This is a genomic window from Streptomyces sp. NPDC090083 (assembly GCF_044747445.1).
Taxonomy (GTDB): domain Bacteria; phylum Actinomycetota; class Actinomycetes; order Streptomycetales; family Streptomycetaceae; genus Streptomyces.
In genome coordinates, this window is record NZ_JBIVED010000002.1 from 675786 (window position 1) to 1134274 (window position 458489).

Genomic DNA, 458489 nt, shown 5'->3' on the forward strand with positions numbered 1-458489 from the left:
GGATGGTGGGACTGTGAGCGGGGTGGGGAGAGGGATGCGATGAGCGGGGGAGCGGGATGGGGCTCGGGGTCCGGGGCAGGGTCGGAGTGGTGGTCGGGCTCGGGGCCGCGGTACTGGAACGAGGAGACCCAGCGCTGGGAGGACGGTGACGGGGCGCGGCCGGGGGCGGAGCCGGGGGAGCGGGAGGGGTCGGTCCCCGAGTCCGGGCACCTGGCGGGCACCGAGGAGGTGAACCCCGAGGCGCCGACGGCTTCGGTCACTCCGCCTCCGGACTGGCACTCGGTTCTGCCCCCGGTTCCTCCGTCGAACCCGCCGCCGTCGCCTCTGCCGCCGTCCCACCTGCCCCCGCCGACCCTTTCCTCCGGGCTGCCGCCGACCACCTTTTCCACCGGGCTGCCGCCGGACCCGTCGCCGTCGGCCCGTCCCGCGTACAGCCGTCGGCTCGTGTGGTCCGTGGTCGTGGGGGCCGCGGTGGTCGGGGTCGCCGTGAGCCTGGTGCTCACCTTCGTGGTCGACCGGGGTGGTGACGACGGGAAGGGCGGGGGCGGTCGTACGGTCGCCTCCTCGTCGGGGCCGGGCGCCTCGCAGTCCACGGACGGGTCCCCGGCGCCGTCCCCGTCGCCGTCCGCCTCCACCCCCGAACTCCCCGCCGGCTACACCTCGTTCGACGACCCCGAGGGCTTCCGGATCGCCCACCCGGACGGCTGGACCCGCTCCACCGTGGCGTCGACGTACGGCATCGACGTGGTCAACTACCGCAGCGGGGACGGCGAACACCGGCTGCAGGTGTACCAGGTGGCCGAGCCCACCCCGGCCGCCTCGTTCGAGCTGTACCTCTCCGACCAGACGCCCAAGCCGGACGGGTTCCGCAAGCTCGCTCTCCAGACCCTCGACGACGGCAGCTTCACGGGGACCCGGCTGGAGTACACGGCCGACTCCCTCAAGGGCGAGCCCGACATCGGCACCTGGCACGTCTACGACGAGCGGTTCGTGGCGTCCGACGGCGCGATCTACGCCATCGCCGCCTACGGCCCCGACGCGGACGGCCGCTCCGACGAGCTGGAGCTGCTCGCCACCGCCGTGACCTGGTTCTGCCCGCAGGCCGGGACCTGCGACGACGCCTCCGTCAACTGATTCGGCCCGCTTTTCGCCCCCTATGTCCGCATGTTCAGTGACGCGGCCCACTTCCGGCCATGGATTGCGCATGCGTACGGACGTCCCGGGCAGGCGCTCACCGTCCCCGAGAGTGACAGTTAGGTGACGCTGGGGCGCTGAACAGGAACGGAAGGCAATACCGATCATGGCCGACACCACGGAACAGCGGGCGGGGAAGACCATTCACGCGGGCGGAGAGTGGCTCGAAGCCGTCTCCGGCGCCACGCGCGAGATCGTCGACCCCGCGGACGCGCAGCCGTTCGCCGTGGTCGCGGAGGGCGACGAGAAGGACACGGACGCGGCCGTCGCCGCCGCCCGTGCCGCCTTCGACGGCGGCCAGGGCGCCTGGCCGCGCACCCCCGTCGCCGAGCGCGCCGCCCTGCTGCGCCGCGTCGCCGACCTGCTCGTGCGCGACCGCGAACAGCTCGGCCTGCTGGAGAGCCGGGACGCGGGCAAGACCGTGGAGGAGGGCCGGGTCGACATCGACTGCGTCGCCGACGCCTTCCGCTACTTCGCCGACCTCGTCGCGGGCGAGGCCCCGGGCCGGGTCGTCGACGCGGGCACGCCCGAGGTGCACAGCGTCGTCGTGCACGAGCCCGTCGGTGTCTGCGCGCTGATCACCCCCTGGAACTACCCGCTGCTCCAGGCGAGTTGGAAGATCGCGCCCGCCCTCGCGGCCGGCAACACCTTCGTCGTCAAGCCCAGCGAAATCACCCCGCTGACGACGATCGCCCTCATCGACCTCCTCGTCGAGGCCGGTCTGCCCGCCGGTGTCGCCAACATCGTCACCGGCCCCGGCCACTCGGTCGGCGCCCGCCTCGCCGAGCACCCCGACGTCGACCTCGTCTCCTTCACCGGCGGCCTCGTCAGCGGCACGAAGGTCGCCCAGGCCGCCGCCGTGACCGTGAAGAAGGTCGCCCTCGAACTCGGCGGCAAGAACCCCAACGTCGTCTTCGCCGACGCCTGCGCCACCGAGGAGGGCTTCGACACCGCCGTCGACCAGGCCCTCAACGCGGCCTTCATCCACAGCGGCCAGGTCTGCTCCGCGGGCGCCCGCCTCATCGTCGAGGAGTCGATCCGCGAGCGCTTCGTCGCCGAACTCGCCCGCCGCGCCGAGCGGATCAGGCTCGGCCGCGGCACCGAGGACGGCGTCGAGTGCGGCCCCCTCGTCTCCGAACAGCAGCGCGCCAAGACCGAGTCGTACGTCGCCGCCGCCCTCGCCGAGGGCGCGGTGCTGCGCTCCGGCGGCAAGCGCCCCGAGCCGGCCGCGACCCGGCCCGCCACCGGCTACTTCTACGAGCCGACCGTCCTCGACCAGTGCCACCGCGAGATGACCGTCGTACGCGAGGAGGTCTTCGGACCGGTCCTCACCGTCGAGACCTTCCGCACCGAGGACGAGGCCGTCGCACTCGCCAACGACACCGAGTACGGTCTCGCGGGCGCCGTCTGGACCGCCGACGCGGGCCGCGCGCGCCGCGTCGCCGGACGGCTGCGGCACGGCACCGTCTGGATCAACGACTTCCACCCCTACCTCCCGCAGGCGGAGTGGGGCGGCTTCGGAAAGAGCGGTGTGGGCCGGGAGCTGGGCCCCGCCGGACTCGCCGAGTACCGCGAGGCCAAGCACGTCTACCAGAACCTGGCGCCGAAGCCGGTGCGCTGGTTCGCGGGCTGATCCCGCCGACCGGCCGACCCCGCCACCCCGGCCCGCCCACGGGCGCGGGGCTCGGTCGACCCGCGGCTCCGCCGCGTGGACGCGACCGGCCACGACCCGCCCGCACCCGAAGAGACCACCTCTACCCGGAGTTGCTCCATGCCTGAGAACCCTCACCTGTACGACTACGTCGTCATCGGCGGCGGAACGGCCGGCTCCGTCATCGCCTCCCGCCTCACCGAGAACCCCGACGTCACCGTCGCCGTCATCGAGGGCGGCCCGAGCGACGTCGGCCGCGAGGACGTCCTGACCCTGCGCCGCTGGATGGGCCTCCTCGGCGGTGAGCTGGACTACGACTACCCGACCACCGAACAGCCGCGCGGCAACTCGCACATCCGGCACAGCCGCGCCCGCGTCCTCGGCGGCTGCTCCTCGCACAACACCCTCATCGCCTTCAAGCCGCTGCCGTCCGACTGGGACGAGTGGGAGGCGGCCGGGGCGAAGGGCTGGGGCGCGATATCGATGGAGGCGTACTACGCGCGCCTCCTCAACAACATCGTCCCGGTCGACGAGAAGGACCGGAACGCCATCGCCCGCGACTTCGTCGACGCGGCCCAGGAGGCACTCGACGTCCCGCGCGTCGAGGGCTTCAACAAGGCCCCGTTCACGGAGGGCGTCGGCTTCTTCGACCTCGCCTACCACCCGGAGAACAACAAGCGGTCGTCGGCGTCGGTCGCCTATCTGCACCCGGTGATGGACGAGCGCCCCAACCTGACCCTCTTCCTGGAGACATGGGCGCACAAGCTGGAGCTGGACGGCACCCGCGCGGAAGGCGTCCACGTCCGCACCGAGGACGGCGAGGAACTCCTCGTCCGCGCCCGCCGCGAGGTGATCCTGTGCGCCGGTGCCGTCGACTCCCCGCGCCTGCTCCTGCACTCGGGCATCGGCCCCCGCAAGGACCTCGAAGCGCTCGGCATCCCCGTCGCCGTGGACCTCCCGGGCGTCGGCGAGAACCTGCTCGACCACCCCGAGTCGGTGATCGTCTGGGAGACCGACGGGCCGATCCCGGAGAACTCCGCGATGGACTCCGACGCGGGCCTTTTCGTCCGCCGGGACCCCGAACACCAGGGCCCGGACCTGATGTTCCACTTCTACCAGGTTCCGTTCACCGACAACCCCGAGCGGCTCGGCTACGAACGCCCCGAGTTCGGCGTCTCCATGACCCCGAACATCCCCAAGCCCAGGAGCCGCGGCCGTCTGTACCTGGAGAGCGCCGACCCGGCCGTCAAACCCGCCCTGGACTTCCGGTACTTCACCGACGAGGACGACTACGACGGCCGCACCCTCGTCGACGGCATCCGCATCGCCCGCGAGATCGCGAGGACCCAGCCCCTCGCCGGCTGGCTCAAGCGCGAGGTCTGCCCGGGCCCGGAGATCCTCGGTGACGCCGAGCTGAGCGAGTACGCCCGCAAGGTCGCCCACACCGTCTACCACCCGGCCGGCACCTGCCGCATGGGCGCCGAAGCCGACGAACTCGCCGTCGTCGACCCCGAGTTGCGCGTCCGCGGCCTGGACGGCCTCCGGATCGCCGACGCCTCCGTCTTCCCGACCATGCCCGCCGTGAACCCGATGATCGGAGTGCTCATGGTCGGCGAGAGGGCCGTCGACCTGATCGGAGGCGGTGCGCGATGAGTACCCTCAGCACACCCAACGGCCTTGACACGTCCGACAGTTCGGCGCACGACAGTGCCTCCCGCGGTCCGGCGGACCCGAGTGGGGCCGGTGACCCCGTGTTCTCGGTGGACGGCCTCTGGAAGGTCTTCGGCCCCAAGGCCGACGAGATCCCCGGCGACCCCGGACTCACCTCCCTCGACGCCGCCGCCCTGCGCGCCCGCACCGGCTGCACCGCCGCCGTCCGCGACGTCTCCTTCGACGTCCGCAAGGGCGAGGTCTTCGTGGTGATGGGCCTCTCCGGCTCCGGCAAGTCCACCCTGGTGCGCTGCCTCACCCGTCTCATCGAACCCACCGCCGGCACCATCGCCATCGACGGCGAGGACGTCCGCGCCATGGACAGGTCCCGGCTGCGCGAACTCCGCCGTCACCGTGCCGCGATGGTCTTCCAGCACTTCGGCCTCCTCCCGCACCGCACGGTCCTCGACAACGTCGCCTACGGCCTGGAGATCCAGGGCGTCTCCAAGGCCGAGCGCCGCCGCCGCGCCGCCGAAGTCGTCACCAAGGTCGGCCTGGAAGGCATGGAGCAGCGCCGCCCCGGCCAGCTCTCCGGCGGCCAGCGCCAACGCGTCGGCCTCGCCCGCGCGTTGGCGGTCGACCCCCAGGTCCTGCTGTTCGACGAGCCGTTCAGCGCGCTCGACCCGCTGATCCGGCGCGACATGCAGGAGGAGGTCGTCCGGCTGCACCAGGAAGAGGGCCGCACGATGGTCTTCATCACCCACGACCTCAACGAGGCACTGACCCTCGGCGACCGCATCGCCCTGATGCGCGACGGCCGCATCGTCCAGCTCGGCACCCCCGAGGAGATCGTCGGCTCACCCGCCGACGACTACGTCCGCGAGTTCGTCCGCGACGTCCCCCGTGCGGACGTCATGACCGTCCGCACGGCCATGCGCCCAGGAGACTGCGGAGGCGCGGAGCACCCCGACGCGCTCGCGGCCGACGCGGTCGTCGCCGAGGCGATCAAGGTCGTGTCCCGCACCGGCAGGCCCGCCTGCGTCGTCGAGAACGGCCGCTGCCTCGGCGTGGTCGACCAGGCACGGCTGCTGGACGTCGTCGCGGGAGCGGAGCTCCACCAGGAGGCGGTCTGATGGCAACGGTCACCGCACCCGCCGCGCGTCCCGCCCTCCCCGGCATCCTCCGGCACCGGGCCGCGCACAAACTCCTGCTGCTGGCGCTCGCCGCCGCGGTGCTCATACCGCTCGCCGACGCGCACTGGTCCAGCGGCAGTTGGCCGCACGCCCTCACCGTCGACCTGTCCGGCCCGCTGGGCCGGGCCAACGACTGGATCATCGACAACCGGGACAGCTCCCCGCTGTTCCTCTACTTCTTCGGCTACATCAGCAACGCCGTCGTCCTCTCCGTACGCGCCGTCTACCTGGTCCTGCTCGCCGCGGGCTGGGCCGGCGTCGCCGCGTTCGGCGCGCTCGTCGCCTGGCGGGTCGCGGGCGTACGGCTCGCGATCGGGACCGGCGTCGCCTTCCTCGCCTGCGGACTGCTCGGCATGTGGGTGCCGACCATGCAGACCCTCGCGCTGATGGTGGTCGCGGTGCTCACCTCGGTTGTCGTGGGCGCCCTGCTCGGCCTGGCCGGCGGCCTCTCCGCACGCACGGACCGCGCACTGCGCCCGGTCCTGGACACCATGCAGGTGCTCCCCGCCTTCGCCTACCTCCTCCCCGTCGTCCTGGTCTTCGGCATCGGCGTCCCCGCCGCTGTCCTCGCCACGGTCGTCTATGCCGCCCCGCCCATGGCCCGCCTCACCGCGCTCGGCCTGCGCAACGCCGACCCCGAGGTCCTGGAAGCCGTCGAGTCCCTCGGCGCCACCGGACGCCAGCGCCTGCTGACGGCACGCCTCCCGCTGGCCCGCAAACAACTCCTTCTCGGCCTCAACCAGACGATCATGATGGCCCTCTCCATGGCCGTCATCGCCTCCGTCATCGGCGCCGGAGGCCTCGGTGACCGCGTCTACCAGGCCCTCGCCTCCGTCGACGTGGGCGCCGCCCTGGCCGCCGGCATCCCGATCGTGCTCCTCGCCGTCGTCCTCGACCGCGTCACCGCGGCGGCCGGTGAACAGACCGACGCGTCCGCGGCCGAACCGGGCTCGGGCCTCCGCCCCTGGCTGTACGCCCTCGGCGCCACCGTGGCCGTCGCCGTGGTCGCCCGGCTCGCCGGCGCCCTGGACTGGCCCTCCGGCTGGACCCTGGGCATCGCCGAACCGGTGAACCGCGTCGTGGACTGGATGACCGCCCACCTCTACTCCGGCGTCCCCTACCTCGGCGGCACCGCCGACTGGGCCGGCCACTTCACCACCTGGGTCCTTGACCCCGTACGCGACGGACTGCAGTGGCTGCCCTGGTGGTCGGTGCTGCTGATCGTCGCCGCCCTCGCCTGGGTGATCGGCACCTGGCGCACCGCGCTCACCGCCGTCCTCGCCATGGCCGCGATCGGTGTGCTCGGCGTGTGGAAGCCGTCGCTGGACACGCTCTCGCAGGTGCTGGCCGCCGTGGCCGTCACTCTCGTCCTCGGCTTCGCCACCGGCATCGCCGCCGCCCGCAGCGACCGCTTCGAACGCGCCCTCCGGCCCGTCCTCGACGTCTGCCAGACCATGCCGCAGTTCGTCTACCTGATCCCGGTCGTCGCCCTCTTCGGCGTCGGCCGCGCCCCCGCCGTCGCGGCGGCCGTCGTCTACGCGCTGCCCGCCGTCGTCCGCATCACCGCGCAGGGCCTGCGCCAGGTCGACCCGGCCGCGCTGGAGTCGGCCCGCTCGCTCGGCGCGACCAGCGCCCAGCAGCTGCGGCAGATCCAACTCCCGCTCGCCCGCCCGGCGTTGCTCCTCGCCGTCAACCAGGGCGTGGTCCTGGTCCTCGCCGTCGTCATCATCGGCGGCCTGGTCGGCGGCGGCGCCCTCGGCTACGACGCCGTGTTCGGCCTGGCCCAGGGCGACCTGGCCACCGGACTCGTCGCCGGCGCCGCGATCGTCTGCCTCGGCCTGATGCTCGACCGGGTGACCCAGCCCACGGAACGCCGCACCAAGAAGGGAGCGTGACATGCGAACCCGTACGGCTTACTCGGTGGCCGCGGTGACATCCCTCGCCCTGCTCTCGGGCTGCGGCGCCGCCGACATGACCAAGCAGGCCTCACCCTTCGCCAACGCGCAGGGCGCCAGGACCGTGACCCTCTCCGTCCAGTCCTGGGTGGGCGCACAGGCCAACGTGGCCGTCGCGCAGTACCTGTTGGAGCACAAGCTCGGCTACCGCGTCGACACCGTCCAGGTCGACGAGGTCCCCGCCTGGGACGCGCTCAGCCAGGGCCGGGTCGACGCGATCCTGGAGGACTGGGGCCACCCCGACCAGGAGAAGCGCTACGTCGACGACAAGAAGACGATCACGCGCGCGGGCGGCCTCGGGGTGACCGGGCACATCGGCTGGTACGTCCCGACCTACCTGGCCAAGCAGCACCCCGACATCACCGACTGGAAGAACCTCGACAAGTACTCCTCGCTGTTCCGCACCGCCGAGAGCGGCAGCAAGGGCCAGTTGATGGACGGCTCGCCCTCCTACGTCACCAACGACAAGGCCCTGGTGACGAACCTGAAGCTGAACTACCAGGTGGTCTTCGCCGGTTCGGAGGCCGCGCAGATCACCCAGATGAAACAGTTCGCCAAGGAGAAGAAGCCCTTCCTCACCTACTGGTACGCCCCCCAGTGGCTGTTCAAGAAGGTCCCCATGACGGAGGTCAAGCTCCCCGCCTACAAGGAGGGCTGCGACGCCGACGCCGCCAAGGTCGCCTGCGCCTACCCCCACACCCCGCTGCAGAAGTACCTCAACACGGACTTCGCGCAGAAGGGCGGCAAGGCGGCGGCCTTCCTGAAGAAGTTCACGTGGACGACCGACGACCAGAACGAGGTCTCCCTGATGATCGCCGACCAGAAACTCTCCCCGGCCGACGCCGCGAAGAAGTGGGTGGACAGCCACCCCGCCACCTGGAAGGCATGGCTGTCCTGACCCCGCTCAAGGCTTCAGCGTCACGGCCCGCTCCGCGAGCGCGCGTGCCGTCCAGCGCTGGAGCCCCGGCCCGAACGTGACGCGCGTGGCCCCGAGTTCACCGAGTGCGGTGGGCGAGGGGCCTTCGCCGTCCAGCCGGGCCAGCACGTTGACCGGCCCCTGGATGCCGGACCGCAGCAACGGCAGCACCGCCGCCGGAGCCATGATCGGATAGACGCAGTCGGCACCCGCCGCGACATACAACGCGGCCCGCTCGATGGCCCGTTCGGGATCACCGTCACCGTGCGCGAAGACGTCGACCCGCGCGTTGACGAACAGCCGGTCCGCCGCCGCCGCCCGCACCTCCGCCAGCCACTCCGCGTGCCGCCGCGGGTCCTTGAGCACCCCGTCCTCGGAGTCCTCCAGGTTGCAGCCCACCGCGCCCGCCTCCAGGAGCCGCTCCACCAACTCCTTCGGCGTGAGCCCGTATCCGCCCTCGACGTCGGCCGACACCGGCACGTCCACGGCCCGCACGATCCGCGCGACCGCCGCGAACATCTCGTCCGCCGGAGTCGCCCCGTCCTCGTACCCCAGCGAGGCCGCGACCCCGGCACTGGGCGTCGCCAGCGCCGGGAACCCGGCCGCCGCCAGCGCCCGCGCGCTCGCCGCGTCCCACGGCCCGGGCAGCACCAGCGGATCACCCGGCACCCGCCCCCGATGCAGACTCCGGAACAGCTCGACGCCGCCCCTCACGGCCGGTACCCCCCGGGCTCGACACGGCGGCTGACCATCACCCGGTTCCAGCTGTTGATGGCGGTGACCAGCCCGATGAGATGCGCGAGCCGGCGGTCGTCGAAGTGCGCGGCGGCTCGCGCGTACACCGAGTCCGGCACGAACCCGTCCGCCAGGACCGTGACCGCCTCGGCCAGCGCGAGCGCGGCCCGCTCCCGCTCGTCGAAGACGTCCTCGGCCTCCTCCCAGGCGGCCAGCAGATCCAACTTCAGCTCGCTCACGCCGAGTTCACGCGCCACCCCGAGATGCATGTCCAGGCAGAACGCGCAGTGGTTGAGCTGCGAGGCACGGATCACGACGAGTTCGGCGAGCGCGGGATCGCCGAGACCCCGCTTCGCGGCGGCGCTGACCGAGGCCAGCGCCCGCCCGACCTCAGGGTCCAACAGGCCTGTCCGCACGGTCACTTGTACTGTCCCGCCGTGTAGTGCCCCGGCACCATCCGCGTGCTCACCCCGAACCGGTTCCACGCGTTGATCACCGTGATCGCGGCGATCAGCTGCGCCAGCTCGGCCTCCTCGAACCGCGCCGCCGCCCGCTCGTACACCTCGTCCGGCACGAAGCCCTCGGTGAGCACGGTGACCGCCTCGGTCAGCTCGATCGCCGCCAGCTCCTTCTCGGTGTAGAAGTGCCGCGACTCCTCCCACGCGCCGAGCTGGATGAGCCGCTCCACACTCTCGCCCGCCGCGAGCGCGTCCTTGGTGTGCATGTCGAGGCAGAACGCGCAGTGGTTGAGCTGCGAGGCGCGGATCTTCACCAGCTCCAGCAGCGTCGGGTCGAGGCCCTTCTGGGCGGCGGCGTCGAGCCGGACCATCGCCTTGTAGACCTCGGGGGCGAGCTGGGCCAAGTCCAGACGGGGAGTGTGCTCGGGGGCGTAGGAAGCTTTGTGTGCTGTGGTCATGTCTACGACCCTAGAAGCGAGGCAGCCCAGGAGTATGGTCCATTTCCATGGTGAAATCTTGGGCCACTTTGGGCGTCGACCTGCATGTCGAACCGACCGGCACCGGGGTCCGCCGCGGCCTCACCGACGCGCTGCGCGACGCCGTCCGCACCGGCCGCCTCGCGCCCGGCACCCGGCTGCCCTCCTCCCGCGCCCTCGCCACCGACCTGGGCATCGCCCGCAACACCGTCGCCGACGCCTACGCCGACCTCGTCGCCGAGGGCTGGCTCACCGCCCGCCAGGGCTCCGGCACCCGCGTCGCCGAACGCGCCGTCGTCCCGCCCGCCGACACCACCCCGCCCCGCCGCCTCCACACCCGCCCCGCCTACGACCTGATCCCCGGCACCCCCGACCTCGCCTCCTTCCCCCGCACCGAGTGGCTCAAGGCCGCCCGCCGCGCCTTCACCGCCGCCCCCTACCAGGCCCTCGGCTACGGCGACCCCCGTGGCCGCGTCGAACTGCGCACCGCCCTCGCCGCCTACCTCTCCCGCGTCCGCGGCGTCCGCGCCGACCCCGAGCACATCCTGATCAGCGCGGGCATCTCCAGCGGCCTGAGACTGATCGGCGCGGTGCTGCGCGCCCGCGGCGCCCAGGACATCGCGGTCGAGTCCTACGGCCTGCCCGCCCACTGGCAGATCCTGGACGAGACGGGCCTGCGCACCCGCCCGCTCCCCTTCGACGAACTGGGCACCGCCCCGGGCCGGTTGACGGACGAGCCGGCCGTCCTGCTCACCCCCGCCCACCAGTTCCCCATGGGCCTCCCCCTCCGCCACGACCGCCGCTCCGCCGCCGTCGACTGGGCCCGCCGCACCGGCGGCCTGGTCCTGGAGGACGACTACGACGGCGAGTTCCGCTACGACCGCCAGCCGATCGGCGCCCTCCAGGGCCTCGACCCGGACCACGTCGTCTACCTCGGCACCGCCAGCAAGTCCCTCGCCCCCGGCCTCCGACTGGCCTGGATGGTGCTGCCCCCGTCCCTCGCGGAGGAGGTCGTGAAGGCCAAGGGGGGCATCGACACCTGCGGCGTCCTGGACCAGCTCACCCTCGCCGAGTTCCTCACCTCCGGCGCCTACGACCGGCACGTCCGCTCCGCCCGCCTGCGCTACCGCCGCCGCCGCGACACCCTCGTCGACGCCCTCGCCCAGCACGCCCCCGACGTCCACGTCACCGGCATCGCCGCCGGCTTCCACGCCGTCCTCAGCCTCCCGCCCGGCACCGAACAGTCCGTGATCCAAGCCGCCGCCTGGCAGGGCCTGGCCGTCCACGCCCTGTCCTTCTACCGCCACGAACACGCCCTCGCCGACCCCCTGGACGCCCTGGTGGTGGGCTACGGCACCCCACCGGACCACGCGTGGGCGGGTGCGCTGGAGGCACTGTGCCGGGTACTGCCGTGAGGAGGGCGCCTTCGGTGGAGGTACTGGTGCCTCTCCAGCACAGGCCTGCTAGCTGCCAGCCCGTCCGGCGTTTGAGGACGAGGCCCTTTCAGGGCCGAAGCGGGGGTCCGGGGGCGCAGCCCCCGGGGACGGTCACCCCAACTCACCCGCACCCTCACCCGCCGAACCGCCACCCGCACCGTCACCCGCCGAACCGCCGGAGGCAGGCGCCTCGCCGAACCGCGCCAGCGCCAACGCCCCCGCCACCGCGACCAGGAACCCCAGCACCGCCAGCCACGCCAGCCCGTCCCGCGTCCGGTCTCCGAGCCACACCACCCCCACCGCGGCCGGGCCCAGCGTCTCCCCGATCACCAGCCCCGCCGTAGCGGTCGTGACGGACCCCCGCTGCAGAGCCGTCGTCAGCAGCAGAAACGCGGCACCCCCACCGACGAGCAGCGCGTACGTCGCCGGATTGGTCAGCAACGTCGCCGGCTCGAGCGAGTCGATCAACCGGACCGCCACCTCGACCACGCCGAACCCGAACCCGGCCCCCAGCCCGAGCGTCAACGGCCGCCCCCGCTCCGGCAGTCGCCCACCGATCAGCCCGAGCAGCAGCACGGCCACCGCCGTCGCCAGCATCGCCCACTTCAGCGCCATGGACCCGTCCCGGTGCCCTTCCGCCCCGGACGCCAGCCCCAGCATCGCCAGCCCCGCGCACACCACACCCACGGCCGCCCACTCGACCCCGCTGAGCCGCACTCCCAGCAGCCGGGCGGCCACCACCGCCGTCACCGCGAGGCTCGACGCCAGCGCCGCCCCGACCGCGTAGATGGGAAGCGACCGCAGCGCCGCGATCTGGAACACGAACCCGAGCCCGTCCAGCCCCAGCCCCGCCAGATACCGCCACTGCCGCAACGCCCGCAGCAGCAGCGCCGCGTCCCCGCCGCCACCCGCCGTGGCCGCCCGCGCGGCGACCGCCTGCAGCACCGTCGCCGTACCGAAGCAGACCGCCGCGCCGAGCGCGCACACCATTCCAAAGAGCACAAAGTGACTCTAGGGGAGCGGAGATCGCAGCGGCCCCTCAGGTGAGCCCTCTCACCGAACTCCCGGAACGTCCGGAACGGGCGCGGCGATCAGACACCCGACACCGCGCGCAACCGGGCCAGTCCCCCGTCCGGATCCTCGTGCGCCTCGGCGGCGATGAGTGCTTCCGTACTGGTCACGGCGTCTCCCGGGGGCGAGGGTGCCCCTTTCCCGTCCCCGCCCGCATGGTGGACGCGGGAGCCGCACCGGCGGGCCCGCCCGGTAGGCTGACCGGCGGGCCGTGACTGGCGCGCTGGGATGGGACCGACCATCGGGGAGCGGCCCGAGCTGCAATGTGTGCCGTGCGCCTGGGCCGTACCGTGAACGCCGAACGCCACGTCCGGAGGTCCCCATGCCCGACAACGCCGCGCCCCTCTCCAACGAGTCCACCGCCTTCCGCGCCGCCCTCGACGTGATCCGCGCCGTCGAGCCCCGCGTCGCCGACGCCATCGGTCAGGAAGTCGCCGACCAGCGCGAGATGCTCAAGCTGATCGCCTCCGAGAACTACGCCTCCCCGGCCACCCTCCTGGCCATGGGCAACTGGTTCAGCGACAAGTACGCCGAGGGCACCATCGGCCGCCGCTTCTACGCCGGCTGTCGCAACGTCGACACCGTCGAGGCCCTCGCCGCCGAGCACGCGCGCGAACTCTTCGGCGCCCGCCACGCCTACGTCCAGCCGCACTCCGGCATCGACGCCAACCTCGTCGCCTTCTGGTCGGTCCTCGCCGACCGGGTCGAGGCCCCCGCCCTCGCGAAGGCCGGGGTCCGCCAGGTCAACGACCTCTCCGACGCCGACTGGGCCGAACTCCGCCAGGCCTTCGGCAACCAGCGCATGCTCGGTATGTCCCTGGACGCCGGCGGTCACCTCACCCACGGCTTCCGCCCGAACATCTCCGGCAAGATGTTCGACCAGCGCTCCTACGGCACCGACCCGGTCACCGGCCTCATCGACTACGACGCCCTGCGCGCCTCCGCCCGTGAGTTCAAGCCGCTGATCATCGTCGGCGGCTACTCCGCCTACCCGCGTCTCGTGAACTTCCGCGTCATGCGCGAGATCGCCGACGAGGTCGGGGCGACCCTGATGGTGGACATGGCGCACTTCGCCGGCCTGGTCGCGGGCAAGGTGCTGACCGGTGACTTCGACCCGGTCCCGCACGCCCAGATCGTCACCACCACCACCCACAAGTCGCTGCGCGGCCCGCGCGGCGGCATGGTCCTGTGCGACGACTCCCTCAAGGACCAGGTCGACCGCGGCTGCCCGATGGTCCTCGGCGGCCCGCTCGCGCACGTGATGGGCGCGAAGGCCGTCGCCCTCGCCGAGGCCAGGCAGCCCTCCTTCCAGGACTACGCCCAGCGCATCGTCGACAACTCCCGCGCGCTGGCCGACGGCCTGATGCGCCGCGGCGCCACCCTCGTCACCGGCGGCACCGACAACCACCTCAACCTGATCGACGTCGCCTCCTCCTACGGCCTCACCGGCCGCCAGGCCGAGGCCGCCCTGCTCGACTCGGGCATCGTCACCAACCGCAACGCCATCCCGGCCGACCCCAACGGCGCCTGGTACACCTCGGGCATCCGGATCGGCACGCCCGCGCTGACCACCCGCGGTCTGGGCACCGCCGAGATGGACGAGGTCGCGGGTCTCATCGACCGCGTCCTCACCACCACGGAGCCCGGCACCACCAGCAAGGGCGCACCCTCCAAGGCGCAGCACGTCCTCGACCCGAAGATCGCGGACGAGATCTCCCACCGCGCCACCGACCTCGTCGCCGGCTTCCCGCTCTACCCGGAGATCGACCTCGGCTGACGGCCGCCACCCGCCCTGACAGCCGCCACACGCCCGCTGTCGCGTTGTCAGAGACCGGCGACTCTCACAGATCGATGAGCTCCTGTCGTGGTTCCCCGCGCGGCGGTCCGGCCTCACGCCGGGCCGCCGCGCGGCGTGTCAGCAGCGTGCCGCCCACCCCGAAGGCCACGCCCGCCGCCGCCCACCACACGGGTCCGGCGGGTCCCGTCCATCCGGCGCCGGCCCCGTTCGCCGGGCCCGAGCCGCCGGCTTCGCCGAGCGACCCCGCTCGCTCCCACTGGGCGAAGACCGTGCGCGGCGCCCGATGCCAGCGGATGTCGTCGTCCGCCACCTCCGGCGCCGGATCCGTCCGCACCCACGGTGTGCCGTCCGAGGCCACGAACAACTGGTCCTCCCGCTCCACCGCCACGTCACCGCCCGGCGCACGATGGGTCAGGGGCCAGCCCCCGACGCCGGTCAGCCCCCACACCACGGTGATCCGCACCGCCGGATACCGGCCCGCCTCCCACGCGTCCGACACCTGCTCCGTCCCCGTGTACGTCGGCTGCAGCAACGCCCACAGGCGCGCGAACGACGACTGCCCGGACCGCCAGGTCTCCGTCCGGCCGGTGCCGCCCGACACGACCAACGCCAGATCCGGGATGTCCCGTGTCGGGTCCTGCGCCTGAACGATCCCGGTGGCCGGGGTCCGAGCCGTGACCTTCGCCCGGCCCGCCTCCACGGCCTGGACCGGGGCCGGCCCGGCCAGGGTCATCACCACAGGCCCCGCCACAAGACCAAGACACAGGCCCCGTAACCTCGTTCGTCCCCACCCGCGTGCCATCCGTCCCCCTCCGTCCGCCCGGCGCGCATGGACGATGCGGCCCGCCTCCCGCGTTCTCCCCCTCTTGTTACACCGCCGGAGCCCCATCGGGTCCCACCTGTTTCCGACCAGTTCCGGACCGGGCCCCAACACCTGAGAGAATGGTGAGCATGGCTTCTGACCGCCCACCCGTCGCCGACGACCGCCCTCAAACGGGGCGCTCCGCGCCGCTGCCCCCCTTCCGAGTGCTCTCCGGGATCCAGCCCACCGCAGGCTCGTTCCATCTCGGCAACTACCTCGGCGCCGTCCGCCAGTGGGTGGCTCTGCAGGAGTCGCACGACGCGTTCTACATGGTCGTCGACCTGCACGCGATCACGGTCCCGCAGGACCCGGCGGACCTCCGCGCCAACACCCGGCTCGCCGTCGCGCAGCTGCTGGCCGCCGGACTCGACCCGGAGCGCTGCACGCTCTTCGTGCAGAGCCATGTCCCCGAGCACGCCCAGCTCGCCTGGGTCATGAACTGCCTGACCGGCTTCGGTGAGGCGTCCCGGATGACCCAGTTCAAGGACAAGTCGGCCAAGCAGGGCGCCGACCGTGCCAGCGTCGGCCTGTTCACGTACCCGATCCTCCAGGTCGCCGACATCCTGCTGTACCAGGCGCACGAGGTCCCGGTCGGCGAGGACCAGCGCCAGCACATCGAGCTGACCCGCGACCTCGCCGAGCGCTTCAACGGCCGCTACGGCGAGACCTTCACGATCCCGAAGCCGTACATCCTGAAGGAGACGGCGAAGATCTACGACCTTCAGGACCCGTCGATCAAGATGAGCAAGTCGGCGTCCACCCCGAAGGGCCTCATCAACCTCCTCGACGACCCGAAGGCGACCGCCAAGAAGGTCAAGAGCGCGGTGACGGACACGGACACCGTGATCCGCTACGACGTGGTCGAGAAGCCGGGCGTCAGCAACCTGCTCACCATCCAGTCCACCCTCACCGGCACGTCGGTCGCCGAGCTGGAGCGGGAGTACGAGGGCAAGATGTACGGCGCGCTCAAGACGGACCTCGCCGAGATCATGGTCGAGTTCGTGACGCCCTTCAGGGAGCGCACCCAGCAGTATCTGGACGACCCGGAGACGCTCGACGCGATCCTCGCCAAGGGCGCGGAGAAGGCGCGCGCCGTCGCGGCCGAGACCCTCGCCCAGGCGTACGAACGGGTCGGCTTCCTGCCCGCCAAGCACTGAGGCGTACGACCGCACCGAAGTACCACTGGACAGAGCGCTGCACATCACTACGGTTGCGCCTGCCCACAACCCGGTCGTGGCCGTACAGTCGATAGCCGGGTGGCCGCGCGCGCGGCCACCGCAGCTCACCGTCAGCACCACCTACAGGACGACAGGAGACGACGTGGGGACCGTAACGATCGGTGTGTCGATCGCGGTCCCGGAGCCTCACGGCAGCCTGCTCCAGGAGCGGCGCGCGGGCTTCGGCGACGCCGCTGCGCACGGCATCCCCACGCACGTCACGCTGTTGCCGCCGACCGAGGTGGACGCCTCGCAGCTGCCCGCGGTCGAGGCCCATCTCGTCGAGGTGGCCGCCGCCGGGCGCCCCTTCCCGATGCGGCTGTCCGGCACCGGCACCTTCCGGCCGCTGTCGCCGGTCGTCTACGTCCAGGTCGTCGAAGGCGCCGCGGCCTGCGGCTGGCTGCAGAAGCAGATCCGCGACGCCTCCGGGCCGATGGCGCGCGAGCTGCACTTCCCGTACCACCCGCACGTCACCGTGGCGCACGGCATCGACGAGGCGCTGATGGACCGCGCCTTCGAGGCTCTCGCCGACTACCGCGCGGAGTGGCCGTGCACCGGCTTCGCGCTCTACGAGCAGGGCGCCGACGGCGTCTGGCGCAAGCTCCGTGAGTTCGTCTTCGGGGGAGCCGTCGTGCCGCCCCAGGCGGCCCGCACCGAGCGCGGCACGATCCCCAGTCACCCGTAGCGCGGTCCCCGGCCGCCGCTCTCACACCGGGAGGCGTCGGAACAGCGCCCGCGGCAGGTGGCGCAGCGCCGCCATCACCACGCGCAGCACGCCGGGCACCCAGACCGTCTCCGAGCGTCGGCGCAGGCCCAGTTCGATGGCCGTGGCGACGGCTCCGGGGGTCGTCGCGAGCAGTGTCTCCTCCCGGCCGGCCGTCATCCTCGACCGCACGAACCCCGGTCGTACGACCATGACGTGCACGCCCGTGCCGTGCAGCGCGTCGCCGAGCCCCTGGGTGAAGGTGTCCAGGCCGGCCTTGCTGGAGCCGTAGATGAAGTCCGCGCGGCGGGCCCTTTCGCCCGCGACGGAGGAGAGCACCACCAGCGAGCCGTGTCCCTGGGTCTGCAGGGCCCGCGCGCTGACCAGACCGGCCGACACGGCACCGAGGTAGTTGGTCCGCGCCACGTGCACGGCGGCGGCCGGTTCGCGCTCGTCCCGCGCCTGGTCGCCGAGGATCCCGAAGGCGAGCAGCACCATGTCGACGTCGCCCTCCGCGAAGACCTTGCCGAGCACCACCTCGTGGGAGTCGGGGTCGAGCGCGTCGAAGGCGACGGTGTGGACGGCGGCCCCCAGGGCACGCAGTTCCGAGGCGGCCGTCTCCAGGGCGGGCGACGGACGGCCCGCCAGCCACACCGTGCGGGTGCTGCGGGCGATCATCCGGCGGGCGGTGGCCAACGCGATCTCGGACGTACCACCGAGGACGAGCAGGGACTGGGGGAGACCGAAAGCGTCCTTCACGACAGCTCCTAGGGGTTTGGTTCGACGAGGGGTCCGGGCCGGTAGGGGACGGGAGCGGCGTCGATATGGTGTCGGCAGCCCTACCTGTGACCGTATCGTCCTCTTATGGGCGATACGCCGTGCGCCGTCGACGCCCTCCCCGAGATGGGTGATTAGTCGGATGTCGCTCACTATTTGCGGAGTTCGGGCAAGTCGTGCGGTCCTTGCGCGTTCTTGGGGTACTCGCACACTGGTCCTCCGCGAGGGAGGTCGTATTCAGGTCATGGACTGAGGGCAGAATCGGATCATGGACTGGCTGAAGAAGCTCCCCGTCATCGGGCCGCTGGTGGCGCGCCTGATGCTCACGCACGCGTGGCGGTCGTACGAGCGGCTGGACCGGGTGAAGTGGGCGCAACTGGCCGCCGCCATGACGTTCATCAGCTTCATCGCGCTGTTCCCGCTGCTGACCGTGGCCGCCGCGATCGCCGCCGCGACCCTCAGCACCGACCAGCAGCACGACCTGCAGAACAAGATCGCCGAACAGGTCCCCGGCATCTCCGACCAGCTCGACATCGGTGCCCTGGTCGACAACGCGGGCACCATCGGCCTCATCGCCGGTGCCGTCCTGCTGTTCACCGGCATCGGCTGGGTCGGCTCGATGCGGGAGTGCCTGCGCGCGGTGTGGGAGCTGCCCGACCGCGACGAGAACCCCCTCCTGCGCAAGCTCATCGACACCGGAGTGCTGCTCGGGCTCGGCGGCGCCGTCCTCGCGACGATCGCCATCTCGACCGTCGCCTCCGCCCTGGTCGACTGGATCAGCCGCGAAATGGGCCTGGTGGAGGGCGGCTGGGGCGGGATCCTGCTGCGCATCGCCGCGTTCGCCGTAGCCGTGTTCGTCGACTTCCTGCTGCTGCTGTACGTCCTGACCCTGCTGCCCGGCGTCGAACCGCCGCGCCGCCGGCTCTCCGTGGCCGCGCTGATCGGCGCGGTCGGCTTCGAACTGCTCAAGCTGCTGCTGAGCGGCTACATCCAGGGCGTCGCCGCGAAGAGCATGTACGGCGCGTTCGGCGTCCCCGTGGCGCTGCTGCTGTGGATCAACTTCACCTCGAAGCTGGTCCTGTTCTGCGCCGCCTGGACGGCGACGCCGAGCAAGGACGACCCCGAGGACGACGCCTACGACCCCGCCGACGAGACCGAGAACCCCAAGGTCAGGGACGACGGCGCCGCACCAGGTCCGGCAGCGGCCAGCGCCGGTTGACCAAGAAGACACCGGCCGCGAGCAGCACCAGCAGCCCGCCGGTGACGGCCAGCGCGATCCCGATGCCGCTCGACCCCCCGTCCTCCGAGGCCGCCGCCGAGACCGGCCCGCTCGCGGCCGGCTTCGCCGACGTGTCCCCGCCCGCCTCCCCGGAGGCCGTCGCGCCCGGCTGCGCGCTCGCCTGCGGGACGTTCTTCGGCGGGACCAGCTCACCCACCGGCTCGACCTTCCCGTCCGCCTGGAAGCCCCAGTCGAGGATCTTCGCGGCCTCCTTGTAGACCTCGTTGTGCTCGTTCTTCTCCGGGTTCATGACGGTCACCAGGAGCACCTTGCCGCCGCGTTCGGCGACGCCGGTGAAGGTCGCGCCCGCGTTGGTGGTGTTGCCGTTCTTGACGCCCGCGATGCCCGGGTATACGGAGACGTCCGAGTCGCCGCTCAGCAGCCGGTTGGTGTTGCGGATGTCGAAGGTCCCGCGGACCGACTTGCCCTTCTTCTTCGTCGTCTCGCCCGGGAACTTCGCGCTCACCGTGGAGCAGTACTCCCGGAAGTCCTTCTTCTGCAGCCCGGAGCGGGCGAAGAGCGTCAGGTCGTACGCCGACGACACCTGCCCCGGCTCGTCGTAGCCGTCCGGTGTCACCACGTGCGTGTCCAGCGCCTGGAGGTCCTGGGCGTGCGTGTTCATGTCGGCGACGGTCTTGTCGACGCCCCCGTACATGTGCGACAGGACGTGCACCGCGTCGTTCCCGGAGCGCAGGAAGACGCCGAGCCACAGGTCGTGGACCGTGTAGCTCTCGCCCTCCTTTATCGGCACCACGCTGGAACCGGCGCCCATGCCGGCCAGGTCGGACGGGACCACCTTGTGCTCGGTCGCCTTCGGGAACTTCGGCAGCACGGTGTCCGCGAACAGCATCTTCAGGGTGCTCGCCGGAGGCAGCCGCCAATGGGCGTTGTGCGCGGCGAGCACCGCGCCGGACTCGGCGTCGCTCACGATCCACGACCGCGCGGTCACGTCCTTCGGCAGCACCGGGACCCCGGACGTCAGATTGACCTGCGTCCCCGCCAGGCCGAGGCGGGCGCCGCCCACCGACGACATGTTCGCCGGGGGAGTGGCTGTCGGGGTCGGGGTCGGACTCGGGGCCGCCAGGGCGACGGGCGCGGTCAGCGCGAGGGACGACAGGGCGGCGGAGAGCACCAGCAGGGGTCGCCTGATGGTCTGCAGCGGAGCGGGCACGGACGAGAACGTACATGCCGGGGGACCCGAAGTCCCGTCACCCGCCCCACCCCGGACACGGGCCCCCGGGGACGACGGCGATACTGGACGCATGAAGCTCAGCCGCCCCGTCTCCTGGTTCCTGCTCGCCTTCGGGGTGTGGAGTTGGGTCATCTGGGTCACTTTCATCAAAAACCTGGTCAAAGACAGCAGTGGACTGGCCTTCGACGACGGCCGCCCGACGGCGTACTTCTGGGTGCACCTGACGCTGGCCATCGTGTCCTTCGTATGGGGGACGGTCATCGGGGGCCTCGGGTTGCGTGGACTGCGCGCACTGCGCCGCACCTCATAAAGAAGTGGCCGTTCTCGTGATCGTGCTCGTGGCGCTGGTCGCCGTCGCCGTCCTCGGCGGACTCCACTGGTACGTCTGGCGCCGCCTCGTCCGCGACACCACGCGCGCGTGGGGCCCGGCCCGCGTCACCGGCACCGCGGTGCTCGTCGCCGGCCCGGTGCTGATGATCGCCGCCCTGGCCGCCGAGCGCGGCGGCGCGCCCTTCTGGCTCCAGCAGACCCTGGGCTGGCCCGGTTTCCTGTGGATGGCCCTGGCGATCTACCTGCTGCTGGCCGTCCTCGCGGGAGAGGTCCTGCGGCCGCTGCTGCGCCGGTTCCTCGAACGGCGCGGCGGGCAGTCCGGAACGACCGTGACGGCTGCGGAACCGCAGGCCCCCTCCGAAGCGGCCCCGGAAACGCCGCGGAACGCCCCCTCCCGCCGCCTCTTCGTCTCCCGTGTCGTCGGAGGCGCTGCCGCCGCCGCGGCCGTCGGGACGGTCGGATACGGCACGTACGGCGTGCTGCGCGGGCCGAGCGTCAAGCGGGTCACCGTGCCCCTGGCCAAACTGCCGCGGTCCGCGCACGGGTTCAGGATCGCCGTCGTCAGCGACATCCACCTGGGGCCGCTCCTGGGGAGGGGTTTCGCGCAGAAGGTCGTCGACACGATCAACGCGACCCAGCCCGACCTGATCGCCGTGGTCGGTGACCTGGTCGACGGCAGCGTCAAGAACCTGGGGCCCGCGGCGGCACCCCTGGCCGGGCTGAAGGCCCGTCACGGGAGCTACTTCGTCACGGGCAACCACGAGTACTTCTCCGGCGCCGAACAATGGCTGGAAGAAGTCCGCACGCTCGGGATCCACCCCCTGGAGAACGCCCGCACCGAACTGGCCGGATTCGACCTCGCCGGGGTCAACGACCTCCAGGGCGAGAGCGAGGGCCAGGGCCCCGACTTCGGGAAGGCGCTCGGCGATCGGGACACCACGCGCGCGTGCGTGCTGCTCGCGCATCAGCCGGTGCAGATCCACGAGGCCGTCAGGCACGGCGTCGACCTCCAGCTCTCCGGGCACACCCACGGCGGCCAGCTGTGGCCCGGCAACTTCATCGCGGCGGCGGCCAATCCGACCGTCGCGGGCCTGGAGCGTTACGGCGACACCGAGTTGTACGTCAGCCGGGGCGCGGGTGCCTGGGGACCGCCCACGCGCGTGGGGGCGCCTTCGGACATCACCGTCGTCCAACTGGCCTCGAAACAGGCTTAGTTGACGCTGCCGGAGGATGCCGGCTCACGGCCGGCGCGCCGGCTGGGGGCCGGCTGGGAACCGGCTGTGAAACGGGCATTTAACACCCCTCGGTAAGTTCTTTCTCATCTCGCCAGAACCCTCTTCCCCCGGATGAAACTCCTGTGGTTAGGTGATCCGCGCCACTAGGGGAGTGGCGTATGTGAGGGGCCCGGGAGGGCCCTTGGGAGGGCACACCGATGCGGTCGGTTCGCATGCGGATTCTCGCGATGCTGCTGGTTCTCGCGGCCGTGGGAGTCGGGGGCTGGCAGTTGCTGCCGTCGGACGGGAGCAAGGACAGGACGATCACGGTCGGCACGACGGACGCGGTCACGTCCCTCGACCCGGCCGCCGCCTACGACGCCGGTTCCTGGGCGTTGTACAGCAACGTCTTCCAGTCGCTGATGACGTTCGACTCCGGGGGCACGACCCCCGTCCCGGACGCGGCCAGGAGCTGCGGCTTCGTGGGCGGCGGGCTGAGGACGTACCGCTGCGAGGTGCGTTCGGGGCTCACCTTCCCGAGCGGGCGCGCGATGACCGCCGAGGACGTGAAGTTCTCCTTCGACCGGGTCAAGAAGATCAACGCGGACGTGGGTCCGGCGTCGCTGCTCTCCACGCTCGGCTCGGTCGACGCCTCCGGGATGACGGTCACCTTCCATCTGTCGTCCCCGGACGCCACCTTCCCGTTCAAGGTGGCCACCGGCGCGGGCGCGATCGTCGACAGCACCAAGTACCCGAAGGACGCCCCGCGCAACGGCTACCAGGTCGACGGCACCGGGCCGTACACCCTGTCCGCGTACACGAAGGACAAGAAGGCGGTCCTCGCGCCGAACAGCCACTACAAGGGGGCCGTCAGCACCACCGGGAGCCCGATCGAGCTGCGCTACTACGCCGACTCGGACGCGCTGCAGAAGGCGTACCAGGAGAAGCAGGTCCAGGTCGCCACCCGGCAGCTGCCCCCGAAGATGCTCTCCGGGCTCTCGGCGAGCGATCCCGACCAGCGCGTGTCGGAGGCGGACAGCTCCGAGACCCGCAACCTGTACCTCAACACCCGTCAGGGCACGCCCCTGCACAACGTCCTCGTGCGGCGGGCCATGGCCTGGCTCGTCGACCGCGAACAGCTGGCCGCCACGGTGTACGACGGCACGGTCGACCCGCTGTACTCGCTGATCCCCACCGGGATCGTCGGCCACACGACGTCGTTCTTCGACGACTACCCCTCGCAGAACGCCGAGAAGGCGAAGGCACTCCTCGAAGAGGCCGGCGTCTCCGTCCCGGTCCACTTCACCTACGGCTACGGCATCGGGCACGGCGCGGGCAAGGAGGAGGCCGCCGAGCTGAAGAAGCAGCTGGAGGCGAGCGGGCTCTTCAAGGTGGACGTCAAGGGCTACGAGTGGACCGACTTCCAGAAGCGCTGGGCGACCGGCAAGCTGGACGCGTACGCCGTCGGCTGGGTCGCCGACTACCCCGACCCGGACACCTTCGGCTCCCCGCTCGTCGGCACCGGGTCGACCATGAACACCGGCTACAGCAACAAGATCGTCGACCAGCTCATCCTCAGCAGCCAGAAGTTCGCCGACCGCAGCCGCGTCGACGACGACTTCCGCGACCTGCAGTCGGACGTGGCCGCCGACGTGCCGCTGATCCCGCTGTGGCAGCGCAAGGAGTACGTCGTGAGCAGTGAGGACGTCGGCGGCATCTCCTACCTCACGGACGGCACCGGCGTGTTCCGGCTGTGGGCGCTGGACTGGATCTGAGGCCGTCGCCCGCCCTCGCGCGTGCTCCCGCTCCGTTGACCTTCGTTCGATCTTTCGTCCGAGTGACGCCGGACGGCCGACGCACGCAGCACCATGTGACGGAGGCGTGCGCGGGGTGAGGAGCCGACGTGGTCAGACGCAACTCCTTCCGGCTGCCCCGGCACCCGGCTTCCGTGGGTCTGGCCCGGCGCCGGGTCCGGGACCATCTGGCCGACTGGGGGCACCGGAGCGATGATCCGGCGCTCCTGGACGCGGTGCTGCTCGTGTCGGAGCTGGCGACCAACGTCGTACGCCACGGGCCGCTCCTGGAGCGGGAGTTCGAGGTGGCGGTGACGGCCCTGGCGGACGGCTCCTGCCTCATAGAGGTGTCGGACGCGGGCCGGGCCGAGCCCCGCCTGCGGGACGTGACGGCCCTGGAGGAGGCCGGCCGCGGCCTCCACCTCGTGGAGGGCATAGCGGCAGCCTGGGGCGTCTGGAGCCGCGGCGCCCACGGCAAGACCGTCTGGGCCCTGGTCCAGCCCGGCACCACCTGACGACCGCGCCCTCCTACGACGGCACGGGCGTCCGCGTCGGCAGGGTCACCGTCACCGCGAGCCCCTCGCCCGGCGCCGTCCGCACCGCCACGTCGCCGCCGTGCGCCTGGACGACACCCTGCACGATCGCGAGCCCCAGACCGCTGCCCGCGCCGCCGCCCGCCCGGAAGAAGCGGTCGAAGATGCGGGCCGCGTCGTCCTCGCACAGCCCCGGTCCCTGGTCCGCGACACACAAGCGCACGACGCCGTCCTCGCGTTCGAGACCGAGCCGCACGGGCACGTCGGCGGGGGTGTGGGTGCGGACGTTGGTCACCAGGTTGCCCAGGATCTGGCGCAGCCCCGACTCGTCGGCGCGGACCAGGAGGGAGCCGTCGGCGCCGACCGTGACGGGGCGCTCCGGCTGCTGCACGCGCAGGTCCTCGGCGGCGTCGCGCACCAGGCGGCTCAGATCGACGCTGCGGAAGCGCAGTTCGGGCCGCTGGTCCAGGCGGGCCAGCATGAGGAGTTCGTCGACGAGACGGCCCATGCGGTCCGCCTCCGCGTTCATCCGGTCCCAGGCGCGCTTGCGCTCGTCGGGCTCGGTCAGCATGCCCTTGTCGTACAGCTGGAGGTAGCCGCGGATCGCCGACAGCGGGGTCCGCAGCTCGTGCGAGGCGTCCGCCACGAAGCGGCGCAGCTGGGCCGCCGTACGCTCGCGCGTGCGGTACGCCGACTCCACCTGGTGGAGCATGGAGTTGAGGGCGACCCGCAGCTGCTCGACCTCCTGCGTCGGATGGTGGCTGGAGGGCACGCGGCGGGTCAGATCGCCCTCTGCTATCGCCGTCGAGGTCTCGACCATGTCCTCCAGGGGCCGCATCCGGCGGCGCACGTTCATCATGGTCAGCGCGGCGAGCAGCACGAGCAGGAGGCTGCCGAAGGCGAGGTCCAGCTTGAGGGCCTTGGCCATCGCGTGGTGGAGGCCTCCGGTGGAGGCGGCGATCAGGATGTACGTGCCGTCGGCGAGCCGGGTCCCGACCGCGCGGTACGGGGCGTCGCCCAGGGAGATGTCCCGCGGTGTGCCGTCGGCGGCCAGCGCGGCCGGGTCGCTGAAGAGGGCGGCGAGCGCCCGCTGGTCGGCGGTCGGGGCGAAGCCCGCGATGGTGAGCACCGTGCCGTGGGCGTCGACCGCCGCGAACACCTTGTCCGGGTTCGCCGAGGCGGCGTTCCGCTGGGGCATCAGCTGGTCGCCGAGGCCGGACAGGGTGCTCAGCATGTTGAGCTGGTCCATGGTGAGCTGCGAACCGCCCAGCGAGTCACGGGACTTGGTCAGCTCGGTGTCGACCTGGGCGAGCAGGTAGTGCCGCATGCCCATGAGGCTGACGGCGGTGGCCATGACGATGCCGAGGGCCAGCAGCACGAGGTTCGCCAGCGTCAGCTTGGCGCGCAGGGAGTGCGCGCCGCGCTCGCAGTTCGGCAGGCGGATGTTCATGCCAGGCCGTATCCGACGCCCCGCCGTGTGGTGATCACGGGCGGTCCCAGCGTCTCCAGCTTGCGCCGCAGATAGCTGATGTAGGTCTCCACGACGGTCGACTCCGGCGGGGTGTGCTCGTACTGCCAGACGTGGCGCAGGAGCTGCTCCTTGGGCACGACCCGGCCGCCGTTGCGCACCAGGAAGCGCAGCAGGGCGTACTCGGTGGGGGTCAGCTCGACCGAGTTGCCCGCGCGGTGGACCGAGTACGTCGTCTCGTCCAGCTCCAGGTCGCCGTAGCGCAGGGGCGGGCGCTGGGGGAGGACGTCGGCGGGGCGGGTGCGGCGCAGGACGGCGGTGATGCGGGCGACGACCACGTCGATGTCGAAGGGCTTGGTGATGTAGTCGTCGCCGAAGCCGAGGGCGCCGACTATCTCGGCCGGCGCGTCCCGCGCGGTGAGGAAGACCAGCGCCAGGTCGGGCCTGCGGGCGCGCAGTTCGTGTCCCAGGGCGCGGCCGTCGCCGTCCGGGAGCATCACGTCGAGCAGGGCGCAGTCGGGGCGGGTGCGCTCGGCGAGGGCGAGCGCCTCGCGCACGGTGCCCGCGACCATCACCTCGAAGCGGTGGTAGCGCAGCGCGATGGCCAGGACGTCCGCGATGCTCGGTTCGTCCTCCACCACCAGCACGGTTCCTGGAGCCGTCATGCCCCCAGTATCGGCCGCGGCACCGACAGCCGGGCCGGTTCGGTCTTTGGAGTTCCTTGAGAGTCATGGCCGATACGTGTCCACGCGTGCGTGCCGCCGCCAATTCTGTAGCCCAGGACCTGGGGGACCATCCGACCGATCGACCGAGTCAACTCGGTTACGAATAAGGAGCGTTGAGCGTGGCGGCATTGGCACGGTGGTGCTATCGGCACCGGCTGGTGGTCCTGTTGCTGTGGGTGGGGGCGTTGTTCGGCCTGGGCCTGTCGGCCTCGACGGCGGGGACGGACTACGCGAACGTCTTCTCCCTTCCGGACACGGACTCCAAGAGCGCGTACGACCAGATGGCGAAGGCCTTCCCGAACACCTCGGGCGACACCGACACGGTCGTCTGGAAGGTCGACTCGGGTTCGGTGAAGGACCCGTCCGTACGGTCCCGGATCCAGCCCGCGCTCGACAGGATCGCCGGCATGAAGGGCGTCGGTGGAGTCACCGGCCCCTACACCGGCGCCCGGGGCGCGGGTCAGATCAGTGCCGACGGGACGATCGCGTACGCGCAGATCACCTTCGCCGACCAGGCGAACGCCGTCCCCAAGGACCTCGTCCAGAAGGTCGTGGACACCGCCCAGGACGCCGGACGCAAGGGCCTCCAGGTCGAACTGGGCGGCCAGGCCGTCCAGCGCGTGGAGGAGCCGCCCGGCGGCATCGCCGAGGGTGTCGGCATCCTCGCGGCGGCCATCGTCCTGTTCCTGGCCTTCGGCTCGTTCTACGCGGCCCTGCTCCCGATCGGCGTCGCGGTCTTCGGCGTCGGCACGGGCCTGTTCTCCACCCAGCTCCTCAGCCACACCACCGACATCCCCGACCTGGCCCCGCTGCTGGCCACGCTGATCGGCCTGGGCGTCGGCATCGACTACGCCCTGTTCATCGTCACCCGGCACCGACGCGGCCTCCAGCGCGGCCTCGATCCGGAGGAGTCGGCGGTCATCGCCCTCAACACCTCGGGACGCGCGGTGCTGTTCGCGGGCGGCACGGTGTGCATCGCGCTCGCCGGGATGCTGGTGACGAACCTGCGCTTCCTGGACGGCGTGGTCATCGGCACCTCGCTCACGGTGGTCCTGAGCGTGCTCGCGGCCACGACGCTGCTGCCCGCCCTGCTCGGCTTCCTGGGCGTCCGCGTGCTCAGCCGCAAGCAGCGCCGCAGGCTGGCCGTGAACGGGACCGAGCCGGAGCGCACCGACAACCTCGCGGTCCGCTGGTCGGCCGCCGTGCAGAAGCGCCCGCGCCGGATCGCCGTGCTGGCGCTCGTCGTCATGGCCGCCCTCGCCTTCCCCGTCCTGTCGCTGCGCCTCGGCGCCACCGACCAGGGCAACGACGACTCCTCGACGACCACCCGGCAGGCGTACGACCTCCTTGCCGACGGTTTCGGCCCCGGCTTCAACGGCCCTCTCCAGGTGGTCACGTCGAGCGGTGACACGACCACCCTGGTCAAGGACATCCAGGCGACCGAGGACGTGGCCCAGGTCGCCGCGCTGCCGCCCGCGCACGGTGTGACGGTGATCCAGGTCGTCCCGAAGACCTCACCGCAGTCGCAGCAGACGGACGACCTGATCGACACCCTGCGCGACAAGGTCATACCCGGGGCCGGTGCGACCGGTCACGTGGGCGGTGTGACAGCGATCTCCAAGGACTTCGCGACCGTCACGGGAGACCGCCTCCCGCTCTTCGTCGCGACGATCATCGGCCTGAGTTTCCTGCTCCTCCTGCTGGCCTTCCGCTCGCTGGTGGTCCCGCTGACGGCCGCCCTGATGAACCTCGTCGCGGCGGCGGCCTCCTTCGGTGTGCTGGTGGCGATCTTCCAGTGGGGCTGGGGCCTGGACATGCTGGGCCTCGGCAAGGAGGGCCCGATCAACGCCTTCCTGCCGGTCATCATGCTGTCCCTGCTGTTCGGCCTCTCCATGGACTACCAGGTGTTCCTGGTGAGCCGGATGCACGAGGAGTGGGTCCACACCAAGGACAACGCCCGCGCGGTCCGCGTCGGCCTCGCGGAGACCAGCCGGGTCATCAACAGCGCGGCCCTGATCATGGTCTGCGTCTTCCTGGCCTTCGTCCTGAGCGGCAACTCCGGTGCCGCGACGGCGGGCGTCGGCCTGGCCGCCGCGGTCGCCCTCGACGCCTTCATCCTGCGTACGGCCCTGGTGCCGGCCGCGATGCACCTCCTGGGCGCGTCCAACTGGTGGCTGCCCGGCTGGCTGGACAAGGCGCTGCCGCACCTCGCCGTGGAACCCGCAGAGGAGCCCGTACAGGCCGCTCCCGAGGGCCCGGCGTCGGCCGTCCACGGTTTCGTCCGGACGGCCGAGGGCGAGCCCCTGGAGGGCGCGGCGGTGACCCTGCTGTCGGCGGGCGGACGTCAGCTGGACCGCGTCGAATCCCTGGCGGACGGCTCGTACATCGTGTCGGTGCCGGCCCCGGGGGCCTATCTCCTGGCGACGACGGCCGCCTCGTACGGCTCGATCGTCCGCCATGTGACGGTGACGGACGGTCCGCTGATCCACGACGTGGAGCTCGCGGAGGGCGAGGTGGACGCCGTCAACTGAGCGCCGGAGGGAGCCTGTCGGAGGTGCGGGCAGGCTCCCCGGGAGGGCGGCCGAGGAACGGCGGCTCAGGGGCGTCCGTCGTCGGCGGGTCCGGCGGCGGGCGCCCCGCGCTTCTCCTTCTTCGCCTTCGCCGGGTCGGGCAGCGCGCCGGTCATGCCCGGCAGGAAGTCCGTGAACAGGTCGTGCACCTCCAGGACGAGCGGCCGCAGCACCCGGAAGCGCGCGAGGGACACCCCGCGCGCGGTGAGCCGGGCCCCGCGCGCGGCCAGCCGGTAGCTGCGCTCGCGGCCCTCGGTGCGGTCGAACACCCAATACAGCACGAGCCCCATCTGGGAGAGCCACATCAGCTCCGGGAGCACGTCCCGCAGTTCCGGCGCCACCTTGGTCTTCGCCCCGGACAGCACCTCCCGGTGGACGTCGATGGCCTGCACGCGCGCGTGCTCGCTCTCCGCGGAGAACGGGCTGAGCGGGCTGTCCGGGTCGGCGGCGTTCTTGAAGAACTGCACCGCGAACTCGTGGTAGGGCGTCGCGATGTCCAGCCACACCCGGAGCACGCCCGAGAGCCGCGCCTCCAGGTCGGTCTCCCGGTCCAGCACCTCGCGGACCGCGATCCGGTGCTCCTCGGCGATCCGGTCGTAGAAGCCCTGGATCAGGTGCTCCTTGCCGGCGTAGTAGTAGTACGCGTTGCCGACCGAGACGCCCGCCTCCTTGGCGATCGCCCGCATCGTCGTCTTGTCGTAGCCGTGCTCCTGGAACAGCCGCATGGCCGTCTCCAGGATGAGGGCACGGGTCTGCTCGGACTTCGCGGACCTGGCGGGAGTACCGCCGTCCGCCTGGGGGCTGTCGTTCTTCGCGGGCACGGAAGGAGAGCCTATCCAGTGGGACAGGAACCGTCCGCGCAGCCCGGCGCGGTGTAGCTCCACCCCTGGCGCGGGTCGTACGACCAGCCCTCACCCTTCCGGTACACCCCGCCGCCCCACCGGCCGGTGCCCCACTGCGCCCCGCGCCACTTGGCGGCGGCGAGGACGGCGCCCCGGGCGAGCCGGGCCCCGGCCGGGGTGTTCAGCCGGTGTGCCAGGGGCCGGTGTTCGCGCAGCGCCCACAGGGTGACGATCCAGGCGGCGGCGCCCCGGTAGACCTGCCCGGAGTCGCCGACGACGGTGACCTCGTCGAGGGTGGCGCGGTGATCGAGTCCGGGGAAGCGCCGCCGGGCCTCGTCGGAGGACGCCGGTACGAGGTCCAGGGGCACCAGCTGCGGCTGCCGTGCGAGCCAGTCGCGGACGAAGACGCACAGGGAGCAGTCGGCGTCGTAGAGGACGGTGAGCCCGTGGACCGGGACGCGCGAGGCGTCCCGGTCCGGGGTCCCGCCGGCGGCCGGGGCCACCCCCGTCACGCCCCGGCCGTCGGCGGGACCCAGCCCTGCGGCGCGACGGGCGGTATCTGCTCCCGCTCCATGACCCCGCGCCGCCGGATCTTGTTCAGCACGAACACGTTCCCGAGGTGCATCACGCCGAGCACCAGCAGCACCACGCCCACCTTCGTCGACAGGGCCTCGAAGATGCCCCGGGTGTCGTCGATGGTGCCGTCGCCGCTCAGGTAGAGGGCGACGAACCCGAGGTTGACGAGGTAGAAGCCGACCACCAGGAGGTGGTTCACGGCCTCCGCGAGCTTCTCGTTCCCCCGGAGGACGTCGGACAGGAAGATCCGTCCGTTGCGGCTGAGGGTGCGGGCCACCCAGACGGTGAGTCCGATGCTGACGATCAGATAGATGACGTAGGCGACGACCGTGCGGTCCATGCGCCTCCCCCTTCTTGAACACGTTCAAAAATGCTGACAGGAAGAACTGTAGGAGCATTTCTGAACGCGTTCAACTTTCTTGCGCTGGGAGCTGCGTCACACCCGCCGCGCCAGCTCCGGGCGCTTCGAATAGTCCGTGAGACCAAGGACGTTGCCCCACGGGTCGGCGATCTCGACGGTCCACCCGGTGGCCACGGAGAACGGCGGATCGAGCAGCGCGACACCGGCCGCGGTGAGATGCGCCGCGGCCCGCCGGGCGTCCGGCACCTCCAGCCACACGCGCGGCGAGGGCCACGGCGGCGGCCGGTGCCCGAGCCCCTCCTCGTGGCGCAGCAGCACCCCGGGCGTCTCGCCGCCGACCTTCAGCAGTGCGATGCCGGCCTCATCGAGCCGGAACCCGACGGTGAACCCCGCACGCTCGTAGAAGCCGACGGCCTCGGCGAGATCCCCGACCGGCAGGAGGACGTTGTCGAAGCCGAGCAGTTCGTACGACTCTTCGTCTGACATGCCATCAGATTAGGGCGATGATCGGCGCGGGCCCGGCATTGCCGACGGGACGGGACGGTCGGTGCCGCCTCGTCCTGCCGGAGGCACGGGAATCGTGACGACCGCGTTCGCCCCCGCGGGTGTCACGCACGCGCGAGGGCCCCGTTCCCCACCCGGGAACGGGGCCCTCGCGACCGTACGGAAGAACGACCTCAGAAGCGGCGCGTGATCAGTGCCCGCTTCACTTCCTGGATCGCCTTCGTGACCTCGATACCGCGCGGGCAGGCGTCCGTGCAGTTGAAGGTCGTGCGGCAACGCCACACGCCGTCACGGTCGTTGAGGATCTCCAGGCGCTGCTCGCCCGCGTCGTCACGGCTGTCGAAGATGAAGCGGTGCGCGTTGACGATGGCGGCCGGGCCGAAGTACTGGCCGTCGTTCCAGAACACCGGGCACGAGGACGTGCACGCGGCGCAGAGGATGCACTTCGTGGTGTCGTCGAAGCGCTCGCGGTCCTCCGCCGACTGGAGGCGTTCCCGCGTCGGCTCGTTCGTGTCGTGCGTGATCAGGAACGGCATGACGTCGCGGTACGCCTGGAAGAACGGGTCCATGTCGACGACCAGGTCCTTCAGGACCGTCAGACCCTTGATCGGCTCGACCGTGATCGGCTTCTCGGGGTTGAGGTCCTTGATCAGGGTCTTGCAGGCGAGACGGTTCTTGCCGTTGATCCGCATCGCGTCCGAACCGCAGATGCCGTGCGCGCACGAGCGGCGGAACGTCAGCGAGCCGTCGAGGTCCCACTTGATCTTGTGGAGACCGTCGAGCACGCGCTCCTTGGGGTCGATCTCCAGCTGGAAGTCCTCCCAGACCGCTTCCGCCGAGACCTCGGAGTTGAAGCGGCGGATCCGGAAGGTGACCGTGATGTAGGGGGAGTCGGCGAAGCCGGGCTCGGGCTGGCCGGCCGCTTCTTCCTTGTCCAGAACAGGGGTTGCCATCAGTACTTACGCTCCATCGGCTGGTAGCGGGTCTGGACGACCGGCTTGTAGTCGAGACGGATGGACTCGGTGCCGTCGTCGCCGACCTCGCGGTACGCCATGGTGTGGCGCATGAAGTTGACGTCGTCGCGGTTCGGGTAGTCCTCGCGGTAGTGACCGCCGCGGGACTCCTTGCGGGCGAGCGCCGAGACCGCCATGACCTCGGCGAGGTCGAGCAGGTTGCCCAGCTCGATGGCCTCCAGGAGGTCCGTGTTGAACCGGCGGCCCTTGTCCTGGATCGAGACGTTGCGGTAGCGCTCGCGCAGCTCCGCGATCTTCTCCACGGCCGTCTTGATGGTCTGCTCGGTGCGGAACACCATGACGTTGGCGTCCATGGTCTCCTGCAGCTCGCGGCGCAGGACCGCCACGCGCTCGGTGCCCGTGGAGTTGCGCAGGTGCTCGACCTGGTCGACGACCTGCTGCGCGGGGTTCTCGGGCAGCTCGACGTAGGACGCCTTCTGCGAGTACTCCGCCGCGGCGATGCCCGCCCGGCGCCCGAACACGTTGATGTCCAGGAGCGAGTTGGTGCCGAGGCGGTTGGCGCCGTGCACCGACACGCAGGCGACCTCGCCGGCCGCGTACAGGCCCGGGACGACGGTGGTGTTGTCGGTGAGGACCTCACCCTCGACGTTCGTCGGGATGCCGCCCATCGCGTAGTGCGCGGTGGGCTGGATCGGGATCGGGTCCGTGTACGGCTCGATACCGAGGTAGGTGCGCGCGAACTCCGTGATGTCGGGCAGCTTGGCGTCGAGCTGCTCCGGCGGGAGGTGCGTGAGGTCGAGGTAGACGTGGTCGCCCTCGGGACCGCAGCCGCGGCCCTCGCGGATCTCCGTGTAGATGGAGCGGGACACGACGTCACGGGACGCGAGGTCCTTCATGACCGGCGCGTACTTCTCCATGAAGCGCTCGCCGTCCTTGTTGCGGAGGATGCCGCCCTCACCGCGGGCGCCCTCCGTCAGCAGGATGCCCATGCGCCAGATGCCGGTCGGGTGGAACTGGAAGAACTCCATGTCCTCCAGCGGCAGCCCGCGCCGGTACACCGCGGCCTGGCCGTCACCGGTCAGGGTGTGCGCGTTCGACGTCACCTTGAAGAACTTGCCGCAGCCGCCGGACGCGTAGATCACGGCCTTCGCCTGGAAGACGTGGATCTCGCCGGTCGCCAGCTCGTACGCGACCACGCCGACCGAGGTCTTGACGCCGTCGACGTCGGCGATCAGCTGGTCGAGGACGTAGAACTCGTTGAAGAACTCCACGCCCTCCTTGACGCAGTTCTGGTACAGCGTCTGGAGGATCATGTGGCCGGTGCGGTCGGCCGCGTAGCAGGACCGGCGGACCGGGGCCTCGCCGTGGTTGCGGCTGTGACCGCCGAAGCGGCGCTGGTCGATCGTGCCGTCGGGCGTGCGGTTGAACGGCAGGCCCATCTTCTCCAGGTCGAGGACCGAGTCGATGGCCTCCTTCGCCAGGATCTCGGCGGCGTCCTGGTCGACCAGGTAGTCACCGCCCTTGATCGTGTCGAAGGTGTGCCACTCCCAGTTGTCCTCCTCCACGTTGGCGAGCGCGGCGGCCATACCGCCCTGCGCGGCGCCCGTGTGGGAGCGGGTGGGGTAGAGCTTCGTCAGGACCGCGGTGCGGCTGCGCTTCGTCGACTCGATCGCGGCGCGCATACCGGCGCCGCCGGCGCCGACGATGACGGTGTCGTACTTGTGGATCTTCATCAGGAAATTCCTCAGCCCCGTTGCCTAACGGATGTTCGGGTCGAAGGTGAAGATCACCAGCGTGCCCAGCAGGATGGTGAACACCGTGGCGGTGTAGAGCAGGCCCTTGAGCCACAGCCGGGTGTTCGCGCGCTCCGCGTAGTCGTTGATGACCGTGCGCAGGCCGTTCGCGCCGTGCAGCATCGCGAGCCAGAGCATCAGCAGGTCCCAGACCTGCCAGAACGGCGAGGCCCAGCGGCCGGCCACGAAGGCGAAGCCGATCTTGGAGACGCCGCCGTCCAGGACGAGCTGGATCAGCAGGTGGCCGAGGACCAGGACGACCAGCACGACGCCGGACAGGCGCATGAAGAGCCAGCCGTACATCTCGAAGTTGCCCCGGGTGGACTTCGGGGTCTTCTGGGTGCGCTTGCGGGGGGCCTCGATGAGCGGCGCGGGGTTGTCCACGGTGTAGACGGACGCGCTCTCGACCGGCCCGATGCCCGACGCGGTCTCAGTCGTGACGGTGTTGTTTGACATGCGTCTGCCTCAGCTCCCGAACAGAACACGAGCGGCGTGGCCGAGCACGGGGTAGATCGCCCCGAGCATGAGCACGAGCCACAGGCCCACGACGGACCAGAGCATCTGCTTCTGGTAGCGCGGGCCCTTCGACCAGAAGTCGACGGCGATGACGCGCAGGCCGTTGAGTGCGTGGAAGAGGATCGCGGCGACGAGGCCGTACTCCAGCAGTGCCACGATCGGCGTCTTGTAGGTGGCTACGACCTTGTCGTAGTCCTCGGGGGAGACACGCACAAGAGCGGTGTCCAGCACGTGTACGAACAGGAAGAAGAAGATGAGGACGCCGGTGACTCGATGAGCCACCCAGGACCACATTCCTTCCCGGCCGCGGTACAGCGTTCCAGCCGGCACGGAAGAACCCTCCGGGAGCGGGGATTTAGGGCCGCGCCGGCTTCTCTGTCGGTCGGGCCCGGCCGGGTACGGTCCTCCGGCCCTCAGCATCGTATCCAGCCCTTGACGCCGGTCTTACAGCGGGCCTGCCCGTGTGATCAAACTGGCACCCAAAGGTGCACGTACGGGCTAGTTCCGGGCGGCCGGCGGGGTGGGGAATTGTGCTGAATGCCGGGTGCGGCGCGGTGGTGGCCGGTCGCGCCCCGCGGCGGAGCCGCACATGTCACAGCCCCGCGCCCCCTGGAGGCCGGACGCCCTCACAAGCCGAAGGAACGCAGCAGCCGCCCTCTCGCCAGGCGCCGCAGTTCCTCCGCCACCACCACCCGTTCCTCCTCCGGATCGTTGGCCAGACGTGACCGGATGCCTGCCAGGACGTGGTCGAGGACCTCGTCCGGGGCCACGCCGTCCCCGCAGATGACGAACACGTGGCCGAATCTCGCCTCGTACGCCGCGTGGGCCGCGTCCAGCGCCATATGGGCCGCCTCGTAGGAGTCGGCGGGCAGCGCGGGCAGCGACTCGCCGGCCAGCGCCTCCGTCAGATCGCCCGGGGTCAGGTCGTACGACGCCTCGTCGGACGCGGCGAGCAGGGCGTCGAGGTCGGGGTAGGGGCGGTGGTCGGTGAGACGGTGGGACCAGCGGTGGCTGCGGAGGCAGGCGAGCAGGGTGTGCCGTACGTCGTCGGCCGGCGCGGTGTTGAAGGCGTCCAGGGAGTACGGGGAGTGCGAGGTGCGGGACTGTTCGGGCAGCGCCGGGACGGCCACTCGGCCGGGAAGGTCGGGGAGCTGGGGAAGGCGGTGCGCAGGCAGTGTGGATCCTCGCGTCGCGGATGGTGCGGCAGGGGAGGTGGTGAAAAGGTGCGACGGCAGATTATCGGGAGTGGTCATGAGGTGTCCGACGGATGCCCGAATTTCACCCGGACGGGAGAGTTTCGGAACGTGTGGTGGACACCCGCGGTCCCCCCGGGGCCGTAGGTTGGCGCCGTGAGCCAGCACAGGCGCCGCTCGTCGGCGAAGCAGGGGAAGCAGCGGCGGGGGCTGATCGCGGTCGCCGCCGCCACCGCGGTGGTCGCGGGCGGGGTGGGCCTCGGGCTGTGGGCGGCCTCCGGTGACGAGGGAGGCGGGTCGGTCGGGTCCGGCGACGAGACCTCCGCCGCCTCACGGGGCGCGGCCTCCGGTTCCGCCTCGCCGACGCCGAGTCCGACCCGGTCGTATCCGCTGTCGCAGGCGCCCCGCACCATCCCGGCCGTGCGCTCGCACACCCCCGCGCGCGGCCCCGGCTGGCGGCCCGCGAAGGGGGACCGGGTCGTGGTCGACGACGCCGATCTCGCCGACGAGGGGCGGCTGATCGCCGGTGAGCTGGGGCTGACCTACGGCGGCGAGTCGAGCGACGTGCGCTCCGGGGACGTACGACTGGCGCTGAACGACGACGAGGGCGCGAACCCGGAGTCGTACGCGATGACCGTGCGCGGTGGACGGGTCACCATCAGCGGGCCCTCGGACGCGGGCGTGTTCTACGGGACGCGCACGCTCAAGCAGGAGGTGCACGGCGGCGGTACGGCGCCGGAGGGCGTCGTGCACGACCAGCCCGCCAAGCCGCGGCGGGGGTTCATGCTGGACATCGCGCGCAAGCCGTTCACCGCGGCCTGGATCGAGGACCGGGTGCGGGAGCTGGGCGACCTCAAGTTCAACGAACTGGGGCTGCACTTCTCCGACGACCAGGGCTTCCGGATCCAGTCCACGACCCACCCCGAGATCGTCTCCAAGGACCATCTGACCAAGGCCCAGGTGAAGTCGATCGTCGCGCTCGCGGCGTCCCGGCACATCACCGTCGTCCCCGAGATCGACTCCCCGGGACACCTCGGCGCGGTGATCGCCGCCCATCCGGAGCTCCAGCTGCGGAACGTGTCGGGGGTCGCCACGCGCGGGGCGATCGACATCTCCAAGGACGCGTCCGCCGCGATCGTCGACGAACTCCTCGACGAGTACGCCGGGTTGTTCACCGGCGACCAGTGGCACCTCGGCGGCGACGAGTACCAGGCACTCACCGTCGCCAACCCCCAGGCGTCCTTCCCGCAGCTGGCGTCCGAGGCGGTGAAGGCCTACGGCTCCGGCGGCACCGTCGCCGACCTCACCACCGGCTGGCTCAACGACCGCGCCGACACGGTCCGCAACCACGACCGCACGATGCGGGTGTGGAACGACGGCTTCTTCGCCGGCACGTCCGTGCAGGCGGCCAAGGACCTCCAGGTCGCCTACTGGACGGGCAAGGAGATCGGCGCCCGGCAGCCCGTCGCCTATCTGAGCGCGGGACGCAAGGTCCTCAACTACAACGACGAGTACATGTACTACGTCCTCGGCGAGCCGCAGACCTTCGTCTACCCGACGGGGCAGCGGATCTACGAGCAGTGGACCCCGCGCGTGCTGCGCGGCACGACGGCGGTCCCCGCGAAGTACGACGCCCAGATCCTCGGCGGCTCCTTCGCGGTCTGGTGCGACCTCGCGGGCTCCCAGACCCAGAACCAGGTCGCGGCAGGCATCCGGATGCCGCTGCGCGCCACGATCCAGAAACTCTGGGACCCGGGGACACCGTCGCTGACCTGGACCCAGTTCAAGTCCCTTGCGGACAAGGTGGGTTGACGGGCGCGCGGGAAGGCGGGCCGACGGGGGCGGCCGTCCCGCGGAGATCCCGGCCCGTTGGCCGAAAACCTCTTCTTCCGTTTTCTCTGTCTGCGCGGGGGCGTCCCGTGTGACACTCCCGGGGTGGGGCGCGCTGTCAGGGGAGAAGCGGGTTCCGTAGGGGAGGGGCCCCGCCGAGGGAGGTCTGGATGAGTCTGGTGGAACTGATCGCGCAGGCCGACGATCGTGCGCTGGCCGCAGGCGGACTGGCTTGTTTGGATCGGTGCGTGCCGCTGCTGGGCGGGGACGACGAGGTGCTGCGCCCGGTGTGGACGAGCCTCGCGGACGGCGCCGCGGGGGAGACGTGGGGCGAGTCCCTGGAGCAGGCCCGTGCCAAGCTCCCCGCCCTCTTCGAGGAGCCCGGCGAGGATCAGGCCGTCCGGCTCGCCCGCACGATGCTCGCGAGCGCGCCGCCGGTCCCGGCCGGCACCGGGGTGCGGGCGTGGGCCGACGCCTGCTCGCTCGACTCGCTGCGGATCCACCGGCTGCTGGAGGTCATGGTCCCGGCCGGCGGCGCCGATGACGTCGAGGGCCGCCGTGAAGGCCGTACCGACGGCATGTCCCCGCTCGTCGCCGCCGAACTGCGCCGGCAGATCGCCGTGCTCGAACTCCTCGACGGGACCGGTTCGGGCGGCCTGCGGCAGGTGCTCGCGGTGTCGACCGAGGGGCGGCGGGTGCTGCGCGCGGTGGTCTCGCGGCGGGCGCGCGGGCGGAGTTGAGCGGCGGTCTGTGACCGTCGTGCGGTGGGGGTGGGGCGGTCCTGCGCGGGTCCGGCGAAATGTCCGGATCGGGGTGCCGGAACACCGCCCCGCCATGCTTCTCCTGGTGTGATGACACAGCAGCTGACAGAGCAGACGACGCGCCGGCCCTCCGCCGCCGCCCAGCCCGTGCGGTGGGCCGCGGACACCGTGGCGACCATGCGCGAAGGAGCCCGGGTACGGCTCGACTACTCGGCGCGGAGCCTGTGGCGGGTCGACCGGTTGATCGAGGAGATACGGCGGGAGGGCGCGCCGTACGCCGCCATGGAGCGCGAGCTGCGCGGGTTCGGGGCCTACGCCGGTGAGGTGATCGCGCGGCAGACCGGCGGCGAGTGGTGGGCGACCGGGGGCGAGCACTGGCTGCGGACGCCGGAGGGGCGGCTGTGGGATCCCATCGACGAGGCGCGGCGGTGTTTCGGCGGCGACGGGTCGCTGCGGCTGCTGTGCCGGGACGCGGTGAACGGCGCACGGCGGTAGGGGAGTTGCGAGGAACGGGAGTTCGGCAAAATCGGCGTAATAAGAAACGCCCGCGTTCCCCGTGGGCCGGGTCCGGGAGGACGATGAGGGCGGCCGCCGGACCGGGGAGGGCATATGGCCGAGAACCGTCGTTGGTGGGCGCTGGTCGTCATCGCGCTCGCGCAGTTGATGGTCGTCCTCGACATGACCATCGTCAACATCGCGCTGCCGTCCGCGCAGGTCGACCTCCACATGTCGGACGGCAACCGGCAGTGGGTCATCACCGCCTACACGCTCGCGTTCGGCGGGCTGTTGCTGCTCGGTGGCCGGATCGCGGACCTCGCGGGACGCAAGAACACCTTCATGATCGGGCTGATCGGCTTCGCCGCCGCGTCCGCGCTCGGCGGCGCCGCCGCCGACCAGGGCATGCTGTTCGGCGCCCGGGCGCTGCAGGGGGTCTTCGCCGCCCTGCTCGCCCCCTCCGCGCTGTCGCTGCTCACGACGACGTTCACCGACCCGAAGGACCGGGGCAAGGCCTTCGGCGTGTTCGGCGCGATCGTCGGCGCGGGAGCGGCGGTCGGGCTCCTCGCCGGCGGTTTCCTCACCCAGTACCTGGACTGGCGCTGGTGCCTCTACGTCAACGTCCCCATCGCGCTGGTCGCGTTCGCCGGCGCCTGGTTCCTGCTCAGCGACAGCGCCCGGCACCCGGACGCGCACCTCGACATACCGGGCGCGCTCCTCGGTTCCCTCGGCATGCTGACCCTGGTCTACGGCTTCTCCGAGGCGGAGTCGCGGAGTTGGGGCGACGGACTGGTCCTGACACTGCTCGGCTCCGGGGTCGTGCTGCTCGGCGCGTTCGGGTTCTGGCAGACGCGGGCGCGGGTGCCGCTGCTGCCGATGGCGGTGGTGAAGGACCGTCAGCGGGTCGGGGCGTTCCTGACCATCCTGTTCGTCACCGTCGGCATGTTCGGTGTGTTCCTCTTCCTCACCTACTACATGCAGCGCGTCCTCGGCTATTCGCCGGTCAGGACGGGCGTCGCCTATCTCCCCATCACCGTCGGCATGATCACCGGCTCGACCCAGATCGCGGCCCGGCTGCTCAACAGGGTGCCGCCGCGCACCCTGATGGTCCCGGGCCTGCTGCTCGCGGCGGGCGCGCTCGCGCTGATCGCCCAGGTCGGGGTGGAGCCCGCGTACGCCACGTACATCCTGCCCGGCATGCTGATGCTCGGCCTCGGCATGGGCACGGCGATGATGACCTCGGTGTCCCTGGCCACCGGCGGTGTCGCGCCCCGCGACTCCGGCGCCGCGTCCGCGACCTTCAACACGGCCCAGCAGGTGGGCGGTTCGATCGGCACGGCCCTCCTCAACACGATCGCCGCCTCCGTCACCACCCGCTACGCAACTGCCCACGCGGCCTCCGGCGCCGACCGGCGGCTCCTGGAGGCGAAGGCCGCGGTGCACGGCTTCAACGTCGCCACCTGGTGGGCGATGGCCTCGATCCTCCTGGCCGCGCTCATCGCGGGCGTCCTGGTGAACGCCGACCGGGTGCCGACACCGGGCACGGTCGCGGAGGAACTCCCCCAACAGCCGGTGGACACCACCCTCTAGGGCCCCTGTCCCCGTTCGCGACGGACGACGAGGTCCGGATCGGGCGGGCCGCGGGCTGTGACGTTTCGGTGCGGGGCGGCGCTGAGGGCGATGAGGGGTGCGGGGGGAGCGTCGCGCCCGGCACGGGTCCCGCCGTTCTCGGTGCGGGCCCTTCGCGCACCGGTACCGACGAGGACAGTCCTTGGGCCAGACAGGCGAGCCCCGGCGCGGGCACGCGTACGACGGGGAACTGGGCGCGGCCGTCGCGCGGGCCCAGGAGGGCGACGAGCGGGCGTTCGCCGTCGCGTACCGGCTCGTGCAGCCCGGGCTGCTCGGGTATCTGCGCGGGCTGGTCGGCGCCGAGGCCGAGGACGTGGCGTCCGACGCGTGGCTGGAGATCGCCCGCGACCTGGGCCGGTTCCGGGGCGACGGGGCGGGGTTCCGGGGCTGGACGGCGACCATCGCCCGGCACCGGGCGCTCGACCATCTGCGGCGGCAGCGGGTGCGGCCCCGGCCGGCGGCGCTCGAACCGGACGTACTCGACCTGCCCGGCCCGCACAGCACCCACGACCAGGCGCTGGAGTCCCTCTCCACCGCGTACGCCCTCGGGCTGGTCCGCGGGCTGCCGCGGGATCAGGCCGAGGCCGTGCTGCTGCGGGTGGTCGTGGGGCTCGACGGGCCCGCCGCCGCGCGGGTGCTGGGGAAGCGGCCGGGGGCGGTGCGGACGGCCGCCTACCGTGGGCTGAGACGGCTGGCACGCGAACTGGGCGTCCTGGAGCGGGAGACGGACCCGGCGAAGGGCTCGGCGCGGGATCCGGAGAGGGACTCGGAGAAGGACACGGAGAAGGACGGGGACGGGCATGGCTGATCACGACGCGGGATGCGCGGGTCCTCCGGGGCTCCCGGCGCTGCTGGGCGCGGCGCTGCGCGAGGGGGACGTGGACCGTGAGGCGGAGCGTCGGGCGGTGGCCGCCTTCCGGGCCGTACGGGACGCGGGGTGTCCGTCGGCGCCGACGCGCAGGGAGGACGACTGGCGGCCGGGCGGGGCCGGGTGAGGGGATCACCGGGGCCGGACCTGGTGTGCGCGGGGGACATCGCGGAGACGGCCGGAGCCGCCACCCCCCACAGGAGAGGCCCCGGCCGTCGCGCGGTACGGGCCGCGCGGCGGCCCGTACTCCCTACAGCGCCACGAGTGCGTTTTCTGTCACACCATGGCGGCGAACCAGGTAGTTGCATCTTGTACGGACATGGACGAGGAACAGTTTCAGGTCGTAACGTGCCTTTCGCGCCGGAGTGCGGACGCGACCGACACCATTCGAGGGACCACGTGCTGGGGGACGACGCGGAGCTGACCGCCGCGGTGCTTGCGGCACAGGACGGGGACGAGACCGCGTTCCGGACTGTGTACCGCACGGTGCATCCACGGTTGCTCGGATACGTACGGACGCTGGTCGGCGATCCGGACGCCGAGGACGTCGCGTCCGAGGCCTGGCTGCAGATCGCCCGGGACCTCGACCGGTTCAGCGGGGACGCGGACCGGTTCCGCGGGTGGGCGGCACGGATCGCCCGCAACCGCGCCCTGGACCACATACGGATGCGCGGCCGGCGCCCCGCGATAGGCGGCGACGAGACCGAACTCACCGGCCGCGCCGCCGAGTCCGACACCGCGGGCGAGGCCATCGAGGCGCTGGCCACCGACCTCACCCTCTCCCTCATCGCCCAGCTGCCGCAGGACCAGGCCGAGGCCGTCGTCCTGCGGGTGGTGATGGGCCTCGACGCCAAGACCGCCGCGGAGACCCTCGGCAAGCGGCCCGGCGCCGTCCGCACGGCCGCGCACCGAGGTCTGAAACGGCTCGCGGAACTGCTCGGCGGAGACCCGGAATCGGCCGAGGCACTCGACGCCCTGCCGCCCCAGCGAGACCCGCGCGACCGCGCGGTGACGTCCGCCACTGTGACGCATACGCGTGCGCGGACGCAGAAGGACATGTGATGGCCGACGAGCGCTCTGCTTTTCCGGGGGACACCGAATCCGCCGGCGGCTCCGCCGCGGGCCGGACCCCCGGCCGATGGCTGGACCGCGAGACCGCCGAACTGCTGCTGCGCGGCGAGTCCCTCGACGCCGTCGATCCGGCCGCCCGCGACCAGGCCGAACGGCTCGCCAGAACCCTCGGCGCGCTGGCCGTGGAACCCCCGCAGACCAAGGTCGAACTCCCTGGTGAGGACGCCGCGTTGACGGCGTTCCGGGCCGCGCGCAGCGGTCACGACGTGGCGCGGGCCGGCTTCGGCGGACGTGGCTCCGCGCACGCCGCGCAGTCATCGGACGCCGGACTCGTCCGGCTCGGGCGGCCCGCCTCGGCCGTGCCGGGTTCCCGCTGGGGAAGACCCGTGCGGTTCGGGCTGACCGCCGTGCTCGCCGCCGGGATGCTCGGCGGGGTCGCGGTCGCGGCCGGCACCGGGGCCCTGCGGTCGCCCTTCAGCGACGAACCGACGCCCGGCGCCTCGATCTCCGCCGCCGTGCCGCCCGACCGGACCCCGGTCTCGCCCTCGCCGACGGACACGCACGGCTCGGGCACGCCCACGGCGGGTGCCGGTTCGGACGACTCCTCCGGCGAGGCCGCCGGGAGCGGCGCGCAGCCGACGCCGTCGGCCGAGGCCGGCGACGGCACGCCCGGCGGTTCCGGCACCTGGTGGCGCGGGGTCGCCTCGTCCTGCCGCGCGGTGCGCGACGGCACACCCCTGGCCTCCGGCCGCAAGCGTGCGCTGGAGGGTGCCGCGGGCGGCACGACCCATGTGTGGACGTACTGCAAGGGCGTCCTCAAGCACACCGGCGCCGGTTCGGACGGCAAGGGCACCGGAAAGGGCACCGGCACCGGCAGGAACGGCGGTGCTCAGGGCAACGACCAGAACGGTCCCGGCGGCCAGGGCGGTGACGACGACGGGCACATATCCCCGATCGCACCGGGTGGTGGCGGCAACGGCATCAGTGGTGGTGGCAGCGCCGGCGGTGGGGGCGGCGGGCACCTGGACAACGGCGCCGCCGCTCCGGGCCCGGCGGGGTCCTCGGGCTCCTCGGGGTTCGCCCCGATCACCCGGCACCCGTCGGCGCACACCACCGCCAGTGGCCGGGCTGTCTCGCCGAGCCCGTCGTACAGCGCGCTCTGACCCGTGCTCTGACCTGCGCTTCTGTGAGGCGTGGAACTTTTTTCGCGCGGGGTGTGACGTTTTCGGCCCGGGCGGCGCAGTACTGAATAAGCCGACTGGTCATCGGCCAACGCACTGAGCCGGGGTTCCCCCCGTACCTACGGCTCGTGCACCTGGCGCGGGCGGGACACGTTCCCCCGGTCCCGCTCGCGCCTCATTCACCCTCACTTGTGGACGACGACCTTGTCGCCCGTCCGCACCTGGGCGAAGAGGCTCGCGATCGCCGCCTCGTCGCGCACGTTGACACAGCCGTGCGAGCCGCCCGCGTAACCCCGCATCGAGAAGTCGTACGAGAAGTGCACCGCCTGGCCGCCGCTGAAGAACATCGCGTACGGCATGGGGGAGTGGTAGAGCGTGGACACCCAGGTGCGGGCCTTCCAGTAGACCTGGAACACACCGTCGCGGGTCGGGGTGTACTGCGCGCCGAACCGGACGGCCATCGTCGACACCGTGCGGCCGTCGATCATCCAGCGCAGGGTGCGGCTCGTCTTGTCGATGCAGAGCACCCGGCCGGTCAGGCAGCGCGGGTCGGGGGCGCCGGCGGGCTGGCCGCCCATCAGGTACAGGTCCCACTTGCCCGGCTCGTGCGTCATCCTCACCAGCCGCTGCCAGGTGACCCGGTCGGTCCGGCCCGTCCTCGGCAGCCCGCGCTTGCCCTGGAAACCGGCGACGGCCTGCTCGGTGAGGTCGTCGTAGGAGCCGGTCGGGCCGTCGAAGAGCCAGTCGACCTGCCGGAGCCGCGCCTGGAGTTCGCGCACGTCCGTGCCGCTGTCGCCGCGCTCCCACAGGACGTCCGCGGGGCGGGCGGGGGCCGGGACGGCGGAGGACTTGCCGTCACCGGCGGTCGTACGGCCGCCGCTGCCGCCGGGGAGTTCGATGCGTACGGGCAGACGGTGTCCGCCGTCCGCGCCCTGCGCCGTACAGCCGCACACCGTCACCAGGGCCGACAGGGCCGCGGCGGCGGCGAGCGCTCTTCCCATGCCCGTAGTACGCATCGCGCACCCCCGTCGTCTCACCGGCGTCGTACCCCCGGACGGCGGGTCGCGAACGGGGGCCGGGGCGGGGCGCGCGAAGGGCTGTGGGGCCACGCGTCCGCGTGCGACACTCGTGCTCATGTTCGGTGTCATCGATCTCCCCACCTACCTCGCGGGCCTGGTCCTGATCGTCCTGCTGCCCGGTCCCAACTCGCTGTACGTCCTCTCGGTCGCCGCGCGGCGCGGGACCCGTGCCGGGTACACGGCCGCCGCCGGTGTCTGGTGCGGCGACACCGTGCTGATGACGCTCTCCGCGGCCGGGGTCGCCTCGCTGCTGCAGGCCAACGCCGTGCTGTTCGGGATCGTGAAGTACGCGGGGGCCGGGTATCTGACCTGGCTCGCGATCGGGATGATGCGGGCCGCGTGGTCGATGTGGCGCAGCCGCAAGGAGCGGGCGGCGGCGGAGCCGGCTCCCGTCGCCGAGGCGGCCGAGGAACGGCCCTACCGCCGCGCCTTCGTGGTGAGCCTCTTCAACCCGAAGGCGATCCTGTTCTTCGTCGCCTTCTTCGTTCAGTTCGTCGACCCCGGGTACGCCTATCCCGCGCTGTCGTTCGTCGTGCTCGGCGCCTTCGCGCAGCTGGCGAGCTTCCTGTACCTCAGCGCCCTGATCTTCAGCGGCACCCGGCTCGCGACCGCCTTCCGCCGCCGCAGGCGTCTCGCGGCCGGCGCGACCTCGGCGGCCGGGGCGCTCTTCCTGGGCTTCGCGGTGAAGCTGTCCCTGGCCAGTTCCGTGTGACTAGCCGTTCAGGCCGAAGCGTTCGGCGTACTCCGTCAGACCGCCGTCCGTGTCGCCCGCCCAGCCGACGTAGCCGTCGGGCCTGACCAGGAAGAGAACGGTGCCGTACGTCTCGGCCGCCGGGCCCTCCACGACCCGCACGGTGTCGCCGGTGCCGATCGCCGGTGCCTTCGTGCCCAGCGCGAGCAGGGTCCAGTGCGGGCCGCGGAAGGCGTCGAGGAGGCGTACGCCCGCGACGGTCCGGTGGGGTGCGCGGTCACCGGCGCGCAGGCCCCCGCCCGCTGCCCGGGTCTCCGTCGTGAGCGTCGACTCCCGGTAGCCGATGCCCAGTTGACGGGTCGCCTCGCCGCGGCGGGCCTCGCCCCGGTGGACCTTGGTGGACAGGCCGAGCATCTCGGCGGCGTTCGGGCGCCGCTCCTCCTCGTAGGTGTCGAGCAGGCTCGCGGGAGCCTCGCCGCGCAGGACCGCGCCCAGCTTCCAGCCCAGGTTGTAGGCGTCCTGGACGCTGGTGTTGAGGCCCTGTCCGCCGGCCGGCGAGTGGACGTGGGCCGCGTCCCCGGCGAGGAAGACCCGGCCTTGCCGGAAGCGGTCGGCGAGGGCGGCGCGGGGGCGGAAGTCGGAGCTCCAGCGGATCTCGGTGAGGGACTCGGGCGCGAGGTGCGAGCGGGCGGCGACGATTTTCCGTACGCCGTCGAGGGACAGGTCGGGCGTGCTGTCGTCCAGGATCTGGGCGATCACCTGGAAGTCCTCCGTGCCGGCCAGCGGGCAGATCGCGAGGAAGCCGTCGTCGCCGCGCGGCGGGAAGATGTGCCAGTTGTCGCGGTCCAGGCCGGTGATACGGACGTCGGCCACCAGGATCGGGTTCGGGTCGACGGTCTCGCCGGTCATGCCGATGCCGAGCCCGCGCCGGATCACCGAACGGCCGCCGTCGGCGGCCACGACGTACCGGGCGCGGACGGGGGCGCCGGACGCGAAGGCGACCGTCACGCCGTCCTCGTCCTGGCTGAGGCCGGTGACCTCGCGGCCGAAGGACACCCGGCCGCCCAGTTCGTCGAGCCGGGCCCGCAGGATCTCCTGGGTGCGCCACTGGGGCACCATCCACGGGGCGCCGTACGGCGAGTCCTCGGTGGTCTCGGCCGGGTCGAACATGCTCTGCTCGGCGACCCGCTCGCCGTCCTGCCAGACCATTCCGACCGGGTACTCGCCGCCCGCCGCGAGGATCGCGTCCAGTACGCCGAGGTCGTCGAAGACCTCCATCGTGCGCGGCTGGATGCCCTTGCCGCGTGAGCCGGGGGACAGCTCCGGGCCGCGCTCCACGACCAGCGCGTCCACCCCGCGCCGGGCGAGGTCCACGCCGAGGGCGAGTCCGGTGGGGCCCGCGCCCACGATCAGTACGTCCAGGTGCTCGGTCACGATCCTTCTCCTTAACGCTGTTAAGTGCCGGTGGTCCCGAGCATGGCCTTAACGGTGTTAAGTTGTCAACCGTGAGCACGGAACGACGCACCCCCCTCGACCGCAAGCGCGTCGCGGACACCGCCCTGAAGCTGCTGAACGAGGTCGGCCTCGACGGGCTGACCCTGCGCGCCATCGCCCGCGAACTCGACGTCAAGGCGCCCGCGCTGTACTGGCACTTCAAGGACAAACAGGCGCTGCTCGACGAGATGGCCACGGAGATGTACCGGCGGATGGTCGCCGACGCCCCGCTCGCCTCGGAGGACACCTGGCAGGAACGGCTGCTGAAGTCCAACCGCGCCCTGCGCGACGCGCTGCTCGGCTACCGCGACGGCGCCAAGGTCTTCAGCGGCTCCCGCTTCACCGGCACCCTGCACGCGGTGGAGATGGAACGCACCCTGCGCCTGTTCACCGAGGCGGGCTTCACCCTCGCCCAGGCGGTCCGCGCGACCTCCACCTCGTACCTCTTCACGATCGGTTTCGTCAGCGAGGAGCAGGGCGTCACGCCCCTGCCCGACGAGCGGCGCGAGGGCTACGACATACACGAACGCGCCCGCCTGATGGCCGACTTCCCCCTGTCGGCCGCGGCGGGCGCGGAGATCTTCGAGAACTACGGCCGGCACTTCGAGGAAGGGCTCGACCTGATCGTCGCCGGTATCGAGGCGCGGTTCAGGACCTGCTGAGGCCGTTGCGGATCGCGCGCGTCAGGATCGGCGGCAGCACGTCGGCCGCGAGACGGCGGGTGCGGCTGCGGGCCTTGCGGCGGGGCGGCGCGGTGACCGCCGCGGGCCGCTCCACGGGCTCCTCCGGGACCGGCTCGTCCGCGAACCGGGACGGCGGGAACGGCGGGGCCTGCATGCCCTTCTTGGACTTGAAGCGGACCAGCCGGTGTCCGGCGGCCTGCTGGATGCTCAGGTGACAGTCCTCGCGGCCCCGCACCATCTCCAGCAGCTCGTCCTGGAGCGGCTCGGGGTCGCCCCACATGCCGTAGAGCTTCTGGGTGCTCAGGCAGATCGGGCGCAGGCCCCTGGTGAGCACGGCTTCCCAGACGGCGACGGAGACACCGGGCGTGTGCTCCGAGCGGAAGTCGTCCAGGACCACGATCCCGCCGGGCAGCAGGGCGTCCTGGGCGGCGCCGATGTCGTCGCGGACGTGCTCGTAGAGGTGCGAGGCGTCTATGTGGACGAACCGGCAGCTCGCGGGGGCGACCTCCGCCGGGACGACGCTGCTCGGGCCTTTCAGGACCCGGGGCAGCTCCTCGTGGAAGGCGAGGTAGTTCTCCTCGAACGTGCGCTGGGTCAGGGAGGCGTACGACTTCGTCGCCTCCGCCTGGTTGGCCTCGTCGAGCGCGTCGCCCTCGAAGAGGTCGCACACGGTGAACCGCTCGCCGTCCTGGCGGTGCCGGCCGACACAGATCGCGCTCTTGCCCATGTACACCCCGACTTCCAGCAGATCGCCCCGCGTTCCCGTCGACTCCTGCCGGTCCAGGAACCACTCGAACAGCACCTGGTCGAGAACGGGGAACCACCCGGGAACGTCCTCGAATCGACGGGGCGGTCGTATCGTGCGGGGTACGAGGGTCATTGTCGAGAACACTCCCTGGTACGGACGGGCCGGCCGGATTGAGCCAGTGCGGGACTCCCCAGCATCTGCCCAACGGCGCCCGGTGAAACGGACGGAGAAGTGAACGGCAGACCAATTCCTGTACGTGTGGTGTACGAGCGCCATGAAAAAGGGAGGGTGTCCGGGAAATTCTCGGATGCCCCCCTTTCACATGCGGAATCGCCGACGCTGAAATCCTCAGCGGCGCGCACCCGGGGGATTCGACAGGGCCGAGCGCAGTACGGGTGTCAGCCGGTTCTCGACGAAGCGGTTCAGCAGCCAGGCCAGGACGAGCATCGTGACCACCGTCAGGAGGAACGTCGCGTACGACGGAATGCCCAGGGACTGGTGATAGGCCTTGATGACGACCCAGCCCAGATGCTCATGGACGAGATAGAAGGGATACGTCAGCGCCCCCGCGACCGTCAGCCAGCGCCAGTTCGCCCAGTGCAGCCAGCCCAGGGCGATCGCCGCGACGGCGACGTAGCCGAAGGTGACGACCAGGATGATGCCCCAGGCGGAGCGGTTGGAGAAGGCCGTCGTGTTGGGCGAGTGCCACAGGCTCGCCACCGCGTAGTGCTGGCCGATCAGCCAGCTGACGGCGACGATGCCCCACGCGTAGACGTCCTTGCGGTCGCGGTGCACGAGGTAGAGGCCGACACCGCCGATGAAGTACGGCGCGTACTCGGGCATCACGATGATGTCGAGCAGCGGTGACTTCGCGCCCTGCGTGATCACCGCAGCCAGCGTCCAGCAGGCGCAGAACATGATCACCCGGCGTCGGTTCGCGCCGGGCAGCACGATGCACAGGGCGAACAGCGCGTAGAAGCGGATCTCCGCCCACAGGGTCCAGCAGACGCCGAGCACCCGGTCGACGCCCAGCGGCATCTGCATCATCGTCAGGTTGACCAGCAGGTCGCTCGGCGCGGCGGCCTTGTACGCCACCATCGGCAGCGCGAAGACCGCCGTCACCAGAAGCAGCGCCGCCCAGTACGCGGGCAGCAGCCGGGAGGCGCGGGAGGCGAAGAAGGAGCGCAGCGGGCGGCCCCAGCCGCTCATGCAGATGACGAAGCCGCTGATCACGAAGAACACCTGCACGCCGAGGCAGCCGTAGGAGAACAGCAGGTGCAGGGTGGGGAACTGGTGCTTCGGCGAGGAGCCCCACGCCTTGGTGACGTCACCGTCACGGCCGCCGTAGTGGTAGGCGGCCACCATCAGCGCGGCGACCAGACGCAGGCCGTCCAGGGCCCGGAGGCGGCTCTCCCGGCGCCGGGGAGGCTTCGGCGGGTCGGACGGTGGAAGCGTGTCGGCGGTCGGCGGCAGGACGGCGCGGATCACGTTGCCCGTCGGGTTTTCCCGAGTGTCCGCGGGCGTGTCGATCACAGGTTTCCCCTCGGTGGGACGTTGCTGGGTCACAGCACACTAGTCCGACATCCGGGCGGGTTTGCGCTCCGGACGCGACCCTTCGTCACCCCGTCCGCGGGAGTTCACCCAGGTTTCGTTTTCGCGTACCCAACCTCGTGGAGCCACCGCAACGGACCCCGTGTACCGCGGGCACGCACAGGGCGGGACGGCTCCCGAGGAGCCGTCCCGCCCTGTGCCGTGCCGGGTGTCAGCGGCTGACGGTCCGCTTCAGCAGCCGCGCGCGCCGTGCGACCCGGCGCACCGTCGCGTTGCGCGGGATGAACGCGAGCTGGGCCGGAACCGCGCCGGGCAGCGCCAGCGAGGTGAGCCGCTTGCGCTTGAAGTAGCGCCAGCTGTGCGCGTTCAGCCGCCGGGACAGATAGGCCTCGGCGGCCGGCCGCAGATTCGGGTAGATCTTCGGCTGCATCGCGTAACCGACCGCCTGGACCAGCTCGTTCAGCGCGCCGATGTCCATGCCCCGGCGCTGCTCGGCGACCGCCGGACGGTCCGTCAGCTCGGGCAGGAGCGCGTCGACCACCGTCACCGGCACCCGGTTGCTGTTCTCGTACGGCGTCAGCCGGTCCAGCAGGGTGGCCGTGCCGACCCGGGCCACCGGCAGCTCGTACAGCGCGCCCGCGGTGAGCAGGGCGGTGGAGAAGCAGCCGACGACCAGGACGGGCCGCAGCCGCTGGTAGAGGACCTCGGCCAGGACCGGGGTGTCGAGCACCGTCAGGTCGGCGCCGAGCCGCTCGGCCTCCTGCTCCAGCGCACGCGACCAGCGGGCCGGCGCGGAGGGGTGCGGCTTGAACACCACGCGGGTGTGGCCGAGTTCGACCACGCCCCGGAGCATCCGGACGTGCAGGTCCTCTTCCTCCTCGGCGGTGAGGATGTCGAGCGCGGAGAGGTACTGGCCGAGCAGCAGGGCGGGCTGGTCCGGCAGTGCGGGCAACTCCTCGGCGGTGTCCACGAGTTCGGACAGCACCTTCACGAAGGCGTCGGTCGGCACGATCTCCGGCTCGACCCCGAACTCGGTGAGGAGCAGCGGCACCAGGCCCGGCACCAGGTCCAGGTGGAGCAGACGGTCGACGCGGGTGCCGACCAGCGGGTCGATCTTGTTGCGGGTCGGGCCGTAGCTCATCAGGCCGTCGGCGTAGACGGTGACGGGTGCGCCGGTGAAGATCTGGGCCACGCCGAGCGCCGGGTTGACCTGGATCGACTCGACGGCCAGTTCCACAGGGTCGTCACCGAGGTCCCACAGGAGGCGCAGATGCCGCTCCCACATCGGGACGTCGTCCAGGCGCGGGGCCCAGCCGCCCGGATGGAAGGGGGAGATGGTCTCGTTCCACGACTTCACGTCGTCGAAGCGCTCCCGCAGCCGCTCGAAGCCGGGCGCCTCGTCGAGACCGGGTGTGGTCTCGGGGGTCGCCGCGTTGTTGCAGACGAGCAGGATGCGCCGGTCGGCGGGGCGGAAGCAGTCGGAGTCGAGGGCCGCGGCGAGTGTGGCGGTGCCGTACAGCGTCGACGCCAGGAAGATCTGGGTGGTCACGCGGCGGCCCCCGCGGCGGCGGGACGGCGGCGCAGCCGGCGCAGCCTCGTCGCACGCTGTATGTCCATGGAGTCGAGTGCCTCGTCCACCACGTCCTGCGGCATGCGCCGCAGGGCGACGGCGCTCATCGACTTCAGTTTTCTCGCCACCGCGGGCTCGAACCTTTCGATGGATCCCAGATGATGGGAGATGATCGCGCAATAGGTGCGGACGGCCTTGGGGAGCAGCGACGCCGCGTCCCTGTCCTGTGCCGTCTCCTCGATGACCTGGTCGAACGCGCGGATGAAGTCGAGCTGGCGGACATCGCCGATCTGGGTGAGCGAGGAGGCGACCCCGCGGCGGTAGAAGACGCCGAGCAGGCTCACCGCGGCGAACGACTCCGCCTCCCGGTGCAGCTTCCAGATCCACGGCCGGTCCTCGGCCGTGCGCAGCCCGTCGGTGAAGTGGAGCAGGCCGCGGTCGACCAGCCGGCGGTGGTAGATCCCCGCCCAGGCGAACGCGTAGTCGACGGAGGTGGACCGGTCGGCGGGCAGGATCGCCTCGCGCGGACTCATCACGACTCCGCGCCTGCCGTGCGGCACGCGGTTGACGGTGCGGGCCCGCGCGGTGCACTGGACATGGTCCGTGCGCACGAAGTCGCAGCCCAACTCCTCGATGGAGTTGACCAGTTGGGGGAAGTAGCCGGGAGCGAGCCAGTCGTCCCCGTCGAGGAACGTCAGGTACTCCCCCCGGGCCTTGTCGATGCCGGTGTTGCGCGCGGTCGCCAGTCCTCCGTTCTTCTCGTGTCTGACATACACCGCGCCTGGCAACTCGCGCTCCGCGCGCGCGAGAATGTCGGGTGTCCCGTCGCGCGAGCAGTCGTCGACGAGGATGAATTCGTAGTCCGCACGCGCGTTCGCCCGCAGGCTCTTGAGCGTGTCGGGCGCGTATTGCTGCACGTTGTAGAACGGCACGATGACGGAGAGCTTGACCACGCAGTCGACGTTAGGGGGCGGCCCGTCATCCGTCTTTACCTTCACCTTGATATTGGATGAACGCCGCGTGGCGAAGCAGTGAAGCGGGTTGTTTTTCGCGCCGCCCGCGCCCTGATTCGCCATTCGGCGGCGCGCTGTTAACCGTTTGTTGCCCTCGGGTTGGGCCGATCAACGGAATCGCTTCCTAGCGTCTTCGGTGTGCCAGCAAGTGCAACGCAGACCCTGCGAGTCGCCGTCCTCGCGGATTCCGACACCCGGTGGAAATGGGGTTCGCTCACCGCGAACCGCATCGCTCCGGCGAATTCGGACATCTCTTTGGACGGGTACCTCCTGCGGGGTCGTGCCACCCCAACAGCCCGCCAGCTGAAGGAAGTAGGCGTCACCGCCGACTCCCTCCGCGAGGTGACCGCCGTCGAGTTCCTGCGCGCCATGGAGAACGAGTCGGAGCCGTACGACATCCTCGTGCTCTCCCTCGTCGGCGGCGGGGTCCAGGCGATGCTGCACGGTCTGGCCCGCGTCTGGGCCGGGCGCGCCCAGCGGCCCGTGGTCGTCACCGGCTACGTCGGCGTCGTCTACGAGAAGCTCACCGACGGCCTGCTGCTGCGGCACGGCGCGGACCTCGTGCTCGCCAACTCCCGCCAGGACGCGGACCGTTTCACGGCGGTCTACGACGGTGTCGGCGCCGACTCCTCGGCGGTGACCGAGGTCGCCCTGCCGTTTCTCGGCGGGGACATGTACACCGGCGAGCACGACCCCTACACGGTCGTCTTCGCCGTGCAGCCCTCGGTGCCCGACAACCGTAGGGACCGCGACTACCTGCTCAACCGGGCGATCCAGCACGCCCGTTTCCACCCGGGCCGCGAGGTGCTGCTCAAGCTGCGCTCCAAGCCCGGCGAACACACCACGCACATCGAGGAGTTGCCCTACCAGAAGCTGGTCCAGGGCAAGGACCTCCCCGCCAACTTCAGCCTGGTGTACGGGCACATGGGCGAGGTGCTCGACCGCACCGACCTCCTGGTGACCATCAGCTCCACGGCCGCCCTGGAGTCCCTGCACCGCCGTATCCCCACCGTCGTGCTGACCGACCTCGGCATCCGCGAGGGGCTCGGCAACCACCACTTCGTGGGCTCCGGCTGCCTGGCCTCCTGGGAACAGCTCGACGCCGGGTTCAAGCCGGTGCCGGACCCGGAGTGGGTGGCCCGGCAGGGAGTCATGGCCGGGGGCTCCGCCTCCGGGGGAGGGTCGTACGAGACGGCCTTCGACGCGGCCAGGGAGCGGATCGCCGAGCTGCTGGCCGGCGACGGGATGGCGCCGCTGACCCCCTACTACACGCCCGAGACCGCCCCCGGCTATCTGCCCGGCATCCTCGCCCGCCACCACCTCGGCCCGGACGGCACCCCGCTGCCCGGCGCCCCGGCCGCGGACAAGGCGCCCGGTCCCGTCCGGCAGATCGTCCGCCGGGCCGCGCGGGGCGCCTACCGCCACGGAGTGCAGCGCGTGGCGCCCGTCATCCGCCGGATGGGGGAGCTGTGAACGCCCCGTCTTCCGCTCAAGGAGTAGAGCCCATGTCCAACCCGCAAGCGGGCCAAGGCGCTTCCGTGCGCCGGGTGCTCGCGGTGATCCCCGCGCGCGGCGGCTCCAAGGGCGTCCCCGCCAAGAACCTCGCCCCCGTCGGCGGCGTCCCGCTGGTGGCCCGCGCGGTGCGCGAGTGCCGTGCCAGCCGCCTGGTGACGGACGTGGTCGTCTCCACCGACGACCAGGCCATCGCCGCCGCCGCCCGCCAGGCCGGTGCCGAGGTCGTGCTGCGGCCCGCCGCCATCGCCGGCGACACCGCGACCTCCGAGGCCGCCGTCCTGCACGCCATGGACGCCCACGAGGCCCTGCACGGCGCGTCCGTCGACGTGGTCCTGCTCGTCCAGTGCACCAGCCCCTTCATCGTCCGCGAGGACGTCGACGGCATCGTGAACGCGATCGTCGCGAACGGCGCCGACACCGCCCACACCGTCGCCCCCTTCCACGGCTTCGTGTGGCGCGACGCCGACGACGAGGCCACGGCGGTCGTCGAACCCGCCCGCAGCGAAGAGGTCGCGGGCGCCACCAAGGTCGCCAACTCGACGGTGGCCAGCGGCGGTTACGGCGTCAACCACGACAAGTCGTTCCGCCCGCGCCGCCAGGACCGCCCCCAGGACTTCCTGGAGACCGGCGCCGTCTACGGCATGGACGCGGCCGGCTTCCGCACGGTCGGCCACCGCTTCTTCGGCCGCACCGAACTCGTCCGGACCGACCCCGCACGGGTGTTGGAGATCGACGACCCCCACGAGCTGGCCAGGGCACGGGCGTTGGCCCCGCTGTTCGACGCGGACCGCCCCGGCTCGCTCCCGACCGCCGACGACATCGACGCGGTTGTACTCGACTTCGACGGCACCCAGACCGACGACAGGGTGCTGATCGATTCCGACGGACGGGAGTTCGTCTCCGTGCACCGCGGAGACGGACTCGGCATCGCGGCGCTGCGCAAGAGCGGCCTGAAGATGCTCATCCTGTCCTCGGAGCAGAACCCGGTCGTCGCCGCCCGGGCCCGGAAGCTCCAGCTCCCGGTCCTGCACGGCATCGACCGGAAGGACCTCGCACTCAAGCAGTGGTGCGAGGAGCAGGGCATCGCGCCGGAGCGCGTGCTCTACGTCGGCAACGACGTCAACGACCTCCCGTGCTTCGCCCTCGTGGGCTGGCCCGTGGCGGTCGCGAGCGCCCACGACGTCGTACGCGGCGCCGCACGAGCGGTCACCACCGTGGCCGGTGGCGACGGCGCTGTCCGAGAGATCGCCAGCTGGATCCTCGGCCCCTCTCTCGATTCCCTCACCAAGTAAGGAAACCCGCTGTCATGAGCATCAACTCCCGTCTGCGCCAGTTCGGTTCGAAGACCGCAGGCCCCGGCCAGCCCGTCTACGTCGTGGGCGAGATCGGCATCAACCACAACGGTGAGCTGGAGAACGCCTTCAAGCTGATCGACGCCGCCGCCGAGGCCGGCTGCGACGCCGTCAAGTTCCAGAAGCGCACCCCGGAGATCTGCACCCCGCGCGACCAGTGGGACATCGAGCGCGACACCCCCTGGGGCCGCATGACCTACATCGACTACCGCCACCGCGTGGAGTTCGGCGAGGACGAGTACCGCCAGATCGACGAGTACGCCAAGTCGAAGAACATCGACTGGTTCGCCTCCCCGTGGGACACCGAGGCCGTCGCCTTCCTGGAGAAGTTCGACGTCCCCGCCCACAAGGTCGCCTCCGCGTCCCTCACCGACGACGAGCTGCTCCGCTCGCTGCGCGCCACCGGCCGCACGGTCATCCTCTCCACCGGCATGTCGACCCCGAAGCAGATCCGCCACGCGGTCGAGGTCCTCGGCTCGGACAACATCCTGATGTGCCACGCCACGTCGACCTACCCCGCGCAGGCCGAGGAGCTCAACCTCCGCGTCATCAACACCCTCCAGGCCGAGTACCCGAACGTCCCGATCGGCTACTCCGGTCACGAGACGGGCCTGCAGACCACCCTCGCCGCGGTCGCGCTCGGCGCCACCTTCGTCGAGCGCCACATCACCCTCGACCGCGCCATGTGGGGCTCGGACCAGGCCGCCTCCGTCGAGCCGCAGGGCCTGACCCGCCTCGTCCGCGACATCCGCACCATCGAGGCCTCCCTCGGCGACGGCGTCAAGAAGGTCTACGAGTCGGAGCTCGGCCCGATGAAGAAGCTGCGCCGCGTCACCGGCGTGGTGGCCGAGGCGGAGATCGCCGCGGCCGCCGGCGAGCCGGTCTCGGTCTGAGTTTGAGCCATTAAGCGCCACTTACGGTCACGGGACGGTCGTACGACGATGAGCCCTCGCGCCGGCACCGCCGGCCTCACCCCCCACACTCTCGCGTTCGTGGAGAGTCCGGTACAGCTGCTGAACGTGCTGGAGTGGGCGCACCTGCGTGCGCCCAGGGCCGAGGAGGCACCCGGCGGGGGGCTCACCCTCGTGGTCCTGTCACCGACCGACCCGATGACCCGCGGCCAGCTGCGCCGCATGGCCGACCTCGCCCGCGACGAGGGCCACACCGTGCGCTGGGAGGAGGCGCGGGGCGGACCCGCCGCCCCCTTCCAGACCATCGGCGGCCTGACCCGGCTCCTCCGCAGGGCGGACCGGATCGTCATGGGGGACCCGTTCTCCCGCTACGTACAACTCCTCCTGACCATCACCAGGGCACGCGAGCTGGTGGTGGTCGACGACGGCACCGCGACGATGGAGTTCGTCGCCCAACTGGCCAGCGGCGAACGCCTCGTGCGCTGGCACCGCAAGGGCGGCCGGCCCGGTCCCCGCGACCTGGTCTTCGCCCCGGTCTCCTCGGCGGCCCGCCGCCGCCTCACCCCGAGCGCCCGGCGCACGGTCGAGGTCTTCTCCTCGATGCCGATCGAGACGACCCCCGAGGGCGTCACGATCACCGCGAACGCATTCGCCTGGACCCGCGCCACCTTCGGCCCGCCCCGCATCACCAAGGGCGCCGACATGGTCGGAACGTCCCTGGTGGAGACGGGAGTCGTCGACAACGACCGCTACCTGGAGGCGGTCTCCGCGCTCGCCAAGACCCACGGCGCGACCCGCTACTTCGCCCACCGCCGCGAAAGCACCGAGAAGCTCCACCGGCTGGCGGTCGAGACGGGCCTGGAGATCGTCCGCCCCGACCTGCCCCTGGAACTGATCGCCCGGCGCGGTCCGATCGGCCGGACGATCCTCAGCTTCCCGTCGACCGTCGTCCACACCCTGCCCCTCGCCCTGGTCGGCACGGAGGTACGGGTCGCGGTCTGCGACATCGACCCCGCCTGGCTGACCGAGAACGCCTCACCCCGTGCACAGGGCTTCCTGTCGGGGGTCACGGGCACGGCGCGGGACGTGCACCGGTTGTCGGCGGTGACGGCGGCCTAGGACCTGTCCGGCGGTTCAGCCGGTGGCCGGGGGTTTGTGGGCCAGGGTGAAGGCCCGGCCCCACTTCTGCTGGCCCTGCCGTTCGATCCGGGCCTGGGCGTACACGCTCAGGCCCGCTTCCGTGAGGTGGGCCGCCACCTGGGCGGGGGTGCGGAAGTAGTAGTCCAGCGAGATGTCCTGGCCGTAGCGCTCCGCCAGGTGGATGTGTTCGCCCTCCGAGGCCTGGAACGCCAGCAGGACATAGCCGCCCGGCAGCAGCACCCGGTGGAACTCCGCGAGGACACCGGGCAGTTCGGCGTCCGGGACGTGGATCGTGGAGTAGAGCGCGAGCACGCCGGCCAGGGTCGCGTCCGGGACGTCCAGGGCGGTCATCGAGCCGACCCGGAACGAGAGCCGGGGATGCGCCTCGCGGGCCAGCGCCACCATGTGCGGGGAGATGTCGATGCCGAAGGCCTGGAGGCCGAGGTCGTTCAGGCGGGCGGTCACATAGCCGGGGCCGCTGCCGACGTCGGCCACCCGGGGCTCGTCTGCCGCCGTACGGACCAGCGCGGCGAAGGCGGTCAGCAGACCGGCCTCGACGGGGCCGTCGCCCAGGCCGTCCGGATGCTCGGCGCTGTACGCGGGCGCGATGGCGTCGTAGGAGGAGCGGGTGGCCTCTATGAAGTCCGCGGTCAGGTCCGCGTTCGGGTCGGTCACGTCGGCGGACCCTACCAAGGGACCGCAACGGACACGCCGGTTCGGGAATCTCACGCTGCGTAGCGGTGTTCGCACTGTTGTGGGGCCGTGCGGATTCCGGGATGCGGACGGGTCGAGCCGGGCTGTGGTGAGCCGTGGTATCCCAGGAGGAGCGGAGAGTGTACCCATCTCCACAGGCGGCTATGCGGCCGGCGGTCAGATTTTCTTCGACTAACGGGTTGAAGTTTTGTTGATCGAGGGTCAGTTGACCATCCGGGCGCCCTACCCTTCAGAGGGTGAAGCAATTGATGTCAGCAGAGTCCGAGGCAGAGCCCGAGGTCGAACCCGTCGGGAACGTGCTCCCGGGCACCCTTCCGGACCTCCTGCGTGCCGAGCTCGTCGCGTTCCGCCGAGACCTGCACATGCACCCAGAACTGGGCAACCAGGAGTTCCGGACCACCGCCGCGATCAAGGCCCGGCTGGAGGCCGCCGGTCTCGAACCGCGCGTCCTCGCCATCGGCACCGGCCTCATCTGTGACATCGGCCCCCGTGACCCCGCCGTACCCATGCTCGCGCTGCGCGCCGACATCGACGCCCTGCCCATCCCGGACACGAAGAGTGACTGCGCGTACCGCTCCACCGTGCCCGACCGCGCCCACGCCTGCGGCCACGACGTGCACACCACCGTCGTCCTCGGCGCCGGCCTCGTGCTCGCCCGGCTGCACGAGCAGGGCCTGCTCCCACGGGCCGTACGACTCCTCTTCCAGCCCGCCGAGGAAGTCCTGCCCGGCGGCGCCGCCGACGCCATCGCGTGCGGGGTGCTCGACGGGGTGGGGCGGATCATCGCCGTGCACTGCGATCCCAAGGTGGACAGCGGGCGGATCGGGCTGCGCATCGGCCCCATCACCTCCGCCTGCGACCGGCTGGAGGTCTCCCTCGACGGCCCCGGCGGCCACACCGCCCGGCCGCACCTGACCACCGACCTCGTCACCGCCGCCGCCCGCGTCGCCACCGACGTGCCCGCGGTCGTCGCCCGCCGCATGGACGCGCGCAGCGGCGTCTCGGTGACCTGGGGCCGTATCGAGTCCGGGCACGCGCCCAACGTCATCCCGCAGCACGCCGAACTGTCGGGCACCGTGCGGTGCCTCGACCTCGACGCCTGGCGGCAGGCGCCCGACGTCGTGCACGCGGCGATCGACGAGATCGCCGGACTGCACCGGGCCAAGTCCGTGATCGAGTACGTCCGCGGAGTGCCGCCCGTCGTCAACGACGCGCTCGTCACCGAACTGCTCCGGGACGCCATGACCGCCCGCCGCGGACCCCTCTCCGTCGAGGACACCGAGCAGAGCCTCGGCGGCGAGGACTTCTCCTGGTACCTGGAGCAGGTGCCCGGCGCCATGGCCCGGCTCGGTGTCCGCACCCCGGGCGAGCGCACCGTACGGGACCTCCACCAGGGCGACTTCGACGCTGACGAGTCCGCGATCACGGTCGGCGTGGAACTGTTCACCGCCGCCGCCCTGATCGACGGCGCGATCTGACCGGCACGCCGTGACCCGGGGGACGCAGGGGTGCCCGTTCGGTACCCCTACGTCCCCTTGTGTCACCCGGGTGTAACCACCCGCGCGGGAACGTAACGCGGCGGCGGCACGATCCGGTAACGGCAAGGAGAAACACCGTTCCCCTCCTCTTCTACGCGCGTTACTGTGCGCGGAAATCGCCACAGAGGCGGCGGCTTGGGGAAGCGGTCCGGTGACGGTGCCGTGGGGACGAAGGAGTGCTTGCTGTGCGTCAGACATCTCGGAGGACGAAGTTCTCCCAAGCTGCGGTGGCCGTCACGGTCATCGCCCTCGCGGCCACCGCCTGCGGTAGCTCCAGCAAGGACGCCGACAAGACGAGCGACAGCGCGTCGTCCTCGTCCGGCAAGTACACCGGCAAGGGCATCGGCCTCGCCTACGACGTCGGCGGCAAGGGCGACCAGTCCTTCAACGACGCGGCCTACGCCGGTTTCCAGAAGGCCGAGAAGGAGTTCAACCTCACCGGCCGCGACATCGAGCCGCAGGACAACGAGTCCGACGCGGACAAGGTGCAGCGCCTGGAGAGCCTCGCCACGGCCGGCTACAACCCGGTGATCGGTGTCGGCTTCGCCTACGCGCCGGCCGTCAAGGAGGCCGCGGCGAAGTTCCCGAACATCACCTTCGGCATCATCGACGACGAGACCATCACCGCCCCGAACGTGGCCGACCTGGTCTTCCACGAGGAGCAGTCCTCGTACCTCGCGGGCGTCGCCGCGGCCAAGGCGACCAAGAAGAACCACATCGGGTTCATCGGCGGCGTGGACGTCCCCCTCATCCACAAGTTCGAAGCCGGCTTCGACCAGGGCGCCAAGTCCGTCAACCCGAGCATCAAGATCGAGTCGCAGTACCTCACGCAGACCGCGGCCCAGGGCGGCTTCTCCAGCCCCGACAAGGGCAAGGACGCGGCGAGCGGCCAGATCGACGCGGGCGCGGACGTCCTGTACGCCGCCGCCGGTCTCTCCGGCCAGGGCGTCATCTCCGAGGCCTCCGCCAAGAAGGTGTGGGCCATCGGCGTCGACTCCGACCAGTACGAGCAGAAGGCGCTCGCCAAGTACAAGGACGCGATCCTCGGCTCGGCCCTGAAGAACGTCGGCGGCGCGGTCTACGACCTGGTCAAGTCCGTCTACGAGGGCAAGCCCAAGACCGGCGTGGTCCGCTACGGCCTCGACAACGACGGCGTCGGCTTCTCCGACACCAACCCGAAGTACAAGGCGATGACGGCCGCGGTGGCCGCGGTGGACAAGGCGAAGGCGGACATCGTCTCCGGCAAGATCACCGTCAACACCAAGTAGCACTAGCCCCTTAGTGCATCGTTCCAGCCTGCACGCCCCTAGGCCCGGGGCACCGATCTCCCGTCTGCCGCGCGACGCCTGGCACGCACGCTCGCCGCGTTGCCGGACCGCCCACGTGGCTCCGCCACGCGAACGCTCCGGCGCCTTGCGATCGCACGCACCAGACGCCGCGCGGCCCGCCCTGCGGGCGGACGACGGGAGATCGGCGCCCCGGGCCTTGCCTCCCGCAAGGGGCGTCCGGCTGTCCGTACGCTTGTCACCATCTGTGGCCACAGCTCTATAACGGACCGGACAGATGGGGTTTTCCGTCTGGTCTACGCGCGTTACGCTGCGGCGGAACCAGCGCCTGGTTTGGGCGCTTGCACGAAGGAGTCTCGTTCCATGCGCCGGGTGTCCCGAATCGCGGTTGCAGGCGTTGCAACCGCAGCTCTTGCAGTAACCGTCTCCGCCTGCGGCAGCTCGTCCAGCGAGTCCAGCTCCAGCGGCAACAGCAGCGGCGGCACGTCCAAGGGTATTGGCCTTGCCTACGACGTCGGCGGCAAGGGCGACCAGTCCTTCAACGACGCGGCCTTCGCCGGTCTGCAGAAGGCCGAGAAGGACCTCGGCGTCGGCGGCCGTGACGTCGAGCCGCAGGACAACGAGTCCGACGCCGACAAGACGCAGCGCCTGGAGACCCTGGCCAAGGCCGGCTACAACCCGGTGATCGGTGTCGGCTTCGCCTACGCCCCCGCCGTCAAGGAAGCCGCCGCGAAGTTCCCGAAGACCACCTTCGGCATCATCGACGACAACACCATCCAGGCCGACAACGTCGCCGACATGGTCTTCCACGAGGAGCAGTCCTCCTACCTGGCCGGCGTCACCGCCGCGCTGACCACGAAGTCGAACACCGTCGGCTTCATCGGCGGCGTGGACGTCCCGCTGATCCACAAGTTCGAGGCCGGCTTCGAGCAGGGCGTCAAGGACACCAAGAAGGGCGTCACGGTCAAGGCGCAGTACCTGACCCAGACCGCCGCGCAGGGCGGCTTCTCCAGCCCCGACAAGGGCGAGGCCGCGGCCGACGGCCAGATCGAGGCCGGCGCGGACGTCGTCTACGCCGCCGCGGGTCTCTCCGGCCAGGGCGTCATCAAGTCGGCCGCCGCGCACAAGGTGTGGGCGATCGGCGTCGACTCCGACCAGTACAAGCAGGCCGCGCTGGCCAAGTACAAGAACTACATCCTGACCTCGGCGCTGAAGAACGTCTCGGGCGCGGTGTACGACCTGTCCAAGTCCGTCATCAAGGACAAGAAGCCGCTGAGCGGCGAGATCCGCGGCTCGCTGAGCAACGGCGCGGTCGGCCTGGCCGACTCGAACCCGACCTTCAAGGACAACGCCGCCCTCCAGGCCGCCCTCGCGAAGGCCGAGGCGGGCATCAAGGACGGCTCGATCAAGGTCAAGACCTCCTGAACCGTTGGTTCTAGGCCAGTCACGACCATGGCCAAAAGAGCGCTGTAATGACAGCGTTACGGCCACGGAACGGGGTGCGGGGAGGATGTCTCCCCGCGCCCCTGCCGTCGATCTCCCGTCTGCCACGCGGCGATCGACGCCAGGGACGCACACCCCGTTCGCGCGGCAGAATGCTCGGAACGGATCGAATGCCAGTCAGAGAACGATCAGGTCCGGGCACTATTTAAAGCAGGGGCGCTACGCGCGTAGAGAGGCCCCTTTCCACGAGGAGAGTTCGCCATCGACGCGTCCAGCAACCCTCCACTCGGCGATCGGTCGACGATCGCGGTCGAGCTGGTGGGGATCACCAAGCGCTTCCCGGGTGTCGTCGCCAACAGCGACATCCACCTGAGTGTCCGCAAAGGCACCGTGCACGCCCTCGTCGGCGAGAACGGCGCCGGCAAGTCGACCCTGATGAAGATCCTCTACGGCATGCAGAAGCCGGACGAGGGCACCATCGCCGTCGACGGCGAGCACGTCACCTTCTCGTCGCCCGCCGACGCCATCGCCCGCGGCATCGGCATGGTCCACCAGCACTTCATGCTCGCCGACAACCTCACCGTCCTGGAGAACGTGGTCCTGGGCAGCGAGAAGCTGCACGGCATCGGCGGCGGCGCCCGCAAGAAGATCAAGGAGATCTCCGACCGCTACGGCCTGAACGTCCGCCCGGACGTCCTCGTCGAGAACCTCGGCGTCGCCGAGCGCCAGCGCGTCGAGATCCTCAAGGTCCTCTACCGCGGCGCCCGCACCCTGATCCTGGACGAGCCCACCGCCGTCCTGGTGCCGCAGGAGGTCGACGCCCTCTTCAGCAACCTGCGCGAGCTGAAGTCCGAGGGCCTCGCGGTCATCTTCATCTCCCACAAGCTCGGCGAGGTCCTCTCCGTCGCCGACGAGATCACCGTCATCCGGCGCGGCACCACCGTCGGCACGGCCGTCCCCTCCTCGACGACCCCCCGCCAGCTCGCCGAGATGATGGTCGGCAGCGAACTCCCCACCCCCGAGACGGCGGAGTCCACGGTCACCGACCGGCCCGTCATCGAGGTCCGGGGCCTCACCGTCTACGCGGCGGGCGGCGCCTCCCTCGGCGCCGAGTCCGAGCCGGCGGCCGGCGGACTGCTGGGCGACGCGGCCGTCGGCGGCACCGCCAAGCGCGTCCTGGACGACGTCACCTTCACCATCCACGCCGGTGAGGTCATGGGCATCGCCGGCGTCGAGGGCAACGGCCAGACCGAACTGATCGACGCGCTGATCGGCCTGAAGAACGCCGACTCCGGCACCATCGGCTTCCTCGGCGACGACATCACGCCGTGGGCCACCCGCAAGCGCCGCGAGAAGGGCATCGGCTACATCCCCGAGGACCGCCATCGCCACGGCCTCCTCCTGGAAGCCCCGCTCTGGGAGAACCGCATCCTCGGCCACGTCACCGAGAAGCCCAACTCCAAGGGCGTGTGGCTGGACATCAAGGGCGCGCAGGCCGACACCCGCCGGATCGTCGAGGAGTACGACGTCCGCACCCCCGGCATCGACGTCACCGCCGCCTCCCTCTCCGGCGGCAACCAGCAGAAGCTGATCGTCGGCCGCGAGATGAGCCACAAGCCGAAGTTCCTGATCGCCGCCCACCCCACCCGCGGTGTGGACGTCGGCGCCCAGGCCGCGATCTGGGACCAGATCCGCGAGGCCCGCCGCGACGGCCTGGCCGTCCTGCTCATCTCCGCCGACCTGGACGAGCTGATCGGCCTGTCGGACACCCTGCGCGTGATCTACGACGGCAGGCTGGTCGCCGACGCCGACCCGGCCACCGTCACCCCCGAGGAACTCGGCTCGGCCATGACCGGCGCCGCCTCCGGTCACCTCGAACACGTCGAGGAAGCAGCGGACGGCGCGGACAGCACCGTAGACAACGGCGCCGACAGCACCGTAGAGAACGCGGACGACACCGCCGCCCCGGAGGACGAGGCCCGATGAAGAAGTTCGACAAGGAGCGCGTGCTCCTCGCCGTGGCCGGACCGGTCATGGCGCTTGTCGCGGCGATCCTGCTGACCTCGGTCGTGCTGCTCGCCTCGGGCAAGAACCCGATCGAGCCGTACAACCTGATGCTCCAGCAGATCGGGTACTCGGACGTCCAGGTCCTGATCGTCAACCAGGCGTCGATGTACTACATCGCCGCCCTGGCGGTCGCCCTCGGCTTCCGGATGAACCTGTTCAACATCGGCGTCGACGGCCAGTACCGCCTCGGCGCCGTGATGACCGCGGTCGTCGGCGCGCACGTGGGCCTGCCGGCCGTGCTCCAGGTGCCGCTGCTGCTCCTGGTCGCCGTCCTCACCGGCGCGTTCTGGGCCGGCATCGCGGGCGTCCTCAAGGTCACCCGCGGGGTCAGCGAGGTCGTTGCGACGATCATGCTCAACGCGATCGCCACCAGCCTCATCCTCTACCTCACGCAGACCAACACCTGGGGCGTGCAGGTCGGCAACAACATGACGACCGGCATCATGAAGAAGTCCGGCTGGATCCCGGGCATCGACCTGGGCTCGGACGTCGGCGAGATCTACGGCCTGGTCTTCCTCGCCGTGATCATGGGCGTCCTGTACTGGCTCGTCCTCAACCGCACCCGCTTCGGCTTCGACCTGCGCGCCACCGGCGAGTCCGAGTCGGCCGCCGCGGCCTCCGGCGTCGACGCCAAGCGCATGACGCTCACCGCGATGCTGATCTCCGGCGCGGTCGCGGGCCTCGCCGGCCTGCCGCTGCTGCTCGGCGACAGCCACACCTACAGCCTCACCTTCCCCGAGGGCCTCGGCTTCACCGCGATCGGCATCGCCCTGCTCGGCCGCAACAACCCGGGCGGCATCGCACTCGCCGCCCTCCTGTGGGCCTTCCTCGACAAGGCGTCTCCCGCCCTGGACTACGCGACCCCGGTCGCGTACCAGAAGGAGATCGCCACGATCATGCAGGGCCTGATCGTCTTCGCGGTCGTCATCTCGTACGAGGTCGTCCGCACCTGGGGCCTGCGCCGCCAGCAGAAGCGCGTCGGTGAGGAACTCGCCGCTGCCGCCCGGAACAACTCCGAGAAGAAGGAGGTGGCGGCCCGATGAGTACCGCGACCATCGCCAAGCCGCAGGCGCAGCAGCCCGGCAAGGGCGGCCGCCGTTTCTCGCTCCCCGTGCTCCTGCTGATCGTCGCGGGCGCCCTGATCCTCACCTCGCTGGTCCGCGTCATCACCGGCGCCGACGGCATCACCTCCACCGGCCAGATGTCCACCGCCCTGCGGGCCGCGGTGCCGATCGGCCTCGCCGGTCTCGGCGGTCTGTGGGCCGAGCGCGCGGGCGTCGTCAACATCGGCCTCGAAGGCATGATGATCCTCGGCACCTGGTTCGGCGCCTGGGCCGGCTACCAGTGGGGCCCGTGGACCGGCGTCGTCTTCGGCGTCATCGGCGGCTGCCTCGGCGCGCTGCTGCACGCCATCGCCACGGTGACGTTCAACGTCAACCACATCGTCTCCGGTGTCGCCATCAACATCCTGGCGCTCGGCACCACCCGCTATCTGTCGAAGTTCACCTTCGCCAACACCGAGCAGGGCTCCGCCAAGCAGTCCCCGCCGATCGACTCGCTGGGCACCTTCGACATCCCCGGCCTCTCCACCTGGCTGGACAAGCTCAACGAGAAGCACTGGTTCCTGATCTCGGACCTCGGGGGCCTGATCGGCGGCCTGTTCACCGACCTCTCCCCGCTCACCGTCATCGCGGTGGCCCTCGTCCCGGCCACCTGGTGGATCCTCTGGCGCACGGCCTTCGGCCTGCGGCTGCGCTCCTGCGGCGAGAACCCGGTGGCCGCCGAGTCCCTCGGCGTCAACGTCTACAAGTACAAGTACATCGCCGTGATCATCTCCGGCGGCTTCGCCGGCCTCGGCGGCGCCTTCCTGTCGATCGTCGCGTCCAACGTCTACCTCGACGGCCAGACCGGCGGACGCGGCTACATCGGCCTCGCCTCGATGATCTTCGGCAACTGGATGCCGGGCGGACTCGCCCTCGGCGCGGGCCTGTTCGGCTACACCGACAGCCTCAACCTGCGCGGCGGCTCCACCAACGTGCACGCCCTGATCCTGCTCATCGGCTTCCTGCTGGTCGCCGGCTGCGCGTACATGATCTGGAAGAAGCGGTACGTCCCGGCCGTCGCCACCGCCGTCGTCGCCGCCCTGATGTTCGTCTGGTACGCCACCACGGACGACGTCCCGACCCAACTGGTCGGCGCCAGCCCCTACATCGTCACCCTGCTGGTGCTCTCGCTCTCCGCGCAGCACCTGCGGATGCCGAAGGCGGACGGCCTGCCGTACCGGAAGGGACAGGGCAAGTGACCTCGCCCGCCGCCGAGTTGGCCGTGGACTGGGACGAACTGCGCGCCGAGGCGCGGGAGGCGATGTCCCACGCGTACGCGCCGTACTCGGGCTACCCCGTCGGGGTCGCCGCCCGGGTCGACGACGGACGCACGGTCTCCGGCTGCAACGTGGAGAACGCGTCCTACGGCCTCGGCCTGTGCGCCGAGTGCGGGCTGGTCTCCCACCTCCAGCGCACCGGCGGCGGCCGGCTGACGCACTTCACCTGCGTCGACGGCAAGGGCGACATCCTCGTCCCGTGCGGCCGCTGCCGCCAGCTGCTCTACGAGTTCGGCGGCCCGGATCTGCTGGTGGAGACACCGAAGGGCATCCTGCCGCTCTCGGAGATGCTCCCGCAGGCCTTCGGGCCGGACCATCTCACCAGGTAACTCCCGTGCGGCCCTTCCGAGTCGGCGACCACGACACGGAAGGGCCGCGCATTTTCTGAACGTTCGGAAGGAAAGCCAAGCCATGGCGCAAGTGTCGATGGATGCCATCTCCGTCATCCGTACCAAGCGGGACCGCGGTGAACTGAGCGACGAGCAGATCGACTGGGTCATCGACGCGTACACCCGCGGGGACGTGGCCGACTACCAGATGGCCGCCCTCAACATGGCGATCCTCCTCAACGGCATGAACCGCCGCGAGATCGCCACCTGGACCGCCGCGATGATCGCCTCCGGCGAGCGCATGGACTTCTCGTCCCTGTCCCGCCCGACGGCCGACAAGCACTCCACGGGCGGCGTCGGCGACAAGATCACGCTCCCGCTGGCCCCGCTGGTCGCGGCCTGCGGCGCGGCCGTCCCGCAGCTCTCCGGCCGGGGCCTCGGCCACACCGGCGGCACCCTCGACAAGCTGGAGGCGATCCCCGGCTGGCGCGCGCTGCTCTCCAACGAGGAGATGCTGCACGTGCTGGACACGACCGGCGCGGTGATCTGCGCGGCGGGCGACGGCCTGGCCCCGGCGGACAAGAAGCTGTATGCCCTGCGGGACGTGACGGGAACGGTGGAGGCCATCCCCCTGATCGCCTCGTCCATCATGTCGAAGAAGATCGCGGAGGGCACCGGTTCCCTGGTCCTGGACGTGAAGGTCGGCACGGGCGCGTTCATGAAGACGATCGAGGACGCGCGTGAACTGGCTTCCACGATGGTCGGGTTGGGCACGGACCACGGCGTGCGGACGGTGGCCCTGCTGACGGACATGTCGACCCCCCTGGGCCTGACGGCGGGCAACGCGCTGGAGGTCCGCGAGTCGGTCGAGGTCCTGGCCGGCGGCGGCCCCTCGGACGTCGTCGAGCTGACGATCGCCCTGGCCCGGGAGATGCTCGACGCGGCCGGAGTGAAGGACGCCGACCCGGCGAAGGCCCTCGCCGACGGGTCCGCGATGGACGTCTGGCGCCGGATGATCGCCGCGCAGGGCGGCGACCCGGACGCGGAACTGCCGGTGGCCCGCGAGCAGCACGTGGTGACGGCGTCGGCGTCCGGCGTCCTCACCCGCCTCGACGCCTACGACATCGGCATCGCCGCCTGGCGCCTCGGCGCGGGCCGCGCCCGCAAGGAGGACCCGGTCCAGGCGGGCGCGGGCGTGGAGATGCACGCCAAGCCGGGCGACACCGTGACCGCGGGCCAGCCCCTCCTGACCCTCCACACGGACACCCCGGACCGCTTCGCGTACGCCCTGGAGGCCGTCAAGGGTTCCTACGACATCGCCGCCGAGGGAACGGACTTCAAGGCGACGCCGGTGGTCCTGGAGCGCATCGCCTAGCCGAGAGCCGACAGCGGGGGAGGGCCGGGACGTCCAGAGTCCCGGCCCTTCGAACGCACAACCCCCGGATCACTGCCTCTCCCGGGGACGCGGGGGAGGACCTGGACGCACAAACCCCGGATCACTGCCACTCCCAGGGGCGCGGGGAACTGCGCGACCAGCCACAACGCACCCGCACACAGCACACGACCCCACCACCCACCTCACCTCACCTCACCCCAGCACCGCCGCGACCACCACCAACACCGGCACCGACAACACCGTGGACAGCAGGATCGAGTCCCGGGCCAACCCCTCACCCACCCGGTACCGGCTCGCGTACGTGTACAGGTTCTGCGCGGCGGGCAGCGCCGACGTCACCACCACGTCCAGCAACCCGGCCCCGCGCATACCGAACACCATCGCGGCCAGCACCCACGCGATCACCGGCTGCCCCACCGCCTTCAGCGCGACGGACAACAGCACCGGCCACCGGTCGACCCCCCGCCCCGGCAACGAACTCCCCCGCAGCGAGATCCCGAACCCGATCAGCACCGCCGGCACCGCCATGTTCCCGATCAGCGTGAGCGGATCCAGCACCGGATCCGGAACATGCACCCCGGCCCCCGCCACCGCGACCCCCGCGAGCGACCCGAGCGCGATCGGATTGCGCAGCGGAGTCAGCAGCCGTAGCCACAAGGGCCCCTTCTCGCCCGCCCCCGACAGATCGAGGACCGTCAGCGCGAGCGGGCTCACCACCACGAGCTGGAACAGCATCACCGGCGCCACCAGCGAGGCATTGCCCAGGACGTACACCGAGATCGGGATCCCGAGGTTGCCGGAGTTGACGTAGCTCGAACAGAGCGCGCCGATCGTCGTACGGCCGACGCCCCACCCCCGTACGGCCCCCACCGCGACGAACAGCCCCGCCACCGCCGCCGTGCTCAGCATCGTCACGAGCAGACCGCCGGAGAAGATCACCGAGAGGTCGGCCCGCGCCAGGGTGGTGAACAGCAGCGCCGGGGACGCGACGTTGAACGCCAGCTTGGTCAGGACGTCCCGCCCGTGTGCGCCGAGGGACCCGCGCACCCCGAGCAGATAGCCGACCGCGATGACCACTCCGATGACCGCGAACCCGGTCAGCACCCCCTGCACGGCACCCCCTCGGCGGAGCCGTCCGCACGCGAGAGGCCGTCGGGTATCCAGGGCGGGGCTGATCCGTGGGGCATACACCAAACCTAGGCGGTCGCCCCCGATGAGTTACGCCCGCCCACCCGGTCTACCGATCGTGGACGCCAAGACACCCGCTGTACTCGTGCCGGCCCGCCCCGTCACCCCCGACGAGGTGGCGGAGCTGTGCGCCGAGGTACGGGCGCTGCTGAAGACGACGACCGGTGCCGGAGTGGTCCTCGTCGAAGTCGTCGGCCCCGGACCACCGGGGCTCGGCGCCGTCGACCTCTTGGCCCGCCTCCATCTGACCGCCCGCCGGTCCGGAGGCCGGATACGGCTGCGCTCACCCGCCCCTGCGCTACGCGCCCTCCTCGATCTCGTCGGACTCCGCTTCGAGATGGAGGGGCAGGTCGAACAGCGGGAACCAGCGCTTGGTGTCCAGGAAGAAGTGGAACCCGGTGAGCCCGCCGTCTGAGATCTCCAGGACCTGGACCGCCCAGGGGGAGAAGCCGCCGGTGTCCGGGTCCGGCTTGTACTGGGCGAAGCCGGGCAGGCCGTTCACCTCGACGGGGATCAGGCGGGAGCCCTCGCAGGCGGCACCGATCGTCGTCATGAAGCCCGTGATGTCGTCGTGGCCGGTCAGCCACAGGTCGAACGGCGGCATCGTCATGATGGCGTCCTCGTGCAGCAGCGCGGTGAGCGCGGCCATGTCGTAGCCCTCGAAGGCCGCGACGTAGCGCTCCAGGAGCTTGCGCTGCTCCTCGTCGAGCGGGTCGGAGACGGCGGCGTCGGCCGCCTTCTCGTCCCGCTCGGCGAGGGTCGCGCGGGCCCGCTGCAACGCGCTGTTGACCGACGCGACGGAGGTGTCGAGCAGCTCGGCGACCTCGTTGGCCCGCCAGGCGAGGACCTCGCGGAGGATCAGCACCGCCCTTTGTTTCGGCGGGAGTTGCTGCAGGGCCGCCATGAACGCGAGCCGCACCGACTCCTTGGCCACGGCCGCCTCCGCGGGGTCTGCGACGGTCGGCAGGACGCGCGCGTCCGGCATCGGTTCCAGCCAGGTGTTGTCGGGGCGGGGGGACAGCGCGGCCTGCGCGAGGGGAGTGGAGTCGCTGAGGTCGACGGGGCGGGCCCGCTTGTTGCCCGCGGACAGCATGTCCAGGCAGACGTTCGTCGCGATCCGGTACAGCCAGGAGCGCAGGCTGGACCTGCCCTCGAACTTCTCGTAGTTCCGCCAGGCGCGGACCATGGTGTCCTGCACCGCGTCCTCGGCCTCGAAGGAGGAGCCGAGCATGCGGTAGCAGTACCCGGTCAGCTCGACGCGGTGTTTCTCCAGCCTGACGTCGAGGTCGTCCGTCGCCGTCACGGTGCTGTCGCTCATGGTCTCGCCCACCCACCCCTGTGGCCGTTCTTCCCTTACCCCGAAACGTAGCGCAGCCCACTGACAATGGCGCGAGGAGTGAATGAACGTGCAGCTCGGAGGGGGTACGGGCCTCAGGCCGCCACCACACCCCGCCGCTCCACCCGGGCCGCGCGTGATCCGAGCACGGTGATCGTGACCACGCCGACGACCGCCAGCAGGCCGACCCCGACCGTCCCGGCCCAGCCTCCCGCGTGGAACGCCGTCGCGCCGATCGTGCTGCCGGTGCTGGAGCCGATGTAGTACGCGGACTGGTAGAGCGCGGAGGCCTGCGCGCGTCCTGTGGTCGCCGTCTTGCTGACCGCCGAGGAGGCGACCGCGTGCCCCGCGAAGAAGCCGGCCGTGATGAGGACCAGGCCCAGCAGCACCAGCGGGAGCGAGTCGGCGAGGGAGACGAGCAGGCCCGCCGCCGTCGTGCCGCCTGCCAGGTACAGCGCGCCCCGGCGGCCGAGCCGGCCCACCAGCCGGCCCGCCGTGGACGCGGACACGGTTCCCACCAGGTAGACCAGGAAGATCGAGCCGATGATGCCCTGGGGGAGGGAGAAGGGGGCTTCGGTGAGGCGGTAGCCGATGACCGTGTAGACGCCGCCGAAGACCGTCATGAAGAGCGCGCCGATCGCGTACAGGCGGCACAGCAGCGGGTTCGCGAGGTGGTCGCGGACCGCGCGGGCCAGGACGCGGGGGCGCAGCGAACCCGGTGTGAAGTGCCGGGGGGCGGGGAGGAGCAGCCGGAAGGCGACCGCGCAGCCGACCGCGATGACGCCGATCACCCCGACCGCGACCCGCCAGCCCCACTCCTGTGCGACCCAGCCGGTGATGATCCGGCCGCTCATCCCGCCGACGCTGTTGCCGGCCACGAACAGTCCGATCGCGGTCACCAGCGCCTTCGGCCGGACCTCCTCCGCCAGGTAGGCCGTCGCCGAGGCGGGCAGCCCGGCCAGCGCGGCACCCTGGAGGAACCGCAGCACCACCAGCGCGCCGAGCGACGGCGCGAACGGCACCAGCACCCCGATGCCCACGGCGACGGCCAGCGACGCCGTCATGACCGTACGGCGTCCGCACCGCTCGGACAGCGCGCTCATCGGCAGGACGAACAGCGCGAGCCCACCCGTGGCCGCCGCCACGGTCCAGCTCGCCGCGCTCGCCGAGACCGCGAAACCGGAGGAGATCAACGGCAGCAGGGCCTGGGTGGAGTAGAGGAGCGCGAAGGTCGCCACGCCCGCGAGGAACAGGGCGAAGCTCATTCGGCGATAGCCGGGACCACCCGGCGTCAGCCGTGAGTCGGAGTCGGGGGCGGGGAGGGTGGCGGCCACGGTCGTGGACGCCCCGGTATCGGCGGAAGGCATGCTGCGACGCTACGTACGCGCCCGCTCATCCGTCCAATGCACGGAAACGTCATAATCGTTCCCATGGTGCATCAGCAGAGGTCACAGACTCACCTGTCACCGTCCGGTGACACAGAAGACATCGTCGCGCTGCTCGCGCCCCGCCTCGCGTACTTCGCCGGAGTCGCCCGCACCGAACACGTCACCCGGGCCGCGCAGGAGATGCAGGTCCCGCAGTCCACCCTGTCGCGGGCGATGGTCCGCCTCGAACAGGACCTGGGCGTGGACCTGTTCGCCCGCAGGGGCCGCACGGTGTCGCTGACCCCGGCGGGCCGTACCTTCCTCGCCTCCGTCGACCGCGCCCTCGCCGAGATCGAACGCGCCGCCGACGAGGTCCGCGCCGACGCCGACCCCACCACCGGCAAGGTCGCGTTCGGCTTCCTCCACACCCTCGGCTCGGAGACCGTCCCCGGTCTCATCCGGGCCTTCCGGGCCGACCACCCCCGCGTCCGCTTCAGCCTCGTCCAGAACTACGGCGAGGCCATGCTGGAGCGGCTGCGGGCGGGGGAGCTGGACCTGTGCCTGACCTCCCCGGTCCCGGACGCCCCCGGCCTGGTGGCCCGCCGCCTCGACGAGCAGAAGCTCCGCCTGGTCGTCCCCGCCGACCACCGCCTGGCGGCCCGCAAGCGCATCCGCCTGGCCGAGGCGGCCGACGAGACCTTCGTGACCCTGGAACCGGGCTACGGCCTCCGCCGCATCACCGACGACGTCTGCAAGGAGGCCGGCTTCAGGCCCCGGGTGGCCTTCGAGGGCGAGGAGGCCGAGACCCTGAGGGGTCTGGTGGCGGCGGGCCTGGGGGTGGCCCTCCTCCCGCCGCCGGCCGTACCCCGCCCGGGAGTCGCGGAACTGACGGTCACCGCGCCGAGGGCGGTGCGGGAGATCGGCGTCGCCTGGCTGGACGGCCGTCCGGACACTCCGCCGGTGGCCGCTTTCAAGCAGTTCCTGCTCGCACGGAGGGGCAACCTGCTGCCGACGTGAGGACCGCCCGCCCAGGGGCGCGGGGAACCTCAGGGCCTGCGGAGCGACCGCCCGAACCCCGCGGCCAACGGCATCCGCAGCCCCAGCGGCGGCGGAGCCATCAACGCGTCCTGGACCGGCCGGGAGAACGCCCGCCCGAACAGCGCCCCCATCACGAAGTCCTCGGTCAGCGCGTGCACTTCCTGCCGGTGCTGGTGCAACGCGTGTCCGTCGGAGTGCACTTCGAACCGGCAGATGTCCCGGTTCGCCTTCTTCGCCCGGGCCGCCAGCCGGAACGACAACTCGGGGTCGGTCCGCTCGTCGTTGGTGCCGTGCACGATCAACACCCGCCGCCCGGCGAGTTGTTTCACCGGTTCGGGTGGCGCCGCGACGTCCTGCTCGGGCAGCCAAGGCGCCAGCGCCACCACGGAGTTCACCGCCTCGTGCCCCGCGGAGCGCAACGCGGCGCGGGCGCCCATGTCGATACCGGTGAGACACACGGGCACATCCCCGTACCGCCGTACGACCTCCTCGACCGCCCAGGTCGCGTCGTGCGCGAGCTGCGCCTCGCTGCCGTTCCAGCCGCGGCAGCGGTAGTGGACGACATGGGTGGCGAGCCCGTCGGCCTGGCCCGCGCGGGCCAGCCTGCGGCCCAACGTCCGTACGGAGGCTGTCGCCATCATGGGGGAGGGCCTGCGGCTGGAGACCTCCTCGCCGCCGGGGAGCAGCAGCACCACGCCGCTCACCGAGGTCGGTTCGGAGCCGAGCGCTCTCCCCAGCCGGGCCGTCCTGACCGGCGTCGCTTGCTGTGCCATGACAGAACAGTGTCAGAAGCGAGCGTGTACGCCACCCTTCCGCGCGGTCACCGTTACGTATCGACGGATTCGTACAGCGGGTGATCTACGCGCGTAGGAGTTAGAGTGCCGAAATGACGAGCCAGACCACGAACATCCCGAGCTCGGACCAGATCCGCCGGGCGCCGAAGGTTCTGCTGCACGACCACCTCGACGGCGGTCTCCGCCCGGGGACGATCGTCGAACTCGCCCGGGACGCCGGGTACACCGGACTCCCCGAGACCGACCCGGACAAGCTCGGCGTGTGGTTCGCCGAGGCCGCCGACTCCGGTTCGCTGGAGCGGTACCTGGAGACGTTCTCGCACACCGTCGCCGTGATGCAGACCCGGGACGCGCTGATCCGGGTCGCCCGCGAGTGCGCCGAGGACCTCGCCGAGGACGGTGTCGTCTACGCGGAGGTGCGGTACGCGCCCGAGCAGCACCTCGACGGCGGGCTCAGCCTCGAAGAGGTCGTCGAGGCCGTCAACGAGGGCTTCCGGCAAGGGGAGTCCGCGGCCCGGGAGGGTGGGCGGCGGATCCGGGTGGGGGCTCTGCTGACCGCCATGCGGCATGCCGCCCGCGCCCTGGAGATCGCCGAACTCGCCAACCGCCACCGCGACTCGGGTGTCGTCGGCTTCGACATCGCGGGCGCGGAGGCCGGGTTCCCGCCCACCCGGCACCTGGACGCCTTCGAGTACCTGAAGCGCGAGAACAACCACTTCACGATCCACGCCGGCGAGGCCTTCGGGCTGCCGTCGATCTGGCAGGCGTTGCAGTGGTGCGGCGCCGACCGGCTCGGGCACGGGGTGCGCATCATCGACGACATCCAGGTGAAGGAGGACGGTTCCGTCGAGCTGGGGCGGCTCGCGTCGTACGTGCGGGACAAGCGCATCCCGCTGGAGCTGTGTCCCAGCTCCAACCTCCAGACCGGGGCCGCCGACTCCTACGCCGAGCATCCGATCGGGCTGCTGCGCCGGCTGCACTTCAGGGCGACGGTCAACACCGACAACCGTCTCATGTCGCACACCAGCATGAGCCAGGAATTCGAGCACCTTGTCGACGCGTTCGGTTATTCGCTCGACGACATGCAGTGGTTCTCCGTCAATGCTATGAAGTCAGCATTCATTCCTTTCGATGAACGACTCGCGATGATCAATGACGTGATCAAGCCCGGATATGCCGAGCTGAAATCCGAATGGCTGTTCCGGCAGACCGCTTCCACCAGCGGTTCTGCGGCGGAAGAGGGCTGAACGGGGGAGCGGGACGGTATCGGAATGCGGACGGGCTTTCACAATCCGTCCGCATTTCGATGTTTGCGGCGGGCGCCTTCGCATGTTTACGGTCTTGGACCGCTCACATCCCCGTCATCCCATTCAAGGACGCATTCACCATGAAGCAGTCTGCTGCCAAGACCCTCGGTGTCGCCGCCCTCGGTGCCGCTTTCGCCGCCGCGGGCGCGGGTGCCGCGAGCGCCGCCCCGGCCCTGCCGGACGCCACCCAGACGCTGGGTGCCGTGACCCACACGCTGCCCGCGGAGAACGTCGCCAAGGCGCTGCCGGGTGCCGGTCAGGCGCTGAGCCAGGCGCAGCCCGCGCTCGCCGGTGGCCTCTCCGCCGTGCAGCCGGCCGCCGAGAAGGTCCTGGCCGACGGTCCGACCGCGCCCGTCGCCGGGCTGCTGGGCGGACTGCCGCTGTCGCAGACGGGCCTCCCCACGCACGGCGTGCCGCTGAACGGCATCCCGCTGGGCTGACCCCACCCCCGCACGCGCCGATGGGGCGCACCCCTGGAGAGGGGTGCGCCCCATCGGCTTGCGCGGACGCGGGCGATGTCCGGGACCGGCGCGTCACCAGGCCTCGGTGCGCACCTTGTCCTCGGCCGGGAACAGGATCCACAGCGCGATGTAGAGCAGGAACTGCGGGCCGGGCAGCAGGCAGGAGACCAGGAAGATCACCCGCATCGTGGTGGCGGAGGTCCCGAAGCGCCGCGCCAGCGCAGCGCACACTCCGCCGATCATGCGGCCTTGGGTGGGGCGGGCAATGGCGGTCATGAGGGGCTCCTTCGCGAGCGGCTGTCGGAGGCCCCCGTCCGGGCGCCTCATCTGTCCTCAACGGTACGGAGCCGCCGTCCGCCCCGCGTCGCTCTACGGAGCGATGCCGACCCTGGGAATCGTCGGGGTCCGGCCCTGAGCCGGTTCCTCCTGGAGGAGGGCCAGAGGAGGGCCCGTCTCGCCCCTGCGGCGGAGCCGGGCGCGGGCCGCGGGGACGATCGCGGCATGGGCCATGGCGACGCCCACCGTGTTCATGAGCAGGGAGTCGATGTCCACGACCTGGCCGGGGACCCCGGTCTGGAGCAGTTCGATGCCCAGGGAGATCAGGGCGCCCGCGGCGACGGTACGGATGAGGGACGCGAGCGGGGAGACATGCAGCCGCCCGCTGACCATCGGGAGGAGGACGCCCAGGGGCGCCAGTAGGGCGAGGCCCTCACCGATCCGCTTCGACGCCTCGGGCCAGCCCATCGCGAGGTCGGCTCTGATGCTGGCCAGCGGGTGCAGGTTCGGGGGCATCACCCAGGGGACGTCCCGGGGGCGCAGCGTGACCCAGGCGACGAGCACGAGATGTGCGACGAGGAGGACACCTCCTGCCACACGGATGCGAATCGCGGCGCTGCCGCCGATGGAGCCTTGACGCTGCACGCCCCACAAGACGCCCTGTCCGGCACGATCGGTTCCGGGTAGGTGCCACGCACCAGGGTGAGGCCTGCGCCACACGCCCCTTTTCGCGCCCCGTTCACCGTCGGGGCGCCCGCGGCGTCAGCCGTCCGTCACCTCGCTGGACGGTGGCGCCTTGGTGCCGGGGTCGGTACGGACGTCGTCCGTGCACTCGTAGCGGCGCAGCGGTGTGCCGTCCGGGCCGCCGAGGATCACCGAGCCGTCGCCCTCGGCCGCGGCCGAGTCGGAGAACGTACAGACGATCTGGGCGAGCGCGTACGACGTGAGGTCGGCCGGTGAGTTGCTCAGCCGCAGCGCGTCCTTGGGGTCCCTCACCCGGGGCCCGCTCACCGTCATGCCGCCGCGCACGTCGGTCGTGTACCCGGCGTCCCGCTCGCCCGCGGACGGCGACTCGGCGAGCTGGTCGAGGAGACCCTGGGCGACGATGACCCGGCGCTGCACGTCGGCCGTGCCGTCCGGCACCTGTACCGCCCGGTCGACGGTCACCAGCGACGACCCGCACAGCAGGAACACCTGCACGGGCACCCCGCGCGCGGCCTGCGGCGACACGTCCGGCTCGGTGAGCGTGCACGGCACCCGGGAGGGCGCCGCCCCGAAGTCGGTCGGCACCTCGGTGGCCCGGATCCCGCACCCGGCGAGCAGCAGTCCGAGCAGGGGAAGGGCGACTGCGATGCCGTAGCGGCGTCGTACGGTCATGACGCGTTCTCCTCGGGGCCGGAGCCCTCGCCCTTCTCGCCGTTCTCGGTGCCGGGTTCCTCCGTGAGCGCGGAGGCGTCCCTGGGCAGGCGGAGGGTGAACACCGCGCCGCCGTCGGGGGAGTTGGCGGCGGTGATCTCGCCGCCGTGGATGTGGGCGTTCTCCAGGGCGATGGAGAGGCCGAGGCCGCTGCCGTCGGAGCGGGGCCGGGAGGCGCTCGCCTTGTAGAAGCGGTCGAAGACGTGCGGCAGGACGTCCTCGGGGATGCCGGGACCGTGGTCGCGGACGGCGATGACGAGGTCGTCGTCCTCCAGCCGGACCGAGACCCGGACCGGGGAGCCGCCGTGCTTGAGGGCGTTGCCGATGAGGTTGGCGAGGATGACGTCGAGGCGGCGCGGGTCGAGCCGGGAGTGGATGCCGCGCTCGGCGTCCAGGTCGACGGCGTCCAGCCAGGCGCGGGCGTCGATGCACGCGGTGATCTGGTCGGCGATGTCGACGTCGTCCAGGACCAGCCGGGCGGTGCCCGCGTCGAAGCGGGTGACCTCCATCAGGTTCTCGACGAGGTCGCCGAGCCGCTTGGTCTCGCTGACGACGAGGCGTACGGCGGGCTCGATCATCGGGTCCACGCTGCCGGTCTCGGCGTCGAGTTCCTCCTCCAGCACCTCCACCACGGCCGTGATCGCGGTCAGCGGGGTGCGCAGCTCGTGCGACATGTCGGCGACGAACCGGCGCGAGGCGTCGTCGCGGGCGGCCATGTCGGCGACCCGCTTCTCCAGCGCTTCGGCGGTCTGGTTGAACGTCCGTGACAGCTCGGCGAGTTCATCGGTGCCGGAGACCCGCAGCCGGGTGTCGAGCTTGCCCTCGCCGAGCCGGCGCGCGGCGATGCCGAGCCGGTGCACGGGCTTGAGGACGGTCGTCGCGGCGGCCTGCGCGAGCAGCGCGGAACCGATCAGCGCGAGCCCGGTGGCGATCCCCAGCGACCAGGCGAGGGAGTTGAGGTCCTTGGCCTCCGGCTCAAGGGACTTGAGCATGTAGCCGGTCGGCCCGCCGCCGATCATCCGGGACCCGGCCACCAGATAGGGCGTGCCGTGCTCGGTGACCCGCTGCCAGTACAGGTGGTACGGCTCCTTGTTGCCGTCGGACACCGACTGCTGCTTGTTCACCGCCGTCCGCAGCGACGTGGGCACGTCCTCCAGCGAGAAGCCGTTCAGGCCACCGGAGTTGCCGTAGACCGTCTTGTCGTTGGTGTCCTCGGCGACGAGCAGGACGCTGAAGCGCTGGCTGCTGTTGGCCATCTGGCCCGCCGTGCGCATCAGTTCGTCCTGGGTGGGGTGGACGGGCAGGGCGCCGGCGCGGTTCTGCATCTCCTGGCGGAAGTCGCGCAGCACCGCGTCCTGGGCGCGGGTGAGGACCGCCTCGCGGTTGAGCCAGTACGCGATGCCGGACGCGGACACGGCGGCCGTCAGCGCGACCAGGCCGAAGACCACGACCAGCCGCAGCCGCAGGCTGGTGAACCGCAGCCGGGACAGGACTCCCTTACGACCCGGGCGCCAGCCCCGGATCCCCCCTGGCGCGTCGGTCACTGAGGCGAGTCCAGGCGGTAGCCGACGCCGCGCACGGTACGGATGAGCGTCGGGGACGACGGGATGTCCTCGACCTTGGCGCGCAGCCGCTGGACACACGCGTCCACCAGCCGTGAGTCACCGAGGTAGTCGTGTTCCCACACCAGCCGCAGCAACTGCTGCCGGGACAGGGCCTGTCCGGGCCGCCGGCTCAGCTCCAGGAGCAACCGCAGCTCGGTGGGCGTGAGTTGGAGGTCCTCGCCGTTCTTCGTGACGGTCATCGCGGCGCGGTCGATCACCAGCGAACCGAACGTGGCCGCGTCGTTGGCCTCGCGCTCCCCGCGCCGCAGCACGGCCCGGATCCGGGCGTCGAGAACACGCCCCTGCACGGGTTTGACCACGTAGTCGTCGGCGCCGGACTCCAGCCCGACGACGATGTCGATGTCGTCGCTGCGCGCGGTGAGCAGAATGATCGGCAGCTGGTCCGTGCGCCGGATACGACGGCACACCTCGAAACCGTCGATGCCGGGCAGCATCACATCCAGCACGATCAGGTCCGGCCGCTGCTCACGCAGCAGCTTCAGACCGTCCTCGCCGCTGGCAGCGGTGGCCACCCGGTGTCCCTGGCGCGTCAGAGAGAGCTCCAGGGCCGTCCGGATGGCGTCGTCGTCCTCGATCAGCAACAGGGAAGGCACGGGGCTCATTCTGGCCCATGGCGGCCCGGGGTTTCGACACCTGTACGGCTACACAGCCCTCGCGGCCCGGTGTGCGCACCCCTAGCGCCCTTCCCTGTGACCGGACTGTCCGTTTTCTGAGGTCGGCCGCGGAGACCGGCCCCTGTGACAGGTCTGTGACAGTCGGGGGACACGTCCATGAAGTGACCCCGGCAGGATTTTCGGCACAGGCAAGGAACCACGCCGGAACTTCCGAACACCGGGCAAGTCCACTACGGGGGGCGCGAGATGAACACGCTGCACAGCACCAGCAACAACGCAGTCATCACGCGTCTGCACGACGTCACCCGGGGCTCGGAGAAGTCCGGCGCTGTGAGCGGGCGGGGGTGCGCTCGCAGCGCCGGGCGTCAGCACACCGGTTACATGACGGTGGTTGACGCGCACACGGGGGAGGCGCACGGGGGAAGCGGGTACAGGGAGGACACGGGGGAGCGTCGTTCGCTGTCGGAGGCGGAGTTCACCGCCTACGTCCAGGAGCGCCGCGCCTCCCTGTACGCGACCGCCTACCACCTGACCGGCGACCGCTTCGAGGCCGAGGACCTGCTGCAGAGCGCGCTGTTCTCGACGTACAAGGCGTGGGACCGGATCAGTGACAAGGCCGCGGTCGGGGGCTATCTCCGCCGCACCATGACGAACCTGCACATCAGCGCGTGGCGCCGCCGCAAGCTGAACGAGTACCCGACCGAGGAGCTGCCGGAGACGCCCGGCGACACGGACGCGATGCGCGGCACGGAGCTGCGCGCGGTCCTGTGGCAGGCGCTGTCCCGGCTGCCGGAACTCCAGCGCACCATGCTGGTCCTCCGCTACTACGAGGGCCGCACGGACCCGGAGATCGCGGAGATCCTCGACATCAGTGTCGGCACGGTGAAGTCCAGCATCTGGCGGTCGCTCCGCCGCATGCGCGAGGACGAGGTCCTCAGCTTCGGCCGTGACGAGGAGGACGCCTTCGGGGAGCTCGTCGCCTGAGGGTTCGGGGGGGGAAGGTAAACGGGGGAGGTCCTGGGGACCGCGGGGGATCGGTACCGGGGGGTGCCGACGGGGTCACCGGGACCAGGGGGAACACGGGGGACACGGGGGAAAAACCAGGGGGATCACGGGGGAAGTACCACGGGGGAACGGAGGAGCGGGACTGGAGGGCCGGGGGGTCCGTCCAGTCCCGCTCTTCTCGTACGTCGTCAGGTGCCCGTCGCCGGACTGCCGTCGTCAGCTGGTGGGGGTCGGGGCGGGGGCCGCCGCCGGGCGTCGCCCCACCGCCGCCGCGGCCAGCCGGCCCAGCGCCTCGTCCTTGCCGCAGGCGTACGCGCCGAGCCCGGTCTGCCGGGCCACGATCGACCGCTCCAGCCGCATCAGCCGCCAGCCCCGCCGCACCAGGAACGCCACGGACTTACGGCCCTCCCTGAGATCCCGCAGGAAACGCCGGCGGAACGTGCGCACCGGCCCCCGGCTCAGGCACAGCGCGTCCGCGAGCACGCCCAGCTCCCGGCAGCGGGTGATGACCTCGGCGGCGAAGATGCCCTCCGCTATGAACAGCGGGGTGCGGCCCACGTCGACCGCCTCCGTGCCCGTCCGCGCGCTGAGCGAGAGGTCGTAGACCGGCACGTCTGTACGGCCCGTGCGGCACAGTTCGACGATCGCGGTGACCGCGACGTCCGCGTCCCAGGAGTCGGGGTGGTCCCAGTCGATGTCCGAACTCCCGGCCACCAGCGGCAGAGTGGGGTCGTCGCCCTCTTTGTAGAAGTCGTCGAGCCGCAGCACGGGCAGGCCGGACCGGGCGGAGACGAGGGACTTGCCGGAACCCGAGGGGCCGCACAGCAGCACGACACGGGCCGGTGACGGGGAAATGATGCTCACGGGACACCAGTTTGACGCATTCCGTACGTCCTGCCGACCCCGCGGGTCGCCAGTGGAACGCGCATCACACGTCAACTACCCTTCGTGCTGACCTGATTACCCTGCGCACCAGAAGGTGGCACCAGCAATGGCACGACACACGTCCTCCCAGCACCCGACCGCCCAGCGGGCCCTGGTCGCCCTCGCGACCGCCGGAGTCGCGCTGGGCGCGGGGGCGGCGACGGCCGCGGCGGACACCTCGCCGGTGGCGACCCGGCCCACCTCGCTGGGCAAGATCGACCCGGCGGCGGGGCTCGGCGCCCTCACCGGCACGGTCGGTTATGTCACCGGGCCTGTCGCCGGGCTCAAGCCGAACCCCCTCGCGGGCACGGGAGTCGACCCGCTGGACAACGGGGTGGCGACCCAGCTCGCGGACTTCCAGCCGCTGGCCTCGCAGGCGTTGACCGGACCGGTCGCCGAGGCGCAGTCGATCGGGAGCATGCCGGTGGTGGGGCAGGTCACGGGGTTGCTGGGGGGCTGAGCGATTGCGGGGCAGGGGCGGGGAGCTGCGGATCCGGTGCCGAGTGCGAGTCCGCAGTGGCTGGTCGCGCAGTTCCCCGCGCCCCTGAGGCACGGCCTTCGGCCCGCCTAGTACGAGGAGCCGCTCGCCCCCAGCGAACCCGTCGGATGCCAGACCGTCTTCGTCTCCAGGAAGGCCGTCAGGCGGTCGGTGCCGGGAGTCCGCGTGTAGTCCACAGGCTGTGGACGCAGGACCCGCTTGAGGTTGTCCGCCGCCGCGATCTCCAGCTCCTTCGCCAGCACGTCGTCCGCGCCCGCCAGGTCGATGGCGTTGACGTCCTGGTGGGCGGCCAAGGGGGCCGCGATCTCCGCCGTCCTGCCGGAGAGGACGTTGACGACACCGCCGGGCAGGTCGGAGGTGGCCAGGACCTCGCCCAACGACAGCGCCGGGAGCGGGGACGTCTCGCTCGCGATCACGATCGCCGTGTTGCCGGTCGCGATCACCGGGGCCACGACCGAGACCAGGCCCAGGAAAGACGACTCCTGGGGGGCGAGGACGGTGACGACACCCGTCGGCTCGGGGGAGGAGAGGTTGAAGTACGGGCCCGCCACCGGGTTCGCGCCGCCGACCACCTGGGCGATCTTGTCGGTCCAGCCCGCGTACCAGACCCAGCGGTCGATCGCCGCGTCCACGACGGCGGCGGACTTCGCCTTCGACAGGCCCTCCGCGTCCGCCACTTCACGCACGAACTGCTCCTTGCGGCCCTCCAGCATCTCGGCGACGCGGTAGAGGACCTGGCCCCGGTTGTAGGCCGTCGCGCCGGACCAGCCGCCGAACGCCTTGCGGGCCGCGACGACCGCGTCCCGGGCGTCCTTGCGGGAGGACTGCGGCGCGTTCGCCAGCCACTTGCCCTTGGAGTCCGTCACCTCGTACACCCGGCCGCTCTCGGAACGCGGGAACTTGCCCCCGACGTACAGCTTGTAGGTCTTGAAGACGGACAGTCGCTGCTGCTCTGACTTCTCAGACATCGAGGTACGCCTCCAGGCCGTGGCGACCGCCCTCGCGGCCGTAGCCCGACTCCTTGTAACCGCCGAACGGCGAGGTCGGGTCGAACTTGTTGAACGTGTTGGACCACACCACGCCCGCGCGCAGCTTGCTCGCGACGGCCAGGATGCGGGAGCCCTTCTCGGTCCAGATGCCCGCCGAGAGGCCGTACTGCGTGTTGTTGGCCTTCGCGACCGCCTCCTCGGGCGTGCGGAAGGTCAGCACCGACAGCACCGGGCCGAAGATCTCGTCGCGGGCGACGGTGTGCGCCTGGGTGACGTTCGTGAAGAGCGTCGGGGCGAACCAGTAGCCGGAGGACGGGAGTTCGCAGGACGGGGACCAGCGCTCGGCGCCCTCGGCCTCGCCCTGCTCGACGAGCGAGGTGATCCGCGCGAGCTGCTCGGCGGAGTTGATCGCGCCGATGTCCGTGTTCTTGTCGAGCGGGTCGCCGAGGCGGAGCGTGGAGAGCCTGCGCTTGAGGGAGTCCAGCAGCTCGTCCTGGACGGACTCCTGGACGAGCAGGCGGCTGCCCGCGCAGCAGACCTGGCCCTGGTTGAAGAAGATGCCGGTGACGATCCCCTCGACGGCCTGGTCGACGGGCGCGTCGTCGAAGACGATGTTCGCGCCCTTGCCGCCGAGTTCGAGGGTGACCTTCTTGCCGGTGCCCGCGACCGTCCGCGCGATCTCCTTGCCGACGGCGGTGGAGCCGGTGAAGGCGACCTTGTTCACGTCCGGGTGCGCGACCAGCGCGGCGCCCGCATCGCCGTATCCCGGAAGGATGTTGACGACACCCTTGGGCAGGCCCGCCTGGCGGCAGATGTCCGCGAAGAAGAGAGCGGACAGGGGGGTCGTCTCGGCGGGCTTCAGCACCACCGTGTTGCCGGTCGCGAGCGCCGGAGCGATCTTCCACGCCAGCATCAGCAGCGGGAAGTTCCAGGGGATGACCTGGCCGGCGACGCCCAACGGCCTTGGCGCGGAGCCGAATCCGGCGTGCTCCAGCTTGTCGGCCCAGCCCGCGTAGTAGAAGAAGTGCGCGGCGACCAGGGGGAGGTCGGCGTCGCGGGTCTCCTTGATGGGCTTGCCGTTGTCCAGGGTTTCCAGGACGGCCAGTTCGCGGCTGCGCTCCTGGATGATCCGGGCGATGCGGAACAGGTACTTCGCCCGCTCGGAGCCCGGCAGCGCCGACCACTTCTCGAAGGCCTTGCGGGCGGCCCGCACCGCGCGGTCCACGTCCGCCTCGCCCGCCTGGGCGATCTCGGACAGGACCTCCTCGGTGGACGGGGACACGGTCTTGAAGACCTTGCCGTCCGCGGCCTCGGTGAACTCACCGTCGATGAACAGGCCGTAGGACGGCGCGATGTCGACGACCGAGCGGGACTCGGGCGCCGGGGCGTACTCGAAAGCGGAAACAGATGCGGATGCCATGGGGGATCAGTCCACCGTCACGTAGTCGGGGCCGGAGTAGCGGCCGGTGGCCAGCTTCTGACGCTGCATCAGCAGGTCGTTCAGGAGCGAGGACGCGCCGAAGCGGAACCAGTGGTTGTCCAGCCAGTCCGCGCCAGCCGTCTCGTTGACGATGACCAGGAACTTGACGGCGTCCTTGGAGGTGCGGATACCGCCCGCGGGCTTCACGCCGACCTGGATGCCGGTCTGGGCGCGGAAGTCGCGGACCGCCTCCAGCATCAGCAGGGTGTTCGCGGGGGTCGCGTTGACGGCGACCTTGCCGGTGGACGTCTTGATGAAGTCCGCGCCGGCCAGCATGCCGAGCCAGGAGGCGCGGCGGATGTTGTCGTACGTCGACAGCTCGCCGGTCTCGAAGATGACCTTCAGGCGGGCGGCGCCCGAGGCCTCCTTCACGGCGACGATCTCGTCGTACACCTTCATGTAGTGGCCCGCGAGGAACGCCCCGCGGTCGATGACCATGTCGATCTCGTCGGCGCCCGCGGCGACCGCGTCGCGCACGTCGGCCAGCTTCACGTCGAGCGCGGCCCGGCCGGCCGGGAAGGCGGTGGCGACGGAGGCGACCTTCACGGCGGAACCGGCGACGGCCTCCTTGGCGGTGGCCACCATGTCGGGATAGACGCACACGGCCGCGGTCGACGGGCTGGTGCGGTCGGTCGGGTCGGGGCGGACCGCCTTGGCGCCGAGCGCCCGGACCTTGCCCGGGGTGTCCGCGCCTTCCAGCGTCGTCAGGTCGACCATCGAGATGGCGAGGTCGATGGCGTACGCCTTCGCGGTGGTCTTGATGGAACGGGTCCCGAGCGAGGCGGCACGCGCCTCGAGGCCGACCGCGTCGACGCCGGGCAGCCCGTGGAGGAAGCGGCGCAGCGTGCTGTCGGAGGCCGTTACCTCGCCGAGTGCGTGTGCAGCAGCAGGTGCAGTGGTGGGCATGGTCACCACCCGAGCATATCTACGCGCGTAGCGGCTGTACACCCCGAGCACGTGATCCTGGCTGGGGGCGCGGGGCCGTGTCCGGATGCGGCTCCGCCGCGCGGGCGCGACCGGCCGCGGAGCACCCGAGGTCGCAGACGCACACAACCCCGACGGCGACCGGGCGCACCCCTGAGGCACAATCGGCACCATGACGACCCCGCTCCCCGTTCACAAAGACCGGATCTACCGCTCCCCCGCGGGCCTCGTCGCCGGTGTCCTCCTGCTGGTCATCGTCGGCTGGCTGGGCATCGACGCCCTCGTGAGCGGCCATGGCCGCACCCCGTGGCTGGCGCTGGCCGGGATGATCCTCGTGGTGCCGGTCCTCGTGGCCTTCACCCTCCGCCCGGCCGTGTACGCCAACGAGAACCGCCTCCGCGTCCGCAACCCCTTCCGGGTCGTCGTGCTGCCGTGGGGCGAGATCGCCAGCCTGCGCTCCGGGTTCTCGAACGAGGTCGTCACGAAGGCGGGCGCCAAGTTCCAGCTGTGGTCGGTGCCCGTCTCGCTGCGGGCCCGCAAGAAGGCGGCCCGGCGCGAAGCGAAGGCCGCGGCGGAGGCGGCGGGCGAGCGGCGCGGCGGCCGGGCCGGGGGCCTCGGCCTCGGCGGCGGACTGAGCGGGCTCGGCGGCTTCGGCGGTGGCATGGGCGCGGGCAGCGCCCTGCGGGGCGGTGCCGCGCAGGCCGGGCCCACGCGCCCGGAGTCCGACCAGATCATGGCCGACCTGCGCGAGCTGCTGGAGGGCCGGGAGGAGGCCGAGCCGGCACAGGGCGAGGTCACCGTGCGCTGGGCGTACGAGGTGATCGGACCGGCGGTCGCGGGCGCGGTGGTCCTGGCGATCCTGCTGGCGACGGGCTGACCCCCCCCGCTCCCCGCGCTCACCCCTTCTCACCCTGGGATGACATGACCACGAACGTCCGGGAGCCGTCGCTGCTGGCCGCCTCCGCGATACCCGGCGGATGCGTGGCCTGGAACGGCGGGCACGCGCGCGCGTGGGCCGATGCGGCGCTGCCGTCGTGGGTGCCGGTCAGACCGCGCCGCTGGTCCGTCGAACTGGTCCTCTGGTGCGCGGTGCTGGCCGCCTTCGGACTGCTGGCGACCACGGATCTGCCCCCTGACCTGGTCGCGCTCCTGCCGCTCCAGGTCGTCTGGTGGCTGTGGCGCCCCGAGGTCGTACGGTTCTCCGCGCCCGTCCTGGTCGTGCTGGTCGCGGTACGGGCCACCGGGCTGCCGTGGCCGGTCCTGGTCTGCGCCGCCCTGCTGGTGCTGACGTCCGTGACGGCCACCGGACTGCGGGCACGCGCGCGTGCCCGCCAGCGGGAGGGCGCCCTCGCCGCGGCCGGCGGGGTCGTGGCCGTGCCGCCCGGCGCGGACGGGCCGGTGCGGCGGGGCGGGCTGTTCCTCAGGTTCGGGGCCGGTCTGGCCGTACCCGGTGTCGCGCTGCTCGCCACCTCCGGCCTGTGGCACGGGTCCGGTGGCCGTCGGCTGGCGCTCGCGGAGGGCCTGTTCGCGGTCGGCCTGGCCCTCACCCTGCTGTTCTCCGGCACCCTCGGCCGTCGCCGGGCGACCGCACTGCGCACGACCCCCGCACCCGTCCTGCGCGTCCTCGTCGGCAAGGACGAGCACGAGGACGCGGTGGTCTACGCGGCGGACGACACCCGGGCGCTACGGCCGCTGTTCACCGTCGCGACACGGGCGGCACGCTACGGGGACGCGGACGGCAAGGGCGACGGAAGCGACCCGGACGACCGGGGCGACCGCGGCGATCGGGACGACGTGGCGGCCCGGGAGGAGCTGGAGGAACTTCTCGACAAGGCCGCCGCTCCCGTCCCCGGCCCGCTGCGCGAGGCCGTCCTCTACGGCGCGCCCTGCGACGGCGCCGAGATCCTGCTGGTCGGCGCGGCGGAGGAGCCCGGTGAGCCGCCGGTGGCGGAGTGTTCGACCGGGCCCGTGCGGCCGTTGCCGGAGCGTGCGGCGGGGCGCAGGCTCGCCCGGGAGGAGCGGGCGGCGGTCCGCGCGGCGCGGGACGCGGAACTGGCCGAGACCGTGCGGGCGGGGATCACCGTGGTGCCGGTGCGGCACTGGCGGGCGGGGGCGGTGGACCTGCTGGCGGGCTTCCTGACGGCGCTGTGGTGCACCGGGTACTTCCTGCTGGTGATCGACGACAGCCTCTGGTTCCAGGCGCTGCTGCTCGTCACCGGGCTGATGTGCGCTGTCCGCGTCCCCGTGAAAATCCGCTGGCGCGTCACCGCCGACCGCACCGGCGTCTGGCTGAACCGGCTGCGTGCCCCGCGGCACATCCCGTGGGACGACCTGCGCGCGGCCCGGCGTGAGTCGTTCGAGCTCCAGCTCCGGGTGCGCGACGGCGACAACTGGGCGGTGGCCGCGCCCCGTTGGCCCTGGCTCCAGCGCAGGCGCCGGCTCGTCCACCCGTACGACGCGCTGGCCGCCGAGCTCACCGCGATGATCGCCGACCCCGCCCTCCGCCCCACCGGCGAGAGCGGTGCGAAGGAACGCGGGCGCCCGCTGTGGCCGTTCGCCGCGGTCCTCGGTTTCGCCTGGATCGCGGTGCTCGTCACCCGCTGGCTGTCCTGACCGTGGTTGCGGGGCGGTGCCCCCATGCAGCCCCTTCCGTCCATCTATTGGCAACGTTGTCCCGAGTGCGGAGTGAGCGCTTTCCCTGTGTCTGTCCTAGGGGTTTCCTAGGGGATACTTCGACATGAAGCGTGGGCCCGGGCGTCTCGTTTGTCTCGTCCCGTTCATCTCCGCCTCAGTAGATTGCTGATGCCGTCCATAGCGCCGTACCTGCGGGTTTTACTCATCGATGGGCGGCAGGGGTGGGGACATGGAGCGGTCCGGCGAGGCGGCAAGACCTGCCGTCGCGGTGATGGGCATGAGATGTCTGATCGACATCGACGGCCGGGGCGGGTTCGGGTGGCGGCTGGTCGCCCCCAACGGGCGGTCGGTGGCGGTGTCGTTGACCTCGCACGACAGCCACGACCGATGTCGCAAGGCGTTCGTCCGGCTGTGCGCGCGCCATGCCGAGATGGGCGGCGGCATCCAGCACGGTGCCGAGGGCGGCGGCTGGGTGTGGGTCGTGTGGGAGACGTCGGGACGGCATCTCGCCGGGGCGGCGCGGACGTACGAGCGGCACGCGACCTGTCGTGCCGCCTATGACCGGTTCCGCGCGATGCTGCCCGAACTGATGCACGCGGGACCGGAGTTATTCGGCGACAGCGGCTGACGGACGGTCAACTCACCCGTCCTGTGGACGTGATCGTCAACTGAGGCCGCTGTCGGTCGAGTTGTGCATGGTGTGTGCGGGATCCGCGCAACGGTTGTTGCCCCCAGGGAACCTCTTGTTCACACCTCGGGGCGAGCGTGTCCACCACGGGCCCGGAGCGTCGGGGCCGTGCCTGTGCCGAGACGAACCAGACCGCCGCAGCCCGTGACCGCTCTCGCGGCCGGGCCCGCCGCCGACGACGTGCCGAGACGCCTGTACGCCGACCCGGGGCTGCCCGACCGGGTCTTCCGGGTGGTGCTGCGCTCCGGCGGCACCTTCGTGCTGGGCGTCATGCTGCTGGTGGGCGGCTTCCTCCTCTACCGGGCGTGGCTGGCGCTGGACAAGGCCGGCTGGTCCTTCCTCACCACCGCCCAATGGGCCCCGGACCAGGGGAACTTCGGGATCGCGGCGGTGCTCGTCGGCACTGTGCTGATCGCCGTGGTCGCCGTGCTGGTCGCCGTACCGCTGGCCACCGGCGCCGCGCTGTACATCTCGGAGTACGCGCCGGCCGGGCTGCGCAGAACGCTGATCAGCACCGTCGACCTGATGGCCGCCGTGCCCTCGGTGGTCTACGGCCTGTGGGGCGTGTTCTTCCTCCAGGACAAGGTGCTGCCGGTCGCCCGCTGGATCTCCACCTACCTCGGCTGGATCCCCGTCTTCGACGTGCGAGGAGCCGACCCCGCCGACCCGTTGGCGCCCGAGAGCCTCTACACGTCCTCGACGTTCATCGCGGGTCTCGTCGTCGGCATGATGATCGCGCCGATCGTCTGCTCGATCATGCGCGAGGTCTTCTCCCAGGCCCCGGCCGGTGAACGCGAGGGCGCCTACGCGCTCGGCGCGACCCGCTGGGGCATGATCCGCAGCGTCGTCCTGCCCTTCGGGCGCGGCGGGATGATCGGCGGCACCATGCTCGGGCTCGGCCGGGCCCTCGGCGAGACCATCGCCATCTTCATGATCATCTCGGTGACCTTCGACATCCAGTGGCACGTCCTGCAGTCCGGCACCAGCTCGATCGCCGCACTGATCGCGCTGCACTACGGCGAGGCCAGCGAGTTCGGCATGTCCGCCCTGATGGCGGCCGGCTTCGCGCTGTTCCTCATGACGCTGATCGTCAACTTCGCGGCCTCGTCCATCGTCGCCCGGTCCCGCTCGGGCGCGACCGGCGACGCCTGACGACCCCGCCGCTCCACCGCCGACTCCCCGGCGCCCGCAGCCCGTTACGCCACAGCCAGACAGGAATGAGCGACCATGACCGCTGCCCCTGAAGCGCCCGGCGCGCGTCAGGCGACCGGCCGCCCGCGCACCACGCTGCCGGGCCTCGCGCGCACCGCCGGGCCGGGCGGCGAGCGCCGCCGCGCCCTGACCCGGCTGCGCGCCACCGACCTGTACGCCGTCGCGGGCGCCGCCGCGTCCGCGCTGTCGCTGACCTGGCTGCTGTTCGCCTGGCTGCTGCCCTTCAACGGCGCGGTCGGCTTCGTCGTCCTGGCCTACGGCCTGTTCCTGCTGATCTACGCCCTGCTGGTCTCCTTCGACGAGGACGGCCCGGCCGTCGTCGACCGGATCGCGGCGGCCGTGGTCCGCTCGATGGGTGTCCTGCTGGTCGTGATCCTCGCGTTCGTCGTCGTGTACGCGCTGGCCGAGGGCCGCAAGGCGCTGGTGCACCTGAACTTCTTCACCCAGGACATGCACCTGGCCGGCCCGCTGGAGCCGCTCAGCGTCGGCGGGGCGCTGCACGCGGCGGCCGGCACCCTCATCATGATCACCATCGCGCTGCTGATCACCGTCCCGGCCGGGCTGGTCTGCGCGGTGTTCCTCACCGAAGTGCCCGGCGGCTACGCCCGGTTCGTGCGCACGATCGTCGAGGCGATGACCGCGCTGCCGTCGATCGTCGCCGGCCTGTTCATCTACGCCACCGTGATCCTGGGCCTGGGGCTGGGCCAGTCCGGGCTCGCCGCCGGGCTCGCGCTCTCGGTGATGATGCTGCCGATCATCATCCGGGCCGCCGACGTCGTCATCCGGCTGGTCCCCGGCACCCTGCGCGAGGCCGCCTACGCGATGGGCACCAGCCGTTGGCGCACGGTGTGGCACGTCGTCCTGCCGACCTGCCGCTCGGGTCTGACCACCGCCGTGATCCTCGGCACCGCGCGCGGCATCGGCGAGACCTCCCCGGTGCTGCTGACCGCCGGCTACACCAACGACCTCAACCTCAACCCGCTGCACGATCCGATGGTCTCGCTGCCGCTGGTCACCTTCGAGTTCGTCAAGTCGCCCGAGCCGAACATGATCTCGCGCGGCTTCGGCACGGCGGCCCTGCTGATGACGCTGGTGCTGCTGCTGTTCGTGGCCGCCCGTGTCGTCGGCGGGCGCGGGCCAGGCCAGTTGAGCCGCCGCCAGGAACACCGGCGCGTCCTCGCGTCCCGGCGTGACGCGCGTCGCTTCGCCGAACGTCCGGTGCCCTCCGCCGCCACTCCGAGCCCCAACGCCCTCACCGAAAACGGGAGTTCGTCGTGAAACCCGCCACTCGTCTCCGTCTGGCGGCCACCGTGCTGTCACTGCTGTGCGCCGTGCTCGCCGTTCGGCCACCGTCCGCCGCGGCGGCCTCCTACGCGAAGATCACCGGCTCCGGTTCGACCTGGAGTTCCAACGCGGTCCAGCAGTGGGTCCGCAACGTCAAGGCCAACTACGGCATGACGGTGAACTTCTCGGCCAACGGCTCCTCGCAGGGCCGCCAGCAGTTCAAGAACAACACCGTCGACTTCGCGGTCTCCGAGATCCCCTACGGCCTCAAGGAACAGGGCGTCACCGAGGTGCCGCCGAGCCGGGGCTACGCCTACATGCCGATCGTGGCCGGCGGTACGGCGTTCATGTACAACCTCAGGATCAACGGCAGGATGGTCACCAACCTCCGGCTCTCCGGTGACGTACTCACCAGGATCTTCACCGGGAGGATCACCCGCTGGAACGACCCGGCGATCGCCGCCGACAACCCGGGGCTGACCATGCCGGCCCGCGCGATCGTCCCGGTGGTCCGCTCGGACGGCTCGGGCACCAGCGCGCAGTTCACCACCTGGATGTCCAAGGAGTACCCGGCGCTGTGGAGCGACTACTGCTCCCGCACCGGACGCGGCAGCGGCAACTGCGGCATGACCTCGTTCTACCCGCTGCTCAGCGGCTCCACGATGGTCTCCAAGTCCGGCTCGCTCGGCGTCTCCGGCCATGTCCGCCAGCCCTCCGGCGAGGGCGCGATCACCTACGTCGAGTACTCCTACGCCAAGAACACCGGCTTCCCGGTGGCCAAGGTGCTCAACAAGGACAACTTCTACGTCGAGCCGACCGCGGCGAGCGTCGCGGTCGCGCTGACCAAGGCCGAGATCAACGAGAACAAGCAGTCCTCGAACTACCTCACCCAGATCCTCGACAACGTCTACACCAACGCGGACGCCCGCACCTACCCGCTGTCCAGCTACAGCTACATGATCCTGCCGACGAAGGTGGAGGCGGGCTTCACCGAGGCCAAGGGCAACTCCCTCGGCACGTTCGCCCGTTACTTCCTGTGCGACGGACAGCAGCAGGCGGACGACCTCGGCTACTCGCCGCTGCCGAAGAACCTCGTCGAGGCGGGCTTCGCGCAGATCCGCCGGGTGCCGGGCGCGCCGACGAGCACGATCGACATCAACGACTGCCGCAACCCCACCTTCTCCGGCGGGGTCAACACCCTGATCCAGAACGCCCCTTACCCCAAGTCCTGCGACAAGAAGGGGTCCACGCAGTGCACCACCGGCACGGCGGGCGCGGCGGGCACCAGCACACCGGTGAAGCCCTCCGCCAACGGCGGTAGCACCTCGGGCGGCACCAACTCCGCGACCGGCGGCTCCACTTCCGCCGGTTCCACCGCCTCGGGCGGCACCGGCGGCACGGACACCAACGGTGACGGCAAGCCCGACAGCACCGCGAGCGCCACGGCCGGCGGTACGTCCGCGGGCGCCGTCGACCCCGACACCGGCGAGGTGGTCAGCGGCGACGGGACCGGCACCGGCGGCACCGGCGACACGTCCGTCGCCGCCAACCCGGTGGCCCTCGCCTCCGACAACGGCCTCGGGATGCGCGGCGCCCTGATGGCCCTGTCGGCCGTACTGCTCGTCGCGGTGGTCGTCGGACCGCCGCTCACCGCACGGATGCTGGCGGCCCGCTCGCGCCGCAGGAGGGAGTTCTGATGGGACGGCCCACGACACGGATGTCCCCGGTCCCGCGGCGGGTGGCCGCGGGGGTGGGCTGCCTGATGTCCGCGCTGGTGCTCGCGGTGCTGCCGCTGCCCCCGGGCGCGGAGCGGGCGCAGGCGGCCACGGCGGAGAGCTCCGCGGTGACCGAGAGCGGTGCCGAGGGGGCGTACGGCGACGACTTCTCGAAGCTGAAGGTCACCGTGCACCAGACGAAGGAGCTGACCGGGCAGGGCGTGCGGGTGACCTGGACCGGCGGTGAGCCGTCCGCCAACGACCAGACCGACTTCCTCTCGGTCATGCAGTGCTGGGGTGACGCGGCGACCGGACCCGACCGTACGCAGTGCGAGTTCGGGCTGGCGGCGGGCGGGCAGAAGGGGGACGGGCGGTACGTGTACCGGGGCGACACCTCCGGCCACGACCCGCTGGAGACCGACTCCTCGACCCCGGTCGACCGCAACGGCACCCACTACGTGCCGTTCGCTCCGGTCACGGGACAGGGCGACCCCACCACGTCCGCCACCGACACCACGTACTTCACCGACGGGGACACCAACGCCGTCCCGTTCATGCCGAACGACGGGGACGGCGGCGGCGACATGTCGTTCGAGCTGAAGTCGGCCGTGGAACAGCCCGCCCTGGGCTGCGGGGCCCGCACCACCGCCGCCGGGAAGATCCAGCCGTGCTGGCTGGTGGTGGTGCCGCGCGGCACCCACGACCCCAACGGGCAGCAGCACAGCCCCGGCAGCGCGGTCACCTCCTCGCTCAGCCGGTCGAACTGGGACCAGCGCATCGTGTTCCGGCTCGACTTCGCGCCGGTCACCGACAGCTGCGACCCGAGCAAGCCCGAGCGCGGAATCATGGGTTCCGAACTGGCCACCGACGTCATCACGTCCTGGCAGAGTGCCCTGTGCGCGTCCGGGACCTACCGGTTCAACTACACGCAGTCCGGCGAGGAGCAGGCGCGCGAGGCCGTGACCTCCGGCGACTCGGTGGCCGGGCTCGCCATGACGGTGTACCCCGTCGAACCGGCCGACGGCGTGGCCGAGGTGGTGCACGCGCCGGTCGCGGTCACCGGACTGACCATCGGCTACGTCTGGATGTACGACGCCCAGGCCGGCAGCCGTCCGCTCACCCAACTCAAGCTCAACCAGCGGCTGCTGGCCAAGGTGCTCACCCAGTCCTACCCCCTCAGCCTGGTCAAGCCGGGCGACAGGATGCCCGCCTACCTCTCCGGCAACCCCGAGAGCATCGTCAAGGACCCGGAATTCCTCCAGCTCAATCCCGGGCTCGCGGGCCAGGCGGCCGGAAACGCACCCCTCGGACTGGCCCTCACCCTCGCCAACACCGACTCGGCCCGCCTGGTGTGGAAATACATTCTGGCCGACACCGACGCGAAGGAATTCATCGCCGGGAAATCCGACCCCTGGGGAATGAAGGTCAACCCCGCATACGAGGACGGGGTCGTCTCGGATTCCCTGGATTTCTTCCCCAAGACGGACACCGCGCCCACGACGACCGACTGCGGAGGCGGCAACACCGACACCATCACCTACACCGGCCTCGACGTGGTGCCCTACGTCAACGACATGCACGACGCGGCACTGCGGGTCCGCCGCGGTGACATCGGCACGGCCTACCAGTGCACCGTGACCGACGGCGTGCCGAAACTCGTGGCGCTGGGCCGGCCGATCCCGACCAACCAGCGCCAGTTCGGCCTGGTCGACAACGCGTCCGCCGTGCGCTACCTGCTGGGCGCCGCCGCCCTCCCGAACGCCGACGGGCAGTACGTCCAGCCGACCGGCGACTCCCTCCTCAAGGCCGTCGCCCAGATGCCCGACTCGGACGTCACCGGCGTCAAGGCGCCCGCACCCGGCAGCATGAAGGACGGCGCCTACCCGCTCACCGCTGTCGTCTACGCGGCCGCCTCCCTCGACCAGGCCAAGGACGCCCGCCTCGACTACGCCAAGGTGATGCGCTACGCGGCGGGCGCCGGCCAGACCCAGGGCACCGCGAAGGGCCAACTGCCCTACGGATACGCCCCGTTGCCCACCGCCCTGCGCACCCTGGCGCAGCAGGCGGCGGACCGGCTGGAGAAGGGCGTGCCCGCCGCGGGCGAGTCCACCGGCAGTACCTCGGGAGGCGGCGGCGACGACGTGAGCGGCACCGGCAGCGGCGGTTCGGTGTCCGGCGGCGCGGCCGGCGGCACCGGTGGAGGCACCGGCACGTCGGGCGCCACCGGCACCTCGGGCGCCGCCGCCGCGCCGGACACCGCGCGGCCCTCCACCGCGCCCACGGAGACCGACCCGGCCAAGCAGAACGTGGCGAAGTCCGGCGGCTACACCCCCTCCGAGGTGCTCGGCATCGTCCGCTGGGTGCTGCTCGGCGTCCTCGTCGCGGGCGGGGCCGCCGCCCTCGCGGGCCCGGTCGCGCTCCGCCTCTCGCTGCGCCGGGGAGCGGCCGGCGGCTGAGGATTCCCGGACGTCCGGATTCCCGGGGCGTATTCACGCCCCGGGAATTCGCACACCGCCGAGTGAATTCCCTTGGAGTCACTTAGGAAAGGGAGTCGTAACCTGATGACCGGCTGGAATTAGTGGTCGCGGGACGCGGTTCTACGGAATTGTTCTCGCTGCCGGCCGACGGGTCGGCGGTGAATGGAGATCCGGATTTTTCTTGTACGTCCTCTGCTCGATCCGTTTCCACGGAGGAGAACCCAAGTGAACGTCAAGACCCGCCTGCGTGTCGGTGCCGGTATCGGAGCGGTCGCCCTGGGCCTCGGTGCCCTGGCCGCCCCCGCCTACGCGGACCCCGGCTCGGCCACCGACTACCGTCAGCTCGCCGGAGTCGGCTCCGACACCACCCAGGACGTCATGAACGCCCTCGGCGACACGATCACGAACGGCAGCGGCAAGGTCGTCGCCTCCTGGAACGCCACCGGCTCCAGCACGATCACGACCAAGGCGACCGGCAACTGCACCATCCCGCGTCCCGACGGGTCCGGCGCCGGCATCACGGCCCTCAACACCGCCGTCGACGGCTCCACCGGCTGTGTCGACTTCGCCCGCTCCTCGCGCGGCCCGAACAACACCACCACCTCGGACCTGACCTTCATCCCGTACGCCAAGGACGCCGTGTCCTGGGTCAAGCTGGACGGCAGCGCGCTGCCCGACAACCTGACGACCGCCCAGCTCAAGGCGATCTACGAGTGCACCCTGACCACCCTCAACGGTGTCACCCTCACCCCGATCCTGCCGCAGTCGGCCTCGGGCACCCGCGCCTTCTTCCTCAGCTCCATCGGCGTGACGACCCCCGGCTCCTGTGTCACGTCCAACTCCACGATCCAGGAGAACGACGGCTCGGCGGTCGACAGCGCGGGCGACATCTTCCCGTACTCGGTGGCCCAGTACACCGCGCAGGAGACCCTCGTCGTGGACGACCGCCGCGGCTCCGCCGTGCTCGGCTCCGTCAACGGCGTGGGCTCGCGCAACGACGACCTGACGCTGAACCTGGGCTTCCCCTACCTCCGGAACGTCTACAACGTCGTCCCGACCGCCAAGCTGTCGGACTCCCTGATCGCGGCCACCTTCGTGGGCACCGGCTCGGCGGTGTGCCAGAACACGGCCACCATCACCGGCTACGGCTTCGGTGCCCTCGGCAGCGACTGCGGCAGCACGGACGTCAAGGGCGAGAGCTGAGCACCGTCCAGTAACCGCGCGCAGGCCGGGCACCCCTGGGGTGCCCGGCCCTGTCGGCGTATTCATCCACGACCCAGACCCCGCGGGGGACCACCACATGAACCGACGTCTCGCCCAACTCAGATCCCCAGTGGCCCTGTTGAGCTGCTGCGCCCTGCTGCTCGCCGCCCTGGCCGGAGTCCTCGCCCTCTCGGGCCGGGCCCAGGCCGCCACCACCCTGGGCAAGTTCACGCTCGCCCCGGCCACCGGCAGCATCGCGGACAACCCCATGACCACCTCGGTCACCTCCAGCGCGGGCTGCCCGAACACCACCCAGGTCACGGCCGTCCTCAAGGTGTACAAGCCGACCGACTCCGCCGTGCAGACCAACCTCGCCCAGAGCGTCACCAAGCCCCCGCTCGGCACCGACCCCTTCACCGTGGACATGAAGGCACTGGCCGGGACCACCGCGAAGAGCCTGGAGCAGGCGCTGCGCCAGTGGATCCCCGACGGGTCCCTCGACGGCACCTACACCCTGGGCCTCGGCTGCGGCGGCGGCACCACCGCCGACGGCTTCCTCGCCAAGGTCCGTGTCACGGGCACCAGTTGGGCCCTGCTCGAACAGCAGCCCACGTCCCTCGCCGTGACCGCCGCCTCCGGTGTCTCCGTCGGCGGCGACCTCAAGCTCACCGCCGCGGTGACCCCGGCCGCGGCCGGCTCCGTCGAGTTCAGGAACGGCGACACCTCGCTGGGCACGGCGACGGTCGCGGACGGCACCGCCTCCCTCACCGTAACGGCACCCGCGATCGGCGGCCTCACGACGTACAGCGCCGTGTTCACCCCCGCCGACCCCGACGCCTACGCCACCTCCGAGGCCACCGTCACCCCGACCATCGGCTACGCCATCTCCGCCAAGGACGCCGACGGCAAGGCCCTCGCCGCCGATCCCACGCTGGCCATCGGCCAGAAGGTGAAGGTCACCGTCCGGGGCTTCACCCCGGCGTCCACCGTGAGCGTCAGCCTCACCGGCGCCAACACGACCTACCCCGACGTGACCGCGAGCGCCGACGGAGCCGTCACGGACTACGCGTTCACCGTGCCCGACGCACTGCCCAACGGCGACCACGGCCTCCACTTCACCGAGAAGTCGGGCGTGTTCGGGTCCTTCGACTTCGTCAGCACCGACGCGGCCGCGAGCCCCGACCCCACCGGCGACCCCGACCTCACGGTGACCGACGAGGACGGCAAGACCCTCGACACGAACCCCGCCCTCCAACCCGGCCAGAAGCTGAGGATCACCGCCCGGGGCTACACCGCGAGCGCCGCCGTCAAGGTCACCCTCGCCGACAGCGAGGCGACCTTCGCGGACGCCAAGGCCGACTCGGCCGGAACCGTGGACGGTTACGCCTTCACCGTGCCGGGCGACATCGCCGACGGCGACCACACGCTGACCCTCGCCGAGGACACGACCGACGGCCACAGCGTCGCCTTCGCCTTCACGACCGGCACCGACGGCCCAGGCGACTCCCCCTCGCCCTCCCCGTCCGACTCGGCCTCCGGCGGCACGGACACCGGCGGCTCGACGAGCGGCGGCACGGACACGGGCGGAACGACGGGCGGCGACGGCGGCACCGGCACGACCACCGGCGGCGGCACTGGCTCGATGGCCGCCACCGGCACCGAGGCCGGCGCGATCGGCCTGGCCTCCCTCGCCTTCCTCGCCGCCGGCGCGGCCCTCGTCCTCCACATGCGGCGCAAGGGCCTCCTGGCCTTCGGCACGGACGACACCCCGCAGCACCGCTGACCGCCGGGCCGGACCGGGGGCACCGCCACGTGCCCCCGGCCCGCCCACCGCCGCTACGAAGGACCCCGTCCCGCTTCGAGGAGCGCACCCCGTGACCACGCTCGCCCCGCCCCCGGCCGACGCGCCGGCGCCGCCCGACGGACCGCCCGGCCCGCCACCCCCGACCGACCCGCCGCGCCAGGAGACCCCGCGGCCCCCCGCCCGCCCCGGGCTCGCACTCGCCGGGGCGGCCCTGTGCGTCCTGGCCGCCGTACTCCTCGGGTTCGCCGCGAACCTCACCGTCGTCGGCCACCTCCAGCACGCCCGCGACCAGCGCACCGCCTACGACGAACTCCGCAAGGAACTCGCCCTGGGCACCGCCCCCGTGGGCCAACGCGACTACGAGGGAAAGATGCTGGAGCCGGGCGCGCCCGTCGCCCTGCTGCGCGTCCCCGCCCTCGGCATCAAGGAGGTCGTCGCCGAGGGCACCACCTCCGAGGTCCTGATGTCGGGCCCCGGCCACCGCCGCGACACCCCGCTCCCGGGCCAGGCCGGCACCTCGGTGATCATGGGCCGCCAATGGGGCTACGGCAGCCCCTTCCTCGAACTCCACAACCTGCCCACCGGCGCCCGCCTCGAACTGACCACCGGCCAGGCGAAGTCCGTCTACGAGGTCACCGGCATCCGCCGCGCGGGCGACCCGCTGCCCGCTCCCATCGGCCAGGGCCGGGGCCGCCTCACCCTGATCACCGCCACCGGAGGCCCGTACACCCCGAGCGGGGTCCTGCGCATCGACGCCGAGCTGATCACCCCCGTGCAGGCCGGCCCGCCGCGCGATCTGCGCCCCGGCTGGATCGCCGCCTCCGAAGAGGCGCTCGGGGGCGACGGCGGCGCCTGGCTCCGCGTCTTCCTGTGGTCCCAGGGCCTGTTGCTCGCCTCGCTCCTCGCGGTCGTCGCCCACCGGGTCTGGGGCCGCTGGCAGACCTGGATCTGCGCGGGACCACTGCTGCTCGCCCTGGGCCTCGCCGACTCCGGCGCCATCGTCTCCCTGCTGCCGAACCTCCTCTGAACCATCCCACCTCGTACGGGAGTTGACCCCACCACCATGTCCACCGACCTCACCGGCTACGCCCCCTCGGACACCCTCCTCCAGCCGCCGGCGACCGGCACCGAACAGGGCCCGGCGAGCCTGCGCGCCGACTCCGTCTCCGCCTGGTTCTCCGACCACAAGGTCCTCGACCGGGTCTCGCTCACGATGCCCGCCCGCGAGGTGACCGCCCTCATCGGTCCCTCCGGCTGCGGCAAGTCGACCTTCCTGCGCATCCTCAACCGCATGCACGAACTGATCGGCTCCGCCTCCCTGGCCGGCCGCGTCCTCCTCGACGACCAGGACATCTACGACCGCGGCCGCCGCATCACCCACGCCCGCCGCCAGATCGGCATGGTCTTCCAGAAGCCGAACCCCTTCCCCGCCATGTCGATCCACGACAACGTCCTCGCCGGCCTCAAGCTCAACGCCATCAAGGCCACCCGCGACGGCAAGGACGACCTGGTCGAGGAGTGCCTGATCAAGGCGGGCCTGTGGAAAGAGGTCAAGGACCGGCTCCGCCAGCCGGGCGGCGCCCTCTCCGGCGGCCAGCAGCAACGCCTGTGCATCGCACGGTCGTTGGCGGTACGCCCCCGGGTCCTCCTCATGGACGAACCCTGCTCGGCTCTCGACCCGACCTCCACCCGCCGCATCGAGGAGACCATCGCCGAGCTGAAGTCCGAGGTCACGATCGTCATCGTCACCCACAACATGCAGCAGGCCGCCCGCGTCTCCGACACCTGCGCCTTCTTCCTCGCCTCGCAGAACACCCCCGGCGTGATCGTCGAACACGGCGACACCCAGGCGATGTTCAGCTCCCCGCAGGACGAGCGGACCTCGGACTACGTGAACGGACGCTTCGGATGACGCCGGGGCCGGTCGCGGGCCGGCTCCTGGGCACGGCCGCGGCCCTGCTGCTGGTCACCGGCTGCGCGGCCGGGGCACGGGACACGGCGGCCGGCCCGACGGACAGGACGGTCCCGGCCGCCGCCCCGCCCGCCCCCGCACCACCGGCGCCGTCCGCGCCCGCGCCGCCGAGGCCCGCCCCGGCCACGACCGCCTCCCCGGCCGCTCCACCCGCCCGCACACCGGCATCGGCCCGGACCGCCGCCTCCCCGTCCCCCGCCGACGCCCGCGTCCCCGGCCCGGACCTCTCCCGGAAGCTCCCGCCCGTCACACCCCGCCGCACGCCCACGAGATCCGCCGCGCCCCGCACCGACACGGCGACGACCGGCCGGCCCACCTCCACCACGATCCGGATCGGCACCTGGTCCTCGACCGTCGTCCGGGGCGACCAGGCGGAGGTCGACGCCTGCCGGAACGCCGTGCAGTGGACGGGACCAGCGATCGGCACCGAGGACGGCTACGCGCTGCGGACCGCGGTGATCGTCGGCCACGACTACTGCGGCTTCGACCGCTTCGCCACGCTGCCGCTCGGCACGAAGGTCACCCTCGCCACCCCGCGCGGCACATGGACGTACCGGGTCTACGCGCACTACGTCACCCCGGGCCGGGGCGTCCCGGCGGCAGGCCTCTACTGGGGCGACCTCACCCTGCAGTCCTGCGTGGGACCGGACACGGGGTTCAGCTACCTGGTGCGTGACTGAACCCCGTGCGCGGCTCGTGCACGGACGCGGCCCGCCCAGTAAGGGGGCTTGGCGGGCGCGGACCGGCGGATGTCTCCAAGGGGGGTGAGGAGGACATCCGTATAACTGTTCCAGTATGGAACACATGCGGCGGAAGAGCGCTGCCGCGGAGCATGCGGCAGCCCAACTCCCGGTGAACCGGGCCGAGCTGAGGTCGGCTCAGATGCCGGCCGCCGCCGACAGGTCCCGCTTGACGGCCGCGAGCGTCTCCGTCGCCCGCGCCCGCGCGGCCGGGAGGTCGGCGTGCGTGGCGACCGGCACCACGACCTCCAGGTAGCACTTCAGCTTGGGCTCGGTGCCGCTGGGCCGGACGATGACCCTGGCGCCGTCCAGCGTGTACCGCAGCCCGTCCGTGGGCGGCAGCTTCTCGGTCCCCTCGGTCAGGTCCTCGGCCCTGGTGACGGCCAGCCCGGCGAGCGCGGTCGGCGGCTGCTCGCGCAACCGTCGCATGGCGTCCGCGATGACCGACAAGTCCTCGACACGCACCGAGAGTTGATCGGTGGCGTGCAGACCGTGCTGCACGGCGAGATCGTCCAGGAGGTCGAGCAGGTCACGCCCCTCGGCCTTCAGCTCCGAAGCCAGCTCGGTGATGAGGAGGGCGGCGGTGATGCCGTCCTTGTCCCGCACACCGTCCGGGTCCACGCAGTAGCCGAGGGCCTCCTCGTAGCCGTAGCGCAGACCGTCCACGCGGGCGATCCACTTGAAGCCGGTGAGGGTCTCCTCGCAGGGCAGGCCCGCCTGCTCGGCGATGCGGCCGAGGAGGGAGGAGGAGACGATCGACTCGGCGAAGGTGCCCCGGGCGCCGCGCCGCACGAGGTGCGCGGCCAGCAGGGAGCCGACCTCGTCGCCGCGCAGCATGCGCCAACCGCCCTCCTGGGCAGGGTCCTTGACGGCGGCGGCGCAGCGGTCGGCGTCGGGGTCGTTGGCGATGATCAGGTCCGGGTCGCTCTCGCGGGCCCGCGCGAAGGCGAGGTCCATCGCGCCGGGTTCCTCCGGGTTGGGGAACGCGACGGTCGGGAAGTCCGGGTCGGGCTCGGCCTGTTCGGCGACGAGCACGGGTTCGGGGAACCCGGCCCGCGCGAACGCGGCCAGCAGTACGTCCTTGCCGACGCCGTGCATCGCCGTGTAGACGGTGCGGGCGGTGCGCGGGGAGCCCGCGGCGAGGACGGCGTCCGTGCGGGCGAGGTAGGCGTCCAGGACGCCGTCGTCGAGGACCTGCCACCCTTCCGCCGGGCGGGGCACGTCGTGCAGCGAGCCGATCGCGTCGATCTCGGCGGCGATCTCCGCGTCGGCCGGGGGCACGATCTGGGAGCCGTCGCCGAGGTAGACCTTGTAGCCGTTGTCCCGGGGCGGGTTGTGGCTGGCGGTGACCTCCACGCCCGCGACCGCGCCCAAGTGCCGTATGGCGAAGGCGAGTACGGGGGTGGGGAGGGGCCGGGGCAGCACGGCGGCCCGCAGCCCGGCGCCGACCATCACGGCGGCGGTGTCGCGGGCGAAGTCGGCGGACTTGTGCCGGGCGTCGTAGCCGATGACGACCGTGCCGTCGGCCCCGCCGTTCTTCTTCAGGTACGCGGCGAGTCCGGCGGCGGCGCGGATGACCACCGCACGGTTCATCCGCATGGGCCCGGCGCCCAGTTCGCCCCGCAGGCCCGCGGTGCCGAACTGGAGAGTGCCGCCGAAACGCCCGGCCAGCTCGGCGACATCCCCGGCTTCGATGAGCTTGCCCAGTTCCTCACGGGTGTCCGCGTCGGGATCCTCGGCGAGCCAGGTCCTGGCCCGCGCGATGAGTTCGTCGTCGTGCACGGCGGGTGAGCCTTTCGTGGGGTGTGTCGGTTTGTGCGTCAGCGGCTTGGCCGACGATGAACGGGTGTGGGGGACATCCCTGGGGACGGTGGCTACAGCCGCCCGAGGACCTGCCCCAACAGTGCCCCCATCTGCGTGGCGGAATCCCGCCCGGCCTGGAGGACTTCCTCGTGGTTCAGCGGCTCACCCGTCATCCCGGCGGCGAGGTTCGTCACCAGGGAGATCCCCAGCACCTCCGCACCGGCCTCGCGCGCGGCGATGGCCTCCAGCACCGTCGACATGCCCACCAGGTCCGCCCCGATCACCCGGGCCATGCGGATCTCGGCCGGGGTCTCGTAGTGCGGCCCGGGGAACTGGGCGTAGACACCCTCCTCCAGCGCCGGGTCGATCTCCTTGCACAGGGCGCGCAGCCGGGGCGAGTACAGATCCGTGAGGTCGACGAAGTTGGCTCCGACGATGGGCGAGGTGGCGGTGAGGTTGATGTGGTCGCTGATCAGCACCGGCTGCCCCGGCCGCATCCCCTCGCGGAGCCCGCCGCAGCCGTTGGTCAGCACGATGGTCTTGCAGCCGGCGGCGACGGCCGTACGGACGCCGTGCGCGACGGCGGCGACACCGCGGCCCTCGTAGTAGTGGGTGCGCCCGAGGAAGACCAGCGCCCGCTTGTCGCCGGTCCTGTACGAGCGGATCCGCCCGCCGTGGCCCTCGACGGCCGGCGGCGGGAAACCGGGCAGCTCGGTGACGGGGAAGTCGGCCTCGGGTACGCCGAGGGCGTCCACGGCCGGCCCCCAGCCGGAGCCCATCACAAGGGCGACGTCGTGGGTGTCGGCGCCGGTCAGTTCGCGCAGGCGCGTGGCGGCGGCGTCAGCGGCGGCATGAGGGTCGCCCTGGATGTCGTCCGGAAGAAGAGATGCGTTCACGCGGATGAGCGTAGCCGCTCCGGGCCTACGCGCGTAGATGACAGAGCGCACGGGATGGCGATCGTTGTCTTGTCGTTTCCAACGAGAGCTGTGACGCGGTTGTGTGTGGGAAACCCTCAGCAGGGGCGCTTCCGCAGCTCCATCACATAGTCGTGCGGGGCGCCGGCCGACTCGGCGGCGTCCGCGAGCTCCCCGAGGTACCGGGCCGACGGGAGTCCGCCCTCGTAGCCGTTGAGGACGTACAGCCAGGCGGGCTCCTCGCCCTCCAGCGTGTGCACGCGGACCCGCATCCGGCGGTAGACGTCCAGGCCGACGCCCTCCCACCGGTCCATGGACTCCTCGTCGGGCGGCGCGATCTCGTACAGCGCGACGAAGACCTGGGAGCGCGGGGCCTCCACGATCGTGGCGAGCGCGCCCTCCCAGCCCATGTGCTCACCGCCGAAGGTCAGCCGCCATCCGTTCAGCCAGCCCGTGGCGCGCAGCGGCGAGTGCGGGGCGCGGCGGGTCATCAGCCGCGCGTCGAGATTGCCGGCGTACGCGGCGTAGAGCGACATGCTTCGAGAGTACGGCAGCGAAACCACCCGCCACTCCCGCAACCGAGGGCACCTCCCGCAACCGAGGGCACCTCCCGACACCGGGGGCTCCTCGTGACACCGGGGAGTGCCTGGCGACACCGGGGAGCGGGGAGCCGGGGGCGCGCGGCGGCATCCGCGGGCTTCCGCACGCCCACCGCCATCCCTGTCCGCCCCGCCCCGCCCCGCCCCCGCGCTCGGGTTCTTGACTTCGCTCACATCCCGTCGTCCCTTCCGCGCCCTCCTCACCTGTACCGACGGCTCGGGGCCGCCTCCCGCCGGCCTCCCGCGCCCGGCAGGGGCCTCGCCCCCGGGCGGAAGCATCTTGAAGCGTGCGGGACAATGGGGTACGTGACTCGGATCGTGATCATCGGTGGCGGACCCGGCGGCTATGAAGCGGCGCTGGTGGCAGCGCAGCTCGGCGCGGAGGTGACCGTCGTCGACTGCGACGGTCTGGGCGGGGCGTCGGTGCTGACCGACTGCGTCCCGTCGAAGACCCTTATCGCGACGGCCGAGGTGATGACCACCTTCGACTCGTCGTACGAGGAACTCGGCATCATCGTCGCCGACGACACCCCGCCCCTGGAGCAGGCGGCGCGGGTCGTCGGCGTGGACCTCGGCAAGGTCAACCGCCGTGTGAAGCGCCTCGCGCTGGCCCAGTCGCACGACATCACCGCGTCCGTGACCCGGGCCGGCGCCCGGGTGATGCGCGGCCGGGGCCGGCTCGACGGCATGCAGGCGATCGACGGTTCCCGCAAGGTGATCGTGAAGGCGGCCGACGGCACCGAGGAGACCCTCGTCGCCGACGCCGTCCTCATCGCGACCGGCGGCCACCCCCGCGAGCTGGACGACGCCCGCCCCGACGGCGAGCGCATCCTGAACTGGACCCAGGTCTACGACCTCACCGAACTCCCCGAAGAGCTGATCGTGGTCGGCTCCGGTGTCACCGGCGCCGAGTTCGCCGGCGCCTACCAGGCCCTCGGCTCCAAGGTCACCCTCGTCTCCTCCCGCGACCGCGTCCTGCCCGGCGAGGACCCGGACGCCGCCGCCGTCCTGGAGGACGTCTTCCGGCGCCGCGGCATGAACGTCATGGCCCGCTCCCGCGCCCAGTCCGCCAAGCGCGTCGGCGACAAGGTCGAGGTCACCCTCGCCGACGGCCGTGTCATCACCGGCTCGCACTGCCTGATGGCGGTCGGCGCCATCCCGAACTCCGAGGGCATGGGCCTGGAGGAGGCGGGCGTGAAGCTGCGCGAGTCGGGCCACATCTGGACCGACAAGGTCTCCCGTACGACCGCTCCCGGCGTCTACGCGGCCGGTGACGTGACCGGGATCTTCGCCCTGGCCTCGGTGGCCGCGATGCAGGGCCGTATCGCGATGTACCACTTCCTGGGCGACGCGGTGGCGCCCCTGAACCTGAAGACGGTCTCGTCGAACGTCTTCACCGACCCCGAGATCGCGACCGTCGGCTACAGCCAGGCCGACGTGGACGGCGGCAAGATCGACGCCCGTGTCGTCAAGCTCCCGCTCCTGCGCAACCCGCGCGCGAAGATGCAGGGCATCCGGGACGGCTTCGTCAAGATCTTCTGCCGCCCGGGCACCGGCATCATCGTCGGCGGTGTGGTCGTGGCGCCCCGCGCCTCGGAACTGATCCACCCCATCTCGATCGCCGTGGACAACAATCTGACGGTCGAACAGATCGCGAACGCCTTCACCGTCTACCCGTCCCTTTCGGGCTCGATCGCCGAGGTGGCCCGGCAGCTGCACACCCGCAAGGCGACCGGCGAAGTCTGAGGCGGCGCGGACTCCCCGCTGGTCACGGGGAGTTGCCGCTCATTCGCACGGCATAGGCGCGGCGACTAAGCCCTATACCACTTCTCGCCTCCCTGTGCGAACAACTTCTGCTATTCACCGCAAACAGCTGAAAGCAGACGGTCGTTGGGGTTACTGTCAGTTTCGTGTTCGCTGCAGAACGTCGCCAATTGATCCTCGAAATGGTGCGAGCGAATGGGGCCGTATCGCTCCGTGAGCTCGCCCGCGTCGTCCAGACCTCCGAAGTGACCGTACGGCGGGACGTGCGCGCACTGGAGGCAGAAGGACTCCTCGACCGCCGGCACGGCGGTGCGGTATTGCCGGGCGGGTTCACGCGGGAGTCCGGCTTTCCGCAGAAATCGCATCTCGCGACCGCCGAGAAGACGGCCATCGCCGATCTCGCCGCCAGCTTCGTCGAAGAGGGCGAAGCGATCGTGGTGGGGGCGGGTACCACCACCCAGGAGCTGGCCCGCCGGCTCGCCCGGGTGCCCGGACTGACCGTCGTCACCAACTCCCTGCTGGTGGCCCAGGCGTTGGCCCATGCCAACCGCGTGGAGGTCGTCATGACCGGGGGCACCCTGCGCGGTTCCAACTACGCGCTGGTGGGCAGCGGGGCCGAGCAGTCCCTCCAGGGGCTGCGCGTGTCCCGGGCCTTCCTCTCCGGGAGCGGGCTGACCGCCGAGCGCGGCCTGTCCACGTCCAACATGCTCTCGGCGTCCGTCGACCGCGCGCTCGTCCAGGCGGCGGCCGAGGTCGTCGTCCTCGCCGACCACACCAAGCTCGGCACGGACACCATGTTCCAGACCGTGCCCACGGACGTCATCACCCGCCTCGTCACCGACGAGCCCCCGGGCCATGACGACCGCGCCGGGACGGAGTTGCAGGCGCTGGCCGACCAGGGGGTGCAGATCGCCGTCGCGGGCGGTTCGGGAGCCCAGGGGGGTGATCAGACCCCGACGCGCGACCAACGCCGCCGGGATGTCCCCCTCCCGGCACCGCGACGGGGTCAAGTACCGGGCGGAGCACCGGGGTTGAGGTCGGCGGGTGTCCTGGCCGGGGAGTCGCCCGAACGGGAGCGGGCGGCCAGGGTGGCGGACCTGCGGAGGCGTTGAGCGCATCGGGGGCGGGGGCGGTTTTCGGCTGCGACCAGCCACGACGGACCCGCGCCCGAAGTACTACGGCTTCAACCCGCGCAACGTCAACGTCAGCAACCGGTCCGCCAGTTCGGGGTCCCCGGGGTTGCCCTCGGCCGCGAGGGCGATCGCGTGGGTCAGCTGGAGCAGGTCGCCGATCTCGACGTCACCGCGCACGTCACCGGCCTCCTGCGCCCGGACCAGCAGCGCGCCCCCAGCCTCCCGGATGGGATGACTGCACCGGGCCAGCGCGGAGGAGCCGTCGAGGTCGACCGCCATCAGCGCCCGGGACAGCCCCCGGTACTCACTGGCGTGCGTCACCATCTCCCGCAACCAGGTCACGAGCGCCCCGCACGGCTGCGGAGCGGACAGCAACTCCCGTGACCGTACGAGCAGTTCGCGGGCCGCGTCCTCGAAGACCGCGCTCATCAGGGCCTGCCGGTTGGGGAAGTGCCGGTACAGGGTGCCGATACCGACCCCGGCCCGCTTCGCCACGTCCTCCAGGGACGCGTCCGTGCCGTGCGCCGCGAAGCACACCCGGGCCTCGGTGAGCAGCCGTTCGTAGTTGCGGCGGGCGTCGGCGCGCAGCCCAGCCGGCGGTCTGACTGTGTCGGCCATGACTCCCACCTGCCCTCCTCGGCGCTGTCCCGTCACAGTACAGAGATGCCCGGCGAGGACAGGCTGTTCCTGTCCGCCGGGCACCTCTGGGCGTGCGGTGGGGTCAGTCCTTGATCTCGCAGATCGCCGCGCCGGAGGTGACCGACGCGCCGACCTCCGCGCCGAGTCCCTTGATCGTGCCGGACTTGTGCGCGTTCAGGGGCTGTTCCATCTTCATGGCCTCCAGGACGACGATGAGGTCGCCCTCCTTGACCTCCTGCCCCTCCTCGACCGCGACCTTGACGATCGTGCCCTGCATCGGGGAGGCGAGGGTGTCACCGGAGGCGACGGGACCGGACTTCTTGGCCGCGCGGCGCTTCGGCTTGGCGCCCGCCGCGAGCCCGGTGCGGGCCAGCGACATGCCGAGCGAGACCGGGAGGGAGACCTCCAGGCGCTTGCCGCCGACCTCGACGACGATCGTCTCGCGGTCCGCGTCCTCGTCCGCCTCGGCGTCCGCCGGGGCCGCGAAGGGCTTGACCTCGTTGACGAACTCGGTCTCGATCCACCGGGTGTGGACCGTGAACGGGTCCGCGGAACCGGTGAGTTCGGGGGCGAACGCCGGGTCCTTGACGACCGCGCGGTGGAACGGGATGGCCGTGGCCATGCCCTCGACCTGGAACTCCTCCAGCGCCCGCGCCGCCCGCTGGAGCGCCTGCTCACGGGTCGCGCCGGAGACGATCAGCTTGGCCAGCAGCGAGTCCCACGCCGGGCCGATGACCGAGCCGGACTCGACACCGGCGTCCAGCCGGACACCCGGGCCTGACGGCGGCGCGAACAGCGTCACCGTGCCGGGCGCGGGCAGGAAGCCGCGGCCCGGGTCCTCGCCGTTGATGCGGAACTCGAAGGAGTGGCCGCGCAGTTCGGGATCGCCGTAGCCGAGCTCCTCGCCGTCGGCGATGCGGAACATCTCGCGGACGAGGTCGATGCCGGCGACCTCCTCGGTGACCGGGTGCTCCACCTGGAGGCGGGTGTTGACCTCCAGGAAGGAGATCGTGCCGTCCTGGCCGACGAGGAACTCGACGGTCCCGGCGCCGACGTAGCCGGCCTCCTTGAGGATCGCCTTGGACGACGCGTACAGCTCGGCGACCTGGGCCTCGGAGAGGAACGGCGCGGGCGCCTCCTCGACCAGCTTCTGGTGCCTGCGCTGCAGCGAGCAGTCACGCGTGGAGACGACGACCACGTTGCCGTGGGTGTCGGCCAGGCACTGGGTCTCCACGTGCCGCGGCTTGTCGAGGTAGCGCTCGACGAAGCACTCGCCGCGACCGAAGGCGGCGACCGCCTCGCGCACCGCGGAGTCGTACAGCTCGGGGACCTCTTCGAGCGTCCGGGCCACCTTCAGCCCGCGACCGCCGCCACCGAAGGCGGCCTTGATCGCGATGGGCAGCCCGTGCTGCTCGGCGAACGCGACGACCTCGTCCGACCCGGACACCGGGTCCGGCGTGCCGGCCACCAGCGGGGCACCGGCGCGCTGGGCGATGTGCCGGGCGGCGACCTTGTCACCGAGGTCACGGATCGCCTGCGGCGGCGGTCCGATCCAGATCAGGTCCGCGTCGAGCACGGCCTGAGCGAACTCGGCGTTCTCCGACAGGAATCCGTAGCCGGGGTGGATGGCGTCGGCACCGGACTCGCGGGCCGCGGCCAGGACCTTGCCGATGTCCAGGTAGCTGCTCGCCGGTGTGTCACCGCCCAGGGCGAACGCCTCATCCGCGGCGCGGACATGCAGAGCGTCCCGGTCCGGGTCGGCGTATACGGCCACGCTCGCGATCCCGGCGTCCCGGCAGGCCCGGGCTACGCGGACAGCGATTTCGCCACGATTGGCGATGAGCACCTTGCGCACGATTGAGGCTCCCTCCTTGAAACAAGCCGAGTTTAGGGACAGCCGACACGGCGCATCGACCCGTCCCCAATGGTGAGCTTGCCCACACGGAGCGTGATTCGAGGCTCGCTCGACCCGCGAAATCCCTTGTCGCACCTAGGTACCCGGGACTCCTCCGGGAAACCCTAGTCCTCCGGTGTGGTCAAGGTCTCTGTGAGAGCGTGCCGCGCCCCACTCCGTTTCTTTGTGGAGTCCCTACGAATGGCCCAATGATTCTTTGCCTCCATCGCAACCCTTGTCCCGCGGTTTACCCGTTAGTAGCGTTCAGGTTGTCCGGAACGTACTTGGGGTAACGGCGGAAGTGGGTGGGCCCGGTGGTGCGCAGGCCGGTGGCATGGATCTTGGCGCTCGTCCTCTTCGTGGAGGCGCTCGGAGTGGCCGCGCTGAACTGGTTCCTCGGCATCGTCGTCGACCGCCAGGACATGTCCCTGGCCGGTCTCGACCCGGACGCGATGTCCGTGTCCTCCAAGGTCGGCGGGATCGTCTTCGGGCTCTACTTCGTGCTGTGCGGCGTGGTCGCCCTGCTCGTCGCCCTGCGCGACCGGGCGCCGGCCGGCTTCGGCCGCGTCCTGCTGATCAGCGTGGCCGTCGTGCACGGCCTGCTGGCCGCCTTCGCGTGGGGCCTGGTGGGCCCCGGAGCGTTCGCCGCCATGGTGGTGGTGCTCGGCCTCGTCGTCCTGCTCCTGATGACGTACGACCGCCTTGAGACCCCGCCCGAGGGGACCCCCGGGCCGGGCGCCGACACGGCCGACAGGAACGAGGGCCCGGGACCGATCGCCCCGGCCGCCCCCAACCCCTCCTGACCGGCCGCTACTTCTCCCGCGGGGTCCACAACTCCGTGATGCCGACGCCCAGTTCGCCCAGCAGCCGGCGGACGAGCGGCAGGCTGATGCCGATCACGTTGCCGTGGTCGCCGTCGATGCCCTCGATGAACGGCGCCGAGAGACCGTCCAGGGTGAACGCCCCCGCGACGTACAGGGGTTCGCCCGAGGCGACGTACGCGGCGACCTCGGCGTCGGTCGGCTCGCCGAAGCGGACGACGGTGGACGCGGTCGCCGAGACGTACCGGCCGCTCGTCGTGTCGTAGACGCAGTGCCCGGTCTGGAGCGTCCCGGCCCGGCCGCGCATCGCCTTCCAGCGGGCGGTGGCCTCCTCGGCGTCGGCGGGCTTGCCGAGGGCCTCGCCGTCGAGGTCGAGCACGGAGTCGCAGCCGATGACGAGCGCGCCCCTGACCTCGGGCTTCGCTGCCACGACGGAGGCCTTGGCCTCGGCGAGCGCGAGGGCCAGCTCGGCCGGGGTGGGGGCGCTGACGGCATCCTCGTCGACCCCGCTGACGATCACCTCGGGGTCGAGTCCGGCCTGCCGCAGCAGGCCCAGCCGGGCGGGGGACTGGGAGGCGAGCACGAGTCGGCGGCGCGGCTGATCTGTCATGCGCTCAGGGTATCGGCGCGCTCTCGGGCGCTCACGCCAGACCGATCACGATCATCGCCAGCACCATCGCGAGCGCCATGAGAATGCCGAGCCGCCGCAGCATGACCTCCGTCTCCCGGAGTTCCTCGGGAGGTTCGTTGTCGGGGTCGGACCACAGCATGTCACCAGCGTGCGCCCTGGCGGGGGCGGGCGCCTGAGTACGGGTACTCAACTTCCCCGTCCCGCCGGACGGCAGGCGGGGCCGCGCACCGACGCGGCCCCGCGCCCCTGGGACGGTTCCCTAGGCGGGCCAGTACGTGCGGGTCCACGCGCTGGGCCCGGGCTGCGGGAGCCTCGCGGAGGCGATCCTCGCCGGGTCCGACCAGGCGTCCCGCCGCCTCGGGGCGTCCGGCGGTGCGGTGGCCGCCGCCGCGCGGGCCCTCACCACCGCCAGCGCGGCGGCCAGTTCCTCCGGGGTCGGGTTGCCCCGTACGACTCTGATGTTCATGCGGCGCTCCTCTACAGCGGGATGTTGCCGTGCTTCTTCGGCGGGAGGGACTCGCGCTTGGTACGGAGCTGGCGCAGGCCCCGGACGACGTGGCGGCGGGTGTCCGAGGGGAGGACGACCGCGTCGATGTAGCCGCGCTCGGCCGCGATGTAGGGGTTGAGGAGGGCGTCCTCGTACTCCTGGATCAGACGGGCCCGCGTCGCCTCCACGTCGCCTGCCGCCTCCGCCTCCGCGATCGTGCGGCGGTGCAGGATGTTGACCGCGCCCTGGGCGCCCATGACGGCGATCTGGGCGGTCGGCCAGGCCAGGTTGAGGTCGGCGCCGAGGTGCTTGGAGCCCATGACGTCGTAGGCGCCGCCGAAGGCCTTGCGGGTGATCACCGTGATCAGCGGGACCGTGGCCTCCGCGTACGCGTAGATCAGCTTCGCGCCCCTGCGGATGATGCCGTAGTGCTCCTGGTCGACGCCCGGGAGGAAGCCGGGGACGTCCACGAAGGTGATGACCGGGACGTTGAACGCGTCGCAGGTGCGGACGAACCGGGCCGCCTTCTCGGAGGCGTCGATGTCCAGACAGCCCGCGAACTGCATCGGCTGGTTCGCCACGATGCCCACCGGGCGGCCCTCGACCCGGCCGAAACCGGTGAGGATGTTCGGGGCGAACAGCGGCTGCGTCTCGAAGAACTCGGCGTCGTCCAGGACGTGTTCGATCACCGTGTGCATGTCGTACGGCTGGTTCGCGCTGTCCGGGACCAGGGTGTCCAGCTCGCGGTCCTCGTCCGTGACGGCGAGGTCCGCCTCCTCCGGGAACGCCGGCGGTTCGCTGAGGTTGTTGGACGGGAGGTACGACAGCAGCTGCTTGACGTACTCGATCGCGTCCTTCTCGTCGCCCGCCATGTGGTGGGCCACACCCGACACCGCGTTGTGGGTGCGCGCGCCGCCCAGTTCCTCGAAGCCGACGTCCTCGCCGGTGACCGTCTTGATGACGTCCGGGCCCGTGATGAACATGTGCGAGGTCTGGTCGACCATCACCGTGAAGTCGGTGATCGCGGGGGAGTAGACGGCACCGCCCGCGCACGGGCCCACGACCAGGCTGATCTGCGGGATCACCCCGCTCGCGTGCGTGTTGCGGCGGAAGATCTCGCCGTACGCGCCCAGCGAGGCCACGCCTTCCTGGATGCGGGCGCCGCCGGAGTCGTTGATGCCGATGACCGGGCAGCCCGTCTTCAGCGCGAAGTCCATCACCTTGACGATCTTCTGGCCGTAGACCTCGCCCAGGGCGCCGCCGAAGACCGTGAAGTCCTGGGAGAACACGGCGATCGGGCGGCCGTCGACCGTGCCGTAGCCGGAGACGACCCCGTCGCCGTAGGGGCGGTTCCGCTCCAGGCCGAAGTCCGTGGAGCGGTGCCGGGTGAACTCGTCGAACTCGACGAAGGAGCCCTCGTCCAGGAGCAGCTCGATCCGCTCCCGGGCCGTCAACTTGCCCTTGGCGTGCTGTTTTTCGACAGCACGTGCCGAGCCGGCGTGCGTCGCCTCCTGGGTGCGGCGGTGAAGATCCGCGATCTTCCCGGCGGTCGTGTGAATGTCGATCTCTTGAGGCGCTTCCGGCTCGGACATCGGGATTGCGGCTCCCTGCCTGCTCAAAAGGGGGGACGGTTACTCATCCGTAGAGTAGTGGCGGGCCTACCGATCGGCAGTGCGGCGTACAACACACCTAGGGTGGCTTGCATGACGCCGCGAGATGCCTCAGACGACAGCAGCCGTTGGTCCGATCTGGAACGGCCGCCCCTCAACGCCGGCGCGCTGCGCCGCGGCCTGGTCCGCGCGGGCGGGCTGTGGACCGGCGTGGAGGTCGTGCAGCGCACCGGTTCCACCAACTCCGACCTGGTCGCCCTGGCCGCCGCGGGCAAGGCCGCCGAGGGCACCGTCCTGGTCGCCGAGGAGCAGACCTCCGGGCGCGGCCGGCTCGACCGGCAGTGGTCGGCGCCGGCCCGCTCGGGGCTCTTCTTCTCCGTGCTGCTGGAGCCGGGTGACGTGCCCGTTTCCCGCTGGGGCTGGCTCCCGCTGCTGACCGGGGTCGCCGTCGCGACCGGGCTCTCGCGGTCCGCCGGGGTGGACACGGCACTCAAGTGGCCCAACGACCTCCTGGTGACGGTCGGCGGCGAGGAACGCAAGGCCGGCGGCATCCTCGCCGAGCGCGCGGGGGACTCCGCCGTGATCGTCGGCGTCGGCATCAACGTCACCCTCCGCGAGGAGGAGCTGCCCGTGCCGCAGGCCGCCTCCCTCGCCCTCGCCGGTGCCGTCACCACCGACCGCGATCCCCTCCTGAGGGCCGTCCTGCGGTCCCTGGAGCACTGGTACGACAAGTGGCGCACGGCGGGCGGCGACCCGGTGGACAGCGGCCTCCAGGAGACCTACGCGGCCGGCTGCGCCACGCTCGGCCGGACCGTGCGGGCCGAACTCCCCGGGGACCGGTCGATCACCGGCGAGGCCGTCGCGATCGACGGCGACGGGCGGCTCGTCCTCGCCACCGAGGACGGCGTGCAGGAGCCCGTGGGGGCGGGCGACATCGTCCACCTGCGCCCCGCGTGACACCGACCGCTCTTGCGGCCACCATCTCCGTGTGACTCACGGAGTGAGCTGGCCCACACCTGCCGTAGCATTGGGCCCGGTCGATACCTGACCGTGGCAGATCGGAAGGGCAGCAGGCGTGACCGTCGACGACACGGGCTCCGGCGCGGACGAGGACGGCCGGGTGGCCCCCGATGCCGCCGATCCCGGCGAGAACCCGCTCGCGCTGCGTCTCGAAGGACTCATCCTCGGCGCGGAGCGCCGCTACACCCCCTTCCAGGCGGCCCGCACCGCCGGCGTCTCCATGGAGCTGGCCACGCGCTTCTGGCGGGCGATGGGCTTCGCCGACGTCGGCCAGGCCAAGGCCTTCACCGAGGCGGACGTCCTCGCGCTGCGGCGCCTGGCCGGTCTCGTCGAGGCGGGGCTGCTCAGCGAGGCGATGGCCGTGCAGGTGGCCCGCTCCACCGGGCAGACCACCGCGCGGCTGGCCGGCTGGCAGATGGACTCGTTCCTGGAGGGCCTGACCGAACCGCCGGAGCCGGGCATGTCCCGCACCGAGGTGACGTACCCGATCATCGAGCTGCTCCTGCCCGAGCTGGAGGAGTTCCTCGTCTACGTCTGGCGGCGCCAGCTCGCCGCCTCGGCCGGCCGGGTCGTCCAGGCGGGCGACGACGAGGAGATGGTCGACCGGCGCCTGGCCGTCGGCTTCGCGGACCTCGTCGGCTTCACACGGCTGACCCGGCGCATGGAGGAGGAGGAACTCGGCGAACTCGTCGAGGCCTTCGAGACCACGGCCGCCGACCTCGTGGCGGCGCGCGGCGGACGCCTCATCAAGACCCTCGGCGACGAGGTCCTCTTCTCGGCCGACGACGCCGGGGTCGCCGCCGAGATCGCGCTGCGCCTGATCGAGACCATGGCGGGCGACGAGACGATGCCCGAACTCCGCGTCGGCATCGCCTTCGGCACGGTCACCACCCGTATGGGCGACGTCTTCGGCACGACGGTCAACCTCGCCTCCCGGCTCACGTCGATAGCTCCCCGCGACGCCGTCCTCGTGGACAGCGCCTTCGCGGAGGAGCTCATCCGCAGCGGTGAGGCCCCTGCCTCCGAGGCGGAGGCGGCGGAGGCCGCGGCCACCGCGGAGAAGGAGGGCGAGGAGCCCCCGACCTACCGCTTCGCCCTCCAGCCGATGTGGCAACGCCCCGTGCGCGGCCTGGGAGTTGTCGAACCCTGGCTCCTCACCCGCCGGGACTCGACACCGGCGTAGGCCCGACTCGCCCGCCCGGCTCAGTGGCCGGCGAGCCCGTCGACACAGAGCCCGATGACCGGCACGCACAGCCGCGGCCGACTCGGCGCGGGGGAGGGCGGGTCGGCGCTCCGGCTCGGGGTGGGCGCGGGTTCCGCCGCGGCGCTGGTGGTGGGAAGCGGAGCCGGTGCCTCAGCCGTCGGCGTGACGGCCGCGGGGGCCTCCGGGACGGTCGTCGGCCGCGTCTGCGCAGGCGGGCGCCGCACCGTCGCGTACGGAGTCGGTACGACCCCGGAAGCCGTCGGGGGAGCCGCGCTCGCGCCGCCCGTCACCGAGGTCGCGGAGGGGATCGTCCAGGGGGCCGCGGAGGGGATCGAGGCCGGGATCCGGCTCGGGTCGGCGCGGATCGTGGCGGCGGCGTCGGCCGGCCGGTCGGTGCTCGCGCTCACTTCCGCGCTGGGCTCGGCCTCGGCGGTCCCCAGGCCGCCGACTCCGGACTCCGGCGCCAGTCGTACGAGGCCCAGCACCCCGGCGGCCACGGCGAGCGCTCCGACGGCCAGCAGGATCTTCCGGGGCCGGCGACGGCGGTGCCGGCCCTTCGGGAGCGGCGGCGCTATCTCCTCGGTGTCCTCGGCCCGCTCCGCCTTCGTGGTCGTCGTCACGATCCCTCCCCTGTGGTGTGGCGGACGCACGTTATGCGCTTCTCCGGGCGGTGCGGCGGGAGTTGGGTGTGATGTCACCCGAACGGGGAGGCCGCGTGCGATGATCGGGACCAGATTAGTTAACCCACGTTAACCAGGAGGCTGTCATGGGCGCGGAGCGGTCCGAGTCACGGTTCGGGGAGTTCGTACTGGTGCGGCGGCACGGACACGTCGCGGAACTGGTCCTGGACCGGCCCAAGGCCATGAACGCCGTGTCGACGGCGATGGCGGGCTCCATCGCCGAGGCCTGCGCGGCACTGGCGGCGGACCGGGAGGTCCGGGTGACCGTGGTGACCTCGTCCCACGAGCGGGCGTTCTGCGTCGGCGCGGACCTGAAGGAGCGCAACTCCCTCACGGACGCGGAACTCGTACGGCAGCGCCCGCTCGCACGCGCCGCGTACACGGGCGTCCTGGACCTCCCGATGCCCACGATCGCCGCCGTGCACGGCTTCGCCCTCGGCGGCGGCTTCGAACTCGCCCTGTCCTGCGACCTGATCGTGGCGGACGGCACGGCCGTGGTGGGCCTGCCGGAGGTGTCGGTGGGCGTGATCCCGGGCGGCGGCGGTACGCAGCTGCTGCCCCGCCGGGTGGGCGCGGCCCGCGCGGCCGAACTGATCTTCACCGCCCGCCGGTTGCCGGCCCCCGAGGCGGCGGACCTGGGCCTGGTGGACGCCCTGGTGGATCCGGGCCGGGACCGCGAGGAGGCCCTCGCCCTGGCGGCCCGCATCGCCGCGAACTCGCCCGTCGGGCTGCGCGCGGCCAAGCGGGCGTTGCGGCTGGGGCACGGGCTGGATCTGCGGGCGGGTCTTGAGGTGGAGGACGCGGCGTGGCGGTCGGTGGCGTTCTCGGGGGACCGGGCGGAGGGGGTCGCGGCGTTCAACGAGAAGCGGACGCCGGAGTGGCCGGGGGAGTAGCGGGCTTGTGCGCGTCGTCGGGTGCGGGTCCGTTGTGGCCGGTCGCGCAGTTCCCCGCGCCCCTAGGGGGTTGGGGCTGGTCTGCGCTGTCGTGCATTCGCTCATGACACCGACCGCCACCCGCCAGCACCCCCACCCCGGCAGGCGCCACCCCCCAGGGGCGCGGGGAACTGCGCGACTGGCCCCCACCGGCCCGCACCCGAAGAACAACCCGAGCCCGCCCCCCACGACACCTGTTCGCCGCATCAATGTCCCGCTATGCCCCAAACCTCCCTAGCCTGGAGTGATGGGTGAGGACAGGCGGCTCACGGCAGTGGTGGAGCTCGCGCAGGGGATGGCGGCGGCCCACACCCCGCGAGAGTCCTGGCACGCCGCGGCGACCGGCGCACGCCGGGCACTGAACGGCAGTTTCGCCGCGCTCTCGGTCTGGGAGCGCGAGCTCGGCCGCCTCAGGGTCCTGGTGAACGTGGGGGACCGCGCCACGGGCGAGGAGGAGTTCCCGGACGCCGAGACCTACCCGGTGCACCAGTTCCCCGAGATCACCGAGTTCCTGCACGAACGCTGGGCCGGCGGCGGCGAGCCCAACGCCTGGGTCGAGACCGCCGAGGGCCCGGCCGCGGGCAGCCCTGGCTACTGCCACCAACGCGTGGCCGCCCTACGGCGCCGCAGACGCGGATGCTGTGTGATCGCGCCGATCGTGCTGCACGGACGGGCCTGGGGCGAGCTGTACGTGGCCCGGCCGGTCGGCGCGCCTCTCTTCGGCCGGGGCGACGCCGACTTCGCGACCGTGCTGGCGTCCGTCGTCGCCGCCGGGATCGCGCAGACCGAGCGGCTGGAGGAGGCCCGGCGGCTCGCGTTCACGGACGCGCTCACCGGGCTCGCCAACCGCCGTGCCGTGGACGTGCGGCTCGACGAGGCGATCGAGCGGCACCGGAGGGACGGGGTCGTGGTCAGCCTCGTCGTGTGCGACCTGAACGGGCTCAAGCGTGTGAACGACACCCGGGGTCACGCGGTCGGCGACCGGCTCCTGGAGCGTTTCGGCTCGGTGCTGTCGCTGTGCGGCGCGATGCTGCCGGGCGCGCTGGCCGCGCGGCTCGGCGGGGACGAGTTCTGTCTGCTCGCGGTGGGGCCGCCCGCCGACGAGGTGGTCGACGCGGCGGTCGAACTCTGCCGCCGCGCGGCCGAGTTGGAGCTGGGCGAGGGCGTCGCGTGCGGGGTCGCGTCGACGGAGGACCCCATCGGGGCGGTACGGTCCGGGCGCCGGCTGTTCCGGCTGGCGGACGCCGCCCAGTACCGTGCGAAGGCGCTCCGCGGGGACAAGCCGGTGGTCGCCGGGCGCGAGGGGCCGGACGATCCGGTCGTACGGCTCGCGGACTCCCCGACGCCGGAGGCGCCGGCGGAGCGGCGGCGGTTCCGGGGCCGCAGACCGTGAGCCGCGCGGGGTCCGGGTGTGTGACCTACCTGTAAGGGTCTCGGCGCGCACCCGGTAGTGACACCACCACATTCAATGCGTACGCTCCTGAATATGGATATGCACACTGTGGTGGTGGGGACGTCCGGGGTCACCGCGTCCGACGTCCTCGCCGTGGCGCGTGGGGGCGCCCGGATCGAGCTTTCGGCCGAGGCCGTCGCGGCGCTCGCCGCGGCGCGCGAGATCGTGGACGCGCTCGCGGCCAAGCCGGAGCCCGTGTACGGCGTGAGCACCGGCTTCGGGGCGCTCGCGTCCCGGCACATCAGCCCGGAACTCCGCGCCCAGCTGCAGCGCAACATCGTCCGCTCGCACGCCGCCGGCATGGGCCCGCGCGTGGAGCGCGAGGTCGTCCGCGCGCTGATGTTCCTGCGGCTCAAGACCGTCTGCTCGGGCCACACCGGCGTCCGCCCGGAGGTCGCCCGGACCATGGCCGACGTCCTCAACGCCGGGATCACCCCCGTCGTCCACGAGTACGGCTCCCTCGGCTGCTCCGGCGACCTCGCCCCGCTCTCGCACTGCGCGCTGACGCTCATGGGCGAGGGCGACGCGGAGGGCCCGGACGGGGTCGTCCGTCCCGCGGGCGAGCTGCTCGCCGAACACGGCATCGCGCCGGTCGAGTTGCGGGAGAAGGAGGGCCTCGCCCTGCTCAACGGCACCGACGGCATGCTCGGCATGCTGGTCATGGCGCTCGCCGACCTCGACATGCTCTACAAGTCCGCCGACGTCACGGCGGCCCTCTCCCTGGAGGCGCTGCTCGGCACCGACAAGGTGCTCGCGCCCGAGCTGCACGCCATCCGCCCGCACCCCGGGCAGGGCGCCAGCGCCGCCAACATGCTTGCCGTGCTTGCCGGTTCGGAGCTGACCGGGCACCACCAGGACGACGCGCCGCGTGTGCAGGACGCGTACTCGGTGCGGTGCGCCCCGCAGGTCGCCGGTGCCGGACGCGACACCATCGCGCACGCCCGCCTCGTGGCGGAGCGGGAGTTGGCGTCCGCCGTCGACAACCCCGTGGTGCTGCCCGATGGGCGGGTCGAGTCCAACGGCAACTTCCATGGTGCGCCGGTGGCCTACGTCCTCGACTTCCTCGCCATCGCCGTCGCCGACCTCGGCTCGATCGCCGAGCGCCGTACCGACCGTCTCCTCGACAAGAACCGCTCGCACGGCCTGCCGCCGTTCCTCGCGGACGACGCCGGTGTCGACTCCGGGCTGATGATCGCCCAGTACACGCAGGCCGCGCTGGTCAGCGAGATGAAGCGGCTCGCGGTGCCCGCCTCCGCCGACTCGATCCCCTCCTCCGCGATGCAGGAGGACCACGTCTCCATGGGCTGGTCGGCCGCCCGCAAGCTGCGCACCGCCGTCGACAACCTCACCCGGATCATCGCCGTCGAGCTGTACGCCGCGACGCGCGCCGTGGAGCTGCGCGAGGGTCTTGCGCCCGCGCCGGCGTCCCGGGCGGTCATCGACGCCGTACGGGCGGCGGGAGTCGAGGGTCCGGGTCCCGACCGGTTCCTGTCCCCCGACCTCGCCGCGGCCGACGCGTTCGTCCGCGGCGGGCACGTGGTCGAGGCCGTGGAGAAGGTCACCGGGCCGCTGCGGTAGGGCGGTCGGGGCCCCGTCCCGCCAACGGCGGGGCCCCGACGGTCACTTGAGCTTGGCCGCCTGCGCGTCGATCACGGCGGGCGGCACGGCGTAGGCCTTGCCCGACATCAGGGCGCCGAGGTTCACCGTGTAGTAGGTGACGAGGGTGTTGCCGTGACGCACCACCTCGGTGTGCGCGGTGCCGGTCCTGCCGCCGGAGTCCTCCATCACGGCGCTCGCGCCGAACGCCACCGATTCGTCCCCGGTGCCGGACGCCTTCTCGGCCGTGACCCCGGTGTACTTCTGGCTGTCGCCGCCCGCGGTGACGGTGAAGCCGCCGGAGCAGCTCCTGACCCCGTCGGACACGGACTTGAACGCCCGCTCCGCTCCGTCGCCGTCGTACGAGGACAGTCCGACGACGGTGCTCGTACGGTCCAGGGCGGCGCCGAACGCGTCGTCGAACTCCTTCTCCGTCATGTCCTCGATGGACCGGGACGCGGCGGAGGAGGGCTTCTTCGCCTCGGTGACCATCCTGTTGGTGGACGTGCCCGCGTCGCCCGGTGCCTGTCCCGACATGGCCCAGGCGAGCGGCCAGCACTGCGCCTTGTCGGCGGTGACGGCGCTCTTGGCCGCGGGGAACGTCTTGCCGACCGGCCCCACCTCGTAGCCGGCGGCGTCGCCCTGCGCGAGGGCCAGCTTCTTCAACTCGGCGGCGGAGAGCGCCTTGACGGTGGTCTTCGAGGCGCCCTGGGCGGAACTCCCGGTATCGCGCTCGGTGGTGCTCTCGGCCTTGTCCGAACCGCCGTCGGAGCAACCGGTGACGAGGGCCAGCGACAGCGCGCCCACCGCGACGGTGACGCACAGCCGTATGCCCGATGATCTCTTCATGAGCGGACTGTGAAGCTTGGGTCAAAGGAGTGTCAAGCGAGTTAAAAGCCCAGTCGTTCCCGACGCACCGAATACGCCACGAATCCGGCGCCGAGGCCGAGGAACACGGTGCCGCCGACGATGTACGGCGTGGTGTTCGGACTGCCCGTGTCGGCGAGCTGGGTGTGGTCCGAGGTGGCGGTGACGTCCGTCGAGGTGACCCGGGCCTGCTGGGTGACCTGCGAGGTAGGCGTCGCCGAAGTCTCCACTCTGGCCTGGTCGGTCACCGTCGCGTTGGCGGAGGGGACGAACCACAGGGCGCCCAGCAGGGTGCCCGCGGCGGTGGCGGTCAGCATCGTTCGGCGAGCGGTTGACACGGAATATCGATCCCCTTGTGGCGCTGGCGAATTGGCCGTGTGGAGCGATGCTAATGAACTCTGCGGGGTGCGGGAAAGTCACGGGAGCCGTGGGCCGTACGCTCCCGGCATGAGCACCCCAGAGACATCACGTTTTGTACGCCTTCGTGTCGAGCTCGTTCTCGAAGTCGAGAACGAGGACGCCGTGACCCGGGCCGCGCTGGCCAAGATCGCCGACGATCCCGAGCTGCCCGGCGACGAGCGCGGCCACGCCGAGACCGCTGTGACCGAAGACACCGCCGAGGCCCTCGCCTATCTCGTCGACCCGTTCGACCTGGTCAGCGAGATGCCCGGGGTCGACCTCGCCCAGGCCTCGTGGAGCAGTGAGGAGATCGACTACGACCCGGATTCGCCGGATTGGGACATCGACGAGGATGATGTCGAGGACGACGAGGAATCAGACGGGACGGCAGTGGCCGGCTGAGCCGCGCGCGGGCGATCGAGGCCCCGGGCGGCGATCGCTGTCCGGGGCCTCGTCGTGGACGTGGTGTGCCCCACATCCGGGCGACAGGCGGAACGGTACGCACCGGTCGTAGCGTTGGTTTCTTAAGGATTTGTTCAACGGGAACGACGCGGGAACTACGTACGAGGCCGCCGGGGCCACCCGGGGTCAACGGGGCCACTCGGGTTTTCAGGTTTTTCGGCAACGATGGAGAAGCGTGTGATGACGGACGGTAAGCGGCGCAAGGGTCTGGTGGCCGCGTCCGCACTGCTCGGCGGTGTGCTCGTGCTCACGGCGTGTTCCGGCAGCGACGACAAGTCCTCCGGAAGCGATTCGAGCCAGAGCTCGCAGTCGAAGGTCGACGAGGCGGCGGCGAAGAAGTCGTCCGAGGCGCAGATCAAGATCACGCCGGCGGACGGCTCGGACAACGCCTCCATCAACAACTCGGCCGCGGTCACCGTCAGCAAGGGCACGCTCACGGGCGTGACGATGACGACGGCGGACGGCAAGGCCGTCGCGGGCGCCATCTCGGCGGACAAGCTGAGCTGGAAGCCGAGCGCGCAGCTGGACCGCTCGACCACGTACAAGCTCGCGGCCACCGCCAAGGACTCCGCGGGCCTCGTCGCCCACGAGAACGCCTCCTTCACCACGGTCTCCCCGGCCAACAGCTTCATAGGGAACTTCACCCCCGAGGACGGCTCCACGGTCGGCGTCGGCATGCCGGTCTCGATCAACTTCAACAAGGCGATCACCAACAAGGCCGCCGTCCAGAAGGGCATCACCGTCACCTCCACCAGCGGCCAGGAAGTCGTCTGCCACTGGTTCAACACCCAGCGCATGGACTGCCGCCCCGAGGACTACTGGAAGGAGAACTCCACCGTCACGCTGAAGCTCGCGCTCGACGGCGTCGAGGGCGCCTCCGGGGTCTACGGCGTGCAGCAGAAGACGGTCACCTTCCACATCGGCCGCAACCAGGTCTCGTACGTCGACGCCAAGTCGAAGCAGATGAAGGTGGAGCAGGACGGCAAGGTGATCAAGACGATCCCGATCTCCGCCGGTTCCCCCGAACACACCACGTACAACGGCCAGATGGTGATGTCGGAGAAGTTCACGCAGACCCGGATGAACGGTGCGACGGTCGGCTTCACCGATGACGACGGCAAGGGCGAGTACGACATCAAGGACGTCCCCCACGCCATCCGCCTCACCAGCTCCGGCACGTTCATCCACGGCAACTACTGGGGCTCGCCCTCGGTGTTCGGCTCGGTCAACACCAGCCACGGCTGCGTCGGCCTCCAGGACGTGAAGGGCGCGGGCGACAAGAACATGCCGGCGGCGTGGTTCTACAACAACTCGATGGTGGGCGACGTCGTCGTCATCTCCAACACCGGCGACAAGACGGTGTCCCCGGACAACGGCCTCAACGGCTGGAACATGGACTGGGCCCAGTGGAAGGCGGGTTCGGCGGTCTGACCCGACCCCGACCTGCCGACTCCGTCACGCGTGAGGGCGGTCGCCCCCGGCTCCGGCTGGTGGCGACCGCCTTTTCGCTGTCGCGGACTAGCGGATGCCGTCGGCCTTGAGGGCACGGATGAAGGGCGCCCAGGCGGAGGCGCCGAGAAGGAGCGCGGGACCGCCGGGCACGGCCTTGGAGTCACGGACGGGCACGAGGCCGGGGAGGTTGTGGGCGACCTCTACGCAGTTGCCGCCGCTCTCGTTGCTATAGCTGCTTCTGAGCCAGAGTGCTTCACTCAAGTCGGTCCGGTTGCTTGCCATTTCGATAATCCTCTGCCGCTGACTTGATCATGGCGAGGGACGTGTCTGGTGACAGCGCGACGGCCCTGAGCTGATCGTATGCCTTGCGGTACTGCTCCACGAGGGCCGGATCGTCGATGGTGTCACCTGTGTAGGACGCTTCGGTGTAAACCAGTGGTGGGGCGTCCGGGAACTTCATCGTCAGAATGGAGGCTGCCATCAGAGGGTGCGCCCTCTGTTTCCGCGGAACGATCTGCGGAATGATCCGGCGCCGGTCAGCCAGTTCCGCGATGCGGTCGAGCTGAGCCGTCATGTCAGCCTCCGGCAGGAGCGGTTCGACGATCAGGCGCTCGTGCAGGATCACCCAGTACTCCGGGATGTGGTGGTCGTCCTCGAAGAGCCTCGCGCGCGCCATTCGGGCTGTGACCTTCTCCTCCACTTCCTCGTCGAGGGACAGCGGGAGTCCCGCCAGGACAACTGCCCGCGCGTAGGCCGGAGTTTGCAGCAGTCCCGGCAGGAGCATGGGACACCACTCCTCGATGGTGGTGGCGTGCTTCTCCGCGTCCAGGACCTTCTCGAAGTACTCGGCGTGCCCCGCTCTCCGCGCCTTCCGAACGTCCTCGCAATGCCGCTCGAAGAACCCGTCCGTCCCCAGTACCCGATCCGCGTGCCGTGCCAGATCCAGCGGCATCCGCCGCTCGCCGCGTTCGATGTCGCTGAGGAAGGTCTTGCCGTAGAAGATCCCCTCAAGGAACGCCTCAAGCGACAGCCCCGCCTCCTCCCGTTTCCACCGCAACTCCTTGCCGTAGAAGGTCGGAACGCTCATCGACCCGTCGATGTCCTTGCCCCGTGCCACCACGTGCCCTCCTCCGCAGCCCCGGTCGCGAACGCGAAACCTCTTTTACGGTAGCCAGCGCAACGTCACTCTGTGAGGGATTCGTCACAGAGCGCACAGGAGGCTCCGGTCCATGTCCACCCCCACCCCCTACGACACGACCCTCTGCGTGGAGGAACTCCGCGAGGCTCTCGCTCTGCATGGCATCACACTCCCCTCTCTCGGCGTGGACATCCTCGCCGCCGGCCTCGTCGCGCTCGGGAACTGCAACACCGCCACGGCCCGCGAACTCGCCGCCGCTCTCCGTGAGGCGGCGAAGCGATGACCGTCGAACTCCACCTGCTGGCCACCCCGAAGGCCGTACCGGAACTCCGTCACCGTCTCCGCCACCACGCCTACGACGTCCGCCTCTGCGCGACGGAGTTGGTGACCAACGTGATCGACCACGTCGGGGAGGGAACCCCGGTGACCGTCAGAGTCCTCGGCACGGCCGACGGGCACACGCGTATCGAGGTCACCGACCCGGACCCACGCGCACTGCCACTGCTCCTCCGGGCGACCGCGACGGACGAACACGGCCGGGGAATGGCGCTCCTGGACGCGCTGGCGAGGCGCTGGGGCGTGGAGCAGGGGGCTGATCGGAAGACGGTGTGGTGCGAGGTGGAGGGTGATCTCGACAGCCGCACGGTAACGGGGCGTTGAGGTCAGCCCAGTTGCCGGGTGACGGCCGCGCGGGCGGCGGGGGAGAGGAGGGTGCCCGCGCGGGTGAGGAGGGCGCGGAGGCCCGGGCCGTAACGCTCGGCCAGTTCCGCGTTGTGGGCCAGGACGTCCAGTTCGTTGGCGGCGGTGATATCGAAGAACGCGCGCAACTGGTCGACGGGTGGGCTGAGTTCGCGGCCGGTGAAGCGGTCCCGGAAGGCGAACTCCGTTGTCCCGTCGATGCGGGGGTACACGGCACCGCGGTCGCAACTGGCGTACAGATAGACCAGCGCCTCGGCCCGTTCACCGATCAGCGCGACGAGCGTGGCCCGGTCGGCGAGGGGTAGCAGGCCGGCTGCGAAGCCGTCGGTCCCGTACGCCGCGTGACACAGCCCCGCCGCCCGAACGTCGGCATCGGCCCCCCACTCCGCCAACATCCCCTGAACACGCCCCAGATGACCCAGCAACGTCCCACCGGGATGAGGCATGTCATCGGCCCCCCGATCACGCAGAAAATCTTCGATCACCACGCGTCCCTTACCTGTCAGCCGCTGCTCGACTGATGCCATCGCAGGGGTCCTCTCGCAGGCTTGTTCGGACGGCTCAGACGGAATACGGGTAGACGTCGATGTGAGGGACCGAGAGTTCGATGCGGTCGTCGTTCGAAGGCCTGTCAGGCCTGCCCTGTTCTTCTGGATGTCCGGCAGCGAACTCCGCGAGAATGATGTAGATGCCCAGTCGGATCGACACCACCGCGTCCTCGTCGGCATTGACGACAGTCCCCCGGATTCGAACCGGTGCTCCCGCAGCTTCCGCCTGCAGTGCGTCCGGCCCCTCTGCATGGACCCAGTGCACGACATCGTCCGGGATGTCGATCTCGACGTCTGCGGCGTCGCCCGCCTGTGGTGCTGCTGCCCCGCGCCAGCGGGCCCAGACTTGTCCGAGCGCGCTGCGAAAGACGATGCGAGGTCCTTCGGACTCTTCCACGTTGTCGAGGACGTCCAGAATCTCAATGCGCATTACTTCAGTCCTAGCGGTACTCGAACCATGGTGTTGTCCACGATCCACTCATTTGCGGGGGAGATGAACGTCCAGGTTTCCATGTGGAAGTGGAATTTGGTTGGTTTGCTGTTCATCTCGTGCGGCCCGAGGCGGATACTCCGTTGGCCGTCTGCGGAGACGAGACGATCTGGATCCGGCAGACCGGTGCGAGGGTGGATGTTCGTGTAAGGACCCTCGCCCAGGAACTTTTCCCACTCGCCCATGACCTGGTGAGGCTTCAGTGGCTTGGGTGCGACCACTTCTGGGGTCTGGGTGACCTTCTGCTCAGGCGGGCACGGGGTCAGACCGAGGGGATCACTCCAGGTCAGGGGGTTGTCGACATACGCTTCCGCGTTGGGAGCGGCGGTGAGTCCCAATGGGTCCGAGGTGAGGTACCGCCCCGTCTCCGGGTCGTAGTGCCGGAAGTAGTTGTAGTGCAGGCCCGTTTCGGGGTCGAAGTACTGGCCCGGGAAGCGGAGTGGTGTGTATGTCGTGCTGGTCGATGACCAGGCTGTCGTGCCCCAGAGGGTGCTGCGGGTGTGCCAGGCGATGTCGCCCTGTTCGTCGATCAGTTCGGTCGGGGTGCCCACCAGGTCGGTGACGATCGCGAAGAAGCGGGAGTCGATCTCGTCCTGGGGCGTTTCCGCCGCGGTGATGCGTTCTGTCTGGGCGATGGGGGCCAGGCCTTGGTGGTCCCAGGTGAGGGTCACCGGGTGGGGGAGGTCCGGGGACGTGGTGGTCTGTTCGCAGAGGGTGGTGCCGTCCCAGGTGAACGTCACCTTTTCCGCGACCGTCTCGGCATCCGCGGCCATGCGGAGTTTCGCCGTGCGGCGGCCGAGGGGGTCGTAGGTGTAGCGCCACCGTGTGCCGTCGGGAGTCGTCGCCGACGTCAGCCGGTCCTCGGCGTCCCACTCGTAGCGCCAGGTGTCGGGCTTGCGGGACAGGCGGGTCTTCTGGCGGAGCGTGGTGCGGCCCAGCGCGTCGTGTTCGTAGCGGACGGTGCCCGCCCGGGTGATACGGGTGCCCGTGTAGGCACGGGCGCCGGTCGCCTCCTGGCCGGGGTGCCCCGCCGGCCACTGCGCCTGGGTCTGGTTGCCCGCCTCGTCGTACGCGTACGTCTCGGTCCAGTTCGCCGCGTGGACCGCCGTCACCCGGCCCGCCGCGTCGAGGTCGAAGCGGCGGCTGCCGGAGAGCTGGTCGTCGATCGCTGTGAGGTTGCCGTCGGCCCGGTAGGTGTAGGCGCGGTGTTGGAGGGAGTCGCCTCTTGCTCCGACGGCCGACTGAGTCTTCAGGCGGCCGGCCGTGTCGAAGGTGTGGTTGAGGGTCAGTGTCTCGCCCACCTGGCGGGCCAGTTCGCGGCCGACCCCGTCGTACGTGAAGTCGATGGCGCGGCCCGATGCCGTCATGCCGGTGCGGCGGCCGTTGGCGTCGTACGACCAGGTCGTGGTCGCGCCGGTCGGGGTGGTACGGCCGGTGCGGCGGCCGAACTCGTCGTAGGTGTAAGTCAGTTCACGGCCGTCGACCGTCTCCGAGCGGACCCGTCCGTGGCGGTCGCGGAGGATCGTCAGCGTGGTGTCGGGGCCGGTCGCCTGCGCGAGGGCGTCCGTCATGTCGTAGGCGTACGTGGTGACTTGGCCGGCCGCGTTCTTGCGGGTCACCTGGCCCAGCGCGTTGCGTTCGAACTCGACGACCTGGCCGAGGGTGTTCGTGCGGGTGGTCAGGCGGCCGTTCGCATCGTGGGTGTAGGTGCGGACGCGGCCGTCGAAGTCCGTCTCCGCGGTCAGGCGGCCCGCCGCGTCGTAGGCGTAACTCCACGTCAGGCCTTGTGGATTGGTGACCCGGGTGAGGTTGAGTTCGGTGTCGTGGGCGAAGTCGTGGCGGACTCCGTCCGGGCCGGTGCGGGACGTGAGCAGGTCGAAGTGGGTGTACTCGAAGCGGGAGACGCCGCCCAACGGGTCCGTGTGCGTGGTGCAGTTGCCCTCGCCGTCGTACGTCCAGGACTCGGTCGTGCCGTCCGGTGCCGTGCGGTGGGACAGGTGGCCCTCGGGCGTCCACTCCAGGCGGGTCGTCGCGCCCAGCGCGTCGGTGACGGTGACGGGTCGGCCGAAGCCGTCCCGTTCGTAGCGGGTGCTTCCGCCGAGCGGGTCGGTGATCTCCACCAGGAGGCCGGTGCGGTCGCAGCGGACGGTCGTGGCCCGGCCCAGCGCGTCGGTCACCTTCGTGAGGTGGCCGGAGTCGTCGTAGGCGAAGTGGGTGGTGTGGCCTGCCGGGTCGGTCACCGATGTGCGGTTGCCGCGGGCGTCGTACGTCTGGTGGAGGACCGTGCCGTCCGGGTTCACCAGCCGTACCGGCAGGCCGAGTTCGTTGTAGTCGGCCCAAGCCTCGCGGCCGTCGGGGCGGGTGACCGTGAGCAGGTTGCCGGTCTCGTCGTAGCGGAAGGCGGTGGTGTGGCCGAGCGGGTCGGTGCGGGACAGAAGGCGGTTGCGGCGGTCGCGCCGGTAGCGCGTGACCGAGCCCGTCCCGTCGATCTCGGCGGTCACCTGTGCGCGGTCGTTGACCAGGTAGCGGGCCGTGTGGCCCAGCGAGTCGGTGATCGCCGTGACGCGGTCGCCCGTCTCCGGGTCGGTCTCGTCGTAGGTGAAGACGGAGTCGAGGTGGCCTGCCACGCCCGACTGGTGGGTGCAGCGGTCCCGGTCGTCGTAGACGTAGTCGAAGCGGCTGCCGTTGGTGTCCGTCCAGGACGTGATGCGGCCGTGTTCGTCGCAGCCGAACTGGAGCGGGATTCCTGACGAGTTGGTCACCTCGGTGAGGTGCCCGTCGGTGTAGCCGTAGCGGAGGAGCTCCGGTCCGGGGTCGTCGTGCGTCGCGCCTGCCCTGCGCAGAGCGGTGACGCGCCCGTCCGCCGTGCTGAACCTCAGCTCGTAGCCGCCGCTGTGGGTGATGCCGAGCGGGGCGCCGTCCCTGTCGTACTCGAAGGTGATCCAGTTGCCGTTGCGGTCGTCGAGCTGTTCCAGGACCGCCAAGCCCGGCCCGCTGTCGGCGAAGTGCCACGTCCGGCCGGAGTCCGGGTCCGTGACCGTGTAGCCGCCGTCCTCGCGGCTCAGGGGCCACCGCGGGCCGTGGGCGGGGAGGGTCGGCAGGCCCGGTGCGGGGTGCGGGTAGGCCAGCAGCAGGCCGTCCTCGGCGACGAGGACGACTCCCTCGGCGTCGATCTCCAGCCGCTGGTCCACCGTCGACGACCAGGTGGGACCGAACCAACGACCGGCCCGGTAGGCCGAGTTGAACGAACGCTTCACGACCAGCGGCAGTGCGCCCGGCAGGGACAGGTCGGTCTGCGGCAGGACCATGTGACCCGTGGCGACGTCGATCGGGTCCCGCTCGCAGACCGTCTCCTCCGGGCGGCGACTGGTGCCCTCGGGATGTTCCGTGGCCCCCTTCCGCCCCGCGCCCGCCGCGTCCTCGGCCGCGTCGGCCGCCGACCGCCGCACCCCCGACTCGACCGCGCTCTCCACCCCGTCCTTGAGCGCCGCCCGCCCGAACGCGGCCTCCAGTCCCGCGCCGTCCCCCACAAGATTCGGCAGCAACCGCCCCGTCCCCTCCGACGGGTCCTTCATGAAGTCGTCGAGCATCGTCTCCGCGGCCCGCTCAGGATGCGCGCTCGTCGAGATCAGGCCCGCCAGGGTCATGTTGACGTTCTGGACGTAGGCGGCGGGGTGGGTGAGGTTGTACGGGTCCGTCGGGTTGAGGCCGCGGGCGAAGGTGAGGATGCCCGCGGTGCCCTTCGCGATGCCGGCGTCGAAGTGCAGGATCTCCGTGTTGACGGCCTGGTAGCCGTCGACCGCGTCGGCCTTGAGGCGGGTCAGCGGGGGTGGTTCGGCGGGGGCGTGGGCGAGGGCCTCGCGGACCGCGCCCGCGGCGGTGCGGGCGGCCTCGTCGCGCTGGCGGCGGGCCTCGTCCAGGATCTCGTGGGCCTGCCGTACGGCGGCGGCGCCTGGGTCCGTCGTCGGTGCCGGCTTCTTGTCGTCGTCCTTGTGCCTGGCCACCTCCGCCTTGTACGCGTCCGACGCCTTCTTCCCCGGGCCGTACAGACGGATCGCGTCCCGCGCCTGGCCCTGCGCCCACTCCACCGTGTCCGCGTACGAGGACAGCGCCCTGCCCGCCGCGTCGCAGGCGTCCGCCGCCTGGAGCCACTTCGTGGGGTGCATCGCGAACTTCTCGCGGAAGGTGTCGGCCGCCTCGCCCCGCCAGGACGACGAGTCGAGCTTGCGCATGCCGTCGCCGACCTTGTCGAAGGCGGTGAAGAAGTCGGCCAGGTGCTTGGCCGTCGCCCGGATCGCCTTCGGGTCGCCGTGGACCAGGTCGGACGGCAGGTCGGTGTCGCCGAGCTGCTTCTCGCCCGGTGTGGCGCCGAGCTTCGAGGCGATCCGGTCGCCCGCGTTCTCCACCGCGACGGCGTAGCGGTGGGCGCCGACATGGTCCAGGCCCTCCCCGATCAGATCGGTGCCCTTGTCGACCCCTTCGCCGACCAGCTTCTTGCCCGAGTCGACGACATCGCCGACCTTGTTCAGGCCGGAGTTGACCAGATCGCCGATCCCCATCAGCCCGCGTCCCCGTCCCGCGCCTCGGCCGCCCTCGCCCGTTCCTCCGGCGACGGGCCCAACTCGCTGTCCAGGAAGGCGTTGTAGTCGTCTCCGCTCACGCCCGCCGCGCTCGCCAGGTTCGCCGGGTTGAGGCCCGGGCCCAGCGGGCTGAACGTGTGCGAGGTCAGCACGTCCCGCGCCGCGTCCTTGTACGCCTGCTTGCTGTTGTCCATCGCCTTGTCCATCGACTCGGCGCTGTAGTCGACGCCGCCGGTGTACTCGTTGTGGCGCACCAGGTCGCCCCAGCTCTCCTGGGTGACCTCGTCCTCCGTGGCGTACGGGTTGCCGATGCCCGCGTTGACCACGATCTTCATCGTGCCCTGGACGTACTGGTCCGTCTCGTACAGCGTGCCCGCCGAAAGGCCCACGCCCGCCGCGAAGTTGTTGCCCTCGGCCACGAGCGCGCGCACGCCCCACTCCCAGCGTTCGCAGAACGACGTGAAGCCCGACAGCAGTTCCTCGTTGCCCAACTCCAGCCCGGAGAGGCCCAGTTCGGAGAAGCCGCGGCCCGCTCCGGCCAGGCTGTCGATGCCCAGTTCCTTCAACTCGCCCAGCACCAGGGTGATCCCTTGCGCTATCTCGTCGAGCCCGGCCGCCTCGATGTCCTGACCACCGTCGCCGCTCATCCCCGTACCCCCACAGCCGTGTCCACGGTCGCGTCGGCGTCCGCGGTCCTCCCCGCGTCCACCGCCGCCTCCTCCGGCACGATCCCCGTCACCGGCGGGAACAGCACGCCCTCGCCCTCGGTCCCCACATCCAGCGCGACTCCGCACGGCACACCCGCGGCCGGCACCGCCGCGTCCAGCAGGCGTGCTCCCAGCAGCCGTTGATAGGGCCACTCCCGCCCGCCTTCACCCCTCGCCATAGCGAACCGGGCCAACGCCGACTCGTGGGAGAACGCGTAGATCCACCGGATGCCGCCGAGATCGCCGACCAGGGGCGCGCCGTCCTCGTCCGTCGGCACCAGCACCGCCGTACGACGGAACTCGCCCAGCAGTACGGCCCCTTCGTGGCGCGCGCGTACCACGGCGTCGTCGCTGATCAGGGGCTCGGAGGTGGCGGCGGGTGCGGCGGCCGGCCCCGCCCGGCCCGGCTCCGCGTAGTCCAGCAGCCTGGACCGGCGTACGCCTCCGGTCTCCCCGGCGGCCCCGGTCTCCCCGGCGTTCTCACCGCCGTGCGCCATGTCGTCGTTTCCCCCGCGATCGGACATGGGGGAAATCATCACATCAGCACATCGCGTACGGCAACGCGGATAGCGGCGACAGGCGCAGCGCGTGCCGAAAGTCTCGTAGAAGGTGCGGAGCGCCTTGCCGCTGACAGCTCCGCGCGGGCTCTCTCCTTGGCCATGGACAGCCTTCTCATCGTTCTCTTATGTCGGCCTTATGGCATCATCACGCGCTGTACCTAGCTTGCGGGCCATGTTCTTCACCTACCTGAGGCGCGAGTTGCGCCGCCGCAGAAAAGCGGCCCTCGTCGTCGCCTCCGGCCTCGCACTGGGCATTGCGCTGGTCATCGTGGTCAACTCCGTGTCCTCCGGCATGGGTAAGGCCCAGGACAAGGTCCTCCAGTCGCTGTACGGACTCGGTACGGACATGACCGTCACCAAGGCGGCCACGCCCGCGGCCAGCGGCTCGCAGCAGCCGCGCTTCCAGTTCGACGCCAACAACAACGACGACAGCAAGACGCAGAGCAGCGACCGCGTCATGGTCCAGGGCTTCACCACGCTGGCCTCCACCACCGTCACCAAGGTGGCCGGGCAGAAGGGCGTCTCCGACGCCGTCGGCGGGCTGAGCCTCAACGTCGTCAAGGTCGACGGACAGTTCACCCGCGGCCAGTTCCGGCAGAACCAGGGCAGCGGCACCGGAGGCGGCGGCAACCGCGGTGGCGGCGGCGGTGGCGGCGCGCCGCAGGGCGAAGTCACCGGCGGCGGCGCCAACTTCAACATCAACGCGTACACGGTCTACGGCACCGACGTCACCAAGCCCGCGCTCGGCCCGCTGACCTCCTCGAAGATCACCAGCGGCCGTACCTTCACCACCGCGGAGACCGACGCGAAGGTCGTCGTCGCCGACTCGGCGTACGCCAAGGAGAAGAAGCTCAAGGTCGGTTCGACCGTCACGATCAAGAGCGTCAAGTACAAGGTCATCGGCATCGCCACCGCGACCAGCGGCGACGCGGCGGCCAACCTGTACATCCCGCTGACGCAGGCGCAGACCCTGAGCGGTGACAAGAACAAGGTCACCACGATCTACGTCAAGGCGACCGACTCCCAGCAGATCTCGGCCGTCAAGAAGACCATCACGAGCAATGTCTCGGGCACGACGGTCACCACCTCCGCCGATCTCGCCGACACGGTCTCCGGTTCGCTGTCCACCGCCTCCTCCCTCGCCACCAGCGTCGGCAAGTGGCTGTCGATCGCGGTCCTCGTCGCCGCGTTCCTGGTCGCCGGGCTGCTCACCTCCTCGGCGGTCTCCCGCCGCGTGCGGGAGTTCGGCACGCTGAAGGCGCTCGGCTGGAAGTCCGGCCGGGTGACCCGGCAGGTGGTCGGCGAGGCCATCGTCAACGGCCTGGTCGGCGGCGTCCTCGGCATCGCGCTCGGCCTGGCGGGCGCGTACGTCGTCACCGCGATCAGCCCGACCCTCTCGGCCTCCCTCGGCAGCACGGGCGGCGGTGGCCGCGCGGGCGGGCCCGGCGGCGGTGGCGGCGGCTTCGGCGGCCCCGGCCGGCAGGCCGCGGCCAAGACGCTCGACGTCGCGCTCACCGCGCCCGTCAACGCCACCACCATCGCCCTCGCTGTGGGCCTCGCGGTGGCGGGCGGTCTGATCGCAGGCGCCTTCGGCGGCTGGCGCGCGTCGCGGCTCCGCCCGGCGGACGCCCTGCGCAGGGTCGAGTAGCGAGCACCTGGTCAACACCGTTCACCGCGGCGCCCCTTCGGGGTGCGGGGCCGCGTCGATGTGCGGCTCCGCCGCGCGGGCGCGACCAGCCACGACGGTACCGCGGACGACGGACGGCGAAACGGGGTCCGTCCCACGGCGGGCCCCAACCCCCTTTACTTCTCCAGGAGTTGCACCATGTACGAACTAAGAGGCGTCACCAAGCTCTACTCACGAGGCAAGGAAACCGTCCACGCCCTCGACGGCATCGACCTCACCATCGGAGACGGCGACCGCCTGGTCATCCAGGGCCCGACCGGTGGCGGCAAGTCCACCCTGCTCCAGATGATCGGCGCCCTCGACCGCCCCACCGCCGGCGAGATCGTCCTGGACGGCACGGACTTGGCGAAACTCTCCGAGGCCAGGCTCACCAAGGTCCGCAGCGAGAACATCGGCTTCGTGTTCCAGTCCTTCAACCTGATCCCGACTCTCACCGCCCAGGAGAACGTCGAGACGGCCCTCGTACCGCTCGGCACCAAGGCGAAGGAACGCCGCGAACGGGCCGCCGAGGCACTGACGTCGGTCGGTCTCGGCGAGCGTCTCGGACACCTCCCCGGCGAGATGTCCGGCGGGCAGCAGCAGCGCGTCGCCATCGCCCGCGCGCTCGTCAAGCAGCCCAAGGTGCTCCTCGCGGACGAACCGACCGGCAACCTCGACGAGTCGATGCGCGACGAGATCATGGACGTGCTGGAGCGCATGTGGAAGGAGCACGGGCTGACCTTCATCATGGTCACCCACGACTCCGCCATTGCGAAGAAGGCCCCGCGCCTCGCGACCATCCGCAAGGGCAAGATCACGGTGAAGGAGAACGCCGCCTCCAAGTGACCCCGGCATCAGATGCGAGCAACTTGGCTTCCAGGAAAGGAAGTTCGGTGCTCGGACGGGTGACTCGGCGGCCCCCTAGCCGAGTTCTCGCCGCCTTCACCCGTCGACTGCGTAACGGAGTCCGGGCGACGGCGTAACAGTTCGCGGACGCGCTTTCTCATCCTCCTCTCATCTCTTGAGCGGGTGATCACCCCTCGGCATACTGCGTGTTCCGGGGGGTGTCACGCACAGGTGTACGGGCTTTCCCCTGGCCGGGTGAACGGGGAATTCGCCCGGTACCTCAGCTCCAGGGGGAGCCTTGCGCAGACACGTGAAGAGAGCGTGCGCGGCCACCGTCGCCGCGTCCGCCGCCGTAGCCCTCGCCGCCGGAACGACCAGCCCGGCGTCGGCGAAGCCCGTATCGGGCGCGGCCGGTGCCGGCCACCTCGCAGCCGCGCAGGCGCGGCTCAAGGGCAGCCATCACATCACCCTGATCACCGGCGACCGCGTCACCGTCGACGCGAAGGGCCGGGTCACCGGTCTGGAACCCGCGAAGGGCCGTGAACACATACCGGTTCAGGTCCGCAGGCTCGACGGGCACACGCTCGTCCTGCCCGTGGACGCGGCCCGGCTGATCGTGTCCGGCAAGCTCGACCAGCGGCTCTTCGACATCACCGAACTGAACAAGTCGGCGGAGCGCGCCTCCCAGAAGTCCGGTCTGAAGGTCATCGTCGGCTACCGGGGAGCGGCCACCGCGACCAAGGCCGACGTCCGGGACGCGGGCAGGCTGCGCCACTCCCTGAAGACGCTGAACGCCGACGCCGTCCAGACCCCGCGGCAGGACGCGCCCGAGCTGTGGAAGGCCGTCACCGACGGCGACACGTCGGCGTCCGGCATCGCGCACGTCTGGCTCGACGGGGTCCGCAAGGCCGGCCTCGACAAGTCCGTCCCGCAGATCGGCGCCCCGAAGGCATGGGCGGCCGGCTACACGGGCAAGGGCGTGAAGATCGCCGTACTGGACACGGGAGTCGACGCCGACCACCCGGACCTGAGGACCCAGGTCATCGCGTCCAGGAACTTCTCCACGGCCGCCGACGCGAACGACCACTTCGGGCACGGCACGCACGTCGCCTCGATCGCGGCGGGCACCGGCGCCAAGTCGCACGGCACGTACAAGGGGGTCGCGCCCGACGCGAAGATCCTCAACGGCAAGGTCCTCGACGACAGCGGCTCCGGTGACGACTCCGGCATCCTCGCCGGCATGGAGTGGGCGGCCCAACAGGGCGCCGACATCGTCAACCTGAGCCTCGGCGGCCAGGACACCCCGGGAATCGACCCGTTGGAGGCGGAGGTCAACAGACTCTCCGCCGAGAAGGGCATCCTGTTCGCGATCGCCGCGGGCAACGAGGGCCCGGAGTCGATCGGTTCGCCCGGCAGCGCGGACGCGGCCCTCACGGTCGGCGCGGTCGACGGCAACGACAAGCTCGCCGACTTCTCCTCCACCGGCCCGCGCGTCGGCGACGGCGCCATCAAGCCCGACGTCACCGCGCCGGGCGTCGACATCACCGCCGCCGCGGCCCCGGGCAGCGTCATCGACAAGGAGGTCGGCGAGAACCCGCCCGGCTACCTGACCCTCTCGGGTACGTCGATGGCGACCCCGCATGTCGCCGGTGCCGCCGCCATCCTCAAGCAGGAACACCCGAGTTGGGGCTACGCCGAGCTGAAGGGCGCGCTCACCGGATCCGCGAAGGGCGGCAACTACACGCCGTTCCAGCAGGGTTCGGGCCGGATCGCCGTCGACAAGGCCGTCAAGCAGAGCGTCATCGCCGACCCGGTGTCGGAGAGCTTCGGCGTCCAGCAGTGGCCGCACACCGACGACACCCCGGTCACCAGGAAGGTCACCTACCGCAACCTCGGCACCGCGCCCGTCACCCTCAAGCTCACGGTCGCCGCCACCAACCCCAAGGGCCAGGCGGCCCCTTCGGGCTTCTTCAAGCTCGCCAAGACCTCGGTGACCGTACCGGCGGGCGGCACGGCCCCGGTCGGCCTCACCGTCGACACCAGGCTGGGCGGCACCCTCGACGGCGCCTACTCCGCGTACGTGACGGCGACCGGCGGCGGACAGACCGTCCGCACGGCCGCGGCCGTGGTGCGCGAAGTCCAGTCGTACGACCTCACGTTGAAGTTCATCAACCGTGACGGCACCCCCGCCAAGTACTACACCGCCACGGTCGCCGGCCTGTCCGGCCTCGGCGCGGGCAGCTCCGCCACTCCCTACGACGCCTCGGGCACCGTCAAGGTCCGTGTCCCCAAGGGCGGTTACGTCCTCGACACCGGGATCTTCGTGGACCCGGACGACTTCACCAAGGGCGCCGACTGGATCGCCCGGCCCAAGCTGACCGTCGACCGGAACACCACGGTCACGCTCGACGCCCGCACCACCCGGCCCGTCGACATCACCGTCCCGGACACCGGCGCCAAGGCGGCCTTCGCGGCGCCGAGTTACTCGCTCGCGACGGCGGACAGCGGCGCCTCCTTCGGCTGGCTCCTGGACTCGTACACCAACTTCCGCTCCGCGCACCTCGGTCCGCGGATCACCGACGGCTCGCTCACCGAGCAGTGGGACGCGCACTTCCTCAAGGGCGCCGACGAGCAGTACGACACCACCACCGGCGGCCAGGTCAAGCAGCTCGCCACCGGCTTCACCAAGCACTACAAGGCGAGTGAACTCGCCACCGTGAAGGCCCGCATGGGCGCCGCCGCCCGCGGCAAGACCGGGGTGCTCAACGCCTTCGGCTATCTGCCCGACTCCTTCGGCTCCTCCGGCATCGGCAGCCCGCAGCCGCTTCCCGGCACCCGCGTCCTGCACGTCTCCACCATCGACGGCGCCCAGTGGGAACTGGACTTCGAGCAGGACGCCGGGCTCGACCCGGACGGCTTCCCGATCACCGAGTCCTCCTACGTCACGGACAGCCCGGAGACCTTCACGTCCGGCCGGACGTACACCCGGACCTTCAACACGGCGGTCTTCGGCCCGCACCTCGACGACGTCTACGGCGTCTACCGCGACGGCAACGAGATCTCCGGCATCGTGCCGCTGTTCGCCGACTCCGCGCGGCACGCGGGCTCGTCGCTGTTCACCTCGGTCGACACGACCCTGTACCGCAACGGCACCAAGGTCGGCTCCAACCAGGACCCGCTGTTCGGCGACGGTGTCTTCAAGGTCCCGGCCGCCAACGCCTCGTACAAGCTGACCACTTCGGTCATCCGGAGCGTCAAGGTCGCCGCCGCCTCCACCCGGATCGACGCGAGCTGGACCTTCTCCTCGAAGAAGCCGTCCGGCGGCTACGCGGTCCAACTCCCCGTCTCCACCGCCCGGTTCAACGCGACCACCGGCCTGGACAGCCGGGTCGCGGCGGGCAGGAAGGCGACCTTCCCGGTCACCGTCGAGGGCGCGGCGGCCGGCCGCAACCTCAAGTCCCTGGGCGTGTGGGTGTCCTACGACTACGGCCAGACCTGGAAGAAGATCCCCGTCGTCAACGGCCGGATCACCGTGACCAACCCGGCCAAGGGCAAGGCCATTTCGTTCCACGCGAAGATCGCCGACAAGAAGGGCAACAAGTCGACGATCTCGATCTACAACGCGTACTACGGCACGTGAGCCCCGCGGCTCGATGACGCGACGGCCCGCCGGAAGTCGCCTTCCGGCGGGCCGTTCACGTCCGGGGACGGCTCCGTGCGGGCACGGTCCCATAGGGTCGCCCCATGACCGCCGCCGTCACCGCCATGATCACCGCCGTCGTCGGCGTGCTCGGCACCCTCTTCGCCCCCGTCCTCAGCCAGCGCCTCACCGCCCGGCAGCGCTCCGACGAGGCCCGAGTCGCCGAGCGGAGACGGCGGTTCGAGGAGCGGCGGGACGCCTACACGGCCATGAACAGGGCCTCACGGCAGTTCCACACACTCCTCAAGGACGCCCTGCACCGGCTCCGCGACGGCGTCTACACCCAGGTGGAGCGCGACCAGCTGGAGGAGGCCCGCCGCGACTACCGGGACCGCTACGCCGAGGCGCAGATGGTCGTGCCCGAGCGGATCCTCGACGCGTCCCGCTCGGTGAACCAGGTCCTCGCCGGTGCCGACGCCACCGTGAAGCGGCTCGACCGGGGCCTCGCCCGCGACGGCGAGAGCGCCGAGGACGCGCTGCTCCGGCTGAAGGACGCCGAACCGCGGCTGGTCGCGATGCGGCAGCTGATGCGGGCGGACCTCGGCGTCACGGAGTGAGGTCGGGGCGCTGGGCCGACGCGCCCGCCCGGGTCGCGTCCGTGCCCCAACTGGCCAGCAGACGCAGGGCGTCGGCCGACGGCGAGTCCGGCTCCGCGTGATAGGTGATCAGGCTCGTCTCACAGCCGTCGTCCAGCCGGAAACCGTGGAAGTGCAGCGTGAGATCGCCGACCAGCGGGTGCTGCAGACGCTTGACGCCGTACGTCTTCTCCTTGACGTCGTGGGTCGCCCACAGCCGCCTGAACTCCTCGCTCTTCACGGAGAGTTCGCCCACCAGCCCGGACAGCCGCGGATCGTCCGGGTGGCAGCCCGCGTCCATGCGGAGCATGCTCACGATGTCCGAGGCCTTCTGGTCCCACTCCACGAACAGCTCCCGGTACTCGGGCCGCAGGAACACCAGCCGCGCCCAGTTCCGGTCCTGCGGCGCCAGCTCCGACCAGTCGCCGAAGACGGCCGCCGCCATCCGGTTCCACGCCAGGATGTCCGAGCGGCGGCCCGTGACGTACGCCGGGACCGACTCGAACGCGTCGAGCAGCTGCCGTAGCGGAGCGCGGACGTGCTGGGTGGGGGCCGACGGCTTCTTCTTGAGCTGCTTCGGCTTCGCGAGGTGCGTGAGGTGCGAGGACTCGGCGTCGGACAGGCGCAGCGCGCGGGCGATGGCCTCCAGGACCTCCGCCGACACGTTCCGCCCGTTGCCCTGCTCCAGGCGGGTGTAGTACGCCACCGACACCCCGGCCAGCTGCGCCAGCTCCTCGCGGCGCAGCCCCGGCACCCTGCGGTGCCGCCCGAAGTCCGGCAGGCCCACGTCCTCGGGCTTCAGCCGGGCCCGCCGGGTGCGCAGGAACTCGCTCAGCTCGGCCCGCCGGTCCAGCGGCGGACCGGCGTCGGCGGGCCCGGAGGCGGATTCGGGGTGTTCGTCCATACGGTCCAGTATTCCCGGTCGTACGACCAAGAGCCTGACCTCGCTGGTGGTAGGCACAGCGGACGTACGCAGAAGCGTGGCCTGGGTAGCCCCGGGACTTTCGGGCAGGCTTGCCGTCGTGCCCGGTCAGAAGGCAGCCGGGCGCACAAACCCCCCGCAAGGAGAGTGTTCCGGCATGACCACAGTCGCCGCATACGCAGCCCCCGCCGCCAAGGCTCCCCTGGAGCGCACCACCATCGAGCGCCGGGCCGTACGTGAGTTCGACGTCCTGATCGACATCAAGTTCGCCGGTATCTGCCACTCGGACATCCACCAGGCCCGCGAGGGCTGGGGCGAGGCCATCTTCCCGATGGTCCCGGGCCACGAGATCGCCGGCATCGTCTCCGAGGTGGGCCCCGGGGTCACGAAATACCAGGTCGGCGACCGGGTGGGCGTCGGCTGCATGGTCGACTCCTGCCGGGAGTGCGACAACTGCAAGGCCGGCCTGGAGCAGTACTGCACCAACGGCAACGTCGGCACGTACAACGCCGTCGGCAAGGACGGCGAGCCCACCTACGGCGGCTACTCCGAGAAGGTCGTCGTCGACGAGAACTTCGTCGTCGGCATCCCCGAGGGCATCTCCCTCGACGTGGCGGCACCGCTGCTCTGCGCCGGCATCACCACGTACTCGCCGCTGAAGCACTGGAACGCCGGCCCCGGCAAGAAGGTCGCGATCATCGGCATGGGCGGCCTCGGCCACATGGGCGTCAAGATCGCGCACGCCCTCGGCGCGGAGGTCACCGTCCTCTCGCAGTCCCTGCGCAAGCAGGAGGACGGCCTGAAGCTGGGCGCCGACCACTACTACGCGACCAGCGACCCGAAGACCTTCGAGGAACTGCGCGGCACGCTCGACCTGATCATCTCCACGGTGTCCGCTCCGCTCGACCTCGGTGCGTACCTCTCGCTGCTGAAGACGGACGGCGCGCTGGTCAACGTGGGCGCGCCCGAGGAGCCCGTCTCCCTGAACCTGTTCTCCGTGATCGGCGGCCGCAAGACCCTGGCCGGTTCCGGTATCGGCGGCATCCGGGAGACCCAGGAGATGCTGGACTTCTGCGCGGAGCACGGGTTCGGTGCGGAGATCGAGGTCATCTCGGCGGACCAGATCAACGAGGCGTACGAGCGGGTGCTGTCGAGTGACGTCCGCTACCGCTTCGTGATCGACACGGCGACCATCTGACGCCGTCCCCTCACCCCGGACCCCGGAGCCGCACTGCTCCGGGGTCCGGTGCGGTCGCGAGTACGGGGGTGGGGTCGGGGTGGGTGCGGGTGCGTCGTGGCTGGTCGCGCAGTTCCCCGCGCCCCTGGGTGGGGGCACGCCAGGCGTCTCGGGCCGCGGGCGACGATGGACCTCAGGTGCCCTGTCTGGTCCGGCCCAGTAGCCACAGGAGGTACGGGCCCCCGACCAGCGAGGTGAGCGCCCCCACCGGAACCTCCAGCGGAGGCAGCACCGTCCGGGCAGCGAGGTCCGCGGCGACCAGAATCACCGCACCGGTCAACGCCGAGCACACCAACGGCAGTTGAGGCGTACGGGTGAGCCGCCTGGCCAACTGCGGCGCGGTCAGCGCCACGAACCCGATCGGCCCCGCCGCCCCGGTCGCCGTGGCCGCCAGCACCACCCCGAGCACGGTCACCGCGAGCCGCGTCCGGTCCACCCGCACCCCCAGCGACGCGGCGGTGTCGGCATCCAGCCCGAGCGGCCGCACGGCCCGGCTCGCCCACACCAGCGCGGGCAGACACAGCAGCAGTACGACGGCCAGGGGCGCCGCCTGTGCCCAGCCCCGCCCGTTGAGGGAACCGGTCAGCCACAGCTTGACCGTCTCGGCCGCCGCCAGCTCGCTGTCCGAGAGATACAGCTGTACGACGGCCGACAGCGCGACCCCGATCCCGACTCCCGTCAGCACGAACCGGCTCGGCTGCATCCCGTGCCGCCACGCCAGCACGTACACCAGGGCGGCGGCCGCGAGCCCGCCCGCCACGGAGACGGCGGGCATCGCGCCGGGCGAGTTCACCACCCCGGCGGACAGCGCGAGCACGGTCGCGGCAGCCGCACCGTGCCCGACCCCGATCACGTCCGGACTGGCGAGCGGGTTCCGCGTGACGGTCTGCACGAGCGCACCGGAGAGGCCCAGCGCGACACCGACCAGCGCGCCGAGCACGATCCGGGGGACCCGCAACTCGTTGACGACCAGGTCGTACTGACCCGAACCGGTGCGGAGCGTGTGCCAGACCGTGCCGGGCGGGATGTAGGTCTGGCCGAGGCAGGCGGCGGCGAGCATCGCAACGGCCAGCAGAAGCACGAGAGTTGCGGCTACGGCGGCCGAACGCCGGTGCAGGAGAAGGGAGACGGAGGGGCGAGGACGCAGGACGGTGACACCGGTGAGGCTCATACGGCCGTCGCCCTCCGCCGTACCAGGACCACCAGCACCGGCACCCCCACCAGCGCCGTCATCACCCCGGCCGGCACCTCGGCGGGCGAGCGCACGACCCGCCCCGCCACGTCCGCGCCGACCAGCAGCGCGGCACCGAGCAGGGCGGACAGCGGGAGCAGGCTGCGATGGCCGCCGGAGGTGAGGCGGCGGGCCAGGTGCGGAACGGCGAGGCCGACGAACGCGATCGGACCGGCGGCGGCCACCGCGGACGCCACCAGCAGGGTCGCGCCGAGCGCCGCGCCCACCCGTACGACCCCCACCCGGTGCCCCAGCGCCCGCGCCGTCTCGTCCCCGAGGGCCAGCGCGTCAAGGCCGCGTGCGCAGACGAGCACCAGCAGTGCCCCGGCCAGCAGGAACGGCAGCATCTTCACGACCGTGCCGGCGTCCCGGCCGCTCAGCGAGCCGACCTGCCAGAACCGGAACTGGTCGAGCGTCGCCGAGCTCGACGTCAGGACGACGGTCGTACCACCGGCGGTCATCGCCGACAACGCCGTACCGGCGAGGGCGAGTTTGACGGGTGAGGCGCCGCCCCGGCCGCGCGCGGAGATGCCGTAGACGAGACAGGCGGCGAGGACCGCGCCGGCGAAGGCGTACCAGACGTAGCCGTTGAAACCGCTCGCGAGGCCGGTCGCGATGGCGAGGACGACGCCGGCCGCCGCGCCCTGGCTGAGGCCGAGGATGCCGGGGTCGGCGAGCGGGTTGCGGGTGACGGCCTGGAGCGCGGCGCCCGCCACGCCGAGCGCCGCGCCCGCCGTCAGTCCGATCTCGGTGCGGGGCAGCCGCAGCGACCGTACGACCAGCGCGTCCGGTGAACTGCCGCCGTGCAGAAGCGCGTCGAGGACGGCGGACGGAGGGACCGGGCGGGTGCCGACGGCGAGGCTGAGCAGCACGGCGGCGGCCACCGCGAGGGCGGCCGCCGGCCAGGCGAGGCGTCTGACGCTCACTGTGTACTCACTGCGTACTCTGTGCTGTCCTTCGGGGCGCTCTACTTGCTGATGTCCTCGGCGAGTTGGAGCACGACGAGGCGGGCGGCGGTCGGGCCCGCGTTGAGGTACCAGGGGTCGTCGTCGACCTTCACGGCGTGTCCGGCCCCGACCGCGCTCATCGACTTCCAGAGGGGGCCGGCGAGCACGCTCCCGGCATCGGTCTTCGAAGCATCGCCCTGCACCGAGTAGAAGATCCAGTCGCCGTCGGCCTTGTCGATGCTCTCGGCGCCGATGTCCTCCGAAATCGCCTTGAACTGCTGGGACTTGGGCCGGTCGAGGCCCATGTCGACGGCGATGGAACCGGTGAAGGAGGAGACACCGAACATCCGGGTCCTGCCGGGCGTGAAGCGCAGCATCGACACGGACGTCCTCGACAGGCTCTCGCCCTTCGCCCCCGCGTCCTCGACGATCCCGTCGAGCAGCTTCTGCGCCTGCTGCCCCTTGCCGATCGCGTCGCCGACGAGGAGGAGGTCGCGCTTCCAGTTGATGCCGTTGCCCGCCGTGATGACGGTCGGCGCGATCTTCGACAGCTTCGGGTAGAGGTCGCCGAGCGAGTCGTTGGCGAGGATCAGGTCGGGCTTCGCGGCGGCCAGGGTCTCCAGGTTGGGGGCCTGGCGCGTGCCCGCGTCCGTCATCGCGGCGAGCTTCGATTTGTCGGCCGGGAAGGCGTTCGCGAGGTAGTCCGGGACGAGTCCGGCGTTGTCGGCGCGGGTGGTGGCCGTCGGGACCGTGCCGAGGGAGAGCAGGTCGTCGAGCTGTCCGGTGCTGAGCACGGCGATCTTCGTGGGCTTCGCCTTGATCGTCGTGCTGCCCTCGAAGTGCGTGACGGTGCGCGGGAAGGTGCCGTCGGTGTCGGTGTCCGAGCCCATGCCGGTCTCCAGCGTGCTCGGCGCGGCGGCGGGCCCTTCCGAGGCGCCGATCACCTTGTTCTGGCGGCCGTCGCCCGACTTCTCGGCATCGTTGTCGGCGGACGACGACGAGCAGCCGGCCAGCAGCCCCCCGACGGCGGACACGGCGACCAGCGCCGTGACAGCCTTCCTCTGGAACGCACGCACTGTCACTGTCTCTCCGATCAGAACTGGCCAGGTAAGGCTTACCTTATCTTGCCGTCGGAGTAGCGTGGGCACGAGGAGGCCCACACGATGACAGTGCAGCTGAACCACACCATCGTCACCGCGCACGACAAACACGCCTCGGCCCGGTTCCTCGCCGACCTGCTGGGGCTCCAAGTGAGCCCGCAGTACGGCCCGTTCATCCCGGTCGCGATCCCGAACGGGGTGACCCTCGACTACATGGACCAGCCCGGCTCGGGCTTCGCCGAGATCACCCCGCAGCACTACGCGTTCCTCGTCTCGGAGGACGACTTCGACGCGATTTTCGGCCGCGTCCAGGCGGCGGGACTCACGTACTGGGCGGACCCGGCCCATCGCCGCGAGGGCGAGATCAACACGAACGACGGTGGCCGCGGCGTCTACTTCGACGACCCGAACGGACACGCCCTGGAGATCCTGACCCGCCCGTACGGCAGCGGGATCACTCGGTGAGGAACGACTCGCCGGCCCCGTAGGACCGCACGACCACCCCGCCGTCCCCGCCGCCCGCCGGCCGTACGGAGTGCGCCCGCCCCGCCCCCGACACACGGGCGCGACCGTCCGCCGCCACCTCGACCAGCGTGTCCTCGTCGACGGCGACCCCGTGCGGGAGCCGGTACCGGGTGACGGCGGCGATCAGCCGGGGCAGCGTCCCCCACTGCGCCGCGTGCACGTCCACGGCGAACGGCACGAGCCCCAGCCCGTCCCGTACGGCGATCTCGTCCAGGTCCTCACCCGTGTCCTCCGGGCACACCGCGACCCCGTCGAGCCGCCACCCCCCGACGACGGCCGACCGCGCGGCGAGCGCGGCACCGGCGGAGAACCCGGCGTAGGGGACGCCCCGTGCGGCGAGCAGCCCCGGCAGCCGGTCGAGACAGTCCGCGAAGGCGTCCTGGTAGGCGGGCGTCAGCCCACCGCAGACGAGCAGCCCGTCCACGCCCGCGCCCGCCGCCGCCTCGACGTCGACCCGCCCACCGGCCGGCACCAGCACCGGTACGGGCGCGCAGTCGCCGGCACTCCTCAACACCTCGTCGTAGCGGGCGAATTGACGCTCCCCGTCGCCTTCGCCCTCATCGACGACCACGCAGGCGATGCGGGGCACGGACCCGGGGGCGCGGGTCGCCGCGCGCAGGAAGGGTTCGTGGACGGCGGGGTCGGACCATCCGCCGCCGACGAGGAAGGTGCTGGGGCCGCTCGGCTCGTTCACAGAGGTATCCCACCGCGTCCCCTCGGCCTCTGTCACCCGCTTTTGCGGCAGGATCGTGCAAGAGGTCGGTGGGATTGCCCTAACGACTTCGCAGGTCACGGTGGTGTCCTTGAGGAGTCGGTTTCCCAGCGACTCCCCAGAGGAGCACTTCATGGCACTCGACTCGTACGTCGGACTCGGCCGCTCCGGCCTCAAGGTGAGCCCCTTCTGCCTGGGCGCGATGAACTTCGGCGAGGACGGCGGCTTCGGCAGCGGCGTCGAGGAGTCGGAGAGAATCCTCCGGACCTACCTCGACCGCGGCGGCAACTTCCTCGACACCGCGAACTTCTACACGAACGGCCACTCCGAGGCGATCCTCGGCGACTTCCTCGCCGCCCGCCCCGCCCTGCGCGACCGCCTCGTCCTCGCCACCAAGTTCTACGGCAACCTCCACCTCGGCGACCCGAACGGCGGCGGCGCGAGCCGCAAGGCGGTCATCGGCCAGCTGGAGGACTCGCTGCGCCGCCTCCGCACCGACTACATCGACCTGTACTGGCTGCACAACCACGACCGTTCGACCCCGGTCGAGGAGACCCTGCGGACACTGGACGACCTGGTGACGGCGGGCAAGATCCGCTACGTCGGCTTCTCGGACACCCCCGCCTGGTTCACGGCCAAGGCGCACACCACCGCGCTGCTGCGGGACTGGACCCCGGTCACCGCGCTCCAGCTGGAGTACTCCCTCCTGGAACGCACCATCGAGGGCGAGTTGATCCCGCTGGCCCAGGACGCGGGGATGGGCGTACTGCCGTGGAGCCCCCTCAAGAGCGGCTATCTGTCCGGGGCGTACACGCGCGAGCGGCCGGCTCCCGCCGGCACCAGGCGTTCCGCGGTCCTCGGTGCCCCGACTCCCGCCCAGTTCACGGTGATCGACGCGGTCGCCGAGGCGGCACGCGAGACGGGCGCGACCTCCGCCGCCGTAGCGCTGTCCTGGGTCCGCAACCGCCCCGGCGTCACGTCCACCCTCATCGGCCCCCGCACCCTCGCCCACCTGGAGGCCAACCTCGCGGCCCTGGACCTCCACCTCCCCTCGGCCCTGACCGCCCGGCTCGACGAGGTGTCCGCCCCGGCCCTCAACTTCCCCTACGACCTCAACCGCCAGGTCGGCGACATGCTCAAGTACGCGGGGGCGACGGTGGACGGCGTGGAGAGCGCGGTGTATCCGCCGCTGGCGGCGAGCGGCGTCCGGTACTGAGCGGCGAGCGGGGAGCGGGCGCCGGTGGGGCCTCAAATCCCTTGCGCGGAACGGTGTTTCGTGGCTCCTCCGAGGGGTCGTTACGGTCGGATCCATGGATGATCAGAACTTCCCGACGGCCGAGGAACTCATGTCCGCGCTGCGCGCCGGTGACATGTCCTCGGTGGAGCTGACCGACCAGACGATCACCCGTATCGAGCGGGACGACAAGAGCATCAACGCGATCTGCGTACCGGACTTCGACCGGGCGCGGACCGCCGCACGCGCCGCCGACGAAGCACGCGCCCGAGGCGAGGACCGGCCGCTGCTCGGCCTGCCGGTGACGGTCAAGGAGTCGTACGACATCGCCGGGCTGCCCACGACCTGGGGCATCCCGGCCCACCGCGACCACATCCCCACCGAGGACGCGGTACAGGTGTCGCGGCTCAGGGCGGCCGGCGCGGTGATCCTCGGCAAGACCAACGTGCCGCTCGCCCTTCAGGACGTGCAGAGCTTCAACGACATCTACGGCACCACCAACAACCCCTGGGACCCCACCCGCACGTCGGGCGGCTCCTCCGGCGGATCGGCGGCGGCCCTGGCGGCCGGGTTCGGCACGCTGTCCATCGGGTCGGACATCGCCGGTTCGCTGCGCACCCCCGCGCACTTCTGCGGCGTGTACGCCCACAAGCCGACCCTCGGCCTGGCGCCGAGCCGGGGCATGGTCCCGCCAACCGCACCGCCGTACCCGGCCGAGCCCGACCTCGCCGTCGTCGGCCCGATGGCACGCACCGCCCGCGACCTCACCCTCCTGCTCGACGTCATGGCCGGCCCGGACCCGCTGACGCTCGGCCTGGCCTACGGCCTTGACCTGCCGCCCGCCCGCCACGAGCGGCTCGGCGACTTCCGCGTCCTCGTCCTCGACGACCACCCGCTCATCCCGACCGGTGCCGCGGTCCGGGCGGGCGTGCACCGGGTCGCCGCCGCGCTGGCCGACGCCGGCGCCCGCGTCGAACGGCACAGCCCACTGCTGCCCGACCCGACCGAGGCGGCACTGCTCTACACCCAGCTGCTGTTCGCGGGCTTCTCCGCGGGCTTCCCCGTCGAGTTCTACGAGGAGTGGCGGACCCGGGCCGCCGGGATGGGGGCGGACGAGCAGGGGCTCGACGCGGCGCGGGTGCGCGGCCTGGTGTTCACCCACCGCGACTGGATCGAGGCGAACGGTCGTCGCGAGCGGCACCGGCAGGGCTGGCGGCGGCTCTTCGCGGAGTTCGACGCGGTGGTGTGTCCCGTCACGCCCACCCCCGCGTTCCCGCACGACCACCACCCCGACGGGGAGCAGCGCCGGCTCGACATCGACGGCGTAGGCCACCCGTACTACGACCAGCTCGTCTGGGCGGGCGTCGCGACCATGCCGGGACTGCCCGCCACGGCGGTACCGGCCGGCCGCTCGCCCGAGGGACTGCCGGTGGGCGTGCAGATCATCGGCCCGATGTACGAGGACCGGACGCCGCTGCGGCTGGCGGAACTGCTGGAGGAGCGGATCGGGGGCTTCGGGGGCTTCGGGGGCTTCGGGGTCGCGGGGCAGCAGGCCGGGTGAGACAGGCCGGGTGGGAGAGGAGAGCAGGGGGGCGGGTCGGGTGGCGGCCGTAGGGGCTGCTGCTCGATCGCGGAATCGTCAGGGGCCCTCGCGCGTTGAGCACACTGGGTAAAGGGCTCCGGTGAGATGTGTGCCGGGCAGCCCCCGTGACCGAGTGACGGAAATTGGAGGGTCGCAATGGCTGCGCAGACGCAGAGGGCCGTGCTGGCGGGCGGATGCTTCTGGGGGATGGAGGAGCTGGTCCGCCGGCTCCCGGGCGTGACGGCGACCCGGGTCGGTTACACCGGCGGGGACGTGCCGAACGCCACGTACCGTAACCACGGGACGCACGCGGAGGCCATCGAGATCCTCTTCGACCCGGAGCAGACCGACTACCGCGCGTTGCTGGAGTTCTTCTTCCAGATCCACGACCCGAGCACCAAGAACCGCCAGGGCAACGACATCGGCCTCAGCTACCGCTCGGCGATCTACTACGTCGACGACGAGCAGAAGCGCATCGCCGAGGACACGATCGCGGACGTCGACGCGTCGGGCCTCTGGCCGGGCAAGGTCGTCACCGAGGTGGAGCCGGTCGGTCCGTTCTGGGAGGCGGAGCCCGAGCACCAGGACTACCTCCAGAAGTACCCGGACGGCTACACCTGCCACTTCCCCCGACCGGGCTGGCGCCTGCCGGCGCGCTCGGAGGGCTGACGGAGGGCTGAGCGGGAGGAAGGGCCGGGGGAGGGCCCGTCCGGCTCGGTGGGGTTGAGCACTGGTGGGGGGAGGAGGCGGCTCGGCTTTCACGGGCTGGGCCGCCGACTACCGACGCGCGCGGGGAAGAACGGCCGTCCCCGCCCGCCGATCGACTGTCCGCTCCGGTCAACCCCGCAGGTGGGCAAGGAGGTCGTCGCCCGCGGGACAGGGCCGCTCCTGGGGCAGCGACCTGGCCGCCGAGTCGAGATCCCCGTCGCTCACGAGCGCGTGGATCTCGCGGGCGAGCGGAGTGACATCGCGGATGCCGACCGTCCACTCGTCCGCGTAACGCCGTACCGCCTCACCGGAGAGACCGAGCTGCAACGAGCGGTACGACAGCGGTCGCAGGCGCAGATCCCGCTCCGGGTCCCACTGCACCCGGGCGGGCGCACGCCTCAACTCCCGCCGCCAGCCCGCGAGATCGGCGTGCACCCCGCGGACGTGGCTCGACAGACACGCGTTCCGCAGCGCCCACTCGAAACCGCCGCGGGTGATGTCGACGGCGAGAACCGTCTCCTGCCCGCCCTTCGTGGCCCAGCCGCAGCGGTGCCTGGCGCGTCCTCGGCCACCCTCCAGTTCGGTTGACCTGGGGAGATGCGGAGGGGAGGTTGCCGTTGGCGCGTGGATATGCGAGACGGCAATTGCTGAGTACAGTCGTGTGGTTACACCTGGTTGTGGGGACAACCAGAGTGCCTCGGGGAGGGCCAGCACTTCATGAGTCGTCGTTCTACCGGCGTTGTCGGCGTCTGGGCTGAAATGCAGCGGCAGCAGCAACGTCAGATACAGGCGGAAGCCAGACGACAGCGACAGGAAGCGCAGCAAGCGCGCGCCTATCAGCGGCGGGCCGCGCAGAGCCATCGTGAGTACAGGCAGGCTGAGGCGCTGCGCCGCACGGAGGAACTGGACGCGCAGGTCGCGTCGCTGCAAGGTCTTCTCGCCTCGGGTTGTCAGGATCCGGCTTTCCAGGCTTCCGCCCTTCTCCGCCCCGAGGACGTACAGCCTTTCGCCCCGGGCCCCTTGGCCCATCCCGTGCCCATGCCGGACTTCAACCAGTACCAAACACAGAGCGGGTGGACCGCCAGTCGTCGGGCTCAGGCGCAGGCCGAGGCACGGGCGCGCTTCGAGCGGGACTGGCAGGCCGCCCAGACGGCGGAGGCTCAGCGGCAGCAGCAACTGGCGTCCTACCAGCGGGAGTACCAGCAGTGGGCCGATGCCCAGCTGACCGAAGTGCGTCAGTACAACGCCGGCATCATCGAGATGACCGACGGGGTGAGGCGCCGCGATCCTGAATCCGTGGTCGAGTACTTCTCGGGTGCTCTCTACACCTCCGCATCATGGCCGGAGGACTTCCCGCGTCAGGTGGTGGCCGCCTACGATCCGGCAGCTCGACAACTGGTGCTGGACTGGGAGTTGCCTGCCTACGACGTCATTCCCGAGGTCAAGTCCGTTCGGTACGTGGCCGGGACGGACCAGGACAAGGAGACCCTCCGCCCGGTGGGTCAGCGCCGGTCTCTGTACCGGGACGTTCTCGCACAGTGCGCACTGCTCGTCCTGCACCAGCTCTTCGCCGCGGATGAGCCGGGCGCGCTCGAGTCGGTGACGTTGAACGGGTTCGTCGACGGGCACGACCCGACGACGGGCCGACCAGGACGCATTTACCTGGCTACCGTCATGGCGTCGCGTTCGACTTTCCGCGACCTGCACTTGGCGCAGGTGGATGCAGGCAGCTGTCTGGCCGACGCGCTGCGCGGCCAACTCTCGCCCCGCCCGGACCAGTTGGCGCCAGTACGCCCGAGTCGCCTGCCGCTGGATGTCGGGAGCCGCGTTGTCGCGCAGGGCGGTGATGAGGAACCGGACCTGTACAGCATGGATCCGATCGTGTTCGAGGACCTCGTCGCCGATCTCTTCCGGGCCATGGGGATGCAGGCGGTCACCACCCAGCGCTCCAACGACGGCGGCGTGGACGTCGACGCACTGGATCCGACACCGATCCGCGGCGGAAAGATCGTCGTGCAGGTGAAGCGCTACCGCAACACGGTGCCGCCCACCGCCGTGCGCGACCTGTACGGGACCGTCCAGGATGCCGGCGCCAACAAGGGCGTCCTCGTGACGACGTCAGGATTCGGCCCCGGCTCGCACACCTTCGCCAACGGAAAGCCGCTCGAACTGATCTCAGGTACTCAACTCGTCGACCTGTTGCACCGCCATGGCCTGCGGGGGCGCCTGGGCGAAACCGCCCGTCAGGCTCCGGCTCAACCAGCGCCGTCCGGTTCGGGCACTCCGCTGCCCGGCGACCACAACGTCCTGGGCATGTCGTGGACCGGAAGTGTGGCCCTGGACGTGTGCGCTCTCGTGTGCCATGGCAACCGTGTCCTCAGCGATGACCATTTCGTCTTCTTCAACAACCCTCGGACAGCGGATGGCTCGGTCCGCGCCCTTCCTCCCACGGCACCTGACAAGGCCGCGATCCGTGTCTCCTTCGACGGCCTGCCGGACAGCGCGGACCGGTTCGTTCTCGTCGCCGCCATCGACCCGGAGGCAAACCCTGAGGCAGACCTCTCCGGCTTCACGAACGCCTGCATCTGCCTGCGGGACCCGGGCTTGAACGAGCTGGGACGACTCGAAGTCTCCGACGGCCGGCCACACGAAACCGCCCTGGTACTCGGCTCGTTCCGCCGAAGGCCGAACGGGGACTGGGACTTCGTGCTCGGCGGCAAGGGCTACACGGGCGGCCTGGAGGAACTCGTCCAGGACTTCGGCATCGAAGTGGACTAGCACCGGCGCGGCGCGCCGTCCTCGCCGGACCGGGGCTGCCCGTCCCTGACCCGGATGCCGACATACTCCTCGTGCCGGACCACCCGCAGACGGGGGAGCCCTGGACCCACGCTGGCCCAGCCCACGCGGTACCGCTGCCGTACGGGGTCTGGCGGTGGCTGGTCTCTCCCGAGCCGAACCTGCCCAACCCCGCGTCCGGCGGCATGCCCCGCGGTGTCCTTCGCGACGATCCGCCCGCGCAGCGCCCTGATTCCCTGTTCCGAGCGGATTCGAGGGTCTTCCAGCACACGCTGGTCCGGCTGCCGGCCAGCGCCAGCCCGTGGCTGCGCGAGATCCTCGAGAACCGCACGCAGCTCATGCGCGCTCGCGTCTTCTAGCGGCTCAGCGCAGGACGGGAGTCATTTCGCGGGGCTGTCCCTACCTTGGCGACATGGACATGGAGAGCGCTGATGTGTGGCTGCGATACCCGATCGACTTGCGGCCGGACAGTGTGTCCCGGCGGGAAGGACGTTGTACCTGGCACGGCGATCGTGAGAACCCTTGCGGAGAGGAGCCTGTAGTGGTCGTCCAGGATCGGGCAGGACGTCGATGGGCGACATGTCTTCGAGGCGCGCATGCCGTCGCCGCAGACCGAGGCGTTCCCCTTCCCGCCTACTTGGTCGAGTAGTACCGGCGGGGCTGGCCAAGGGAGTTGTCCGGCGGCACGAGATGGTGTCAGCTCTCGATCGGGGAGAGGCCGGTCGCTCCCCGATCGCCGTTTCAAAGCCCGGCGGGGTTTCGAGGAAGCCAGTCCGGGTGGCTGTCACGCATTCGGTCGCGTTCCGCGGTGCTCGTTGCGATGACGTCTGCGCCACCGTCGTACGGATGGTGGATGCGGCTGAGTTCGCTGTCGGTGATGATCACGCCGCTGAGTACGTCGTCTGCCACGGCGCGGAGGATGCCGTCGACCGTGCCCCGTCGCCAGGGGCGGCGGTCGGCGTAGAGGTGGGTGTAGCTGTGGAGTTCGGGGTCGGGGTCGTCGTCGTATGCGAGCGTCGTCCATCGGATGCCTTGGGGGTGCACCTTGTTCCGCTCTGGCGGGAGTTCCGGTCCGCGCGGTTCCCAGGACCAGCCCATGGTGATGACGTAGACCTCGGTGCCCTCGAAGAGTTCGTCCAGGACCGTGTTGTACCGGTGGAGGGCGATGGCGTACTCGGCCTCGGTCTCCGGGTAGCGCTTCGAGCCGGGGAGGCTGTGGAAGCGCACCCAGCGGTCGCTGTAGGCGGTGCGCAGTTCATGGGCGACGGGTGGCCCCTTCGGGTACTGGCGCTCCCACAGCGCGGACAGTCGATCTCCGTCGAGGCCGCCGCTCATCCCGCTGCCGGCGCCACACCGATCGGGCAGGACACCCCCGTCCCGCCGATCCCGCAGTACCCCGCCGGATTCTTGTCGAGGTACTGCTGGTGATATCCCTCGGCCGGATAGAACTCCCGCCCCTCGGCCGGGAGTATCTCCGTGCTGATCGTGCCGTAGCGCGAGCGGGTGAGGACCTGCTGGTACGCCGTGCGCGAGGCTTCCGCCGCGGCTGCCTGGGCGGGGGTGTGGGTGTAGATCGCCGAACGGTACTGCGTGCCCACGTCGTTGCCCTGGCGGAAGCCCTGGGTCGGGTTGTGCGATTCCCAGAACGTCTTCAACAGCCTCTCGTACGAGATCAGTTGCGGGTCGTGGACCACACGGACCACCTCCGTATGACCGGTCAGGCCCGAACAGACCTCCTCGTACGTGGGGTTCTCGGTGTAACCGCCCTGGTAGCCGACCAGCGTCGTCCAGACGCCCACCGGAAGCCGCCAGAACGTCCGCTCCGCGCCCCAGAAGCAGCCCATGGCGAAATCGGCGACTTCCAGATGTCCGGGGTAGGGGCCCAGCAGCGGCGCCCCGAGGACGGTGTGCCGATCGGGGACCGCGAAGATCCGCTCCGGACGCCCCTGCAAGGCCTGCTCACGGGACGGCAGTTGAGGGGTACGGCTGTGCAGGAACATACGGTCTCCAATCGGGCCTCACCACGGGTCCGTACGTCCTGAACGGGCGGGAGCCGCCGAGAATTCCGCCACGTTTGCGAAGGTACGACCGCCTCATCCCACGACCGCCTTACCCCAGGCCTCCGCGCAGTGCCCCTGGCCCTCTCGCAGTGCCCCTGACCCCACCGCTCCCTCCGGAAACGTCAGTGCGGCAGGCTCGCCGGGCTCCCTCCGTTCGCCTCGTACCCCGCCACCGCCAGTGCCCGGTACACCGCGAACTCCGCCGCCGGGTCCGGTGACAGCGTCCAGGGCAGGGCCCCGACGTGGCCGTCGATGTGTATGAGCTGGTTCATCGCCTCGGACCAGCGCTCGGCCCGGACCAGGAAGAAGACCAGGAGATGGCGGACGTGCGCCAGCATCGGGTCGTCGGGGCGGGCCGCGTGGACGGCGAAGAGGGCGCCGTGGATCGCCTTCTCGACGACCTCGCTCTGGTAGAAGCTGCTGACCAGGTTGACCTCGGGCAGGTGCTCGAAGACCGCGAACAGCGGCATCGCGGCGAGGAGGGAACCCTGCGGGGCCCGTGCGGCGGCCGCCTCCGCGAACGAGTTCGCCAGCTCGCGCGAGCCGTGCCACTTCTCGCACCAGTAGTGCAGGGCCGCCAGATGCGCCCCCATGTGCGCCGGCGAGCGGTCCAGGATCTTCAGCCACACCTGCTCGAACTCCGGCTGCGGATACGTCAGTCCACGTGCCACCGACAGCTCGACGATGTACGGCACCGGGTCACCGGGGGAGAGCAGCGCCGCCTGCCCGCAGGCGTCCCGCGCCTCCTCCATGATGATCCGGAACTCGTCCGTCCCTCGCGTCGACGTACGCCACGCCTGCTGCACCAGGAACTCCGCGTGCACGGCCGCGCCGCCCGCGTCCTTCGGGTGCTCCAGCCGCCACACCCGCAGCCACTGGCCGCCCGGCGTCTCGCTGACCCCGCCGGGCCGCTGCTGCAGCTCCAGCGAGGCGGCCCCCGCGAAGGCCTGCACGCGCTGCCAGCGGAGCTCACCGGTGATCTCGGTGCCGGCCAGCAGCTGCATCGCCGCGCGGTAGTCCTGGGTGCGCTGCACCAGGTCGAGGACGTCCAGCAGGTCCTGGTCGGGCCCGGGCATGCGGATGTCCAGCTCCTCCTCGCGCACGAAGCCGTACGTCGCCGGGTCCGCGGCGTCCGGGTGGCCCGGCGCCACCTGCTCGATCATGCCGCGCCTGCGCCGCATGAACGGGACCAGCACGAAGCCCAGCAAGACCAGCGCCATCAGGACCCAGAGAATCTCCATGCCTCAAGCGAACCAGACGCGTCCGACAATTGGCCAACCGGTGCGCCACCCTGTGGAAAACTCGCGCCGGCCGCCGGCCCGCCCTCCGTCCCGTCCCTGTGGAAAACAGCCGCGGCCCTGCCGGCTCGCCCCAGCGGACCGTTGCCCCGTCCCGCGGCTCCTGCCCTGCCGCCCCGTACTCCCCCCGCTGTCCTCCCCTCGCTGTCCTCTCTTCGCCGCCCTCCTCGGCTGCCCCCGGCCGCCCCTGGAAACTCCGGATCGTCGCGCACCCCGCGAGCGCACTACGCTCGGGCCTCATGAGCGACAGGCACATCAGTCAGCACTTCGAGACCCTCGCGATCCACGCGGGCAACACCGCCGATCCCCTGACCGGCGCGGTGGTCCCGCCGATCTACCAGGTCTCGACCTACAAGCAGGACGGCGTCGGCGGTCTGCGCGGCGGCTACGAGTACAGCCGCAGCGCCAACCCCACCAGGACCGCCCTCGAAGAGAACCTCGCCGCCCTCGAGGGCGGCCGCCGCGGCCTCGCGTTCGCGTCCGGACTGGCGGCCGAGGACTGCCTGTTGCGTACGCTGCTCAGCCCCGGCGACCACGTCGTCATCCCGAACGACGCGTACGGCGGCACCTTCCGTCTCTTCGCGAAGGTCGTCTCCCGGTGGGGCGTCGAGTGGTCGGTCGCCGACACCAGCGACCCGGCGTCGGTCCGGGCCGCCCTCACCCCGAAGACGAAGGTCGTCTGGGTCGAGACCCCCTCGAATCCGCTGCTCGGCATCACCGACATCGCGGTCGTCGCGCAGATCGCCCGGGAGGCGGGCGCGAAGCTCGTCGTCGACAACACCTTCGCGACGCCGTACCTCCAGCAGCCGCTGGCCCTGGGCGCGGACGTCGTCGTGCACTCCCTGACCAAGTACATGGGCGGCCACTCGGACGTGGTCGGCGGCGCGCTGATCGCGGCCGACGAGGCGCTCGGCGACGAACTGGCCTACCACCAGAACGCGATGGGCGCGGTCGCCGGCCCCTTCGACTCCTGGCTGGTGCTGCGCGGCGCCAAGACGCTGTCGGTGCGCATGGACCGGCACAGCGAGAACGCCACGAAGATCGCCGACATGCTCACCCGGCACGCACGCGTGACGCGCGTTCTCTACCCGGGCCTCCCGGACCACCCCGGCCACGAGGTCGCCGCCAAGCAGATGCGGGCCTTCGGCGGCATGGTGTCCTTCCAGGTCGAGGGCGGTGAGGAGGCGGCCGTCGAGGTCTGCAACCGCGCCAAGGTCTTCACGCTCGGCGAGTCCCTGGGCGGCGTCGAGTCGCTGATCGAGCACCCGGGGCGCATGACGCACGCGTCCGTGGTCGGCTCGGCCCTGGAGGTCCCCGGCGACCTCGTGCGCCTCTCCGTGGGCATCGAGAACGTGCAGGACCTCCTGGAGGACCTGCAGCAGGCCCTGGGCTAGTCCGCGGCCGGTCTCACCAGCCCGTCAGTCTCACCAACCCGTCAGGGGTGGGGTCGTCTCCGACGGCGGCTCCACCCAGGGATGGACCATCACGGCCCATACGGTGAACGCCACGACGGCTGTCCACAGCAGCAGCCACAACAGTCGCCGCGCGGCCCTTCTGCGCCGCAGCATCCGGCCGCCGCGCCGCACGACCTCCGCGTACAGCTCCGGCGGCACCTGCGGCGGAGTCCGGTCCATGATCCGCCGTACGGCGGCCTCCCGCTCGGGCCTGTTCACGCGCGCGTACCCCCGTCCCACGGCTTCCCGGGCCTCATGACGGCACCACCTCGGCCCCGCCCACCTTCGGCGCGGGACCGCGCGGCGGGTGCAGCAGCCGCGCCGTCGCCCGCTCACAGATCGTCCGGACCCGCTCCGCGGGCAGCCCGAGCAGCGCCGCGGCCTGCTCCTCGGCGACCCCCTCGTACAGCCTGAGGACGATGATCAGGCGCTCCTGGGGCGCGAGGGCACCCAGCGCGCTGCCGGGGTGCGGGCGGCCCCTGCCGAGGCCGCCGTACTGGTGCCAGGCGGCGCGGGAGAACCGGGTCGCCAGATACTGCCGGGCACGGTCGTACGGGTCCTCCCCGCGCAGCCGGTCCCAGCTTGCGTACGTGTGTGCCAGGGACAGCGTCAACAGGCGCCGCGCGCGCGGGTTGTCGTCCGGTGCCTCGGCGGTCAGCAGCGTGGCGGCATGCAGCAGCCGCCCTGCCGCGCCCGCGACGAACGCCTCGAACTCCCGGGCCCGGCGGGCGCCCTGGAACGCCTGCCGTTCTCGCACCGTGCACCCTCCCCCCTGAAGGACCCGGTTTCATATGAGGCCAGGGGCGTCGCGAGGTCAAGAGTTCGGTACGAAAGGCGGGAGCCGGGCACCACGCGCGGGTGCCCGCCCGTCAGGAAGCGGACGGCGTGTCGGTGCCCGGGACGGCCATCCGCGCGGAGAGAGCGCTGTTGAAGCGTGTGAGGAGCGCGCAGAACGTCTCGCGCTCCTCCGGTGCCCAGTCGTGTGTCAGCTCTTCCATCAACTGACGCCGGGAGGAGCGCACTTCCTCCAGCCGTGACTGCCCGCGCGGGGACAGCTGCAGCACCACCGCGCGGCCGTCCTCGGGGTGCGAGGTGCGCTTGACGAGCCCGGTGTCGACCAGCGGCGCCACCTGCCGGGTGACCGTGGAGGAGTCGATCCCCATGCTCGCGGCGAGCGCCTTGACGCCCATCGGACCTTCCTTGTCCAGGCGGTTGAGCAGCAGGTACGCGGCGCGGTCCATGGAGTTGCGCACCTGTCCGACGCCGCCGAGCCGGGTCTGTTCGGCACGGCGGGCGAACACCGCCACCTCGTGCTGCAGCGTGTCGAGGAGACCGGGTTCACCGACGGTCGTCATGTCCATCGACATTTCAGGTGTTGTGGGCATGGCCGGAGGCTCGCTTCATGAAGGGGGTGCTGGGTTGGGGGACAGGGTACGCGGCCGGAAGGCAGGCCGTACCGGCGCTGCGCAAACCAGTCTCGGAGGTTGGTCACAGCCGTGGCGCGCGTCTGTGAACTGCGATGCTTGAGTCATGAGCTACAGCACGGCTGACTCCTTGCGACCCGTCACCCTCGACGATGTGCGCGGCGCCCAGAAGATGCTCACGGGCGTGGCGCGGGTGACCGCGATGGAGGGCAGCAGGCACCTCAGCCAGCTCGTCGGCTCGCCGGTGCACTTCAAGTGCGAGAACCTCCAGCGCACCGGCTCCTTCAAACTCCGCGGCGCCTACGTCCGTATCGCCGGACTGCTCCCCGAGGAGCGCGCCGCCGGTGTCGTCGCCGCGAGCGCGGGGAACCACGCCCAGGGCGTCGCCCTCGCCTCCGCACTCCTGGGCGTGCGTTCCACGGTGTTCATGCCCAAGGGTGCGCCCCTCCCGAAGATCAGCGCGACCATGGAGTACGGCGCCGAGGTGCGGCTGCACGGCCATGTCGTCGACGAGACGCTGCACGCCGCGCAGGAGTACGCCCAGGAGACGGGCGCGGTGTTCATCCACCCCTTCGACCACCCCGACATCATCGCGGGCCAGGGGACGGTCGGCCTGGAGATCCTCGACCAGTGCCCGGAGGTGCGCACGATCGTCGTCGGCATCGGCGGCGGCGGGCTCGCGGCCGGGGTCGCGGTCGCCGTGAAGGCGCTGCGCCCCGACGTACGGATCGTGGGCGTCCAGGCGGCGGGCGCCGCCGCGTTCCCGCCCTCACTGGCCGCCGGGCGCCCGCTGTCCGTCCGCAACCCGGCGACGATGGCCGACGGCATCAAGGTCGGGCGCCCCGGAGACGTGCCGTTCGGGATCGTCGCCGAACTGGTCGACGAGGTCCGCACGGTCACCGAGGACGAGCTGTCCGCCGCGCTGCTGCTCTGCCTGGAGCGGGCCAAGCTGGTCGTCGAACCGGCCGGCGCCAGCCCCGTCGCGGCGCTGCTGAGCGACCCGCGGGGCTTCGAGGGCCCGGTCGTCGCGCTGCTGTCCGGCGGCAACGTCGACCCGCTGCTGCTCAACCGCATCCTGCGCCACGGCATGTCCGCGCAGGGCCGCTACCTGGCCGTGACGCTGCGGCTGACGGACCGGCCCGGTGCTCTCGCGACGCTTCTCGGGGTGTTGTCAGTGGTCGACGCTAACGTCCTCGATGTGAGCCACGTCCGGACCGACCCACGGCTCGGGCTCACGGAGGCGGAGGTCGAGCTGCATCTGGAGACGAAGGGTCCGGTGCACTGCGCCGAGGTCGGTCACGCCCTGCGCGAAGCGGGCTACACCGTCATCGACTGAGGTCGGAGCCCCTTCGCCACCGTCCCGTCACTCGTTCGAGAAAATCTGTCGAGAGACGCGATACATCGCGTTATGGTGTGTCTTGTGCCACCCGCAGGCAGCAGCATGCCGCTTCCCTGGGCAGAATAAAAGACACAAACCTAGGCTTTTCAAAGAATCCCCGACGACGTGGAGACAGATATGCCAGGCGCCATCTATGCCGAAGGCCTGGTGAAGACCTTCGGCGATGTGAAAGCTCTGGACGGCGTCGACCTCGATGTCCCCGAGGGCACCGTGCTGGGCCTTCTCGGGCCCAACGGCGCGGGCAAGACGACCGCCGTCCGCTGTCTGACCACCTTGCTGCGCCCCGACAGCGGCAGACTGGTCGTGGCCGGCCTCGACGTGCTGAAGCAGCCCAACGAAGTGCGGCGCTCCATCGGCCTCTCCGGCCAGTTCGCCGCGGTGGACGAATACCTGACCGGCAGGGAGAACCTGCAGATGGTCGGCCAGCTCTACCAGATGAAGGCCAAGGCCGCGAAGGCCCGCGCCGACCAGCTCCTCGAACAGTTCAACCTCGCGGAGGCCGCCGACCGCACCGCCAAAACCTACTCCGGAGGCATGCGCCGTCGGCTCGACCTGGCCGCGGCGCTCGTCGTCTCCCCGCCCGTGATGTTCATGGACGAGCCGACGACCGGCCTCGACCCGCGCAACCGCCAGATGCTGTGGGAGGTCATCAAACAGCTCGTCTCCGGCGGTACGACCCTCCTGCTGACCACCCAGTACCTGGAGGAGGCCGACCACCTCGCGCACGACATCGCGGTGGTCGACCACGGCCGGGTCATCGCCCGCGGCACCTCCGACCAGCTCAAGGCCCGCACCGGCGGCGAGCGTGTCGAGGTCGTCGTGCACGAGCGCGACCACATCCGGATCGCCTCCGACGTCCTGCTCGGCTTCGGCAAGGGCGACACCACCGTCGAGGAGCACACCCGCAAGCTCACCGTCCCCGTCACCGGCGGCGCGAAGCTCCTCGCCGAGGTGATCCGCGAGCTCGACTCCCGAGGCATCGAGATCGACGACATCGGCCTCCGCCGCCCCACCCTCGACGACGTCTTCCTCTCCCTGACGGGCCACCTGGCCGAGGAGAAGGACGAGGACAACGGCACGGACGCCACCCAGGACCCCAAGGACCGCAAGCACAAGAAGGAGGCCGCGAAGTGAGCGCCGTCACCGATGCCACCCCGATCGCGGCGCCGAGCAGCGCGCTGGGCCAGTCCGTGCACGACTCGCTGGTTGTCGCCAAACGCAACCTCATCCGGATGTCCCGCATCCCGGAGATGGTCATCTTCGGACTGATCCAGCCGATCATGTTCGTGGTGCTGTTCACCTACGTCTTCGGCGGTTCCATGCAGATCGGCGGCAGCACCAGCGCCACCGACTACAAGAACTTCCTGATGGCCGGCATCTTCGCGCAGACCGTCACGTTCGCCACCGCCAGCTCCGGCGCGGGCATCGCGGACGACATGCACAAGGGCCTGATCGACCGGTTCCGCTCGCTGCCCATGGCGCGCGGTGCCGTGCTGACCGGGCGGACGCTCGCGGACCTCGTGCAGACCGCGCTGACCCTGCTGGTCCTCGCGATAGTCGCCCTGCTCGTCGGCTGGCGGGTCGGATCGGACGGCGGCACGAACGCGGGAAAGGTGCTCGGCGCCTTCGGGCTGCTGCTCCTGCTCGGGTACGCGTTCACCTGGATCGGCGCCCTGATCGGCCTCAGTGTCCGCACGCCCGAGGCGGCCACCTCCGGCGGACTGATCTGGCTCTTCCCGGTGACGTTCATCTCGAACGCGTTCGTGGACACCAGCAACATGACCCCCTGGCTGCGCCACATCGCCGAGTGGAACCCCTTCAGCGCCACCGTGCAGGCCTGCCGGGTGCTCTTCGCCAACCCGGGACAGTCGCCCTCGGACGCCTGGCCCATGGTGCACCCCGTGTGGGCCTCGCTGATCTACTCGCTGCTGATCATCCTCATATTCCGGACCCTGGCGGTACGGAAGTACCGCTCGGCGACGGCCTGAGGACGGCACGGCGAAGCCCCCGGCGCCGCAAGGCCGCCGGGGGCTTCGCCGAAGGGCGGTTCCCGAGGGTCAGCCGTTGTACGGCTCGGCCTTGAGGATCGTCACCGAGGCCTTCTTGCCGTTGGGCAGTTCATACTGCGCGACCTCGCCCACCTTGTGGCCCAGCACGCCGGAGCCCAGCGGGGACTGCGGCGAGTAGGTCTCGATGTCGGCGCTCGCGTACTCGCGCGAGGCGAGCAGGAAGGTCGTCGTGTCGTCCTCGTCACCGTCGAAGGCGATCGTCACGACCATGCCGGGCGCGACCGCGCCGTCCGCGGACGCCGGGGCCTCGCCGACCTTGGCCTTCTCCAGGAGCTGGGTCAGCTGGCGGATGCGGAGCTCCTGCTTGCCCTGCTCCTCCTTGGCCGCGTGGTACCCGCCGTTCTCGCGCAGGTCGCCCTCCTCGCGAGCGGCCGCGATCTTCACGGTGATCTCGGCGCGCGCGGGACCAGACAGGTACTCCAGCTCGTCCTTGAGCTTGGTGTACGCCTCCTGCGTGAGCCAGGTGACGTCTTCGCTGGTCTGGGTCACAGGTGCTCCTCGTAGGTACTGGGAATACAAAGCATCGCCCTACCCAGAAGAATGTTCCTTCATGGAAGGGCGAAACCACGAGCCTAACAATTCAATGGCGTCAGGGGGAGGACATAAGCCGTCAGAAATACGTCAACCCAGGTCAACACCTACGTAACGAGGGTGACGTCAGTCGGAGTGGCACCCGAGCAGCTCGGCGGTGGTGCCCCTGGCCGTGGTGCGCAGGGTGACGACCCGGTCGATGCGGGTCGCGGAGCCGTCGAAGTGGAAGTCAGCGCGGCCCACCTCGGACTGGTCGGCGGCCTGGGAGCGCAGGGTGCAGTAGCCGGTGGTCCCGGAGTCCTTGTGGACCTCCAGGTGCACCTTGACCTCGTTGTCCGAGGCCTGGAAGGTGATCACCTCGGCGCTGATCCTGGCCTCGACGACGTAGTGGTAGGCGAAGTACCCGACGAGCGCGACCAGCAGCGCGGCGAGGACGGCGCCGGCGATCCTGAGCTTGTGGTCGGCACGCTCGTCCGACGAGCGGCCGTAGCGGCCCTCGGGCAGTCGCGCACTCGCCGTGCTCATGATCGTCCTTTCGGCAGGGGGCCGTGGATGCGGGCCCCCGGAATTATTCGCCCCCGGATTCGGTCACTATAGGAGGCCCCGCCCGCCGCCCGACCACCGCCCCTCATCGACGTCCCCGCGGGACGGTACCTTCTGAATTGCACCCCAGGACACCGGGGCGCCGACTTACTGAGGATTGAGTCTTGACTGACCAGCTGCGACTGATGGCCGTCCACGCGCACCCCGACGACGAGTCGAGCAAGGGCGCGGCCACCATGGCGAAGTACGTGTCCGAGGGGGTGGACGTGCTGGTCGTGACCTGCACGGGTGGGGAGCGCGGCTCCATCCTCAACCCCAAGCTCCAGGGCGACACGTACATCGAGGAGCACATCCACGAGGTGCGCAAGAAGGAGATGGACGAGGCCCGCGAGATCCTCGGCATCAAGCAGAAGTGGCTCGGCTTCGTCGACTCGGGACTGCCCGAGGGCGACCCGCTGCCGCCGCTGCCCGAGGGCTGCTTCGCGCTGGAGGACGTCGACAAGGCGGCCGGCGAGCTGGTGAAGCAGATCCGTTCGTTCCGCCCGCAGGTGATCACCACCTACGACGAGAACGGCGGATACCCGCACCCCGACCACATCATGACCCACAAGATCTCGATGGTGGCCTTCGAGGGCGCGGCGGACACCGAGAAGTACCCGGAGCCTGAGTTCGGCCCGGCGTACCAGCCGCAGAAGCTGTACTACAACCAGGGCTTCAACCGGCAGCGCACCGAGGCCCTGCACAACGCGCTGCTGGCGCGCGGCCTGGAGTCGCCGTACGAGGAGTGGCTGAAGCGGTGGAGCGAGGCCGAGCGGACGGAGCGGGTGCTGACCACGCACATCCCGTGCGCCGAGTTCTTCGAGATCCGCGACAAGGCGCTGCTCGCGCACGCCACGCAGATCGACCCCGACGGCGGCTGGTTCCGGGTGCCGATGGAGATCCAGAAGGAGGTCTGGCCGACCGAGGAGTACGAGCTGGCGAAGACCCTCGTCGCTACGTCCCTCCCCGAGGACGACCTCTTTGCGGGCATCCGCGACAATGCCTGACATGAGCTCAAGCGCAGCCCTGGCAATCACGCACCTGGTCCCCCTCGCCGAGGTCGACGAGAACAAGGTCACCCCCGGCGTCCTCGGCTTCATCGTGTTCGCGGTGATGGCCCTGGCCGTCTGGGGCCTGATGAAGTCCATGAGCAAGCAGATGAACAAGGTCGACTTCAAGGAGGCCTCGGACCCGAGGGCCGAGTCCGTGGACACGGCCGAGGGCAAGGCCGACCCGCAGGCCGCCACTCCGGCGGAGCGCCAGGCCAAGCAGGGCTGACCCGGCCGTTCCGACGGCCCGCGCGAGCGGTGCTCGGGGGGTGCAGGACACCGTCGCCCCCCGTTCTCAGGGGGTGTCGGCCACCGTCACCCCCATCACCTCCCGCGCATGCCGGCTCGGCACCATGCCGAGCCGCCACGCCTGCCAGCCCGCCTCCAGGTTCACGCCCCGCTCCAGCAGCAGCTGGTACGCCTCCACGTAGTCGTCGAGTTTCGTGTCGCGGTGGGGATGCCGGGTGCGGGACAGCTGGGCCAGTTCCTCCTGGGCGACCGCCGTGCCGACCTCGACCCCGCCGGGGGCCGCGTACGGCAGCAGCGTGGAGCGCAGGAAGTGCGCCCAGTCCTCGCCGCGGTGGTCGCCGTACGAGGTGAACAGGCCCACGGCCTCGTCGCACAGCGCCAGTGCCTGCGAGGTACGGGCGTTGCCCGCGTCGACGACCGCGAGCTCCAGGCAGGTCCAGGCCTCGCCGTGGGCGACGCCGATGCGCTGGAAGTCGGCGCGGGCGTCGACGAGGAGCTGGCGGGCGAACCCGGAGTTGCGCAGCGAACCCGTCTGGGCGGCGCGCTGGTCGCGGGTCACGCGTGCCGAGTGGTGCCGGGCGCAGGCCAGGCCGTAGACGTCGCGCATGCGGGAGAACATCGTGCGGGAGCGTTCCAGCTCGCGGACCGCGAGGTCGAGGTTGCCGGTCTCCTCCAGGGCCTGGCCCAGGTAGTAGACGGTCCAGGCCTCGCCGCGCGCGTCCTCGTTGTCGCGGTGCCGGGCGGCGGCCTGGCGCAGGCCGTCGACCGCGGGGGACGGGTCGCCGGCGACGAGCCGGGCGCGGGCCAGCTGGGTCAGCGCCCAGGCCTCGCCGCGGGCGTCGCGGGTACGGCCGTAGAGGCCGAGGGCAGTGGTGAGTTCGGACTCGGCGCGTGGGATGTCGCCCATGCGCAGGCCGAGTTGGCCGAGCTGGAAGTGGGCCCAGGCCTCGCCGTGCACGGATTCCCCGGCACGGTGCAGGACCAGGGACTCGGTCAACAGCCGCATGGCTTCGGGGAGTCGGGCCCGGTCGCGTTCGACGGCGGCCAGGGCGTGCATGGTCCAGGCGCGGTCGGTGGCGAGTTCGGGCGGGGCCTGGAGGTCGAGGGCCTCGCGCAGTCGTGTCGCCGCCTCGGTGAGGTTGCCCTGGTGGTGGAGGGTGATGCCGAGCGAGCAGAGGGCGCTGGCGGCGCCCGCGTCGTGGTGGGCCTCCCTGTAGAGGTCGACGACGGAGGCCAGGGTGGTGCGTGCCTTGTCGAGTTCGCCGAGCTGCCGGGCCGCGATGCCGGTGCGCCACTGCACCGAGCGGACCAGCAGCCCCTGGTCGACGGCCTGCGCCAACTCGCTGATCTCACCGAGTCGGTAGAGGTCGCCGCGGAGCAGGCAGTAGTCGCAGAGCGCGCCCAGCAGGTTCAGTACGGCGCCCTGGTCGACGCCCTCCGCGTGCCGTAGCGTCGAGGTGATGAAGCTCGACTCGTCGTCCAGCCAGCGCAGCGCCTCGTCGAGCGAGGTGAAGCCGTGCGGGCCGAAGCGGTCCGAGCGCGTCGACATGTTGCCGTCCACCAACCGCAGGACGGAGTCGGCGAGTTCGCCGTAGTTCACGATGAGCCGCTCCTGCGCGGCCGTGCGCTCCGAGGCCTCCTCCTCGTCGAGGAGACGGGCCAGGGCGAAGGCGCGGACCAGGTCGTGCAGGCGGTAGCGGGTGCCGCGGACGTGGTCGATGAGGCCGGCCCGGGACAGGGCCGTCAGATGGCGGGTGGCCTCGGTCTCGTCGGCGCCCAGTAGGGCCGCCGCCGCTGCCGCGCCCAGCGAGGCCCGGCCGGCCAGCGCCAGCCGGCGCAGCAGGGTGCGGGCCGGGTCGGACTGGTCGGTGTAGCGCAGCCACAGCGCCCGCTCGACCGGTTCCACCGGGCCGTACGCGCCGAGGTCGGTGGCGAGCAGGCCCGGTGAGCGCGGGCCGAGGGACGAGCCCGCGATCCGCAGCGCCAGCGGCAGTCCGCCGCACAAGTCCCTGATCCGGTCGGCGGATTCGGCGTCGTAGGGTTCCGAGCCGTCCTGTGCCGCCGCGCCGAGCAGTTCCTCCGAGCCCGCCGCGTCCAGCGGCTCCACCGGCAACTGGTGGACCCAGGCGGCGAGTTCGGCGGGCAGGTCGAGGGGCTTGCGGGCGGTGACCACGACCAGGCTGTCCGAGCGTTCGGGCACCAGTGTGGCCACCTGCGCGATGTCGGAGGCGTCGTCCAGGACGATGGTCACGGGCAGGCCGGTCAGGTGCTGGTGGTACAACTCGCTGAGCCGCTTGACCTGTTGGTCGGGTGAGGACCGCTCCCGGAAGAGCAGCTGCTCGCGGGGTGCGCCGAGCCGGTTCAGCAGGTGCAGCAGGGCGTCACGGGTGGGCAGCGGCGGCTCGCCCGCGCTGTCGCCGCGCAGGTCCACCACGCAGGCGCCGCGGAACTGGTCCCGCAGATCGTGCGCGGCCCGCACCGCGAGGGTGGTGCGCCCCGAACCGGGCGCGCCGTGCAGCACGACCACGGTCGGCCGGGTCTCCGTACTCGCCCGGCCCGCCTGCACCCACTGCCGGATGCGGGCCAACTCGGCCCGCCGCCCGGCGAACACGTCCTCGGCGTCGGGGAGTTGACCGAAGGACTGCTCCAGCACACTCCGCCGCCGCGCCGCCGCGCTCTTGTCCGCGCCGCGCAGCCGCGGCCCCGGCTTCCGGGTCGGCCCGGTCGAGGCGGCGAGCACCCGCTGCTGGTCGAGGAACGGCCGGATGCCCCGCACCTCCAGCGCCGTCAGCCACTGCAGCCGCAACTGCTCGGGCCCGCCCGGCTGGCTGACGGCACCGGCGCGGTGGTGTGCGGCGGGCAGGTGCGAGGCGGTCACCTTCACGACGGTCGCCGCCGCGCCCACCACACCGACGGTCACCCCGGCACCGAACGCGGTACCGCTCCCGGTGCCGAGGGCGAGGTCGGCGACCACCGCGGCGACGGCAGCAACGGCCGCCACCAGCAGGGGAGTTCCGCCGCCGTCGCGCGCGTAGCGCTGCCCGAAGGTGAGCGCTCCCGCCGACGCCTCGTCCAGCGCGCCCGTGTAGGCCGCGTACTCCTCGGCCGCCGTCTCCGCCATGGAGTCCAGAGCGGCCCGGGACCGCGCCAGCAGCACCTGCCCGTCCGTGCGCCCGCCGGAGCGCCGCACCTCCTCCTCCACGGCCCGAGCCAACAGCCGCTCGGCATCGGTCCGATGCCCGTCCCGCATGTCACGTCCCCCTCCGGCGTCAACTCCCTGGCCTACGAGTGTCCTTCGGTGAGCGCGCGAGCGCGAGAGGGCGACGATCATCCGTCGGCCGCGCGGCGCCCGAACCGGAACCGGAACCGGGTCCGGAAACGCAACCGGCGGCCGGTCCCACGGCCCCCGGCTCCGGTCAGGCACGATGGGGGCATGCCGAACCGACTGGCCCACGAGACGTCCCCCTACCTCCTCCAGCACGCCGACAACCCCGTCGCCTGGTGGCCCTGGTCGGCCGAGGCCTTCGAGGAGGCGCGGAAGACGAACAGACCGGTACTGCTGAGCGTCGGATACAGCAGCTGCCACTGGTGTCACGTCATGGCCCACGAGTCCTTCGAGGACCAGCCCACCGCCGACTACCTCAACGAGCACTTCGTCAGCGTCAAGGTCGACCGCGAGGAGCGCCCGGACGTCGACGCCGTCTACATGGAGGCCGTGCAGGCGGCCACCGGCCAGGGCGGCTGGCCCATGACGGTGTTCCTGACCCCCGACGCCGAACCCTTCTACTTCGGCACGTACTTCCCGCCCGCGCCGCGCCACGGCATGCCCTCCTTCCGGCAGGTCCTCGAAGGCGTGCGCGGCGCCTGGACCGACCGGCGGGACGAGGTCGCCGAGGTCGCCGGGAAGATCACCCGCGACCTGTCGCAGCGCGAGATCGACTACGGCGGCACCGAGGCCCCCGGCGAGGAGGAGCTGTCCGCCGCCCTCCTCGGCCTCACCCGCGAGTACGACCCGCAGCGCGGCGGATTCGGCGGCGCGCCCAAGTTCCCGCCGTCCATGGCCCTGGAGTTCCTGCTCCGCCACCACGCCCGCACCGGTGCCGAGGGCGCCCTGGAGATGGCCCGGGACACCTGCGAGCGGATGGCCCGCGGCGGCATCTACGACCAGCTCGCCGGCGGCTTCGCGCGCTACTCCGTCGACCGCGAGTGGACCGTCCCGCACTTCGAGAAGATGCTCTACGACAACGCCCTGCTCTGCCGGGTCTACGCGCACCTGTGGCGCAGCACCGGCTCCGACCTGGCCCGTCGCGTCGCCATCGAGACCGCGGACTTCATGGTGCGTGAACTCCGCACCGCCGAGGGCGGGTTCGCCTCCGCGCTCGACGCCGACAGCGACGACGGCACCGGCAGGCACGTGGAGGGCGCCTACTACGTCTGGACGCCCGCGCAGCTCACCGAGGTCCTGGGTGAGCAGGACGGCCCGCTCGCCGCCCAGTACTTCGGGGTGACCGCGGACGGCACCTTCGAGGAGGGGCAGTCCGTCCTCCAACTCCCGCAGGACGAGGGGGTCTTCGACGCCGAGCGGATCGCCTCGGTCAAGAGCCGTCTGCTGGAGGCCCGTTCACGGCGCCCGGCCCCGGGCCGCGACGACAAGGTGGTCGCCGCCTGGAACGGGCTCGCGATCGCCGCGCTCGCCGAGACCGGCGCCTACTTCGACCGCCCCGACCTCGTCGAGGCCGCCGTCTCCGCCGCCGATCTCCTCGTACGCCTGCACCTGGACGAGCACGCCAAGCTGGCCCGTACCAGCAAGGACGGCCAGGTCGGCGCCAACGCCGGGGTGCTGGAGGACTACGCCGATGTCGCGGAGGGTTTCCTCGCGCTGGCGTCGGTCACGGGGGAGGGGGTGTGGCTGGAGTTCGCCGGGTTCCTGCTCGACCACGTCCTCGCCGGGTTCGTCGACGGGTCCGGGGCGCTCTACGACACCGCCGCCGACGCCGAGCGGCTCATCCGCCGGCCGCAGGATCCGACCGACAACGCGACCCCGTCCGGCTGGACCGCCGCCGCCGGTGCCCTGCTGGGCTATGCCGCGCAGACCGGAGCCGAACCCCATCGCACCGCCGCGGAACGGGCGTTGGGAGTCGTGAAGGCGCTCGGGACGCGTGTGCCGCGGTTCATCGGGTGGGGGCTCGCGGTCGCCGAGGCGTACCTCGACGGGCCGCGCGAGGTCGCCGTCGTAGGGCCGTCGCTCGACGACGCGGTCGCAAGGGCCCTGCACCGTACGGCACTTCTGGGGACCGCTCCGGGGGCCGTGGTCGCCTTCGGGGTGGCGGGGAGTGACGAGCTGCCGCTGCTCGCGGACCGGCCGCTGGTGGACGGTGAACCGGCCGCGTATGTCTGCCGTAACTTCACGTGTGACGCGCCGACGACCGACCCCGAGCGGTTGCGCACCGCGCTGAGCAGGTGAAACGCCGAAGTCGGAACCACCCTAAACGCGACCTGTACGAGAAATGCTCATCTGCGGGCCTCATGGTGATGAAACACGCTCTTCACTGAAATCATCTGCCCTCTTCACAGACCGCTCATAGTCTCTGCTCCGTGACGCGACGGCCGTAACTCACCGTCGCGCCAGGGGGTTTGGGGATCTGGGGGGATCTGTTGTGCTGATGTCCGTCTTCATCGCCGTCGTTTCGCTGGCCCTGTTCTGGATGGCCGCCTTCACTCTGTGGTGGCAGATGCACGCGTGGCGCACGCCCGAAGTGCTCGCCTCCACCCGGTTCAGCAGTCCGGACGGGGACGAGCACGTCTCGTTCTCGTTGCTGCTGCCGGCCCGGCACGAACAGGCCGTGCTCGACCACACCATCCAGCGGCTGCTGGAGTCCACGCACACCGACTTCGAGATCATCGTGATCGTGGGGCACGACGACCCCGAGACCGCGGCGGTGGCCGACAGTGCCGCCGTGCGCGATCCGCGGGTCCGCGTCGTCGTCGACACGCACGAGAGGAAGAACAAACCGAAGGCCATGAACACGGCGCTGCCGCACTGTCGCGGCGATGTCGTCGGGGTCTTCGACGCCGAGGACCAGGTCCATCCGGAGCTGCTCGCCCACGTCGACCACGCGTTCCGCACGACGGGAGCGGACGTCGTCCAGGGCGGCGTCCAGCTGATCAACTTCCACTCCAGCTGGTACAGCCTGCGCAACTGCCTGGAGTACTTCTTCTGGTTCAGGTCCCGGCTGCATCTGCACGCGCAGAAGGGGTTCATCCCGCTGGGCGGCAACACCGTCTTCGTGCGCACCGGCACCCTGCGCGAGGCCGGCGGCTGGGACCCCGACTGCCTCGCCGAGGACTGCGACCTGGGCGTCCGGCTGTCCAGCGTCGGCAAGAAGGTCGTCGTCGCCTACGACTCCGACATGGTGACCCGGGAGGAGACTCCCGGCTCGCTGATGTCCCTGCTGAAGCAGCGAACTCGCTGGAACCAGGGCTTCCTTCAGGTCTACCGCAAGAAGGACTGGCGGCAACTCCCGGGATTCGGGCAGCGGTTGCTCGCCCGCTACACGCTGATGACCCCGTTCCTCCAGGCCTTCTCGGGTGTCGTCATCCCGCTGAACGCGGCGGTCGCGCTCTTCCTGGACGTGCCGGTGGGCATCGCGTTCCTCACCTTCCTGCCGCTGGTCACCGCCGCCGTCACCTTCGTGTTCGAGGTCGTCGGCCTGCACGACTTCGGCAAGCAGTACGGACTCCGCGTCCGTGCCGTCCACTACCTGAAGCTCGTCGTGGGCGGCCCCTTCTACCAGGTGCTGCTCGCCGGAGCCGCGCTCCGCGCCGTCTGGCGCGAGCAGCGCGGACGGAACGACTGGGAGCTGACCTCCCACGTCGGCGCGCACCTCACCGAAACCGCAGTGATCCGAGAGGACGTTCCTGCGTGACTTCCACCCTTCCCGCGGTGACCACCACGGTCCCCGCGCAGCGGCAGCCTGCGCCGGAAACCGGTTCGGCCGGTCGAACAACGCCGCCGGGCAGACTCCGTTCCTCGCGCCCCGACCTCCTCCTCTGCGGCCTGCTCCTCGCGGTGATCCTCGTCGTGCAGGGCTGGAACATCGCCGACTACCCGGCCCTCAGCGACGACGAGGGCACCTACCTCGCCCAGGCCTGGGCCGTCCAGCAGGGCACCGGGCTGGCCCACTACACGTACTGGTACGACCACCCGCCCCTCGGCTGGATCCAGATCGCCCTGCTCACCTGGATCCCCGCGCACGTCAGCCCCGACTCGATGACCGTCGCCACCATGCGTCTGGCCATGCTGGTCATCAGCGCGGCCGGCGCGGCCCTCGTCTACGTCCTGGGCCGCCGGCTCGCGCTCCCGCGCTGGGCGGCGGGCCTGGCCATGCTGCTCTTCGGGCTCTCCCCGCTGTCCGTGATCCTCCAGCGGGAGATCTTCCTCGACAACATCGCCGTGATGTGGATGCTGCTCGCGTTCTGCCTGGCCGCGTCCCCCAGCCGCCATCTCTGGCACCACTTCGGGGCGGGTCTCGCCGGTGCGGCCTCGGTCCTCACCAAGGAGACGATGCTCGTCGTCCTGCCCGCGCTGCTGGTCACCATGTGGCGCCACGGACACCGCGACACCCGCAAGTTCGCGCTCACCGGCGCGGTCACCGCCTGCACCCTGATCGGCCTCTCGTACCCCCTCTTCGCCCTGCTCAAGGGCGAGTTGGTGCCGGGCAGCGGCCATGTCTCGCTGTGGGACGGCCTCACGTACCAGATGACCAGACCGGGTTCGGGCTTCATCCTGGACCGGGCCTCCGGCTCCCACGGCGTCCTGCACTCCTGGCTGTACTACGACCGGGTGCTGCCGCTGGGCGGCCTCGCCGGGGCCCTGCTCCTGCTGCTCACCTGGCGCTGGTCGGTCACCGCCCGCTCCCTCGCCGGACCGGCGATGACCGTGGCGATCCTCGCCCTGGTCTCGCTGCGGCCGGGCGGCTATCTGCCCGCGATGTACATCATCGGCGCGCTGCCGTTCCTCGCGCTCGTGCTGGCCGGGGGCACCGCCTCCGTCGCCCACGCGGTGCTGCGCCGCCGGCGCGGGGCGGAGGAGAAACGGTTTGTCACCGGGGGGCGGTACACCCTCGCCGTGGTCCTTGCGGTCGCGGCCGGCGCCTATGTCGTACCGAAGTGGTACGACGGCGACCGCATCGCCATGACCGCCGACGCCAACGCGCCCTACCGGGGCGCCTCGACGTGGCTGTCCACCCAGGTGAAGGACCCCGAGGACACCCGGGTCCTCGTCGACGACGCGCTCTGGCTCGACCTGGTGCACGCCGGGTACCGGCCCGGGCTCGGGGTCATCTGGTTCTACAAGGCCGACCTCGACCCCGCCGTCACCAGGACGATGCCGCACGGCTGGAAGGACATCGACTACGTGGTGGCCTCCCCGACGGTACGGCGCGACGCGGTCGACCTGCCCAACGTCAAGGCGGCTATCGAGCACTCCACCCCGGTCGCCACCTTCGGCACCGGCGACGACCGCATCGAGATCCGGCAGATCCGGCCCGAGACCGCGGGAGCCAAGCGATGAGCCAAGAGTCCATGGTCCCGGGCGAGTTGGGCGACCCGGCGGTACGGGGAGCCGAGCTCGCCGAACCGGGCGCGGTCACCATCGTCGTGCCCACCTTCAACGAGGCGGCGAACGTACGGGAGTTGCTGCACCGCATCACGGAATCGGTGCCCACCCGCCTGCCCTGCGAGGTCGTCTTCGTGGACGACTCCACCGACGACACCCCGGAGGTGATCTCCGAGGCGGCACGCGACTGCCCGTTCCCGGTGACCGTGCTGCACCGGGAGGAGCCGGCCGGCGGGCTCGGGGGCGCGGTCGTCGAGGGCATCAAGGCGGCGACCTCCGACTGGGTCGTCGTCATGGACGGCGACCTCCAGCATCCGCCGTCCCTGGTACCGGAGTTGGTCGGCACCGGCGAACGCGCCAACGCCGGACTCGTCGTCGCCTCCCGGTACATCAAGGGCGGCAGCCGGGAAGGGCTCGCGGGCGGCTACCGCATCGCCGTGTCCCGCGGCGCGACATGGCTGACCAAGACGCTCTTCCCGCGCAGACTGCGGGGCATCAGCGACCCGATGAGCGGCTTCTTCGCGATCCGGCGCAGCGCGGTGACGGCGGAGGCGCTCAAACCGCTCGGCTACAAGATCCTGCTCGAACTCGCCGTACGCAGCCGTCCGCGCCAGGTCACCGAGGTGCCGTTCGTCTTCCAGGACCGGTTCGCCGGGGAGTCCAAGTCGACGGCGCGGGAAGGCTTCCGCTTCCTCCGCCATCTGCTCGGGCTGCGCACCGCCTCGCCGGTCGCGCGCATGGTGGTCTTCGGCCTGATCGGCGCCACCGGCTTCGTGCCGAACCTGGCCGGCCTGTGGGCACTCACCGAGGCGGGCATGCACTACGTCCCCGCCGAGATCCTCGCGAACCAGCTCGGCGTGGCCTGGAACTTCCTGCTGATCGAGCACCTGCTGTTCCGCGACCGGCGCGGACACCGCGCCTGGTGGGACCGGGTGGGCCGGTTCGCGCTGCTCGCCAACGCCGATCTGGTGCTGCGGATCCCGCTGATCGCCCTGTTCGTCCACACGCTCGGCATGGGCGCCGTGCCGGCGACCGCGCTCGCGCTGGTCATGACGTTCGTCCTGCGCTTCGCCGGAACCGAGGCGCTGGTCTACCTCCCGCGCCGGGGACGTGAGAGCCGTACAGCACCGAGGAGAGCCGTGTGAACACCTACCGCAGAAGAAGAACCGCGTTCCTCGGAGTGGGGGCGCTGACCGCCGGGCTGCTGCTCACCTCGCCGCAGTCCGCCCAGGCCGCGAACCTCGTCCTCAACCCGGGCTTCGAGACGGCGGGCGGCGACGGGATGCCGTACTGCTGGGAGAAGTCCGGCTGGGGCGACAACGACGTCGACTTCACGACGACGTCGGACGCGCACTCCGGTTCCCAGGCCATGAAGGTCACCCTGACGCGGCGGGTGGACGGCGACCGCAAGGCGCTGATCACCGAGTCGACGGGATGCGCGCCGGTGGTGACGGCGGGCAGGCAGTACGACCTCGGGCTCTGGTACAAGACGACGACGCCGGACGCGAACATCACGCTGTTCCGGCACGACACGACGGCCGGATGGCAGTACTGGACCGACCTCAAGACCCTGGAGATGCAGGGGAGTTGGACACAGGCCACGGTCCGCACACCGGAGGTCCCAGCCGGTACCGACCGGATCACCTGGGGCGTCTCGGTCTACGGCACCGGGTCCGCGACCACCGACGACTACACCATGGACCAGGTCCCGGACACGCTCCCGCCCGCCGTCTGCACGGCGACCGCCGAGGAGTGCGCGAACGGCCGCTGGGACGTGCTGCCCACGCAGAACCCGGTGCGCTCGATGCACTCCGTCGTCCTCAACAACGGCAAGGTGCTGCTGATCGCGGGCTCCGGGAACAGCGAGGAGCAGTTCGACGCCGGGACGTTCACGAGCGCGGTGTACGACCCGGTCGCCGGGACGTACAAGGTGATCCCGACTCCGAAGGACATGTTCTGCTCGGGCCACATCCAGCTGCAGGACGGCCGGGTGCTGGTGCTCAGCGGCAACAAGGCGTTCCCGGCGGCGGACGGCTCGCACGGGTACGAGGGGTACAAGGAGTCGTACGTCTTCGATCCGGCGACGGAGACGTACAGCAGGACCAACGACCTCAACGACGGCCACTGGTACCCCTCGGCGACCGAGCTGGGCAACGGTGACGTCATCTCCTTCGGCGGGCTGCGCGAGGACTCGACCGGGTCGGTGACCGCCGAGTACTGGTCGGACGCCCAGCAGAAGTGGCTGCCGCTGTCGCAGGTCAACCAGACCTGGTCGTACTGGGGGCTGTACCCGTCGATGGTCCTGATGCAGGACGGCCGGCTCTTCTACACGGGCAGCCACGTCTTCGGGAACAACATCCCGGGCACGGGCAGCGCGATCTACGACTACGGCGCGAACACGATCACGTCGGTCCCGGGACTGCAGAACAAGGACCAGCGCGACCAGTCCGCGAGCGTGCTGCTGCCTCCCGCGCAGGACCAGAAGGTCCTCACCATCGGCGGCGGCAACATCGACTCCAACCCGGACGCGAACCGGCTGACCGACATCATCGACCTCAAGGAGGCCGATCCGGTGTACACGGCCGGCCCGCAGCTCCCGCAGGGCACGGTGGACCTGGGGAACGGCCCGGTGGCCGAGACCGGCGGCCAGGGCAAGATGTACGTGTCCGCCGTACTGCTCCCGGACGGCACGGTGCTGGAGACGGGCGGCGGGCTGCACAACCGCGCCAACCCCGTCTACGAGGCGTCGATCTTCGACCCGGCGACCACGACCTTCGACCCGGTGGCCGCGGACCCGGAGGCGCGCGGGTACCACTCGTCGTCCTTCCTGCTGCCGGACGGCCGGGTGATGTCGACCGGTGACAACCCGGGCAACGGCACCTGGAACCACAACGTCTCGATCTACACCCCGCCCTATCTCCTCAAGGGCACCCGCCCGACGATCACTTCGGTCATCGACACCGAGTGGGAGTACGGCGACACCCAGACGATCACCGTCGACCGGCCCGTCGCGAAGGCCGAGTTGATCCGCCCGGCGGCGGTCACGCACTCCTCGGACCCGAACCAGCGGTTCGTGGACCTGCCCCTGTCGGTGGACGGCAACACCGTCGACCTGAACGTGACGAGCAACCCCGACCTGGCGCCGCCCGGCTGGTACATGCTCTTCGCGGTCGACGCCAACGGGGTCCCGTCGGTGGCCAAGTGGGTTCATCTGCAAGGCCCTTCGGCCCTCAGCGCGGACACGGCGTCGGCCCACGTCCACTCCTTCGCGGACTCCCTGGAGGGCAAGGTCACCAAGCCCGGCAGGAAGCGCGCCTCCCAGCCGGTCAGCCCCACCGTCTCCGGCTGCGACCGCCACTACGGCACGGTCAACGTCTGCGTCCCCACGGTCTTCCCGCCCGAGGTGAAGAAGTCGACGACCGCCCGCTGCACCTGGCTCCAGCACAACTCCTACGGCCGCCTGAAGGTCAACGGCGCGGACGACCCGCTCGGCCTCGACCCGGACAGGGACGGGGTGGCGTGCGGGAAGGGTGACGTGAGGAGCGTGAAGCCTGTGAGGAAGTAGGCTTAGCGGTCGCCCGCGAACTCGGCGAGGGCGCAGGCCTGTTGGAGCGTGCGCCTTCGCCGGGTTCACAGGTTCCGATAGACCTCGCGGCGATGACCGGCGGACAGTACCCACACGATCAGTTGGCCGTCCTCCACCGTGTACACGACGCGGAAGACCCCGACGCGCAGGTGCCAGCGGGCGTTGTGTCCCTGGAGGGCCTTGATGTCGAGGGCCGAGGTGTCGTCCGCGTCGAGTGCCCTCTGCAACTCCGTGAGCCGGTGGAGGATGCGCACGGCGTCCGGCCGAGGAATCTTGAGCAGGTCCCGCTGGGCGGACGGCGTGAACCGGGTGACGTATGCCATCGGAATCAGGCGTGGTGAGACCGGAGCAGGGCGGCCATCTCCTCAAGGGAGACAGAGCCGTCGCGCCCCTCGGCCTCGGCCTCGTCCGCCAGGCGGTTCAGCCAGGAGTCCTCGGCCCGCTCTTCCAGTTCGCGCAGGCGCCGGTACTCGTCGATGTCGATGACCACCGCCTCCTGCTTGCCGCGTCGCGTGATGATCGTCGGCGTCTCATCGCGATGGGCGCGGTCGATGACGTCCGCCAGGTGCTTGCGGACGTCGGCCATGGGCTCAATCACCGGCTCGCTCATGTCACGAATGTATCAGATGTACATCTGGCTCTACTCGGACAGCCCGTGCTCCAGTACGTCCATCGTCCGGTCCACCAGCCCCAGGAAGTCCTCGCGGTGGCCGTTCTCCGCCCAGTACAGGGACGTTTCCATCAGGCCGCCGACGAGGGACATGGCGTAGACCCGGACCTCCAGGCTCTCCGGGTCCCGGCCGGTGCGCTCGCCGATGGCCTGGCAGAGCATGGAGCCGGTGACCGACATGCTCTCCATCATCCGCGAGCGCACGGCCGGGACCTGGACCATCAGATGGGTGCGGAGCCGGGTGGTCTCCGCGTCCTCGTCGATGCCGTACTTGATGGCCTTCCGCATCACGTACCGGAGGGTGACCGTCCAGGGTTCGTCGGAGGGGCGGGCCCGCAGTTCCTCCATGATGATCGGGTCGAACTCGTCCGTGATGACGATGTCTTCCTTGGTGGGGAAGTAGCGGAAGACCGTCGACGGCGACACCTCGGCGCGCTCGGCGATCTGCTCGATCGTCGTCGCGTCGTACCCCTGTTCCTTGACCAGTGCGTACATCGCGGAGCGGATCGCCTCGCGGGTCTTGATCTTCTTTCGCTCCCGGAGGCCCAGTTGAGGGCGTTCTGCGGGGCTGAAGGGGGAGGGTGCGGCCGTCATACCGCTCATTGTCCGGCATCCGCCAGAGCCGTGGCCACGGCGGCGGCCGGGTCGTCGTCCGCCTCCGCCCGCCCGCCGGGCGCGGCCGGTGTGTTCGGCAGGAAGGCCGCCGACAGCAGGGCGGTGACGAGCGCCGCGATGCCGCAGACCAGCAGGACCAGGCCCATGCCGTGCACGTAGGCGCTGTTCGCGGAGGCCACGAGGTCGGCCGAGCCCGCCTTCTGGGCGACCATGTGCGCCGCCACGACGGATTCCCCGGCCGTGTCGGCCGCCTTCGCGGGCAGGCCGGTGACGTCGAGGCGGTCCCGGAAGCTGCTCGCCAGCAGGCTGCCCAGCAGGGCGATGCCGATCGCGGCGCCGACCTGGCGCATGGTCATCAGCAGTCCGGCGCCGCTGCCGGCCCGGTCGCGGGGCAGCGCGCCCAGCGCGCCGTCCATCGCGGGGACGATCGAGAAGCCGAAGCCGAACCCGGTGACGGACAGCCACAGCGCGGTGAAGCCGTAGCCGGAGTCGACCGTCGTACGGCTGCCGAGCAGGGCGGCGAAGGCCAGGACCACCAGGCCCGCGCAGACCACGGCACGCGAGCCGAACCTGTTCACCAGCGGCTGGGCGGCCCGGGCCGCGACGATCAGGCCGCCCATCATGGGCAGCAACCGGACGCCGGTGCCGAGCGCGTCGTTGCCCAGCACCGCCTGGAGGTACTGAGGCAGCACGAACAGCAGGCCGGAGAGCACGAACATCACGAGGGTCGCGGCGAGTGTGCTGAAGAGGAAGCCGCGGTGGCCGAGCAGGGTCATGTCGAGCATGGGGCGTGCCATGCGCCGTTCGCGCAGCACCAGGGCGGCGATGAGGACCGCGGCTCCGATGAGCATGCCCACGATCAGCGGGTCGCCCCAACCGCGGCTGGGCGCCTCGATGATCGCGTAGATGAGGGCGCCGAGGCCGGCCGCCGTGAACGCGGTGGAGAGGGTGTCGACCTTCGGCGAGGCGGGGTCCTTGGTCTCGGGGAGCAGGAAGACGCAGGCCGCGATGCCGATCGCGGCCATCGGGATGTTGACCAGGAAGACCGAGCCCCACCAGAAGTGGTTGAGCAGCCAGCCGCCGATGATCGGGCCGAGCGGCAGCCCGAGCGAGGAGGCCGCGGAGATGATGCCGACGGCCTTGGTGCGCTCGTCGGGGCCGAACAGCGAGGGCAGCACGGACAGGGCGAGCGGTGTGACCAGGGCCGCGCCGACGCCCATCACCGTGCGGGCCACGACGACCCAGGTGACGTCGCCGGCGAGGGCGCCCGCCAGGGAACCGGCGAGGAAGATGCCGAGGCCCGTGATGAGCATGCGGCGCCGGCCGAAGCGGTCGCCGAGCAGTCCCGCCGGGAGCATGAGCGCCGCGAAGACGATCACGTAGGCGTCGGCCATCCACTGCTGCTGGCCGGTGCTCGCGCCGAGTTCGCCGGCCATCGTGGGCAGCGCGACGTTGAGGATCGTGGTGTCGAAGCCGAGCGTGAGCATGCTCGCGACCAGGGCCCCGAGGGCCCACCAGCGGCGCGGGTCGCGTCGCACGTCGGGGGAGTCAGTGACAGTAGCCATGAAATGAGAGTAACTGTCAAAAGGTGGTCCATGTCAACAGGGATCGACTGTCGGAATGCGGGGAACCGGCTGCCGGCGCACGAAGAATGGCCACGGCTCGAAAGCCGTGGCCATGAACGGGAGGTGCCCCAGGTGCTATCCGTGCTGGTACGCCACCAGGGAGATCCCGACGTAGTGCACGAGGAAGGCCGCCACCGTCAGGGAGTGGAAGACCTCGTGGAAGCCGAACCAGCGCGGTGACGGGTTCGGGCGCTTGATGCCGTAGATCACGCCGCCCGCGCTGTAGAGCAGGCCGCCGACGATCACCAGGACCAGGACGGCGATGCCACCCGTGCGCATGAAGTCGGGCAGGAAGAAGACGGCCGCCCATCCCATCGCGATGTAGCAGGGGGTGTAGAGCCAGCGCGGCGCGCCGACCCAGAAGACGCGGAAGGCGATCCCGGCCGCCGCCGCGCCCCAGATGCCCCACAGCAGCCACTGGCCCTTGGCGCCCGGCAGCAGCAGCATCGTCAGGGGCGTGTACGTGCCCGCGATGATCAGGAAGATGTTGGCGTGGTCGAGTCTGCGCAGGACGCCGTCCATGCGCGGGCTCCAGTTGCCCCGGTGGTACAGCGCGCTGACGCCGAAGAGCAGACAGGCCGTCAGGGCGAAGATCCCGCAGGCGATACGGCCGCGGGCCGAGTCGGCGAGAGCGGTGAGCACCAGGCCGGAGATGAGGACGGCCGGGAACATGCCCAGGTGCAGCCAGCCGCGCAGCTTCGGCTTCACGTGGTCGGGGAGGGAGAGCGCGGAGGGACCGTGGCCGGCTGCCGGCGTGTCCGTGGGCGCGTCGGGGACGGACGCAGTCATGCGCTCAATCGTACCTACGGAACCGTAAGTTACGTGTCAGTGCGGCGAGATGAGGGGCCAGAAGTGGCCACTCTCTCATGCGTAGCCGGGCGCCGGGTACGCGGGGTGAATCGATGGTGACGCGCGGAAAACAACTCGATACGTGGCGATCCTCACGTCGCTCGTCTGTGAGGCCCTCTGGACATATGGGCGGACGCGTCGGATGATCAAATGAGTGCGGTCGGCACCGGATGAGCGCCAAGATCGACCATCGTGAAGCATCCGGGTCGCGGCCCCCACGGGGCAACAAGGACAAAATCCCTCATCATAGGAGCAATCGTGGCGCGCGACATCGCGGCTCCCCCCGTCATCCCCACCCAGCACAAGGAATTGATCTCGTGGGTCAACGAGATCGCAGAAATGACCCAGCCGGACAGTGTGGTCTGGTGTGACGGATCCGAAGCGGAGTACGAGCGGCTCAGCGAGGAGCTCGTCCGAAAGGGCACCTTCAAGAAGCTCGACCCGATCAAGCGCCCCAACTCGTACTACGCCGCCTCCGACCCGACCGATGTCGCCCGGGTCGAGGACAGGACGTTCATCTGCTCCGAGCGCGAGCAGGACGCTGGCCCCACCAACCACTGGAAGGCCCCCGCCGAGATGCGGGACATCTTCACGGGAGACAAGGGCATCTTCCGTGGCTCCATGAAGGGCCGGACGATGTACGTCGTCCCGTTCTGCATGGGCCCCCTCGGTTCGGACCTCTCCGCGATCGGCGTCGAGATCACCGACTCCGCCTACGTCGCCGTCTCCATGCGCACCATGACCCGCATGGGACAGCCCGTCCTCGACGAACTCGGTACCGACGGATTCTTCGTGCGTGCTGTGCACACGCTCGGAGCGCCGCTGGCCGAGGGCGAGGCGGACGTGCCGTGGCCGTGCAACTCCACCAAGTACATCTCGCACTTCCCCGAGTCCCGCGAGATCTGGTCCTACGGCTCCGGCTACGGCGGCAACGCGCTGCTCGGCAAGAAGTGCTACGCCCTGCGCATCGCCTCCGTGATGGCGCGGGACGAGGGCTGGCTCGCCGAGCACATGCTGATCCTCAAACTCACCCCGCCGCAGGGCGAGTCGAAGTACGTGGCCGCCGCCTTCCCGAGCGCCTGCGGCAAGACGAACCTCGCGATGCTGGAGCCCACCGTCTCCGGCTGGACCGTCGAGACCATCGGTGACGACATCGCCTGGATGCGGTTCGGCGAGGACGGCCGGCTCTACGCGATCAACCCCGAGGCCGGTTTCTTCGGCGTCGCGCCCGGTACCGGTGAGCACACCAACGCCAACGCGATGAAGACGCTGTGGGGCAACTCCGTCTTCACCAACGTGGCGCTGACCGACGACAACGACATCTGGTGGGAGGGCATGACGGAGGAGACCCCGGCCCACCTCACGGACTGGAAGGGCAACTCCTGGACGCCGGAGTCCGGTTCGCCCGCCGCGCACCCCAACGCCCGCTTCACGGTGCCCGCTTCGCAGTGCCCGATCATCGCGCCCGAGTGGGAGGACCCCAGGGGCGTGCCGATCTCGGCGATCCTCTTCGGCGGCCGGCGCGCCTCGGCCGTCCCGCTGGTGACGGAGTCCTTCGACTGGAACCACGGCGTCTTCCTGGGCGCCAACGTGGCCTCCGAGAAGACCGCCGCGGCCGAGGGCAAGGTCGGCGAGCTGCGCCGCGACCCGTTCGCCATGCTGCCGTTCTGCGGCTACAACATGGGGGACTACATGGGCCACTGGGTCGATGTGGCCAAGGGCCGCGACCAGGCGACCCTGCCGAAGATCTACTACGTGAACTGGTTCCGCAAGAACGACGCGGGCAAGTTCGTGTGGCCGGGCTTCGGTGAGAACAGCCGGGTCCTGAAGTGGATCGTGGACCGCCTCGACGGCCGCGCCGAGGGCGTCGAGACCCCGATCGGCGTGCTGCCGGCCAAGGGCGCCCTCGACACCGAGGGCCTGGACCTCTCCGAGTCCGACCTGGACTTCCTGCTCACCGTCGACAAGGACGTGTGGCGCGAGGAGGCCGCCCTGGTCCCCGACCACCTCAACACCTTCGGCGACCACACCCCGAAGGAACTGTGGGACGAGTACCACGCGCTGGTGAAGCGCCTGGGCTAGGTCGTGTCCGTAAAGTCCTGTCGTTCGCCCGGAGCGCGGCAGACAGGACTTTGCGGACACGACCTAGCGCCCGAGAACTCCGCGGCCGGCCGCCGATCCTGCCCTGACCAGCAATGTCGTCACAGGCCGGCCGCGGTGCTGCACAACGGGCAGGGCCCCGCACAACGGCGTGCGGGGCCCTGCCCGTTGCCCGTGCCGCGGCGCGGCCCCACGGCGTGGTCCCGACTCCCATTTCACGCATCTCCCCTGCCCAAGACGGGATTTCGGGGGACACTCGGGACAACCTGCAACGAACCCCGAAGTGAGGTGAGCGGGGTGCGCACTCCGGTCAGCGATCCCCTGAGCGTGGGGCCGTACCGGATCGCCGGGCGGCTCGGGTCCGGCGGGATGGGCTGGGTGTACCTCGGCCGCTCACCGGCCGGCCGCGAGGTGGCGGTCAAGGTGGTCCGGCCCGAACTGGCGGCCGAGCGCGAGTTCCGCGAGCGGTTCGCCCGCGAGGTCGCCGCCGCCCGGCTGGTCAGCGGCGCCTACACCGCGGCCGTCGTCGACGCCGACACCGAGGCCGAACTGCCCTGGCTGGCCACGATGTACGTGCCCGGTCCCTCCCTCGCCGAGGCCGTCGGATCGGACGGCCCGCTGCCCGAGGCGCAGGTCCGCAGGCTCGGCGCGTTCCTCGTCGAGGCCCTCCAGGCGATCCACGCGGCCAACCTGGTCCACCGCGACCTCAAACCGGCCAACGTGCTGCTCGCCTCCGACGGCCCCCGCGTCATCGACTTCGGCATCTCCCGCGTCGAGGGCGCCCCGAGCCTCACCCGGGCCGGGATCGTGGTCGGCACCCCGCCCTTCATGTCGCCGGAACAGATGACGGCCGGTCGGATCGGCCCGCCCAGCGATGTGTTCTCCCTCGGCGGCGTCCTCGTGTACGCGCTGACCGGCCGCCCGCCGTTCGGCACGGGCGAGGCGGTGAGCCTGCGGGTCGTGCACCGGCCGCCCGAACTGGACGGCGTACCACCGGGGATACGGCCGCTGCTCGCGCGGTGCCTGGCCAAGCGGCCCGAGGACCGGCCCCGACTGGCCGCGCTGCTGGACGAGTTGCTGGCGCGACAGCGCCCCGCGAGCTGGCCGCCGCCCGCCGTGGCCCGCACGATCGAGGTCCGCCGCGGTGAGCTCGCGGCCCGGCGTGGGGGCGGCACGAGTCTGCCGGTGCCGTCCTGTCTGCTGCTGCACGCGCGGGCCCTGCTGGACGCGGGCCTCACCGACGACATGGTCACGCGGGCGGTGGTCCGTGGCGACGCCTGAGGCCTCCCTCCCGCCCGGCCGGGACTACGACATCGCCTCGTCCTGGCGGCAGTTGACGCACACCTGGGGTGCCCGGCGGAATTACCACGTCGAGAGCGACGCCGATTCCGTCTCGCTGCAATTCGATCTAGAGACGTCGGGGCGCACGCTCACCGTGCGTTTCATGACCACGAAAAGACTCCTTGTCGCCTTTGTCACCGACGGTCATTCTCTGCGCAAGGATCAATTGGCGATCGCCGCCGCCGCATCCAACGCGTGGAACACCGAACAGCTGAATCCCATGCTCTCCGTGTGGGACGTCCGCGGGCCCCGGCCCTGTCTCGCCGGCGTCTGCGACCTCCCGCTGACCTGCCGGATCTCCCAGGCCGATTTCGATGTCCTGGCCAGTGATTGGGTGGAACGGGCGCGACAGATGTTCACCCGTTGCCATCAGGTTTTCCAGCTGTAGAAGTGAATTGAGCATTCTCAGTCAACCCCTTTCGGCCACCCGCCTGTTGGCTCCACTATGGGCGCCAACGGGGGGTCGTCATGAGACGTACGTTCTTCACTGCCGTGCTGTTCGGCTTGCTGATCGCGGTGATTCCGGCCGGGCCGGTGACCGCGGCCGGTCCGGACTGCGGTCCGAACTTTCCCACGAAACTGGGCTGTTGGCAGGACGCGCTGGACGACGGGGCCACGGTCACGGTCACGCTGGACAAGCCGCTGGGCCTCGACACCGGCCGCACGGTCGACCAGGCCGAGGTCCGCCGGGACACCAAAAACCTCCGGGTGCGGGTACCGGCCGGCGTCCACACCGGCCAGGGCGGCACCGCGCTCATCGTGCTGGCCGGCCATCCGCTCGTCGACCGCGACGCCAGGATCGACCGCCTCGACGCCACGACACAGCATCAACTCGGCCCCTGCACGAGCGACTTGTGCAAGGCGCTCACCAAGTCCTCGCTCACCGGCGGCCAACTCCTCGACAGGAAGCTGGGCGTCACCGAGATCGGCGGCCACACGTCCCCCGACCGCACCCGCCTGCTGCTCCTCGCCCTGACCGCCGTCCTGCTGCTCCTGCTGCTGGCCCTCTTCCTGGCCGTCCGCCGCTCCCGCACCCCCGCCCTGGCGGCCCACTCCGAGGAGGAGCCCGCCGAGACCACCGCCCGACTGCGCCCCGTACCACCCGCACCGGCCCCGGCCGCCCACGGCCGCCGGGTCGGCCCCCGCCCCGGACCGTCCCGAACAGCCGTGGTCCGTACCGCACTTCACCCGCAGGGCTACGTCGAACTCGACCACGTCCTGTACCGCGCGGTGTGGGCCGAACCCGACCGCACACCGCCCGTGCCCGGCACCTGCGTCGAGGTCACCGACGCCCGCGAACCCGACTCCGACGTCCTGTACGCCTTCCCGCCCGCCGCCCGGCACCACGCGCGCGGCACCTCGTGAACCCCGTACCGTCCGGCCGACCAGGAGACGCCATGCACAGCGAATACCCGCCCACGATGCCGGCCGAGTACGCCGACATCGAGTTCGAGAACAACGCGCAGCGGCTGCCCCTCGTCCTGTGCCTGGACACGTCGAGTTCCATGGCGGGCCCGCCGATCCAGACCCTCAACGACGCGCTCGCCGAGTGGACCAGGGAACTCCACGACGACGTCTCCCTCAGCTACAGCGTCGAGGTCGCCGTGATCACCTTCGGCGGCCGGGGCGTCGGCGCCTGGCGCGGACCCCAGCTCCTCGACCCCCGCGCCCCGGTGAGCCCCTTCGTACCCGCGCACGCCTTCCAGGCACCCCGGTTCACCGCGTCCGGGGTCACTCTGATGACGGAGGCCCTGGAGCTGGCCATGCATGTCGTCGCCGCCCGCAAGGCGGAGCTGCGCGCCTCCGGGCTCCAGTACTACCGCCCGCAGATCTGCCTGGTCACCGACGGCCTCCCCACCGACGCCACCGGCCACCTGACCGACTCCTGGCACCGCCTGCTGCCCGTCCTCGCCGACGAGCAACAGGCCCGCCGCTTCCGGCTGTACGCGATCGGCGTCGGCGCCATCACCGACCGGGGCGAGCAGGTGCTCCGGGCCTTCGCGCCCACCTTCAACGCGCGCATCCAGGGCTTCCCGTTCCGCGAACTGCTCCAGATGATGTCGGCCAGCGCGAACGCCGAGCAGAAGGGCGCGGGCGACGAGGTCTTCGAGAAGATCTTCAGCCAGTTCAAGACCCAGCGCCCGGCCTGGGAGAGCTGAGCGGTGGCCGACTCGCCCTGGCGCGTCCACGGCCTGAGCGTCGAGGGCTACCGGCACCGCCGCACCGGCACGCCCTGCCAGGACGCCTGCACCTACACGACCTCGGCGAACGTGTCCGTCCTCGCGGTCGCGGACGGCGCGGGCAGCCGCCCGCACTCCGACCAGGGGGCGCTGCACGCCGTCGAGCTGGCGGCCGAGCACTTCCGCCGTCGGGCCGCCGCCGCGACCGGCTGCCCGCCGGGGCAGGAGGTCCACGACCTGCTCGCGGAGGCCTTCGACGACGTGTCCAAGATCTTCCTGGACACCTACGGCAGCACGGCCCCCGACTACGCCACCACCCTCACCGTCGTCGTCCTCACCCCCGGCTGGCTCGGGCATCTCAGCGTCGGCGACGGCTTCGTCGTCGTCCGCGCCGGAACGGAGGACGGGGAGCGGCAGTTCCATCTGCTCCCGCAGCCGCCCGCCGTCAGCGAGTACAGCAACGAGACCGTCTTCCTCACCTCGCCCGACGCACCCCGCCGGCTGCGCACCGACTGCGTGGCGGACCCGCGTGTCGACGGCGTCCTGCTGTCCACCGACGGCCTCGCGCAGGCCGCCCTCTCGCTCTCCGGCGGCGGCCCGCCGCAGCCCAACACCTCGTTCGTGGAAGCGGTGCTGAGCTCCCTCGACACCCCGGGACCGGTCACCGACAAAGCGCACGAGAGCCTCGCCGCCCTCCTCCGGTCGGACCGGCTGACCAGCCTCAACGCCGACGACAAGACCCTGCTGCGGGCCGTGCGCGAGGTGACCCCGTGACCGGCCGCACGGTCTTCCTGGACGGCAAGCCCGTCACGCTGGCCGAACTCCCGCTCAAGGGCGGCGGACAGGCCGCCGTCTTCCCCGTCGAGGGCGACGACACGGTCGTCGTCAAGCTCTACCGCGACCGCCCCGGCCCCGACCTGGAGCGCCGCCTCGCTCGCATGCTCACCATGTCCCCGCTGGCCGCCCGCCCCACCGACGCCAGCCAGCCCCCCGAACTCGCCTGGCCCACCGCCATCGCCCGCGGCCCCGACGACACCTTCCTCGGCTACGCCATGCGCCGCTTCGGCGAACCCCGACACGTCCAGCTGGTGGGCCTGTTCACCCGCGCCCAGCGTCTGCGCCTGTTCGGTGACCGCGCCGACTGGCGCTTCCTCCTCGGCGTCGCCTGGAACCTCGCCTTCATGACCGCCCGCATGCACCACGACCGGCTCGTCATCGGCGACTTCTCCAGCAGCAACGTCGTCGTCGACGCCAACGGCTTCGTCACCTTCCTCGACTGCGACTCCATCGCCTTCACCGACCCGGTCACCGGCGAGCCGTTCCCCTGCCTGATGCACACCACCGACTACTCCTCACCGGAACGCCAGTCCGGCGCCGCCGCCACCGAGGAGAGCGACAACTTCGCGCTGGCGGTGCTCATCTACCAGCTGCTCACGGCCGGCAACCATCCCTTCGGCGGCGTCCCGCACGACAGCACCTCCGAGTCCACCGTCAAGGACAACATCGCCGCGAGCGTCTCCTACGTCGTCCGCCCCGAGTCGGTCGTCATCCCGCGCGGCACCGTCGACCCGTCGGTCCTCCCGCCCGGCCTGCTGACGCTGGCCCACACGGCGTTCGGCGCGGGCGTCCACGCCCCGTCGGCCCGCCCCACCCCGGAGGTCTGGCTGCGCGCCCTGGACCAGGAGCGCTCCCGCGTCCAGCGCTGCCGCCAACGCCCCCTGCACTCCTACGGTTCCCATCTCCCGACCTGCCCGTGGTGCACGCGGGCCGCGGTGACCGGCCACGACGTGTTCAACGTGCCGGTACGGCCCGCGGTGCCGGTGGTGCCTCCGGCGGCGGCACCGGGGCCGGAGCAGCCGATGGGCCCGCTGAAGGTGGTGGGCGTCGTCCTGCTGGCACTCCTCCTGCTGATCATCGTGCTGCAACTGCTGTGAGCGGCAGTGCCGTTCGGAGAATCCGGCCGATCCGTCCCGTCCCGTCCCGAGCCGTCAGCCGTCAGCCGTTCTGTGAACGTCCCCGGTCCTCCAGATACCGTGTGTGCGACTCCTGGCGCCGCGCCTCGACCTCCCGCAGGGTGGCCGCCAGCCCCTGCGCCTCCTCCTGAAGCACCGTCAACTGCCGTTCCAGGTGCCGTTCCGGAGGCTCGGTGCCCGGCGCCAGCCGGGTCCACCAGCGGGTCCGCACGAACGTGTCGACGGCCTCCGGCACGTCCTGCCGGATCGCCCGGGACAGGATGTGCACGCCTTCCGGGTCCTGCGCGAGGTCGTGGGTGATCCGCGGATCGAGGAGTCCGGCGAGGAGCTGGTTCAGCTCGGTGAGCCGGCCGGCGGCGGCCGGCGGCAGCTCGACGTCCGCGAGATAGCCGCCGAGCCGCTCGAAGTCGTCGCGGAGTTCCTCCAGTTGGGCGGAGGGGTCCGGGAAGTCGGGCAGCGGCGGCCGTTCCGGCGGGGCGATCAGCGCGCCCGCGCCGTACAGACCGACGACCACGACCGGCCAGTACGGCCCGGCCACGCCCACGAACGTCAGCACCAGCCCGGCCAGCCCGCAGGCGCTGCCGGTGAGGTTCTTGCGGGACTCCAGGTAGCCGAGGAACTTACTGGTAGCCACGGATCTCCTCGAAGGCGCCGTCCAGCGAGCCCTGTTGGGCGTCGAAGAGCCGGCCGCCGGTCAGGTCGGCGATGTGCTGGAGCTCCGCCTTGTCCGAGTCGCCGAAGAGGATGGGGAAGACGGGGATGTCCCGCTGGGCGGTGGGCAGCCGGCCGTAGAAGGCGTCGAAGTCCCTGGCCTTGGCGCCGGTGGTGTTCTCGCCGTCGGTCATCAGCACGATCGAGGTGAACGTGTCGCCTCCGGAGCCGAGATGCTCGTACGCCTTCTCCAGCGAGGTGTAGATCGCGGTGTTGCCGTCGGCGCTGAGGGCCCTGGTGTCCGCGCGGATGGCGTCGAGCCCCGCCTGCGGATCGCCCGGGCTCACCACATGCGTCCGTACGCTCTTCACGGCCGACCCGAACGGCATCAGCGTGACCTCCTCGCGCTGCCGGAAGTCGCCGGTCAGATCGGTCAGGGCCTTCTTCAGCCGGGACAGCCGGTCGCCGTCCATCGAGCCCGAGGTGTCGAGCACGTACACGGTCCGTGAGGGCCGGCGCAGCGTGTTCTCGTACGCGTCGAGGAGCCCGTCGGCGACGGACCGGCTGCCGGGGAAGGGGAGTTCACGCCGGCGGCTGGTGTCGAGGCCGGACGCGGGCGGCACGGAGGCGACGACCGGGCGGCGGTGCGTACGGGTGGTGATCAGCTTCTGCAGGGCGTCCGTGCGCAGGTCGGCCGTCACGCGCCGGACGTTCTCGCGGGTGGTGGCGTCCGTCGAGGCGAGGGAGGTCAGCGGGTAGTCGGCGGTGACGACCCCGTCGCTCGGGCGGATCACGGTCAGGCCCGGGATGCCCTTGAGGACGGACTCGTAGTTGAGCAGCGCGTCGACGTTTCCCCGGCGACGGTAGGCGCTCGCCAGCCAGCCCGACGAACCCGAGGTCAGCTTCTGCCCCTTGAAGAACTCCTTCAGCCGGGGGGTCGCCTTCGTGACGTCCGCGGAGGTGAGTGCCGACTGGGCGCCGGAGAGCGCGGAGGCGACGGAGATCAGTGTGGAGAAACCGGAGTTGGAGCGGGCCGGGTCGGTCATGCCGTAGGTCAGCCTGCCGTCCTGGACGGCCTGTTCGAGCTGCGACCAGGTGACGTGGTCGGGCGTCCAGCCGAGTGTGCTGACGGTGGCGTTCTTGACGCCGATCGCGACCGGGCTGGACATGATCGGGGTCTCGGAGACGACCTTCTTCGCCGCGTCGGGCCGGAGCCGCAGATAGTCGTTCGAGGACAGCCACAGGGCGTCGTACCGGCCGTCGACCGTGCCCTTGGCGAGGAGGTCCACCGCGTCCAGGGTGCCCATGTAGGTGGGGCGGATCGTGATGCCGGTGTCCTTGCGGACCTGGTCGAACACCGGTGTCATGTCGCTGAGTTCACTGGAGGCCAGGACACGCAGCGTGCCGGGCCGGGCGGCGTTGTCGGGATCGGCCTTCGGGTGGCCGGGCGCCGACGTGCAGCCGGTCAGCAGCGCGGCCGTGCCGAGGGCGAGCGCGAGCAGACGTCTCATCCGAGGCCGCCTTCCAGGGCGCTCCGCGACCGGCTCCGCTCCAGGTACGAGCCGGCGTTCTGGAGTTCGGACGTCAGGGACTCGACGGTCGCCGCCATCGCCTCGGTCGCCTGGACCTTGTAGGTGTCGATGGCGTCGAGGGTGCGGTAGATCTGCTGGAAGGCCGTGCGGAGCGTCTCCGCGCCCACCGCCGGGTCGGCCGCGATGCGCTGGATCTCGCCGCTCTGGGTGGAGAGCATCTCGGCGTTGCCCCGGATGAGGTCCTCCGTCGTACCGCGCAGGGCGTTGACCTGGTCGACGACCTTGCGCTGGTTGTCGAGCGCGGAGGCGAGCATGACGGAGATCCGCAGGGCGGAGACGGTCGTGGTCGCGGCCCGGTCGACGCCCTTGATCAGCTCGTCGTTGTTGCGCCGTACGACGTCCATCGCCAAGTAGCCCTGCGCGCACACCGCGAGCTGGGTCAGCAGGTCCTGGTGCTTCTGCCGGACCGGGAAGAGGACGTCCGCGCGCAGGGTGTCGGCCTGGCCGGGGTCGGCGGCCTCGACGCCGGTGAGGTGCTGCTCGACGGCCGTGTCGAGGGCCTGGGTGAGCACCACGTACTCCTGGAGCTTGCCCATGGTCTCCCAGAGGCGGACCCGCTCGGTCTGCAACGCGGCGTTGTCGCGCCGGAGTTCGTCCTGTCCGCCGCGCAGTGAACCCACGATCTTGTTCAACGTGCCCTGGGCGGAGGCGTACTTGGCGACGTGGTCGCGCAGCTTGTTGCCGCCCGGCAGCCGGGACAGGAACTTGCGGCCCTTCGAGGCGGGCAGGTCACGCGGGTCCAGGTCCTCGACCACGCGCCGGAGTTCGACGAGCGAGCCGGCGACCTGCGACTGCGCGTCCCCGCCCTTCGACGGCAGACTGCGCACGGTCCGCTCCAGCATGCGGTTGGACTGCGCGGTGGCGGTGCGCATCTCCCCGGCGCCGAGCGCGGTGATCTCGCCGACCTTGCCCGCGAACTCGGGCGAGCGGGCGTCGAGCGAGGCGAGCCCCTCGACGTAGGCGGCGGCCTTCCGCGCCATGTCGGTGCGGACGCTGTCATCCACCGGCACCAGCCCGCCGGCCTTCTCCTTCGGCACCGGCGCGACGGCCTCCGGTGGGGTGAGGGTGAAGAGGTCGTCCCCGCTCTGGGTGTGCTGGCTGCTGTTCTGGCTGGTGTTGAAACTGCTGCTCATGTGGTTCCCCCCGGTCAACCGCGCGCCCGGCGCGCCATGTCGTGCAGCACCTTCGAGGTGGGCACGGGCGCCTGCCGGACGCCGGTCAGCGTCTGGTTGAGATAGCTGGAGTGGGCGGCCGTGGCCGCGACGAACTCGGCGGTGTCACCTTGCGGCCGGAACCCGTGCCGTACCGCGAGCTTGCGCAACGTCGGGTCGCTGCTGAGGAGTTGGCCCAGCTCGCGGCCCTCCGTGGTGAGCGGTACGACGGTGTGGTCGCTGGTGGCCGTGGTGTCCGGGTAGAGCACGACGAGGTCGCCGACCGGCTGCTTGTCGAGGAGCAGGGAGGCCACCTGGGACTCGTAGACGAGGACCAGCGGATTGCCGGCGCCGCTGATGAAGTCCCTGAACGGCGCGTCGGAGCTGGACTGCTGGGCGCCCTGCACGCTGATCAGCTGGTGCATGAGCGGCGCCGTGCGATCCACGTCGGCGCTGCTCGCGGCCACCCGGCCGCCGTCGGCGACGTAGGAGGCGGCGGCGAGGTACAGGGCGCCCGAGTTGGAGGTCTCCGGATCGGTGCTCGCGATGTAGAGGGTGCCGGTCAACTCCCCGTGCCGGTCGGCCCCCTTGAGCTGCTGCCAGGTCAGGTTCCGCTTGGCCGCGTCGAGATAGGCGGCCATCTTCAGGGTGCCGCGGTCCTTGTCCTTGTCCAGCGTGGCGAGCCCGTTGTCCGCGAGGACCTGGGCGGCGCTGCGGTGGGCGACCACGACGAGCGGCGAGTAGAAGGGCCGCGGCAGCGGCTGCCGCACCGTGTACTTGGCGGCGAGCGCGTCGGCCGGTGCCTGACTGGAGGGGAAGGCGAAGTCGTAGCCCTTGAGGTCGAGGCCTTCCATGGCCCAGGACCCGGAGGTCTCCGTCCGCACGGTGAAGCCCTTGGCGGCGAGGGCTTTCACCACATCGGGATCGGCGAAGAAGTCCGCCTTCTCCGAACCGATCACACCACGCACGGTCTTCGTTGCCGTGCCCTTGTCCCCGTTGTCCCGGCCCGCTACGACGGCTGCCACCACGCCGCCGATCAGCAACACCGCGAGGACGATTCCAGCGATACGTCTCACGAGGGGCAGCGTGCTCGCGGAACCCAACATTCCCCGAGGAAAGGGATGAACGGAAGGTGTCGGAGGGGTCCCGGATCAACACGGCCCGCGGGGGCGCCCCGTCGGGGGCGCGGGCAACCGCGCGGCCGGCCGCGGCGGACGCGCACCCGCACGACGACGGAACCCTTACGGCGGCGCGGTGCGGCGGCTCAGGCCACCGGGGTCACCGCGTGCGCGTCCATCCGCTCGGCGGACAGGATCGCCGCGGCCGTGTCGGCCCGGGAGGCGGCGACGACCAGGGCCCGCCCGGCGAGCGCGTGAGCCCGCCGGTGCAGGGCGTCCGACCGCGCCGTGGCGGAAGCGGCCACTGCCCGGCTGGGGGAGGCGCCGCCTCCGCGCAGCCGCGTCAGCTGTCCGGCGAGCCGCTCCGCGGCCGCGTCCAGCTCGGCCGACGGCTCCAGCGCCCGCAGCTCGTCGGTCACCGCGAGCAGGGCGGCGAGGTGCCCGGCCAGCTGAATGTCCAGCTCCTCCTCGCGCGACCGGTGCGGAAAGTCGGAGGACGGCGTGCGGGCCACCGTGCTGTGGACCGACTTCGTGCGGATCGGTTCGTACATGGCATGGTCTCCTGTGCTCAGACAGGAAACCATCCTAGCTTAGATCTCGTCTAAAGTTGTGTTGGCCGAAAATCTGACCGAAAAGAACCCGAGAAAAAGGCCCCGTGAGGTTTACGGCTGGCTGTACCCGTCCAGGAAGTTCCCGATCCGGGTCACCGCGTCCCGCAGATCCCCCACCGACGGCAGCGTCACCACCCGGAAGTGATCGGGTTCCGGCCAGTTGAAGCCGGTGCCCTGGACGACCATGATCTTCTCCTGGCGGAGCAGGTCGAGGACCATCTGCCGGTCGTCCTTGACCTTGAAGACCTGCGGATCGAGCCGTGGGAACAGATACAGCGCGCCCTTCGGCTTCACGCAGGTCACCCCAGGGATCTGGGTCAGCAGTTCGTAGGCGACGTCCCGCTGCTCCTTCAGTCGGCCGCCCGGAAGCACCAGGTCGTCGATGGTCTGCCGCCCGCTGAGCGCGGCCACGACCCCGTGCTGCCCCGGCATGTTCGCGCAGAGCCGCATGTTGGCCAGGATCGTCAGACCCTCGATGTAGGAGTCGGCGTGCGCGCGCGGACCGGAGATCGACATCCAGCCGACGCGGTATCCGGCCACCCGGTACGCCTTCGACATCCCGTTGAACGTGAGGGTCAGCAGATCCGGGGCGATCTTCGCGGTCGGGGTGTGCGTGGCACCGTCGTAGAGGATCTTGTCGTAGATCTCGTCGGAGCAGACGAGGAGGTTGTGGCGGCGGGCGATGTCGGTGAGGCCCTTGACCATGGCCTCGTCGTAGACCGCGCCGGTCGGGTTGTTCGGGTTGATGATGACGATCGCCTTGGTGCGGTCGCTGACCTTGCGCTCCACGTCGGCGAGGTCGGGCATCCAGTCGGACTGCTCGTCGCAGCGGTAGTGGACGGCGGTCCCGCCGGAGAGGGAGACGGCGGCGGTCCACAGGGGGTAGTCCGGCGACGGTACGAGGACCTCGTCGCCGTCGTCGAGCAGGCCCTGCATGGCCATGACGATCAGCTCGGAGACGCCGTTGCCGATGAAGACGTGCTCCACGTCCGTCTCGATGCCGAGCGTCTGGTTGTGCATGACGACCGCGCGGCGGGCGGCCAGCAGGCCCTTCGCGTCGCCGTACCCGTGCGCCGACGACATGTTCCGGAGGATGTCCTCCAGGATCTCCGGCGGGCACTCGAACCCGAACGCCGCCGGGTTCCCCGTGTTCAGCTTGAGGATGCGGTGCCCTGCCGCTTCCAGACGCATCGCCTCCTCGAGAACCGGGCCCCGGATCTCGTAACAGACGTTGGAGAGCTTGGTCGACTGGATCACCTGCATGTCGGTGAGCTTACGGCCCGGTAACGCGACGTGCCTCGTGCTTTCCGCCACATGAGACACACCTCGTCCGACTGGGTACGTTGACCCTGCCGAAGGGGGAGGCAGGGCATGAAGTTCTCGCTGCTGAGCGACGAGCCGGTGAGCGCGCCCGAGGGCGATCTGCTGGGCGCCGGCACCGCGGCGCGTCAACTGGCCACGCTCATCCACGACTCACGGGCCGCGACGCCCTTCACGCTCGCCGTGGACGCGGGCTGGGGGATGGGCAAGAGCAGTCTGATGGGCCTGGTCCGGGCGGAGTTGAAGCCGCGCGCGGACGTCCGGACGGTCTGGTACAACGCCTGGTCGGCGACCCGTCCCGATGTGCTGGAAGGCCTCATCAAGACGGTCCTGATGACGTTCGACAAGCGTCTGCTGCGCCGGGCCCTGCACCAGCTGTCCCAGCGCGGCCCGCTGATCAGGGCGGTCCTGGCGACGCTCACCGTGGTCGCCTCCCCGTTCGGACTGGCCGGGCTCGTCGACCGGCTCTGGCGTGAGCTGTCCGTCGACCCCAGGGCCCGCGCCACCATGCGGGACGAGCTGAAGAAGCTCGCGGAGGAGTGGGCGAGGACCGCCCCGGACCGGCCGGGCCGGCTGCTCGTCGTGTTCATCGACGACCTCGACCGGTGCGCGGAGGACACCGTGCTCGCGGTGTGCGAGGCGGTCAAGGCCTATCTCGACCTGCCGGGGCTCGTGTTCGTGATCGGCTGCGACCGGTCGATGCTCGGCCCCTCGGGCCTGCTGCGGGACCTGGGCCCGGCCGGTTCGGCGTTCATGGAGAAGATCTTCCAGACCAGCTACCGGCTGCCTGTGGCGGGCGGCGAGGAGCTGCGGGCCTACGTCCGGGACTGCGCCGAGCGCGCGGGCGTGCGCGACCTGCTCGACGACGCGATGGTGCACCTGATCGCCGACCGCTCGGCACGCAACCCCCGGCGGATCAAGCGGCTCATCAACGGCTTCGGCCTGGAGTGCCCCCTCGACCCGGTGTGGACGGGGATCGAGCCGGAGGCGGTGATCAGGACGCTGCTGCTGCAGTACCTGTATCCGGAGTTCTACCGGATCCTGGTGGCGGGCGACGCCGCCGCCCACACCGCCAACGCGGGACGCGAGTTCCTGGAGTACGACACGGCCCGGCGGGTGCTCGGCCGCTGGGTGGAGCCCGGCCCGGAGGCGTGGCGGACCACGGTGGCGTCCGTGAGCGGCCACGGGCTCGCCCCGCCCGACGCGGAGCGGCCCGGCGACTGGGAGGCCGTCCTGGGCCGACTGGAGGAGCAACTCCCGACCGTCTACCCGGAGTTGGCCCGTGACCGTGACTTCGTCCGGCTCGTCGGGGAGTGGCTGCGGCTCGCGCAGGCCGACGAACTGGTGGCCCGGCTCCAGCGGGGCGACGCGGCCCCGGTCGTCACGATCCGGGTGGACGCGGAGCCCCCGCCCGGCGGTGCCCGCAGGACGGACGAGGGCCGTCCCGATGGCCGGGACGGCGTCCGCTACGACGGCATCCGCATCCTCTGGGTGGACGACCACCCCGGCAACAACCGGGCCTACGTGCGGGAGTTGACGGAGCTGGGCGCCGAGGTCGTGCAGGCCGAGGACGCGGTGGGCGCCGAGCGGCTTTTGGCCCGCGGGCCGTTCGACCTCCTGCTGTCCGACTTCTCCCGCGGTATGGACTCCGACGCGGGCCTGGACGCGCTCGCGCGCTGGCGGGAGCGGGCGGCCTTCACCGGGCCCGCGGTGTTCTTCACGGGACGGGTCACCCCGGCCCGTGAGCGGCGCTGTCTCGAACTGGGTGCCCGGATCGCCACCGACGGCAGGTCGCTGCGCCGGCACATCGACCGGGCGTGCGCGGAAATCCGCCAGTCGCGGGCCTGAAACCGCTCCTTGCCCACCCACCCCTCGCCCATAACAATGCTCATGACAAAAGACGACCGGAAGATCTCCGGTCGCCTCGTCATCAGAGGGGACCCCCACATGAACAAGCCTCTCCTTGCCGCGCTCTCCACCCTGGCCATCGCCGGGGCGGGCGTGGCACCCGCGGTCGCCGCTCCACAGTCGGCGCCGAAGGCCGCCGCCGTGACCGTCGACTTCGCCGGCACCGTCTCGCTCAGCAACTGCTCCGGCTCGGTCATCCGCTTCCCCGGCTCGGCCGACACCGCCCCGGCGCTCGTGCTGACCAACGGGCACTGCCTGGAGACCGGGTTCCCCGAGCCCGGCGAGGTCATCACCGGCCAGTCCTCCAGCCGTACCTTCGGGCTGCTGAACTCGGCGGGCACCAAGGTCGCCACGCTCCGCGCCAACCAGGTCGTCTACTCGACGATGACCGACACCGACGTGACGATCTACCGCACGACCACGACGTACGCGGCGATCAAGAGCGCGTACAACATCAGCCCGCTCACCGTCAGCGCCACGCACCCGACCGCGGGTACCGCCATCAAGGTCGTCTCCGGGTACTGGAAGACGATCTACAGCTGCAACGTCGACGGGTTCGTGTACCGGCTCAAGGAGGGCGACTGGACCTGGAAGGACTCGCTCCGTTACACCTCCGCGTGCAACACGATCGGGGGAACGTCGGGGTCTCCGGTGATCGACACCAGCACCGGCCAGGTCGTCGCGGTCAACAACACGGGCAACGAGGACGGCGAGCGCTGCACGGTCGACAACCCGTGCGAGGTGGACGAGAACGGGACCGTGACGGTTCGCAAGGGCATCAACTACGCCGAGGAGACCTACAACATCCCCGCGTGCTTCACCTCGGCGAACGTGCTCAACCTGAGTGCGAGTGCCTGCGTCCTGCCCAAGCCGTAGTGCGGCGGACGGCCCGGCCCGCCAACTCGTCCGTGCGGTGGCCGTCCTCCATCACGAAGCGGCCGTCGATCAGTACGTGGGGAATGCCGGTCGGCAGGCGGCGCGGTTCGTCGAAGGTGGAACCCGCCGCCACCGTCCGGGGGTCGAACAGCACCAGGTCCGCCCGGTGGCCCTCGCGGACCAGGCCCCGGTCCGGCAGCCGCAGGCGGGCTGCCGGGCGGGAGGTCAGATGGGCCACGCACTCCTCCAGGGAGAGGATGCCCAACTCCCTCGTGTACCGGCCCAGATACTCGGGGAACGTGCCGTAGGCCCGGGGGTGCGGCTTCGCGCCCTGGAGGATGCCGTCGGAGCCGCCCGTGTGGACGCGGTGGCGCATGATCCGGCGGACGTTCTCCTCGTGGCCCACGTGCTGGAGGATCGACGGGGCGAGCCGGTCGGCCAGCAGGAGGTGGCGGGCCGTGGTCCAGCCGTCGAGGCGGCGGCCCACGTACTCCGCCAGCTCGGGGTTCTCCACCCCCGCGATCTCGATCGTGTCCCACTCCATCGGCACTCCGTGGCAGCCGTCCGAGCCGATCACCTCCACATGGTGGCGGATCCGCTCGGCGGTGCCGTCGTCCGCGAGGCGGCTGAGGATCTCCTCGGGACCGCCCTCCGTCGCCCAGCTCGGCAGCATCGCCACGAGGGTCGTGCAGCCGGGCGTGTAGGGGTAGGTGTCGAGGCTGATGTCCGCGCCGGTCGCCAGGGCCTCGTCCAGGAGGGCCAGCAGCTCCGGCGCGCGGCCCTCGTTCACGCCGAAGTTCATGGTGGCGTGGGCCAGGTGGAGAGGGCAGCCGGCCTCCCGGGTCAGCTCCACCATCTCCTCGTACGCCTCCAGCGCGCCCGCGCCGTAGGAGCGGTGATGGGGGCAGTAGTAGCCGCCGTACGACGCCACCACCCGGCAGAGTTCGGTGAGTTCGGCGTTCTTGGCGTACATGCCGGGGGTGTAGGTGAGCCCGGACGACATGCCGACCGCGCCCTGTTCCATGCCCTCGGCGACCAACTGCCGCATCCGATCCAGCTCCCGGGGGGTCGCCTCCCGGTCCTCCCAGCCGACGGCGAGCATCCGGACGGTCCCCTGCGGGATCAGGTAGGCCGCGTTGACCGCGATGCCCCGGCCGTCGAACCCGTGGTCCAGCCGGTCCAGGTACTCGCCCACGGAACGCCAGTCGAAGTCGACGTCGTCGCCGTGCCCGTTCCACCCGGCGATCGCCCGGCGCACCTCGGCCAGCGTGCGGTCGTCGACCGGCGCGTACGACAGCCCGTCCTGGCCGATGACTTCGAGGGTCACCCCCTGCGCGGCCTTCGCGCTGTGGTCCGGGTCGCGGAGCAGCGCCAGGTCGCTGTGCGCGTGCATGTCGATGAAGCCGGGTGAGAGGACCAGCCCCTCGGCGTCCAACTCCCGCCGCGCCTTGGGGCGTTGACAGCCCGCCGCCGCGGCCTCCTGCACGATCGAGACGATCCGTCCGCCGTCGACCACGACATCGGCGCGGTATGAGGGCGCGCCGGAGCCGTCCACGACGTCCGCGTCCCGGATCACCAGCTCTTCCATGCGATGCCTCCAACGGGGTCGGCCAGGGGTTCCACGGGAATCCGGCGGGGCCGCCGGACGCCGGGCTGAGAAGGCGGGGCTGCTAGAAGAACGTGCGGATGTAGTCGACGACCGTCCCGTCCGCCTCCGCCACCGGAATCAGCTGCCACTTGTCGAAGGACGTGCACGGGTGGGACAGGCCCATGCCGATCCAGTCCCCGACCTCCAGGTCCGCTCCGGGCGCCGTCCGCAGCCAGGCGTGCTGGTCGGACAGGCCCGTCACCTCGACGCCGGTCGCCGGGCGCTCGGTGCCGTCCCGGCGGACCACCTGGGCGAGGGGGAGGTCCAGGTCGTAGGCCGCGTCCCGCTTGCCCGCGTTGGCGAAGGCCTGCTCGGGGGAGGGGCGGGAGACGATCTGCGCCCAGAGCCGGAACGCGGGCTCCAGCGCGCCCTCTTCGGGGACGCGGGTGAAGGGGGTGATCTCGCGGTAGTGCTTGTCGTCGTGCGAGACATAGGCGCCCGAGCGCAGCAACTTCAGTGCGGGCAGCGAGAGTTCGGGCAGTTCGGCGAAGACGTCGGCCACCGCGTCGAACCACGCGCTGCCGCCCGCGCTGACGACGATCTCGCCGACTCCCGCGAAACGCCCGTCCTTGTCGAAGTCCGCGGCGAGCGCGGTCAGCCGGCGCAGCCAGGCGCGCACCCGCTCCGGATCGGCCCGCGGCACCTCGCCCTCGTACCCGGCGACCCCGACCAGCCGCAGCGTCCCCGCGGCGGCCACCGCGTCCGCGACCGCCGCGCACTCCGCCTCCGTGCGCACGCCGGTGCGGGCTCCCTCGCCCGCGGCCAGCTCGACGACGACGTCCAGCGGGCGGGCGGCGCCGCGCAGGGCCGCGTCCATCAGCTCGACGCCGCGCACGGAGTCGACGTAGCAGACGAAGCGGAAGTCGTCGTCGGCGTCCAGTTCGGCGGAGATCCACCGCAGGGCGGCCGGGTCGACCAGTTCGTTGGCGAGGAAGATCCGCGCGATCCCGAACTCCCGTGCCACGCGCACCTGGTGGGGGACCGCGAGGGTGATGCCCCAGGCGCCGTGGGCGAGTTGGCGGTGGAAGAGCTGGGGGGCCATGGAGGTCTTGCCGTGCGGGGCGAAGGCCAGGCCGTGGCGGGCCGCGTAGGTCTCCATCAGGCGGAGGTTGTGGTCCAGGCGCTCGGCGGAGAGGGCGAGGACGGGAGTGGTGAAGCCGTCGGTGAACAGGTTGCGGCGCTGGGCCGCCAGCTCGGCGACGGTGTGGCCGTCCGCGTCCGGGGGGAGGCCCTTGAAACGGTGGTCGACGCGTTCCCCGGCGAGCCGGGCCAGCGCTTCGGTACCGGTGTCGCGGACCATGGGGCCTCCCTGAACTGGAGTGTTGCAATCCTTGCAACATTCATTGCGTATATCGCTTACCGCTGTCTAACATCTCGCCCAACACCGGGTCAACGGAGCCGCCGCCGGCCCGGCGCACTGACGAGGAGCCTCAGCATCGTGACCGCCGACGGACAGTCCACCGCCGCCCGTGACGTCGTGGACGTCGTAGCGCTGGGCGAGTCCATGGTCACGTTCCTACCCAGCAGACCGGGCCGCCTCGCCGACGTGCCGTCCTTCGACCGCGCCATCGGCGGCGCCGAGTCCAACGTCGCCTGCGCGCTGGCGGCGGCCGGGCACACCGTCCGGTGGATCAGCCGGGTCGGGTCCGACGGCTTCGGCGACCACCTCGTCGAGACGATCGGCGGCTACGGCGTCGACGTGTCCGCCGTACGCCGCGACCCCGCGCGGCCGACCGGCATCTACTTCCGCACCGCTGGCGACCGGGCCACCGACGCCCACGAAGTGGCCTACTACCGCGCCGGATCCGCGGCCTCGGCGATGGCACCGGGCAACGTCGACCTGGCCGCCGTACGGGCCGGGCGGGTGCTGCACCTGTCCGGGATCACCCCGATGCTCTCCGACGACTGCCTCGGCCTGGTCCGCGAGCTGACCGCCCTGCGCGCCGGCCGGCCCCTGATCTCCTTCGACGTGAACCACCGCCCCGCGCTCGGGCGCCGATCCGACGGGCCGACCGTGCTGCTGGAACTGGCACGCGACGCCGACCTCGTGTTCGTCGGCGAGGACGAGGCCGCCGACGTCTGGGGGCTCGTCGGGCCCGATGCCGTACGGGCCGCGTTCCCCGACCCCGAGACGCTCGTCGTCAAACAGGGCGGACGCGGGGCCACCGTCTTCCACCGCGGCGACACCGTCTTCGTGCCCGCGCCGCACGTCGACGTCGTCGCCGCGGTCGGCGCGGGTGACGCCTTCGCCGCCGGATTCCTCTCCGCGACCCTGCGGGGACTTCCCGTACGGGACCGGCTGCGGCACGGCCATCTCACGGCCGCCGCCGCCCTCACCGTGCCCGGCGACCTCGCCGCACCCCCCGTCCGCGACCACGCCGACCGCCTGGTCGCCCTCGACGACCAGGCGTGGGGGAGACTTCGACTCGGCCCCGGCTGGACCGACACCACCGACCGGGCCGACGAGGAGGTACGTACGCCATGAGTCAGACCGTCGACCGCGCGCTCAGCATCCTGCCGCTGCTCGCCGAGGGTCCCGCCGACCTCGGCCAGGTCGCCGACCGTCTCGACGTCCACAAGTCGACGGCCCTGCGCCTCCTGCGCACCCTGCACGAACACGGCCTGGTCTACCGCCAGTCCGACCAGCGCTACCGCCTCGGCGCCCGCCTCATCGCCCTCGCCCAGGAAGCGATGGAGAACCTCGACATCCGCGAGATCGCCCACCCCCATCTCGCCCGGCTCAACGAGCAGTGCGGGCACACCGTCCACCTCGCGGTCTACGAGGAGAACGAGGTCCTCTACATCGACAAGGTGGAGAGCCGCTACCCGGTCCGCATGTACTCACGGATCGGCAAGCCCGTCGCCATCACCGTCGCCGCCGTCGCGAAACTGCTCCTCGCCGACCTCCCGGAAGGCGAGCGCCGCGCCCTCGCGGACAAGCTCGACTACCCCATGTACACCGCCCGCTCCACCCCCAACGCCCCAGCATTCGTCAGGGAGTTGGAGAAGGTGCGGGAACAGGGCTGGGCCACCGACCTCGGCGGCCACGAAGAGTCCATCAACTGCGTCGCCGCGCCCATCAGGGGCGCCGACGGACGGGTGGCCGCCGCCATGTCGGTCTCCGCGCCCAACGTCGTCGTCACCGCCGACGAACTCCTCACCCTGCTCCCCCTGGTCCGCCGCACGGCGGACGCCATCAGCGGTGAGTACTCCGGCAGAACTACCACCAGGGACACCGAATGACCGACAAGACCGCCCTCACCCCCAAGACCCACACCACCCCGCCCGCGAAGTTCTCGCACGGCGTCCGCAAGGGGAACGTCCTCCAGGTCGCCGGCCAGGTCGGCTTCCTCCCCGCCGAGGAGGGCAAGCCGCCCACGCCGGCCGGCCCGACCCTGCGCGAGCAGACCCTCCAGACCCTCGCCAACGTCGAGGCGATCCTGGAGGAGGGCGGCGCGAGCTGGGAGGACGCGGTGATGATCCGCGTCTACCTGACGGACGTCGACCACTTCGCCGAGATGAACGCGCTCTACAACGAGTACTTCGAGGGCCGCGTCGAGATCCCCGCCGCCCGCACCACCGTCTACGTCGGCCTGCCCGCTGGCCTGCTCATCGAGATCGACGCGCTCGCCGTCCTCGGCTGACGGTCACCACCGCCCAGCCCTCCGAGCCGACACTCCCTCAACTCCCGCACAGCGTACGACGGTACGGCACCCCTCGCGGTGCCGTACCGCGATCTCCCCTGCCCGAAAGCCCCATGCTCCTACGACGATCAAGAGGACCCCCACATGTCGCTACCGCTCGCCGCGACCACCCCCGCGACACCACCCCACACCGGAGGCCTGCTCCTCCTGCTCGACGGCACGGCAGGCCTGCTGACGGTCGCCGCCATCGGGATCGCGCTCCTCCTCTTCCTGATCATCAAGGTCAGACTCCAGCCCTTCGTGGCCCTCCTCGCGGTCTCCATAACCGTCGGCCTGCTGTCGGGCCTCTCGGTCACCGAACTCTTCGGCACCGTCCAGCGTTCCGACGCCGTCTCCACCATCGAGTCCGGCATGGGCGGCATCCTCGGCCATGTCGCGATCATCATCGGCCTGGGCACCATGCTCGGCGCGATCCTCGAAGTCAGCGGCGGCGCCGAGGTGCTGGCGTCCCGGCTGCTGAACCTCTTCGGCGAGAAGCGGGCACCCCTCGCCATGGGCCTCACCGGCCTGATCTTCGGCATCCCGGTCTTCTTCGACGTCGGCATCTTCGTCCTCGCGCCGATCGTGTACGCCGCCGCCAAGCGCGGCGGCAAGTCGATCCTGCTGTACTGCCTGCCCCTGCTCGCCGGCCTGTCGATGACCCACGCGTTCCTGCCGCCGCACCCCGGCCCGGTGGCCGCGGCGGGCCTGCTGCACGTCCAGCTCGGCTGGGTCATCCTCATGGGCATCGTCTGCGGCATCCCCGCCGTGCTGGCCGCGTGGGCCTACGCCGCCTGGATCGGCAAGCGGATCTTCGTCGCCGTACCGCAGGACATGGTCGAGGCGGCGGCCGAGGCGAAGCAGGCCGTCATCGACGAGCAGCGGGAGTCCGGCGTCGTACCGCAGGAGAAGCCGGTGTCGCTCGGTACGGTCCTCGCGATCATCGGGACGCCTCTCGTCCTGATCCTCGCGGCCACGTTCTCCTCGATCGCCTTCGACCCCTCCACCGGCCGCTCGGTCGTGGAGTTCTTCGGCAGCCCGTTCGTCGCGCTGACCATCGCGCTCCTCCTCGCGTACTACCTCCTGGGGCTGCGCCGTGGCTGGTCCCGCAAGTCCCTGGAGACCGTCTCCACCGCCTCCCTCAAGCCGGTCGGCAACATCCTGCTGGTCGTCGGCGCGGGCGGGATCTTCGGCGCCGTCCTGAAGGCGAGCGGGGTCGCGCAGGCCCTCTCGGACACCTTCCACGACGTGGGCCTGCCGGTGCTGGTCCTGTCGTACCTGATCTCGCTGGTCCTCCGGGTCGCCCAGGGTTCGGCGACGGTCGCGATCGTCACGACGGCGGGCATCGTGGCCCCGCTGCTCGCCGAGGGCGACCACTCGCAGGCCTTCGTCGCGCTGGTCATCATGGCCATCTCGGCGGGTTCGATCTTCGCCTCGCACGTCAACGACGGAGGCTTCTGGATGGTCGCGAAGTACTTCGGTATCAGTGAGCGGGACACGCTGAAGACGTGGACCGTGCTGGAGTCGGTGCTGTCGGTCGCGGGGTTCGCGGTGGCGGCGGTGCTCAGCGTGTTCGTGTAGTCCCACTTTGGTGGGGTGCCATGTAGGCGTCTGATAACGAAGTAGGGGCTGGCTGTGCCCGACACAGGATCGTCGACCATACTGCCCGCTGTGGAGCAGCGCATAGGTTCGAGCAGCCAGCCCCTGGAGGGCGCCGGATCCGATCCGGCCTTCGTCCCCGGGCTCACCGCACCCGCCGTGTCCTCCGACCAGCCGGAGGACAAGAAGCCGCGGGACACGGAGCCGGAGGACGCGAAGGCCGAGGCGGCGGAACCGGCAGAGTCGCAGGAGTCGGCGGAGTCGCCGGCCGAGGAGCCGTCGGCCGGGAAGGCCGATCTCTCGAAGTCGGATGCCGCGACGGCGGACGCCGAGAAGGCCGTCTCCGAGGACGGCGATGCCGACGCGGACGAGTCCGGCGAGGGTGACGGTCCGGTCTTCGAGGCGTCCGACCGCCGTGCGGAGATCGTCGCGGACGCGAAGGGCGTCCGGCTGCGCCTGGACGACCAGGCGTGCGAGTTCCGGTGGGACGAGATCGGCGCGATAGAGACCGAGTCCCCGCGCTTCGGCAAGCGGTTTACCATCACCGTCCACACCCCCGACCGCCGTTGGTACCCGATCGAGATCGAGGCGGCGGCCAGGAGCAGGTTCGCCGAGTGGGAGACGCGGCTCGACGCGGTCCTCGACGCCTACTTCGACGACGGCGACGAGGCCGAGGACGACGAGTCCGCCGAGGTGGACGAGGCGGCGCTCGCCGAGGCGGAGGCTGAGGTCCGCAAGGGCTAGGTGTTGGTCGCTCCGGGTACTGGAGGTGGCCCGGTATCCCCGGGTCAGCGCCAGTTCGGGCTGAGGGCGATCTCCCGGAGCTGCTTCAGGGTCAGGGCCGGGGTCGTACGGGTCGCCGGGGTGTCCTGGGCACCGGAGTTGAAGGCGCTGACCACCACCCGCCTCCCGTCGGTGCGGAGGGTGTCGACGGTCCACATCGCGACACCCGAGCCGCCCTTCTCGCCCGTGCCCTGGCGCACGGCGACCTTCGTGCCGTCGGAGAGCACCTCCGCGCCGGAGCCGAACAGCTCGCCCTCGACATCCCCCATGTCGGCCTGGACGTTGACCTGGACGAGGCTCCTGCCCTTGCCGTCGTCGACGACGGCATAGCCGAACCCGGCGTCGTCGTTCGCCCCCGACTCGGCCACCTTCAGGCCCTTCGGCAGCAGGGCCAGCAGTGTGGAACTGGCGGACACGGAGGGACCGCTGTCCTCCGAACCCGGCTGTGCGCCCGCCGAGTCCGGGTCCCGCGGGATCGCGTCGATCGCCCTGCGCCACACCGCCGCGGCGGCCAGCTTCGTCAACTGGGCCGGGGTCAGCGGCGGTTGGCTCCTGCTGATCGGCGCGTCCTTCTCGGCGGCGGCGTTCCACTCGTTGACGCTCACGTACTGCCCCTGAGGCGTGACGAGTTCGGCGTTCCACCGCTTGGTGTCCACCCGCCGGTCCGGGTACTCGTACCCGCGCATCACCATCACCACCGACCCGTCCGCCAGCCGGCTGGTGCCGCACGAGTCGTAGTGCGCGAGCGCCTTCCCCGGGCACCGGGTCGCCTGCCGCGCCTGGTCGCTCCCCGGCCGCAGCCGGTCCAGCCCGACGCTGATGGCGGACGCGCCCTTCCCGTCGTCGTAGACGAGTTGGACGTACGGCGACGGTTCGTCGTCCGTGCCCCGGGCCTCCGCCTTCGTGAACTCGCCGTGGGGGAGCAGCTTTTCGAGCGTGCGGATCAGCGCGTCGCCGGAGACGGGCGCGGGCGCCGGGGTGGAGGCGGCGGGGGAGAGGGTCGAAGTGGCCGTGGAACCACGCCGGTCGGCCGGGTTCCCGCTCGGCACGAGGAGGGCTCCGCCGACGCCGACGAGGGCGATACCGGCCGCGCCGCCCATCACCGCGGCGTTGCGGCGTCGCAGCAGCCTGCGGCGGCCCCTGAGGGCGCCCGCGGTGGCGAGGGCGGCGCGGTCGGTGTCGAAGGCGCTGCCCGCGTCGTGCAGGCCGGCGGAGAGCCGTTCCTCGAACGGGTCGAGGTGTTCGCTGTGCTGGACGTCGGGCATGGCGGACCACCGATTCGCATGAGGGAGTTGATGTCTGTGGTGCGGGGCGGGTCAGGGGCGGGCGTACTCGTCGAGGTTCTCGCCGAGCAGTTCCCGCAGTCGGCCGAGCGCGCGGACGCAGCGGGTGCGGACGGCGGCCGAGCTGACGTGCATCACGTCGGCGGTCTCCTCGACGGACCGGTCCTCCCAGTACCGCAGGACGACGACGGCGCGGTCCTTGGCGGGCAGCCGGGAGAGGGCCTGGAGGAGGGTCAGCCGGAGCGGGGTGTCGGCGCCCGGGACGCCGGGGTCGGGCAGGTCGGGCAGGGCGTCGGTGGCGCGTTCGGAGCTGCTGCGGCGCCGCTGGTGGGCGAGGAACGTACGGGTGAGAACGGTCTGGGCGTACCCGGCGGGGTTGCCGACCCGGGACAGCCGTCCCCAGCCGACGTACAGCTTGCCGAGGGTCTCCTGGACGAGGTCCTCGGCGAGATGGGTGTCCCCGGCGGTCAGCAGACACGCGGACCGGTAGAGATGTCCGGCCCGCGCGGCCGCGAACTCCGCGTACTCGTCGGCCCGTCCGTGACGTCTCATGCCTGATCCCCCTGCCCCCGCGGGCTGTTGCCGGCGCCGCCCTCACTTGTACTGATGCGGTGGCCCCGGGGAAATGTTTCAGACCGGCCGGATCGGCGGGCGCGCGGGGCTACGGGCGTACGCGCGTCCGCGCCGAGGCCACCTTGTCCTCGGGCGCTCGCCGCGGGGACCATGTCCCTGACCGGGTACGACCGTTGCACCGAGGGGAACTGCCGTGTTCGACAACCTGCGGGACCTGGACAAGCTCAAGGACAAGGCGGAGGAGATCGCCGAGGAGCACGGGGACAAGATCGCCGGGGGCCTGGAGAAGGCCGGGGACCTCGTCGACGAGAAGACGGACGGGAAGCACAGCGAGCGGATCGACACGGCGGTCGACAAGGCGCAGGCGCTGGTGCGGAGGCTCGCCGAGGAGGCGGGCGAGGACCGCAAGGACTGACCCGCGGGAACGGGTGAGGGGCGGGGAGCGCGGCCCGAAAGCGGCCGTGCTCCCCGCCCCTTCCCGTTCACCGGGTGCTACGGCAGCGCGTGCACATGCGCTCCCACCGAGTTCGACCACGAACTGCCCGCGGACGCGTCCCAGTTGGTGGACCAGGTCATCGCGCCCCGCAGGTCGGGGTACGTCTTCGACGGCTTGAAGGTGCCGCAGTTGGTGCCGGCGGTGAGGCAGTCGAGGGCGTTGTTGACGACGGTGGGGGAGACGTAGCCGCCGCCGGCCGCGCTCGTCGAGGCCGGGAGGCCCAGGCCCACCTGGGAGGGGGCGAGGCCGCCCTGGAGCTGGATGCAGGCGAGGGCGGTGAGGAAGTCGACCGTGCCCTGGCCGTAGACCTTGCCGTCGCAGCCGAGCATCGTGCCGCTGTTGTAGTACTGCATGTTGACGACCGTGAGGATGTCCTTGATGTTCAGGGCCGTCTGGAAGTACCCGTTCGACGTGGACTGCATGTCGATCGTCTGCGGGGCCATCGTGATGATGAGGGACGAGCCCGCCTTGGCGGAGAGGGACCTCAACGCCTGTGTCATGTAAGTGGCGTTGATGCCGTTCTCCAGGTCGATGTCGACGCCGTCGAAGCCGTACGTCTGCATCAGGGAGTAGACGGAGTTGGCGAAGTTCGTCGCGGACGACGAGTCGCTCACCGAGATCGTGCCGTTCTGGCCGCCGATCGAGATGACGACCTTCTTGCCGGCCGCGTGCTTGGCGGCGATGTCCGCCTTGAACTGGTCGACCGTGTAGCCGCCGAGGCCGGCCGAGTCGAGCGTGAAGGAGACCGCGCCCGGAGTCGTGGTCGCGTCCGCGAAGGCCACCGCGATGATGTCGTACTGGGAGGAGACGGCCGAGAGCTTCTGGACGGTCGCGCCGTTGTTGAAGTTCTGCCAGTAGCCGGTCACCGCGTGCTTCGGCAGGGAGCCGCCGCCGTTCCCGCCGGTCGCCGTCGTCGTGCCCGTGACCGTCGCCGACTTGGCGGACTCACCGGCCGAGTTGGTCGCCGTGACCTGGAAGGAGTACGCGGTGGAGGCCGCGAGTCCGGTGATCGTGGCGGACGTTCCGGTCACCGCCGTGATCTTCGTGCCGTTGCGGTAGACGTTGTAGCCCGTCGCGCCCGACACCGTGTTCCAGGCGAGGGAGACCGACGAGGACGTCGTCGAGGACACGCTCACGCCCGTGGGGGCCGCGGGGACGGTCGGGGCCGGGTCGCCGCCACCGCCGCCGTCCGGGCCGTAGACCGAGATGTCGTCGGCGTAGTACGCGGCCTGGCCGTACCAGCCGTGCGTGTACACCGAGACGGACGTCGTCGAGGCGCCCGTGGTGAACGTCGTCGACAGCTGCTTCCACGACGTGGTGTCGGGCGTCCAGGTCGAGACGTCGGTCGTGCCGGTGCCCGTCACGCCGAGGTAGGAGTAGCCGCCCTGCACCCACGCGCTCAGTGTGTAGGTCGAGTTGGGCTTGACCGCCACCGACTGGGTGCACTGGGCGTTGTCCTGGCCGGCCGGGGTGCCCTTCAGCGCGGAGGCGCCGCTGTGCACCGGGGACGAGACGGTCGTGCCGCTGCCCGCCGTACAGGTCCAGTTGGTCAGACCCGATTCGAAACCGGCGTTCTTGGCGTTGTTGGTGTCGGCGGCGGACGCCTGGCCGGTGCCCGCGAAGGAGAGGGCGAGGGCGGCCATGGCGACCCCCGCCCACAGACGTCTGTTCCTGAGGACGGGCATGCCTGGTGCGCGGTCCACTGATGCCTCCGGTGGGGGAGTTTGGAGGGGACTGTGTCGACGGTGGCCACCGCTGGAAGACCAGAGTTGGTCCAGACCAATCTGATGTCAAGAGGTCCAGACCGACTTGGGGTCCGGGCGAGGTCGCCGACCGGCCTCTCCGGTCGGCCGAACAGGGCCGTGCGCGCGACCAGTTGTGCGACCTGCCCCGTTTTGGCGTGGTGTGTGCGATGACAGTTGCCGCACAGCTACAGAAACGCTGTTCTCCGGTCACAGGGGCGTGGTTACAGTGCTGAGGTAGTCACGCAGTGAAGTCAACTCGGCGTACCGGAGTAATGCCGGCCGGCCGACAGGCGTGAGACGGGGAGCTGCGCGTGCCAACTGCCATTGCCGTGACCAGCGCCGACATGGCGCTGCCACCACAGGACGAACGGACTCTGCCCGCCGTCGTGCTGCGGGACCTCGACCAACGACCGCTGGACCAGGTGCTGTCGGAGATGCAGGCCCTGATCGACCAGCACGGGCATGTCGTCGTCGTGTCCTCGCAGGCCGTCTCCGAGGGTGTCGACCGACGGCTGCACACCGTCCGGTCCATCCTGGAGAGCGACCGGATCGCCCTGTTCCGTCCGAATCTGCCCCCGCTCGGACTCGCCGTCCTGGCCCGCCAGTTGAGGCAGCTGGCGTCCTGCGACCTCAGTCCCGGCGTGCTCGCCTCGGCCGGCCGGCTGCTCACGCACTACATCCACGCCGGCGCGCTCCTCGGCTCGGTCACCAGGCTGGACCGGGTCCCCGTCGGCCTCAAGCAGCACGCCAAGTCCTGGGTGCCCGGCAGCCAGTTCGCGGTGATCGCCCACCCCGAGCCGCAGTTGGTCCGGGTCGGCCCCGGAGCCACCCTGGAGGGGCCGGAGTTCGGCACCTGGATGCTGGTCGCCAAGGGGCAGCTGCAGTCCGACTGGGTCGGCAGCACCCTCGCTCCGGCGTGGAACGCGATGGGGCTGCGCGAGGCCACCCTGCCCGCCGAGTCGGCCGCCTGGTGGGGTACGGGCAAGCTGATCGAGTTCTGTACGTATCTGCCCGACCTGTCGGTCCTGTACCAACTGGTCACCTCTGTACGGCAGTCCGTGTGCCACTGGTGCGGGATCGACGTCATCGGCGACCGTTGTGTCTTCTGCTCCGCCACACCGCCCGTTCACGAGAACCAAACATCGACCGGATAAGTCCTCAACTCACAGGACACGCTTACAGCACACGATTCGCTCGATCCGGTTCGATCCCGTTCGATCCGGTCCGGCACCGCTCGATCCGCTCATTTCCGCTCGACCGATATCCCCAATGAGGTTGCACGGTTCATGAACTCCCGTCAGCGCCGCGGCGTGATACTCCTGCTCCTGTCGGTGATCTGCGCCCTCGGCGCGTTCGCCGGCGTCCTCTCCGTCATCAGTGACGTGAAGTCCAAGGTCGGCCCCGAGGTCACGGCCTACCAGGTCAAGGACAACGTGGCGCCCTACACGGCCCTCACCGCGGCCCAGTTCAAGAAGATCGAGATGCCCAAGCGGTGGCTGTCGGACACCGCCGTGACCGATCTCCGGCAGATCCAGGGCAAGATCGCGGTGACCACGCTGCGCGGGGGCTCCCTGCTCCAGACCGACATGATCGTGGACCAGCCGGCACTCCAGCCCGGACAGCAGGAGGTCGCCATCATGATCGACGCGGCGACCGGCGTCGCCGGCAAGATCACGCCGGGCTCCACGGTCAACGTGTACGCCACCTTCGCGGGCCAGAAGGAGGGCGACCCCGACCAGTCCAAGATCATCGTGACCAACGCGAAGGTCATCGACGTCGGCCACATCACCGCCCTGGACCCCGGCAGCAACAGCGACAAGAACCAGCAGCAGTCCACGAACGCCGTGCCGATCACCTTCGCGCTCTCCGCGCTCGACGCCCAGCGGATCACCTACGCCGAGTCGTTCGCCGAGCGGGTGCGGCTCGCGCTGGTGGCACCCGGCAGCGATACGACCGTGCCCGACAGGGACCGGACGTACGAACTCGCGAAGGACAAGTGAGAGGCCCGCATGCCCACCAGGATTCTTCCGGCGGTCGGAGACGCGGACGCCATCCGCGCCATCACGACCCTGCTCAGCCAGCTCCCGGACGCCGACCCGGTGGCCCCGGTGGCCGACTCGACGCAGCTCATCGACACCCTCGCCCGGCTCGCCGCCGAGTCCGTCGACGAACTGCCCGAGGTCGTGGTGGTGCATGAACGCATCGGTCCCGTACCGGCGTTGGAGCTGGTCCGCGAGGTCGCGCTGCGCTTCCCCGCGGTGGGCGTCATCCTCGTCACCACCGACGCCAGCCCCGGCCTCTTCCAGGCCGCCATGGACTCCGGCGCCCGCGGCCTGATCGCCCTCCCGCTCAGCTACGAGGAACTGGCCAACCGGGTCCAGGCCGTCGCCGCCTGGTCGGTGGGCGTACGGCGCCATCTCGGCCACGGCGCCGATGTGTTCACCGGCGTCGGCGGCACCGTCGTCACGGTCAGCGGCGCCAAGGGCGGCACCGGCGCGACCCTCGCCGCGATCCAACTCGCCCTCGCCGCCCAGGCGTCGGGCCGCAGCGCCGTGCTCGTCGACATGGACCTGCAGACCGGGGACATCGCCTCCTACCTGGACGTGCAGTTCCGCCGTTCCGTCGTCGACCTCGCCGCGATCACCGACATCTCGCCGCGTGTCCTGGCCGACGCCGTGTTCCGGCACGACACCGGGGTCGCGCTGCTGCTGGCCCCCGGCGAGGGCGAGCGCGGCGAGGAGGTCACCGACCGGGCCGCCCGGCAGATCGTCAGCGCGCTGCGCTCGCGCTACGAGGTCGTCGTCATCGACTGCGGGGCCCAGATGAGCGGCGCGAGCGCGGCGGCCGTCGAAATGGCCGACACCGCCCTGCTGTTCACCACCCCGGACGTGGTCGCCGTACGCGCCGCGAAGCGCACCGTCCGCATGTGGGACCGGCTGCAGATCCGCAAGGCCGAGGAGACGACGATCGTCGTCAACCGGCACACGCGCGGCACGGAGATCCAGCCCGCGCTCATCCAGCGCATCACCGGCACCGCGGTCGCGGCCACCGCGATCCCCGCCAACTTCAAGGAACTCCAGGGCGCGGTGGACGCCGGGCGGCTGCACGAACTCGACAACAAGAGCGTGGTGAAACAGGCCCTTTGGGGGCTCGCGGGCGAACTCGGACTGGTCAAGGTGCCCGAAGTCGCCCAGCGCGGCGGGCGGTCGCGGGGCGGCGGCGACCGCGGCTCGGTGAGCTTCCGGCGTCGTAGGGAGTGAGGGGGATGGACGTGCGCGCGACCGTACGGGAACGGGAACGGGAACCGGACCGGGAACGGGGCCGGGACCGGGGGCAGACCAGCATCGAGTTCCTCGGCATGGCACCGCTGATCATTCTGACGCTGGTGCTGATGTGGCAGTTCGTGCTGGTGGGGTACACCTTCACGCTCGCGGGGAATGCTGCGGACGAGGCGGTGCGCGCGGGGACGGCCGCGACCCGGGGCGACCGGGAGGCCGCCTGCGAACAGGCGGGCCTCGACAAGCTGAGCGACGCGTGGAGGGGGGACGCCTCGGTGACCTGCGCAGGCACGGGCTTCGTCACGGCCGACGTCACGCTCAAGGTGCCCGTCCTCTTCCCGGGCTCGATCGGCTTCCCCTTCACGGTGCACGGTCACGCCGGCGCCGTAGAGGAGGAGAAGAACTGACATGTCCTACGCCCTCCGCGCGCGCGACCGCGGTCAAGTCGCCATCGAATACCTGGGGTTCATCCCGATCCTGCTCCTCGTCGCCCTCGCGGCGGTGCAGCTCGGGCTGGTCGCCTACACCGCGCAGCAGGCGGGGACGGCGGCCCGGGCGGGGGCGCGCAGTGCCTCGCTGAGGCAGGGGGCGCAGCCGGCGTGCAGCGAGGCCGTCAGCGACTGGCTGTCGGTCAGCTGCCCGGAGTCGTTCGGCGGCGACACGGTCAGCGTCACCGCGACCATCCACATCCCCTCCGTCATCCCCGGCTACGACGGCTTCGGGAACGCCAGCAAGACCGCCACCATGCCGCTCGACCACTGAACGGCAGAGAACGACAGAGTTCGACTGAACAAGGAGCGAGGAGCACAGCACTCATGGGTCTGCGGGAGCGAGTCAACCACCCCGAGGAGAACGGGCACCGGGGCGAGGAAGGCCACATGGTCGCCTCGTACCGCGCCAAACTCCTGGAGGAGATCGACCTCGCGGAGATGAGCGCGCTGGCCGCCGCCGAGCGACGGGCCCGCCTGGAGCGGGTGCTCGGGCACATCATCAGCCGTGAGGGACCGGTCCTCTCCACCGTCGAGCGCTCGCAACTGATCCGCCGGGTCGTCGACGAGGCGCTCGGCCTCGGCATCCTCGAACCGCTCCTCGAAGACGCGTCGATCACCGAGATCATGGTCAACGGCCCGGACGCGATCTTCGTCGAACGCGGCGGCCGGGTCGAGCAGTTGCCGCTCCGCTTCCCCTCCCACGACCAGCTGATGCAGACCATCGAGCGGATCGTGTCGACGGTCAACCGCCGGGTGGACGAGTCGAATCCGATGGTCGACGCGCGACTGCCGTCCGGCGAACGCGTCAACGTCATCATCCCGCCGCTGTCGCTGACCGGCGCGACGCTCACGATCCGGCGCTTCCCGCGCTCCTTCACGCTCCAGGAGATGGTCGGCTTCGGCTCGCTCGACGAGCACATGCTGTACCTCCTCGCGGGCCTGGTGCACGCGAAGTTCAACATCATCGTGTCCGGCGCCACCGGCACCGGGAAGACCACCCTCCTCAACGCCCTCTCCGGCCTCATCCCCGAGACCGAGCGCATCATCACCATCGAGGACTCCGCCGAACTCCAGCTCCAGCAGTCGCACGTCATCCGCCTGGAGGCGCGCCCGCCGAACGTCGAGGGCAAGGGCCAGGTCACCATCCGCGACCTGGTGCGCAACTCGCTCCGCATGCGCCCCGACCGGATCGTCGTCGGCGAGGTCCGCGGCGGCGAGTCCCTCGACATGCTCCAGGCGATGTCGACGGGTCACGACGGCTCGCTCGCCACCGTCCACGCGAACAGCGCGGAGGACGCCCTGATGCGCCTGAAGACCCTGGCGTCCATGTCCGAGGTGGAGGTCCCCTTCGAGGCGCTGCACGACCAGATCAACAGCGCCGTCGACGTCATCATCCAGCTCACCCGCTTCGCCGACGGCGCCCGCCGCATCACCGAGATCGCCCTCCTCGACAGCCACGGCAGCGAGCCGTACCGGCTGGCGACGGTGGCCCGCTTCAACCCGCAGCCCATCTCCGCCGACGGCCGGGTCTACGGCGCCTTCGAGTACTTCCCGCTCTCCCGCCGCACCGCCGACCGGCTCTACATGGCGAGCCAGCCGCTGCCGCAGGCCTTCGGCGTCGCCCACACCGCGCAGCAGCTCGCCCTCCGAGAAGCCAGTAGGTAGGACCGACCCCATGGATCTCCAGACGATCGTCACGCTCACCACCGGCGTCACCCTGCTGACCTGCGTCCTGGGCGTCGCAGGACTGCACGCCTACGCCATGGGAAAGGCACAGCGCGCGGCCCTGGTCGACCGGCTCTCCTCGACCGGCCAGATCCAGATGGGCCGGGCCCGCCGCTTCCGCGGCCTGGACCGCAGACTGCGCCGCACCCGGCTCGGCAGGCAGCTCGAACTCCGGCTCGCGGCAACGGGACTGGACATGACCCCGGGCGAGTTCTTCGTCTACATGCTCGCCACCGTGGCGGCCCTCTGGCTGATCGGCCAGGCGTCCCTGGCGCCCTTCTTCGGGCCGATAGCGGGCCTGTTGGGCATCGGGGTGGCGATCCAGTTCCTCAACTGGCAGCGCCAGAAGCGCATCGAGAAGTTCATCAACCAACTCCCCGAACTGGCCCGCATCATGGCCAACGCGACCCACGCCGGGCTCGCGCTGCGCACCGCGATCGGCATGGCGGCGGAGGAGCTGGAGGCACCGGCCGGTGAGGAACTCGCCAAGGTCGCCAACCAGTTGGCGGTCGGCGCCTCGATGGACGACGCGCTGAGCGAGCTGGCCGACCGGCTCCCGTCCCGCGAACTCGTCGTACTGGTCACGACGTTGGTGCTCTCCAACAGGGCGGGCGGCCAGGTCGTCAGCGCCCTGCGCAACCTCACGGAGACCCTGGAGGAACGCAAGGAGACCCGCCGCGAGGTCCGCACCCAGCTCTCCCAGGTCAACATGACGTCGTACGCCGTTCCGGTGATGGGCGTGGGTGCCCTCTTCCTGATGAACGGTGTCAAACCCGGTGCCCTGGACCGGATGACGGGCTCACCGATCGGCCAGGCCTGCGTGATCATCGCCTTCGGGCTGTACGCGGTCGGCTTCATCCTCATCCGCCGCCTGTCCCGCATCGACGTCTGAGGAGGGGGACCCGATGACAGCACTGGCACTCGGACTGGTGATGGGCCTCAGCGTCTGGGGCATCTTCGCGGGCATCCGCATGTACCGCGCCGACGCGAAACTCCCCACCGACCTGGTCCTCGCCCTGGAGGTCGGCTCGACCCGCACCGGCGCCGTCGACTCCCTCGTCGACCGCCTGGGCATGCGCTACGCCCCGCTGGTCCTGCGCCTGATGGGCCCCAAGCTGGTCGCCAAGTACCGCCGCAGGATCGACCTCGCGGGCAACCCCGGCGGCCTCACCATCGACCGCTACGCGGCCCGCCGCGCGGTCTACGGCTTCCTCGGCGGCTTCGGCGGCCTGGTGTTCCTGTTCAAGGGCAACTACCTCCTCGCCATCATCCTGTTCGCCTTCGGCGCGCTCTGGACCGAGGTCGGCATCTGGTCGGCCATCCGCATCCGCAGGGACGTCATCGAGCGGACCCTGCCCGACTTCCTCGACGTGCTCGCGGTGGTGGTGAGCGCGGGGCTCGGCTTCCGCCAGGCCCTGGACCGCGTCGCCTCGAAGTACGAGGGCCCCTGGGCGGACGAACTCCGCATCACGCTCCGGCAGATGGACCTCGGCATGAGCCGCCGCGCCGCCTTCACGGAACTCCGGCGGCGCAACGACAGCGAGCAAGTGGCCATGTTCGTCACGGCGTTGCAGCAGGGAGAGGAACTGGGCGCGCCGATCGTCGACACCCTGGTCGCCCTGGCCAAGGACATGCGCCGCACGGACGCGCAGAACGCCCGCCGCAAGGCGGCCCGCGCGGTCCCCAAGGCCACCATGATGATCACCACGTTCATGGTCCCGGCCACCATGCTGCTCCTCGGCGCGGGCCTCCTCCTCGGCTCCGGCACGGACTTCAGCACGATCACGGGCAAGTAGGAACGGGAACGGGGGCGACGGGGACGATGGCGACGACGGGGGAGCGCACGGGACGGCTGCGCCGCCGCCCCAGACCGACCGAGATCACGACACCGCCGGCGGGCACGGTCCTGCCGGCCCACGTCCGGTCGGGGGCGACGGACATCCCGGTGACCTCGGTGACACCGGCGCTGCCGCCGGGGTGGGTGCCGGCCGGCCTGCCGGGGGTGCCGAGTCCGGCAGGGCAGCCGGAGGCCGAACGGCTGGCCGCCGACGAGGGAGACGCCCCGCAGGGACCACCCGCACCCGACGGCGAGAGCGACACGGATGGTTCGGGCGGGAGTCGGACCCCGGCCGAAGACCGGGAAGTCGCCCTCCCCATCCAGATCAGCGCCCTGCAGGCGATGTGCAGGCAGGTCTTCGGCTTCCGCCTGGCGATGATCGCCCTGGCCGCCCCCTCCGCCCTGGTCAACGCGACCCCGGGCCTGGCGACCCGCCTGGTGGGCGCGGCCGTCGTGGTCACCTTCATGGCCTCCTACGTCCTCTTCCGGGACTGGGAACGCTTCGGCCCGCTCCTCCTGCGCCACCCCTTCCTCCTCGCCGTGGACACCCTCTTCGCCTCCCTCCTCTTGATCTCGGCAGGGCCCACCAGCACCCTCGCCTACGTCAGCGTCTGCACCCCCCTCCTCGCCGGGATCGTCTACGGCTGGCGGGGCGCCGGCTGCTTCGCCGGCCTCCAGGCGGTGATCCTGCTGCTGGCGCAGACCGCCGCCGCGGACCACCACAAGGTCGTCGCGCAGGCCTTCCTGCTCCCCGGCCTGTGCGTGATCGCCGGCGCGGTGGGAGTGACCCTGCGCAACCTGATGCTCCGCTTCGGCGAGGCCACGACCGCGCTGACCACGGTCCAGGCCCGGCTCGCCGTGACGGAAGCGGTGGGAGCGGAACGGGCACGCCTGGCACGGGAGTTGCACGACTCGGTGGCGAAGACCCTGCACGGTGTCGCCCTCGCGGCGGACGGCCTGGCCGGCTCGGCGGGCGCGGACCACATGAACCCGACCCTGATCAGACAGCAGGCGGAACTGGTCGCCCGCTCGGCCCGCAGGGCGGCCGCGGAGTCCCGCGAACTCCTGGCGGACCTGCGGCGCGAGTCCAACCCGGACGAGGGCACGGACGTCCTCGTCGAACTGGCCGCCCGCACCAGGGACTTCAGCATCAGGACCGGCCTGCCCACGACCTACCGCCCGACCGGCGAGCACGGCGTACCACCGGTCCCGCCCGCCGTGGCCCGCCAGCTCCTCACCATCGCGACGGAGGCGATGGAGAACGCCCACCGCCACGCCACCCCCACCAAGGTCGACGTCCAGGCCGGGGTGCACGACAGCCTCCTGCGGATCAGCGTCTACGACGACGGCCGCGGCCTCCCCGAGGGCACCACCCTCGAACAGCTGCGCAGGGCGGGCCACTTCGGCCTGGTCGGCATGGTCGAGCGGGCGGCATCGGTGGGTGCGCGCATCCGCATCGGCAGGGGCGGCCACGACACGGGCACGGAGGTCCGCCTGGAACTCCCGCTGGGTGCGCTGACGTCACCGAAGACATAGCGGACGCGGAAGCGGAAGCGGGAGACGTGGGCATGGACATGGACGTAGACGTAGAAGAAGACGCGGCAGAAGACGCAGCAGCCGTGGAGGACGCGAGCGAGCCCCGCACGCAACGACCCGAGAGGAGGCAGCCATGCCGGACCGGATGACGCCCCACCCCGGCGCGCCCCAGCCGCCGCCGAACCCGTTCCCCGACTTCCCGCAGCCCACCCCGACTTCGCCGCTCCGGGTCGTGGTGGCCGACGACAACCCGGTGGTCCGGGCCGGACTGACGGCCCTGTTGTCGGGCCGCGCGGACATCACGGTCGTGGCGGAGGCGGCGGACGGCCGCGCGGCCTACGAGGCGGCCCACCTCCACCGCCCCGACGTGGTCCTCCTGGACGTCCGCATGCCGGGCGTGGACGGCATCTCGGCGCTGCCGTACCTGGTGCGGATCGCTCCGGTCGTGATGCTCACGTACAGCAGGGAGTCGGAGATCGTCCAGGAGGCGCTGCGCCGGGGAGCGGGCGGTTATCTGGTCCACGGCGAGTTCACGGCGGACGAACTGGTGGCCGCCGTACGGGACATCAGGCAGGGCAGGGCCCATTTCACGCCATCGGCGGCGGGCGCGCTGCTGGCCCAGCTGCGGCAGGAGCAGGCGGCGCGTTCGCCCCGGTCACTGCCCGAGGGACTAGGCACGTACGACTCTCAACTAGGTGCACCTGCAAACGGAGCGCCCTCTTCAATCACCCATCATAGGCTGAATTCTGCGGAAGGGCTTTCGCAACTGCAACCGACTGTGAGACAGTCATCCTCGGACAGGTCACGGTTTCAACTGAGCGCGAGGGAGGCGGAGATCATGGACCACATCGCGTCCGGCATGACCAACCAGCAGATCGCCGCCACCTGCTTCATCTCCGAGAAGACGGTCAAGAACCACATCAACCGCATCTTCGCCAAGCTGCACAGCACCAGCCGCTCCGAGGCCGCCGCCAAGTGGCTTGGTACGACGCCGGGTTCGGCCCGAGGGCTGGGCTGACCCATGACACCGCGACGGTGGACCCAACGGCCGGGCCTACGGCCCCGGTCGGGCGACGGGCGGGCCCAGTGCGACGGCAGGGGCTCCAATTGGGCCCGATTTTGGGCCCTGGGGCCCTCTGGCGTACCCGTGGATCGGGCATACCGTTCTCATGTCGAGAGCGGCACCGGCGACGAGGAAGCCGGTAACGCGTCATTCGGAGGGGAACACCATGAGCGACCTGATGCTGAAGACCGCCGTCGCGACCAAGGCGCGCGTGAACGGCTGGAAGAACACGACCGTCGAGGCCCTGCAGCGCCGCGCGGGCGACAAGGGGCAGACGGCGGTGGAGTACCTGGGGATCATCGCGGTGGTCGTGGCGATCGTGCTGGCGATCACGGGTACGTCCATCGGGTCGACGATCCTGGGCAAGATCACCGGTCTGATCAACCAGGTCGGCAATTGACGCGACCGCGTCGGCACGACGACGCAGGGCAGGCCTTCCCCATCTACATCACGGTGGTGGGAGGTCTGCTCTTCCTTGCGTTGGCGTACTTCGCGGTCGGCCAGGCCACGGTGAACCGGGGCGGCGCCCAGACAGCCGCTGACGCGGCGGCACTGGCGGCGGCGCAGGACACCCGGGACAAGCTCGCGGGTGAGTGGGTGACCGACGTACTCGACCCCACCAAGTGGCAGGACATCTTCGACGGACAGGGCGTGGACTTCGCAGGGTGCGCGCGAGCCGGCCAACTGGCGGCCCAGAACGACGCCGATGTACTGGCGTGCCATTCGGACCCGTTCCGCCTGCGCTACGACGTCGACGTGCAGACCAGGAAGACGATGGGGAAGTCCATCGTGCCCATCACGTCGGGCAAGAGGTCCAAGGCCTCCGCCACGGCCGTCATCGAGCCGCTCTGCGAGTTCAAGCTCCCCGGCGCGGACGCCGGGAGCGCCGTGTTGCCACAGCTCACCTGCGAGGGCGGCAGGAAGTGGGACCTGGACCCGACCGATCTCACCGATCTGCCGGGACCCGAGGACCTCTTCGACGTCCATCTGGCCGACTGACAAGCGAACGACGAGTGACGAAGGAAGCAGAGTGATGAGCGTTCGGATCACTGCGAAGGCCCGCAGGGGGATGGTCGCGCTGACCGTTGCGGCCGGTCTGGCACTCGGTGCGGCCGGCTGCGGCGGGGACGGCGGCAAGAAGCCTGACACCCCGGCGTCCGCCTCGAAGACCAGTGGATCGCAGCCGAGTGCTCAGGAGGGGCAGTCCCAGGCACCTCTCGCCGAACTCAACGGTCCGGACGGGCTGTTGCTCCAGATCACCTCCGCCGATCGCGATTCGGGCGGCTTCGTCACCGTGAACGGCGTCATGAAGAACGACGGTGACAAGTCCGTGGTGATCCCGGTCGCGCTGCGCGGCGACGAGACCGAGATCCTGCGGCACGGGACGTCACTCGGCGGCGCGACACTGGTCGACTCCAAGGCGAAGAAGCGCTATTACGTGCTGCGGGACACGGACGGACGGCCGTTGACGACGACGGACTTCGGGACGCTCGACGCAGGTCAGACCCTGCCGGTCTTCATGCAGTTCCCGGCGCCGCCGTCGACCACGTCCGAGGTCACCATTCAACTGCCCACCTTCGCCAGCGGCACGATCAAGATCTCAGGGTGAGGCCACAGTGACCACCACTCCCCGTCTCGCCCTGGTCGTGACCGCCGCCACGATCATGGTCGCCGCGAACATCGTCGGCGCGGTGGCGGCGCACGCCGACGAAACCCCGGGTGCGAGCGTCCCGCCGGGCACCGAGGCCTCCGCCTCCGCCCCGGTGAAGGTCGACCCGAACGACCCGGACCTCAAGCTCCCCGAGGGCGCCACGCTCGCCGACCCCAAGGTCCTGGACATCAAGTCCGTCGTCGAGGACCAGGGCGGTGAGGAACGCCGTGAGGACACCAACTCGGACGTGACCTTCGCCCTCCAGGCCGAGGTCCTCTTCAGCAAGGACAGCGCCAAGCTGAGCGCCGAGGCGAAGTCCCGTATCGACGCGATCGCCCAGGAGATCAAGAAGCAGAACGCGTCGACGGTCCGCGTCTTCGGCTTCACCGACAACCTCGGCTCGTCGGCCCACGGCGACGTCCTCTCCAGGCAGCGGGCCGACGCCGTGCAGGCGGTCCTGGACGCGGACCTGAACAACCCGAACATCACCTTCGAGGTGCGCGGCTACGGTGAGCAGTACCCGATCGCCGACAACTCCACGGAAGCCGGCCGCAAGAAGAACCGCAGGGTCGAGGTGACGTTCCCGCGCACGGAGAGCTGACGGCGGCCCGAGTCCCCGGACCCACCCGGGACTTGGGCACTGATTTGGGTCCCCGGGCCCATCTCGGGCAGCCGTCCCGTCCCTAACCTCTGGAAGCTCGGAGGCGCTGTTCGTGGCGTCGTGAGCGATGGCGGGGGACGGGGGAGACAGCATGGCCTCGATCGGAGGGGTGCCGGGCGGGCAGGGCGAGTCGGCCGGGCGTCGCGAGATGCCGGTGTCGCTGTCCGCCGCCCTGGTGCTCGTGCACGCGCTCTTCGTGGTCACCGTCGTCGGCGGACTCGGCCTGCTGATGACCGCCGCGTCGTACGACGCCCTGGACGGTCGGATCATCGCCCTCGTCGCCTACGCCGCCGCGCCGGGCGTCCTCGGCTGGTGGCTGGCCCGGCGCAGCTGGGAGGGCGGGGTCCGGGTCCGGCGCGGACTGGGCGCCGTACAGGGCTGGTTGATCCTCGGCGGTGTCGTCAACCTCGCCTCCGGCTCCTCCCGCGGGGGCCTGCAACTGCTCCTTCCGATCCTCGTCCTGTTCCTCCTGACCCGCCCCGAGAGCCGTCAGTGGTACGCGCTCGCCGAGCTGGACCGCGTGGAGCGCCGCCCGTTCTCCCTCGCCCGGCTGATCCGCTGGCGCCGGGACGAGGGACAGACGTCGGTCGAGTACGCCGGGTTCATCGCGATCGTGGCCGCCATCATCACGGCGCTGCTCGTCACGGGTCTCGGCACCCAGGTCTTCACCGGGATCCAGTCGGAGGTCTGCAAGGTCACCGGCATGGCCTGCCCGGGCCCGACCGGCACCGGCACGGACGTCACCGCCGACAAGGGGAGCGGCGGGACCACCAGCGGAGGTTCCACGGACGGCGGTTCCACGGACGGCGGTTCCACGGACGGCGGGACCAGTGGTGGGACCACCGACGGGGGAACCGCCAACGGCGGTACTGCGACCGGCGGTTCCACTGGCTCCACCGGCACGACCGGCGGCACGACCGGCGGTTCAACCGGCTCCACTGGCGGGTCCACCGGTAGCACCACCGGCGGATCCACCGGCACCACCGGTTCCGGCACCACGACCACCACCGACGACCAGGTCCCCGCCTCCACCGACGACAAGGACAACGGCAAAAAGGACGACGGCTGCTTCTCCGGATTCGGTGCCTTCTTCGGCTGTGCAGGCAACCAGGTCAAGCAGGTCGGCCAGGGGCTCGTCGTCGACGGCGTCTGGGGCGACCTCACCGGCATCTACGACATGGTCCGTCACCCGATAGACACCGTGAAGGGCATCGGCGACTACGGGAAGCAGCTCGGGGACGCCTGGTCGGAGAACTCCAAGGACGCGGGCAAGAAGTGGTCCGACGGGGACTACGGCGGTGCCCTCTGGGACTGGACCGGCGCCTCCCTGAAGACGGGCGGAACGGTCCTCTACGACGTGTTCATCGGCGACGACGTGGCCAAGGACTGGAACAACGGCGACAAGACCCGGGCCGTCTCCCACGTCCTCTGGAACGTCGGCTCCCTCTTCATCCCGGGCTACGACGGCGCGAAGGTCGTGGAGAAACTCGGCGACCTGGGCAAGATCGGCAAGCTGGGGAAGCTCGGCAAGTTCGCGGAGGAGGCCGGCAAGGCGGCCGAGGACGCCAAGAAGGCGGCCAAGGCGGGCGATGTCGAGGGCGCGGAGAAGGCGGCGAAGGAGGCCGACGACGCGGCGGACGAGGCCGAGAAGAAGGCCCGCGAGTCCGGCTGCACCATCGGCGCCCCGGCGCGCCGGATCCCGTACGGCGGCGGCGGTGGTTCCGTCCTCGGCGGTACCGGGACCGGCACCACGGTGCTGGCCGCGGGCGCCTCCTCCCCGTACGTCCTGCTGGCCGAGGACGGCTGCGACGAGGACGCCAAGAAGGAGGCGGAGGAGGCCCGCAAGCAGGAGCGGCAGGCCTACCTCGCCAAGAAGCGGGCGGAGGAGCCGGGACGTGCGGCGAAGGCCGCGGCGGCCAAGAAGGAGTACCCCGAGCCCAAGCACGACGACACCTCGGACCCGCGCAACTACAACCCGCCGGACTGGGCCGCCGACCTGAAGGACCACACCCTCGGTTCCGCCGACGGCAGCGACGGCTACTGGGCGAGCCGGGACCGCAACCCCGCGCCCAACTGGAAGAACGAGTCGTGGCTCCGCTACCAGGAGCAGGTCACCGGCACGGTCCGCGGCGAGGAATACGTGGTCCCGTACCCCAAGAAGGGCGTGCCCGACGTCGAGTTCGACGGCTGGGACGCGAGCAGGCAGACCTATCTGGAGGCCAAGAACGGCTACGAGGGCTACCTCTCCAAGTCGAGCAAGGGGGACCTGACCCCGTCCGCGAAGGCCGAGTTCGCCGCCGAGGCGCGGCGGCAGGTGGCGGCGGCGGGCGGCAAGACCGTCGAGTGGCACTTCTCCAACCCGGACGTCGCCAAGGCGGCCAGGCGGGCGTTCCGCGACGAGGGCCTCGACATCAAGGTCGTCTACGAGAAGCAGAAGCCGGTCGGCGGAACGCGGAAGCCGGGGGCGTTCGGTTAGCTCGACTAGGGTGACGGCGCGCCGGGCGCGGACACCGCGGCCGGACCTGCTACGACACCCGCACAGCCACAGCCACAGCCACACGCACAGACACACACCCACCCACTCGCCCGAACGCGCACGCACGCACGCGTGGCCAAAGGGACTACTACGGAGGCGGAGAAGGAGTATGCGACGTCTGGTGAGGGCCTTCTGGGGCCCCAGGGAGGAATCGGTCGAGGAGTTGGCCGGCCGCTGGAGGGCGACGCTGGAGCAGGTCACGCGGCTCCTTCCGCAGGCCGCTCTGCCCACGGAGTGGACCGTGGTCCGCGCGCCCGGCACCGCCTCCCCGGCCGCGCCGGTGCCGTCGGACGAGGGTGGTCTGCGCACCGCCCTCCAGGAGGCGCGGGCCGCCGACGACTGGTCGGAGGGGACCGGCACCGCGCTCCGGCTCACCGCCGCGGGCGCGCCGGGCTGGACGGCCGAGGTGAGCGGACTGGCCGGCGGCGACTCGGGGTTCCTGCTCCAGTCCCTGGTGATCGGCGTCCGCTCGCCCGAGGACGCCGAACCGCCCGGCAGCCTCACCCAACTCCTCGCCGCCCTGGCCGAGTTCTGGCAGCCCGACTTCGGTGACGTGACCGACGACGACGTACTGGACGCGCTGGAGGACGAGGCGGAGTACGGCGTCGGCGACCCCTGCGTGGGCCGGGTCGGCTATCTCTCCCCGGCCCGGGCCGCGTTGGTGCCGGACGACCTGACCGCGCCCCGAACGACCGTCCCCGGCGCGGGCGTTGTCCTCGACATCGCGACGGAGGGCGACGTGGACACCGTGGTGCGCGTCTTCGGACGGCTGCGGGACGCCGGAGCGTTGAGTCCACTGCCGCGCCCCATGGACAGGGCCACGCTGTGACCGCACTCGGCCGGGAACTCCCGGACCTCTACGCGGTGCTCGTCGGACCCGTTCCGGCGGCCGGCCCGACCGTGAGCGAGGGCGACCCGGCCAGGGGGGAGTGGACCCGGACCCGCGGCGAGGGCTTCGTGATCACCCCGCTGTGGGTCGGCAGACCGCTCACCGGCGTCTACGCACCCGAGCGCAACGCGCTGGAGGAGGCGGCCGAGGCCCGACTGTCCTTCCTCGTCGACGAGTTGGACGGCCGCTACGGACCGCACCGCCAAGTCGGCATGCACGTACCGCTCTTCCGCAAGATCGCCGGAGAACCGATGCCGGCGCTGTTCCAAGCCCTGTGCGACGAGGACCTGTTGGGCGACCTCGCGGTCTGGGGACCGGTACCGACCGGCCGCTCGGACAGCCCCGTCCGTCACCTGGCCGTCTCCCTCAGCCAGTCCGACGGCGACGCGCCCATGATCCTGTCCGCCGTCGTCTCCGACCAGCCGGTCGTCGAACTCCCCGAGGACGGCTGACCCCGGCTACTCGGTCTCGACCTCCACCCGGGCCCCGACGTCCAGCCCCCACCCGGCCATGGCCCCCGCCCCGGCCTCCAGCACATGCCGGGACCGGAACCGGGGCAGGCCCAACCGTCCCGGTTTCATGGTGTGGACGGCGACGACCCGCAGGTCCCGGTCCAGGTAGGCCACGTCGATCGGGAACCGCATCCGGAACGTGTGCACGCTGCTCGCCGGTGAGAGCAGCATCGCCCCGTCGATCCCGTCCCGGCCGAGCAGGCCCTTCGTGCGCGCCCGGTAGGAGGTCGCCAGCTCCAGCCGGACGGCGACCTCGTCCGCGGGCCCCCGCACGATCAGCCTGCCGCGCCCGTCGTTCCAGCGTCGTCCCATGTCAGGTCACCTTCCTGCGCCGCTCCGGATCCGGTGCGGACCGACCGTATCCACCCGGGAGTGGGCCCCACATGGGCCCACGGACCCATGTCCCGCGCACATCTGCCTCGGTATCGTCCCCAGGTGCGCCTGATTCTGATCGTCGTGGGTGCCCTGTGGGGCGCGTGGTCGGGCCTCGCGCTGCCCCGCGCCGCCTACCGCCTCTCCGTGGAGCCCGAGGAGCCCTGGAAGGACGGGTGCCCCGACGGCCACCCGATCACCGGCCGCTTCGACGGCTGGCTGGGCCGGGCCCGCTGCACCACCGACATCGCCGACACCAGCGACCCCACCGATGTCACCTGCGGGTTCTACGGTCCCCGCACCCTCCTCGTCGCCGCCGTCACCGCCCTCGTCTGCGCGGTCCTCGCCGCCGCCACCGGCCCCCGCCCCGAACTCGCCGTCTGGCTGCTCGCCGCCCCCGTCGCCGTACTGCTCGCGCTGGTCGACCTCCGGGTCCACCGGCTCCCGGACGTCCTCACCCTCCCGCTCGCCGCGGCCACCCTCACCCTCCTCGGCATCGCGGCCGTACTCCCCGCCGGCGCCGGTTCCTGGCCCACGGCACTGTTCGGCGCGCTCGCCCTCGGGGCCGGCTACGAGGTGCTGTACCTCATCAACCCGGCCGGCATGGGCTTCGGCGACGTGAAACTCGCCCTCGGGCTGGGCGCGGCCCTCGGCTGGTACGGCTGGGCGGTGCTCGTCACGGGCGCCTTCGCGGGAATCCTCTACGGCGCGGTCTACGGCCTCGGCATGGTCGCCCTGCGCCGGGCGGGCCGCAAGACGGCGATTCCGCTGGGGCCGTTCATGCTCGGAGGCGCGTTCACGGGTGTGGTGCTGGGGGCGTTCGCGGTGACGTGAGACGGTGATGGGCCCGGCGGCCGAAGTCCGATGCCCGGCGGGCGACTACGACGAGGTGGTGCAGCCGTGCGGAAGATCAGCTTGATGATGTCCGTGTCCCTCGACGGGTACATGGAGGGACCCGGCCACGACATCGAGTGGCACAGGGTCGACGAGGAACTCCACCAGCACATGAACGACACCCTCACGACCATGGGTGCCTTCCTCGACGGCCGCGTCACGCACGAGCTGATGGCCGACTACTGGCCGCACGCCGACGCGGACCCCGAAGCGCCCGCCGTCATCGCCGAGTTCGCGCGCATCTGGCGGGACATGCCGAAGATCGTGTACTCGCGGACCCTGCCCGGCGGCCCCGCCGCATGGAACACGACCGTCGTGTCCGAGGTCGTCCCCGAAGAGGTACGGGCCCTGAAGGAACAGCCCGGCGGCGACCTGGGACTCGGCGGCGCCGACCTCGCCGCGACCTTCCTCCGGCTCGGCCTCGTCGACGAGATCAAGGTGTACGTCCACCCGATCGTCCTGGGCCGGGGCACGCCCATGTTCCCCGTCTCCGACACCCGCACCCCGCTCCGCCTCACCGAGAGCCGCGCCTTCGGCAACGGCGTCGTCCTGCTGCGCTACGAGCGCGCCGACGCCGACACCGCCCGGGCGTGAAGCTGTTGTCCGGGCCGCTCCGACCAGGTAGGAAGAACCCATGACCGGACTCGGCGCTGTGTTCCGTCCCCAACTCCCTCCCGAGCGGCTGCGCGAGGTGGTCCGCCTCGCCGACGCCTCGGGGCTCGAAGAGCTGTGGCTGTGGGAGGACTGCTTCCGCGAGGGCGGGATCTCTGCCGCCGCCGCCGCGCTCGCGTGGAGCGGGCATGTCCGGGTCGGGATCGGCCTGTTGCCCGTTCCGCTGCGGAACGTCGCCATCACCGCGATGGAAGTCGCCACGCTGGACCGGCTGTTCCCGGGGCGCGCGATCATCGGCGTCGGACACGGGGTGCAGGACTGGATGGGACAGGTCGGCGCCCGCGCCGAGTCCCCGGTGACCCTGCTGCGCGAGCATCTCGACGCGCTGCGCGCCCTGTTGCGCGGCGAACGCCTCACGACCGAGGGCCGCTACGTCAGGCTCGACGACGTCGCTCTCGACTGGCCGCCGGCCGGTCCCGTCGAGATCCTCGCCGGCGCCGGCGGCCCGCGCACCCTGCGCCTCTCCGGCGCGGCGGCCGACGGCACCATCCTCACCTCCAGCACCCCGCCCGACGGCGTCCGCCGGGCCCGCCGGCTCATCGACGAGGGACGTGCGTCGGCCGGCCGCACCGACCCGCACAAGCTCGTCGTCTACCTCCTCACCGCCACCGGCCCCGACGCCGCGGCCCGCCTGCGCGCCGAACTCACCGACGACGGCGTGGAGTCGGTACCCGACCTGGGCGTCGCCGGTGACGCGGCCACCGTGGCGAAGGCCGTCCGGCGCCTCGCGGAAGCCGGCGCCGACACGGTCGTCCTCCAGCCCACCGGCGACGAACCCGACCCGGAGGCCTTCGTGCGCTTCGCGGCGGAGGAGGTCGCGGCGGAGGTCAGGGCACTCGCCCCCTGACGCCCGCGGCGATCGGCCGGGCCCGTCCGCTACCCCGGCCGGTGATCCCCCGCCGACCCGTCGATCAGCTCCCGCACGATGTCCATGTGCCCGGCGTGCCGCGCCGTCTCCTCGATCAGGTGGACCAGCACCCACCGCAGCGACACCGAGTGGTCGCGCCACGGCGGGCGGCCGACGGCGTCCAGCGGCAGCTCCCTGATCGTGCGGTCGGCGGCGGCGCGGGCGCGGCCGTAGAAGGCGACGATCCGTTCCGTCGTCTCGTCCGGGGCCGCGCGCATGTCCTCGCCCTGGTACGCGTCGAACCACAGGGGTTCCACCTCGCGGCCGTAACTCTCCACGAAATAGCCGTACTCCACCGATGCCAGATGCTTCACCAGTCCGAGCAGGCTCGTGCCCGAGGGGGTCATCGGGCGTCTGGCCTGTTCCTCGTCCAGGCCGTCCAGCTTCCACAGGACCGCGTCCCTGACCCGGTCCAGGCTCGCGTGCAGCGTCGCCTTCTCGTCGCCGTGGTGGCGTGCGGCCGTATCCGCGTCGTCGGTCATGCTTCGGAAATTAGCAGCGCCCACCGACACCGCCCTGCGACCATCGCCCCATGGACAACAGCAGGAGCTTCGAGGATCTCGTGGCGGAAGGTGTGGCCGTCCCCACCGAGGGCTGGGACTTCTCGTGGTTCGAGGGCCGGGCCACCGAGGCGCGCCCCTCGTGGGGGTACGCGCGCTCGGCCGGGGACTGCCTCTCGCGCGCGACCACCGCCCTGGACGTGCAGACCGGGGGTGGGGAGGTCTTCGACTTCGCGCTGAGCCGGGCCGCCGCGCAGCCCCCGATGCTGGTCGCCGCCACCGAGGGCTGGCCGCCGAACGTCGCCAAGGCCACCGAACTGCTCCGCTCGCGCGGTGTCGTGGTGGTCGCCGCGGACGAGGACGCCCCGCTGCCCTTCGCCGACGCCGCGTTCGACCTGGTCCTGAGCCGCCACCCGGTCCGCGCCCACTGGCCGGAGATCGCCCGTGTCCTGCGTCCGGGCGGCACGTACTTCGCCCAGCACGTCGGCCCCCGCAGCGCCTTCGAACTCGTCGAGCACTTCGTCGGCCCGCAGCCGGAGGCCGTGAGCGGTGTCCGTGACCCGGAGCGCGAGCGGGCGGGCGCCGAGGCCGCGGGTCTGGAGATCGTCGGCCTGCGGGCCGAGCGGCTGCGCATGGAGTTCCACGACATCGCGGCCGTCGTCCACTTCCTCCGCAAGGTGATCTGGATGGTGCCGGACTTCACGGTCGAGGCCTACGAGCCCCAACTCCGCGCCCTGCACGAGCAGATCGAGGCCGAGGGCCCGTTCGTGGCGCACAGCACCCGCCACCTCTTCGACGCCCGCAAGCCACTCGTCTGACCGTCGGCGGGGCCTCACGGCACGTCCTCGACATGTGCACGGTTTTTCCACATCGTTACCGAGATCGACTCGCGTCAGGACTGTCGCCTCGCGTAAGTTCAGACCAAGGGTAATTCGCGTGAGCAAAGCCGCGCGGTCGGCACCGTGCGGTGGAGGGGGCCGCGCGGTGCCCCGCTCCGTCAAGCGGACGTTCGCTGACGGCGTCACCCCTGCGAGCGACACGCCGACGCGGGACGGAAAACCTCCGCGTTCTCCTCGGAATCCGCTGTGAACCGGCCATGATCAGGGCCGGAATCAAGGCTTCCCCACCCCCTGACGCGTCGTCGGACGGTTTCGGAGAGTAGTTGTCTCCCGCCGATGCACGCAGCATCACTTACGAAGGGTTATGGTGGAAACCCCCCCTCGGGCCGGTCCGTATCCCCCCCACGGACCGGCCCGATTTTTTGTGCCCGGCGACGGGGGGAAACCCCGAGGCGACCTGGAGCCCGCCTGGAGGCGGACCGGACTCGGCCTGGAGGACGCGTCGTGTCCCGCTCGCCTCCCACTCGTCTCCTGCTCGACTCCCGCTCGACTCGCGCTCGCCTCCCGCTGGAGCCCCGCCGGGTCCGACCTTCGTGCCGAACCGGGATGAGCCCAGACACCGCTTGGGGAATCGGCCTCCTGGCGGGGGTAGGCTTCGCAGCCGGGGATTGCCGTCCACGGAGGGGCTGACAACACGTGAACCTGCGCGACACCCTGCGCCGCCTGCTGGTCAGGTTCTACGCACGCAGGGTGGAAGGCCATCTCGATCACGAGCAGGTGCCCAAGCACGTCGGCGTCATCATGGACGGCAACCGGCGCTGGGCGAAGGCGGCCGGCTCCACCACCGTCATGGGACACCGGGCGGGTGCCGAGAAGATCGAGGAGTTCCTCGGCTGGTGCAGCGAGACGGACGTCGAGGTCGTCACCCTGTGGCTGCTGTCGACGGACAACTTCGACCGCCCCCAGGAAGAGCTCGGCCCGCTGCTCGGCATCATCGAGAACGTCGTCTCCTCCCTCGCCGCGGACGGCCGCTGGCGCGTCCACCACGTCGGCACGCTGGACCTGCTGCCGTCCGGGATGCAGTCCGTCCTCAAGGAGGCCCAGGAGTCCACGGCACACGTCGACGGGATACTGGTCAACGTCGCCATCGGCTACGGCGGCCGCCAGGAGATCGCCGACGCGGTCCGCTCGATGATCCTGGACGCCGCCGACAAGGGCACCTCCATGGAGGAGCTCGCCGAGCACGTGGACGTCGACCTCATCGGCAAGCACCTCTACACGGGCGCCCAGCCCGACCCCGATCTGGTGATCCGGACCAGCGGAGAACAGCGGCTGTCCGGATTCATGCTGTGGCAGACGGCCCACTCCGAGTACTACTTCTGTGAGGTCTTCTGGCCGGCCTTCCGGAAGGTCGACTTCCTGCGCGCCATGCGCGACTACGCGGCACGCCACCGCCGCTACGGCGGCTGACACCCGGGGCTTCACGGCCGGGAAGGGCCAGGGACGGCCGAGAACGGGCGGGAACGGCCGGGTGCGGACAACCGGCCGGAGCCGCCCGACCACCCCCGCTGGGGCGGAAGTAACAAGGAGTTCACCAGGGCGCCGTCATGCGCTGTGGCATGGCCGCGCATGTTCGAGGGCATAAGCCAAGCAGGTCGACGCCCGAACCACGGGTGTCGTATCTCAGCGGACGGCACGGGGCCGTCCGCCCGGGAGGCCCTTTGCACCAGCCCGACCGTGCGGTCAGTACGGACGAGACGGAGGGCCGGTTCTCGGCCCGCGCACTGCGGTCCGGACCGGTCCAGCTCCTCTCCGTCGCTCCCCGACCTCTTCCGAGGGGGTACGTCCTTCCGTGGTGACCAGCACAAAGCGCCGTATGCCTGACCGGCGCACCTATGTTCTCGACACCAGCGTTCTGCTGGCCGACCCGAACGCGCTGAGCCGCTTCGACGAGCACGAAGTCGTGCTGCCGATCGTCGTGGTCACAGAGCTGGAGGCCAAGCGGCACCATCCCGAACTCGGCTACTTCGCCCGCCAGGCCCTGCGCCTGCTGGACGAGTTCCGGGTCCGGCACGGTCGCCTCGACGCCCCCATCCCGATCGGGGAACTCGGCGGCACCGTCAGGGTCGAGCTCAACCACTCGGACCCCAGCGTGCTGCCCAGCGGGTACCGCCTGGGGGACAACGACTCCCGCATCCTCGCGGTCGCCCGCAACCTGCAGGCCGAGGGGTACGACGTCACCGTCGTGTCGAAGGACCTTCCGCTCAGGATCAAGGCGTCGTCCGTCGGACTCCTCGCCGAGGAGTACCGCGCGGAACTCGCCATCACGGGCTCGTCCGGCTGGACCGGGATGTCCGAACTGACCCTGCCCGGCGAACAGGTGGACATCCTCTTCGAGGAAGGCCACGTCTTCGTCCCGGAGGCCGCCGACTTCCCCGTCCACACCGGTCTGACGATCCAGTCCGAGCGCGGCAAGGCGCTCGGCCGGGTCACCGCCGAGGGCAACGTCCGCCTCGTGCGCGGCGACCGGGAGGCGTTCGGCATCAAGGGCCGCAGCGCGGAGCAGCGCATCGCGCTGGATCTGCTGCTCGACCCGGACATCGGGATCCTGTCCATGGGCGGCCGGGCCGGCACCGGCAAGTCCGCGCTCGCGCTCTGCGCGGGCCTCGAAGCGGTCCTGGAGCGCCGCCAGCACAAGAAGGTGATGGTCTTCCGGCCGCTGTACGCGGTGGGCGGACAGGAGTTGGGCTATCTGCCCGGCTCCGAGGCCGACAAGATGGGCCCCTGGGCCCAGGCGGTCTTCGACACGCTGTCCGCGGTCACCAGCCGCGAGGTCATCGAGGAGGTCACCGCCCGCGGGATGCTGGAGGTCCTGCCGCTCACCCACATCCGCGGACGCTCGCTGCACGACGCGTTCGTGATCGTGGACGAGGCGCAGTCCCTGGAGCGGAACGTCCTGCTGACCGTCCTGTCCCGGATCGGCGCCAACTCGCGGGTGGTCCTCACCCACGACGTGGCCCAGCGGGACAACCTGAGGGTCGGCCGCTACGACGGTGTCGTCGCCGTGGTGGAGAAGCTGAAGGGTCATCCGCTCTTCGCGCACGTGACCCTCACGAGGTCCGAGAGGTCCCAGATCGCGGCGCTTGTGACCGAAATGCTGGAGGACGGCCAAATCTGAGGTAGTTGCAGGTAAGTTGGCGCCGTCCCGCGAAGCCGAAAAGCTTAGCGGGGCGGCGCTTTGGCGTCCCGCTGTTTCTCGAAATCCCATGGGGCAAACGGGATGTGAGCTTTCACACGCAACTCGGAATTGCCACTCGGCGTCGGGTTACGGCAGAGTCTCATTCCTGTCAGGCCCCGCATACGACACACGTGTACCCCCAGCGGTACGCACCACATGAGCACCATCGCCAACTTCACAGCGACGTCGTATGCCGCCCGCTCTCCACGCGGCGCTCCCCGAGCGGGAGTTGCCCACCGGGCCCGTGCCTCCCGTGACCCCGTAGTTGGGAGGCCAGCGTTCAGGGGCACGATTGCGTCCGCCAGGGTCACCGAAGCGGACGATGCTGGAAGGACACCGTGTGAGCCGGATTTCGGTCCGGGGATTCGCAGTGGCTTCGGCCACCGCGGTCACCGCCGTCGGAAGCGTCGTAGGCGTTGCCTCGGGCAGCGTCGCACAGGCGCAGAACAATGACGCCGAGACGACGGCAGCCGACACCACGCTCCTGGCGGACATCCCCACGGGCCAGCAGGCCCAGGTACAGACCGCCTCCTTGACGCAGCAGGCCGACGCCCAGGCGATCCAGGCCGACGCCAGCGCCAAGAAGGACGCCGAGGAGTCGGCCCGCCTGGCCGCCGCCAAGACCGCCGTCGCCAAGAAGGCGGCTGCCGAGAAGGCGGAGAAGGAAGCCAAGGAGAAGGCCGAGGCCAAGGCCGCGTCCGCCAAGGCAAGCAGCTCCTCGTCGAGCTTCCCCGTGCAGAGCTCCTACACGGTCGCGCAGATCCAGTCGATGGCCGCCTCCATGGTGCCCAGCGGCCAGTTCCAGTGCTTCAGCAACATCGTGGACCACGAGTCCAGCTGGAACTACCGCGCCGTCAACGCCTCTTCCGGCGCCTACGGCCTCTTCCAGGCCCTGCCCGGTTCCAAGATGTCCTCGGTCGGTTCCGACTGGCAGACGAACCCGGCCACCCAGATCAAGTGGGGCCTCAACTACATGGACAGCCGCTACGGCAGCCCGTGCGAGGCCTGGTCCTTCTGGCAGGCGAACAGCTGGTACTAGGTCGGACGCCCGTTCCGGGCCGCTCAACCTCACGAGGCCCCTCCCCGTCATAGGGGGAGGGGCCTTCGCCCTGTACGGTCGGACTCGCAACGACTCCAGGGGGGAGTAGTGGGGCAAGACGGGGGAAGAGGACGCATCATGTCGCGAGTACCAGGATGGCTCGGCAAGGTCGGCGCCGGACTGAGCGAGATGGGGGAGCGGTTGGACGAGCGCCGCGCCGAAGTGGCGAAGGAACACGCCGAGGCCGCGCCCGAACCATCCGCCGAGCACCCCGCACACGCCGAGCCCCGGGAGCCCGTCCCGGTCACCATCGCCCGTGACCGCCCGGACCCCGCGCTCGCCGTGCCCTGGGGTGTGCGCGTCGCCGCCGAGGCCGGCTGGCGGCTGCTGATCCTGGCCGGCACGGTCTGGGTCCTGATGCGCGTCATCAGCGCGGTCCAGCTGGTGGTCCTGGCCTTCGTGGCGGCCCTGCTCATCACGGCCCTGCTCCAGCCGACGGTCGCCCGCCTGATCCGCTACGGCTTCCCGCGCGGCGTCGCCACGGCGCTGACCGCGATCCTCGGCTTCGTCGTGATGGGGCTGATCGGCTGGTTCGTGACCTGGCAGGTCATGGCGAACATCGACAACCTCTCGGACCAGGTCCAGAACGGCGTCGACGATCTGCGCAACTGGCTGCTCAAGGGCCCGTTCCACGTCACCGAGAAGCAGATCAACCAGATCGCGAAGAACCTCCGCGAGGCCATCGGCGCCAACACCGACCAGATCACCTCGGCCGGACTCGAAGGCGTCCAGGTCATCGTGGAGGCCCTGACCGGCATCCTCCTGACGGTCTTCTCGACCCTCTTCCTGCTCTACGACGGCCCGCGCATCTGGCAGTGGTCGCTGAAGCTGGTGCCCGCGGCGGCCCGGCCGGCCATGGCGGGCGCGGGCCCGCGCGCCTGGCGCACGCTGACGGCCTACGTCCGCGGCACGGTGATAGTCGCCCTCATCGACGCCGTCTGCATCGGCATCGGCATCTACTTCCTCGGCGTACCGATGGCCGTGCCGCTGGCCGTGTTCATCTTCCTGTTCTCGTTCATCCCGCTGGTCGGCGCGGTGGCCTCCGGCGCGCTGGCGGTGGTCGTCGCGCTGGTCACCCAGGGCGTGTTCACCGCGCTGATGACGCTGGCGGTGGTCCTGGCGGTGCAGCAGATCGAGGGCCACATCCTCCAGCCGTTCATCCTGGGCCGCGCGGTCCGGGTGCACCCCCTCGCGGTGGTCCTCTCGGTCGCCGCGGGCGGGATGATCGCCGGGATCGGCGGAGCGGTGGTGGCGGTGCCGCTGGTGGCGGTGCTGAACACGGTGGTCGGCTACCTGAAGTCGTACTCCCAGGAACCGGTCCCGCTCCAGTCCCCCCGGCCACGCGGCGCCACGGCGGTGTCCTCGACGCCGGAGGACACCCCGGGCCCGAGCCCGGACCCGGAGCCGTAGAACCCCCTGGGGCTCCGCCCCCAGACCTCCGGGCCCTTGGCCATGGGGGTCTGGGGGCGGAGCCCCGGCAAGCACACGAGGGTCAGCCGACGTCACTCACTGGCCAGGACCGCCTCCGCCTCCAGCGTCACCCCGACCGCCTCCACGACCGCCGCGATCTTGAACGCCTCCTGGATCACCTCGCGCTCGACACCCGCCTTGCGCAGCACCTGTTCGTGCGAGTCGAGGCACATCCCGCACCCGTTGATCGCGGACACGGCGAACGACCACAGCTCGAAGTCGACCTTGTCGACCCCGGGGTTGCCGATGACGTTCATGCGCAGGCCCGCGCGCAGGCTGCCGTACTCGTGGTCGGACAGGAGATGGCGCGTCCGGTAGAAGACGTTGTTCATCGCCATGATCGCGGCGGCGGACCTGGCCGCGCCGTACGCCTCGGGCGACAGGTTGGCCTTCGCCTCGGGCGCCAACTCCCGCAGTACCAGCGGAGAGCGCGAGGCGATCGCCGTGGCCAGGACCGTGCCCCACAGCTGCTGGGCCGGCAGGTCGGAGTTGCCGATGACCGAACCGAGGTTGAGCTTCAGGTCCTTGGCGTAGTCCGGTATGGCGGACTTCAGGGTGTCCAATGACATCTCAGGTCACTCCCCGGCGAGCAGCGCGCCCGCGTCCAGGGTGTCGTCGCCCTTGGTCCAGTTGCACGGGCAGAGCTCGTCCGTCTGGAGCGCGTCGAGGACCCGGAGGACCTCCTTCGGGTTACGGCCGACGGAGCCCGCGGTCACCATGGAGAACTGGATCTCGTTGTTCTGGTCCACGATGAACACCGCGCGCTTGGCGAAGCCGTCCTCGCCCTCGATGCCGAGGTCGCGCATCAGCTCGTGCTTGGAGTCGGCGAGCATCGGGAACGGCAGGTCGCGCAGGTCGTCGTGGTCCTTGCGCCAGGCGTGGTGGACGAACTCGGAGTCGCCGGAGAAGCCGAGCACCTGGGCGTCACGGTCGGCGAACTCGTCGTTCAGCTTCCCGAAGGCGGCGATCTCGGTGGGGCACACGAAGGTGAAGTCCTTGGGCCACGCGAAGACGATCTTCCACTGGCCCTCGTAGGTCTTGTGGTCGATCTGCCGGAACTCCTTGCCCTTCTCCAGCGAGACACAGGCGGTCAGATCGAACGACGGGAACTTGTCACCGACAGTGAGCACACGCACTCCTTGCAACGGAGAAACACCCGGACGAAAAGGGCGCTTCTCGTGGGTTGGTCGGCCCTGATCCTGGCACAACGTGCATTGATTGTGGAAATAGCTACACTGGGTCGTGTTGATCGGAGGCGGTTATCAGTGACCGTTAGTAATACGAGTAAGAGGCGCCAGCCCAGCCTCGCGCAGCTGCGCGCCTTCTCCGCGGTCGCCGAGCACCTCCACTTCCGGGACGCCGCCGCCGCGATCGGCATGAGCCAGCCCGCCCTCTCCGGTGCCGTCGCCGCGCTGGAGGAGACCCTCGGGGTCACCCTCCTGGAGCGCACCACCCGCAAGGTGCTGCTGTCGCCCGCCGGGGAGCGGCTCGCCGTCCGGGCGAAGGCGGTGCTGGACGAGGTCGTGGCGCTCCTTGAGGAGGCGGAGGCGGTGCGGGCACCGTTCACCGGGGCGCTGCGGCTCGGGGTCATCCCGACCGTCGCGCCCTATCTGCTGCCGACCGTGCTGCGGCTGGCGCACGACCGGTACCCGGACCTCGACCTCCAGGTGCACGAGGAGCAGACCGCGAACCTGCTGGAGGGGCTGACCACCGGACGGCTCGACCTGCTGCTGCTCGCCGTGCCGCTCGGAGTGCCCGGGGTGGTCGAACTCCCGCTGTTCGACGAGGACTTCGTGCTCGTCACCCCGCTCGGTCACCCCCTCGGCGGCCGGTCCGGCATCCCGCGCGACGCGCTGCGCGAGCTGAACCTGCTGCTGCTCGACGAAGGGCACTGCCTGCGCGACCAGGCGCTCGACATCTGCCGGGAGGCCGGGCGGGCGGACGCCCCGGTGACCACGACCGCGGCCGGGCTGTCCACGCTGGTGCAGCTGGTCGCCGGCGGACTCGGCGTCACCCTGCTGCCGCGCACCGCCGTCCGCGTCGAGACCACCCGCAGCGACCGGCTCCTCACCGGCTACTTCCAAGAGCCCGCCCCGACCCGCCGGATCGCCCTCGCGATGCGCACCGGCGCGGCCCGCCGCGCCGAGTACCAGGAGCTGGCCGCCGCCCTCCGTGAGGCGCTACGGCCGCTGCCGGTCCGGGTGCTGGGCGCCGACCGGCCCGTACCGGCCGACAACTGACCCGCCTCCGATCGGTCAAATGAGCGTCGTACGAAGGAAGTCGAACGGCGGGAATTCTCAACTTCCGTCACCCGCAGGCAGGTAGGAAGAACCCGTCCTGAATATGCGCCCGGACTGATAAACCTTCACCCCTCAGCGCTACACGTCAGTTGCGTGTACGAAAAGCCTAGGGGAGTGATGTCGGGCATTCGGGATTCCCTCGGCCGGGTCGGTCACGACCTGCTCGCGCGGGCTCTCGCGGACTGCGGACGCGAGGAGTTCACCGGGGGACTGCGGGTGTCCGGGAGACCCGGCGGCACCTTCCATCTGCGCGGTGGCCTCGTCATCGCCGTGGAGAGTCCGGGCGCTCCCGGCCCGGAAGCGCTGCTGCTGCGCTCCGGTCGGATCAGCGGGGACCAATGGGCCGACCTGGTACGGGAGTCGGGCGGGTCGCGCTGGCCGCTGGAGGGGCTGATCGCCCACGGGTACGCGGGCGCCGCCCAGTTGCGGATCGTGTGCGTGCTGGCCCTGCACGACGCGGCCTTCGCGGTCGCCTCCGGAGACATCGACGACTGCCAACGCGCCCCGGACATCAGGCCGTTCGCCCCGGTCACGCTCGGCGAGCCGCCGGTCCGGCTGCTCCAGGACGCGGCCCGCAAGCTTGCCGCGCTCGCCGCGCTGCCGTATCCCGTACGCCCCGACCGGGAGCGCCCGAGGCCTCCCGCGCGGCTGCTCGACGAGGCCGGACTCGGGCTGCTGCAACGGGAGTTGCTCGCCCATGCCGACGGGCGCAGGACCGCCCGCGATCTCGCGTTCCGTGCCGGGCGCGGGGTCTACCCGGTCACCGCCGAGGTCGCGCGGATGCTCGCCGAGGGACTGCTGGAGTGCGCGGACACCCCCGTGCCGATCCCGGTGCTGCTGCCCGACGAGCCCGACGCGTTCGCCGTGCGCCGCCGTGAGCAACCGGCGCCCCCGCCCGCGCGGTTCACCGCGCCCGCCGAGCTGCCCCGCCGCAATCCGGGCGCCAGCGGAATCACCGAAACTCTCGTCCCCGAGAAGAACGGGGCGGGTTGGAAAGGGTTCTTCCGGCTGCGGAACGGAACCGCCAGATGACCCCGATGGACAAACGCGATCAGTTTCAGGGGAGTTGAGTAAGTGGATCACAAAGCCCTGGCTTTGGAAATGCGCGAACTGCGGGAAAAGGTGACCGGTATCACCGACACCGCGCTCACGGCGGCCGACGGACTGCTCATCGCGGCCGACACCGCCGCCTCGATCGACCCGGAGGCCCTCGCCGCGCTGGCGGCGGCCGGTCTGGGTCTGGCCCGGCGCACCGCCGAGGCCACCGACCGCGGCACGCTGCGCCAGACCGTGACGTACGGCAGTCACGGCTGCGCCGTGACCTACGCCGTCGGCGACACCGCGCTGATGGTGGTGCTCGGCGACGAGGGGATGGACGTGGACCGGCTGCATCTCGCGGCCCGGCCGACGCTCGACCGCATCGAGTCGATCCTCGCCGAGAAGGCGTCAGAAGGAGTGTGAAGGGATGGCGACGAAACGTATGACCCCAGGATTCTCCGACCAGGTGATGGGCCTGGTCAAAACCCTCAGGACCGATGCCCCCGACTGTGTGGCCTCGGGCGTGGTCGACATGGCCACCGGCATGCTGCTGTCGTACGAGACCATCGACAACCACCCGCCAGAGGTCCTCGACCTGCTGGCGGGTGCGACCCTCGACCTGTTCCAGGGGCGGACGGTCGTGATGATCGAGGACGTCTTCAAGGAGCGTCGCGGGATCACCAGTGACCACCACTTCTTCCAGGAGATCCTCGTCAACAGCGAGAACCTCACCCATCTGTTCGTGCGGATGACCGAGCAACAGGACGTCGTCGCCGTGGTGGTCTGCCGCAAGTCGGTGAACGTGGGCATGCTCTTCGCCCAGGTCCGGCGCGTGGTGCGGGAGTACGGACTCTGACGAGGGCGGGCGGACGGACTGCGGACGGGACTGCTCCTACTCCGTGCGCAGCCCGTCCGGCCGCATCATCCGCAGCAGCGGCGGCAGGCTCAGCAGGGTCACCGCCAGGACGACCCCCGCGCCGATGCCGGACATCGCCAGCACGCTCGACCAGTCGATGCGGATCTTCGTAGCGCTCATCTTCAGCAGCACCGCGCCCAGCGTCAGCCCCACCGCCGTGGCCAGGACCAGGCCCAGGGCGACCGGGATCGCCGTCTGCCACAGCACCGACAGGCTCAGCGTGCGCCGCCGGGTGCCGAAGGCGACCAGCGCCGACAGCAGCTTCTTGCGCTCACGCAACTGCTCCAGCTGCGACACCAGCAGACTCGCCCCGATGAGCAGCAGCACACAGGAGGCGCCGACGAACAGCCCGGTACGGATCGAGCGGAACTGCCGGGACTGCTCACTGCCCACCAGCGAGTACGCGTCCGCCAGCGGGTCCATCCGCGCCACGGTGTTCCGTACGTACTCGGTCGCGTCCGGCACCGACGGATCCAGCGAGACGTACGCCTTCTGGGTCAGCCCCTTCGCCGCCCGCGCGGGCAGTGCTCCCGAGGTGAACAGCAGGCCGTCGCGCGCGTACCCGGTCGGGTCCTTGCGGTGGGCCGCCTGCTTGATCCCGGCCGGTACCTTCCACGCGGTCGGTGCGGTCGGCAGGGTGTCGTACATCGGGTCGAGGTAGACCGTGTTGCCCGCCTTGGCCACGCGTCGCGTCTGGTCGTCGTACTCGCCGCCCTCGATCCGGAAGACGTCGCCGTCGCGGCAGCTCGTCAGGGCGGCCACCTCGCGCAGTTCGGCGCAGCTGCCGACGGTCACCTCCAGCTCGTCGTCCGGGTTCCGCGCCCGGTTGCCGACCGAGGTGATCGAGATCGCCCACGCTTCGCGCACGCCCTTGGTGTCCTTGAGCCGGCGGCCGACCTCGTCCAGCGGGGTCGTGCCGGAGACGGAGGCCTCCATCTGGGCCCGGGTGAGATCGTTGGCGGTCTGCTTGGTGTAGTCGCCCTGGACGCCGGCGAACAGCATCTGCAGGGCGATCGCCCCGGCCACCGCGACCGCGATGCCGTTGACCATCCTGGCGGCCGTACCACTGCTCAACTGGAGCCTGCGGACGGCGAGCTGCCAGGAGACCGAGCCGGAGTTCAGCCGGACCACGGTGGCCTCGACGACCCAGGGCAGCAGCGCGGTGACGCCGACCAGCAGCAGCACCGTGCCGCCGATCACCAGCCACTGGTTGAAGTCGCCGTTCGTGTTGCCCTTGCCGGTCATCGGATAGAGCATCCCCAGGCCGACCAGCGGCATCAGCAGCCGCCACCACAGCCGGCGGCGCGGCGGCTTCGCCTTGCGCACCACACCGAGCGGTTCGATGACGACCCCGCGCAGCGCCAGCAGCGTCACCAGGACGGCCGCGGCCGGTACGGCGACGGCCACCAGCAGGGCGAGCGCGGGCGACGGATCGAGATCGCTGGAGAACACGCTGATGTCCCGCACGTCCACGAGGGTCGCCAACTGCCGCCCCGCGAGGAAGAACCCGGTGCCGAAGACGAGCCCGAGGAGCGCCCCCGCGAGCGCCTCGCCGCCCGCGATCCGGCGCGCCATCCGCCCGTCCGCCCCGACCAGCCGCAGCGCCGCGAGCCGCCGGTCCCGGCGCTCGCCGCCGAAGCGCACCGCCGCGGCGATGAACACGGCGACCGGCAGCAGCAGGACGACGAAGACCATCACGATCAGCAGGAGCAGGATCGGGTCCAGCTTGTCCGGCTGGGTGTGGGCGGAGGGCCCGAAGTAGTCGATGCGCTCGACCTTGCCGCCGGCCAGGTGCTGCTCAAGGCCCGTCCCGCCCGCGTAGTAGGCGAGTTCGGCGGGTCCGATGAGCCCGGTGTGCGCGATCGTGCCGGTGACCCGGTACGGCAGCCGCTCGCGCAGCAGCTTCCCGGAGTCGGACGTGAGGAGCTTGTCCAGGGCGGGGGAGACCACCATCTCGCCGGGCGCCGGGAACGCCTTGACGCCCGGCGGCAGCGGCGCCTTGGACCCCTCCGGCTGCAGCAGCCGGCCGCGGACGTCCTTGTCGTGGAAGGAGGTGTCCCGGTCGGCGACGACGACGGTGTCGTCCGCCTTCGGCAGCAGTTTCCCGCCGTAGGTGAAGTCCTGCCGGGCGCTGCCGCGTTCGTCGCGGTTGGCCAGCGCGTTCGGCACGGCCGTGGTGAGCAGCAGCAGCGCCACCCCGAGCCCGACGCCGACGGCCGTCAGGATGGCCCGTACCCAGCCCTCGCGCCCGCCGCCGAAGGCGAACCGTATGCCCATGGCCAGGTCGGCCGCCCATTGCCGGGTGTTCATACGATGCGCTCCATGTCCCTGGACTTGCCGTCCCGTACGACGATCTCGCGGTCCGAGTAGGCGGCCACCCGTGCCTCGTGCGTGACCAGCACGACGGCCGCGTTGGTCGACCGGGCCGCCTCGGTCAGCAGCTCCATCACCCGCTCGCCGTTGAGCGAGTCGAGCGCGCCGGTCGGCTCGTCGGCGAACAGCACCCGCGGTCCGGTGACCAGCGAGCGGGCCACGGCGACGCGCTGCCCCTGGCCGCCGGAGACCTCACCGGGCCGCTTCTTGGCGAGGTCGTCGACCTCCAGCCGCTCCATCCAGCCGAGCGCGGTCCGCTCGGCCTCCTTGCGGTGGGTGCCGTTCAGCCGCAGCGGCAGCGCCACGTTCTCGACGCAGGTCAGTTCGGGCACCAACTGGCCGAACTGGAAGACGAACCCGAACTCCGAGCGGCGCAGCGCGCTGCGCTGTGCGTCGCTCATGGTCGCCATCTCCTGCCCGTTGTAGGTGATCGAGCCCGAGTCGGGTGGCACGATCCCGGCGAGGCAGTGCAGCAGCGTCGACTTCCCGGACCCGGAGGGCCCCATCACGGCGACGACCTCGCCGGGATGGATGGAGAACTCGGCGCCGTCGAGCGCGGTCGTCGGGCCGTAGGCCTTGCGCAGCTCATGGGCCGCGAGCAGGGAACCGGCGGGATGTGTCGTCACTTGGCCACCACCTCGGCGAGCTTGTCGAGGCGCGCGGCGGTGAGTTCCAGCCACCGCAGGTCGGCCTCCAGATGGAAGAGGGCGTGGTCGCAGATCAGCTGGTCCGCGAGATCGCCCGTGCGCTTGCGGTCGGTGAGGATCCGCATGCTGCGCAGATGCTCGGAGCGCTGCACGTCGAGGATCTCCGCCGCGTTGCGGTGGGTCAGCAGCGCGAGGACGACCTTGGTGTAGAGGGCCGACTGCAGATACGGCTCGGGCTTCTCCGGCGTCGCGAGCCACTGCTGGACGTCGGTGATCCCGGCGTCGGTGATCGCGTACCGCTTGCGCTCGGGCCCGCCGCCCGCCTCGATGCCGTCGACCTCGACGAGGCCGTTCTTCAGCAGTCGGGACATCGTCGAGTAGACCTGGCCGTAGTGCAGCGGCCGGTCGTGACCGAACTTCTCGTCGAAGGCGCGCTTCAGGTCGTAACCGTGACGCGGGCCGGACTCCAGGAGTCCCAGGAGGGTGTGACCGATGGACATGCCGAGCACTCTACACACGGGGTATACGCGGTGTGTATACGCACCGTGTGTAGATCATGGCGGGGGGTGCGGAGGCGCAGGTGGAGCGCGGGTGGGGGCCGATTGTCACGGTTCTGCCACATGCCGGCGGGCGTGGGCCGGCCCGTCCGGCGTGCGAGGACGAGGCCTTTCAGGACGAAGGGGGGCCGGGGACGGAGCCCCCGGGAGGACGGCCGCGACGGGGCAGCGGCCCGGCCTCGCCGGGAAGCCGCCCCGCCTCCGCCAGGGCCCGCCGCAGCAGGAACTCGATCTGCGCGTTGGCGGACCGCAGCTCGTCACCGGCCCAGCGGGCAATGGCCTCGTACACCGCGGGGTCCAGCCGCAGCAGCACCTGCTTGCGCTGCTGCGGCCGGCGTTGGGGGGCCGCGCCCCCGGAGGGAACCGTCACTGGTACAGGGTGCCCGTGTTCAGCACCGGCTGCGGCGCCCGGTCCCCGCAGAGCACCACCAGCAGGTTGGACACCATCGCCGCCTTGCGCTCCTCGTCCAGCTCCACGATGTCCTGCTCGGTGATCCGCGCCAGCGCCGCCTCGACCATGCCCACCGCCCCGTCCACGATCTGCCGCCGCGCCGCGACGACCGCCCCCGCCTGCTGCCGCTGAAGCATCGCCGAGGCGATCTCGGGCGCGTACGCGAGGTGCGTGAAGCGGGACTCGATGATCTGCACCCCGGCCGCCTCGACCCGTGCGCTCAGCTCGACGGCCAGCTTCTCGGTGATCTCCTCCGCGTTCCCGCGCAGCGAGAGACCGCCCTCGTCGTGGGCGTCGTAGGGATACTCGATGGCGATGTGGCGGACGGCCGTCTCGGTCTGGGTGGCGACGAACTCGGTGTAGTCGTCGACCTCGAACGTGGCCTGCGCGGTGTCGCGGACCTTCCACACGACGACCGCTGCCAGCTCGATCGGGTTGCCGTAGGCGTCGTTGACCTTGAGGACCGCGGTCTCGTGGTTGCGGACCCGGGTCGAGATCTTCGTGCGCGAGGTGAACGGGTTCACCCAGCGCAGTCCGTCCTGCCGGATCGTCCCCCGGTACCGCCCGAAGAGCTGCACGACCCGTGCCTCGCCCGGCGCCACCGTGTTCAGCCCGCGCATCGCGATGAACGCGGCGATCAGCACGAGGACGCCGCCGATGATCAGCGCGGCCTTGACGCCGTCCTCGTCGACCGCGCCCGCTCCGGCCAGCAGTCCGGCGGCGACGAGCAGTCCGACGAGGCCGAGGACGAGCGCGAGCGCGCCGCCGATGCTGTGCGCGGCGAACTCGCGCACACGCGGTGCGGGCATCTCGGGGACGTCCGCTGTCTGGTCGGTGGTCATGGTGTTCCCCCGTAGCTCGGTTGAATCAAAGTGATATCACTTTACCCGACTGCGGCAACCCTCAACCCCTCTCGCACGTCGGTTCCATAAGGACGGGTGCTGATTGTCACGTCCGTAATGGGCCGGATCGACAGCCCTTTGTCACAACTCCTGGTGTTAGCTTTCTGAGCTGACTTCACGGGCGAACCTGTGTGACATCGGACCACAAGAGAGCGAAGCGGAGCGGAACGGACTCATGGGACGAGCGGAAGAGAGACGAGCGCGCCAACGCGGTGGCCACCGCGCTGCGCCCAAGACCCGCCGCTCGTCCGGGGCGGGAGCCGAGGGTGCCGGAGGCGGCAAGGGCGGCAAGAGCTTCATACGCAGGCTCTTCACCTGGAAGAAGATCCTCGGCGCGTTCCTCGGCGTCTGCCTGCTCGGCATCGGCGCGTTCATCGTGCTCTACATGATGATCAGCATCCCCGAGGGCAACGCCGACGCGAAGCTGCAGAGCAACGTCTACAAGTACAGCGACGGCTCGATCCTGACCCGCAAGGGCGATGTGAACCGCGAGAACGTCGACCTCTCGCAGGTCCCCAAGGCCGTCCAGGAGACCTTCGTCGCCGCCGAGAACAAGACGTTCTACAGCGACGCCGGCGTCGACCTCAAGGGCACCGCCCGCGGCCTGCTCAACACGCTGTCCGGCAAGGGCGCGCAGGGCGGCTCGACGATCACCCAGCAGTACGTCAAGAACTACTACCTGACGCAGGACCAGACCGTCACGCGCAAGCTGAAGGAAATGGTCATCTCGCTGAAGCTGGACCGCGAGAAGTCCAAGGACTACATCCTCGCCGGGTACATCAACACCAGCTACTACGGTCGCGGCGCCTACGGCATCCAGGCCGCGGCACAGGCCTACTACCGGGTCGACGCCAAGGACCTCACCGTTCCGCAGGGCGCCTATCTCGCCGCGCTCCTCCAGGCGCCGAGCCAGTACGACTGGCAGGCGGCGACCGACACCGGCCGCAAGCTGGTGCAGGCGCGCTGGAACTACGTGCTGGACAACATGGTCGACCAGGACTGGCTGACGACGGCCAAGCGCGAGGCCATGAAGTTCCCGGTCCCGAAGGCACCCAAGGCCGAGGCCGGCATGGCGGGCCAGACCGGCTACATGGTCACCGCCGCCAACGAGGCCCTGGAGAAGCAGCTCATCGCCTCGGGCCAGGCCGCCAGCACCAAGGACGCCGAGAACCTGGTCAGCGCGGGCGGCTGGACGATCACGCTCAACATCGACAAGAAGAAGCAGGCCCAGCTGGAGAAGTCGGTCAAGTCCCAGCTGACCAGCAAGCTCGACGCCAAGAAGCGCAAGGTCGACGGCAACGTCCAGCCCGGCGCGGTCTCCGTGAACCCGAAGACGGGCGCGGTCGTGGCGATGTACGGCGGCGCGGGCTACACCGAGCACTACGTCAACAACGCGACCCGCACCGACTACCAGCCCGCGTCGACGTTCAAGCCGGTGATCCTGGCCGCGGCCCTGGCCGACCAGGCCAAGACGCAGTCCGGTAAGACGATCACCACGAACTCGGTCTACGACGGCACCAGCAGGCGCCCGGTCGTGGGCAGCGACATCGCGTTCGCCCCGCAGAACGAGGACGACGCCGACTACGGCAAGGTCACCGTCCAGACGGCGATGAACCAGTCGATCAACTCGGTGTTCGCGCAGCTCGGTGTCGACGTCGGCATGGACAAGGTCATGAAGACCGCGGGCGAGCTGGGCATGGACACCGGCGACCTGAAGGCCGTGCCGGCCCAGACCCTCGGCACCATGGGCGCGAGCCCGATGGAGATGGCCGGGGTCTACGCCACCTTCGACAACCACGGCAAGAAGGTCACCCCGGCGATCATCAAGTCGGTCGCGCACAACACCCGCACGGTCACCCTGCCCAACCCGATCGGGTCCCAGGTCATCCCGGCCGAGGCCGCCGACACGGTGACCTCGGTGCTGACCGGGGTGGTCGACGACGGTACGGCGAAGAAGTCGGTGCAGAACAACCCCCGGCGCGACGGCCAGCAGGTCGCGGGCAAGACGGGTACCTCCGACAACAACAAGTCGGCCTGGTTCACCGGCTACACGCCCGACCTGGTCACCTCGGTGGGCCTGTTCGGCGAGGACGCCAAGAGCCATGCGCAGGTGCCGCTGACCGGCGCGACCGGGCTGATCGCCACCAGCGGCGGCCGGATCAACGGTGGTGGCTATCCGGCGGAGATCTGGGCGACGTACATGTTCGGGGTGACCAAGGCGAACAACAAGTTCGATCTGGACACCGACCAGGGCGCGGCCGTCGAGCCGTCCTACACCCCGACGCCGACCCCGACCCCGTCGGCGACGCCGTCCGAGACGCCGACCACCAAGTCGCCGTCCCCGACCCCGACGACGGAGTCCCCGACGCCGACTCCCACGCCGACCCCGACCCCCACGTCCAGCCCGACGCCGACGACGAGTCCGCCGACGACACCGGGCGGTGGCGACGGCACGGACGAACCGTTCGACGGACTCGGCCAGTAGGGACCGTCCCGTACGACGCGAGAGGGCGCCCGGCACTTCGCCGGGCGCCCTCTCGCGTTCTTCCGGGTGAACTCGCCTTCCGCTAGGCGAAGTTCGCGGCGATCCGGTCGCCGACCTCCTTGTCGATGCTGTGCCAGTACTGCAGGGCGCGGTCGAGGACCGAGCGGGAGACGTCGGCCTTCAGATGGCCGGTGACGTTGGCGACGAGGCGGTCGCGGGCCGCGTCGTCCAGGACCTCCCGGACCATCGTGCCCGCCTGGCCCCAGTCGTCGTCCTCGCGGTGCGGCCTCGTCGCCTCGCGGACCAGTTCACCGGTGGTCCGCCAGCTCGCCGGCTCGCCGAACCGCCCGTAGTCGGCCGCGGGGCCGCCGTAGGAGTTCGGGGCGTACGGGCGGGCGGTGCGCGACGGTTCGTAGCGCATCGGGCCGTCCTTGGCGTACGAGTTGACCGTCGCGTGCGGGCGGTTCGGCGGCAGCTGGGTGTAGTTGGGGCCGATCCGGTACCGGTGGGCGTCCGGGTACGAGAAGAGCCGGCCCAGCAGCATCTTGTCCGGCGACGGGCCGATGCCCGGGACCAGGTTCGAGGGCTCGAAGGAGGCCTGCTCGATGTGGACGAAGTAGTCCTCGGGGTTGCGGTTCAGGGTCATCCGGCCGACGTCGATCAGCGGATAGTCCCCGTGCGGCCAGACCTTCGTCAGGTCGAAGGGGTTGAAGCGGTAGTCCGCCGCGTCCTCGAACGGCATGATCTGGACCTTCAGGGACCAGCTCGGCGCGTTCCCGGCCTCGATCGACTCGTACAGGTCGCGGCGGTGCTTGTCGCCGTCGGCACCGGCCAGCTCGTCGGCCTCGTCCTGCGTGAGGTACTCGATGCCCTGGTCGGTCTTGAAGTGGTACTTCACCCAGAACCGCTCACCGGCGCCGTTGATCCACATGTAGGTGTGGGAGCTGTAGCCGTTCATGTGGCGGTACGTCTTCGGGATGCCCCGGTCGCCCATCAGCCAGGTCACCTGGTGTGCCGACTCGGGGGAGAGGGTCCAGAAGTCCCACTGCATGTCGTTGCTGCGCAGCCCGGTCACCGGGTGCCGCTTCTGCGAGCGGATGAAGTCCTGGAACTTGATCGTGTCACGGACGAAGAAGACCGGGGTGTTGTTGCCCACCATGTCGTAATTGCCGTGCTCTGTGTAGAACTTCAGCGCGAAGCCGCGCGGGTCGCGCCAGGTGTCGGGCGAGCCCTGCTCACCGGCGACGGTCGAGAACCGCGCCAGCATCTCGGTGCGCCTGCCCGGCTGGAAGAGGTCGGCCCGGGTGAACTGGCTGACGTCATTGGTCACTTCGAAGAAGCCGTACGCACCGGAGCCCTTGGCGTGCACCACCCGCTCGGGGACCCGTTCCCGGTTGAACTGGGCCATCTTCTCGATGAGGTAGTGGTCCTGGAGCAGGATCGGGCCGTCGGGACCGACGGTGAGCGAGTGCTCGTCGCTCTCCACCGGGATGCCGACGTTGTTCGTGGTGTACGGAGTGTGCTGGGGTGACTGCGTCACGAGCGTCCTCCTGTTCGGAAGAAAGTAGGTCGCTTTCGCTTCGCGTACCCCAGCAGTCAACTCCGACGCTGGAATGTCGGCAACTTTTGGACGCGTTCTAATTCCGGTTCAGTTCGAACCAGACCACCTTCCCGGTGCTCAGCCGCGTGGCTCCCCAGCGGCGGGCCAGCCTGTTGACCAGGTACAGCCCGCGTCCGCCCTCGTCCGTCGCCCGCGCCTGCCGCAGCCGCGGCAGCTGCGGCACGTCGTCGCCGACCTCGCAGCGCAGCACGTCCGTCCGCAGCAGCCGCAGCGTGACCGGCCGGGACGCGTACCGCACCGCGTTCGTCACCACCTCGCTGACCAGCAGCTCCACGGAGTCGCTCATGTCCTCCATGCCCCAGCGGGCCAGCGCGCGCCGGGCCAGCCGGCGGGCCTGGCCGGGCGCCGAGTCCTCCGGGTCGAGGAACCAGTACGCCACGTCACTGGGCGCGATCCCGTCGAAGCGGGCGGCGAGCAGCGCGATGTCGTCGTCCCGGTCGCCCGGGCCGAGCATGTCGAGCACCTCGTCGCACAGGGCCTCCAGGGGCGGCGGGTGGTCGGGTCCGGTGAGCTGCGCGACCGCGGCGAGCTTCTCGCGCAGCTGCTCTATGCCGGTCCACACGTCCCGCAGCCGCGACTCGACCAGCCCGTCCGTGTAGAGGAGCAGCGTCGCACCCGCCGGGGCGTCCAGCTCCACGGCCTCGAAGTCGACCCCGCCGACACCGATCGGGGCGCCCGGCGGCACCCGCAGCACCTCGGCCCGGCCGCCCAGATGCAGCAGCACGGGCGGCGGATGGCCCGCGTTGGCGATGGTGATGCGGTGCGAGACCGGGTCGTAGACCGCGTAGAGGCAGGTCGCCATGCGGTCGGTGCCCAGCCGCTGGGCCTGTTCGTCGAGGTGGTGCAGGACCTCCTGCGGAGGCAGGTCGAGACCGGCCAACGTCTGCGCGGTGGTACGGAGTTGGCCCATGATCGCGGCCGAGGTCATGGAGTGGCCCATGACGTCACCGACGACCAGCGCCACCCGGCTGCCGGGCAGCGGGATCGCGTCGTACCAGTCGCCGCCGACGCGTGCCGTCTCGGCGGCGGGCAGATACCGGGACGCCAGCCGGACGCCGGTGGGGCGCGGCAGGTTCTCCGGGAGCATGGTGCGCTGCAGCTCGTCGGCGATGTACGCCTCACGGCCGTAGAGGACCGCCTTGTCGATGCCCAGGGCGCTGTGCGTGGCGAGTTGGGCGGCGACCAGGAGGTCGTCGGCCTCGAACGCCATGCGCTCGGGTCGGCGCAGGAAGAGCGCGGCACCGATCACCCGGCGCCGGCCGCGCAGCGGCGCGAGGATCGCCCGCTGACCTGCCGGAACGATCAACTCACCGCCCTCGCCGAGCAGTTCGGGCAGGGCCGCGCGGGCGGCGGGCGAGTCGGCGAAGACGGGACGGACGCCCCGCAGCACCTCGTTCAGTGCGCCGCCGGGCCGTACCTCGCACAACTCGGCCGTGACCGCGGACAGTTCGGAGGGCTGCTCCGGCTGTATCGCGGGCATGAAGCCGTTCTCCGTGTCCCGCTCCTCCGGGATCCGGTCCGTGCGGCGCAGGCGCAGCACGACGGGACCCGTCGGCCGCTCGTCGCCCACCGGGAGCGGGTCGCGCAGATAGACCAGGATCGCGTCCGAGAACGTCGGCACGGTCGCCCGGCACAGCCCCATGACGATCTCGTCGAGGTCGATGCCGCGGGCGATCCGCCGGGTCGCGGCGCCCACGAAGCGCAGCCGGTCCCCGTCCCGCCGCATCGGCATGGGACCACCGGGCGGCGGCCCCTGTCCCGTACGGCGCTCCTTGCCGGAGGCGTCGGTGAGCCCGCCACCGCCCGGCTGGGCCGGGATGCCGTCCGGCGACGGACGGGGGCGATGGGCGTCGGGTTCGGCCGCCGAGGGCTGGGAGTGCTCGGAACCGGCTGCGGCGGTATCGGGCTCGGGCTTCACAGGGGTACCTGCCGGGTCCTTCCGCTTGGCGCGGGACGTGCTCGTACCCGGTGCCGAAGGCGGCTCACCGGTGCGTGCCTGTGCCGGTAAACCGGCGCCACCGGACGGCCTGGACGGCGTCGAGGTGTGCAGGAGCGCCCCGCGGGGGTCTGCGGGGTCGGCGCCGCCGGGGCGCTCGAACGAGATGGGGTGCTCCGTCACGCGTGTCGAATCCGTCCGTCCGGGCCCGCACGCCGCGCGTGCGGATCGTCCCGCCGAAATGCCGATACCCGGAATACGTGCCCCAGGAACGGAATTCCCGCGTGGTCAGAGGCTGTTCCTGTGCCACCGGCGGACCGGCGGCCCGGACCGGTGGTGTCCTGATACCCCTCGCTCACGTCCTGCCGCCCCTCGGTGACGTCTGGTCAGTCCCGGTGCCTGCCCGGGGAGTTGTCGCTGTGTCCTTGCGGAGGACGATCCTACGGTTGTCGACCGGGGGCGCATCAAGGGTCTCATGTGGACAAGTGAGCGGGGGAGCGGTCCCAGTCCTCCGGAAGTGAAGGTACAGCCCAGGACGGATTCGGGCGCCAGTGTTGCCAGCCGTCCCCGAACGGAGACCCCCACGAACGGATCACGTCCACCGCCGACCAGCCCGCTTTCCTTACGCGTTCGGCCAGTTGGGGATCCATCAGACCGTCCCGCTGGGCCTGCGCGAACTCGTCCTCGTCGAGCCAGCGCCAACTGCGGTCCGGGTGGACGGAGATGTCCAGGAAGTGATCCACCGAGTCGACCCCGCCGTCCCAACGGAGCTGCGGTTCCTCAAGGTTCACGTACCAGTTCTTGAACTGCCATCCAGGGTCCCAGAAAAGCCACACCGACCAGGGCTCACCGGGCCGCGCCAGCTTCAGCACACCCGTGCCGAACCAGTGGTCGCGCCGGACCGTGCGCGGCTTCGTGTACCGGGTCTCCAGCGGCTCCCCGTGCACCGACGTGCCGTCCGCCAGCACCGGCCGCACACACTCGGTGCCGGGCGCCATCCAGACGGCGAGCACCTCCTCGTCGTCACGGACGACGGTGACGGGACGGGCGATGTGGAAGCGCGGCCCCGCGTTCTCCCGGTACCGCCACAGGATCTGGTCCCCGGGCGCCCAGAAGGCCGTAGACGTACCCGCTTCCACCGCTCGCACCGCTCCACCGTCTGCCATGAACAGATATTAGGTGCCCCGGGCATACGACGCTGCGGTCCGCGTCACGGTTCGTGCCGGGGCGGTCATTGGTTACGGACGCGTCATCCGCAGGACATCGAGAGCCTCGTCGAGCTGCGCCTCGGTCAGGTCGCCGCGCTCCACATAGCCGTTCTCGACCACGACCTGACGGATCGTCTTCCGCTCGGCGAGTGCCTTCTTGGCCACCTTGGCGGCCTCCTCGTACCCGATGTACTTGTTGAGCGGGGTCACCACGGACGGCGACGACTCGGCGTACTCCCGGGCCCGCTCCCGGTGCGCGACGATCCCGTCCACGGTCCGGTCGGCGAGCAGCCGGGAGACGTTCGCCAGCAGGCGGACGGATTCCAGGACGTTCTTGGCGATCACCGGCAGCATGACGTTCAGCTCGAAGTTGCCCGCGGCCCCGGCGGTGGCGACGGTCGCGTCATTGCCCACGACCTGCGCGGCGACCATCAGCACGGCCTCCGGGATGACCGGGTTGACCTTGCCGGGCATGATCGAGGACCCCGGCTGGAGATCGGGCAGCGAGATCTCCGACAGCCCGGTGCGCGGCCCGGACGCCATCCACCGCAGATCGTTCGCGATCTTCGTCAGTCCCACGGCGATGGTCCGCAGCTGCCCGCTGGTCTCGACGATCCCGTCCCGCGCGCCCTGTGCCTCGAAGTGGTCCCGCGCCTCGGTCAGCGGCAGCCCGGTGACCAGCGCGACCTCGGCGATCACGGCGGCCGAGAACCCGGGCGGGGTGTTGATCCCGGTGCCCACCGCGGTACCGCCCAGGGGCAGTTCGGCGAGCCGGGGCAGTGAGGCCTCCAACCGCTCGACGCCGTACCGGACCTGAGCGGCGTACCCGCCGAACTCCTGGCCCAGCGTGACCGGTGTGGCGTCCATCAGATGGGTCCGCCCGGACTTCACGACATCGGCGAACTCGACGGACTTGCGCGACAGCGCGCCCGCGAGGTGCTCCAGGGCGGGGATCAGATCGTGGATGACGGCGCCGGTGGCCGCGATGTGGATGGACGACGGGAAGACGTCGTTGGACGACTGCGAGGCGTTGACGTGGTCGTTCGGGTGCACGTCGCGCCCGAGCCGCTCGGTCGCGAGGGTGGCGATCACCTCGTTGGTGTTCATGTTGGACGAGGTGCCCGACCCCGTCTGGAACACGTCGATCGGGAAGTGCTCGTCCCACGTCCCGCCGGCCACCTCACGGGCCGCTTCCTGGATCGCCTCCGCGATGTCCTTGTCGAGCACGCCCAGTTCGGCGTTCACCTTCGCGGCGGCGCCCTTGATCCGGGCCAGCGCCTCGATGTGGGCGCGCTCGATGCGCTGCCCCGAGATCGGGAAGTTCTCCACCGCCCGCTGGGTCTGCGCCCGCCACTTCGCGTCGACCGGGACCCGCACCTCCCCCATCGAATCGTGCTCGATGCGGAACGGACCCGCTGTCTGACCGTCGGCCATCGCCGATCACCTCCTGTGAGGGACAGCATCGCGGACCCGTCCCGTGTTCCCGGCGCGGCGGGCGCGGACGGAGTGTTCCGGGCGAGCGCCTCAGCGGCCGGGCCCGGTGCACACCGGCCTGCCGCCCACCTCGGCGCACGCCTGGGCCGCGCGCGGGTCCGCCGCGGCCAGCATCGGGCTGCTGTAGCCGTCCGCACGGTGACCGGGGTACTCGGCGGACAGCTCGTCCTGGCCCGCCCTGATGGAGATCTCCCGCGCCCCCGCGAGCCGGGTGCGCACCTCGGACCAGACGGTCGCGCAGGACGGCGAGTACCGCAGCAGCACGACCTGGGCGGCCCGGGCGGCGGACCGCTCCGTGCGGGCGTCCCGGGCGCAGGTCTGCGCGGACGGCAGCGCCCCCTGGCAGCCGCCGCCCCGGCAGGAGGCCACCGTGCGCTGCGCGGCCCCGCTGTCGCGGTCGAGGACGTCGGCGGCCCCGGCGGTGACGGCGACCGTGGTGGCCATCGCGGCGAGGGCGACGAGCGCGCGGACCGGGGGCCGCAGCCGGAGCCGGCGGGACGGCACGGACGTCACGGACGTCACGGACGACACGGAGGGCACAGGGGGCACAGAGGGCACGGCAGGCGGCTGCGGCGGGGGAGGCGTGGGCCTCGCCTGTTCCTGGGTCGCCGCGTCCCACAGGGAGAGCAGCGCGCCGGGGTCGGTGTGCGCGAGCCGGGCGAGGGCCTCGACCGCGGACCGGGGCGGGAGGTGGTCGCCGTTGAGATAGCGGTGCCACGTGGACTTGCTGAACGGGGTGACGGAGGCGAGCGCGGCCAGGCTCAGCCCGGTCCGCCGCTTCAGGAGACGGAGCCGTTCCGTCAGGAGCCGCCCTGCGTCGTCGTACGGGCCGGGCGGCGGCTGCCGCTCGACCGTCACATGGCTTTCCATCCTGCTCCCTCGCCGTACCGGGGTGACCGCCGTGATCCGTTCCCGGGGGCGGTGCCGGGCCACACCCGGATCGCCGGAATATGAAGGGGTGTTGACCTGGCGTCCCCCGACGGGACGTACGGGACCGTCCCGTCGGGGGCGCCGCGGGTCAGGCGGGGGTCAGCACCAGCGGACGGCGGTGCGGTTGCGGACGTAGTGGGCGGAGACGTAGCCCTCGTGGTGCGGGAGCTTGTACCAGCGGTGGTTGCCGTAGACGTTCGATCCGTACGTCTTGCAGACGATCGGCAGCATCCGGCCGACCGGCCGGGAACCGACCACGCGGTAGCCGGTGCCCGGGCCGGAACGGATGTTCAGCCGCTTGTAGTGCCGGGTGGTGACCTGCCCCACCGCGTGCCGCGCCGCGTGGTGGGTGACGTGGTGCGCGGCGGGGGCGGCCGGGGCGGCGGTGGCGGCGACGGCTGTCACGGGGAAGACGGCGACAGCCGCGACCGCGGCCACGAGCCCGTTGCGCAGAAGGCGTCCGAACATGGGGGGTTCCTCCGAGTCGACCGTGGACCACGGGGTGTGATCCAGTCGACCGGAGCTTTTCCGGCAAAGCGCCCGAAAATGCCGTCCCGGACGTCCCTGGGACGAACTGGGCCGAACCGGGACGGGCTGCGGGCTAGCCCAGACCCGGGCCCCGTACCGGAATGTGCGTGAACGTGGGCTCCGGTGCCGGGTTCTGGAAGAAGTCGTTGCCCTTGTCGTCGACGACGACGAACGCCGGGAAGTCCTCGACCTCGATCTTCCAGACCGCCTCCATCCCGAGCTCCTCGTACTCGACGACCTCGACCTTCTTGATGCAGTCCTGGGCGAGGCGTGCCGCGGGCCCGCCGATCGACCCGAGATAGAACCCGCCGTGCGCGTCGCACGCGGACGTGACCTGTTTGCTCCGGTTCCCCTTGGCCAGCATCACCTTGGACCCGCCCGCCGCCTGGAACTGCTCGACGTACGAGTCCATGCGCCCGGCGGTCGTGGGCCCGAAGGACCCCGACGCGTACCCCTCGGGCGTCTTGGCGGGGCCCGCGTAGTACACGGGGTGGTCCTTCAGGTACTGCGGCATCTCCTCGCCCGCGTCCAGCCGCTCCTTGATCTTGGCGTGCGCGATGTCACGCGCCACGACGAGCGGCCCGGAGAGCGAGAGCCGGGTCTTGACGGGGTACTTGGTCAGCTCGGCGAGGATGTCGTCCATCGGCTGGTTGAGGTCGATCCGCACGACGTCCTCCTCGGCGGAGTCGAGATGCTCGTCGGTCGTCTCCGGCAGGAACCGCGCCGGGTCCGTCTCCAGCTGCTCCAGGAACACGCCCTCGGCGGTGATCTTCGCGACGGCCTGCCGGTCGGCCGAGCAGGACACGGCGATGGCGACCGGGCAGGACGCGCCGTGCCGGGGCAGCCGTACGACGCGCACGTCGTGGCAGAAGTACTTGCCGCCGAACTGCGCCCCGATCCCGATCCGCTGGGTCAGCTCGAAGACCTTCTGCTCCAGCTCCTTGTCCCGGAAGCCGTAGCCCAGCTCGGAGCCCTCGGCCGGGATCTCGTCCAGGTAGTGCGCGGAGGCGTACTTCGCGGTCTTCAGCGCGTACTCGGCGCTCGTGCCGCCGACCACGATCGCCAGGTGGTACGGAGGGCACGCGGCCGTGCCGAGCGAACGGATCTTCTCCTCCAGGAACTTCATCATGGAGCCCTCGTTGAGGACCGCCTTGGTCTCCTGGTAGAGGAACGACTTGTTCGCCGAGCCGCCGCCCTTGGCCATGAACAGGAACTTGTAGGCGCCGCCGTCGGTCGCGTACAGCTCGATCTGGGCCGGCAGGTTCGACCCGGTGTTCTTCTCGTCCCACATGGTGAGGGGGGCCATCTGCGAGTACCGCAGGTTGAGGTTCAGGTAGGCGTCGTAGATGCCGCGCGACAGGGCCGCCTCGTCGCCGCCCTCCGTGAGGACGTGCTGCCCGCGCTTGCCCATGACGATCGCCGTACCGGTGTCCTGGCACATGGGGAGCACGCCGGCCGCCGCGATGTTCGCGTTCTTCAGGAGGTCCAGCGCCACGAACTTGTCGTTGTTCGACGCCTCGGGGTCGTCGACGATCCGGCGCAGCTGGGCGAGGTGGGCGGGGCGCAGGTAGTGCTGGATGTCGTGGATGGCCTCGGCGGCGAGCTTCCGCAGCGCCTCCGGCTCGACCTTGAGGAACGTCCGCCCGTCGGCCTCGAAGGTGGAGACACCCTCGGAGGTCACCAGCCGGTACGGGGTGGTGTCCTCTCCCATGGGGAGCAGATCGGTGTACGCGAACTCAGGCATCGCAGCCCATTCCTCACTCGACAGACGGCCGCCCGCCGACACTGGCGGGCGCTCACCAGCGTAGAACCTGCCGCTGACAGCCCGCTTGTGAGGTAAGGCTCAGTAGTCCAGGGCCTCTCTCCGGGGCCGCGCCACGCCAACGTTGTCCACACCCCTAGTCGCGATCTATCGCGTTTCGGTACGCTGCTGCCGTGGACCTTCAGAAGCAGCCCGCGGCCCCGCAGTCCGCCGCCCAGCAGCCCGCCCCCGCCGCCTCGGCACTGCGCGCGTCGGACGCCGACCGCGACCGCATCGCCGACATCCTCCGCGAGGCCCTGGCCGAGGGCCGGCTGGACTCGGACGAGCACGCCGAGCGGGTCGAGGGGGTGCTGAGCGCCAAGACGGTCGGCGAGCTGGAGGTCTTCATCCAGGACCTCCCGGCCGCGCACGGCCACCGGCCGCGGACCCCGTCGTACAGCCCGGCCCCGAACCGCCCGACGGAGGGCGCGATCCCGCCCGAGGCCGACGAGAACGTGGTGGCGGTGTTCAGCGCCGCGATGCGCAAGGGCCGCTGGCGCGCGGGCCGCCGGATGCACGCGTACGCCGTGTTCGGCAGTGTCGAGATCGACCTCAGCGAGGCGATCTTCGAGTACCAGCAGGTCGTCATCAAGGCGGTCTCCGTCTTCGGCAACGTCGAGATCCGCGTCCCGGAGAACGTGTCGCTCCGCGGCACCGGCGGCGGCGTCCTCGGCAACTTCGAGGTGGACACGCTGGATTCCCTGGAGCCGGACGCGCCCGTGATCTACGTCGACGGCTGGGCCGTCCTCGGGAACATCGAGGCCAAACCGAAGCGCGGCAAGCTGGTCGCGGACATTCTCGACCGGGTTCAGCGCAAGGTCGACAAGCGTTTGCGCAAACACCTGGAGCATTGACGGTCGTGAACCGGAACACATGTGGAGCTGATCGGTCCAAGCCCTGAGAGCCCTTGCGGCGCACGGAAACGCTTGCGAACCAGCGGTTGGGAACTCAGTGCATAGGCGCGCGCACAGCGGGTAGGCCTTGCTGCATCGTCTCTCGCTCGCGAAGCCGTCGTCAGGAGTAGACCGTGCTGCAACCGCCGCATTCGTCCCTGCAGGTAGCTGCTGTCCCGGCCCAGCGGGTGCCTGCGCGAGACAGGGACCAAGACGCTCCCTGGCACACCGAAGCGGTGTGCCGGCGCGACGAGGCAGGCCTGTTCTTCGCCCCCTCCAAGGAACCCACCGCCGCCCGGCTCTCCCGCGAGGACGCCGCCAAGCGCGTCTGCGCCCGCTGTCCGGTCATGGTGGAGTGCCGGGAGCACGCCCTCCTGCAACCCGAGCCCTACGGCGTCTGGGGCGGCCTCACCGCCGCCGAGCGCCGTGTGGTCCTGGCCAGGCGCCGCCGCCGCGACCTGGAACTCCAGAAATCCCGAGCGGCAGCCCGCATAGCAGCGGCGGGCTAACCGACAAGGACGAGGCGCCCCCACCGCACCGGGGGCGCCTCTTCAATTGCCGGGCGGGCCACCCGCGAAGGGGGCCCAGGGCGCGTTACTTGGCCCGGTCGAAGTCGATCGCGCTGTACGCCCGCAACTTGCTCAGCCGGTGCTCCGAGTCGATCCGCCTGACCGTCCCGGACTTCGACCGCATCACGATCGAGTCGGTGGTCGCGGTCTCCGCCCGGTAGCGGACGCCCCGCAGCAACTCCCCGTCCGTGATCCCGGTGGCGACGAAGAACACGTTCTCCCCCGACACCAGGTCGTCGGTGGTGAGTACCTGGTCCAGGTCGTGCCCCGCGTCCAGCGCCCGCTGCCGCTCGGCGTCGTCCTTGGGCCACAACTTGCCCTGGATCACACCCCCGAGACACTTCACGGCACACGCCGAGATGATGCCCTCCGGCGTACCGCCGACCCCGAGCAGCAGATCCACGCCGGTGCCTTCGCGCAGCGCCAGGATCGACCCCGCGACGTCTCCGTCGGAGATCAGCTTGATCCGCGCACCGGTCTCCCGGATCTCCTTGATGATCCCGTCGTGCCGGGGCCGGTCGAGCACGACGACCGTGACGTCCTCCGGCGTGACCCGCTTCGCCTTGGCGACCCGCCGCACGTTCACCGAGATCGGCGCCTCGATGTCGACGAACTCGGCCGCCTCCGGCCCGGCGACGAGCTTGTCCATGTAGAACACGGCGGACGGGTCGAACATCGACCCCCGGTCCGCGGCGGCCAGCACCGCGATGGCGTTCGGCATGCCCTTGGCGTTGAGCGTGGTCCCGTCGATCGGGTCGACGGCGATGTCGCACTCGGGCCCGGTCCCGTCACCGACGCGCTCGCCGTTGAAGAGCATCGGCGCCTCGTCCTTCTCGCCCTCCCCGATGACGACGACGCCGTTCATCGAGACGGTGGAGACGAGGGTCCGCATGGCACGCACGGCGGCACCGTCGGCGCCGTTCTTGTCACCGCGCCCGACCCAGCGGCCCGCGGCCATCGCGGCGGCTTCGGTCACCCGGACGAGCTCCAGGGCGAGGTTGCGGTCGGGGGCCTCGGAGGGGACCTCGAGTTCGGACGGCAGATGATGATGCTCGGTCATCGGAGCGCACCTTTCTGATACGACGACGGCCGGATGAGGGTATGGCCACGACTCTATCGCCAGGCAGACAAAATGAGCAGGGGGGCCCACGGATGAGCGGACCAGGGCACCTGCGACGATAGGGACGTGGCAGGTTCGAACGGCAAGCAGAAGACGGTCCGGGACATGATCCTCTCCCTGGGCCTGATCGGGATCGCGGCGGCGATCGTCTACATCTTCATCCCGCACAGCGACCACGCTCCGGACGTCAAGCGGGTCGACTACCGCGTGGAGCTGCTCACGGCACGCCGTGCGGCGCCGTACCCGGTGGCGGCCCCGGAAGGCCTGGCCAAGAGCTGGAAGGCGACCTCGGTCAGCTACGACGGCGCCGCGTTCGACACCTGGCACCTCGGGTTCAGTGCCCCTGGCGGTCAGTACGTGCAGATAGAGCAGTCGACTCAGAAGCCGGCCGACTTCATCGACACCGCCAGCCAGGGTGCCTCCGCCACGAAGACCACCCAGAACATCGACGGCCGCACCTGGACCCGCTGGACCGGCGGTCGCTACGACGCCCTCGTGCTCGCGGACAAGGGCTCGACGACGGTCGTCGCGGGCACCGGCTCCTTCGACCAGCTGACCGAGATGGCCGAGGCGTTGAGGACGAAGTAGCCCGACCGGCACGCCCCGGTCCGGGACCGCCCGGCCGCGACGGATTGGACCGGCGGTGACGACGTGGACCGGCGGTGACGACGAAGGCCCCCGGCGCTGTGCGCGCCGGGGGCCTTGGTGTGTCATGCGTCTCAGACGGTCGTGACGACCTCGTCGTAGGCCAGTCGCGGGGAGCGCGGGAACCAGGCGTCCTCGCCCGGCTTGCCGATGTTGATGACGACGAACGGGGTGTGGTCGTCGTCCAGGAACTCCTTCTGGACGCCCGCGAAGTCGAGACCGGTCATCGGGCCGGCGGCGAGGCCGGCGGCGCGGATGCCGATGATGAAGTACGCGGCCTGGAGGGCGGCGTTCAGCGCAGCGTTGCCCTCGCGGACCGAGCGCTCGCTGAAGACGGCGTCCTTGGCCTGCGGGAAGTGCGGGAACAGGGTGGGCAGTTCCTCGTGGAACTCGTTGTCCGCAGAGAGGATCGCGACCAGCGGGGCGGCGGCGGTCTTCTTCTGGTTGCCCTCGGAGAGGTGCTTCACGAGGCGCTCGCGGGCCTCGGGGGAGCGGACCAGGGTGATGCGCAGCGGCGACTGGTTCATGGAGGTCGGGCCGTACTTGACCAGGTCGTAGATCGCCTGCACCTGCTCGTCCGTCACCGGCTCGTCGGTGAACGTGTTCGCGGTGCGGGCCTCGCGGAACAGCAGGTCCTGGGCGGCGGGGTCAAGAACGAGAGACATGCGGGAACTTCCTCGGGGCCGGTAACCGGTGTATCCGGACCGCGGTCCGGATAGGCTGACGGCACCGACGGTACGGCAGGGAAGTTCAAGTTTCAACAAAGAACAGGGCGTAGTGATCCGCTTCACAGCAGATCACCGTCGTCGCCCCGCGAGGCGGCTACTCGCCGCTCTCTTCCTCGGCCTCTGCCTCTTCCTCCGCCAGCGCCGCGTCCAGACGGGCGCGGGCGCCGTCCAGCCACCGGCGGCACACCTTGGCCAGCTCCTCGCCGCGCTCCCAGAGCCCGAGCGACTCCTCCAGGGTCGTACCGCCCGCCTCCAGCCGCCGGACGACCTCGATCAGCTCGTCGCGCGCCTGCTCGTAACCGAGCGTCTCTTCCGTCACCTTGCTGGTCATTCGCCCACCCTATGTATCCACTCGTACGGAGAACTCACCCTCGGCGACCCGCGCGCGCAGCACGTCGTCGGCACCCACCTCGTCCGGGTCCCGGACGACATGCCCGTCGGCCCGCTGGAGCACCGCGTAGCCCCGCTTCAGGGTGGCGGCGGGGGAGAGGGCCACCACGCGCGCGTGCGTGTGCGCCAGCTCCGAGTCGGCGCGGTCCAGGAGATGGCCGAGGGTGCGCCGGCCGCGGGCGAGGAGGGACGCGACATGGTCCGCGCGCTCGTCGATCATCCGGTGCGGATCCTGTATCGACGGCCGGGACAGCGCCTGCGCCAGCCCGCGCTCCTCCCGGTCCACGAACGCCACCGCGCACCGCCGCGCCCGGTCCCGCAGCTGCCGCACCCGCTCGTACTCCTCGCCGACGTCCGGCACGACCTTCTTCGCCGCGTCGGTGGGGGTGGAGGCCCGCAGGTCGGCGACGTAGTCCAGGAGGGGCGTGTCCGGCTCGTGCCCGATCGCGGACACCACGGGCGTACGACAGGCCGACACCGCGCGCACGAGCTGCTCGTCGGAGAACGGCAGCAGGTCCTCCACGCTGCCGCCGCCCCGCGCCACGATGATCACGTCCACGCCGTCCAGCGCGTCCAGCTCCTTGACCGCCTGCACGACCTGCGGCACGGCGTGCACACCCTGCACCGGCACGTTGCGCACCTCGAAACGGACCGCCGGCCAGCGGTGCCGCGCGTTCTCCAGGACGTCCCGCTCGGCGGCCGAGGCACGCCCGCAGACCAGCCCGATCAGCTGCGGCAGAAACGGCAGCGGCTTCTTCCGGTCGGCCGCGAACAGCCCCTCGGCGGCCAGCGACTTCTTCAACTGCTCCAGCCGCGCCAGGAGTTCACCGACCCCGACCGGCTTGATCTCCGTGGCACGCAACGACAACTGGCCCCGCGGCGCGTACCACTCGGGCTTCGCCAGGACGACGACCCGCGCGCCCTCGGTCACCACATCGGCGACCTCCTCGAACACCTGCCGGAAACAGGTCACACTCACCGAGATGTCGTGCGACGGGTCACGCAGCGTCAGAAAGACGACACCCGCCCCCGGCCGCCGCGACAGCTGCGTGATCTGCCCCTCGACCCACACCGCGCCGAGCCGGTCGATCCACCCGCCGATGAGCCGGGAGACCTCGCCGACGGGGATCGGCGCGTCCGGAGCAGTGTTGAGAGCCATGCCACAGAGCGTAACGGGCGGCTCTGACAACGCGGTCGAGGTGCGGGGGCCTCAGGGCGGGCCGGTGGTCCCGCTCGTGGGCTGCCGCCTTTCAGCGGAGCCCCCAGGAGGACGCCCGCCCCCACACCACGCGCGCACCTACCGCCGGACCGCCCCCCGAGACTGCACCACCAGCACCACGAGCCCGACCGCCAGCCAGACCGCCCCCACCACCTGCGCGGTCCCGGACGCCTCCACGATCACCCACACGGTGATCGCCGCGCCGAGCACCGGCACCAGCACATGCCGCCACCACACCACGGGCCCACCCCGGCGACGGACCGCGAACCAGCCCACCACGCTCGCGTGCAGCAGCGTGAACGCCGTCAGCGCGCCGATGTCGACGACCGACACCAGGTGGTCCAGCCCGTCGTCGCGCCGAGCCGCCCAGACCGCGGCGATCAGCGTGATCACGGCCGCCGAGAGCAGCGCGACCCGCGGCACTCCGTCGTCGGTCTTCGACAGGGCCCGCGGCAGCCTCCGGTCCCGGGCCATCGCGAACACCAGGCGACCCGCCGCGGCCTGCCCGGCCAGCGCCGCGAAGGCCGCGCCGATCGCCTTGCTGACGGCCACCAGGTTGTGCAGCCAGTCGCCGACCGACACGTCGACCGCGTCGTAGAACGCCGATCCCTGCTTGCCCGCGTCGGCGGCGAGCTGCGCGGACGTCGTCGGCTCCAGGAGGGCGACCAGGTACGTCTGGGCGATGAACAGTACACCGGCCAGGGCGAGACAGAACAGCAGCGCCCTGGCGACCTTCTCGGAGCCTCCGGTGACCTCCTCCGCGAAGGTGGCGACCGCGTCGAAGCCCAGGTAGGACAGGACGGCCACCGAGACCGCGCCGATCACCGCGGACAGCGCGAACGCGCCCTGGGTGCCGTCCCCGGAGAGCGGCGACAGCCAGCCGCGTTCGGCGCCGTCGCGCGCGAGGACGACGATCGCCGACACGATGAAGATGACGAGGACGACGATCTCCATCGCGAGGACGAGGAAGCCGACCCGGGCCGCCGCGCGCACGCCCCAGAGGTTGAGGCAGGTCGTGATGACGACCGCCAGCGCCGTCCACACCCACCGCGACACGTCCGGGACCAGCGCGTTCATGGCGATCCCGGAGAACAGATAGGCGACGGCGGGGATCAGGACGTAGTCGAGCATCGCCATCCAGCCGGCGATGAACCCGGCCTCCTTGCCGAGCCCCACGCGCGCGTAGGCGAACACCGAACCCGCCTGAGGGACGACCCGCACCATCTGCGCGTAGCTGAACGCGGTGAACGCCATCGCGACCGTGGCCACGACGTAGACCAGCGCCACGGCGCCGTGCGACTTGGCGTCCAGGGTGCCGAACACGCCGACCGGCGCCATCGGGGCGATGAACAGCAGCCCGTAGACGACGAGATCCCGGAAACCGAGACTGCGCCGCAGCCTGGGCCCGTCGCCGCTCGCGGCCGTCGTGTCCGTGTCCGTCTCCGCCATCTCGCGTCTCCCGTACGTCGTGTGCGCCCCCACCCCTTCCACTCCACCGCCAGTCTCCCCAAGGACGCGATCTTTGACCCGTCGAGCGCGGCCTTACGATGGGACGCATGACTGCTTCGTCTGGCCGCCGTGTCCTGCTCGCCGCCCCCCGGGGCTACTGCGCGGGCGTGGACCGCGCCGTGATCGCCGTCGAGAAAGCCCTTGAGCAGTACGGGGCTCCGATCTATGTCCGGCACGAGATCGTGCACAACAAGTACGTTGTCCAGACCCTGGAGAAGAAGGGCGCCGTCTTCGTCGAGCGGACCGAGGAGGTCCCCGAGGGGAACATCGTGATGTTCTCCGCGCACGGCGTCGCCCCCGTCGTCCACGACGAGGCCAAGCAGGGCCGCCTCGCCACCATCGACGCGACCTGCCCCCTGGTGACCAAGGTCCACAAGGAAGCCGTCCGGTTCGCGAACGAGGACTTCGACATCCTCCTCATCGGCCACGAGGGCCACGAGGAGGTCATCGGCACCTCCGGGGAGGCCCCCGAGCACATCACCCTGGTCGACGGCCCCAAGGACGTCGCCAAGGTCGAGGTACGGGACCCGTCCCGCGTGGTCTGGCTCTCCCAGACGACCCTCTCCGTGGACGAGACCATGGAGACCGTCGACGCCCTGAAGGAGAAGTTCCCGCAGCTCATCTCCCCGCCGAGCGACGACATCTGCTACGCCACGCAGAATCGCCAGCTCGCCGTGAAGCAGATGGGCGAGGAGGCCGACCTGGTGATCGTGGTCGGCTCGAAGAACTCCTCCAACTCCGTACGGCTCGTCGAGGTCGCCAAGCTCGCTGGCGCCCGCGCCGCCCACCTGGTGGACTTCGCCGACGAGATCGACGAGGCCTGGCTGGAGGGCGTCACCACGGTCGGCGTGACCTCGGGCGCCTCCGTGCCGGAGGTCCTGGTGGAGCAGGTTCTGGAGTGGCTGTCGACGCGCGGCTACGAGGACGTCGAACTGGTCAAGGCGGCCGAGGAGTCCATCACGTTCTCGCTGCCCAAGGAACTCCGCCGCGACCTGCGCGAAGAGGCGGCGGCCCTGGTCGCCGAGCGCACCGGCGGTGACCGTACGGCACCCTCCGGGCAGTGACTGTCAGTCGTTCGTCGTAGCGTGGAGCCATGCAGATCTTCGGCGTGGACATCGGTGGATCCGGGATCAAGGGTGCCCCTGTGGACCTTGACAAGGGCGAATTGGCGGACGAGCGGTGCAAGGTGCTGACCCCGCACCCGGCGACACCGGACGGAGTGGCCGACGGCGTGAAGGAAGTCGTCGACCACTTCGGCTGGACGGGACCGGTCGGGCTCACGTTTCCAGGTGTGGTGACCGGCGGATCCACGATCCGCACGGCGGCGAACGTCGACAAGAGCTGGATCGACACGGACGCGGGCGCGCTCTTCGCCGACCGGCTGGGCGGCCTCCCGGTGACGGTCGTGAACGACGCGGACGCGGCGGGCGTGGCCGAGATGCACTTCGGCGCCGGCCAGGGCCGCAAGGGCACGGTGATCCTGCTGACCTTCGGCACGGGCATCGGCAGCGCCCTCTTCGCAGGCGGCGTCCTGGTCCCGAACACGGAGCTGGGCCACCTTGAGCTGAACGGCCACGACGCCGAGAAGAAGGCGTCCAGCAAGGCCAAGGAGGACGGCGACCTGACCTGGGAGCACTGGGCCCACCGGGTCCAGAAGTACCTCGCCCACGTCGAGATGCTGTTCTCTCCCGAGCTGTTCATCATCGGCGGCGGGGTCAGCCGCAAGGCCGACAAGTTCCTGCACTTCATCGAGGGCATCAAGGCCGAGATCGTCCCGGCCCAGCTGCAGAACAACGCGGGGATCGTGGGGGCGGCGATGCACGCGGCGGGGGACGACTAGACCGTGTTCCCTCCGGGGATGCGGAAGGTCCCGGGGCCGCCCGCGCGTGCCCGCCTGCCTGAGCGGGGCCGCGCGTGCGTGGCTGAGCAGATGTCACGCGTGCGTGGCCGCGGGCGGCACGGGACCACGGCTTCACGAGTGACGTGTGACGTGTGACGAGTCCCGAGTCCCGCACGGTCTGCGCTTCGCGCGAGCCGCACGAGGACGACTGGCCGCGAGGGGATCACCAGTCCCGTGTCACGCGCGTCGGCGTCGGTTCAGCAGGCGGATTCTGCGGACCGTTGCGATGAGGCCCGCGACGAGGGTGCCGCCGTACAGCCAGCCGGCCTGGGTGGCGAGGGCGGTGAAGACGCCGACCAGGCGGTTGGCGAGGCCGCCGCTGCCGTCGGCCACCGGGAAGAGGCCGACGGCGAAGGCGATCGGGACGACGACCGGCGCGGTCAGCAGGTCGCCGCGGCGGATCCAGACCGCCGTGAGGACGCTCACCGGCACGAACAGCACGCCGTAGACGATCGGCGAACCCCCGAACAGCAGCTGGTCGAGACACCCGAGCACGAGCATGACGGCCGTGCAGAACAACCCGCCGCCGAGCCCAGTGAGCCGGGGATTGGGCAGCTGCCGTACGGTCGCGCCCTCCGCCGGACCGGGCCGCCGTACGGCCGCCGGACGGCGCTGCGCGGTGCCGCGGGCCTGCGGGCCGGGCCGTGCCGTGCGGGCCGGGCCGCCGTTCGGGCCCCGGCCCGCCTGCGGGGGAAGGGGCGGGGCCCCGCGTCTCGCGCCGGGCTGTGGGGGTCGTGTCCTGTGTTGCTCCACTGCACCAACTTAGGTCGGTTTATGTGCCGAATAGGTCCTCAGACACGCCGATGGGCAGAGCTTGGCCAGGTGTTCGACGCGAAGCCGGGAGGGCGCGGCGCACGCCGTAGACTGGTGGATCGGCCCCCGGCCCCGGTCCCCGCGCCCCCGGCCGGCCCCTCCACCGCACTCACGCCACTCACGTACGGGAAGTCGCAACGTGTCGCTCACGATCGGAATCGTCGGTCTGCCGAATGTCGGCAAGTCGACCCTGTTCAACGCCCTGACCAAGAACGACGTGCTGGCGGCCAACTACCCGTTCGCCACGATCGAGCCGAACGTCGGCGTGGTCGGCGTCCCCGACCCGCGCCTGACGAAACTGGCCGAGATCTTCTCCTCGCAGAAGATCCTCCCGGCGACCGTCGACTTCGTCGACATCGCGGGCATCGTGAAGGGCGCCTCGGAGGGCGAGGGCCTGGGCAACAAGTTCCTCGCGAACATCCGTGAGTCCGACGCGATCTGCCAGGTCATCCGCGCCTTCCAGGACGAGAACGTCGTCCACGTCGACGGCAAGGTCTCGCCCAAGGACGACATCGAGACGATCAACACCGAGCTGATCCTCGCCGACCTGCAGACCATCGAGAAGGTCCTCCCGCGCCTCCAGCGCGAGTCGCGCATCAAGAAGGACATCGGCCCGAAGGTCGCGGCGGTCGAGGCGGCGCAGGCGATCCTGGAGAAGGGCGACACCCTCTTCTCGCAGGGCATCGTCCAGGGCTCCGGCAACGAGGAACTCCTGCACGACCTGCACCTGTTGACGACCAAGCCCTTCCTCTACGTCTTCAACGTCGACGAGGACGAGCTGGTGGACGAGGACTTCAAGGCCGCACAGCGCGCCCTGGTCGCCCCCGCCGAGGCGATCTTCCTCAACGCCAAGCTGGAGGCGGACCTCGCCGAGCTCGACGAGGAGGAGGCGATGGAGCTGCTGGAGTCGGTCGGCGTCGAGGAGCCCGGCATGACGACCCTGGCCCGCGTCGGCTTCGACACCCTCGGCCTCCAGACCTACCTCACGGCAGGCCCCAAGGAGTCCCGCGCCTGGACCATCAAGAAGGGCGCCACCGCCCCCGAGGCCGCCGGCGTCATCCACACCGACTTCCAGAAGGGCTTCATCAAGGCGGAGGTCATCTCTTTCGCCGACCTGGTGGAGACGGGCTCGGTCGCGGAGGCACGGTCCAAGGGGAAGGCGCGCATGGAGGGCAAGGACTATGTGATGCAGGACGGGGACGTGGTGGAGTTCCGGTTCAATGTTTAATTGAATCTTCAATTCAACTCCCTGCATCGGAAAGGTGCAGGTCAAGAGGGGTCCATCAGTCCGAGATGGGCCCCTCGGGCGCCTCATTGCAGCCTAGTGGTGCGGTTTGGTGCTGGGTGCTGCCCCAGAGGGCCGGAAACGATCACCCCTCGGCACCTGTGGCCACCCCTGGGATGCTGTCCCGTGCTGGCATTGCGATCCCCGTGCTACCTCCGGAGGGCAGCTCGCGGCAGAGAACGCGGGCTTGGCGCTCGAGGCGGGCGCGTCTGTCTGACCCTGCGCGGGCGGCAGGCGCGAGGCAGTGGATCTTGTTGCGATCGGTTTATTCGCCAGAGCGGAGCGCTTGGTTGGGCATACGCTGAGAGGTCTTGTCACAGGTAGGGCCGGATGTGGCCTGGTCGAGGAGCGGCAGCGTATGAGTGGGCAGGCACGGCGTCGTGAGCAAGTCCCGGAGCAGCTGAAAGCAGCAGCTCGGAGGTCTCCCAACTTCGGGCGGCTCTACACGATGCAGCCCCTGCTGGCGATCTACGGAGCACAGGCTGAGCAGTCCGTCTTCGCCAACCCCAACGTCTCGTATGTCGCCTCCGGCCAGTTCGGCGAGGTGCTTGCCGAGGAGTTGGTGCAGCGGGCCGGGGTGCGCGTCGAGGGAACTCGGCAGATCGACCGGCTGGCCGGACTACAGCGCGCCGGCCTGCTCCCCGGTCGCACGCGGGATGCCTTCGACACGCTCCGCCGGGGGCGCAACGACGCCGCGCACAATCACCTCTTCGATACCAGCAAGGCCCTCAAGGCCGTCGAACTATGCTTCCAGCTAGGCCAGTTCTTCTCCCGCGCGATCGACAATGTGCGAGAGATCGCGGCGTTCGTGCCGCCCCAGCTGCCGAGCGAGGTGGCGGGCGGATCCGCCGAGTTGACCGAGCTCCGCGAGGCGCTCGGTCGCTACCAGCGCACCCTCGCTGACTCCCGAACCCGCCTCAGCGAGGTCGGTGACCGGCTGGAGGCCGAGCGACGCGGTCGGGAGGAGGCCGAGAGGCTGACCGAGGCCACTGAGCGGGCCCGTGCTGAGTCTGAGGCGGAGGTAGCCCGCCATCGAGACGAGATCGAGCGGCTCCGGCGCGCCCACCAGGACTATTACGACCAGGAGCGTCTCAAGCCCCGGCCGGTCAGCGTCAATGCGCGTGAGGCGATCGTCGCCCGCGCCCAGCGGCCCGAGCCGCTCAATGAGGTGCAGGCTCGTGTCCGGATCGACGAGATGCTCACCCGGGCCGGCTGGACGGTCCAGGACTACGGTGACCTCAATCCACTCGCCTCCCAGGGCATCGCGGTCCGAGAGTTCAGCCTGGCCACCGGCCGTGCCGATTACGTGTTGTACGTCGACGGCGCGATCGTCGGTGTCATCGAGGCTAAACGTGAGGGCACCCCCCTGGCCGGCGCCCTCGCGCAGAACGAGCGGTACGCGGGAGGTGTCCTCAAGGAACACTCCATGGCGGTCTGGCGCGAGAGGGAACCGTTCGCCTTCCGCTACGCCACCACTGGCGCCGAGACGCTCTTTCTCAACCTCCTCGACCCGCACGCTCGCTCCCGCTCGGTTTTCGCCTTCCACCGTCCGGAGACCTTCGCTGCCTGGATGAAGCGGGCTACTGAGCACCCGGACACCCCCACCTTCCGGGCCGCCCTGCGTACCGCGCTGCCGGCACTGGAGTCGCACGACCTGCGTGCGGCGCAGGAAGAGGCGATCGTCGGCCTGGAGAGTTCACTTGCCCAGGACAAGCCGCGCGCACTGATCCAGATGGCCACCGGTGCGGGTAAGACCTATACAGCGGTCACCGAGTCGTACCGGCTGCTCAAGCATGTGCGTGCTCGCCGCATTCTCTTCCTCGTCGACCGCAACAACCTCGGCCGCCAGGCCAAGGCCGAGTTCGACCGCTACAAGACGCCGGACGAGAACCGCAAGTTCACTGACCTCTACAACGTCGACTCACTTGGACGATCCGGTCTCCAGGAGACATCCTCCGTCGTCGTCTCCACGATCCAGCGCATGTACGCGCTCCTCAAGGGCGAGCCGCTGGAGGACAGTGCTGAGGCAGAGGACCGTGAGGACACCTCTACTCTCGACGAGAACTACATGACCGACAGCCCGGTCACCGTTGAGTACAACCCGGCCGTCCCGATCGAGTCCTTCGACTTGATCGTCATCGACGAGTGCCACCGCTCCATCTATGGCCTGTGGCGCGGCGTCCTGGACTACTTCGACGCCCACCTGGTCGGCCTCACCGCCACCCCTACCCGGCAGACCAAGGGTTTCTTCGACGGCAACATGGTCTCCGAGTACACCTACGAACAAGCCGTCGCTGACGGCGTCAACGTCGACTTCGACGTGGTCACCATGGACTCCTCCATACGGGAGGACGGCGGCGCAAAGATCGATAAGGGGACGACGGTCCGTATCCGCGACCGCAAGACCCGCGCCCAGCGTTACGAGGAGCTGGACGAGGACTTCGTGTACACGGTCGGCCAGATCGGCCGCACGGTGATCGCCGAGGACGAGATCCGGGCCGTCCTCACCGCATACAAGAACAACTGGCAGCGCTGGTTCCTGGGCCGGACCGAACTGCCCAAGACGCTGGTCTTCGCGGCGAGCGATGACCACGCGGACGAAGTCCTCAAGCAGGTCAAAGAGGTCTTCGGGCGGGGAGATGCCTTTGCCAAGAAGATCACCTACCGCTCCCGGGACAAGGGCGACGACCCCGAGCAGCTCGTCAACGACCTGCGGAACTCGCCGTTGCTGCGGGTCGCCGTCACGGTCGACATGATCGCCACGGGTACGGACGTCAAGTCCCTGGAGTGCGTGATCTTCCTGCGGGCCGTTCGCAGCCCTGTCCTCTTCGAACAGATGAAGGGACGCGGCGCCCGCACGATCGACGCCGACGACCTGAAGGCGGTCACCCCAGACCCGGCCGCGGACCTGGCCAAGGACCGTTTCGTCCTGGTCGACGCGGTGGGCGTCACCGCATCGCCTCTGGTCGACACCCGCCCGATGCTGCCGCCGGACGGCGGCAGTCTCAGCCTCACCAAGCTGATGGACAAGGCGGGTAGCCGCTCGCTGACGGCCGAGCAGGCCGAGACGCTCGGGCGCCGGCTGGCCCGGCTTGACCGCAAGCTCACGAAAGAGGAGCGGGAGCGGATCGAGCAGGCATCGGGAGGGATGCCACTGGCAGACATCGTCCGGAAGATCACCGACGCGGTGGACGTCGACACCCAGGACCGGGCGTACCGGGAAGGCGGCGCGGACCGCGCGCGACGGCTGGTCCACGACTCGGTCGAGACTCTGACCACCCACCCGGAACTGCGAAAGCTGATCATTGGCATCAAGCAGCAGCACGACCTCACGTACGACGCGACGACCGAGGTCACGCTGAAGCTGAATGAGGTCCCGAGGGAGGAGCGGGCAGCGAAGGAGCTGGCGGAATGGCGCCAACTTCTGGAGAGCCGCAAGCACGACGAGGCGGCGGCGGAGGCCATCGCTCTCCAGGTGATCCTCGGTAGCGGCTCGCGGGTGCGGCCACAGGAGGCGCGGGCCCACCTGAAGGAACTGATGGCGGCTATCAAGGCCACAAGGCGCAACTGGACCCCGAAGGTCATCTGGGACCACTACGAGCTGGTCGGCGAGGCGGCCGAGTCGCTGACGAAGTCAGCCGGCTTGGGTGACCTCATGAACCTGGTCCGCTACACGCTCGGTGCGGACGACCAGCTTCGGCCGTACCGTACGGTGGTCGAGGAGCGCTTCGAGGGCTGGCTGCTACGGCAGGGCCAGGCGGGTGCGGATTTCACAGATGACCAGCTGTGGTGGCTGCATCGGATCAAGGACGCGATCGTGGTCGATCTGGGAATGGAACGCGAGGACTTCGGCCACATGCCGTTCTCTGAAAAGGGCGGTGGTCCGGGATTCGCGAATGCCTTCGGTGGTAGGAATCAGGCGCTGGAACTGTTGGACGAGCTGAATCGGGAATTGGCTTGAGCGAGGGTATGGGCGGGTTGCCGAAGGGGTGGGCTTGGGCGACTTTGCAGGATGTGGCCGCGTGGGGAAGCGGAGGAACCCCGAAAGCTAAAGTTACTGATTATTATGACGGCGACATTCCGTGGGCTGTAATTGGCGATATGGTCGACGGGGTTGTCGCTAAGACCGCTCGGTGTATTACTGAAGATGGGCTGGCGTCGAGCTCTGCGAAGTGGATTCCGTCGGGATCTGTCTTGGTGGCCATGTATGGAACTGGATCAATTGGGAAAGTGGCACGCACTGCTGTGCCGCTCACTTCGAATCAGGCGATTGCACACGCGGTGCCATTTCCGGAAGTGCTGGATCCTGGATTCCTGTTCTGGTATTTGCGCAGCCAGCGTGGACTCCTAGAGGCGGCAGGAAAGGGAGGTGCGCAACTGAATATTAGCCAGAGCGTACTGAAGCAATGGCCCATTCCGCTACCGCCACTCGCAGAACAACACCGCATCGTCGAGTCCCTCGAAGAGCAGCTCTCCCGGCTCGACGCGGCTGAGCGGACGCTGCTTTTGTCGCGAAAGCGGGTCGAGGTCCTTCGCAAGTCAGTGTTCACCTCGCTAGTTCCCAAGCATGTTCCTGCTGACTGGACGGTTACGACAGTCGGCGAAGCCGGAACTGTCGAATTGGGGCGAGCCAGGCATCCAGATTGGCACAACGGCCCTGAAATGCGCCCCTACCTTCGTGTGGCGAACGTATTCGAAGACCGGATCGACACGTCCAGTGTCATGGAGATGGACTTTTCTGGGATCTTCGATAAGTATAAGCTTCGCGAGGGGGACATTCTTCTGAATGAGGGGCAGAGTCCCCACCTGGTGGGGCGGCCGGCGATGTATCGCGGCGTTCCCGAGACCGTGGCTTTCACGAATAGCTTGCTCCGCTTCCAGGCAGGCCCCGAGGTGCTTCCCGAATGGGCGCTCATGGTTTTCCGTCGACACCTGCACGCCCGCAGGTTCATGCGCGAGGTGCGCATTACGACGAACATTGCGCACCTGTCGTCCAAGCGGCTGAAGGCAGTTGAGTTTCCGATTCCTCCCCTGGAGGTCCAGAAGGAGCTCATTCAGCGATGCGATGAGTTGTCGTCCGGAGTTGAGGCCATGGGGCGTGAGATCGATCGTGCAACTCGACGGGCTGACGCATTGCGCTCTGCGCTTCTCAGGAAGGCGTTCAACGGAACCCTGGCTCCGCAGGACTCTTCCGACGAGCTCGCCGCCACCCTCCTCGCCCGCATTGCCGTCGAACGCGACGATGCCAAGCCTGCCCGCCAGGCGGCCAAGCGGGCTGCGCGCCCGCACAAGGTGACCGCTGCCGCCGCGGCGGCGAAGGCCGCGCCCGCTCCAACCCCCGCCCCCTCCACCTCCGTTCAGCAGGAGTTGTTCGACCAGTGACCGCGTCCGCCCTCGCACCCGAGAACGCCTCTGTCGACCCGGCGGACGCCGCCGCCATGCCTTCCTCCGACAACGTCCCCCTCACGGAGACGCCCAAGTCCAAGAAGGCCGCCGCGCAGACCAACACCCTGGTCGCGAAGCTCTGGAACTACTGCAACGTCCTCCGGGACAATGGCATGTCGACTATCGAGTATGTTGAGCAGCTTTCGTACCTGCTCTTCCTGAAGATGGTCGACGAGATCGAGAACGACACATGGGGCGGTCGCGACCTCAGCGCCCTCGTGCCTGCCGACTACAACTGGAAGTCGCTCGTCAGCAAGCGAGGCATCGATCTGGAAGCGCACTACCGCGCCATTCTGGAACACCTCGGCCGCAAGCCTCACACCACCATCGGTACGATCTTCGCCGACGCCCAGAACCGGATCACCAAGCCCGCTCTACTCGAAAAGCTGGTCGTCGAGCTGATCGGCCGCGAGGAGTGGACAGTCACAGGAACTGATCTCAAGGGTGACGCATATGAAGGCCTGCTCGCCAAGGGTGCCTCGGACACGAAGACCGGCGCCGGCCAGTACTTCACGCCGCGAGCGCTCATCGACGCGATGGTGGATGTGACCCGGCCGGGTCCGGATGACACCATTACCGACCCCGCCTGCGGCACCGGCGGCTTCCTAATTGCTGCCCACGCGTACGTCACCCGACACCACGTCCAGGACATGGACATCGACGCCCGCAAGGCGTACGACAGTGGATCCAAGATCTGGGGCACCGAGCTGGTCACCGGCACCGCCCGACTCGCCGCCATGAACATGCTCCTGCACGGCATCGGCAAGAGCGACGGCCCGAGCCTGATCGACGTCGGCGACGCGCTTGCCGAGAAGCCGAGTGGTCGGCACGCGAGTCTGATCCTCGCCAACCCGCCCTTCGGCAGGAGGTCCGCAATCGCTGTGATCGGTCAGGACGGCGAGCTGGAGAAGGAAGACGTCCAGTACGACCGTGACGACTTCACGGCCACCACGACTAACAAGCAGCTCAACTTCCTTCAGCACATTATGTCGTTGACGGCAGTCAACGGCCGGGCTGCCGTTGTTCTCCCTGACAACGTCCTCTTCGAGGGCGGCGCGGGCGAGAAGGTCCGCCGCAAGCTCCTTGACGAGTTCGACCTGCACACGATCCTGCGCTTGCCCACCGGCATCTTCTACGCAGGCGGTGTCAAGGCCAACGTACTGTTCTTCGACAAGAAGCCCCCACGCGCCGACGGCAAGCCGCACACCACCGTCACCTGGATTTACGACTTCCGCACCGGCCAGCACTTCACCATGAAGCAGCGCCCGCTGACCCGCGCCCACCTGGACGACTTCGTCGCCCGGTACAAGGCAGGTGAGCCGCTGACCGCCCGCGTCGCGGACGAGGACGAGAACGATTGCTGGAAGCCTTACGCGTATGAGGAACTGATCGGACGCGACAAGGTCAACCTCGACATCACGTGGATGAAGGACCCGGCCTTGGAGGACGCGGACAGCGACCTGGAGCCGGAGGTCATCGCCGAGGAGATCGTGCGCGATCTCCAGTCTGCCCTCGCCGAGTTCACTGCCATCGCAAAGTCACTGGGCGCGGATGTGGACGTACCAGAGGCGGAAGAGATCTGACGACGGCGTGAACGTTCGTCGTCAACCTGCCGGAGAGTCGCAACGCCAAGTGTCTTGCGGCTCTCCGGCATTCCCGTGCAATTGCTACCGGCTATCCCTCTGAGGGGGATGCCGAAGCCTCTACGATGTACCGGCCTCGATGCTGAAGCGTTGCGACAGGTGCCAAGGCGGACACCCCTCGGCCAACCGCGCCACCCTCCCTGAGGCAGTGCAGACGGCACATTCTGCTCGTCTTTGCCGAATCAGGCGGTGAACCGGCCTACGGTCGACGGCTTAGCGTTGGTCCCGCAACTGGCGGCGGTCGCTCGCCTGTGTGCCACGAAAACTTGAGGTGATGCCTGTACACGAGTCTGGCCGACCCCGTACGTACTGCGGAGCGCTCCGGGAGCCTGCGGTGAGGGAGTGAAGGGCCGGATCTTGGCGCCGAGACGATCAGATCAAGCCACCACCGAGCGCGATACGCAAAGCTACTGACCGACCTCCGCGCAGTACAGGGAATACTTAAGCGTCCACGTCCCGAAGCTCCTACCCTTCCACGCGCCGCACCGAGGTATGAATGGTCATCGCACACCCTCAGACCCGTCAGTTCGAGTCGTTCGTCACGAACCTGTCGTACGCACGCCAGATGGTGCGAGCGGGACAGGCGCTGGAGGTGCTCAGCCCCAACGGCATCGATACCGGCGATTTCTACCGGGCCGCCTGGGTGCAGTCCATCGCTGCCCTCGAGCACTGGGTGCAAGAAGAAGTCTTGCGCCGGGTCGCTGAGGAAGCTGCCAAGGACGACCCTGACATGCCGCGGAAGCTCCGCGAATACCCGTTGCCGCTCCACTGTCTGGAGAGGGTGCAGCGGGGCGAATCGACCACCTCTGAGGTGGTCGCAGAGAGGGTGCGCCAGGACATCGCCCGGCAGACCTTGCAGAACCCGGACGCCATCGCGAAGGTGATGGCGCTCGTCACCGACGTCAAGGTGTGGCGGGAGGCCGCGAAGTGGGTCAACCGGTGGAGCCAGTACCGCACTTCATACGATGAGAAGCGGCTGCGCAGTAAGTACATCCTGCTGCTCCGTCGTCGAAACCAGATTGCACACGACGCGGACCTGATCGACGGCGACCTCAAGCAGCGCCGGCTGATCGGCGAGGCTGATGTCACGGACGCGCTGAACTGGATCGAGCGGATCGCGCTCGCGCTCGCGTACGCACTGGACGGAGAGGCTTCCAGCCCCTCTGGGTTTCCAGCTCCAGACCCGACTTCGGTGGAGGCTTCGGAAACGACGGGTGGAGATCAGCCGCACCAGACTGACTGATCGTTGTTGAGCCCTGCGAACACGTCTTAGGATCCTTGTCAGTCCTCTGGTTTAGCCTTCGGCCATGCGACCGCGCCTTGAGAATGTTCTGCGCAACGCACTCGTGAGGAACCTAGAGTTGATCGAGCCGGGGCTCCGTCCGGTTCAGCTCGAGGAGTACCCGCTCCCCAATGCCCACGGCACGAGGGGCAGCATCGACATCCTTGCTCGCGATCGCCATCAGATGTGGGTGGTCATAGAACTGAAGCGGTCCCGGTCCAGCGCACGACAGGCCTTGCACGAAGTCAACAAGTACACGGAACTTCTCTGTCGGGAGAAGAACCTCGCGCCGGACCGCATCCGCGCCGTGATCGTGGCCATGCCGGATGACTGGAATGAGCTCCTCGTCGCTGTCAGTCACGCGGCACGTGACTGGAGCCATGATCTCCGCGGGTATCGGCTCCTCCTGGACGGTAGCGGTGCCCCTGAAGGGGCCGAGCGGGTGGAGCTACTGCCTCGGGCGTTCGAGCCTCGGGTTACCCCCATCCACAACCTGTTCTTCTTCACCTCGGAGGAACAGCGCGATCAGGGCTGGAAGGTCATCAGTAAGGTCGCGGACGAGCTTGGGACGCTCGACCTGCTAGCGGCGGATCTGGACCGGGTGGCGGAGAAGCACTACATCCCTGCGCTTTTCGGCCTGTACCTTGCGGTAGGCCGGGTGAACGAGGAAATCGCCTCGGAAGAACTCCTGGACGGTTACGACGGGCCAGAGCCTTTTGCCGCCGAATATCAGGCTGAGTACCTCGCCTTGTGTGCCATCTGCAATCGCCTTGCGCGCAGCGAGATGCGCGGCATGAACATGGAATCTGCTCAGCCAGGACTGCTTAAGAATCTTGCCGAAAACCCCAACTGGGCCATACGAGGCTTCCGAGGAACCGGCGCTTACGACGATACTGCTGCCTTCGAGCAGCAAGACCTGTTCCGCTTCCTCACCGGGGACGAGCGAGGAGACAGCCAGGTCCCCTATACGGGTACCGCCAGCCCGCAAGTAGCCAGCCGCTGGAAGGCGTTTCGGCAGGAGATTCGGCAGAGCCTCGGCGGCAACCATGAGTGGGAGTCACTGGTGGAGAGCTGGCTAGACGAAGTGAGCCCAAAGGTCGGTGACGGAGATATTGGGCTGCACGTCTACAACCCGTGCAATCTCCTACAAGCAATCACCCACGGTTGGCCCGACCGGATGGAGGAGCTTCTGCCGATGGTCATGGGTGAAGCTGTATCCGGGCACGGGCTGCGCAGTTCAGTGCGCGGCGCCCTTTGTTGGAACGGGCGAGGCATGTCGCTCCCCGATGCAGTACGGCTCGTATACCGTGACCCCCTGTTCCTCATGAGTAACATGTACGCGGGAACGGTGTGGGAACGCGACCGCGAGCTCCTAGATCTCCTCGGGCTGCACTACGTACTCCTGGAAAGCACCGGCCCCGCCCGGTCTGAGGCATCTGAATCCGACGAGCACCGCATCTGGGTGCAGCACGAGCAGGGTGCTCGATTCTATTCCTTGGCCTCGCATCCTCGCGAATACAGGCAAGCGTTCGCCAACATCGCGGCTGATGGCGAGATCGTCTCAGTTGGGCAGTACATCGCCAGGCACTCCCGCGAGGCTGAGATCGTGGCCAGGGAGTACCACGCTTTCATCCACACAATGTAGTGGACGCAGATCGCAACCAGAGTGACTGTGCGCCTTGGAGATGCGTCGTTAATGAGGTGGTAGCGGAGCGACGCCTGTCGATTTGTGTGGCTGGTTTCTGTCTGCACCGTCCGCGTGTTACCGATCGCGCGGATTCGCTGAGAAGATTGGATTGGTAGCGCGCTTCTTGCACACATGCGAGGCGGTGGTCACGATCTCAAGGACAGCAGTCCGGCAGATCGGGGGTGGCGGTTGGCGAGCGTCTTTCAGAGGTGCAAGAGGGATGCGCGCGACGGTAACTACCCCTGCTTGCGTCCAAGGTGCGGCCATGCGTGGACCGTGCGGTATCGGGAGTTGGGCGGCAGACAGGGGCGGCAGCGGGAGAAGTCGTTTCCGCGGAGGGTCGGCTTGGACGGTGCGGACGCCTTCGCTGCCGCTGTGGAGCAGGATAAGCAGACTCGCGTGCGCGTCGATCCTGCTCGCAGCGCTGTGCCCTTGTCGGTCTGGGCCGGGGAGTGGCTTGAGCGACGAGTCATCGGTGAGGCGACCCGTTGTAACTACGAAGGGTTCGTTCGCAACCATCTCGTGCCGAGTCTTGGTCGTAAGCCGCTGGCTGGGTTGGCGCGGCGGGACTTTGAGAGGTTCGTCAAGGACATCTACCGAGGCGGTGCAGGGCTGGCTGCGTCGACAGTGAACGACCGCATGGTGATGGTGGCCGCCATCATGGAAGCGGCCGTCGTCGATAAACGCATCACTGAGAATCCTGCCCGGGGCATCCGGGTATCCCGTAGGGATGCTGTGGCGGTGGACGAGGACGCAGTGCCGACGCCAGCTGAGGTTGATCTCATCGCTGCGCACATCACGCCACAGTTCCGCCTCGCCGTCTACCTTCAGTCCGGCACCGGCCAGCGACCCAGCGAGGCCCTGGCCTTCTCCACCGAGTGCAGGCGGTCTGGCTTCGTCAGGATCCGATGGCAGGTCAGTGCCAAGGCGCACCGCGAGGACTGTGAGACGCCCTTCGTCCCCATGAAGCATCGGCTGGAGAGGAGTGCCGAGATATCCCCACCGCCCTGTTCGTCGAGCAGGAGATTGATGCTCATATCCGCAGGTGGAAGCCGGTGCCCGTGGTTTTTGCCGGGCAGAAGGGCAAGCGGATTCGACTTGAGAGCTTCTTCGCTCCGCGTCAGCCTGGCGCCGGGGTGATGCCGTCCATCGCGTCCTACGGCTACCAGTTTAAGAGGGCATGCCTCTTGGCCGGCTTGGTCGATCTGGACGGCAAGGCCAAGTACTCGCCTCGTAGCCTGCGGCACTTCTTCGCCTCCACCGCCCTGGCCAACGGTGTGCCGATCCACGAGGTGTCACGCTGGCTGGGGCACCGTTCGGTCAAGACGACGGTCGATATCTACGGGCATCTGCTGCCCAGCGCGTGGGAGCGCTGCCGAGAAATCTTGCAGCGCTCCATGCGGCCCGTACCCCCGGACCTGACGTCCTTGCCGTCAGAGGAGGCGGGCTCGAGTGCCGGCGGTCGAGCTGTGTAGGCGTCCGAGGACTGGCTGGCCTGCGTGGTGCTGGGATAGAACGCCCGTGCTGGGATGGTGCTGGGATACCCCCTGCAGAACTCGCGTTTGCGCAGGTGGGAGCTCTGCACTACAGGTTCCGCTTCAATGTTTAATTGAAAATAAACTGCTTTCTGCGATTTCGAAAAGCGCAGGCCATGAGGGGTCTTCCTTTTAGGTAGACCCTTTTTTGGGGTCTGAAGGTGCTTAGGTGGGTGACGCTTCGAGTGCTGGTTGATGGGCGCGGTTGCGGCACCTGTCGGCACATGCGAAATTCCGTACCTATCTAGATTTCCAGGGTCGACATCAAATCGCCCGTTAGGTCATTCGCTGAGAATTTCGAGTGCGTCGTCGAGGTCTTTGATGAACTCCTGCCACGATGGCAGGCAGGTCACTGGTCCCTCGGGATCCAGTAGTTCGAGCATGCGCAACCGGTGCTGCGCGAAACGCTTCTGGAACTGGGTGAGGCGGCGCCCTTTGTACTCGCTTGCCCGCGCGAGCGAGTCCTTGAGCAGTTGTTTAGGGTCGGCGATTCTTTCCGCCGCAGCTCCCTTGGGAAGGTCAAGGCTGACGCGGCCGCGCGGGTTTTCGGCGACCTGGCGTAGGCACGCCTCATCAAGAAGCAGCCAGGCTTCCAGCATGCGGACTGGCACCACGGCGACGTGCTGGAGACTGGGCCACTCGGCAAGCACTGCGTCCTTGATCTCGTCCTTGCGGTCCTGAGCGGGACCGCGGTCAGCGTCTCGTTGCACCACCGCCAGGTCGTAGGTCCCTCCCAGGGTGCGGGCTGCTCGCAGTTTGTCCGGGACGGAATGGCCGGTCGTTGGTCGGAGCAGACCGAAATCGGGCACGGTGATCGAGATGTCGAGTTCCTTGCGTGCGGCAATGGATTCGATATGTGGTACGAGGCCGTTGTCGCTGCTGCCCTCGCCGATGAACAGAATGCGAGCGGTCACGCGGTCCCCCAGTCCAGCGTGAGCTGCGCTCCCACAGGTGTGGTGAGATACGGCAGAACGTCGGCTTTCGTTACAAAGTCGCCGCCTGCCCTTGTAGCTCGCCAGGTCTCGGCGAGTGGACGCAGGCGTAGTGCTCGGTTCAAGGAGCCGTTCTCAGACTTGTGGACCGCGGTGTCCGCGAACAAGAGGTCTTCAGGATTGACGAGTTGTACGACCCCGGGTGAGTGTGTGTTGATCAGCACCTGACGGAAAGGATTGTCCGTCCCAGGCTGCTCGGTAGGATCGACGGCAAGGTCCTGGACAAGGGTGACCATAGCGTTGAGGTTCGCGGGATGGATGCCGTTCTCGGGTTCCTCCATACAGATCAGACCGCGAACGGATGTGTCTTCGAGTAGGACACACAAGGCGAGAAAGCGCAGGGTGCCCTCAGAAAGGCTACGTGCGGGCAGTGTCATGCCGGCCACCTCGCGCACGTTGACTGTGAGGAGCTGCCGTACCTCATCTTGATCGACATCCAGATCGCGGATATGGATACCGGTCAGGTCTGTTAGGCGCCCGGCCACTCTGGCGTATACCTGGCTGGCATCCGCGCCGGGCGTGTCGTGGGCAACGCGGAAGAGCGTCGCGGGCAGATGGGAGCCGTCGGCGCCCATCACCTGTGGGTCGACATAACGGTCGGACCTGCGCAGTGCAGACGGCTCAAGAGCGAGCCGCCGCCAGGACTGCATTTCGCGGCGAGCCGCGAGGATGGTGGGGTCATCGCTGCTGGTGATAGTGGAGACGACGGTTGCGGGCGCCCGGGAGGCTGCGGCCGGTTTGGGCTGACCTCGGCTGCCCCCATCCTGGTGGATTTTGACGACAGATTCGCCAGATTCCGTCGTGGTTGAGATGAAAGGGGCGCCGCTGCGGTGGCCTTGGATGACGGTGTTGCGGAATTCCTTCGCGCTGTGAGGGAAGAGGAGGTGCCGGGGAGCCCTGCCCTTGGTGATGTGGCTCAGCGTCTCGTGGAGCAGGGTGAGGCGGCCGAAACGGTCAAGTCCGGATGGCTCTTGGTAGCCAATTTCAAGCTCGTATCGCAAAAACGTGGTCGTGGCCTTTGCAGCTCGGCCGAAGTCGTCTTGCGAATTGAGCGGGACGATCATCTCTGCCGCGAACCGCATCCGGTGGCGGCCAGGCTCGAAGCCCTTCCAGAAAAGGTCACGGGGGTCCCCGTGGCGCTCCCCGTGTACGCCCCGAACCTCTTGGGCCGCTTCCATCATTGACTGGTCGGCAAGAAGGGAGAGGAACTGGATGGCGTCAAAAACATTCGACTTGCCAGTGCCGTTCGCCCCTGCGATGCAGGTGAAGGGGCCGAAGTCGATGGACAGGTTCAGGAGGTTCTTGAACCCGTGGACTTCGAGGCGGGTCAGCATACTGTCTCCGTGGGCTCGCCGGGCGGATTCGCCAAGCCTACTGGCGGGGAACGTTCTTATCCCGCGTGTGCGGCGATGGCCACGACCGCTGGACGACCGTGCAGGCACTGTCCGCTAGCGGTGCCTCCATACGATCAGGTAGCCGCGGTTGTTGCCGCCTCGGCCACATCAAGGCCGCCTTGTGGACCGGTCGTCCATGGCCATCGGTTGCTAGACGGTGCGGATGACAGGGGCCGGTTTGATGTCCTGGGCGTCGATGAGGGCGCGGATGTCGTCCGGGTCCGAGGTCCAGATGATGGCACCGAGGCTGGCTGCGATGGTCACGACGGTGGCGTCGACGATGTCGGAGGTGCCGGCCTTGCCGCAAAGGATGCCTGCGGCCTTGGCGGTTTCGAGGCCGACGGGTACCACGTGGCACCCGGCGAGGAACTTGCCGAGCCGGACCTGGCGGCGGGAGTCCCGCCATGCCTGGCTGACGACGACGGACGGGACATGGAGGTCGCGGCCGTCTTCGAGAGCCAGGCTGTGGCGGGCCCACATGCGCCGGTCGTCGTTGTCGATGGCGATGAGTACCCCGGCGTCGTACAGGTAGGGGATGTTCACGCGGCCGAGGCTCCCGAACTGCTGAGGTACTCGGCGTCGGCGGCGGCCAGGTCCGCGCGGGCGGCGGCGAGCTCTTCCGGGGTGAAGGCGCCGTTCTCTGCCTGCCACTCCTGGATGACGGCCCGTCCGGCCCGCAGGCGCAACTCACGCTCGGCGGCCCCAGCGACAAGGCGGGAGAGCGGGATGCCTTCTTCCTCGGCGGCTCCGGCCAGGGCTTCGACCAGAGCTTCATCGAGAGTGATAGTCACCTTCTTAGTAGCCATACATCAACCATACCGTGGTATGGCCTCTAGTGTGGACGTTCCTGCGTGCGGTGGACGAGGGCGAGATTCCCATGCTGAACGAGGTCGACCTGATCGCGGAACGCATCGCCCCGCAGTTTCGGCTGTATCGGCTCCGTGTCTGCCTGCCGTCGTGTACGGGTCCCGTTCAGCACCCCACCGAGGCCCTGGCCTTCTCGGCCGACTGTCGACGGTCTGGCTTCGTCAGGATCCGCTGGCGGGTCAGCGTCAAGGTTCACCGCGATGGCTGCCGCACGGTCTTCGTGCCGCCCAAGCATCGGGCGGAGAGCGGCTACCGGGGCATCCTGGCCGCTCCGTTCGTCGAGCAGGAGGTTGACAACCACCTGTCATGCTGGGAGCCCGTGGCCTTCACCGGGTCAGCGGGGCGGAGGGTGGGGCAGGAAGCCTTCTTTGCCCCGTGCCGGAACGGCAAGGGCTTGATGCCTATCGCCTCAACGCCATGCGCCCGCCGATCGAGGGCTCAGAGGAGTCTGTCGCCGCAGCTTGACGTGCTGGATGAGCCTCGACGGGGCTGGCCAGGGTGCTGGATGCGATCATTCGAAGGAACGTCTCCGCGGCTGGGAGCACTGAACTGAATGTTCCGCTTCAACGTGTAACGCGTCACGGACGTATCGAGCACCCTCGCCCCACGAGCCCGGAACCAGGAGCTGGTTCCGGGCTCGTGGGTTTATCGTAAGAGTGATTAATTCTGTATTTGTTTTCCTGTGAGGGTTTCCGTCGCTTCCCCCGTAAACAAGGGTGAAGGGCGGAGGGCACATGGATGCAAAGAACAGATTCGAGACGCGAGCCACCTTCCTGCTGCTGCGCATGGAATGGTTCGGCGGTCTGGTCGTCTGTGTCGTGCTGGGTGTGCGGCATTTCTCGGAGATCCGGTGGGGAGTGTTCGTCTCCCTCTTTGTCGTCATCGACGCGATCGGTTATCTGCCCGGCGCGCTGGCTTTTCGGCGGAGTCCGGACGGGCTGATCTCGCGCTGGTACTTCGTGGCGTACAACACCATGCACAGCCTGGTGACCTGGGGTGTCGTCGCCGGGGCGTGGGCGGTGCTGGTGGAGCCGGAGTGGGCGTTGCTCGCTCTTCCTCTGCATCTGCTGGGGGACCGCGCCCTGTTCGGGAATTCCCTCAAGCCGTTCGGGGTGCTTTTCGAACCGCATCGGCATCCGGCGTACGGTGAATTCGAGCGGGTTTATCTGAATTCTGTCGGAGTTGGTTCCGGTGATTCCCGGAGGGGTGCCGATGCCGTCCGTCTTTGAGACCCTGGTCCGGCACAGTGACAATCCGAGTTCTTTTCTCGCCCTCAACCAGGGCAATGAGTACTTCCGGGACCCACGGTTCGACGGCACCTGCGTCTATCGGCGGTCGGGGCGGCACCTGCTGCAGTTCGCGGGGCCCTTCGCCGCGGAGGAGCAACGGGCGGGCCTGCTGGACGCCTTCGCTGCGCAGGCCGGGCCGGGGCGGCTGGTCGCCGTACAACTGCAGCGGGCGGACGCCGAGTTGTACGCGGCGCACGGGTTCACGGTGAACCAGCTCGGGGCGTCGTACGCCGTGGACCTGGGCCGGTTCACGCTGCGCGGATCGGCCTTCGTACGGCTGCGGAACAAGATATCCAGGGCTCGGCGCGCCGGTGTCGAGGTGGTCGAGGCGCCCTCCGCGGTCGACGACGAGGTGCGGGACGAGCTGGATCTGATCGACCGGGCCTGGCTGCGGGGCAAGGGCGGTGCGAAGGAACTGCGGTTCCTGGTGGGCGAGCGGACCGGGCCGGCTGCCGAACACCGGCGGTTGTTCGTGGGGCGGATCGGCGGGACGGCCGTCGGGTACATCAGTTACTCGCCGGTGTTCGGCAGCCGGCCGGGCTGGCTGCACGACCTCAGCCGGCGTTCTCCGGACGCTCCGCCCGGGGTGATGGAGGCGTTGAACGCGACCGCGATGGAGCGGATGTCCGCCGACGGCGCGGGGTGGCTGCACTTCGGGTTCACACCCTTCACCGGTCTCTCCGACGAGCACGAACTGCCGTGTGCGAGCCGGGCTTTCACGCGGTGCGTGCGGGCGCTTGCCCGGCACGGTGAGCGGATCTATCCGGCCGCGGCGCAGCTCGAGTACAAGCGGAAGTGGGCGCCCCACGTGGTGTTGCCCGAGTACATCGCCTTTCACGGGAGGCCCGGGCTCGCGGCGGTGTGGCAGCTGCTGCGGGTTACGCGGGCGGTGTAGGGCGAGGCCAGGGATGGGGTCGGGGCGGGGGTCGGCGTGGGGGTGACCGGCGGGGTGGCGGGGTGGCGGGGTGGTGAGCGGGCGGTCATCCCTTCGATCCCGCCACCGTAATCCCGTCCGTCCCGTCCATCCCGTCCATCCCGTCAGTCCCGTCAGTCCCGTCAGTCCCGTCAGTCCCGCCACCGTCATCCCGTCCGCCGGGCGGGGTCCAGCGCGACCGGGTCGTCCCGGAGCAGGGGAGCACATGAGGTTTCTGGAGCGCGAACGCGCCGTACTGACGAACATGCTGCCGGGGCTCGACGAGAGTCTGCGGGCGGTGCCGCTCATGGAGTTGGAGAGTCCGCGCAGTCCGGGTATCGGGCTCTTCCGCGACAGCGGTGGGCCCGGGCTCCTGGTGCCGGTCTCCTGCAAGGGGAAGGGGGCCACCGCGCTGGACGCCCTGCGGGTGCAGCGTGCGCTGGGGAGCAGGTCGCCGTCTCTTGCCGTGGCGACGACGATGCACCACTTCTCCATGGCCACCCTGGTCGGCCTGGTCACCGACGGCGAGGGACTGGAGTGGATGCTCGTCGAAGCGGTGGCCTCCGGCAACCGCCTGGTGGCCTCCGGGTTCGCCGAGGGGCGGCCGGGGGCCGGCATCCTCTCGCCGTCGATGACCGCCACGGTGGGACCCGACGGGGTGCGGATCAGCGGGGTGAAGCGGCCGTGCAGCCTCGCCCGGTCGATGGACCTGCTCACCGCCAGTGTCCTGGTGCCCGGTGAGCGGGGGGCGTGCGACGAGGTGGCGGTGGCGTTGGTGCCCGCCGAGAGCGAGGGGGTGAGCGTCAGCGGGTTCTGGTCCAGCTCCTTTCTCTCGGGGGCGGAGAGCGATCAGGTCACACTCACCGATGTGCTCGTACCGCCGGAACTGCTGGTGCGTACCTCCGGCTTGGACGGGCGCCTGGACGCACTGCAGACCGCGGGCCTGGTCTGGTTCGAGCTGCTGATGACGGGGAGCTACCTCGGGGCCGCCGCCGCGCTGGTGGAACGGGTGCTGCGCAACGAGCGGGTGCCCGAGGCGGAGCGGGTGCGGCTGCTGGTGGAGGCCGAGGGGGCGATGGCCGCCGCGGAGGGTGTCGCCCGCCGGCTCGACGAGGGCTGCCCGGACGAGTCGACGCTCGCCGACTCCCTGTATGTGCGGTACTGCGTCCAGGACGCCCTGGCCCGGATCGTTCCCCGGGCGGTGGAACTGCTCGGCGGCCTCAACTTCATGAGCTCGGACGAGGTCGGACACCTCGCGGCCTGCGCCAACGGGCTCTCCCTGCACCCGCCCGCACGGTCCAGGATGACCGGCCCACTGGCGGCCCACCTGGCCGACGGCCCCCTCACCGTCGCCTGACCTGCCTGACCTGCCTGACCCGACACCCGACACCCGACCCACCAGGCACCCGACCCACCAGGCACCCGGCACGACTGACCCTGATCGGCCGACCCACCTCCCACCCCGACACCGCCCTTCCCAACACCCCCCATCCGACGGGAGTTTCCGAACCATGCCGTTACAACCCCCCACCGGCACCACCGATCCCACCGCCCCGCCCCTTCCCTCCCGCCCCCGTCCCCGCCTGCTCCTCACGGGTGCCGCAGGCGTACTGGGGCAGGCCCTCGTCGACGAGCTCTGCGACGACTACGACCTGATCTGCCTGCGTCACCGCGCACCGCTGGACGACCCCCGGGTACGGGAGGTGACCGCTGATCTGAACGCACCCGGTCTGGGGCTCTCCGCGGCCCGGCGGCGGGACCTCGCCGCCGAGGTGGACGTGGTCGTGCACTCCGCCGCGGCCACCAACTGGCGTCTCGCCCCGGCCGACATCTGGCGCACCAACCTGGACGGCACCCGCTCGATGCTCGACCTGGCGGCCCGCGCCGACGCGCCCTTCTTCTACATGAGCACCGCCTTCGTCGCGAACCCGCTCGCGCCCGAGGAGCGGGAACGCTTTCCCGGAGCGGCGGCCTACCTCGCCTCCAAGTCGGCCGCGGAGGAAGCCGTACGGGCAGCCGACGCCCCGGGGGTGATCCTGCGCCCGTCGCTGGTCATGGGGGACTCGTCCACCGGCCGGATCGCGCGCGTGCAGGGTCTGACCCGGGCGCTGGGAGGGATCGTCAAGGGTCAGGTCCCGGTGCTGCCGGGTTCGCCCGGGACCCGGATCGACATGGTGCCGCAGGACGTGGTGGCCCGTGCGGTGGGCGACCTGGTCAGGTCCGGGGCCGCCCACGGCGAGTACTGGCTCACCGCAGGACGGGAGGCGATCCTGCAGCGTGAAGTCGTGGACATCTGCCTGGAGTTCGCCGGCCGCCACGGCGAACGCCCGCACCCGCCACGGCTGATCCCCGTGGAAGCCGTGCACCGATTGCTGCTGCCGCTCCTGGAGGGCCCGTCCTTCCCCGCCCTGGTACGACGCCGGCTCCAGGACTACGCCGAACTCCTGCTCGTCTTCCAGCGCGAACTGCCCTTCGCCTCCGACCTGGGCACATCCCACTGCGGTACGGCCCCCACCCGCGCGGCGATCCGCTCGGCGCTGACCCGCAACGTGGAGTGCTGGGCCACCGGCCGGGGCGGCCTGCGGCGGTCGGGGCCGGCCCGGACTCCGGCGGAGCTGGCGTCATGACGGAGGTGGAGACGGCGGCTCACCCACCCGCGGCGGCGGCCGGTCCCACCACCGCGCAGACGACCGCCCCCACCATGCCAGGGACGACCGCCCCCACCACCCCAGAGACGGCCGCCCCCACCCCACCCACCACGGCCCAGCTCTACCGCCGTCACCTCGGTACCGGCCGTGCCGTGATGGGCGCCGTGCTCGGCGGAATGGCGGAGGTCCGTTCCGAGGGAGCCTGGGTGCACACCGATGACGGGCGCCGGTATCTGGACTTCGGGGGATACGGCGTCTTCATCCTGGGGCACCGGCATCCGGCCGTACTCGACGCGGTGCGGCGGCAGTTGGACGCGCATCCGCTGGCGACCCGGGTGTTCCTGGAGCCCGTCGCCGCGCGGGCCGCCGCCGCGCTGGCCGCGCACACCCCGGCGGGTCTCGACCAGGTCCACTTCGTCAACTCCGGTGCGGAGGCGACCGAGGCGGGGCTGAAACTGGCCCGCGCCCATGGGCGCAGCGCGCTGGTGACCACCGTGTCCGGGTATCACGGGAAGACCCTGGGGGCGCTCAGCGTCACCGCCAACTCCCTTTACCAGCAGGCGTTCGAGCCGTTGCTGCCGGACACCGCGCAGGTCGCCCACGGGGACCTGGCCGGGCTGGACACGGCACTTCGCGAGCGTCGGGACCGGGCCTGCGTGATCCTCGAGCCGGTGCAGGGCGAGGGCGGGGTGCGGATCCCGCCGGCCGGGTATCTCGCGGAGGCGGCCGAGCTGTGCCGGGTGTACGGGGCGTTCCTGATCGTGGACGAGGTGCAGACCGGGCTCGGCCGGCTGGGCACCTGGTGGGGTGTGGACGCCGAGGGTGTGGTGCCCGATGTCCTCCTCGTGGGGAAGGGGCTGAGCGGCGGGGTCGTACCGGTCGCCGCGATGGTGGCCACCAGGGACGCCTACGAGCCGTTCTCCCGTGACCCCTACCTCCACACCTCCACCTTCGGCGCCTCGCCGATCGCGTGTGCGGCGGCGCTGGCGGCGGTGGAGACGATCGACCGCGAGGACATCGTGGACCGGGCCGCCGCGCTCGGGCGGGAACTGCTCGCGGGGGTGGCGGAGGTCTGTGCCCCCTACCGGGACCGTCTGGTGCGCGAGGTCCGCGGCAGGGGACTGCTGATCGGCGTCGAGTTCACCCGGGCACAGGCGGTCGGCGAGACGCTGCTGGAGCTGGTGAGCCGTGGCGTCCTGGTCAACCACTCCCTCAACTCCACGCGCGTGCTGCGGCTGACACCCCCGGCGGTCGCCGACGCCGACGAGACCCGGTTCTTCCTCGACGCCCTCGCCGAAGCCCTGCGCGCCGTGCACACCCGCCTCGCCACAGCCCCCCGTCAGTAAGGACGAACCCCATGCGCCATGTGACAGTCCGGATGACAGCACCCGGCATCGACCCCGAGCACGCCTACCGGAGGATCAGCGACTTCGGCCGGTATCCCGAACTCACCACGACCGTCCGCGCGGTGGAGGTGCAGCCGCCGCGGGCGGACGGTTCCGTCGTCTCCGCGTGGACCGTCGCCTTCCGCGACGGGCTGATGCGCTGGACGGAACGCGACACCTTCTCGCCGGCCACGCGCTCCATCGCGTTCGAGCAGCTCAGCGGTGACTTCGAGACCTTCGAGGGGAGTTGGGCCTGCGAGCCGCACCCGGACGGCACCACCGTCACCTTCCGGGCCGCGTTCGACCTGGGGATCCCCACGCTGGCGGAGATCCTCGACCCGGTCGCCGAGTCGACGCTGCGCACCAACATCGAGCAGATCCTCCAGGGTCTGCTCGGCACGGTGTCACCGGCCGGCCTCGCACCCGCCGCGCATGGCTGACCTCGCCCCGGCCCGGACGCGGGACCCCGGCGAACAGCTGCGGGACGAGCCGGGCCCTGACACCGAGCACTGCCTGCGTCTGTACGCGAAACTCGCCTCCGGCGTCACCGTGGTCACCACCCGGGGCGGGACCGGCCCCACCGGGATGACCGTCTCCTCCCTCACCTCCCTGTCGGCCCGGCCGCCCCTCCTCCTCGCCTGTCTGCGCAACGGTTCACCCACCCTCTCGGCGATCGGCGGCCAGGGCGTCTTCGCGGTCAACCTGCTCCGGGACAGCCAGGTCGCGCGGGCCACCCGCTTCGCCGACCCGGCCGCCCCGCCCGCCGAACGGTTCCGTGAGGTCCCCCTCCGTCCCGTGCTGGGCGCCCCCGTCTTCGGCGACGCGCTCGCCTGGTCGGTCTGCCTGGTCGAGGACATCCGCCGCTACGGCGACCACAGCGCCGTCGTGGGCCGCGTGGCCGCCGTGCGGGTGGCGGCGGGCCGGCCGCTGCTCTGGCACGACCGGAGGTTCGGGTCGCTGTCAGGGGCCGGGGAAGGAGCGCCCCGGTGACCCTGTTCGCACCGGGCACGCCCTGCTGGGACGCCGGAGACCCGGCCGGGACCGGCGCCGCGGACCCGCTCCCCCCGGTCCACGGCGGGATCGACGCCGATGTGGCGGTGGTCGGCGCGGGACTCGTAGGCCTGTCCACGGCCTATCACCTGGCGGAACGTCAGCCCTCCCTGGACATCGTGGTGGTGGACGCGCGGCGGCCCGCGGCGGGTGCCAGCGGGCGGGGCACCGGGCTGCTGGGACCCCGGGTGGGGCCGCCGGTCGACCGGGCGGTGCGGCGGTACGGGCCCGTCGTCGCCCGCCGGATACACCGGGCGAGTGTCGAGGCGGTACGGCAGGTCGTGGACCTGTGCGACCGGCTCGGCGTGCCCTGCGCGGACGGGGAGCAGATCGTCGCGGCCCGTTCCCGCGCCGGGCTCGCTTCCCTGGCGCGGCAGGCCGCCGCCTACCGCGCCCTGGACCTGGAGGTGCCCGTCCTGTGCGCCGCCGACATCCGGTGCCGGGTCGACGTGCCGTACCACGCGGGCCTGCTCCACCGGCAGACGGCCACCCTCGATCCGGCCGCGCTGACGGCGGCGCTGGCGAGCGCCTGCGTCGCGAAGGGCGTACGGCTGCACGGCGGCAGCCCGCTGCTGGAGGTGCGCGGCACGGACGGGCGGTGGCCCCGACTGCTGTTCCCGCAGGGCACGGTGAGGGCGCCGAAGGCCGTGCTCGCGGTGAACGCCGGGGCGGCCGGGCTCGGCCTGCCGGTGGGCACGGTGCTCGGGCTGGAGGTGCACGCGGTGGCGACCGAACCGCTGGGTCACGAGGCGCGGGCACTCCTCGGGCACGGCGGTCTCGCGGTGGTCGACGCCGTACCGCTCGCCCCGTACTTCCGGCTCACCCCCGACGGCCGACTGGTGGTCGGGGGCGGTACCGCCCTCTGCCCGGACGGGGTCGGGCCCCGCCGCAGAGCCGTGCTGCGGGTCTTCGCGTTCCACCGGCTGGAGCAGTGGCTGCGGGCGCTGCATCCGGCGCTGGCCGGGGTGGAGGTCACCCATCGCTGGGCGGGCGGGATCGCGGTGACGGCCGACGGTCTGCCCGTGGTGGGGCCCGTCCGGGGGCGACCCGGTGTCTGGTACGCGGGCGGCTGCAACGGGCACGGCCTCGCGATGTCCGTGGCACACGGCTCCAGCCTCGCCGCCTCGCTGCTGGGCGACGCGGACACACCCGAACCGCTGCCCTGGCACCGCTCCCGGGCACCCCGGCTGCCGGTGTCGGGACCGGCCCGGCCGCTGCTGCGGGCCCACCTTGCGGCACTGGACCGCACCGCCCGCCGCGCGGCCGGGCCCGCACTCGGACCCCGGCAGTGAGGAGCCGCGGGCCGCTCGGCCGATTCCCCCGGCGACGCACGGACGCGGGGCCCACAGAACCCACAGGGACCAAAAGAGAGGAACAGCAATGATCGGCACCCTGCTGGCAAGGCCGCTGGAACTCATGGAGGACAACTTCCGCAGGCCGACCGGGCGAGCCGGGCGGTTCTTCGGGAACCTGATGGCGGTGCAGCACCGGAGTCTCACCGAGTGGACGATCGAGCACATGGACGTGCGCGGCCGGGACCGCGTGCTGGACGTCGGCTGCGGCGGCGGCATGGCGGTGAAGCTGCTGTCGCGGCGGGCCGCGCAGGGGTTCACCGCCGGGGTCGACCTCTCGATGGAGATGGTCGAGCAGGCGGCACGGCGCAATCTGCCGGCCATCGCCCGCGGCCGGGTCGAGGTCCGGCACGGGGACTGCGCCCAACTGCCGTACGAGGAAGGCTCGTTCGACCAGGTCTGCGCGATCGAGACCTTCTACTTCTGGCCGGATCCGATGGGCGGACTCGCCGAGGCCCACCGGGTGCTGAAGCCGGGCGGTCAGCTGGCGATCACGCTGGAGATGAGCCGGGAGGCCGCCGACGATCCGTCCCTCGTCCAGCGGTTCTTCGGCCGGCGCTTCACGGAACGCTCGGAGCGCGCGGGGCTGCACATCCTCTCCGGGGACGACCTGGTGGACCGGCTCACCAAGGCCGGGTTCAAGGACGCGCGGTTCGTGTCGGAGCCGCGCCGTTCGCTGGGCTGGGTCTGCGCGCTGGCGCGGAAGTGAGGGCGGGGCGATGACCGACGCGGCGCGCATCGGCGCGGTGCCGGACGCACCCAGGGCGGCCGGACTGCCGTTGCTGGGCAGTGTGCTGGACTTCCGGCGCGACATCCTCCAGGCCATGCGCCGGGGGCGCACCGCCCACGGTGACCTGGTCCGCTACCGGCTCGGCCCGGTGACCGTGCACGGCGTGACCAGCCCGGAGCTGGCCGCCGAGGTGCTGACCGACAGCGACCGGTTCGGGAAACTCGGGCCGGACAACCCGCTCCGGCTCGTCCTCGGCGAGGGCCTGCTGACCAGCGACGACCACGAGAGCTGGCTGCGCAACCGGCGGATGATGCAGCCGATCTACACCAAGCAGGCCCTCGCGGGCATGTTCGCGACGATGGGCGTCTCGGCGGCCGAGCAGATCGCGCACATGGCCGACCGCTACCGGACGGGCGCGGTGGTGGACCTGCACACGGAGATGATGCGGGTCACCCTCGACATCGTCAGCCGCTGCATGTTCAGCACCGATGTCAGCCACACCCTGGCCGGGCTCGGCCCGGACGCGGTGGACGTCGCCGTCAACTACGCCTTCGACCGGCTGCAGAACCCGCTGAGCCCGCCCACGTCCTGGCCGACCCCGCGCAACCGCCGCTTCCACGAGGTCATGCGGGGACTCGACGACCTCATCCACCGGATCATCGCGGACCGCCGGCGGCCCGACGCCCCCACCGGCGGCGGGGACCTCCTCGACATGCTGCTGGCCGCCCGCGACGCCGACACCGGCCGGGGCATGACCGACCGGGAGCTGCGGGACGAGGTGATCACCACCTTCGCCGCTGGCCACGAGACCACCGCGATCACCCTCACCTGGGCCTTCTACCTGCTCTCCCGGCATCGCGAGGTCCTGGAGCGGGTCCAGCGCGAGGTCGACGGCGTCCTGGGCGACGGCCTGCCCACCCCCGACGACCTGGCGGAGATGCCGTACACCCTGCGCGTCTTCGAGGAGGCGCTCCGCCTCTACCCGTCGGCGCCGATCCTGCCCCGGCTCGCGCGGCGGGACACCGAACTCGGCGGCTACCGGGTGCCGGCCGGGTCACGCGTCCTGGTGAATCTCTACGACATCCACCGCGACCCCCGGCACTGGCCGGACCCCGAGCGCTTCGACCCGGACCGCTTCCTGCCGGAGTCCGGCAAGGGGCGCCACCGCTTCGCCTATCTGCCGTTCGGCGCCGGGCCGCACCTGTGCATCGGGAAGCACTTCGCGCTGATGGAGGCGCATCTGCTGCTGTGCGCCCTGGTGCGCCGCTGGGAGTTCCGCCATGTTCCCTCTCACCGGGTGGTGAACCACGCCACCATCACCCTGCGGCCGCGGTACGGAATGCTGATGACGATGCATCGGCGGACGCCCTCGGCCGCCCGGCCCGCCCATGCCCGGTAGACCGCCCCCGGACACGATCCTGCCGCCGCACGCCATCCCGCCGCACGCCATCCCGCCGCACACCATCCCACCGTGTACGACCCCACCGCACACGACCCCCGCGCCGGAGCCGACCGCGGCCGGGAGAACGGACCTCATGAACGCCGACACCTCGCTCCTCGACCCCAAGCACATCAACCGGACCCGCTACCGGCCGGGCCGGCGGGCCGGCCACTACGAGAGCTTCTACCAGCGGGGCAACCACCCCACCGAACCCCGCGCCTTCTGGATCCGGTACACCGTGTTCAGCCCCGCCGGCATGCCCGAGGCGGCGATCGGCGAACTCTGGGCGATCTGGTTCGACGGGGTGACCGGACGGCACGTGGTCGCCAAGGAGGAACACCCCATCGCGGACTGCCACTTCAGCGCCGACTCGTTCGGCGCCCGGGTCGGCGACCGCGTGCTCGAACCGGGCCGTCTCCAGGGCGAGGCGCGGGGACCGGACGGCCGGATCGGCTGGGACCTGACGTACACCGGGGGCCAGCGGCCGCTGTTCCTGCTGCCGCCGCGGATGTACACCGGCGGCTTCCCCAAGGCCAAGAGCCTCGTCGGGACACCGCTCGCCCGGTACAGCGGCAGCCTCGACGTCAACGGCGAGGAGATCGGCATCGACGGCTGGACCGGCAGCCAGAACCACAACTGGGGCAGCCGGCACACCGACCACTACGCCTTCGGCCAGGTCGCCGGTTTCGACGGGGAGCCCGACAGCTTCCTGGAGGTCGTCACGGCCCGCGCCAAACTCGGCCCCGTGCACATCCCGCAGGTCACCTTCCTCGTCCTGCGCCACGACGACCGCGAGTACTCGCTCGTGTCCCTGCGCCAGGCGCTCACCGCCAAGGCCGACTTCGGCTACTTCTACTGGGACTTCGCCACGTCCGACGGCACCGTCGACATCCGCGGCCGGATGACCGCCCCCGAGGAACGGTTCGTGGGCCTCAACTACTACAACCCGCCCGGCGGGATCAAACACTGCCTCAACACCAAGATCGGCTCCTGCACGGTCGAGATCGCCAACCGGGTCACCGGCAGGCGCACCGCGCTCAGGACCGACGACCGCGCCCTGATGGAGATCCTCACGGACGACCGTGAGCACGGCATCACCATCCGCGCGTGAGGAGGGACCGGGACCCGGCCCCGCTCGGCGAACGCGTCACGGTCCGGGTGCCGGCGGACATCGCCTACGCCGCCGTGGCGGACGTGACGCGCATGGAGCGGTGGAGTCCGGAGGTCCGGGGCGTCCGGGTGCTGGGCGGCGGCCCGGGACCCGTGCGCGTCGGCACCCGCTTCGTGGGGCTCAACCGCGCCTCCTGGCTGCCCTGGGCGACCCTGTGCACGGTGGTCGCCGCCCGGCCGGCACGCTGCTTCGCCTTCGAGGTCCGCTTCCTGGGCGTCGCCCTGTCCCGGTGGACGTACCGCTTCAGGGAGGTGCCCGGCGGATGCGAGATCACGGAGGAGTGGCTCGACCTGCGCTCGCCGGTCGCCGGCGGACTGCTCACCGCCGTCAGCCCGGCGGTCACCGGTGTGGTCCGGCGCCGCGAACGCAACCGCGCGACGATGCGCGCGACACTGGCCGCGCTTCGGGAGGCGCTGGAGGGCGGTGGCTGAGACCGGGACGGACGTGGGGAGGGGCAGGGAGGGGCAGGGAGGGAGCAGGGAGAGGGATGCGGATGGGGCGTCCGGGCCCGGCTCCGGCCGTGTCAGCGGGAGCGGCGGCGGTGGTCCAGCAGCAGGGCCATGGCACCGAGGGCGATCAACCCCGCGTAGGAGGAGCCGCGTTCACCGCCCAGGGAGGCCGGAGTCCTCGGGTGGTGGACCTGGAGCGCGAAGCGCCGGTTGGACGCGTCGGCCAGCAGCCCGCGCAGCTGCTCGGGGCTGGTGGTGGCCGTGACCATGAGGTCCATCGCCGTACGGCCCAACTGCTCCAGCGAGATGTACTCGCCCAGCAGGGACATCACGATGCCGCGCACCTCGCCCTTGAAGATCTCCGCGAGCGACAGTTCGGGCGCCAGACAGCGCACCGAGCCCTCAAGGTTGGCGAAGGACTTGCCCAGCAGGGAGATCGAGGGCGCGGAACCGATGCCCCGCTTGGTGGCCTTCTCCAGCACGGTGGTGAGCGAGACGCCGAAGTTCAGCTCGCCCAGCGAGGCGCTGGAGATCTTGGGGACCAGCGCCGCCATGTCGGAGGCGAACGCCGGCAGGTTCGCCCACGCGGTGAGTTTCCCCATGTCGGCCCAGGCGCGGGCCAGTCCGTGGCCGTCGTTCTGCGCCAGCGCCATCAGCAGCGGCAGCAACTGCAGGCTGGTCCGCTTGTCCAGACGCCCCACCATGCCCCAGTCGATCAGCGTGGCGGGGCCACCGGGCAGGGCGAAGACGTTGCCCGCGTGCGGGTCCGCGTGGAACGTCCGCTGCACGAAGTAGCCGCGGTACATGAACCGCAGCAGGTCCTTGCCGATGTCGGTGCGCTCCCGGTCGCTGAACGCCCCGGGGTCCAGATGCCGTACGGACATGCCGGGAGCCAACGACTGCACCAGCACCCGGGGTGTGGCCGAGAGGACCTCGGGGACGGCCAGGGTGCTGAAGTCACGGGCGGCCTCCCGGCCCTCCTCCATGTTGCGGGCCTCGCCGGTGAAGTCCAGCTCGGGTTCCATGGCGTCGAAGATCGAGCCCAGCATCGCCTCGACGTCGATGACCTCGTTGAACCGGGGTGCCGCGCGGGCCACGATGCGGGAGGCCCGGCGCAGCAGGGCCATGTCGGCCCGGACCGCCTCGCGGATCTCCGGCCGCTGGATCTTCACCACGGCCGGTCTGCCGCCGGGCAGGGTCACCCGGTAAACCTGGGCCAGCGAGGCCGCGCCCAGCGGTTCGGTGGTGTCGACGTCGTCGAACCTGAGCTTCCAGTCGGGGCCGAGGTCCTTCTCCAGGACCGGCTCGAACAGGGAGAACGGCTGCACGTCGACCTGGTCGTGCAGGTTCTGGAACTCGGCGATCATCGACGGCGGCACCATGTCCGGCCGCGTGGACAGGATCTGACCGAGCTTCACATAGAACGGGCCCAGGCTCTCCAGCGCCTTCCGTACGGCGCGGGCGCGCCGGCGGGCGTCCCCGGCGGCGGACTCCTCCTCCGCCGGGGACCGGCCGTTCCCCTTGGATCTGCCGCGTTCCCGCGCCGTGTGACCGACCTCGTCGGCGATCAGACTGCCCAGCACCTTCACGACCAGCCGGAGCCGGTCGCCGATCAAGGTCCTCACGACGCGGGGTCCCTCCTCGGGGTTCTCGGGGTTCTGCTGAAGCAGGCCCGGCGCACGGGGCGCGGGTCAACGGCCTTGTGCCTGGGCGGAGTCGGTCATCCCTTCTTGGCCGGCGGACGGACTCCGGCACTCGCCGCCACATCGCTGATCGTGTCCAGGGCGCCGACCAGCGAGGACAGCAGGTCGGTCAGTTTGGCGATCTGCTGGGGCAGGGTCGCCAGGGATTCGGCCAGGCCGCCGAGCTGACCGAAGGCGGCGAGCGGATTGGTGGCGAGCGGATTGGTGGCGGGGGAGGAGGCGGCGGACTGGCCGGTCAGTCCGGCGAGGGCGACAGCCGGGTTCACGCCCGCCAGGACGGCGAGCGGGTTGGCGTTCGCGAGCGCGGCCAGGGGGTTCACCGAGCCGGAACCCCGGTCGGAGGGGGCGCCCGCCAGGAGCGCGAGCGGGTTGGCGCCGGCGAGCGCGGCCACGGGGTTCAGCCCGCCGCCGAACGCCGCCATCGCCTGCAGCGTCCCGAGGGGCGTCCCGGCGAGGGCCGCCATCGGAGCGGCGGCGCCGAACCAGTCCTGGACGTCGGACTTCCTGGACTTGTTCGGCGGGTCGAGGAATTCGTTGAACGCTTTGTTGGAACTGTCGGCGATATCGCCGAGTAAGTTCTTGATGGTGTCCTGTGTGCTCGGTTTGTCGGCCACTTTTCGGAATGTCCTTCCCTAGCGGGCACCATGGAATGAACCAGGATGCCGAACCATTTTCGGTCATCCGCAGGATTCGCCCAGAGACTGGGTGCACATGTGCCGGAGCCTTGCTCTGCCACGAGTGAATGCACCCTCGGCGGCCTTGACGGAGATCTGGTTGATGCGGGCGAACTCGACGATGGAGATCCCGTCGGCCCGCGCGAGCATCACCTGCCGCTCCCGGCCCCGGAGCTGGCCGGCCTGCCGGAGCAGCCAGCGCCCGAACTCCTGGTCGCAGACGGCCTCCTCCAGCATCTCCGGCTCCCCGTCGGTGATGCGCTGCAACAGCCGCTGCCAGCGCTCCCGTTCCCGGTAGCTGTCGATGCAGAGCCGCATGGCGACCGTGGTCAGGAACGGTCCGAGCCGGTCGCGGTCCAGGTCGCCGTGGGTCGCCGCGCGCAGCATCGCCTCCTGGACGCAGTCCTCGGCGTCATGCGGGTTGGGCAGCCGGCGGCGCACCAGACGCAGGAGGCGCTCTCGATGCTGAAGGACTTCGGTCCAGAAGGAATCGCAGCATAAGTGCATGCGTCTCACCAATGATCGAACGAAAGAAATACATCCCGGCGATTGGCTCCACGCATGCCTTCATGGCACGAAAATCCCCTCCACTTTCTCCACCCCCTCGCCCTTCCTTTCCATTCTTCGCTGGAAACAACGGCTTTCTGCCCTGGAGGAAGGTGGCTAACCCGCCCATCACATCCTTCCTTCGTTTGAATGAGAAAATGAGAAACGATAACAGTATCTTCGGTTCGGGGAGCGGACGGCCGAAAGGCACGGAGGCTCGTCTGGCTGGAACAGTCGCCACTGGACCGGCACGACCTGGCGGCCCAGCACCGGCACCGCGCCGCTCTCGCCGACGAACCCGTTCCTGTTGTCGCGGTCTCGCGCAGCGGAGTCGACCGGAGTCGATGCCTTCGGCGAGCGCGACATTACGACTCGCATGGTCGGAGAATTCATCGAAACATTCGAGCGAAAGCATTCGAAGTTCGGATCTTGATTCCTGGCAACTCGCTGAAGGTCGCCGACCATGAATCGTTCAAGAAGGGCTGTGAGCTGCGCATTTGAACGATACTCCCAGCCAATCCGGGCGGCGAATATTTCGCACTCGGTACCGAAAGTATTGACAGTTGTCAGGGGCAGACCAACACTGACGCCGTCGTGACCGTGATGTGACGAGGACGAGGAGGAAGCTGCCGCATGAACGACGCACCCGCACCCGCATCCGCGCGCACTCCCCAACCACCCCCGCATTTCAGGCTGTTCGTCAGTGGCGCCTGCGCGCTGCTGCTGGCGCTCCTGGCGACGATGACGCTGCCGGGCACCGCCAGTGCCGACACCGTCGTCACCACGAACCAGACCGGCACCAACAACGGCTACTACTACTCGTTCTGGACCGACTCCCAGGGGTCGGTCTCCATGAACCTCGGCTCCGGCGGCAACTACAGCACCACCTGGAGCAACACCGGCAACTTCGTGGCAGGCAAGGGCTGGGCCAACGGCGGCCGTCGCAGCGTGACGTACTCGGGGACCTTCAACCCGTCGGGCAACGGCTATCTGTCGCTCTACGGCTGGACGTCGAACCCGCTGGTCGAGTACTACATCGTCGACAACTGGGGCACCTACCGGCCGACGGGCACGTACATGGGCACCGTCACCAGTGACGGCGGCACCTACGACATCTACAAGACCACGCGGTACAACGCCCCGTCGGTGGAGGGCACGAAGACCTTCGACCAGTACTGGAGCGTCCGGCAGACCAAGCGGACCGGCGGCACCATCACCACCGGCAACCACTTCGACGCCTGGGCCCGCGCCGGCATGCCGCTCGGCAGCTTCAGCTACTACATGATCCTCGCGACCGAGGGCTACCAGAGCAGCGGCAACTCCAACATCACCGTGGACGGCACCAGTTCGGGCGGTGGCGGCGGCGGTGGCTCCAGCGGCTGCACCGCGACGCTGTCCGCCGGGACGCAGTGGAGCGACCGCTACAACCTGAACGTCGCGGTCACCGGTTCCAGCAACTGGACGGTGACGATGAACGTGCCGTCCCCGGCGAAGGTCCTCTCCACCTGGAACATCGCGGCCACGTACCCGAGTTCACAGGTCCTGACGGCGAAACCCAACGGCAGCGGCAACAGTTGGGGCGCCACCATCCAGGCGAACGGCAACTGGACCTGGCCCACGGTCTCCTGCACGGCGAGCTAGCCGCCCGACTCCCAAGGCTGGAGGACCCCTTCCCATGAGATCCGCACCGCACTTCTCGTTACGCTCCCTGGTCGCCGGGCCGGCCGTCATCGCCCTGGCCGCCGCGGGCACCCTCGCCGTCGGTACGGCGGCACCGGCGCAGGCCGCCACCTGCGGCGGGTACGTCGGGCTCACCTTCGACGACGGCCCGTCCGGCAACACCCCCACCCTGCTCAACGCGCTGAAGCAGAACGGCCTCCGGGCCACGATGTTCAACGAGGGCCAGTACGCGGCCGCCTACCCCGCGCAGGTCAAGGCGCAGGTCGACGCCGGGATGTGGGTCGGCAACCACAGCTACACCCATCCGCATCTGACCCAGCAGACACAGGCGACCGTCGACTCGGAGATCTCCCGGACCCAGCAGGCCATCGCGTCCGCGGGCGGCGGCACACCGAAGCTGTTCCGCCCGCCGTACGGCGAGACCAACGCGACCGTGAAGGCCGTGGAGGCCAAGTACGGTCTGACGGAGATCATTTGGGACGTCGATTCGCAGGACTGGAACGGCGCGAGCACCGACGCCATCGTCGCGGCGGCGGGCCGGCTCACCAGCGGCCAGGTCATCCTCATGCACGACTGGCCCGCCAACACGGTCGCGGCCATCCCGCGCATCGCCCAGGGCCTGGCCGCGCGCAACCTCTGCGCCGGAATGATCTCCCCGACGACGGGCCGTGCCGTGGCCCCCGACGGCAGCGGCGGCGGTGGCGGTGGTGGCGGCAGTTGTACGGCGACGCTGTCCGCCGGCACGCAGTGGAGCGACCGCTACAACCTGAACGTCGCGGTCACCGGTTCCAGCAACTGGACCGTGACGATGAACGTGCCGTCCCCGGCGAAGGTCATCGCGACCTGGAACATCGCGGCCACGTACCCGAGTTCACAGGTGCTGACCGCGAAACCCAATGGCAGCGGCAACAGTTGGGGCGCCACCATCCAGGCGAACGGCAACTGGACCTGGCCGACGGTCTCCTGTACGGCTACCTGACCCCGGCCGGACGGAGGGCCGCCGTGATCGCGGGCGTCATGGGGCGTCCGGCCAGGACATGGCAGACGGCGTCCAGCGGCACCGGGCGCTCGTAGTAGTCCTCGAAGTGGGCCCGGACGGTCTCCGGGGAGCGGTCGGTGAGGAGGTGGAAGAGGCAGCCGGAGCCGTCCGGGCTTCCGTGGCCCGGAGGAAAGTCGATGGCCGAACCGGCGCGCCACGCGGTGTCGCCGGTCTCGCGCCACAGGCAGACGGTGACGCGCGGGACGCCGAGTCCCGGGTCAAGGAAGGCGGCATCGTCCAGCAACGGCCGCAGGGCGTCGGGCACTTCGTCGACGACACCGGGCCAGACCTCCTCGTCGTCCCTCCCGTACGGGCTCATCGCCGACTCGTGGTCGAAGCCGCGGACGAGCACACCGGCCGGGGAGAAGACGGCGGAGAAGTCGTCCCCCGAGCCGTTGTCCATCAGCGCCGCCTCCTCGCCGGGGCCCCAGCCGGCGCCGAAGGTGTACAGGCAGAACTGCGGGTCCGCCGCCATCGCCGCGTCCAGGGCGGCCAACGCCCTCAGGTGCAGGCGGAGTTCGGCGGGGTCGGGGAAGCGGGCGACGGCCTCGTACACAGTGCTCATGACCTGATGAAAGCAGCCGCCACCGACAACCGGCCCGCTCTCGCGGCCCTCACGCCCCGTCGAGCAGCGAGGCCAGCCCGCGGTCGAGGGAGGAGGGTTCCACGGCCTCCCGTCCCGGTTCGGTCACCCGGTACGTGCGGCGCAGGAAGTGGTGCAGGGCGACGCTGTCGAAGCGGATCATCGCGATGCCCTCCGGGGAGTGGAACTCGACTGCCGTGTGGGCCGGGCCGTACGGCCTGATGTGTACGTTGCCCATGCCCGCCGGGGTCACGAGGCCCTCCTCCAGCAGCGCCCGTGCGAAGGTCCATGTCACCTTCTTGCCGTCGAGCGATATCCAGGCGGGGAAGAGGAGTTGGACGGCGAAGGGGTCGCCGGAGGTGTAGCGGAGGGTGACCGTGACGGCCAGCTCCTGGTCGTCGTCGGCGATCAGGCGGGCGCCGGTGGGCTGTTCCAGGGTGAGGTGGCTCATGGGCGGTCTCCGAACTCGGGCGGGGCGGCGGCCTGTTGTGCCGGCACACCCTCTTGAGAGCGCGGCGGGGTGGTTGATTACGCCGGGACGCGAGAAGGTTGATGTGATCTGAGTCACCTTCGGTTACCGCTGCAACTTTAGTTGAAAGTTTCGGCATCTAGGCTTACGCATCTTCCCCGCCCTCCCCTTGGCAACTGGAGCGTTGCTGCCATGAACGACGACGGTCCCACCGCCGCGTACGCCCGGATCTACGCGGAGCAGCAGCCCCGTCTCGTCGCCTATGCCCGCTCGCTCACCCGCAACACCTGGGTGGCCGAAGACCTCGTCGCCGAGGCGCACTTCAGGGTGTGGCGCAGGCTGTCCGCCGGGCACGAGATCGACAACGTGCCCGCGTACCTCATGACCACGGTGAAGCACCTCGCCACCGCCGCGGGGACCGCCGCGCGCGAGACACCGCGCGATCCGCAGGCCGAGGAACGGGTGGGCGCCGTCCCCGCACACGTCCACGGGGGCGACCCGGCCGAGCAGGTGTCCTCGACGGACCTGCTGGTACGGGTACTTGAGCAGCTGCCCGAGCGCTGGGTGAAGGCGCTGTGGCTCGCCGAGGCGGAGGGCCTGCCGCTGGCCGCGATCGGCCCGCAGCTCGGCACCAGGGAGGGCGCCACGGCCGTACTCCTGCACCGTGCGCGGGAGGGCATGCGGCAGGCGTTCCTGCGCGAGCAGGCCGGCGCTCCGGACGACCCGGCGTGCCAGGTCCACTGGGCGCGCATGCCGGCGTACGTGCGCGGCGGCGCCACCGGGCGGCAGTCCGAACGCCTCCTCGGTCACGTCGACGCGTGCGACGACTGCCGAGCCCGGCTCGCGGCCCTGATGCGCGCCAACGACCGGCTGCCCGCGCTCGTGGCACCGGCCCTCCTCGTCCTCGTGCTCGGCGGCGCGGGCAAGTTCCTGCTCGCCTTCGGCGCGGGTTCCGCCGGAGCGGTCACCGCCACGGCCGGGCACGGCGGCGGACTGCTGCACGGCGTACGGCACGTGGTGGTCGGTGCCTCCAAGGCGCAGACGGCGGTGGTGGTCGGCACGGCCGTCGCGGGAGCCGTCGCGGTCTGTGTCCTCCTCGGCGGCACCGACCCCGCCCCGGTCCCGGTCGCGAGGGGCCCGGTGGCCGAAGTCCCCTCCGCTCAGGCGTCGGTGGCGTCCGAGCCGCGGAAGCCGAGCCCCTCGAAGGCCCCGGCCCGGCGCGATGCCGCCACGGCCCCTGCGGCCGACCGATCCACAAGTGCCGTACCGCCACTCGTACATGGCGCCCACGGGTCCGCGCCGACCGTGCGCCCGGTGCAGAGCGGTGGCGCAACTCCTCCTCCTGACCCACCTGTTGAGCCGACGCCCGCACCCCCTGTCGCGACGCCCGCACCACCGGTGGAACCGACGCCCGCACCCCCGGTGGAACCGACCCCGCCGCCCAAGGTGCCGCCCACGCCCCCGGCGACCCCGGAACCCACCCCGCCTCCGGAGTCCACCGAGCCGACTCCCGCGCCGCCCAGGACCGATGACCCCAAGCCGAAGCCGAAGCCGAAGCCGAAGCCGGAGCCCACGACCGTGTCCAGCCCCGAGCCGACGGCCCGGGCGACCCGGCCGGGTCGGCCGAGCGTGTAGCCGCGCGACCGGGGCTGCCGTCCCGGTCCCGTTGTCGGTGGCGCGTGTCACGATGGACGCACATCGGGACGCATGGGGAGCGGGGGTGGCATGGAGGGCGAGCCTCCGCGGGCCGGACGGCGGGCCAGGGAGCTGTGTGAGCAGGGCACGCGGCTGTACGACGTGGCGCGCACCCTGCGCGCCGACCACACGCGCGCGCTCGAAGCCGTCCGCTCCGCACTGGAGCCGCTGCGGGCCGACCTGGTCGCGCAGGAGCTGGAGTCCATCCCGGTCGCCCGTCTGAAGGACGTCACCGAGGGCCGGCTGCGGCTCGGGGCGCTGGAGGCGGCGGGCCTGACCTCCGTGCGCGCGGTGCACGAGGCGAGCCGGTACGCACTGCGGCAACTGCCCGGCGTAGGACAGCAGACCGCCGACCGCGCGCTCGCCGCCGCCCGGCAGATCGCGCGCGCCGTCGCGGAGACCGTCTCCGTCCGCATCGACGTCGACCACCCCGAGCCCCGCACCACCGCCCTGGTCGTCGCACTGCACCGGCTCGTGGAGGCGGGCCCGGAGCTGCGCCGCGCGCTGGACGCGGCCACCCGGCTCGACGAGCGCCTCGGCGCCCTGCTCCCGGTGGCCCGGCCCGCCAGCAGCAGACTCCTGATGGCACTCGCCGGCCGCGGGCGGCGGGACGGAGCGCTCGCCGCGGTCGCCGGGATCCGTGAGCTGGTCGGCGACCCGGCCGCCCAGGACGTACGCCTGCTGATCGCCCAGGCCTCCACCGACCTGCTGCGCCCGCCGGTCTCCGAGATCGAGGCATGGGTCGACTTCGAGCTGCGCTCCGCCGAGTACTACAGCCAGCTCGCCGAGGTCGACGGGCAGCAGCCGGACCTCGCGGCCAGCGAGGGCTTCCTCCCCGCGGAGCTGGCCGAGCGCGTGCACGCCCAGCCGCTGGACGACACCCACCGCCGGGTCTCCCTGCGCGGATACCAGTCGTTCGGGGCACGCTTCGCGCTGGCCCAGCGCCGGGTCGTCCTCGGGGACGAGATGGGGCTCGGCAAGACCGTCCAGGCCATCGCCGCCCTCGCCCACCTCGCGGCCGAGGGCCGGCACCACTTCCTGGTGGTGTGCCCGGCCAGCGTGCTGATCAACTGGACCCGTGAGATCGGCGCCCGCAGCACCCTGCGCGCACTGCCGGTGCACGGCCCGGACCGGCACGAGGCGTTCGCGGAGTGGGGCGAGCGCGGCGGGGTCGCGATCACGACCTTCGACACGCTGCACACCCTGCCCGCACCGGCCGACCCGGCGCCGAAGGGCCGCGCGGCGAGCACCGACGCGCCCACGGCCCCCGCCCTGGGCATGCTCGTCGTGGACGAGGCCCACTACGTGAAGAACCCGGACACCCGCCGTGCCAGATCGGTCGCCCTGTGGACCGAGCGCTGCGACCGCGTCCTGTTCCTCACCGGCACCCCCATGGAGAACCGGGTCGAGGAGTTCCGCACCCTCGTCCGCCACCTCCGCCCCGACCTCCTGCCGGCCGTCCGCAACGGCACGGCGGCAGCCGGACCGCATGCCTTCCGGAAGTCCGTCGCCCCCGCCTACCTGCGCCGCAACCAGGAGGACGTGCTGACCGAGCTGCCCGCCCTGGTCCAGGTCGACGAGTGGGTGGAGCTGGGCGTCGCCGACCGCGAGGCGTACGACCGCGCGGTCGGCGACGGCAACTTCATGGCGATGCGCCGCGCCGCCTACGCCGACCCCGAGAAGTCCGCGAAGCTCCACCGCCTGCGCGAACTGGTCGCCGAGGCGGCCGGCAACGGAGTGAAGGTGGTGGTCTTCTCCTACTTCCGTGACGTCCTCGCCGCGGTGGAACAGAGCCTGGAGAAGGGCGTGTTCGGCCCCATCTCCGGAAGCGTCCCGGCGTCCCGCCGACAGCGGCTCGTCGACGACTTCACCCAGGCCACCGGCCACGCCGTCCTGCTCTCCCAGATCGAGGCGGGCGGTGTCGGCCTCAACCTCCAGGCCGCCTCCCTCGTCGTCCTGTGCGAACCCCAGGTCAAGCCGACGGTGGAGCACCAGGCCGTGGCCCGCGTCCACCGCATGGGCCAGACACGCACGGTCCAGGTGCACCGCATGCTCGCCGCCGACAGCGTGGACGACCGGCTCCTGGCCATCCTCAAGAACAAGGACCGCCTCTTCGACGCCTTCGCCCGCCGCAGCGACCTGGCGGAGGCCACTCCGGACGCGGTCGACGTCTCCGACGCGTCCCTGGCGCGGCGGATCGTGGAGGAGGAGCAGCGGAGGCTGGCGGCGGATCCCGCCGAGCGGGTCGCCAAGGACGCCGAGCGGTCATGAGCGCACGTCGAGTCCGGCGAGCGCGGCACCCGTACCGCCCCGCACGGTGACACGGACGTACCGGGCGGGGGTGCCGTTCGGGGCGTGCCAGCCGCGCCGGTCGGCCGAGACCTCGACGCCGGCCGACGCCGGCCGCTTCGTCCAGGCGGGCCGTACGGTCCCGACGCGTGCCGCGCGGCCCAGGTCGACGGTGAGGGAGGCGCGGTCGGCGTCCGGGGACCAGGAGGTCGCGGGGCTGCCGTCGACCGCGGCCTCCGGGTAGCGGCCGGAGACCGAGGAGGTCGCCGTCGCCGGGTGACAGCGCGCCAGGTCGCCGGTGGGCACGAGGTCGGGGCGCCGGGTCCTGAGGGTGACCGTGCCGGAGAGGACGCGGCGCCCCTCGGGGGTGTCCAGCGGGAAGGGCGCGCCCGTCCGCAGCCGTACGGTCGTCGTCCTCGCCCCGATCGCGATGTCGTACGTACGACCGCGCCAGTGCAGCCCCGACAGGCGTACGCCGTCGGCGAGTTGGGGCGGCAGACTCGGGTCCAGGTGGAGGGCGTCGGGGCGCAGCCGCAGACCGGTGAGCCCGTGGGTGAAGACCTGGAGGAAGCCGCCCTTGCCGGTGAGGAAGTCCTGCGCGGGGGAGCCCGCGAGAGGGTCGGACGCGCCCGCCTTGCTACCGCGCGACTCCGAGAACAGGGCGAACGGGCCGCGCGCGAACGGCTGGTAGGCCCGCCGCAGATAGGTGTACGCGGCACAGCCCGGCTCGTCGGTCGCCGCCGCGTCGATCGCGTGGACGGCGTCGGTCATGGCGGGGCCGTCGGGGTCGGTGCGCCGGGCGTAGTGGTCGAGGGTGGCGGTCGCGGCACCGGCGGGCATGGGCCACTCCAGCGGGTAGATCAGCAGCACGGCGTCCGCCTGCTTGATCTGCGAGCCGTGGTAGCCGTCGTACTGGAGGAAGATCCTGCGCTTCGGGTCGTAGGGGATGCGCAGACGGCCGGCGACGGTGAGCCAGTCGGCGGGGGCGGTGGTGCCGAGGGCGCGGGCCGCGTCGGTCGCGGCGCGCAGCGCGGTGGCGGCCACGGCGTTGGTGTAGACGCCGTCGTCGACGCCGTTGCTGTACTCGTCGGGTCCGGCGACCTCCTTGACGGAGTACGAGCCGTCGGTGTTCCTCGTGGCCCGCGAAGTCCAGTACCGGGCAAGGCCGTCGAGGAGGGGCCGGCCCCGGGTGCGGAGCCAGGTGCGGTCTCCGGTGGCGAGGTAGTACTGCCAGGCGGCGAGGGCGATGTCGCCCTGGAGGTGGTTCTGGGTGAGGCAGTGCGGAGGCTGCCAGCTCTGGCACTCGTTCCACAGCCGGCCGTGGCTCGCGCTCGTCCAGGGGAAGAACAGCCCTTTCACGGCGGTCTTCGCGGCGTTCTCGGCGGCGGCCGTCCGGGTGCGGTAGCGGTATTCGAGGACCGGGCGGGCGAGGTCCGGGTGGGTGGCCAGCAGCGCCGGGAACATCCACGTCTCGGCGTCCCAGAACACCATGCCCGCGTAGTTGTCGCTGGTCAGCCCGGTGGGCGCGATGCTGTCCCGGGCGCCGGACCGCAGCGCGGACAGCAGCCCGTACTGGGCGGAGCGGACCCAGAGCTGGAGATCCGGATGTCCCGGCACCTCGATGTCCGACGCCCACAGCGCCCGCCACGCGGCGGTGTGCGAGGCGAGCAGCGCGTCCCATCCGCGCCGCGCGGCCCGTACGGCGGTGTCCCGCGCGGCGGAACGCGGGTCCGGTGAGGTGAGCGCGGTGTCGACGCCGACGTACTTGGTGGCGGTGTAGGCGTGCCCGGAGCGCACTGTCAGCACACTCGTCTGGCTATCGCTCAACTCACGCTGCTTCCGCGCTCGTTGGACGGGCCCCGGCGCATCGAGCACGGAGGCGACGGCCCCCTCGACGCCTGTCCCGTCCGTGCGGAACGCCACGCCGATGGTGCGGTCGCCGAGGTGGCCGCCGCCGGTTTGCGTGACACGGCGGGCGCCGCGCCCGTCGAGGCGGTCGGTGAGGGTGAGCCGGCCGTCCCAGTGGGGCGTCACGCGCAGGCGTACGGCCCCGGTGTGCGGGGAGTCGCGGGCGGCGAGGACGTCGTAGACGAGGTCGGTGCGGCGGCCGTCGGTGGTGGTCCAGGTCAGGGACGTGCGGACGTGGCCGCAGCGGAGGTCGAGGGTCTGGCGGTAGTGCGAGATCCGGCCGCGGTCGCCGTAGGTCTCGGCACCGGCGGTGACATCGAGGCCGGTCCAGTTCGGCAGCCCGGCGAGCGCCTCGCGCCCGGCCGTGTCCGCGGGCCCGCGGGCGTAGAGGCCGGACACGAACGCGCCGTCGTAGCGCGGGGTGTAGAGCGGCCACCCGGTCTTCTCCCCGGACGCGGCATAGCCCGCACCGGCGGGCGGGACACGCGTGCCGAGGTAACCGTTGCCGACGTAGGGGTGGTAGGTGTCGGCCGGGTCGATCCGGGTGGCGGAAGGGGTCCAGCCGGGGGCGCCGCAGCCGTCGCGCGGGTGGGGACGCGGCGCGGCGACCGCGGGAGCGAGCGGGAGGGGCGGGAGGGGGATGAGCAGGGCGGCGGCGAGGAGGGGGAGCAGGAGGCGGGTGGGTGTGGGCACCGTTCGACGATGGGGTGCGGTGGCGGGTGGGGGCGGAGGGCGCGCGGGGGGTTCCCACGGACGGGGGCGGGTGCTTCCCCCCGCGACCCTCCGGATCAGCGCGGCGGGTTCGGGCCGTCTCCGGACGGCGTCGGGTCGGTGACCCAGCCCGCCGTCAGGGTCAGGCGGGACTCGCGGTGCACGGCCAGGAACGCGAAGGGGCGGTCGAAGCGGGCCCTGACGACCGTGGTCGTGCACCGGAGCTCGGGCGGGGCGCCGCCCGGAGCCGCGGCGACCGCGGTCACCGCGGCGGCACGGAAGCCGAGGGCGCCGAACTGGGCCACGGTCGACTGTTCCGCCTGCCCGACGGCCAGGGGGGACGGGCTGATGCCGGGGAAGTGGCCGGCCCTGGGGTCCAGCGCCGTGGTGAGCCCGAACAGGTCGTGCAGGAGCCGGAGATCGTGCCGCGCGCGCAGGTCGTACGCCACGGTCGTGACGGACAGCTCCGGCGGTTGCGGTGTGGTGCAGCGCTGTTGCTCGACGCGCAGGCCCGGTCCCACCTCGCCGTAGGGGAGTTGGCCGCCGGGCACCACGGGGATCCGGCGGGCCAGGATGTCGACTCCCGTGCCCAGCACCTGACTTGGGGTCATGTGGTGGTCGCCGAGCAGGAGGTGGACGTCGATGCCGTTGTTGCCGGGGACCTTGAGTTCGGTGACATGGCCGTGCGGGCCGCTCGCCACGCCGACCCGGTCGAGCCGGACGCCGGTGCGGTGCAGACCGGCCAGCCGCCGCCCGCGCCAGGGTCCGGCATCCGGGGTGAGCGTCGACGCGTCGAAGGGGCGCGGCCATTCGGTCCGGAGCGCGAGCGCGCTCGCCAGGACCAGCTGCACACCCTCGTCCAGCGCGACCGGCATCCGCTCGACGAGCCCACCCGTCCGCTCGGCGGCCCACGCGTCCAACTCCCGCTGACAGGACGGAAGATCCGCGTTCAGTACGCCGTGCGCACCGGCCGGGAGCCCGGCCCGCCACTCCTCCCGTACGGCGAGTCCGGGCCCGGTCCACAGCCCGAGTGCGGAGTTCAGCCCGGGCATCGCCGTCATCGCGGCCAGCAACTCCCGTGCGGCGGCGGCAGCCTGGTCGCCCGGCATGCCCACCGCGTCCGCGAGTTCCGCCCGCGCGGCCCCCGACGCCCCGTCGGCGAGCAGGGCGAGCAACGGCCACACCCCGGCCGCCGAGAAGACCGTGCGGCCGGCCACCGGGGAGGCCGGGCCGTGGACCGCCGAGCTTCCGCCCACCGCCTCCGCCCACCGCGCCGTCAGCCGATTGACCGCGTCGACCGTCCGCCCGATCGCCGGCCCCTCGGCCACCGCGTCCTGAACCGCCGTTCCCCCGACCACCGCGCTCCGCCCCGCTCCCAATTCCGCCCCCGTGGGTCCCGTAGCGCAAGATCACGTACCCGCGCACGGGAAGGCTATCGTCGGCCCCCGCGCCCCCGATGATCAGCCCCGGCCCTCCCGCTCCTCCCGGCCCTCCCGGTCCTCCTCAGCCGTCCCGTGTCGCCGCCGGCCCGCCCGCGCCGCACCCGGCCCACCGGCGGTAAGCGCGTTCACCGCCCGTACGGCCCCCGCGTGACCCGCATACCGCCCCCGCTCATCCCCCACTACCATGCGCCAAGTCGTACGACAGTCCCGCGACCGTAGATCTCCGGCGCTCCCACCGGAGCCCCCGCCCGAACCAGGAGCACGGCACCCGTGTCCATACCCCCGCCCCCGGAGCCCCAAGGGCCGCCCACCCAGGGCCCCGAGAGCCCCCAGGACCAGCCCCCGGCCCCGGGTCCGTCTCCCACCCCGCAGGCATCCACCCCGTACGACCCCTTCGCCCCACCGCAGCCGTACTCCCAGCCGCAGGACCCGTACGCGCCTCCGCAGCCCTCCTACGGCGCGCAGCCCCAACTCCCGTACGGGACACCGCCGCAGAGCCCCTACGCCCCGTACCCGCAAGGTCCCCACACCCTTACGGGACCTCCGAGCCCCTACGGGCCGCAGCCCTACCAGACCTGGGGGCAGGGCTACAGCCCGTACAACAGCCCCGCGCCCCTGAACGGCATGTCCGTCGCCGCGCTTGTGCTCGGGATCCTGTGCTGCATACCGGGCGTCGGGGTCGTCCTCGGGCTGATCGCGCTGAGCCAGATCAAGAAGCGCGGCGAGCGCGGGCGGAGCATGGCGGCGGCCGGGATGGTGCTGTCGGCGTTCGGGCTGATGGTCTGGGTGCTCGGCGCGACCGGCGCGGCGACCGGCCTCTGGGACGACATGAAGGACGGCGCGCGCACCCACACGGGCGCCTCGCCCGCGAAGGGCGAGTGCTTCGACGCGCCCAGCGGTTCGCTGGAGGGCCGGGTGTACGACTTCGACGTGGTGCCCTGCGACGTCGGGCACGACGGCGAGGTGTTCGCCGTCGTGCGGATGGACGACGGCGCCTACCCCGGGGACAGGGAGGTCACGGCCACCGCGGGCGACAAGTGCTACGCCCTCCAGGACGCCTACGCCATGGACGGCTGGGCCGTGCCCGACGACGTGGACATCTACTACATCACCCCGACCTCGGACAGCTGGCGCCTGGGCGACCGCGAGATCACCTGCGTGTTCGGCAACACGGACGAGAACGCGAGCCTGCCCGCCGGTTCGCTGCGCAACGACGCCACCACGCTCGACCAGGACCAGGTCGCGTATCTGAAGGCGGCCCACCTCCTGAACACCGCGCTGGACTCGGCGCCCGACGCGGAGTACGTGGAGGACGACCTGCCGGGGCACAGGGCCTGGGCGGGCCGGGTGGCGACCGCGCTGACCCAGCAGGCCGACCTGCTGGACGGCCACGAGTGGCCGGACGCGTCAAGGCAGCCGGTCGCGGCCCTGGTCAAGGACCTGCGGGCGGCGCAGAAGGAGTGGGCGCAGGCGGCCGTGGCCTCCGACGCCGACGCGTTCTACGCCCACTACGACAAGGGCGCCGACCTCATCGACCCGAAGAAGTCCGTCACGGCCCGCAAGGCTCTGGGGCTCGCCACGACCCCTCCGGCGTACGACGGGAGCGACAGTGGCGGGGACGGCGGGGGAGGCGCGGGCGGCATGGAGGTGTGACGGCTCCTATAACGGGGAGAAAGTGCCTGGGTAAAGCCCACGCCGGGGATAAGTCATCACATCGAGTGATTCTCTGGCCTTTGCTTGCATGGCACAACCCACGGTTGCCAGGCTGTTGCTGTCTGTACAACCTGATGGGAGTGGCCAGTGACATTCGGTGAGCAGCCGGCGTATCTGCGCGTGGCGGGTGATCTCCGCAAGAAGATCGTCGACGGCCAGCTGCCCCCGCACACCCGGCTGCCCTCGCAGGCCAGGATCCGCGAGGAGTACGGAGTCTCCGACACGGTCGCGCTGGAGGCCCGCAAGGTGCTGATGGCGGAGGGGCTGGTCGAGGGCCGCTCCGGATCGGGGACGTATGTGCGCGAGCGTCCCGTGCCGCGGCGCGTGTCCCGCTCCGGGTTCCGGCCGCCGGCCGGCGCGACCCCGTTCCGGCAGGAGCAGGCCGAGGGGGAGGCGCGCGGCACCTGGGAGTCCAGCAGCGAGCAGGCCGAGGCCGGCGGCGCCATCGCCGAGCGGCTCGGGCTCCAGCCCGGTGAGCGCGTGATGTGCACGAAGTACGTGTTCCGGGACGCCGGCGAGACGATGATGCTCTCCACGTCCTGGGAGCCCCTCGCGGTGACCGGCCGTACGCCCGTGATGCTGCCCGAGGAGGGACCGCTCGGGGGCATGGGGGTCGTCGAGCGGATGCGCGCGATCGACGTCGTCGTCGACAACGTCACGGAGGAGGTCGGCGCCCGGCCGGGCCTCGCCGAGGAGTTGCTCGCCCTGGGGGGAGTCCCCGGGCATGTGGTCCTCGTGATCCAGCGGACGTACTACGCCTCGGGCCGCCCGGTGGAGACGGCCGACGTGGTCGTCCCGGCGGACCGGTACCGGATCGCCTACCACCTCCCGGTGAAGTAGCGCGGCGACACCGGCGATGAAGTGGCGCACCCGTGGGCGCGACGGGGCGTGCGGTGTGGTGCGGAGTGGTGCCGCGTAGTGCCGCGTAGTGCGTTTCGTGTGAAGTAGCGCACGCTTCCGGGCAGTTGTCCCGCCTTGTCGGCGGAGCCGGTCAATCCGCCCTGCCCCGGGGGCCGTTGGATTCCGGTCTTTCTCGCAGGTCGTTCACGGCACCTGTAGCGTGCTCCTCACCGGAAGCGTCGAGGTGCGCCCACGGCGCGTTCACCGGCGTGCGCCCCCCGCGTCTTGGCTGGTTGCGTACCTCTTTGTGAAAAGCCGTATTCGCTGCGTGAAGGTTAGGCGTAGGCTCCGGCATATGCGGATTGCGGTTTCCTTATGGGGTGGGGCACGGCACGAACCGCGGGCTGGGAGCGGAGGGGTGCGATGAACGACAACACGATCACCCTGCCCTGGCTCGTGATACGGCAGGACGACAACGGCAATCGCTATCGCGTGGGCAGGTACGCGACCCGCGCCGAGGCGCAGAAGATCGCCGACAGCCTCGACGACCGCGGGCACCGGCAGCTCTACTGGGTCGAGCGGATCGGGCAGCACGGCGACGCGACCCGCAACTGACCGCACCCCGTAGGCTCCGGCGCATGACGACACGGATCGTGGTGGTCGGAGCCGCCCTGTTCGACGACGGCCGCCTCCTCGCCGCGCGCCGCAGCGCACCCCCCGAACTCGCCGGACGCTGGGAACTCCCCGGCGGCAAGGTCGAACCCGGCGAGCGACCCGAGGCCGCGCTGGTACGCGAGTTGGCCGAGGAACTCGGCGTCGACGCGGAGACCGTCGACCGCGTCCCCGGCGCATGGCCCCTGAAGCCGCCGTACATCCTCCAGGTCTGGACGGCCCGGCTGCGCCCCGGTTCGCCCCGGCCGCGTCCTCTCGAAGACCACGACGAACTCCGCTGGCTCGCCCCCGCCGACATCTGGACCGTCGACTGGCTCGACCAGGACGTGCCCGCCGTGCGGGAGGCACTCGCGCTGCTCGACACCCGGGCGCGTTGACGTCGCAGCCCGGCATGGCGGGGGAGCGTGGCGGAGCCGACGTACGCCGTTCGTGCCACAGTGCGCCCTGGGGAGCGGTACCGGGCCCGAGATATCGGGTATGTGCCCATTAACCCCATGAAATCGGACATGGGTGAGCTGGCTGGCCCGGGATGTGATCGGCTTGATCGACACCGAAGGCGACTGCGTCGAGTGGACCTTCCCCGCGGACCCCGGGGCGGTCCGCACCGCGCGCTCCGCGGTGCGCGGCCAGTTGCGCGACTGGGAACTCGACGCGCTCGCCGACATCGCGGCGCTGCTCGTGAGCGAGCTGGTGACCAACGCGTTGCGGCACGCCACGGGCCCTGTCGGCGTCCGGCTGGTCCGCCCCGCCGGGCCGGGCGGTGTGCTCCTCGTCGAGGTCTCCGACCCGTTGCCCGACCCGCCCCGCGAACGGGTCGCCAGCCCCGAGGACGAGAGCGGGCGGGGTCTCCAACTCGTCGCGGGCGCCTGCGTCCGCTGGGGTACCAGGCCGGGCGAAACGGGCAAGACGGTGTGGTTCGAGCTGGCCGTACCCGGGTGATCCGACCTGTACGGACCGGACAAGCGTGTCCATCGAGCGGTTCAGGCCTGTGACGGTTGTCGATCCGCGTGGTTCGACTGCGTGTCCGCTGGTTAGAAGACTGGGAGTGTTGTCGCAGGCAGGTCCGAAATGCATCGGGATTGTCCTGTGATCGTGAACACCGTGTTGTGCGGCGCCGTAGTGCTGGATACTGCGGGCAGCCGCCCCCGGTGACCGGTGCCGGACGCGGTGAGCTGGAGGGGACGGTTCGCGTGAGCGAGATACCAGCGAAGGCCACGGAGTCCGAGGACCCGTCGGACCGCGCGAGGGCTGAGGCCGCGGGTTACCTCGACGTGCCCGCCGGGGACTCCTTGTCCGTCGGCGACGCCATGTGGCAGAGCAGTCCACCCGGCTCGATCTACGACTACATCAAGGTCGCGTCCTTCTCCATCGGCCCCGACGGGCTCGTCGACCAGTGGAGCCTGCGGGCCGAGCAGCTCTTCGGCATCTCCACGGAGCGCGCCGTGGGCATGGATCCCATCGAGGCGTTCGTCGATCCCGAACTGCACGAGCACGGCCAGCGGAAGATGGCCGAGATCCTGGACGGCCGCGAGTGGACCGGCGTGGTGCCCTTCAAGGCGCCCGACAGCGCCGAGGGCGAGCCCGGCAAGGAGGGCCTCGCCGAGGTCTATGTGATGCCGACCCGGACCGAGGAGGGCGAGCGGGCCGCCGTCTGCATCGTCGTCGACGTCCGCATCCTGCGCCGCATAGAGACCGATCTCGCCGCGTCGCAGTCGATATTCGGTCAATCTCCGTTCGGGTTCCTGCTGATCGACCCCGACCTGCGGGTCCGCCGGGCCAACCAGCAGATCGCCAACACCTTCGGCGGCACCCCCGACGACCACCGCGGCCGGGGCGTCCACGACTATCTGCAGAGTCCCGAGGCCGAGCGCATCACCGCGACCCTGCGGCGCGTCCTGGAGACCGGCAACTCCATCACGGACATGCAGGTCACCGGTCTGGTGCCGGGCTCCGACGAGCGCCGCCACTGGTCCATCAACCTCTACCGCGTGCACAGCGGCAGCGGCCGGCCGATCGGCATCGCCTGGCTCGGCACCGATGTCACCGAGCGCCGCGCCGCCGCCCGCGAGGCCGCCTCCGCGCGGCGCAATCTCGCCCTTCTGAACGAGGCCGGCGCCCGCATCGGGAACTCCCTCGACCTGGAGACCACGGCCCGCGAACTCCTCGACGTCGTCGTCCCCGGCTTCTGCGACCTCGCGACCGTCGACCTCTACCAGGGCCTCCTGCTCGGCGACGAGACCCCGCCGGGCCGCGCCGACGGCAGCGCCGAACTGCGCCGGGTGGCCTTCGCCAGCGCGGTCTCCGACGCCCCCTTCGTCGGCGGCGGCGCCCCCGTCTCCGTGGGCGCGGTCCACCACTACCCCTTCAACTCGCCCTGCGCGGACGCCCTGCGCACCGCCCGCCCGCAGTACGTCCCCGCCGAGGAGGGCGGCCTCGTCCAGTCCACGCTGGCCGTGCCGATGGTCGCCCACGACACCGTCGTGGGACTCGCGCAGTTCGCCCGGACGAAGGGGAGCGAGCCGTTCGGGGACCGGGACCGGGATCTCGCGGTGGAGCTGGCGGCGCGGGCCGCCGTCTGCATCGACAACGCACGGCTGTACCGGCGCGAGCACGAACGGGCGCTGATACTGCAGCGGTCCCTGCTCCCGCCCGGCGACCCGGAGGCCTCCGGCCTCGACATCGCGTGTCGCTACCTGCCGGGGAACGCGGCCACGGAGGTCGGCGGCGACTGGTTCGACGTCATCGAACTCCCCGGCCACCGCACCGCGTTGGTGGTCGGCGACGTGATGGGCCGCGGGCTGCGCGCGGCAGTGGCCATGGGTGAACTCCGCACCGCCGTCCGCACGCTGGCCCTCCTCGACCTCGAACCGGCCGAAGTGCTCTCCGCGTTGGACGAGATCGCCCGCGGCCTCGGCACCCCCGGCGGGGTCCAGCAGGCCACCCGGGCCGCCCGCCGCCCCCGCGAGGCCGACCTCTCCGAGGTGTACCTCGCGACCTGTGTCTACGCCGTCTACGACTCGGTGACCAGGCGCTGCACCTTCGCCAACGCCGGCCATCTCCCGCCGGTCCTGGTCGAACCGGGCGAGGCGGCGCTGATGCTCGACGTCCCGCCCGGGATGCCCCTGGGGGTCGGCGGCGAGCCCTTCGAGGAGGTGGAGGTCGAACTCCCCGAGGGCGCGCTGCTGGCGCTCTACACGGATGGACTGGTCGAATCCCGCGACCACCCCCTGGACGAGGGCCTCCAGGCCTTCGTGGGCGCGCTGACGGACCCCGCGACCCGCGACCCGTCCGCCGACGGCCGGCCGCACTCCAGGACGGCCCTGAACGCCGACACCCACCGTGACCTGGAGGACGTCTGCGACCACGTCCTCAGCACCCTCGACACCCACCACGGCGAGGACGACATCGCGCTCCTCATGGCCCGTGTCCAGGGCCTGCCCGAGGACTCCGTCGGCGACTGGACCCTCCCGCGCGAACCACGCAGCGTGGGCCGCGCCCGCGAGTACGCCCGCGCCCGCCTCCAGTCCTGGGACCTCGAAGCCCTCGTCGACACCGCCGAGTTGCTCGTCAGCGAACTGGTCACGAACGCGCTGCGGTACGGCGAGGGCGAGATCAGGCTCCGTCTCCTGCTGGACCGCACCCTGGTCTGCGAGGTCTGGGACGCGGGCCTCGTCCAGCCGCGCCGCCGCCGCGCCCGCGACACGGACGAGGGCGGCCGGGGCCTGCAACTGGTCGGCCTCCTCTCGGCGGCCTGGGGCTCGCGCCGGACACCGCGCGGCAAGACGGTGTGGTTCGAACTGCCTTTGCCGGACGGGGAGAACGGCATGGTGGACCCGGCGGAGGCACTGCTCAGCCTGTTCTGACCGCCCCGGCCGCGCGGTCCTACGCCGGTGGCAGGCCCCGCCGTCCCCGGGTGTCCGGACCGCCGAAGCCGAGCGGCGGCCCGCCGTCCGGGTCCTCGCCCAGGAGGATCCCGCCGAGGACGGCGCCGCCGACCCCGCTCGTGGGCCCGTCGGCGGCACCGGCGTACGGGTTCCCGTGCGTCCGGACGTCCTGCTCCGCCGACTCCCGTGCCTCCAGGGCGAGTACGTCGGCCGCCGCGGGGTCGGTGCCGGTGTCGAGCAGCCGTCGCGCCTCGGCCAGACGGGTGCGGGCGCCGACGCCCACGGCACCCCGGTGCGTGGCCACGAAGCCGTCGGCCGCGCCGATGTCGCCCCGGGCCACGAGCCGTGCGGCGAAACCGAGGACGCCGTCCCGGCCCGCACCCAGGGGCAGCAGGGCCCGCACGATACGGCGGAGGGCGCCGACGGGGTCGTACGCGGTGTACGGGCCGGAGGAGGAGCCGCTGGTGGCGCCGGTGAGTTCCTCGCGGACGGCGGCGAGCGTCGCGTGGGCGGAGGCGAGGTCGGAGGGGGCTGCCGTCCGCGCCCGTGCCAGCTCGGCCTCCGCGCCGGTGAGGGCGGCCGGCACCAACTGCCCCGCGCGGGCGAGGAAGTCGGCGAGCCGCTCGACGCCGGTGAGGAAGGTGCCCGCCTGGCCGATGGCTCCCTCGGCGGCGCGCAGATCGCGGATCGCCCTGCCGGTGTCTCCCGAGTCGGCCGCCTGGCGGGCCTGGTTGAGGTGCGTGGTGGCGAACACGAGCCGGTCCTTGGCCTGTTCGACGTAGCCCGTGACGGTGGTGGCCGGGGCGCCGGGCCCCGGATGGCGCGCGTGCAGCTCGGCGAGGGTGGCCTCCACGGCCCCGGTACGGCCGGCGAGTTCCCGGAACCGTCCCTCCGCGACCCCGAGCGCGTCACCCATGTCCCGTTCCAGCGACCGCAGTTGATCGAACCCCGGTGCCTCCGCGTCCAGCCGCCGTCCGGCCTCCGCGCACCGCCCGACGATCCCGGCGAGGGCCTGCCGCCGGGCGGCCTCCTCCTCCGGTGCCGGGACACCGCGCTCGTACCGCAGCCGTATCGCGAACGCGGCGGACAGCTCCCGCTCCGCCTCCCGCAGAGCGCCCGCGAACGGCTCGACGGCATCCACCCCGAACCGGTCCTCGGCGAAGGCGAGTTCCTCCCGGCTGGTGCGCAGACAGTCGTCGGCCTGGACGAGGGCGGTACCGGCCTGCCGCTCCAGCACGGGGAGCGGGGTCACGGGCGGCTGAGGTGACACCACGCCGGGGGTCGTACGGGTACGGGCCCTACGGGTACGGCGCAGGTACCCGTACCCCGCGAGCACGACGACCCCGCCCGCGGCGACGAGGGGGAGGACGAGGTCGGAGGGCGAGGTGCTTCCGGCGGAGCGGTACCGGGAGTGGTCCTCGGGGTCCTGCGCGGCGGCGGTCGCGACGGGCTCGCCCCGGACGGCCGCAACCGGAACCTCCGCCTTGATCGTCATCACCGGCAACACCAGCCACACGACCCCGGCCGCCCCGCCCAGCACGGCATGCACCACCCGCACGGATATGTGGGAGGTCCCGCGCCGCGGCCGGCCCCGTATCAAGGATGACGTCACATTTCGGAGCGTATGAGCAGGAATGCGGGCGCGCGACCGGGGTGGGCCCCGGGTGGGACGTGGGGGAGTGGGGTGGTGAACGAGGTGCGGGACGGACGGCTACGGGGAGGGGTGACGCGGGATGGGGCGGCGTGCGGAGGATCCGGGTACGGAGGCGGGACCGGGCGCGGGCGAGGGGGACATGCCGGCTGCCTCCCCGCCGTCCGGGGCCGCCGACGGCGCCGTGCCCCCGCAGCCGCCTCCCGCACCCGACGCCGAGCCCGGCACGGGCGGGCGGGGCGGGTGGGTGCGGTGGGTCCGGCGGGGCGCGGTCGCCTTGGTGGTCGTCCTGGTGGTGCCTCTCCTCGGCGCCGAGGGCGCCCTCCGGCTCAACTACACCGGTGACCTCTCCGACGGGACGTACACCCGGAGCAAGGACGCGATCTGGCTGGGGCACGCCTGGGTGGACGGCCGTAAGACCGACGCCGACGTCACCGCGCTGGCCGGCCGGCTGAAGGACACCGGCATCCGTGACCTGTACGTCCATTCAGGACCCCTGGAGCACGACGGCACCCTCCCCGAGTCGGACTACCCCGAGGCGGCCCGGCTGATCGAGTCCGTGCACAGGGAACTCCCGGGCGTCCGCGTACAGGCCTGGCTGGGGGACAAGCTCGCCACCGAGAGCCCGGACGGCCTGCGCCTGCGGAACCCGGACACCCGTACCGCGATCGTCGCCTCGACCCGGCAGATCCTCGCCGCCGGCTTCGAGGGCGCCCACTTCGACCTGGAACCCCTCCACTCCGGCGACGCGGACTACCTCGACCTCCTCGACCGGCTCCACGCGGTCACCCGGGCCCACGGCGCCCAACTCTCCGTCGCCGCCCACCAGATCGACCCGCTCCCCGCGTTCCACGCCTTCTGGGGCACCGTCACCGGCCACCCCAAGTGGTGGTCGCAGGCGTACTTCGGCCAGGTCGCCCGCCGGGTCGACCAGATCGCCGTGATGTCGTACGACACGATGCAGCCCCTGCAGAACCTCTACGGCGGCTACGTCGCCCAGCAGACCTCGCTCGCCCTGGAGGTCACCCCCGCCTCCACCGACCTGCTGATGGGCCTGCCCTTCTTCCACGAGAACCGCTTCGGCCACCGGGGCGCCGCCGAGACCGTCCCCGCCGCCGTACGCGGCGTCCGCCTCGGCCTGTCCCGCACGGACGCGCACCGGAAGAACTTCGGCGTCGCCCTGTACGTCGACTTCGCGGCGACGGAGGCGGACTGGACGGCGTACAGGGACGGCTGGGTGCACTGAATCCGCGCCCAAGTGCCGTGAAAACACAGCCCTGTTCGCAGCCGTGGGTGCGATGATCGGGCAGGGCCGAAAGGGGTGGGTGATGGTGCTGACGGGGCTGGCCGCGGCGATCTGGCTGATGGTGGCGGCGATCGGACTCGCCGCGGTGACGACCGGATGGACCCCGCCGACCACGCGACACCGCGTGGTGCGGGTCCAGTTGTGGGGCTACGGCACGCTGGTCACGGCGCTGGGCATGGGCACGGGACTGTCCCTGCACTGGTGGGCGGACTCCCGGGCGCTGGACGGTGCGGGTGGGGCGGTGGCCCTCGTCCTCATCCTCCTCGGCTTCCTTCTCCAGACGCGCGCCCAGCGCCCCGCGCCCCGGTGACCACCACCCGCAGGCCGCTCACCCGTCCGAGGAGCGCCTCCTGATCTTCGACCCCAGCCACACCAGCGGGTCGTACTTGCGGTCGACCGCCCTCTCCTTCAAGGGGATCAGCGCGTTGTCCGTGATGTGGATGCCCTCGGGGCAGACCTCGCTGCAGCACTTGGTGATGTTGCAGTAGCCGAGGCCGTGTTCGTCCTGGGCGGTCCTCTTGCGGTCGAGGCCGCTCTCCGCCGCCGCGTCCAGCGGGTGCATGTCCAACTCCGCGACCCGCATGAGGAACCGGGGACCGGCGAACGCCGTCTTGTTCTCCTCGTGGTCGCGCACGACATGGCAGGTGTCCTGGCACAGGAAGCACTCGATGCACTTGCGGAACTCCTGCGAGCGGTCGACGTCCTCCTGCATCATCCGGTACTCGCCGGCCGCGACCCCCTCCGGCGGCACGAACGCCGGAACCTCCCTGGCCTTCTGGTAGTTGAAGCCGACGTCCGTGACGAGGTCCCGGACGACGGGGAAGGCGCGCAGCGGGGTGACGGTGATCGTCTCCTCGCGGGTGAACACCGACATGCGGGTCATGCACATCAGCCGGGGGCGGCCGTTGATCTCCGCCGAGCACGAACCGCACTTGCCCGCCTTGCAGTTCCAGCGCACGGCGAGATCGGAGGCCTGGGTGGCCTGGATGCGGTGGATGATGTCGAGGATCACCTCGCCGTCGTTGACCTCGACCTTGAAGTCCTCCAGGTCGCCGCCCTCGACGTCCCCCCGCCACACCTTGAAGCGGGCCTCGTAGCTGCTCACTCGTAGAGCTCCTCTTCGGCGAGGTACTTGACCAGCTCTTCCTTCTCGAAGAGGGCGAGCAGGTCGGCGCGGATGGGGTCGGTCGTCTCACGGGTCAGGCTGATCCGGTCGGAGACGGGGTCACCGGCCGCCTGCCCGCCCTCGGGGTCGATCAGCCGGCAGATCAGGTTGACGCGGCGCCAGTCCCGGTTCATACCGGGGTGGTCCTCGCGGGTGTGCCCGCCGCGCGACTCGGTGCGCTCCAGCGCGGCCCGCGCCACGCACTCGCTGACCAGCAGCATGTTCCGCAGGTCCAGGGCGAGATGCCAGCCCGGGTTGAACTGCCGGTGGCCCTCCACGCCGGCCCGGCGGGCCCGTACCCGCAGCTCCGACAGCCGCTCCAGCGCCTGTTCCATCTCGCCCTCGCGGCGGATGATCCCGACGAGGTCGTTCATGGTCTGCTGGAGTTCCTGGTGGAGGGTGTACGGGTTCTCCGGCGGACGCCCACCGGGGGGCTGGGGGTTGTCCCCCAGATGAGCACTGTCCTGGCCCGGTTCGGGGCCCTCGGCGGAGAAGGGGCGCAGCGCCTCCGCCGCCGCGAGGTCCACCTCGGTGTCGTCGACCACGGGCCTGCCGTCCGCGAGGTCGGCCGCGTGGTCCGCCGCGTGCCAGCCCGCACGGCGGCCGAACACCAGCAGGTCGGAGAGGGAGTTGCCGCCCAGCCGGTTGGAGCCGTGCATGCCGCCGGCCACCTCGCCGGCCGCGAACAGCCCCGGTACCCCGCGCGCCGCCGCCGTGTCCGAGTCGACCGCGACTCCGCCCATCACGTAGTGACAGGTGGGGCCGACCTCCATCGCCTCGGCGGTGATGTCGACGTCGGCGAGTTCCTTGAACTGGTGGTACATGGACGGGAGCCGGCGCCGGATGACCTCGGCGGGCATCCGTGTCGACACGTCCAGGAAGACCCCGCCGTGGGGTGAGCCGCGGCCCGCCTTCACCTCGGAGTTGATGGCGCGGGCGACCTCGTCGCGGGGGAGCAGTTCGGGGGGACGCCGGTTGCTGTCCGGGTCCTCGTACCAGCGGTCGCCCTCCTCCTCCGACTCGGCGTACTTCTCCTTGAAGACGTCGGGGATGTAGTCGAACATGAACCGCTTGCCCTCGGAGTTGCGCAGCACCCCGCCGTCGCCGCGGACGGACTCCGTGACGAGAATGCCCTTCACCGACGGAGGCCAGACCATGCCGGTCGGGTGGAACTGCACGAACTCCATGTTGAGGAGAGGGGCGCCCGCGAGCAGCGCCAGCGCGTGGCCGTCGCCCGTGTACTCCCACGAGTTCGACGTCACCTTGAAGGACTTGCCGATCCCGCCGGTCGCGATCACCACGGACGGGGCTTCGAGGACCAGGAAGCGGCCGGTCTCACGTTCGTAGGCGAAGACCCCGGAGACCCGGCTGCCGTCTTTCAGCACCCGTGTGACCGTGCACTCCTGATAGACCTTCAGGCGCGATTCGTAGTCGCCGGTCTCCTTCTTGTCCTCCTGCTGGAGCGACACGATCTTCTGCTGGAGCGTGCGGATCAGTTCGAGTCCCGTGCGGTCGCCGACGTGCGCGAGGCGCGGGTACTCGTGGCCGCCGAAGTTGCGCTGCGAGATCCGGCCGTCCTTCGTACGGTCGAAGAGGGCGCCCCAAGTCTCCAACTCCCAGACCCGGTCCGGGGCTTCCTTCGCGTGCAGCTCCGACATGCGCCACTGGTTGAGGAACTTGCCGCCGCGCAGGGTGTCGCGGAAGTGGACCTCCCAGTTGTCGTGCTCGTTGACGTTGGCCATCGCCGCCGCGATGCCGCCCTCGGCCATCACCGTGTGGGCCTTGCCGAACAGCGACTTGCAGATCACCGCCGTACGGGCACCGCGCTCGCGCGCCTCGATGGCGGCCCGCAGACCGGCGCCACCGGCACCGACCACGACGACGTCCCACTCCTGTCGCTCGACCACGGACATCAGAAGGCCCCTCCCATTCAAAAGAAGCGCGGATCGTCGAAAGCGCCGGAGGCGATCAGGTACACGTAGAAGTCCGCGAGCGCCACGCTGATCAACGACGCCCAGGCGAGCTGCATGTGACGGTTGTTCAGCTTCCCGACGAACTTCCATGCCTCGTAGCGCACGGGATGTCTGGAGAAGTGCTTGAGCTTGCCGCCGACGATGTGCCGGCAGGAGTGGCAGGAGAGGGTGTACGCCCAGATCAGCACGATGTTGACCAGGAAGACGAGGGTGCCGAGGCCCATGTGGCCCCAGTGGTAGTGCTCGTCGCGGAAGGTCAGCACGGTGTCGTAGGTCAGCGTGCCCGCCACCAGGATCGCCGCGTAGAAGAAGTACCGGTGGACGTTCTGCAGGATCAGGGGGAAGCGGGTCTCACCGCTGTACTTCTTGTGCGGCTCGGCCACCGCGCAGGCCGGGGGCGAGGCCCAGAAGCCGCGGTAGTAGGCCTTGCGGTAGTAGTAGCAGGTCAGCCGGAAGCCGAGCGGGAAGATCAGGATGATGATGGCGGGGGAGATGCCCCACCAGCTCCCGAAGAGATCCGCGTTCGGGCCCGCGTGCATGGTCCGGCACCGGTCGGCCAGACAGGGCGAGTAGAACGGCGAGACATAGGGCGCCGCGTAGTAGTTCGAGTCCGCGAAGGCCCGCCATGTCGAGTAGACGACGAAGGCAAGCAGTCCGGCGGCGGTGACGGCCGGGGCCAGCCACCAGCGGTCGGTCCGCAGATGCGGGGCGTCGATCGCGGCGCGCGTACCGGTGTGTACGCCGCCGCTCTTCGGTTGGGGTTCCGTACCAGTGGCCAAGTCAGGACTCCGGTCGGTTCAGGGTGCGTGGCGGTCGTGGGCGCCGAGTCCCTCGTCGTCCGAGTCCGTCCACAGGGTGTTGTCGTAGGGGGTGTCGGGGATGGAGACGAGATCGGGGCGCCGGGGGCGTTCGATCCCTGGTGCGGCGTCACGCAGCAGCGCGACGCTCTCGCGCAGACGGTCGGCGTCGGCCTTGACCCTGCGCATCTCCAGGCCGCCGCTGCCGAATTGGTTCTCCAGCCGTCCCACCGACCTGAACAGGTCGTCGAGACAGCGCTGGACTGACGTCAGTTCGTCGTGCACGGACATGACGTGACCTCACTTCCGCGGGCGTCGGCCCTGGACGGCAACGTTCATGCGCCTGCGAGTGTTGCGCGTCACACGGGCCGGTGGGAAGCGGTGTGCACGGATTGGCCGGGGTGCGTTGGTGTGTACGGGGGCAGATTCGACCATTGCGCCGCACGGGTGGGCTTCCCGGTGCCCCTCGCCGTGTCGCCCCCGAACGCCGGACCCTTTCCTCTTCAGTGACGGCATAGATCTGATCAGCTCCATATACGACGAAAAGTGATCAGAAGTCCCGCGGTCCACCGGAGGTAGCAGTGATGTCCCACGACGGCGTCAGACTGCGCGCGGTCATGCGCTCGGTCGTCTTCCTCACCGCGGGCGCGCTCGCGGTGCCCACCCTCGCGTCCTGCGGCTCCGACGACGAGTCGGGCAAGCCGCTCGCCGCCCAGGACATCGCCCCCGCCGGGCGTGACCTGGTCGCCGACGGCGGCACCCTGCGCTGGGCCGTGGACGACGTACCGGAGACCCTCAACGCGTTCCAGTCGGACGCCGACGACACCACCACCCGCGTCGCGCAGGCCGTGCTGCCCGCGATGTTCCGGCTCGACGCGCAGGGTCGCCCGCAGCGCGACGCCGACTACCTGGAGTCCGCGAAGGTCGTCGACACCGAGCCCAAGCAGGTCGTCCTCTACAAGCTCGACCAGCAGGCCGTGTGGAGCGACGGCCGCGAGATCGGCGCCGCCGACTTCGCCGCCCAGTGGCGCGCGCTGTCCGGCAAGGACTCCGCGTACTGGACGGCCCGCAACGCCGGTTACGACCGCATCGAGAAGATCGAGCGCGGCGCCAACAACCTTGAGGTCAAGGTCACCTTCAGCAGGCCGTACGCCGACTGGAAGGCGCTGTTCTCGCCGCTGTACCCCAAGGACGTCATGGGCACCCCGGACGCCTTCAACGACGGCGCGCGCCGCAAGCTGAAGGTGACCGCCGGGGCGTTCTCCGTGCAGAAGGTCGACCGCAAGGACAAGGAGGTCGTCCTCGGCCGCAACCCGCACTGGTGGGGCCGGCCCGCGAAGCTCTCCCAGCTCGTGCTGGCCGCCGTCCCGCTGGACAAGCGGGCCGCCGCGCTCGCCGACGGCAGCGTCGACCTGGCCGAGATCGACCCCGCCGACGCGAGCCGGATCGCCCTCGCGGGCCGGGCGAAGGGGACGAGCACCCCGCTGCAGGGCGCGAGCCCCACGGGCAAGGACGAGAACAAGAACGAGAGCCGGCAGAAGAAGAAGCTCAGCAAGAAGGAGCGCAAGGCGCTCGCCGCCTACCTGCGCCAGCAGGACGCGCTGCGCGCCTTCACCGTCCGCCGCTCGCTGCAGCCCGCGTACACCCAGCTCGCCCTCAACGGCTCCGAGGGACCCCTCGCCGACGAGCGCGTCCGGCGCGCCGTCGCCCGCGCGCTCGACCGCACGGAACTGGCGAAGGTCGTCCTCAAGCCGCTCGGCCTGCCCGCCGTGCCGGTCGGCAGCCACCTCGCGCTCTCCGGGCAGGCCGCCTACGCGGACAACAGCGGCGCGCTCGGCGGCCAGGACACCACGGAGGCGGCGGCGCTGCTCGCCGACGCCGGATGGGTGCCCGGCGGACCGGTCAAGGACAAGGGCGAGAAGGCCGCCGGTTCCGAAGGCAAGAAGAGCAGGAAGTCCGGTGACGACACCGAGTCCGAGGGCGGCTCCGACGGCCAGTACATCGTCGGCGAGGACAACAAGGACTCCCAGGACCACACCGACAAACACGGCCACGGCGACCAGGGCTCCAAGCACCTCGCCGACGGCAAGCAGTACGACGGCCGCAAGGTGAAGCAGGGCGGCGCCCCCGGCGCGTACGCCCCCAAGGGCACGGCCGCCCCCGCCGACGCGAAGACCGGCCTGCTCGCCAAGGACGGCAAGCCGCTCGCCCTCCGCTTCGTGCTCCCCTCCGGCACCGGCTCCGAGTCGCTGGGCGCGGTCGCCGACAGCATCTCCCGCATGCTGGAGAAGGTCGGCATCCGCACCGAGATCACCAAGGTCTCCGACGACAGCTACTTCAAGGACCACATCGCGTCCGGCCAGTACGACCTCGCCCTCTACTCCTGGCCCGCGTCCGCCTTCCCCGCCACCGACGCGCGTCCGATCTTCGCCAAGCCGGTCCCGGCCGCGGACGGCTCGCTGAACGTCGAGCAGAACTACACGCGGGTCGGCACCGACCAGGTCGACCAGCTCTTCGACCAGGCCGCCTCCACCCTCGACGAGGACGAGTCCGCCGCCCTGGTCCGCAAGGCCGACGCCCGCATCTGGGCGGCGGCCGGCTCCATCCCCCTCTACCAGCGCCCCCAGCTCACCGCCGCCCGCAGGACCCTGGCCAACGCCGGCTCCTTCGGCTTCCAGACCCCGCTCTACGAGGACATGGGCTTCCTGAAGAAGGGCGCGGTCCCGTCCGCGAGCCCCACCAAGGACTGACCTCCCGCACACCGGACACCCACGGCCGCCGCCCCGCAGGTCACTGCGGGGCGGCGGCCGTCGTGACGGAGAAGAGCGGTGACGGGTTCTGCGCTGGCCAGGGGCCGTCCCGACCGCTCCCCGGGCCGTCCGTAAGGCCCTGCGGAGGCCTCATCCCCATACGCCACGTACGATGGGGTAAGGCCGTGGCGTGTCCAGCCCGGCAGGGTCCGCGTAACACAGATGTACGCGCAGGCCTTCCTCACTCTCCGGGAGTTCGCCGCAATATGGCCACGCGCCACGACATCCGCAACGTCGCCATCGTCGCCCACGTCGACCACGGGAAGACGACCCTCGTCGACGCCATGCTGAAGCAGGCCGGTGCCTTCGCCGCGCACGCCGCCGAATCGCTCGACGACCGAATGATGGACTCGAACGATCTGGAGCGTGAGAAGGGCATCACGATCCTGGCCAAGAACACGGCCGTGAAGTACCACCCGAAGGATGGCGGCGACGTCATCACCATCAACATCATCGACACCCCGGGCCACGCCGACTTCGGTGGCGAGGTCGAGCGCGGTCTGTCGATGGTGGACGCGGTGGTGCTCCTCGTCGACGCCTCCGAGGGCCCGCTGCCCCAGACCCGCTTCGTGCTGCGCAAGGCGCTCCACCAGCGCCTGCCCGTCATCCTGTGCATCAACAAGACGGACCGCCCCGACTCCCGGATCGAAGAGGTCGTCAACGAGACCTACGACCTGTTCCTGGACCTGGACGCGGACGAGGAGCAGATCGAGTTCCCGATCGTCTACGCCTGCGCACGCGACGGCGTGGCCTCGCTGACCAAGCCCGAGGACGGCACCGTCCCGCAGGACAGTGACAACCTGGAGCCCTTCTTCTCCACGATCCTCTCGCACGTCCCGGCCCCCCAGTACGACGAGGAGGCCCCGCTCCAGGCGCACGTCACCAACCTGGACGCCGACAACTTCCTCGGCCGTATCGCGCTGCTCCGCGTCGAGCAGGGCGAGCTGCGCAAGGGCCAGACCGTCACGTGGATCAAGCGCGACGGCACGATGTCCAACGTGCGCATCACCGAGCTGCTGATGACCGAGGCGCTCACCCGCAAGCCGGCCGAGATGGCGGGCCCCGGTGACATCTGTGCCGTGGCCGGCATCCCGGACATCATGATCGGTGAGACCCTCGCCGACACCGAGAACCCGGTCGCGCTGCCGCTCATCACGGTGGACGAGCCGGCGATCTCCATGACCATCGGCACCAACACCTCGCCGCTGGTCGGCCGCGGCGGCACCGGCAAGGGCGCCCAGGCCAAGTCGGCCGTCAAGGACCGCAAGGTCACCGCCCGCCAGGTCAAGGACCGCCTGGACCGCGAGCTGATCGGTAACGTCTCGCTGCGCGTGCTGGACACCGAGCGTCCGGACGCCTGGGAGGTCCAGGGCCGTGGTGAGCTGGCCCTCGCCATCCTGGTCGAGCAGATGCGCCGTGAGGGCTTCGAGCTGACCATCGGCAAGCCGCAGGTCGTCACGCAGGTCATCGACGGCAAGGTGCACGAGCCGGTCGAGCGCATGACGATCGACGTGCCCGAGGAGCACATGGGCGCGGTCACGCAGCTCATGGGCGTCCGCAAGGGCCGGATGGACAACATGTCCAACCACGGCTCCGGCTGGGTCCGCCTGGAGTTCGTCGTCCCGTCCCGCGGCCTCATCGGCTTCCGTACGGAGTTTTTGACCGGTACGCGCGGCACGGGCATCGCCCACTCCATCCACGAGGGCCACGAGCCGTGGTTCGGTGTGCTGACGACCCGTAACAACGGCTCGCTGGTCGCCGACCGTGCCGGTGCCGTCACCGCCTTTGCGATGACGAACCTCCAGGAGCGCGGTGTGCTGTTCACCGACCCCGGCACCGAGGTGTACGAGGGCATGATCGTCGGCGAGAACTCGCGCGCCGACGACATGGACGTGAACATCACCAAGGAGAAGAAGCTCACCAACATGCGCTCGGCCGCCGCCGACTCGTTCGAGGCGATCGTCCCGCCGCGCAAGCTCTCCCTGGAGCAGTCGCTGGAGTTCTGCCGCGACGACGAGTGCGTCGAGGTGACCCCGGAGGCCGTTCGCATCCGCAAGGTCGTCCTCGACCAGAAGGAGCGTGGCCGCTCCGCGAGCCGCGCCAAGCACGGCTGACGCATACGATCGCAGGCGTCGTGAGGCGCCGTTGAGGCGCTGATACCGGCCAACTGAGCCCGGGCGTCCCCATCTTGGGGGCGCCCGGGCTTTTTGCAACCGGTTTTGGTCCACTTCCCCTGGGCAGTGTGTCCGTAATGCGGAGATCCTCGCCCGATACCCATGTAACAAGTCCGTTTCGTGGCCTTCTTGAGGCGAACAGTTTGTCCATGTTTTGGAAGATGTACGCATCAGCTGTGACTGAATTGAGATTTAAAGACAGTGGTCGGCACCTGGCACATGGCAGATAGTTAGCCGCGTAGCGCTCGGGTCAATGGGTCACCGCGCCGTGGGGACGGCGCCGACTCGCGAGCACCAGGGGGTGTCTGACCCTCCGTCAGGGGTGACGGAGGAAAGACGTCTACCCCCTCCTGTTGGTGAACACGTGGAGTCATGAGGAGGAGCCCCATGCGTGGTGTCACGAACGCCAGGTGGGACACGCCGTCCGTCGGTAGCAACAGCGCCCGCCCATACGGAGATTGGCTCTGAGGAGTCGTCCGGCGGTCTAGTGCCGCCGTTCAACTACGCGCGTCCGGCTGCGGGGTTACCGCCGCACAGGGACGCTCCTGACCTCTCTCCGTGCTCCGACCGGTGACCGCGCACACCCTGCGCCGGCCGCCCGCTCGGCACACCCACACCTGTGAAATGGGCGAACAGTGACCAGTCCTATCGACATTGAGGACGGCGGAACCGCGGTCGTCGTCGACGGCGAACCGGGGCCGCAGAGCGAACCCGAGGCCAAGAAGCTGGAGGGACGCTCTCCCGGCCAGCTGATGTGGGTCCGCTTCAAGCGCGACCGCACCGGCGTCGTCTCGGCGTACGTCGTGGCGTTCTTCTTCCTCGTCGGACTCCTCGCTCCGCTGATCTCCAAGCTGTACGGCAAGGACCCGTACACCGTGTACGCGGACGAACGCCCCGACCTCTTCGACAGCGCGGGCGTCCCGCTGCAGCCCAACGGCGGCATCAGCAGCCAGTTCTGGTTCGGCCTCGAACCGGGCAACGGCTACGACGTGTTCACCAAGCTCCTGTACGGCATCCGCACCTCGCTGATGATCTCCGTCTGCGTGACGATCGCGACCGTCCTCACCGGCATCCTGCTCGGTGTCGCGGCCGGCTACCTCGGCGGCAGGTCCGACTACTTCATCAGCCGGGTCATCGACTTCCTGCTCGCCTTCCCCGCCCAGCTGTTCTTCATCGCCAGCATGCCGGTCGTGGTCTCCCTCTTCGTGAGCCCGACCGACGAGACACCGACGTACGTCCGTGTCGTGGCGCTCATCGCCGTGCAGTGGTTCCTGGGCTGGATGAGCCTGGCCCGCATCCTGCGCGGCACCAGCCTGGCGCTGCGGGAACGCGAGTTCATCGAGGCGGCACGGGTCAGCGGGGCCTCGCCCTGGCGGATCATCAGCAGGGAGATCCTGCCGAACGTGGTCACCCCGATCCTCGTGCAGTCCACGTACATGCTTCCCGGCTTCGTGACCGCCGAGGCCGGCCTGTCCTACCTGGGCGTGGGCATCGTCGAACCGACGCCGGACTGGGGACAGATGTTCTCCAAGGCGTCCACCGAACTCGTGATGTCGAACGACATCACCTACATGTTCTTCCCGGGTGTCTCGATGATCATCTTCATCGTGGCCTTCAACCTGCTCGGGGACTCGGTCAGGGACGCCTTCGATCCCAAGACGGCGCGCTGACCGTCCGTTGGTGGGCGTCCGCGCCCGACTACCGCACGGATCTCGCACGGCACTTCCCATGTGCACTGGCGACACACAGATAGGTGGAAACTGAGTGATGAGTAGGGGCGGACGCCACGCATACGCCGCGCTCTCCGTGCTCGCGGCCGGGGCTCTTGTGCTCACCGGTTGCAGCAAGGGCGGCAGCGACGCGAGCGACAACAACAAGCAGGACAAGGAGAACGCGTCCAGACAGCAGAAGTCGATCAAGTTCGGCGACACCGCGGACTCCACGGGGCCGGCCGCGGCCGTGCCCGGCGCCAAGTCCGGCGGCTCGATCGAGGTCCTGCAGCGCGACAGCTACGCGCACCTCGACCCGGCCCAGATCTACGTCTCGGACGAGGGCTCGCTGTCGACCCTGATCCACCGGGGTCTCACCGGGTACAAGACGACCACCGCCGACGGCAAGGGCCACGAGGTCGTGGGTGACCTCGCCACCGACTCCGGTACCACCACGGACGGCGGCAAGACCTGGAAGTACACCCTCAAGGACGGCATAAAGTTCGCGGACGGCACGCCGATCACGTCGGCCGACTTCCGGCAGACCTTCGAGCGGCTCTTCGCGCCCTTCATCAACCAGGGTCCGAGCTACCTCCAGCAGTGGCTGGCCGACACCTCCGGCGCCGACTACCGCAAGCTGCTGCCGGACGGCCCCTACAAGGGCAAGCACCTGCCCAGCACGGTGCTGGAGACGCCCGACGCGAAGACCGTCATCTTCCACTTCAAGACGGCGCACGCCGACCTGCCGTACGCCCTCGCCATGGCGGGCTACGCGGTCGTGTCCGCCAAGGGTGACACCCAGGCGAAGTACGACAAGTCGCCGGTGACGAGCGGCCCGTACAAGATCCAGTCGTTCAAGTCGGGCAAGTCGATGGTGCTCGTGAAGAACACCAACTGGGACCCGAAGACGGACCCGATCCGTCACCAGTACGTGGACCAGTTCAACTTCACGTTCAACCAGCAGTTCGAGACGTCGACGAAGGCCCTCCTCGCGGACAGCGGCGCCGACCAGGCCGGCATCAGCTTCAACAACCAGGTCGACGCGGGCAACCTGTCCAGCGTGCTCAAGGACCCGAAGCTGAAGTCCCGCACCATCTCCGGCTACCAGCCGTACGTGGGCCAGATGAACATCAACATGAGCCACGCGGCCATGAAGGACAAGACGGTCCGTGAGGCCATCGCCTACGCGCTGCCCATCACCCCGTTCGTCCGCGCCTTCGGCGGCACCGACGCCATGGAGGTCGCCGGCGGTCTGATCAGCCCGACCGTCTCCGGCTACGACGCCGCGTTCGACCCGTTCGGCAAGAAGAAGAAGCCCGCGGGCGACCCGGCCAAGGCCAAGGAGCTGCTGAAGAAGGCCGGCAAGCTCAACATGAAGCTGACCTTCGGCTACACCAACACCCCCGAGGGCCAGCAGTACTCCACCGCCATGGCGGCCGGTCTGAAGAAGGCCGGCTTCAACGTCCAGCGCCAGGAGATCCCGGCCGAGACCTACTACGACCAGGTCTCCAAGCTGGACAACAACTACGACATCTTCCACACCGCGTGGGGCGCCGACTGGCCGTCCGCCTCGACGGTCATCCCGCCGCTGTACGACGGCCGCGGTATCGCCGACGGTGCGCAGAACTACTCCCAGGTCAACGACCCCAAGGTGAACGCCGACATCGACGCGGCGAACAAGATCACCGACCCGGTCAAGGCCGCGGCCGCCTGGGAGAAGATCGACCAGTACCTGGTGAAGGACATCGTCAACGTCGTCCCGACCGCGTACTACAAGCAGACCCAGATCGCCGGCTCCAAGGTCGGCGGCCTCGTCTACGACGACGTCATCGGCGGCGTCGACCCGCGACGCCTGTTCGTCAAGTAACCGCCGTCCGTCCGGCACCCGGTGCCCCGACCCCACTCCGGGGCGGCGCACCGGGTGCCGGGCGGCCCGCCGACGTCAGAGAGCTGCCCCCCTCATGCTGCGCTTCCTCGTCCGCCGGTCCCTCGGCGCCGTTGTCATCCTCTTTCTGCTGAGCATCGTCACGTTCCTGCTGTTCTTCGGGATGCCACGCGACCCGGGCCTGCTGATGTGCGGCAAGACGTGCAACCCGACCAGCCTCGCGAACATCCACCACGTGCTCGGCCTCGACAAGCCGATCAGCACGCAGTACGGGATCTTCCTGAAGAACCTCGTCATGGGCAGCAACGGCTTCGCCCAGGGCCCGTGCCCCGCCCCGTGCTTCGGGTACTCGTACCACACGAACGACCAGGTCTGGGCCACGCTGATGGACCGCCTGCCCACCACCATCTCGCTCACCCTCGGTGGCGCGTTCTTCTTCCTGCTCATCGGCCTCGGCACCGGCCTGCTCGCCGCCTGGAAGCGCGGCACGATCATCGACAAGACGGCCACGGCCGGGGCGATGGTGCTCAGTTCGATGCAGATCTACTTCCTGGGGCCCCTGGCCCTGGCGCTGCTCGTCTACCAGACCCACATCTTCGACAAGCCGGCGTACAACGACTTCACCGCGAACCCGGTCAGCTGGTTCTCGGGGCTGATCATCCCCTGGGTGGTGCTGTCCACGATCTTCGCCGCGCAGTACACCCGTATGGCGCGCTCGGCGATGATCGAACAGCTCCAGGAGGAACACGTCCGCACGGCCAAGGCGAAGGGGATGTCCCGCAGATACGTCTTCTTCCGCTACGCCTGGCGCGGCTCGCTGATCCCCATCGTCACCATCTTCGGCATCGACCTGGGCGCGCTGCTCGGCGGCGCCATCATCACCGAGTACACCTTCAGCCTGCCGGGCCTCGGCAACCTCGCCGTCCAGGCGGTGTTCTACAGCGACCTGCCGCTGCTGCTGGGCGTGATGATCTTCTCCGCCACCATGATCCTCCTCTTCAACATCATCGTCGACGCCTGCTACGCCTTCATCGACCCGCGCGTACGGCTGGCCTAGGAGCACTCGTGACCACATTGACCAAGGAAGCCGGTGCCCCGTCGCCGGCCGACGCGGGTGCCTTTCTCTCGGTGCGTGACCTGCACGTCAGCTTCAAGACCGAGGACGGCATCGTGCGCGCCGTCGACGGACTCTCCTTCGACGTCGAACGCGGCAAGACCCTCGGCATCGTGGGGGAGTCCGGCTCGGGCAAGTCGGTCACCAACCTGACGATCCTCGGCCTGCACAACCCGATGTTCACCACCGTCGAGGGCGAAATCCTCCTGGACGGGCAGGAGTTGACCACGGCCCGCGAGTCCGAACTGGAGCAGCTGCGCGGCAACAAGGTCGCCATGATCTTCCAGGACCCGCTGACCGCGCTCTCCCCGTACTACACGGTGGGCCGGCAGATCGCCGAGCCGTACATGAAACACATGGGTGCCTCCAAACGGACCGCGTGGGACCGCGCGGTCGAGATGCTCGGCAAGGTCGGCATCCCCAACCCGAAGGAACGGGCCAAGGACTACCCGCACCAGTTCTCCGGCGGTATGCGCCAGCGCGCGATGATCGCCATGGCACTGGTCTGCGACCCCGACCTGCTGATCGCCGACGAGCCCACAACGGCACTGGACGTGACCGTCCAGGCCCAGATCCTCGACCTCCTCAAGGACCTCCAGCAGGAGTTCGGCTCGGGGATCGTCTTCATCACCCACGACCTCGGTGTCATCGCCGACATGGCCGACGACATCATGGTCATGTACGCGGGCAGCGCGGTGGAACGCGGCACGACCAACGACGTCCTGCGCTCACCCCAACACCCCTACACCTGGGGCCTGTTGAACTCGATGCCCCGCCTGGACTCGGACCTGAGCGCCCCGCTGGCCCCGATCCCCGGCGCCCCGCCCTCCCTGCTGAACCCGCCGTCGGGCTGCCGTTTCCATCCCCGCTGCACCTTCCAGGACCGGGTCGGCGGCACCCGCTGCGCCACCGAACCCCCGCTGCTCGCCCCCGACCGCGCCTCGGCATGCCACCTCACGGCGGACCAGAAGCGGACCATCTTCATCGAAGAGATCAAGCCCCGACTGGGCTAGGAGGAGACGTCATGACAGAGGACCTCGTCCTGCCCGCTCCGCGCGACGCGGCACCGGAGAGTTCCGGTGACCCGCTGCTCGTGGTGGAGGGCCTGACCAAGCACTTCCCGGTGAAGGGCGGCTTCCCGATCCGCCGCACGGTCGGCGCCGTGCAGGCTGTCGACGGCATCGACCTGACCGTGCACGTGGGGGAGAGCTTCGGCCTGGTCGGCGAGTCCGGCTGCGGCAAGTCGACCACGGGCCGCCTGATCACCCGCCTGCTGGAGCCGAGCGCGGGCAGCATCACCTACCGCGGCCAGGACATCTCGCACGCGAGCCGCAAGCAGCTGGCGCCGATCCGGTCCGAGATCCAGATGATCTTCCAGGACCCGTACTCGTCGCTGAACCCGCGGCAGACGGTCGGAAAGATCATCTCGGGCCCGATGGAGATCAACGGCATCCAGCCGGAGGGCGGCCGGGAGAAACGGGTCCGCGAACTCCTGGAGATCGTCGGTCTCAACCCCGAGCACTACAACCGCTTCCCGCACGAGTTCTCCGGCGGCCAGCGTCAACGCATCGGCGTGGCAAGGGCGTTGGCCCTCGACCCCAAGCTGATCGTGGCCGACGAACCCGTCTCCGCCCTGGACGTCTCCATCCAGGCGCAGGTCGTGAACCTGCTCCAGGAGGTCCAGAAGGAACTCGGCATCGCCTTCCTCTTCATCGCCCACGACCTCGCGGTCGTCCGGCACTTCTCGCACCGCGTGGCCGTCATGTACCTCGGCAAGATCATCGAGGTGGGCGACCGGGACTCCATCTACACCCGCCCCCGTCACCCGTACACCCACGCCCTGCTCTCCGCGGTCCCCGAGGTCAACCTGGGCGACGACCAGACCGCCGGCCGCGAACGCATCCGCCTCGCCGGTGACGTGCCCTCCCCGATCTCGCCTCCCTCCGGCTGCCGCTTCCGTACGCGCTGCTGGAAGGCCCAGGACAAGTGCGCGACCGAGGAACCGCCCCTCCTCCGGATCGAGGGCAACCGTCCCGCCCACCTCACGGCCTGCCACTTCCCCGAGGAGCCGACGATCGAGGCCCGCGACGAGGACATCATCCTGGACCCGGCGCTGACGGCGCTGGAGGAACAGGAGTAGGAGCAGGTGCGGGGGCGGGGGCCGTGTCCCCTGCCCCCGCCGGGTCGTGGGGCGGCGTGCGGGCGAGGGGATTCCCGCCGGCCGCCCGTTCTCATGACGAAGGCCCGCGCCTGGGTGGGCGCGGGCCTTCGTCCCCTGGAACCGGACGGTCATGGGCTCGGGTCAATGGGCCGGTGAGAGTCCGTTCCTGAAGGGGGCGGCTGACTAAAGGGGTGTGTCAGGCCGCCGCCTCGGGGTCCTTGGAGAGGCGGGGTGCCGGAACGGTGTCCGCCACCTCGGGGAAGTGGCACGCGGTGAGGTGGCCCGGCTTGTTGCCCTCGACCTGCACCAGCGGCGGCGCCTCCGTCGCGCACTTGTCGGTCGCCTTCCAGCAGCGGGTCCGGAAGCGGCAGCCCGTGGGCGGGTTGATCGGCGAGGGTACGTCACCGATCAGCCGGATGCGCTCCCGGGCGGGCGTCTCGTCCACCGTGGCCTCGGGCACGGCGGACAACAGGGCCCGCGTGTAGGGGTGGCGCGGGTTGCCGTACAGGTCGTCGCGGTCGGCGATCTCCACGATCTTGCCGAGGTACATTACCGCGACTCGCTGTGAGAAGTGCCGGACGATCGCGAGGTCGTGGGCGATGAACACGAACGCGATGCCGAGTTCCCGCTGGACCTTCTGGAGCAGGTTCACGACCTGGGCCTGGATGGACACGTCCAGGGCGGAGACCGGCTCGTCGGCGACGATCAGCTTCGGTTCCAGGGCCAACGCGCGGGCGACACCGATGCGTTGGCGCTGGCCGCCGGAGAACTCGTGCGGGAAGCGGTTGTAGTGCTCGGGGTTGAGACCGACGATCTCCAGGAGCTCGCGGACCCGTTTCTCCCGGCCGCCGGCCGGGTTGATGCCGTTGATCTCCATCGGGCCGGACACGATCTTGCCGACCGTCTGCCGCGGGTTTAGCGAGGCGTACGGGTCCTGGAAGATCATCTGGATCTCGGACCGGATCGGCGCCAGCTGCTTGCGGTTGGCGTGGGTGATGTCCTGGCCGCGGTACTGGATCGTGCCACCGGTCGGCTCCAGCAGGCGGGTGATGAGGCGGCCCGTGGTCGACTTGCCGCAGCCGGACTCGCCGACCAGGCCCAGGCTCTCGCCCTCGCCGACCTGGAAGTCCAGCCCGTCCACGGCCTGGACGGCACCGATGGTGCGCCGGATCGGGAAGCCGCCCTTGATCGGGAAGTGTTTGGTCAGCCCGCTGACGTCCAGGAGGGGGTTCGCGTTGCTCATGATGGTGAAGTCCCGTTTCTAGTACGTCAGTTGTGCTGGGCTACGGCGAGAAGGTCTGCGAAGAGTTCCTGGCGCTGCCCAGGGGTGAGATGGCAGGCGGAGCCCCGGCCGTCGACCACCTCCAGCACGGGCCGTTCCTTCGAGCACCGTTCGCCCTCGACCTTCTCCGCGAAGGTGCACCGCGGGTGGAAGCGGCAGCCGGTCGGCGGGTTGAGCAGGGAGGGCGGCGAGCCGGGGATCGGCGACAGCGGTACGTCGACCGGCCCTTCGAGGCTCGGCATGGAGCTGAGCAGACCGAGCGTGTAGGGGTGCTGCGGGTCCGTCAGCACCTCCTTCTTGGTACCGCGCTCCACGCACCGGCCGCCGTACATCACGAGGACGTCGTCGGCGATGTCGGCGATGACGCCGAGGTCGTGCGTGATGAACACGATGGCGGTGCCGAACTCCTGCTGGAGGTCCTTCAGCAGGTCCATGATCTGGGCCTGGACCGTCACGTCGAGGGCCGTCGTCGGCTCGTCGGCGATCAGCAGCTCGGGGTCGCAGACCAGTGCCATGGCGATCATCGCGCGCTGGCGCATACCGCCGGAGAAGAGGTGCGGGTAGTCGTCCACCCGGATCTCGGGCTGGGGGATCCCGACGCGCTTGAGCATCTCGATCGCGCGCTCGCGGGACTCCTTCTTGGAGGCGCCGGTGTGTTTGCGGTACACCTCGCTGATCTGCTTGCCGACCGTGTGGTACGGCGACAGCGAGGCCAGCGCGTCCTGGAAGATCATGGACATCTTGTTGCCGCGCAGCCGCTCCAGCTCACGCTCCGAGGCGTTGAGGAGTTCCTTGCCGTCGAGCAGGATCTCGCCGTCGATCGCCGTACGGTCGCGGTCGTGGAGGCCCAGGATCGCCAGGTTGGTGACGGACTTGCCGGAGCCCGACTCACCGACGATGCCGAGCGTCTTGCCCTTGACGAGGTCGAAGGACAGCCCGTCGACGGCCTTGACGATGCCGTCCTCGGTGGAGAAATGGACCTTCAGATCCCTGACGGAGAGGAAGGGCTGCTGATCGGTGCTCGTCACGGGGACGCTCCTGGGGGGTGATGCGGGGGGTAGGGGGCTACGGGCGGAGGTCAGGCGAGCCGGATCCGCGGGTCGATGAAGGCGTAGGCGGCGTCGACGATGATGTTGAAGAACACGATCGCGGCGGCGGCCAGGACGGTGACCCCGAGCAGCATGGGCAGGTCGCTCTGGTTGACGGAGGTCACCGCGAGCCGGCCGATGCCCTGGAGGCTGAAGACCTGCTCGGTGATGATCGCGCCGCCGATCAGGGTGCCGAGGTCGATGCCGAACACCGTGACGATCGGGCCCATGGCGCCGCGCCAGGCGAAGCGGAGGAAGACGTTCGTACGCGAGAGGCCCTTGGCGCGGGCGGTGCGGACGTAGTCCTCGCTGAGCTGCTCGACGAGCTGGGAGCGGGCCATACGGGTGTAGTTGGCGGTGAAGATGATCGACAGCACGATCCACGGCAGGAGCAGGCCGGAGAACCAGGAGACGGGGTTCTCGGTCAGCGGCGTGTAGGACGGCTGGTCGAGGATGCCGGCCTTGAAGACCAGGAAGTACAGCGCCAGATAGCCGATGAAGTAGATCTGGAGCGAGGAGCCGAGCAGCGACGCCGAGGTCGCGAACTTGTCCAGGAACTTGCCCTGCTTGAGCGCGGCGATCATGCCGGTGCCGACGCCGAAGGTCAGGAAGATGACGGCCGAGCCGAAGGCCAGCGAGAGGGTCAGCGGCAGGCGGTCCATGATCGTGCCGAAGACGGGCTCGTTGTTGGCGAAGGAGTAGCCGAGGCACGGAGCGTTGCAGTGCCCGAAGCCGCTGTAGTCACGCCCGACGAAGATGGCCTTCAGCCAGTCCCAGTACTGGACCGGGATCGGGTGGTCGATGCCCAGGTTGTGCCGGATCTGCGCGAGCGAGGCCGGCGTGCAGTTCTTGCCGCAGGACATCATGGCCGGGTCACGCGGGACGGCGTAGAAGAGCCAGAAAGTGATGGCGCTGATGATCAGCAGAATGACCAGCGCGCCGATCGTACGGCGGACAAGGAAGCGGAACATGGGGTCAGGACTCTCCGGGCGAGGCGCCGTTGCCGGGGCGTGAGGGGTGTGGGGCCGGTGGGGGCGGCCCCGGGTGGGGGCCGCCCCTGGTGCCGGGGGGCGCCTACGCCTTGGCGTAGAGCTTCGTGAGCGCGATGCAGGTGTTGGCGGCGTCGTAGACCACGTTGCCGACCTTGGTGCCGTGCATCCAGTTGCGGATGGAGTGGTAGTCGGGGACGCAGGCGGCGAGCTCCATGACCTGCTTGTCGATGGCGCCCCAGGCCTTGTTGGCGGCGTCGCCGTCGGTGATCAGGGACGCGGCCGCGATGGCCTTGTCGACACTCGCGTTCTTCAGCTGCGAGTAGTTGCTGCGGCCGTCGCCGATGTTCTCGCCGTCCCAGCAGGGGTAGAACACCGAGTAGCCGCCCGGCCAGTCCGGGCTCCAGCCGGCCGCGAACAGGTCGTACTCGTTGTTGATCTTGCCGATCTGGGTGTAGAAGGTCGACTTGTCGATCTGCTTGTTGACGACCGTGAAGCCGGCGGCCTCCAGCGCGTTCTTGATCGCGACGGCCTGCTTCACCGCGTTGTCCGAGGTCTGGTAGGCGATGACCAGCTTCTGGCCGACCTTGCCGGCCTCCTTCAGGAGGGCCTTGGCCTTGGCCGGGTCGCCACCGGGCTTCTTGGTCTTGCCGTACAGGTCGAACTCGGTGTAACCGGGCGTCACCGGGCTGAAGATGGTGGTCGCGATCTCGCTGGTGGAGGCGCCGCCGCGGATGGTCTGGAGCTGCTGGAGCGGCCAGGCGTAGTTGATGGCCTGGCGGACCTTGACGTCCGTGATGCGGGTGGTGTTGATCGGCCAGTAGTAGGTGACCGCGTCGACCGCGGTGAGCACCTGGGCCTTGAGCTTCGCGTTGGTGAGGACCTGCTGGGTCCGCTCGGCCGCGACCTCGTTGAAGATCGACATCGTGTACTGGTCGTTGCCCTTGTCCGCGATGTAGCGGTCCGTGGACGTCAGCGTCTCGAAGCCGAACTGGAAGACGAACTTGTCCGGGTACGCGTTGCGGATCGGGTCCGTCGCCGGGTCCCAGTGCGTGTTGCGCGAGTACGTCAGGGACTTGCCTATGTTGCGCGCCTCGATCCGGTACGGGGCGCAGGAGAACGGCTTCTTGTCGTACTTCTCCTTGGTGTCCTTCGACTTCTTCACCAGGGAGTAACCGCGCATGGCGAGCGTGAAGTTGAAGTCACCGCGGGCCTCGTTGAGGCGGAAGGTGACGGTCTTGCCGTCGATCTCGATGGAGTCGAGGTTCTTGCCCTCGTAGGGGCCCGTGTACTTGTCGCCGCCCTCGAGGAACTGCTGGACGTAGCGGGGGCCCTCGGTGATGAAGGAGGCGAAGAGCCGCTCGAAGGTGTGGCGGACGTCGTCCATGGAGAGGTCGGAGCCGTCCTCCCACTTGATGCCGTCCTTGATGGTGAACGACCAGGTCTTGCCGCCGTCCTTCATCGTGCCGGCGTCCGTCGCGGCGTCACCGACGAGGGTCTGGGTGCCCTTGGAGTCCATCTTGTAGCCGGTCAGGCCACGCATGATCGGGACGGTGATGGCGCCCTCGGTGGAGACGTAGATCTGCGCCGGGTCCAGGTGGTCCATGTCGAACTGGTCCAGCCCGTAGATCGTCCCGCCCTTGACCGCGCCCGGGACCTCCGGGGCGGGGCCGGTCGAGTCGGCCTTGGTGCCGACCTCGATCTTGGCGGCCTTGGCCTTGCTGACCGAGGGGACCTTGTTGTTGCCCGAGGACGAGCTGCCGCCGCCGCAGGCGGTCAGCACGGAGCTCGACGCGGCCACCACGCCGGTCGCGATCATGAAGTTTCTACGGGAAAAAGACACAGTAACCCTGCCTTACGGGTGGGACGGACCAGCCGGACGACATTGACCGGGCCGGAGATGAGAGATGGGTCAGCGCTTGGACTTCGGGTCGAGCGCGTCGCGCGCCGAGTCGCCGAGCAGGTTGAACGCCAGGACGAAGATCACCATGGAGAGGCCCGGGAAGAGCATGAAGGTGAAGTCCTGGGTGTAGAACTGGGCGCCCCGCTGGATCATGACGCCCCAGTCGGGGGTCGGGTCGATCATGCCGACACCGAGAAAGGCGAAGCCCGCCTCAGCGGTCACGTAGGCCGGGAGCATCAGCGTGGACTGGATGAGGATCGGGGTCCACAGGTTCGGCAGCAGTTCCTTGAAGACGATGCGCGCGGGGGACGCCCCGGTCACCTTGGCGGCCTCGACGAACTCCCGTTCGCGCAGGCCGAGTACCTGGCCGCGCAGCAGACGGGCGATGGACGCCCAGCCGAAGAACGAGAGCATGATGATCAGCGCGGTGGCCCGCAGCCAGGTCGGGATGTTGTCGTCGGCGGCGACGAACAGGCCGAACACCACCGGCATGAAGGCGATGATGAACAGCGTCGAGGGGATCGACAGCACGATGTCGACGATCCGGCCGACGACGTAGTCCGTCTTGCCGCCGAGGTAGCCCGCGGTCACGCCGATCACGACGCCGACGGCGGTGGTGATCAGGGTGGCGGCCAGGGCGATGCCGAGCGAGGTCCGGATCCCGTAGATCAGGAAGGTGAAGACGTCGCGCCCCAGCTGCGGTTCGATGCCGAACCAGAACTGCGAGCTCATGCCGCCGTTCGGACCCGCCGGGTACGAGAAGGCGTCGAGCAGGCTCGGGTCCTGGCTCGCGTACGTCGTGTACGGGTCCTTGCCGTACAGCTTCGATATCAGCGGTGCGGCGATCGCGACCACGAAGAAGAAGATCACGATGATCGCCGATATGACGCCCGTACGGTCCCGTTTGAAACGGCGCCACGCGAGCTGACCCGGGGACCGGCTCTCGTTGGCCTTCGAGTCGGGAGAAGTGATCGACTTCTCGGCGCTCTCGTCGGTCACCTCGAGCGGGGCCGCGGATGGAGTTGGGGGGGTCATGGTGCTCCTGGCCCAAGGGAGGGTCTGAGTGAGACTCCGCAGGGCACTCCCCTACGGGCTACGCCGGACTTTTTCAACGCAATTCATGCAAGGTCAATAAAATCTGGGTCGACTTGGGTTTCTCTTTACCTTCTTTACCGAGTGATGACCATTCCGTAGCTACGCGGGTAGCGTGCCGTGATCGATCCGTGCTTTATGTCGGGCCAACTGCACTAAACGGGCAATGAGTTCGTTATGCGGACGCCTCTGTATCGGAATCCGTACACCGAAGCGTCACAATCCAACGGTTCTGCATCGCTTCGCGGTGATCCATTGTGCTCCACCCGGAAGATCGACTGAACGGGCCCCCCGGGTAGCTCGAACGGGTGGGCCCGCAGGCGGTATGTGCCCTATGAGCCGATATTTGCCGGTAATGGATCGGCAGGGTTCGGCTTTTCTGAGGAGGCACTCGATGCGTGGAGCCACGCACGCCAAATGGGCCGCTTGCGCGGCGGCGGTAGCCCTTGCGGCGACCGCCTGTGGGGGCGGCGGGAGCAGCAGCGGCGGCGGCGGTGACGGCAGCGCGGTGCTCAGCGCCTCCTGGGGAGACCCGCAGAACCCGCTGGAGCCGGCCAACACCAACGAGGTGCAGGGCGGCAAGGTCCTCGACATGGTCTTCCGCGGCCTGAAGCGGTACGACCCGAAGAGCGGCAAGGCCGAGGACATGCTGGCCGACAAGATCGAGACCACGGACTCGCAGAACTTCACGGTCACCGTGAAGAGCGGCTGGAAGTTCAGCAACGGCGAGGCGGTCACCGCGAAGTCGTTCGTCGACGCCTGGAACTACGGCGCCAGCCTGAAGAACAACCAGAAGAACGCCTACTTCTTCGGGTACATCGAGGGCTACGACAAGGTCCACCCCGACAGCGGCTCGCAGTCCGCCGACACGCTCTCCGGGCTGAAGGTGACCGGCACCGACACCTTCACCATCAAGCTCACCCAGAAGTTCTCGACCTTCCCGGACACCCTGGGCTACGCGGCCTACTCGCCGCTGCCGTCGACGTTCTTCTCGGACCACGCGGGCTGGCTGAAGAAGCCGGTCGGCAACGGGCCGTACACCATCTCGTCGTACACCAAGGGCTCGCAGATGCAGCTCAAGAAGTGGGACGGGTACACCGGTTCGGACAAGGCGCAGAACGGTGGGGTGACCCTCAAGGTCTACACCGACAACAACACCGCCTACACCGACCTGATGGCCGGCAACCTCGACCTCGTCGACGACATCCCGGCCTCGCAGCTGAAGAACGTCAAGAGCGACCTCGGCGACCGGTACATCAACACGCCCGCCGGCATCATCCAGACCCTCGCGTTCCCGTACTACGACAAGAACTGGAACAAGAGCGGCTCGGACAAGGTCCGGCAGGGGCTGTCCATGGCCATCAACCGGGACCAGATCACCAACACGATCTTCCAGAAGACGCGCACCCCGGCCACCGACTGGACCTCACCGGTGCTCGGCACCGACGGCGGCTTCCAGGACGGGCTGTGCGGGGACGCCTGCACGTACAACCCGACCGAGGCGAAGAAGCTGGTCCAGGAGGGCGGCGGGATCCCCGGCGGCCAGGTCAAGATCACGTACAACGCGGACACCGGCTCGCACAAGGAGTGGGTGGACGCCGTGTGCAACTCCATCAACAACGCGCTCGGCAACGACAAGGCGTGCGTCGGCAACCCGGTCGGCACCTTCGCCGACTTCCGCAACCAGATCGGCCAGCACAAGATGACCGGCCCGTTCCGCGCCGGCTGGCAGATGGACTACCCGCTCATCCAGAACTTCCTGCAGCCGCTCTACTACACCAACGCCTCCTCGAACGACGGCCAGTGGTCCAACAAGGACTTCGACAAGCTCGTGAACGAGGCCAACGCGGAGACGGACACCGCCAAGGCGGTCAAGCTCTTCCAGCAGGCCGAGGGCGTCGTCCGGGACAACATGGCCGCCATCCCGCTCTGGTACCAGAACGGCAGCGCGGGCTACTCCGACCGGCTCTCCGACGTGGCGCTCAACCCGTTCAGCGTCCCCGTCTACAACGAGATCAAGGTCAGCTGAGCCGACGGCAGGGGCGGTCTCGCAGGAGGCCGCCCCACGATCCCCGGAGCCCCCATGGGACGGTACGTAATCCGGCGTCTGCTGCAGATGATCCCGGTCTTCATCGGCGCCACACTGTTGATCTTCCTGATGGTGAACGTGATGGGCGACCCCGTCGCGGGCCTGTGCGGCGAGCGGCAGTGCGACCCGGCGACCGCCGCCCAGCTCAAGCGGGAGTTCGGCCTCGACGAGCCCGTGTGGCAGCAGTACCTGACCTACATGGGGAACGTCTTCACCGGTGACTTCGGTACGGCGTTCAACGGCCAGAAGGTCACCGAGCTGATGTCGACCGCGTTCCCGGTCACCATCCGGCTGACCCTCGTGGCGATCGTCATCGAGATCGTCGTGGGCATCGCACTCGGTGTGATCACCGGCCTCAAGCGCGGCCGGCCGATCGACACCACCGTGCTGCTGCTCACCCTGGTCGTCATCTCCATCCCGACCTTCGTCACCGGTCTGCTGCTGCAACTGCTGCTCGGCGTCGAATGGGGCTGGATCAAACCGTCCGTCTCCCCGGACGCGACCTTCGGCGAACTGATCGTCCCCGGGCTGGTGCTGGCCTCCGTCTCGCTCGCCTACGTGACCCGGCTGACCCGGACCTCCATCGCGGAGAACCGGCGCTCCGACTACGTCCGCACGGCCGTCGCGAAAGGCCTGCCGAGGCGCCGGGTGATCGTCCGCCACCTGCTGCGCAACTCCCTCATCCCGGTGGTCACCTTCATCGGCACCGACATCGGCGCCCTGATGGGCGGCGCGATCGTCACCGAGCGGATCTTCAACATCCACGGGGTCGGCTACCAGCTCTACCAGGGGATCGTCCGCCAGAACACCCAGACCGTGGTCGGCTTCGTGACCGTCCTCGTCCTGGTGTTCCTGGTCGCCAACCTCCTCGTCGACCTCCTCTACGCCGTACTCGACCCGAGGATCCGCTATGCCTGAGCAGCCGTTCGAGCAGGATCGCGCCATCGCCGGGACCGGTATGGGCGGCGCGATGGACCTCGCCACGAGCGAGGCGGAGACGCTGGAGAGGACTCCGGGCGGCCCGGAGGGCACGGGACCGGCGGGCAAACCCCGCTCCCTGTGGTCGGACGCCTGGCGCGACCTGCGCCGCAACCCCGTCTTCATCATCTCCGCGCTCGTCATCCTCTTCCTGGTCGTCATCTCCCTCTGGCCCTCGCTGATCGCCTCGGGCAACCCCCTCAAGTGCGACCTCGCCAAGGCCCAGGAGGGCTCCCAGCCCGGCCACCCCTTCGGCTACGACGGCCAGGGCTGCGACGTCTACACGCGCACGGTCTACGGCACCCGTACGTCCGTCACGGTCGGCGTCCTCGCCACGCTGGGGGTGGCGGTCTTCGGGTCCGTGCTCGGCGGTCTCGCCGGGTTCTTCGGCGGGGTGTGGGACTCGATCCTGTCCCGCCTCACCGACATCTTCTTCGCGATCCCCGTCGTCCTCGGCGGTCTGGTGCTGCTGTCCGTGGTGACCAGCAATACGGTCTGGCCGGTCATCGGGTTCATGGTCCTGCTGGGCTGGCCGCAGATCTCCCGGATCGCGCGCGGCTCGGTCATCACCGCCAAACAGAACGACTACGTCCAGGCCGCGCGGGCGCTCGGCGCCTCCAACTCCCGCCTCCTGCTGCGGCACATCACCCCGAACGCGATCGCCCCGGTGATCGTCGTCGCCACCATCGCGCTCGGCACCTACATCTCGCTGGAGGCGACCCTGTCGTACCTCGGCGTGGGGCTGAAACCGCCCACGGTCAGCTGGGGCATCGACATCTCGGCGGCCTCCCAGTACATCCGCAACGCCCCGCACATGCTGCTCTGGCCCGCCGGAGCCCTGGCGATCACGGTCCTCGCGTTCATCATGCTCGGCGACGCGGTGCGCGACGCCCTCGACCCGAAGCTGAGGTGACCGGCGCCATGCTGCTCGAAGTGCGCGACCTGCACGTGGAGTTCAGGACCAGAGACGGGGTCGCCAAGGCCGTCAACGGCGTCACCTACAGCGTGGACGAGGGGGAGACCCTCGCCGTGCTGGGCGAGTCGGGGTCCGGGAAGTCCGTGACCGCGCAGGCCGTCATGGGCATCCTCGACACCCCGCCCGGGAAGATCACCGGCGGGGAGATCCTCTTCAAGGGCAAGGACCTGCTGACGCTCAAGGAGGAGGAACGGCGCAAGGTCCGCGGCGCCGAGATGGCGATGATCTTCCAGGACGCGCTGTCCTCGCTCAACCCCGTGCTCTCCGTCGGCGACCAGCTCGGCGAGATGTACATCGTGCACCGGGGACTGTCCCGCAAGGACGCGCGGACCAAGGCCGTCGAGCTGATGGACCGGGTCCGGATCCCGGGGGCCGCGCAGCGCGTCCGGGACTATCCGCACCAGTTCTCCGGCGGTATGCGCCAGCGCATCATGATCGCCATGGCGCTCGCCCTGGAGCCGGCGCTCATCATCGCCGACGAACCCACCACCGCCCTGGACGTCACCGTGCAGGCCCAGGTCATGGACCTGCTGGCCGAGTTGCAGCGCGAACTGCACATGGGACTCATCCTGATCACCCACGACCTCGGCGTCGTCGCCGACGTCGCCGACAAGATCGCCGTGATGTACGCGGGCCGGATCGTCGAGTCGGCCCCCGTGCACGACATCTACAAGGCGCCCGCCCACCCGTACACCAAGGGCCTGCTGGACTCGATCCCGCGCCTGGACCAGAAGGGCCAGGAGCTCTACGCGATCAAGGGCCTGCCGCCGAACCTGATGCACATCCCGCCCGGCTGCGCCTTCAACCCGCGCTGCCCGATGGCCCAGGACGTGTGCAGGACCGACGAACCCGAGCTGTACGAGGTGGACCAACACCGGGGCAGCGCCTGCCACTTCTGGAGGGAGTGCCTCAATGGCTGAGCCGATCCTGGAGGTCGAGGGACTCGTCAAGCACTACCCCCTGACCCAGGGCATCCTCTTCAAGAAGCAGGTCGGCGCCGTCAAGGCCGTCGACGGCGTGGACTTCACGCTCGGCAGGGGCGAGACCCTCGGCATCGTCGGGGAGTCCGGCTGCGGCAAGTCGACCGTCGCCAAGATGCTGGTCAACCTCGAACGGCCGACGGAGGGGTCGATCAGGTTCAAGGGCGAGGACATCAGCCGGATGTCGGGCAAGGACCTGAAGGCCGCCCGCCGCAACATCCAGATGGTGTTCCAGGACCCGTACACCTCCCTCAACCCCCGGATGACGGTGGGCGACATCATCGGGGAGCCGTACGAGATCCACCCCGAGGTGGCGCCGAAGGGCGACCGGCGCAAGCGGGTCCAGGACCTGCTGGACGTGGTCGGGCTCAACCCCGAGTACATCAACCGGTATCCGCACCAGTTCTCCGGCGGCCAGCGCCAACGCATCGGCATCGCACGGGGGTTGGCGCTGCGCCCCGAGGTCATCGTCGCCGACGAGCCGGTCTCCGCCCTCGACGTGTCCGTGCAGGCGCAGGTGATCAACCTGCTCGACCGGCTCCAGGACGAGTTCGACCTGTCGTACATCTTCATCGCGCACGACCTGTCGATCGTCCGGCACATCTCGGACCGGGTCGGGGTCATGTACCTCGGCCGGATCGTGGAGATCGGCAGGGACGCCGAGATCTACGACCACCCGACGCACCCGTACACCCAGGCGCTGCTGTCCGCCGTGCCCGTGCCCGACCCGGACGCGCGGGAGCACCGGGAGCGGATCATCCTGTCGGGTGACGTGCCGTCGCCGACGAAGATCCCTTCCGGGTGCCGGTTCAGGACCCGGTGCTGGAAGGCCCAGGAGCGCTGCTCGCTGGAGGTGCCGCTGCTCGCGGTGCCGGCCGAGTTCCGGCTCGTGAGCGGGCCCGCGGCGCACGACTCGGCCTGTCACTTCGCCGAGGAGAAGACGGTCGTACCGCAGGACGTGCCGCCCGCCGAACCCGCGGACGATCTTGATCAGGGGGCGGAATAACCCCACAAAACGGCATCAACCGCGTTAACACGCAGGCAACTCGACCGACCCGGTCTCGATATACGGACGCGTCAGTCTGAGTGGCGTACGGCCGTGCGGGTGCCGTAAACGGACCGGGGCGCGCCATGTCGCCCCGGTCCGTTGCCGTCCCTAGACCAGGCCCAACGACCGCTTCAGGAAGTCCACTTGGAGCAGCAGCAGGTTCTCCGCGACCTGTTCCTGCGGGGTCATGTGGGTCACCCCGGACAGCGGGAGCACCTCGTGCGGGCGGCCGGCGGCCAGCAGCGCGGAGGACAGCCGCAGGGTGTGCGCGACCACCACGTTGTCGTCCGCGAGGCCGTGCACGACCATCAGGGGCCGCTGCGGCTCGGCGGGCGAGGACAGTCCGCCGTCCGCCACCAGACTGCTCTTCGTGTACGCCTCCGGGTCCTTGGCCGGGTCGCCGAGGTACCGCTCCGTGTAGTGGGTGTCGTAGAGCCGCCAGTCGGTGACCGGGGCGCCCGCGATGCCCGCGTGGAAGACGTCCGGGCGGCGCAGCACGGCGAGTCCGGCGAGCCAGCCCCCGTACGACCAGCCGCGGATGGCCACCCGGGAGAGGTCCAGGGGGTGGCTCTTGGCGAGATCCTGGAGGGCGTCGACCTGGTCGTCGAGGGAGACCGTGAAGTCGCGGTGGACGGCCTTCTCCCAGGCCGGTGAGCGGCCGGGGGTGCCGCGGCCGTCGGCGACGAGGACCGCGAAACCCTGGTCGGCGAACCACTGCGAGGTGAGGTGCGCGTTGTGCGCGGCGACCACCCGGGGGCCGTGCGGACCGCCGTAGGGGTCGAGCAGAACCGGAAGCGGGCTGCTGCCGTCGTAGTCCTGTGGCATAAGCAGGGCGCACGGGACGCGCCGTGCGCCCCCCTCGGTGAACGTGACGCGCGGGGACAGCCCCGGATCCTCGGCGTACGACGCGACCGGCACCGTCTTCTTGCCCTCGCGCAGCACCTGGACCTGCGTGCCCGGGCGGTCCGGCACCGCCGAGAGCAGCACGGTCACGCCCCCGGCGCGGACCGCCGAGTGCACACCGGGTTCCTGCGAGAGGCGCTCCAGGCCGAGTTCGTTGACGCGGTAGACGTGCACCTCGCCGGTCTCCGGAACGGGCGCGTCCTCGCCCGCCGACGCGGAGATCAGCACGTGGTCGTCGGAGACGTCCAGCACCGCACGGACATGCAACTGCGGCCCTGTGAGCAGGCGTTCACCCACCGAGAGCACCCGGGCGCCGCCCTCGTCGGCGATCCGTACGAGCCGTCCCGAGGGGCTCCAGCACGGCACTCCAGGGAAAAGATCAAGCCAAACTGGATCTTCGTCGGCATGCACCATCCGGGTCGCACCCGAGCCGGGCTCGACGGCGAGGAACAGCTGGCTGCGCTGGTCCCGGGCCTGCACGAGCAGCAGCGGCGCACCCGCCGCTGACCAGTGCACTCGCGCCAGATACGGGTACCGGGCCCGGTCCCAGACGACCTCCGTGCGCGACCCGTCAAGCCCGATCAGGTACAGCCGGACCTCCGCGTTGGCCGTGCCCGCGGCCGGGTACGCGACCCGCTGCGGCTCGCGCTCCGGGTGGGCCGGGTCGGCGATCCACCAGCGCCGTACCGGCGTGTCGTCGGCGCGCGCGACCAGCAGCCGGTCCGCGTCCGGCGACCACCAGAAGCCGCGCGTCCGGCTCATCTCCTCGGCCGCGATGAACTCGGCCAGCCCGTAGGTGACGTGGTCCGACTCCGGCTCGGCGAGCGCCCGGTCGCCCGCACCGTCGGCCCCCACGACACGCAGCGCGCCGCCGGTGACGTAGGCGATGTGCCGGCCGTCGGGGGCCGGACGAGGGTCGATCACCGGTCCCGGGACCGGGAGTTCACGTGCCGCGCCGGACGTCAGGTCGGTGCTGAAGAGCCGCCCTGACAAGGCGAAAGCCGCCAACTCGGCCTCGCTGTCGGTGGCGTAGCCGACGATCCCCGCACCGCCCTCGCGGGTGCGCTCGCGGCGGGCCCGCTCCTCGGGCGAGAGGTGCTCCGAGGCGCCGCCCAGGAGGGCGCGCGGGTCGGCCGCCACGCGCTCCTCGCCGTCCGCCGGGGTGAGCACCCAGAGGGCGTTCGCCCGGTCCGTGCCGGAGGGCGAGCGCAGGAACACGACCCGGGAACCGTCAGGTGAGACGGTGAACGCGCGCGGCGCGCCGAGCGTGAACCGCTGGGTACGGGCGTGCCGTCGGGGGAAGGAGTCAGCCTCGGTCGTCATGCCCCGACCATATTGGCCATGCGCCCCCTTGTGCGGCTGTGCGCCGAGCGATGCGCGAGCGCGGATAGTTATGATCACTAGCGCTGCGTGGGTATGAACCTGCTGGCTCCTGTATGCATGTGCCGTACCGATTTGCTCTAGGGATCCGCCCCATGGATCCATTGCCCCCATAGTCCGACCCCCCTAGTCCCTGGGATCATTGGAGGTGAGCCGCCGTGGCACTCTCGATTTCGGCGGTGGTGCTGCTGGCGATCGTCGTCTTCCTTCTGGTCAAGAAATCGGGGCTGAAGGGCGGGCACGCGGTCGTCTGTGTCCTCCTCGGGTTCTATCTGGCCTCCTCGACCATCGCGCCCACGATCAGCGATCTCACGACGAACATCGCGAGCATGATCGGCAGCATCAAGTTCTGACGGCTCACCTTTAGGGTGGGCTCATGACGGAACTGCCCGACCGTCGTCTGCTGCTGGTGCACGCGCACCCGGACGACGAGTCGATCAACAACGGCGCGACGATGGCCAAGTACGCGGCCGAGGGTGCCCACGTGACGCTCGTCACGTGCACCCTCGGAGAGCGCGGCGAGGTCATCCCGCCCGCACTGCGCCATCTGTCGGGCACCGCGCTGGCCGAGGAGCGGCAGCGCGAGCTGACCGCCGCGATGAAGACGCTCGGCGTCTTTGACCACCGCCTCCTGGGCGGCCCCGGCCGCTATCGCGACTCCGGGATGATGGGCACCGCGGACAACGACGACCCGGCCTGCTTCTGGCGCGCCGACGTCGACGAGGCCGCGGGACACCTCGTCGAGGTGATCCGCGAGACCCGCCCCCAGGTCCTCGTCACCTACGACCCCGACGGCGGCTACGGCCACCCCGACCACATCCAGGCCCACCGCGTCGCCATGCGCGCCGCCGAACTCGCCGCGGACGCCGGGCAGTCGATCGCCAAGGTCTACTGGAACCGCGTCCCCCGGACCGTCCTGGAGGACGGCTTCGCGCGGCTGCGGGACGCGCTGCCCCGGCTGCCCTTCGCCGAGACGGCCGCCGTGGACGACGTACCGGGAGTCGTGGACGACGGACGGATCACCGCGGTGATCGACGGCACCGCGTACGCCGACGCCAAGACCGCGGCCATGCGCGCGCACGCCACGCAGATCGAAGTCGCCCCGGACGCGCCGTACTTCGCGCTGTCGAACGACCTCGCGCAGCCGATCTTCCCCACCGAGCACTACGAGTTGGTGCGCGGCGAACCCGGCGGGTCGGCGCCCGAGACCGATCTCTTCGAAGGGCTGGACCTGTGATGAGCGCCCACCACGGCGGGAGCCTGCTCGCCCAGCCGCTGCAACGGCCGTCCGCGCTACGGGTGCTGGCCTACGTCGGGCTCTTCGTGCTCGGCACGGTCGTCGCCGCGGCCGGGGCTCTCGTACAGGCCGCGTGGTTCCCCGGCGGGCTGTTGCTCGCGCTCGCGGGAGCGGGCGGACTGTTCCTCGGCGGGGCGCGAGCGGCCGGGGGCAGGGGCGGCGCGGTGGCGCCCGCCGCGGGCTGGATGGTCGCCGTCATCCTGCTCACCGCGAGCCGTCCGGAGGGCGACTTCCTGTTCGGCGCGGGTGTCGGTTCCTATCTGTTCCTGCTCGGTGGGATGGTCGTGGCTGTGATGTGCGCCACGTTGGGTTTGGGGCGGCAACCAAGCGGCCCTGACGTCCGACTTGGCAAGTGACGTACCACTTCGCGGTGACGCGCGCGTGCGAGTCCGGTGTGGGTTTCCCCAGCGGCCGTGGGATACCGCCAAGAAGTGGCCAGTATGGTGGTGCGCGCCGCCGAGTCGCCCGTGGGTGTCGGGCGGCGGAGCCAACCGGGAGAACCTGCCTTGAGTCGTGAAACTGACACTCCGTCCTCCGGGCCCGACGGGCGCGGCGGAGCCGCTTACCCCTCGGGAACCCCGCCGTACGGGACGCCGGCGGCTTCCGACGACCGTACGGACGCCGGGCGTTCGGCCGCACAGCCGGAGGAACGCAAGACCGAGACGACGCTGACGACCCGGATCCGGATCAACATCCCCGGTTCGCGGCCCATTCCGCCCGTCGTCGTGCGCACGCCCGTCGCGGACACCGAGTCCGCCGACGGCTCCACGACCGCCGAGGTGCAGCTGCCGAGTTCCGCGCTGCCCACCCGCACGCCCGAGCCGGGCGCCGAACTCGCCCTGCCCGCCGCCGAGGAGAAGACCAGCGACTGGTTCGCCCCCCGCAAGTCCGGCCCCGCGAAGGGCGGTCAGGGCGGTGGCGGCACCAACGGCGCGGGAATCCCGGGCGGTTCCGCCGCGGGCAACCCGGGCGCGCCGGGCGCCGGTGCGCCGGGCACCGCGGGTGCGGGCCGGCCGGGTGCCGGTCGTCCCGGTGGTGTGGTCGGCGGCATGAGCGTGACGGGCGCCGCCCGGCAGGCCGCCGCGAACGGCGGTACCAACGGTGGCGGCGCCGGCGGTGCCACGGGCGCCGGACCCGTCGCCCCCGGACACGGCGGCGGCACCGGCTCCTTCGACGTGACCGAGGCGCTGGCCGCAGGGCCCCGCGCGAACGGCGGCGGCCCCGGCGAACCCCGGCGCGACGAGCTGCCGTACTTCTCCGACAACGGGCAGCAGGCCGGTTTCCCCGGACCCAACGGCCAGGGCGGTCAAGGGGGTTACCCCGAGCCGAACGGCCAGGGCGAGCAGGGCGGGTTCCCCGGGGGCAACGGTCCCGGCGGGCGGGCCGAGCAGTTCCCCGGCCCGAACGGACAGGCCATGGGCCCCGGCGGACCCAACGGTTTCAACGGCCCGAACGGGCACGGCGGTCAGGGCGGCCCCGAGGGCCCCGCGGGCCCCACCGGCGGTCCCGTCACCGGCAACGGCCTCATGCTGCCGCCCGGCCCCACGAACGGGGCACAGGGCGCGCCCGGCGGCTACGCGGACGGACCGGGCGCCCCGGGCGCCTCCAACGGCCGCCACGGCGGTCAGGGCAGGGGTCCGAACGCTCCCGGCGGCGCGAGTCTCCCCGGCGGCATGATCCCCGGCGGCGGTCTCAGCGACGACACCGCGATCCTCACCCCGCAGAAGCCGGCCCCCGGACCCGGTGGCGCCGGCTACGGAGCCCCCGCCGACCAGGTCTCCGGACACACCGTCACCAGCGGTATGCCGGTGATCCCCGGCAACGGCACCTCGCCGTTCGCCCCGGGCACCCACCCGGACGGACCGCTGCCGCACACGCCCCCGAAGCTCCCCGAGCCCGGCGCGGCCCAGAGCGCCCCCGCCGGGAAGAACGCGGGCAAGGGCGCGAAGAAAAAGAAGAAGGGCCGCAGCAAGCTGGTGCTGCTCTGCGTCGGCGTGTTCGTCATCGCGGGCGGCGCCTACGGTGCCGGTCTGCTGATGAACCACACCGACGTGCCCAAGGGCACCACCGTGCTCGGCCTCGACATCGGCGGCAGCACGCGTGACGACGCCGTCAAGAAGCTCGACGACGCGTTCGGCGACCGGGTGAACAAGCCGCTGAAGCTGTCGGTCGGCGGCAAGACGGTCTCGCTCAAGCCGGACCAGGCGGGCCTGCAGTTCGACACCACGGCCACCGTCAGCGCCGCCGCGACCAGCGACTACAACCCGGTCTCCGTGATCGGCTCGCTCTTCGGCCAGCACCGGGTCGTCGCACCCGTCATGCCGGTCGACGAGGAGAAGCTCGCCGCCGCGCTCGGCGACCTCGGCGGCGGCTCCGGCTCCGGCGCGGTCACCGAGGGCACGATCCAGTTCACGTCCGGCAAGGCCGTCGCCGTCTACGGCAAGGCGGGCAAGGCGATCGACGCGACCGCGTCCACGCAGGCCATCGAGGACGCGTACCGCAACGAGGTGGAGACCGGCACGGCCACCCCGGTGACCGTCCCGACGACCACCAAGCAGCCGACGGTCTCGAACACCGAGGTCGACCGCGAGATGAAGGCCTTCGCGGAGCCCGCGATGTCCGGCCTGGTCACGGTCAAGACGGACACCGGCGTCTCGGTGCCGATGAGCCCGAAGAACTCCCTGTGGAAGTTCCTCAAGGTCAAGGCCGTGAACGGCAAGCTCACCGACAGCCCCGACCTGGCGGCCCTGAAGGAGCTCTACGGCAACGCCTTCGACGGTGTGACGATCACCCGGGCCACCGGCCAGAAGACGGCCGTCACCCCGCAGGACGTCTACGGCGCCCTGCGCCAGGCCCTGATCAGCAGGACGGACCGGGTCGGGACCATCGTCACGAACCCCAGCTAGCGCACGACCACCGCACGAAGGGGCACCCGGCACCGCGCCGGGTGCCCCTTCGTCGTAGCAGATCCGTCCGGCTCATGACATCTGTCATGCGGCACACCGGACCCGCGACACTGCCGGGCGGTGGCCGCCGGAGGCCACGATGAGGGCATGACGACAACAGCGGGGACCGCGGCCACGGCGGTGGTCGGGTTCGATCAGGTGAGCAAGAGCTACGGCGAGGTCCGGGCCGTCGACGGGCTGTCGCTCGAACTGCACCCGGGGGAGACGGTGGCCCTCCTCGGTCCGAACGGGGCCGGGAAGTCGACCACCCTGGATCTGCTGCTCGGCCTCAAGCAGGCCGATACCGGGAAGGTCGAGGTGTTCGGGACCAGCCCGCGGGACGCCATCGTCGCCGGGCGGGTGGGCGCGATGCTGCAGAGCGGCGGCCTGATGGACGAGGTCACCGTCGGCGAACTGGTCCGGCTGGCCTGCGACCTGCACCCGAAGCCGTACAAGGTCGGGGACGTGATCGCCCGTGCGGGCATCGCGCAGATCGCCGACCGCAAGGTCAACAAGCTCTCCGGCGGCCAGGCCCAGCGCGTCCGCTTCGCCCTCGCCACGGCGGGCGACAGCGATCTGATCGTCCTCGACGAGCCCACCACCGGCATGGACGTCACCGCCCGCCAGGCCTTCTGGGCCACCATGCGCGAACAGGCCGACCAGGGCCGTACGGTCCTCTTCGCCACCCACTACCTCGAAGAGGCCGACGCCATCGCGGACCGCGTGCTGGTCCTGCACCGCGGCCGGCTCCTCGCGGACGGCACCGCCGCCGAGATCAAGGCGAAGGCGGGCGCGCGCAAGGTCGCCTTCGACCTGGAGGGCGAGATCGACGAGGCCGCCCTGCGGTCGCTCCCGTTCCTGACCAGCATCACCGTGTCGCACAGCGGTTCCGCCGCGGGCAGCGGCCAGACCGTCCGCATCCAGTCCACCGACGCGGACGCGACCGTCCACGCGCTCTACGGCCTGGGCGTCTACCCCCGCAACCTCGAAGTCGCCGGGCTCGGCCTGGAGCAGGCCTTCGTCGCCATCACCGCCGCCGAGGAGGCCAAGCAGTCATGAACAGCCTGATCAAACTGGAACTCACCCGCGCCCTGCGGAACCGCAAGTTCCTTTTCTTCTCGGTGATCTACCCCTCGGCCCTGTTCCTGCTGATCGCCGGCAGCTCCGGCAGCACGGACAAGGTCGACGGCACGGGCCTGACGGTCGCCACCTACATGATGGTCTCGATGGCCTCCTTCGGCGCCCTGACCGCCGTCCTGATGGGCAACAGCGAGCGCATCGCGAAGGAGCGGGAGAGCGGCTGGGTACGGCAGTTGAGGCTCACCACACTGCCCGGACGCGGCTATGTGATCGCGAAGACGGCCAGCGCCGCCGTGGTCAGCCTGCCCTCCATCGTCGTCGTGTTCATCGTGGCCGCGACCGTGAAGGACGTACGGCTGGACGCCTGGCAGTGGCTCGCGCTGACCGGCGCGATCTGGGCCGGCAGCCTGGTCTTCGCCGCGCTCGGGGTGGCCATCGGCTACATGGCGAGCGGCGACGCGGTCCGGCCGATCACGATGATCACCTACTTCGGTCTGTCGATGCTGGGCGGCCTGTGGATGCCCGCCACCACCTTCCCCGACTGGCTGCAGTCCATCGCGAAGTGGCTGCCCACACACGCGTACGCTGCGCTGGGGCAGGCGATCGAGCAGAGCCAGTCGCCCCACGCCAAGGACATCACCCTCCTCGTCGTCTACTTCGCCCTCTTCGCGGGCGGGGCGGCCTGGCTGTACCGGAAGGACACGCTGAAGGCGTGAGCGCGATGACGGACGACGGCCCGGACGGGGCCGAGGTACACCGGGCGATGCGCCTGGGGGAGCCGCCGCGGAACCTGGGCGAGGCCGTGCGCAAGCTGGTGTGGATCCTGCCCTGGCTGGTCTTCTTCAGCTCCCCGATCGACGACCTCATCTCCGGACACCACGGCTCCGCGGCCACGGTGTTCGGCTGGGTCGGCTTCGGCACCTTCGTCGGCACGTACCTCGCCCTGGTCTTCCGGAACATGGGCCGCGCGTTCTCCGGCCCGGTGGTCCGTGTCCTGGTGGCAGGACTCGGGGTGCTGGCCATCACCCTCTCCCTCGTCCTCGGCCCGCACTGGCTCGGCCTCTTCGTCTACGTCTCCGTCGCCTGCGGGGTCACACTCCCGATGCGGGCCGCGTACATCGCGATCCCGGCGACGACGGTCACGATGCTCCTGGTCGGCCTGCACGGCGGCGAGGACGACGCCTGGGGCCTGGTCCTGCTGGTGCTGCTGATCGGCTTCGCGATGACGGGCGTACGGCAACTGGTGCGCACCACGGTCGAGTTGCGCAAGGCACGCGCCACGGTCGCCCAACTCGCCGCGAACGAGGAGCGGTTGCGGCTGGCCCGGGACCTGCACGACCTGCTGGGCCACTCCCTCTCCCTGATCACCCTGAAGAGCGAACTGGCAGGCCGGATGCTCCCCGACCACCCCGACAAGGCGGCCCAGCAGGTCGCCGACATCGAACAGGTCAGTCGCCAGGCCCTGGTGGACGTCCGCGAGGCCGTCACCGGCTACCGCCGCCCCCGCCTGGCCGGCGAACTGGCGGGCGCGCAGGTCGCGTTGACGGCGGCGGGAGTCGTCGCCCAGCTCCCCGCCGAACCGGACCTGACGACGGTGACCGAGGACAGCGAATCGGCCCTCGCCTGGGCCCTGCGCGAGGCGATCACCAACGTCGTACGGCACAGCGGCGCCCAGCGCTGCGTGGTCGAACTGGTCCGCCGCGAGACCCTGGACGGCCCGGTGCTGGAACTCTCCGTCGAGGACAACGGCTCCGGCGGCTCGGGCAAGGGCCCCGGCAACGGACTCGCCGGCCTCACCGAGCGCCTGGAGAAGGCCGGCGGCAGCCTGGAGGCGACCCGCCTCAAACACGGCTTCCGGCTGGTGGCACGAGTGCCCGCCGACGCACCGCTCGCCGCGGCGGACGTAGGATCCCCCGCATGAGCCGTACGATCAAGGTCCTCCTCGCCGAGGACCAGTCGATGGTCCGCGAGGCACTGGCCGCCCTGCTCGGCCTGGAGAGCGACATCGAGGTCGTCGCCCAAGTCGCCCGCGGCGACGAGGTGTTGGCGGCGGCACGGCAGCACACCGTGGACGTCGCCCTCCTCGACATCGAGATGCCCGGCTGCACCGGCATCGAGGCGGCGGCCCAGGTCCACAAGGAACTCCCCGGCGTGAAGCTCGTCGTCCTGACCACCTTCGGCCGGCCCGGCTACCTCCGCAGCGCGATGGAGGCGGGCGCGGACGCCTTCCTGGTGAAGGACGCCCCGGCGGCCCAACTGGCCGAAGCGGTACGGAAGGTGCTCGTGGGGGAGCGGGTCATCGACCCCACCCTGGCGGCGGCGGCTCTCGCGGAGGGCGCCAACCCGCTGACCGACCGCGAGCGGGAGGTGCTGCGGGCGGCGGCGGACGGCTCGACCAACGCGGAGCTGGCGAAGGCCCTCCACCTGTCCCAGGGCACGGTCCGCAACTACCTGTCGACGGCGATCCAGAAGCTGGCGGTGCGGAACAGGGCGGAGGCGGTCCGCATCGCGAGGGAAAAGGGCTGGCTGTAGCACACGAGGTCCCAACAGGCCCGGACGCGCGGTTAGTTCAGCATCGCCCGAGCCGACCGCGCCTGCCCCCGCACCTGCTCCGCGGCGGGTTCGTCCACGGGGGCCACCACCTCGGCGTAGGCGTCCAGCTCGGCCGCACCGGTCAGGTAGTCCCCGCGCTGCACGAGAAGCCGGGCCCGCTCGTACCGCAGCTGCGCCGGATGCGAGGGCAGCAGCAGCGCCAACTCCACCGCCCACAGGGCCACTTCGGACTGCTCGGGCCGGGCCGCCGCCCACGCCCTGATGTTGTTGAGCACCCGCACGACCACATCGAGGGGATCGGCGGGTGCCAGCATGGAAGGCCGCAGCGCGGCCCCGGCCAGCACCTCCGCGTCACCCCCCGACAGCACCCGCCCGCCCGCGAAGGGATCGGCCAGCACCCGTTCGTCCCCCGAACCGAACCCCACCACGAAGTGTCCCGGCAGCCCGACCCCGTACACCGGCGCCCCGGCCCGCCGGGCAACCTCCATCCACACCACGGACAGCAGGATCGGCAGCCCGCGCCGCCGCCGCAGCACCGCGTGCAGCAGCGAGGACTCCAGCCGCTCGTAGTCGGCAGGCGAGCCCCTGAACTCGAAGCGCACGCCCAGCAGCCGGCGCAGCGCGTCCGCCCAGGCCGACGGCGCCCCCGGCCGGAACGGCACCAGTCCGGCGAGCCGGTCCAGCTCCACCTGGGCCGAGTCGATGCCCGCGTCGTCCAGCCGCCCGTCCGCCGCCGCCCCCACCAGCAGACACAGCGTCGCGAGATCGGGCCGCTCGGACCGGGCCTCCTCGGCGAACAACCGCCGTACCTCGGCGGCCCGTCCGGCCGCCGGAGGCAGCGGGGAGGCCGCGGCGAACTCGAACCCGAACCCGTTCACGACACACCGTCGCGGTAGTGGTGGTAGGCGTGATGCGCGGAGAACCCCAGCCCGGAGTACAGCGCCCGCGCCCCCGCGTTCTCCGCCTCGACCTGCAGCCACGCGGCCGACGCGCCCTCCTCCAGCGCCCGCGCGGCCAGCGCGGCCATGACGACCGAGGCGAGCCCCCGCCGCCGCAGCGTCGGATCGACCTCGACGGCCGCGAACCCGGCCCACCGCCCGTCGACGACACACCGTCCGATGGCCGCGGGTCCGGCACCCTCGCCGGGCACGCTCGCGAACCACACCGAGGGCCCGCTGCCCAGCACCTTCAGGGCCACCTCACCGACGCCCTTGCGCTGGTAGCGCGTGAGCCACGCCTCGTCGGCGGCCCGGGACAGCACGACCCCGGAGCCGTCCGCGCGGTCGGCCGCGGGGGCCAGCGCCCCGGTCCACAGTTCGGCGGTGACCTCGCGCGTCCAGCCACGCCGTTCGAGCTCGGCGCAGAGCCGCTCCTGCGTGCCCTCGGCCCCCGTCGCGGTCTGGACGTACGCGGGCAGCCCCCGGTCCCCGTACCACCGCCGTACGGCGGTCAGGGCCTCGTCGAGGGGCATCCCGGGATCGCCGAGCGGGAGCGCGGAGTTGGCGCGCCGGGTGAAGCCGGCGGCGGCGCGCAGCTCCCACTCGCCGAGCCGTTCGCTCTCCACCGGCCGCCACGCGCGCGAGGAGACTCGGGCGAGTTCGGCGTACGACGCGGCGGGTCCCCGGCGGCGGGCCGGGGCCGCCGGAACGACCTTGCCCGCCACCAGCGAGGATTCCGGAATGCGGACGGACTCGCCCCCCTTACGTGTGATCGTCACCACACCGCTGTCCCATGATGTGAGAACACCCACCGTGTCGGTGAACTTCTCCGTCGTGTCTTCAGCGCCCGTCAAGCGCCTGACGGACACCCGTTTCCCCACGTCAGCAGCGGTGATCCGGACCTCAAGACGTCCGGCCGCAGAGAATTCCACAGGTCTGTTCACCCCTCCTGTATGGATCACGCCCCGGAACGGAGATACTAGGTGCGGGCATGGACGACGCCGCGCTCCAGCGCGCCTGGCGGCGGAGCCTACAGAGGCCCGCCAGCGCCCTATCGAGGAGGAACGACAGCGTGACCTACGTCATCGCGCAGCCTTGTGTCGACGTCAAGGACAAGGCGTGCATCGAGGAGTGCCCGGTCGACTGCATCTACGAGGGCTCCCGGTCCTTGTACATCCACCCGGACGAATGCGTCGACTGTGGAGCCTGTGAGCCGGTCTGCCCGGTCGAGGCGATCTTCTACGAGGACGACACTCCCGAGGAGTGGAAGGACTACTACAAGGCGAACGTCGAGTTCTTCGACGAGCTCGGCTCCCCCGGCGGCGCCAGCAAGCTGGGTCTGATCGAGCGCGACCACCCCTTCGTCGCCGCACTGCCGCCGCAGAACAAGTAAGAGCGGCCCGCACCGACGCGCCGCCTCGGTCCCGTACGGCCTGATCACGCCCGATCAGCGCCTTGCGGGGCCGAGGCGTTTGCCGTACGAGGGCCGTGCGGCGCGCGCACGGCGGGGCGCACGCACCAGAAAGCGAGTCAGAGATCGTGTCCGCAGTCACCGACCGCCTGCCCACCTTCCCCTGGGACAAGCTGGAGCCGTACAAGAAGACGGCCGCGGCGCACCCGGACGGCATCGTCGACCTGTCGGTCGGCACCCCGGTGGACCCGGTTCCCGACCTGATCCAGAAAGCGCTGATCGCCGCGGCCGACTCGCCCGGCTATCCGACGGTCTGGGGCACACCGGCGCTGCGTGACGCGATCACGGGCTGGGTGGAGCGCCGCCTCGGCGCCCGCGACGTGACCCACCGCCACGTCCTGCCGATCGTCGGCTCCAAGGAACTCGTCGCCTGGCTCCCGACCCAGCTGGGCCTGGGCCCCGGCGACCGCGTGGCCTACCCGCGCCTCGCGTACCCGACGTACGAGGTAGGCGCCCGCCTGGCCCGCGCCGGGTACGAGACCTACGACGACCCCACGACCCTCGACCCCGAGGGACTGAAGCTGCTCTGGCTCAACTCCCCGTCGAACCCAACCGGCAAGGTCCTCCCCAAGGAGGAACTGACCCGGATCGTCGCCTGGGCCCGCGAGCACGGCATCCTGGTCTTCTCCGACGAGTGCTACCTCGAACTGGGCTGGGAGGCCGCCCCGGTCTCGGTCCTCCACCCGGACGTCAACGGCGGTTCCTACGACGGGATCGTCGCCGTCCACTCCCTCTCCAAGCGCTCGAACCTCGCCGGTTACCGCGCAGCCTTCCTCGCCGGCGACCCCGCGGTCCTCGCCCCGCTGCTGGAGATCCGCAAGCACGGCGGCATGATGACCTCGGCCCCCACCCAGGCAGCCGTGGTGGCGGCCCTCGCCGACGACACCCACGTCCAGGAACAGCGCGAGCGCTACCTGACCCGCCGCACAGCCCTCCGCGAGGCCCTCCTGAAGCACGGCTTCCGCATCGAGCACAGCGAGGCGAGCCTCTACCTCTGGGCGACCAGGGACGAGTCCTGCTGGCAGACGGTCGCCCACCTGGCCGACCTCGGCATCCTCGTGGCCCCGGGCGACTTCTACGGCGAGGCCGGCGAGAAGTTCGTCAGGGTGGCTCTGACGGCGACGGACGAGCGAGTGCGGGCAGCCGTGGCAAGGCTCGGCTGACGGCTTTTCTGCTCTCAGGGGCGCGGAGAAGGGCGCGACGCGCCCCCACCGGCCGGTACGCGACGAACGACCGGAAAGCCGAACAACCGCGAAGGGGCCCGGGGAGACTCCCCGGGCCCCTTCGCGGTCGGCACACTCAGCCGAGCGGCAGACCCTTGAGCGGCAGCTCCTGCGCGGAGGGCAGCCCGCCCTTGGTCACCGCGTCGGTCGGCAGCCCGCCGCCCGCGGTCGCGGTCTTGGCGGTCTCACCGAGCAGACCCCCGGCCTGCCCGGCCGTGTCCCCGGCGACGTGCTGCGCAGCCGGCGCCACGGTCTTGGCAACCTTCCCGCCGGTCTTCCCGGCGGCCGGCACCGCCTTCTCCAGCGTCTGGCCACCGGACTTGCCGGCGACCCCCGTGACGTTCTGGCTCGCACCGTCGACCGTGTTGCCGACGCTCGCCCCGTCCAGAGCGGTGAGTCCGCCCAGGTTCGGGGTGGCCGGCAGGGAGGGGGCCGCACTGGCGGAGCCGGCCACACCGACCCCGGCTGCCGCTCCCGCTGCGACGAGCAGCGCGGCACGGGCGATCCGGCGGGTCAGGGGGAGGGACATGATGCTCCTTGTGTTGATCTCCGGGCTCGGACGCAGTGACTACCGCTCGAAGCCCGCGAAGGTTGCGGAGCGGCAACGTAAAGAGTTCGCAATGCGTCGCATTATCAGCTACGGATAAAAACGGACAAAGAGCGCCTGGTGTGAAAGCCCGTCACCTGCCCACAGCCCTTTGTTCCCAAGGGCTTCGGCGCACGCCAGGGTGACCGCACGAAAACCTGAGCACACCCGGCCCCCGATCGGCCCCGCGCAACCCCTACGGGTGAGGACCCGTACGGCTGCCCGGCTGTGGCGGCGAGGCTGCTTCCGCGCCGCTACTTCCGCCCGGCCTGCCGCTCGGTGACTATCCGCACCCCGCCGGAGGCCTTCGTGGAGGTCGAGCGCCACGGGTCGTCCGCGCTGCCCGCGGCCCACTCGCGGCCGGCGTACGACACGCGCTCGATGTGCAGCACCGAGGAGTTGGCGACCGCCCAGTGCGCGAGCTGCCACCCGGTCCGCGTGCTGCCGGACCGCACCGGCAGCGTCACCGTGCTGCTCCCGCCGGTCGCGCTCGCGGCGGGCGACGGCGTGGCATCCGCCTTCGCGTCGTCGGCCTTCGCCGCCGAGCCGTCCCCGGTCACCTCCGCGCCCGTCTCCTTCAGCACCGCGCGCCCGAAGTCCCGCACCAGCGCGGCCCGTACAGCGTCCGGGCCGGTGTTTGTCCGAGTGGTGTCCGGCAGTCCCTGGCAGGTCAGCGTGGCGGCCGCCCGGCCGGTCAGGGCGGCGGACAGCAGCGTGGCCTCCGGCTCGTGCTTGGCGTACGCCTCCGGGTAGCCGCTGCGCTGCACGCGCTGCGCGGCGACCGTGAGGGGGAGCTGCTGGTAGTCGTCCACCTTGGCCAGGTGCTCGTAGAAGATGCCCGCCGCGTACGTCGGGTCCAGGATCTCCTTCTTCGTGCCCCAGCCCTGGGAGGGCCGCTGCTGGAACAGGCCGAGCGAATCCAGGTCGCCGTGCTGGATGTTGACCAGCTGCGACTCCTGGAGGGCGGTGGCGAGCGCGATCGTCACCGCCCGCTGCGGCATACCGCGCCCGGTGCCGACGGCGGCGATCGTCGCCGCGTTCATCGTCTGCTCCTGCGTGAAGTCGTACTTCTGGCCGTCGCCCTTCCCGGAGACGACCTTGCAGCCGGGTCCGCCCCGGCCGCCGGTGACGTACTGGACGACCAGATAGCCCGCGACCGCGAGCAGCACCACGAACGCCGAGGAGAACCGGAAGAGACGGCCGCGTCGACGCTTCTTGGGGGTGGGGGACTGCAGCATCCCCACAAGGTACTGGAGGCTCCTGTTGCCGCTGCGGCGGGTGTGGACAACTTGTGTGCACGCCGTTCGCGTTAGGGTCGACGCCATGGCCGACACCGCACTTGACCTCACGCTGGACGCCGCACGGCTCACCGCGCAGCTCGTCGACTTCCCCTCGGAGAGCGGCGGCGAGAAGCCCCTCGCGGACGCGATCGAGACCGCGCTGCGCACCCTGCCGCACCTGACGGTCGACCGGTACGGCAACAACGTCGTCGCCCGCACCCGCCTCGGCCGCACGGAACGCGTGGTCCTGGCCGGTCACATCGACACCGTCCCGATCGCCGACAACGTCCCCTCGCGCCTCGACGAGAACGGCGTCCTGTGGGGCTGCGGCACCTGCGACATGAAGTCCGGGGTGGCGGTCCAGCTCCGCATCGCCGCGACGGTCCCGGCCCCCAACCGCGACCTGACGTTCGTCTTCTACGACAACGAAGAGGTCGCCGCCCACCTCAACGGCCTCAAGCACGTCTCCGAGGCCCATCCCGACTGGCTGGAGGGCGACTTCGCGGTCCTCCTGGAGCCGACGGACGGTCAGGTCGAGGGCGGCTGCCAGGGCACGCTCCGGGTGTTCCTGAAGTTCAAGGGTGAACGAGCGCACTCCGCGCGCGCGTGGATGGGCTCCAACGCGATCCACGCGGCCTCCCGGGCACTGGCCAGGCTCGCCGCGTACGAACCGCGCACGCCCGTCGTGGACGGCCTCCGGTTCCACGAGGGCCTCAACGCGGTCCGCGTCGAAGGGGGAGTGGCCACCAACGTCATCCCGGACGCGTGCACCCTGGTCGTCAACTTCCGCTACGCGCCCGACCGCAGCGAGGAGGAGGCGGAGGCCTTCGTACGGGACTACTTCGCGGACTGCGGGGTCGACGAGTTCGTCGTCGACGACCACACCGGAGGCGCCCGCCCAGGCCTGACCCACCCGGCCGCCGCCGCCTTCATGGCGGCCGTCGGCGGCGAGGCCCGCCCCAAGTTCGGCTGGACCGACGTGGCCCGCTTCAGCGCGCTCGGCGTGCCCGCGGTGAACTACGGCCCCGGCGCCCAGCTGCTCGCCCACAAGGTCGACGAGCGCGTCGAGGCGGCCCTGATCCCCGAGACGGAACGGCGCCTCGTGGACTGGCTGACGGGCTGACATCCGTACGTCCCCCCGCTGTAACCCGCGTAGACCTACGCTGAGGTGGAAACACCTGCAAGTGGAGGGAGCGCACATGGCTACAGGCAACCCCGAGGGCAAGCAGCAGCCACCGGAGGAGCAGCGCCTGGGACCGGTCCTCCGGCGGCGCGGCCAGGTGACCGCGAGCACGACCGACCAGCGCCTCCTGGACGCGGGCGGCCCCTCGGACTGGGTCCACACCGACCCGTGGCGCGTCCTGCGGATCCAGTCGGAGTTCATCGAGGGCTTCGGCACCCTGGCCGAACTGCCGCCCGCGATCAGCGTGTTCGGCTCGGCCCGCACCAAGCCGGACTCACCGGAGTACGAAGCGGGCGTACGCCTCGGACGCGCCCTCGTGGAGGCCGGGTGGGCCGTGATCACCGGCGGCGGCCCCGGAGCCATGGAGGCGGCCAACAAGGGCGCCCTGGAGGCCAAGGGCGTCTCCGTCGGCCTCGGCATCGAGCTGCCCTTCGAACAGGGGCTCAACGCGTACGTCGACATCGGGCTGAACTTCCGTTACTTCTTCGTCCGCAAGATGATGTTCGTGAAGTACGCCCAGGGCTTCGTGGTCCTCCCCGGCGGCCTCGGCACCCTCGACGAACTCTTCGAGGCCCTCACCCTGGTGCAGACCCAGAAGGTCACCCGCTTCCCGATCGTGCTCTTCGGCAGCGCGTACTGGGGCGGCCTCGTCGACTGGCTGAAGAACACGCTGGTCGCCCAGGGCAAGGCGTCGGAGAAGGACCTGCTCCTGTTCCATGTCACGGACGACGTGGAAGAGGCGGTCGCGCTGGTCTCCAAGGAAGCCGGCCGATGACCGCGTTCACCGTCAGCGGGTAGGAGTGGCGGGGGCGCCTACGCCAGCCCCCGCCTTCCCACCGCCGGAGGACGGTGCCCCGCGATGGACGCCACCATGTCCAGCACCTGACGCGTCTCCGCGACCTCGTGCACCCGGTACACCTGGGCACCCAGCCACGCCGACACCGCCGTGGTCGCGAGCGTCCCGACGACCCGCTCCTTGACCGGCTTGTCGAGCGTCTCGCCCACGAAGTCCTTGTTGGACAGCGAGACGAGCACGGGCCACCCCGTGTCGACCATCTCGCCGAGCCGCCGGGTCGCCTCCAGGCTGTGCCGCGTGTTCTTCCCGAAGTCATGCCCGGGATCGATCAGAACGGACTCCCTGGGGACCCCGAGTTCCACGGCCCGCTCGGCGAGACCCAGGGTCACGCGCAGGATGTCCGCCATGACGTCGTCGTAGGTCACCCGGTGCGGCCGGGTACGGGGCTCCGCGCCCCCCGCGTGCGTGCACACCAGCCCCACCCCGTAGCGCGCGGCGACCTCCGCGAGCCGCGGATCCACCCCGCCCCAGGCGTCGTTCAGGAGATCCGCGCCGGCCTCGCAGACCGCCTCGCCGACCTCGTGGCGCCAGGTGTCGACGCTGATGATCACGTCCGGGAAGCGCCGCCGCACCTCGGCCACGAAACCCACCGTGCGCCGCGCCTCCTCCTCGGCGGTGACCTCCTCGCCCGGCCCGGCCTTCACCCCGCCGATGTCGATGATCGCGGCGCCCTCGGCCACCGCCTGCTCCACGCGCGCGAGGGCGGGCTCGTCGCGGAACGTGGCCCCCTGGTCGTAGAAGGAGTCCGGGGTCCGGTTCACGATCGCCATGATCACCGGCTCGTGCGGGTCGAATTCACGCCTGCCCAGCCTGAGCATCCCCTGTGACCTCTCCTAGTCCGTACCGGTCTTCAGCCGCCTGAGACCCTAACTGTCAGCGTCGCATGGCACGATCGGACCCTGACACATTCGGCTTCGGCACGTCCGACATCGACGCCCGTGGAGACCCCAGCGATGTTCATGTTCCTGTTCCTGGTCGTCGCGCTCGCCGTCGTGGTCGGCGCCGTGACCCTCTCGGTCATCGGCGGCGGCGACAGCGCCCCGCTGCCCGACGCCGCGCCCGAGCGCCTCGACGACGCGCTGCCCCCGGACCGGCCGGTCAACCACGCCGACATCGAGACCCTCCGCTTCCCGCTCGCCGCGCGGGGCTACCGCATGGCCGAGGTGGACGACGCGCTGAGCCGCATCGCCGCCGAACTCGCCGAGCGCGACGCCCGGATCGCCGACCTGGAGTCCGCCCTCGCGGGCGCCCGGGCCGGCGCCCACGTCTCCATGCGGAAGCCGGCGGAAGGCGACCAGCAGTGAGCGACGGCAAGGCCGTGGCCGGTCCGGACGGCGGCCTGCGCTGCCCCTGGGCGCTGTCCACCGAGGACTACGTCACCTACCACGACGAGGAATGGGGCCGCCCGGTCCACGGCGACGACGCCCTCTACGAGCGCCTCAGTCTGGAGGCCTTCCAGTCGGGCCTCTCCTGGATCACGATCCTGCGCCGCCGCGAGGGCTTCCGGGCGGCGTTCGCGGGCTTCAGGATCGCCGAGGTCGCGACCTTCACCGACACCGACCGCGAGCGCCTCCTCGCCGACGCGGGCATCATCCGCAACCGCCTCAAGGTGGACGCGACGATCGCCAACGCGCGCGTACTCGCGGAGTGGGCCCCGGGCGAGCTGGACGAGTTCATCTGGTCCCACGCCCCGGAGCCGGGCCCGGCCCCGAAGACCCTCGGGGACGTCCCGGCGGTGACGGCGGAGTCGACCACCCTGTCGAAGGCTCTGAAGAAGCGGGGCCTCAAGTTCGTGGGGCCCACGACGGCGTACGCCCTGATGCAGGCGTGCGGGCTGGTCGACGACCACCTGGCGGACTGCGTGGCACGCCGTCCCTGAGGTCATCGCCCCAGGTACTTCGGCTTCTCCTTGTCGACGAAGGCCTGCACGGCGATGGCGTGGTCCTCCGACGCGCCCGCCCGGGACTGAAGTTCGTCCTCTTTCTGCAGCGTCTCCTCAAGGGTGTGTGTCAGCCCGTAGGCCACCGCTTCCTTGAGGGCCGCGTAGGCCACCGTCGGGCCGTCCGCCAGCTGCCGGGCGACCTTCTCCGCCTCGGCGCGCACCTCGCCCGCCGGGACGAGCCGGCCGGCGATCCCGAGGTCGTACGCCTCCTGCGCCTTGATCGTGCGCGGGAACAGCAGCAGGTCGGAGGCCCGCCCGGGGCCGACCACCCGCGGCAGCGTCCAGGAGATGCCGGAGTCCGCGGTCAGGGCCACTCCGGCGAACGACGTGTTGAAGCCCGCCGTGTCCGCCACCACCCGGTAGTCCGCGGCCAGGGCGAGCCCGAAACCGGCGCCCGCGGCGACCCCGTTGACCCCGGCGACCACCGGCTTCGCCATCCCGGCCAGCGCCCGCACGATGGGGTTGTAGTGCTCCTTGACCGTGGTCATCGTGGCCCCGGTCCCGGCCTCCCGGTCCGACGCGAGCAGCGTGATGTGCTCCTTGAGGTCCTGGCCCACGCAGAACGCCCGCTCCCCGGCCGCGGTCAGCAGCACGGCCCGTACGGCACTGTCGTCCGCAGCGGCCTGCACCGCCTCCCGGAGGGCGACTTTGGTCGCGATGTCCAGCGCGTTCATCGCCTCGGGGCGGTTCAGCGTGATCGTCGCGAGTCCGTCGCTCACCTCGTAGAGCACGGTGTCGGCCATGGTGTGTCCCCTCCGGTGTCGAGGCCGGTCCTACCGGTCGGTAGGCCCGGGTACCTAGGACAGCATGGCGGAGATCACGGCCGGCGAGCCGGACCGGACGTGTGACCTGCGTCAAAGAATTCCGGTCCGGATCGGGTCGGCTGAGGTCCGGACGGCGGCGAAGTATCGCAGTCACATCGGCGAATTGGGTGGTTTTGCTCGCGCGCGTTGCCCAAGCGATGCCGACTGATGTTGGTCATCGGGTCCTGAGATGCGGGATAATGGCTTGGAAGCAATGTGTTCGATGCCGGTGACGCGTGTCTCATTAGGGGCCGCGCGTGCCCTCCATGGGGCCGTCGGCGACGATGAGCTGGTTTCAGGAAGGGGAACGAGCATGGCGGCCATGAAGCCGCGGACGGGCGATGGCCCGCTCGAGGTGACCAAGGAGGGGCGGGGCATCGTCATGCGCGTTCCGCTCGAAGGCGGCGGGCGGCTCGTCGTCGAGCTGACCCCTGACGAGGCCGACGCGCTGGGCGACGCCCTCAAGAAGGTCGTCGGCTGACGCGGCGGAACGCGACCATACCCCTTCAGCTGCCCCGGCACCCGAGACGGTGCCGGGGTCGCTGCTTTCCGGGTGCCCCGGATGTCACGGATGTCTCCGACCTCATGTCCCGGATGTCATGGACGACTGCGGCCGACCACGACCCCACGGATGTCTGCGGCCCCGGGCGGGTCCGGTACGCGCGCTGCGGCCCCGCTAGCGCTTGACCGCGCACAGCAGGCCGTCGCCCACCGGCAGCAGGGACGGCACCAGCTCGGGACTCTCGCGCACGGCGCGCAGCAGTTCGCGCAGCCGGAGGACCTCGGTGGGCTGGGGGCCCGAGTCGACGGTGCGGCCGTTGGCGAAGACGCCCTCGAAGACCACCAGGCCACCCGGACGCAGCAGACGCAACGATTCAGCGAGATAGTCCAGGAACTCCAGCCGGTCACCGTCGCAGAACACGAGGTCGTAGCCGGCGTCCGCGAGCCGGGGCAGCACGTCCAGGGCCCGGCCCGGGATGAAGCGGGCCCGGTTGCTGGCGAAACCGCAGGCGCGGAAGGCCTGGCGGGCGAACTGCTGGTGGTCCGGCTCCGGGTCGACGGTGGTCAGTACCCCGTCCGGCCGCATGCCGTACAGAAGATGCATCCCGGAGACACCGGTCCCGGTGCCGATCTCCGCCACCGCCTTCGCGTCCACGGTGGCGGCGAGCATCCGCAGCGCGGCGCCCGTGCCGGGCGACACCGAGCGCAGCCCTGCCTCGCGGGCCCGGTCGCGGGCCCAGCGCAGCGCTTCGTCCTCGGCGACGTAGGCGTCGGCGAACGCCCAGCTGGTCTGCCGGTTGCCGGTAATGACCCTCTCCTGTCCCCGTGGTTGCCTGGGCGTGACTGTATCCGTTGGTGCCGGGAACCTGCTGATGGGACCGGGCGTTTAGAAGGGGGAGGAAAGCACTGGGGGACGAGGCCGGAGGGAAGAGCGGGGGATGACGATGGATCAGTACACGGAGCAGCGGCCCGAGCAAGGTCACGAGCGTCGGCTCACACCACCGGCAGGTCGGTATGAGCATGTATCAAATTCTCGTAAAACCGCTTATCCGGAGCTAACGGGCGAGGTGGCTATGGTAGGGGCTCCACTGGACACCACCAGAGCCGACAGGGGAGGTGCGGCTGTACCTGTGGATCGGGGAGGAGTGCTCCGGCGCTTTCTCGGATCGGCGGGCAGGCCGAAATCCGTGAACGACACCGCTGCTGACCACAGCCACGCCGCTGACCATGCCCAGACCGCGACCTTCTCCACCGACGCGGACGGGCAGGCGTGGACTCCGCCCACCTGGGAGGAGATCGTCAGCACCCACAGCGGCCGTGTGTACCGGCTCGCGTACCGCCTGACGGGGAACCAGCACGACGCCGAGGACCTGACGCAAGAGGTCTTCGTCCGGGTCTTCCGTTCCCTGTCGACGTACACGCCCGGCACCTTCGAGGGCTGGCTGCACCGCATCACCACCAACCTCTTCCTGGACATGGTCCGCCGCAAGCAGCGCATCCGTTTCGACGCGCTGGGGGAGGACGCGGCCGAGCGACTGCCCAGCCGCGAGCCGTCACCTCAGCAGGTCTTCAACGACGCGCACTTCGACGCGGACGTCCAGCAGGCACTGGACACCCTCGCCCCGGAGTTCCGGGCCGCGGTCGTCCTCTGTGACATCGAGGGCCTTTCGTACGAGGAGATCGCCGCCACCCTGGGCGTCAAGCTCGGCACGGTCCGTTCCCGGATCCACCGCGGCCGCTCCCAGCTCCGCAAGGCCCTCGCGCACCGCTCGCCGGAAGCACGGGCCGAGCGCCGTTCCTTCGTGGCGCGTGTGCCCGCGCTGGGGGGAGGGGGCGCGACCGCGTGAGTGGATCACGTCCTACGCCTGCGGAGCAGCACCTGGGAGACCGACTTTCCGCCCTCGTGGACGGCGAGCTCGGTCATGAGTCGCGCGAGCGCGTACTGGCGCACCTGGCCACCTGTACGAAATGCAAGGCCGAGGCCGACGCGCAGCGCCGACTGAAGAACGTGTTCGCGGAGATGGCCCCGCCGCCGCCCTCCGAGAGCTTCCTCGCCCGACTGCAGGGACTCCCCGGAGGAGGCGACCCGGACGGCGAGGAGCCGCCCGGCGGTGGCCTGTTCGCCGGCGGCATGGGCGTCTTCGGCGTCAAAAGAGACGACCCGCTGGACGCGTTCGAGTTCGGTTATGTCCCCGCGGGCCCGCATGCCGCGGCTGCCCTGAGGCCTTCCTCCCCGGCCGTCCGCGAGGGCTTCCGTATCCATGACGTCAGCCGGCACGACACCGACCGCTCCGCCTCGCGCGGCATGCGGTTCGCGTTCGTCGCCGCCGGGGCGGTCTCGCTCGCCGCGATCGCCCTGGGCGGAGTGGCCACGGTCACGCCCGGTGACACCCCCGCGGAGGCGCGGGGCGGTGCGGGGGTGACCCCGGCGCGCACACAGGGCACGGGCGCGGTGACTCCCGACACGGGGCGGCGCCGCGGGACCGGGCCCCTGCTCGCGCAGGGTGCGAGCCAGCGGTCGATGCTCGGCGACACGGCGACGGCACCGACCTCGGTCTCCGCGCCGCTGTTGCCCGGAGTCCCGTCTCCGGCAACCGTCCAGGGCGACGACCAGGTCGTGCACACCCTGACGGCACCGGTGATGGCAGGGGCGGCGGTCATGTCTCCCCTGATACGCCCGCTCAGCGCGACCCCGCCGATCGCGCTCACGTCCTGGTCCACGGCCCCCGAGGTCATGGCTCCCGGCCTGCTGCGCACCCCGTCCCCTGACACCACCTCGTCCCCCACACCGACCCCCTCCCACCCCCTGCACTGACCGACCCCTGCGCAATGTCCGCCTGACCTGGTTGAATCCGGGGAGATCGAGGTGGCACGGCCAGGCACGGGGGAACCATGAGCGATCGGCCCGAGGGGACACGGGACCAGAGGCCCGCGAGGGTGAAGTGGTGGGCGCGGGGCGCGACACCGGCGAATCCCGCGGGCGGAGTGACCGAGGGTGCGGAGGCGGGTGCGGGTGGCGATGACGCCGGGGTTGCCGACGGGGACTTCGCGCTGCGGCCGCCGGGTGAGGGACTGAGCGGTGAACCGGCCTCCGACGGGGGCGACTTCGAGCTGGCTCGGCCTGTCGCGGAGGGTTCGGTCGCCCCGGTCGACGCCGAGGCCGTAACCATGGGTGCTGAACCTCCCGTGTCCGACCCCGCGACGACCCCCGGCGTGAGCCTCCCGCCCGCCGAGCGTCCCAAGCCCCTTCACGACCCCGATCCCTACAGCACCCCGCCGTACGGCGCCCCGGGGCCCTGGGCGCCCGCGCCGCCCGTTCAGCATCCGGGGGGTGTCCCGGCGCCCCGTGCGGTCTCAGGGGCCCCCGCGGCAGATCCCGACGCTCACGTCCCGCTGGTCCCGGACGGCCCACCCGCGCCGGCCGGCACACCTGCACCCGCACCGGTGCCTCCCGCCGACGCCTCGGCCCCCGACACCGCCGTCCCGGAGGACGTACCCGCTCCCCTCACGGACTCGGCACCGGCCACTCCGAACCCGGATCCGGCGCCCACCCCGACCCCAGCCCCCGACGCCCACCCGGATCTCGACCCCGCCCCCTCGGCCACCCCACCCCTCAACCCCTGGCACCGCTACGACCCCTGGGCCCCCAAAACCCCCTTCCCGCTCCAACAGGCCGGTAGCTCACGCCCCGCCCGGCCCCGCCGCCGCACTCTCCTGACCTCCGCCCTGGTCCTCGCGCTCGTCGCCGGTGGGGTCGGTGGTGTCGTAGGGGCCTCCATCGAGCGCGGTGGTCTCGGTGGGGACATCGTGCTGTCGCAGGCCGGAGAGGAAGGCGGGGGGCGCGCGGCCGACAGTGTCGCCGGTATTGCCGCTCGGGCGCTGCCCAGCGTGGTGACCCTGCGGGTGACCGGGGACGACGCGACCGGTACCGGGACCGGGATCGTGCTGGACGGGCGGGGGGACATCCTCACCAACAACCATGTCGTGCGGCCCGGGGGAGGCGGCGGGGCGATATCCGTGCGGTTCAGCGGCGGCCAGACCGTCAAGGGGGAAGTGGTCGGGCGGGATGTCGGGTACGACCTCGCCGTCGTACGGGTGCGCGGGGTGCGAGGGCTGCGGGCGATGCCGCTGGGGAACTCCGACAACGTGCGGGTCGGTGACCCCGTCGTCGCGATCGGTGCGCCGTTCGGGCTCGACAACACCGTGACCGCCGGGATCGTCAGTGCCAGGGAGCGGCCCATCACGACCGGCGGCGACGGGTCGGACGGGAGCGGTGTGTCCTACGTCGACGCTCTGCAGACCGACGCGTCGATAAATCCGGGGAACTCCGGTGGGCCGTTGCTCGATGCGCGGGGGCTCCTGGTCGGGGTCAACTCGGCCATCCGGTCCGCCGACGACCTGGACGGGGACGGTGGCGGAGACGGGGACGACGGCGGGGACGGGGCGGAGCAGAGCGGGTCGATCGGGCTGGGGTTCGCCATTCCGGTCAATCAGGCCAAGCGGGTCGCCGAGGAGCTGATCAACAAGGGGAAGGCGACCCATCCCGTCATCGGTGTCACCCTCGACCTCGACTACGCGGGCGACGGAGCCCGGGTCGCCACGCCGGGTACCGGGCCCGGGGCCAAGGCCGGGCTCAGGGCGGGGGACGTCATCACCCAGGTCGACGGCGAGCCGGTGCACACCGGTGACGAACTCGTCGTCAGAACGCGTGCCCACCGGCCCGGCGACCGGCTGCGGCTGACCCTGCGGCGGGGCGGCGAGGAGCTGACCGTGTCGGTCGTGCTCGGCTCCGCGACCGGTGATTGACAGAAACGTCACAGGCGGGAGGCGCGCGCCCGGTCCCGCTAGGCAAACAACCCGGAAAACCGGTCGTGTACATCCACTCGTAGCCCACGGGACAGTACCGGTCGGGTGGGATCGCCGGGTACCGTGGACCCGGCCCGGACCACGGAAGACCCGCACCGACCACCGAGGGCCGAGGACCGAGGACATCGCAAGGAGCTTCAGGTGTTCAATGACATAGGACCGCTCGAGCTGGTGACGATCATTGTGCTCGCCGTGCTCGTCTTCGGTCCGGACAAGCTCCCGAAGGTCATCCAGGACGTCATGCGGACGATCCGGAAGATCCGAGAGTTCTCGGAGAGCGCCAAGGCGGACATCCGCGAGGAGCTGGGCCCGGAGTTCAAGGACTTCGACTTCGAGGACCTCAACCCCAAGACGTTCCTGCGCAAGCAGCTGGACAACGACGAACTGGGGCTCAAGGAGATCCGCAACGGCTTCGACCTGAAGAAGGAGATGGCCGAGGTCACGGAGGCCGTGCAGAGCGCGGACACCCCCTCGTCGTCACCGTCGTCCCCCTCCGCCGGCAACGGTCGCCTCGACATGACCAAGAAGCCCGAGGGCCCGGAGAAGGACGACCGCCCGCCCTTCGACGCCGACGCCACCTGAGCCGTGACGGACGTCATCCGGAACGGCCTACCGGCGGTCGTTCCCTGGCCTCGTACGTGACGCGTTTCATATCCCTCCACCCCCTCTGACGCCTCCGAACAGCCTCCAAACAGCCTCCGTACGGCCCGAACAAGGCCCCCGTGCGCCTCACGCGCCGGGCGCTTTCCGGGCTGCCCCGCATGAGGTGGCTATGCTGCCGAGTTGTTGTGCGGACCGGGCGAGTCGCCCGACGGGGGGCGGGCCGCCCCGGTCCGACGAGAGCGAGGAGGCGTCCGGAGCATGGAGACGACGAGTCGGGTAGGCGCGCAGGCGCCGGCCGCGGAGGGCGGACAGCAGGTCCCCTCCGCCCGGCGCACGGTCGACGGCTACCTGCTGGCGCCCTTCCCCTGGTACGGCCTCGACGAGGCCTTCACCGGGCCGCGCTGGCTGATGCAGGTGGGCATGGCGGCGGACGGAGCCGTGGAGCACGGTTCGATCGGGCACGGTGACGAGCCCTCCGTACGCAACGAAGGCACGGAGGACAAGGAGAAGTTCGCGGTGGTCGTCACCGTCGCGGGCAACCCCGCCCGGCGCACCGCCGACGGCACGGGCCTGCTGGAGGCCACCTCGGTCTCCTCGGCGGCCTGGCTCGCCGGGGTGGGGCTGCTGTCGTTCACCTGGCCGGGCCAGATGGACCACACCCTGCGCGACGACTGGCTGGAGCAGCAGACGGAGACGGCCTGGGTCCTGGCCGACGACCTCTCCGGCGACGCCTGGTCCACCCTGTCGCTGCCCGTGGACGGTGTGCCGACGCCGTTCCACTACCGGGAGTCCGAGTTCGGCTGGGTCCTCGCGGGTTCGACTCAGGAAGGCGTCCACGTGGGGGCGTACGGCAGGGGCATGAGCGCGTACGGGCTCGGCTTCGCCATGATCAAGGACATCACGACGTACGCCGCCCAGTAGCGGCTGCGACGAGGGGGGCGCCGTCTCGCGGACGGCGCCCCTATCGTCGTCAGAAGGTGCCTAGAACTTGTTCCTGGGGGTGATCCCCAGGGACATGCCCGAGAGGCCGCGCTGACGGCCGCCGAGCTTGCCCGCGATGGCGCGGAGTGCCGCGCCCGCCGGGGAGTCCGGGTCGGTCAGGACGACCGGCCGGCCGTCGTCGCCGCCCTCGCGGAGGCGGACGTCGATCGGGATGCTGCCCAGGACCGGGACGGCGGCGCCCGTCGTGCGGGTGAGGCCGTCCGCGACGGACTGGCCGCCGCCGGTGCCGAAGACATCGACCATCTCGCCGCAGTGCGGGCACGGCAGGCCCGCCATGTTCTCGACGACGCCGACGATCTTCTGGTGGGTCTGCACGGCGATGGAGCCCGCGCGCTCGGCGACCTCGGCCGCCGCCTGCTGAGGGGTCGTCACCACGAGGATCTCGGCGTTCGGGACGAGCTGGGCGACGGAGATCGCGATGTCGCCCGTGCCCGGCGGGAGGTCGAGCAGCAGGACGTCCAGGTCGCCCCAGTACACGTCCGCCAGGAACTGCTGGAGGGCGCGGTGCAGCATCGGGCCGCGCCACACCACCGGTGCGTTGCCCGGCGTGAACATGCCGATGGAGATGACCTTCACGCCGTTCGCCGACGGCGGCATGATCATGTTCTCGACCTGGGTGGGGCTGCCGTCGGCGCCCAGCATGCGGGGCACGGAGTGGCCGTAGATGTCGGCGTCGACGACACCGACCTTGAGGCCGTCGGCGGCCATCGCGGCGGCGAGGTTCACCGTCACCGAGGACTTGCCGACGCCGCCCTTGCCGGAGGCGACCGCGTAGACGCGGGTGAGGGAGCCGGGCTTGGCGAAGGGGACCTCGCGCTCGGACTGGCCGCCGCGCAGGGCGGTCGCGAGCTCCTTGCGCTGCTCGTCGCTCATCACGTCCAGGGTCACGTCGACCCCGGTGACGCCGTCGACGCCCAGGACCGCGTCCGTCACGCGCTGGGTGATGGTCTCGCGCATGGGGCAGCCGGAGACCGTCAGGTACACGGTGACCGCGACCGCTCCGTCCGCACCGATCTCCACCGACTTGACCATCCCCAGCTCGGTGATGGGTCGGTTGATCTCGGGGTCGTTCACCGTCGACAGCGCTTCGCGCACCGCGTCTTCCGTAGCCATAGGGTCGATGGTACGGCGCCGCGCGGGGCCCCAGGTAAGCCCGTCACCGGTCGTCTACGTCACGTCCGTGCGACCGTTCTGCCGGGAATACGACGTGTTTGCGGTGGCCGTCCTCGCGTTCCTCCAGCTCTTTCACCAGGTCCTGGAGCTCGGAGCGGATCCAGTCGCGGGTCGCGACCTCGCCGAGGCCGATGCGCAGGGCGGCGATCTCGCGGGTCAGGTACTCGGTGTCGGCGATCGACCGCTCGTTCTGCTTGCGGTCCTGTTCGAGGTTGACCCGGTCGCGGTCGTCCTGCCGGTTCTGCGCGAGCAGGATCAGCGGGGCCGCGTAGGAGGCCTGGAGGGACAGCATCAGGGTGAGGAAGATGAACGGGTAGTTGTCGAAGCGGACGTCCCGGGGCGCGAAGATGTTCCACAGCACCCAGACGATGATGACGACCGTCATCCAGACGATGAACCGCCCGGTGCCCAGGAACCGCGCGATCCGCTCCGACAGCCGTCCGAAGGCCTCCGGGTCGTACTCGGGCAGGAACCGGCGCCGGGGCGGGCGCGGCTGGTCGAGCCGGGCCCGGGGCCGGGTGGTGGCGGTCGCGCCCGCCGGTGTCCGCTCACGCGTGGCCTCGCGCTCAGGAGTCATGAGCCGCCACCCCCTCCGCAGCTGTGTCGTTCTCGCCCTCGTCGAGGTGGAACTCGGTCTCCCGCCAGTCCTCCGGCAGCATGTGGTCCAGCACGTCGTCCACGGTCACCGCGCCGAGCAGCGATCCGGTCTCGTCGACCACGGGCGCCGCGACCATGTCGTACGTCGCGAAGAACCCGGCGATCAGCTGCAGCGTCGCGTCCGGGTCGAGCGGCTGGAGGTCGTCGTCGATGATCGCGCTGACCAGGGTGTACGGCGGGTCGCGCAGCAGCCGCTGGAAGTGGACCGTGCCGAGGTACTTGCCGGTCGGGGTGTCGTCGGGCGGCCGGCACACGTAGACCTGGGCGGCGAGGGCCGGGGAGAGGTCGGCGCTGCGGACCCGGGCGAGCGCGTCGGCGACGGTCGCGTCGGGCCGCAGGACGATCGGCTCGGTCGTCATCAGGCCGCCCGCCGTGTGCTCCTCGTACGACATCAGCCGGCGTACGTCGGCCGCCTCGGAGGGCTGCATCAGGTTGAGGAGGCGTTCCTTGTCGTCCTCGGGGAGTTCGGAGAGGAGGTCGGCCGCGTCGTCCGGGTCCATGGCCTCCAGGACGTCGGCCGCGCGCTCCTCCTTCAGCTTGCCGAGGATCTCGATCTGGTCGTCCTCGGGGAGTTCTTCGAGGACGTCGGCCAGGCGGTCGTCGTCGAGGGCGGCGGCCACCTCGGCCCGGCGCTTGGGGGAGAGGTGGTGCAGGACGTTGGCGAGGTCGGCCGGGCGCAGCTGCTCGAAGGTGGCCAGGAGGCTCTCCGCGCCCTGTCCCTGCTCCTCCAGGGAGAAACCGGTGACGCTGGACCAGTCCACGGTCGTCGTCTCGCCCCTGGCCCTTCTGAAGGCTCCGCCGGTCCTGCCCTTGCGGACGAAGACGCGGTCGATCTCCCAGTCCCGGCGGGCCGGCAGGTGCTGCACGGACAGGTCGAGGACGGTGACCTCCTCGTCGGTCTCGACGAGGGTGACGCGCCGGTCCAGGAGTTCGCCGAACACCAGCCGCTCGGTGGGGCGTTGCTCGAAGCGGCGGACGTTCAGCACGCCGGTGGTGATGACCTGTCCCGACTCGATGCCGGTGACGCGGGTCATCGGCAGGAAGATGCGGCGCCGGGTGGAGAGTTCGACGACGAGGCCGAGCAGCCGCGGTGGCCGGCGGCCGACGCGGAGCATGGCGACGAGGTCGCGGACGCGGCCCACCTGGTCGCCGTTCGGGTCGAAGACGGCGACACCGGCGAGGTGCGACACGAAGACTCGGGGAGCGCCCGATGCCATGGCCGCACCTCCATTCTTTCCGGTGTTCTCTGCTGTGTTCTCTGCTCTGTTCACCCAGGGATCCACTGCTCCCCGGATGGCCCGAATTGCCTGCTCGGATGGGCTTCAGGCTAGCCCGTCCGGATGTGATCCGCGCTGGTGGGCGGTCCGGACGGACTGGCTCCGCCGGTGCCTCGCGGCCCCGGTACGCTGCCGTACGCCATCGACCCCCGCACGGAAGGCATCCCACCTGTGACCGCTATCGCCCAGGTCCGAAACCGTCGTGCGGCGGTGCTCTCCGCGGTGTGTGTCATGGCCCTCGCGGGGTGCGGCGGCGGGGACCCGGACGCGGGGACCAACGGGGTCGGCAAGCTGGCCGCCGACAAGATCCAGTCGAGGTCGGTGACCGCGGCTAGCGCCGCCGACGCCGTACGGCTGTCGGGCACGGTCGTCACCAGCGGGCGGACGTACACGCTCGACATGCGGCTGAAGTCCGACGGCGGCAGCGGGTCGGTCACCTCGAAGGGGTCGACCTTCGGCCTGCTGCGGATCGGCGAGCAGCTGTACCTGAAGGCCGACGCGGACTTCTGGAACAGCAACGGGGACTCGGGCGCCGGCGGCACGCTCCACGGCAAGTACGTGAAGGTGCCGCAGGGCGACCCCTCGTACAAGAAGTTCAGTGGTTTCACGGACAAGGACGTCCTCCTCTCCAGTCTGCTGACCCTGCACGGTTCGCTGGCCACGGACGGGCGCCACGCGCAGAACGGCGTCCGGACGATCCGCATCACCGGCGACAAGGGCTCCGGCGGCACCCTCGACGTCTCCCTGGAGGGCCGGCCGTATCCGCTCCGGCTGGTCCGCGCGGGCGGCGCGGGCACGCTGACCTTCTCGGACTGGGGCAAGAGCTTCACGGTGACGCAGCCGAAGGACGACGACACCGTCGACTACGGCAAGCAACTTCCGTCGTCCTAGAGGCGGTTACCGGCGTTTGCGTTTCTTCAGGAGCAGGCGCGGCAGGCCTGCCGGGACCGGCTGACGGGTCGTCGCCGGGGTCGGCAGCGGAGCCTGTGCCAGCGAGCCGTCGGGCAGCCCGGCCGTCGCTCCCGTCGGCTCCAGGCGCAGCACCCGGCACTCACGCGCCCAGCGGGCCGTCATCGCCTCGCCGTCGGGCGCGTTGAGGCGCTTGCCCTTCAGCTCGGCGACGGCCGCGGTCCAGGCCTCGGAGTCCGGTGCGAGTTCCACGACCTTCGCGGTCCAGGAGACCAGTCGGCCGCCCTTGTCCTTGCTGCGGACGGTGACCTCGGCGGCGCCGCCGTCGACGAGCCCCGGCAGCGGCTGCTCGCCCGGTCCGTCGCCGATCAGACAGGCCGCGCCCTCGTGCCAGACGTGCCACAGGGCGCGGGCCGGGACGCCGGGGCCGTTGACCCAGACGAGGCCGGACTTCTTCGTGGCCTCCTCGACGAGGGCCTGGTCGAGCAGCTCGCTGCTAGTCATGGGCGTCAGCCTATCCAGCCGCTCACAGCCAGCCGTTGCGCTTCAGCGTGCGGTGGATCGCCAGACAGACCGTCACGGTGAAGGCGAGCACCGACGGATACCCGTACCGCGCGTGCAGTTCGGGCATGTGCTCGAAGTTCATGCCGTAGACGCCCGTCACCATCGTCGGTACGGCGATGATCGCGGCCCACGCGGTGATCTTCCGCATGTCCTCGTTCTGGGCGACGGACGCCTGCGCGAGGTTGGCCTGGAGGATCGAGTTGAGCAGCTCGTCGAAGCCGATGACCTGCTCCTGGACCCGGGCGAGGTGGTCGGCGACATCGCGGAAGTACTTCTGGATGTCCGGGTCGATCAGCCGCATCGGCCGCTCGCTCAGCAGCTGCATGGGACGCAGCAGCGGAGACACCGCGCGCTTGAACTCCAGTACCTCGCGCTTGAGCTGGTAGATCCGCGCCGAGTCGACACCGCGCGAGACCCCGCCCCTGCGGCCCGGGGTGAACACCTCGGTCTCGACCTCGTCGATGTCGTCCTGCACCGCGTCCGCGACCGCGACATAGCCGTCGACGACGTGGTCGGCGATCGCGTGCAGCACCGCCGAGGGGCCGCGTGCGAGCAGCTCGGGGTCGTCCTGCAGCCGGTGGCGCAGCGCCCGCAGGGAGCCCTGGCCGCCGTGCCGGACGGTGATGAAGAAGTCCCGCCCGGTGAAGCACATGACCTCGCCGGTCTCGACGACCTCGCTGTTGGCGGTGAGCCGGTCGTGCTCGACGTAGTGGATGGTCTTGAAGACGGTGAACAGGGAGTCGTCGTAGCGCTCCAGCTTGGGGCGCTGGTGGGCCTGTACGGCGTCCTCGACGGCGAGCGGGTGGAGTCCGAACTCGCCTGCGATACCGGCGAATTCGGCCTCGGTCGGCTCGTGCAGGCCGATCCACACGAAGCCCCCGTCCCGGCGGACCAGGCGCATCGCCTCGTGCGGGGTGAGCGGCTTGCCGGCGTCGACGCGGGCACCGTCGCGGTAGACGGCGCAGTCGACGACGGCCGAGGGGGTGGCGGGGTCGCGGGTCGTGTCGTACGCGCCGCCGTCCTTGCGCAGGGTGGGACGGGACGGGCGGACCACGGCACGCAGGTCGCGGATCATCGACATGGCGGGCTCCTTCGCGACGAGCAACGAAAGGCGCCAACGACGGTTGGAACTGCCCGGAATGGGGACGTCCTGAGGTACGGATGTTTGGCACGTCCACAAAGCGGGGAGCACCGCTCCGTCGCGGTGGCGAGCTTCGCTACTGATTCAGGCACTGATTTCGGAACAGATCGGCCGGATCGGATACACCGGACAGATCAGGCAGATCAGAAAAAGGAAACGAAGTGCTCTTCCGCGACAGTGAAGAAGTGCGAGAGGCGGCAGCCGTCTGGGGAGGCTAGAGCCAGAGCGACGACATCAGCGGCCGGAAGAGCGGGTGGTACTGCCAGGCCGACTTCGGTCCATTGCAGCCCCACCTCCTCCGGCCGGTCCCCCGTAGGGGAGTCTCAAAGGCGTCGGGACGTGATCGCGATGCCTCAGCGTGCTGCCCCGAACGACCGGCCAAGACTATCAGCCGACTGAACTGTCAAGGCGCTGCTTTGCCCGGTACTGACGAGTTCTATGCTCGCCGCATGGTTGATGTTCTTGCTCTGGTCGAGGCACGGTTGCGCACCGCGCTGGGCGAACCGGACGCGCGCGCCGCCGTCACCTTCCTGGGCACGGACCGCGTGGAGGTCCTGCGCTTCCGGGACGGCGGCGACGACAACAAGGACGGAACCGTCGTCCGCTACGCCACCCTCGGCATGTCCGCCCAGCCCATGAGCGACCCCACGGCGATGCTCGCCGACCCGGTCGCCGGCCCGCGCGCCGAGCTGGTCCTCTCCGTCCGCGGCGGCCTCGCCGACACCGACAAGGTGCTCAGGCCGCTCGCCGTGCTGGCCGCGTCCCCGCAGGTCGAAGGCGTGATCGTGGCCCCCGGCGCCTCCCTCGACGTGGGCGAACCGCTGTGGCCCGGCGCCCCCTTCACCTCGGTACTGGTCGCCGAGCCGGGCGGCCTGGTCGAGGACCTGGAACTCGACGCGCCCCTCGACCCCGTGCGCTTCCTGCCGCTGCTCCCCATGACCCCGAACGAGGCCGCCTGGAAGCGCGTCCACGGCGCCCCGGCCCTCCAGGAACGCTGGCTCGCGAGCGGGACGGACCTCCGGGATCCCGCCCGGAGGTCCGTCCCGCTCGACTGACCCCGAAGTGAGCAAGCTCACCCCTGCCGGCCCGTCAACGCCAGCCGGGAAAGGGCTAGTTGGCGAACACCGCCACGCTGTCCTCGGCCGCGTGCCGCGGCTCCAGCTCCGCGGCCTCGTGCGTGAGCGCGTTCCGTCGTACGAGGACCACCAGCGCGCCCAGGGCCGCGGTGACCGCCGCGACCACGAAGGGGATGTGGATGTTGCTCCACCCCTCGATCTTCGGCGCGAAGAACGGGGCGGCAGCGGCGGCGAACCAGCGGACGAAGTTGTAGCCCGCGCTCGCCACCGGGCGCGGCGCGTCCGACACCCCGAGGGCCAGCTCGGTGTAGACGGTGTTGTTCACGCCGATGAACGCGCCGGACAGGATCGTGCAGACGATGGCGGTGGTGTGGCTGCCGTAGCCGAGGACGAGCACGTCGAGGGCGAGCAGGACGAGTGAACCGCCGAGCACCTTCAGGGAGCCGAACCGGGCCTGGAGGCGCGGCGCGACGAAGACGGAGAAGACGGCGAGCAGGACGCCCCAGGCGAAGAACACGGCACCGGACTTGTACGGGGTCATGTTCAGCACGAACGGGGTGAAGGCCAGCACGGTGAAGAACGTGTAGTTGTAGAAGAACGACGACACGGCCGCCGAGGCGAGTCCGCCGTGGCCGAGGGCCTTCAGCGGGTCGAGCAGGGAGGTCTTCCGCGCGGGCTTGGGCTGTTCCTTCAGGAACGCCGTGATGCACAGGAAGCCGATCGCCATCAGGAACGCGGTGCCGAAGAAGGGGTAGCGCCAGCTCTGGTTGCCCAGCAGGGCGCCGAGCAGCGGGCCGCAGGCCATCCCCAGGCCGAGGGCGGACTCGTAGAGCAGGATCGCGGCGGCGCTGCCGCCGGCCGCGGCGCCGACGATCACGGCGAGGGCCGTCGAGACGAACAGCGCGTTGCCGAGGCCCCAGCCGGCGCGGAAGCCGACGAGTTCGCCGACCGAGCCCGAGGTGCCGGCGAGTCCGGCGAAGACCACGACGAGGGCGAGGCCGAGCAGCAGGGTCTTCCTGCCGCCGATGCGGCTGGAGACGAAGCCGGTCACCAGCATCGCGATCGCCGTGATCAGGAAGTACGAGGTGAAGAGCAGGGACACCTGGCTCGCCGTGGCGTCCAGGCCCTTGGCGATCGACGGCAGGATCGGGTCGACGAGTCCGATGCCCATGAAGGCGACGACCGAGGCGCCCGCGGTGGCCCAGACCGCCTTGGGCTGTCGCAGGATGCTGCCCGAGCCGGTGTCGGCTCCCTTGTCGAAGGGGTCGTCCATGCTTCCTCCCAAGTAGTTGGTATATGCACATAGTAAGTTAGGCAAGGTAATGAATGCAAGCTACATCTAGTTTCGTTCCGTGAGTGGCCCGGCCGGACGGGTGATCGTCCTTGACGTGCGCGGGTGAGGGTAGGACCGTGGGGCCCTATGAGGGGCGAACCCAGTTGCCCGAAGTGCGGTGGCCGGGTCAGGGCTCCCGGACTCTTCGCCGATTCCTGGCAGTGCGATGTCCACGGGACGGTGCATCCGCTCCAGCCCGTGATCCCGCCCAGCGTCGAGGCGCTCAGTGTCGTCGTGCACCGGACGCAGGTGCCGGTGTGGATGCCGTGGCCGCTGCCGGTCGGATGGCTGTTCACCGGTGTGGCCTGCGCGGGGGACGACCGCAGCGGCGGACGGGCCACGGCGGTGGCCTGCTCCGGGCCGGGACCCCTCGGCGGGATCGGGGAGCTGATCCTCGTCGCCGAGGAACTGGGCGTCGGGCTCGGCGCGCGGTACGCGGGCATCGACGGGCCGGACCCCGGACCGTACATGAGCGTGGAGAAACCTCCCCAGGCGAAGCTGCTCGCCGCGGGACGGCCCACGCCGTTGTGGCACGTGTCCACCGCGCCGGACGACCGGGCCGTGTTCGCGGGGGAGGCGCTCGGGCTGTGGCTGTGGGCCGTGGTGTGGCCCGAGCAGTCGGGACTGCTGATGTACGACGAGCTGGTGCTGACGGATCTGCGGGACGCGGGGGCCGAGGTCGACCTGGTGCCGTGCGGGGCGTTGTCGCCGCGCTTGCTGGAGCCGTAGCCGCCTCGGGGGGGTGGCGGGTTCTGTTCGTCGGCGGCGCGCGGATGCGTCGTGGCCGGTCGCGCAGTTCCTCGCGCCCCTTGCGGGGTGCGGCTCAGGGGGGTTCTGAGGGGCTCTGGAGATGCCGTTACCCTTGAGGCGTCCCTTGCCGAGTCGTCACCGTCTGGAGCCTGCGCGTGCGTATCGATCTGCACACCCACTCCACGGCCTCCGACGGCACGGACTCGCCCGCCGAACTGGTGCGCAACGCTGTCGCCGCCGGGCTGGACGTCGTCGCGCTGACCGACCACGACACCAGCCGCGGCTACGGCGAGGCGATCGACGCGCTGCCCTCGGGGCTCACGCTGGTGACCGGGGCCGAGATGTCCTGTCGGATCGACGGAATCTCCCTGCACATGCTGGCCTACCTCTTCGATCCCGAGGAACCGGCACTCCTCGCCGAACGGGAACTGGTCCGGGACGACCGCGTGCCCCGCGCCCGGGGCATGGTCGCCAAGCTGCGGGACCTGGGCGTGCCGGTGACCTGGGAACAGGTCGCGCGGATCGCCGGTGACGGGTCGGTCGGCCGGCCTCATGTCGCCACCGCGCTGGTCGAGCTGGGCGTCGTACCGACCGTGGACGACGCCTTCACCACGGACTGGCTGGCCGACGGCGGCCGGGCACACATGCCGAAGCACGAGACGGACCCCTTCGAGGCGATCCGGCTGGTCAAGGCCGCGGGCGGGGTCACCGTCTTCGCGCATCCCGGGGCCAGCAAGCGCGGGCACACCGTGCCGGAGTCCGCGATCGCCGACATGGCGGCCGCCGGGCTCGACGGCATCGAGGTCGACCACATGGACCACGACGCGGAGACGCGGGTACGGCTGCGGGGGCTCGCGAAGGAACTGGGGCTGCTCGTCACCGGGTCCAGCGACTACCACGGGAGCCGCAAGACCGTGCAGCTCGGTGAGTACACGACCGATCCCGAGGTCTACGGCGAGATCACGCGGCGCGCGACCGGGGCCTTCCCGGTGCCGGGGACCGGCGGAGCCTGACACCCGCGCTCGCCCGGGAGATCTCTTTTCCTCCCGCGCTCCCGCACGCTCCCCGTCTCCCTCTCGCCCTGCCCTCTCTTCCTCGCCCTTCCCCGCCCTTCCCCTTCGCTCCACTCCCCGCTCATCTCTCTTCTGCAAGGCTCGTGGCTCACCCATGTTCGACGTCGCCGTCTTCGGCTCTCTCTTCCTGACCCTTTTTGTCATCATGGATCCCCCTGGGATCACCCCGATCTTCCTCGCTCTGACCGCCGGACGACCGTCCAAGGTGCAGAAGCGGATGGCGTTCCAGGCCGTGTGCGTGGCCGGCGGCGTCATCACCGTGTTCGGGCTGCTCGGGCACCAGATCCTCGACTACCTGCATGTCTCCGTGCCCGCGCTGATGATCGCGGGCGGGCTGCTGCTCCTGCTGATCGCGCTCGACCTGCTCACCGGCAAGACCGACGAGCCCAAGCAGACCAAGGACGTCAACGTCGCCCTCGTGCCGCTGGGCATGCCGCTGCTCGCCGGGCCCGGTGCGATCGTGTCCGTCATCCTCGCCGTGCAGAAGGCCGGCAGCGTGGCCACGCAGGTGTCCGTGTGGACGGCGATCCTGGCCATCCATGTCGTGCTGTGGCTGGTGATGCGGTACTCGCTGCTGATCATCCGGGTCATCAAGGACGGGGGCGTGGTACTGGTGACGCGGCTCGCGGGGATGATGCTCTCCGCCATCGCCGTGCAGCAGATCATCAACGGGATCACCCAGGTGGTCCGGGCCGGCTGAGCCGCCGGTGCGCGGTGCGACGCAGAACCCCCGCACGGCAGCGAGCCGTACGGGGGTTCTGAAGTCTGGTGGATACGCGCGAATGTCGTCGGTGTTACGAGGCTTTGGTCTCGGCGGGGCGGATCCACAGGCGCTGCCCTATCGCGGCAGCCTGCTGAACGATCCGATTGACGGAGGCGGCGTCCACGACGGTGCTGTCCACGGTGGTGCCGTCGACCTCGTCGAGACGCATGATTTCGAAGCGCATGGCTTCTCCCTTCGTCTGGTCATCCTCCTGAGGAGAACTACTTGGTTACTGATGTACTCAACGGGGTGCGTGTTACAAACATTCCCTACGCTAAGGAAATTTTTCGAACGCCTAATTACTGACCGGTAAGAGATCGCCGCGAGACTGACCGGGACCGGTTGTGTTCGCAGCGTGACCGCCGGGACAATGGAAGCGATGAACGACGACCTCGCGGCCCTCAGTGCCCGCATCGACCGCACGAACGAGCTGCTGCACCGCATGCTCGCCGAAGTGGCGAAGACGCCCTCGACGCATGCGATCTTCGTCGACGCGGGGTATTTGTATGCAGCCGCGGGCCGGCTCGTCTCCGGCGCGGAGGACCGGCGCACGTTCGACGTCGACACCGAGGGCCTGATCGAGGCGCTCATCGACAAGGCCCGCACGATCTTCGCGGACAGCCGGCTGCTGCGCGTCTACTGGTACGACGGCGCCCGCCGCCGCATCCACACCGCCGAGCAGCAGTCCATCGCCGAACTCCCGGATGTCAAGGTGCGGTTGGGCAATCTGAACGCCAACAACCAGCAGAAGGGCGTCGATTCACTCATCCGCTCCGACCTGGAGTCCCTCGCCCGGCACCGCGCCATCAGCGACGCGGCCCTCATCGGCGGCGACGAGGACCTGGTCTCGGCGGTCGAGGCGGCCCAAGGGTACGGCGCCCGCGTCCACTTGTGGGGCATCGAGGCGCCCGAGGGCCGCAACCAGGCGGAGCCGCTCCTCTGGGAGGTCGACAGCCAGCGCACCTTCGACCTCGACTTCTTCAAGCCGTACGTCTCCCGCCGCACGTCCGCCGCCTACGAGGCCGCCGCCACCCGGCCCACTCGCGACGACGTCCGCTTCGTGGGCGCGCAGGTCGCGGCGAAGTGGCTCGCGGCGCGGGGGAGGGAGGCGCTGGTCGAGCTGCTGCCCGGGCATCCGTATCTGCCGGGTTCCGTCGACCAGGACCTCCTGGTCGAGGCGGAAGGACTGCTCCAGTACTCGCTGCGCGGGCAGGCCGACCTCCGCCGGGCCCTGCGGGACGGCTTCTGGGAACACCTGCGGACGCAGTACTAGCGCTTCCTGGGCTTACGAGCCAAGGTCTGCGGGCTACGGCTACGGCTACGGCTACGGCTACGGCTGCCGCTCCGGGCTCGCGGTGTCCCAGAAATCGGCGATGGCGTTGGCCGTGGCGGCCGGCTGGTCCGTGTTCGGCGAGTGCTCGGCCCGCGCGATGACCGTCCGCCGCGCCCTGAGCCGTACGGCCATGTCGTCCAGGAGCGGCACCGGCCAGGTGTCGTCGCGGGAGCCCGAGAGGACGTGGAAGGGGAGGGGGACCGCGGCCAGTTCGGCGACCCGGTCCGGCTCACCGCACAACTGCCGTCCCGCCGCGATGAGTTGGGCGGGCTTGGTGCCCAGGAAGCGGCGGCGCAGGTCGGCCCGGTCGTCGAGCCCCTCGTCCAGCGCACCGCCGGTTTCGGTCTCCTCCGGTGCCTCCATCGCCTGGATCGCGTCCCACACCTCGGCCATCGACATCACGGCGAGCGCGTCCCGCAACAGCTTCACGCGCGCCTGCTGCGACGCCGAGATCTGCGCGGGACCCGACGACATGAGCGTCAGCGACACGAACGGCGTGCGATCGAGCAGTACGGCCGCACGCGCCACCTGCCCCCCGAAGGAATGCCCGAGCAGATGCACCGGCCCGCCGAGCGCCTCGGTCAGCGCGAGCACGTCCCGCGCCAACTCGTCCTGGGCGTAAGGAGATTCGTCCTCGACCGGGCCGTCCGACTCGTACTGCCCCCGCCCGTCCACGGCCACGGTCCGGTACCCGCGCACCCCGAACGCCTCGTGCAGCGGGTTGAAGTCCTCCTTGCTCCCGGTGAACCCGGGCAGCAGAAGCGCGAGCCCCTTCGCCGCGACACCGTCGCCCACGGGCGAGTCCACGACGGCGAAATCACCGCGAGCTGTCCGCAGGGGGTACGCGCGAGCACCGGGGGGCGGGGTGAAGGAGGGGGGCTTGCTCATGGGGTGAGGTTATCCGGAGGGGTCGCGCGCGAGAGGGACGGGAGGGTGTAGCCGGGGTTAACGGGGTGGCGCGGCGGGGGCCGGACGAGGGGTGCGGGGGCGGGCGGCGAGGGTCGCGGTGGACACCGGGTGCGCGTGGCGCCCGTAGGCGACGGGAGCGACGCCGAACGGCCCGGCCCATGTCGTATGGGCCGGGCCGTTCGGTGGTGTGCCTGTTCTGCTTGTCGTGCCTGCTCCGGCTGGGTGCCGGGGACGGGTCAGCTTTCCGTCGCCTCCGCCTTGGCCGGCGCCGCTGTCTTGCGCGGGCGGCGGACCCTCGGCTTGGCCTCGGGGGTCTCCGGTGCCTCCACGACGACCGGGGCCTCGGCGGTCTTGCGGGTCGTACGACGACGCGGCTTGGCCTCCGCCTCGTCGGCGACTTGCGCCGGGATCTCGGCGGTGGCGGCCGTCTTGCGGGTCCGGCGCGGCTTCGCCTCGACGGCCTCGGCCGTGTCGACGGCTGCCTCGGCGGCGACCGCGGTCTTGCGGGTGCGGCGGGGCTTGGTCTCGGCGACGGCCTCGACCGGTGCCTCGGCGGCGACCGCTGCCTTGCGGGTCCGGCGCGGCTTGGCCTCCACGGCCTCCGCCGTGTCCACGGCTGCCTCGGCGGCGACGGCGGTCTTGCGGGTGCGGCGGGGCTTGGTCTCGGCGACGGCCTCGACCGGTGCCTCGGGCGCGACCGCTGCCTTGCGGGTGCGGCGCGGCTTCGTTTCCACGGCCTCCGCCGTGTCCACGGCTGCCTCGGCCGGAGCCGCGGTCTTCCGGGTCCGCTTCGGCTTGGGCTCCGCCACGACCGGCGCTTCGACGGCCTCCACGACCGGCTCGGCGACCTTGCGGGTCCGGCGACGGGGCTTGTCCTGCTCCTCGACGACCTGCGCGGGGATGTCGGCGACGGCCTTGCGGGTCGCCGTACGACGACGCGGCTTGGTCTCCTCGACCACCTCGGCGGACTCGACGGCGCTGACCGCTTCCACGGCCTTGACCGGCGCCGTGGCCTTCCGCGCCCTGGTCCGGCGCGGCTTCGCCTCGACGGCCTCGGCCGTGTCGACCGCGACCACCGCGGCGGCCTCGGTCTCGGCCACGACGGGCTCGGCGGCCTTACGGGTCCGGCGACGCGGCTTCGTCTCCTCGGCCACCGGCGCTTCGGCCACCGGGGTCTCGACCACCGGCGTCACCGTCGCGGCCTCGGCCACCGGCTCCGCCGACTTGCGGGTCCGGCGGCGACGCGCGGCCGTCGTCGGGGCGTCCGCGGCCGGAGCCTCGGCAGTCTCGACGGCGCTCTCGGCGACCTCGGCCACGGGGGCGACCGCCGTGGCCGGCAGCTGCTCTCCCGTCGCTCCGCCACGCGTGCGGCGACGACGGCGCGGGGTGCGTCCCGCCGTCTCCTCGGAGGGCGCCAGCGCGGTCTCCTCCGGCGTGGCCGTCACGGCCGCGGTCGCCGAAGTCGCTTCCATCGGGGTGCCGTTGCGCGTACGACGGCGACGGCGCGGGGTGCGCGCGGCGCGCTCGGTGTCGTCGGAACGGGACTCGTCGCGGGTGCGGCCACGGCCGCTGTCACGACCGCCCCTGCCACCGTCACGGCCACCGCCGTCGCGGCCACCACGACCGCCCCGGCCACGCGGACCGCCCCGGCCGCCGGTCTCGCCGAGGTCCTCGACCGCCTCCGCCGCCAGCCCGGCGCGCGTGCGCTCCGAGCGGGGCAGGACGCCCTTGGTGCCGGCGGGGATGTTCATCTCCTCGAAGAAGTGCGGGGAGGTGGAGTACGTCTCCGGCGGGTCGTTGAACTCGAGGTCCAGCGCCTTGTTGATGAGCTGCCAGCGCGGGATGTCGTCCCAGTCGACGAGCGTGACCGCGATGCCCTTGGCGCCCGCGCGACCGGTACGGCCGATGCGGTGCAGGTAGGTCTTCTCGTCCTCGGGGGACTGGTAGTTGATGACGTGCGTGACGCCCTCGACGTCGATACCGCGCGCGGCGACGTCGGTGCAGACGAGCACGTCGACCTTGCCGTTGCGGAACGCGCGCAGCGCCTGCTCGCGGGCGCCCTGGCCGAGGTCGCCGTGGACCGCGCCGGAGGCGAAACCGCGCTGCTGGAGCTGGTCGGCGAGGTCGGCCGCCGTGCGCTTCGTACGGCAGAAGACCATGACCAGGCCACGGCCCTCCGCCTGGAGGATGCGGGCGACCAGCTCGGGCTTGTCCATGTTGTGCGCGCGGTAGACGAACTGCTTGGTGTTCGCGACCGTCGTGCCCGCGTCGTCCGGCGAGGTGGCGCGGATGTGCGTGGGCTGCGACATGTAGCGGCGCGCGAGACCGATGACCGCGCCCGGCATGGTCGCCGAGAACAGCATCGTCTGACGGCGGGCCGGCAGGAAGTTGATGATCTTCTCGACGTCGGGCAGGAAGCCCAGGTCGAGCATCTCGTCGGCCTCGTCCAGGACGAGCGAGCGGATGTGCCTGAGGTCGAGCTTCTTCTGCCCGGCGAGGTCAAGCAGACGGCCCGGGGTGCCGACGACGACGTCGACGCCCTTGCGGAGCGCCTCGACCTGCGGCTCGTAGGCCCGGCCGCCGTAGATGGCGAGGACGCGGACGTTACGTACCTTGCCCGCGGTCAGCAGGTCGTTCGTGACCTGCGTGCACAGCTCGCGGGTGGGGACGACGACGAGCGCCTGCGGGGCGTCGGTCAGCTGCTCGGGCTTGGCGCGGCCGGCCTCGACGTCGGCGGGCACGGTCACGCGCTCGAGGAGCGGGAGGCCGAAGCCGAGCGTCTTGCCGGTGCCGGTCTTGGCCTGGCCGATGACGTCCGTGCCGGACAGGGCCACGGGGAGCGTCAGCTCCTGGATCGGGAAGGGGGAGACGATACCGACGGCCTCAAGGGCCTCAGCGGTCTCGGGAAGGATTCCGAGCTCTCGGAAAGTAGTCAGGGTGCTGCCTCTTCTGTGTGCGCGGTGCGAGGCGAGCGCGGGGGTCGTGTCAGGACCGTGCCGGACGTCGGCTGCCTTACGGACAACCCGTGAGGGCAAGCCGTACTGCACGGGACCACTGCCGACGCTCAAGGGCCTGTCCGCCGGATCATGCCGGAGACGCGAGGTCTGTCACGCGCATCTGCCGCGTTGTCGTCGGTCGCCGACGCTCCGCGTCGACTTCCTCCTCCGCCTTGCAGCTGCACGCACCAGATCTCGCTCAGCGGCGCCGATCAGGTGCCGCTGCTTTCCTCCGGCCTGAACCGCCGGACAGGCCCAGCGCTCGAACCGCTGAGGGTCCCCCTCCGAACTCCGTACGCAGCGTGCCGTACGGGCGAGGAGGGCTGTCGGGTCGGAGCCGATCGGGCCACCGACCGGGCATCCTCATTCGTGCGGCCCGGCGAATACTCGGCGGGCGCATTACCACCATACCTCGGAATCACGCACATGCGTTGGCCGATTTGGTCACGTAGTCGTCGTCACACTGATTGACCAGGGACTTCCGCCGTGCTGTGGGCGGGCTATTGTGCGCTTCATGACGACCGCTGACAACGCCTCCGAAGCGCCCGCCGAACCCACCGGAGTCGCCGCCCAGGACTGGGCCACGGCCTCCGCCGACCCGCAGTACCGCAACGCGGTCGTGGACCTGCTCGGCGCGCTCGCGTACGGCGAGCTGGCGGCGTTCGAGCGGCTCGCGGAGGACGCCAAGCTGGCGCCGACGCTCGCCGACAAGGCGGAGCTGGCGAAGATGGCGTCGGCCGAGTTCCACCACTTCGAGCGGCTCAGGGACCGGCTCACGGAGATCGGCGCGGAGCCGACCGACGCGATGCAGCCGTTCGTCGCCGCGCTCGACGGCTTCCACCGGCAGACGGCGCCCTCGGACTGGCTGGAGGGGCTGGTCAAGGCGTACGTCGGCGACTCGATCGCCAGCGACTTCTACCGCGAGGTCGCCGCCCGCCTCGACAAGGACTCCCGGCTGCTCGTGCTCGGCGTCCTCGACGACACGGGGCACGCGAGCTTCGCCGTGGAGAAGGTGCGCGCGGCGATCGACGCCGACCCGCGCGTGGGGGGCCGACTCGCCCTGTGGGCACGGCGGTTGATGGGTGAGGCGCTGTCCCAGTCACAGCGGGTGGTGGCCGACCGGGACGCGCTGTCGACGATGCTCGTCGGTGGTGTGGCGGACGGGTTCGACCTCGCGGAGGTGGGCCGGATGTTCTCCCGGATCACCGAGGCGCACACCAAGCGGATGGCCGCGCTGGGGCTCGCCGCCTAGAGGCCCTGCCTGGTCACGAGTCGCGGCTACGCGGGGGCGGACCGCCCCCGCAGTCGTCGCGCCGGGCGCAGCAGCAGGGAGAGCGAGGCCGCGGAGACGACGGCCGCGCCGAGCAGGCTCGGCAGTCCGCTGCCCGGGCCCAGCGCGCTGTGGGTGACGAAGTCACCGAAGAGGGCACCTGCGACACCCGTGGAGAACACCAGGGGGCGGGTCGGCAGACGGTGTGCGAGCCGGTGGGTGGCAGCCCAGGCGAGCAGCACACCCAGCACAGCGGAGCCGAGCGCTTCCAGGATCATCACGGGGGTCCCTCCCACGGTCGGCCTGAGTGACGCGTTCGTAGCCCGTCATACCCGTGACCTGCGGAATGCAATCCTCCCCTGTGGGGGACTTGTGCTCCATCTGTGGCGAAAAAGCTGATGAGCACAACGGTCGGGCGTCGTGGAAAGCGGCGGAAACGCGAGGGGCCCGGTGACCTTCACGGTCACCGGGCCCCTCGTCCGTTCGCGACTACAGCGCGCCGAAGCCCACCTTGCGCGGGGCCGCCTCGCCGAGCTCGACATAGGCGAGCCGCTCGGCGGGGACGAGGACCTTGCGGCCGTGCTCGTCCACCAGGCTCAGCAGCGGAGCCTTCCCGGTCAGCGCCTCGGACACGGCCTGCTCGACCTCTTCGGCGCTCTGACCGGTCTCCAGAACGATCTCGCGAGGCGTGTGCAGCACGCCGATCTTGACCTCCACGGCTATGTCCCTCCGACGGTCAGCAAAGTGCGCGATCATCCGCGCCGTACGCAGCACACACTAGCCCGGCGAGGGGACGTAGATGTTCCGCGCCGGAACGCCAAGAGCGAACAGCCGGTGGGAACAAACCCGGGCCCGCGGCGGTCAGTGGTGCTGTTCGCTGCCGTGCAGCGGGAAACCGGCGATGCCGCGCCATGCGAGCGAGGCCAGCAGCTGGACCGCCTGGTCGCGCGGGACGCTGCGGTCGCTGTGCAGCCACGAGCGGGCGACGACCTGGGCGAGACCGCCGAGGCCCGAGGCCAGCAGCATCGACTCGGCGCGCGACAGACCGGTGTCCTCGGCGATGACGTCGCAGATCGCCTCGGCGCACTCGTTGGTCACCTTGTCGACGCGGGCGCGCACGGCCGGCTCGTTCGTCAGGTCCGACTCGAAGACCAGCCGGAAGGCGCCGCCGTCGTCCTCGACGTAGGCGAAGTACGCGTCCATGGTCGCGCGGACGCGCTGCTTGTTGTCCGACGTCGACGCGAGCGCGGTCTGCACCGCCTGGATCAGCGACTCGCAGTGCTGGTCGAGGAGGGCGAGGTAGAGGTCGAGCTTGCCCGGGAAGTGCTGGTAGAGCACCGGCTTGCTGACGCCGGCGCGCTCGGCGATGTCGTCCATCGCGGCCGCGTGGTACCCCTGTGCGACGAAAACCTCCTGGGCGGCGCCCAGCAGCTGGTTCCGTCGGGCACGGCGCGGCAGGCGGGTGCCCCGCGGGCGCGCCGCCTCTGTCTGCTCGATGGCTGTCACGCCGCCTCCCAAAATCGTCCTCGTGCGGTGAGCGCCGCGTGGCCATCGTACTTTTCGGTAACCGTGGTGTGCGCGGTGCGAGCGCAGAATTTCACGGACCGGACGGCGGGGAAAGCCGCGCAAAGTGTTTCGAAGAGGGATGGAGCGGGCAAGGGAGCGCGCTTCACCGTCGGTTTTCGGCCCTCTACGGGGGCCGGGAAGGGGAGGACGGCCGTGCCCCTCAGCGGTAGTCGTCCTCATCGAGTGACACGACCCGCGCCTGTTCGATGACATCGGCTACGTCGGCCTCGTTCGCGGAGTCCGGGTCCACACCGGTGAGGGGATCGCCGCCGTCCGGTGTCACGTCGGCCGACTGTTCGGCGGTGTCCTCCTCCGGGGCCTCGACATCGAGCTCGGGGGTGGCGCTCTCGTCCGCGAAGGTCTCGGGATCGGTGGGGTCGACGGCCATGGCGGGCTCCCTTCCTGGACTGTGACCGGGTACGTCGATGCGTCTCTGTACGGGTGCCCTGGTACGAGCCTAGGAGACACCTGATCCGTACGCCATGCCATGCCGGGGTCCGGGCGGACTCCGGGCGGAGGCCGGACGGGGTCCGAGTGGGGTGCCGAGGGGTGTGACCTGGCCTGTGACGGCGAACACATGAGCCACTGCGTGATCGTCTCGTAACATTGGCGCATGTCTTCGACAGAGCTGCCCTCCGTGCCGGCCGCCAGCGTGCTCCCCAAGGTGGCGCCCGTCCGGGTCGGCGAGGGGGAGCGGCTCAGGTCGGTCGGGCTGCCGGGGATCACGCTGACCGTGCGTTCCAGGCCGCCCGCGCGCGAAGGACTCCCGCCCGCGCTCTACGTCCACGGGCTCGGCGGTTCCTCGCAGAACTGGTCCCAGCTCATGGCCGAGCTGGACGGCCGGGTCGACAGCGAGGCCCTCGACCTGCCGGGCTTCGGCGACTCCCCGCCACCGGACGACGGCGACTACTCCGTCACCGGGCACGCGCGCGCGGTCATCCGCTACCTGGACGCGGCCGGGCGCGGTCCCGTGCACCTCTTCGGCAACTCGCTCGGCGGCGCGGTCACCACGCGCGTGGCCGCGGTCCGCCCGGACCTGGTGCGCACGCTGACACTGATCTCCCCGGCCCTGCCGGAGATCCGCGTCCAGCGCTCGGCCCTGCCGACGGCACTGCTCGGCGTCCCCGGCGTCGCGGCCCTGTTCACCCGCATCAGCCGGGAATGGACGGCCGAGCAGCGCGTCCGCGGCGTCCTCGGCCTCTGCTACGGCGATCCCGGCCAGGTCACCCCGGAGGCGTTCCGCTACGCGGTCGAGGAGTTGGAGCGACGCCTCCAACTCCCGTATTTCTGGGACGTGATGGCCCGTTCGTCCCGGGGCATCGTGAACGCGTACACCCTGGGCGGCCAACACGGCCTCTGGCGCCAGGCCGAACGCGTCCTCGCCCCCACCCTCCTCGTCTACGGCGGCCGCGACCAACTCGTCGGCTACCGCATGGCCCAGCGCGCGGCCCGCGCGTTCCGGGACTCCCGTCTGCTGTCGCTGCCGGACGCGGGGCATGTCGCGATGATGGAGTACCCGGAGACGGTGGCCACGGCGTTCCGCGAACTGCTCGCGGACACGGGGGAGTTGGGCGAGCGGCAGGAACCGGTGGCTTCTGCCGGTCGTGCGGGCGCGGACTCCAGGGCGCGTTCCGACGCCGATTCCGGCGCGGATGCCGTGAGGGGCCGTCGTACGTCCGAGGGGGACGGTTTCGGCCGAGGCGGCGGGAGCGGGGCGCGAGGGTCCCGGGGTGGCGGTTCGGTGAGTACGGTGAGGGGTGCCGACGGCGCGGGAACGGGTGCGGGAACCGGTTCCGGCGCCGCGGGCGATGGCAGCAACGACGATACGAACGCGGGGAGTTGAGGGGGCGACGTGGGACGCCATAGTCGCCGTAGGTCCCCTGGGAAGGGTGACTCCGCGGGCGAGGGGACGGGGACGGCGGCCAGGGCGGGGGATTCCGCTGAGGGGCTGAACTCGCGGGACGGGCAAGGGGTGCCGTCTGGTCGGGGGGCGTTGCCTGGTCAGCGGGGGGCTCGGTTCTCGGATGGGTCGCCTGGCCGGCAGGAAGCCCGGCCTTCCGACGGGACGCCTGCCCGTGGTGTACCTCGTTTCCAGGACGGGACTCCGGCGCGGGGTGTTCCGCGTGTCCAGGGGGCGGTGTCCCCGGAGGGCGCGTCGCGGTTCGTGGACGGGACTCCTACGGGTGGGGTGCCGCGGGTTCAGGGCTCTTCGGGTGTGCGGGGTGGGGCGGGGACCGGGGACGGGACCCCGGCTCACGGTGTGCCGCGTTTCCAAGGTCAACCTCCGGTTCAAGGAGGCCCGCGACTCCCCGACGGCACCCCCGCGCACGGCGTACCGCGCTTCCAGGGGACGGTGCCCGGACAAGGGGAGCAGCGTTTTCCTGACGGGACTCCGGTCCATGGGTCATCGCGGTTCTTTGGCGGTGGGCGTGACGCCGGAGGGCCGCGACTTCCTGACGGCAGTCCCGCGCGCGGGGGCCCGCGTTCGCGGGACGGCATGCCCGGGCAGGGTGGACCTGGGTTCCGGGACGGGACTCCGGCACACGGTTTTCCCCGGCTTCCGGACGGGACCCCGGCCCACGGGTTTCCGAGGCTGCCCGACGGCACTCCCGCGCGCGGTGTTCCCCGCGTGCCGGACGGCACTCCGGCGCACGGCACCCCCCGTTTCTCCGACGGCACCCCGGCGCACGGCTTTCCCCGGCTGCCGGACGGCTTCCCCGCGCGTGATGTGCCCCGTTCACCCGACGGCACCCCGGCGCACGGCACCCCTCGCTTCCCCGGCGGCACTTCCCGCACCCCCGCCGGCCACCCCGAGCAGCCCGAATCCGGGGGCGGTTGGGGTGAGTTGAGGGGACGTACCGGTGTCGGACCCGGCGGATCGCCCGGGGCCACTCAGGGGCCCGGCGTTCCCATCCCCCGTCAGCGGCAGGCTCCTCAGGCCGTGCCGCAGGGCCGCCGTCACGGCGCTCGGGGGCCTCGGCAGGAGTACGTCGACGCGTTCGAGGTGGACGACGACGTCTTCGCGCCAAGGCGTGAGGCCGCGACGAACGCCTCCGACCCGTACGGCTCCGTCACCGACTGGACGCCCGAGACCGACGACGCCGAGGACGCGCCCCCCGCCGACCAGGACCCCGCGCCCGCGAAGGGCCGCAAGGGACGGACGTACACCGGCATCGCGGCCGCCGCCGTCACCACCGTGCTGGCCGTCATCGTGGCCGGGCAGGTCGCGCAGGACGAGGACCGGGACGGTGCGCGGTCGCAGGCGGCCACCGACCAGGCGCGGGACGCGCGCGAGAGCGCCTCGGCGCAGGCGAGCCCGTCGAGTTCGCCACGCCTGGTGGCGCTGACGTACGCCCAGAAGATGGCCAAGAAGTACCCGCTCGGCGCGAAGCTCAAGGGGCCGGACAAGTTCGACGCGGTGCCCGGTGTCGACAAGGCGCCCGGCAAGGGGCGCAAGTACACGTACCGCGTGGACGTGGAGCAGGGGCTCGGGCTGGACGGGACGCTCTTCGCGGAGGCCGTGCAGAAGACGCTGAACGACAAGCGGAGCTGGGCCCACAACGACGCCCGTACCTTCGAGCGGATCTACACGGGCAAACCGGACTTCGTCATCACCTTGGCCAGTCCTGGTACCACCGCCACGTGGTGTGCCAAGTCGGGGCTCGACACCACCGAGGACAATGTGTCGTGCGACTCGGCGGCCACCGAACGCGTGATGATCAACGCGTATCGATGGGCTCAGGGGTCGACGACATATGGGGACAAGATGTACGCGTACCGCCAGATGTTGATCAACCACGAGGTCGGTCACCGTCTCGGTTACGGGCACGTGACCTGCGACAAGGACGGCGAGTTGGCTCCGGTCATGCAGCAGCAGACCAAGTTCCTCGACCACGACGGCATCCACTGTCTCGCGAACCCCTGGCCGTACCCGGGCAGTTGACAGGCGACGCTTATGTCACATTGACACGAGCGGCAACTTCCTTCATATTTTTGGGCATGTGGTCTAGTCATGTTCCGAACCGCGCCGCCATCGAGCTGGCGCTCATCGGCGTGACCCCGATCTGCGTGGCCGACATTCTCTGTCGCTGAACACCGCCCCTGGCGTTTGTGTCGCGACCCACATCACCATGCCCTTGCCGCATGACCTAGGCAGGGATTTTTCGACGACCCGACGCCGGGGCAGACGGCTGTTCACGTCCGTCTCACTCCTCGTCCATCAGTCTCACTATTCGAGAAGTCTCCTGGAAACCCCAGCGGGATTCCCGAAAGTCACCCGAGAGGTCGTTATTCCGATGCGTCAACCGTCCGTCATAGCCCGGCGCGTGGCCGTGGCATCCGTCAGCCTGGCCGTGGCAGCGGGTGCCGCCGCCTGCGGGCCGAAGGACAACGATGCCAACGGCTCCGGCGGTGACTCCACGCCCCACAAGGGCGGCACCCTCACGGTCCTGAACGCGCAGCCCCAGGAGGACTTCGACCCCGCCCGCCTGTACACGTCGGGCGGCGGCAACGTCCCCTCCCTCGTCTTCCGCACCCTCACCACCCGCAACCGCGAGAACGGCGCGGCCGGCGCCAAGGTCGTCCCGGACCTCGCCACCGACACCGGGCGCCCCAACAAGGACGCGACCGAGTGGACGTACACCCTCAAGAAGGGCCTCAAGTACGAGGACGGTACGGCGATCACGTCGGCCGACATCAAGTACGGCATCGAGCGTTCCTTCGCCGCCGAACTCTCCGGCGGCGCGCCCTACTTGAGGGACTGGCTGGTCGGTGCGGCCGACTACCAGGGGCCCTACAAGGACAAGAAGGGGCTCTCGGCCATTGAGACGCCCGACAGCCGGACCATCGTCTTCCACCTGAACAAGCCCGAGGGCGAGTTCCCGTACCTCGCCACCCAGACGCAGTTCACGCCCGTCCCGAAGGCGAAGGACACGGGGACGAAGTACGAGCAGCACCCGATCTCCTCGGGTCCGTACAAGGTCGTCAGCAACCAGAACGACGGTGAGACGATCGTCCTGGAGCGCAACACGTACTGGTCCACCGCGACGGACGCCGAGCGCAAGGCCTACCCGGACAAGATCAACGTCAGGTCCGGGCTCGACTCGTCCGTGATCAACCAGCGGCTCTCCGCGTCCCAGGGCGCGGACGCCGCCGCCGTCACCACGGACACCAACCTCGGTCCCGCCGAACTGGCCAAGGTGACCGGCGACAAGACATTGGCCGCACGCGTCGGCACCGGACACTTCGGCTACACGAACTACATCGCGTTCAACCCCAAGGTCGCGCCGTTCGACAACCCCAAGGTGCGCCAGGCCATCTCGTACGCCATCGACCGCTCGTCCGTGGTGAACGCGGCGGGCGGCTCGTCGCTGGCCGAGGCCGCGACCACCTTCCTGCCGAACCAGAAGTCCTTCGGCTACGACCCCTACGACCTGTTCCCGGCGGGTGCGTCCGGCAACGCGGCGAAGGCCAAGGAGCTGCTCAAGGAGGCCGGTTACCCGAAGGGGGTCACCGTCACCCTGACGCACTCCAACGACAAGGACTTCGAGACCAGCCCGGAGATCGCGACCGCGATCCAGGACGCGCTCAAGAAGGCCGGCATCACCGTCAAGCTCCAGGGCCTGGAGAGCAACGACTACAAGGACAAGATCCGCAACGTCAAGACCGAGCCGGGCTTCTTCCTCGCCCACTGGGGTGCCGACTGGCCCTCCGGCGGTCCCTTCCTCGCTCCGATCTTCGACGGACGCCAGATCGTCAAGGACGGCGCGAACTTCAACACCGGCCTGCTCAACGACAAGTCGGTCAATGACGAGATTGACTCGATCAACAAGTTGACGAACCTTGACGAGGCCGCCAAGCGGTGGGGTGCACTGGACAAGAAGATCGGCGAGCAGGCCCTGACCGTGCCGCTGTTCCACCCCGTCTACAAGCGACTGGTCGGCAAGGACATCAAGAACGTCGTCATCAGCGACTGGACCGGCGTCCTGGACATCTCCCAGGTCGCGGTCAAGTAACCCCATGAGTGAGGCACTTGTCGCCTCCCAGGCCGCCGGGACGGACCTCTCCGTCCCGGCGGTCTCGGGGGCCCGTCAGTTCTGGCGGCGGCTGCGAGCGCAGCGCGCCGCCCTCGTCGCGGCGGCCGTCGTCGCCCTGCTCGTCCTGGTCGCGCTCGCCGCGCCGCTGCTCACCGCCATCGAGGGCCAGGACCCGTTCACCTACCACCCCTCGCTCATCGACTCCGCGCGCGGCGGTGTGCCGACCGGCTCCCTCGGGGGCATCACCGGCGACCACTGGCTCGGCATCGAACCGCAGACCGGACGCGACCTCTTCGCCCGGCTCGCCTACGGCGCCCGGGTCTCCCTGGGCGTCGCCCTGGGGGCGACCGTCGTCCAGGTCTTCGTCGGAGTCGTGATCGGCGTCGCCGCCGGGCTCGGCAGCCGATGGGTTGATCAACTGTTGAGCCGGGTCACCGACATCATCGTGGCGATGCCGTTGATGATCATGTCGTTGGCACTGCTCGCGATCGTCCCCGACAGCTTTCCGCGCCCCTTGCTGGTCGCCCTGGTCATCGGCCTGATCGCCTGGGGCAACGTCGCGAAGATCGTGCGCGCCCAGACCCTGACCCTCAAGGAACTCGACTACGTCGCCGCGGCCCGGCTCAGCGGCTGGGGCACCTGGCGCATCGCCCGCCGCGAACTGCTGCCCGGCCTCGCCGCGCCCGTCATCACGTACGCCGCGCTCCTCTTCCCGATGAACATCAGCGCCGAGGCGGCCCTTTCCTTCCTCGGAGTCGGCGTGAAGCCGCCGACGCCCTCCTGGGGACAGATGCTCACCGCCGCCGACGTCTGGTACCAGGCCGCGCCGCAGTACCTGCTGCTGCCCGCCGGCGCCCTCTTCGTCACCGTGCTCGCGCTGACCGTCCTCGGCGACGGCGTCCGCACCGCCCTCGACCCCCGCGCGGCATCCCGCCTGCGCGTCGGCACAGGGCGCAAGCGCGAGGCGAAGGCGGCCGCGAAGTCCGGCCGATCAACGGTTGACCCGAACGTCAATGCGGTCAAGTCGGCCGACGCGGACGTCAATCCGGTCAACCCGATCAACACGGTCAAGACAGGCTCGGCAGGCGTCCATGACGTCAAGTCGTCCGGTGCCGGCGTCGACACGATCAAGTCGACCGGCGCGAACGGCACGAAGGAGGACCCGGCATGAGCGGCTTCGGAGGCTTCGTCCTGCGCCGGGCCATCGGCACCGTGATCACCCTGCTCGCCATCTCGGTGATCATCTACGTGGTCTTCTACGCCACCCCCGGCAACGTCGCCCAGATCACCTGCGGCCCGCGCTGCTCCCCGGAGCAAGTGCACCAGGTCGCCCAGCAGTTGAGGCTCGACGACCCGCTGTACCTCCGCTACTGGCACTTCCTCCAGGGCATCCTCGTCGGCACGGACTACTCGACGGGCACCTCGGTCGAACACTGCGCGGCGCCCTGCCTCGGCCAGTCGTACCAGGGCGACCGGCAGGTCACCCAGCTGATCCTGTCGAAGCTGCCGGTCAGTCTGTCCCTGGTCTTCGGCGCGATGATCCTGTGGCTGATCCTCGGCGTCGGCACCGGCATCCTGTCCGCGTGGCGGCGCGGCCGGTTCACCGAGCGCCTGCTGACCGGCATCACCCTCGCGGGCGTCGCCACCCCGGTGTTCGTCATCGGCCTCGTCCTGATGATCGTCGTCTGCGGACAGTTGCAGCTGCTGCCCTTCCCGCAGTACGTCAGCCTCACCGACGACCCCGAACAGTGGGCCTGGAACCTGCTCCTGCCCTGGTTGTCGCTGGCCCTCATCGAGGCCGCCACGTTCGCCCGGCTCACCCGGGCGTCGATGCTGGAGACCCTCGCCGAGGACCACATCCGCACCTTCCGCGCGTACGGCGTCGGCGAGCGGTCCATCATCGGACGGCACGCGCTGCGCGGGGCGCTCGCGCCGGTCATCGCGCTCAACGCCAACAACGTCGGCTCGGCGATCGGCGGCGCGGTCCTCACCGAGACCCTCTTCGGACTGCCCGGCATCGGACAGGAACTCGTCCACGCCGTCAACGTCGTCGACCTGCCGGTGGTCGTCGGCATGGTCCTGGTCATCGGCTTCTTCGTGGTCATCGCCAACGCCGTCGCGGACGTGCTGTACGCGGTGGCCGACCGACGGGTGGTGCTCGCATGAGTTCGCTGGACGGCTCGACGGACGCTTCGGCGGACGTCCTGGTCGACGTCACCGACCTGACGGTCGCCTTCGGCTCCCTGAGGGCCGTCGACGGCCTCTCCTTCACACTGGAGAAGGGCGCGGCCCTCGGCCTGGTCGGCGAGTCCGGCTCCGGCAAGTCCACCGTCGCCTCGGCCCTGCTGGGCCTGCACCACGGCACGGGCGCCGACGTCGGCGGCTCGGTCCGCGTGGCCGGCATCGACGTCCAGGAGGCGTCCGACGCGGACCTGCGACGGCTGCGCGGCGGCAAGGCGGCGATGGTCTTCCAGGACCCGCTGTCCTCCCTGGACCCGTACTACGCGATCGGCGACCAGATAGCCGAGGTCTACCGCGTGCACACGCGCGTGTCCCGTCGTGCCGCACGCGCGCGTGCCGTCGACGTCCTGGACCGCGTCGGCATCCCGGACGCGGTACGGCGGTCCCGTTCGCGACCGCACGAGTTCAGCGGAGGCATGCGGCAACGCGCCCTCATCGCGATGGCGCTCGCCTGCGAACCCGACCTGCTGATCGCCGACGAGCCCACGACCGCACTCGACGTGACCGTGCAGGCGCAGATCCTCGACCTGCTGCACACGCTGCGCGAGGAGACCGGCCTCGGCCTGCTGCTCGTCACGCACGACGTGGGTGTCGCCGCCGAGAGCGTCGACGACATCCTCGTCATGCGGCACGGGCGGGCCGTCGAACACGGGCCTGTGGACGCCGTGCTCGGAGCACCGGCCGAGGCGTACACCCGGGACCTGCTCGGCGCGGTCCCGCGCGTGGACGCCCCGCGCGCGCGCTCGGCGGCGCCCTCCGAGCCCGCGGAGGTCGTCCTGGAGGCGACGGGCCTGCGGCGTGAATTCGGGCGCGGGAAGCGGGCGTTCGCGGCCGTGGACGACGTGTCGCTGACCATCCACCGGGGCGAGACCCTCGGCATCGTCGGCGAGAGCGGCAGCGGCAAGACGACCCTGGGCCGGATGCTGGTCGGGCTCCTGGAGCCGACGGCCGGCGAGATCACGCCCGGCGGCGGGGTCCGCCCCGACGTCCAGATGGTCTTCCAGGACCCCGTCTCCTCCCTCAACCCCCGCCGCAGCGTGGGCGAGTCGATCGCCGACCCGCTCCGCGCGCGGGGCGAACGCGACGAGAAGAGCATCCGGGGGCGCGTACGCGAACTCCTGGAGCGCGTGGGGCTCGAAGGGGCGCACTACGACCGCTACCCGCACGAGTTCAGCGGTGGCCAGCGCCAGCGCGTGGGCATCGCACGGGCGCTCGCGGCCGACCCGCGCGTGATCGTGTGCGACGAGCCGGTCTCCGCGCTCGACGTCACCACACAGGCCCAGGTCGTCGCCCTGCTGGGCGAACTCCAGCGCGAACTGGGCCTCGCCCTCGTGTTCGTCGCCCACGACCTCGCCGTCGTCCGCCAGGTCAGCGACCGGGTCGCGGTGATGCGCCGCGGAAGGATCGTTGAACAAGGCCCCGCCGACGAGGTCTACGACGCGCCCAAGGACCCGTACACGAAGCAGCTCCTGGCCGCCGTACCCGCCCTCGATCCCCAGGTCGCGGCCCGACGCAGGACGGCCAGGCGGGAGCTGGCGACGACGTGACGGTCGCGTCGCGACGACGGGACGGTCACGTGGCGACGACGGAACGGTGCCGTCCGCACGACGGGACGGTGCCGTCCCCGCGACGGTGCCGTCCCGTCCGCGCGACGCTACGGTCCCGTCGCGACGACGTGACCGGCACGTCGCTACGGCGCCGTAGCGACGGCACGCCGACGGGCTGACGTTCCGTGCGCGATTGATCCCTTAGCGCGACCGAACGCGAACCGCACGGGAAAGTTACGCCTGTTCACCCCTTTTGGTGGCGCGATGGACAACCGTCCGTCGCGCCACCGCCTTGTCCGCATACGTTCGTCCCGCTGCGAGCCGCCGGGTCAACGGCGGCTCCCCATATGGGAGATCGGGGGTGTACTCGTGCGCATAGGACTGCTTACGGAGGGTGGCTATCCGTATGTGGGCGGTGACGCCGGACTCTGGTGCCACCGGCTCGTACGCGGGCTCGGGCAACACCAGTTCGACATCTACGCGCTCAGCCGCAGCGAACGCCAGGAGAGCGAGGGCCGGCTCGAACTGCCGCCCCAGGTCGGCCGGGTGCGCACCGCCCCGCTGTGGAGCGCCGAGGACGACGGAGTCACCCTCGGGCGCCGCGCACGCCGGCGGTTCCGTGAGTGCTACGAGGAACTGGCTGCCGTGCTGTGCACGGGCGACGGCCAGGTCGCGGAGGTGTCGGAAGGGGCCCGGGGCGAGCAGGAGGCGCCGTCCGCCCATGTGGCGGACCGTTTCGCCAACGCGCTGTACGGGCTCGCCGAACTCGCCCGCGACGAGGGGGGACTCGTCGGCGCGCTGCGTTCCGAAAGCGCCGTACGCACGCTCGAACGCGCCTGTCGCGCGCCCGGCGCACTCCGCTCGGCCCGCGAGGCGCGCGTACCCGAACTCCTCGCCGTAGCCGCCCACGTGGAGCGCGCCCTGCGCCCCCTCTCGCTCGACTGGTACGAGGACGACGCCCTCGGTTCCGTGGACCTCTGCCACGCGACGGCCGGCGGCACCGCGGCCCTGCCCGGACTGCTCGCCCGCCACTTCGCCGGCGTACCGCTGCTCGTGACCGAGTACGGCGTGCAGCTGCGCACGCACTACCTGGCCTCCGCCGACGCGTCGCCCGCCGTGCGCGCGCTGCTCGCCGCCTTCCACGTCAGGCTGGCCACCGAGATCTACCGGCAGGCCGAGCTGATCACCCCGGGCAACAGCCACACCCGCCGTTGGCAGGAACGCTGCGGCGCCGACCGCACGAAGCTGCGCACGGTCCACCCCGGCATGGAGGCGACCCGCTTCGCGGAGGTGGGCGAGGCGCCCGACGGCGCGGACCCGGACACGCTGGTGTGGGTCGGCCGGATCGAACCCGCCAAGGACCTGATCTCCCTGCTGCACGCCTTCGCCGAGATCCGCAAGGAGGAGCCCAAGGCGCGCCTGCGGATCGTCGGCGCACCCTCCGGCGCCGAGGGCCACGCGTATCTCGGCCACTGCCGAGCGCTGGCCGCCCAGCTCTTCCCCGACGAGGCCGAGGGCGTGCACGCGGTCGGCGACAACCCGGTGTCCTTCGAGGAGATCGGCGGCCCGGAGGCCCCGACCCTCGCCGAGGCGTACGCGGCCGGCACGGTGATCGTCCTGTCGAGTGTCGTCGAGGGCTTCCCGGTCGGCCTGGTCGAGGCCATGTTCTGCGGCCGGGCGACCGTCTCCACGGACGTCGGCGCGGTGGTCGAGGTCATCGGCGGCACGGGACTCGTCGTACCCCCGCGCAATCCGCGGGCGCTCGCGGAGGCGTGCGTGAGCCTGTTGCGCAACCCGGAGCGCCGGGAGCGGCTGGGCGCCGCCGCACGCGCCCGCGCGCTCGAACTGTTCACCGTCGAGCAGAACATCGCGGCATTTCACGGCATTTACCTGGAGATCGTTTCGCACTCCCCGGTCTGCCGGGTCGTCCTCGACGAGGCGGGCGAACCCCTCCCCTTCGCGGCCCCCGCCGAGGGCCACGTGCCCGGCCGCTGGACCGGCCCCGTGGGCCGCCGTGTCGTGGCCCGCGGCGGACCCGCCTGGGCGACCGGAACGCCCGTACGCGCCACACCTCCCCTGCCCGCCACGGAGGCGACCCGATGAGCGGCCTCGGCGAACTCGACCGCCCCGGGACGCCCGGGAGCGCGGAGGCGTGGGACGCGCGGTCGGAGCAGTGGCTGGAGGGGAGGGGGGAACCGGAGGCGGCGCCGGGCACGGACGGAACCGCACCGGGCGAGCTGCAGGCAGCGGCGCGGCACGGCGATGACGACGTGAACGATGCCGCCGCCCTGGCCGCGCCCGACTCGCGCACCCCCCGCTCCCCGGCCGACCCGCAGCGACCACGCGCAGGCGCGGCCCCCGCACCCACTCCCCGTGGGACCGACCGCAAGGCCGCCACCCCCGCCCGGCGTGGCGCGGCAGACCCCGTCAAGACGCTGATGCACCGTCACCGTGAGCTGTGCGAACGGGCCGTCGACCCCTTGGAGATCGCGGCGGGCCTTGAGGCGCACGGTGTCACCGACCGGACCGCCGCGCGCTTCCGGCACCGGAACGTCTTCTCGCTCGCCGAGGAGATGTACGCACGCGTGCCCCGCGACGACGCGGCGGCCCCGCACTCCGACGTCGTCCCCGAACCGGCACCCCGCGCGGCATGGGCCGCACTCGCCCTCCTGCCCGGAGTCCTCTGCGCCGCGGCCGTCACCGGGGTCCGGCTCACGGACGGTCGGCCGCGGCTGACGGTGGCTGTCGTCGGCGTGCTCGCGGTGGCCCTAGGGGTGCGCGTCGCCCTCGGCCGAGGCCCCCTGAGCTACCCGCCCGGCACGCACGCGTGGCGCACGCCCCCCGGCACCCGCCTGTGGACGTACTGGCTCCTCGCCTACGCCCTCCTCGGCGACGGTCTGCTCCGCGCCGCGGACGACGGCGGCCCCGACGGGCTGCCCACAAGCCTCGCGGGCGGCCTCTGGCCCACGGCCACCGCACCGGTCCTCGCCCTCACCCTGGCCTGCGCCCCCGCGGCCTGGTGCGCGCACCACTTCGCCGTGCGCGCCCGCCGCAAGCTCGCGACCAGCCGTGGACTTGAGGACTTCGCCGACTCCGTACAGCCGCTGCTGCTCGGCACGTTCGCCCTGTTCGTGTGCGCCCTGGCCGCCCTCCTCGCGCTCTGCGGCGCGGCCCTGGGGGAGCCCGCCGCCTACGCGCAGGGCATCACCCTGGGCGCCCTGCTGCTGCTCGCCCGCCTCCTCACCGTCCACGGCTTCACCCACGCCCCGGCCGTCGCCCTCGGCGCGGCAGCCGTGACGGAGGGAACGGCCCTGGCCCTCGATCTCATCGGCCGGCTCCCCGGCTGCGGCTTCCTGGCCACCCCCGTCGAAACCGTCCTGACCTCCTGCGGCCCCGGCGGCATTCCCGCCCTGGCCTGCGGAGCGGCCGCCCTGATCCTCCTGTTCCACACCACCCGCACGCTGACCAGAGCCTCCGCGCACGCGCCGGCGAACGAGCCGCGGTGACCGCCGTGCCCCGCACCGGGCAGAGCCGTCACCCCGTCGCAGGCACCCGGCCCCACGGCCGGAGGCAACCGCATCACCCTGTGAAGGAGAACACCAGATGATCACCTCCCGATCCGGAGAGTCGGCCAGGGGAGCCGTCCGATGAGGGTCCTGCTGATCGGAGCCAACGGCTACCTCGGCCGCTTCGTCGCCGACCGCCTGCTCGCCGACCCGGCCGTCCAGCTCACCGCGCTCGGCCGCGGCGACGACGCCGACGTCCGCTTCGACCTCGCGACCGGCAGCCCCGGAGCGCTCACCCGCTTCCTGGACGCCGTCCACCCCGGAGTCGTCATCAACTGCGCCGGTGCCACCAGAGGCGGCGCCCGCGAACTCACCCGGCACAACACGGTCGCCGTCGCCACCGTCTGCGAGGCCCTGCGCCGCAGCGGCTGCGGGGCCCGGCTGGTGCAGATCGGGTGCGGCGCGGAGTACGGCCCGAGCCAGCCCGGTTCCTCCACGGCCGAGGACGCCGTACCCCGCCCCGGCGGCCCGTACGGTGTCAGCAAACTCGCCGCCACCGAACTGGTCCTGGGCTCCGGCCTCGACGCCGTGGTCCTGCGTGTCTTCTCGCCCGCGGGGCCCGGCACCCCGGCCGGCTCCCCGCTCGGACGGCTCGCCGAGGCCATGCGCCGGGCCATGCAGTCCGGCGACGGCGAACTCAAGCTCGGCGGCCTCGGCGCACAGCGCGACTTCGTCGACGTACGGGACGTGGCCCGCGCCGTGCACGCCGCCTCGCTCTCCGCCGCGCAGGGCGTCATCAACATCGGCTCGGGCCGCGCGGTCCGGCTGCGCGACGCCGCCGCCGTCCTCGCCCGGGTCGCCGGATACGGCGGCGCGCTGCACGAACTCGACGGCCCTCCCGGCCCGTTGCGCGCCGCCATCGGCCATCCGCGCACCGACCCGGACCATGCGGCGCCGGTCGCGTACCCGTACCCGGACGGCTGCGGGAGCTGGCAGCAGGCCGATGTGCGCACCGCGCGCGACCGGCTCGGCTGGCGGCCCCGGATCAACCTGGAGGAGTCCCTCGCCGACATCTGGATGGAGGCCGCATGCCGCATCTGACCAGGGCCTTCCCGGGCACCGCGAGCACCGGTGTCCGCACCGGTTTCGGCGTCCCCGGCTACGCGCACCCCCTCGTCGCACCGGCTGAATGGGGCGAACTCACCCGCCCCGGCACCCCCTTGCACTGGGTCGTCCTCAACGTCTCCTCCGGCCCGGGCGCCCGCCCCGACCCGCACTGCCTGGAGGCGGCCGGGCGGCTGAGCAACGCGGGCGTCCGGGTCCTCGGCCACCTGGACGCCGCTCACGGCACCCGTGCCTTCGGCGACCTGATCTCCGAGGCGCACCGCTACCGCGACTGGTACCGCGTCGACGGCTTCCTCCTGGAGCGCTGCCCCGCCGAACGCGCCCGGCTCCCGGAGATCCGCCGCACGGTCACCGCGCTCCGCGAACTCCGGGAGGGCGCCCACGTCGTCCTGGGGCACGGCACGCACCCGTACCCCGGATACGCGGAGTGCGCCGACCAGTTGGTGACCTTCTCGGGCCCCTGGAGCGACTACCGCTGGTCGCAGGTGGCCGAGTGGACCGCCGACTACCCGCCCGAGCGGTTCTGCCACTTCGTGCACGGCGTCCCGCGCGGCCATCTCGACGAGGCGCTGCGCATCGCCCGCTGGCAGGGCGCCTCGACCATCTACTTCACCGACCGCACCGATCGCGGCGGCCGGACCGACCCCTGGGAGACCATGCCCGGCTACTGGGACGACATCGTCTCGCGGATCGGAACGGGTGTCTCGGAATGAAGAAGGGCATGGCAGTGTTACGGGAGAACAACTGTAGTGATTGACCGACCAACGGAGTCCCCGTGTCGCTGCCACCCCTGGTCGAGCCGGCTGCCGAGCTCACCGTAGACGAGGTCCGCAGGTACTCCCGCCACCTGATCATCCCCGACGTGGGCATGGACGGGCAGAAGCGGCTGAAGAACGCCAAGGTGCTCTGTGTGGGCGCCGGCGGTCTCGGCTCGCCGGCGCTGATGTACCTGGCCGCGGCGGGCGTGGGCACGCTCGGCATCGTGGAGTTCGACGAGGTCGACGAGTCGAACCTGCAGCGCCAGATCATCCACAGCCAGGCCGACATCGGCCGCTCCAAGGCCGAGTCGGCGCGCGACTCCGTGCTGGGCATCAACCCGTACGTGAACGTGGTTCTGCACGAGGAGCGGCTCGAGGCCGAGAACGTGCTGGACATCTTCCGCGAGTACGACCTGATCGTCGACGGCACGGACAACTTCGCGACCCGCTACCTGGTCAACGACGCCGCCGTCCTGCTGAACAAGCCGTACGTGTGGGGTTCGATCTACCGCTTCGACGGCCAGGCCTCCGTCTTCTGGTCCGAGCACGGCCCCTGCTACCGCTGCCTCTACCCGGAGCCCCCGCCCCCCGGCATGGTCCCCTCCTGCGCCGAGGGCGGCGTCCTGGGCGTGCTGTGCGCGTCCATCGGCTCCATCCAGGTCACCGAGGCGATCAAGGTCCTCACCGGCGTCGGCGACCCGCTCGTCGGCCGCCTGATGATCTACGACGCCCTGGAGATGCAGTACCGCCAGGTCAAGGTCCGCAAGGACCCCAACTGCGCGGTCTGCGGCGAGAACCCGACCGTCACCGAGCTCATCGACTACGAGGCCTTCTGCGGCGTCGTGTCCGAGGAGGCGCAGGAGGCGGCCGCCGGTTCGACGATCACTCCCAAGCAGCTCAAGGAGTGGATCGACGACGGCGAGAACATCGAGATCATCGATGTCCGCGAGGTCAACGAGTACGAGATCGTCTCGATCCCCGGAGCCAAGCTGATCCCCAAGAACGAGTTCCTCATGGGCACCGCCCTGGAGTCCCTTCCGCAGGACAAGAAGATCGTCCTGCACTGCAAGACGGGTGTCCGCAGCGCGGAGGTCCTCGCGGTCCTCAAGTCGGCCGGCTTCGCGGACGCGGTCCACGTCGGCGGCGGCGTGATCGGCTGGGTCAACCAGATCGAGCCCGACAAGCCCGTCTACTAGACGCACGCTTTCCCGGCAGGGGCTCGGCACCACAGGTGCCGGGCCCCTTTCCGCCGCCCTCGTCGTCCCGGTGGTCCCCGTCGTCCTTGCGGTTCCCGCCGCTCCGACCGTCCCGGCTACGAGGCGCAGACCTTCCCGTCCGCGGGCACCGTCCCCTTCAGCAGATACGCGTCCACCGTCGAGTCGACACAGTCGCTCCCGCTTCCGTACGCGCCGTGTCCCTCGCCCTTCCAGGTCAGCTCGACTCCGACGCCCTTGCCCAACTCGTCGGCCATCTTGCGGGCACCCTCGTACGGCGTCGCCGGGTCCCCGGTGTTGCCGACCACCAGGACAGGGGCCGCACCGGGCGCGCTGACCTCCGGGGTGTCGTACTGCCCGGCCACCGGCCAGTCGTGGCACCACCCGGCCGTGTCCCAGCCCAGGAAGTCGCCGAACACGGGGGAGATCTTCTCGAACTCCGGCAGCAGCTTCTCCGTCTGCGCGGGCGTCGGCCGCTGCTTGTCGTCCAAGCACGATATGAGCCGTTGGGAATGGGTCGTCGTGCCGTAGTGTCCCGCGCTGTCACGGTCGTTGTAGCCGTCGGCGAGCGCCAGCAGCTCCGAACCGTCGCCCGCCTCCGCGGAGTTCAGGGCGCTGGTCAGCGTGGGCCAGCTCTCCTTGCTGTACAGCGGGAGGACGATGCCGGTCAGCGCGAGCGTCTCGGTCAGCTTCCGCCCGCTCGACGTCTTCAGGGGCTTGGCGTCCATCCGCTTCAGCAGGGCCGCGATCTTCTTCGAGCCCTGCGCCGGGTCCTGGCCGGTCGACTTGAGGTAGTCGTCCAGTGCGCGCTGGAAGCCCCGGGTCTGGTTCAACGCGTGGCCCACCGAGTCGGCGCTCGGGTCGACCACCGCGTCCAGGATCAGCCGGCCCACCTTCTTCGGGAACAAGTGGGCGTAGACACCGCCGAGTTCGGTGCCGTACGAGATGCCGAAGTAGTGCATCTTCGTGTCGCCCAGCACCTGGCGCATCAGGTCCATGTCGCGGGCCGTGTCGGTCGTCGACACGTGTTCCATCAGCTTCCCGGCGGCCTTCTGGCAGCCCTTGCCGAAGGCGGCGGCGTCCTGGAAGTACGCATTCTCCTCGGCCGGGGTGTCCGGCGTGGCGTCGATGTCCTCGGCGGCCTGGATCGCCTTGTCGCTGCGGCAGCGGACGCCCTCGCTCGCGGCGACCCCGCGCGGGTCCCAGCTCACCAGGTCGTAGCGCTCGTGCAGCGCGGACACCGTGGTGGCGTACGCCGGCATGTAGTCCACGCCCGAGCCGCCGGGGCCGCCGAAGTTGAACAGCAGCGAGCCGATGCGGTCGCCACCCGTCGACCTGGAGCGGATCAGGGCGAGCCCGATCGTCGAGCCGTCCGGCTTCGCCCAGTCCAGCGGCACCTTGAGCGTCGCGCACTGCCAGTCACTGCTCGGCGCGGCCGAGTCGGCGGTGGCCTTGCAGCGCCCCCAGCCCAGCTTCTGCCCGGTCAGGGACGCGGGCAGCGCGGCAGTGGTGGACGAGGACGAACCGGCCGAGGACTGCTTGGCGTCCCCCGCGCCCGCGCCGTCCTTGCCGTCGTCTGACGAGCCGCCGCTACAGCCCGCCGTCAGCAGTGCGGCGGCGGCCATCAGGGCCGTCCACCGTACGAATCGCGCCATGTGCATTCCCCCCTCGCAGGCCGTCCGCGTCACGCCGCGGAAGGCGGTCAGGCCATAGTAGGCGGCGCGAGCCGAGCCCGTGACGGCCTGTGGATAACCTCCTGACCTGCGATTTCACCCGCATTTCGGGGTGGGGTCAGGAGCAGACGGTGCCGGCCGCCGGAACTTTCCCGTTCAGCAGATAGCCGTTCACCGCGCTCTGCACGCACTTGTTCTTGCTGTCGTACGCGCCGTGTCCCTGCCCCTTGTACGTCAGCTCGACCGCGACGCCCTTGCCCAGCGCGTCCACCATCTTCCGTGCCCCTTCGTACGGTGTGGCCGGGTCACCGGTGTTGCCCACGACGAGGATCGGCGCCGACCCGCTCGCGCTCACGTCGGGATGGTCGGCGGCGCCGGGCACCGCCCAGTCGGTGCAGCTGACCATGCCCCAGGCGAGGAAGTCGCCGAAGAGGGGAGAGGCGGCCCGGAACTCGGGCAGCTTCCGCTCGACGTCGGCGGCGGTGTATCGCGGCTTGTCGTCGGCGCAGTTGATGGCGATGTTCGCGGCGGTGATGTTGCTGTACTCGCCGTTCTCGCTGCGCCCGTTCATCGAGTCGGACAACGCCATGAGGACCTTGCCGTCACCGCTGTAGGCCTGTTCGAGGCCCTCGGTGAGGTACTCCCAGAAGTCCTTCGAGTACAGCGCCTGCGCGATGCCGTTCGTGGCCGCCGTCTGCGTCAGCCGACGCGGGAAGATGCCCGGGATCGGCTTGCTGTCGAGGCTCTTGAGCAGCTTGGCGATGCGGTCCTTGACGTCCTGCGCGGTGTCGCCGATCGGGCAGTCCGTGGTCTTCGACGTGCAGTCGTCGGCGAAGTTGTCGAGCGCGAGCTGAAAGCCCTTCGCCTGTCCCAGGGAGCCCTGTTCGGAGTTCTGGGTGGGGTCGACGACCGCGTCGAAGACCGCGCGGCCCACGTGCTTGGGGAACAAGTGGGCGTAGACACCGCCGAGTTCGGTGCCGTAGGAGATGCCGAAGTAGTGCAGGGTGTCGTCGCCCAGGACCTGGCGCATCAGGTCCATGTCGCGGGCCGCGTCGGTGGTGCGGACCTGAGGGAGCATCTTCTTGGAGTTCTTCTCGCAGGCCGCGTTGAACTGCCTGGTGTTGGCCAGCAGCTTGGCGCGCTCGGCGGCGGTGTCCGGGGTCGCGTCCTGCTGGAAGTACTGGTCGAGCTGGGAGTCGCTCTCGCACTCGACGCCGGCGCTGCGGCCCACTCCGCGCGGGTCGAAGCTCACGAGGTCGTAGCGGGTGCGCAGGGCCGCGTAGTCGTCGCCGAACGCGGGCAGTGTGGTGACGCCCGAGCCGCCGGGGCCGCCGAAGTTGAAGACGAGCGAGCCGATGCGCTTGCTCTTGGCGCCGCTGGCCTTCGCGCGGACCAGGGCGATGCCGATGGTGTCGCCCTTGGGCTTGTTCCAGTCGAGCGGTGCCTTCATGGTGGCGCACTGCCACTTGGTGCCGTTGGGCAGCGGTGACGGCGCGGCGCCGCCGCCCTCCGATTCGGACGGGGCCGGGCAGTCCTTCCAGCTCAGCTTCTGGGCCGTCGGATCCTCGTCCTTGGAGTCGCCGCCGCAGCCCGCCAGCGTGGCGGACAGCAGGACGACGGTGGCGGTCAGGGCAGCGGCGCGCAGCCGGGAGGGGTTCGGCATGGTCCCATCCTGGGGTCGTACGCGGCGGTGCGCTCGGGGCGCGGGCCGTACGAGGTACGCACACGTGCGTGCACCCCGCGCGGACCCGGACGTGCTCTACAGGGAGCCCTTGCGGGACAGGTGGTTGAAGAACAGCCAGCCCGGCAGCACCGGGATCCACAGCGTCAGCAGCCGGTACAGCAGCACCGCCGGAGCGGCCACCTCCTTGGGCAGGCCGACGGCGATCAGACCCAGCGTCAGGCTCGCCTCGACCGCGCCGACACCGCCCGGGGTCGGGGCCGCGGAACCGAGCGCGTTGCCCGCGAGGAAGACGACGGCGACGCTGGCCAGGCTGAGCGACGTCGAGTCGTCGCCGAACGCCCGGATCGACGCGTCCAGGCACATCACGAAGCAGGCCGTCAGCAGGAGCATGCCGCCGATGCCGGTGACCAGCTTCTGCGGCCGCTGCAGCACGTCCAGCATGCGCGGGATGACGCCCGCGAAAAGCGACCGCACGCGCGTGACGAGGAACTTCCGCAGGAACGGCACCGAGGTCACCACGAGCACGAGCACCGCCACCGTCAGCAGACCGGCGATGACCGTCCTGGACGGCGACAGCGACGGCGTCTTCTCGGTGCCGGTCAGATAGCCGAACGACAGCAGCATCAGGATGTGGCAGCCGAGACCGAACAGTTGCGACGCGCCGACACTCGCCACCGCGAGCCCGGGCCGCACCCCGGCCCGTTGCAGGAAGCGCGTGTTCAGGGCGACACCGCCGACCGCGGCCGGGGCGACGATCTTCACGAACGACCCGGCGACCTGCGCCGCCACGGCCCGCAGGAACGGCACCCGCTCCGGCACGAACCCCAGGAGGGCCATCGCCGCCGCGAAGTAGCTCAGCGCCGAGAACAGTACGGCCGCGGCCACCCAGCCCCACTGGGCGTTGGCGACCAGCGGACCGAACTCGATGTGCGTGAGCTGCGTCAGCAGGTAGTAGGCGCCGATCGCGCCCGCGATGACACTGATCAGCGTGCGCGGCCGCACCCGCTCCAGCCGAGCGGGTTCGACGTGTGCCTGCGGCCTGATCAGCAGCACCTGGTGCCGGATCTGGGTGAGCAGATCCTCCTCCCGGGCCTCGTCCAGCGCCTCGTCGATGGCCCGCTTCTCGGCCCGCTGCTCCGCGCGCACGGCCTTCTTGTCGGGCTTCTCCAGGACGGGCGTGGAGCCTTCCGAGGCCTCCTCCGCGCGGGCCAGCCTGGTCTGCTGGGACGCCTCCAGGATCGCGTCGCGCTCGCGCTGGGCGCGCTCCCTGGAGAGCCGGCGCAGTGTCGCGCGCGTGGAGCGCGTCAACGCGATCGGCTGGAGCATCGGCAGACAGTCGGCCACGGCGTCGGGCCCGAGGACACCGACCGCCGAGGCCACCGCGCGCTCGGCGCCCACCCGTAGGCCGATGGTCGTCACCAACTGGGCGACGTCCATGCGCAGCAGCAGTTCACCCGCGGCGATCTCGCCGCCGCGCAGGTCCGTGAGGATCACCTTGCCGGAACGATCCACCAGGATCGCGTCACCGGCGAGCCTGCGGTGGGCGATGCGCCGCGACTGCAGGGCCTGCACCTGGTGCCAGGTCAGGCGCAGCAGATCGTCGGTGATCTCCTCGTCCGCGAGCGAGTCGAGCGTGCGCCCGCCGGTGTGCTCGTAGACGAGCATCACGGCGTCCGGGCCGAGTTCCGAGGTCGCGATCAGCTTGGGGGCGTTGGCCCCGGCCGCGATCGCCGCGTAGGCGAGCAGGGCCTCCTGTTCGAGCGCCTGGCGCAGCGATTGGAGGCTGCTGCGGGTCGCGAAGCCGCGCAGGGTCAGATTGCGCCACGCGCGGTAGAAGAAGCCCTGGGCCTGCTGTTCCCGGTCGACCACGGTGACGTCCAGCGGTGGACCGTCCTCCAGGGTGACGAAGTAGCGCCGGCCGCGGTCGCCGTTCTCCGTGTCGACGGTTTCCTCGCGGGCCGCGCCCACGGGGTGGAAGCCGACCGTCCGCAGGCCCGCCATGAGCGTCCGCCCGGTGGGCCGCACGTTCGGGGAGCCCACCGCGTACAGCGTCCCGTAGGCGACGGTCCAGCCGATGAGCACCGTCAGGATGATCGAGAACGGTGTCGTGTACCCGGTGACCAGCATCGAGAAGGCGTCGAGCAGCAGCACGATCCACAGCACGGAGCGCCAGCGCGGCCTCCGGGACATGCCTACGGCCGTCATGTACGCGATGACGGGCGCCAGATAGCCGTGCACAGGGTCGGTGAGGGCGTGGATGTCACCGGGGGAGGGCTGGGTGAGCGCTTCCTGGATCGAGCCCGGCGCGGCCTTGGCGACCCACAGGTCCGTGGCGAGTGTCACTCCGTGGGCGAGGACCGCCGCGAGGACGCCGTCGGCGATGCGCAGCCCGTCCCGCTTGATCAGCCGCTCGATCGCGAACGCGACCGGCACCAGCAGGATCGCGATGCTGGACGCGAGCCCCGCGATCTTGATCAGCAGGTCCGGCGCCTGCCCGGTGCCCTTGTTGATGTCCTGTTCGAGCCCCGAGGTCGTGCCGTGGGCGAACGCGGCGATCGCGAGCAGGACGACGATCGCGAGAACGCCCACCAGGAGGCGCATGAGATCGGAAGGGCGGTGCACGCGCGCGGGGAGCAACGGTTCGTCGCCTTCGACCTCCTCGATGTGCGGGTCGTCGCCGCAGTCGTCGAGGCCGGGCGCGGATCCGGGCGCGGGCGTCTCCGCGGGACCCTCCGCAGGGCCCTGCTCATGGGCGTCGGCGGTGTCAGGGCGCGACGCAGCGTCAGAGGTGCCCTCCGCGTCCTCGGGGTGCACACCCTGCTGCTTCATCGTCTCTTCTTGATCTCGTATCACCGGTCACCGCCCGCACGATGGTGGCATGCCCCACCGACACACGGGGGCATCAGGGTGCAAATGCGGGGGCGCACAGTCTGCCCCACGCGCCGCTCCGGGGCGAGGGATACCCGCAGTCGCCAGCGCGTCGCATTGTCGGTGGGGTACGGCAGGATGGGGCGGATGAGCGAGGAGAGCCTTCCCGACGACACCACCCCGGGGTACGGAGACATCCCCCCGGAGTACGACGACGGTCCTGAGCGTGACAATGGCCACGCGCTGCCCGCCTACGCGGAACGCGTCCTGGACGTCACCGAACGGATCCCGCCCGGTCACGTCATGACGTACGGAGACGTCGCCGAATGGCTCGAGGAAGGCGGACCGCGCCAGGTCGGCCGTGTGATGGCCCTCTACGGAGGAGCCGTTCCCTGGTGGCGGGTCGTCCGCGCGGACGGCACGCTGCTCCCCGGCCACGAACTGCGGGCGCTCGACCAGTACCGCGCGGAGGGCACCCCTCTGAAGGAGGCGAGCAGGGCCGCCGAGGGCCATCTGCCGCGCGTCGACATGAAACGGGCGCGGTGGGACGGCGGCGAGCACGCGGACGGTCACACCTGACAGCTTCCGCCACCGGACGCGGCCCGGGGCGACCTGTGGCCCATACGGGGGAAACCCGGCACGTCCGTGGCATGCCGTACGTTCGAGGGGCGAGGGACACAGGGGACGGGCGAGTCCTGAGGGAACGCGCGGAAGTCCCGCTTCCCGGCGACCCGTCGGCGTAGCGTCGGCTGCACCTGTCCCCCTCACCTCGCGGCCACCGCCCTCCACGCGCGGTGGTCAGGCAACCAGTACACCCACCAGGACCGGCGAACCACGTGAGCTCCTCATCCTCCACCAGGCGCCTGTCGCACCCCCAGGTGCGACAGGGGAACCGTGGCGCTTACCGACTGGTGCGTACCCCGCCGACCCGGCCGGCTCCCCCTCGTCTGGACGCGCCACAGCGCTCGGTGGTTGACCACGGGGCCGGCCCGCTGCTCGTCCTCGCAGGTCCGGGCACCGGCAAGACCACCACTCTGGTGGAGTCCGTCGCCGCACGGATCGCCCGGGGAGGTGACCCCGCTCGGATCCTCGTGCTGACGTTCAGCCGCAAGGCGGCCGTCGAACTCCGCGACCGCATGGCCCTGCGCATCGGCGCCGCCCGCGCTCCCCGGGCGACCACGTTCCACTCGTTCTGCTACGCCCTGGTCCGCGCCCACCAGGACAGCGACCTGTTCGTCGAGCCGCTGCGGCTGCTCTCCGGCCCCGAACAGGACGTCGCCGTACGCGAACTGCTCGCGGGCCAGCCCGACCTGGAGCGGCTCGGCCTCGCCCACGTGCGCTGGCCCGACGAACTGCGCGCCTGCCTCACCACCCGGGGCTTCGCCGACGAGGTCCGCGCGGTCCTCGCCCGCAGCCGCGAACTGGGCCTGGATCCGGGCTCCCTGGACGCCTTCGCCCGCCGCATCGGCCGCCCCGACTGGCGTGCCGCCGCCGCCTTCCTGGCCGAGTACCTCGACGTACTCGACCTCCAGGGAGTGCTCGACTACGCGGAACTCGTCCACCGCGCGGTGCTCCTCGCGCACCGCCCCGAGGTCGCCGAGAAGCTTGCCGCGCAGTACGACGCCGTGTTCGTCGACGAGTACCAGGACACCGACCCCGCCCAGGTACGGCTGCTGCACGCCCTCGCCGGCGGTGGCCGCACCCTCGTCGCCTTCGGCGACCCCGACCAGTCGATCTACACGTTCCGGGGCGCCGATGTGAACGGCATCCTGGAGTTCCCGAACGCCTTCCCGCGCGCGGACGGGCAGCCGGCGCCCGTGGAGGTGCTCGGGACCTCCCGACGCTCCGCCGCCGACCTGCTGGACGCCACCCGCCTGCTCACCCAGCGCATGCCCCTGACCCGCCTCCCGGCCCAGAAGGTGCGCGCCCACCGCGAGCTGTCCCCGGTACGGGACGGCGGGAGCGTCGAGGTGTACACCTACGCGACCTCCGGCACGGAGCTGGACAATATCGCCGACATCCTCCGCAGGGCACACCTGGAGGACGGCGTCCCCTGGAACGACATGGCCGTCCTGGTACGCGCCGGCTCCCGGACCATCCCCACGATCCGCCGCGCCCTCACCGCGGCCGGCGTCCCCCTGGACATCGACGGCGACGACCTGCCCCTGCGCCACGAACCGGCGGTGGCACCCCTGCTGACGGCACTGCGGGCGGTGGCGCAGGCGGAGGCTTCGGCACCGCCCGAGGACGGCCCCGAGCTCGCGGAAGCCGCCGACGAGGCGCCCGAGGACGTGAACGCCGTACTGGAAACGGCAGACGAACAGGGCGCCACGGAAGCCGTTCCCGAGGACCGCGCCGCCCCCTCCTGGCTCGACACCGAGACCGCCCTCACCCTGCTGGCCTCCCCCCTCGCCGCCATGGACGCCGCCGATCTGCGGCGCCTGGGCCGGGCGCTGCGCGAGGAGGAGCGGGCCGGTGGCAACCCCGTGCCGCCGCCCTCGGACGAGCTGCTCACCCGGGCGCTCGCCGAACCGGAGCGGCTGGTCGCGCACGACCCCACGTACGCGCGCGGAGCCCAGCGCCTGGGCGCACTGCTGCGCAAGGCACGGGAGCGCCTGGCGGGCGGCGGTACGGCCGAGGAAGCGCTGTGGGACCTCTGGCAGGGCACACCGTGGCCCGGGCGCCTGGAACGGGCCGCACTGCGCGGCGGCGCGGCCGGGCGCAACGCGGACCGTGACTTGGACGCCGTCTGCGCGCTGTTCGCGACCGCCGCCCGCGCGGAGGAGCGCACCGGAGGCCGCGGCGCCCTCAACTTCCTGGAGGAGGTCGACGCCGAGGACATCGCCGCCGACACGCTCACCCGGCGGGCCGTACGACCCGACGCCGTACGCCTGATGACCGCCCACCGCTCCAAGGGCCTGGAATGGCGCCTGGTCGTCGTGGCCGGCGTCCAGGAGGGCCTGTGGCCGGACCTGCGCCGCCGCGGCTCCCTCCTGGAGGCCGACCGCATCGGCCGCGACGGACTCGCCGAACCGCTCACCCCGGGGGCCCTGCTCGCCGAGGAACGCCGCCTGTTCTACGTCGCCGCCACACGCGCGCGTGAACGCCTCGTCGTCACCGCCGTGAAGGCCCCCGCGGACGACGGCGACCAGCCCTCCCGCTTCCTCACCGAACTCGGCGTCGAGCCCAAGGACGTCACCGGCCGCCCGCGCCGCCCGCTGTCGGTCGCCGCCCTGGTCGCCGAGTTGCGCGCCACCACCGTCGACCCGCGTGTGTCGGAGGCCCTCAGGGAGGCCGCCGCGCGCCGGCTGGCCCGGCTGGCCGCCCTCGCCGACGAGGAGGGCCGCCCACTGGTGCCCTCGGCGCATCCGTACCGCTGGTGGGGCATGTACGACCCGACCGAGAGCAAGGTGCCGCTGCGCGACCGCGACCAGCCCGTCGTGCTCTCCGGGAGCGCCCTCGATCAGCTCGCCAACACCTGTTCCCTACAATGGTTCCTGGGCCGCGAGGTGAAGGCCGACGCGCCCGCGACCGCCGCTCAGGGCTTCGGGAACGTGGTGCACGTCCTGGCCGACGAGGTCGCCTCCGGTCGCACGCCCGCCGATCTCGCCGTCCTCATGGAGCGCCTCGACACCGTGTGGAACGCGCTCGCCTTCGACGCCCCCTGGAAGTCGGCCCAGGAGAAGGACAACGCGCGCGTGGCGCTCGAACGCTTCCTGAAGTGGCACGTCGACTCCAACGGCGTCCGCACCGGCCGCACACCGGTCGCCAGCGAGCACGACTTCGACGTCACCCTCGCGGCGGGCGACTACGAAGTGCGCATCCGCGGCTCCATGGACCGCGTCGAGGCGGACGGCGAAGGACGCGCCTACGTGGTCGACTTCAAGACCGGCAAGCAGACGCCGACCGCCCGCGAGGTGGAGCGCCACCCGCAACTCGCCGTCTACCAGATCGCGGTCCGCGAGGGAGCCGTGGACGAGGCCTTCGACGGAGTACGTCCCGAAGCGGGCGGCGCCGAACTCGTCCAGCTGCGCCAGGGCGCCCCCCTGCGGGACGGCGGCGAGACCCTGCCCAAGGTGCAGGCCCAGGAGCCCCTGGAGGGGGAGTGGGCCGGTGAGCTGCTGGCCACCGCCGCGGGCAAGGTCCTCGACGAGCGGTTCACGCCCACGGCCGGACAGCACTGCGCGCACTGCGCGTTCCGCGCCTCGTGCAGTGCGCGGCCCGAGGGGCGACACGTCGTCGAGTAACTCGCGTGACGTATCGCACCACATGTGTTGACCTGCGCTTCTTCTGCACCTGAGGGCGATTGGTCCTCGACTGTCAGTGGCCGCCGCTAGCCTTCCCGACATGCCCGCCCGTATCACCGATCCCGACCAGCTCAAGGAGCTCCTCGGCATCCCGTTCACCCCGGAGCAGACGGCCTGCATCGTCGCGCCGCCCGCCCCGCAGGTGATCGTGGCCGGAGCCGGCTCGGGCAAGACGACGGTGATGGCGGCCCGCGTGGTGTGGCTGGTCGGCACCGGGCAGGTCGCCCCTGAGCAGGTCCTCGGCCTGACGTTCACCAACAAGGCCGCCGGTGAACTCGCCGAGCGTGTCCGCAAGGCGCTCATCAAGGCGGGCGTCACCGATCCCGACGTCATCGACCCGGACAACCCCCGGGGCGAGCCCGTCATCTCGACCTACCACGCCTTCGCGGGCCGCCTCCTGACCGACCACGGCCTGCGCATCGGGCTCGAACCGACGGCCCGCCTGCTCGCCGACGCCACCCGCTTCCAGCTCGCTGCGCGCGTGCTGCGCGAGGCCCCCGGCCCCTACCCGGCCCTCACCCGCTCCTTCCCGGACCTCGTCAGCGACCTCCTCACCCTCGACGGCGAGCTGTCCGAACACCTCGTACGCCCCGAGGAGTTGCGAGCCCACGACGCCGGCCTGCTGCGCGACCTGGAGGGCCGCAAGCTCAGCAACGCCGAGCTGCGCAAGGTCCCCGAGGCAGCCGCCGCCCGGCGTGAACTCACCGAGCTGGTGAGCCGCTACCGCAGCGCCAAGCGCGAACGCGACCTGCTCGACTTCGGGGACCAGATCGCCCTCTCCGCGACGCTGGCCCGCACCCGCCCGGAGGTCGGCGACATCCTGCGCGACGAGTTCCGGGTGGTGCTCCTGGACGAGTACCAGGACACCTCGGTGGCCCAACGCATCCTCCTGGCAGGCCTGTTCGGCGCCGGCACGGGCCACCCGGTGACCGCCGTCGGCGACCCCTGCCAGGCGATCTACGGCTGGCGCGGCGCGTCCGTCGCCAACCTGGACGACTTCCCGGAGCACTTCGCGCACGCCGACGGCCGCCCCGCCACCCGCCAGTCGCTCAGCGAGAACCGCCGCAGCGGCGGCCGTCTCCTCGACCTCGCCAACGACCTCGCCGAGCCCCTGCGCGCCATGCACGCGGGCGTGGAGGCCCTCCGCCCGGCCCCCGGCGCCGAGCGCGACGGCATGGTGCGCTGCGCGCTGCTGCCCACCCACGCCGAGGAGATCGACTGGCTCGCCGACTCCGTCGCCCATCTCGTACGGACCGGGACGGCGCCCGGCGAGATCGCCGTCCTGTGCCGCACGGCCACCGACTTCGCCGAGATCCAGGGCGCCCTGGTGGCCCGCGACATCCCGGTCGAGGTGGTCGGCCTCTCCGGCCTGCTGCACCTCCCCGAGGTCGCCGACCTCGTCGCCGTCTGCGAAGTCCTCCAGGACCCCGGTGCCAACGCCTCCCTGGTCCGGCTGCTGACCGGCCCGCGCTGGCGCATCGGCCCGCGCGACCTCGCCCTCCTGGGCCGCCGCGCCCGCCACCTGGTGGCGCACACGCGCGTGGGGGACGACGAGGACCCCGACCGCCGCCTCGCCGAAGCCGTCGAGGGGGTCGACCCGTCCGAGGTGATATCGCTCGCCGACGCCCTCGACACGTTCCTGGAGACCCCCCTCTACGGCGCCGACCGCACCGGGGACGACGACGGGCTGCCCTTCTCGCCGGACGCGCGCGTGCGCTTCGCCCACCTGGCCACCGAACTGCGCGACCTGCGCCGCTCCCTGTCCGACCCCCTGATGGACGTCCTGCACCGCGTCCTCGCCGTCACCGGCCTGGAGGTCGAACTCGCGGCCTCCCCGCACGCGTTGGCCGCCCGCCGCCGCGAGACCCTGTCGAACTTCCTGGACGTCGCCGCCTCCTTCGCCGCGGGCGACGGCGAGGCGACCCTGCTCGCCTTCCTCGGCTTCCTGCGCACCGCCGCCCAGTACGAGAAGGGCCTCGACAACGCCCTGCCCGGCGGCGAGAACACCGTCAAGGTCCTCACCGCGCACAAGTCCAAAGGCCTGGAGTGGGACGTCGTGGCCGTCCCCGGCCTGGTCACCGGGACCTTCCCCAGCGGCCAGGGCCGCGAGAAATGGACCGCCCAGGGCAAGGTCCTGCCGCACGCGCTGCGCGGCGACACCGCCACCCTGCCCGACGTCGCGTCCTGGGACTCCCGAGGCCTGAAGGCCTTCCACGAAGCGATGAAGGACCACCAGCACACCGAGGAACTCCGCCTCGGCTACGTCACCTTCACCCGCCCCCGCTCCCTCCTCCTCGGCTCCGGCCACTGGTGGGGCCCCTCCCAGAAGAAGCCCCGCGGCCCCTCCGACTTCCTGACGGCCCTGTACGACCACTGCGCGGCCGGGTACGGCGAGATCGAGGCCTGGGCGGACGAACCCGAGGAGGGCGAGGAGAACCCCGCCCTGCACACGGCCACCGCCGACCAGGCCTGGCCGCTCCCCCTGGACGACACCGCGCTGGCCCACCGCCGCTCGGCGGCCCGGATGGTCCTCGACCACCTGGAGCACCTCGCCGCCCATGACGACGGCCACCCCGCGGCCACCCACGACCCGAACACCGTTCCCGACGACCCGGACTGGCCCCCGCCACCCGAGGACGAGGAACCTCCTTACGAAGAGCCCCCTTTCGGGGAGCCTCCCTACGAGGAGTCCCTTCCCGGGACGGCAGGCGAGGCCGAAGAAGCCCTCCCGGAGGACGACCCCGCCGACTGGGACGCCTGGACCACGGACCGTCCGACCCTCCCGCACCAGGCGACGGCCCCGCACGCCGCCGCTCACTCCAGTCCGCTGGGGGGCGCACGCCCGCACCCCGCCGATCCGCCCGGCACGCCCCTCACCCCCGAGGAAGCCCGCGCCGTCGCCTCCTGGGACCGCGACCTCGACGCCCTCACGGGTGAACTCCTGCGTGCCCGCCGAGGCGTCACCGACGTACCCCTGCCGGCCTCCCTCACGGCCACCCAACTGCTGCTCCTGGCCGCCGACCCGGACGCGCTCGCGCAGGAACTCGCACGCCCCCTGCCACGCCCGCCGCAGCCCGCCGCGCGCCGGGGAACCCGCTTCCACGCGTGGGTGGAATCACGCTTCGAAGAGCTGACCCTGCCCATGCTGGAGCCGGACGAACTGCCAGGTGGCGAGGCCGAGATCGCCGACGAACGCGATCTGGAGGAACTCAAGGAAGCCTTCGAACGCACCGAGTACGCCCGGCGCACGCCCTACCGCGTGGAGACCCCCTTCCAGCTCGCGATCGCCGGCCGCGTCGTACGGGGCCGTATCGACGCCGTCTACAGAGAAGGCGACGGCGACGGGACGACGTACGAGATCCTCGACTGGAAGACCAGCCGCACCCGCGCCGCCGACCCGCTCCAGCTCGCGATCTACCGTCTGGCCTGGGCAGAGCGGCAGGGAGTGCCCCTGGAGGCGGTCACGGCCGCGTTCCTGTACGTGCGCGGCGGCGAGGTCGTCCGGCCGGAGAACCTCCCGGACCGGGCCGCGCTGGAGCGACTGCTGCTGGAGGAGCCGGGCGCGCAAGCAAACTGTGAGGAACCGCCCACCGAGGATGTCAGTGCGGGCCGATAGGCTCGTGACCATGAGCCACACCGTTGACAGTGCCGTCAGCGCGGTCCGCACGTACATCGAGCAGCACCGCGCAGCCTTCCTCGACGATCTCACCGAGTGGCTGCGCATCCCGTCCGTGTCGGCGCAGCCCGACCACGCGCCCGACGTCCGGCGCAGCGCGGACTGGCTCGCCGCCACACTTCGGAAGACCGGCTTCCCGACCGTCGAGGTCTGGCCCACGCCGGGCGCCCCCGCCGTCTTCGCCGAGTGGCCCTCCGACGACCCCGAGGCACCCACCGTCCTCGTCTACGGCCATCACGACGTCCAGCCCGCCGCCCGCGAGGACGGCTGGGACAGCGACCCCTTCGAGCCCGTCGTCCGCGAGAACCGCCTCTACGCGCGCGGTGCGGCCGACGACAAGGGCCAGGTGTTCTTCCACACACTCGGCGTCCGCGCCCATCTCGCCGCCACCGGCCGCACCGCCCCCGCCGTGCACCTGAAGCTGCTCGTCGAGGGCGAGGAGGAGTCCGGCTCCCCGCACTTCCGGGCGCTCGTCGAGGAGCACGCCGACCGGCTCGCCGCCGACGCCGTGATCGTCTCCGACACCGGCATGTGGTCCGAGGACACCCCCACGGTGTGCACCGGCATGCGTGGCCTCGCCGAATGCGAGATCCGGCTGCACGGCCCCGACCAGGACATCCACTCCGGCTCCTTCGGCGGCGCCGTGCCCAACCCGGCGACCGCCGCCGCCCGCCTGGTGGCCGCCCTGCACGACGAGCACGCACGCGTGGCCGTCCCCGGCTTCTACGACGGCATCGTCGAACTCACCGACCAGGAGCGCGGACTCCTCGCCGAACTGCCCTTCGACGAGAAGGAGTGGCTGCGCACCGCCAAGTCGCACGCCACCCACGGAGAGGCCGGACACACCACCCTGGAGCGCATCTGGGCCCGCCCCACCGCCGAGGTCAACGGCATCGGCGGTGGCTACCAAGGCCCCGGCAGCAAGACGATCATCCCGTCCTCGGCCATGGTGAAGCTCTCCTTCCGGCTGGTCGCGGGACAGGACCCCGACCACATCGAGCAGGTCGTCCGGGCCTGGGCCGCCCAGCAGGTGCCCGACGGGATCCGCCAGGAGATCACCTTCAGCGCGGCCACGCGTCCGTGCCTGACACCCCTGGACCACCCGGCCCTGCGGTCCGTCGTCCGCGCCATGGGCCGCGCCTTCGACACACCGGTCCTCTTCACCAGAGAGGGCGGCTCCGGACCGGCCGCCGACCTCCAGGAAGTCCTCGGAGCACCCGTCCTCTTCCTGGGCATCTCCGTCCCCTCCGACGGCTGGCACGCCCCGAACGAGAAGGTCGAACTCGACCTCCTCCTGAAAGGCGTCGAAACCACCGCCCACCTGTGGGGAGACCTCGCCGACACCTGGCGCCACGCGCCCTGACGACCCACGCGATCCGAAACGGCCACGCGCGCGGGGCACACTGGAAGCACCGCCCCGCGCACCCCGTCCCCGCCGGACCCGGTCGCCTCCTGCCGTACGTCCCGCTGAACCGCCCGCCGAAACAATCCGCATTGCCGGGGGAGTTGGAAGCACCCGTGACCACCTGGACCGACCACACAGCCGATCGACCCATCTCGCTCACCGCCCCGAGCGGCATCGACCGAGCCGCCCACCACCGGCTCGACGAGGCCTGGCTCGCCGCGGCGTGGAGCCACCCCACCACCCGCTGCTTCGTGGTCTCCGGCGGCCAGGCCCTCATCGACGAGGCGCCCGACGGCAGCACCGAACTCGTCATGACCCCGTCGTTCGAGGCCCCCCTCACGGAGGCGCACCGCTACTTCCTGGGCACCGACGACGACGGCGTCAGCTACTTCGCCCTGCAGAAGGACTCCCTGCCCGGTCGTATCGACCAGTCGGCGCGGCCCGCGGGCCTGCGCGAGGCCGGCCTGCTGCTGTCGCCCCGGGACGCCGGCCTGATGGTGCACGCGGTCGCCCTGGAGAACTGGCAGCGTCTGCACCGCTTCTGCTCCCGCTGCGGCGAGCGCACGGTGATCGCCGCGGCCGGCCACATCCGCCGCTGCCCCGCGTGCGGCGCCGAGCACTACCCGCGCACCGACCCCGCCGTGATCATGGCCGTCACCGACGAGGAGGACCGCATCCTGCTCGGCCGCCAGGTCCACTGGCCCGAGGGCCGCTTCTCGACGCTCGCCGGCTTCGTGGAGCCCGGTGAGTCCATCGAGCACTCGGTGCGCCGCGAGGTCTTCGAGGAGGCCGGTATCACCGTCGGCCACGTCGAGTACGTCGCCAGCCAGCCCTGGCCCTTCCCGTCCAGCCTGATGCTCGGCTTCATGGCCCGCGCCACCTCGACCGACATCAACGTCGACGGCGACGAGATCCACGAGGCCCGCTGGTTCTCCCGGGAGGAACTCCGCGCCGCCTTCGAGGCCGAAGAGGTGCTCCCGCCGTACGGCATCTCGATCGCGGCCCGCCTGATCGAGCTCTGGTACGGCAAGCCGCTGCCGACGCGGACCTTCGTCTGAGCCGACCGGGGCGCCGATGACCGACCCCTACTGGAACCACAACGTCCACTACCACCCCGTGGTGGTGGACGCCGTGCCGGAGGGCTGCCGCACCGCCCTGGACGTCGGCTGCGGCGACGGCCTGCTCGCCCGCAAGCTGGCGGGCAGGGCCGGGTCCGTGACGGGCGTGGACCGTTCGCCCGAGATGATCCGGCTCGCTCGCGCGGACGTTCCGGAGAACGTCACCTTCGTAGAGGCCGACTACCTCGACGGAACCTCGCTCGTCGACGGCACGTACGACCCCGACGGCACGTACGACTTCGTCAGCGCGGTCGCCGTCGTCCACCACACGGAGTTCGCGAACGCCGTGACCCGCCTGGTGAGCCTGCTGGCGCCCGGCGGCCGACTGGTGATCGTCGGCCTGGCGTACAACAAGACGTTCCTGGACCGGATGATCAGCGGCTGCGGACTGCCCGTGAGCCGGTTCCTGGCGCGACGGCACGGCGGGAAACTGGGGCCTGTCGGCATGCCCGTCGAGGACACGTCCACGTCCTGGGGAGAGGCCCGCCGGAACGTCCGGCGGCTGCTGCCCGGGGCGCGGTACCGGCGACGGCTCCTGTGGCGTTACATCGTCGTGTGGGACAAGCCGGTCGCGTCGCGAGAACGCCGAGAGGGCGGCCCCTGATCACGGGGCCGCCCTCTTCGGAGTCGCGCGCGGTGCGTCGTTCAGGCGCCGATCTTCTGCTTGACCTGGGCCAGCGAAGGGTTCGTCAGCGTCGAACCGTCCTCGAAAAGCACGGTCGGGACCGTCTGGTTCCCGCCGTTCGCCTTCTCGACGAACGCCGCCGACGCCGGGTCCTGCTCGATGTTGATCTCGGTGTACGCGATTCCCTCGCGGTCCATCTGGCCCTTCAGCCGACGGCAGTAACCGCACCACGTGGTGCTGTACATCGTCACAGTGCCCGACATTCTCTCGCGCTCCTCAACAGCTCGGGGATGGGTCCTCGCAGTGGGGAGAACGTACGCGACACGGCCGCCATTCCCGCCGGGGGTATCCCGCGGCACGTGACGCCTGCCGCATTAGTACGACTGCGGGGGCCTCCCTGTGGACAACCGACTCACCTGTCTCCGGCGACCTGGCAGCATGGCGGTGTGACAGCAGCAACGCACTCCTCCCTCTTCCCGCAGGTACCGGACTCGGCCGACGCGGTGCTCGAAGGGCTCGACCCCGAGCAGCGCGAAGTGGCCACCGCCCTGCGCGGTCCGGTGTGCGTGCTGGCGGGAGCCGGCACGGGCAAGACCCGGGCGATCACCCACCGCATCGCCTACGGAGTGCGCGCCGGGGTCCTGCAGTCCTCCAGCGTGCTGGCCGTCACCTTCACCAACCGCGCCGCCGGCGAGATGCGCGGCCGGCTGCGCCAGCTCGGCGCCACCGGAGTCCAGGCGCGCACGTTCCACTCGGCGGCGCTGCGCCAGCTCCAGTACTTCTGGCCGAAGGCGATCGGCGGCAGCATGCCCCGACTCGTCGACCGCAAGATCCAGCTCGTCGCCGACGCGGCCGCCGCCTGTCGCATCCGCCTCGACCGCGGCGAACTGCGGGACGTCACAGCGGAGATCGAGTGGTCCAAGGTCACCCAGACCGTGCCCTCGGACTACGCGGCGGCGGCGGCCAAGGCGGGCCGCGACGTCCCCCGCGCCCCCGCCGAGATCGCCCAGCTCTACGCCACCTACGAGGACGTCAAGCGCGACCGCGCGGTCATCGACTTCGAGGACGTCCTGCTGCTCACCGTCGCCGTCCTCCAGGACCGGCACGACATCGCCGAACAGGTCCGCTCGCAGTACCAGCACTTCGTCGTCGACGAGTACCAGGACGTCAGCCCCCTCCAGCAACGTCTCCTGGAGCTGTGGCTCGGCGAGCGCGACAGCCTGTGCGTCGTCGGCGACGCCAGCCAGACGATCTACTCCTTCACCGGAGCGACCCCGGACCACCTCCTCGACTTCCGCACCCGCCACCCCGGCGCCACCGTCGTCAAGCTGGTCCGCGACTACCGCTCCACACCCCAGGTCGTCCACCTCGCCAACGGCCTGCTCTCCCAGGCCCGCGGCCGTGCCGCCGACCACCGCCTGGAGCTGATCTCCCAGCGCGCAGCCGGACCCGAGCCCGTCTACGCCGAGTACACCGACGAGCCCGCCGAGGCCGAGGGCGCCGCCCGCCGCATCCGCGAACTCATGGACGCGGGCGTCCCGGCCAGCGAGATCGCGATCCTCGTCCGGACGAACTCCCAGTCCGAGACCTACGAACAGGCACTCGCCGACGCCGGGGTCCCCTACCAACTGCGCGGCGCGGAGCGGTTCTTCGACCGCCCCGAGGTGCGCAAGGCCGGCATCGCCCTGCGCGGCGCGGCCCGCTTCGGGGGCAACGACTCCCTCCTGGACGACGTCATCGACCTGCCCTCCCAGGTCCGTGCCGTCCTCTCGGGCGAGGGCTGGACCACCGAGCCCCCGGCCGGCTCCGGCGCCGTCAGAGAGCGCTGGGAGTCGCTGGCCGCCTTGGTCAACCTCGCCCAGGACTTCGCCGCCGCCAGACCCGGAGCCACCCTCGCCGACCTCGTGGCCGAACTCGACGAGCGGGCCAACGCCCAGCACGCCCCGACCGTCCAGGGCGTCACCCTCGCCTCCCTGCACTCCGCCAAGGGCCTGGAGTGGGACGTCGTCTTCCTGGTCGGCGTCGCCGAGGGCATGATGCCGATCACCTACGCGAAGACCGACGAGCAGATCGAGGAGGAGCGCCGTCTCCTCTACGTCGGCGTCACCCGCGCCAGAGAGCGTCTGCACGTCTCCTGGGCCCTGTCCCGCTCACCCGGCGGCCGCCCCAGCCGCCGCCCCAGCCGTTTCCTCAACGGCCTGCGCCCCGGCTCCACCGGCGGTGCGGCCAGACCCGGCGCGGTCGCCCCCGGCGGTATCGAGCGCGGCTTCACCAGCAGCGGCCCCAAGGCCGTCCCGCGGCGGACCCAGCGCACCGTGGCCCGCTGCCGGGTCTGCGGCCGCACGCTCACCGAGGCTGGTGAGATGAAGCTGATGCGCTGCGAGGACTGCCCCTCCGACATGGACGAGGGCATCTACGAGCGGTTGCGCGAGTGGCGGGAGGTCCAGGCGCAGCGCAGCGGCCAGCCGGCGTTCTGCGTCTTCACCGACAAGACGCTGATGGCGATCGCCGAGACGGTCCCCGACGACGACGGCGAACTCGCGAGGATCCCCGGCGTCGGCGTACGCAAGCTCAACCGTTACGGGGCCGATGTCCTGGCCATCTGCGGCGGTCAGGAGCCTGCGGAGGGTGCCGCGGAGGACTGATTCAAACTCGTCGAAAAAATAGTTTGCGCATGCCCCAGCAATCCCCATAGGTTCTTAGACACGGGAACAGGGGGCCTTCTCGAAGGCCTGGATCCCGTGTTGTACTTGCATATCCGAAGGGCCGGGTTCACCCCCGGTCCCCCGAGACGCCGAGAGGAGGCGATTCCAGTGATCAGCATCAACACCAGCTCCAGCAGCACCGTGAAAATGACCGATCCCTCGGTCGTCTCCCTGTGCATGCTCGGCGTTTCGAACCTGGGCACCGGTCTGTCCGGCATTTCCGCCGTCCGTCCGGCGTCCGCACTGTCTCTCGCGGTCCTTCCCGTCCGTGAGCGCAATGAGCGACCGACCAAGGCACTGGAAGCAGTAGCGGCACAGGCGCAGGCCTATGCCTTTGCGGCCGGTGCCGGAGGCCGGAAGCAGACGACGACGCAGCACCACCAGATGTGGGCCTTCCGTGGGCCAGAACCCTGGAGTGATCCAGCCTGATCGATCAGGCCGGCGCCTTCAGGGCCGCGGAACCCCATCCGGGATCCGCGGCCCTTCTGTTTTCCCCGAACGGGGACGACGGAGCGAAGGGGCCTCGGGACAAGAAAAGAACCCGGTACCAAGCCGACACCCCGCCCAACAGGGCCGGACCGACCAGACGAGGAAGAACAACCGTGCAACTCGAAGCGCACGCCCCGTCCGTACCGCCTTCCGAAACGATCACCCCGCCCGGCCTCACGGAGGACTCCACCTTGACTCCGCTCACTGCGCTCACCGCGCTCGACGACGCCATCGAGAACCTCGGCGTGCCCGTCCCCTGCCGTTCCTACGACCCGGAGGTCTTCTTCGCCGAGTCGCCGGCCGATGTCGAGTACGCCAAGTCCCTCTGCCGCACCTGCCCGCTGATCGAGGCCTGCCTCGCCGGGGCCAAGGAGCGGCGCGAGCCCTGGGGCGTCTGGGGTGGCGAGCTGTTCGTCCAGGGTGTCGTCGTGGCCCGCAAGCGGCCCCGTGGCCGTCCGCGCAAGAACCCGGTCACGGCATGAACATCTTCGGAACGATCGACCGCCCCCTCACGCACGACCCCAAGAAGCAGGCCCCGATGAAGCCGTCCACTCCCAGCGAGCCCGCGGGCTCCGCGATCCCAGACTTCACCACCCCGGGTGCGACCGAGTCGCGCCAGAACAGGACCCGAGAGATGCAACTCATCCCAGAAGCCCTGGCTCGTGCGCATATGCACGAGCGCATGCAGGACGCCGAGCGGGAACGCCGGGCCGTGCGCCTGGCGACCGCTCGCCGGATGCAGCGCAGGGCCGAGCGTGCCTCGATGCGCGCCCGCCGTGCGCTCGCCATGGCCGTCATGCAGTAATCGCTCACACCTGAAGCGGTGGCCTCCCGACCCGGGAGGCGAAAGCTCCCCGCGGGGCCGGTCCGTCCGAACGGACCGGCCCCGCGGTGCGTTCAGGCCGCGGATCCCCGGGTACGGCGTATCGTCGCCCGGGTGACGAGTCGTCCCGGAGACAGTGACGCCAGCGCCTCCACCGCGGAGCCCCAGCCTCTGGTGTGCGCCCGCTGCGGCGTCCGGTCCGAGGACCCGCAGCCCACCTGGACCTGTTCCATGGAGCACGGAACCCGGCACTACCTCTGCGACACCTGCGCGAGGGAGAACCTCAGGGCGATCGAAGGACGGCTCGACCCGGCCTGGTGGTAGCCCCGCACGACGCCAGGCCGCAGGCAACCCGGCCGGGCGTCACAGGGCCGCGCGCCGCCCGGCGGCCCACCGGCCCCCGGCACCCCCGGCCCATCACCGACCTCCGGCTCACGCCTCCGCCGCGGGGTCCTCGTCGTCCAGGAACTCCTCGTACTCGTCCTCCGGTACGAACCCCGGCAGCCACTCCTCCAACTCCTCGCGCAGCCGCACCGTCGCACCCAGCTGGCACAGCACGCCGATTGTGCTCAATGTCACCCGGTGTATCAGGAGGTACGCCGGCGGCAGGTTCAACTGCTTGCCCAACTGATGGGCGGGGGAGCGGGGATCGGCGATGCGGGCGGCCTGGCTGCGCATCCAGCCGCGGGTGAAGGTGAACTCGTCGACCTGGGCCGGTTCGATGATCGGCACGAGGTAGTCGAGGACGGCGTCGGGGTCCAGCTCTATCGACTCCTTGACGAAGCCCTCCGTGCGCAGCAGTTCGTAGACCGCGTCGGCGTCGCCGTCGAGCGTCATGCGCAGGGAGTCGCCGATGGGCGTCGGCAGGCCGCCGGGGAGGCGGTCGACCGTGCCGAAGTCCAGGACACCCAGCCGCCAGTCGTCGCCCTTGCCGTCGGGGTCGGCGGGCAGCAGCCGGAAGTTGCCCGGGTGCGGGTCCGCGTGGAGGAGGCCGGTGCGGGCCGGGCCGGAGAAGAGGAAGCGGGCCAGGAGCTGGCCCGCCCGGTCGCGCTGCTCCTGGGTGCCGTCGGCGATCACCTCCGAGAGCGGGATCCCCTCCATCCACTCCGTGACCAGGACCTGGTCGCACTGGTGGACCACGGCGGGCACCACGACATCCGGGTCGCCCTCGAACTCCTCCGCGTGCACCTGCTGAGCCTGTGCCTCCAGGGCGTAGTCCAGCTCCTCGGAGACCCGGTCGCGCAGCTCGGCGATGAGCGGCTTGATGTCCATCCCGGGGATGAGCGGGCCCAACAGGCGGGCGAAACGGCTCAGTTGGGTCAGGTCGGACAGGAGGGCCTCGCCGGCGCCCGGGTACTGCACCTTGACCGCGACCTCGCGGCCGTCGTGCCACACCGCCCGGTGCACCTGGCCGATCGACGCGGCGGCCGAGGGTTTCTCCTCGAACTCCTGGAACAGCTCGCGCCAGTCCGCGCCGAGCCGCTCCTCCAGCACACCGTGCACGGTGCGTGTCGGCATCGGTGGCGCGGCCTCCTGGAGCTTGGTCAGTGCGGCGCGGTAGGGGCCCGCGACCTCCTCGGGCAGCGCCGACTCGAAGACGGACAGTGCCTGCCCGAACTTCATCGCACCGCCCTTGAGCTCGCCGAGCACCTTGAACAGCTGCTCGGCCGTGCGCTGCTGCAGCTCGCGGCCGACGATGTCCGCGGATTCGCCCACGATCCGTTTGCCGAGCCCCCACGTCGCTCTCCCGGCGAAGCCGAGCGGGAGCGCGGCGAGCTTGGCGGTACGGGTGACCGCCTTGCGGGGAAGATCAGACATGCGCCCTCCAAGTCCCGGCCGGCCGGCCCGAGTCCGCCTTACGGCGCACATCCCTCGAAGGCCGGTCCTCTGCCATTGTCGCGTGTCGATCCTCGTCCGTAGAGGTGTGTCCCTCCTTACCTTTCTCCGGGCCCTTCTCCGAGGCTCCGCAGGGGCAGCCGGAATGCGCCCAGACCGGTCGCGCGTGCCAGTGCAGAGCGGGTAGTGAGACCTCCCAGCGCGCGCCCGTGCTCGACGGCGACTGCCCGTCGAGGAAGGCGAGCGCGTGCGCGGCCGCCAGCCCGGCGACGGTCGTGGCCAGCGTCAGATCGCAGGGCCGCACCTGGGGCTGCCTGCCGGAGCGCCACTGGGCGACCAGCCGGGGCCAGGTCGGATCGCGGTCGGTGCGCGCGTGGTGCAGGCAGCCCGCGCAGGACGTCTCGCCGGGCAGGACCAGCGGGCCCACGACCCCGGTGCCCTCCACGACACCCGCGTACAGATGAGGGGTCCCCGAGGCGATCAGGTCGGTGGCGGCGGCCGGGTCCGGCGCGTACACGGCGACATCGTCACGCGGGGCGAGGACCACCAGGGAGAATCCGGGGCCGCCGTCCTCCGACGCGGCCCGCGAGGTCCGGCGCGGCGGGCGGCCCGGTGCCGCCCTGCGCACCGCGCGGCGCGCCGCCTCGTCCCTGCGCTCGCCGACCGCCTCGGCGGGCAGCCCGCCCGGAGCGACGTCCCAGGGTTCGGTGACACCACCGTCACGTACAGCGATCTCGCCGACTCCCGCGCCCGACAGCAGCGCGGCGACCACCGCGCCCACCCGGCCCGCGCCCCGCACCTGCACCCGCAGCGCGCGACGCGCCGCCAGACGGCCCAGCGCCGCGCCCGGCTCGGCGGTGGTCAGGGAGAGCGACGCGAGGTCCGGGCGCAGCCGGTCGAGGACGTCCTTCCTCGCGCGGAGGGCGTCGGCCGCGGGGCCGCCGCCGGTCGCGTCGTCCAGCAGACCGGCCCGCGTCAGCCCCTCCACCAGCCGGTCGACATGCCCCTCGGGCAGATCCATCCGGTGACCCTCCTCGCGCAGGAGAGGCAGTCCGCGGGTGCCGTTGAGGAGGTCCAGGAAACTGCCCGTCGCCGTGTCCATGGGGCCCAGCGTCAGCGCGTGCGCCGGTGTCATCCCGAACTGCACGGTGTTGAGATCGCGCCAGCCGCGCCGCAGCGCGGGCTTCACCATCGGATGCATGACAGGCCCCCGTAGCCCTCGGAAGTACGTCCTGTGAGCCGGTGGAACGGGTCGGTGCTCCGCCGGTCATGCCAGCGTGCACGGTCCTGCCCGCGGGTGCCGAAAGTTGTCCACAGGCTGTGGGGATTCGTCGTACGAATCAAACGCTTGGTGGGCGATCGACACCGAACCGTCCCGGGGGCGGGACTTCCCGCGTGTGCAGAGGGTAACGTCGAGCCGTGCCCGCCGACCCACTGCACAGCGCCGGAAAACCACAGCGCAGTACGACGAGCCTGCCGCCAGGCGGCCCGGGGGCGAGCGCGATCGAGGTCCGCAGGAGCGCGCGCAGGCGCCGAACCGTCTCTGCGTACCGCGAGGGCGATCGCACCGTCGTGCTCATCCCCGCCCGCATGTCCGAGGCGGAGGAGAAGCGCTGGGTCACCGTCATGCTCGACAAGCTGGCCGCCCAGGAGAGCAAACGCGTGCTCGGCGACGCTGAGCTGGCCGAGCGCGCCGAGCGGCTGTCGGCCCAGTACTTCGACGGCCGCGCCCGGCCCACCTCGGTGCGCTGGGTCACCAACCAGAACACGCGCTGGGGTTCCTGCACGCCCTCCGAGGGCAGCATCCGCCTCTCGCACCGGCTCCAGGGCATGCCCGAGTACGTCGTCGACTACGTGCTGCTGCACGAGCTGGCGCATCTCCTGGTGCCCGGACACGGGCCGCGGTTCTGGCGGCTCCTGGAGGCGTATCCGCGCACCGAGCGGGCCAAGGGCTACCTCGAGGGCGTGGTCGCGGCCGAGCGGCTGCCCCACCCGCCGGGCGCCCGCGACGAATGACATCCCCTTGTGGGGGATTGTGTACCGGGTCTGTACCGACATCCTCAGGTGTCCGGGATTGCCGTTAGCCTGACGCGACGCACTCGCATTCGGGATGGGGGACGGTCGTTACGCATGGCCAGGGAATTCCAACGCGGCCACAAGGCCAAGATCAGTGACCTCACCGCGGGCACCGATCTGTACGTAGGCGTGCAGATCACCGGCCCCGGACTGACGTTCGACATCAGCTGCTTCGGCCTCGACGCCGGGGAACGGCTCTCGGACGACCGGTACTTCGTGTTCTTCAACCAGCCGAAGTCCCCCGAGGAGTCCATCCAGCTCCTGGGTGCCCAGGCGGGCGACTCGGAGTCGTTCCGCGTCACGCTCGACAGGATCCCGCCGCAGATCCACAAGCTGGCCTTCACGGCGACGATCGACGGCGCCGGGCAGATGTCGCAGATCGCCCCCGGGTACGTCCGGATCGTCGCGGGCGGCGAAGAGGTGGCCCGCTACTCGTTCAACGGCTCGGAGTTCACCACCGAGCGTGCCGTGATGCTGGGCGACTTCTACCTGAAGGACGTCTGGCGGTTCGCGGCCGTCGGACAGGGCTTCGACGGCGGCCTCGAAGCGCTGCTGAAGAACTTCGGCGGCGAGGTCCTGGAGGAGGAGGCGCCCGCCGCGCCGCAGCCGCAGTCCGGCGCCGCCCCGGGATTCGCCCCGCCGCCGCAGGGCGCCGCGCCGCCCGCGTTCGGCGCCCCGTCCGCCCCGGCGCCCGCGCCTGCCCCGCAGGGCTTCACGCCCCCGCCGGCCCCGGCGCCCGCACCCTCCGTGCACGGCGCACCGACGATCATCGCGCCGATGACCCCGCCCGGCGGCGCCCCCGTGCCGCCCCCGGCGCCCGCTCCCGCGCCCTACGGCCAGCAGGCCCCGGGCCAGAGCGCGCCCCTGCCTCCCGGCTACGGTCAGCCGCCCGCGCCTCCCGGCTACGGACAGACACCGCCGCCCCCGCCCGGCTACGGACAGCCTCCCGCGCCTCCCGGCTACGGGCAGCAGCCGTCCTTCGGGCAGGTCCCCGGCCAGGCCGCCGGCTACGGAGTGCCCCAGGGCACTCCCCAGGGCGCCGGTGTGTCGGCCGCGCTGGAGAAGTTCAAGGAGACGCCCACCGGGCAGCGCTGGACGCAGCAGAACAAGAAGCTGATCCGCGTCGACCTCGGCATCGGCGGCCAGCCCGTCCTGGCCCGCCAGGGCAGCATGGTGCTCTACCAGGGCAAGGTCGACTTCGCCTACAAGGGCGCCGGGTTCGCCGGACGGCTCGTGGGCAACGCGACCGGCCAGGAGATGCAGCTGATGCGCTGCACCGGCCACGGCCAGGTCTTCCTCGCAGAGAACTCCACCTATCTGCACCCCGTCGAGCTCCAGGGGGACGCGATCTGCGTCTCCGCGGAGAACGTCCTCGCCTTTGACGAGAGCCTCCAGTACGAGGTGAGACGCATCGAGGGACACGGCATCCCCGGGGGCGCGCTGTTCACGATGCAGTTCCAGGGGACCGGCACCATCGTCGTCAAGACGCACGGCTCGCCCGTGGTGCTGCCCGTCACGCCGACCACGTTCGCCGACTGCAACGCGGTCGTCGCCTGGTCCGCGGCCGCCCAGGTGATCGTCTCCAGCCAGGTCCGGATGCGCCGCAACGCCTATCCGGGCGACACCGGGGAGAGCGTCAACCTGCAGTTCCGGGCAGCCCCCGGCAACTTCATCGTCGTCCAGCCGTACGAGGTCTGAGGGAGCCCGTCATGAACCAGCCGCTCGCGGGCTACGCCCCCGCGCCCGTCTCCGCCCGCATGGAGAACCACGGCAACAACATGCTGAAGGTCGCCATGCAGACCGGAAGCGACCTCTTCGCGCGCGTGGGCTCGATGATCGCCTACGAGGGCTTCATCCAGTACGAGCCCAACCCGCCGGCCGTGCGCCAGATCGCGCGCGACTGGATGACCGGGGAGGGCGCGCCCCTGATGAAGTGCTCCGGCGACGGACTGCTCTACCTCGCCGACTACGGCGCGGACGTCGTCGTGATCAACCTCAACGGCGACGGGATCTCCGTCAACGCCACCAACCTGCTCGCCTTCGACTCCCACCTCACGTGGGGCGTGGAGCGGGTCAAGGGGCTCGCGAAGTTCGCCGGCCAGGGCCTGTGGAACACGAAGATCAGCGGCCAGGGGTGGGTCGCGCTGACCTCCCGGGGCAAGCCGATCGTCGTCGACTGCGGCGGTGGAGAGGACGAGACGTACGTCGACCCGGACGCGCTCGTCGCCTGGTCCCCGAACCTCAAGGTGAAGGGCAAGCGCAGCTTCAAGGCGCAGTCGCTGATCGGCCGCGGCAGCGGCGAGGCCTACCAGATGGCCTTCTCCGGGACGGGCATCGTCGTCGTCCAGCCCAGCGAGGACAGCACCGACCGTCTCCGGTTCCGGGGCTGAGGGGGAGCACGACACCATGCAGAGCCCGCTTTTCGCGTTCAACGACTCGCAGTCCCAGGACCGCTACAGCCTCCAGAACCAGCAGATGCTGCGCATCGTCCTGGAGGGCCACGACGACATCCTCGCCCGCAAGGGCACGATGGTCGCCTACCAGGGGCTCGTCGAGTTCGACGCCGAGTACCAGAGCACCCAGCAGGCCTACGCCCGCGCGGTCACCGGCGAGGGCCTCAGCCTCATGCGCTGCCACGGGCAGGGCACGCTCTTCCTCGCCAACCTCGCCCAGCACATCCACGTGGTGGACGTGGAACAGGACGGCCTGACCGTCGACAGCAGCTACGTCCTCGCCATGGACTCCTCGCTGCACCACGAGATCATCGCCGTGGACAGCCAGTACGGCATCTCCGGCTCCGGGAAGTACCAGCTCAACATCAGCGGCCACGGCAAGGTCGCCCTGATGACCTCGGGCGCGCCCCTGATGATGCAGGTCACGCCCGACAAGTACGTCAACTGCGACGCCGACGCGATCGTCGCCTGGTCCACCGGTCTGCGCGTCCAGATGCAGGCCCAGACGCACTCCTCCGGGGTGTGGCGGCGCCGGGGCAACACCGGTGAGGGCTGGGAGCTCAGCTTCATGGGCAGCGGTTACGCGCTCGTCCAGCCCAGCGAACTGCTGCCGCCGCAGAACGCCGCGATCGGCCAGGGCGTCGCCGCGCAGTTCGGCATGGGCCAGCACGGCGCACACGGGCAGAACCAGGGCAACGCCTGGAGCTGAGGGTCCGGAAAACAGACGTAAGGGGCGCCCGTCATCGCGGGCGCCCCTTACACGTTCGGCGCGTGCCCCACCTCGCTCAGAGCCGGGCGCGCGTCGCCTCCAGCAGCCGTACGACCGACTCGTCCGCCACGGACGCCACCTCGGCGTAGGGGAACCAGCGCAGGTCGAGGGACTCGTCGCTGATCTCCTGGACGGCACCCGGGGGCGCCAGCACCGCGTACTGGACGTCGTAGTGGACGTGGCACGGCGCGGGGATCGCGTGGCGGTCCAGGCGGACCGGGCCGCCCGGCAGCAGGGTCAGGCCCGGGATGCCGGACTCCTCGGCGGCCTCGCGCAGCGCCGCCGATGTCATGGAGGTGTCCTCCGGCTCGCAGTGACCCCCCATCTGGAGCCACATCCGCAGCTTCCTGTGCAGGGTCAGCAGGACCCTGCCGTGCTCCGGGTCGATCACCAGGGCGCTCGCCGTGACATGCCCGGAGTGGCAGGACTTCCACATGCCGTCCGGGTGGGCGGACAGGTGGTCCAGGTAGGCCTGGCGCAGCTCTTCCTGGCCCTCGAAGCTCTTGAGCACGAGGACCGCGTCGTCGTACAGGCTCACTCGGTGCCGTCGTCCTCGGAGTCCTCGTCCTTCTTCAGGTCCGGCTTCTCCGCGGTGCCGCTCGCCGCCTCGCCGAGCATCTTGTCCAGCTCGGAGAAGTCCATCTGCTCGCGGTGCACGAAGCCGTCCGGGTCGTCCAGGTCGGAGGCCGTCGGCAGCATGTCCGGGTGGGCCCACAGGCCGTCTCGGCCGTCGACACCGCGCGCGTCCGTGAGCGAGGCCCACAGACGCGAGGCGTCGCGCAGCCGGCGCGGACGCAGTTCCAGGCCGATCAGCGTGGCGAACGTCTGCTCGGCGGGACCGCCCGTCGCGCGACGGCGCCGCAGGGTCTCGCGGAGCGCGTCCGCGGACGTCAGACGCGGCTTCGCGGCCGCGTGGACCACCGCGTCGACCCAGCCCTCGACGAGCGCCAGAGCCGTCTCCAGACGGGCCAGGGCGGCCTTCTGCTCCGGGGTGTCCTCCGGCTGGAACATGCCCTGCTGGAGGGCGTCCTGCAGCTGCTCCGGATTCGCCGGGTCGAACTGGCCGACCACGTCCTCCAGCTTCGCGGTGTCGACCTTGATCCCGCGCGCGTACCCGTCGACCGCGCCGTACAGGTGCGAGCGCAGCCACGGGACGTGCGCGAACAGGCGCTGGTGGGCCGCCTCGCGCAGGGCGAGGTAGAGCCGCACCTCCTCCTGGGGGACGCCCAGGTCCTTGCCGAACGCCTTGATGTTCAGCGGCAGCAGCGCGGCCTTGCCGACCGGGCCGAGCGGCAGGCCGATGTCGGTCGAACCGACGACCTCGCCCGCGAGCACGCCCACGGCCTGCCCGATCTGCGTGCCGAACATGGCGCCGCCCATCGAGCGCATCATGCCGATCAGCGGGCCCGCCATGGCCTGCATCTCCTCGGGCAGGACGTCACCCATGGCCGCGCCGACACGCTCGGCGACTGGATCCACGAGTTCCTTCCAGGCGGGCAGGGTCGCCTCGACCCACTCCGCGCGGGACCACGCCACGGCGCTCCCGGCGCCGGACGGCAGCGAGGTCGCGTCGTCCAGCCACAGGTCGGCCAGACGCACCGCCTCCTCGACGGCACTGCGGTCGGCGGGGCCGATGCTCGCGTCCTTGACGCCGTCCTGCGTGCCCTGGGAGACCGTCTGGCGGGCGATCTGCTTGGCCATGTCCCAGTTCACCGGGCCGCCCTCGTACGAGAGCATCTGGCCCAGCTGCTGGAACGCGGCGCCCAGGTCATTGGGGTTCAGCGAGCCGAACATGGCTGCGAGCGGATTGTCCGCGCCGGGGCCGCCCAGGCCACCGGCACCCGGCAGGCCGCCGAAACCGAACGGGTTGGCCGGTCCCTGACCACCACCGCTCTGCTGGTCCTTCTTCTTGCCCTCGTCGCCGTCGTCCGGCTCCTCCGGCGGAAGGCCGAATCCGAATGGGGTGTCACTCACGGGATTCCTCGGCTGTTAAGGCCGCCGGTTCTCTCCGACGGCGCGACTGCCCTTCAACACCACCCAGCGTAGACACCGCGGGCCGATCAGGCCTCGGTGCTTCGCCGAGACCCGGCCTGCGGCAGGATGGATGCCACCTGGTCCGGACGCGTCACGCGCATCCGTACTGAAGACAACCGCTGGAGACGCCCGGTGAGTTCCCCAGATCCGCAGGTTCGCGCAGCGCGAAACCACTCAACCAGTCCCGCCGTGCGCGGGCCCGTCGTCGCGGTCACCGGCGCCGCGTCCGGGATCGGGGCGCTGCTGACCGAGCGGCTCGCCGCCTCCGAGGAGATCAAGCAGGTCATCGCCATCGACGAGCGGCGCGGCGAGTGCGCCGCGGCGCAGTGGCACATCCTCGACGTACGGGATCCGGCCATCGCGGAGAAGCTGCGCGGCGCGGACGTCGTCGTCCATCTGGCGCTGGACCTCGATCTGGAGACCGACCCGGCCGCCCGTTCGGCGTACAACGTCCGGGGGACGCAGACCGTGCTCACCGCCGCCGCGGCGGCCGGGGTCCACCGGGTCGTGCTGTGCACCTCGGCCATGGTCTACGGCGCGCTGCCCGACAACGAACTGCCGCTCTCGGAGGACGCCGAACTGCGCGCCACCGCGGAGGCCACCGGTGTCGGCGACCTCCTGGAGGTGGAGCGCCTCGCGCGCCGCGCGCCCCGGGCGCACCCCGGGCTCAACGTCACCGTCGTCCGCCCCGGAGTGCTCGTCGGCGGCACCGACACCGCGCTGACCAGGTACTTCGAGTCGCCCCGGCTGCTGGTGGTGGCCGGGTCGCGGCCCGCCTGGCAGTTCTGCCACGTCGAGGACCTGTGCAGTGCCCTGGAGTACGCGGTCCTGGAGAAGGTCGAAGGGGAGCTGGCCGTCGGCTGCGACGGATGGCTGGAGCAGGAGGAGGTCGAGGAGCTCAGCGGGATCCGCCGCATGGAGCTGCCGTCCGCGGTCGCCCTCGGCGCGGCGGCCCGGCTGCACCGCATCGGGCTCACCCCGTCCCCGGCCGGCGACCTCGCCTACACGATGTACCCGTGGGTGGTCAGCGGGAGCCGGCTGCACGACGCGGGCTGGCGGCCCCGGTGGACCAACGAGGAAGTGCTCGCGGAGCTGCTGGAGGAGGTCTCCGGCCGGCACACGGTCGCCGGGCGCCGCCTCGGCCGCAAGGACGCGACGGCGGCGGGCGCCGCGGGCGCGACGGTCGCCCTGCTGGGCGCGGCGGCGGTCGTACGCCGGGCCCGGAAGGCCCGTCGGCGGATCTGACGGGCGGGACGCCCGGTGCCCGCTCCCTCCGAGCGCACCCGGGACGTCAGGAACACGCCGACCCCGTCGAGCCCACCCCTGTAGGACACTCCAAACCCGCACACGCGCGTGCCTGGTGAAAGTGGTATTCCTCGCTGTCCGCGAGGTGCGGCACGATGGAGGCATGGCACCCACGATCGACCACCCCGGTGAGCTGGCCGCGCAGGATCCCATCAAGTTGATCGGGATCCGGGAGACGCCCCTCTCCGTGGACGAGGTCTTCCGGGCCGTGGGGGACGACGCGGCAGGCGGGATGGCCCTCTTCGTGGGGACCGTGCGCAACCACGACGGCGGGGCGGACGTCGACGAGCTGGGGTACTCGGCCCATCCCAGTGCCGAGGACGAGATGCGGCGCGTCGCCGAGAAGGTCGTCGCGGAGTACCCGGTACGGGCGCTCGCCGCCGTCCACCGTGTGGGGGATCTCGGCATCGGGGACCTGGCGGTCGTCGTCGGCGTGTCGTGTCCGCACCGGGGCGAGGCCTTCGAGGCGTGCAGGAAGCTGATCGACGACCTCAAGCACGAGGTGCCGATCTGGAAGCACCAGAAGTTCTCGGACGGCACCGAGGAGTGGGTCGGCGCCTGTTGACGCACGATCACACCCGCCCCGTCCGCCCTGCCGTCCGCCCTCTTCCGGTTGCGTAACCGCCCCCCGGGCATGAGCGTTGTCAGTGGGGCTGGCTAATCTGCTGATCAGTCAGTTGAGTTCACTCATCCGGGGTTGGGAGGTCGGCATGGCGGCACTCGCCTGGTTGTTGATTCCGCTGGCGGCTGCGATAGGTGCCGGCGTGTGGGGAAGCTGGGCCAATCGGACCCGCAAGGCGCGCAGCGACGGTCCGGAACTGGACGGCTATACGCGCTTCCGCGAGGCGATGGAGAAGTCCCATTCCGGTACCTGATCGGAAGACGGCCCTGACGGTGCGCTGACAGAAGCGTCCCGTACTGTCGTGCCATGCCACGCCGCACCGCGACGATGCTCGCCTCCACCCTGATGCTGATCGCGCTCCTGTGCGCGGGAGTCCTCATCAACGTCCCGTATTCGGAGATGTCGCCGGGCCCGACGGTGAACACGCTCGGGGACCACGACGGCGAGCCGGTACTGCAGATCAACGGGCGCAAGACCTACCCGACGACCGGTCACCTGAACATGACGACGGTCCGCGTCACCAGCGCCGACTACAACATGAACCTCATGGAGGCCGTGTACGGCTGGCTCGCGCACGACGACAAGATCGTCCCGCACGACACGCTGTACCCGGACGGCAAGACCGAGCAGCAGTCGACCCAGGAGAACGCCGAGGAGTTCAGCCAGTCCCAGGAGAGCGCCAAGGTCGCCGCCCTGGACCAGCTGGGCATCCCGGTGAAGTCCTGGGTGATCGTCTCCACGGTCGTCAAGGGCACCCCGGCCGAGGGCAAGCTGCACGCCGGTGACGTGATCAAGGCGGTCGACGGTACGGCGGTGAAGCAGCCCGACGACGTCGCGAAGCTGGTCACCAAGCACAAGCCCGGCGAGAACGTCGTGTTCACCATCGTGCCCGCCAAGGACCAGGCCGCCGCGGTGAAGGCGAACAAGACGGCGACGGCGACGAAGGACGTCACGATCACCACCGCGACCTCCGACGACACCGGCGCCAAGCGCGCCATCGTGGGCATCTCCGCGGGGACCGATCACACGTTCCCGTTCACGATCGACATCAAGCTGGCGGACGTCGGCGGTCCGAGCGCCGGCCTGATGTTCGCGCTCGGCATCTACGACAAGCTCACCCCGGGCGACCTCACCGGCGGCAAGTTCGTCGCGGGCACCGGCACGATCGACGACGAGGGCAAGGTCGGTCCGATCGGCGGCATCTCGATGAAGACGGTCGGCGCGCGCAGCAAGGGCGCCCAGTACTTCCTGACCCCCGCCGACAACTGCGCGGAGGCGGCCAAGGACACCCCGGGCGGCCTGAAGCTGGTCAAGGTCAACACCATCAAGGACGCGATCAGCTCCCTGAAGCTGATCAGCAGCGGCAAGACCGCCGACCTCCCGAAGTGCAGCACCAAGAGCTGAACAGGCCCTCCTAAGAAGACCTCGCTCTCTTCGGAAGACCTCGCTACGACTCCGGGGGCGCCCTCCAGCAGAAGGGCGCCCCCGGAGTCGTACCCGAAGCACCGGAGCCGTAGCCGAAGCACCGGACCTGTACCCGGAGTACCGGACCCGTGCCGGACGGCGTCAGTCCTCGAAGGTGGCCGACAGGGCCTCCGCCAGGCCGGGGACCAGGGCGCCGCCGGTGAGGACCTCCGTGGGAGAGTCCTTCTCGCGCAGGCGGAGGGCCGAGTCGCGGCTGCCGTCGCGCAGGACCGCGACCGTCATGCGGACCTCCTGGCGGTCGGGGTGCCGGGCGACCCACTGGGTGAGCTTCTGCCCGCTCAGGCCCTCCGGGACCGAGGCCTCGGCGGACGGCGGCAGCATCAGGCGCTCGACCGTGAGCGCGCAGCCGGCCACCGCGTCGGGCCAGGCGATCGTGCCGAGGAACTCGTCCAGCGGCTTTCCGGCCGGGATCTCCTCCTGCTCGATCGGGGTGAGACCGGTGGTCTCGGGCTCGTCCCGCAGGCCGAGTTGGGCCGCGAGGCCGGGTTCCTGGGCCCGCAGCCGCGCGGTGTCTACGAGGGCGAAGAGGCGGGCGGGCTGGTCCCAGCCGAGGCCGGAGGCGTACTCGTCGATCTCGAGCACGGCCCGGGTGAGGGGGTTCGCCGCCATGGGAGTGTTGGACATGGTCACAATCCTGCCTCGTTCATGGCCGGAATCGGGAACCGAGTAAACGGTGAGTAAGTTGCATAGGTGTGGGCCCGCGATCACGCGGGGCTACGGAGGGTCCCCGACACCGGGGACCTGACGCAACGACAGCTACCAACAGCGAACTTCGAGGTGCGCACCTTGGCTTTCCAGATGCCGGACCGCGGCGGAGGCCCGACAGGGCCGCGGATGAGAGTGGGCCGCCCGTCCCGGCGTGTCCGGACTTTGCTCATGACACTGGGCGTCCTTGCCGTCCTCGGCATGGCGTTCACGATGTTCGCGGGCTTCTGGACGGACTGGCTCTGGTACCGGTCGGTGCAGTACTCGTCCGTGTTCACGACCACCCTGACGACGAAGATCGGGCTCTTCTTCGTCTTCGGGCTGCTGATGGCGGCCGCGGTGGGGGTGAACATCTGGCTGGCGCACCGCCTGCGCCCGCCGCTCAGCGCCATGTCGATGGAGCAGCAGAGCCTCGACCGCTACCGCATGGGCATCGCGCCCTACAAGAAGTGGCTGCTGCTGGCCGTCACGGCCCTCGTCGGGCTGATCGCGGGTGCCTCCGCGTCCAGCCAGTGGCGGGTCTGGCTGATGTGGGTCAACGGCGTGCCCTTCCACCAGAAGGACCCGCAGTTCCATCTCGACGTGTCCTTCTACGCCTTCGACCTGCCCTGGTACCGCTTCCTGCTCGGCTTCGGCTTCGCCGCCGCGATCCTCTCGCTGCTCGCCGCCGCGCTGACGCACTACCTGTACGGCGGCCTGCGCATCACCAGCCCGGGCGCGCGTGCCACGGCCGCGGCCACCGGCCATCTGTCGGTGCTGCTCGGCATCTTCGTCGCGCTCAAGGCGGTCGCCTACTGGCTCGACCGGTACGGACTCGCCGTGAAGTCCAGCGACTTCAAGGCGACGGGCGACTGGACGGGCCTGCGGTACGTCGACGCGAACGCGTATCTGCCGGCCAAGACGATCCTGTTCTGCATCGCCGTCATCTGCGCGCTGCTGTTCTTCGCCACCCTGTGGCGGCGCACCTGGCAGCTGCCCGTCATCGGCTTCGGCCTGATGGTGCTCTCCGCGATCCTCATCGGCGGCCTGTACCCGGCGATCGTCCAGAAGTTCACGGTCCAGCCGAACGAACAGGCCAAGGAAGCCCCGTACGTCCAGAAGAACCTCAAGGCGACGCGCGAGGCCTACGGCATCGACGACACCAAGGTCACGGAGTACTCGGGGACGAGCACCACCAAGGACAAGGCCAAGCTGCGCGCCGACGTGGACTCCACGGCGAGCATCCGGATCGTGGACCCGAACGTCGTGTCGCCCACGTTCCAGCAGCTCCAGCAGATCAGGAACTACTACGCGTTCCCGACCAACCTGGACGTCGACCGCTACAGCGAGGACGGCAAGGACCAGGACACGGTCATCGGTCTGCGTGAGCTGAACCTCAACGGCATCCCGAAGAACAACTGGATCAACGACCACTTCCGCTACACGCACGGCTACGGCGTGGTCGCCGCCAAGGGCACCGAGGTCGACTCCGAGGGCCGCCCGGTCTTCACCGAGTCCGATCTGCCGTCCCGGGGTGACCTCGGGAAGTACGAGCAGCAGATCTACTACGGCGAGAAGACCACCACGTACTCGATCGTCGGCGGTCCCCAGAAGGAGATCGACTACTCCGACGACAGCGGCGAGAAGACCACCAGCTACCAGGGCAAGAGCGGGGTCAACCTCTCCAACCCGATCAACCGGGCCGCGTACGCGGTGGCGTTCAACGAACCGCAGATCCTCTACTCCGGTGCGATCGGCGAGGGTTCGCGGATCCTGTACAACCGCACGCCCAAGGAGCGCGTCGAGGCGGTGGCGCCCTGGCTGACCATCGACGGTGACGCCTATCCGGCGGTCGTGGACGGCCGGATCCAGTGGATCGTCGACGCGTACACGACGAGCAACGGCTACCCGTACGCCTCGCGGACGACCCTCGGGGACACCACGGCCGACTCGCTGACGGCGACGAACAACAACCGCGCGGTGGTGGCCCAGCAGAACCAGGTCAACTACATCCGCAACTCGGTGAAGGCGACCGTCGACGCGTACACCGGTCAGGTCAAGCTCTACCAGTGGGACACCAAGGACCCGGTCCTGAAGACGTGGATGAAGGCCTTCCCGGGCACGGTCAAGCCCAAGGCCGACATCTCGTCCGCGCTGATGGCCCATCTCCGGTACCCGCAGGACCTGTTCAAGGTGCAGCGCGAGCTGCTCACCCGCTACCACGTGACGGACGCGCAGACGTTCCTCAGCGGCAGCGAGGTGTGGCAGGTGCCGGACGACCCGACCAACAAGTCGGGGAGCGCGGTGCCGCCGTACTACCTGAGCATGAAGATGCCGGACCAGTCCGCGCAGGCCTTCTCGCTGACGACGACGTTCACACCGAACGGCAGGGACAACCTCAGCGCCTTCATGGCCGTCGACTCCGAGGCCGGCACGCCGGACTACGGCAAGATCAGAATCCTGAAGCTGCCGACCAGTACGACCGTCGGCGGACCCAAACAGGTGCAGAGCGCCTTCAACTCCCAGCAGGACATCGCCGAATCCATCAAGCTGCTCAAGGGCGGCGACTCCGACATCGAGTACGGCAACCTGCTGACGGTGCCGCTCGACGGGGGACTGCTCTACGTGGAGCCTGTCTACGTACGCGGTGGTGGACTCAAGTACCCGCTCCTGCGCAAGGTGTTGGTGGCCTACGGGAACAAGACCGCGTTCGAGGACACCCTCGACGAGGGACTGAACAAGGTCTTCGGGGCGGAGACGAGTACGACCCCGCCACCGGACGAGAGCACCAGTCCACCGACCTCCAGCGACCCCACGGTCCAGGCGGCGCTGAGCGACGCCCAGAAGGCCTTCGACGCCGGGCAACAGGCGTTGAAGAAGGGCGACTGGGAGGCGTACGGCCAGGCGCAGAAGGATCTCCAGTCCGCGCTGAAACGGGCCGAGGACGCGCAGGCGGCGGCGGACAAGAGCAAGACCGGAAGCGGTGGCAAGAACAGTGACAAGAGCAGTCCGAGTGCCACCCCCAGTCCCAGTGGAAGTCCCAGCAGCGCGAGCGGTTAGCGCAGCTCGGACGGCAGTTGATCACTAGGTCAGAGGTCCACTCCGCGCCGTGGTACGGTTGCAGCACAACGGCGCGGGGTGGAGCAGCTCGGTAGCTCGCTGGGCTCATAACCCAGAGGTCGCAGGTTCAAATCCTGTCCCCGCTACTGCAGACGAAGGCCCGGATCCTTTAAGGATCCGGGCCTTCGCGCTGTGCGAACGCGTGTGCCGACGACCGCGACGGCCGTGCCGCCGGGGGGACTTGGTGAAATCGTGTTTGGCTTGTCTCTCTGTGGGCATGTCGACAAAACGCTGTAGAGACCTCACGGGCTGCGGTATACCAGGTGTACCGAGGGTGCGGGTGGTGCGACGATGGACAATATGGGGGACAAGGCAACTCTGTTGGATACAGGGCGTTTTGCACAGCCTTCCGGCCGGGACGAGACCGGTGACGGGGAGGCTGTCGACGAGGCACGCACACGGCTCGCCGCACAGGCCGGCGACGTCGAGGCGATGAGTGTCCTCGGGGCGATGCTGCTGCGCCGCGGTGATCTCGACGCGGCCGAGCCCCTGCTGCGTGCCGCCACCGCCGAGGGCGACCGGGCCGCGGCCAACAACCTGGGCGTCCTCCTCCATCAGCGCGGCTACACCGAGGACGCCGCCGGCTGGTGGCGGATCGCCGCCGTGGCCGGTTCCGCCGCCGCCGCGCACGCGCTCGGGCGCTACCACCGCGAGCGCGGTGACGAGCCCGCCGCCGAGTACTGGCTGCGCCAGTCCGCCGAACAGGGCCACGCGCTGGGCGCGTACGCGCTCGCCGATCTGCTGGAGCACCGCGGGGACGGCGCGGCCGGGCAGTGGATGCGGTCCGCCGCCGAGCGCGGGCACCGCGAGGCCGCGTACCGGCTGGCCCGCGCGCTCGACCGGCAGACCCAGCACGAGGACGAGCACGGGACCGACAACGGTGTCGACGCGCCCCCCGCCGGCGGCGAGGCCGAGCAGTGGTACCGCCAGGCCGCCGCACGCGGGCACCGGCGCGCCGCGCTGCAGCTCGGGGCGATCCTGGAGCGGCGGGGCGAGCTGAAGGAGGCCGGACGCTGGTATCTGACGTCCGCCAAGGACGGGGAGGCGCGGGCCGCCTGCGCGCTCGGGTTCCTGCTGCGCGACGCCGGTGACACCGAGAGCGCCGCCGTGTGGTGGCTGCGGGCCGCGCAGGACGGCGACGGCAACGCGGCGAACGCGCTGGGCGCGCTGCACGCCGAGCGCGGCGAGACGCAGACCGCCGAGCGCTGGTACCGGGCCGCGATGGACGCCGGGGACGTGAACGGCGCGTACAACCTCGGACTCCTGTGCGCCGAGCAGGCGCGGACCGCGCAGGCCGAGCAGTGGTACCGCAGGGCTGCCTACGCCGGGCACCGGGAGGCGTCCAACGCGCTGGCCGTGCTGCTCCTCCAGGGCGGCGACGCCCTCGGGGCCGAGCCGTGGTTCTCCAAGGCCGCCGAGGCCGGGAGCGTGGACGCCGCGTTCAACCTCGGGATCCTCTTCGCCGGGCGCGGCGAGGAGGGCGTCGCGCTGCCCTGGTACGAGCGGGCCGCCGCCGCCGGGCACACGGAGGCGGCGCTGCAGGTCGGGATCGCGCGGCTGCGGGACGGCGACGAGCGGGAGGCCGAGCGGCATCTGCGGTGCGCGGCCGGCGGGGGGAGCGCGGAGGCCGCGTACCGGCTGGCCTCGGTGCTCGACGCCCGACGGCCGCCCGCGCCCGCGCACGAGCTGGGCGAGCAGCTGCACGAGAAGACCGAGTGCGAGGAGTGGTACGAGCGGGCCGCGTCCCAGGGGCATCGGCGGGCGCAGGTGCGGGTGGGGATGCTGGCCGCCGCGCGGGGCGATGTCGTGGAGGCGGCCCGGTGGTACCGGTCGGCGGCGGAGGCCGGGTCCCGGAACGGGGCGTTCAATCTCGGGCTGCTGCTGGCCCGGGAGGGGAGTGAGCCGGAGGCCGCCGTGTGGTGGGCTCGGGCGGCCGACGCGGGGCATGGGCGGGCGGCTCTGCGGTTGGCCCTGGTGTACGCGCGGCGGGGGGAGCTGGCCGAGGGACAGCGGTGGGCGGACCGGGCGGTGACGCTGGGGCCGGGTGAGGTGTCCGAGCGGGCGACGCGGCTTCGGGACGCGCTGCGGCAGGAGCTGACCGCGTAGTGCGCCGGACGGACTGACGGCAACGGACTGATGGCAGCTGACCTGGGGCGATAAGTGATTTGCTTCTGTCTGCCGGTCTGACGTAACGTTGCATTCACCGACGCGGGGTGGAGCAGCTCGGTAGCTCGCTGGGCTCATAACCCAGAGGTCGCAGGTTCAAATCCTGTCCCCGCTACTGAAGGCCGAGGGCCGGAATCCGAAAGGGTTCCGGCCCTCGGTGTTTCTACGGCTGGTGGCCCACCGCCTCCTCGTACAGGGAGCGGTCCACCGTCCGGGACTCCGGGAGCGGGGAGCCCTTCGAGACGCCGGCCGCCCTGTAGGCCGACTGGAGCCGGGTCGCCGTGCCCGCGCGGATCTCCCAGTCCATGGTGAGCGACGGGGTCGACCTGAGGACCGTCGCGTCCGTCTTCAGGAGCTTGGCCAGGTAGGTGACGAAGGCCCCGTCCCTCTTGTAGTCGCCCGCGAAGTACGTGTTCACCGTGCGGATGTACGCCCGCAGCAGGGCCACGCCCGCGTCCACGTCGTCGTGGAGGAGGCTGCGGCCGTAGAGCATGCCGCCCAGGGGTTCGCCGAGGGGCTGGCCGCCGAGGAAGGCGTAGCGGGGGTTGTCGTCGACCTTGCGCCAGATCGGGTCGAGGAGCCAGGCGGAGTCGACGCCGCCGTTCTGGAGGGCGGTGAGGACGTCGGCGGAGCCGAGCTGCTGGAACCGGATCTTGTCGAGGCCGCCGCCGTGGGTCGCGAGGGCCTTCTGCATGGGGTACGCGATCACCGAGCCCTTGCCGATCATCGTGCCCATCCTGCGGCCCGCCATCCGGACGTCCGCCGCCGTCTCGCCCTGCTTCAGCCTGACCCACAGGCCGCTCTTCGACCTGGGGTCGGGGGAGAAGTTCCCGGCGACCCACTTGATGTCGAAGCCGCCCTGGACACCGTTCATCACGGCCGCCTCCGGGGCCGCCCACATGGCGTCGATGTCGCCCTTGGCCAGCAGTGGCAGCGCGTCGGGGGTCGGCAGGACCTTGAGGGTGACGTCCAGGCCCTCCTTCTTGAACTCGCCCTTGTCCAGGGCTACTTCGAGCGGGGCGACGTACTCGGCGCTCAGTGTGCCCGTCGCGATCGTCACTTTCCTGGTTGTGGGGAGGGGCTCGGCGGAGGGGGCGAGGGGTTCGCAGCGGGCCGGTACGCGGGTGGGGGAGAGGTCCGCCGGGTCCGTCCAGGAGGACGTGCCGCAGCCGTCCACCGGGGCGACCGTGCGGCCGCCCGCGGCGGCCGTGTCCGAACCTCCGTTGTCGCCGCCGTACTCGGAGGAGCAGGCCGCCGACGCCAGCAGGGCCGCCACGACGACTGCCGTACCGTACGCGCGTCTTCTCATGACTGTCCCCGTCCTCGGTCCCGCGGTGCCCAGGGGGTGAGCAACCGGCCTGCCACACGCACCAGTTCGGAGAAGACGACCCCGAGGACCGCCACGCAGACGATGCCGACGAACATCACGTCGTTCTGGAACAGCGCGCGGGAGTCGAAGATCAGGTGGCCGAGGCCGTTCGTCGCCGCGATCTGCTCCGAGGCGACGATCACCAGGACCGCCACGCCCGCCGCGATGCGCGCGCCGACCAGGACCGCGGGGAGGGAGGCGGGCAGGAGGACGTGGCGGAACATCTGCCAGGGCGTGGCGCCGAAGACCCGGCCCGCGTCGCGGTGGCCGGAGGGAACGGCCACGACCGCCGACATCGTCGAGATCCAGACGAAGAAGAACACCGTGGCCGCGACCAGCGCCACCTGGGGTCCCTCGCCGAGGCCGAACATGTTCAGGAAGACCGGCAGCAGGGCCAGCTTCGGCACCACGTACAGGGCGTCCAGCAGCGGTTCCAGCGCGGCCCGTACGAGGGGCAGGGAGCCCATCAGGAGGCCCAGGGCGTAGCCCGCCGCCGTGCCGATCGCGTAGCCGCCCAGGACGCGTCGGGTGGTGGCCCACACGTCCGGCCACAGGTCGCCGGCGGTGGCGCGGGACCAGCCGTCGGAGAGGATCGTGGAGGGGGCCGGATAGATGCGGGGGTCCATCCAGCCCTGGGTGGCGGCCAGTTGCCACCAGAGGACCAGGGCCAGCGGGACCGCCACGGCGAGGATGAGTTCCAGGGCGCGCCGGCGGCGGTGGGTGCGTACCGGGTGGAGTTCGTGCGGGCCGGGACGGCGGACCAGCACCGACTCCTGGCGGCCTGGGGCGACGGTGGTCATGCCGGGACCGCCTCCTTGCGCAGCAGTTCCCACAACTCGCTCTTCAGGGCGGTGAATTCGGGGGTGTCACGGATGTCCCCGGTGCGCGGACGCGGGAACGGCGGGCGGTGTTCGGCGATGATCCGGCCCGGGCGGGCGGACATCACCAGTACCCGGTCACCGAGGACGAGCGCCTCCTCCAGGCTGTGCGTGATGAAGAGGGTGGTGGTGCGCAACGACTGGGTGAGCGCGAGCAGTTCGTCCTGGAGGATGGTGCGGAGCTGCGCGTCCAGGGCCGCGAACGGCTCGTCCATCAGCAGGAGTTCGGGTTCCACGGCGAGTGCGCGGGCGATGGCCACCCGCTGGCGCATGCCGCCGGAGAGGGTCGCCGGGTAGGCCGCCGCGAAGTCGGCGAGGCCCATCCGGGTCAGCCACTCGGTGGTCCGGGCGTCGGCCTCGCGGCGCGGGACGCGCTGGACGTCCAGGCCGAAGCGGACGTTCGCGCGGACCGTCTTCCAGTCGTAGATGCCGTAGTCCTGGAAGATCATGGCGGCCGGGCGGGGGCTGGAGGTGCGGATCTCCAGGGTGCCGGTGGTGGGGCGCAGCAGGCCCGCGGCGATGCGCAGGAGGGTGGACTTGCCGCAGCCGGACGGGCCGACCAGGCAGACGAACTCGCCCGGCGCGACGGTGAGTTCGAGGGGGCCGAGGGCGTCGACCCGGTGCGGGGCGCGGCCGAAGACGCGGGTGAGCCGGGTGGCGTGGAGTTTTGGGTGCGGGTCTCCCACGGTTGCTCCTCGCGGAGGTCGGGGTTCAGGGGCGGGGGCCGGAGATCGGTACGAGTCGGCGTGCCGGACGACGATATGACGGTCCGTCAGATTCAGGAAGGCCGTACGCAGCACAAAGCCCCGGCGGCCGCTGTGTGCGGTGCCGGGGCCGGGTGAGGAGCTGTGAGGGGCTTACGCGCTCGCGCAGTTGGGGCACAGGCCGCGGTAGGTCACCTCGACGTCCGAGACCGTGAAGCCGAAGCGCTCCGAGTCGGGGAGGTCGGCGAGGGGGTTGCCGCCCGGGTGGACGTCGCGGATCTGGCCGCAGTTGGCGCAGACCAGGTGGTGGTGCGGGCTGTGCGCGTTCGGGTCGTAGCGCTTGGCGCGCTTGTCCGTGGCGACTTCGAGGACCTCGCCGAGGGAGACCAGCTCGCCCAGCGTGTTGTAGACCGTCGCCCGGGAGATCTCGGGCAGCTTGGCCACGGCGCGGGAGTGGACCTCGTCGGCCGTCAGGTGGACGTGGTCGCCGTCGAGTACTTCGGCCACGACGCGGCGCTGTGCGGTCATCCGCCATCCGCGTCCGCGCAGCCGCTCCAGTAGGTCACTCATGTCGGCCAGCCTAACAGCTGAGTGACCAGTTCCCGAATGGGTGTGACTTTGGAGGGCTGCCGGACTTGGACTCCGTCCAACCGCGATGCGGTCCGGTCTCAGGCGGGAATCCGCTGGCGGGCGGGTGCCCAGCAGTGGATGATGTCGCGGACCGAGACGATGCCGGCGGGCTCGCTGCGGTCGAGGACGATGAGGTGGCGGAAGCCGCCGTGGGCCATCGCGCTCGCCGCGTCCTCCAGGGTCCAGGCCGGGGTGGCGAAGACGACGTCGGTGGTGGTGTGGGCGTGGGCGGGCTCGGTGTCCGGGTTCTGGCCCCGGCCGAGGGAGTTGAGGATGTCGCGCTCGGTGAGGATGCCGATGCCGCCGGCGTCCGGATCGAGGACCACGGCCGCGCCGACATGGCGCGAGGCCATCAGGGCGGCTGCCTGGCGGAGGGTGTGGGCGGGGCCGATGGTGAGGACCACCGTGCTCATGGCGTCGCGGACCAGCATGGGATGAGGCCACCTCCTAGTGGAATCCGGGTGGTTCACGGACCTGGGGTCCGCCTGTTATCGGATTCACAAGTTCACAAGTGGGGGAGCTCTCAGAGTCGCAGGTAAAGCACGGGTCAACAAGAGGGCGCGAGCGGCCGGTTGGGGGCGTGTGCGGGCGTCACGCGGTGCTCAGTAGCGCTGGTTGAGATACCCCAGGAACTCGTCGTGCAGGATGCCGTTCGACGCCGCCGCGTTGCCGCTGTGCGGGCCCGGGCGGCCGTCGAGGCCCGTGAAGGTGCCGCCCGCCTCGGTGACGATGATCGCGGTGGCCGCCATGTCCCAGAGGTTCAGCTCGGGTTCGGCGCAGATGTCCACCGAGCCCTCGGCGACCATCATGTAGGGCCAGAAGTCGCCGTACGCGCGCGTGCGCCACACCTCGCGGGTCAGGTCCAGGAAGCCGCCCAGGCGGCCCTGGTCCTCCCAGCCGCTGAGCGAGGAGTACGCGAAGGACGCGTCCGCCAGTTTCGAGACCTGGGAGACCCGCAGCCGGGACGCGGAGGAGAGGCTGCGGCCGGTGAAGGCGCCGTGGCCCTTCGCGGCCCACCAGCGGCGGCCGAGCGCGGGCGCGGAGACCAGGCCGACGACCGGCTGGAAACCGCCCTCCGCGGCCTCCATCAGGGAGATCAGCGTGGCCCAGACCGGGACGCCCCGTACGTAGTTCTTCGTGCCGTCGATCGGGTCGATCACCCAGCGGCGCGGGCCGGTGCCCTCGATGCCGTACTCCTCGCCGAGGACCGCGTCGCGCGGGCGGGCGCGCTGCAGATGGCCGCGGATCAGTTCCTCGGCCGCCTTGTCCGCCTCGGTGACCGGAGTCATGTCCGGCTTGGTCTCGACCTTCAGATCGAGCGCCTTGAAGCGCGCGGTCGTCGCCGCGTCGGCGGCGTCCGCGAGGACGTGGGCGAGGCGCAGGTCATCGTGATAGTCGGCCATGCGTGCACCGTATCTTCAGGGGTCGGGCCGGGGCTACCGGGTCCGACGGGCGAAACGGGAGGTGGGAGACCTCCGGGGGACGGCCGGGAAATCCGCGGGAGATCTCCTGGAGATCCGCGGGAGATCTCCCGGAGGGCGCCGGGTGATCGTCGTGGTGACGCAGCCCCGTCAACTCCCGCGCGCGCGATGGCCGAAGTGCGCCCCCCGGCACCGCCGCGAACCCTTGACACTGCTCCCCCACGCGTCAAATCTGGGCGCAGAGCCGCTCGCCCCCGGGAGGCGAATGATGCCTGCAGCGCGGGAATCCCTGCTGGACGCCGCCTACGCGGCGCTGGCCCGCCGGTCGTGGTCCACCGTACGGATGGTGGACGTGGCCGCCGCCGCCGGAGTGTCCCGGCAGACGCTGTACAACGAGTTCGGCAGCAAGGAAGGGCTCGCGCGGGCGCTGGTCAGAAGGGAGGCCGACGGCTATCTCGTCGGCGTCGAGCGGGCGCTCGGCAGCCACGGCGACGCCCGCGAGCGGCTGACCGCGACCGCCGAGTGGACCGCGTCGGCGGCCCGGGAGAACGCGCTGGTCCGGGCGATGCTCACCGGCTGCTGGAGCGAACGGCTGCCCTCGCCGACCCTGTCCGCGGTGCCGTCCTCCTCTGCCGTACCCGCCCAGCGCCGGGCCGACGGGCCGCTGCCCTCGCCCGGCGACTTTGTGGCCGTCGTCCGCGACCGGGCCGTCGCCGCGCTGACCGGACCCGGCGCCGCCAAGCCGGACACCGCCGACCTCGCCCGCTCCTGCGAACTCGTCGCCCGGCTCGCGCTGTCCTGTGTGGCGGCACCGCCGGGAGAGGGCGGGGTCGGCGAACTCGTCCGCAGCGCGCTGGGCCCGGCCCTGTGAATCCCGGCCCGGCCGACCGGATTCAGTGTGCGGAACCGGACAGTTGGAGTCCGATGACCCCGATGATCACGAAGCTGATCGACACGATCTTCAGGGTCGACACCAGGTCGCCGAGGAAGACCATGCCGTAGATCGCGGTGCCCGCCGCGCCGATGCCGGTCCACACGGCGTAGGCGGGGCCCACGTCGAGCTTCTTCAGGGAGAGGGTGAGCAGGCCGAAGCTGCCCAGCGCGAAGGAGCAGAAGGCGACCGTCGGCCACAGGCGCGTGAAGCCGTGGGACAGCTTCAGGCACACGGCGAATCCGGTCTCCAGAATTCCGGCCACGACAACCAGCAGCCACGCCATTGTGCTGTCCTCCCGTTTGTCCGGCTCGGTGCGATTATGCACTTACCGAACTTGAGTCCCCACAAACACGCGGTGGTCAGTCGGTGATCAGTCGCCCTCGGTCCGCTCCCGGGTGGCCAGCAGCCGGCGCAGCGAATAGAGCCGCTGCGGGTCCGCGTGGCCGTCGGCCACCCACTGGTCCAGGGCGCAGTCCGGCTCGTCGTGGCTGCACGCGCGCGGGCAGTCGACCGTGCCGGGCTCCAGGTCGGGGAAGGCCTTGATGACCCGGGACGGGTCCACGTGGTGCAGCCCGAAGGACCGGACGCCCGGGGTGTCGACGACCCAGCCGGCGTCGTCCGGCAGCGGGATCATCCGCGCCGAGGTGGTGGTGTGCCGGCCGCGCCCGGTGACGGCGTTGACGATGCCGGTGCTGCGCCGCCGCTCCTGCGAGACCAGCGCGTTCACGAGGGTCGTCTTGCCGACGCCGGAGTGCCCGACGAACGCGGTGATCTTGCCGTCGAGCTGCTTGCGGACCCGCTCCACGGCGGTGCCGTTCTCCAGCTCCTCGCGGCTCGTGACGACGTACGGGACGCCCAACGCGCCGTACATCTCCAGGAGTTCGTCCGGCGGGGCGAGGTCCGACTTGGTCAGCACGAGCAGCGGGTCGAGGCCGCCGTCGTAGGCCGCGACCAGGCAGCGGTCGATCAGGCGGGGGCGGGGTTCGGGGTCCGCGAGGGCCGTGACGATGGCCAGCTGGTCGGCGTTGGCGACGACCACGCGCTCGTACGGGTCGTCGTCGTCGGCCGTGCGGCGCAGCACCGAGGTGCGCGGCTCGATGCGGATGATGCGGGCGAGGGTGTCCTTGTCGCCCGAGAGGTCGCCGATGATGCCGACGCGGTCACCGACCACCGCCGCCTTGCGGCCCAGTTCGCGGGCCTTGACCGCGATCACGACCCGGTCCTCGACCAGGCACGTCAGCCGGCCCCGGTCGACGGTGACGACCATGCCCTCGACCGCTTCCTCGTGCTTGGGGCGGATGTTGGTGCGCGGCCGGTTGCCCTTGCGGTTCGGGCGCTGGCGGATGTCGTCCTCGTCGGTGTTCTTGCCGTAGCGACGCATGGCGTGTGTCCCCTACGCCCCGTCGCTCCCGAGCATCCCGGTCCACAGGTCGGGGAAGTCCGGGAGGGTCTTCGCGGTCGTCGCCACGTTCTCGATCTGCACGCCCTCGACCGCGAGGCCGATGATCGCGCCCGCGGTGGCCATGCGATGGTCCTCGTAGGTGTGGAAGACCCCGCCGTGCAGGCGGCGCGGGCGGATGTGCAGACCGTCGGCGGTCTCGGTCACATCGCCGCCCAGTTCGTTGATCTCCTTGGTGAGCGCGGCGAGCCGGTCGGTCTCGTGCAGCCGGAGGTGCGAGACGCCCCGCAGGGTCGAGGGGGAGTCCGCGAGGGCGGCGACGGCCGCGATGCCGGGGGTCAGTTCGCCGACCTCGCCGAGGTCCACGTCGATGCCGTGGATGACACCCGAACCGGTGAACTCCAGTCCGTACTCGGTGAGTTCGCAGGAACCACCCATCTCGGTGAAGATCTCCCGCAGCCGGTCACCGGGCTGGGTGGTCCGGGCGGGCCAGTCCGGTACGACGACCTTGCCGCCGGCGACCAGCGCCGCAGCGAGGAACGGCTGCGCGTTCGACAGATCCGGCTCGATGGTCAGGTCCCGGCCGAGCAGCGCGCCCGGGGTCACCCGCCAGACATTCGGCTCGCCGCCCGACTCCGGGGTGTCCACCTG

The 458489-nt window shown here is 70.8% G+C and carries 415 protein-coding genes, 2 tRNA genes, 1 pseudogene and 1 riboswitch (2 of these 419 cut by a window edge); of the genes and pseudogenes, 248 read left to right on the forward strand and 170 right to left on the reverse strand.

The window, feature by feature from the left end; genetic code table 11:
- From ACIPTO_RS08820 to ACIPTO_RS08850, 7 genes are all read left to right on the forward strand, one after another.
- A protein-coding gene (locus tag ACIPTO_RS08820) for a hypothetical protein (protein ID WP_366316342.1) crosses the window boundary here: on the forward strand, positions 1-17 show its end. It extends 337 nt beyond the left edge of the window; the window shows 17 of its 354 coding nt (coding positions 338-354); its start codon lies off the left edge, out of view; the stop codon is at positions 15-17.
- A gap of 22 nt (positions 18-39) precedes the next feature.
- On the forward strand, positions 40-1134 hold the full coding sequence (locus ACIPTO_RS08825) for a hypothetical protein (RefSeq protein ID WP_401190313.1): 1095 nt from the start codon (positions 40-42) through the stop codon (positions 1132-1134).
- A 166-nt stretch (positions 1135-1300) separates the two neighbouring features.
- The gene (locus ACIPTO_RS08830; RefSeq protein ID WP_401190315.1) at positions 1301-2827 is read left to right on the forward strand and encodes an aldehyde dehydrogenase family protein; all 1527 of its coding nucleotides are present in this window, start codon (positions 1301-1303) and stop codon (positions 2825-2827) included.
- 138 nt (positions 2828-2965) lie between these two features.
- On the forward strand, positions 2966-4498 hold the full coding sequence (locus tag ACIPTO_RS08835; protein ID WP_401190317.1) for a GMC family oxidoreductase: 1533 nt from the start codon (positions 2966-2968) through the stop codon (positions 4496-4498).
- Complete coding sequence (locus ACIPTO_RS08840) at positions 4495-5628, forward strand: glycine betaine/L-proline ABC transporter ATP-binding protein (protein ID WP_401190319.1); 1134 nt, start codon at positions 4495-4497, stop codon at positions 5626-5628. The genes ACIPTO_RS08835 and ACIPTO_RS08840 overlap by 4 nt, the downstream gene beginning before the upstream one ends.
- Positions 5628-7583, forward strand: a complete 1956-nt coding sequence (locus ACIPTO_RS08845) for an ABC transporter permease (RefSeq protein WP_401190321.1) — start codon at positions 5628-5630, stop codon at positions 7581-7583. The genes ACIPTO_RS08840 and ACIPTO_RS08845 overlap by 1 nt, the downstream gene beginning before the upstream one ends.
- Before the next feature lies 1 nt (position 7584).
- The gene (locus ACIPTO_RS08850) at positions 7585-8541 is read left to right on the forward strand and encodes an ABC transporter substrate-binding protein (protein ID WP_366316331.1); all 957 of its coding nucleotides are present in this window, start codon (positions 7585-7587) and stop codon (positions 8539-8541) included.
- A gap of 6 nt (positions 8542-8547) precedes the next feature.
- Here the strand turns inward: ACIPTO_RS08850 and ACIPTO_RS08855 are convergent, their stop codons facing one another.
- The 3 genes from ACIPTO_RS08855 to ACIPTO_RS08865 are packed head-to-tail and all read right to left on the reverse strand — an operon-like array spanning position 8548 to position 10210.
- Entirely contained in the window at positions 8548-9273 is a 726-nt protein-coding gene (locus ACIPTO_RS08855) for an isocitrate lyase/phosphoenolpyruvate mutase family protein (protein WP_401190323.1), read from the reverse strand.
- Positions 9270-9716: a carboxymuconolactone decarboxylase family protein gene (locus ACIPTO_RS08860; protein ID WP_401190325.1), complete on the reverse strand. Its 447-nt coding sequence runs from the start codon at positions 9714-9716 to the stop codon at positions 9270-9272. The genes ACIPTO_RS08855 and ACIPTO_RS08860 overlap by 4 nt, the downstream gene beginning before the upstream one ends.
- A complete protein-coding gene (locus ACIPTO_RS08865) occupies positions 9713-10210 on the reverse strand; it encodes a carboxymuconolactone decarboxylase family protein (RefSeq protein WP_401190327.1) in 498 nt (165 codons plus the stop codon). The genes ACIPTO_RS08860 and ACIPTO_RS08865 overlap by 4 nt, the downstream gene beginning before the upstream one ends.
- Positions 10211-10257: 47 nt before the next feature.
- Between ACIPTO_RS08865 and ACIPTO_RS08870 the strand changes: the two genes are divergently transcribed.
- Complete coding sequence (locus ACIPTO_RS08870; RefSeq protein WP_366316323.1) at positions 10258-11643, forward strand: PLP-dependent aminotransferase family protein; 1386 nt, start codon at positions 10258-10260, stop codon at positions 11641-11643.
- Positions 11644-11775: 132 nt separating this feature from the next.
- Here ACIPTO_RS08870 and ACIPTO_RS08875 read toward each other — a convergent pair whose 3' ends face one another.
- Entirely contained in the window at positions 11776-12654 is an 879-nt protein-coding gene (locus ACIPTO_RS08875) for a hypothetical protein (RefSeq protein WP_401190851.1), read from the reverse strand.
- Between the two features lie 282 nt (positions 12655-12936).
- Positions 12937-13026, forward strand: a riboswitch (ZMP/ZTP riboswitch).
- A gap of 31 nt (positions 13027-13057) precedes the next feature.
- Between ACIPTO_RS08875 and ACIPTO_RS08880 the strand changes: the two genes are divergently transcribed.
- Positions 13058-14512 (forward strand): glycine hydroxymethyltransferase, encoded by a 1455-nt coding sequence (locus ACIPTO_RS08880; RefSeq protein WP_401190329.1) that lies wholly within the window; start codon positions 13058-13060, stop codon positions 14510-14512.
- A 64-nt stretch (positions 14513-14576) separates the two neighbouring features.
- Here ACIPTO_RS08880 and ACIPTO_RS08885 read toward each other — a convergent pair whose 3' ends face one another.
- Positions 14577-15266: a hypothetical protein gene (locus ACIPTO_RS08885; protein ID WP_401190331.1), complete on the reverse strand. Its 690-nt coding sequence runs from the start codon at positions 15264-15266 to the stop codon at positions 14577-14579.
- Between the two features lie 293 nt (positions 15267-15559).
- Between ACIPTO_RS08885 and trpS the strand changes: the two genes are divergently transcribed.
- Positions 15560-16552, forward strand: coding sequence for a tryptophan--tRNA ligase (gene trpS, locus ACIPTO_RS08890; protein ID WP_366317092.1), 993 nt, complete (start codon positions 15560-15562; stop codon positions 16550-16552).
- Between the two features lie 163 nt (positions 16553-16715).
- Positions 16716-17297, forward strand: coding sequence for a 2'-5' RNA ligase family protein (locus tag ACIPTO_RS08895; RefSeq protein ID WP_401190333.1), 582 nt, complete (start codon positions 16716-16718; stop codon positions 17295-17297).
- Positions 17298-17318: 21 nt separating this feature from the next.
- On the opposite strand, the gene ACIPTO_RS08900 is transcribed toward ACIPTO_RS08895, so the two are convergent.
- Complete coding sequence (locus tag ACIPTO_RS08900; protein WP_401190335.1) at positions 17319-18074, reverse strand: decaprenylphospho-beta-D-erythro-pentofuranosid-2-ulose 2-reductase; 756 nt, start codon at positions 18072-18074, stop codon at positions 17319-17321.
- Positions 18075-18360: 286 nt separating this feature from the next.
- Between ACIPTO_RS08900 and ACIPTO_RS08905 the strand changes: the two genes are divergently transcribed.
- On the forward strand, positions 18361-19311 hold the full coding sequence (locus tag ACIPTO_RS08905) for a YihY/virulence factor BrkB family protein (RefSeq protein ID WP_401190337.1): 951 nt from the start codon (positions 18361-18363) through the stop codon (positions 19309-19311).
- On the opposite strand, the gene ACIPTO_RS08910 is transcribed toward ACIPTO_RS08905, so the two are convergent.
- Complete coding sequence (locus ACIPTO_RS08910) at positions 19262-20542, reverse strand: D-alanyl-D-alanine carboxypeptidase family protein (protein ID WP_401190339.1); 1281 nt, start codon at positions 20540-20542, stop codon at positions 19262-19264. The genes ACIPTO_RS08905 and ACIPTO_RS08910 overlap by 50 nt on opposite strands.
- Positions 20543-20633: 91 nt before the next feature.
- On the opposite strand from ACIPTO_RS08910, the gene ACIPTO_RS08915 reads away from it, so the two are divergent.
- From ACIPTO_RS08915 to ACIPTO_RS08930, 4 genes are all read left to right on the forward strand, one after another.
- Positions 20634-20873: an SCO4848 family membrane protein gene (locus tag ACIPTO_RS08915; RefSeq protein WP_366316310.1), complete on the forward strand. Its 240-nt coding sequence runs from the start codon at positions 20634-20636 to the stop codon at positions 20871-20873.
- 4 nt (positions 20874-20877) lie between these two features.
- Entirely contained in the window at positions 20878-22107 is a 1230-nt protein-coding gene (locus ACIPTO_RS08920; protein ID WP_401190341.1) for a metallophosphoesterase, read from the forward strand.
- 218 nt (positions 22108-22325) lie between these two features.
- The gene (locus ACIPTO_RS08925) at positions 22326-23882 is read left to right on the forward strand and encodes an ABC transporter substrate-binding protein (RefSeq protein WP_401190343.1); all 1557 of its coding nucleotides are present in this window, start codon (positions 22326-22328) and stop codon (positions 23880-23882) included.
- A gap of 128 nt (positions 23883-24010) precedes the next feature.
- Positions 24011-24415: an ATP-binding protein gene (locus ACIPTO_RS08930; RefSeq protein WP_366316305.1), complete on the forward strand. Its 405-nt coding sequence runs from the start codon at positions 24011-24013 to the stop codon at positions 24413-24415.
- Between the two features lie 13 nt (positions 24416-24428).
- Here ACIPTO_RS08930 and ACIPTO_RS08935 read toward each other — a convergent pair whose 3' ends face one another.
- Both ACIPTO_RS08935 and ACIPTO_RS08940 read right to left on the reverse strand, forming a co-directional pair.
- Positions 24429-25883 carry a sensor histidine kinase gene (locus ACIPTO_RS08935; RefSeq protein WP_401190345.1) on the reverse strand — a complete coding sequence of 485 codons (1455 nt, stop codon included), beginning with the start codon at positions 25881-25883 and terminating at the stop codon, positions 24429-24431.
- Positions 25880-26566, reverse strand: a complete 687-nt coding sequence (locus ACIPTO_RS08940) for a response regulator transcription factor (RefSeq protein ID WP_328829533.1) — start codon at positions 26564-26566, stop codon at positions 25880-25882. The genes ACIPTO_RS08935 and ACIPTO_RS08940 overlap by 4 nt, the downstream gene beginning before the upstream one ends.
- 188 nt (positions 26567-26754) lie before the next feature.
- Between ACIPTO_RS08940 and ACIPTO_RS08945 the strand changes: the two genes are divergently transcribed.
- Positions 26755-29157, forward strand: coding sequence for an MMPL family transporter (locus ACIPTO_RS08945; protein ID WP_366317090.1), 2403 nt, complete (start codon positions 26755-26757; stop codon positions 29155-29157).
- Positions 29158-29222: 65 nt separating this feature from the next.
- Here the strand turns inward: ACIPTO_RS08945 and ACIPTO_RS08950 are convergent, their stop codons facing one another.
- The 9 genes from ACIPTO_RS08950 to ACIPTO_RS08990 form a co-directional block, all read right to left on the reverse strand.
- Positions 29223-30017, reverse strand: coding sequence for a TetR family transcriptional regulator (locus ACIPTO_RS08950; RefSeq protein ID WP_366316301.1), 795 nt, complete (start codon positions 30015-30017; stop codon positions 29223-29225).
- Positions 30018-30028: 11 nt separating this feature from the next.
- Positions 30029-30550, reverse strand: a complete 522-nt coding sequence (locus ACIPTO_RS08955) for a thiol-disulfide oxidoreductase DCC family protein (protein ID WP_401190348.1) — start codon at positions 30548-30550, stop codon at positions 30029-30031.
- Positions 30547-30954, reverse strand: a complete 408-nt coding sequence (locus ACIPTO_RS08960; protein ID WP_366316299.1) for a hypothetical protein — start codon at positions 30952-30954, stop codon at positions 30547-30549. Before ACIPTO_RS08960 ends, ACIPTO_RS08955 begins: the two co-directional genes overlap by 4 nt.
- Positions 30955-31050: 96 nt before the next feature.
- The gene (locus ACIPTO_RS08965; RefSeq protein WP_366316297.1) at positions 31051-31461 is read right to left on the reverse strand and encodes a VOC family protein; all 411 of its coding nucleotides are present in this window, start codon (positions 31459-31461) and stop codon (positions 31051-31053) included.
- Between the two features lie 191 nt (positions 31462-31652).
- On the reverse strand, positions 31653-32432 hold the full coding sequence (locus ACIPTO_RS08970) for a succinate dehydrogenase iron-sulfur subunit (protein WP_366316295.1): 780 nt from the start codon (positions 32430-32432) through the stop codon (positions 31653-31655).
- Complete coding sequence (sdhA, locus tag ACIPTO_RS08975; protein WP_366316293.1) at positions 32432-34186, reverse strand: succinate dehydrogenase flavoprotein subunit; 1755 nt, start codon at positions 34184-34186, stop codon at positions 32432-32434. The genes ACIPTO_RS08970 and sdhA overlap by 1 nt, the downstream gene beginning before the upstream one ends.
- Before the next feature lie 24 nt (positions 34187-34210).
- The gene (locus tag ACIPTO_RS08980) at positions 34211-34702 is read right to left on the reverse strand and encodes a succinate dehydrogenase hydrophobic membrane anchor subunit (RefSeq protein ID WP_366316291.1); all 492 of its coding nucleotides are present in this window, start codon (positions 34700-34702) and stop codon (positions 34211-34213) included.
- 9 nt (positions 34703-34711) lie between these two features.
- Positions 34712-35092 (reverse strand): succinate dehydrogenase, cytochrome b556 subunit, encoded by a 381-nt coding sequence (gene sdhC, locus ACIPTO_RS08985; RefSeq protein WP_078652359.1) that lies wholly within the window; start codon positions 35090-35092, stop codon positions 34712-34714.
- 296 nt (positions 35093-35388) lie between these two features.
- Positions 35389-35892 carry a 2-oxo-4-hydroxy-4-carboxy-5-ureidoimidazoline decarboxylase gene (locus ACIPTO_RS08990; RefSeq protein WP_366316289.1) on the reverse strand — a complete coding sequence of 168 codons (504 nt, stop codon included), beginning with the start codon at positions 35890-35892 and terminating at the stop codon, positions 35389-35391.
- Positions 35893-36111: 219 nt separating this feature from the next.
- On the opposite strand from ACIPTO_RS08990, the gene ACIPTO_RS08995 reads away from it, so the two are divergent.
- The 8 genes from ACIPTO_RS08995 to ACIPTO_RS09030 all read left to right on the forward strand — a co-directional run bounded on the left by ACIPTO_RS08995 (position 36112) and on the right by ACIPTO_RS09030 (position 43772).
- Entirely contained in the window at positions 36112-37767 is a 1656-nt protein-coding gene (locus ACIPTO_RS08995; RefSeq protein WP_401190352.1) for a glycoside hydrolase family 20 protein, read from the forward strand.
- Positions 37768-37955: 188 nt separating this feature from the next.
- Positions 37956-38525 (forward strand): hypothetical protein, encoded by a 570-nt coding sequence (locus ACIPTO_RS09000; RefSeq protein WP_366316285.1) that lies wholly within the window; start codon positions 37956-37958, stop codon positions 38523-38525.
- Positions 38526-38636: 111 nt separating this feature from the next.
- A complete protein-coding gene (locus ACIPTO_RS09005; RefSeq protein WP_401190354.1) occupies positions 38637-39041 on the forward strand; it encodes a hypothetical protein in 405 nt (134 codons plus the stop codon).
- A 114-nt stretch (positions 39042-39155) separates the two neighbouring features.
- Positions 39156-40631, forward strand: coding sequence for an MFS transporter (locus tag ACIPTO_RS09010; protein ID WP_401190356.1), 1476 nt, complete (start codon positions 39156-39158; stop codon positions 40629-40631).
- A 181-nt stretch (positions 40632-40812) separates the two neighbouring features.
- Positions 40813-41478, forward strand: coding sequence for an RNA polymerase sigma factor (locus tag ACIPTO_RS09015; RefSeq protein WP_366316279.1), 666 nt, complete (start codon positions 40813-40815; stop codon positions 41476-41478).
- Positions 41471-41665: a hypothetical protein gene (locus ACIPTO_RS09020; protein ID WP_366316277.1), complete on the forward strand. Its 195-nt coding sequence runs from the start codon at positions 41471-41473 to the stop codon at positions 41663-41665. The genes ACIPTO_RS09015 and ACIPTO_RS09020 overlap by 8 nt, the downstream gene beginning before the upstream one ends.
- A gap of 272 nt (positions 41666-41937) precedes the next feature.
- Positions 41938-42600 carry an RNA polymerase sigma factor gene (locus ACIPTO_RS09025; RefSeq protein WP_366316275.1) on the forward strand — a complete coding sequence of 221 codons (663 nt, stop codon included), beginning with the start codon at positions 41938-41940 and terminating at the stop codon, positions 42598-42600.
- Positions 42600-43772 carry a hypothetical protein gene (locus ACIPTO_RS09030; protein WP_401190359.1) on the forward strand — a complete coding sequence of 391 codons (1173 nt, stop codon included), beginning with the start codon at positions 42600-42602 and terminating at the stop codon, positions 43770-43772. Before ACIPTO_RS09025 ends, ACIPTO_RS09030 begins: the two co-directional genes overlap by 1 nt.
- Before the next feature lie 203 nt (positions 43773-43975).
- Here ACIPTO_RS09030 and ACIPTO_RS09035 read toward each other — a convergent pair whose 3' ends face one another.
- Complete coding sequence (locus ACIPTO_RS09035; RefSeq protein ID WP_401190361.1) at positions 43976-44791, reverse strand: L,D-transpeptidase family protein; 816 nt, start codon at positions 44789-44791, stop codon at positions 43976-43978.
- A gap of 133 nt (positions 44792-44924) precedes the next feature.
- On the opposite strand from ACIPTO_RS09035, the gene leuE reads away from it, so the two are divergent.
- On the forward strand, positions 44925-45581 hold the full coding sequence (gene leuE / locus ACIPTO_RS09040) for a leucine efflux protein LeuE (protein WP_366316269.1): 657 nt from the start codon (positions 44925-44927) through the stop codon (positions 45579-45581).
- Here the strand turns inward: leuE and ACIPTO_RS09045 are convergent, their stop codons facing one another.
- Positions 45582-46994 carry an FAD-dependent oxidoreductase gene (locus ACIPTO_RS09045; RefSeq protein ID WP_401190363.1) on the reverse strand — a complete coding sequence of 471 codons (1413 nt, stop codon included), beginning with the start codon at positions 46992-46994 and terminating at the stop codon, positions 45582-45584. It abuts the gene before it with no gap.
- A gap of 71 nt (positions 46995-47065) precedes the next feature.
- On the opposite strand from ACIPTO_RS09045, the gene ACIPTO_RS09050 reads away from it, so the two are divergent.
- Positions 47066-47716, forward strand: a complete 651-nt coding sequence (locus ACIPTO_RS09050) for a TetR/AcrR family transcriptional regulator C-terminal domain-containing protein (RefSeq protein ID WP_366316265.1) — start codon at positions 47066-47068, stop codon at positions 47714-47716.
- Here the strand turns inward: ACIPTO_RS09050 and ACIPTO_RS09055 are convergent.
- The 4 genes from ACIPTO_RS09055 to ACIPTO_RS09070 all read right to left on the reverse strand — a co-directional run bounded on the left by ACIPTO_RS09055 (position 47703) and on the right by ACIPTO_RS09070 (position 52559).
- Positions 47703-48617 (reverse strand): class I SAM-dependent methyltransferase, encoded by a 915-nt coding sequence (locus ACIPTO_RS09055; RefSeq protein ID WP_401190365.1) that lies wholly within the window; start codon positions 48615-48617, stop codon positions 47703-47705. The two genes, ACIPTO_RS09050 and ACIPTO_RS09055, sit on opposite strands and share 14 nt — an antisense overlap.
- Positions 48618-48833: 216 nt before the next feature.
- A complete protein-coding gene (locus ACIPTO_RS09060) occupies positions 48834-50018 on the reverse strand; it encodes an acyltransferase family protein (RefSeq protein ID WP_401190367.1) in 1185 nt (394 codons plus the stop codon).
- 229 nt (positions 50019-50247) lie between these two features.
- Positions 50248-51585, reverse strand: a complete 1338-nt coding sequence (locus ACIPTO_RS09065; RefSeq protein ID WP_366316262.1) for a polysialyltransferase family glycosyltransferase — start codon at positions 51583-51585, stop codon at positions 50248-50250.
- A complete protein-coding gene (locus ACIPTO_RS09070) occupies positions 51582-52559 on the reverse strand; it encodes a glycosyltransferase family 2 protein (RefSeq protein WP_366316260.1) in 978 nt (325 codons plus the stop codon). Before ACIPTO_RS09070 ends, ACIPTO_RS09065 begins: the two co-directional genes overlap by 4 nt.
- A gap of 198 nt (positions 52560-52757) precedes the next feature.
- On the opposite strand from ACIPTO_RS09070, the gene ACIPTO_RS09075 reads away from it, so the two are divergent.
- Genes ACIPTO_RS09075 through ACIPTO_RS09090 form a run of 4 tightly spaced genes read left to right on the forward strand, consistent with a single transcriptional unit; the run spans position 52758 to position 57516 of the window.
- Positions 52758-54092, forward strand: coding sequence for a DUF6716 putative glycosyltransferase (locus tag ACIPTO_RS09075; RefSeq protein WP_401190370.1), 1335 nt, complete (start codon positions 52758-52760; stop codon positions 54090-54092).
- 32 nt (positions 54093-54124) lie between these two features.
- Positions 54125-55426, forward strand: a complete 1302-nt coding sequence (locus ACIPTO_RS09080) for an N-acylneuraminate cytidylyltransferase (protein WP_366316256.1) — start codon at positions 54125-54127, stop codon at positions 55424-55426.
- Between the two features lie 14 nt (positions 55427-55440).
- Positions 55441-56379, forward strand: a complete 939-nt coding sequence (locus ACIPTO_RS09085; protein WP_329553246.1) for an N-acetylneuraminate synthase family protein — start codon at positions 55441-55443, stop codon at positions 56377-56379.
- 48 nt (positions 56380-56427) lie between these two features.
- Entirely contained in the window at positions 56428-57516 is a 1089-nt protein-coding gene (locus ACIPTO_RS09090) for a hypothetical protein (RefSeq protein WP_401190372.1), read from the forward strand.
- Positions 57517-57531: 15 nt separating this feature from the next.
- On the opposite strand, the gene ACIPTO_RS09095 is transcribed toward ACIPTO_RS09090, so the two are convergent.
- The gene (locus ACIPTO_RS09095; protein ID WP_401190374.1) at positions 57532-58212 is read right to left on the reverse strand and encodes a class I SAM-dependent methyltransferase; all 681 of its coding nucleotides are present in this window, start codon (positions 58210-58212) and stop codon (positions 57532-57534) included.
- Between the two features lie 287 nt (positions 58213-58499).
- On the opposite strand from ACIPTO_RS09095, the gene ACIPTO_RS09100 reads away from it, so the two are divergent.
- The 8 genes from ACIPTO_RS09100 to ACIPTO_RS09135 all read left to right on the forward strand — a co-directional run bounded on the left by ACIPTO_RS09100 (position 58500) and on the right by ACIPTO_RS09135 (position 68669).
- Positions 58500-59729 (forward strand): amidohydrolase, encoded by a 1230-nt coding sequence (locus ACIPTO_RS09100; protein ID WP_401190376.1) that lies wholly within the window; start codon positions 58500-58502, stop codon positions 59727-59729.
- A gap of 287 nt (positions 59730-60016) precedes the next feature.
- The gene (locus ACIPTO_RS09105) at positions 60017-61057 is read left to right on the forward strand and encodes a BMP family ABC transporter substrate-binding protein (protein ID WP_366317084.1); all 1041 of its coding nucleotides are present in this window, start codon (positions 60017-60019) and stop codon (positions 61055-61057) included.
- Positions 61058-61438: 381 nt separating this feature from the next.
- Positions 61439-62500: a BMP family ABC transporter substrate-binding protein gene (locus tag ACIPTO_RS09110; RefSeq protein ID WP_366316248.1), complete on the forward strand. Its 1062-nt coding sequence runs from the start codon at positions 61439-61441 to the stop codon at positions 62498-62500.
- Between the two features lie 321 nt (positions 62501-62821).
- Positions 62822-64504 carry an ABC transporter ATP-binding protein gene (locus ACIPTO_RS09115; RefSeq protein ID WP_401190854.1) on the forward strand — a complete coding sequence of 561 codons (1683 nt, stop codon included), beginning with the start codon at positions 62822-62824 and terminating at the stop codon, positions 64502-64504.
- Positions 64501-65628, forward strand: coding sequence for an ABC transporter permease (locus ACIPTO_RS09120; protein WP_328829495.1), 1128 nt, complete (start codon positions 64501-64503; stop codon positions 65626-65628). Before ACIPTO_RS09115 ends, ACIPTO_RS09120 begins: the two co-directional genes overlap by 4 nt.
- Positions 65625-66887: an ABC transporter permease gene (locus ACIPTO_RS09125; protein WP_401190379.1), complete on the forward strand. Its 1263-nt coding sequence runs from the start codon at positions 65625-65627 to the stop codon at positions 66885-66887. Before ACIPTO_RS09120 ends, ACIPTO_RS09125 begins: the two co-directional genes overlap by 4 nt.
- The gene (locus tag ACIPTO_RS09130) at positions 66884-67294 is read left to right on the forward strand and encodes a cytidine deaminase (RefSeq protein WP_366316244.1); all 411 of its coding nucleotides are present in this window, start codon (positions 66884-66886) and stop codon (positions 67292-67294) included. The genes ACIPTO_RS09125 and ACIPTO_RS09130 overlap by 4 nt, the downstream gene beginning before the upstream one ends.
- 91 nt (positions 67295-67385) lie before the next feature.
- On the forward strand, positions 67386-68669 hold the full coding sequence (locus ACIPTO_RS09135) for a thymidine phosphorylase (protein ID WP_366317080.1): 1284 nt from the start codon (positions 67386-67388) through the stop codon (positions 68667-68669).
- 213 nt (positions 68670-68882) lie between these two features.
- Here ACIPTO_RS09135 and ACIPTO_RS09140 read toward each other — a convergent pair whose 3' ends face one another.
- Positions 68883-69803 (reverse strand): AEC family transporter, encoded by a 921-nt coding sequence (locus ACIPTO_RS09140; RefSeq protein WP_366316242.1) that lies wholly within the window; start codon positions 69801-69803, stop codon positions 68883-68885.
- Between the two features lie 100 nt (positions 69804-69903).
- Here ACIPTO_RS09140 and ACIPTO_RS09145 point away from each other — a divergent pair, with 100 nt between their 5' ends.
- The gene (locus ACIPTO_RS09145; protein ID WP_401190381.1) at positions 69904-70293 is read left to right on the forward strand and encodes an STAS domain-containing protein; all 390 of its coding nucleotides are present in this window, start codon (positions 69904-69906) and stop codon (positions 70291-70293) included.
- Here the strand turns inward: ACIPTO_RS09145 and ACIPTO_RS09150 are convergent.
- Together ACIPTO_RS09150 and ACIPTO_RS09155 are read right to left on the reverse strand one after the other, a co-directional pair.
- Positions 70177-71196 carry a sigma-70 family RNA polymerase sigma factor gene (locus ACIPTO_RS09150; protein ID WP_366316238.1) on the reverse strand — a complete coding sequence of 340 codons (1020 nt, stop codon included), beginning with the start codon at positions 71194-71196 and terminating at the stop codon, positions 70177-70179. The genes ACIPTO_RS09145 and ACIPTO_RS09150 overlap by 117 nt on opposite strands.
- Before the next feature lie 113 nt (positions 71197-71309).
- Positions 71310-72581, reverse strand: a complete 1272-nt coding sequence (locus ACIPTO_RS09155; protein WP_401190383.1) for an MFS transporter — start codon at positions 72579-72581, stop codon at positions 71310-71312.
- A 63-nt stretch (positions 72582-72644) separates the two neighbouring features.
- Between ACIPTO_RS09155 and ACIPTO_RS09160 the strand changes: the two genes are divergently transcribed.
- Positions 72645-73598, forward strand: coding sequence for a LysR family transcriptional regulator (locus ACIPTO_RS09160; protein WP_401190385.1), 954 nt, complete (start codon positions 72645-72647; stop codon positions 73596-73598).
- A gap of 29 nt (positions 73599-73627) precedes the next feature.
- On the opposite strand, the gene ACIPTO_RS09165 is transcribed toward ACIPTO_RS09160, so the two are convergent.
- Positions 73628-74392, reverse strand: a complete 765-nt coding sequence (locus tag ACIPTO_RS09165) for an alpha/beta hydrolase (protein ID WP_366316232.1) — start codon at positions 74390-74392, stop codon at positions 73628-73630.
- A 113-nt stretch (positions 74393-74505) separates the two neighbouring features.
- Between ACIPTO_RS09165 and ACIPTO_RS09170 the strand changes: the two genes are divergently transcribed.
- Positions 74506-75660, forward strand: coding sequence for an adenosine deaminase (locus ACIPTO_RS09170; protein WP_401190386.1), 1155 nt, complete (start codon positions 74506-74508; stop codon positions 75658-75660).
- A gap of 140 nt (positions 75661-75800) precedes the next feature.
- Positions 75801-76160, forward strand: coding sequence for an ATP-binding protein (locus ACIPTO_RS09175; RefSeq protein WP_366316228.1), 360 nt, complete (start codon positions 75801-75803; stop codon positions 76158-76160).
- A 93-nt stretch (positions 76161-76253) separates the two neighbouring features.
- Here the strand turns inward: ACIPTO_RS09175 and ACIPTO_RS09180 are convergent, their stop codons facing one another.
- From ACIPTO_RS09180 to afsQ1, 5 genes are all read right to left on the reverse strand, one after another.
- Positions 76254-76457 (reverse strand): PspC domain-containing protein, encoded by a 204-nt coding sequence (locus ACIPTO_RS09180; protein WP_033280213.1) that lies wholly within the window; start codon positions 76455-76457, stop codon positions 76254-76256.
- A gap of 93 nt (positions 76458-76550) precedes the next feature.
- The gene (locus tag ACIPTO_RS09185; RefSeq protein WP_366316226.1) at positions 76551-77102 is read right to left on the reverse strand and encodes a VanZ family protein; all 552 of its coding nucleotides are present in this window, start codon (positions 77100-77102) and stop codon (positions 76551-76553) included.
- Between the two features lie 117 nt (positions 77103-77219).
- Complete coding sequence (locus ACIPTO_RS09190; protein WP_366316224.1) at positions 77220-77834, reverse strand: hypothetical protein; 615 nt, start codon at positions 77832-77834, stop codon at positions 77220-77222.
- Positions 77831-79417 carry a HAMP domain-containing sensor histidine kinase gene (locus ACIPTO_RS09195; protein WP_366316222.1) on the reverse strand — a complete coding sequence of 529 codons (1587 nt, stop codon included), beginning with the start codon at positions 79415-79417 and terminating at the stop codon, positions 77831-77833. The genes ACIPTO_RS09190 and ACIPTO_RS09195 overlap by 4 nt, the downstream gene beginning before the upstream one ends.
- Positions 79414-80091 (reverse strand): two-component system response regulator AfsQ1, encoded by a 678-nt coding sequence (gene afsQ1 / locus ACIPTO_RS09200; RefSeq protein ID WP_033280216.1) that lies wholly within the window; start codon positions 80089-80091, stop codon positions 79414-79416. The genes ACIPTO_RS09195 and afsQ1 overlap by 4 nt, the downstream gene beginning before the upstream one ends.
- A gap of 267 nt (positions 80092-80358) precedes the next feature.
- On the opposite strand from afsQ1, the gene ACIPTO_RS09205 reads away from it, so the two are divergent.
- Positions 80359-81096 carry a SigE family RNA polymerase sigma factor gene (locus tag ACIPTO_RS09205; RefSeq protein ID WP_266771817.1) on the forward strand — a complete coding sequence of 246 codons (738 nt, stop codon included), beginning with the start codon at positions 80359-80361 and terminating at the stop codon, positions 81094-81096.
- Between the two features lie 237 nt (positions 81097-81333).
- On the opposite strand, the gene ACIPTO_RS09210 is transcribed toward ACIPTO_RS09205, so the two are convergent.
- Positions 81334-81981 carry a uridine kinase gene (locus ACIPTO_RS09210; protein WP_366316219.1) on the reverse strand — a complete coding sequence of 216 codons (648 nt, stop codon included), beginning with the start codon at positions 81979-81981 and terminating at the stop codon, positions 81334-81336.
- A 127-nt stretch (positions 81982-82108) separates the two neighbouring features.
- On the opposite strand from ACIPTO_RS09210, the gene ACIPTO_RS09215 reads away from it, so the two are divergent.
- A complete protein-coding gene (locus ACIPTO_RS09215; RefSeq protein WP_366316217.1) occupies positions 82109-82501 on the forward strand; it encodes a hypothetical protein in 393 nt (130 codons plus the stop codon).
- Between the two features lie 107 nt (positions 82502-82608).
- Here the strand turns inward: ACIPTO_RS09215 and ACIPTO_RS09220 are convergent, their stop codons facing one another.
- The 3 genes from ACIPTO_RS09220 to deoC are packed head-to-tail and all read right to left on the reverse strand — an operon-like array spanning position 82609 to position 85915.
- Positions 82609-83508 carry an aldehyde dehydrogenase family protein gene (locus tag ACIPTO_RS09220; RefSeq protein ID WP_366316215.1) on the reverse strand — a complete coding sequence of 300 codons (900 nt, stop codon included), beginning with the start codon at positions 83506-83508 and terminating at the stop codon, positions 82609-82611.
- Positions 83501-84949, reverse strand: a complete 1449-nt coding sequence (locus ACIPTO_RS09225; RefSeq protein ID WP_401190391.1) for an aldehyde dehydrogenase family protein — start codon at positions 84947-84949, stop codon at positions 83501-83503. Before ACIPTO_RS09225 ends, ACIPTO_RS09220 begins: the two co-directional genes overlap by 8 nt.
- 6 nt (positions 84950-84955) lie before the next feature.
- On the reverse strand, positions 84956-85915 hold the full coding sequence (gene deoC, locus ACIPTO_RS09230) for a deoxyribose-phosphate aldolase (RefSeq protein WP_401190393.1): 960 nt from the start codon (positions 85913-85915) through the stop codon (positions 84956-84958).
- Between the two features lie 190 nt (positions 85916-86105).
- On the opposite strand from deoC, the gene ACIPTO_RS09235 reads away from it, so the two are divergent.
- The 12 genes from ACIPTO_RS09235 (at position 86106) to ACIPTO_RS09290 (ending at position 101602) form a co-directional block, all read left to right on the forward strand.
- Positions 86106-86810 carry a PH domain-containing protein gene (locus tag ACIPTO_RS09235; RefSeq protein ID WP_366316209.1) on the forward strand — a complete coding sequence of 235 codons (705 nt, stop codon included), beginning with the start codon at positions 86106-86108 and terminating at the stop codon, positions 86808-86810.
- Positions 86811-86854: 44 nt separating this feature from the next.
- Positions 86855-88546, forward strand: coding sequence for a hypothetical protein (locus tag ACIPTO_RS09240; protein WP_401190395.1), 1692 nt, complete (start codon positions 86855-86857; stop codon positions 88544-88546).
- A gap of 250 nt (positions 88547-88796) precedes the next feature.
- On the forward strand, positions 88797-89195 hold the full coding sequence (locus ACIPTO_RS09245) for a hypothetical protein (RefSeq protein ID WP_401190397.1): 399 nt from the start codon (positions 88797-88799) through the stop codon (positions 89193-89195).
- A gap of 204 nt (positions 89196-89399) precedes the next feature.
- The gene (gene pstC / locus ACIPTO_RS09250) at positions 89400-90407 is read left to right on the forward strand and encodes a phosphate ABC transporter permease subunit PstC (protein ID WP_401190399.1); all 1008 of its coding nucleotides are present in this window, start codon (positions 89400-89402) and stop codon (positions 90405-90407) included.
- 75 nt (positions 90408-90482) lie between these two features.
- Entirely contained in the window at positions 90483-91745 is a 1263-nt protein-coding gene (gene pstA, locus ACIPTO_RS09255) for a phosphate ABC transporter permease PstA (RefSeq protein ID WP_366316201.1), read from the forward strand.
- Entirely contained in the window at positions 91742-93448 is a 1707-nt protein-coding gene (pstS, locus tag ACIPTO_RS09260) for a phosphate ABC transporter substrate-binding protein PstS (protein WP_401190401.1), read from the forward strand. The genes pstA and pstS overlap by 4 nt, the downstream gene beginning before the upstream one ends.
- Complete coding sequence (locus ACIPTO_RS09265; protein WP_401190403.1) at positions 93448-95922, forward strand: hypothetical protein; 2475 nt, start codon at positions 93448-93450, stop codon at positions 95920-95922. The genes pstS and ACIPTO_RS09265 overlap by 1 nt, the downstream gene beginning before the upstream one ends.
- Before the next feature lie 246 nt (positions 95923-96168).
- A complete protein-coding gene (locus ACIPTO_RS09270) occupies positions 96169-97146 on the forward strand; it encodes a substrate-binding domain-containing protein (protein WP_366316195.1) in 978 nt (325 codons plus the stop codon).
- A 97-nt stretch (positions 97147-97243) separates the two neighbouring features.
- Complete coding sequence (locus ACIPTO_RS09275) at positions 97244-98929, forward strand: hypothetical protein (RefSeq protein ID WP_401190405.1); 1686 nt, start codon at positions 97244-97246, stop codon at positions 98927-98929.
- A gap of 91 nt (positions 98930-99020) precedes the next feature.
- Complete coding sequence (locus ACIPTO_RS09280) at positions 99021-99977, forward strand: sortase (protein ID WP_401190407.1); 957 nt, start codon at positions 99021-99023, stop codon at positions 99975-99977.
- A 36-nt stretch (positions 99978-100013) separates the two neighbouring features.
- Entirely contained in the window at positions 100014-100862 is an 849-nt protein-coding gene (locus ACIPTO_RS09285; protein WP_401190409.1) for a phosphate ABC transporter ATP-binding protein, read from the forward strand.
- Positions 100859-101602 (forward strand): hypothetical protein, encoded by a 744-nt coding sequence (locus ACIPTO_RS09290; protein WP_401190411.1) that lies wholly within the window; start codon positions 100859-100861, stop codon positions 101600-101602. The genes ACIPTO_RS09285 and ACIPTO_RS09290 overlap by 4 nt, the downstream gene beginning before the upstream one ends.
- A 198-nt stretch (positions 101603-101800) precedes the next feature.
- On the opposite strand, the gene ACIPTO_RS09295 is transcribed toward ACIPTO_RS09290, so the two are convergent.
- The 3 genes from ACIPTO_RS09295 to ACIPTO_RS09305 form a co-directional block, all read right to left on the reverse strand.
- The gene (locus ACIPTO_RS09295; protein ID WP_401190413.1) at positions 101801-103444 is read right to left on the reverse strand and encodes a phospho-sugar mutase; all 1644 of its coding nucleotides are present in this window, start codon (positions 103442-103444) and stop codon (positions 101801-101803) included.
- Between the two features lie 92 nt (positions 103445-103536).
- Positions 103537-104361 carry a purine-nucleoside phosphorylase gene (locus tag ACIPTO_RS09300; RefSeq protein ID WP_401190415.1) on the reverse strand — a complete coding sequence of 275 codons (825 nt, stop codon included), beginning with the start codon at positions 104359-104361 and terminating at the stop codon, positions 103537-103539.
- A gap of 116 nt (positions 104362-104477) precedes the next feature.
- On the reverse strand, positions 104478-104915 hold the full coding sequence (locus ACIPTO_RS09305) for a gamma-glutamylcyclotransferase (protein ID WP_266771832.1): 438 nt from the start codon (positions 104913-104915) through the stop codon (positions 104478-104480).
- A gap of 360 nt (positions 104916-105275) precedes the next feature.
- Between ACIPTO_RS09305 and ACIPTO_RS09310 the strand changes: the two genes are divergently transcribed.
- Complete coding sequence (locus ACIPTO_RS09310; RefSeq protein WP_266771834.1) at positions 105276-106724, forward strand: NAD(P)H-quinone dehydrogenase; 1449 nt, start codon at positions 105276-105278, stop codon at positions 106722-106724.
- Between the two features lie 164 nt (positions 106725-106888).
- Complete coding sequence (locus tag ACIPTO_RS09315; protein WP_366316181.1) at positions 106889-107854, forward strand: DeoR/GlpR family DNA-binding transcription regulator; 966 nt, start codon at positions 106889-106891, stop codon at positions 107852-107854.
- 63 nt (positions 107855-107917) lie between these two features.
- Here ACIPTO_RS09315 and ACIPTO_RS09320 read toward each other — a convergent pair whose 3' ends face one another.
- Together ACIPTO_RS09320 and ACIPTO_RS09325 are read right to left on the reverse strand one after the other, a co-directional pair.
- Positions 107918-108493 carry a TetR/AcrR family transcriptional regulator gene (locus ACIPTO_RS09320; protein WP_401190418.1) on the reverse strand — a complete coding sequence of 192 codons (576 nt, stop codon included), beginning with the start codon at positions 108491-108493 and terminating at the stop codon, positions 107918-107920.
- A gap of 103 nt (positions 108494-108596) precedes the next feature.
- The gene (locus tag ACIPTO_RS09325; RefSeq protein WP_366316177.1) at positions 108597-110369 is read right to left on the reverse strand and encodes a biotin carboxylase N-terminal domain-containing protein; all 1773 of its coding nucleotides are present in this window, start codon (positions 110367-110369) and stop codon (positions 108597-108599) included.
- A 368-nt stretch (positions 110370-110737) separates the two neighbouring features.
- On the opposite strand from ACIPTO_RS09325, the gene ACIPTO_RS09330 reads away from it, so the two are divergent.
- The gene (locus ACIPTO_RS09330; RefSeq protein WP_401190420.1) at positions 110738-111211 is read left to right on the forward strand and encodes a hypothetical protein; all 474 of its coding nucleotides are present in this window, start codon (positions 110738-110740) and stop codon (positions 111209-111211) included.
- A 7-nt stretch (positions 111212-111218) separates the two neighbouring features.
- On the opposite strand, the gene ACIPTO_RS09335 is transcribed toward ACIPTO_RS09330, so the two are convergent.
- From ACIPTO_RS09335 to ACIPTO_RS09350, 4 genes are all read right to left on the reverse strand, one after another.
- Complete coding sequence (locus ACIPTO_RS09335; RefSeq protein ID WP_366316173.1) at positions 111219-111839, reverse strand: nucleoside triphosphate pyrophosphatase; 621 nt, start codon at positions 111837-111839, stop codon at positions 111219-111221.
- 31 nt (positions 111840-111870) lie between these two features.
- Positions 111871-111999 (reverse strand): morphogenic membrane protein MmpB, encoded by a 129-nt coding sequence (gene mmpB / locus ACIPTO_RS09340; protein ID WP_266771843.1) that lies wholly within the window; start codon positions 111997-111999, stop codon positions 111871-111873.
- A 120-nt stretch (positions 112000-112119) separates the two neighbouring features.
- On the reverse strand, positions 112120-112326 hold the full coding sequence (locus tag ACIPTO_RS09345) for an acyl-CoA carboxylase subunit epsilon (protein WP_366316171.1): 207 nt from the start codon (positions 112324-112326) through the stop codon (positions 112120-112122).
- Between the two features lie 11 nt (positions 112327-112337).
- The gene (locus ACIPTO_RS09350; RefSeq protein WP_401190423.1) at positions 112338-113939 is read right to left on the reverse strand and encodes an acyl-CoA carboxylase subunit beta; all 1602 of its coding nucleotides are present in this window, start codon (positions 113937-113939) and stop codon (positions 112338-112340) included.
- A 111-nt stretch (positions 113940-114050) separates the two neighbouring features.
- On the opposite strand from ACIPTO_RS09350, the gene ACIPTO_RS09355 reads away from it, so the two are divergent.
- Together ACIPTO_RS09355 and ACIPTO_RS09360 are read left to right on the forward strand one after the other, a co-directional pair.
- Entirely contained in the window at positions 114051-114914 is an 864-nt protein-coding gene (locus ACIPTO_RS09355; protein ID WP_366316167.1) for a biotin--[acetyl-CoA-carboxylase] ligase, read from the forward strand.
- A 118-nt stretch (positions 114915-115032) separates the two neighbouring features.
- Complete coding sequence (locus ACIPTO_RS09360) at positions 115033-116160, forward strand: adenylate/guanylate cyclase domain-containing protein (protein ID WP_366316165.1); 1128 nt, start codon at positions 115033-115035, stop codon at positions 116158-116160.
- A gap of 20 nt (positions 116161-116180) precedes the next feature.
- Here the strand turns inward: ACIPTO_RS09360 and ACIPTO_RS09365 are convergent, their stop codons facing one another.
- On the reverse strand, positions 116181-116801 hold the full coding sequence (locus tag ACIPTO_RS09365; protein ID WP_401190426.1) for a hypothetical protein: 621 nt from the start codon (positions 116799-116801) through the stop codon (positions 116181-116183).
- A gap of 146 nt (positions 116802-116947) precedes the next feature.
- On the opposite strand from ACIPTO_RS09365, the gene ACIPTO_RS09370 reads away from it, so the two are divergent.
- From ACIPTO_RS09370 to hutH, 3 genes are all read left to right on the forward strand, one after another.
- Complete coding sequence (locus ACIPTO_RS09370; RefSeq protein WP_366316161.1) at positions 116948-117754, forward strand: enoyl-CoA hydratase-related protein; 807 nt, start codon at positions 116948-116950, stop codon at positions 117752-117754.
- Between the two features lie 286 nt (positions 117755-118040).
- Entirely contained in the window at positions 118041-119186 is a 1146-nt protein-coding gene (locus ACIPTO_RS09375; protein ID WP_366316159.1) for a sensor domain-containing diguanylate cyclase, read from the forward strand.
- Between the two features lie 99 nt (positions 119187-119285).
- Positions 119286-120824 carry a histidine ammonia-lyase gene (hutH, locus tag ACIPTO_RS09380; RefSeq protein WP_366317078.1) on the forward strand — a complete coding sequence of 513 codons (1539 nt, stop codon included), beginning with the start codon at positions 119286-119288 and terminating at the stop codon, positions 120822-120824.
- A 42-nt stretch (positions 120825-120866) separates the two neighbouring features.
- On the opposite strand, the gene ACIPTO_RS09385 is transcribed toward hutH, so the two are convergent.
- A complete protein-coding gene (locus ACIPTO_RS09385; RefSeq protein WP_401190428.1) occupies positions 120867-121691 on the reverse strand; it encodes a hypothetical protein in 825 nt (274 codons plus the stop codon).
- A gap of 41 nt (positions 121692-121732) precedes the next feature.
- Complete coding sequence (locus ACIPTO_RS09390; RefSeq protein ID WP_366317076.1) at positions 121733-122026, reverse strand: LAETG motif-containing sortase-dependent surface protein; 294 nt, start codon at positions 122024-122026, stop codon at positions 121733-121735.
- A 130-nt stretch (positions 122027-122156) separates the two neighbouring features.
- Between ACIPTO_RS09390 and ACIPTO_RS09395 the strand changes: the two genes are divergently transcribed.
- Both ACIPTO_RS09395 and ACIPTO_RS09400 read left to right on the forward strand, forming a co-directional pair.
- Positions 122157-122510: a hypothetical protein gene (locus ACIPTO_RS09395; RefSeq protein WP_366316155.1), complete on the forward strand. Its 354-nt coding sequence runs from the start codon at positions 122157-122159 to the stop codon at positions 122508-122510.
- Between the two features lie 240 nt (positions 122511-122750).
- Positions 122751-124001 carry an Ig-like domain-containing protein gene (locus ACIPTO_RS09400; protein WP_366316153.1) on the forward strand — a complete coding sequence of 417 codons (1251 nt, stop codon included), beginning with the start codon at positions 122751-122753 and terminating at the stop codon, positions 123999-124001.
- A gap of 87 nt (positions 124002-124088) precedes the next feature.
- Here the strand turns inward: ACIPTO_RS09400 and ACIPTO_RS09405 are convergent, their stop codons facing one another.
- Together ACIPTO_RS09405 and ACIPTO_RS09410 are read right to left on the reverse strand one after the other, a co-directional pair.
- Positions 124089-124304: a DUF397 domain-containing protein gene (locus tag ACIPTO_RS09405; RefSeq protein ID WP_401190431.1), complete on the reverse strand. Its 216-nt coding sequence runs from the start codon at positions 124302-124304 to the stop codon at positions 124089-124091.
- Positions 124276-125139 (reverse strand): helix-turn-helix transcriptional regulator, encoded by an 864-nt coding sequence (locus ACIPTO_RS09410; RefSeq protein ID WP_401190433.1) that lies wholly within the window; start codon positions 125137-125139, stop codon positions 124276-124278. The genes ACIPTO_RS09405 and ACIPTO_RS09410 overlap by 29 nt, the downstream gene beginning before the upstream one ends.
- 112 nt (positions 125140-125251) lie before the next feature.
- On the opposite strand from ACIPTO_RS09410, the gene ACIPTO_RS09415 reads away from it, so the two are divergent.
- Positions 125252-125443, forward strand: coding sequence for a hypothetical protein (locus ACIPTO_RS09415; RefSeq protein ID WP_401190435.1), 192 nt, complete (start codon positions 125252-125254; stop codon positions 125441-125443).
- Positions 125440-125820, forward strand: coding sequence for an ATP-binding protein (locus tag ACIPTO_RS09420; RefSeq protein WP_401190437.1), 381 nt, complete (start codon positions 125440-125442; stop codon positions 125818-125820). Before ACIPTO_RS09415 ends, ACIPTO_RS09420 begins: the two co-directional genes overlap by 4 nt.
- Positions 125821-125822: 2 nt before the next feature.
- Here the strand turns inward: ACIPTO_RS09420 and ACIPTO_RS09425 are convergent, their stop codons facing one another.
- The 5 genes from ACIPTO_RS09425 to ACIPTO_RS09445 are packed head-to-tail and all read right to left on the reverse strand — an operon-like array spanning position 125823 to position 132681.
- Positions 125823-126386 carry a DUF6817 domain-containing protein gene (locus tag ACIPTO_RS09425; protein WP_401190439.1) on the reverse strand — a complete coding sequence of 188 codons (564 nt, stop codon included), beginning with the start codon at positions 126384-126386 and terminating at the stop codon, positions 125823-125825.
- Between the two features lie 34 nt (positions 126387-126420).
- A complete protein-coding gene (locus ACIPTO_RS09430) occupies positions 126421-126837 on the reverse strand; it encodes a hypothetical protein (protein WP_366316135.1) in 417 nt (138 codons plus the stop codon).
- Positions 126837-131456, reverse strand: coding sequence for a putative T7SS-secreted protein (locus tag ACIPTO_RS09435; RefSeq protein WP_401190441.1), 4620 nt, complete (start codon positions 131454-131456; stop codon positions 126837-126839). Before ACIPTO_RS09435 ends, ACIPTO_RS09430 begins: the two co-directional genes overlap by 1 nt.
- Positions 131456-132124: a hypothetical protein gene (locus tag ACIPTO_RS09440; RefSeq protein ID WP_401190443.1), complete on the reverse strand. Its 669-nt coding sequence runs from the start codon at positions 132122-132124 to the stop codon at positions 131456-131458. Before ACIPTO_RS09440 ends, ACIPTO_RS09435 begins: the two co-directional genes overlap by 1 nt.
- The gene (locus tag ACIPTO_RS09445; protein WP_401190857.1) at positions 132121-132681 is read right to left on the reverse strand and encodes a hypothetical protein; all 561 of its coding nucleotides are present in this window, start codon (positions 132679-132681) and stop codon (positions 132121-132123) included. Before ACIPTO_RS09445 ends, ACIPTO_RS09440 begins: the two co-directional genes overlap by 4 nt.
- Before the next feature lie 235 nt (positions 132682-132916).
- On the opposite strand from ACIPTO_RS09445, the gene ACIPTO_RS09450 reads away from it, so the two are divergent.
- The 4 genes from ACIPTO_RS09450 (at position 132917) to ACIPTO_RS09465 (ending at position 139513) form a co-directional block, all read left to right on the forward strand.
- Complete coding sequence (locus tag ACIPTO_RS09450; RefSeq protein ID WP_401190445.1) at positions 132917-134392, forward strand: ABC transporter permease; 1476 nt, start codon at positions 132917-132919, stop codon at positions 134390-134392.
- A 177-nt stretch (positions 134393-134569) separates the two neighbouring features.
- Positions 134570-135256, forward strand: coding sequence for an ABC transporter ATP-binding protein (locus ACIPTO_RS09455; protein ID WP_366316125.1), 687 nt, complete (start codon positions 134570-134572; stop codon positions 135254-135256).
- A gap of 310 nt (positions 135257-135566) precedes the next feature.
- Positions 135567-138896 (forward strand): S8 family peptidase, encoded by a 3330-nt coding sequence (locus ACIPTO_RS09460; RefSeq protein ID WP_401190447.1) that lies wholly within the window; start codon positions 135567-135569, stop codon positions 138894-138896.
- Positions 138897-139000: 104 nt separating this feature from the next.
- Positions 139001-139513 carry a hypothetical protein gene (locus ACIPTO_RS09465; RefSeq protein WP_401190449.1) on the forward strand — a complete coding sequence of 171 codons (513 nt, stop codon included), beginning with the start codon at positions 139001-139003 and terminating at the stop codon, positions 139511-139513.
- On the opposite strand, the gene ACIPTO_RS09470 is transcribed toward ACIPTO_RS09465, so the two are convergent.
- The gene (locus tag ACIPTO_RS09470) at positions 139503-140435 is read right to left on the reverse strand and encodes a helix-turn-helix transcriptional regulator (RefSeq protein ID WP_366316119.1); all 933 of its coding nucleotides are present in this window, start codon (positions 140433-140435) and stop codon (positions 139503-139505) included. The two genes, ACIPTO_RS09465 and ACIPTO_RS09470, sit on opposite strands and share 11 nt — an antisense overlap.
- A 175-nt stretch (positions 140436-140610) precedes the next feature.
- On the opposite strand from ACIPTO_RS09470, the gene ACIPTO_RS09475 reads away from it, so the two are divergent.
- Complete coding sequence (locus ACIPTO_RS09475) at positions 140611-141651, forward strand: NAD(P)-dependent alcohol dehydrogenase (protein ID WP_366316117.1); 1041 nt, start codon at positions 140611-140613, stop codon at positions 141649-141651.
- Positions 141652-141823: 172 nt separating this feature from the next.
- On the opposite strand, the gene ACIPTO_RS09480 is transcribed toward ACIPTO_RS09475, so the two are convergent.
- From ACIPTO_RS09480 to ACIPTO_RS09490, 3 genes are read right to left on the reverse strand one after another with little or no spacing between them, the layout of a single operon-like run.
- The gene (locus tag ACIPTO_RS09480; protein ID WP_401190452.1) at positions 141824-142861 is read right to left on the reverse strand and encodes a FecCD family ABC transporter permease; all 1038 of its coding nucleotides are present in this window, start codon (positions 142859-142861) and stop codon (positions 141824-141826) included.
- Positions 142858-143847, reverse strand: a complete 990-nt coding sequence (locus ACIPTO_RS09485; protein WP_366316113.1) for an iron ABC transporter permease — start codon at positions 143845-143847, stop codon at positions 142858-142860. The genes ACIPTO_RS09480 and ACIPTO_RS09485 overlap by 4 nt, the downstream gene beginning before the upstream one ends.
- A gap of 41 nt (positions 143848-143888) precedes the next feature.
- Positions 143889-144944, reverse strand: coding sequence for an iron-siderophore ABC transporter substrate-binding protein (locus ACIPTO_RS09490; RefSeq protein WP_366316111.1), 1056 nt, complete (start codon positions 144942-144944; stop codon positions 143889-143891).
- Between the two features lie 87 nt (positions 144945-145031).
- On the opposite strand from ACIPTO_RS09490, the gene ACIPTO_RS09495 reads away from it, so the two are divergent.
- Complete coding sequence (locus tag ACIPTO_RS09495) at positions 145032-145433, forward strand: VOC family protein (RefSeq protein ID WP_366316109.1); 402 nt, start codon at positions 145032-145034, stop codon at positions 145431-145433.
- Here ACIPTO_RS09495 and ACIPTO_RS09500 read toward each other — a convergent pair.
- Positions 145423-146187, reverse strand: coding sequence for a hypothetical protein (locus ACIPTO_RS09500; RefSeq protein ID WP_401190454.1), 765 nt, complete (start codon positions 146185-146187; stop codon positions 145423-145425). The genes ACIPTO_RS09495 and ACIPTO_RS09500 overlap by 11 nt on opposite strands.
- A 151-nt stretch (positions 146188-146338) precedes the next feature.
- Between ACIPTO_RS09500 and ACIPTO_RS09505 the strand changes: the two genes are divergently transcribed.
- From ACIPTO_RS09505 to msrA (ACIPTO_RS09515), 3 genes are all read left to right on the forward strand, one after another.
- Complete coding sequence (locus ACIPTO_RS09505) at positions 146339-147421, forward strand: aldo/keto reductase (RefSeq protein WP_401190456.1); 1083 nt, start codon at positions 146339-146341, stop codon at positions 147419-147421.
- A gap of 94 nt (positions 147422-147515) precedes the next feature.
- Positions 147516-149000: an amidase gene (locus tag ACIPTO_RS09510; protein WP_401190458.1), complete on the forward strand. Its 1485-nt coding sequence runs from the start codon at positions 147516-147518 to the stop codon at positions 148998-149000.
- A 177-nt stretch (positions 149001-149177) separates the two neighbouring features.
- Positions 149178-149690 carry a peptide-methionine (S)-S-oxide reductase MsrA gene (gene msrA / locus ACIPTO_RS09515; protein ID WP_401190460.1) on the forward strand — a complete coding sequence of 171 codons (513 nt, stop codon included), beginning with the start codon at positions 149178-149180 and terminating at the stop codon, positions 149688-149690.
- A 168-nt stretch (positions 149691-149858) separates the two neighbouring features.
- Here msrA (ACIPTO_RS09515) and ACIPTO_RS09520 read toward each other — a convergent pair whose 3' ends face one another.
- Positions 149859-150443 (reverse strand): DUF4291 family protein, encoded by a 585-nt coding sequence (locus ACIPTO_RS09520; protein WP_401190462.1) that lies wholly within the window; start codon positions 150441-150443, stop codon positions 149859-149861.
- A 3-nt stretch (positions 150444-150446) separates the two neighbouring features.
- Between ACIPTO_RS09520 and ACIPTO_RS09525 the strand changes: the two genes are divergently transcribed.
- Together ACIPTO_RS09525 and ACIPTO_RS09530 are read left to right on the forward strand one after the other, a co-directional pair.
- Complete coding sequence (locus ACIPTO_RS09525; RefSeq protein WP_401190464.1) at positions 150447-152507, forward strand: restriction endonuclease; 2061 nt, start codon at positions 150447-150449, stop codon at positions 152505-152507.
- Positions 152508-152509: 2 nt separating this feature from the next.
- A pseudogene (locus tag ACIPTO_RS09530) lies at positions 152510-152884 on the forward strand (hypothetical protein); the annotation flags it as partial.
- A gap of 382 nt (positions 152885-153266) precedes the next feature.
- Here ACIPTO_RS09530 and ACIPTO_RS09535 read toward each other — a convergent pair.
- The 3 genes from ACIPTO_RS09535 to ACIPTO_RS09545 all read right to left on the reverse strand — a co-directional run bounded on the left by ACIPTO_RS09535 (position 153267) and on the right by ACIPTO_RS09545 (position 155826).
- Positions 153267-153860: a hypothetical protein gene (locus tag ACIPTO_RS09535; RefSeq protein ID WP_401190466.1), complete on the reverse strand. Its 594-nt coding sequence runs from the start codon at positions 153858-153860 to the stop codon at positions 153267-153269.
- Entirely contained in the window at positions 153857-154525 is a 669-nt protein-coding gene (gene msrA, locus ACIPTO_RS09540; RefSeq protein ID WP_401190468.1) for a peptide-methionine (S)-S-oxide reductase MsrA, read from the reverse strand. Before msrA (ACIPTO_RS09540) ends, ACIPTO_RS09535 begins: the two co-directional genes overlap by 4 nt.
- A 182-nt stretch (positions 154526-154707) precedes the next feature.
- Positions 154708-155826, reverse strand: a complete 1119-nt coding sequence (locus tag ACIPTO_RS09545; RefSeq protein WP_366316087.1) for a hypothetical protein — start codon at positions 155824-155826, stop codon at positions 154708-154710.
- A gap of 296 nt (positions 155827-156122) precedes the next feature.
- On the opposite strand from ACIPTO_RS09545, the gene ACIPTO_RS09550 reads away from it, so the two are divergent.
- Positions 156123-157277 (forward strand): cystathionine gamma-synthase, encoded by a 1155-nt coding sequence (locus ACIPTO_RS09550; RefSeq protein WP_366316085.1) that lies wholly within the window; start codon positions 156123-156125, stop codon positions 157275-157277.
- Positions 157278-157307: 30 nt separating this feature from the next.
- Here ACIPTO_RS09550 and ACIPTO_RS09555 read toward each other — a convergent pair whose 3' ends face one another.
- From ACIPTO_RS09555 to ACIPTO_RS09565, 3 genes are all read right to left on the reverse strand, one after another.
- Positions 157308-157556 (reverse strand): hypothetical protein, encoded by a 249-nt coding sequence (locus ACIPTO_RS09555; protein ID WP_266771930.1) that lies wholly within the window; start codon positions 157554-157556, stop codon positions 157308-157310.
- Between the two features lie 34 nt (positions 157557-157590).
- Positions 157591-158094: a sigma factor-like helix-turn-helix DNA-binding protein gene (locus ACIPTO_RS09560; RefSeq protein WP_366316083.1), complete on the reverse strand. Its 504-nt coding sequence runs from the start codon at positions 158092-158094 to the stop codon at positions 157591-157593.
- 112 nt (positions 158095-158206) lie between these two features.
- Positions 158207-158704 carry a MarR family transcriptional regulator gene (locus ACIPTO_RS09565; RefSeq protein ID WP_366317074.1) on the reverse strand — a complete coding sequence of 166 codons (498 nt, stop codon included), beginning with the start codon at positions 158702-158704 and terminating at the stop codon, positions 158207-158209.
- A gap of 163 nt (positions 158705-158867) precedes the next feature.
- Here ACIPTO_RS09565 and ilvA point away from each other — a divergent pair, with 163 nt between their 5' ends.
- The 3 genes from ilvA (at position 158868) to ACIPTO_RS09580 (ending at position 162148) form a co-directional block, all read left to right on the forward strand.
- A complete protein-coding gene (gene ilvA, locus ACIPTO_RS09570; protein WP_366316081.1) occupies positions 158868-160097 on the forward strand; it encodes a threonine ammonia-lyase in 1230 nt (409 codons plus the stop codon).
- A gap of 180 nt (positions 160098-160277) precedes the next feature.
- Positions 160278-161294, forward strand: coding sequence for an ATP-binding cassette domain-containing protein (locus tag ACIPTO_RS09575; protein ID WP_401190472.1), 1017 nt, complete (start codon positions 160278-160280; stop codon positions 161292-161294).
- Positions 161291-162148, forward strand: a complete 858-nt coding sequence (locus ACIPTO_RS09580) for an ABC transporter permease (RefSeq protein WP_266771937.1) — start codon at positions 161291-161293, stop codon at positions 162146-162148. Before ACIPTO_RS09575 ends, ACIPTO_RS09580 begins: the two co-directional genes overlap by 4 nt.
- A 69-nt stretch (positions 162149-162217) precedes the next feature.
- Here the strand turns inward: ACIPTO_RS09580 and greA are convergent, their stop codons facing one another.
- The gene (greA, locus tag ACIPTO_RS09585) at positions 162218-162718 is read right to left on the reverse strand and encodes a transcription elongation factor GreA (RefSeq protein WP_352180911.1); all 501 of its coding nucleotides are present in this window, start codon (positions 162716-162718) and stop codon (positions 162218-162220) included.
- Between the two features lie 168 nt (positions 162719-162886).
- Positions 162887-163285 (reverse strand): DUF4307 domain-containing protein, encoded by a 399-nt coding sequence (locus tag ACIPTO_RS09590; protein WP_366316076.1) that lies wholly within the window; start codon positions 163283-163285, stop codon positions 162887-162889.
- A 203-nt stretch (positions 163286-163488) separates the two neighbouring features.
- Here ACIPTO_RS09590 and mca point away from each other — a divergent pair, with 203 nt between their 5' ends.
- Complete coding sequence (gene mca, locus ACIPTO_RS09595) at positions 163489-164349, forward strand: mycothiol conjugate amidase Mca (RefSeq protein ID WP_401190859.1); 861 nt, start codon at positions 163489-163491, stop codon at positions 164347-164349.
- Positions 164342-164620, forward strand: coding sequence for a hypothetical protein (locus tag ACIPTO_RS09600; RefSeq protein ID WP_401190475.1), 279 nt, complete (start codon positions 164342-164344; stop codon positions 164618-164620). Before mca ends, ACIPTO_RS09600 begins: the two co-directional genes overlap by 8 nt.
- Before the next feature lie 66 nt (positions 164621-164686).
- Here ACIPTO_RS09600 and ACIPTO_RS09605 read toward each other — a convergent pair whose 3' ends face one another.
- Complete coding sequence (locus ACIPTO_RS09605; protein WP_401190477.1) at positions 164687-167890, reverse strand: tetratricopeptide repeat protein; 3204 nt, start codon at positions 167888-167890, stop codon at positions 164687-164689.
- A gap of 183 nt (positions 167891-168073) precedes the next feature.
- On the opposite strand from ACIPTO_RS09605, the gene ACIPTO_RS09610 reads away from it, so the two are divergent.
- The 5 genes from ACIPTO_RS09610 (at position 168074) to ACIPTO_RS09630 (ending at position 176822) form a co-directional block, all read left to right on the forward strand.
- On the forward strand, positions 168074-170104 hold the full coding sequence (locus ACIPTO_RS09610) for a thioredoxin domain-containing protein (RefSeq protein WP_401190479.1): 2031 nt from the start codon (positions 168074-168076) through the stop codon (positions 170102-170104).
- A gap of 193 nt (positions 170105-170297) precedes the next feature.
- The gene (locus ACIPTO_RS09615; protein WP_366316067.1) at positions 170298-171566 is read left to right on the forward strand and encodes a glycosyltransferase; all 1269 of its coding nucleotides are present in this window, start codon (positions 170298-170300) and stop codon (positions 171564-171566) included.
- On the forward strand, positions 171563-173212 hold the full coding sequence (locus ACIPTO_RS09620; RefSeq protein WP_401190481.1) for an ArnT family glycosyltransferase: 1650 nt from the start codon (positions 171563-171565) through the stop codon (positions 173210-173212). Before ACIPTO_RS09615 ends, ACIPTO_RS09620 begins: the two co-directional genes overlap by 4 nt.
- Positions 173209-174402 (forward strand): glycosyltransferase, encoded by a 1194-nt coding sequence (locus ACIPTO_RS09625; RefSeq protein ID WP_401190483.1) that lies wholly within the window; start codon positions 173209-173211, stop codon positions 174400-174402. Before ACIPTO_RS09620 ends, ACIPTO_RS09625 begins: the two co-directional genes overlap by 4 nt.
- Positions 174399-176822 (forward strand): galactose oxidase-like domain-containing protein, encoded by a 2424-nt coding sequence (locus tag ACIPTO_RS09630; protein ID WP_401190485.1) that lies wholly within the window; start codon positions 174399-174401, stop codon positions 176820-176822. The genes ACIPTO_RS09625 and ACIPTO_RS09630 overlap by 4 nt, the downstream gene beginning before the upstream one ends.
- Before the next feature lie 65 nt (positions 176823-176887).
- Here ACIPTO_RS09630 and ACIPTO_RS09635 read toward each other — a convergent pair whose 3' ends face one another.
- The 5 genes from ACIPTO_RS09635 to ACIPTO_RS09655 all read right to left on the reverse strand — a co-directional run bounded on the left by ACIPTO_RS09635 (position 176888) and on the right by ACIPTO_RS09655 (position 180542).
- Positions 176888-177166, reverse strand: coding sequence for a type II toxin-antitoxin system RelE/ParE family toxin (locus tag ACIPTO_RS09635; protein WP_401190487.1), 279 nt, complete (start codon positions 177164-177166; stop codon positions 176888-176890).
- A 5-nt stretch (positions 177167-177171) separates the two neighbouring features.
- Positions 177172-177453, reverse strand: a complete 282-nt coding sequence (locus ACIPTO_RS09640) for a type II toxin-antitoxin system Phd/YefM family antitoxin (protein WP_401190489.1) — start codon at positions 177451-177453, stop codon at positions 177172-177174.
- A gap of 30 nt (positions 177454-177483) precedes the next feature.
- Positions 177484-178116, reverse strand: coding sequence for a TetR/AcrR family transcriptional regulator (locus ACIPTO_RS09645; protein ID WP_401190491.1), 633 nt, complete (start codon positions 178114-178116; stop codon positions 177484-177486).
- Entirely contained in the window at positions 178113-179693 is a 1581-nt protein-coding gene (locus ACIPTO_RS09650; RefSeq protein ID WP_366316053.1) for a DHA2 family efflux MFS transporter permease subunit, read from the reverse strand. The genes ACIPTO_RS09645 and ACIPTO_RS09650 overlap by 4 nt, the downstream gene beginning before the upstream one ends.
- A 135-nt stretch (positions 179694-179828) precedes the next feature.
- On the reverse strand, positions 179829-180542 hold the full coding sequence (locus ACIPTO_RS09655; RefSeq protein ID WP_401190494.1) for a hemolysin III family protein: 714 nt from the start codon (positions 180540-180542) through the stop codon (positions 179829-179831).
- A 318-nt stretch (positions 180543-180860) separates the two neighbouring features.
- Between ACIPTO_RS09655 and ACIPTO_RS09660 the strand changes: the two genes are divergently transcribed.
- From ACIPTO_RS09660 to ACIPTO_RS09690, 7 genes are all read left to right on the forward strand, one after another.
- Entirely contained in the window at positions 180861-182684 is a 1824-nt protein-coding gene (locus ACIPTO_RS09660) for a phosphoenolpyruvate carboxykinase (GTP) (RefSeq protein WP_401190496.1), read from the forward strand.
- Positions 182685-182999: 315 nt separating this feature from the next.
- Positions 183000-183983, forward strand: a complete 984-nt coding sequence (locus ACIPTO_RS09665; protein ID WP_366316047.1) for a serine/threonine-protein kinase — start codon at positions 183000-183002, stop codon at positions 183981-183983.
- Positions 183970-184431 (forward strand): hypothetical protein, encoded by a 462-nt coding sequence (locus tag ACIPTO_RS09670; RefSeq protein WP_366316045.1) that lies wholly within the window; start codon positions 183970-183972, stop codon positions 184429-184431. Before ACIPTO_RS09665 ends, ACIPTO_RS09670 begins: the two co-directional genes overlap by 14 nt.
- An 80-nt stretch (positions 184432-184511) precedes the next feature.
- Positions 184512-185408 carry a hypothetical protein gene (locus ACIPTO_RS09675; protein ID WP_401190499.1) on the forward strand — a complete coding sequence of 299 codons (897 nt, stop codon included), beginning with the start codon at positions 184512-184514 and terminating at the stop codon, positions 185406-185408.
- Between the two features lie 32 nt (positions 185409-185440).
- Positions 185441-186202: a hypothetical protein gene (locus ACIPTO_RS09680; RefSeq protein WP_366316041.1), complete on the forward strand. Its 762-nt coding sequence runs from the start codon at positions 185441-185443 to the stop codon at positions 186200-186202.
- A gap of 3 nt (positions 186203-186205) precedes the next feature.
- Positions 186206-186997 (forward strand): PP2C family serine/threonine-protein phosphatase, encoded by a 792-nt coding sequence (locus tag ACIPTO_RS09685; protein ID WP_401190502.1) that lies wholly within the window; start codon positions 186206-186208, stop codon positions 186995-186997.
- Positions 186994-188157: a hypothetical protein gene (locus ACIPTO_RS09690; RefSeq protein ID WP_401190504.1), complete on the forward strand. Its 1164-nt coding sequence runs from the start codon at positions 186994-186996 to the stop codon at positions 188155-188157. Before ACIPTO_RS09685 ends, ACIPTO_RS09690 begins: the two co-directional genes overlap by 4 nt.
- A gap of 61 nt (positions 188158-188218) precedes the next feature.
- Here ACIPTO_RS09690 and ACIPTO_RS09695 read toward each other — a convergent pair whose 3' ends face one another.
- The 6 genes from ACIPTO_RS09695 to ACIPTO_RS09720 form a co-directional block, all read right to left on the reverse strand.
- Positions 188219-188830, reverse strand: coding sequence for a hypothetical protein (locus ACIPTO_RS09695; protein ID WP_366316035.1), 612 nt, complete (start codon positions 188828-188830; stop codon positions 188219-188221).
- Positions 188817-190358: a substrate-binding domain-containing protein gene (locus ACIPTO_RS09700; protein WP_401190506.1), complete on the reverse strand. Its 1542-nt coding sequence runs from the start codon at positions 190356-190358 to the stop codon at positions 188817-188819. The genes ACIPTO_RS09695 and ACIPTO_RS09700 overlap by 14 nt, the downstream gene beginning before the upstream one ends.
- Entirely contained in the window at positions 190355-191572 is a 1218-nt protein-coding gene (locus ACIPTO_RS09705) for a toxic anion resistance protein (RefSeq protein WP_366316031.1), read from the reverse strand. The genes ACIPTO_RS09700 and ACIPTO_RS09705 overlap by 4 nt, the downstream gene beginning before the upstream one ends.
- A gap of 14 nt (positions 191573-191586) precedes the next feature.
- On the reverse strand, positions 191587-192666 hold the full coding sequence (locus ACIPTO_RS09710) for a substrate-binding domain-containing protein (RefSeq protein WP_366316029.1): 1080 nt from the start codon (positions 192664-192666) through the stop codon (positions 191587-191589).
- Between the two features lie 188 nt (positions 192667-192854).
- Positions 192855-193259, reverse strand: coding sequence for a hypothetical protein (locus tag ACIPTO_RS09715; protein WP_366316027.1), 405 nt, complete (start codon positions 193257-193259; stop codon positions 192855-192857).
- Between the two features lie 111 nt (positions 193260-193370).
- On the reverse strand, positions 193371-194582 hold the full coding sequence (locus ACIPTO_RS09720; RefSeq protein ID WP_366316025.1) for a pyridoxal phosphate-dependent aminotransferase: 1212 nt from the start codon (positions 194580-194582) through the stop codon (positions 193371-193373).
- Positions 194583-194690: 108 nt separating this feature from the next.
- Here ACIPTO_RS09720 and ACIPTO_RS09725 point away from each other — a divergent pair, with 108 nt between their 5' ends.
- Positions 194691-196487 (forward strand): P-loop NTPase fold protein, encoded by a 1797-nt coding sequence (locus ACIPTO_RS09725; RefSeq protein WP_401190510.1) that lies wholly within the window; start codon positions 194691-194693, stop codon positions 196485-196487.
- Positions 196488-196586: 99 nt separating this feature from the next.
- Positions 196587-197423: a serine protease gene (locus ACIPTO_RS09730; RefSeq protein ID WP_366316021.1), complete on the forward strand. Its 837-nt coding sequence runs from the start codon at positions 196587-196589 to the stop codon at positions 197421-197423.
- Here ACIPTO_RS09730 and ACIPTO_RS09735 read toward each other — a convergent pair.
- Together ACIPTO_RS09735 and ACIPTO_RS09740 are read right to left on the reverse strand one after the other, a co-directional pair.
- Complete coding sequence (locus tag ACIPTO_RS09735; protein WP_401190512.1) at positions 197383-199011, reverse strand: amidohydrolase family protein; 1629 nt, start codon at positions 199009-199011, stop codon at positions 197383-197385. The two genes, ACIPTO_RS09730 and ACIPTO_RS09735, sit on opposite strands and share 41 nt — an antisense overlap.
- 82 nt (positions 199012-199093) lie before the next feature.
- Entirely contained in the window at positions 199094-200371 is a 1278-nt protein-coding gene (locus ACIPTO_RS09740; RefSeq protein WP_401190514.1) for an amino acid deaminase, read from the reverse strand.
- A gap of 138 nt (positions 200372-200509) precedes the next feature.
- Between ACIPTO_RS09740 and ACIPTO_RS09745 the strand changes: the two genes are divergently transcribed.
- The 5 genes from ACIPTO_RS09745 (at position 200510) to ACIPTO_RS09765 (ending at position 205097) form a co-directional block, all read left to right on the forward strand.
- Complete coding sequence (locus ACIPTO_RS09745) at positions 200510-201556, forward strand: sugar kinase (RefSeq protein WP_401190516.1); 1047 nt, start codon at positions 200510-200512, stop codon at positions 201554-201556.
- On the forward strand, positions 201553-202314 hold the full coding sequence (locus ACIPTO_RS09750; protein ID WP_366316013.1) for an IclR family transcriptional regulator: 762 nt from the start codon (positions 201553-201555) through the stop codon (positions 202312-202314). The genes ACIPTO_RS09745 and ACIPTO_RS09750 overlap by 4 nt, the downstream gene beginning before the upstream one ends.
- A complete protein-coding gene (locus tag ACIPTO_RS09755) occupies positions 202311-202715 on the forward strand; it encodes a RidA family protein (protein ID WP_401190518.1) in 405 nt (134 codons plus the stop codon). The genes ACIPTO_RS09750 and ACIPTO_RS09755 overlap by 4 nt, the downstream gene beginning before the upstream one ends.
- A 144-nt stretch (positions 202716-202859) precedes the next feature.
- On the forward strand, positions 202860-204335 hold the full coding sequence (locus ACIPTO_RS09760; protein ID WP_366316009.1) for a gluconate:H+ symporter: 1476 nt from the start codon (positions 202860-202862) through the stop codon (positions 204333-204335).
- Between the two features lie 90 nt (positions 204336-204425).
- Positions 204426-205097, forward strand: a complete 672-nt coding sequence (locus ACIPTO_RS09765) for a hypothetical protein (RefSeq protein ID WP_401190521.1) — start codon at positions 204426-204428, stop codon at positions 205095-205097.
- A 44-nt stretch (positions 205098-205141) separates the two neighbouring features.
- On the opposite strand, the gene ACIPTO_RS09770 is transcribed toward ACIPTO_RS09765, so the two are convergent.
- Both ACIPTO_RS09770 and ACIPTO_RS09775 read right to left on the reverse strand, forming a co-directional pair.
- Entirely contained in the window at positions 205142-206401 is a 1260-nt protein-coding gene (locus ACIPTO_RS09770) for a hypothetical protein (protein WP_401190523.1), read from the reverse strand.
- Positions 206402-206452: 51 nt separating this feature from the next.
- Positions 206453-206971 carry a SigE family RNA polymerase sigma factor gene (locus ACIPTO_RS09775; RefSeq protein WP_366316003.1) on the reverse strand — a complete coding sequence of 173 codons (519 nt, stop codon included), beginning with the start codon at positions 206969-206971 and terminating at the stop codon, positions 206453-206455.
- 214 nt (positions 206972-207185) lie between these two features.
- Here ACIPTO_RS09775 and ACIPTO_RS09780 point away from each other — a divergent pair, with 214 nt between their 5' ends.
- Positions 207186-207407: an antitoxin gene (locus tag ACIPTO_RS09780; RefSeq protein WP_366316001.1), complete on the forward strand. Its 222-nt coding sequence runs from the start codon at positions 207186-207188 to the stop codon at positions 207405-207407.
- Positions 207408-207484: 77 nt separating this feature from the next.
- Here ACIPTO_RS09780 and ACIPTO_RS09785 read toward each other — a convergent pair whose 3' ends face one another.
- Positions 207485-209173 (reverse strand): chitinase, encoded by a 1689-nt coding sequence (locus ACIPTO_RS09785; RefSeq protein WP_401190525.1) that lies wholly within the window; start codon positions 209171-209173, stop codon positions 207485-207487.
- A gap of 404 nt (positions 209174-209577) precedes the next feature.
- Here ACIPTO_RS09785 and ACIPTO_RS09790 point away from each other — a divergent pair, with 404 nt between their 5' ends.
- From ACIPTO_RS09790 to ACIPTO_RS09870, 17 genes are all read left to right on the forward strand, one after another.
- Positions 209578-210387: a hypothetical protein gene (locus ACIPTO_RS09790; RefSeq protein ID WP_366317068.1), complete on the forward strand. Its 810-nt coding sequence runs from the start codon at positions 209578-209580 to the stop codon at positions 210385-210387.
- A gap of 132 nt (positions 210388-210519) precedes the next feature.
- Positions 210520-211233, forward strand: coding sequence for a Flp pilus assembly protein CpaB (gene cpaB, locus ACIPTO_RS09795; RefSeq protein ID WP_366315999.1), 714 nt, complete (start codon positions 210520-210522; stop codon positions 211231-211233).
- A gap of 9 nt (positions 211234-211242) precedes the next feature.
- Complete coding sequence (locus ACIPTO_RS09800; protein WP_366315997.1) at positions 211243-212493, forward strand: AAA family ATPase; 1251 nt, start codon at positions 211243-211245, stop codon at positions 212491-212493.
- A 5-nt stretch (positions 212494-212498) separates the two neighbouring features.
- Positions 212499-212918, forward strand: coding sequence for a TadE/TadG family type IV pilus assembly protein (locus ACIPTO_RS09805; RefSeq protein ID WP_401190527.1), 420 nt, complete (start codon positions 212499-212501; stop codon positions 212916-212918).
- A 1-nt stretch (position 212919) separates the two neighbouring features.
- Entirely contained in the window at positions 212920-213273 is a 354-nt protein-coding gene (locus ACIPTO_RS09810; RefSeq protein WP_401190529.1) for a TadE/TadG family type IV pilus assembly protein, read from the forward strand.
- A gap of 53 nt (positions 213274-213326) precedes the next feature.
- Positions 213327-214667: a CpaF family protein gene (locus ACIPTO_RS09815; RefSeq protein ID WP_366315991.1), complete on the forward strand. Its 1341-nt coding sequence runs from the start codon at positions 213327-213329 to the stop codon at positions 214665-214667.
- A gap of 10 nt (positions 214668-214677) precedes the next feature.
- A complete protein-coding gene (locus ACIPTO_RS09820) occupies positions 214678-215619 on the forward strand; it encodes a type II secretion system F family protein (protein WP_401190531.1) in 942 nt (313 codons plus the stop codon).
- A gap of 13 nt (positions 215620-215632) precedes the next feature.
- Positions 215633-216523 carry a DUF5936 domain-containing protein gene (locus ACIPTO_RS09825; protein WP_366315987.1) on the forward strand — a complete coding sequence of 297 codons (891 nt, stop codon included), beginning with the start codon at positions 215633-215635 and terminating at the stop codon, positions 216521-216523.
- A gap of 26 nt (positions 216524-216549) precedes the next feature.
- Positions 216550-218100, forward strand: a complete 1551-nt coding sequence (locus ACIPTO_RS09830) for a sensor histidine kinase (RefSeq protein ID WP_401190534.1) — start codon at positions 216550-216552, stop codon at positions 218098-218100.
- 133 nt (positions 218101-218233) lie between these two features.
- Positions 218234-219118: a response regulator transcription factor gene (locus ACIPTO_RS09835; RefSeq protein ID WP_366315984.1), complete on the forward strand. Its 885-nt coding sequence runs from the start codon at positions 218234-218236 to the stop codon at positions 219116-219118.
- Between the two features lie 211 nt (positions 219119-219329).
- The gene (locus ACIPTO_RS09840; protein ID WP_329553133.1) at positions 219330-219563 is read left to right on the forward strand and encodes a Flp family type IVb pilin; all 234 of its coding nucleotides are present in this window, start codon (positions 219330-219332) and stop codon (positions 219561-219563) included.
- Positions 219560-220162, forward strand: coding sequence for a pilus assembly protein TadG-related protein (locus ACIPTO_RS09845; RefSeq protein WP_401190537.1), 603 nt, complete (start codon positions 219560-219562; stop codon positions 220160-220162). Before ACIPTO_RS09840 ends, ACIPTO_RS09845 begins: the two co-directional genes overlap by 4 nt.
- 34 nt (positions 220163-220196) lie before the next feature.
- Complete coding sequence (locus ACIPTO_RS09850; RefSeq protein WP_366315979.1) at positions 220197-220772, forward strand: hypothetical protein; 576 nt, start codon at positions 220197-220199, stop codon at positions 220770-220772.
- 55 nt (positions 220773-220827) lie between these two features.
- Positions 220828-221415 (forward strand): OmpA family protein, encoded by a 588-nt coding sequence (locus ACIPTO_RS09855; RefSeq protein ID WP_401190861.1) that lies wholly within the window; start codon positions 220828-220830, stop codon positions 221413-221415.
- Positions 221416-221566: 151 nt separating this feature from the next.
- Positions 221567-223951 (forward strand): Tox-REase-5 domain-containing protein, encoded by a 2385-nt coding sequence (locus ACIPTO_RS09860; RefSeq protein ID WP_401190539.1) that lies wholly within the window; start codon positions 221567-221569, stop codon positions 223949-223951.
- A 169-nt stretch (positions 223952-224120) separates the two neighbouring features.
- Complete coding sequence (locus ACIPTO_RS09865) at positions 224121-224840, forward strand: hypothetical protein (RefSeq protein WP_401190541.1); 720 nt, start codon at positions 224121-224123, stop codon at positions 224838-224840.
- Entirely contained in the window at positions 224837-225352 is a 516-nt protein-coding gene (locus ACIPTO_RS09870; RefSeq protein ID WP_401190543.1) for a hypothetical protein, read from the forward strand. The genes ACIPTO_RS09865 and ACIPTO_RS09870 overlap by 4 nt, the downstream gene beginning before the upstream one ends.
- Positions 225353-225358: 6 nt before the next feature.
- Here ACIPTO_RS09870 and ACIPTO_RS09875 read toward each other — a convergent pair whose 3' ends face one another.
- Complete coding sequence (locus tag ACIPTO_RS09875) at positions 225359-225724, reverse strand: DUF192 domain-containing protein (protein WP_366315970.1); 366 nt, start codon at positions 225722-225724, stop codon at positions 225359-225361.
- Between the two features lie 123 nt (positions 225725-225847).
- Between ACIPTO_RS09875 and ACIPTO_RS09880 the strand changes: the two genes are divergently transcribed.
- From ACIPTO_RS09880 to ACIPTO_RS09890, 3 genes are all read left to right on the forward strand, one after another.
- Positions 225848-226618 (forward strand): prepilin peptidase, encoded by a 771-nt coding sequence (locus tag ACIPTO_RS09880; RefSeq protein WP_401190545.1) that lies wholly within the window; start codon positions 225848-225850, stop codon positions 226616-226618.
- A gap of 66 nt (positions 226619-226684) precedes the next feature.
- Complete coding sequence (locus tag ACIPTO_RS09885) at positions 226685-227272, forward strand: dihydrofolate reductase family protein (protein ID WP_401190547.1); 588 nt, start codon at positions 226685-226687, stop codon at positions 227270-227272.
- Positions 227273-227312: 40 nt separating this feature from the next.
- Complete coding sequence (locus tag ACIPTO_RS09890) at positions 227313-228197, forward strand: LLM class flavin-dependent oxidoreductase (protein WP_401190549.1); 885 nt, start codon at positions 227313-227315, stop codon at positions 228195-228197.
- Positions 228198-228226: 29 nt separating this feature from the next.
- Here ACIPTO_RS09890 and ACIPTO_RS09895 read toward each other — a convergent pair whose 3' ends face one another.
- Positions 228227-228739 (reverse strand): DinB family protein, encoded by a 513-nt coding sequence (locus ACIPTO_RS09895; RefSeq protein ID WP_366315962.1) that lies wholly within the window; start codon positions 228737-228739, stop codon positions 228227-228229.
- Between the two features lie 50 nt (positions 228740-228789).
- On the opposite strand from ACIPTO_RS09895, the gene ACIPTO_RS09900 reads away from it, so the two are divergent.
- The 5 genes from ACIPTO_RS09900 (at position 228790) to ACIPTO_RS09920 (ending at position 235343) form a co-directional block, all read left to right on the forward strand.
- Entirely contained in the window at positions 228790-229575 is a 786-nt protein-coding gene (locus tag ACIPTO_RS09900; protein ID WP_401190552.1) for a class I SAM-dependent methyltransferase, read from the forward strand.
- Between the two features lie 717 nt (positions 229576-230292).
- Positions 230293-231066 carry an isoprenyl transferase gene (locus ACIPTO_RS09905; RefSeq protein WP_328829365.1) on the forward strand — a complete coding sequence of 258 codons (774 nt, stop codon included), beginning with the start codon at positions 230293-230295 and terminating at the stop codon, positions 231064-231066.
- A gap of 382 nt (positions 231067-231448) precedes the next feature.
- The gene (locus ACIPTO_RS09910) at positions 231449-232774 is read left to right on the forward strand and encodes a PhoH family protein (protein WP_366315958.1); all 1326 of its coding nucleotides are present in this window, start codon (positions 231449-231451) and stop codon (positions 232772-232774) included.
- A gap of 382 nt (positions 232775-233156) precedes the next feature.
- A complete protein-coding gene (locus tag ACIPTO_RS09915) occupies positions 233157-233873 on the forward strand; it encodes a lytic transglycosylase domain-containing protein (RefSeq protein WP_328829362.1) in 717 nt (238 codons plus the stop codon).
- A 138-nt stretch (positions 233874-234011) separates the two neighbouring features.
- Entirely contained in the window at positions 234012-235343 is a 1332-nt protein-coding gene (locus tag ACIPTO_RS09920; protein ID WP_401190555.1) for an AI-2E family transporter, read from the forward strand.
- Positions 235344-235435: 92 nt separating this feature from the next.
- Here ACIPTO_RS09920 and ACIPTO_RS09925 read toward each other — a convergent pair whose 3' ends face one another.
- Positions 235436-235972, reverse strand: a complete 537-nt coding sequence (locus tag ACIPTO_RS09925) for an alkyl hydroperoxide reductase (protein ID WP_401190557.1) — start codon at positions 235970-235972, stop codon at positions 235436-235438.
- Between the two features lie 6 nt (positions 235973-235978).
- Positions 235979-236533, reverse strand: coding sequence for a peroxiredoxin (locus tag ACIPTO_RS09930; RefSeq protein WP_366315952.1), 555 nt, complete (start codon positions 236531-236533; stop codon positions 235979-235981).
- Positions 236534-236668: 135 nt separating this feature from the next.
- Here ACIPTO_RS09930 and ACIPTO_RS09935 point away from each other — a divergent pair, with 135 nt between their 5' ends.
- The 4 genes from ACIPTO_RS09935 (at position 236669) to ACIPTO_RS09950 (ending at position 239597) form a co-directional block, all read left to right on the forward strand.
- Positions 236669-237643 (forward strand): LysR substrate-binding domain-containing protein, encoded by a 975-nt coding sequence (locus ACIPTO_RS09935; RefSeq protein WP_401190559.1) that lies wholly within the window; start codon positions 236669-236671, stop codon positions 237641-237643.
- A gap of 177 nt (positions 237644-237820) precedes the next feature.
- Positions 237821-238735, forward strand: a complete 915-nt coding sequence (locus ACIPTO_RS09940; protein ID WP_401190561.1) for a MarR family transcriptional regulator — start codon at positions 237821-237823, stop codon at positions 238733-238735.
- A gap of 69 nt (positions 238736-238804) precedes the next feature.
- Entirely contained in the window at positions 238805-239164 is a 360-nt protein-coding gene (locus tag ACIPTO_RS09945) for a roadblock/LC7 domain-containing protein (protein ID WP_352180952.1), read from the forward strand.
- A gap of 4 nt (positions 239165-239168) precedes the next feature.
- On the forward strand, positions 239169-239597 hold the full coding sequence (locus ACIPTO_RS09950) for a hypothetical protein (RefSeq protein WP_317887102.1): 429 nt from the start codon (positions 239169-239171) through the stop codon (positions 239595-239597).
- A gap of 36 nt (positions 239598-239633) precedes the next feature.
- Here the strand turns inward: ACIPTO_RS09950 and ACIPTO_RS09955 are convergent, their stop codons facing one another.
- From ACIPTO_RS09955 to ACIPTO_RS09975, 5 genes are all read right to left on the reverse strand, one after another.
- Positions 239634-241967 (reverse strand): ABC transporter permease, encoded by a 2334-nt coding sequence (locus tag ACIPTO_RS09955; RefSeq protein WP_401190564.1) that lies wholly within the window; start codon positions 241965-241967, stop codon positions 239634-239636.
- Positions 241964-242656: an ABC transporter ATP-binding protein gene (locus tag ACIPTO_RS09960; protein WP_266772048.1), complete on the reverse strand. Its 693-nt coding sequence runs from the start codon at positions 242654-242656 to the stop codon at positions 241964-241966. Before ACIPTO_RS09960 ends, ACIPTO_RS09955 begins: the two co-directional genes overlap by 4 nt.
- Positions 242653-243177 (reverse strand): PadR family transcriptional regulator, encoded by a 525-nt coding sequence (locus ACIPTO_RS09965; RefSeq protein WP_366315944.1) that lies wholly within the window; start codon positions 243175-243177, stop codon positions 242653-242655. Before ACIPTO_RS09965 ends, ACIPTO_RS09960 begins: the two co-directional genes overlap by 4 nt.
- Before the next feature lie 169 nt (positions 243178-243346).
- The gene (locus tag ACIPTO_RS09970) at positions 243347-243604 is read right to left on the reverse strand and encodes a hypothetical protein (RefSeq protein WP_366315943.1); all 258 of its coding nucleotides are present in this window, start codon (positions 243602-243604) and stop codon (positions 243347-243349) included.
- Entirely contained in the window at positions 243601-244527 is a 927-nt protein-coding gene (locus ACIPTO_RS09975) for an SPFH domain-containing protein (RefSeq protein ID WP_366315941.1), read from the reverse strand. Before ACIPTO_RS09975 ends, ACIPTO_RS09970 begins: the two co-directional genes overlap by 4 nt.
- 235 nt (positions 244528-244762) lie before the next feature.
- Between ACIPTO_RS09975 and ACIPTO_RS09980 the strand changes: the two genes are divergently transcribed.
- Complete coding sequence (locus tag ACIPTO_RS09980) at positions 244763-247072, forward strand: transglycosylase domain-containing protein (protein ID WP_401190567.1); 2310 nt, start codon at positions 244763-244765, stop codon at positions 247070-247072.
- Positions 247073-247154: 82 nt separating this feature from the next.
- Here the strand turns inward: ACIPTO_RS09980 and ACIPTO_RS09985 are convergent, their stop codons facing one another.
- The 7 genes from ACIPTO_RS09985 to ACIPTO_RS10015 form a co-directional block, all read right to left on the reverse strand.
- Positions 247155-248612 carry a catalase gene (locus ACIPTO_RS09985; protein ID WP_401190569.1) on the reverse strand — a complete coding sequence of 486 codons (1458 nt, stop codon included), beginning with the start codon at positions 248610-248612 and terminating at the stop codon, positions 247155-247157.
- 97 nt (positions 248613-248709) lie between these two features.
- Positions 248710-250812, reverse strand: a complete 2103-nt coding sequence (locus tag ACIPTO_RS09990; RefSeq protein ID WP_366315936.1) for a SpoIIE family protein phosphatase — start codon at positions 250810-250812, stop codon at positions 248710-248712.
- A gap of 290 nt (positions 250813-251102) precedes the next feature.
- On the reverse strand, positions 251103-251795 hold the full coding sequence (locus ACIPTO_RS09995) for a DUF402 domain-containing protein (RefSeq protein ID WP_401190572.1): 693 nt from the start codon (positions 251793-251795) through the stop codon (positions 251103-251105).
- Positions 251796-251867: 72 nt separating this feature from the next.
- Positions 251868-253271, reverse strand: a complete 1404-nt coding sequence (locus ACIPTO_RS10000) for a class II fumarate hydratase (protein ID WP_401190574.1) — start codon at positions 253269-253271, stop codon at positions 251868-251870.
- 90 nt (positions 253272-253361) lie between these two features.
- Positions 253362-254201, reverse strand: coding sequence for a DUF2690 domain-containing protein (locus tag ACIPTO_RS10005; protein WP_401190576.1), 840 nt, complete (start codon positions 254199-254201; stop codon positions 253362-253364).
- Positions 254202-254360: 159 nt separating this feature from the next.
- Positions 254361-254729, reverse strand: coding sequence for an SH3 domain-containing protein (locus tag ACIPTO_RS10010; RefSeq protein WP_401190578.1), 369 nt, complete (start codon positions 254727-254729; stop codon positions 254361-254363).
- A gap of 133 nt (positions 254730-254862) precedes the next feature.
- Positions 254863-256533, reverse strand: coding sequence for a fumarate hydratase (locus ACIPTO_RS10015; RefSeq protein WP_401190580.1), 1671 nt, complete (start codon positions 256531-256533; stop codon positions 254863-254865).
- Between the two features lie 191 nt (positions 256534-256724).
- On the opposite strand from ACIPTO_RS10015, the gene ACIPTO_RS10020 reads away from it, so the two are divergent.
- Both ACIPTO_RS10020 and ACIPTO_RS10025 read left to right on the forward strand, forming a co-directional pair.
- The gene (locus ACIPTO_RS10020) at positions 256725-257444 is read left to right on the forward strand and encodes a DUF1707 domain-containing protein (protein WP_366315924.1); all 720 of its coding nucleotides are present in this window, start codon (positions 256725-256727) and stop codon (positions 257442-257444) included.
- A 173-nt stretch (positions 257445-257617) separates the two neighbouring features.
- The gene (locus tag ACIPTO_RS10025; protein WP_266772065.1) at positions 257618-257992 is read left to right on the forward strand and encodes a WhiB family transcriptional regulator; all 375 of its coding nucleotides are present in this window, start codon (positions 257618-257620) and stop codon (positions 257990-257992) included.
- Between the two features lie 85 nt (positions 257993-258077).
- On the opposite strand, the gene glpX is transcribed toward ACIPTO_RS10025, so the two are convergent.
- Positions 258078-259112, reverse strand: a complete 1035-nt coding sequence (glpX, locus tag ACIPTO_RS10030; protein WP_366315921.1) for a class II fructose-bisphosphatase — start codon at positions 259110-259112, stop codon at positions 258078-258080.
- Positions 259113-259238: 126 nt separating this feature from the next.
- Between glpX and ACIPTO_RS10035 the strand changes: the two genes are divergently transcribed.
- Positions 259239-259760 (forward strand): DUF4245 domain-containing protein, encoded by a 522-nt coding sequence (locus ACIPTO_RS10035; protein WP_401190583.1) that lies wholly within the window; start codon positions 259239-259241, stop codon positions 259758-259760.
- A gap of 131 nt (positions 259761-259891) precedes the next feature.
- On the opposite strand, the gene ACIPTO_RS10040 is transcribed toward ACIPTO_RS10035, so the two are convergent.
- The 4 genes from ACIPTO_RS10040 to ACIPTO_RS10055 all read right to left on the reverse strand — a co-directional run bounded on the left by ACIPTO_RS10040 (position 259892) and on the right by ACIPTO_RS10055 (position 263603).
- Positions 259892-260482, reverse strand: a complete 591-nt coding sequence (locus tag ACIPTO_RS10040; protein ID WP_401190585.1) for a malonic semialdehyde reductase — start codon at positions 260480-260482, stop codon at positions 259892-259894.
- A 157-nt stretch (positions 260483-260639) separates the two neighbouring features.
- A complete protein-coding gene (locus ACIPTO_RS10045; protein WP_401190587.1) occupies positions 260640-260876 on the reverse strand; it encodes an exodeoxyribonuclease VII small subunit in 237 nt (78 codons plus the stop codon).
- A gap of 9 nt (positions 260877-260885) precedes the next feature.
- The gene (gene xseA / locus ACIPTO_RS10050; protein ID WP_366315914.1) at positions 260886-262094 is read right to left on the reverse strand and encodes an exodeoxyribonuclease VII large subunit; all 1209 of its coding nucleotides are present in this window, start codon (positions 262092-262094) and stop codon (positions 260886-260888) included.
- Positions 262095-262232: 138 nt separating this feature from the next.
- Complete coding sequence (locus ACIPTO_RS10055) at positions 262233-263603, reverse strand: APC family permease (protein WP_401190589.1); 1371 nt, start codon at positions 263601-263603, stop codon at positions 262233-262235.
- 98 nt (positions 263604-263701) lie between these two features.
- Here ACIPTO_RS10055 and ACIPTO_RS10060 point away from each other — a divergent pair, with 98 nt between their 5' ends.
- Positions 263702-264727 carry a 4-hydroxy-3-methylbut-2-enyl diphosphate reductase gene (locus ACIPTO_RS10060; RefSeq protein WP_366315910.1) on the forward strand — a complete coding sequence of 342 codons (1026 nt, stop codon included), beginning with the start codon at positions 263702-263704 and terminating at the stop codon, positions 264725-264727.
- A 29-nt stretch (positions 264728-264756) separates the two neighbouring features.
- Positions 264757-265503: a polyphosphate--glucose phosphotransferase gene (gene ppgK / locus ACIPTO_RS10065; protein ID WP_366315908.1), complete on the forward strand. Its 747-nt coding sequence runs from the start codon at positions 264757-264759 to the stop codon at positions 265501-265503.
- A gap of 237 nt (positions 265504-265740) precedes the next feature.
- Here the strand turns inward: ppgK and ACIPTO_RS10070 are convergent, their stop codons facing one another.
- Positions 265741-266316: a DUF6542 domain-containing protein gene (locus ACIPTO_RS10070; RefSeq protein WP_401190591.1), complete on the reverse strand. Its 576-nt coding sequence runs from the start codon at positions 266314-266316 to the stop codon at positions 265741-265743.
- A gap of 199 nt (positions 266317-266515) precedes the next feature.
- Between ACIPTO_RS10070 and ychF the strand changes: the two genes are divergently transcribed.
- The 8 genes from ychF to ACIPTO_RS10110 all read left to right on the forward strand — a co-directional run bounded on the left by ychF (position 266516) and on the right by ACIPTO_RS10110 (position 279193).
- Positions 266516-267604 (forward strand): redox-regulated ATPase YchF, encoded by a 1089-nt coding sequence (gene ychF, locus ACIPTO_RS10075; RefSeq protein ID WP_401190593.1) that lies wholly within the window; start codon positions 266516-266518, stop codon positions 267602-267604.
- Positions 267605-268019: 415 nt separating this feature from the next.
- A complete protein-coding gene (locus ACIPTO_RS10080) occupies positions 268020-271622 on the forward strand; it encodes a DEAD/DEAH box helicase family protein (RefSeq protein WP_401190595.1) in 3603 nt (1200 codons plus the stop codon).
- Positions 271623-271630: 8 nt separating this feature from the next.
- Positions 271631-273043 (forward strand): restriction endonuclease subunit S, encoded by a 1413-nt coding sequence (locus ACIPTO_RS10085; RefSeq protein WP_401190863.1) that lies wholly within the window; start codon positions 271631-271633, stop codon positions 273041-273043.
- Positions 273044-273099: 56 nt separating this feature from the next.
- Complete coding sequence (locus ACIPTO_RS10090) at positions 273100-274689, forward strand: N-6 DNA methylase (RefSeq protein ID WP_401190865.1); 1590 nt, start codon at positions 273100-273102, stop codon at positions 274687-274689.
- Positions 274690-275245: 556 nt separating this feature from the next.
- Positions 275246-275992, forward strand: coding sequence for a hypothetical protein (locus ACIPTO_RS10095; protein WP_401190597.1), 747 nt, complete (start codon positions 275246-275248; stop codon positions 275990-275992).
- 64 nt (positions 275993-276056) lie between these two features.
- Positions 276057-277676, forward strand: coding sequence for an endonuclease NucS domain-containing protein (locus tag ACIPTO_RS10100; protein WP_401190599.1), 1620 nt, complete (start codon positions 276057-276059; stop codon positions 277674-277676).
- Positions 277677-278063: 387 nt separating this feature from the next.
- Positions 278064-278858 (forward strand): hypothetical protein, encoded by a 795-nt coding sequence (locus ACIPTO_RS10105; protein ID WP_401190601.1) that lies wholly within the window; start codon positions 278064-278066, stop codon positions 278856-278858.
- Positions 278859-278914: 56 nt separating this feature from the next.
- Positions 278915-279193, forward strand: coding sequence for a tyrosine-type recombinase/integrase (locus ACIPTO_RS10110; protein ID WP_401190603.1), 279 nt, complete (start codon positions 278915-278917; stop codon positions 279191-279193).
- Between the two features lie 341 nt (positions 279194-279534).
- Here the strand turns inward: ACIPTO_RS10110 and ACIPTO_RS10115 are convergent, their stop codons facing one another.
- From ACIPTO_RS10115 to ACIPTO_RS10130, 4 genes are all read right to left on the reverse strand, one after another.
- On the reverse strand, positions 279535-280167 hold the full coding sequence (locus ACIPTO_RS10115) for a hypothetical protein (protein WP_401190605.1): 633 nt from the start codon (positions 280165-280167) through the stop codon (positions 279535-279537).
- Positions 280164-281579 carry an AAA family ATPase gene (locus tag ACIPTO_RS10120; RefSeq protein WP_401190607.1) on the reverse strand — a complete coding sequence of 472 codons (1416 nt, stop codon included), beginning with the start codon at positions 281577-281579 and terminating at the stop codon, positions 280164-280166. The genes ACIPTO_RS10115 and ACIPTO_RS10120 overlap by 4 nt, the downstream gene beginning before the upstream one ends.
- A 210-nt stretch (positions 281580-281789) precedes the next feature.
- Complete coding sequence (locus ACIPTO_RS10125; RefSeq protein WP_401190609.1) at positions 281790-282182, reverse strand: PIN domain-containing protein; 393 nt, start codon at positions 282180-282182, stop codon at positions 281790-281792.
- Positions 282179-282445: a hypothetical protein gene (locus tag ACIPTO_RS10130; RefSeq protein WP_401190611.1), complete on the reverse strand. Its 267-nt coding sequence runs from the start codon at positions 282443-282445 to the stop codon at positions 282179-282181. Before ACIPTO_RS10130 ends, ACIPTO_RS10125 begins: the two co-directional genes overlap by 4 nt.
- 795 nt (positions 282446-283240) lie before the next feature.
- Between ACIPTO_RS10130 and ACIPTO_RS10135 the strand changes: the two genes are divergently transcribed.
- The 12 genes from ACIPTO_RS10135 (at position 283241) to ACIPTO_RS10190 (ending at position 294916) form a co-directional block, all read left to right on the forward strand.
- On the forward strand, positions 283241-283735 hold the full coding sequence (locus tag ACIPTO_RS10135) for a hypothetical protein (protein WP_401190613.1): 495 nt from the start codon (positions 283241-283243) through the stop codon (positions 283733-283735).
- Positions 283719-284690: a bifunctional lysylphosphatidylglycerol flippase/synthetase MprF gene (locus ACIPTO_RS10140; protein WP_401190615.1), complete on the forward strand. Its 972-nt coding sequence runs from the start codon at positions 283719-283721 to the stop codon at positions 284688-284690. The genes ACIPTO_RS10135 and ACIPTO_RS10140 overlap by 17 nt, the downstream gene beginning before the upstream one ends.
- Positions 284691-284934: 244 nt before the next feature.
- Positions 284935-286065, forward strand: a complete 1131-nt coding sequence (locus ACIPTO_RS10145) for an acyl-CoA dehydrogenase (RefSeq protein WP_401190617.1) — start codon at positions 284935-284937, stop codon at positions 286063-286065.
- Between the two features lie 154 nt (positions 286066-286219).
- Entirely contained in the window at positions 286220-287335 is a 1116-nt protein-coding gene (locus ACIPTO_RS10150) for an SDR family oxidoreductase (protein WP_401190619.1), read from the forward strand.
- Positions 287332-288702: an aspartate aminotransferase family protein gene (locus ACIPTO_RS10155; protein ID WP_401190621.1), complete on the forward strand. Its 1371-nt coding sequence runs from the start codon at positions 287332-287334 to the stop codon at positions 288700-288702. The genes ACIPTO_RS10150 and ACIPTO_RS10155 overlap by 4 nt, the downstream gene beginning before the upstream one ends.
- An 11-nt stretch (positions 288703-288713) precedes the next feature.
- Complete coding sequence (locus ACIPTO_RS10160; RefSeq protein ID WP_401190623.1) at positions 288714-289181, forward strand: type II toxin-antitoxin system RatA family toxin; 468 nt, start codon at positions 288714-288716, stop codon at positions 289179-289181.
- Positions 289174-289731 carry a flavin reductase family protein gene (locus tag ACIPTO_RS10165; RefSeq protein WP_366315888.1) on the forward strand — a complete coding sequence of 186 codons (558 nt, stop codon included), beginning with the start codon at positions 289174-289176 and terminating at the stop codon, positions 289729-289731. Before ACIPTO_RS10160 ends, ACIPTO_RS10165 begins: the two co-directional genes overlap by 8 nt.
- Complete coding sequence (locus ACIPTO_RS10170) at positions 289728-291083, forward strand: NAD(P)/FAD-dependent oxidoreductase (protein ID WP_401190626.1); 1356 nt, start codon at positions 289728-289730, stop codon at positions 291081-291083. The genes ACIPTO_RS10165 and ACIPTO_RS10170 overlap by 4 nt, the downstream gene beginning before the upstream one ends.
- 88 nt (positions 291084-291171) lie before the next feature.
- Positions 291172-291852, forward strand: coding sequence for a class I SAM-dependent methyltransferase (locus tag ACIPTO_RS10175; protein ID WP_401190628.1), 681 nt, complete (start codon positions 291172-291174; stop codon positions 291850-291852).
- 10 nt (positions 291853-291862) lie between these two features.
- Positions 291863-293272, forward strand: coding sequence for a cytochrome P450 (locus ACIPTO_RS10180; RefSeq protein ID WP_401190630.1), 1410 nt, complete (start codon positions 291863-291865; stop codon positions 293270-293272).
- A 136-nt stretch (positions 293273-293408) separates the two neighbouring features.
- Positions 293409-294425, forward strand: a complete 1017-nt coding sequence (locus ACIPTO_RS10185; protein WP_401190632.1) for a hypothetical protein — start codon at positions 293409-293411, stop codon at positions 294423-294425.
- The gene (locus tag ACIPTO_RS10190; RefSeq protein ID WP_401190634.1) at positions 294422-294916 is read left to right on the forward strand and encodes an SRPBCC family protein; all 495 of its coding nucleotides are present in this window, start codon (positions 294422-294424) and stop codon (positions 294914-294916) included. Before ACIPTO_RS10185 ends, ACIPTO_RS10190 begins: the two co-directional genes overlap by 4 nt.
- Before the next feature lie 92 nt (positions 294917-295008).
- On the opposite strand, the gene ACIPTO_RS10195 is transcribed toward ACIPTO_RS10190, so the two are convergent.
- The 3 genes from ACIPTO_RS10195 to ACIPTO_RS10205 form a co-directional block, all read right to left on the reverse strand.
- Positions 295009-296559 (reverse strand): ABC1 kinase family protein, encoded by a 1551-nt coding sequence (locus ACIPTO_RS10195; protein ID WP_401190636.1) that lies wholly within the window; start codon positions 296557-296559, stop codon positions 295009-295011.
- Between the two features lie 95 nt (positions 296560-296654).
- Positions 296655-297251: a hypothetical protein gene (locus tag ACIPTO_RS10200; protein WP_401190638.1), complete on the reverse strand. Its 597-nt coding sequence runs from the start codon at positions 297249-297251 to the stop codon at positions 296655-296657.
- Between the two features lie 63 nt (positions 297252-297314).
- Positions 297315-297818, reverse strand: coding sequence for an RNA polymerase sigma factor (locus tag ACIPTO_RS10205; RefSeq protein WP_401190640.1), 504 nt, complete (start codon positions 297816-297818; stop codon positions 297315-297317).
- 672 nt (positions 297819-298490) lie between these two features.
- Here ACIPTO_RS10205 and ACIPTO_RS10210 point away from each other — a divergent pair.
- Positions 298491-299498, forward strand: coding sequence for a glycoside hydrolase family 11 protein (locus ACIPTO_RS10210; RefSeq protein WP_401190642.1), 1008 nt, complete (start codon positions 298491-298493; stop codon positions 299496-299498).
- A 34-nt stretch (positions 299499-299532) separates the two neighbouring features.
- Entirely contained in the window at positions 299533-300516 is a 984-nt protein-coding gene (locus ACIPTO_RS10215) for a polysaccharide deacetylase family protein (protein ID WP_401190644.1), read from the forward strand.
- Here the strand turns inward: ACIPTO_RS10215 and ACIPTO_RS10220 are convergent.
- Complete coding sequence (locus ACIPTO_RS10220) at positions 300509-301141, reverse strand: hypothetical protein (RefSeq protein WP_401190646.1); 633 nt, start codon at positions 301139-301141, stop codon at positions 300509-300511. The two genes, ACIPTO_RS10215 and ACIPTO_RS10220, sit on opposite strands and share 8 nt — an antisense overlap.
- A gap of 49 nt (positions 301142-301190) precedes the next feature.
- On the reverse strand, positions 301191-301610 hold the full coding sequence (locus ACIPTO_RS10225; protein ID WP_366315864.1) for an SsgA family sporulation/cell division regulator: 420 nt from the start codon (positions 301608-301610) through the stop codon (positions 301191-301193).
- 210 nt (positions 301611-301820) lie between these two features.
- Between ACIPTO_RS10225 and ACIPTO_RS10230 the strand changes: the two genes are divergently transcribed.
- A complete protein-coding gene (locus tag ACIPTO_RS10230; protein ID WP_401190649.1) occupies positions 301821-303263 on the forward strand; it encodes a sigma-70 family RNA polymerase sigma factor in 1443 nt (480 codons plus the stop codon).
- A 90-nt stretch (positions 303264-303353) separates the two neighbouring features.
- Positions 303354-305594: a DEAD/DEAH box helicase gene (locus ACIPTO_RS10235; protein WP_401190651.1), complete on the forward strand. Its 2241-nt coding sequence runs from the start codon at positions 303354-303356 to the stop codon at positions 305592-305594.
- Here ACIPTO_RS10235 and ACIPTO_RS10240 read toward each other — a convergent pair.
- Both ACIPTO_RS10240 and ACIPTO_RS10245 read right to left on the reverse strand, forming a co-directional pair.
- Positions 305589-308213 carry a glycosyl hydrolase family 65 protein gene (locus ACIPTO_RS10240; RefSeq protein ID WP_401190653.1) on the reverse strand — a complete coding sequence of 875 codons (2625 nt, stop codon included), beginning with the start codon at positions 308211-308213 and terminating at the stop codon, positions 305589-305591. The genes ACIPTO_RS10235 and ACIPTO_RS10240 overlap by 6 nt on opposite strands.
- Before the next feature lie 95 nt (positions 308214-308308).
- Entirely contained in the window at positions 308309-309559 is a 1251-nt protein-coding gene (locus tag ACIPTO_RS10245) for a serpin family protein (RefSeq protein WP_401190655.1), read from the reverse strand.
- A 384-nt stretch (positions 309560-309943) separates the two neighbouring features.
- Here ACIPTO_RS10245 and ACIPTO_RS10250 point away from each other — a divergent pair, with 384 nt between their 5' ends.
- From ACIPTO_RS10250 to ACIPTO_RS10275, 6 genes are all read left to right on the forward strand, one after another.
- Positions 309944-311326, forward strand: coding sequence for a DUF4190 domain-containing protein (locus tag ACIPTO_RS10250; RefSeq protein WP_401190657.1), 1383 nt, complete (start codon positions 309944-309946; stop codon positions 311324-311326).
- A gap of 147 nt (positions 311327-311473) precedes the next feature.
- Positions 311474-312226 (forward strand): GntR family transcriptional regulator, encoded by a 753-nt coding sequence (locus ACIPTO_RS10255; protein WP_366323670.1) that lies wholly within the window; start codon positions 311474-311476, stop codon positions 312224-312226.
- A gap of 423 nt (positions 312227-312649) precedes the next feature.
- Positions 312650-312841, forward strand: coding sequence for an SPOR domain-containing protein (locus ACIPTO_RS10260; protein ID WP_366323668.1), 192 nt, complete (start codon positions 312650-312652; stop codon positions 312839-312841).
- A 23-nt stretch (positions 312842-312864) separates the two neighbouring features.
- Entirely contained in the window at positions 312865-313275 is a 411-nt protein-coding gene (locus ACIPTO_RS10265; RefSeq protein ID WP_401190660.1) for a (deoxy)nucleoside triphosphate pyrophosphohydrolase, read from the forward strand.
- Between the two features lie 154 nt (positions 313276-313429).
- The gene (locus ACIPTO_RS10270; RefSeq protein ID WP_401190867.1) at positions 313430-313837 is read left to right on the forward strand and encodes an ATP-binding protein; all 408 of its coding nucleotides are present in this window, start codon (positions 313430-313432) and stop codon (positions 313835-313837) included.
- Between the two features lie 251 nt (positions 313838-314088).
- Complete coding sequence (locus ACIPTO_RS10275) at positions 314089-316761, forward strand: SpoIIE family protein phosphatase (protein WP_401190662.1); 2673 nt, start codon at positions 314089-314091, stop codon at positions 316759-316761.
- 19 nt (positions 316762-316780) lie between these two features.
- Here ACIPTO_RS10275 and ACIPTO_RS10280 read toward each other — a convergent pair whose 3' ends face one another.
- Complete coding sequence (locus tag ACIPTO_RS10280; RefSeq protein ID WP_401190869.1) at positions 316781-318277, reverse strand: hypothetical protein; 1497 nt, start codon at positions 318275-318277, stop codon at positions 316781-316783.
- A 238-nt stretch (positions 318278-318515) separates the two neighbouring features.
- Here ACIPTO_RS10280 and ACIPTO_RS10285 point away from each other — a divergent pair, with 238 nt between their 5' ends.
- Both ACIPTO_RS10285 and ACIPTO_RS10290 read left to right on the forward strand, forming a co-directional pair.
- Positions 318516-319679 (forward strand): hypothetical protein, encoded by a 1164-nt coding sequence (locus ACIPTO_RS10285; protein ID WP_401190664.1) that lies wholly within the window; start codon positions 318516-318518, stop codon positions 319677-319679.
- Positions 319680-319761: 82 nt separating this feature from the next.
- Complete coding sequence (locus ACIPTO_RS10290; RefSeq protein ID WP_401190666.1) at positions 319762-320049, forward strand: hypothetical protein; 288 nt, start codon at positions 319762-319764, stop codon at positions 320047-320049.
- A gap of 18 nt (positions 320050-320067) precedes the next feature.
- On the opposite strand, the gene ACIPTO_RS10295 is transcribed toward ACIPTO_RS10290, so the two are convergent.
- Genes ACIPTO_RS10295 through ACIPTO_RS10310 form a run of 4 tightly spaced genes read right to left on the reverse strand, consistent with a single transcriptional unit; the run spans position 320068 to position 323965 of the window.
- Complete coding sequence (locus ACIPTO_RS10295) at positions 320068-320844, reverse strand: succinate dehydrogenase/fumarate reductase iron-sulfur subunit (RefSeq protein WP_401190668.1); 777 nt, start codon at positions 320842-320844, stop codon at positions 320068-320070.
- Positions 320841-322817: a fumarate reductase/succinate dehydrogenase flavoprotein subunit gene (locus tag ACIPTO_RS10300; protein ID WP_401190670.1), complete on the reverse strand. Its 1977-nt coding sequence runs from the start codon at positions 322815-322817 to the stop codon at positions 320841-320843. The genes ACIPTO_RS10295 and ACIPTO_RS10300 overlap by 4 nt, the downstream gene beginning before the upstream one ends.
- Before the next feature lie 17 nt (positions 322818-322834).
- A complete protein-coding gene (locus ACIPTO_RS10305; protein ID WP_366323652.1) occupies positions 322835-323656 on the reverse strand; it encodes a hypothetical protein in 822 nt (273 codons plus the stop codon).
- An 18-nt stretch (positions 323657-323674) separates the two neighbouring features.
- Positions 323675-323965: a hypothetical protein gene (locus ACIPTO_RS10310; protein WP_019058435.1), complete on the reverse strand. Its 291-nt coding sequence runs from the start codon at positions 323963-323965 to the stop codon at positions 323675-323677.
- Positions 323966-324258: 293 nt separating this feature from the next.
- Between ACIPTO_RS10310 and ACIPTO_RS10315 the strand changes: the two genes are divergently transcribed.
- The 7 genes from ACIPTO_RS10315 to ACIPTO_RS10345 all read left to right on the forward strand — a co-directional run bounded on the left by ACIPTO_RS10315 (position 324259) and on the right by ACIPTO_RS10345 (position 335506).
- Positions 324259-326424, forward strand: a complete 2166-nt coding sequence (locus ACIPTO_RS10315; protein WP_401190673.1) for an ABC transporter family substrate-binding protein — start codon at positions 324259-324261, stop codon at positions 326422-326424.
- 266 nt (positions 326425-326690) lie between these two features.
- On the forward strand, positions 326691-328598 hold the full coding sequence (typA, locus tag ACIPTO_RS10320) for a translational GTPase TypA (RefSeq protein ID WP_366323648.1): 1908 nt from the start codon (positions 326691-326693) through the stop codon (positions 328596-328598).
- 695 nt (positions 328599-329293) lie between these two features.
- The gene (locus ACIPTO_RS10325) at positions 329294-330328 is read left to right on the forward strand and encodes an ABC transporter permease (RefSeq protein ID WP_366323646.1); all 1035 of its coding nucleotides are present in this window, start codon (positions 329294-329296) and stop codon (positions 330326-330328) included.
- 97 nt (positions 330329-330425) lie between these two features.
- Positions 330426-332234 carry an ABC transporter substrate-binding protein gene (locus ACIPTO_RS10330; protein ID WP_366323644.1) on the forward strand — a complete coding sequence of 603 codons (1809 nt, stop codon included), beginning with the start codon at positions 330426-330428 and terminating at the stop codon, positions 332232-332234.
- Positions 332235-332328: 94 nt separating this feature from the next.
- Complete coding sequence (locus tag ACIPTO_RS10335; RefSeq protein ID WP_366323642.1) at positions 332329-333309, forward strand: ABC transporter permease; 981 nt, start codon at positions 332329-332331, stop codon at positions 333307-333309.
- An 8-nt stretch (positions 333310-333317) separates the two neighbouring features.
- Entirely contained in the window at positions 333318-334379 is a 1062-nt protein-coding gene (locus tag ACIPTO_RS10340) for an ABC transporter ATP-binding protein (protein ID WP_366323640.1), read from the forward strand.
- Positions 334380-334390: 11 nt separating this feature from the next.
- Positions 334391-335506 (forward strand): dipeptide ABC transporter ATP-binding protein, encoded by a 1116-nt coding sequence (locus ACIPTO_RS10345; protein WP_366323638.1) that lies wholly within the window; start codon positions 334391-334393, stop codon positions 335504-335506.
- Positions 335507-335723: 217 nt separating this feature from the next.
- Here the strand turns inward: ACIPTO_RS10345 and ACIPTO_RS10350 are convergent, their stop codons facing one another.
- The 5 genes from ACIPTO_RS10350 to ACIPTO_RS10370 all read right to left on the reverse strand — a co-directional run bounded on the left by ACIPTO_RS10350 (position 335724) and on the right by ACIPTO_RS10370 (position 341824).
- Positions 335724-336770 carry a dipeptide ABC transporter ATP-binding protein gene (locus ACIPTO_RS10350; RefSeq protein ID WP_366323636.1) on the reverse strand — a complete coding sequence of 349 codons (1047 nt, stop codon included), beginning with the start codon at positions 336768-336770 and terminating at the stop codon, positions 335724-335726.
- 26 nt (positions 336771-336796) lie between these two features.
- A complete protein-coding gene (locus tag ACIPTO_RS10355; RefSeq protein ID WP_366323634.1) occupies positions 336797-337837 on the reverse strand; it encodes an ABC transporter ATP-binding protein in 1041 nt (346 codons plus the stop codon).
- A 50-nt stretch (positions 337838-337887) separates the two neighbouring features.
- The gene (locus tag ACIPTO_RS10360; protein ID WP_366323632.1) at positions 337888-338868 is read right to left on the reverse strand and encodes an ABC transporter permease; all 981 of its coding nucleotides are present in this window, start codon (positions 338866-338868) and stop codon (positions 337888-337890) included.
- A 103-nt stretch (positions 338869-338971) separates the two neighbouring features.
- Complete coding sequence (locus ACIPTO_RS10365; RefSeq protein WP_366323630.1) at positions 338972-340705, reverse strand: ABC transporter substrate-binding protein; 1734 nt, start codon at positions 340703-340705, stop codon at positions 338972-338974.
- 93 nt (positions 340706-340798) lie between these two features.
- The gene (locus ACIPTO_RS10370) at positions 340799-341824 is read right to left on the reverse strand and encodes an ABC transporter permease (RefSeq protein WP_366323628.1); all 1026 of its coding nucleotides are present in this window, start codon (positions 341822-341824) and stop codon (positions 340799-340801) included.
- Between the two features lie 451 nt (positions 341825-342275).
- Between ACIPTO_RS10370 and ACIPTO_RS10375 the strand changes: the two genes are divergently transcribed.
- From ACIPTO_RS10375 to ACIPTO_RS10395, 5 genes are read left to right on the forward strand one after another with little or no spacing between them, the layout of a single operon-like run.
- A complete protein-coding gene (locus ACIPTO_RS10375; protein WP_366323626.1) occupies positions 342276-343910 on the forward strand; it encodes an ABC transporter substrate-binding protein in 1635 nt (544 codons plus the stop codon).
- A gap of 54 nt (positions 343911-343964) precedes the next feature.
- Complete coding sequence (locus ACIPTO_RS10380; protein ID WP_401190678.1) at positions 343965-344888, forward strand: ABC transporter permease; 924 nt, start codon at positions 343965-343967, stop codon at positions 344886-344888.
- Positions 344881-345861 (forward strand): ABC transporter permease, encoded by a 981-nt coding sequence (locus tag ACIPTO_RS10385; protein WP_366323622.1) that lies wholly within the window; start codon positions 344881-344883, stop codon positions 345859-345861. The genes ACIPTO_RS10380 and ACIPTO_RS10385 overlap by 8 nt, the downstream gene beginning before the upstream one ends.
- Before the next feature lie 8 nt (positions 345862-345869).
- Positions 345870-346844, forward strand: coding sequence for an ABC transporter ATP-binding protein (locus ACIPTO_RS10390; RefSeq protein ID WP_366323620.1), 975 nt, complete (start codon positions 345870-345872; stop codon positions 346842-346844).
- Positions 346837-347910: a dipeptide ABC transporter ATP-binding protein gene (locus ACIPTO_RS10395; protein WP_366323618.1), complete on the forward strand. Its 1074-nt coding sequence runs from the start codon at positions 346837-346839 to the stop codon at positions 347908-347910. Before ACIPTO_RS10390 ends, ACIPTO_RS10395 begins: the two co-directional genes overlap by 8 nt.
- A 150-nt stretch (positions 347911-348060) precedes the next feature.
- On the opposite strand, the gene ACIPTO_RS10400 is transcribed toward ACIPTO_RS10395, so the two are convergent.
- On the reverse strand, positions 348061-350178 hold the full coding sequence (locus ACIPTO_RS10400; RefSeq protein ID WP_401190681.1) for a prolyl oligopeptidase family serine peptidase: 2118 nt from the start codon (positions 350176-350178) through the stop codon (positions 348061-348063).
- A gap of 215 nt (positions 350179-350393) precedes the next feature.
- Between ACIPTO_RS10400 and ACIPTO_RS10405 the strand changes: the two genes are divergently transcribed.
- From ACIPTO_RS10405 to ACIPTO_RS10440, 8 genes are all read left to right on the forward strand, one after another.
- Complete coding sequence (locus ACIPTO_RS10405) at positions 350394-350588, forward strand: hypothetical protein (protein WP_019058412.1); 195 nt, start codon at positions 350394-350396, stop codon at positions 350586-350588.
- A gap of 23 nt (positions 350589-350611) precedes the next feature.
- Positions 350612-351472: an N-acetyl-1-D-myo-inositol-2-amino-2-deoxy-alpha-D-glucopyranoside deacetylase gene (gene mshB, locus ACIPTO_RS10410; protein ID WP_366323614.1), complete on the forward strand. Its 861-nt coding sequence runs from the start codon at positions 350612-350614 to the stop codon at positions 351470-351472.
- Positions 351472-351888, forward strand: a complete 417-nt coding sequence (locus tag ACIPTO_RS10415) for a DUF6113 family protein (RefSeq protein ID WP_366323612.1) — start codon at positions 351472-351474, stop codon at positions 351886-351888. The genes mshB and ACIPTO_RS10415 overlap by 1 nt, the downstream gene beginning before the upstream one ends.
- A 150-nt stretch (positions 351889-352038) precedes the next feature.
- Positions 352039-354438 (forward strand): hypothetical protein, encoded by a 2400-nt coding sequence (locus ACIPTO_RS10420; RefSeq protein ID WP_401190684.1) that lies wholly within the window; start codon positions 352039-352041, stop codon positions 354436-354438.
- A gap of 147 nt (positions 354439-354585) precedes the next feature.
- Positions 354586-355536, forward strand: coding sequence for an ABC transporter ATP-binding protein (locus ACIPTO_RS10425; protein ID WP_366323608.1), 951 nt, complete (start codon positions 354586-354588; stop codon positions 355534-355536).
- The gene (locus tag ACIPTO_RS10430; RefSeq protein ID WP_366323606.1) at positions 355533-356273 is read left to right on the forward strand and encodes an ABC transporter permease; all 741 of its coding nucleotides are present in this window, start codon (positions 355533-355535) and stop codon (positions 356271-356273) included. The genes ACIPTO_RS10425 and ACIPTO_RS10430 overlap by 4 nt, the downstream gene beginning before the upstream one ends.
- A 5-nt stretch (positions 356274-356278) precedes the next feature.
- A complete protein-coding gene (locus ACIPTO_RS10435) occupies positions 356279-357478 on the forward strand; it encodes a sensor histidine kinase (RefSeq protein WP_401190871.1) in 1200 nt (399 codons plus the stop codon).
- On the forward strand, positions 357475-358089 hold the full coding sequence (locus ACIPTO_RS10440; protein WP_401190687.1) for a response regulator: 615 nt from the start codon (positions 357475-357477) through the stop codon (positions 358087-358089). The genes ACIPTO_RS10435 and ACIPTO_RS10440 overlap by 4 nt, the downstream gene beginning before the upstream one ends.
- A 32-nt stretch (positions 358090-358121) precedes the next feature.
- Here ACIPTO_RS10440 and ACIPTO_RS10445 read toward each other — a convergent pair whose 3' ends face one another.
- Positions 358122-358988 (reverse strand): tetratricopeptide repeat protein, encoded by an 867-nt coding sequence (locus ACIPTO_RS10445; RefSeq protein ID WP_401190689.1) that lies wholly within the window; start codon positions 358986-358988, stop codon positions 358122-358124.
- Positions 358985-359980, reverse strand: coding sequence for a GNAT family N-acetyltransferase (locus ACIPTO_RS10450; protein WP_401190691.1), 996 nt, complete (start codon positions 359978-359980; stop codon positions 358985-358987). Before ACIPTO_RS10450 ends, ACIPTO_RS10445 begins: the two co-directional genes overlap by 4 nt.
- Positions 359981-360120: 140 nt before the next feature.
- On the opposite strand from ACIPTO_RS10450, the gene fdxA reads away from it, so the two are divergent.
- Positions 360121-360441, forward strand: coding sequence for a ferredoxin (gene fdxA / locus ACIPTO_RS10455; protein WP_366323598.1), 321 nt, complete (start codon positions 360121-360123; stop codon positions 360439-360441).
- A gap of 146 nt (positions 360442-360587) precedes the next feature.
- On the forward strand, positions 360588-361682 hold the full coding sequence (locus ACIPTO_RS10460) for a bifunctional succinyldiaminopimelate transaminase/glutamate-prephenate aminotransferase (protein WP_401190693.1): 1095 nt from the start codon (positions 360588-360590) through the stop codon (positions 361680-361682).
- A gap of 136 nt (positions 361683-361818) precedes the next feature.
- On the opposite strand, the gene ACIPTO_RS10465 is transcribed toward ACIPTO_RS10460, so the two are convergent.
- Both ACIPTO_RS10465 and ACIPTO_RS10470 read right to left on the reverse strand, forming a co-directional pair.
- On the reverse strand, positions 361819-362271 hold the full coding sequence (locus ACIPTO_RS10465; protein ID WP_366323594.1) for an ATP-binding protein: 453 nt from the start codon (positions 362269-362271) through the stop codon (positions 361819-361821).
- 311 nt (positions 362272-362582) lie between these two features.
- The gene (locus tag ACIPTO_RS10470; RefSeq protein ID WP_366323592.1) at positions 362583-363566 is read right to left on the reverse strand and encodes a heavy metal transporter; all 984 of its coding nucleotides are present in this window, start codon (positions 363564-363566) and stop codon (positions 362583-362585) included.
- An 85-nt stretch (positions 363567-363651) separates the two neighbouring features.
- Between ACIPTO_RS10470 and dapE the strand changes: the two genes are divergently transcribed.
- Complete coding sequence (gene dapE / locus ACIPTO_RS10475) at positions 363652-364731, forward strand: succinyl-diaminopimelate desuccinylase (RefSeq protein ID WP_401190696.1); 1080 nt, start codon at positions 363652-363654, stop codon at positions 364729-364731.
- Between the two features lie 76 nt (positions 364732-364807).
- Positions 364808-365566 (forward strand): TIGR00730 family Rossman fold protein, encoded by a 759-nt coding sequence (locus tag ACIPTO_RS10480; protein WP_366323588.1) that lies wholly within the window; start codon positions 364808-364810, stop codon positions 365564-365566.
- Positions 365567-365604: 38 nt separating this feature from the next.
- On the opposite strand, the gene folP is transcribed toward ACIPTO_RS10480, so the two are convergent.
- Positions 365605-366465, reverse strand: a complete 861-nt coding sequence (gene folP / locus ACIPTO_RS10485; RefSeq protein ID WP_366323586.1) for a dihydropteroate synthase — start codon at positions 366463-366465, stop codon at positions 365605-365607.
- 135 nt (positions 366466-366600) lie between these two features.
- Here folP and ACIPTO_RS10490 point away from each other — a divergent pair, with 135 nt between their 5' ends.
- Together ACIPTO_RS10490 and ACIPTO_RS10495 are read left to right on the forward strand one after the other, a co-directional pair.
- Positions 366601-366951, forward strand: a complete 351-nt coding sequence (locus ACIPTO_RS10490) for a DivIVA domain-containing protein (protein WP_366323584.1) — start codon at positions 366601-366603, stop codon at positions 366949-366951.
- Positions 366948-367526, forward strand: a complete 579-nt coding sequence (locus ACIPTO_RS10495; RefSeq protein WP_401190698.1) for a DNA-3-methyladenine glycosylase I — start codon at positions 366948-366950, stop codon at positions 367524-367526. The genes ACIPTO_RS10490 and ACIPTO_RS10495 overlap by 4 nt, the downstream gene beginning before the upstream one ends.
- A gap of 2 nt (positions 367527-367528) precedes the next feature.
- Here the strand turns inward: ACIPTO_RS10495 and ACIPTO_RS10500 are convergent, their stop codons facing one another.
- Positions 367529-368332 (reverse strand): enoyl-CoA hydratase/isomerase family protein, encoded by an 804-nt coding sequence (locus ACIPTO_RS10500; protein WP_401190700.1) that lies wholly within the window; start codon positions 368330-368332, stop codon positions 367529-367531.
- A 373-nt stretch (positions 368333-368705) separates the two neighbouring features.
- Between ACIPTO_RS10500 and ACIPTO_RS10505 the strand changes: the two genes are divergently transcribed.
- Complete coding sequence (locus ACIPTO_RS10505; RefSeq protein ID WP_003966491.1) at positions 368706-368873, forward strand: DUF3117 domain-containing protein; 168 nt, start codon at positions 368706-368708, stop codon at positions 368871-368873.
- A 195-nt stretch (positions 368874-369068) separates the two neighbouring features.
- Here the strand turns inward: ACIPTO_RS10505 and ACIPTO_RS10510 are convergent, their stop codons facing one another.
- Positions 369069-369767, reverse strand: a complete 699-nt coding sequence (locus ACIPTO_RS10510) for an O-methyltransferase (protein WP_078652869.1) — start codon at positions 369765-369767, stop codon at positions 369069-369071.
- A 271-nt stretch (positions 369768-370038) separates the two neighbouring features.
- On the opposite strand from ACIPTO_RS10510, the gene sigE reads away from it, so the two are divergent.
- The 5 genes from sigE (at position 370039) to ACIPTO_RS10535 (ending at position 375283) form a co-directional block, all read left to right on the forward strand.
- On the forward strand, positions 370039-370740 hold the full coding sequence (sigE, locus tag ACIPTO_RS10515; protein WP_019072074.1) for an RNA polymerase sigma factor SigE: 702 nt from the start codon (positions 370039-370041) through the stop codon (positions 370738-370740).
- Positions 370737-371708, forward strand: a complete 972-nt coding sequence (locus tag ACIPTO_RS10520) for an anti-sigma factor family protein (protein ID WP_401190703.1) — start codon at positions 370737-370739, stop codon at positions 371706-371708. Before sigE ends, ACIPTO_RS10520 begins: the two co-directional genes overlap by 4 nt.
- A gap of 353 nt (positions 371709-372061) precedes the next feature.
- The gene (locus tag ACIPTO_RS10525) at positions 372062-373699 is read left to right on the forward strand and encodes a S1C family serine protease (RefSeq protein ID WP_401190705.1); all 1638 of its coding nucleotides are present in this window, start codon (positions 372062-372064) and stop codon (positions 373697-373699) included.
- A gap of 201 nt (positions 373700-373900) precedes the next feature.
- On the forward strand, positions 373901-374341 hold the full coding sequence (locus ACIPTO_RS10530) for a sec-independent translocase (RefSeq protein WP_401190707.1): 441 nt from the start codon (positions 373901-373903) through the stop codon (positions 374339-374341).
- 279 nt (positions 374342-374620) lie between these two features.
- Positions 374621-375283, forward strand: a complete 663-nt coding sequence (locus ACIPTO_RS10535; protein ID WP_366323574.1) for a hypothetical protein — start codon at positions 374621-374623, stop codon at positions 375281-375283.
- Between the two features lie 60 nt (positions 375284-375343).
- On the opposite strand, the gene ACIPTO_RS10540 is transcribed toward ACIPTO_RS10535, so the two are convergent.
- The 3 genes from ACIPTO_RS10540 to ACIPTO_RS10550 are packed head-to-tail and all read right to left on the reverse strand — an operon-like array spanning position 375344 to position 378411.
- Entirely contained in the window at positions 375344-376477 is a 1134-nt protein-coding gene (locus ACIPTO_RS10540) for an Mrp/NBP35 family ATP-binding protein (protein WP_401190710.1), read from the reverse strand.
- A 43-nt stretch (positions 376478-376520) separates the two neighbouring features.
- Positions 376521-377114 carry a DUF1003 domain-containing protein gene (locus ACIPTO_RS10545; protein WP_366323570.1) on the reverse strand — a complete coding sequence of 198 codons (594 nt, stop codon included), beginning with the start codon at positions 377112-377114 and terminating at the stop codon, positions 376521-376523.
- Complete coding sequence (locus ACIPTO_RS10550) at positions 377104-378411, reverse strand: magnesium transporter MgtE N-terminal domain-containing protein (RefSeq protein ID WP_366323568.1); 1308 nt, start codon at positions 378409-378411, stop codon at positions 377104-377106. The genes ACIPTO_RS10545 and ACIPTO_RS10550 overlap by 11 nt, the downstream gene beginning before the upstream one ends.
- A 231-nt stretch (positions 378412-378642) precedes the next feature.
- On the opposite strand from ACIPTO_RS10550, the gene ACIPTO_RS10555 reads away from it, so the two are divergent.
- Positions 378643-379362: a hypothetical protein gene (locus tag ACIPTO_RS10555; protein ID WP_366323566.1), complete on the forward strand. Its 720-nt coding sequence runs from the start codon at positions 378643-378645 to the stop codon at positions 379360-379362.
- A 6-nt stretch (positions 379363-379368) separates the two neighbouring features.
- On the opposite strand, the gene ACIPTO_RS10560 is transcribed toward ACIPTO_RS10555, so the two are convergent.
- A complete protein-coding gene (locus ACIPTO_RS10560) occupies positions 379369-379884 on the reverse strand; it encodes a hypothetical protein (protein WP_401190713.1) in 516 nt (171 codons plus the stop codon).
- A gap of 22 nt (positions 379885-379906) precedes the next feature.
- The gene (locus ACIPTO_RS10565) at positions 379907-381025 is read right to left on the reverse strand and encodes a magnesium and cobalt transport protein CorA (RefSeq protein WP_366323562.1); all 1119 of its coding nucleotides are present in this window, start codon (positions 381023-381025) and stop codon (positions 379907-379909) included.
- 509 nt (positions 381026-381534) lie between these two features.
- On the opposite strand from ACIPTO_RS10565, the gene ACIPTO_RS10570 reads away from it, so the two are divergent.
- A complete protein-coding gene (locus tag ACIPTO_RS10570; RefSeq protein WP_366323560.1) occupies positions 381535-382140 on the forward strand; it encodes a suppressor of fused domain protein in 606 nt (201 codons plus the stop codon).
- A 55-nt stretch (positions 382141-382195) separates the two neighbouring features.
- On the opposite strand, the gene ACIPTO_RS10575 is transcribed toward ACIPTO_RS10570, so the two are convergent.
- Positions 382196-383434, reverse strand: a complete 1239-nt coding sequence (locus ACIPTO_RS10575; RefSeq protein ID WP_366323558.1) for an MFS transporter — start codon at positions 383432-383434, stop codon at positions 382196-382198.
- A 147-nt stretch (positions 383435-383581) separates the two neighbouring features.
- On the opposite strand from ACIPTO_RS10575, the gene ACIPTO_RS10580 reads away from it, so the two are divergent.
- The 3 genes from ACIPTO_RS10580 to ACIPTO_RS10590 all read left to right on the forward strand — a co-directional run bounded on the left by ACIPTO_RS10580 (position 383582) and on the right by ACIPTO_RS10590 (position 386017).
- Positions 383582-384223 carry a DUF6758 family protein gene (locus ACIPTO_RS10580; protein ID WP_366323556.1) on the forward strand — a complete coding sequence of 214 codons (642 nt, stop codon included), beginning with the start codon at positions 383582-383584 and terminating at the stop codon, positions 384221-384223.
- Between the two features lie 176 nt (positions 384224-384399).
- The gene (locus ACIPTO_RS10585; RefSeq protein WP_401190716.1) at positions 384400-385257 is read left to right on the forward strand and encodes a PHP domain-containing protein; all 858 of its coding nucleotides are present in this window, start codon (positions 384400-384402) and stop codon (positions 385255-385257) included.
- A 154-nt stretch (positions 385258-385411) separates the two neighbouring features.
- Positions 385412-386017, forward strand: a complete 606-nt coding sequence (locus tag ACIPTO_RS10590; RefSeq protein WP_352180744.1) for a MarC family protein — start codon at positions 385412-385414, stop codon at positions 386015-386017.
- Between the two features lie 94 nt (positions 386018-386111).
- Here ACIPTO_RS10590 and ACIPTO_RS10595 read toward each other — a convergent pair whose 3' ends face one another.
- Positions 386112-386264, reverse strand: coding sequence for a hypothetical protein (locus ACIPTO_RS10595; protein ID WP_019058373.1), 153 nt, complete (start codon positions 386262-386264; stop codon positions 386112-386114).
- A 195-nt stretch (positions 386265-386459) separates the two neighbouring features.
- Between ACIPTO_RS10595 and ACIPTO_RS10600 the strand changes: the two genes are divergently transcribed.
- Positions 386460-387353: an NYN domain-containing protein gene (locus tag ACIPTO_RS10600; RefSeq protein WP_366323552.1), complete on the forward strand. Its 894-nt coding sequence runs from the start codon at positions 386460-386462 to the stop codon at positions 387351-387353.
- 57 nt (positions 387354-387410) lie between these two features.
- Here ACIPTO_RS10600 and ACIPTO_RS10605 read toward each other — a convergent pair whose 3' ends face one another.
- Both ACIPTO_RS10605 and ACIPTO_RS10610 read right to left on the reverse strand, forming a co-directional pair.
- Entirely contained in the window at positions 387411-388301 is an 891-nt protein-coding gene (locus tag ACIPTO_RS10605; protein ID WP_401190719.1) for an alpha/beta fold hydrolase, read from the reverse strand.
- Positions 388302-388558: 257 nt separating this feature from the next.
- Complete coding sequence (locus ACIPTO_RS10610) at positions 388559-391168, reverse strand: DEAD/DEAH box helicase (RefSeq protein WP_401190873.1); 2610 nt, start codon at positions 391166-391168, stop codon at positions 388559-388561.
- A gap of 664 nt (positions 391169-391832) precedes the next feature.
- On the opposite strand from ACIPTO_RS10610, the gene ACIPTO_RS10615 reads away from it, so the two are divergent.
- The gene (locus ACIPTO_RS10615; RefSeq protein WP_366323548.1) at positions 391833-392570 is read left to right on the forward strand and encodes a ferritin-like fold-containing protein; all 738 of its coding nucleotides are present in this window, start codon (positions 391833-391835) and stop codon (positions 392568-392570) included.
- Positions 392571-392596: 26 nt separating this feature from the next.
- On the opposite strand, the gene ACIPTO_RS10620 is transcribed toward ACIPTO_RS10615, so the two are convergent.
- The 4 genes from ACIPTO_RS10620 to ACIPTO_RS10635 form a co-directional block, all read right to left on the reverse strand.
- A complete protein-coding gene (locus tag ACIPTO_RS10620) occupies positions 392597-392866 on the reverse strand; it encodes a hypothetical protein (protein ID WP_026150652.1) in 270 nt (89 codons plus the stop codon).
- 211 nt (positions 392867-393077) lie between these two features.
- Positions 393078-393305, reverse strand: coding sequence for a DUF3107 domain-containing protein (locus ACIPTO_RS10625; protein WP_366323546.1), 228 nt, complete (start codon positions 393303-393305; stop codon positions 393078-393080).
- Between the two features lie 144 nt (positions 393306-393449).
- Positions 393450-394094 (reverse strand): TetR/AcrR family transcriptional regulator, encoded by a 645-nt coding sequence (locus tag ACIPTO_RS10630; protein WP_328932655.1) that lies wholly within the window; start codon positions 394092-394094, stop codon positions 393450-393452.
- Between the two features lie 220 nt (positions 394095-394314).
- On the reverse strand, positions 394315-394542 hold the full coding sequence (locus ACIPTO_RS10635) for a hypothetical protein (RefSeq protein ID WP_366323544.1): 228 nt from the start codon (positions 394540-394542) through the stop codon (positions 394315-394317).
- Positions 394543-394767: 225 nt separating this feature from the next.
- Here ACIPTO_RS10635 and ACIPTO_RS10640 point away from each other — a divergent pair, with 225 nt between their 5' ends.
- From ACIPTO_RS10640 to moeZ, 12 genes are all read left to right on the forward strand, one after another.
- Positions 394768-395997 (forward strand): alpha/beta fold hydrolase, encoded by a 1230-nt coding sequence (locus tag ACIPTO_RS10640; protein WP_401190723.1) that lies wholly within the window; start codon positions 394768-394770, stop codon positions 395995-395997.
- 1161 nt (positions 395998-397158) lie between these two features.
- Entirely contained in the window at positions 397159-398097 is a 939-nt protein-coding gene (locus tag ACIPTO_RS10645) for a DUF3152 domain-containing protein (protein ID WP_401190725.1), read from the forward strand.
- A gap of 56 nt (positions 398098-398153) precedes the next feature.
- Complete coding sequence (locus ACIPTO_RS10650) at positions 398154-398246, forward strand: Ms4533A family Cys-rich leader peptide (RefSeq protein WP_328679234.1); 93 nt, start codon at positions 398154-398156, stop codon at positions 398244-398246.
- 203 nt (positions 398247-398449) lie between these two features.
- A complete protein-coding gene (locus tag ACIPTO_RS10655) occupies positions 398450-400168 on the forward strand; it encodes an ABC transporter substrate-binding protein (RefSeq protein WP_401190727.1) in 1719 nt (572 codons plus the stop codon).
- Between the two features lie 4 nt (positions 400169-400172).
- Positions 400173-401360, forward strand: coding sequence for an ABC transporter permease (locus ACIPTO_RS10660; RefSeq protein WP_401190729.1), 1188 nt, complete (start codon positions 400173-400175; stop codon positions 401358-401360).
- A complete protein-coding gene (locus ACIPTO_RS10665) occupies positions 401357-402355 on the forward strand; it encodes an ABC transporter permease (protein WP_366323534.1) in 999 nt (332 codons plus the stop codon). Before ACIPTO_RS10660 ends, ACIPTO_RS10665 begins: the two co-directional genes overlap by 4 nt.
- Entirely contained in the window at positions 402352-403977 is a 1626-nt protein-coding gene (locus ACIPTO_RS10670) for a dipeptide ABC transporter ATP-binding protein (protein WP_401190731.1), read from the forward strand. Before ACIPTO_RS10665 ends, ACIPTO_RS10670 begins: the two co-directional genes overlap by 4 nt.
- A 369-nt stretch (positions 403978-404346) precedes the next feature.
- On the forward strand, positions 404347-406080 hold the full coding sequence (locus ACIPTO_RS10675) for a DUF3492 domain-containing protein (RefSeq protein ID WP_401190733.1): 1734 nt from the start codon (positions 404347-404349) through the stop codon (positions 406078-406080).
- On the forward strand, positions 406077-407483 hold the full coding sequence (locus ACIPTO_RS10680; protein ID WP_401190735.1) for a hypothetical protein: 1407 nt from the start codon (positions 406077-406079) through the stop codon (positions 407481-407483). The genes ACIPTO_RS10675 and ACIPTO_RS10680 overlap by 4 nt, the downstream gene beginning before the upstream one ends.
- A 141-nt stretch (positions 407484-407624) precedes the next feature.
- The gene (locus ACIPTO_RS10685; RefSeq protein WP_033282020.1) at positions 407625-408584 is read left to right on the forward strand and encodes an NAD(P)-dependent oxidoreductase; all 960 of its coding nucleotides are present in this window, start codon (positions 407625-407627) and stop codon (positions 408582-408584) included.
- The gene (locus ACIPTO_RS10690; protein ID WP_401190737.1) at positions 408572-409321 is read left to right on the forward strand and encodes a spherulation-specific family 4 protein; all 750 of its coding nucleotides are present in this window, start codon (positions 408572-408574) and stop codon (positions 409319-409321) included. The genes ACIPTO_RS10685 and ACIPTO_RS10690 overlap by 13 nt, the downstream gene beginning before the upstream one ends.
- 62 nt (positions 409322-409383) lie before the next feature.
- Positions 409384-410562 (forward strand): adenylyltransferase/sulfurtransferase MoeZ, encoded by a 1179-nt coding sequence (gene moeZ, locus ACIPTO_RS10695; RefSeq protein WP_366323524.1) that lies wholly within the window; start codon positions 409384-409386, stop codon positions 410560-410562.
- A 116-nt stretch (positions 410563-410678) separates the two neighbouring features.
- Here moeZ and ACIPTO_RS10700 read toward each other — a convergent pair whose 3' ends face one another.
- The 3 genes from ACIPTO_RS10700 to ACIPTO_RS10710 all read right to left on the reverse strand — a co-directional run bounded on the left by ACIPTO_RS10700 (position 410679) and on the right by ACIPTO_RS10710 (position 416766).
- Positions 410679-412235, reverse strand: coding sequence for an alpha/beta hydrolase (locus ACIPTO_RS10700; protein WP_401190739.1), 1557 nt, complete (start codon positions 412233-412235; stop codon positions 410679-410681).
- Positions 412236-412371: 136 nt separating this feature from the next.
- Positions 412372-413916: an alpha/beta hydrolase gene (locus tag ACIPTO_RS10705; protein WP_366323520.1), complete on the reverse strand. Its 1545-nt coding sequence runs from the start codon at positions 413914-413916 to the stop codon at positions 412372-412374.
- A gap of 96 nt (positions 413917-414012) precedes the next feature.
- Positions 414013-416766 (reverse strand): lysylphosphatidylglycerol synthase domain-containing protein, encoded by a 2754-nt coding sequence (locus tag ACIPTO_RS10710; RefSeq protein ID WP_401190741.1) that lies wholly within the window; start codon positions 416764-416766, stop codon positions 414013-414015.
- Positions 416767-416952: 186 nt separating this feature from the next.
- On the opposite strand from ACIPTO_RS10710, the gene ACIPTO_RS10715 reads away from it, so the two are divergent.
- The 6 genes from ACIPTO_RS10715 to ACIPTO_RS10740 all read left to right on the forward strand — a co-directional run bounded on the left by ACIPTO_RS10715 (position 416953) and on the right by ACIPTO_RS10740 (position 427915).
- Positions 416953-417384 carry an MGMT family protein gene (locus tag ACIPTO_RS10715; RefSeq protein WP_366323516.1) on the forward strand — a complete coding sequence of 144 codons (432 nt, stop codon included), beginning with the start codon at positions 416953-416955 and terminating at the stop codon, positions 417382-417384.
- Positions 417385-417641: 257 nt separating this feature from the next.
- Positions 417642-421052 carry an ATP-dependent helicase gene (locus ACIPTO_RS10720; protein ID WP_401190744.1) on the forward strand — a complete coding sequence of 1137 codons (3411 nt, stop codon included), beginning with the start codon at positions 417642-417644 and terminating at the stop codon, positions 421050-421052.
- 100 nt (positions 421053-421152) lie between these two features.
- Positions 421153-424728 carry a UvrD-helicase domain-containing protein gene (locus ACIPTO_RS10725; RefSeq protein ID WP_401190746.1) on the forward strand — a complete coding sequence of 1192 codons (3576 nt, stop codon included), beginning with the start codon at positions 421153-421155 and terminating at the stop codon, positions 424726-424728.
- 10 nt (positions 424729-424738) lie between these two features.
- Positions 424739-426151 (forward strand): dipeptidase, encoded by a 1413-nt coding sequence (locus ACIPTO_RS10730; RefSeq protein ID WP_401190748.1) that lies wholly within the window; start codon positions 424739-424741, stop codon positions 426149-426151.
- Positions 426152-426306: 155 nt separating this feature from the next.
- Positions 426307-427251, forward strand: coding sequence for an NAD(+) diphosphatase (gene nudC, locus ACIPTO_RS10735; RefSeq protein ID WP_401190750.1), 945 nt, complete (start codon positions 426307-426309; stop codon positions 427249-427251).
- Positions 427252-427267: 16 nt separating this feature from the next.
- A complete protein-coding gene (locus ACIPTO_RS10740) occupies positions 427268-427915 on the forward strand; it encodes a methyltransferase domain-containing protein (RefSeq protein ID WP_401190752.1) in 648 nt (215 codons plus the stop codon).
- 41 nt (positions 427916-427956) lie between these two features.
- On the opposite strand, the gene ACIPTO_RS10745 is transcribed toward ACIPTO_RS10740, so the two are convergent.
- Positions 427957-428199 carry a mycoredoxin gene (locus ACIPTO_RS10745; protein WP_328829229.1) on the reverse strand — a complete coding sequence of 81 codons (243 nt, stop codon included), beginning with the start codon at positions 428197-428199 and terminating at the stop codon, positions 427957-427959.
- A gap of 183 nt (positions 428200-428382) precedes the next feature.
- Here ACIPTO_RS10745 and ACIPTO_RS10750 point away from each other — a divergent pair, with 183 nt between their 5' ends.
- The 5 genes from ACIPTO_RS10750 to ACIPTO_RS10770 all read left to right on the forward strand — a co-directional run bounded on the left by ACIPTO_RS10750 (position 428383) and on the right by ACIPTO_RS10770 (position 432277).
- On the forward strand, positions 428383-430581 hold the full coding sequence (locus ACIPTO_RS10750; protein WP_366323504.1) for an ATP-dependent DNA helicase UvrD2: 2199 nt from the start codon (positions 428383-428385) through the stop codon (positions 430579-430581).
- Positions 430582-430749: 168 nt separating this feature from the next.
- On the forward strand, positions 430750-431070 hold the full coding sequence (locus ACIPTO_RS10755) for a hypothetical protein (RefSeq protein ID WP_366323502.1): 321 nt from the start codon (positions 430750-430752) through the stop codon (positions 431068-431070).
- A 173-nt stretch (positions 431071-431243) separates the two neighbouring features.
- Complete coding sequence (locus ACIPTO_RS10760) at positions 431244-431612, forward strand: WhiB family transcriptional regulator (protein ID WP_266772327.1); 369 nt, start codon at positions 431244-431246, stop codon at positions 431610-431612.
- Positions 431609-431935: a hypothetical protein gene (locus tag ACIPTO_RS10765; protein WP_366323500.1), complete on the forward strand. Its 327-nt coding sequence runs from the start codon at positions 431609-431611 to the stop codon at positions 431933-431935. Before ACIPTO_RS10760 ends, ACIPTO_RS10765 begins: the two co-directional genes overlap by 4 nt.
- A gap of 132 nt (positions 431936-432067) precedes the next feature.
- A complete protein-coding gene (locus ACIPTO_RS10770; RefSeq protein WP_366323498.1) occupies positions 432068-432277 on the forward strand; it encodes a hypothetical protein in 210 nt (69 codons plus the stop codon).
- A gap of 108 nt (positions 432278-432385) precedes the next feature.
- Here ACIPTO_RS10770 and ACIPTO_RS10775 read toward each other — a convergent pair whose 3' ends face one another.
- Both ACIPTO_RS10775 and ACIPTO_RS10780 read right to left on the reverse strand, forming a co-directional pair.
- Positions 432386-433771 (reverse strand): ABC1 kinase family protein, encoded by a 1386-nt coding sequence (locus ACIPTO_RS10775; RefSeq protein ID WP_401190756.1) that lies wholly within the window; start codon positions 433769-433771, stop codon positions 432386-432388.
- The gene (locus tag ACIPTO_RS10780; protein ID WP_401190758.1) at positions 433764-434990 is read right to left on the reverse strand and encodes a TOMM precursor leader peptide-binding protein; all 1227 of its coding nucleotides are present in this window, start codon (positions 434988-434990) and stop codon (positions 433764-433766) included. The genes ACIPTO_RS10775 and ACIPTO_RS10780 overlap by 8 nt, the downstream gene beginning before the upstream one ends.
- A gap of 218 nt (positions 434991-435208) precedes the next feature.
- Here ACIPTO_RS10780 and ACIPTO_RS10785 point away from each other — a divergent pair, with 218 nt between their 5' ends.
- The 4 genes from ACIPTO_RS10785 to ACIPTO_RS10800 all read left to right on the forward strand — a co-directional run bounded on the left by ACIPTO_RS10785 (position 435209) and on the right by ACIPTO_RS10800 (position 439027).
- Positions 435209-435805 (forward strand): M48 family metallopeptidase, encoded by a 597-nt coding sequence (locus ACIPTO_RS10785; protein WP_266772337.1) that lies wholly within the window; start codon positions 435209-435211, stop codon positions 435803-435805.
- A 114-nt stretch (positions 435806-435919) separates the two neighbouring features.
- On the forward strand, positions 435920-437563 hold the full coding sequence (locus ACIPTO_RS10790; RefSeq protein ID WP_401190761.1) for a TerD family protein: 1644 nt from the start codon (positions 435920-435922) through the stop codon (positions 437561-437563).
- A gap of 11 nt (positions 437564-437574) precedes the next feature.
- Positions 437575-438255 carry an AIM24 family protein gene (locus ACIPTO_RS10795; RefSeq protein ID WP_366323490.1) on the forward strand — a complete coding sequence of 227 codons (681 nt, stop codon included), beginning with the start codon at positions 437575-437577 and terminating at the stop codon, positions 438253-438255.
- 16 nt (positions 438256-438271) lie between these two features.
- Entirely contained in the window at positions 438272-439027 is a 756-nt protein-coding gene (locus ACIPTO_RS10800; RefSeq protein ID WP_366323488.1) for an AIM24 family protein, read from the forward strand.
- Positions 439028-439103: 76 nt separating this feature from the next.
- On the opposite strand, the gene ACIPTO_RS10805 is transcribed toward ACIPTO_RS10800, so the two are convergent.
- Complete coding sequence (locus ACIPTO_RS10805) at positions 439104-439625, reverse strand: NUDIX hydrolase (RefSeq protein ID WP_401190763.1); 522 nt, start codon at positions 439623-439625, stop codon at positions 439104-439106.
- The gene (locus tag ACIPTO_RS10810) at positions 439622-441061 is read right to left on the reverse strand and encodes a zinc-dependent metalloprotease (protein WP_401190765.1); all 1440 of its coding nucleotides are present in this window, start codon (positions 441059-441061) and stop codon (positions 439622-439624) included. The genes ACIPTO_RS10805 and ACIPTO_RS10810 overlap by 4 nt, the downstream gene beginning before the upstream one ends.
- Before the next feature lie 192 nt (positions 441062-441253).
- Between ACIPTO_RS10810 and ACIPTO_RS10815 the strand changes: the two genes are divergently transcribed.
- The 4 genes from ACIPTO_RS10815 to ACIPTO_RS10830 all read left to right on the forward strand — a co-directional run bounded on the left by ACIPTO_RS10815 (position 441254) and on the right by ACIPTO_RS10830 (position 444452).
- Entirely contained in the window at positions 441254-442366 is a 1113-nt protein-coding gene (locus tag ACIPTO_RS10815) for an SDR family oxidoreductase (protein WP_366323482.1), read from the forward strand.
- A gap of 163 nt (positions 442367-442529) precedes the next feature.
- A complete protein-coding gene (locus tag ACIPTO_RS10820) occupies positions 442530-442991 on the forward strand; it encodes a molybdenum cofactor biosynthesis protein MoaE (RefSeq protein WP_366323480.1) in 462 nt (153 codons plus the stop codon).
- Positions 442992-443136: 145 nt separating this feature from the next.
- Positions 443137-443301: a hypothetical protein gene (locus tag ACIPTO_RS10825; RefSeq protein WP_266772351.1), complete on the forward strand. Its 165-nt coding sequence runs from the start codon at positions 443137-443139 to the stop codon at positions 443299-443301.
- A 53-nt stretch (positions 443302-443354) separates the two neighbouring features.
- Positions 443355-444452, forward strand: a complete 1098-nt coding sequence (locus ACIPTO_RS10830) for a PDZ domain-containing protein (RefSeq protein WP_366323477.1) — start codon at positions 443355-443357, stop codon at positions 444450-444452.
- Between the two features lie 162 nt (positions 444453-444614).
- Here ACIPTO_RS10830 and ACIPTO_RS10835 read toward each other — a convergent pair whose 3' ends face one another.
- On the reverse strand, positions 444615-445157 hold the full coding sequence (locus ACIPTO_RS10835; RefSeq protein WP_366323475.1) for a PPA1309 family protein: 543 nt from the start codon (positions 445155-445157) through the stop codon (positions 444615-444617).
- Between the two features lie 174 nt (positions 445158-445331).
- Between ACIPTO_RS10835 and ACIPTO_RS10840 the strand changes: the two genes are divergently transcribed.
- From ACIPTO_RS10840 to ACIPTO_RS10855, 4 genes are all read left to right on the forward strand, one after another.
- Entirely contained in the window at positions 445332-448277 is a 2946-nt protein-coding gene (locus ACIPTO_RS10840; protein ID WP_401190875.1) for a UPF0182 family protein, read from the forward strand.
- Positions 448278-448349: 72 nt separating this feature from the next.
- Positions 448350-448423, forward strand: a tRNA-Met gene (locus ACIPTO_RS10845).
- 205 nt (positions 448424-448628) lie between these two features.
- Positions 448629-450443 carry a tetratricopeptide repeat protein gene (locus ACIPTO_RS10850; RefSeq protein ID WP_366323473.1) on the forward strand — a complete coding sequence of 605 codons (1815 nt, stop codon included), beginning with the start codon at positions 448629-448631 and terminating at the stop codon, positions 450441-450443.
- Between the two features lie 101 nt (positions 450444-450544).
- Positions 450545-450618, forward strand: a tRNA-Met gene (locus tag ACIPTO_RS10855).
- 48 nt (positions 450619-450666) lie between these two features.
- Here ACIPTO_RS10855 and ACIPTO_RS10860 read toward each other — a convergent pair.
- From ACIPTO_RS10860 to hisN, 6 genes are all read right to left on the reverse strand, one after another.
- Positions 450667-451812, reverse strand: a complete 1146-nt coding sequence (locus ACIPTO_RS10860) for an ABC transporter substrate-binding protein (RefSeq protein WP_401190769.1) — start codon at positions 451810-451812, stop codon at positions 450667-450669.
- Positions 451809-452672 (reverse strand): ABC transporter permease, encoded by an 864-nt coding sequence (locus tag ACIPTO_RS10865; RefSeq protein WP_401190771.1) that lies wholly within the window; start codon positions 452670-452672, stop codon positions 451809-451811. The genes ACIPTO_RS10860 and ACIPTO_RS10865 overlap by 4 nt, the downstream gene beginning before the upstream one ends.
- Complete coding sequence (locus ACIPTO_RS10870) at positions 452669-453436, reverse strand: ABC transporter ATP-binding protein (protein WP_366323467.1); 768 nt, start codon at positions 453434-453436, stop codon at positions 452669-452671. The genes ACIPTO_RS10865 and ACIPTO_RS10870 overlap by 4 nt, the downstream gene beginning before the upstream one ends.
- A gap of 171 nt (positions 453437-453607) precedes the next feature.
- Positions 453608-454024, reverse strand: a complete 417-nt coding sequence (locus ACIPTO_RS10875; protein WP_200689012.1) for a Fur family transcriptional regulator — start codon at positions 454022-454024, stop codon at positions 453608-453610.
- Positions 454025-454122: 98 nt separating this feature from the next.
- Positions 454123-454515, reverse strand: a complete 393-nt coding sequence (locus ACIPTO_RS10880) for a cyclic nucleotide-binding/CBS domain-containing protein (RefSeq protein ID WP_401190775.1) — start codon at positions 454513-454515, stop codon at positions 454123-454125.
- A 171-nt stretch (positions 454516-454686) separates the two neighbouring features.
- Entirely contained in the window at positions 454687-455487 is an 801-nt protein-coding gene (gene hisN, locus ACIPTO_RS10885; protein WP_366323463.1) for a histidinol-phosphatase, read from the reverse strand.
- A 283-nt stretch (positions 455488-455770) separates the two neighbouring features.
- On the opposite strand from hisN, the gene ACIPTO_RS10890 reads away from it, so the two are divergent.
- Positions 455771-456376 carry a TetR/AcrR family transcriptional regulator gene (locus ACIPTO_RS10890; RefSeq protein ID WP_366323461.1) on the forward strand — a complete coding sequence of 202 codons (606 nt, stop codon included), beginning with the start codon at positions 455771-455773 and terminating at the stop codon, positions 456374-456376.
- Between the two features lie 22 nt (positions 456377-456398).
- Here the strand turns inward: ACIPTO_RS10890 and ACIPTO_RS10895 are convergent, their stop codons facing one another.
- From ACIPTO_RS10895 to aroA, 3 genes are all read right to left on the reverse strand, one after another.
- Positions 456399-456722, reverse strand: a complete 324-nt coding sequence (locus ACIPTO_RS10895) for a multidrug efflux SMR transporter (protein WP_033282057.1) — start codon at positions 456720-456722, stop codon at positions 456399-456401.
- Positions 456723-456809: 87 nt separating this feature from the next.
- The gene (rsgA, locus tag ACIPTO_RS10900) at positions 456810-457820 is read right to left on the reverse strand and encodes a ribosome small subunit-dependent GTPase A (RefSeq protein ID WP_366323459.1); all 1011 of its coding nucleotides are present in this window, start codon (positions 457818-457820) and stop codon (positions 456810-456812) included.
- Between the two features lie 12 nt (positions 457821-457832).
- Positions 457833-458489, reverse strand: the end of a protein-coding gene (gene aroA / locus ACIPTO_RS10905; RefSeq protein WP_366323457.1) for a 3-phosphoshikimate 1-carboxyvinyltransferase. It continues 672 nt past the right edge of the window; only the last 657 of its 1329 coding nucleotides appear in the window; the start codon falls outside the window, past its right edge; the stop codon is at positions 457833-457835.

Excerpts from the sequence above, each read along its gene's own strand:
- ACIPTO_RS08825 (WP_401190313.1), top strand. The coding sequence starts at position 40 with ATGAGCGGGGGAGCGGGATGGGGCTCGGGGTCCGGGGCAGGGTCGGAG.
- ACIPTO_RS08830 (WP_401190315.1), top strand. The coding sequence starts at position 1,301 with ATGGCCGACACCACGGAACAGCGGGCGGGGAAGACCATTCACGCGGGC.
- ACIPTO_RS08835 (WP_401190317.1), top strand. The coding sequence starts at position 2,966 with ATGCCTGAGAACCCTCACCTGTACGACTACGTCGTCATCGGCGGCGGA.
- ACIPTO_RS08840 (WP_401190319.1), top strand. The coding sequence starts at position 4,495 with ATGAGTACCCTCAGCACACCCAACGGCCTTGACACGTCCGACAGTTCG.
- ACIPTO_RS08845 (WP_401190321.1), top strand. The coding sequence starts at position 5,628 with ATGGCAACGGTCACCGCACCCGCCGCGCGTCCCGCCCTCCCCGGCATC.
- ACIPTO_RS08850 (WP_366316331.1), top strand. The coding sequence starts at position 7,585 with ATGCGAACCCGTACGGCTTACTCGGTGGCCGCGGTGACATCCCTCGCC.
- ACIPTO_RS08865 (WP_401190327.1), bottom strand. The coding sequence starts at position 10,210 with ATGACCACAGCACACAAAGCTTCCTACGCCCCCGAGCACACTCCCCGT.
- ACIPTO_RS08870 (WP_366316323.1), top strand. The coding sequence starts at position 10,258 with ATGGTGAAATCTTGGGCCACTTTGGGCGTCGACCTGCATGTCGAACCG.
- ACIPTO_RS08875 (WP_401190851.1), bottom strand. The coding sequence starts at position 12,654 with ATGGTGTGCGCGCTCGGCGCGGCGGTCTGCTTCGGTACGGCGACGGTG.
- ACIPTO_RS08880 (WP_401190329.1), top strand. The coding sequence starts at position 13,058 with ATGCCCGACAACGCCGCGCCCCTCTCCAACGAGTCCACCGCCTTCCGC.
- ACIPTO_RS08885 (WP_401190331.1), bottom strand. The coding sequence starts at position 15,266 with ATGACCCTGGCCGGGCCGGCCCCGGTCCAGGCCGTGGAGGCGGGCCGG.
- ACIPTO_RS08905 (WP_401190337.1), top strand. The coding sequence starts at position 18,361 with ATGGACTGGCTGAAGAAGCTCCCCGTCATCGGGCCGCTGGTGGCGCGC.
- ACIPTO_RS08915 (WP_366316310.1), top strand. The coding sequence starts at position 20,634 with ATGAAGCTCAGCCGCCCCGTCTCCTGGTTCCTGCTCGCCTTCGGGGTG.
- ACIPTO_RS08925 (WP_401190343.1), top strand. The coding sequence starts at position 22,326 with ATGCGGTCGGTTCGCATGCGGATTCTCGCGATGCTGCTGGTTCTCGCG.
- ACIPTO_RS08935 (WP_401190345.1), bottom strand. The coding sequence starts at position 25,883 with ATGAACATCCGCCTGCCGAACTGCGAGCGCGGCGCGCACTCCCTGCGC.
- ACIPTO_RS08940 (WP_328829533.1), bottom strand. The coding sequence starts at position 26,566 with ATGACGGCTCCAGGAACCGTGCTGGTGGTGGAGGACGAACCGAGCATC.
- ACIPTO_RS08960 (WP_366316299.1), bottom strand. The coding sequence starts at position 30,954 with ATGGACCGCACGGTCGTCGCCTACGTCATCTATCTGATCGTCAGCATC.
- ACIPTO_RS08965 (WP_366316297.1), bottom strand. The coding sequence starts at position 31,461 with ATGTCAGACGAAGAGTCGTACGAACTGCTCGGCTTCGACAACGTCCTC.
- ACIPTO_RS08970 (WP_366316295.1), bottom strand. The coding sequence starts at position 32,432 with ATGGCAACCCCTGTTCTGGACAAGGAAGAAGCGGCCGGCCAGCCCGAG.
- sdhA (WP_366316293.1), bottom strand. The coding sequence starts at position 34,186 with ATGAAGATCCACAAGTACGACACCGTCATCGTCGGCGCCGGCGGCGCC.
- ACIPTO_RS08980 (WP_366316291.1), bottom strand. The coding sequence starts at position 34,702 with ATGTCAAACAACACCGTCACGACTGAGACCGCGTCGGGCATCGGGCCG.
- ACIPTO_RS09000 (WP_366316285.1), top strand. The coding sequence starts at position 37,956 with ATGAGTCTGGTGGAACTGATCGCGCAGGCCGACGATCGTGCGCTGGCC.
- ACIPTO_RS09005 (WP_401190354.1), top strand. The coding sequence starts at position 38,637 with ATGACACAGCAGCTGACAGAGCAGACGACGCGCCGGCCCTCCGCCGCC.
- ACIPTO_RS09010 (WP_401190356.1), top strand. The coding sequence starts at position 39,156 with ATGGCCGAGAACCGTCGTTGGTGGGCGCTGGTCGTCATCGCGCTCGCG.
- ACIPTO_RS09020 (WP_366316277.1), top strand. The coding sequence starts at position 41,471 with ATGGCTGATCACGACGCGGGATGCGCGGGTCCTCCGGGGCTCCCGGCG.
- ACIPTO_RS09030 (WP_401190359.1), top strand. The coding sequence starts at position 42,600 with ATGGCCGACGAGCGCTCTGCTTTTCCGGGGGACACCGAATCCGCCGGC.
- ACIPTO_RS09035 (WP_401190361.1), bottom strand. The coding sequence starts at position 44,791 with ATGGGAAGAGCGCTCGCCGCCGCCGCGGCCCTGTCGGCCCTGGTGACG.
- leuE (WP_366316269.1), top strand. The coding sequence starts at position 44,925 with ATGTTCGGTGTCATCGATCTCCCCACCTACCTCGCGGGCCTGGTCCTG.
- ACIPTO_RS09055 (WP_401190365.1), bottom strand. The coding sequence starts at position 48,617 with ATGACCCTCGTACCCCGCACGATACGACCGCCCCGTCGATTCGAGGAC.
- ACIPTO_RS09080 (WP_366316256.1), top strand. The coding sequence starts at position 54,125 with ATGTCCAACCCGCAAGCGGGCCAAGGCGCTTCCGTGCGCCGGGTGCTC.
- ACIPTO_RS09085 (WP_329553246.1), top strand. The coding sequence starts at position 55,441 with ATGAGCATCAACTCCCGTCTGCGCCAGTTCGGTTCGAAGACCGCAGGC.
- ACIPTO_RS09090 (WP_401190372.1), top strand. The coding sequence starts at position 56,428 with ATGAGCCCTCGCGCCGGCACCGCCGGCCTCACCCCCCACACTCTCGCG.
- ACIPTO_RS09100 (WP_401190376.1), top strand. The coding sequence starts at position 58,500 with ATGTCAGCAGAGTCCGAGGCAGAGCCCGAGGTCGAACCCGTCGGGAAC.
- ACIPTO_RS09110 (WP_366316248.1), top strand. The coding sequence starts at position 61,439 with ATGCGCCGGGTGTCCCGAATCGCGGTTGCAGGCGTTGCAACCGCAGCT.
- ACIPTO_RS09120 (WP_328829495.1), top strand. The coding sequence starts at position 64,501 with ATGAAGAAGTTCGACAAGGAGCGCGTGCTCCTCGCCGTGGCCGGACCG.
- ACIPTO_RS09125 (WP_401190379.1), top strand. The coding sequence starts at position 65,625 with ATGAGTACCGCGACCATCGCCAAGCCGCAGGCGCAGCAGCCCGGCAAG.
- ACIPTO_RS09145 (WP_401190381.1), top strand. The coding sequence starts at position 69,904 with ATGAGTTACGCCCGCCCACCCGGTCTACCGATCGTGGACGCCAAGACA.
- ACIPTO_RS09150 (WP_366316238.1), bottom strand. The coding sequence starts at position 71,196 with ATGAGCGACAGCACCGTGACGGCGACGGACGACCTCGACGTCAGGCTG.
- ACIPTO_RS09155 (WP_401190383.1), bottom strand. The coding sequence starts at position 72,581 with ATGCCTTCCGCCGATACCGGGGCGTCCACGACCGTGGCCGCCACCCTC.
- ACIPTO_RS09160 (WP_401190385.1), top strand. The coding sequence starts at position 72,645 with ATGGTGCATCAGCAGAGGTCACAGACTCACCTGTCACCGTCCGGTGAC.
- ACIPTO_RS09165 (WP_366316232.1), bottom strand. The coding sequence starts at position 74,392 with ATGGCACAGCAAGCGACGCCGGTCAGGACGGCCCGGCTGGGGAGAGCG.
- ACIPTO_RS09170 (WP_401190386.1), top strand. The coding sequence starts at position 74,506 with ATGACGAGCCAGACCACGAACATCCCGAGCTCGGACCAGATCCGCCGG.
- ACIPTO_RS09175 (WP_366316228.1), top strand. The coding sequence starts at position 75,801 with ATGAAGCAGTCTGCTGCCAAGACCCTCGGTGTCGCCGCCCTCGGTGCC.
- ACIPTO_RS09180 (WP_033280213.1), bottom strand. The coding sequence starts at position 76,457 with ATGACCGCCATTGCCCGCCCCACCCAAGGCCGCATGATCGGCGGAGTG.
- ACIPTO_RS09190 (WP_366316224.1), bottom strand. The coding sequence starts at position 77,834 with ATGACCGTACGACGCCGCTACGGCATCGCAGTCGCCCTTCCCCTGCTC.
- ACIPTO_RS09205 (WP_266771817.1), top strand. The coding sequence starts at position 80,359 with ATGAACACGCTGCACAGCACCAGCAACAACGCAGTCATCACGCGTCTG.
- ACIPTO_RS09215 (WP_366316217.1), top strand. The coding sequence starts at position 82,109 with ATGGCACGACACACGTCCTCCCAGCACCCGACCGCCCAGCGGGCCCTG.
- ACIPTO_RS09220 (WP_366316215.1), bottom strand. The coding sequence starts at position 83,508 with ATGTCTGAGAAGTCAGAGCAGCAGCGACTGTCCGTCTTCAAGACCTAC.
- ACIPTO_RS09225 (WP_401190391.1), bottom strand. The coding sequence starts at position 84,949 with ATGGCATCCGCATCTGTTTCCGCTTTCGAGTACGCCCCGGCGCCCGAG.
- deoC (WP_401190393.1), bottom strand. The coding sequence starts at position 85,915 with ATGCCCACCACTGCACCTGCTGCTGCACACGCACTCGGCGAGGTAACG.
- ACIPTO_RS09235 (WP_366316209.1), top strand. The coding sequence starts at position 86,106 with ATGACGACCCCGCTCCCCGTTCACAAAGACCGGATCTACCGCTCCCCC.
- ACIPTO_RS09240 (WP_401190395.1), top strand. The coding sequence starts at position 86,855 with ATGACCACGAACGTCCGGGAGCCGTCGCTGCTGGCCGCCTCCGCGATA.
- ACIPTO_RS09245 (WP_401190397.1), top strand. The coding sequence starts at position 88,797 with ATGGAGCGGTCCGGCGAGGCGGCAAGACCTGCCGTCGCGGTGATGGGC.
- pstA (WP_366316201.1), top strand. The coding sequence starts at position 90,483 with ATGACCGCTGCCCCTGAAGCGCCCGGCGCGCGTCAGGCGACCGGCCGC.
- ACIPTO_RS09265 (WP_401190403.1), top strand. The coding sequence starts at position 93,448 with ATGGGACGGCCCACGACACGGATGTCCCCGGTCCCGCGGCGGGTGGCC.
- ACIPTO_RS09275 (WP_401190405.1), top strand. The coding sequence starts at position 97,244 with ATGAACCGACGTCTCGCCCAACTCAGATCCCCAGTGGCCCTGTTGAGC.
- ACIPTO_RS09285 (WP_401190409.1), top strand. The coding sequence starts at position 100,014 with ATGTCCACCGACCTCACCGGCTACGCCCCCTCGGACACCCTCCTCCAG.
- ACIPTO_RS09290 (WP_401190411.1), top strand. The coding sequence starts at position 100,859 with ATGACGCCGGGGCCGGTCGCGGGCCGGCTCCTGGGCACGGCCGCGGCC.
- ACIPTO_RS09305 (WP_266771832.1), bottom strand. The coding sequence starts at position 104,915 with ATGTCGCTCTACGCCGCGTACGCCGGCAATCTCGACGCGCGGCTGATG.
- ACIPTO_RS09310 (WP_266771834.1), top strand. The coding sequence starts at position 105,276 with ATGGGGTACGTGACTCGGATCGTGATCATCGGTGGCGGACCCGGCGGC.
- ACIPTO_RS09320 (WP_401190418.1), bottom strand. The coding sequence starts at position 108,493 with ATGGCCGACACAGTCAGACCGCCGGCTGGGCTGCGCGCCGACGCCCGC.
- ACIPTO_RS09335 (WP_366316173.1), bottom strand. The coding sequence starts at position 111,839 with ATGACAGATCAGCCGCGCCGCCGACTCGTGCTCGCCTCCCAGTCCCCC.
- mmpB (WP_266771843.1), bottom strand. The coding sequence starts at position 111,999 with ATGCTGTGGTCCGACCCCGACAACGAACCTCCCGAGGAACTCCGGGAG.
- ACIPTO_RS09345 (WP_366316171.1), bottom strand. The coding sequence starts at position 112,326 with ATGAACATCAGAGTCGTACGGGGCAACCCGACCCCGGAGGAACTGGCC.
- ACIPTO_RS09350 (WP_401190423.1), bottom strand. The coding sequence starts at position 113,939 with ATGTCCGAGCCGGAAGCGCCTCAAGAGATCGACATTCACACGACCGCC.
- ACIPTO_RS09355 (WP_366316167.1), top strand. The coding sequence starts at position 114,051 with ATGACGCCGCGAGATGCCTCAGACGACAGCAGCCGTTGGTCCGATCTG.
- ACIPTO_RS09370 (WP_366316161.1), top strand. The coding sequence starts at position 116,948 with ATGGGCGCGGAGCGGTCCGAGTCACGGTTCGGGGAGTTCGTACTGGTG.
- ACIPTO_RS09375 (WP_366316159.1), top strand. The coding sequence starts at position 118,041 with ATGGGTGAGGACAGGCGGCTCACGGCAGTGGTGGAGCTCGCGCAGGGG.
- hutH (WP_366317078.1), top strand. The coding sequence starts at position 119,286 with ATGCACACTGTGGTGGTGGGGACGTCCGGGGTCACCGCGTCCGACGTC.
- ACIPTO_RS09385 (WP_401190428.1), bottom strand. The coding sequence starts at position 121,691 with ATGAAGAGATCATCGGGCATACGGCTGTGCGTCACCGTCGCGGTGGGC.
- ACIPTO_RS09390 (WP_366317076.1), bottom strand. The coding sequence starts at position 122,026 with ATGCTGACCGCCACCGCCGCGGGCACCCTGCTGGGCGCCCTGTGGTTC.
- ACIPTO_RS09395 (WP_366316155.1), top strand. The coding sequence starts at position 122,157 with ATGAGCACCCCAGAGACATCACGTTTTGTACGCCTTCGTGTCGAGCTC.
- ACIPTO_RS09400 (WP_366316153.1), top strand. The coding sequence starts at position 122,751 with ATGACGGACGGTAAGCGGCGCAAGGGTCTGGTGGCCGCGTCCGCACTG.
- ACIPTO_RS09405 (WP_401190431.1), bottom strand. The coding sequence starts at position 124,304 with ATGGCAAGCAACCGGACCGACTTGAGTGAAGCACTCTGGCTCAGAAGC.
- ACIPTO_RS09415 (WP_401190435.1), top strand. The coding sequence starts at position 125,252 with ATGTCCACCCCCACCCCCTACGACACGACCCTCTGCGTGGAGGAACTC.
- ACIPTO_RS09420 (WP_401190437.1), top strand. The coding sequence starts at position 125,440 with ATGACCGTCGAACTCCACCTGCTGGCCACCCCGAAGGCCGTACCGGAA.
- ACIPTO_RS09425 (WP_401190439.1), bottom strand. The coding sequence starts at position 126,386 with ATGGCATCAGTCGAGCAGCGGCTGACAGGTAAGGGACGCGTGGTGATC.
- ACIPTO_RS09430 (WP_366316135.1), bottom strand. The coding sequence starts at position 126,837 with ATGCGCATTGAGATTCTGGACGTCCTCGACAACGTGGAAGAGTCCGAA.
- ACIPTO_RS09435 (WP_401190441.1), bottom strand. The coding sequence starts at position 131,456 with ATGGGGATCGGCGATCTGGTCAACTCCGGCCTGAACAAGGTCGGCGAT.
- ACIPTO_RS09440 (WP_401190443.1), bottom strand. The coding sequence starts at position 132,124 with ATGAGCGGCGACGGTGGTCAGGACATCGAGGCGGCCGGGCTCGACGAG.
- ACIPTO_RS09445 (WP_401190857.1), bottom strand. The coding sequence starts at position 132,681 with ATGGCGCACGGCGGTGAGAACGCCGGGGAGACCGGGGCCGCCGGGGAG.
- ACIPTO_RS09450 (WP_401190445.1), top strand. The coding sequence starts at position 132,917 with ATGTTCTTCACCTACCTGAGGCGCGAGTTGCGCCGCCGCAGAAAAGCG.
- ACIPTO_RS09455 (WP_366316125.1), top strand. The coding sequence starts at position 134,570 with ATGTACGAACTAAGAGGCGTCACCAAGCTCTACTCACGAGGCAAGGAA.
- ACIPTO_RS09465 (WP_401190449.1), top strand. The coding sequence starts at position 139,001 with ATGACCGCCGCCGTCACCGCCATGATCACCGCCGTCGTCGGCGTGCTC.
- ACIPTO_RS09470 (WP_366316119.1), bottom strand. The coding sequence starts at position 140,435 with ATGGACGAACACCCCGAATCCGCCTCCGGGCCCGCCGACGCCGGTCCG.
- ACIPTO_RS09475 (WP_366316117.1), top strand. The coding sequence starts at position 140,611 with ATGACCACAGTCGCCGCATACGCAGCCCCCGCCGCCAAGGCTCCCCTG.
- ACIPTO_RS09480 (WP_401190452.1), bottom strand. The coding sequence starts at position 142,861 with ATGAGCCTCACCGGTGTCACCGTCCTGCGTCCTCGCCCCTCCGTCTCC.
- ACIPTO_RS09495 (WP_366316109.1), top strand. The coding sequence starts at position 145,032 with ATGACAGTGCAGCTGAACCACACCATCGTCACCGCGCACGACAAACAC.
- ACIPTO_RS09505 (WP_401190456.1), top strand. The coding sequence starts at position 146,339 with ATGGCACTCGACTCGTACGTCGGACTCGGCCGCTCCGGCCTCAAGGTG.
- ACIPTO_RS09510 (WP_401190458.1), top strand. The coding sequence starts at position 147,516 with ATGGATGATCAGAACTTCCCGACGGCCGAGGAACTCATGTCCGCGCTG.
- msrA (WP_401190460.1), top strand. The coding sequence starts at position 149,178 with ATGGCTGCGCAGACGCAGAGGGCCGTGCTGGCGGGCGGATGCTTCTGG.
- ACIPTO_RS09525 (WP_401190464.1), top strand. The coding sequence starts at position 150,447 with ATGAGTCGTCGTTCTACCGGCGTTGTCGGCGTCTGGGCTGAAATGCAG.
- ACIPTO_RS09535 (WP_401190466.1), bottom strand. The coding sequence starts at position 153,860 with ATGAGCGGCGGCCTCGACGGAGATCGACTGTCCGCGCTGTGGGAGCGC.
- msrA (WP_401190468.1), bottom strand. The coding sequence starts at position 154,525 with ATGTTCCTGCACAGCCGTACCCCTCAACTGCCGTCCCGTGAGCAGGCC.
- ACIPTO_RS09545 (WP_366316087.1), bottom strand. The coding sequence starts at position 155,826 with ATGGAGATTCTCTGGGTCCTGATGGCGCTGGTCTTGCTGGGCTTCGTG.
- ACIPTO_RS09550 (WP_366316085.1), top strand. The coding sequence starts at position 156,123 with ATGAGCGACAGGCACATCAGTCAGCACTTCGAGACCCTCGCGATCCAC.
- ACIPTO_RS09565 (WP_366317074.1), bottom strand. The coding sequence starts at position 158,704 with ATGTCGATGGACATGACGACCGTCGGTGAACCCGGTCTCCTCGACACG.
- ilvA (WP_366316081.1), top strand. The coding sequence starts at position 158,868 with ATGAGCTACAGCACGGCTGACTCCTTGCGACCCGTCACCCTCGACGAT.
- ACIPTO_RS09575 (WP_401190472.1), top strand. The coding sequence starts at position 160,278 with ATGCCAGGCGCCATCTATGCCGAAGGCCTGGTGAAGACCTTCGGCGAT.
- ACIPTO_RS09590 (WP_366316076.1), bottom strand. The coding sequence starts at position 163,285 with ATGAGCACGGCGAGTGCGCGACTGCCCGAGGGCCGCTACGGCCGCTCG.
- mca (WP_401190859.1), top strand. The coding sequence starts at position 163,489 with ATGGCCGTCCACGCGCACCCCGACGACGAGTCGAGCAAGGGCGCGGCC.
- ACIPTO_RS09600 (WP_401190475.1), top strand. The coding sequence starts at position 164,342 with ATGCCTGACATGAGCTCAAGCGCAGCCCTGGCAATCACGCACCTGGTC.
- ACIPTO_RS09605 (WP_401190477.1), bottom strand. The coding sequence starts at position 167,890 with ATGCGGGACGGGCATCGGACCGATGCCGAGCGGCTGTTGGCTCGGGCC.
- ACIPTO_RS09610 (WP_401190479.1), top strand. The coding sequence starts at position 168,074 with ATGCCGAACCGACTGGCCCACGAGACGTCCCCCTACCTCCTCCAGCAC.
- ACIPTO_RS09625 (WP_401190483.1), top strand. The coding sequence starts at position 173,209 with ATGAGCCAAGAGTCCATGGTCCCGGGCGAGTTGGGCGACCCGGCGGTA.
- ACIPTO_RS09635 (WP_401190487.1), bottom strand. The coding sequence starts at position 177,166 with ATGGCATACGTCACCCGGTTCACGCCGTCCGCCCAGCGGGACCTGCTC.
- ACIPTO_RS09640 (WP_401190489.1), bottom strand. The coding sequence starts at position 177,453 with ATGAGCGAGCCGGTGATTGAGCCCATGGCCGACGTCCGCAAGCACCTG.
- ACIPTO_RS09645 (WP_401190491.1), bottom strand. The coding sequence starts at position 178,116 with ATGAGCGGTATGACGGCCGCACCCTCCCCCTTCAGCCCCGCAGAACGC.
- ACIPTO_RS09650 (WP_366316053.1), bottom strand. The coding sequence starts at position 179,693 with ATGGCTACTGTCACTGACTCCCCCGACGTGCGACGCGACCCGCGCCGC.
- ACIPTO_RS09655 (WP_401190494.1), bottom strand. The coding sequence starts at position 180,542 with ATGACTGCGTCCGTCCCCGACGCGCCCACGGACACGCCGGCAGCCGGC.
- ACIPTO_RS09675 (WP_401190499.1), top strand. The coding sequence starts at position 184,512 with ATGAGACGTACGTTCTTCACTGCCGTGCTGTTCGGCTTGCTGATCGCG.
- ACIPTO_RS09680 (WP_366316041.1), top strand. The coding sequence starts at position 185,441 with ATGCACAGCGAATACCCGCCCACGATGCCGGCCGAGTACGCCGACATC.
- ACIPTO_RS09700 (WP_401190506.1), bottom strand. The coding sequence starts at position 190,358 with ATGAGACGTCTGCTCGCGCTCGCCCTCGGCACGGCCGCGCTGCTGACC.
- ACIPTO_RS09705 (WP_366316031.1), bottom strand. The coding sequence starts at position 191,572 with ATGAGCAGCAGTTTCAACACCAGCCAGAACAGCAGCCAGCACACCCAG.
- ACIPTO_RS09715 (WP_366316027.1), bottom strand. The coding sequence starts at position 193,259 with ATGTACGAACCGATCCGCACGAAGTCGGTCCACAGCACGGTGGCCCGC.
- ACIPTO_RS09720 (WP_366316025.1), bottom strand. The coding sequence starts at position 194,582 with ATGCAGGTGATCCAGTCGACCAAGCTCTCCAACGTCTGTTACGAGATC.
- ACIPTO_RS09725 (WP_401190510.1), top strand. The coding sequence starts at position 194,691 with ATGAAGTTCTCGCTGCTGAGCGACGAGCCGGTGAGCGCGCCCGAGGGC.
- ACIPTO_RS09730 (WP_366316021.1), top strand. The coding sequence starts at position 196,587 with ATGAACAAGCCTCTCCTTGCCGCGCTCTCCACCCTGGCCATCGCCGGG.
- ACIPTO_RS09735 (WP_401190512.1), bottom strand. The coding sequence starts at position 199,011 with ATGGAAGAGCTGGTGATCCGGGACGCGGACGTCGTGGACGGCTCCGGC.
- ACIPTO_RS09740 (WP_401190514.1), bottom strand. The coding sequence starts at position 200,371 with ATGGTCCGCGACACCGGTACCGAAGCGCTGGCCCGGCTCGCCGGGGAA.
- ACIPTO_RS09750 (WP_366316013.1), top strand. The coding sequence starts at position 201,553 with ATGAGTCAGACCGTCGACCGCGCGCTCAGCATCCTGCCGCTGCTCGCC.
- ACIPTO_RS09755 (WP_401190518.1), top strand. The coding sequence starts at position 202,311 with ATGACCGACAAGACCGCCCTCACCCCCAAGACCCACACCACCCCGCCC.
- ACIPTO_RS09760 (WP_366316009.1), top strand. The coding sequence starts at position 202,860 with ATGTCGCTACCGCTCGCCGCGACCACCCCCGCGACACCACCCCACACC.
- ACIPTO_RS09770 (WP_401190523.1), bottom strand. The coding sequence starts at position 206,401 with ATGCCCGACGTCCAGCACAGCGAACACCTCGACCCGTTCGAGGAACGG.
- ACIPTO_RS09775 (WP_366316003.1), bottom strand. The coding sequence starts at position 206,971 with ATGAGACGTCACGGACGGGCCGACGAGTACGCGGAGTTCGCGGCCGCG.
- ACIPTO_RS09785 (WP_401190525.1), bottom strand. The coding sequence starts at position 209,173 with ATGCCCGTCCTCAGGAACAGACGTCTGTGGGCGGGGGTCGCCATGGCC.
- ACIPTO_RS09790 (WP_366317068.1), top strand. The coding sequence starts at position 209,578 with ATGGCGCTGCCACCACAGGACGAACGGACTCTGCCCGCCGTCGTGCTG.
- cpaB (WP_366315999.1), top strand. The coding sequence starts at position 210,520 with ATGAACTCCCGTCAGCGCCGCGGCGTGATACTCCTGCTCCTGTCGGTG.
- ACIPTO_RS09800 (WP_366315997.1), top strand. The coding sequence starts at position 211,243 with ATGCCCACCAGGATTCTTCCGGCGGTCGGAGACGCGGACGCCATCCGC.
- ACIPTO_RS09805 (WP_401190527.1), top strand. The coding sequence starts at position 212,499 with ATGGACGTGCGCGCGACCGTACGGGAACGGGAACGGGAACCGGACCGG.
- ACIPTO_RS09810 (WP_401190529.1), top strand. The coding sequence starts at position 212,920 with ATGTCCTACGCCCTCCGCGCGCGCGACCGCGGTCAAGTCGCCATCGAA.
- ACIPTO_RS09815 (WP_366315991.1), top strand. The coding sequence starts at position 213,327 with ATGGGTCTGCGGGAGCGAGTCAACCACCCCGAGGAGAACGGGCACCGG.
- ACIPTO_RS09820 (WP_401190531.1), top strand. The coding sequence starts at position 214,678 with ATGGATCTCCAGACGATCGTCACGCTCACCACCGGCGTCACCCTGCTG.
- ACIPTO_RS09825 (WP_366315987.1), top strand. The coding sequence starts at position 215,633 with ATGACAGCACTGGCACTCGGACTGGTGATGGGCCTCAGCGTCTGGGGC.
- ACIPTO_RS09830 (WP_401190534.1), top strand. The coding sequence starts at position 216,550 with ATGGCGACGACGGGGGAGCGCACGGGACGGCTGCGCCGCCGCCCCAGA.
- ACIPTO_RS09835 (WP_366315984.1), top strand. The coding sequence starts at position 218,234 with ATGCCGGACCGGATGACGCCCCACCCCGGCGCGCCCCAGCCGCCGCCG.
- ACIPTO_RS09840 (WP_329553133.1), top strand. The coding sequence starts at position 219,330 with ATGAGCGACCTGATGCTGAAGACCGCCGTCGCGACCAAGGCGCGCGTG.
- ACIPTO_RS09850 (WP_366315979.1), top strand. The coding sequence starts at position 220,197 with ATGAGCGTTCGGATCACTGCGAAGGCCCGCAGGGGGATGGTCGCGCTG.
- ACIPTO_RS09855 (WP_401190861.1), top strand. The coding sequence starts at position 220,828 with ATGGTCGCCGCGAACATCGTCGGCGCGGTGGCGGCGCACGCCGACGAA.
- ACIPTO_RS09860 (WP_401190539.1), top strand. The coding sequence starts at position 221,567 with ATGGCCTCGATCGGAGGGGTGCCGGGCGGGCAGGGCGAGTCGGCCGGG.
- ACIPTO_RS09865 (WP_401190541.1), top strand. The coding sequence starts at position 224,121 with ATGCGACGTCTGGTGAGGGCCTTCTGGGGCCCCAGGGAGGAATCGGTC.
- ACIPTO_RS09875 (WP_366315970.1), bottom strand. The coding sequence starts at position 225,724 with ATGGGACGACGCTGGAACGACGGGCGCGGCAGGCTGATCGTGCGGGGG.
- ACIPTO_RS09890 (WP_401190549.1), top strand. The coding sequence starts at position 227,313 with ATGACCGGACTCGGCGCTGTGTTCCGTCCCCAACTCCCTCCCGAGCGG.
- ACIPTO_RS09895 (WP_366315962.1), bottom strand. The coding sequence starts at position 228,739 with ATGACCGACGACGCGGATACGGCCGCACGCCACCACGGCGACGAGAAG.
- ACIPTO_RS09900 (WP_401190552.1), top strand. The coding sequence starts at position 228,790 with ATGGACAACAGCAGGAGCTTCGAGGATCTCGTGGCGGAAGGTGTGGCC.
- ACIPTO_RS09915 (WP_328829362.1), top strand. The coding sequence starts at position 233,157 with ATGCTGGAAGGACACCGTGTGAGCCGGATTTCGGTCCGGGGATTCGCA.
- ACIPTO_RS09920 (WP_401190555.1), top strand. The coding sequence starts at position 234,012 with ATGTCGCGAGTACCAGGATGGCTCGGCAAGGTCGGCGCCGGACTGAGC.
- ACIPTO_RS09925 (WP_401190557.1), bottom strand. The coding sequence starts at position 235,972 with ATGTCATTGGACACCCTGAAGTCCGCCATACCGGACTACGCCAAGGAC.
- ACIPTO_RS09940 (WP_401190561.1), top strand. The coding sequence starts at position 237,821 with ATGTCGGGCATTCGGGATTCCCTCGGCCGGGTCGGTCACGACCTGCTC.
- ACIPTO_RS09945 (WP_352180952.1), top strand. The coding sequence starts at position 238,805 with ATGCGCGAACTGCGGGAAAAGGTGACCGGTATCACCGACACCGCGCTC.
- ACIPTO_RS09950 (WP_317887102.1), top strand. The coding sequence starts at position 239,169 with ATGGCGACGAAACGTATGACCCCAGGATTCTCCGACCAGGTGATGGGC.
- ACIPTO_RS09955 (WP_401190564.1), bottom strand. The coding sequence starts at position 241,967 with ATGAACACCCGGCAATGGGCGGCCGACCTGGCCATGGGCATACGGTTC.
- ACIPTO_RS09965 (WP_366315944.1), bottom strand. The coding sequence starts at position 243,177 with ATGTCCATCGGTCACACCCTCCTGGGACTCCTGGAGTCCGGCCCGCGT.
- ACIPTO_RS09975 (WP_366315941.1), bottom strand. The coding sequence starts at position 244,527 with ATGACCACCGACCAGACAGCGGACGTCCCCGAGATGCCCGCACCGCGT.
- ACIPTO_RS09980 (WP_401190567.1), top strand. The coding sequence starts at position 244,763 with ATGGGACGAGCGGAAGAGAGACGAGCGCGCCAACGCGGTGGCCACCGC.
- ACIPTO_RS09995 (WP_401190572.1), bottom strand. The coding sequence starts at position 251,795 with ATGGCAGACGGTGGAGCGGTGCGAGCGGTGGAAGCGGGTACGTCTACG.
- ACIPTO_RS10000 (WP_401190574.1), bottom strand. The coding sequence starts at position 253,271 with ATGGCCGACGGTCAGACAGCGGGTCCGTTCCGCATCGAGCACGATTCG.
- ACIPTO_RS10005 (WP_401190576.1), bottom strand. The coding sequence starts at position 254,201 with ATGGAAAGCCATGTGACGGTCGAGCGGCAGCCGCCGCCCGGCCCGTAC.
- ACIPTO_RS10010 (WP_401190578.1), bottom strand. The coding sequence starts at position 254,729 with ATGTTCGGACGCCTTCTGCGCAACGGGCTCGTGGCCGCGGTCGCGGCT.
- ACIPTO_RS10015 (WP_401190580.1), bottom strand. The coding sequence starts at position 256,533 with ATGCCTGAGTTCGCGTACACCGATCTGCTCCCCATGGGAGAGGACACC.
- glpX (WP_366315921.1), bottom strand. The coding sequence starts at position 259,112 with ATGACCGAGCATCATCATCTGCCGTCCGAACTCGAGGTCCCCTCCGAG.
- ACIPTO_RS10040 (WP_401190585.1), bottom strand. The coding sequence starts at position 260,482 with ATGTCTCTCGTTCTTGACCCCGCCGCCCAGGACCTGCTGTTCCGCGAG.
- ACIPTO_RS10045 (WP_401190587.1), bottom strand. The coding sequence starts at position 260,876 with ATGACCAGCAAGGTGACGGAAGAGACGCTCGGTTACGAGCAGGCGCGC.
- xseA (WP_366315914.1), bottom strand. The coding sequence starts at position 262,094 with ATGGCTCTCAACACTGCTCCGGACGCGCCGATCCCCGTCGGCGAGGTC.
- ACIPTO_RS10055 (WP_401190589.1), bottom strand. The coding sequence starts at position 263,603 with ATGGCGGAGACGGACACGGACACGACGGCCGCGAGCGGCGACGGGCCC.
- ACIPTO_RS10060 (WP_366315910.1), top strand. The coding sequence starts at position 263,702 with ATGGGACGCATGACTGCTTCGTCTGGCCGCCGTGTCCTGCTCGCCGCC.
- ppgK (WP_366315908.1), top strand. The coding sequence starts at position 264,757 with ATGCAGATCTTCGGCGTGGACATCGGTGGATCCGGGATCAAGGGTGCC.
- ACIPTO_RS10080 (WP_401190595.1), top strand. The coding sequence starts at position 268,020 with ATGAGTGGGCAGGCACGGCGTCGTGAGCAAGTCCCGGAGCAGCTGAAA.
- ACIPTO_RS10085 (WP_401190863.1), top strand. The coding sequence starts at position 271,631 with ATGGGCGGGTTGCCGAAGGGGTGGGCTTGGGCGACTTTGCAGGATGTG.
- ACIPTO_RS10090 (WP_401190865.1), top strand. The coding sequence starts at position 273,100 with ATGCCTTCCTCCGACAACGTCCCCCTCACGGAGACGCCCAAGTCCAAG.
- ACIPTO_RS10095 (WP_401190597.1), top strand. The coding sequence starts at position 275,246 with ATGGTCATCGCACACCCTCAGACCCGTCAGTTCGAGTCGTTCGTCACG.
- ACIPTO_RS10100 (WP_401190599.1), top strand. The coding sequence starts at position 276,057 with ATGCGACCGCGCCTTGAGAATGTTCTGCGCAACGCACTCGTGAGGAAC.
- ACIPTO_RS10120 (WP_401190607.1), bottom strand. The coding sequence starts at position 281,579 with ATGCTGACCCGCCTCGAAGTCCACGGGTTCAAGAACCTCCTGAACCTG.
- ACIPTO_RS10130 (WP_401190611.1), bottom strand. The coding sequence starts at position 282,445 with ATGGCTACTAAGAAGGTGACTATCACTCTCGATGAAGCTCTGGTCGAA.
- ACIPTO_RS10135 (WP_401190613.1), top strand. The coding sequence starts at position 283,241 with ATGGATGCAAAGAACAGATTCGAGACGCGAGCCACCTTCCTGCTGCTG.
- ACIPTO_RS10140 (WP_401190615.1), top strand. The coding sequence starts at position 283,719 with ATGCCGTCCGTCTTTGAGACCCTGGTCCGGCACAGTGACAATCCGAGT.
- ACIPTO_RS10145 (WP_401190617.1), top strand. The coding sequence starts at position 284,935 with ATGAGGTTTCTGGAGCGCGAACGCGCCGTACTGACGAACATGCTGCCG.
- ACIPTO_RS10150 (WP_401190619.1), top strand. The coding sequence starts at position 286,220 with ATGCCGTTACAACCCCCCACCGGCACCACCGATCCCACCGCCCCGCCC.
- ACIPTO_RS10155 (WP_401190621.1), top strand. The coding sequence starts at position 287,332 with ATGACGGAGGTGGAGACGGCGGCTCACCCACCCGCGGCGGCGGCCGGT.
- ACIPTO_RS10160 (WP_401190623.1), top strand. The coding sequence starts at position 288,714 with ATGCGCCATGTGACAGTCCGGATGACAGCACCCGGCATCGACCCCGAG.
- ACIPTO_RS10165 (WP_366315888.1), top strand. The coding sequence starts at position 289,174 with ATGGCTGACCTCGCCCCGGCCCGGACGCGGGACCCCGGCGAACAGCTG.
- ACIPTO_RS10175 (WP_401190628.1), top strand. The coding sequence starts at position 291,172 with ATGATCGGCACCCTGCTGGCAAGGCCGCTGGAACTCATGGAGGACAAC.
- ACIPTO_RS10180 (WP_401190630.1), top strand. The coding sequence starts at position 291,863 with ATGACCGACGCGGCGCGCATCGGCGCGGTGCCGGACGCACCCAGGGCG.
- ACIPTO_RS10185 (WP_401190632.1), top strand. The coding sequence starts at position 293,409 with ATGAACGCCGACACCTCGCTCCTCGACCCCAAGCACATCAACCGGACC.
- ACIPTO_RS10205 (WP_401190640.1), bottom strand. The coding sequence starts at position 297,818 with ATGCACTTATGCTGCGATTCCTTCTGGACCGAAGTCCTTCAGCATCGA.
- ACIPTO_RS10210 (WP_401190642.1), top strand. The coding sequence starts at position 298,491 with ATGAACGACGCACCCGCACCCGCATCCGCGCGCACTCCCCAACCACCC.
- ACIPTO_RS10215 (WP_401190644.1), top strand. The coding sequence starts at position 299,533 with ATGAGATCCGCACCGCACTTCTCGTTACGCTCCCTGGTCGCCGGGCCG.
- ACIPTO_RS10220 (WP_401190646.1), bottom strand. The coding sequence starts at position 301,141 with ATGAGCACTGTGTACGAGGCCGTCGCCCGCTTCCCCGACCCCGCCGAA.
- ACIPTO_RS10225 (WP_366315864.1), bottom strand. The coding sequence starts at position 301,610 with ATGAGCCACCTCACCCTGGAACAGCCCACCGGCGCCCGCCTGATCGCC.
- ACIPTO_RS10230 (WP_401190649.1), top strand. The coding sequence starts at position 301,821 with ATGAACGACGACGGTCCCACCGCCGCGTACGCCCGGATCTACGCGGAG.
- ACIPTO_RS10235 (WP_401190651.1), top strand. The coding sequence starts at position 303,354 with ATGGAGGGCGAGCCTCCGCGGGCCGGACGGCGGGCCAGGGAGCTGTGT.
- ACIPTO_RS10260 (WP_366323668.1), top strand. The coding sequence starts at position 312,650 with ATGAACGACAACACGATCACCCTGCCCTGGCTCGTGATACGGCAGGAC.
- ACIPTO_RS10265 (WP_401190660.1), top strand. The coding sequence starts at position 312,865 with ATGACGACACGGATCGTGGTGGTCGGAGCCGCCCTGTTCGACGACGGC.
- ACIPTO_RS10280 (WP_401190869.1), bottom strand. The coding sequence starts at position 318,277 with ATGACGATCAAGGCGGAGGTTCCGGTTGCGGCCGTCCGGGGCGAGCCC.
- ACIPTO_RS10285 (WP_401190664.1), top strand. The coding sequence starts at position 318,516 with ATGGGGCGGCGTGCGGAGGATCCGGGTACGGAGGCGGGACCGGGCGCG.
- ACIPTO_RS10290 (WP_401190666.1), top strand. The coding sequence starts at position 319,762 with ATGGTGCTGACGGGGCTGGCCGCGGCGATCTGGCTGATGGTGGCGGCG.
- ACIPTO_RS10300 (WP_401190670.1), bottom strand. The coding sequence starts at position 322,817 with ATGTCCGTGGTCGAGCGACAGGAGTGGGACGTCGTCGTGGTCGGTGCC.
- ACIPTO_RS10310 (WP_019058435.1), bottom strand. The coding sequence starts at position 323,965 with ATGTCCGTGCACGACGAACTGACGTCAGTCCAGCGCTGTCTCGACGAC.
- ACIPTO_RS10315 (WP_401190673.1), top strand. The coding sequence starts at position 324,259 with ATGTCCCACGACGGCGTCAGACTGCGCGCGGTCATGCGCTCGGTCGTC.
- typA (WP_366323648.1), top strand. The coding sequence starts at position 326,691 with ATGGCCACGCGCCACGACATCCGCAACGTCGCCATCGTCGCCCACGTC.
- ACIPTO_RS10330 (WP_366323644.1), top strand. The coding sequence starts at position 330,426 with ATGAGTAGGGGCGGACGCCACGCATACGCCGCGCTCTCCGTGCTCGCG.
- ACIPTO_RS10335 (WP_366323642.1), top strand. The coding sequence starts at position 332,329 with ATGCTGCGCTTCCTCGTCCGCCGGTCCCTCGGCGCCGTTGTCATCCTC.
- ACIPTO_RS10345 (WP_366323638.1), top strand. The coding sequence starts at position 334,391 with ATGACAGAGGACCTCGTCCTGCCCGCTCCGCGCGACGCGGCACCGGAG.
- ACIPTO_RS10350 (WP_366323636.1), bottom strand. The coding sequence starts at position 336,770 with ATGAGCAACGCGAACCCCCTCCTGGACGTCAGCGGGCTGACCAAACAC.
- ACIPTO_RS10360 (WP_366323632.1), bottom strand. The coding sequence starts at position 338,868 with ATGTTCCGCTTCCTTGTCCGCCGTACGATCGGCGCGCTGGTCATTCTG.
- ACIPTO_RS10365 (WP_366323630.1), bottom strand. The coding sequence starts at position 340,705 with ATGATCGCGACCGGCGTGGTGGCCGCGTCGAGCTCCGTGCTGACCGCC.
- ACIPTO_RS10370 (WP_366323628.1), bottom strand. The coding sequence starts at position 341,824 with ATGACCCCCCCAACTCCATCCGCGGCCCCGCTCGAGGTGACCGACGAG.
- ACIPTO_RS10375 (WP_366323626.1), top strand. The coding sequence starts at position 342,276 with ATGCGTGGAGCCACGCACGCCAAATGGGCCGCTTGCGCGGCGGCGGTA.
- ACIPTO_RS10380 (WP_401190678.1), top strand. The coding sequence starts at position 343,965 with ATGGGACGGTACGTAATCCGGCGTCTGCTGCAGATGATCCCGGTCTTC.
- ACIPTO_RS10385 (WP_366323622.1), top strand. The coding sequence starts at position 344,881 with ATGCCTGAGCAGCCGTTCGAGCAGGATCGCGCCATCGCCGGGACCGGT.
- ACIPTO_RS10390 (WP_366323620.1), top strand. The coding sequence starts at position 345,870 with ATGCTGCTCGAAGTGCGCGACCTGCACGTGGAGTTCAGGACCAGAGAC.
- ACIPTO_RS10395 (WP_366323618.1), top strand. The coding sequence starts at position 346,837 with ATGGCTGAGCCGATCCTGGAGGTCGAGGGACTCGTCAAGCACTACCCC.
- ACIPTO_RS10400 (WP_401190681.1), bottom strand. The coding sequence starts at position 350,178 with ATGACGACCGAGGCTGACTCCTTCCCCCGACGGCACGCCCGTACCCAG.
- mshB (WP_366323614.1), top strand. The coding sequence starts at position 350,612 with ATGACGGAACTGCCCGACCGTCGTCTGCTGCTGGTGCACGCGCACCCG.
- ACIPTO_RS10415 (WP_366323612.1), top strand. The coding sequence starts at position 351,472 with ATGAGCGCCCACCACGGCGGGAGCCTGCTCGCCCAGCCGCTGCAACGG.
- ACIPTO_RS10425 (WP_366323608.1), top strand. The coding sequence starts at position 354,586 with ATGACGACAACAGCGGGGACCGCGGCCACGGCGGTGGTCGGGTTCGAT.
- ACIPTO_RS10430 (WP_366323606.1), top strand. The coding sequence starts at position 355,533 with ATGAACAGCCTGATCAAACTGGAACTCACCCGCGCCCTGCGGAACCGC.
- ACIPTO_RS10435 (WP_401190871.1), top strand. The coding sequence starts at position 356,279 with ATGACGGACGACGGCCCGGACGGGGCCGAGGTACACCGGGCGATGCGC.
- ACIPTO_RS10440 (WP_401190687.1), top strand. The coding sequence starts at position 357,475 with ATGAGCCGTACGATCAAGGTCCTCCTCGCCGAGGACCAGTCGATGGTC.
- ACIPTO_RS10465 (WP_366323594.1), bottom strand. The coding sequence starts at position 362,271 with ATGTCCCTCCCCCTGACCCGCCGGATCGCCCGTGCCGCGCTGCTCGTC.
- ACIPTO_RS10470 (WP_366323592.1), bottom strand. The coding sequence starts at position 363,566 with ATGCTGCAGTCCCCCACCCCCAAGAAGCGTCGACGCGGCCGTCTCTTC.
- dapE (WP_401190696.1), top strand. The coding sequence starts at position 363,652 with ATGGCCGACACCGCACTTGACCTCACGCTGGACGCCGCACGGCTCACC.
- ACIPTO_RS10480 (WP_366323588.1), top strand. The coding sequence starts at position 364,808 with ATGGCTACAGGCAACCCCGAGGGCAAGCAGCAGCCACCGGAGGAGCAG.
- folP (WP_366323586.1), bottom strand. The coding sequence starts at position 366,465 with ATGCTCAGGCTGGGCAGGCGTGAATTCGACCCGCACGAGCCGGTGATC.
- ACIPTO_RS10490 (WP_366323584.1), top strand. The coding sequence starts at position 366,601 with ATGTTCATGTTCCTGTTCCTGGTCGTCGCGCTCGCCGTCGTGGTCGGC.
- ACIPTO_RS10500 (WP_401190700.1), bottom strand. The coding sequence starts at position 368,332 with ATGGCCGACACCGTGCTCTACGAGGTGAGCGACGGACTCGCGACGATC.
- ACIPTO_RS10505 (WP_003966491.1), top strand. The coding sequence starts at position 368,706 with ATGGCGGCCATGAAGCCGCGGACGGGCGATGGCCCGCTCGAGGTGACC.
- ACIPTO_RS10525 (WP_401190705.1), top strand. The coding sequence starts at position 372,062 with ATGGGTGCTGAACCTCCCGTGTCCGACCCCGCGACGACCCCCGGCGTG.
- ACIPTO_RS10535 (WP_366323574.1), top strand. The coding sequence starts at position 374,621 with ATGGAGACGACGAGTCGGGTAGGCGCGCAGGCGCCGGCCGCGGAGGGC.
- ACIPTO_RS10540 (WP_401190710.1), bottom strand. The coding sequence starts at position 376,477 with ATGGCTACGGAAGACGCGGTGCGCGAAGCGCTGTCGACGGTGAACGAC.
- ACIPTO_RS10545 (WP_366323570.1), bottom strand. The coding sequence starts at position 377,114 with ATGACTCCTGAGCGCGAGGCCACGCGTGAGCGGACACCGGCGGGCGCG.
- ACIPTO_RS10550 (WP_366323568.1), bottom strand. The coding sequence starts at position 378,411 with ATGGCATCGGGCGCTCCCCGAGTCTTCGTGTCGCACCTCGCCGGTGTC.
- ACIPTO_RS10560 (WP_401190713.1), bottom strand. The coding sequence starts at position 379,884 with ATGACTAGCAGCGAGCTGCTCGACCAGGCCCTCGTCGAGGAGGCCACG.
- ACIPTO_RS10565 (WP_366323562.1), bottom strand. The coding sequence starts at position 381,025 with ATGTCGATGATCCGCGACCTGCGTGCCGTGGTCCGCCCGTCCCGTCCC.
- ACIPTO_RS10570 (WP_366323560.1), top strand. The coding sequence starts at position 381,535 with ATGGTTGATGTTCTTGCTCTGGTCGAGGCACGGTTGCGCACCGCGCTG.
- ACIPTO_RS10575 (WP_366323558.1), bottom strand. The coding sequence starts at position 383,434 with ATGGACGACCCCTTCGACAAGGGAGCCGACACCGGCTCGGGCAGCATC.
- ACIPTO_RS10580 (WP_366323556.1), top strand. The coding sequence starts at position 383,582 with ATGAGGGGCGAACCCAGTTGCCCGAAGTGCGGTGGCCGGGTCAGGGCT.
- ACIPTO_RS10590 (WP_352180744.1), top strand. The coding sequence starts at position 385,412 with ATGTTCGACGTCGCCGTCTTCGGCTCTCTCTTCCTGACCCTTTTTGTC.
- ACIPTO_RS10595 (WP_019058373.1), bottom strand. The coding sequence starts at position 386,264 with ATGCGCTTCGAAATCATGCGTCTCGACGAGGTCGACGGCACCACCGTG.
- ACIPTO_RS10600 (WP_366323552.1), top strand. The coding sequence starts at position 386,460 with ATGAACGACGACCTCGCGGCCCTCAGTGCCCGCATCGACCGCACGAAC.
- ACIPTO_RS10605 (WP_401190719.1), bottom strand. The coding sequence starts at position 388,301 with ATGAGCAAGCCCCCCTCCTTCACCCCGCCCCCCGGTGCTCGCGCGTAC.
- ACIPTO_RS10615 (WP_366323548.1), top strand. The coding sequence starts at position 391,833 with ATGACGACCGCTGACAACGCCTCCGAAGCGCCCGCCGAACCCACCGGA.
- ACIPTO_RS10620 (WP_026150652.1), bottom strand. The coding sequence starts at position 392,866 with ATGATCCTGGAAGCGCTCGGCTCCGCTGTGCTGGGTGTGCTGCTCGCC.
- ACIPTO_RS10635 (WP_366323544.1), bottom strand. The coding sequence starts at position 394,542 with ATGGCCGTCGACCCCACCGATCCCGAGACCTTCGCGGACGAGAGCGCC.
- ACIPTO_RS10640 (WP_401190723.1), top strand. The coding sequence starts at position 394,768 with ATGTCTTCGACAGAGCTGCCCTCCGTGCCGGCCGCCAGCGTGCTCCCC.
- ACIPTO_RS10650 (WP_328679234.1), top strand. The coding sequence starts at position 398,154 with ATGTGGTCTAGTCATGTTCCGAACCGCGCCGCCATCGAGCTGGCGCTC.
- ACIPTO_RS10655 (WP_401190727.1), top strand. The coding sequence starts at position 398,450 with ATGCGTCAACCGTCCGTCATAGCCCGGCGCGTGGCCGTGGCATCCGTC.
- ACIPTO_RS10660 (WP_401190729.1), top strand. The coding sequence starts at position 400,173 with ATGAGTGAGGCACTTGTCGCCTCCCAGGCCGCCGGGACGGACCTCTCC.
- ACIPTO_RS10665 (WP_366323534.1), top strand. The coding sequence starts at position 401,357 with ATGAGCGGCTTCGGAGGCTTCGTCCTGCGCCGGGCCATCGGCACCGTG.
- ACIPTO_RS10670 (WP_401190731.1), top strand. The coding sequence starts at position 402,352 with ATGAGTTCGCTGGACGGCTCGACGGACGCTTCGGCGGACGTCCTGGTC.
- ACIPTO_RS10680 (WP_401190735.1), top strand. The coding sequence starts at position 406,077 with ATGAGCGGCCTCGGCGAACTCGACCGCCCCGGGACGCCCGGGAGCGCG.
- ACIPTO_RS10685 (WP_033282020.1), top strand. The coding sequence starts at position 407,625 with ATGAGGGTCCTGCTGATCGGAGCCAACGGCTACCTCGGCCGCTTCGTC.
- ACIPTO_RS10690 (WP_401190737.1), top strand. The coding sequence starts at position 408,572 with ATGCCGCATCTGACCAGGGCCTTCCCGGGCACCGCGAGCACCGGTGTC.
- ACIPTO_RS10700 (WP_401190739.1), bottom strand. The coding sequence starts at position 412,235 with ATGGCGCGATTCGTACGGTGGACGGCCCTGATGGCCGCCGCCGCACTG.
- ACIPTO_RS10705 (WP_366323520.1), bottom strand. The coding sequence starts at position 413,916 with ATGCCGAACCCCTCCCGGCTGCGCGCCGCTGCCCTGACCGCCACCGTC.
- ACIPTO_RS10710 (WP_401190741.1), bottom strand. The coding sequence starts at position 416,766 with ATGAAGCAGCAGGGTGTGCACCCCGAGGACGCGGAGGGCACCTCTGAC.
- ACIPTO_RS10715 (WP_366323516.1), top strand. The coding sequence starts at position 416,953 with ATGAGCGAGGAGAGCCTTCCCGACGACACCACCCCGGGGTACGGAGAC.
- ACIPTO_RS10725 (WP_401190746.1), top strand. The coding sequence starts at position 421,153 with ATGCCCGCCCGTATCACCGATCCCGACCAGCTCAAGGAGCTCCTCGGC.
- ACIPTO_RS10730 (WP_401190748.1), top strand. The coding sequence starts at position 424,739 with ATGAGCCACACCGTTGACAGTGCCGTCAGCGCGGTCCGCACGTACATC.
- ACIPTO_RS10740 (WP_401190752.1), top strand. The coding sequence starts at position 427,268 with ATGACCGACCCCTACTGGAACCACAACGTCCACTACCACCCCGTGGTG.
- ACIPTO_RS10745 (WP_328829229.1), bottom strand. The coding sequence starts at position 428,199 with ATGTCGGGCACTGTGACGATGTACAGCACCACGTGGTGCGGTTACTGC.
- ACIPTO_RS10765 (WP_366323500.1), top strand. The coding sequence starts at position 431,609 with ATGAACATCTTCGGAACGATCGACCGCCCCCTCACGCACGACCCCAAG.
- ACIPTO_RS10775 (WP_401190756.1), bottom strand. The coding sequence starts at position 433,771 with ATGTCTGATCTTCCCCGCAAGGCGGTCACCCGTACCGCCAAGCTCGCC.
- ACIPTO_RS10780 (WP_401190758.1), bottom strand. The coding sequence starts at position 434,990 with ATGCATCCGATGGTGAAGCCCGCGCTGCGGCGCGGCTGGCGCGATCTC.
- ACIPTO_RS10790 (WP_401190761.1), top strand. The coding sequence starts at position 435,920 with ATGGCCAGGGAATTCCAACGCGGCCACAAGGCCAAGATCAGTGACCTC.
- ACIPTO_RS10795 (WP_366323490.1), top strand. The coding sequence starts at position 437,575 with ATGAACCAGCCGCTCGCGGGCTACGCCCCCGCGCCCGTCTCCGCCCGC.
- ACIPTO_RS10800 (WP_366323488.1), top strand. The coding sequence starts at position 438,272 with ATGCAGAGCCCGCTTTTCGCGTTCAACGACTCGCAGTCCCAGGACCGC.
- ACIPTO_RS10820 (WP_366323480.1), top strand. The coding sequence starts at position 442,530 with ATGGCACCCACGATCGACCACCCCGGTGAGCTGGCCGCGCAGGATCCC.
- ACIPTO_RS10825 (WP_266772351.1), top strand. The coding sequence starts at position 443,137 with ATGGCGGCACTCGCCTGGTTGTTGATTCCGCTGGCGGCTGCGATAGGT.
- ACIPTO_RS10830 (WP_366323477.1), top strand. The coding sequence starts at position 443,355 with ATGCCACGCCGCACCGCGACGATGCTCGCCTCCACCCTGATGCTGATC.
- ACIPTO_RS10835 (WP_366323475.1), bottom strand. The coding sequence starts at position 445,157 with ATGTCCAACACTCCCATGGCGGCGAACCCCCTCACCCGGGCCGTGCTC.
- ACIPTO_RS10840 (WP_401190875.1), top strand. The coding sequence starts at position 445,332 with ATGCCGGACCGCGGCGGAGGCCCGACAGGGCCGCGGATGAGAGTGGGC.
- ACIPTO_RS10850 (WP_366323473.1), top strand. The coding sequence starts at position 448,629 with ATGGACAATATGGGGGACAAGGCAACTCTGTTGGATACAGGGCGTTTT.
- ACIPTO_RS10860 (WP_401190769.1), bottom strand. The coding sequence starts at position 451,812 with ATGAGAAGACGCGCGTACGGTACGGCAGTCGTCGTGGCGGCCCTGCTG.
- ACIPTO_RS10865 (WP_401190771.1), bottom strand. The coding sequence starts at position 452,672 with ATGACCACCGTCGCCCCAGGCCGCCAGGAGTCGGTGCTGGTCCGCCGT.
- ACIPTO_RS10875 (WP_200689012.1), bottom strand. The coding sequence starts at position 454,024 with ATGAGTGACCTACTGGAGCGGCTGCGCGGACGCGGATGGCGGATGACC.
- ACIPTO_RS10880 (WP_401190775.1), bottom strand. The coding sequence starts at position 454,515 with ATGCTGGTCCGCGACGCCATGAGCACGGTGGTCCTCACCATCGGCCCC.
- hisN (WP_366323463.1), bottom strand. The coding sequence starts at position 455,487 with ATGGCCGACTATCACGATGACCTGCGCCTCGCCCACGTCCTCGCGGAC.
- ACIPTO_RS10890 (WP_366323461.1), top strand. The coding sequence starts at position 455,771 with ATGATGCCTGCAGCGCGGGAATCCCTGCTGGACGCCGCCTACGCGGCG.
- ACIPTO_RS10895 (WP_033282057.1), bottom strand. The coding sequence starts at position 456,722 with ATGGCGTGGCTGCTGGTTGTCGTGGCCGGAATTCTGGAGACCGGATTC.
- rsgA (WP_366323459.1), bottom strand. The coding sequence starts at position 457,820 with ATGCGTCGCTACGGCAAGAACACCGACGAGGACGACATCCGCCAGCGC.